The sequence below is a fragment of the Rhodoferax sp. PAMC 29310 genome (genome assembly GCF_017948265.1).
GTDB lineage: Bacteria > Pseudomonadota > Gammaproteobacteria > Burkholderiales > Burkholderiaceae_C > Rhodoferax.
This window is the reverse complement of the sequence record NZ_CP072852.1, coordinates 3,882,378-4,343,750: the sequence shown is the minus strand read 5'-3', so window position 1 is coordinate 4,343,750 and position 461,373 is coordinate 3,882,378. Positions and strand designations below refer to the sequence as shown.

The 461,373-nt window shown below is 57.6% G+C and carries 416 protein-coding genes, 1 tRNA gene, 13 pseudogenes and 1 riboswitch (2 of these 431 running past the window's edge); of the genes and pseudogenes, 166 read left to right on the top strand and 264 right to left on the bottom strand.

Annotation, left to right across the window (positions count from 1 at the left end; all coding sequences use genetic code 11):
* The 3 genes from argJ to J8G15_RS20135 all read right to left on the bottom strand — a co-directional run.
* On the bottom strand, positions 1 to 75 hold the start of the coding sequence (argJ, locus tag J8G15_RS20145) for a bifunctional glutamate N-acetyltransferase/amino-acid acetyltransferase ArgJ (RefSeq protein ID WP_210544612.1). Its footprint begins 1,155 nt before the window's first position; 75 of the gene's 1,230 nt are visible here — the first part of the coding sequence; its start codon is at positions 73 to 75; its stop codon lies off the left edge, out of view.
* 95 nt (positions 76 to 170) lie between these two features.
* Positions 171 to 2,936, bottom strand: a complete 2,766-nt coding sequence (gene secA / locus J8G15_RS20140; RefSeq protein ID WP_210544610.1) for a preprotein translocase subunit SecA — start codon at positions 2,934 to 2,936, stop codon at positions 171 to 173.
* A 154-nt stretch (positions 2,937 to 3,090) separates the two neighbouring features.
* Positions 3,091 to 4,065, bottom strand: coding sequence for a M23 family metallopeptidase (locus J8G15_RS20135; RefSeq protein ID WP_210544608.1), 975 nt, complete (start codon positions 4,063 to 4,065; stop codon positions 3,091 to 3,093).
* Positions 4,066 to 4,090: 25 nt separating this feature from the next.
* On the opposite strand from J8G15_RS20135, the gene J8G15_RS21770 reads away from it, so the two are divergent.
* A complete protein-coding gene (locus tag J8G15_RS21770) occupies positions 4,091 to 4,402 on the top strand; it encodes a hypothetical protein (RefSeq protein WP_240538387.1) in 312 nt (103 codons plus the stop codon).
* Positions 4,403 to 4,569: 167 nt separating this feature from the next.
* On the opposite strand, the gene J8G15_RS20130 is transcribed toward J8G15_RS21770, so the two are convergent.
* The 6 genes from J8G15_RS20130 to petA form a co-directional block, all read right to left on the bottom strand.
* A tRNA-Thr gene (locus tag J8G15_RS20130) sits at positions 4,570 to 4,645 on the bottom strand.
* A 47-nt stretch (positions 4,646 to 4,692) separates the two neighbouring features.
* Positions 4,693 to 5,220 (bottom strand): ClpXP protease specificity-enhancing factor, encoded by a 528-nt coding sequence (locus tag J8G15_RS20125; RefSeq protein ID WP_210547686.1) that lies wholly within the window; start codon positions 5,218 to 5,220, stop codon positions 4,693 to 4,695.
* Between the two features lie 13 nt (positions 5,221 to 5,233).
* Positions 5,234 to 5,845 carry a glutathione S-transferase N-terminal domain-containing protein gene (locus J8G15_RS20120; RefSeq protein ID WP_210544606.1) on the bottom strand — a complete coding sequence of 204 codons (612 nt, stop codon included), beginning with the start codon at positions 5,843 to 5,845 and terminating at the stop codon, positions 5,234 to 5,236.
* Positions 5,846 to 5,952: 107 nt separating this feature from the next.
* Complete coding sequence (locus J8G15_RS20115; protein WP_370627559.1) at positions 5,953 to 6,720, bottom strand: cytochrome c1; 768 nt, start codon at positions 6,718 to 6,720, stop codon at positions 5,953 to 5,955.
* A gap of 22 nt (positions 6,721 to 6,742) precedes the next feature.
* Positions 6,743 to 8,143, bottom strand: coding sequence for a cytochrome bc complex cytochrome b subunit (locus tag J8G15_RS20110; protein ID WP_210544602.1), 1,401 nt, complete (start codon positions 8,141 to 8,143; stop codon positions 6,743 to 6,745).
* Positions 8,144 to 8,153: 10 nt separating this feature from the next.
* Complete coding sequence (gene petA, locus J8G15_RS20105) at positions 8,154 to 8,768, bottom strand: ubiquinol-cytochrome c reductase iron-sulfur subunit (RefSeq protein ID WP_210544601.1); 615 nt, start codon at positions 8,766 to 8,768, stop codon at positions 8,154 to 8,156.
* 201 nt (positions 8,769 to 8,969) lie between these two features.
* On the opposite strand from petA, the gene mscL reads away from it, so the two are divergent.
* A complete protein-coding gene (mscL, locus tag J8G15_RS20100) occupies positions 8,970 to 9,347 on the top strand; it encodes a large conductance mechanosensitive channel protein MscL (protein ID WP_370627557.1) in 378 nt (125 codons plus the stop codon).
* Positions 9,348 to 9,357: 10 nt separating this feature from the next.
* On the opposite strand, the gene pdxA is transcribed toward mscL, so the two are convergent.
* Both pdxA and J8G15_RS20090 read right to left on the bottom strand, forming a co-directional pair.
* Positions 9,358 to 10,392: a 4-hydroxythreonine-4-phosphate dehydrogenase PdxA gene (pdxA, locus tag J8G15_RS20095; RefSeq protein WP_210544599.1), complete on the bottom strand. Its 1,035-nt coding sequence runs from the start codon at positions 10,390 to 10,392 to the stop codon at positions 9,358 to 9,360.
* Between the two features lie 27 nt (positions 10,393 to 10,419).
* Positions 10,420 to 11,178 carry a Nif3-like dinuclear metal center hexameric protein gene (locus J8G15_RS20090; RefSeq protein WP_210544598.1) on the bottom strand — a complete coding sequence of 253 codons (759 nt, stop codon included), beginning with the start codon at positions 11,176 to 11,178 and terminating at the stop codon, positions 10,420 to 10,422.
* A 587-nt stretch (positions 11,179 to 11,765) separates the two neighbouring features.
* Between J8G15_RS20090 and J8G15_RS20085 the strand changes: the two genes are divergently transcribed.
* Positions 11,766 to 12,911 (top strand): S1C family serine protease, encoded by a 1,146-nt coding sequence (locus J8G15_RS20085; protein ID WP_210544596.1) that lies wholly within the window; start codon positions 11,766 to 11,768, stop codon positions 12,909 to 12,911.
* Between the two features lie 12 nt (positions 12,912 to 12,923).
* On the opposite strand, the gene tatC is transcribed toward J8G15_RS20085, so the two are convergent.
* The 38 genes from tatC to J8G15_RS19895 form a co-directional block, all read right to left on the bottom strand.
* Positions 12,924 to 13,712: a twin-arginine translocase subunit TatC gene (gene tatC / locus J8G15_RS20080; RefSeq protein WP_210544595.1), complete on the bottom strand. Its 789-nt coding sequence runs from the start codon at positions 13,710 to 13,712 to the stop codon at positions 12,924 to 12,926.
* Positions 13,712 to 14,176 carry a twin-arginine translocase TatA/TatE family subunit gene (locus tag J8G15_RS20075; RefSeq protein ID WP_210544594.1) on the bottom strand — a complete coding sequence of 155 codons (465 nt, stop codon included), beginning with the start codon at positions 14,174 to 14,176 and terminating at the stop codon, positions 13,712 to 13,714. The genes tatC and J8G15_RS20075 overlap by 1 nt, the downstream gene beginning before the upstream one ends.
* Before the next feature lie 30 nt (positions 14,177 to 14,206).
* Positions 14,207 to 14,449 (bottom strand): Sec-independent protein translocase subunit TatA, encoded by a 243-nt coding sequence (gene tatA / locus J8G15_RS20070; protein WP_210544592.1) that lies wholly within the window; start codon positions 14,447 to 14,449, stop codon positions 14,207 to 14,209.
* 68 nt (positions 14,450 to 14,517) lie between these two features.
* Positions 14,518 to 14,892: a histidine triad nucleotide-binding protein gene (locus J8G15_RS20065; protein ID WP_210544590.1), complete on the bottom strand. Its 375-nt coding sequence runs from the start codon at positions 14,890 to 14,892 to the stop codon at positions 14,518 to 14,520.
* Positions 14,892 to 15,308, bottom strand: a complete 417-nt coding sequence (locus J8G15_RS20060; protein ID WP_240538385.1) for a hypothetical protein — start codon at positions 15,306 to 15,308, stop codon at positions 14,892 to 14,894. The genes J8G15_RS20065 and J8G15_RS20060 overlap by 1 nt, the downstream gene beginning before the upstream one ends.
* Positions 15,305 to 15,685: a phosphoribosyl-ATP diphosphatase gene (locus J8G15_RS20055; protein ID WP_210544589.1), complete on the bottom strand. Its 381-nt coding sequence runs from the start codon at positions 15,683 to 15,685 to the stop codon at positions 15,305 to 15,307. The genes J8G15_RS20060 and J8G15_RS20055 overlap by 4 nt, the downstream gene beginning before the upstream one ends.
* A 6-nt stretch (positions 15,686 to 15,691) precedes the next feature.
* On the bottom strand, positions 15,692 to 16,105 hold the full coding sequence (gene hisI, locus J8G15_RS20050; RefSeq protein ID WP_210544587.1) for a phosphoribosyl-AMP cyclohydrolase: 414 nt from the start codon (positions 16,103 to 16,105) through the stop codon (positions 15,692 to 15,694).
* Between the two features lie 57 nt (positions 16,106 to 16,162).
* Complete coding sequence (gene hisF, locus J8G15_RS20045) at positions 16,163 to 16,945, bottom strand: imidazole glycerol phosphate synthase subunit HisF (protein WP_210544585.1); 783 nt, start codon at positions 16,943 to 16,945, stop codon at positions 16,163 to 16,165.
* Positions 16,946 to 17,033: 88 nt separating this feature from the next.
* Entirely contained in the window at positions 17,034 to 17,774 is a 741-nt protein-coding gene (gene hisA / locus J8G15_RS20040) for a 1-(5-phosphoribosyl)-5-[(5-phosphoribosylamino)methylideneamino]imidazole-4-carboxamide isomerase (RefSeq protein WP_210544583.1), read from the bottom strand.
* Positions 17,775 to 17,829: 55 nt separating this feature from the next.
* Entirely contained in the window at positions 17,830 to 18,498 is a 669-nt protein-coding gene (gene hisH / locus J8G15_RS20035; RefSeq protein WP_210547684.1) for an imidazole glycerol phosphate synthase subunit HisH, read from the bottom strand.
* Positions 18,499 to 18,563: 65 nt separating this feature from the next.
* Positions 18,564 to 19,178 carry an imidazoleglycerol-phosphate dehydratase HisB gene (hisB, locus tag J8G15_RS20030; RefSeq protein ID WP_370627448.1) on the bottom strand — a complete coding sequence of 205 codons (615 nt, stop codon included), beginning with the start codon at positions 19,176 to 19,178 and terminating at the stop codon, positions 18,564 to 18,566.
* Complete coding sequence (gene hisC, locus J8G15_RS20025; protein ID WP_210544582.1) at positions 19,175 to 20,266, bottom strand: histidinol-phosphate transaminase; 1,092 nt, start codon at positions 20,264 to 20,266, stop codon at positions 19,175 to 19,177. The genes hisB and hisC overlap by 4 nt, the downstream gene beginning before the upstream one ends.
* A 45-nt stretch (positions 20,267 to 20,311) precedes the next feature.
* Positions 20,312 to 20,665, bottom strand: a complete 354-nt coding sequence (locus tag J8G15_RS20020) for a Rap1a/Tai family immunity protein (protein ID WP_210544581.1) — start codon at positions 20,663 to 20,665, stop codon at positions 20,312 to 20,314.
* Complete coding sequence (gene hisD / locus J8G15_RS20015; RefSeq protein WP_210544579.1) at positions 20,662 to 21,978, bottom strand: histidinol dehydrogenase; 1,317 nt, start codon at positions 21,976 to 21,978, stop codon at positions 20,662 to 20,664. The genes J8G15_RS20020 and hisD overlap by 4 nt, the downstream gene beginning before the upstream one ends.
* 20 nt (positions 21,979 to 21,998) lie before the next feature.
* Positions 21,999 to 22,643, bottom strand: coding sequence for an ATP phosphoribosyltransferase (gene hisG / locus J8G15_RS20010; protein ID WP_210544577.1), 645 nt, complete (start codon positions 22,641 to 22,643; stop codon positions 21,999 to 22,001).
* Entirely contained in the window at positions 22,640 to 23,905 is a 1,266-nt protein-coding gene (gene murA / locus J8G15_RS20005; protein ID WP_210544575.1) for a UDP-N-acetylglucosamine 1-carboxyvinyltransferase, read from the bottom strand. Before murA ends, hisG begins: the two co-directional genes overlap by 4 nt.
* A gap of 67 nt (positions 23,906 to 23,972) precedes the next feature.
* Positions 23,973 to 24,212 carry a BolA family protein gene (locus tag J8G15_RS20000; protein WP_210544573.1) on the bottom strand — a complete coding sequence of 80 codons (240 nt, stop codon included), beginning with the start codon at positions 24,210 to 24,212 and terminating at the stop codon, positions 23,973 to 23,975.
* A 32-nt stretch (positions 24,213 to 24,244) separates the two neighbouring features.
* The gene (locus tag J8G15_RS19995) at positions 24,245 to 25,000 is read right to left on the bottom strand and encodes an ABC transporter permease (RefSeq protein ID WP_210544571.1); all 756 of its coding nucleotides are present in this window, start codon (positions 24,998 to 25,000) and stop codon (positions 24,245 to 24,247) included.
* The gene (locus J8G15_RS19990) at positions 24,997 to 25,947 is read right to left on the bottom strand and encodes an ABC transporter ATP-binding protein (protein ID WP_210544569.1); all 951 of its coding nucleotides are present in this window, start codon (positions 25,945 to 25,947) and stop codon (positions 24,997 to 24,999) included. The genes J8G15_RS19995 and J8G15_RS19990 overlap by 4 nt, the downstream gene beginning before the upstream one ends.
* Before the next feature lie 9 nt (positions 25,948 to 25,956).
* Positions 25,957 to 26,247 (bottom strand): lipid asymmetry maintenance protein MlaB, encoded by a 291-nt coding sequence (locus J8G15_RS19985; protein WP_370627447.1) that lies wholly within the window; start codon positions 26,245 to 26,247, stop codon positions 25,957 to 25,959.
* Complete coding sequence (locus J8G15_RS19980) at positions 26,247 to 26,879, bottom strand: phospholipid-binding protein MlaC (RefSeq protein ID WP_210544567.1); 633 nt, start codon at positions 26,877 to 26,879, stop codon at positions 26,247 to 26,249. Before J8G15_RS19980 ends, J8G15_RS19985 begins: the two co-directional genes overlap by 1 nt.
* On the bottom strand, positions 26,876 to 27,655 hold the full coding sequence (locus J8G15_RS19975; RefSeq protein WP_240538384.1) for a VacJ family lipoprotein: 780 nt from the start codon (positions 27,653 to 27,655) through the stop codon (positions 26,876 to 26,878). The genes J8G15_RS19980 and J8G15_RS19975 overlap by 4 nt, the downstream gene beginning before the upstream one ends.
* 2 nt (positions 27,656 to 27,657) lie before the next feature.
* Entirely contained in the window at positions 27,658 to 28,137 is a 480-nt protein-coding gene (gene mlaD / locus J8G15_RS19970) for an outer membrane lipid asymmetry maintenance protein MlaD (protein WP_210544566.1), read from the bottom strand.
* Between the two features lie 12 nt (positions 28,138 to 28,149).
* Positions 28,150 to 28,932: a lipid asymmetry maintenance ABC transporter permease subunit MlaE gene (mlaE, locus tag J8G15_RS19965; RefSeq protein WP_210544564.1), complete on the bottom strand. Its 783-nt coding sequence runs from the start codon at positions 28,930 to 28,932 to the stop codon at positions 28,150 to 28,152.
* Positions 28,929 to 29,747, bottom strand: a complete 819-nt coding sequence (locus J8G15_RS19960; RefSeq protein ID WP_210544562.1) for an ABC transporter ATP-binding protein — start codon at positions 29,745 to 29,747, stop codon at positions 28,929 to 28,931. Before J8G15_RS19960 ends, mlaE begins: the two co-directional genes overlap by 4 nt.
* Before the next feature lie 138 nt (positions 29,748 to 29,885).
* The gene (locus J8G15_RS19955) at positions 29,886 to 31,352 is read right to left on the bottom strand and encodes a glutamate synthase subunit beta (protein ID WP_210544560.1); all 1,467 of its coding nucleotides are present in this window, start codon (positions 31,350 to 31,352) and stop codon (positions 29,886 to 29,888) included.
* 34 nt (positions 31,353 to 31,386) lie between these two features.
* Positions 31,387 to 36,120, bottom strand: coding sequence for a glutamate synthase-related protein (locus J8G15_RS19950; RefSeq protein WP_210544558.1), 4,734 nt, complete (start codon positions 36,118 to 36,120; stop codon positions 31,387 to 31,389).
* A 174-nt stretch (positions 36,121 to 36,294) separates the two neighbouring features.
* Positions 36,295 to 36,999: a transposase gene (locus tag J8G15_RS19945; RefSeq protein ID WP_210544556.1), complete on the bottom strand. Its 705-nt coding sequence runs from the start codon at positions 36,997 to 36,999 to the stop codon at positions 36,295 to 36,297.
* A gap of 102 nt (positions 37,000 to 37,101) precedes the next feature.
* The gene (locus J8G15_RS19940) at positions 37,102 to 38,055 is read right to left on the bottom strand and encodes an SAM-dependent methyltransferase (RefSeq protein WP_210544554.1); all 954 of its coding nucleotides are present in this window, start codon (positions 38,053 to 38,055) and stop codon (positions 37,102 to 37,104) included.
* Positions 38,036 to 38,650, bottom strand: a complete 615-nt coding sequence (locus tag J8G15_RS19935) for a DUF1415 domain-containing protein (protein ID WP_210544552.1) — start codon at positions 38,648 to 38,650, stop codon at positions 38,036 to 38,038. Before J8G15_RS19935 ends, J8G15_RS19940 begins: the two co-directional genes overlap by 20 nt.
* Positions 38,651 to 38,696: 46 nt before the next feature.
* Entirely contained in the window at positions 38,697 to 39,863 is a 1,167-nt protein-coding gene (locus J8G15_RS19930) for a deoxyguanosinetriphosphate triphosphohydrolase (RefSeq protein ID WP_210544550.1), read from the bottom strand.
* 55 nt (positions 39,864 to 39,918) lie between these two features.
* Positions 39,919 to 41,040 (bottom strand): 3-dehydroquinate synthase, encoded by a 1,122-nt coding sequence (gene aroB / locus J8G15_RS19925; RefSeq protein ID WP_210544549.1) that lies wholly within the window; start codon positions 41,038 to 41,040, stop codon positions 39,919 to 39,921.
* Positions 41,041 to 41,096: 56 nt separating this feature from the next.
* On the bottom strand, positions 41,097 to 41,621 hold the full coding sequence (locus tag J8G15_RS19920) for a shikimate kinase (RefSeq protein WP_210544546.1): 525 nt from the start codon (positions 41,619 to 41,621) through the stop codon (positions 41,097 to 41,099).
* Positions 41,622 to 41,649: 28 nt separating this feature from the next.
* Positions 41,650 to 43,716, bottom strand: coding sequence for a type IV pilus secretin PilQ (gene pilQ / locus J8G15_RS19915; protein ID WP_240538594.1), 2,067 nt, complete (start codon positions 43,714 to 43,716; stop codon positions 41,650 to 41,652).
* 29 nt (positions 43,717 to 43,745) lie between these two features.
* Entirely contained in the window at positions 43,746 to 44,288 is a 543-nt protein-coding gene (locus J8G15_RS19910) for a pilus assembly protein PilP (RefSeq protein ID WP_210544545.1), read from the bottom strand.
* Complete coding sequence (locus tag J8G15_RS19905; RefSeq protein WP_210544543.1) at positions 44,285 to 44,950, bottom strand: type 4a pilus biogenesis protein PilO; 666 nt, start codon at positions 44,948 to 44,950, stop codon at positions 44,285 to 44,287. The genes J8G15_RS19910 and J8G15_RS19905 overlap by 4 nt, the downstream gene beginning before the upstream one ends.
* 12 nt (positions 44,951 to 44,962) lie before the next feature.
* Entirely contained in the window at positions 44,963 to 45,580 is a 618-nt protein-coding gene (locus J8G15_RS19900; RefSeq protein ID WP_210544541.1) for a PilN domain-containing protein, read from the bottom strand.
* Complete coding sequence (locus J8G15_RS19895) at positions 45,580 to 46,656, bottom strand: pilus assembly protein PilM (protein WP_210544539.1); 1,077 nt, start codon at positions 46,654 to 46,656, stop codon at positions 45,580 to 45,582. Before J8G15_RS19895 ends, J8G15_RS19900 begins: the two co-directional genes overlap by 1 nt.
* Positions 46,657 to 47,004: 348 nt before the next feature.
* Here J8G15_RS19895 and J8G15_RS19890 point away from each other — a divergent pair, with 348 nt between their 5' ends.
* Positions 47,005 to 49,314, top strand: a complete 2,310-nt coding sequence (locus tag J8G15_RS19890; protein ID WP_240538593.1) for a penicillin-binding protein 1A — start codon at positions 47,005 to 47,007, stop codon at positions 49,312 to 49,314.
* Here J8G15_RS19890 and cyaY read toward each other — a convergent pair whose 3' ends face one another.
* A complete protein-coding gene (gene cyaY, locus J8G15_RS19885) occupies positions 49,315 to 49,644 on the bottom strand; it encodes an iron donor protein CyaY (protein ID WP_210544535.1) in 330 nt (109 codons plus the stop codon).
* 12 nt (positions 49,645 to 49,656) lie between these two features.
* Here cyaY and J8G15_RS22200 point away from each other — a divergent pair, with 12 nt between their 5' ends.
* Positions 49,657 to 49,857, top strand: coding sequence for a lipoprotein (locus tag J8G15_RS22200; RefSeq protein ID WP_210544533.1), 201 nt, complete (start codon positions 49,657 to 49,659; stop codon positions 49,855 to 49,857).
* A gap of 152 nt (positions 49,858 to 50,009) precedes the next feature.
* Here J8G15_RS22200 and J8G15_RS19875 read toward each other — a convergent pair whose 3' ends face one another.
* The 5 genes from J8G15_RS19875 to J8G15_RS19855 form a co-directional block, all read right to left on the bottom strand.
* The gene (locus tag J8G15_RS19875; RefSeq protein WP_210544531.1) at positions 50,010 to 50,672 is read right to left on the bottom strand and encodes a sulfite oxidase heme-binding subunit YedZ; all 663 of its coding nucleotides are present in this window, start codon (positions 50,670 to 50,672) and stop codon (positions 50,010 to 50,012) included.
* A complete protein-coding gene (msrP, locus tag J8G15_RS19870) occupies positions 50,672 to 51,661 on the bottom strand; it encodes a protein-methionine-sulfoxide reductase catalytic subunit MsrP (RefSeq protein ID WP_210544530.1) in 990 nt (329 codons plus the stop codon). The genes J8G15_RS19875 and msrP overlap by 1 nt, the downstream gene beginning before the upstream one ends.
* A gap of 74 nt (positions 51,662 to 51,735) precedes the next feature.
* A complete protein-coding gene (ccsB, locus tag J8G15_RS19865) occupies positions 51,736 to 53,070 on the bottom strand; it encodes a c-type cytochrome biogenesis protein CcsB (RefSeq protein WP_210544528.1) in 1,335 nt (444 codons plus the stop codon).
* Position 53,071: 1 nt separating this feature from the next.
* A complete protein-coding gene (locus tag J8G15_RS19860; protein ID WP_210544527.1) occupies positions 53,072 to 55,201 on the bottom strand; it encodes a cytochrome c biogenesis protein ResB in 2,130 nt (709 codons plus the stop codon).
* A 154-nt stretch (positions 55,202 to 55,355) separates the two neighbouring features.
* Complete coding sequence (locus J8G15_RS19855; protein ID WP_210544525.1) at positions 55,356 to 55,994, bottom strand: cytochrome c; 639 nt, start codon at positions 55,992 to 55,994, stop codon at positions 55,356 to 55,358.
* A 72-nt stretch (positions 55,995 to 56,066) separates the two neighbouring features.
* On the opposite strand from J8G15_RS19855, the gene yihA reads away from it, so the two are divergent.
* Positions 56,067 to 56,774: a ribosome biogenesis GTP-binding protein YihA/YsxC gene (yihA, locus tag J8G15_RS19850; RefSeq protein ID WP_240538383.1), complete on the top strand. Its 708-nt coding sequence runs from the start codon at positions 56,067 to 56,069 to the stop codon at positions 56,772 to 56,774.
* Positions 56,775 to 56,897: 123 nt separating this feature from the next.
* Here the strand turns inward: yihA and J8G15_RS19845 are convergent, their stop codons facing one another.
* Positions 56,898 to 57,764, bottom strand: a complete 867-nt coding sequence (locus J8G15_RS19845) for a lysophospholipid acyltransferase family protein (RefSeq protein WP_210544523.1) — start codon at positions 57,762 to 57,764, stop codon at positions 56,898 to 56,900.
* Between the two features lie 46 nt (positions 57,765 to 57,810).
* Positions 57,811 to 58,644, bottom strand: a complete 834-nt coding sequence (locus tag J8G15_RS19840) for a lysophospholipid acyltransferase family protein (protein ID WP_210544522.1) — start codon at positions 58,642 to 58,644, stop codon at positions 57,811 to 57,813.
* 189 nt (positions 58,645 to 58,833) lie between these two features.
* Here J8G15_RS19840 and metK point away from each other — a divergent pair, with 189 nt between their 5' ends.
* From metK to J8G15_RS19820, 4 genes are read left to right on the top strand one after another with little or no spacing between them, the layout of a single operon-like run.
* Entirely contained in the window at positions 58,834 to 60,015 is a 1,182-nt protein-coding gene (gene metK, locus J8G15_RS19835) for a methionine adenosyltransferase (RefSeq protein ID WP_210544520.1), read from the top strand.
* A 24-nt stretch (positions 60,016 to 60,039) separates the two neighbouring features.
* Positions 60,040 to 61,296, top strand: a complete 1,257-nt coding sequence (locus J8G15_RS19830; protein ID WP_210544518.1) for a glycosyltransferase family 9 protein — start codon at positions 60,040 to 60,042, stop codon at positions 61,294 to 61,296.
* Positions 61,293 to 61,784, top strand: a complete 492-nt coding sequence (locus J8G15_RS19825; protein WP_210544516.1) for a GtrA family protein — start codon at positions 61,293 to 61,295, stop codon at positions 61,782 to 61,784. Before J8G15_RS19830 ends, J8G15_RS19825 begins: the two co-directional genes overlap by 4 nt.
* A gap of 2 nt (positions 61,785 to 61,786) precedes the next feature.
* Entirely contained in the window at positions 61,787 to 63,577 is a 1,791-nt protein-coding gene (locus J8G15_RS19820; protein WP_210544514.1) for a glycosyltransferase family 39 protein, read from the top strand.
* On the opposite strand, the gene J8G15_RS19815 is transcribed toward J8G15_RS19820, so the two are convergent.
* On the bottom strand, positions 63,525 to 64,220 hold the full coding sequence (locus J8G15_RS19815; RefSeq protein ID WP_210544512.1) for a hypothetical protein: 696 nt from the start codon (positions 64,218 to 64,220) through the stop codon (positions 63,525 to 63,527). The two genes, J8G15_RS19820 and J8G15_RS19815, sit on opposite strands and share 53 nt — an antisense overlap.
* Positions 64,221 to 64,232: 12 nt before the next feature.
* A complete protein-coding gene (locus J8G15_RS19810) occupies positions 64,233 to 65,417 on the bottom strand; it encodes a sialidase family protein (protein ID WP_210544510.1) in 1,185 nt (394 codons plus the stop codon).
* Positions 65,418 to 65,661: 244 nt separating this feature from the next.
* Here J8G15_RS19810 and J8G15_RS19805 point away from each other — a divergent pair, with 244 nt between their 5' ends.
* The gene (locus J8G15_RS19805) at positions 65,662 to 66,252 is read left to right on the top strand and encodes a 1-acyl-sn-glycerol-3-phosphate acyltransferase (protein WP_210547678.1); all 591 of its coding nucleotides are present in this window, start codon (positions 65,662 to 65,664) and stop codon (positions 66,250 to 66,252) included.
* Between the two features lie 517 nt (positions 66,253 to 66,769).
* Positions 66,770 to 67,549: a DUF1194 domain-containing protein gene (locus J8G15_RS19800; protein WP_210544508.1), complete on the top strand. Its 780-nt coding sequence runs from the start codon at positions 66,770 to 66,772 to the stop codon at positions 67,547 to 67,549.
* 200 nt (positions 67,550 to 67,749) lie between these two features.
* Here J8G15_RS19800 and J8G15_RS19795 read toward each other — a convergent pair whose 3' ends face one another.
* Positions 67,750 to 70,884 (bottom strand): error-prone DNA polymerase, encoded by a 3,135-nt coding sequence (locus tag J8G15_RS19795; RefSeq protein ID WP_210544506.1) that lies wholly within the window; start codon positions 70,882 to 70,884, stop codon positions 67,750 to 67,752.
* Between the two features lie 419 nt (positions 70,885 to 71,303).
* On the opposite strand from J8G15_RS19795, the gene ggpS reads away from it, so the two are divergent.
* Together ggpS and J8G15_RS19785 are read left to right on the top strand one after the other, a co-directional pair.
* Positions 71,304 to 73,580: a glucosylglycerol-phosphate synthase gene (ggpS, locus tag J8G15_RS19790; protein WP_210544504.1), complete on the top strand. Its 2,277-nt coding sequence runs from the start codon at positions 71,304 to 71,306 to the stop codon at positions 73,578 to 73,580.
* Positions 73,581 to 73,768: 188 nt separating this feature from the next.
* Positions 73,769 to 73,942 (top strand): hypothetical protein, encoded by a 174-nt coding sequence (locus J8G15_RS19785; protein ID WP_210544501.1) that lies wholly within the window; start codon positions 73,769 to 73,771, stop codon positions 73,940 to 73,942.
* 308 nt (positions 73,943 to 74,250) lie between these two features.
* Here the strand turns inward: J8G15_RS19785 and J8G15_RS19780 are convergent, their stop codons facing one another.
* The gene (locus J8G15_RS19780; protein ID WP_210544499.1) at positions 74,251 to 74,628 is read right to left on the bottom strand and encodes a hypothetical protein; all 378 of its coding nucleotides are present in this window, start codon (positions 74,626 to 74,628) and stop codon (positions 74,251 to 74,253) included.
* A gap of 515 nt (positions 74,629 to 75,143) precedes the next feature.
* Between J8G15_RS19780 and J8G15_RS19775 the strand changes: the two genes are divergently transcribed.
* Entirely contained in the window at positions 75,144 to 76,373 is a 1,230-nt protein-coding gene (locus J8G15_RS19775; RefSeq protein WP_210544498.1) for an IS256 family transposase, read from the top strand.
* Positions 76,374 to 77,206: 833 nt separating this feature from the next.
* Here J8G15_RS19775 and J8G15_RS19770 read toward each other — a convergent pair.
* On the bottom strand, positions 77,207 to 78,178 hold the full coding sequence (locus J8G15_RS19770; RefSeq protein ID WP_210544496.1) for an IS481 family transposase: 972 nt from the start codon (positions 78,176 to 78,178) through the stop codon (positions 77,207 to 77,209).
* Between the two features lie 283 nt (positions 78,179 to 78,461).
* Positions 78,462 to 79,796, bottom strand: a complete 1,335-nt coding sequence (locus J8G15_RS19765; RefSeq protein WP_210544494.1) for an MFS transporter — start codon at positions 79,794 to 79,796, stop codon at positions 78,462 to 78,464.
* A gap of 157 nt (positions 79,797 to 79,953) precedes the next feature.
* Between J8G15_RS19765 and cyoA the strand changes: the two genes are divergently transcribed.
* From cyoA to J8G15_RS21760, 10 genes are all read left to right on the top strand, one after another.
* Entirely contained in the window at positions 79,954 to 81,009 is a 1,056-nt protein-coding gene (gene cyoA / locus J8G15_RS19760) for a ubiquinol oxidase subunit II (protein ID WP_210544492.1), read from the top strand.
* Between the two features lie 16 nt (positions 81,010 to 81,025).
* A complete protein-coding gene (gene cyoB, locus J8G15_RS19755) occupies positions 81,026 to 83,035 on the top strand; it encodes a cytochrome o ubiquinol oxidase subunit I (RefSeq protein WP_210544490.1) in 2,010 nt (669 codons plus the stop codon).
* A 1-nt stretch (position 83,036) separates the two neighbouring features.
* Positions 83,037 to 83,699, top strand: coding sequence for a cytochrome o ubiquinol oxidase subunit III (gene cyoC / locus J8G15_RS19750; protein WP_210544488.1), 663 nt, complete (start codon positions 83,037 to 83,039; stop codon positions 83,697 to 83,699).
* Complete coding sequence (gene cyoD, locus J8G15_RS19745; protein WP_210544487.1) at positions 83,696 to 84,130, top strand: cytochrome o ubiquinol oxidase subunit IV; 435 nt, start codon at positions 83,696 to 83,698, stop codon at positions 84,128 to 84,130. Before cyoC ends, cyoD begins: the two co-directional genes overlap by 4 nt.
* Entirely contained in the window at positions 84,127 to 84,912 is a 786-nt protein-coding gene (locus tag J8G15_RS19740; protein WP_210544485.1) for an SURF1 family protein, read from the top strand. The genes cyoD and J8G15_RS19740 overlap by 4 nt, the downstream gene beginning before the upstream one ends.
* The gene (locus J8G15_RS19735; protein ID WP_210544483.1) at positions 84,878 to 86,263 is read left to right on the top strand and encodes an ATP-binding protein; all 1,386 of its coding nucleotides are present in this window, start codon (positions 84,878 to 84,880) and stop codon (positions 86,261 to 86,263) included. The genes J8G15_RS19740 and J8G15_RS19735 overlap by 35 nt, the downstream gene beginning before the upstream one ends.
* Positions 86,253 to 86,861 carry a response regulator transcription factor gene (locus tag J8G15_RS19730; protein ID WP_210544481.1) on the top strand — a complete coding sequence of 203 codons (609 nt, stop codon included), beginning with the start codon at positions 86,253 to 86,255 and terminating at the stop codon, positions 86,859 to 86,861. Before J8G15_RS19735 ends, J8G15_RS19730 begins: the two co-directional genes overlap by 11 nt.
* Before the next feature lie 674 nt (positions 86,862 to 87,535).
* Positions 87,536 to 88,105 (top strand): pyridoxamine 5'-phosphate oxidase family protein, encoded by a 570-nt coding sequence (locus tag J8G15_RS19725; RefSeq protein WP_210544479.1) that lies wholly within the window; start codon positions 87,536 to 87,538, stop codon positions 88,103 to 88,105.
* A 147-nt stretch (positions 88,106 to 88,252) separates the two neighbouring features.
* A complete protein-coding gene (locus J8G15_RS19720; protein ID WP_210544477.1) occupies positions 88,253 to 88,648 on the top strand; it encodes a DUF4149 domain-containing protein in 396 nt (131 codons plus the stop codon).
* Complete coding sequence (locus tag J8G15_RS21760) at positions 88,645 to 89,559, top strand: demethoxyubiquinone hydroxylase family protein (protein ID WP_240538382.1); 915 nt, start codon at positions 88,645 to 88,647, stop codon at positions 89,557 to 89,559. Before J8G15_RS19720 ends, J8G15_RS21760 begins: the two co-directional genes overlap by 4 nt.
* A gap of 15 nt (positions 89,560 to 89,574) precedes the next feature.
* Here the strand turns inward: J8G15_RS21760 and J8G15_RS19705 are convergent, their stop codons facing one another.
* Positions 89,575 to 90,138, bottom strand: coding sequence for a histidine phosphatase family protein (locus J8G15_RS19705; RefSeq protein WP_240538381.1), 564 nt, complete (start codon positions 90,136 to 90,138; stop codon positions 89,575 to 89,577).
* A gap of 210 nt (positions 90,139 to 90,348) precedes the next feature.
* On the opposite strand from J8G15_RS19705, the gene J8G15_RS19700 reads away from it, so the two are divergent.
* Positions 90,349 to 90,978 (top strand): heme-binding protein, encoded by a 630-nt coding sequence (locus J8G15_RS19700; protein ID WP_240538380.1) that lies wholly within the window; start codon positions 90,349 to 90,351, stop codon positions 90,976 to 90,978.
* Positions 90,979 to 91,024: 46 nt separating this feature from the next.
* Here the strand turns inward: J8G15_RS19700 and J8G15_RS19695 are convergent, their stop codons facing one another.
* The 8 genes from J8G15_RS19695 to imuA all read right to left on the bottom strand — a co-directional run bounded on the left by J8G15_RS19695 (position 91,025) and on the right by imuA (position 99,899).
* Positions 91,025 to 92,269: an FAD-binding domain-containing protein gene (locus J8G15_RS19695; RefSeq protein WP_210544475.1), complete on the bottom strand. Its 1,245-nt coding sequence runs from the start codon at positions 92,267 to 92,269 to the stop codon at positions 91,025 to 91,027.
* Positions 92,262 to 93,806: a cryptochrome/photolyase family protein gene (locus J8G15_RS19690; RefSeq protein ID WP_210544473.1), complete on the bottom strand. Its 1,545-nt coding sequence runs from the start codon at positions 93,804 to 93,806 to the stop codon at positions 92,262 to 92,264. Before J8G15_RS19690 ends, J8G15_RS19695 begins: the two co-directional genes overlap by 8 nt.
* Positions 93,799 to 93,966 carry a DUF2256 domain-containing protein gene (locus J8G15_RS19685; protein ID WP_210544471.1) on the bottom strand — a complete coding sequence of 56 codons (168 nt, stop codon included), beginning with the start codon at positions 93,964 to 93,966 and terminating at the stop codon, positions 93,799 to 93,801. The genes J8G15_RS19690 and J8G15_RS19685 overlap by 8 nt, the downstream gene beginning before the upstream one ends.
* Complete coding sequence (locus J8G15_RS19680; protein ID WP_210544469.1) at positions 93,963 to 95,567, bottom strand: cryptochrome/deoxyribodipyrimidine photo-lyase family protein; 1,605 nt, start codon at positions 95,565 to 95,567, stop codon at positions 93,963 to 93,965. Before J8G15_RS19680 ends, J8G15_RS19685 begins: the two co-directional genes overlap by 4 nt.
* 80 nt (positions 95,568 to 95,647) lie before the next feature.
* Positions 95,648 to 96,148, bottom strand: a complete 501-nt coding sequence (locus J8G15_RS19675; protein WP_210544467.1) for a CIA30 family protein — start codon at positions 96,146 to 96,148, stop codon at positions 95,648 to 95,650.
* Positions 96,135 to 97,127: a histone deacetylase gene (locus J8G15_RS19670; protein WP_210547674.1), complete on the bottom strand. Its 993-nt coding sequence runs from the start codon at positions 97,125 to 97,127 to the stop codon at positions 96,135 to 96,137. The genes J8G15_RS19675 and J8G15_RS19670 overlap by 14 nt, the downstream gene beginning before the upstream one ends.
* Positions 97,128 to 97,825: 698 nt before the next feature.
* Positions 97,826 to 99,184, bottom strand: coding sequence for a DNA polymerase Y family protein (locus J8G15_RS19665; protein WP_210544465.1), 1,359 nt, complete (start codon positions 99,182 to 99,184; stop codon positions 97,826 to 97,828).
* On the bottom strand, positions 99,153 to 99,899 hold the full coding sequence (imuA, locus tag J8G15_RS19660; RefSeq protein ID WP_210544464.1) for a translesion DNA synthesis-associated protein ImuA: 747 nt from the start codon (positions 99,897 to 99,899) through the stop codon (positions 99,153 to 99,155). The genes J8G15_RS19665 and imuA overlap by 32 nt, the downstream gene beginning before the upstream one ends.
* A gap of 109 nt (positions 99,900 to 100,008) precedes the next feature.
* Between imuA and J8G15_RS19655 the strand changes: the two genes are divergently transcribed.
* From J8G15_RS19655 to J8G15_RS19645, 3 genes are read left to right on the top strand one after another with little or no spacing between them, the layout of a single operon-like run.
* Complete coding sequence (locus J8G15_RS19655; protein ID WP_240538379.1) at positions 100,009 to 100,800, top strand: ABC transporter permease; 792 nt, start codon at positions 100,009 to 100,011, stop codon at positions 100,798 to 100,800.
* Between the two features lie 14 nt (positions 100,801 to 100,814).
* Positions 100,815 to 101,807 (top strand): mammalian cell entry protein, encoded by a 993-nt coding sequence (locus tag J8G15_RS19650; protein WP_210544462.1) that lies wholly within the window; start codon positions 100,815 to 100,817, stop codon positions 101,805 to 101,807.
* Positions 101,804 to 102,481 carry a hypothetical protein gene (locus J8G15_RS19645; protein WP_210544460.1) on the top strand — a complete coding sequence of 226 codons (678 nt, stop codon included), beginning with the start codon at positions 101,804 to 101,806 and terminating at the stop codon, positions 102,479 to 102,481. Before J8G15_RS19650 ends, J8G15_RS19645 begins: the two co-directional genes overlap by 4 nt.
* Positions 102,482 to 102,493: 12 nt before the next feature.
* Here J8G15_RS19645 and J8G15_RS19640 read toward each other — a convergent pair whose 3' ends face one another.
* Together J8G15_RS19640 and J8G15_RS19635 are read right to left on the bottom strand one after the other, a co-directional pair.
* Complete coding sequence (locus J8G15_RS19640; RefSeq protein ID WP_210544459.1) at positions 102,494 to 103,732, bottom strand: multidrug effflux MFS transporter; 1,239 nt, start codon at positions 103,730 to 103,732, stop codon at positions 102,494 to 102,496.
* A 10-nt stretch (positions 103,733 to 103,742) separates the two neighbouring features.
* A complete protein-coding gene (locus J8G15_RS19635) occupies positions 103,743 to 104,219 on the bottom strand; it encodes a CopD family protein (protein WP_210544457.1) in 477 nt (158 codons plus the stop codon).
* Positions 104,220 to 104,633: 414 nt separating this feature from the next.
* Here J8G15_RS19635 and J8G15_RS19630 point away from each other — a divergent pair, with 414 nt between their 5' ends.
* Positions 104,634 to 106,103 (top strand): NAD-dependent succinate-semialdehyde dehydrogenase, encoded by a 1,470-nt coding sequence (locus J8G15_RS19630; RefSeq protein WP_210544456.1) that lies wholly within the window; start codon positions 104,634 to 104,636, stop codon positions 106,101 to 106,103.
* A gap of 120 nt (positions 106,104 to 106,223) precedes the next feature.
* Here the strand turns inward: J8G15_RS19630 and J8G15_RS19625 are convergent, their stop codons facing one another.
* On the bottom strand, positions 106,224 to 106,979 hold the full coding sequence (locus J8G15_RS19625; RefSeq protein ID WP_210544454.1) for a TerC family protein: 756 nt from the start codon (positions 106,977 to 106,979) through the stop codon (positions 106,224 to 106,226).
* A gap of 376 nt (positions 106,980 to 107,355) precedes the next feature.
* Entirely contained in the window at positions 107,356 to 107,712 is a 357-nt protein-coding gene (gene uraH, locus J8G15_RS19620; RefSeq protein ID WP_210547672.1) for a hydroxyisourate hydrolase, read from the bottom strand.
* A 154-nt stretch (positions 107,713 to 107,866) separates the two neighbouring features.
* Here uraH (J8G15_RS19620) and J8G15_RS19615 point away from each other — a divergent pair, with 154 nt between their 5' ends.
* From J8G15_RS19615 to J8G15_RS19595, 5 genes are all read left to right on the top strand, one after another.
* Positions 107,867 to 108,628: a GntR family transcriptional regulator gene (locus tag J8G15_RS19615; RefSeq protein ID WP_210544452.1), complete on the top strand. Its 762-nt coding sequence runs from the start codon at positions 107,867 to 107,869 to the stop codon at positions 108,626 to 108,628.
* A 5-nt stretch (positions 108,629 to 108,633) separates the two neighbouring features.
* A complete protein-coding gene (gene puuE, locus J8G15_RS19610) occupies positions 108,634 to 109,584 on the top strand; it encodes an allantoinase PuuE (RefSeq protein WP_210544451.1) in 951 nt (316 codons plus the stop codon).
* Positions 109,581 to 111,356, top strand: coding sequence for a 2-oxo-4-hydroxy-4-carboxy-5-ureidoimidazoline decarboxylase (gene uraD / locus J8G15_RS19605; RefSeq protein WP_210544449.1), 1,776 nt, complete (start codon positions 109,581 to 109,583; stop codon positions 111,354 to 111,356). Before puuE ends, uraD begins: the two co-directional genes overlap by 4 nt.
* The gene (locus J8G15_RS19600) at positions 111,353 to 112,612 is read left to right on the top strand and encodes an ArgE/DapE family deacylase (RefSeq protein ID WP_210544447.1); all 1,260 of its coding nucleotides are present in this window, start codon (positions 111,353 to 111,355) and stop codon (positions 112,610 to 112,612) included. Before uraD ends, J8G15_RS19600 begins: the two co-directional genes overlap by 4 nt.
* A 264-nt stretch (positions 112,613 to 112,876) precedes the next feature.
* A complete protein-coding gene (locus J8G15_RS19595; RefSeq protein ID WP_370627445.1) occupies positions 112,877 to 113,653 on the top strand; it encodes a sulfite exporter TauE/SafE family protein in 777 nt (258 codons plus the stop codon).
* Positions 113,654 to 114,363: 710 nt separating this feature from the next.
* Here the strand turns inward: J8G15_RS19595 and J8G15_RS19590 are convergent.
* The 13 genes and pseudogenes from J8G15_RS19590 to J8G15_RS19530 form a co-directional block, all read right to left on the bottom strand.
* Entirely contained in the window at positions 114,364 to 114,747 is a 384-nt protein-coding gene (locus J8G15_RS19590; protein ID WP_210544445.1) for a signal protein, read from the bottom strand.
* Between the two features lie 91 nt (positions 114,748 to 114,838).
* Positions 114,839 to 115,036 (bottom strand): hypothetical protein, encoded by a 198-nt coding sequence (locus J8G15_RS19585; RefSeq protein WP_210544443.1) that lies wholly within the window; start codon positions 115,034 to 115,036, stop codon positions 114,839 to 114,841.
* 146 nt (positions 115,037 to 115,182) lie between these two features.
* Positions 115,183 to 115,365, bottom strand: a pseudogene (locus tag J8G15_RS19580) (MFS transporter); the annotation flags it as partial.
* Between the two features lie 1,122 nt (positions 115,366 to 116,487).
* Positions 116,488 to 117,666, bottom strand: coding sequence for a cystathionine gamma-synthase family protein (locus tag J8G15_RS19575; protein WP_210544442.1), 1,179 nt, complete (start codon positions 117,664 to 117,666; stop codon positions 116,488 to 116,490).
* Positions 117,667 to 117,782: 116 nt separating this feature from the next.
* The gene (gene doeB, locus J8G15_RS19570) at positions 117,783 to 118,775 is read right to left on the bottom strand and encodes a N(2)-acetyl-L-2,4-diaminobutanoate deacetylase DoeB (RefSeq protein ID WP_210544439.1); all 993 of its coding nucleotides are present in this window, start codon (positions 118,773 to 118,775) and stop codon (positions 117,783 to 117,785) included.
* Between the two features lie 5 nt (positions 118,776 to 118,780).
* On the bottom strand, positions 118,781 to 119,968 hold the full coding sequence (doeA, locus tag J8G15_RS19565; RefSeq protein WP_210544437.1) for an ectoine hydrolase DoeA: 1,188 nt from the start codon (positions 119,966 to 119,968) through the stop codon (positions 118,781 to 118,783).
* A 56-nt stretch (positions 119,969 to 120,024) separates the two neighbouring features.
* Positions 120,025 to 121,230: an ectoine hydrolase DoeA gene (doeA, locus tag J8G15_RS19560; protein WP_210544436.1), complete on the bottom strand. Its 1,206-nt coding sequence runs from the start codon at positions 121,228 to 121,230 to the stop codon at positions 120,025 to 120,027.
* A gap of 8 nt (positions 121,231 to 121,238) precedes the next feature.
* Positions 121,239 to 122,231, bottom strand: a complete 993-nt coding sequence (locus tag J8G15_RS19555; RefSeq protein WP_210544435.1) for a cyclodeaminase — start codon at positions 122,229 to 122,231, stop codon at positions 121,239 to 121,241.
* A 102-nt stretch (positions 122,232 to 122,333) separates the two neighbouring features.
* Positions 122,334 to 123,731, bottom strand: coding sequence for a PLP-dependent aminotransferase family protein (locus J8G15_RS19550; RefSeq protein ID WP_210547670.1), 1,398 nt, complete (start codon positions 123,729 to 123,731; stop codon positions 122,334 to 122,336).
* Between the two features lie 133 nt (positions 123,732 to 123,864).
* Entirely contained in the window at positions 123,865 to 124,839 is a 975-nt protein-coding gene (gene eutB / locus J8G15_RS19545; RefSeq protein WP_210544433.1) for a hydroxyectoine utilization dehydratase EutB, read from the bottom strand.
* A complete protein-coding gene (locus J8G15_RS19540) occupies positions 124,836 to 125,588 on the bottom strand; it encodes a hypothetical protein (RefSeq protein ID WP_210544431.1) in 753 nt (250 codons plus the stop codon). Before J8G15_RS19540 ends, eutB begins: the two co-directional genes overlap by 4 nt.
* Positions 125,589 to 125,617: 29 nt before the next feature.
* Complete coding sequence (locus J8G15_RS19535; RefSeq protein WP_210544429.1) at positions 125,618 to 126,898, bottom strand: TRAP transporter large permease; 1,281 nt, start codon at positions 126,896 to 126,898, stop codon at positions 125,618 to 125,620.
* 12 nt (positions 126,899 to 126,910) lie between these two features.
* Positions 126,911 to 127,525: a TRAP transporter small permease gene (locus J8G15_RS19530; RefSeq protein WP_210544427.1), complete on the bottom strand. Its 615-nt coding sequence runs from the start codon at positions 127,523 to 127,525 to the stop codon at positions 126,911 to 126,913.
* Between the two features lie 390 nt (positions 127,526 to 127,915).
* Here J8G15_RS19530 and dctP point away from each other — a divergent pair, with 390 nt between their 5' ends.
* The 3 genes from dctP to groL all read left to right on the top strand — a co-directional run bounded on the left by dctP (position 127,916) and on the right by groL (position 131,518).
* Entirely contained in the window at positions 127,916 to 128,935 is a 1,020-nt protein-coding gene (gene dctP / locus J8G15_RS19525) for a TRAP transporter substrate-binding protein DctP (RefSeq protein ID WP_210544425.1), read from the top strand.
* Positions 128,936 to 129,488: 553 nt separating this feature from the next.
* Entirely contained in the window at positions 129,489 to 129,779 is a 291-nt protein-coding gene (groES, locus tag J8G15_RS19520) for a co-chaperone GroES (RefSeq protein ID WP_210544423.1), read from the top strand.
* An 83-nt stretch (positions 129,780 to 129,862) separates the two neighbouring features.
* A complete protein-coding gene (groL, locus tag J8G15_RS19515) occupies positions 129,863 to 131,518 on the top strand; it encodes a chaperonin GroEL (RefSeq protein WP_210544420.1) in 1,656 nt (551 codons plus the stop codon).
* A gap of 176 nt (positions 131,519 to 131,694) precedes the next feature.
* Here the strand turns inward: groL and J8G15_RS19510 are convergent, their stop codons facing one another.
* Complete coding sequence (locus J8G15_RS19510) at positions 131,695 to 132,198, bottom strand: hypothetical protein (RefSeq protein ID WP_210544418.1); 504 nt, start codon at positions 132,196 to 132,198, stop codon at positions 131,695 to 131,697.
* On the opposite strand from J8G15_RS19510, the gene J8G15_RS19505 reads away from it, so the two are divergent.
* On the top strand, positions 132,197 to 133,159 hold the full coding sequence (locus J8G15_RS19505) for an alpha/beta hydrolase (RefSeq protein ID WP_210544417.1): 963 nt from the start codon (positions 132,197 to 132,199) through the stop codon (positions 133,157 to 133,159). The two genes, J8G15_RS19510 and J8G15_RS19505, sit on opposite strands and share 2 nt — an antisense overlap.
* Here the strand turns inward: J8G15_RS19505 and J8G15_RS19500 are convergent.
* Genes J8G15_RS19500 through tal form a run of 3 tightly spaced genes read right to left on the bottom strand, consistent with a single transcriptional unit; the run spans position 133,145 to position 136,328 of the window.
* Positions 133,145 to 133,786: an HAD family phosphatase gene (locus J8G15_RS19500; protein WP_210544414.1), complete on the bottom strand. Its 642-nt coding sequence runs from the start codon at positions 133,784 to 133,786 to the stop codon at positions 133,145 to 133,147. The two genes, J8G15_RS19505 and J8G15_RS19500, sit on opposite strands and share 15 nt — an antisense overlap.
* A gap of 8 nt (positions 133,787 to 133,794) precedes the next feature.
* Positions 133,795 to 135,378, bottom strand: a complete 1,584-nt coding sequence (gene pgi / locus J8G15_RS19495) for a glucose-6-phosphate isomerase (RefSeq protein ID WP_210544412.1) — start codon at positions 135,376 to 135,378, stop codon at positions 133,795 to 133,797.
* Between the two features lie 2 nt (positions 135,379 to 135,380).
* A complete protein-coding gene (tal, locus tag J8G15_RS19490) occupies positions 135,381 to 136,328 on the bottom strand; it encodes a transaldolase (RefSeq protein ID WP_210544410.1) in 948 nt (315 codons plus the stop codon).
* 100 nt (positions 136,329 to 136,428) lie between these two features.
* On the opposite strand from tal, the gene zwf reads away from it, so the two are divergent.
* Positions 136,429 to 137,883, top strand: a complete 1,455-nt coding sequence (gene zwf / locus J8G15_RS19485) for a glucose-6-phosphate dehydrogenase (protein ID WP_210544408.1) — start codon at positions 136,429 to 136,431, stop codon at positions 137,881 to 137,883.
* A 57-nt stretch (positions 137,884 to 137,940) separates the two neighbouring features.
* Positions 137,941 to 138,789, top strand: a complete 849-nt coding sequence (locus J8G15_RS19480) for a MurR/RpiR family transcriptional regulator (protein ID WP_210544406.1) — start codon at positions 137,941 to 137,943, stop codon at positions 138,787 to 138,789.
* A gap of 66 nt (positions 138,790 to 138,855) precedes the next feature.
* Here the strand turns inward: J8G15_RS19480 and J8G15_RS19475 are convergent, their stop codons facing one another.
* The 4 genes and pseudogenes from J8G15_RS19475 to J8G15_RS22195 all read right to left on the bottom strand — a co-directional run.
* Positions 138,856 to 140,091 (bottom strand): M20 aminoacylase family protein, encoded by a 1,236-nt coding sequence (locus J8G15_RS19475; RefSeq protein ID WP_210544404.1) that lies wholly within the window; start codon positions 140,089 to 140,091, stop codon positions 138,856 to 138,858.
* A 160-nt stretch (positions 140,092 to 140,251) separates the two neighbouring features.
* The gene (locus tag J8G15_RS19470) at positions 140,252 to 141,244 is read right to left on the bottom strand and encodes a porin (RefSeq protein ID WP_210544402.1); all 993 of its coding nucleotides are present in this window, start codon (positions 141,242 to 141,244) and stop codon (positions 140,252 to 140,254) included.
* A 269-nt stretch (positions 141,245 to 141,513) separates the two neighbouring features.
* Positions 141,514 to 142,506 carry a porin gene (locus tag J8G15_RS19465; protein ID WP_210544401.1) on the bottom strand — a complete coding sequence of 331 codons (993 nt, stop codon included), beginning with the start codon at positions 142,504 to 142,506 and terminating at the stop codon, positions 141,514 to 141,516.
* Between the two features lie 362 nt (positions 142,507 to 142,868).
* Positions 142,869 to 143,210, bottom strand: a pseudogene (locus J8G15_RS22195) (IS5/IS1182 family transposase); the annotation flags it as partial.
* A 1,122-nt stretch (positions 143,211 to 144,332) separates the two neighbouring features.
* On the opposite strand from J8G15_RS22195, the gene J8G15_RS19455 reads away from it, so the two are divergent.
* Together J8G15_RS19455 and coq7 are read left to right on the top strand one after the other, a co-directional pair.
* The gene (locus J8G15_RS19455; RefSeq protein WP_210544399.1) at positions 144,333 to 145,607 is read left to right on the top strand and encodes a porin; all 1,275 of its coding nucleotides are present in this window, start codon (positions 144,333 to 144,335) and stop codon (positions 145,605 to 145,607) included.
* A gap of 92 nt (positions 145,608 to 145,699) precedes the next feature.
* Positions 145,700 to 146,347 carry a 2-polyprenyl-3-methyl-6-methoxy-1,4-benzoquinone monooxygenase gene (gene coq7, locus J8G15_RS19450; RefSeq protein WP_210544397.1) on the top strand — a complete coding sequence of 216 codons (648 nt, stop codon included), beginning with the start codon at positions 145,700 to 145,702 and terminating at the stop codon, positions 146,345 to 146,347.
* Positions 146,348 to 146,372: 25 nt separating this feature from the next.
* Here coq7 and J8G15_RS19445 read toward each other — a convergent pair whose 3' ends face one another.
* A complete protein-coding gene (locus J8G15_RS19445) occupies positions 146,373 to 146,822 on the bottom strand; it encodes an OsmC family protein (RefSeq protein WP_210544395.1) in 450 nt (149 codons plus the stop codon).
* 68 nt (positions 146,823 to 146,890) lie between these two features.
* Between J8G15_RS19445 and ilvA the strand changes: the two genes are divergently transcribed.
* The 3 genes from ilvA to J8G15_RS19430 all read left to right on the top strand — a co-directional run bounded on the left by ilvA (position 146,891) and on the right by J8G15_RS19430 (position 151,212).
* The gene (gene ilvA, locus J8G15_RS19440) at positions 146,891 to 148,450 is read left to right on the top strand and encodes a threonine ammonia-lyase, biosynthetic (RefSeq protein WP_210544393.1); all 1,560 of its coding nucleotides are present in this window, start codon (positions 146,891 to 146,893) and stop codon (positions 148,448 to 148,450) included.
* Positions 148,447 to 149,343, top strand: a complete 897-nt coding sequence (locus J8G15_RS19435; RefSeq protein ID WP_210544392.1) for a 5'-nucleotidase — start codon at positions 148,447 to 148,449, stop codon at positions 149,341 to 149,343. Before ilvA ends, J8G15_RS19435 begins: the two co-directional genes overlap by 4 nt.
* 96 nt (positions 149,344 to 149,439) lie before the next feature.
* Positions 149,440 to 151,212, top strand: coding sequence for an ABC transporter ATP-binding protein/permease (locus tag J8G15_RS19430; RefSeq protein WP_210544390.1), 1,773 nt, complete (start codon positions 149,440 to 149,442; stop codon positions 151,210 to 151,212).
* Here the strand turns inward: J8G15_RS19430 and queC are convergent.
* The 6 genes from queC to uraH (J8G15_RS19400) all read right to left on the bottom strand — a co-directional run bounded on the left by queC (position 151,185) and on the right by uraH (J8G15_RS19400) (position 158,825).
* Entirely contained in the window at positions 151,185 to 151,907 is a 723-nt protein-coding gene (queC, locus tag J8G15_RS19425; RefSeq protein WP_210544389.1) for a 7-cyano-7-deazaguanine synthase QueC, read from the bottom strand. The genes J8G15_RS19430 and queC overlap by 28 nt on opposite strands.
* A 46-nt stretch (positions 151,908 to 151,953) precedes the next feature.
* Positions 151,954 to 152,142 (bottom strand): hypothetical protein, encoded by a 189-nt coding sequence (locus tag J8G15_RS19420; RefSeq protein ID WP_210544387.1) that lies wholly within the window; start codon positions 152,140 to 152,142, stop codon positions 151,954 to 151,956.
* 486 nt (positions 152,143 to 152,628) lie between these two features.
* Complete coding sequence (gene fdhF / locus J8G15_RS19415; protein WP_210544385.1) at positions 152,629 to 155,496, bottom strand: formate dehydrogenase subunit alpha; 2,868 nt, start codon at positions 155,494 to 155,496, stop codon at positions 152,629 to 152,631.
* Positions 155,497 to 157,317 carry an NADH-ubiquinone oxidoreductase-F iron-sulfur binding region domain-containing protein gene (locus J8G15_RS19410; RefSeq protein ID WP_240538378.1) on the bottom strand — a complete coding sequence of 607 codons (1,821 nt, stop codon included), beginning with the start codon at positions 157,315 to 157,317 and terminating at the stop codon, positions 155,497 to 155,499.
* Between the two features lie 172 nt (positions 157,318 to 157,489).
* Positions 157,490 to 158,446: a LysR family transcriptional regulator gene (locus J8G15_RS19405; protein ID WP_210544383.1), complete on the bottom strand. Its 957-nt coding sequence runs from the start codon at positions 158,444 to 158,446 to the stop codon at positions 157,490 to 157,492.
* A 25-nt stretch (positions 158,447 to 158,471) separates the two neighbouring features.
* Positions 158,472 to 158,825 (bottom strand): hydroxyisourate hydrolase, encoded by a 354-nt coding sequence (gene uraH / locus J8G15_RS19400; protein ID WP_210544381.1) that lies wholly within the window; start codon positions 158,823 to 158,825, stop codon positions 158,472 to 158,474.
* Between the two features lie 91 nt (positions 158,826 to 158,916).
* Here uraH (J8G15_RS19400) and J8G15_RS19395 point away from each other — a divergent pair.
* The 3 genes and pseudogenes from J8G15_RS19395 to J8G15_RS19390 all read left to right on the top strand — a co-directional run.
* A pseudogene (locus J8G15_RS19395) lies at positions 158,917 to 159,080 on the top strand (GntR family transcriptional regulator); the annotation flags it as partial.
* Positions 159,076 to 159,265: pseudogene (locus J8G15_RS22190) on the top strand (peptidase M20); the annotation flags it as partial. The pseudogenes J8G15_RS19395 and J8G15_RS22190, both read left to right, overlap by 5 nt.
* Positions 159,266 to 159,478: 213 nt before the next feature.
* Complete coding sequence (locus J8G15_RS19390; RefSeq protein ID WP_210544379.1) at positions 159,479 to 160,798, top strand: sodium:proton antiporter; 1,320 nt, start codon at positions 159,479 to 159,481, stop codon at positions 160,796 to 160,798.
* A gap of 225 nt (positions 160,799 to 161,023) precedes the next feature.
* Here the strand turns inward: J8G15_RS19390 and J8G15_RS19385 are convergent, their stop codons facing one another.
* Entirely contained in the window at positions 161,024 to 161,518 is a 495-nt protein-coding gene (locus tag J8G15_RS19385; protein WP_210544377.1) for a hypothetical protein, read from the bottom strand.
* A gap of 270 nt (positions 161,519 to 161,788) precedes the next feature.
* Here J8G15_RS19385 and J8G15_RS21945 point away from each other — a divergent pair, with 270 nt between their 5' ends.
* A complete protein-coding gene (locus J8G15_RS21945) occupies positions 161,789 to 163,135 on the top strand; it encodes a beta/gamma crystallin-related protein (RefSeq protein WP_210544375.1) in 1,347 nt (448 codons plus the stop codon).
* A 932-nt stretch (positions 163,136 to 164,067) separates the two neighbouring features.
* Here J8G15_RS21945 and J8G15_RS19375 read toward each other — a convergent pair.
* Both J8G15_RS19375 and J8G15_RS19370 read right to left on the bottom strand, forming a co-directional pair.
* Positions 164,068 to 165,261 carry an AI-2E family transporter gene (locus J8G15_RS19375; protein WP_240538377.1) on the bottom strand — a complete coding sequence of 398 codons (1,194 nt, stop codon included), beginning with the start codon at positions 165,259 to 165,261 and terminating at the stop codon, positions 164,068 to 164,070.
* 4 nt (positions 165,262 to 165,265) lie between these two features.
* On the bottom strand, positions 165,266 to 165,490 hold the full coding sequence (locus J8G15_RS19370; RefSeq protein ID WP_210544374.1) for a glycine zipper 2TM domain-containing protein: 225 nt from the start codon (positions 165,488 to 165,490) through the stop codon (positions 165,266 to 165,268).
* 235 nt (positions 165,491 to 165,725) lie between these two features.
* On the opposite strand from J8G15_RS19370, the gene J8G15_RS21740 reads away from it, so the two are divergent.
* The 4 genes from J8G15_RS21740 to J8G15_RS19355 are packed head-to-tail and all read left to right on the top strand — an operon-like array spanning position 165,726 to position 169,416.
* Positions 165,726 to 165,950 (top strand): hypothetical protein, encoded by a 225-nt coding sequence (locus J8G15_RS21740; protein ID WP_240538376.1) that lies wholly within the window; start codon positions 165,726 to 165,728, stop codon positions 165,948 to 165,950.
* Complete coding sequence (locus tag J8G15_RS19365) at positions 165,920 to 167,860, top strand: PAS domain-containing hybrid sensor histidine kinase/response regulator (RefSeq protein WP_240538375.1); 1,941 nt, start codon at positions 165,920 to 165,922, stop codon at positions 167,858 to 167,860. The genes J8G15_RS21740 and J8G15_RS19365 overlap by 31 nt, the downstream gene beginning before the upstream one ends.
* Complete coding sequence (locus J8G15_RS19360) at positions 167,857 to 168,675, top strand: response regulator (RefSeq protein WP_210544372.1); 819 nt, start codon at positions 167,857 to 167,859, stop codon at positions 168,673 to 168,675. The genes J8G15_RS19365 and J8G15_RS19360 overlap by 4 nt, the downstream gene beginning before the upstream one ends.
* A gap of 27 nt (positions 168,676 to 168,702) precedes the next feature.
* Entirely contained in the window at positions 168,703 to 169,416 is a 714-nt protein-coding gene (locus J8G15_RS19355; RefSeq protein ID WP_210544371.1) for a Crp/Fnr family transcriptional regulator, read from the top strand.
* Between the two features lie 49 nt (positions 169,417 to 169,465).
* Here J8G15_RS19355 and J8G15_RS19350 read toward each other — a convergent pair whose 3' ends face one another.
* Entirely contained in the window at positions 169,466 to 169,933 is a 468-nt protein-coding gene (locus J8G15_RS19350) for a glycine zipper 2TM domain-containing protein (protein WP_210544369.1), read from the bottom strand.
* Positions 169,934 to 170,095: 162 nt separating this feature from the next.
* On the opposite strand from J8G15_RS19350, the gene J8G15_RS19345 reads away from it, so the two are divergent.
* Positions 170,096 to 170,311, top strand: a complete 216-nt coding sequence (locus J8G15_RS19345; RefSeq protein ID WP_210544367.1) for a hypothetical protein — start codon at positions 170,096 to 170,098, stop codon at positions 170,309 to 170,311.
* A gap of 101 nt (positions 170,312 to 170,412) precedes the next feature.
* Here the strand turns inward: J8G15_RS19345 and glmS are convergent, their stop codons facing one another.
* Positions 170,413 to 172,278 carry a glutamine--fructose-6-phosphate transaminase (isomerizing) gene (gene glmS / locus J8G15_RS19340; RefSeq protein ID WP_210544366.1) on the bottom strand — a complete coding sequence of 622 codons (1,866 nt, stop codon included), beginning with the start codon at positions 172,276 to 172,278 and terminating at the stop codon, positions 170,413 to 170,415.
* 333 nt (positions 172,279 to 172,611) lie between these two features.
* Here glmS and J8G15_RS19335 point away from each other — a divergent pair, with 333 nt between their 5' ends.
* The 4 genes and pseudogenes from J8G15_RS19335 to J8G15_RS21735 form a co-directional block, all read left to right on the top strand.
* Positions 172,612 to 173,613: an IS481 family transposase gene (locus J8G15_RS19335; RefSeq protein WP_210544364.1), complete on the top strand. Its 1,002-nt coding sequence runs from the start codon at positions 172,612 to 172,614 to the stop codon at positions 173,611 to 173,613.
* Positions 173,614 to 173,658: 45 nt separating this feature from the next.
* Positions 173,659 to 174,450, top strand: coding sequence for an ABC transporter ATP-binding protein (locus tag J8G15_RS19330; RefSeq protein ID WP_210544362.1), 792 nt, complete (start codon positions 173,659 to 173,661; stop codon positions 174,448 to 174,450).
* The gene (locus J8G15_RS19325; RefSeq protein ID WP_210544361.1) at positions 174,451 to 175,155 is read left to right on the top strand and encodes an ABC transporter ATP-binding protein; all 705 of its coding nucleotides are present in this window, start codon (positions 174,451 to 174,453) and stop codon (positions 175,153 to 175,155) included. It begins immediately after the preceding gene.
* Positions 175,156 to 175,230: 75 nt separating this feature from the next.
* Positions 175,231 to 175,350: pseudogene (locus J8G15_RS21735) on the top strand (ABC transporter permease); the annotation flags it as partial.
* On the opposite strand, the gene J8G15_RS19320 reads toward J8G15_RS21735, so the two are convergent.
* A complete protein-coding gene (locus J8G15_RS19320) occupies positions 175,319 to 176,317 on the bottom strand; it encodes an IS481 family transposase (RefSeq protein WP_210544359.1) in 999 nt (332 codons plus the stop codon). The pseudogene J8G15_RS21735 and the gene J8G15_RS19320 overlap by 32 nt on opposite strands.
* Positions 176,318 to 176,425: 108 nt before the next feature.
* Here J8G15_RS19320 and J8G15_RS19315 point away from each other — a divergent pair.
* From J8G15_RS19315 to J8G15_RS19300, 4 genes and pseudogenes are all read left to right on the top strand, one after another.
* Positions 176,426 to 177,499, top strand: a pseudogene (locus J8G15_RS19315) (ABC transporter substrate-binding protein); the annotation flags it as partial.
* Between the two features lie 87 nt (positions 177,500 to 177,586).
* Entirely contained in the window at positions 177,587 to 178,471 is an 885-nt protein-coding gene (locus J8G15_RS19310; protein ID WP_210544355.1) for a branched-chain amino acid ABC transporter permease, read from the top strand.
* Positions 178,472 to 178,512: 41 nt separating this feature from the next.
* A complete protein-coding gene (locus J8G15_RS19305; protein WP_210547667.1) occupies positions 178,513 to 179,475 on the top strand; it encodes a branched-chain amino acid ABC transporter permease in 963 nt (320 codons plus the stop codon).
* A gap of 89 nt (positions 179,476 to 179,564) precedes the next feature.
* Positions 179,565 to 180,050, top strand: coding sequence for an Lrp/AsnC family transcriptional regulator (locus J8G15_RS19300; protein ID WP_210544352.1), 486 nt, complete (start codon positions 179,565 to 179,567; stop codon positions 180,048 to 180,050).
* Position 180,051: 1 nt separating this feature from the next.
* Here J8G15_RS19300 and J8G15_RS19295 read toward each other — a convergent pair whose 3' ends face one another.
* Together J8G15_RS19295 and glmU are read right to left on the bottom strand one after the other, a co-directional pair.
* Complete coding sequence (locus J8G15_RS19295) at positions 180,052 to 180,822, bottom strand: ATP-binding protein (protein ID WP_210544350.1); 771 nt, start codon at positions 180,820 to 180,822, stop codon at positions 180,052 to 180,054.
* A complete protein-coding gene (glmU, locus tag J8G15_RS19290; protein ID WP_210544348.1) occupies positions 180,819 to 182,252 on the bottom strand; it encodes a bifunctional UDP-N-acetylglucosamine diphosphorylase/glucosamine-1-phosphate N-acetyltransferase GlmU in 1,434 nt (477 codons plus the stop codon). Before glmU ends, J8G15_RS19295 begins: the two co-directional genes overlap by 4 nt.
* Before the next feature lie 115 nt (positions 182,253 to 182,367).
* On the opposite strand from glmU, the gene J8G15_RS19285 reads away from it, so the two are divergent.
* Positions 182,368 to 183,768 carry an L-serine ammonia-lyase gene (locus J8G15_RS19285; RefSeq protein WP_210544346.1) on the top strand — a complete coding sequence of 467 codons (1,401 nt, stop codon included), beginning with the start codon at positions 182,368 to 182,370 and terminating at the stop codon, positions 183,766 to 183,768.
* A 9-nt stretch (positions 183,769 to 183,777) separates the two neighbouring features.
* Positions 183,778 to 184,197, top strand: coding sequence for a TfoX/Sxy family protein (locus J8G15_RS19280; RefSeq protein ID WP_210544344.1), 420 nt, complete (start codon positions 183,778 to 183,780; stop codon positions 184,195 to 184,197).
* 56 nt (positions 184,198 to 184,253) lie between these two features.
* Here J8G15_RS19280 and J8G15_RS22185 read toward each other — a convergent pair whose 3' ends face one another.
* Positions 184,254 to 184,661 (bottom strand): DUF2917 domain-containing protein, encoded by a 408-nt coding sequence (locus J8G15_RS22185; RefSeq protein WP_210544342.1) that lies wholly within the window; start codon positions 184,659 to 184,661, stop codon positions 184,254 to 184,256.
* A 139-nt stretch (positions 184,662 to 184,800) separates the two neighbouring features.
* Between J8G15_RS22185 and J8G15_RS19270 the strand changes: the two genes are divergently transcribed.
* Complete coding sequence (locus tag J8G15_RS19270) at positions 184,801 to 185,778, top strand: LysR substrate-binding domain-containing protein (RefSeq protein WP_210544340.1); 978 nt, start codon at positions 184,801 to 184,803, stop codon at positions 185,776 to 185,778.
* Positions 185,779 to 185,792: 14 nt separating this feature from the next.
* Here the strand turns inward: J8G15_RS19270 and J8G15_RS19265 are convergent, their stop codons facing one another.
* Complete coding sequence (locus J8G15_RS19265; RefSeq protein WP_210544338.1) at positions 185,793 to 186,392, bottom strand: 5-formyltetrahydrofolate cyclo-ligase; 600 nt, start codon at positions 186,390 to 186,392, stop codon at positions 185,793 to 185,795.
* 9 nt (positions 186,393 to 186,401) lie between these two features.
* Here J8G15_RS19265 and J8G15_RS19260 point away from each other — a divergent pair, with 9 nt between their 5' ends.
* From J8G15_RS19260 to J8G15_RS19235, 6 genes are all read left to right on the top strand, one after another.
* Complete coding sequence (locus J8G15_RS19260; RefSeq protein WP_210544336.1) at positions 186,402 to 188,411, top strand: lytic transglycosylase domain-containing protein; 2,010 nt, start codon at positions 186,402 to 186,404, stop codon at positions 188,409 to 188,411.
* A 219-nt stretch (positions 188,412 to 188,630) separates the two neighbouring features.
* Positions 188,631 to 189,314, top strand: coding sequence for a glutathione S-transferase family protein (locus J8G15_RS19255; RefSeq protein ID WP_210544334.1), 684 nt, complete (start codon positions 188,631 to 188,633; stop codon positions 189,312 to 189,314).
* A 29-nt stretch (positions 189,315 to 189,343) separates the two neighbouring features.
* The gene (locus tag J8G15_RS19250; RefSeq protein ID WP_210544332.1) at positions 189,344 to 190,642 is read left to right on the top strand and encodes a multifunctional CCA addition/repair protein; all 1,299 of its coding nucleotides are present in this window, start codon (positions 189,344 to 189,346) and stop codon (positions 190,640 to 190,642) included.
* Between the two features lie 54 nt (positions 190,643 to 190,696).
* Positions 190,697 to 191,398, top strand: coding sequence for a response regulator (locus J8G15_RS19245; RefSeq protein WP_210544330.1), 702 nt, complete (start codon positions 190,697 to 190,699; stop codon positions 191,396 to 191,398).
* Between the two features lie 53 nt (positions 191,399 to 191,451).
* Positions 191,452 to 192,792, top strand: a complete 1,341-nt coding sequence (locus J8G15_RS19240; RefSeq protein ID WP_210547666.1) for a sensor histidine kinase — start codon at positions 191,452 to 191,454, stop codon at positions 192,790 to 192,792.
* A gap of 95 nt (positions 192,793 to 192,887) precedes the next feature.
* Positions 192,888 to 195,851 carry an EAL domain-containing protein gene (locus tag J8G15_RS19235; RefSeq protein ID WP_210544328.1) on the top strand — a complete coding sequence of 988 codons (2,964 nt, stop codon included), beginning with the start codon at positions 192,888 to 192,890 and terminating at the stop codon, positions 195,849 to 195,851.
* Here J8G15_RS19235 and J8G15_RS19230 read toward each other — a convergent pair.
* The 8 genes from J8G15_RS19230 to J8G15_RS19195 form a co-directional block, all read right to left on the bottom strand.
* A complete protein-coding gene (locus tag J8G15_RS19230; RefSeq protein WP_210544326.1) occupies positions 195,844 to 196,920 on the bottom strand; it encodes an ABC transporter ATP-binding protein in 1,077 nt (358 codons plus the stop codon). The two genes, J8G15_RS19235 and J8G15_RS19230, sit on opposite strands and share 8 nt — an antisense overlap.
* 3 nt (positions 196,921 to 196,923) lie before the next feature.
* Complete coding sequence (locus J8G15_RS19225; protein WP_210544324.1) at positions 196,924 to 197,778, bottom strand: carbohydrate ABC transporter permease; 855 nt, start codon at positions 197,776 to 197,778, stop codon at positions 196,924 to 196,926.
* Positions 197,768 to 198,646 (bottom strand): carbohydrate ABC transporter permease, encoded by an 879-nt coding sequence (locus tag J8G15_RS19220; RefSeq protein WP_210544323.1) that lies wholly within the window; start codon positions 198,644 to 198,646, stop codon positions 197,768 to 197,770. The genes J8G15_RS19225 and J8G15_RS19220 overlap by 11 nt, the downstream gene beginning before the upstream one ends.
* Positions 198,647 to 198,874: 228 nt before the next feature.
* Complete coding sequence (locus tag J8G15_RS19215) at positions 198,875 to 200,122, bottom strand: ABC transporter substrate-binding protein (protein ID WP_210544321.1); 1,248 nt, start codon at positions 200,120 to 200,122, stop codon at positions 198,875 to 198,877.
* A gap of 257 nt (positions 200,123 to 200,379) precedes the next feature.
* The gene (locus tag J8G15_RS19210; protein WP_210544319.1) at positions 200,380 to 201,372 is read right to left on the bottom strand and encodes an ROK family protein; all 993 of its coding nucleotides are present in this window, start codon (positions 201,370 to 201,372) and stop codon (positions 200,380 to 200,382) included.
* A gap of 156 nt (positions 201,373 to 201,528) precedes the next feature.
* Positions 201,529 to 201,966 (bottom strand): thioredoxin TrxC, encoded by a 438-nt coding sequence (gene trxC / locus J8G15_RS19205; protein ID WP_210544317.1) that lies wholly within the window; start codon positions 201,964 to 201,966, stop codon positions 201,529 to 201,531.
* A gap of 62 nt (positions 201,967 to 202,028) precedes the next feature.
* The gene (locus J8G15_RS19200) at positions 202,029 to 202,223 is read right to left on the bottom strand and encodes a DUF2905 domain-containing protein (RefSeq protein WP_210544315.1); all 195 of its coding nucleotides are present in this window, start codon (positions 202,221 to 202,223) and stop codon (positions 202,029 to 202,031) included.
* Positions 202,224 to 202,226: 3 nt separating this feature from the next.
* Complete coding sequence (locus tag J8G15_RS19195; RefSeq protein ID WP_210544313.1) at positions 202,227 to 203,360, bottom strand: class I SAM-dependent methyltransferase; 1,134 nt, start codon at positions 203,358 to 203,360, stop codon at positions 202,227 to 202,229.
* 21 nt (positions 203,361 to 203,381) lie between these two features.
* On the opposite strand from J8G15_RS19195, the gene J8G15_RS19190 reads away from it, so the two are divergent.
* The 6 genes from J8G15_RS19190 to J8G15_RS19165 all read left to right on the top strand — a co-directional run bounded on the left by J8G15_RS19190 (position 203,382) and on the right by J8G15_RS19165 (position 207,423).
* Positions 203,382 to 204,182 carry an SDR family oxidoreductase gene (locus J8G15_RS19190; RefSeq protein ID WP_210544311.1) on the top strand — a complete coding sequence of 267 codons (801 nt, stop codon included), beginning with the start codon at positions 203,382 to 203,384 and terminating at the stop codon, positions 204,180 to 204,182.
* On the top strand, positions 204,179 to 204,550 hold the full coding sequence (locus J8G15_RS19185) for a dihydroneopterin aldolase (RefSeq protein WP_210544309.1): 372 nt from the start codon (positions 204,179 to 204,181) through the stop codon (positions 204,548 to 204,550). Before J8G15_RS19190 ends, J8G15_RS19185 begins: the two co-directional genes overlap by 4 nt.
* 14 nt (positions 204,551 to 204,564) lie before the next feature.
* Entirely contained in the window at positions 204,565 to 205,494 is a 930-nt protein-coding gene (gene ttcA / locus J8G15_RS19180) for a tRNA 2-thiocytidine(32) synthetase TtcA (RefSeq protein WP_210544307.1), read from the top strand.
* A gap of 35 nt (positions 205,495 to 205,529) precedes the next feature.
* Complete coding sequence (locus tag J8G15_RS19175; RefSeq protein ID WP_210544305.1) at positions 205,530 to 206,135, top strand: DUF4136 domain-containing protein; 606 nt, start codon at positions 205,530 to 205,532, stop codon at positions 206,133 to 206,135.
* A gap of 8 nt (positions 206,136 to 206,143) precedes the next feature.
* Positions 206,144 to 206,782: a histidine phosphatase family protein gene (locus tag J8G15_RS19170; RefSeq protein ID WP_210544303.1), complete on the top strand. Its 639-nt coding sequence runs from the start codon at positions 206,144 to 206,146 to the stop codon at positions 206,780 to 206,782.
* A gap of 140 nt (positions 206,783 to 206,922) precedes the next feature.
* Positions 206,923 to 207,423 carry a TspO/MBR family protein gene (locus tag J8G15_RS19165; protein ID WP_210544300.1) on the top strand — a complete coding sequence of 167 codons (501 nt, stop codon included), beginning with the start codon at positions 206,923 to 206,925 and terminating at the stop codon, positions 207,421 to 207,423.
* Positions 207,424 to 207,493: 70 nt separating this feature from the next.
* On the opposite strand, the gene J8G15_RS19160 is transcribed toward J8G15_RS19165, so the two are convergent.
* Positions 207,494 to 208,777, bottom strand: coding sequence for an FAD-binding oxidoreductase (locus J8G15_RS19160; RefSeq protein ID WP_210544298.1), 1,284 nt, complete (start codon positions 208,775 to 208,777; stop codon positions 207,494 to 207,496).
* 150 nt (positions 208,778 to 208,927) lie between these two features.
* On the opposite strand from J8G15_RS19160, the gene J8G15_RS19155 reads away from it, so the two are divergent.
* A complete protein-coding gene (locus J8G15_RS19155) occupies positions 208,928 to 210,664 on the top strand; it encodes a lysoplasmalogenase family protein (RefSeq protein WP_210544296.1) in 1,737 nt (578 codons plus the stop codon).
* Between the two features lie 26 nt (positions 210,665 to 210,690).
* Here the strand turns inward: J8G15_RS19155 and J8G15_RS19150 are convergent, their stop codons facing one another.
* A complete protein-coding gene (locus J8G15_RS19150) occupies positions 210,691 to 211,176 on the bottom strand; it encodes a MarR family winged helix-turn-helix transcriptional regulator (RefSeq protein WP_210544294.1) in 486 nt (161 codons plus the stop codon).
* Positions 211,177 to 211,243: 67 nt separating this feature from the next.
* Here J8G15_RS19150 and J8G15_RS19145 point away from each other — a divergent pair, with 67 nt between their 5' ends.
* Positions 211,244 to 212,182 carry a DMT family transporter gene (locus J8G15_RS19145; protein WP_210544292.1) on the top strand — a complete coding sequence of 313 codons (939 nt, stop codon included), beginning with the start codon at positions 211,244 to 211,246 and terminating at the stop codon, positions 212,180 to 212,182.
* Positions 212,183 to 212,207: 25 nt separating this feature from the next.
* Here the strand turns inward: J8G15_RS19145 and J8G15_RS19140 are convergent, their stop codons facing one another.
* The gene (locus J8G15_RS19140; RefSeq protein WP_210544290.1) at positions 212,208 to 212,693 is read right to left on the bottom strand and encodes a TlpA disulfide reductase family protein; all 486 of its coding nucleotides are present in this window, start codon (positions 212,691 to 212,693) and stop codon (positions 212,208 to 212,210) included.
* Between the two features lie 69 nt (positions 212,694 to 212,762).
* A complete protein-coding gene (ruvB, locus tag J8G15_RS19135) occupies positions 212,763 to 213,821 on the bottom strand; it encodes a Holliday junction branch migration DNA helicase RuvB (protein ID WP_210544288.1) in 1,059 nt (352 codons plus the stop codon).
* A 150-nt stretch (positions 213,822 to 213,971) separates the two neighbouring features.
* Here ruvB and J8G15_RS19130 point away from each other — a divergent pair, with 150 nt between their 5' ends.
* Positions 213,972 to 215,051 (top strand): carbonic anhydrase, encoded by a 1,080-nt coding sequence (locus tag J8G15_RS19130; RefSeq protein ID WP_210544286.1) that lies wholly within the window; start codon positions 213,972 to 213,974, stop codon positions 215,049 to 215,051.
* Between the two features lie 89 nt (positions 215,052 to 215,140).
* Positions 215,141 to 215,665, top strand: coding sequence for a plastocyanin/azurin family copper-binding protein (locus tag J8G15_RS19125; protein WP_210544285.1), 525 nt, complete (start codon positions 215,141 to 215,143; stop codon positions 215,663 to 215,665).
* 41 nt (positions 215,666 to 215,706) lie between these two features.
* On the opposite strand, the gene ruvA is transcribed toward J8G15_RS19125, so the two are convergent.
* Positions 215,707 to 216,282, bottom strand: coding sequence for a Holliday junction branch migration protein RuvA (gene ruvA, locus J8G15_RS19120; RefSeq protein WP_210544283.1), 576 nt, complete (start codon positions 216,280 to 216,282; stop codon positions 215,707 to 215,709).
* Between the two features lie 41 nt (positions 216,283 to 216,323).
* Between ruvA and J8G15_RS19115 the strand changes: the two genes are divergently transcribed.
* Both J8G15_RS19115 and ybeY read left to right on the top strand, forming a co-directional pair.
* Entirely contained in the window at positions 216,324 to 217,325 is a 1,002-nt protein-coding gene (locus J8G15_RS19115) for a PhoH family protein (RefSeq protein WP_210544281.1), read from the top strand.
* Between the two features lie 75 nt (positions 217,326 to 217,400).
* Positions 217,401 to 217,847: an rRNA maturation RNase YbeY gene (gene ybeY / locus J8G15_RS19110; RefSeq protein WP_210544279.1), complete on the top strand. Its 447-nt coding sequence runs from the start codon at positions 217,401 to 217,403 to the stop codon at positions 217,845 to 217,847.
* A 40-nt stretch (positions 217,848 to 217,887) separates the two neighbouring features.
* On the opposite strand, the gene dtd is transcribed toward ybeY, so the two are convergent.
* Genes dtd through tyrS form a run of 3 tightly spaced genes read right to left on the bottom strand, consistent with a single transcriptional unit; the run spans position 217,888 to position 220,529 of the window.
* Complete coding sequence (gene dtd / locus J8G15_RS19105; protein WP_210544277.1) at positions 217,888 to 218,370, bottom strand: D-aminoacyl-tRNA deacylase; 483 nt, start codon at positions 218,368 to 218,370, stop codon at positions 217,888 to 217,890.
* Entirely contained in the window at positions 218,367 to 219,284 is a 918-nt protein-coding gene (locus tag J8G15_RS19100) for a cation diffusion facilitator family transporter (protein ID WP_210544276.1), read from the bottom strand. Before J8G15_RS19100 ends, dtd begins: the two co-directional genes overlap by 4 nt.
* On the bottom strand, positions 219,285 to 220,529 hold the full coding sequence (gene tyrS, locus J8G15_RS19095) for a tyrosine--tRNA ligase (protein ID WP_210544274.1): 1,245 nt from the start codon (positions 220,527 to 220,529) through the stop codon (positions 219,285 to 219,287).
* A gap of 141 nt (positions 220,530 to 220,670) precedes the next feature.
* On the opposite strand from tyrS, the gene J8G15_RS19090 reads away from it, so the two are divergent.
* Positions 220,671 to 222,062, top strand: a complete 1,392-nt coding sequence (locus J8G15_RS19090; protein WP_210544271.1) for a M23 family metallopeptidase — start codon at positions 220,671 to 220,673, stop codon at positions 222,060 to 222,062.
* A 53-nt stretch (positions 222,063 to 222,115) separates the two neighbouring features.
* Complete coding sequence (locus tag J8G15_RS19085) at positions 222,116 to 223,207, top strand: anhydro-N-acetylmuramic acid kinase (RefSeq protein WP_240538591.1); 1,092 nt, start codon at positions 222,116 to 222,118, stop codon at positions 223,205 to 223,207.
* 21 nt (positions 223,208 to 223,228) lie between these two features.
* Here the strand turns inward: J8G15_RS19085 and erpA are convergent, their stop codons facing one another.
* The 5 genes from erpA to rplM all read right to left on the bottom strand — a co-directional run bounded on the left by erpA (position 223,229) and on the right by rplM (position 225,822).
* The gene (gene erpA / locus J8G15_RS19080; RefSeq protein WP_210544268.1) at positions 223,229 to 223,594 is read right to left on the bottom strand and encodes an iron-sulfur cluster insertion protein ErpA; all 366 of its coding nucleotides are present in this window, start codon (positions 223,592 to 223,594) and stop codon (positions 223,229 to 223,231) included.
* 46 nt (positions 223,595 to 223,640) lie between these two features.
* Positions 223,641 to 224,099 carry a polymer-forming cytoskeletal protein gene (locus J8G15_RS19075; RefSeq protein ID WP_210547665.1) on the bottom strand — a complete coding sequence of 153 codons (459 nt, stop codon included), beginning with the start codon at positions 224,097 to 224,099 and terminating at the stop codon, positions 223,641 to 223,643.
* Between the two features lie 35 nt (positions 224,100 to 224,134).
* A complete protein-coding gene (locus J8G15_RS19070; protein WP_210544266.1) occupies positions 224,135 to 224,863 on the bottom strand; it encodes a DUF6776 family protein in 729 nt (242 codons plus the stop codon).
* 96 nt (positions 224,864 to 224,959) lie between these two features.
* Positions 224,960 to 225,352 carry a 30S ribosomal protein S9 gene (gene rpsI / locus J8G15_RS19065; protein WP_210544264.1) on the bottom strand — a complete coding sequence of 131 codons (393 nt, stop codon included), beginning with the start codon at positions 225,350 to 225,352 and terminating at the stop codon, positions 224,960 to 224,962.
* The gene (gene rplM / locus J8G15_RS19060) at positions 225,349 to 225,822 is read right to left on the bottom strand and encodes a 50S ribosomal protein L13 (RefSeq protein WP_210544261.1); all 474 of its coding nucleotides are present in this window, start codon (positions 225,820 to 225,822) and stop codon (positions 225,349 to 225,351) included. The genes rpsI and rplM overlap by 4 nt, the downstream gene beginning before the upstream one ends.
* A gap of 213 nt (positions 225,823 to 226,035) precedes the next feature.
* Here rplM and J8G15_RS19055 point away from each other — a divergent pair, with 213 nt between their 5' ends.
* From J8G15_RS19055 to J8G15_RS19045, 3 genes are all read left to right on the top strand, one after another.
* Positions 226,036 to 227,010, top strand: a complete 975-nt coding sequence (locus J8G15_RS19055; protein WP_210544259.1) for a 23S rRNA (adenine(2030)-N(6))-methyltransferase RlmJ — start codon at positions 226,036 to 226,038, stop codon at positions 227,008 to 227,010.
* A 169-nt stretch (positions 227,011 to 227,179) separates the two neighbouring features.
* Positions 227,180 to 227,380, top strand: a complete 201-nt coding sequence (locus tag J8G15_RS19050; RefSeq protein ID WP_210544257.1) for a hypothetical protein — start codon at positions 227,180 to 227,182, stop codon at positions 227,378 to 227,380.
* 74 nt (positions 227,381 to 227,454) lie between these two features.
* The gene (locus J8G15_RS19045) at positions 227,455 to 228,558 is read left to right on the top strand and encodes a sugar phosphate nucleotidyltransferase (RefSeq protein WP_370627444.1); all 1,104 of its coding nucleotides are present in this window, start codon (positions 227,455 to 227,457) and stop codon (positions 228,556 to 228,558) included.
* Positions 228,559 to 228,784: 226 nt separating this feature from the next.
* Here J8G15_RS19045 and J8G15_RS22180 read toward each other — a convergent pair whose 3' ends face one another.
* Positions 228,785 to 228,859, bottom strand: coding sequence for a hypothetical protein (locus tag J8G15_RS22180; protein ID WP_370627556.1), 75 nt, complete (start codon positions 228,857 to 228,859; stop codon positions 228,785 to 228,787).
* 275 nt (positions 228,860 to 229,134) lie between these two features.
* On the opposite strand from J8G15_RS22180, the gene rfbB reads away from it, so the two are divergent.
* From rfbB to J8G15_RS19015, 6 genes are all read left to right on the top strand, one after another.
* A complete protein-coding gene (gene rfbB / locus J8G15_RS19040) occupies positions 229,135 to 230,208 on the top strand; it encodes a dTDP-glucose 4,6-dehydratase (protein ID WP_210544256.1) in 1,074 nt (357 codons plus the stop codon).
* Positions 230,205 to 231,119, top strand: a complete 915-nt coding sequence (gene rfbD / locus J8G15_RS19035) for a dTDP-4-dehydrorhamnose reductase (protein ID WP_210544254.1) — start codon at positions 230,205 to 230,207, stop codon at positions 231,117 to 231,119. Before rfbB ends, rfbD begins: the two co-directional genes overlap by 4 nt.
* Positions 231,116 to 232,033 (top strand): glucose-1-phosphate thymidylyltransferase RfbA, encoded by a 918-nt coding sequence (gene rfbA / locus J8G15_RS19030; protein WP_210544252.1) that lies wholly within the window; start codon positions 231,116 to 231,118, stop codon positions 232,031 to 232,033. The genes rfbD and rfbA overlap by 4 nt, the downstream gene beginning before the upstream one ends.
* Positions 232,033 to 232,587: a dTDP-4-dehydrorhamnose 3,5-epimerase gene (rfbC, locus tag J8G15_RS19025; protein ID WP_210544251.1), complete on the top strand. Its 555-nt coding sequence runs from the start codon at positions 232,033 to 232,035 to the stop codon at positions 232,585 to 232,587. The genes rfbA and rfbC overlap by 1 nt, the downstream gene beginning before the upstream one ends.
* Positions 232,588 to 233,354: 767 nt before the next feature.
* A complete protein-coding gene (locus J8G15_RS19020; protein WP_210544249.1) occupies positions 233,355 to 234,659 on the top strand; it encodes a GNAT family N-acetyltransferase in 1,305 nt (434 codons plus the stop codon).
* A 137-nt stretch (positions 234,660 to 234,796) separates the two neighbouring features.
* On the top strand, positions 234,797 to 235,978 hold the full coding sequence (locus tag J8G15_RS19015) for a GNAT family N-acetyltransferase (RefSeq protein WP_210544247.1): 1,182 nt from the start codon (positions 234,797 to 234,799) through the stop codon (positions 235,976 to 235,978).
* 28 nt (positions 235,979 to 236,006) lie between these two features.
* Here the strand turns inward: J8G15_RS19015 and J8G15_RS19010 are convergent, their stop codons facing one another.
* The 11 genes from J8G15_RS19010 to J8G15_RS18960 form a co-directional block, all read right to left on the bottom strand.
* Positions 236,007 to 236,798: a serine protease gene (locus J8G15_RS19010; RefSeq protein ID WP_240538374.1), complete on the bottom strand. Its 792-nt coding sequence runs from the start codon at positions 236,796 to 236,798 to the stop codon at positions 236,007 to 236,009.
* 439 nt (positions 236,799 to 237,237) lie between these two features.
* Positions 237,238 to 238,302: a nucleotidyltransferase family protein gene (locus J8G15_RS19005; protein WP_240538590.1), complete on the bottom strand. Its 1,065-nt coding sequence runs from the start codon at positions 238,300 to 238,302 to the stop codon at positions 237,238 to 237,240.
* 32 nt (positions 238,303 to 238,334) lie between these two features.
* Positions 238,335 to 239,195, bottom strand: coding sequence for an HprK-related kinase A (locus J8G15_RS19000; RefSeq protein WP_210544243.1), 861 nt, complete (start codon positions 239,193 to 239,195; stop codon positions 238,335 to 238,337).
* Between the two features lie 393 nt (positions 239,196 to 239,588).
* Entirely contained in the window at positions 239,589 to 240,275 is a 687-nt protein-coding gene (locus J8G15_RS18995; RefSeq protein WP_210544241.1) for a hypothetical protein, read from the bottom strand.
* A gap of 125 nt (positions 240,276 to 240,400) precedes the next feature.
* Complete coding sequence (prsT, locus tag J8G15_RS18990) at positions 240,401 to 243,175, bottom strand: XrtA/PEP-CTERM system TPR-repeat protein PrsT (RefSeq protein WP_210544239.1); 2,775 nt, start codon at positions 243,173 to 243,175, stop codon at positions 240,401 to 240,403.
* Between the two features lie 56 nt (positions 243,176 to 243,231).
* Complete coding sequence (gene prsR, locus J8G15_RS18985) at positions 243,232 to 244,593, bottom strand: PEP-CTERM-box response regulator transcription factor (RefSeq protein WP_210544237.1); 1,362 nt, start codon at positions 244,591 to 244,593, stop codon at positions 243,232 to 243,234.
* Complete coding sequence (gene prsK, locus J8G15_RS18980) at positions 244,590 to 246,686, bottom strand: XrtA/PEP-CTERM system histidine kinase PrsK (RefSeq protein ID WP_210544235.1); 2,097 nt, start codon at positions 246,684 to 246,686, stop codon at positions 244,590 to 244,592. The genes prsR and prsK overlap by 4 nt, the downstream gene beginning before the upstream one ends.
* A gap of 1 nt (position 246,687) precedes the next feature.
* Positions 246,688 to 248,007 carry a TIGR03013 family XrtA/PEP-CTERM system glycosyltransferase gene (locus tag J8G15_RS18975; protein ID WP_210544234.1) on the bottom strand — a complete coding sequence of 440 codons (1,320 nt, stop codon included), beginning with the start codon at positions 248,005 to 248,007 and terminating at the stop codon, positions 246,688 to 246,690.
* A 209-nt stretch (positions 248,008 to 248,216) separates the two neighbouring features.
* On the bottom strand, positions 248,217 to 250,175 hold the full coding sequence (locus J8G15_RS18970) for a hypothetical protein (RefSeq protein ID WP_210544232.1): 1,959 nt from the start codon (positions 250,173 to 250,175) through the stop codon (positions 248,217 to 248,219).
* The gene (locus J8G15_RS18965) at positions 250,168 to 251,412 is read right to left on the bottom strand and encodes a pyridoxal-dependent decarboxylase, exosortase A system-associated (protein WP_210544230.1); all 1,245 of its coding nucleotides are present in this window, start codon (positions 251,410 to 251,412) and stop codon (positions 250,168 to 250,170) included. The genes J8G15_RS18970 and J8G15_RS18965 overlap by 8 nt, the downstream gene beginning before the upstream one ends.
* A 39-nt stretch (positions 251,413 to 251,451) precedes the next feature.
* Positions 251,452 to 253,068, bottom strand: coding sequence for an acyl-CoA ligase (AMP-forming), exosortase A system-associated (locus tag J8G15_RS18960; RefSeq protein ID WP_210544227.1), 1,617 nt, complete (start codon positions 253,066 to 253,068; stop codon positions 251,452 to 251,454).
* A gap of 122 nt (positions 253,069 to 253,190) precedes the next feature.
* Here J8G15_RS18960 and J8G15_RS18955 point away from each other — a divergent pair, with 122 nt between their 5' ends.
* From J8G15_RS18955 to J8G15_RS18945, 3 genes are read left to right on the top strand one after another with little or no spacing between them, the layout of a single operon-like run.
* Entirely contained in the window at positions 253,191 to 253,442 is a 252-nt protein-coding gene (locus tag J8G15_RS18955) for an acyl carrier protein (RefSeq protein ID WP_210544225.1), read from the top strand.
* Positions 253,443 to 253,454: 12 nt separating this feature from the next.
* Complete coding sequence (locus tag J8G15_RS18950) at positions 253,455 to 254,315, top strand: hydrolase 2, exosortase A system-associated (RefSeq protein ID WP_210544223.1); 861 nt, start codon at positions 253,455 to 253,457, stop codon at positions 254,313 to 254,315.
* Positions 254,312 to 255,202, top strand: a complete 891-nt coding sequence (locus J8G15_RS18945) for a hydrolase 1, exosortase A system-associated (RefSeq protein ID WP_210544221.1) — start codon at positions 254,312 to 254,314, stop codon at positions 255,200 to 255,202. The genes J8G15_RS18950 and J8G15_RS18945 overlap by 4 nt, the downstream gene beginning before the upstream one ends.
* Positions 255,203 to 255,230: 28 nt before the next feature.
* On the opposite strand, the gene J8G15_RS18940 is transcribed toward J8G15_RS18945, so the two are convergent.
* Entirely contained in the window at positions 255,231 to 255,914 is a 684-nt protein-coding gene (locus J8G15_RS18940) for a hypothetical protein (RefSeq protein WP_210544219.1), read from the bottom strand.
* A 452-nt stretch (positions 255,915 to 256,366) separates the two neighbouring features.
* On the opposite strand from J8G15_RS18940, the gene J8G15_RS18935 reads away from it, so the two are divergent.
* Positions 256,367 to 257,029 carry a bifunctional 2-polyprenyl-6-hydroxyphenol methylase/3-demethylubiquinol 3-O-methyltransferase UbiG gene (locus J8G15_RS18935; protein ID WP_210544217.1) on the top strand — a complete coding sequence of 221 codons (663 nt, stop codon included), beginning with the start codon at positions 256,367 to 256,369 and terminating at the stop codon, positions 257,027 to 257,029.
* 190 nt (positions 257,030 to 257,219) lie between these two features.
* Here the strand turns inward: J8G15_RS18935 and J8G15_RS18930 are convergent, their stop codons facing one another.
* From J8G15_RS18930 to J8G15_RS21730, 7 genes and pseudogenes are all read right to left on the bottom strand, one after another.
* Positions 257,220 to 259,190, bottom strand: a complete 1,971-nt coding sequence (locus J8G15_RS18930; protein ID WP_210544215.1) for a CDP-glycerol glycerophosphotransferase family protein — start codon at positions 259,188 to 259,190, stop codon at positions 257,220 to 257,222.
* Between the two features lie 33 nt (positions 259,191 to 259,223).
* Entirely contained in the window at positions 259,224 to 261,305 is a 2,082-nt protein-coding gene (locus tag J8G15_RS18925; protein ID WP_210544213.1) for a CDP-glycerol glycerophosphotransferase family protein, read from the bottom strand.
* Complete coding sequence (locus J8G15_RS18920) at positions 261,199 to 262,716, bottom strand: lipopolysaccharide biosynthesis protein (RefSeq protein WP_210544212.1); 1,518 nt, start codon at positions 262,714 to 262,716, stop codon at positions 261,199 to 261,201. The genes J8G15_RS18925 and J8G15_RS18920 overlap by 107 nt, the downstream gene beginning before the upstream one ends.
* An 11-nt stretch (positions 262,717 to 262,727) precedes the next feature.
* Positions 262,728 to 263,921, bottom strand: a complete 1,194-nt coding sequence (locus J8G15_RS18915; protein ID WP_210544210.1) for a glycosyltransferase family 4 protein — start codon at positions 263,919 to 263,921, stop codon at positions 262,728 to 262,730.
* Between the two features lie 5 nt (positions 263,922 to 263,926).
* Positions 263,927 to 264,871 carry a glycosyltransferase gene (locus tag J8G15_RS18910; protein ID WP_210544208.1) on the bottom strand — a complete coding sequence of 315 codons (945 nt, stop codon included), beginning with the start codon at positions 264,869 to 264,871 and terminating at the stop codon, positions 263,927 to 263,929.
* Between the two features lie 30 nt (positions 264,872 to 264,901).
* Positions 264,902 to 265,561, bottom strand: a complete 660-nt coding sequence (locus J8G15_RS18905) for a tetratricopeptide repeat protein (protein ID WP_210544206.1) — start codon at positions 265,559 to 265,561, stop codon at positions 264,902 to 264,904.
* A gap of 592 nt (positions 265,562 to 266,153) precedes the next feature.
* Positions 266,154 to 266,310 (bottom strand): annotated as a pseudogene (locus J8G15_RS21730) (IS3 family transposase); the annotation flags it as partial.
* A gap of 145 nt (positions 266,311 to 266,455) precedes the next feature.
* Here J8G15_RS21730 and J8G15_RS18900 point away from each other — a divergent pair.
* From J8G15_RS18900 to J8G15_RS18890, 3 genes are all read left to right on the top strand, one after another.
* On the top strand, positions 266,456 to 268,849 hold the full coding sequence (locus tag J8G15_RS18900; RefSeq protein WP_210544204.1) for a hypothetical protein: 2,394 nt from the start codon (positions 266,456 to 266,458) through the stop codon (positions 268,847 to 268,849).
* Positions 268,822 to 269,712, top strand: a complete 891-nt coding sequence (locus tag J8G15_RS18895) for a hypothetical protein (protein WP_210544202.1) — start codon at positions 268,822 to 268,824, stop codon at positions 269,710 to 269,712. The genes J8G15_RS18900 and J8G15_RS18895 overlap by 28 nt, the downstream gene beginning before the upstream one ends.
* A gap of 177 nt (positions 269,713 to 269,889) precedes the next feature.
* The gene (locus J8G15_RS18890) at positions 269,890 to 271,326 is read left to right on the top strand and encodes an asparagine synthetase B (RefSeq protein ID WP_240538372.1); all 1,437 of its coding nucleotides are present in this window, start codon (positions 269,890 to 269,892) and stop codon (positions 271,324 to 271,326) included.
* A gap of 89 nt (positions 271,327 to 271,415) precedes the next feature.
* Here J8G15_RS18890 and J8G15_RS18885 read toward each other — a convergent pair whose 3' ends face one another.
* The 18 genes from J8G15_RS18885 to J8G15_RS18795 all read right to left on the bottom strand — a co-directional run bounded on the left by J8G15_RS18885 (position 271,416) and on the right by J8G15_RS18795 (position 294,613).
* The gene (locus J8G15_RS18885; protein WP_210544198.1) at positions 271,416 to 272,351 is read right to left on the bottom strand and encodes a polysaccharide deacetylase family protein; all 936 of its coding nucleotides are present in this window, start codon (positions 272,349 to 272,351) and stop codon (positions 271,416 to 271,418) included.
* 3 nt (positions 272,352 to 272,354) lie between these two features.
* Positions 272,355 to 273,629: a putative O-glycosylation ligase, exosortase A system-associated gene (locus J8G15_RS18880; protein WP_240538589.1), complete on the bottom strand. Its 1,275-nt coding sequence runs from the start codon at positions 273,627 to 273,629 to the stop codon at positions 272,355 to 272,357.
* A gap of 22 nt (positions 273,630 to 273,651) precedes the next feature.
* A complete protein-coding gene (locus tag J8G15_RS18875) occupies positions 273,652 to 274,995 on the bottom strand; it encodes a phenylacetate--CoA ligase family protein (protein WP_240538371.1) in 1,344 nt (447 codons plus the stop codon).
* Between the two features lie 15 nt (positions 274,996 to 275,010).
* Entirely contained in the window at positions 275,011 to 277,359 is a 2,349-nt protein-coding gene (locus J8G15_RS22175) for a TIGR04063 family PEP-CTERM/XrtA system glycosyltransferase (RefSeq protein WP_370627443.1), read from the bottom strand.
* Entirely contained in the window at positions 277,356 to 279,272 is a 1,917-nt protein-coding gene (locus J8G15_RS18860) for an XrtA/PEP-CTERM system amidotransferase (RefSeq protein WP_210544195.1), read from the bottom strand. Before J8G15_RS18860 ends, J8G15_RS22175 begins: the two co-directional genes overlap by 4 nt.
* Before the next feature lie 8 nt (positions 279,273 to 279,280).
* Entirely contained in the window at positions 279,281 to 280,447 is a 1,167-nt protein-coding gene (locus tag J8G15_RS18855) for a TIGR03088 family PEP-CTERM/XrtA system glycosyltransferase (protein ID WP_210544193.1), read from the bottom strand.
* 36 nt (positions 280,448 to 280,483) lie between these two features.
* Positions 280,484 to 281,764, bottom strand: coding sequence for a nucleotide sugar dehydrogenase (locus J8G15_RS18850; RefSeq protein WP_210544191.1), 1,281 nt, complete (start codon positions 281,762 to 281,764; stop codon positions 280,484 to 280,486).
* Positions 281,765 to 281,824: 60 nt separating this feature from the next.
* Positions 281,825 to 283,417: an exosortase A gene (xrtA, locus tag J8G15_RS18845; protein WP_210544190.1), complete on the bottom strand. Its 1,593-nt coding sequence runs from the start codon at positions 283,415 to 283,417 to the stop codon at positions 281,825 to 281,827.
* Positions 283,414 to 284,655, bottom strand: coding sequence for a TIGR03087 family PEP-CTERM/XrtA system glycosyltransferase (locus J8G15_RS18840; RefSeq protein ID WP_210544188.1), 1,242 nt, complete (start codon positions 284,653 to 284,655; stop codon positions 283,414 to 283,416). Before J8G15_RS18840 ends, xrtA begins: the two co-directional genes overlap by 4 nt.
* An 8-nt stretch (positions 284,656 to 284,663) precedes the next feature.
* The gene (locus J8G15_RS18835; RefSeq protein ID WP_210544186.1) at positions 284,664 to 285,701 is read right to left on the bottom strand and encodes a FemAB family XrtA/PEP-CTERM system-associated protein; all 1,038 of its coding nucleotides are present in this window, start codon (positions 285,699 to 285,701) and stop codon (positions 284,664 to 284,666) included.
* Positions 285,702 to 285,708: 7 nt separating this feature from the next.
* Entirely contained in the window at positions 285,709 to 286,578 is an 870-nt protein-coding gene (locus tag J8G15_RS18830; protein ID WP_210544185.1) for an XrtA system polysaccharide deacetylase, read from the bottom strand.
* An 11-nt stretch (positions 286,579 to 286,589) separates the two neighbouring features.
* On the bottom strand, positions 286,590 to 287,756 hold the full coding sequence (wecB, locus tag J8G15_RS18825) for a non-hydrolyzing UDP-N-acetylglucosamine 2-epimerase (RefSeq protein ID WP_210544183.1): 1,167 nt from the start codon (positions 287,754 to 287,756) through the stop codon (positions 286,590 to 286,592).
* 11 nt (positions 287,757 to 287,767) lie between these two features.
* A complete protein-coding gene (locus J8G15_RS18820) occupies positions 287,768 to 288,859 on the bottom strand; it encodes an XrtA/PEP-CTERM system-associated ATPase (protein ID WP_210544181.1) in 1,092 nt (363 codons plus the stop codon).
* 3 nt (positions 288,860 to 288,862) lie between these two features.
* Positions 288,863 to 290,371 (bottom strand): TIGR03016 family PEP-CTERM system-associated outer membrane protein, encoded by a 1,509-nt coding sequence (locus tag J8G15_RS18815; protein ID WP_210544179.1) that lies wholly within the window; start codon positions 290,369 to 290,371, stop codon positions 288,863 to 288,865.
* Positions 290,346 to 291,284: an XrtA-associated tyrosine autokinase gene (locus J8G15_RS18810; RefSeq protein WP_210544177.1), complete on the bottom strand. Its 939-nt coding sequence runs from the start codon at positions 291,282 to 291,284 to the stop codon at positions 290,346 to 290,348. The genes J8G15_RS18815 and J8G15_RS18810 overlap by 26 nt, the downstream gene beginning before the upstream one ends.
* A 7-nt stretch (positions 291,285 to 291,291) precedes the next feature.
* Positions 291,292 to 292,866, bottom strand: a complete 1,575-nt coding sequence (locus tag J8G15_RS18805; protein ID WP_210544175.1) for an XrtA system polysaccharide chain length determinant — start codon at positions 292,864 to 292,866, stop codon at positions 291,292 to 291,294.
* A gap of 79 nt (positions 292,867 to 292,945) precedes the next feature.
* Entirely contained in the window at positions 292,946 to 293,587 is a 642-nt protein-coding gene (locus tag J8G15_RS18800; protein WP_210544173.1) for an XrtA/PEP-CTERM system exopolysaccharide export protein, read from the bottom strand.
* A gap of 147 nt (positions 293,588 to 293,734) precedes the next feature.
* Complete coding sequence (locus J8G15_RS18795; RefSeq protein ID WP_210544171.1) at positions 293,735 to 294,613, bottom strand: ThiF family adenylyltransferase; 879 nt, start codon at positions 294,611 to 294,613, stop codon at positions 293,735 to 293,737.
* Between the two features lie 132 nt (positions 294,614 to 294,745).
* Here J8G15_RS18795 and J8G15_RS18790 point away from each other — a divergent pair, with 132 nt between their 5' ends.
* A complete protein-coding gene (locus J8G15_RS18790) occupies positions 294,746 to 295,816 on the top strand; it encodes a nitroreductase family protein (protein ID WP_240538370.1) in 1,071 nt (356 codons plus the stop codon).
* Positions 295,817 to 295,877: 61 nt separating this feature from the next.
* Here the strand turns inward: J8G15_RS18790 and J8G15_RS18785 are convergent, their stop codons facing one another.
* The 5 genes from J8G15_RS18785 to J8G15_RS18765 all read right to left on the bottom strand — a co-directional run bounded on the left by J8G15_RS18785 (position 295,878) and on the right by J8G15_RS18765 (position 301,134).
* Positions 295,878 to 296,687 (bottom strand): PEP-CTERM sorting domain-containing protein, encoded by an 810-nt coding sequence (locus J8G15_RS18785; RefSeq protein WP_210544169.1) that lies wholly within the window; start codon positions 296,685 to 296,687, stop codon positions 295,878 to 295,880.
* Between the two features lie 213 nt (positions 296,688 to 296,900).
* Positions 296,901 to 298,202: a hypothetical protein gene (locus J8G15_RS18780; protein WP_210544167.1), complete on the bottom strand. Its 1,302-nt coding sequence runs from the start codon at positions 298,200 to 298,202 to the stop codon at positions 296,901 to 296,903.
* Positions 298,203 to 298,206: 4 nt separating this feature from the next.
* Entirely contained in the window at positions 298,207 to 298,980 is a 774-nt protein-coding gene (locus J8G15_RS18775) for an outer membrane lipoprotein-sorting protein (RefSeq protein ID WP_210544165.1), read from the bottom strand.
* A gap of 16 nt (positions 298,981 to 298,996) precedes the next feature.
* A complete protein-coding gene (locus tag J8G15_RS18770; RefSeq protein WP_210544163.1) occupies positions 298,997 to 300,394 on the bottom strand; it encodes an ABC transporter permease in 1,398 nt (465 codons plus the stop codon).
* Positions 300,394 to 301,134 carry an ABC transporter ATP-binding protein gene (locus J8G15_RS18765; protein ID WP_210544161.1) on the bottom strand — a complete coding sequence of 247 codons (741 nt, stop codon included), beginning with the start codon at positions 301,132 to 301,134 and terminating at the stop codon, positions 300,394 to 300,396. The genes J8G15_RS18770 and J8G15_RS18765 overlap by 1 nt, the downstream gene beginning before the upstream one ends.
* A gap of 156 nt (positions 301,135 to 301,290) precedes the next feature.
* On the opposite strand from J8G15_RS18765, the gene J8G15_RS18760 reads away from it, so the two are divergent.
* On the top strand, positions 301,291 to 301,716 hold the full coding sequence (locus J8G15_RS18760; protein WP_240538369.1) for a low molecular weight protein-tyrosine-phosphatase: 426 nt from the start codon (positions 301,291 to 301,293) through the stop codon (positions 301,714 to 301,716).
* Here the strand turns inward: J8G15_RS18760 and J8G15_RS18755 are convergent.
* The 4 genes from J8G15_RS18755 to ahcY all read right to left on the bottom strand — a co-directional run bounded on the left by J8G15_RS18755 (position 301,704) and on the right by ahcY (position 306,022).
* Complete coding sequence (locus J8G15_RS18755; RefSeq protein ID WP_210544156.1) at positions 301,704 to 302,711, bottom strand: NAD-dependent epimerase; 1,008 nt, start codon at positions 302,709 to 302,711, stop codon at positions 301,704 to 301,706. The two genes, J8G15_RS18760 and J8G15_RS18755, sit on opposite strands and share 13 nt — an antisense overlap.
* A 60-nt stretch (positions 302,712 to 302,771) precedes the next feature.
* Positions 302,772 to 303,617, bottom strand: a complete 846-nt coding sequence (gene metF / locus J8G15_RS18750) for a methylenetetrahydrofolate reductase [NAD(P)H] (protein ID WP_210544154.1) — start codon at positions 303,615 to 303,617, stop codon at positions 302,772 to 302,774.
* Positions 303,618 to 303,688: 71 nt separating this feature from the next.
* Positions 303,689 to 304,552, bottom strand: coding sequence for a TlyA family RNA methyltransferase (locus J8G15_RS18745; protein ID WP_210544152.1), 864 nt, complete (start codon positions 304,550 to 304,552; stop codon positions 303,689 to 303,691).
* Between the two features lie 9 nt (positions 304,553 to 304,561).
* Positions 304,562 to 306,022: an adenosylhomocysteinase gene (gene ahcY / locus J8G15_RS18740; protein WP_210544151.1), complete on the bottom strand. Its 1,461-nt coding sequence runs from the start codon at positions 306,020 to 306,022 to the stop codon at positions 304,562 to 304,564.
* 79 nt (positions 306,023 to 306,101) lie between these two features.
* Positions 306,102 to 306,195, bottom strand: a riboswitch (S-adenosyl-L-homocysteine riboswitch).
* Positions 306,196 to 306,434: 239 nt separating this feature from the next.
* Here ahcY and J8G15_RS18735 point away from each other — a divergent pair.
* The 5 genes from J8G15_RS18735 to J8G15_RS18715 all read left to right on the top strand — a co-directional run bounded on the left by J8G15_RS18735 (position 306,435) and on the right by J8G15_RS18715 (position 312,579).
* Entirely contained in the window at positions 306,435 to 308,066 is a 1,632-nt protein-coding gene (locus tag J8G15_RS18735; RefSeq protein WP_210544149.1) for a peptide chain release factor 3, read from the top strand.
* Positions 308,067 to 308,071: 5 nt separating this feature from the next.
* Positions 308,072 to 308,926, top strand: coding sequence for an HAD hydrolase family protein (locus tag J8G15_RS18730; RefSeq protein ID WP_210544148.1), 855 nt, complete (start codon positions 308,072 to 308,074; stop codon positions 308,924 to 308,926).
* A complete protein-coding gene (locus tag J8G15_RS18725) occupies positions 308,923 to 310,161 on the top strand; it encodes an MFS transporter (protein ID WP_210544146.1) in 1,239 nt (412 codons plus the stop codon). The genes J8G15_RS18730 and J8G15_RS18725 overlap by 4 nt, the downstream gene beginning before the upstream one ends.
* A gap of 9 nt (positions 310,162 to 310,170) precedes the next feature.
* Positions 310,171 to 310,629: a DUF2721 domain-containing protein gene (locus tag J8G15_RS18720; RefSeq protein ID WP_210544144.1), complete on the top strand. Its 459-nt coding sequence runs from the start codon at positions 310,171 to 310,173 to the stop codon at positions 310,627 to 310,629.
* Positions 310,630 to 310,704: 75 nt separating this feature from the next.
* On the top strand, positions 310,705 to 312,579 hold the full coding sequence (locus tag J8G15_RS18715; protein WP_210544142.1) for a putative nucleotidyltransferase substrate binding domain-containing protein: 1,875 nt from the start codon (positions 310,705 to 310,707) through the stop codon (positions 312,577 to 312,579).
* Between the two features lie 15 nt (positions 312,580 to 312,594).
* On the opposite strand, the gene J8G15_RS18710 is transcribed toward J8G15_RS18715, so the two are convergent.
* The 10 genes and pseudogenes from J8G15_RS18710 to J8G15_RS18665 all read right to left on the bottom strand — a co-directional run bounded on the left by J8G15_RS18710 (position 312,595) and on the right by J8G15_RS18665 (position 324,001).
* The gene (locus tag J8G15_RS18710) at positions 312,595 to 314,763 is read right to left on the bottom strand and encodes an exonuclease domain-containing protein (RefSeq protein ID WP_210544140.1); all 2,169 of its coding nucleotides are present in this window, start codon (positions 314,761 to 314,763) and stop codon (positions 312,595 to 312,597) included.
* Entirely contained in the window at positions 314,760 to 315,134 is a 375-nt protein-coding gene (locus tag J8G15_RS18705; protein ID WP_210544138.1) for a response regulator transcription factor, read from the bottom strand. Before J8G15_RS18705 ends, J8G15_RS18710 begins: the two co-directional genes overlap by 4 nt.
* A complete protein-coding gene (locus J8G15_RS18700; protein WP_210544137.1) occupies positions 315,131 to 317,896 on the bottom strand; it encodes a sensor histidine kinase in 2,766 nt (921 codons plus the stop codon). The genes J8G15_RS18705 and J8G15_RS18700 overlap by 4 nt, the downstream gene beginning before the upstream one ends.
* Before the next feature lie 2 nt (positions 317,897 to 317,898).
* Entirely contained in the window at positions 317,899 to 318,108 is a 210-nt protein-coding gene (locus J8G15_RS18695; protein ID WP_210544134.1) for a hypothetical protein, read from the bottom strand.
* A gap of 48 nt (positions 318,109 to 318,156) precedes the next feature.
* Positions 318,157 to 318,510: a hypothetical protein gene (locus J8G15_RS18690; RefSeq protein ID WP_210544133.1), complete on the bottom strand. Its 354-nt coding sequence runs from the start codon at positions 318,508 to 318,510 to the stop codon at positions 318,157 to 318,159.
* A gap of 127 nt (positions 318,511 to 318,637) precedes the next feature.
* The gene (locus J8G15_RS18685; protein ID WP_210544131.1) at positions 318,638 to 320,446 is read right to left on the bottom strand and encodes a sodium:solute symporter family protein; all 1,809 of its coding nucleotides are present in this window, start codon (positions 320,444 to 320,446) and stop codon (positions 318,638 to 318,640) included.
* Positions 320,447 to 320,456: 10 nt separating this feature from the next.
* Complete coding sequence (locus tag J8G15_RS18680; protein WP_210544128.1) at positions 320,457 to 320,717, bottom strand: DUF4212 domain-containing protein; 261 nt, start codon at positions 320,715 to 320,717, stop codon at positions 320,457 to 320,459.
* Positions 320,718 to 320,954: 237 nt separating this feature from the next.
* Positions 320,955 to 321,998 (bottom strand): histone deacetylase family protein, encoded by a 1,044-nt coding sequence (locus J8G15_RS18675; RefSeq protein ID WP_210544127.1) that lies wholly within the window; start codon positions 321,996 to 321,998, stop codon positions 320,955 to 320,957.
* Between the two features lie 150 nt (positions 321,999 to 322,148).
* Positions 322,149 to 323,117: a lipase secretion chaperone gene (locus tag J8G15_RS18670; RefSeq protein ID WP_210544125.1), complete on the bottom strand. Its 969-nt coding sequence runs from the start codon at positions 323,115 to 323,117 to the stop codon at positions 322,149 to 322,151.
* Positions 323,118 to 323,129: 12 nt separating this feature from the next.
* Positions 323,130 to 324,001: pseudogene (locus J8G15_RS18665) on the bottom strand (lipase family alpha/beta hydrolase).
* A 276-nt stretch (positions 324,002 to 324,277) separates the two neighbouring features.
* Here J8G15_RS18665 and J8G15_RS18655 point away from each other — a divergent pair.
* Together J8G15_RS18655 and J8G15_RS18650 are read left to right on the top strand one after the other, a co-directional pair.
* Positions 324,278 to 325,727: pseudogene (locus J8G15_RS18655) on the top strand (IS3 family transposase); the annotation flags it as partial.
* A gap of 48 nt (positions 325,728 to 325,775) precedes the next feature.
* Positions 325,776 to 326,696 carry an IS481 family transposase gene (locus J8G15_RS18650; protein ID WP_210547659.1) on the top strand — a complete coding sequence of 307 codons (921 nt, stop codon included), beginning with the start codon at positions 325,776 to 325,778 and terminating at the stop codon, positions 326,694 to 326,696.
* Positions 326,697 to 326,839: 143 nt separating this feature from the next.
* On the opposite strand, the gene J8G15_RS18645 is transcribed toward J8G15_RS18650, so the two are convergent.
* Both J8G15_RS18645 and J8G15_RS18640 read right to left on the bottom strand, forming a co-directional pair.
* Positions 326,840 to 327,022 (bottom strand): hypothetical protein, encoded by a 183-nt coding sequence (locus tag J8G15_RS18645; protein WP_210544119.1) that lies wholly within the window; start codon positions 327,020 to 327,022, stop codon positions 326,840 to 326,842.
* A 601-nt stretch (positions 327,023 to 327,623) separates the two neighbouring features.
* Positions 327,624 to 328,320 (bottom strand): annotated as a pseudogene (locus J8G15_RS18640) (IS91 family transposase); the annotation flags it as partial.
* Between the two features lie 162 nt (positions 328,321 to 328,482).
* Between J8G15_RS18640 and J8G15_RS18635 the strand changes: the two are divergent.
* A complete protein-coding gene (locus tag J8G15_RS18635) occupies positions 328,483 to 328,770 on the top strand; it encodes a hypothetical protein (protein WP_210544117.1) in 288 nt (95 codons plus the stop codon).
* Positions 328,743 to 328,913, top strand: a complete 171-nt coding sequence (locus tag J8G15_RS18630) for a hypothetical protein (protein WP_210544115.1) — start codon at positions 328,743 to 328,745, stop codon at positions 328,911 to 328,913. Before J8G15_RS18635 ends, J8G15_RS18630 begins: the two co-directional genes overlap by 28 nt.
* Positions 328,914 to 329,166: 253 nt before the next feature.
* Here J8G15_RS18630 and J8G15_RS18625 read toward each other — a convergent pair.
* The 7 genes and pseudogenes from J8G15_RS18625 to J8G15_RS18595 form a co-directional block, all read right to left on the bottom strand.
* Positions 329,167 to 329,337: pseudogene (locus J8G15_RS18625) on the bottom strand (IS91 family transposase); the annotation flags it as partial.
* Positions 329,338 to 329,516: 179 nt separating this feature from the next.
* Positions 329,517 to 335,465, bottom strand: a complete 5,949-nt coding sequence (gene uvrA / locus J8G15_RS18620) for an excinuclease ABC subunit UvrA (protein WP_210544113.1) — start codon at positions 335,463 to 335,465, stop codon at positions 329,517 to 329,519.
* A gap of 391 nt (positions 335,466 to 335,856) precedes the next feature.
* Positions 335,857 to 336,363, bottom strand: coding sequence for a hypothetical protein (locus J8G15_RS18615; RefSeq protein WP_210544111.1), 507 nt, complete (start codon positions 336,361 to 336,363; stop codon positions 335,857 to 335,859).
* Positions 336,364 to 337,287: 924 nt separating this feature from the next.
* On the bottom strand, positions 337,288 to 338,103 hold the full coding sequence (locus tag J8G15_RS21725; protein ID WP_240538368.1) for a type II toxin-antitoxin system HipA family toxin: 816 nt from the start codon (positions 338,101 to 338,103) through the stop codon (positions 337,288 to 337,290).
* A gap of 45 nt (positions 338,104 to 338,148) precedes the next feature.
* The gene (locus J8G15_RS21720) at positions 338,149 to 338,313 is read right to left on the bottom strand and encodes a hypothetical protein (protein ID WP_240538367.1); all 165 of its coding nucleotides are present in this window, start codon (positions 338,311 to 338,313) and stop codon (positions 338,149 to 338,151) included.
* Between the two features lie 51 nt (positions 338,314 to 338,364).
* Positions 338,365 to 338,706 (bottom strand): helix-turn-helix transcriptional regulator, encoded by a 342-nt coding sequence (locus J8G15_RS18600; RefSeq protein WP_210544109.1) that lies wholly within the window; start codon positions 338,704 to 338,706, stop codon positions 338,365 to 338,367.
* A gap of 157 nt (positions 338,707 to 338,863) precedes the next feature.
* Positions 338,864 to 340,522, bottom strand: coding sequence for an MFS transporter (locus J8G15_RS18595; protein WP_240538587.1), 1,659 nt, complete (start codon positions 340,520 to 340,522; stop codon positions 338,864 to 338,866).
* Positions 340,523 to 340,899: 377 nt separating this feature from the next.
* Between J8G15_RS18595 and J8G15_RS18590 the strand changes: the two genes are divergently transcribed.
* The 3 genes and pseudogenes from J8G15_RS18590 to J8G15_RS18580 all read left to right on the top strand — a co-directional run bounded on the left by J8G15_RS18590 (position 340,900) and on the right by J8G15_RS18580 (position 343,962).
* Entirely contained in the window at positions 340,900 to 341,664 is a 765-nt protein-coding gene (locus J8G15_RS18590; protein ID WP_210544105.1) for a hypothetical protein, read from the top strand.
* A gap of 266 nt (positions 341,665 to 341,930) precedes the next feature.
* Complete coding sequence (locus J8G15_RS18585; protein WP_210544103.1) at positions 341,931 to 342,239, top strand: DUF485 domain-containing protein; 309 nt, start codon at positions 341,931 to 341,933, stop codon at positions 342,237 to 342,239.
* Positions 342,236 to 343,962: pseudogene (locus J8G15_RS18580) on the top strand (cation acetate symporter). The gene J8G15_RS18585 and the pseudogene J8G15_RS18580 overlap by 4 nt, the downstream one beginning before the upstream one ends.
* Before the next feature lie 200 nt (positions 343,963 to 344,162).
* Here J8G15_RS18580 and J8G15_RS18575 read toward each other — a convergent pair.
* The 29 genes from J8G15_RS18575 to J8G15_RS18440 all read right to left on the bottom strand — a co-directional run bounded on the left by J8G15_RS18575 (position 344,163) and on the right by J8G15_RS18440 (position 373,203).
* Positions 344,163 to 344,645 (bottom strand): hypothetical protein, encoded by a 483-nt coding sequence (locus J8G15_RS18575; protein ID WP_240538366.1) that lies wholly within the window; start codon positions 344,643 to 344,645, stop codon positions 344,163 to 344,165.
* A 21-nt stretch (positions 344,646 to 344,666) separates the two neighbouring features.
* Positions 344,667 to 345,053: a DUF6152 family protein gene (locus J8G15_RS18570; RefSeq protein ID WP_210544101.1), complete on the bottom strand. Its 387-nt coding sequence runs from the start codon at positions 345,051 to 345,053 to the stop codon at positions 344,667 to 344,669.
* Positions 345,054 to 345,314: 261 nt separating this feature from the next.
* Complete coding sequence (locus J8G15_RS18565) at positions 345,315 to 345,977, bottom strand: hypothetical protein (protein WP_210544100.1); 663 nt, start codon at positions 345,975 to 345,977, stop codon at positions 345,315 to 345,317.
* Between the two features lie 91 nt (positions 345,978 to 346,068).
* Positions 346,069 to 346,194 (bottom strand): hypothetical protein, encoded by a 126-nt coding sequence (locus tag J8G15_RS21900; protein WP_255555732.1) that lies wholly within the window; start codon positions 346,192 to 346,194, stop codon positions 346,069 to 346,071.
* A gap of 382 nt (positions 346,195 to 346,576) precedes the next feature.
* On the bottom strand, positions 346,577 to 348,043 hold the full coding sequence (locus tag J8G15_RS18560; protein WP_210544098.1) for a DUF294 nucleotidyltransferase-like domain-containing protein: 1,467 nt from the start codon (positions 348,041 to 348,043) through the stop codon (positions 346,577 to 346,579).
* Between the two features lie 26 nt (positions 348,044 to 348,069).
* On the bottom strand, positions 348,070 to 348,702 hold the full coding sequence (locus J8G15_RS18555) for a 2-hydroxychromene-2-carboxylate isomerase (RefSeq protein WP_210544095.1): 633 nt from the start codon (positions 348,700 to 348,702) through the stop codon (positions 348,070 to 348,072).
* Entirely contained in the window at positions 348,699 to 349,433 is a 735-nt protein-coding gene (locus J8G15_RS18550) for a YbaK/EbsC family protein (RefSeq protein WP_210544094.1), read from the bottom strand. The genes J8G15_RS18555 and J8G15_RS18550 overlap by 4 nt, the downstream gene beginning before the upstream one ends.
* Position 349,434: 1 nt before the next feature.
* Positions 349,435 to 350,343, bottom strand: a complete 909-nt coding sequence (locus J8G15_RS18545) for a hydroxymethylglutaryl-CoA lyase (RefSeq protein ID WP_210544092.1) — start codon at positions 350,341 to 350,343, stop codon at positions 349,435 to 349,437.
* Positions 350,344 to 350,587: 244 nt separating this feature from the next.
* On the bottom strand, positions 350,588 to 350,935 hold the full coding sequence (locus tag J8G15_RS18540) for a DUF1428 domain-containing protein (protein WP_210544090.1): 348 nt from the start codon (positions 350,933 to 350,935) through the stop codon (positions 350,588 to 350,590).
* Positions 350,936 to 351,004: 69 nt separating this feature from the next.
* Complete coding sequence (locus J8G15_RS18535; protein ID WP_210544089.1) at positions 351,005 to 351,451, bottom strand: SRPBCC family protein; 447 nt, start codon at positions 351,449 to 351,451, stop codon at positions 351,005 to 351,007.
* A 107-nt stretch (positions 351,452 to 351,558) separates the two neighbouring features.
* Entirely contained in the window at positions 351,559 to 352,047 is a 489-nt protein-coding gene (locus tag J8G15_RS18530; RefSeq protein WP_210544088.1) for a VOC family protein, read from the bottom strand.
* 62 nt (positions 352,048 to 352,109) lie between these two features.
* Positions 352,110 to 352,739, bottom strand: coding sequence for a TetR/AcrR family transcriptional regulator (locus J8G15_RS18525; RefSeq protein ID WP_210544085.1), 630 nt, complete (start codon positions 352,737 to 352,739; stop codon positions 352,110 to 352,112).
* A gap of 314 nt (positions 352,740 to 353,053) precedes the next feature.
* Positions 353,054 to 353,974 (bottom strand): glyoxylate/hydroxypyruvate reductase A, encoded by a 921-nt coding sequence (locus J8G15_RS18520; RefSeq protein ID WP_210544084.1) that lies wholly within the window; start codon positions 353,972 to 353,974, stop codon positions 353,054 to 353,056.
* 232 nt (positions 353,975 to 354,206) lie between these two features.
* A complete protein-coding gene (locus J8G15_RS18515) occupies positions 354,207 to 355,217 on the bottom strand; it encodes a zinc-binding alcohol dehydrogenase family protein (RefSeq protein ID WP_210544082.1) in 1,011 nt (336 codons plus the stop codon).
* A 10-nt stretch (positions 355,218 to 355,227) separates the two neighbouring features.
* Positions 355,228 to 356,739 (bottom strand): mannitol dehydrogenase family protein, encoded by a 1,512-nt coding sequence (locus tag J8G15_RS18510; RefSeq protein ID WP_370627442.1) that lies wholly within the window; start codon positions 356,737 to 356,739, stop codon positions 355,228 to 355,230.
* Positions 356,740 to 356,747: 8 nt separating this feature from the next.
* Positions 356,748 to 357,959, bottom strand: a complete 1,212-nt coding sequence (manD, locus tag J8G15_RS18505; RefSeq protein ID WP_210544078.1) for a D-mannonate dehydratase ManD — start codon at positions 357,957 to 357,959, stop codon at positions 356,748 to 356,750.
* Positions 357,960 to 357,982: 23 nt separating this feature from the next.
* The gene (locus tag J8G15_RS18500; protein ID WP_210544077.1) at positions 357,983 to 359,515 is read right to left on the bottom strand and encodes a UxaA family hydrolase; all 1,533 of its coding nucleotides are present in this window, start codon (positions 359,513 to 359,515) and stop codon (positions 357,983 to 357,985) included.
* Positions 359,508 to 360,374: a fumarylacetoacetate hydrolase family protein gene (locus J8G15_RS18495; RefSeq protein WP_210544074.1), complete on the bottom strand. Its 867-nt coding sequence runs from the start codon at positions 360,372 to 360,374 to the stop codon at positions 359,508 to 359,510. The genes J8G15_RS18500 and J8G15_RS18495 overlap by 8 nt, the downstream gene beginning before the upstream one ends.
* 21 nt (positions 360,375 to 360,395) lie before the next feature.
* The gene (locus J8G15_RS18490) at positions 360,396 to 361,151 is read right to left on the bottom strand and encodes an SDR family oxidoreductase (RefSeq protein ID WP_210544072.1); all 756 of its coding nucleotides are present in this window, start codon (positions 361,149 to 361,151) and stop codon (positions 360,396 to 360,398) included.
* Positions 361,152 to 361,165: 14 nt separating this feature from the next.
* Positions 361,166 to 362,572 carry a TRAP transporter large permease gene (locus tag J8G15_RS18485; RefSeq protein ID WP_210544071.1) on the bottom strand — a complete coding sequence of 469 codons (1,407 nt, stop codon included), beginning with the start codon at positions 362,570 to 362,572 and terminating at the stop codon, positions 361,166 to 361,168.
* Positions 362,573 to 362,581: 9 nt separating this feature from the next.
* Positions 362,582 to 363,193, bottom strand: a complete 612-nt coding sequence (locus J8G15_RS18480; RefSeq protein WP_210544069.1) for a TRAP transporter small permease — start codon at positions 363,191 to 363,193, stop codon at positions 362,582 to 362,584.
* An 11-nt stretch (positions 363,194 to 363,204) separates the two neighbouring features.
* Positions 363,205 to 364,173: a sialic acid TRAP transporter substrate-binding protein SiaP gene (locus J8G15_RS18475; RefSeq protein WP_210544067.1), complete on the bottom strand. Its 969-nt coding sequence runs from the start codon at positions 364,171 to 364,173 to the stop codon at positions 363,205 to 363,207.
* A 28-nt stretch (positions 364,174 to 364,201) separates the two neighbouring features.
* Positions 364,202 to 365,185: an L-idonate 5-dehydrogenase gene (locus tag J8G15_RS18470; RefSeq protein WP_240538365.1), complete on the bottom strand. Its 984-nt coding sequence runs from the start codon at positions 365,183 to 365,185 to the stop codon at positions 364,202 to 364,204.
* Positions 365,186 to 365,211: 26 nt separating this feature from the next.
* Positions 365,212 to 365,931: a FadR/GntR family transcriptional regulator gene (locus J8G15_RS18465; protein ID WP_210544064.1), complete on the bottom strand. Its 720-nt coding sequence runs from the start codon at positions 365,929 to 365,931 to the stop codon at positions 365,212 to 365,214.
* Between the two features lie 548 nt (positions 365,932 to 366,479).
* Positions 366,480 to 368,504, bottom strand: coding sequence for an acetyl/propionyl/methylcrotonyl-CoA carboxylase subunit alpha (locus J8G15_RS18460; protein WP_210544062.1), 2,025 nt, complete (start codon positions 368,502 to 368,504; stop codon positions 366,480 to 366,482).
* A 10-nt stretch (positions 368,505 to 368,514) separates the two neighbouring features.
* Entirely contained in the window at positions 368,515 to 369,030 is a 516-nt protein-coding gene (locus J8G15_RS18455; RefSeq protein ID WP_210544060.1) for a DinB family protein, read from the bottom strand.
* Positions 369,031 to 369,035: 5 nt separating this feature from the next.
* Positions 369,036 to 369,821 (bottom strand): enoyl-CoA hydratase/isomerase family protein, encoded by a 786-nt coding sequence (locus tag J8G15_RS18450; RefSeq protein WP_210544058.1) that lies wholly within the window; start codon positions 369,819 to 369,821, stop codon positions 369,036 to 369,038.
* A gap of 3 nt (positions 369,822 to 369,824) precedes the next feature.
* The gene (locus J8G15_RS18445) at positions 369,825 to 371,447 is read right to left on the bottom strand and encodes a carboxyl transferase domain-containing protein (RefSeq protein ID WP_210544056.1); all 1,623 of its coding nucleotides are present in this window, start codon (positions 371,445 to 371,447) and stop codon (positions 369,825 to 369,827) included.
* A gap of 19 nt (positions 371,448 to 371,466) precedes the next feature.
* Positions 371,467 to 373,203, bottom strand: coding sequence for an AMP-binding protein (locus tag J8G15_RS18440; RefSeq protein ID WP_210544054.1), 1,737 nt, complete (start codon positions 373,201 to 373,203; stop codon positions 371,467 to 371,469).
* Between the two features lie 125 nt (positions 373,204 to 373,328).
* Between J8G15_RS18440 and J8G15_RS18435 the strand changes: the two genes are divergently transcribed.
* The gene (locus J8G15_RS18435) at positions 373,329 to 374,384 is read left to right on the top strand and encodes an AraC family transcriptional regulator (protein WP_210544053.1); all 1,056 of its coding nucleotides are present in this window, start codon (positions 373,329 to 373,331) and stop codon (positions 374,382 to 374,384) included.
* Positions 374,385 to 375,336: 952 nt separating this feature from the next.
* Here the strand turns inward: J8G15_RS18435 and J8G15_RS18430 are convergent.
* The 6 genes from J8G15_RS18430 to J8G15_RS18405 form a co-directional block, all read right to left on the bottom strand.
* Entirely contained in the window at positions 375,337 to 376,590 is a 1,254-nt protein-coding gene (locus J8G15_RS18430) for a putative bifunctional diguanylate cyclase/phosphodiesterase (RefSeq protein ID WP_370627438.1), read from the bottom strand.
* Positions 376,591 to 376,692: 102 nt separating this feature from the next.
* Positions 376,693 to 377,007, bottom strand: a complete 315-nt coding sequence (locus tag J8G15_RS18425) for a PAS domain-containing protein (protein WP_210544051.1) — start codon at positions 377,005 to 377,007, stop codon at positions 376,693 to 376,695.
* Between the two features lie 45 nt (positions 377,008 to 377,052).
* Positions 377,053 to 377,592, bottom strand: coding sequence for a HAMP domain-containing protein (locus tag J8G15_RS18420; RefSeq protein ID WP_210544049.1), 540 nt, complete (start codon positions 377,590 to 377,592; stop codon positions 377,053 to 377,055).
* Positions 377,593 to 377,604: 12 nt separating this feature from the next.
* A complete protein-coding gene (locus tag J8G15_RS18415) occupies positions 377,605 to 378,087 on the bottom strand; it encodes a PDC sensor domain-containing protein (RefSeq protein WP_210544047.1) in 483 nt (160 codons plus the stop codon).
* Between the two features lie 201 nt (positions 378,088 to 378,288).
* Positions 378,289 to 379,478 (bottom strand): IS3 family transposase gene (locus J8G15_RS18410; RefSeq protein WP_210542005.1). Its coding sequence is split into 2 segments (ribosomal slippage): positions 378,289 to 379,220 and positions 379,220 to 379,478, totalling 1,191 coding nucleotides; the frame shifts between segments, so codons are not numbered across the junction.
* 395 nt (positions 379,479 to 379,873) lie between these two features.
* Entirely contained in the window at positions 379,874 to 381,430 is a 1,557-nt protein-coding gene (locus J8G15_RS18405) for a wax ester/triacylglycerol synthase family O-acyltransferase (protein ID WP_210544046.1), read from the bottom strand.
* A gap of 111 nt (positions 381,431 to 381,541) precedes the next feature.
* Here J8G15_RS18405 and J8G15_RS18400 point away from each other — a divergent pair, with 111 nt between their 5' ends.
* Entirely contained in the window at positions 381,542 to 381,796 is a 255-nt protein-coding gene (locus tag J8G15_RS18400) for an acyl-CoA-binding protein (protein WP_210544044.1), read from the top strand.
* Positions 381,797 to 381,814: 18 nt separating this feature from the next.
* Here J8G15_RS18400 and J8G15_RS18395 read toward each other — a convergent pair whose 3' ends face one another.
* On the bottom strand, positions 381,815 to 382,138 hold the full coding sequence (locus J8G15_RS18395) for a polyhydroxyalkanoic acid system family protein (RefSeq protein ID WP_210544043.1): 324 nt from the start codon (positions 382,136 to 382,138) through the stop codon (positions 381,815 to 381,817).
* Positions 382,131 to 383,237, bottom strand: coding sequence for an aminopeptidase (locus J8G15_RS18390; protein ID WP_210547656.1), 1,107 nt, complete (start codon positions 383,235 to 383,237; stop codon positions 382,131 to 382,133). Before J8G15_RS18390 ends, J8G15_RS18395 begins: the two co-directional genes overlap by 8 nt.
* 48 nt (positions 383,238 to 383,285) lie before the next feature.
* Between J8G15_RS18390 and J8G15_RS18385 the strand changes: the two genes are divergently transcribed.
* Positions 383,286 to 383,621 (top strand): DUF1840 domain-containing protein, encoded by a 336-nt coding sequence (locus J8G15_RS18385; protein WP_210544041.1) that lies wholly within the window; start codon positions 383,286 to 383,288, stop codon positions 383,619 to 383,621.
* A 27-nt stretch (positions 383,622 to 383,648) separates the two neighbouring features.
* Here the strand turns inward: J8G15_RS18385 and J8G15_RS18380 are convergent, their stop codons facing one another.
* The 7 genes from J8G15_RS18380 to J8G15_RS18350 all read right to left on the bottom strand — a co-directional run bounded on the left by J8G15_RS18380 (position 383,649) and on the right by J8G15_RS18350 (position 392,044).
* The gene (locus tag J8G15_RS18380; protein ID WP_210544040.1) at positions 383,649 to 384,908 is read right to left on the bottom strand and encodes a phenylacetate--CoA ligase family protein; all 1,260 of its coding nucleotides are present in this window, start codon (positions 384,906 to 384,908) and stop codon (positions 383,649 to 383,651) included.
* A gap of 11 nt (positions 384,909 to 384,919) precedes the next feature.
* Positions 384,920 to 385,729 (bottom strand): ABC transporter ATP-binding protein, encoded by an 810-nt coding sequence (locus tag J8G15_RS18375; RefSeq protein ID WP_210544038.1) that lies wholly within the window; start codon positions 385,727 to 385,729, stop codon positions 384,920 to 384,922.
* 120 nt (positions 385,730 to 385,849) lie between these two features.
* Positions 385,850 to 387,166, bottom strand: a complete 1,317-nt coding sequence (locus tag J8G15_RS18370) for an ABC transporter substrate-binding protein (RefSeq protein ID WP_210544035.1) — start codon at positions 387,164 to 387,166, stop codon at positions 385,850 to 385,852.
* Positions 387,167 to 387,241: 75 nt separating this feature from the next.
* The gene (locus J8G15_RS18365; RefSeq protein WP_210544033.1) at positions 387,242 to 388,318 is read right to left on the bottom strand and encodes a branched-chain amino acid ABC transporter permease; all 1,077 of its coding nucleotides are present in this window, start codon (positions 388,316 to 388,318) and stop codon (positions 387,242 to 387,244) included.
* A 27-nt stretch (positions 388,319 to 388,345) separates the two neighbouring features.
* Entirely contained in the window at positions 388,346 to 389,275 is a 930-nt protein-coding gene (locus tag J8G15_RS18360; protein WP_210544030.1) for a branched-chain amino acid ABC transporter permease, read from the bottom strand.
* A 19-nt stretch (positions 389,276 to 389,294) separates the two neighbouring features.
* A complete protein-coding gene (locus J8G15_RS18355; RefSeq protein ID WP_210544029.1) occupies positions 389,295 to 390,080 on the bottom strand; it encodes an ABC transporter ATP-binding protein in 786 nt (261 codons plus the stop codon).
* A 17-nt stretch (positions 390,081 to 390,097) separates the two neighbouring features.
* Positions 390,098 to 392,044: a long-chain fatty acid--CoA ligase gene (locus tag J8G15_RS18350; RefSeq protein WP_210544027.1), complete on the bottom strand. Its 1,947-nt coding sequence runs from the start codon at positions 392,042 to 392,044 to the stop codon at positions 390,098 to 390,100.
* Between the two features lie 169 nt (positions 392,045 to 392,213).
* On the opposite strand from J8G15_RS18350, the gene J8G15_RS18345 reads away from it, so the two are divergent.
* The 4 genes from J8G15_RS18345 (at position 392,214) to htpG (ending at position 397,444) form a co-directional block, all read left to right on the top strand.
* Positions 392,214 to 392,921 carry a Crp/Fnr family transcriptional regulator gene (locus J8G15_RS18345; RefSeq protein ID WP_210544025.1) on the top strand — a complete coding sequence of 236 codons (708 nt, stop codon included), beginning with the start codon at positions 392,214 to 392,216 and terminating at the stop codon, positions 392,919 to 392,921.
* 56 nt (positions 392,922 to 392,977) lie between these two features.
* Complete coding sequence (locus tag J8G15_RS18340) at positions 392,978 to 393,922, top strand: pseudouridine synthase (protein WP_210544023.1); 945 nt, start codon at positions 392,978 to 392,980, stop codon at positions 393,920 to 393,922.
* A gap of 108 nt (positions 393,923 to 394,030) precedes the next feature.
* Positions 394,031 to 395,290 carry a triacylglycerol lipase gene (locus J8G15_RS18335; protein WP_210544021.1) on the top strand — a complete coding sequence of 420 codons (1,260 nt, stop codon included), beginning with the start codon at positions 394,031 to 394,033 and terminating at the stop codon, positions 395,288 to 395,290.
* Between the two features lie 150 nt (positions 395,291 to 395,440).
* Positions 395,441 to 397,444, top strand: coding sequence for a molecular chaperone HtpG (gene htpG / locus J8G15_RS18330; protein WP_210544020.1), 2,004 nt, complete (start codon positions 395,441 to 395,443; stop codon positions 397,442 to 397,444).
* Positions 397,445 to 397,832: 388 nt separating this feature from the next.
* On the opposite strand, the gene J8G15_RS18325 is transcribed toward htpG, so the two are convergent.
* From J8G15_RS18325 to J8G15_RS18315, 3 genes are all read right to left on the bottom strand, one after another.
* Positions 397,833 to 400,388, bottom strand: a complete 2,556-nt coding sequence (locus tag J8G15_RS18325; RefSeq protein ID WP_210544018.1) for a hypothetical protein — start codon at positions 400,386 to 400,388, stop codon at positions 397,833 to 397,835.
* 74 nt (positions 400,389 to 400,462) lie between these two features.
* Positions 400,463 to 403,057 carry a hypothetical protein gene (locus J8G15_RS18320; protein ID WP_210544015.1) on the bottom strand — a complete coding sequence of 865 codons (2,595 nt, stop codon included), beginning with the start codon at positions 403,055 to 403,057 and terminating at the stop codon, positions 400,463 to 400,465.
* Positions 403,058 to 403,248: 191 nt separating this feature from the next.
* On the bottom strand, positions 403,249 to 403,395 hold the full coding sequence (locus J8G15_RS18315) for a hypothetical protein (protein ID WP_210544013.1): 147 nt from the start codon (positions 403,393 to 403,395) through the stop codon (positions 403,249 to 403,251).
* Positions 403,396 to 404,091: 696 nt separating this feature from the next.
* Between J8G15_RS18315 and J8G15_RS18310 the strand changes: the two genes are divergently transcribed.
* The gene (locus tag J8G15_RS18310) at positions 404,092 to 405,063 is read left to right on the top strand and encodes a LysR family transcriptional regulator (RefSeq protein ID WP_210544011.1); all 972 of its coding nucleotides are present in this window, start codon (positions 404,092 to 404,094) and stop codon (positions 405,061 to 405,063) included.
* Here J8G15_RS18310 and J8G15_RS18305 read toward each other — a convergent pair.
* A complete protein-coding gene (locus J8G15_RS18305; RefSeq protein ID WP_240538364.1) occupies positions 405,037 to 405,987 on the bottom strand; it encodes a PLP-dependent aspartate aminotransferase family protein in 951 nt (316 codons plus the stop codon). The two genes, J8G15_RS18310 and J8G15_RS18305, sit on opposite strands and share 27 nt — an antisense overlap.
* Before the next feature lie 45 nt (positions 405,988 to 406,032).
* Positions 406,033 to 406,182, bottom strand: coding sequence for a hypothetical protein (locus J8G15_RS21715; protein ID WP_240538363.1), 150 nt, complete (start codon positions 406,180 to 406,182; stop codon positions 406,033 to 406,035).
* 225 nt (positions 406,183 to 406,407) lie between these two features.
* Here J8G15_RS21715 and J8G15_RS18300 point away from each other — a divergent pair, with 225 nt between their 5' ends.
* Positions 406,408 to 406,851: an FKBP-type peptidyl-prolyl cis-trans isomerase gene (locus tag J8G15_RS18300; RefSeq protein ID WP_210544009.1), complete on the top strand. Its 444-nt coding sequence runs from the start codon at positions 406,408 to 406,410 to the stop codon at positions 406,849 to 406,851.
* Between the two features lie 32 nt (positions 406,852 to 406,883).
* Here the strand turns inward: J8G15_RS18300 and J8G15_RS18295 are convergent, their stop codons facing one another.
* The 5 genes from J8G15_RS18295 to J8G15_RS18275 all read right to left on the bottom strand — a co-directional run bounded on the left by J8G15_RS18295 (position 406,884) and on the right by J8G15_RS18275 (position 410,559).
* Entirely contained in the window at positions 406,884 to 407,276 is a 393-nt protein-coding gene (locus tag J8G15_RS18295) for a surface-adhesin E family protein (RefSeq protein ID WP_210544007.1), read from the bottom strand.
* 33 nt (positions 407,277 to 407,309) lie between these two features.
* A complete protein-coding gene (locus tag J8G15_RS18290; RefSeq protein ID WP_210544005.1) occupies positions 407,310 to 408,365 on the bottom strand; it encodes a serine/threonine protein kinase in 1,056 nt (351 codons plus the stop codon).
* 40 nt (positions 408,366 to 408,405) lie between these two features.
* The gene (locus J8G15_RS18285; protein ID WP_210544003.1) at positions 408,406 to 409,524 is read right to left on the bottom strand and encodes a DUF2855 family protein; all 1,119 of its coding nucleotides are present in this window, start codon (positions 409,522 to 409,524) and stop codon (positions 408,406 to 408,408) included.
* A gap of 99 nt (positions 409,525 to 409,623) precedes the next feature.
* Positions 409,624 to 410,052: an organic hydroperoxide resistance protein gene (locus tag J8G15_RS18280; protein WP_210544001.1), complete on the bottom strand. Its 429-nt coding sequence runs from the start codon at positions 410,050 to 410,052 to the stop codon at positions 409,624 to 409,626.
* Positions 410,053 to 410,103: 51 nt separating this feature from the next.
* Positions 410,104 to 410,559, bottom strand: coding sequence for a MarR family winged helix-turn-helix transcriptional regulator (locus tag J8G15_RS18275; RefSeq protein WP_210543999.1), 456 nt, complete (start codon positions 410,557 to 410,559; stop codon positions 410,104 to 410,106).
* Between the two features lie 197 nt (positions 410,560 to 410,756).
* Here J8G15_RS18275 and J8G15_RS18270 point away from each other — a divergent pair, with 197 nt between their 5' ends.
* A complete protein-coding gene (locus tag J8G15_RS18270; RefSeq protein WP_210543998.1) occupies positions 410,757 to 412,352 on the top strand; it encodes a GMC family oxidoreductase in 1,596 nt (531 codons plus the stop codon).
* Positions 412,353 to 412,421: 69 nt separating this feature from the next.
* On the opposite strand, the gene J8G15_RS18265 is transcribed toward J8G15_RS18270, so the two are convergent.
* The 3 genes from J8G15_RS18265 to gorA are packed head-to-tail and all read right to left on the bottom strand — an operon-like array spanning position 412,422 to position 416,240.
* The gene (locus J8G15_RS18265) at positions 412,422 to 413,288 is read right to left on the bottom strand and encodes an alpha/beta fold hydrolase (RefSeq protein WP_210543996.1); all 867 of its coding nucleotides are present in this window, start codon (positions 413,286 to 413,288) and stop codon (positions 412,422 to 412,424) included.
* Between the two features lie 23 nt (positions 413,289 to 413,311).
* The gene (locus J8G15_RS18260) at positions 413,312 to 414,808 is read right to left on the bottom strand and encodes an AMP nucleosidase (RefSeq protein ID WP_210543994.1); all 1,497 of its coding nucleotides are present in this window, start codon (positions 414,806 to 414,808) and stop codon (positions 413,312 to 413,314) included.
* Positions 414,809 to 414,827: 19 nt separating this feature from the next.
* Positions 414,828 to 416,240 carry a glutathione-disulfide reductase gene (gene gorA / locus J8G15_RS18255; RefSeq protein WP_210543992.1) on the bottom strand — a complete coding sequence of 471 codons (1,413 nt, stop codon included), beginning with the start codon at positions 416,238 to 416,240 and terminating at the stop codon, positions 414,828 to 414,830.
* Between the two features lie 160 nt (positions 416,241 to 416,400).
* On the opposite strand from gorA, the gene gshA reads away from it, so the two are divergent.
* Positions 416,401 to 417,966 (top strand): glutamate--cysteine ligase, encoded by a 1,566-nt coding sequence (gshA, locus tag J8G15_RS18250; RefSeq protein WP_210543989.1) that lies wholly within the window; start codon positions 416,401 to 416,403, stop codon positions 417,964 to 417,966.
* Positions 417,967 to 418,008: 42 nt separating this feature from the next.
* On the opposite strand, the gene J8G15_RS18245 is transcribed toward gshA, so the two are convergent.
* A complete protein-coding gene (locus J8G15_RS18245; protein WP_210543987.1) occupies positions 418,009 to 419,160 on the bottom strand; it encodes a M14-type cytosolic carboxypeptidase in 1,152 nt (383 codons plus the stop codon).
* A gap of 164 nt (positions 419,161 to 419,324) precedes the next feature.
* Here J8G15_RS18245 and J8G15_RS18240 point away from each other — a divergent pair, with 164 nt between their 5' ends.
* Positions 419,325 to 419,798: a hemerythrin domain-containing protein gene (locus J8G15_RS18240; RefSeq protein ID WP_210543985.1), complete on the top strand. Its 474-nt coding sequence runs from the start codon at positions 419,325 to 419,327 to the stop codon at positions 419,796 to 419,798.
* Positions 419,799 to 419,899: 101 nt separating this feature from the next.
* Here J8G15_RS18240 and J8G15_RS18235 read toward each other — a convergent pair whose 3' ends face one another.
* Positions 419,900 to 421,384 (bottom strand): M48 family metalloprotease, encoded by a 1,485-nt coding sequence (locus tag J8G15_RS18235; RefSeq protein WP_210543982.1) that lies wholly within the window; start codon positions 421,382 to 421,384, stop codon positions 419,900 to 419,902.
* A 110-nt stretch (positions 421,385 to 421,494) separates the two neighbouring features.
* Here J8G15_RS18235 and dbpA point away from each other — a divergent pair, with 110 nt between their 5' ends.
* The 20 genes from dbpA (at position 421,495) to nirK (ending at position 439,919) form a co-directional block, all read left to right on the top strand.
* Positions 421,495 to 422,913 carry an ATP-dependent RNA helicase DbpA gene (gene dbpA / locus J8G15_RS18230; RefSeq protein ID WP_210543980.1) on the top strand — a complete coding sequence of 473 codons (1,419 nt, stop codon included), beginning with the start codon at positions 421,495 to 421,497 and terminating at the stop codon, positions 422,911 to 422,913.
* Between the two features lie 142 nt (positions 422,914 to 423,055).
* Positions 423,056 to 423,292, top strand: a complete 237-nt coding sequence (locus tag J8G15_RS18225; protein WP_210543978.1) for a hypothetical protein — start codon at positions 423,056 to 423,058, stop codon at positions 423,290 to 423,292.
* A gap of 261 nt (positions 423,293 to 423,553) precedes the next feature.
* Positions 423,554 to 425,908, top strand: a complete 2,355-nt coding sequence (locus tag J8G15_RS18220) for a bifunctional salicylyl-CoA 5-hydroxylase/oxidoreductase (RefSeq protein ID WP_210543976.1) — start codon at positions 423,554 to 423,556, stop codon at positions 425,906 to 425,908.
* Positions 425,908 to 426,693 (top strand): SDR family NAD(P)-dependent oxidoreductase, encoded by a 786-nt coding sequence (locus J8G15_RS18215; RefSeq protein WP_210543974.1) that lies wholly within the window; start codon positions 425,908 to 425,910, stop codon positions 426,691 to 426,693. The genes J8G15_RS18220 and J8G15_RS18215 overlap by 1 nt, the downstream gene beginning before the upstream one ends.
* On the top strand, positions 426,690 to 427,229 hold the full coding sequence (locus J8G15_RS18210) for a MarR family winged helix-turn-helix transcriptional regulator (protein ID WP_210543972.1): 540 nt from the start codon (positions 426,690 to 426,692) through the stop codon (positions 427,227 to 427,229). The genes J8G15_RS18215 and J8G15_RS18210 overlap by 4 nt, the downstream gene beginning before the upstream one ends.
* On the top strand, positions 427,226 to 428,086 hold the full coding sequence (locus tag J8G15_RS18205; RefSeq protein WP_210543970.1) for an enoyl-CoA hydratase family protein: 861 nt from the start codon (positions 427,226 to 427,228) through the stop codon (positions 428,084 to 428,086). The genes J8G15_RS18210 and J8G15_RS18205 overlap by 4 nt, the downstream gene beginning before the upstream one ends.
* Before the next feature lie 11 nt (positions 428,087 to 428,097).
* Entirely contained in the window at positions 428,098 to 429,276 is a 1,179-nt protein-coding gene (locus J8G15_RS18200; RefSeq protein ID WP_210543968.1) for an acyl-CoA dehydrogenase family protein, read from the top strand.
* 41 nt (positions 429,277 to 429,317) lie between these two features.
* Positions 429,318 to 430,931, top strand: coding sequence for an AMP-binding protein (locus J8G15_RS18195; protein ID WP_210543966.1), 1,614 nt, complete (start codon positions 429,318 to 429,320; stop codon positions 430,929 to 430,931).
* A 37-nt stretch (positions 430,932 to 430,968) separates the two neighbouring features.
* Entirely contained in the window at positions 430,969 to 432,168 is a 1,200-nt protein-coding gene (locus J8G15_RS18190; protein ID WP_240538362.1) for an ABC transporter substrate-binding protein, read from the top strand.
* A gap of 20 nt (positions 432,169 to 432,188) precedes the next feature.
* Positions 432,189 to 433,109, top strand: coding sequence for a branched-chain amino acid ABC transporter permease (locus J8G15_RS18185; RefSeq protein WP_210543961.1), 921 nt, complete (start codon positions 432,189 to 432,191; stop codon positions 433,107 to 433,109).
* Positions 433,102 to 434,085, top strand: a complete 984-nt coding sequence (locus tag J8G15_RS18180; protein ID WP_210543960.1) for a branched-chain amino acid ABC transporter permease — start codon at positions 433,102 to 433,104, stop codon at positions 434,083 to 434,085. The genes J8G15_RS18185 and J8G15_RS18180 overlap by 8 nt, the downstream gene beginning before the upstream one ends.
* Positions 434,082 to 434,861 (top strand): ABC transporter ATP-binding protein, encoded by a 780-nt coding sequence (locus tag J8G15_RS18175; protein ID WP_210543958.1) that lies wholly within the window; start codon positions 434,082 to 434,084, stop codon positions 434,859 to 434,861. Before J8G15_RS18180 ends, J8G15_RS18175 begins: the two co-directional genes overlap by 4 nt.
* Positions 434,858 to 435,568, top strand: coding sequence for an ABC transporter ATP-binding protein (locus J8G15_RS18170; protein ID WP_210543956.1), 711 nt, complete (start codon positions 434,858 to 434,860; stop codon positions 435,566 to 435,568). The genes J8G15_RS18175 and J8G15_RS18170 overlap by 4 nt, the downstream gene beginning before the upstream one ends.
* 4 nt (positions 435,569 to 435,572) lie before the next feature.
* A complete protein-coding gene (locus J8G15_RS18165) occupies positions 435,573 to 436,043 on the top strand; it encodes a thioesterase family protein (protein ID WP_210543954.1) in 471 nt (156 codons plus the stop codon).
* On the top strand, positions 436,040 to 436,432 hold the full coding sequence (locus J8G15_RS18160) for a RidA family protein (protein WP_210543952.1): 393 nt from the start codon (positions 436,040 to 436,042) through the stop codon (positions 436,430 to 436,432). Before J8G15_RS18165 ends, J8G15_RS18160 begins: the two co-directional genes overlap by 4 nt.
* Positions 436,433 to 436,435: 3 nt before the next feature.
* Positions 436,436 to 437,311: an alpha/beta hydrolase gene (locus J8G15_RS18155; RefSeq protein WP_210543950.1), complete on the top strand. Its 876-nt coding sequence runs from the start codon at positions 436,436 to 436,438 to the stop codon at positions 437,309 to 437,311.
* Between the two features lie 418 nt (positions 437,312 to 437,729).
* On the top strand, positions 437,730 to 438,107 hold the full coding sequence (locus tag J8G15_RS18150) for an RNA-binding protein (RefSeq protein ID WP_210543949.1): 378 nt from the start codon (positions 437,730 to 437,732) through the stop codon (positions 438,105 to 438,107).
* 282 nt (positions 438,108 to 438,389) lie between these two features.
* Complete coding sequence (locus J8G15_RS18145) at positions 438,390 to 438,557, top strand: hypothetical protein (RefSeq protein WP_210543947.1); 168 nt, start codon at positions 438,390 to 438,392, stop codon at positions 438,555 to 438,557.
* A 235-nt stretch (positions 438,558 to 438,792) separates the two neighbouring features.
* Positions 438,793 to 439,032: a hypothetical protein gene (locus J8G15_RS22170; RefSeq protein WP_370627437.1), complete on the top strand. Its 240-nt coding sequence runs from the start codon at positions 438,793 to 438,795 to the stop codon at positions 439,030 to 439,032.
* A 74-nt stretch (positions 439,033 to 439,106) separates the two neighbouring features.
* Entirely contained in the window at positions 439,107 to 439,919 is an 813-nt protein-coding gene (gene nirK / locus J8G15_RS18140) for a copper-containing nitrite reductase (RefSeq protein WP_370627436.1), read from the top strand.
* A 101-nt stretch (positions 439,920 to 440,020) separates the two neighbouring features.
* On the opposite strand, the gene icmF is transcribed toward nirK, so the two are convergent.
* Positions 440,021 to 443,347: a fused isobutyryl-CoA mutase/GTPase IcmF gene (gene icmF, locus J8G15_RS18135; RefSeq protein ID WP_210543945.1), complete on the bottom strand. Its 3,327-nt coding sequence runs from the start codon at positions 443,345 to 443,347 to the stop codon at positions 440,021 to 440,023.
* Between the two features lie 227 nt (positions 443,348 to 443,574).
* Between icmF and J8G15_RS21710 the strand changes: the two are divergent.
* The 3 genes and pseudogenes from J8G15_RS21710 to J8G15_RS18125 form a co-directional block, all read left to right on the top strand.
* Positions 443,575 to 444,027 (top strand): annotated as a pseudogene (locus J8G15_RS21710) (MBL fold metallo-hydrolase); the annotation flags it as partial.
* 258 nt (positions 444,028 to 444,285) lie between these two features.
* Positions 444,286 to 444,696 carry a rhodanese-like domain-containing protein gene (locus J8G15_RS21705; protein WP_240538582.1) on the top strand — a complete coding sequence of 137 codons (411 nt, stop codon included), beginning with the start codon at positions 444,286 to 444,288 and terminating at the stop codon, positions 444,694 to 444,696.
* Positions 444,697 to 444,743: 47 nt separating this feature from the next.
* Positions 444,744 to 445,538: a type III pantothenate kinase gene (locus J8G15_RS18125; RefSeq protein WP_210543941.1), complete on the top strand. Its 795-nt coding sequence runs from the start codon at positions 444,744 to 444,746 to the stop codon at positions 445,536 to 445,538.
* A gap of 60 nt (positions 445,539 to 445,598) precedes the next feature.
* Here the strand turns inward: J8G15_RS18125 and J8G15_RS18120 are convergent, their stop codons facing one another.
* A complete protein-coding gene (locus tag J8G15_RS18120; protein WP_210543939.1) occupies positions 445,599 to 446,792 on the bottom strand; it encodes a M20 aminoacylase family protein in 1,194 nt (397 codons plus the stop codon).
* Positions 446,793 to 446,913: 121 nt separating this feature from the next.
* Between J8G15_RS18120 and J8G15_RS18115 the strand changes: the two genes are divergently transcribed.
* Positions 446,914 to 449,010, top strand: coding sequence for a molybdopterin-dependent oxidoreductase (locus J8G15_RS18115; RefSeq protein ID WP_210543937.1), 2,097 nt, complete (start codon positions 446,914 to 446,916; stop codon positions 449,008 to 449,010).
* A gap of 86 nt (positions 449,011 to 449,096) precedes the next feature.
* Here the strand turns inward: J8G15_RS18115 and J8G15_RS18110 are convergent, their stop codons facing one another.
* Both J8G15_RS18110 and fliS read right to left on the bottom strand, forming a co-directional pair.
* The gene (locus tag J8G15_RS18110) at positions 449,097 to 449,396 is read right to left on the bottom strand and encodes a flagellar protein FliT (RefSeq protein ID WP_210543936.1); all 300 of its coding nucleotides are present in this window, start codon (positions 449,394 to 449,396) and stop codon (positions 449,097 to 449,099) included.
* 10 nt (positions 449,397 to 449,406) lie between these two features.
* Positions 449,407 to 449,808, bottom strand: a complete 402-nt coding sequence (gene fliS / locus J8G15_RS18105; protein ID WP_210543932.1) for a flagellar export chaperone FliS — start codon at positions 449,806 to 449,808, stop codon at positions 449,407 to 449,409.
* Between the two features lie 141 nt (positions 449,809 to 449,949).
* Here fliS and J8G15_RS18100 point away from each other — a divergent pair.
* The 14 genes from J8G15_RS18100 to flhA all read left to right on the top strand — a co-directional run.
* Positions 449,950 to 451,139 (top strand): IS3 family transposase gene (locus J8G15_RS18100; protein ID WP_210542005.1). Its coding sequence is split into 2 segments (ribosomal slippage): positions 449,950 to 450,208 and positions 450,208 to 451,139, totalling 1,191 coding nucleotides; the frame shifts between segments, so codons are not numbered across the junction.
* 663 nt (positions 451,140 to 451,802) lie between these two features.
* Positions 451,803 to 452,450, top strand: coding sequence for a flagellin (locus J8G15_RS18095; RefSeq protein ID WP_210543930.1), 648 nt, complete (start codon positions 451,803 to 451,805; stop codon positions 452,448 to 452,450).
* A gap of 54 nt (positions 452,451 to 452,504) precedes the next feature.
* The gene (locus J8G15_RS18090; protein WP_210543928.1) at positions 452,505 to 453,191 is read left to right on the top strand and encodes a flagellin; all 687 of its coding nucleotides are present in this window, start codon (positions 452,505 to 452,507) and stop codon (positions 453,189 to 453,191) included.
* 59 nt (positions 453,192 to 453,250) lie between these two features.
* Positions 453,251 to 453,625: a flagellar protein FlaG gene (locus J8G15_RS18085; protein WP_210543926.1), complete on the top strand. Its 375-nt coding sequence runs from the start codon at positions 453,251 to 453,253 to the stop codon at positions 453,623 to 453,625.
* A 15-nt stretch (positions 453,626 to 453,640) separates the two neighbouring features.
* Positions 453,641 to 455,065 carry a flagellar filament capping protein FliD gene (gene fliD, locus J8G15_RS18080; RefSeq protein WP_210543924.1) on the top strand — a complete coding sequence of 475 codons (1,425 nt, stop codon included), beginning with the start codon at positions 453,641 to 453,643 and terminating at the stop codon, positions 455,063 to 455,065.
* 95 nt (positions 455,066 to 455,160) lie between these two features.
* Positions 455,161 to 455,523: a flagellar protein FliT gene (locus J8G15_RS18075; RefSeq protein ID WP_210543922.1), complete on the top strand. Its 363-nt coding sequence runs from the start codon at positions 455,161 to 455,163 to the stop codon at positions 455,521 to 455,523.
* Between the two features lie 278 nt (positions 455,524 to 455,801).
* A complete protein-coding gene (gene flhD / locus J8G15_RS18070; RefSeq protein WP_210543920.1) occupies positions 455,802 to 456,128 on the top strand; it encodes a flagellar transcriptional regulator FlhD in 327 nt (108 codons plus the stop codon).
* An 11-nt stretch (positions 456,129 to 456,139) separates the two neighbouring features.
* Positions 456,140 to 456,676: a flagellar transcriptional regulator FlhC gene (gene flhC / locus J8G15_RS18065; protein ID WP_210543919.1), complete on the top strand. Its 537-nt coding sequence runs from the start codon at positions 456,140 to 456,142 to the stop codon at positions 456,674 to 456,676.
* A gap of 150 nt (positions 456,677 to 456,826) precedes the next feature.
* The gene (motA, locus tag J8G15_RS18060) at positions 456,827 to 457,687 is read left to right on the top strand and encodes a flagellar motor stator protein MotA (RefSeq protein WP_210543916.1); all 861 of its coding nucleotides are present in this window, start codon (positions 456,827 to 456,829) and stop codon (positions 457,685 to 457,687) included.
* Between the two features lie 18 nt (positions 457,688 to 457,705).
* The gene (motB, locus tag J8G15_RS18055; protein ID WP_210543915.1) at positions 457,706 to 458,644 is read left to right on the top strand and encodes a flagellar motor protein MotB; all 939 of its coding nucleotides are present in this window, start codon (positions 457,706 to 457,708) and stop codon (positions 458,642 to 458,644) included.
* 74 nt (positions 458,645 to 458,718) lie between these two features.
* On the top strand, positions 458,719 to 459,108 hold the full coding sequence (cheY, locus tag J8G15_RS18050; RefSeq protein WP_210543914.1) for a chemotaxis response regulator CheY: 390 nt from the start codon (positions 458,719 to 458,721) through the stop codon (positions 459,106 to 459,108).
* Between the two features lie 5 nt (positions 459,109 to 459,113).
* Positions 459,114 to 459,761 carry a protein phosphatase CheZ gene (locus tag J8G15_RS18045; protein WP_210543913.1) on the top strand — a complete coding sequence of 216 codons (648 nt, stop codon included), beginning with the start codon at positions 459,114 to 459,116 and terminating at the stop codon, positions 459,759 to 459,761.
* 96 nt (positions 459,762 to 459,857) lie between these two features.
* A complete protein-coding gene (locus J8G15_RS18040; protein WP_210543912.1) occupies positions 459,858 to 461,021 on the top strand; it encodes a flagellar biosynthesis protein FlhB in 1,164 nt (387 codons plus the stop codon).
* A protein-coding gene (gene flhA, locus J8G15_RS18035) for a flagellar biosynthesis protein FlhA (protein ID WP_210543911.1) crosses the window boundary here: on the top strand, positions 461,018 to 461,373 show its beginning. The gene runs 1,729 nt beyond the window's last position; the window shows 356 of its 2,085 coding nt (coding positions 1–356); its start codon is at positions 461,018 to 461,020; the stop codon falls past the right edge of the window. Before J8G15_RS18040 ends, flhA begins: the two co-directional genes overlap by 4 nt.

The following is a 461,373-nucleotide window of genomic DNA, read 5'->3' as shown; positions in this document are numbered from 1 at the left end:
CTCGGCGACACCAATGCGCAAACCGGCAATGGGAAAGAGTTCAGCGGGATTTGGATTAGATAGGTTCACGGGCATGGTAATTCCTTCATTGATAGAGTCATTGTTCCAAAAAATCTGTCCCATAAATGGCAAACGGGCCATTGGCCCGAATGTTTATCGTGTTTTAGCTTTTACGCCAGCTTGCCATGGCAGTGCTTGTATTTATTGCCACTGCCACACGGACACAATTCGTTGCGACCAACACGAGGAACGTCACCTGTCGCTACGCCGACTGAATTACCCGGAATGGCATTCGCCAGTCGGGTCTCAACTTCCCCGGTTTCATTCGGTGCAGAGTAGGTCACGTTCGCCACGCTTTCACCACGATTCTCCATGTCATCAGCAGCTTGCTCCAATTGGTCGTTGGACTGCACCTTAACCGTCATCAACAACTTGGTAACCTCATTTTTGACAGAGTCGAGCAATTGACCGAACAACTCAAAAGCTTCACGCTTGTACTCTTGTTTGGGTTGTTTCTGGGCATATCCCCGCAAATGAATGCCTTGACGCAAATAGTCCAGCGAGCCCAAGTGATCGCGCCAATGCGTGTCAATGCTTTGCAAAAGAACCATGCGCTCAAACTGAGTGAAATTTTCTCCACCGACAAGCGTCACCTTGGCTTCAAACAACTTGTCGGCTTCGCTTTTGACACTTTCAACGATGTCTTCATCGGTGATAGCACTCGCCGAGCTCACAGCCTCCTGAAGCGCAATTGGCAATTGCCATTCCTCAGACAAGACCTTTTCCAAAGCGGCGATGTCCCACTGCTCCTCAACTGACTCAACTGGCACGTATTCACGAACCAAGTCCTGAAAGCACCCTTCTCGCAATGAGGCTACTTGAGCGGTGAGATCAGTGGCATCGAGAATTTCATTCCGTTGTTGATAAATCACTTTGCGCTGATCGTTTGACACGTCATCATATTCAAGCAGTTGCTTGCGCATGTCGAAGTTGCGTGCCTCAACCTTGCGTTGGGCGCTCTCGATACTACGGGTCACGATGCCTGCCTCAATGGCCTCACCGTCTGGCATCTTGAGTCGGTCCATGATTGATCGCACTCGATCACCCGCAAAAATCCGCATTAGAGAGTCATCCAGACTCAAATAGAAGCGCGATGAACCAGGATCCCCCTGCCGTCCAGAACGACCCCGCAACTGATTATCGATTCGCCGGGACTCATGACGTTCCGTGGCGATGATGCGCAAACCACCTAAAGCCTTGACTTGTTCATGTACCTCTGACCATTGCGCACGAATGCTTGCAATTTGCCCTGACTTTTGGTCCACGTCCAGGGTGTCATTGGCTTCAACCTCTTCAATGGACTTGCTGACATTGCCACCCAACACGATATCCGTTCCGCGCCCGGCCATGTTGGTTGCGATGGTGATCATTTTGGGGCGGCCCGCTTGAGCCACGATGTCCGCTTCTCGGGCGTGCTGCTTGGCATTCAGAACCTGGTGCGGCAGTTTCTCTTGCTCCAACAGTTGCGCAATGATTTCAGAGTTCTCAATAGATGTTGTACCGACCAACACCGGCTGGCCACGCTCATAACACTCACGAATGTCGTTGATCGCGGCCTGGTACTTCTCTGGTGTCGTCTTGTACACGCGATCCAGCTGATCATCTCGCTTGCTCGGCCTGTTGGGCGGCATCACCACCGTCTCAAGGCCATAAATTTCCTGAAACTCATAGGCTTCTGTGTCGGCCGTACCCGTCATTCCAGACAACTTTGAGTACAGGCGAAAGTAGTTCTGGAAGGTAATCGACGCCATGGTCTGATTTTCTGGCTGAATGAGGACGCCCTCTTTCGCCTCAACCGCCTGGTGAAGCCCCTCACTCCAACGACGTCCCGACATCAGACGCCCGGTGAACTCATCCACAATGACGACTTCACCATTTTGAACCACATAGTGCTGATCGCGATGATGTAGATGGTTGGCTCGCAATGCTGCATACAAATGATGCATCAATGTAATGTTGGCTGGGTCATACAAAGATGACCCGGCTGGAATCAAACCCAACTCAAACAGAATTTTCTCGGCGTTTTCGTGCCCTTGCTCCGTGAGGTAAACCTGACGGCTTTTTTCATCCAAGGTGAAGTCACCCGGCTTGGTGACGCCTTCTCCAGTTCGGGGGTCTGCCTCACCCTCCTGAAGCTGCAGCGAAGGCACCACCTTATTGATGGCAATATAGACGTCCGTGTGGTCTTCAGCTTGTCCGCTGATGATCAAGGGTGTGCGAGCTTCGTCAATCAAGATCGAATCAACCTCGTCCACAATCGCGTAGTTCAAGCCCCGCTGGACACGGTCGCCAGACTCGTACACCATGTTGTCCCGAAGGTAATCGAATCCAAATTCGTTGTTCGTACCGTAAGTGATATCCGATTGATAGGCTGCTTGCTTCTCTTCTCTGGACATATTGGGCAAATTGATCCCAACGGTCAGACCCAAAAATTTGTAAAGAGTGCCCATCCACTGAGCATCGCGGTTCGCCAAGTAATCATTGACGGTAACGACATGGACTCCTTTGCCCGTCAATGCATTGAGGTATACCGGCAACGTCGCGGTCAAGGTCTTTCCTTCCCCAGTCCCCATTTCTGAAATTTTTCCGTGATGAAGTGACATGCCCCCCAACATTTGCACGTCAAAGTGACGCATCTTCATGGCGCGCTTTGACCCTTCGCGCACTGCGGCGAATGCCTCGGGCAACAGATCGTCAAGCGCTTCACCTGCAGACAAACGATTTTTGAATTCGGGCGTTTTCGCGCGCAATTCGTCATCCGTCAACTTCTCATAGGCTGCTTCCAGCGCGTTTACACGAGAAACGCCAGTACGATATTGTTTGAGGAGGCGGTCATTGCGACTACCGAAGATTTTTGTAAGGATATTGATGGCCATGAACGCAAGTCGAACTCATTGACTCAATCGAGTCAATCGAGCAGTGCAACCCTTTTTGAATATGAAGGAAATGAGGACTGTCTAGGAAAATTCAAGCATTCAATGGAAACGCGAACTCCAGACAGGCCGACAGTGTGATTTTACGTTGCTCGCATCATGGAGACTTGCGAGTACCGGCTAACGTGTTTCCGGCCTTCCTTGTTGAGGCGCCTGCAGTCGCCGAATCTTTACCCGCGTCCAAAAATTTTTGCGGATCTTGCTGGACTCCATTGACCAGAACTTCGAAGTGCAAATGCGGACCTGTAGAGCGACCCGTGGTTCCAACCTCCGCAATGAGCTGACCCCGCTTGATGAGGTCACCCTTTTTTACCCATGTTTTTACGGCATGCGCATATCTAGTGATCAAATCGTTGCCGTGGTCAATCTCCACCATATTGCCATAGGCAGGATGAAACTCCTGGGTTACCACAACACCACCGGCAGCGGCGAGAATGGGAGTACCCTGCGAGGCCTGAAAATCGAGGCCTGTGTGAAGAGCTGACTGCCCGTTGATTGGGTCTACCCGCCACCCAAAAGGGGAGCCCACGACACTGTCCTCAACCGGCACCCGAGTCGGCACCATCATTGCGCTAATTTTTTTATCGAGCAGGCGTGACTCCAACATTGTCAACGCGTCCGCTCGCTCACCGGTCAACTGCTCGAGACTCGTCAATGTTGCCTCAAGTTCAAGCATACTAAGTGAGTGCCCCATCACCAAGGTCCCTCCCTTTCCAGAGGCTCCTTTTGGAATCGGATTCGCCACACCTGTCAAACCGGAAATCCGCTCGGCGAGTGACTCCAATTGAATGACTTTGGCTTGAATTTCGCCCATTCGACGCGCAAGAACATCAAGGTTTTCCCTGAGAAAACGATCCCTTTGAAGTACATCATCTTTGGTCACAATTTCGGCCAATGGCCCCATGATCGGCCAACCCGCGCGCGCGCCCGTCAAAAATACCCAGTGGTACAGCACCACGGACGTCAACATGAGCAAGGTCGCAGCCAACAGTAGCGCTAGGACCAATTTGGCACCGTTGAGTTGAATGGCACGCGTTCGCGCCGTCCAGCCATCCGTGATAATTAATTGCATCTAACCACCCTTTGTTCCATCCTTTATGCCGCGACATCAACACGTACTCACACTGCTCCAAGCCAGTCAAAGCTCGCCTACCCTTGCTAGGCTAAGCGAATTGGCATCGGACTCCAAGGCTCGACTGAAGGCAGTTGAGTTCCTAATTCCAACAGGGCTCAGAGCCTATGTCGCTCCAGGGCCTATCGATGGACCGGTCTGGTGCCTGCTACTGAGCAGTACATCCGCCGCCGCAAAATTGCGACAACTTCTGCCCGCAATGGAAGCCCATTTACGCGTAAAAGGCTGGGACGTTAACTCGATCCGGATAAAAGTTCAAGCACATCGCCCCCTCTGATTTTCGGAGCAAGTCTGGCCTTACAAGTCGATATTTGGCCGAAAATCTCAAACACGCCAACGAATTGCATCACCCCGTGACAAATCGACGCACCGACCCCGAAACGCAAAAAACCCGATACCTCTTTTAAAGGTTCGGGTTTAGCGTCAATGACTAACTTGAAATTTTGGTGCCGATTGTCGGATTCGAACTGACGACCTACCGCTTACAAGGCGGTTGCTCTACCAACTGAGCTAAATCGGCACTTACTAATTCTAACGTCTTTGGAGGGCTATTTTTTGCCTCGACTGTTATTTTATTCTGGTAAGCGTGGGGCGTGGGCCTCGACTCTCAGGAGAAGCCGTTGGATCAGGACCGGCGAAACCACCCCTATCCAACACCGAAACTACGCTTGTCAAAGCGGTCGTCCGCTTTGCGCTCTTTGCAACTGCTCGGCTAGACACGCCACCAATTTTCCCGGGGGGCTCGATCGTTGAATCGTCGAGCCTTTTAACACTGATCGGGAACGACATGCCCTGACCGTTTTCCCGAGCATATATTCCCATGACTTGACGAACAGGAACTCGAATGTCACGAGCTGCTCCGGCGAACCGCCCCTTGAATTCGATGAATTCATCGCCCAGAGTCAGCGCACTTGTTGCACCAAAGCTGACGTTCAGGACAATTTCTCCCTCTCGAACAAACTCCTGAGGCACTTGAACACTTCCGTCAACGCTCACCGCTAAATGCGGAGTCAATCCATTGTCGGTACACCACTCATGCAGCGCTCGAATCAGATAAGGGCGGGTAGAGGTTGTTTCGGTTTCTCCATTCGTCATGGTCATACGGCAGTTACTTGCGCATTACTTTTTCGGATGGTGTCAGTGCTTCAATGTAAGCAGGACGCGAGAAAATGCGTTCCGCATACTTTAACAAAGGCGCTGCATTCTTACTCAAATCGATGCCATAGTAGTCCAAGCGCCACAGCAGAGGAGCGATCGCCACGTCCAGCATGGAAAACCCGTCACCCAGCATGTATTTGTTCTTCAAGAACACCGGCGCCAACTGAGTGAGCCGATCCTTAATATGTGCCCGCGCCTTCTCAAGGGCTTTTTCGTTACCTTTGGAAACTCGCGACTCCAGTGTGTTGACGTGAACAAACAGTTCCTTCTCAAAATTGAGCAGGAATAGGCGCACTCGTGCACGGTCAACAGGATCACCTGGCATCAGTTGAGGGTGTGGGAAGCGCTCATCGATGTATTCGTTAATGATATTTGACTCGTACAGAATCAGGTCGCGCTCGACCAGAATCGGAACTTGGCCGTATGGATTCATCACATTGATGTCTTCCGGCTTGTTGTACAAGTCCACATCGCGAATCTCGAAATCCATTCCTTTTTCAAAAAGAACAAAACGGCATCGGTGTGAGAACGGGCAGGTTGTACCTGAATACAAGACCATCATATGAGAGGCTCCTAAAAATCAAAAAGAGTGGAACGTGCTACGCACGTCCACTCTGAACAAACTGGATTCTCCACAGCACTATGAGGAACCCAAGTCGAATGCTTCGCTTACTTTATATCTTTCCAGTAGGCTGCATTCAATCTCCACGTGAAGAAAGTGAGCACGCCCAGGAATAAAAGAACCCAAACACCTACTCGAACGCGGGTGTTTTGAACGGGCTCGCCCATCCATTGTAGATAGCTCACCAAATCCCCCATTGCTTCGTCGTATTGCAATGGAGACATTGTGCCGGGCGCTTCCTGCTTCCATCCCTTGAAGACCTTGGTTTCATGACCGTGCTCCCCAATAACCTCAAAGATCGGACTGCGCTCACCCTGAAGTTCCCAGAGCACATGCGGCATGGCCACGTTGGGGAATGCGAGATTATTCCAACCAGTTGGTTTTTCCGCGTCTCTATAGAAAGTCCGCATGTAGGTGTAGAGATAATCCGCACCGGAACCACCCGAACCAGCCCGCGAACGGGCAATCACGGTTAAATCAGGCGGATTGGCGCCAAACCAAGCTTTCGCCTGCTTCGGGTCAATCGCTGCCTTCATGGTGTCGCCAATTTTTGAATTGGTTACCAATAAATTGTCTTTGATCTGGCTCTCAGTCAACCCAATGTCTGTCAAACGGGTGTACCGCATGAAAGCGGCTGAATGGCAATTTAGACAGTAGTTCGCGAACAGCTTAACCCCATTCTGCAGGGCAGCCATGTCATTGGTTTTGTTGGGCGCTTTATCCCAAGCCAATCCACCGCCACCCGCTGCGTGCGCTCCTATCGACATGCCCAAAGCCAGCATCAAGCCGCAGAAAGCCTTATTAGTGAAACTCATTGTTTTCATTTTCTAATCCCACTCAATGTGCCGTGAATGTGACACGCTCAGGCACCGGCTTGGTAACACCAAGACGACTCCACCAAGGCATCAAGATAAAGAAGCCGAAGTAGAACAAGGTGCCAATCTGCGCCACACGTCCACCGATGTCAGAGGGAGGCAAAATTCCCAGGTAGCCCAGCACCAGGAAATTAACCACAAACACGGCATACATGTATTTGTGCCACTGAGGACGATAGCGAATCGATTTGGCCTCGCTGTGATCCAGCCAAGGCAAGAAGAACAGAATCACAACGCCACCACCCATTGCGACAACGCCCCAGAATTTCGCGTCAATGGCCAACATCATGCCAACCACGGCAACAGCCGCCACCAAAATAGCACCTTTGAATACTGCGGGCATCTTCCCCTTCACCGCGGCAACGATCGCACCACCCAAGACACAGGCCATAAAGACGTACATCATTTCCGTCGTCACGGCGCGCAACATTGAGTAGAAAGGTGTGAAGTACCAAACTGGCGCGATGTGAAGCGGGGTTTGGAATGGATCAGCTGGAATGAAGTTGTTGTACTCTAGGAAGTACCCCCCCATTTCAGGTGCGAAGAAAACAATGGCGGTGAACACCATCAAGAACACACTGACAGCGAAGATGTCGTGCACCGAGTAGTAGGGGTGAAAAGGAATGCCGTCTAACGGGCGACCTTTTTCATCCTTATGGTTCTTGATCTCAACACCATCCGGGTTATTAGAGCCCACTTCATGCAAAGCGATGATGTGCGCCACGACCAGACCCAACAGAACCAGAGGCACAGCAATCACGTGAAAGCTAAAGAAGCGATTCAACGTGGCGTCACCCACCACAAAGTCCCCACGAATCAACAATGCAAGATCAGGACCAACGAATGGAATGGCGGCAAAGAGGTTGACAATCACCTGCGCACCCCAATAGCTCATCTGACCCCAAGGCAACAAGTAACCCATAAAGGCTTCAGCCATCAATGCCAGGAAAATACCGCAGCCAAAAAGCCAGATCAACTCGCGTGGTTTGCGATAGCTGCCATACATGAGGCCCCTGAACATGTGCAGGTACACCACGACAAAGAATGCAGAGGCGCCAGTAGAGTGCATGTAGCGAATCAACCACCCCCACGGCACATCGCGCATGATGTACTCAACTGACGCAAAAGCCAGCGCCGCATCGGGCTTGTAGTGCATGACCAGGAAAATACCGGTCACGATTTGAATGACAAGCACCAAGAGGGACAGCGCGCCGAAAATATACCAAAAATTGAAATTCTTGGGAGCGTAGTACTCGCTCATGTGCTCTTTAAAGAGCTTTGACGCAGGAAAGCGGTTGTCAACCCAATTCAACAGCTTTTCGCCGGCGGGCGCATTGGGAGAAACTTCGTGAAATTCAGCCATGTTTACGTCCTCAGGCTTTCTTGTCGTCGCCGATTAGCAACTTGGTGTCGGATAAATACATATGCGGCGGCACTTCAAGATTGTCTGGCGCAGGCTTGTTTTTGTAGACGCGTCCAGCCAAATCAAAGGTCGATCCGTGACAAGGACAAAAGAATCCTCCCTGCCAGTCATCGGGCAATGAGGGCTGAGCCCCAGTCTGAAACTTATCGGAGGGCGAGCAACCCAAGTGTGTGCAAATGCCAACAGCGACGAAGTACTCCGGCTTGATCGAACGCACTTCGTTGCGAGCGTAGTCAGGCGCTTGCTCAGCAGGCTTGCGTTCAGACTTAGGATCTGCCAGTTGAGAGTCCAGCTTGGGCAACGCAGCCAACTGATCAGGCGTACGACGCATGATCCAGACCGGCTTGCCGCGCCACTCAACGGTCATTTTCTCGCCGGGTTTGAGCGCTGAAATATCAGCCTCGACAGCGGCGCCAGCGGCTTTCGCTCTTTCCGAAGGTTGAAAACTGCTGACAAAAGGTACGGCGACGGCACCAGCACCTACGACACCGACGCAGCTTGACGCTATCAGCCACGTTCGTTTGCTTGAGTCGATCTGTCCGCCGTCGACAAGGGTTTCACTCATGGGAATCCTCAATGAAAAACATCGCTAATGGGTTAGCTACTTATTGTAGCTGAGCACTAAATTCGGAACTAATGCCGAAAACCGATATCGAGTTTTAACACTGACCGGCTGGCTGACCCATACTGCGGGACTCAATCTGCAGGAGTATCGAACATGGGAATGATGCAAGAATTTTAAGAGTTTGCTGTGAAAGGCAATGTGATGGATCTGGCGGTCGGCGTCATCATTGGAGGCGCGTTTGGCAAGATCGTTGACTCCATGGTAAAGGAGTTGATCATGCCGTTGGTCGGTGCAATATTCGGCAAATTAGACTTTTCCAATCTATTTATCGTGTTGGGCACTCCCCCAGAAGGTACGGAAATGAGTTTGGTGGCGCTCACAAAGGCAGGAGTTCCCCTGTTTGCTTATGGCAATTTCATCACCGTGGCCGTTAATTTCGCCTTTTTGGCGTTCATCATTTTTATGATGGTCAAGCAGATGAATGGACTGAAGAGGGACGTCCCTGCCGGGACAGCCTCAAAGGGCACTGACAGGAGGCCGGAGTTACGCCGCTTTAATCTTTGCTGCTGGGAACAATAAGGCGTGCGGCTTAACTGAGCTGCTTTGCCATCCTAATCGCGGCAATGAGGCTGGTAGCGTCGGCCAGTCCCGTCCCCGCAATGTCAAAAGCGGTCCCATGGTCTGGGCTGGTCCGAACCAAGGGCAATCCCAATGTGACATTGACGCCCTGTTCCATCCCGAGGTATTTGACGGGGATCAGTCCTTGGTCGTGGTACATCGCCACCACGACGTCAAACTCCCCAATGTGGTTAGCCGAATTTCTCGCACGCATGAAAACAGAGTCAGGCGCAAACGGACCACTCACCACAATCCCCTCGGCGCTCGCAGCGGCAATGGCTGGACCGATGGTGTCAATTTCTTCTCGTCCAAATAGGCCTAATTCGCCCGCATGGGGGTTCAATCCGGCCACCGCGATTCGGGGAGGGCGCCCCAGTACCGGCGTTAAGGCCTTCTGGGTAATTCGAATGGTTTGCAGAACACTTTCAAAATTGACCGCATCAATGGCCGCTTTCAATGACAAATGAATGCTGACCAAAATGACACGCAACTCATCGTTGGCCAGCATCATGCGAACCGGCATTTGAGCTACGCACCTACCGGCATGCTCCGCCGACAAGGCTTGCAGCATTTCGGTGTGCCCGGGAAAGCCGTCATGCGGCAGGCCAGCCAACGACAAAGCCGCCTTGTTTAGAGGAGCGGTCACCATTGCGCGAATGTCGCCCCGCAACGCCGCTCTCGTCGCCCAAACCACACATTCAGCAGCCAATCGACCCGCCTCCGCACTAAGCCGCCCATAGGGAGGCAGTATGGTCAAGGTGGCTGCTGGCCACACTGGCACGCAATTCGGTGGCACTAAGACGATATCGCCCATATCGTCAAGCACGGCCACAGGCAGCGGGAGACCTCCACCATAGACGACCTGAAGCGCGCGCCGAACGACGCCGACGTCACCCACAACAAAACAGCCTTCGGTCACATCGGGGGCGTCACGAAAGGCCTTCGCAATGATCTCGGGACCCACGCCCGCAGGATCACCTAGTGTGATGGCAATGGGGAGTTTCATGGACGTGTTGACGGTGTTCATCTGCTCTCAAGCGGGGTTAGGGATGTCGATGAACTCATGGTCTAGGTTCAACTGTGCTGCGATGTGGGCCGCCACGGCTTGCGCGCCATAGCGTTCGCTGGCATGGTGGCCGCAGGCAATGTAGGAAACGCCACATTCCCGGGCATAGTGCGCCTGTGGTTCGGATATCTCACCGGTGATGAAAACACTCGCCCCCGCTGCAATGGCCGGTTCGAAATAACTTTGCGCTCCACCAGTGCACCATGCTATTTTTTCAATATCGGAATCTTTTTTTCCAACAAAGGTCACAGGACGATTTAGCTCTTTTTCCAGCCGTTGCACCAAGGCTCCAGCATTGGCAAACCCCTCATTGGAAGGGCATTCAGCAATAAATCCCAAGTCTTGCTCGCCAAAGCGCTTCTGCGTCGACAAGCCCAGCTTCAAGCCGAACTGTGCATTATTTCCCAGCTCGGGGTGAGCATCCAGCGGCAGGTGATAGGCAAATAAATTAATGTCGTGGGCCAAGAGCAAAGCGAGTCGCTGCTTCATCCAACCGGTAACGCAACCGTCTTGGCCTCGCCAAAACAAGCCGTGGTGCACAAAAATCGTGTCGGCTTTGGCCTCAACGGCGGCTTCAATCAACGCTCGGCTGGCCGTGACCCCTGAGACAATTTTTCGGATCCGCTCATTGCCTTCAACCTGAAGTCCGTTGGGGCCGTAGTCGCGAAAGCGCTCCGGATTCAGCAGGGTGTCAAAACTCTCTAGGAGTTGAAGTCGGCTTGTCATGGTGGTGGTCGGGTGATGGATGGGGTCGCATCGGAAGTTCGGTGAGTGTTGACGAAATTGTCGGCGAAATGCCGGGCTTAGACGACGACCCGGCAACAGAAGCCACTTCAAGTGAGCTGTCACAACCCTGACCTACTGCGATCCATCGCTTGGCCAGCCGTGCCATCAATGGACTTAACCCAGTCGCGATGGGTCGAAGCCACTGCGGCAAAGCACGACTGAGGACATCCTTGGGTTCACTGATCGCACCACATCGGTACAACAGTCCACCTTCAGACCATCGCAATGCTTTGCAAGCGCCTTGACGGCGTCCTGACAACAAGACGCCAAGGGGGCACGGCTCGGTCAGACAGCAGACGCCACAGCCGTTGCATGGCATACCTTCACTTGGCTTCTGAGGAGCTTCTGGATGAATGTGAATGGTCTGGCGGGGATTCGTCATAGGGTGATTGGACTGTACCGCCTTCAAAGTGACACGACTCGCACCGGCGCAATTCCCTTTTTCATCAGAATGATGGGCCGCGGCCTACAATTTCACTCTAATCGACCTTTACTCTACTTCCGGGGCCTTTGGCCTGAAAGATTCAATGAAACGCCTCTGGTTATTGTTCTCGCAAACTGTGACGGTCTTGATTGCCGCCTATTTTGTCGTGGGCACGCTCAAGCCCGACTGGATGGGTGCCCGCGGTTCCCGCTCGGGGACGGTGGCCTTATTTGAAGCGCCGGCAACCGACGCGACTGCTGTCCCACAGGGAAGCTTTCGCTTGGCGGCGAAAAAATCAGCCGCTGCAGTTGTCAGCATCAACACCAGCAAGGCTGCGCCAGGGTCACCGCACAGCGACGATCCCTGGTTCAAATTTTTCTTTGGGGAGCAGGGAAACGCGCCCCAAGTTGGACTGGGTAGCGGCGTCATCATCAGCCCCAGCGGCTACATCTTGACCAATAATCATGTCGTCGAAAGCGCAGATGAGATTGAGGTCATCCTGAATGACAGCCGACGCGCTCGGGCCAAAGTAATTGGCACTGACCCAGACACCGACTTGGCCGTGCTGAAAATTGAACTGGACCGGCTCCCCGTTATTGTGCTGGGAGACTCTGACACCTTGCAAGTCGGTGATCAGGTGTTAGCCATTGGCAATCCCTTTGGCGTTGGGCAAACCGTGACCGGTGGCATCGTCAGTGCGTTGGGCCGCAACCAGTTGGGCATCAACACCTTCGAGAACTTCATTCAGACCGATGCGGCCATTAACCCAGGTAACTCAGGCGGCGCCTTAGTCGACACCAGCGGCAACCTACTCGGTATCAACACAGCGATTTACTCACGCTCCGGCGGCAGCATGGGCATTGGATTTGCAATTCCGGTGTCCACGGCCAAATTCGTCATGGAGGGGATTGTCAAGGACGGGCAGGTCACACGAGGCTGGATAGGCGTCGAACCCAACGATCTGACCCCGGAGTTGGCGGAAACGTTTGGCGTGAAAGTCACAAAAGGAGTGATCATCACCGGAGTTCTACAGAACGGTCCAGCGGCCCTTTCAGGTATTCGGCCGGGCGACGTCATCACCAGCGTGGCCGGCCAAACCGTCGCAAATGTGTCGGAGTTGCTGTCCAAAGTCGCGGCGCTCAAACCTGGCACCGCTTCGGAGTTCAGTGTGCAACGCGGCGACAACGTCGTGACGACAAACGTGGTGCCCGGCACACGGCCTCAACCCAGAAGATCGATCCAACGTTGATTCAGCTACTGGCTATTGCGACTTCTCCGTGCTTTCATCTGGCCCCTGTGTGTGCCTGATGAAAAGAACTGACGCCCAGATACCGACTTCGTACAAAAGGCACATAGGAATCGCAAGTGCCAGCTGGGAAACGACATCCGGCGGCGTCACGATGGCCGCAATGATAAAGGCCAGAACAACAAAATAGCCGCGAAATTCCTTCAGTTTATCGACACTCACAATGCCCATGCGAGCCAAAACAACGACCACGATCGGCACTTCGAACGCCAAACCGAAGGCCAGAAACATGGTGAGCACGAAACTTAAGTAGGCCTCAATGTCAGGCGTTGCAGTGATGCTTTTCGGCGCAAACCCCTGAATAAAGCTGAACACTTGGCCAAACACGAAGAAATAACAAAAGGCCACGCCAACAAAAAACAAAATCGTGCTGGAGGCAACCAATGGAAGCACCAAGCGCTTTTCATGGGCATACAAGCCAGGCGCAACAAACGACCAAACCTGATAGAGCACAAAGGGCAATGCCATCAGAAACGCGGCCATCAGCAATACCTTAAGCGGCACCATGAACGGCGAAATGACCGACGTCGCGATCAATGTGGCGCCCGCAGGCAAATGCGCCACCAACGGTGCTGCCAACAAGTCATACAGGGCACTAGGGCCTGGAAATATGGCCAGTGCGGCACCTGCAATACCAATCGCGATCATGGCTTTCACCAAACGATCACGCAGTTCTACAAGGTGTTGGACAAAAGGCTGTTCGGTGCCGGCAAGTTCGTCGTTTTTTGGAGAGGAGTCAGACATCAATTAAGCTTTTTCGGCCGGTATCTGGCCACACGCGCCGCGCCCGACAAGGCCTTGGTGCGTATGCCGGTGCGGGCCTTGTACCAGTTAGGGGTCGCCCCTTGTTTGACACGCCATTTCTTTTGGGGATGGCGGTAAACCGGGACAGAGTTGGCGCCATCGTACGAAGAACCACTTGAAGCCACGTCAGTGGCCTGCTCCCAGGACTTCTCGAAGTCGCTGGCGTTGGTTTGAATGGTGTTTTCGACGTCCTTTGCAGCGCCCTCAACCGACTCCTTCATTTTCTTGAGTTCGTCTAGCTCCATGGAGCGACTGACCTCAGCTTTCACATCTGCGACATACCGTTGGGCTTTGCCCATCAGTGTGCCCAAAGTGCGGGCCACACGGGGTAGTTTTTCCGGGCCAATGACGATCAGCGCCACGGCGCCAATCAGTGCCATTTTTGAGATGCCGAGATCAATCATGGCGCGTCAGGCTCAAAGACAGCGTAGCGTTCAAGACTTTTGCTTGGCTTCCACGTCAATCGTGGTGGCCTCCGCAGCCGATTTGGCAGTCACTTTGGCAGCATCAGCTTCCGGCTTCTCGTCGGCCGAGGCACTACCTTCTTTCATACCGTCTTTGAAGCCTTTGACTGCGCCACCCAAGTCGCCGCCCATGTTTTTGAGCTTTTTAGTGCCAAACACCATCACGACGATGAGAAGAACAATCAACCAGTGCCAGATAGAAAACGAACCCATAAAGATCTCCTAACGAATATATGAAATTTTAGTCGGCCAACCCTGTCGGCCTCTTACAAGTTACTGAATTAACCCTTCAGCCATGGCCGGGGACCGCCCATAACGTGAACATGAAGGTGATGGACCTCTTGGCCCCCTTCGTCACCGGTGTTCGCCAAAACGCGGAATCCACCGGCAGGGTAGGCATTGCACCCTTGCTCCATCGCCAATTGTGGGGCTAAAACCATCATGCGCCCCATCAGGGCCGCATGCTCAGCCTGAAGATGGGCCATGGAGGGGATGTGCATTTTCGGAATAATCAAAAAATGAACAGGTGCCCACGGCTTGATATCGTGAAACGCATAGAGCTCATCATCTTGGTAAACCAATTTAGAGGGAATCTTCCCCGCGACAATTTTGCAGAAAAGGCAGTCGGGATCGTGCCCCACAACGTGTTCGATCATTAAGAAAACTCCATGGGCAAACCTTTGTTCATGCTCACCATGCCACTGACGATGCGGAAAAGAAACCAGATGGAGATCAGCAACCAGGCGATCCATCCGGGTAAAACAAACACAAACCAGAGCGGAAACGTCACCGCGTAAAGCAGCCCCGCAATGATCACCGTACGGATGCGCCATCGAAAATGGGAGGCGTGCCACGTGCCCTTCGCGTCGGAACGTTTCACCATGTCCATGACCAAGGCCACGATCAGAAGAATCGGCCCCATCTGCCCGCCCGGAATCAAGGCTCCAACGGCGACGATCAGATGCAACACATAGCTAATAGTGCCCACCGTGTTGAGTGACTTCAAATGCTGCAAATTGGCCTGATCCCGATTGGGATCCTGGCTCGGGGGTGTTGTGAAATCTTGCGTCATCCGGCTTCTCCTTCTCGGGCGCGTACTTTGCGAAGTGCCTTTTCTTCCAGTCCACTGGTGCCCGCACGGCGCTCCAGTTCAGTAAGGACATCTGAGGGCTTCAACCCGTAGTGGGCCAAGGCGATCATGCAATGAAACCACAAATCGGCAACTTCACCCACAATTTTGGTTTTGTCCCCACCAAAATCAGCGTCTTTGGCCGCCATGACCACTTCGGTCGCCTCCTCGCCGATCTTCTTCAAAAAAGCGTCCGGGCCTTTGTGCAGCAAACGGGCGACGTAGCTTTCTTCCGGATTGCCGCCTTGCTGTGGCAAGCGGCTCTCAATCACGGCGGCCAGACGGGCCAGAGAATCAGCGGAAGATGCAGGAGTCAACATAAGGCGTTATTTGTAGATGGTTTGCGGGTCTTTCAAGACCCGATCGGTGACTTTCCACTCACCATTCTCGTACACACTGAAGAAGCAGCTATGACGGCCCGTGTGACATGCGATACCAGGTTCATGACCCAGTTGGGTGATTTTCAGCAGAATCACATCATTGTCGCAGTCCATGCGAATTTCATGCACCTTTTGCACATGACCAGACTCCTCGCCTTTGAACCAAAGCTTGTTGCGAGAACGACTGAAGTACACCGCCTGCCCGAGTTCAGCTGTCTTTTGTAAAGCCTCGCGGTTCATCCAGGCAAACATCAGCACATCGTTGGAGCCCAGCTCCTGCGCAATGACAGGAACCAGACCTTTGGAGTCCCAGCGGATCTGCCTGATCCAGCTGACAGGTGGCGTGTTTGGGGGTGTCATTTGCTATCCAATCAATAGCTGCTCACGCAGCATTTACAAGGGCAAGAGCCCGAAATATCAGTTAATGCGGACCGGAATGCCGCGCTCGGCCATGCGCGCCTTGGCTTGGCCCACGGTGTATTCGCCGTAGTGAAAGATGCTGGCGGCCAGCACGGCGTCGGCACCGCCGAGTTGAATGCCGTCGGCCAGATGGTCCACGTTGCCGACACCGCCGGAGGCGATGACTGGCACGTTGATCGCATCCGAGACGGCGCGGGTCAACTCCAGATCGAAGCCGGATTTGGTGCCGTCACGGTCCATGCTGGTGAGCAAAATTTCGCCCGCCCCGTACTCGGCCATGCGCCGCGCCCAGGTCACGACATCCAGCCCGGTGTTTTGGCGGCCGCCATGGCTATAGACGTCCCAGCCCTCCCCCCGATTCAGCATGTCTTCGCCAAAGCGACGTTTGGCGTCAATGGCCACCACAATGGCTTGTGCGCCATATTTGTGGGACACGTCCTGAATGATGGTCGGGTTGGTGATAGCCGCCGAGTTGAAGCTGGTTTTATCAGCGCCCGCGTTAAGCAAGCGCCGCACGTCTTCGACGGTGCGCACACCGCCACCCACCGTCAAGGGGATGAACACTTTCGACGCCACGGCTTCGATGATGTGCAGAATCATGTCGCGCCCATCACTGGTGGCGGTGATGTCGAGAAACGTCAACTCGTCGGCGCCCTGGTCGTTGTAACGCGCGGCAATTTCCACCGGATCGCCGGCGTCCCGAAGCTCAACAAAATTAACGCCCTTGACCACGCGGCCACCAGTAACGTCCAGACAGGGAATGATGCGTTTGGCTAACATTGAATCTTTATAGGGGCGGCTGGGGCGATTTTGGCGCCAGTACCCAAGGGCTGCAACGACCAGAGTGCACCCTCAGCGCGGGGTTGGTTCAGCCGTTCAGTTCGTCCGCGCGCTCTTGCGCGGCGGCAAAGTCAAGGTCGCCACTGTAGATGGCGCGACCGCAGATGACACCTTCAACACCGTCGTCTTCGACTGCACACAAGGCTTCGATGTCGGCCATATTGCTCAAACCACCCGAGGCAATCACCGGAATGCTCAGGGCTTGGGCCAGTTTGACCGTGGCTTCAATGTTGATGCCACTGAGCATGCCGTCACGACCGATATCGGTGTAAATGATGGATTCGACACCATAGTCTTCGAATTTCTTACCCAGGTCCAGCACGTCATGGCGAGTGAGCTTGCTCCAACCGTCCGTAGCGACCTTGCCGTCGCGAGCGTCGAGTCCGACGATGATGTGGCCGCCAAAGGCCGTGCAGGCATCTTGCAAAAACCCGGGGTTTTTGACAGCCGCGGTGCCAATGATCACGTAGCGCAAGCCAGCGTCAAGGTAACGCTCAATCGTGTCCAGGTCGCGAATACCGCCGCCCAGCTGGACGTCAATCTCACTGCCCACCTCCTTCAGGATCTTGCGAATGGCTTGCTCATTCTTGGGATGCCCGGCAAAAGCGCCATTCAAATCCACCAAATGCAGGCGACGCGCGCCCATGTCGACCCATTTGCGCGCCATGACCGCAGGGTCTTCGCCGAAAGTGGTCGATTGATCCATGTCGCCTTGTTTGAGGCGCACACAGTGGCCGTCTTTGAGATCGATTGCAGGTATTAAAAGCATGATGCTTCAGGTTGGTGGAGGAATGAGGTGAGAGGCTCAGAAAGAGCAAGAAAAATCAGGGATTCCAGTGAAGGAAGTTTCTGTAAAGCGATAACCCGTGTTCAGCGCTCTTTTCAGGGTGAAATTGAGTCGCGAAAATATTATCGCGCGCAATGGCCGAAGAGAAACGGCTGCCATAGTCTGTCTCGCCCACGCTGTGGCGCGCATCAGACGGTTTGGCGTAATAACTGTGCACAAAGTAGAAGTAACTGCCGTCTGGCACGTCGCCCCACACGGGGTGTGGCGCACCACCGTGGTTGTTGCGGTAGACCTGATTCCAGCCCATTTGCGGCACTTTATAACGGCTGGCGTCGGGTTGCAACTGGCCCAGCAGGTCAAATTTAATCACTGCGCCCGGAATCAAACCCAGGCAAGCGGTGTCTTGCTCAGCGCTGTGGTCCAGCAACATTTGCATGCCCACGCACACGCCCATCAAGGGCTTGTTGGCTGCGGCATGCAGAACAGCGGGCAACATGCCTGACTCGCGCAACTCCCGCATGCAATCCCGCATGGCGCCCTGGCCCGGAAGCACCACTCGCTCGGCCGCCATGACTTCTTCCGGCGTACGAGCCCAGACCACGTCTACATCAGAGCCCGCGGCCGCGTGAATCACCGCTTGGGACACGGAGCGCAGGTTGCCCATGCCGTAATCCACCACAGCCACCGTTTTCTTCAGTCTGTTAATTGCTACTAAATTAATAGCTTCTCCCGGATTATCCACGGGGGCCAGAGGCACATTTCCCATAAAACTTACAGCATTCCCTTGGTCGAGGGGATAGAGCCCAACGAACGGGGGTCGAATTCGAGCGCGGCGCGCAATGCACGGGCAAAGGCCTTGAACACCGTTTCGGCCTGGTGGTGAGCGTTCTCGCCACGCAAGTTATCGATGTGCAGGGTCGCGAACGAATGGTTCACAAAGCCCTGGAAAAATTCGTGCGCCAGTTGGCTGTCAAAGGTGCCGATCATGCCGCTCTTGAAAGGCACATCCATGATCAAGCCGGGGCGACCCGACAAGTCAATCACCACGCGGGACAAGGCCTCGTCCAGAGGAACATAGGCATGGCCATAGCGGCGAATGCCTTTTTTGTCGCCCACCGCTTTGTGCACAGCCTGGCCAAACGCGATGCCCACATCTTCAACCGTATGGTGGCCGTCAATGTGCAGGTCACCAATGGCCTGGATGTCGAGATCGATCAGGCCGTGGCGGGCAATTTGGTCCAGCATGTGGTCAAAGAAACCGATGCCGGTGCTCAGATTCGCCTTGCCGGTGCCATCCAGGTTGACTTTGACGGTGATTTGGGTTTCTGCCGTGTTGCGGGACACCTCGGCCATACGGGGAGCGGTGGTAGGAAGAGTGGTCGTCATAGTGATTCCAGTAGAGCGGCAAGCATGGCCTCGTTCTCAGTCGCGGTGCCGACCGTGAGACGCAAACAATTGGCCAACAAGGGGTGCATTTTAGAAACGTTCTTGACGAGGACCTTGCGCAAGCGCATGCCCTCAAAGGTTTTGGCCGCATCCGGCACCCGAACCAGAATCATATTGGCGTCACTCGGGTAGGCTTTCACGCCGGGCAAGGGGGTCAGCGCGGCCAGAATGACGGTCCGCTGGGTCCGAATGTCCTGGGCTTGCGCCGCAAAAACATCCTGGTAGCCGAGCGCAAACAAGGCGCACTCGCAGTTCAGCACGCTGATGTTGTAGGGTGGGCGCACCTTGTCAACCTCGGCAATCAAGGCCTTGGGCCCCATCATGTAACCCAGTCGCACGCCCGCCAGACCAAACTTACTCAGGGTGCGCATCAGCAGCACATGGCTGTGGCGTGCCAGTCGGTCAATGTAACTTTGACTGGCGAAGGGCTGGTAGGCCTCATCCATCACCACCAGACCGCCCTGCTCACCCACTGCAACAATGATTTTCTCAATCACAGCGGCGTCCCACAGATTGGCCGTGGGGTTGTTCGGGTACGCAAGGTAGGTGAGTGTGGGGCGATGCTGTGCAATGGCGGCCAACATGGCGGTCTCGTCCAGCTCAAAATCAGCGGTGAGTGGCACGCCGTGAAAGTCCAGGCCCTGCAACTGGGCGCTCATGGCATACATCACGAAGCCAGGCACGGGCGCCAGCACGCTGGCGGCCTGACCACCGGCGGGCTTGGCGCAGGCCAGCGCCAGCAGGCTGATCAACTCATCCGAGCCATTGCCCAGCATGATGTCAAAGCCTTCGGGCATACCGGCGTGGGCCGCCAAAGCTCGGCGCAGGTCATCCACACGGCCGTCAGGATAGCGGTTCAGCGCGACGGCACCCAAGCGCTCGCCCAGGGCCGCCTGCAACTCGGCTGGCAACCGGTGCGGGTTCTCCATCGCGTCAAGCTTGACCATGCCGGCAGCGTCTTGCACGGCATAGGCGTGCATGTCTTGCACGTCTTGGCGGATGTTGTATGCGACGAAATCAGGATTCATGCGGGTGTTGCTGCTTATGGTGACAGGGGTTTGACTTGGTTCATTTCATTCACACGGATAAGCCGTGGCCAAGGCATTGGCCATGACCAGGGGGACACCCATGTCAGCCTCATACAGCTCGCTATTGCGTTTCAGCTCTGTGTCATACAGTGAGCGCACCATGCGCGGTTCCAAACGGCGGCCATTCTGGCAAAACAGGGGTTTGGCGCCGGCGCGAACATGAAAGGCATTGGCCTCCATGGCGCCTTCCATGACCCCCACCAGGTAATAGTTCGCATAGGCCTCGCCCTGTTTCTTGTCCGACAACTCCAAACCGCGCAGTTCGCGCAGGCTCATGGCGGAGGCACTGGTCAGCACTGCAAGGCTTCCAACGAACACGAAGAACCGGGCGAGCTTCATTTGAGGCGCATCTCCGCGGCACGGGCGTGACCTTGCAGGCCTTCGCCGTAGGCGAGCACAGCAGCAATCTTGCCAAGTGTTTGGGCACCGGCCTCACTGACTTCGATCAAACTGCTGCGTTTTTGAAAATCGTACACGCCCAAAGGCGAACTGAACCGCGCGGTGCCGCTGGTGGGCAGCACGTGATTGGGGCCGGCGCAGTAGTCGCCCAGCGACTCACTGGTGTAGGCACCCAGGAAAATGGCGCCGGCATGTTTCAACAAAGGCTCCCAGCGATGTGGCTCATGGCTGCTGACCTCCAGGTGCTCGGGCGCAATGCTGTTGCTGATGTCGCACGCCTCCTCCATGCTGCGGGTATGAATCAGGGCGCCGCGTCCGTTGAGCGACTTGGCAATGATCTCGGCACGGGGCATTTCGGGCAGTAGCCGGTTGATGGCGGCTTGAACTTGCTCGATATAGGCCTGATCGGGGCACAGCAGAATGCTTTGCGCCAACTCATCATGCTCAGCCTGGCTGAACAAATCCATGGCCACCCAATCCGGCGGGGTGCTGCCATCGGCCAGCACCAAAATCTCGCTGGGGCCGGCAATCATGTCGATGCCCACCGTGCCAAACACGCGGCGCTTGGCAGCGGCCACATAGGCGTTGCCGGGGCCGGTAATCTTGTCAACTTTTGGAATGGTGGCCGTTCCATAGGCTAGGGCGGCAACCGCTTGCGCGCCACCCACCGTGAAGGCGCGCGTCACGCCAGCCACATAAGCGGCGGCCAACACCAAGGCATTTTTTTCGCCTTTGGGGGTAGGCACCACCATGATGATTTCACCGACACCGGCCACATGGGCAGGGATGGCGTTCATCAACACCGACGACGGATAGGCAGCTTTGCCCCCCGGCACATAAATGCCCACGCGGTCCAACGGTGTGACCTTTTGGCCCAGCAGCGTACCGTCTTCGTCGCGGTAGCTCCAGCTCTCGCCGCAGGCCTTCTTCTGGGCTTCGTGGTAGCTGCGCACACGCTGCGCGGCAGCTTGCAACGCGTCGCGCTGCTCAGTGGGAATGGCATCAAACGCAGCTTTGAGTTCAGCTTGCGTCAGTTCCAGCTCACCCATTGAAGCGACTGTGAGGCCGTCAAAACGCGCGGTGTACTCCAGCACGGCGTCGTCCCCGCGTTGCTGCACGTCAGCCAGAATGTCTGCCACCCGCTGCTCAATGGCCGCATCCGCTTCGGCGGACCAATGCAGACGCGCCTTGAATTCAGCCTCAAATGTGCTGTTCGACGTTGACAGATAAGCAGGAGTAGCTACATATTTCATAGCAAATTCATTCCAATTGTTTAGGCGGCCTGGCCCACAGCTGAGGCAAAGGCGTCGATGATTCGGCGAATAGGCGCTTGCTTGAGCTTGAGCGCGGCTTGGTTGACCACCAGGTGCGAGCTGATGTCCATGATGTGTTCAACCTCGACCAAGTGGTTGGCCTTGAGTGTGTTGCCGGTGGACACCAGGTCCACAATCGCGTCCGACAAACCGACCAACGGGCCCAACTCCATGCTGCCGTAGAGCTTGATCAAGTCCACGTGCACACCTTTGGTGGCGAAAAATTCACGCGCAATCGCTACGTATTTGGTGGCCACCTTCAGGCGCGAGCCTTGTTTGACGGCCGAGGCGTAGTCAAAGTCATTGCGCACGGCCACGCTGATACGGCATTTTGCAATTTGAAGATCCAGCGGTTGGTACAAACCGTCGCTGCCGTGCTCTAGCAGCGTGTCCTTGCCCGTGATGCCCATATCGGCCCCGCCGTACTGCACGTAGGTGGGCACATCAGTGGCACGCACTACCAGCACACGTACATCGGGCTGGTTGGTGGTAAGAATCAGTTTGCGGGACTTTTCCGGGTCTTCCAGCACCTCAATGCCGGCGGCGCGCAGCAAAGGCAAGGTTTCCTCAAAGATGCGCCCTTTGGACAGTGCCAGCGTGATCATTTAAATCTTTCAATGTCTGCGCCCAGGCCACGCAGTTTGGCTTCCATCTGGTCGTAACCCCGGTCCAGGTGGTAAATACGGTCCACCACGGTTTCACCTTCGGCCACCAAGCCAGCGATGACCAAACTGGCTGAGGCACGTAGGTCGGTCGCCATCACGGTGGCGCCCGACAGCTTCTCTACCCCTTCAACCACGGACACTTTGCCGTCGATCTGAATGGAGGCGCCCAGACGCACCATCTCGTTGACGTGCATGAAGCGGTTCTCGAAAATCGTCTCGGTGACGATGGCAGTGCCGTGCGAGATGCAGTTCAAGGCCATGAACTGCGCTTGCATATCGGTTGGGAACCCCGGGTACTCGGTGGTGCGAAAGCTCTGGCTCTTCAAGCGGCCTTGCGACTTGATGTGAATTCCATCGTCAACCGACGTCACAGTGGCACCGGCATCACGCAGCTTCTCGATCACGGCTTCCAGATGATCGAGCCGGCCGTGCTTGAGCAGCGCTTCACCACCCGTCGCGGCTACCGCACACAAAAAGGTGCCGGTCTCAATCCGGTCTGCCACCACCTGGTGGGTGCAGCCATGCAATTTGTCCACGCCTTGAATGACTATCCGGCTGGTGCCGTGGCCCTCAATTTTGGCGCCCATTTTGATCAGCATTTCAGCCAGATCGGTGATCTCAGGCTCTTGCGCAGCGTTTTCCAGCACCGTCTCGCCTTCGGCCAGAGTGGCCGCCATCAGGAAGTTCTCGGTTCCTGTCACGGTCACCATGTCGGTGGCAATGCGCGCGCCTTTGAGTCGCGTCCAACCCGTTGGCAATTTGGCAATCATGTAGCCGTGCTCGACCACAATTTCGGCGCCCATGGCCGTCATGCCCTTGATGTGCTGATCGACGGGGCGCGACCCAATGGCGCAACCGCCCGGCAAGGACACCGTGGCTTCGCCAAAGCGGGCCAGCAAGGGCCCCAAGGCCAGTACCGAAGCGCGCATGGTCTTGACTAGCTCGTAAGGCGCTTCGGGAGAGCTCAGCGTGCCAGCAGTCACCTCCACCCGGCCATCGTCCTGGCGCTCGGCACCCACGCCCATGTTGCGAATCAGTGTCAACATAGTTGACACGTCCTTTAGACGAGGCACATTCAAGAGGGTAACGGGCTCAGCCGTCAGCAAGCAGGCGCACAACTCAGGCAGGGCGGCATTTTTAGCGCCGGAGATCTGCACTTCACCCTGCAATTGACGTCCACCGCGAATCAGTAATTTATCCATAAAGTCCGTTCAGCACCCTTGATGTGTGCGGGAAAAAATTGGGCCTGCGTCCTGGGTACACCCAGCCTCAGGCCTGTGCAGCCCACTCGGCGGGCGTGTAGGTTTTCATCGACAAGGCATGAATCTCATCGGTTTTCATCTTGTCACCCAAGGTCGCGTAGACCTGCTGGTGGCGCTGAATGGCGCGCTTGCCTTCAAACGCCGATGACACCACGGTGGCATACCAATGGCGGCCATCACCGTCCAGTTCAAGGTGCTCGCAGGCAAGCGTGGCGGCGATCAGGGTCTTGATCTGGTCTGCATTCATGTCAACAATCCAATTCGTGTGAAAAAAGGGGGTTAGCTGCGGATTTTGTAACCCGTGCGCAGCAAGTGAATCGCGATGACGCTGACTACCGCCAGCGCCGCACTAACCACGCCCAAACTCAACCAGGGCGAAACGTCGCTTACCCCAAAAAACCCATGACGAAATCCGTCAATCATGTAAAAAAACGGATTCAGATGGCTCACACCCTGCCAAAACGCGGGCAAGGAGTGGATGGAGTAAAAAACGCCGCTCAAAAAGGTCATGGGCATGACCACAAAATTCTGGAATGCCGCGAGTTGGTCAAACTTCTCCGCCCACAAGCCAGCAATCAAACCGAGCGTGCCCATCAGTGCCGCGCCCATGATGGCAAACACCAGAATCCACAACGGTGCAGAAAAACTGAGGCTCGTGAAAAGGAAGGAGATGGCAATGACACCGACACCCACGACCAAACCGCGGATGACCGATGCACCCACATAGGCCACATACCAGTTCATGTAGGACAGAGGCGTGAGCATCAAAAACACCAGATTGCCCATGACCTTGCTCATAATCAGCGAGGACGAGCTGTTGGCAAATGCGTTTTGCAGCACGCTCATCATGGCCAGACCCGGCACCAAAAAGGCGGTGTAACTGACCTGGTCATAGACCTTGACGTGGGACTCCAGCGCATGGCCAAAAATCAACAGGTACAACATTGCCGTCAGAACGGGGCCTGCCACTGTCTGGAAGGCAACCTTCCAGAATCGAAGCACTTCTTTGTAAAGCAGTGTCTGCCAGCCGGTCATGCGCTCACCTTGTCGGCCTGAGGCTCTGCGCCCCGGTGTTGATTCATGATTTCCAGGAAAACGTCTTCCAGATCGGCTTTGCGGATTTCAACGTCTTGTGCAGTCAATCCCGCTTGGCGAACAGCGGCCAGGTAGTGCTCAATTTCCAAGGCGTCATTGGCAGGAAACTGGACGACCCGGCCCGTAATTCGGGCCTTGCCCGCCAACTCTGCTGGCAAAACGCCGTCGGTCTTGAAGCGCAGTACGCTACTAGTGGCTTTCTTGAGCAGTTCACTGGTGGAATCCAGCGCCACAACCCGGCCGGATTGCAACATGGCGATACGGCCACACAAGGCCTCAGCCTCTTCCAAATAGTGCGTTGTCAGCAATACCGTGTGACCTTGCTTGTTGAGTTTGGCGACGAACTTCCAAAGGGTTTGGCGCAACTCAACGTCGACACCTGCGGTGGGTTCGTCCAGCACGATGACCCGGGGCTTGTGCACCAACGCCTGAGCCACCAGCACGCGCCGCTTCATGCCGCCAGAGAGCTGTCGCATATTGGCGTTGGCCTTGTCGGCCAATCCCAGACTGTCCAATAGCTCGTCAATCCAGGCATCGTTGTTTTTGACACCGAAATAGCCGGATTGCAGGCGAAGCGCTTCGCGCACATTGAAGAAGGGGTCAAACACCAATTCTTGCGGCACCACGCCCAAGCTGCGACGCGCCTGAGCGAAGTCCCGGTGAACGTCATGCCCCAGCACGCTCACAGACCCGGAACTGGCGCGGGTGAGGCCGGCCAGAATGCTGATCATGGTGGTCTTCCCGGCGCCATTGGGACCCAGCAAGCCAAAGAACTCCCCATCTTCGATGTCGAGGCTGACGCTGTCGAGGGCGAGAAAAGTAGCCCCTTTGGGTCCCCGGGGGGATGGATAGGCTTTGGAGACGGTTTGAAAGGAAATAGCAGACATGCGAGCCGGCTATTTTACCGGGTCGGCTGATTCCGCGGTCAGCAACTCATCAATACCGTACAAGGTGGCCAAGTCAGCCAAACGTGCGGGCAAACCGCGAATCGAAAATTGCTTGCCCAGCGCCATCACCTCACGACGAAACTCCAACAACACCGCCAATGCTGCCGAGTCAAATCGAGTCAGGGCGCTGGCGTCCACAACCATCCGGGCGCCAGATTGCTTGCGCAAATCCTGCACCAACGAACGCAAACAGGCGGTCGCCTCAACTTGGGTCAAGGCTTGTGGCAACACCAGCATCATCAGCTCTTTTTCGCGTTGGACTTATTCATATCAGTCAAGGTGGCAATCAATCCATCAATGCCTTTGGCGTTGATCTCAGCACGAAACTGACTGCGGTAGGTTTCGACCAACCAGACTCCCAACACGTTCAGATTGTTGATCTTCCAGCCCTCGCCCGGTATTTTCTCCAGGCGGTAGTCCAGTTGAACCGGGTCCCCGCGACCGATAACTTCCGTCCGAACCGTGACATTCGTGCTGTCAGCCGCGGCCCGCAGTGGCTTGACTGAGATCCTGTTGTCTTTGACCTGGACAAGCGCGCCCGCATAGGTTTGCACTAACAGGGTTTTGAACTCCTCTTGCAGGCGCTTGCGTTGATCTGGTGTCGCCTGTCGCCAAGCCGGTCCGACCGCCGACGCTGTCATCCCTTGGAAATTGACATAGGGCATGACCTTGGTATCTACCAAAGTCATGATCCGGTGCACGTCACCAGCCATCAACGTCTTATCAGCCTTGATAATCGCAAGAACCTCAGCACTCACGCGCTGAATCAGGGCGTCTGGCGCCTCATCCGCGGCTCGGGCCGGCAATGCAAGCAATGCAAACAAGCTCAGGCTGAGTGTGGTCAGCCAACGATTCAATTGACGACGATTCATGGCGTTACTCTCTGTGACTTTTCAGAGGTGACGGGATAGTCGTCTTCCTCCGGCGGGTTTCCGTCATAGACGGCACTGCGGCGACGCTGGAGATGGGCATCACGCACAAAGGAATATTTGTCCAGCGCGATCTTGTCCAACATTTCGGTGGCTTTGAGAAGGCCTTCGCGTTGGTCCACAATTCGAACCGCCATGGTGGTGTTCCGGGTTGGCACATGGCTCAAATTGCTGACCGCGTCTCCTTGAGAATCCACTGGCAAAGCTGCCGTGTCTCGCAGAGTGGAAGGCCCAAGCAGAGGCAACACCAAATATGGGCCTGGGGCCACACCCCAATGACCCAAAGTCAGACCAAAATCTTTGGTGTTCCTTTGTATGCCCAAGTCAGACGCTACATCGAACAGGCCGCCAACGCCAATGACGGTGTTGATCATGACGCGCCCAACATTGTCTGAGGTGGCTGGACCATTGAGTTGCAATGCGCTGTTCACCGCTGACCAAGCATCTTGCAGGTTGCCGAAGAAATTACCAATCCCTTGGCGAATCAGGCGTGGCGTCACGTCACGATAGGCGGTGGCGACGGGCTTCAGTACGGCAGTGTCGACTGCATCATTGAACTGGTAGACGCCTCGATTAAAGGGCTCTATGGGGTCTTTAGGATTGGCATTGGGCCCGCTGGCGCAACCCGCTAACAGGGCAACCCCAATAAGCGTCGCCGCCACAATTGTGTTTGACCGAACCAGAGGCATTGGCTTGGCTGATTGTTGAGTTCGATTCATCATCATTTGTCCGAATTGGCGGTATTTTTGTCAGCGGTACTGCTGAACAGGAACTGACTAATCAAATTCTCCAGCACCACGGCGGATTGGGTGCGAGAAATAGTATCACCGCTGGCCAGATTGCGATCATCTGCCCCCGGCTCCAGACCCAGGTATTGCTCACCAAGCAGACCACTGGTCAATATCTTTAAAGAGCTATCCTTGGGAAATACAAAGCGATCTTCCAGCGCCAATGTAACACGGGCCTGGAATGACTTGTCGTCGAACACAATGCTCTCCACCCGCCCCACGACCACCCCTGCGCTACGCACCGCTGCTTTGGGTTTGACGCCACCGACGTTGTCAAATTTGGCCGACACCGTATACGTTTTCTGAAAACTCAGACTCAACAGGTTGGCAGATTGGAGAGCCAGAAACAAAATGGCCGCCGCGCCAAGCAGCACGAACAAACCGACCCACACATCTTTCTTTGAGCGTTGCACCACACTCTCCCCCTAAATAGTAAACATGAACGCAGTCAGGATGAAATCCAATCCCAATACTGCCAGCGAAGCCATGACCACCGTGCGGGTGGTTGCACTGGCAACCCCTTCTGGCGTCGGCTGCGCATCAAACCCCTGCAACAGGGCAATGAAAGTCACGGTGAATCCGAACACCACGCTTTTGATCACGCCATTACCCACATCCTGCCAGACATCGACCCCGCCCTGAATCTGGCTCCAGAATGAGCCACCATCGACACCAATCATCAGCACGCCAACGACCCACCCGCCAATGATGCCGGTCGCACTGAAAACAGCAGCAAGTAGTGGCATCGCCAACACGCCACCCCAGAAACGCGGCGCCAGAATGCGTTTAACAGGGTCAACAGCCATCATTTCCATGACGCTGATCTGTTCGCCGGCTTTCATCAGTCCGATCTCGGCGGTGAGCGACGTGCCAGCACGCCCGGCAAACAGCAAAGCGGTAACAACTGGACCCAATTCACGCACCAAGGTGAGCGTCACCATCAGACCCAACGAATCCGAGGAGCCGTAACGTTGCAACGTGTAATAACCTTGCAAGCCGAACACAAAGCCGACGAACAGGCCAGACACCGCGATGATTGCCAACGAATAATTGCCCAAGAAAAAAAGTTGGTCGCGGATCAGTCCAAAGCGCTTGAGGCTCCCACCGAAGGTGCTGAGCAGGCGAAAAAACAACCGAGCCCCGTGACCCAAATCAGCTAAATGAGTGCGTGTGGCCAGGCCAACGTCAGCGGGTTTGTACCAACTCATACTACCTCCACCCTGCCAAAGTCGGCTTCAATGCTGGAGGCCGGATAATGGAACTGGACCGGCCCGTCAGACAGGGCATTCACATATTGGTACACCAGTGGGTCGCTACTTTTCCGAACTTCATCAGGCGTTCCCTGCGTGGCGATCTTGCCATTGGCCAAAATAACGACGTGATCGGCAATGGCAAAGGTTTGCTCCAGTTCGTGCGAAACAAACACGCTGGTGAGACCCATGGAGTCATTGAGTTGGCGAATCAGACGGGCGGCCGTGGCCAATGAAATGGGGTCCAGGCCAGAGAACGGTTCGTCGTACATCACCAACTCAGGGTCCAGCGCAATGGCCCGCGCCAGCGCAATACGACGCGCCATGCCACCAGAAAGGTCGCTGGGCATCAAGTCGCGCGCACCGCGCAAACCCACCGCATTAAGCTTCATCAACACGATGTCGCGAATCAGGGCGTCCGACAGATCGGTGTGCTCACGCAGCGGAAAGGCCACGTTCTCAAACACTGACAAATCCGCGAACAAGGCGCCAAACTGGAAAAGCATGCCCATGCGGCGCCGAGCGGCGTACATTTGAGTCTGATTCATAGGAGTCACATCCTGCCCATCGAACAGGAGTTGTCCTTTTTGAGCCCGGCTTTGCCCACCAATCAAACGCAGGATAGTAGTCTTTCCGCCGCCGGAGGCGCCCATGAGTGCGGTAACTTTGCCACGCGGAACGGACAAGGACACGTCATCCAGAATCACGCGCTCTCCGTACCCGAAGGTCAAGTGACGCAGTTCAACAAGAGAATCGACAGAGGTGGCGGTCATTGGGGCGATTGGACTGACGGGCGCTCTGACAGCGACCCCGGTCAATCCGGCGTGAATCAAAAAAGAAAGGCCGGGAAATCCCCGGCAGATGAATCATACGGGATTACCCGACACCCGGCCCGAGACGGGCCCATTGGCTTAACGCGGCAAGTCGCTAACACCCATCAGGAATTCGTCGACCGAGCGCGCTGCTTGGCGACCTTCGCGGATGGCCCACACGACCAAACTCTGACCCCTGCGAATATCGCCCGCAGCAAAGACCTTGGCCACATTGGTGGCATAACCCCCAATGAACTCGGTGCTGGCGCGGGCATTGCCGCGTGTATCCTTATCAATACCAAACGCCTCCAGCACGCTTGCCACCGGGCTGACAAAGCCCATGGCCAGCAAAACCATGTCGGCTTTCAACACCTGCTCGCTGCCCGCAACTTCGACCATCTTGCCGTCTTTCCATTCGACGCGAACGGTCTTCAGGCCGGTGACTTTTCCTTTTTCGCCCACGAATTCCTTGGTAGAAATGGCAAATTCACGGGTGCAGCCTTCGTCATGGCTGGAGCTAGTGCGCAATTTCAGAGGCCAATTGGGCCAAGTCATTGGCCGATTTTCTTCAATCGGAGGTTCAGGCATCACCTCAAACTGAGTGATGCTGACCGCACCGTGGCGGTTGCTGGTTCCCACGCAATCGGAGCCAGTATCACCCCCGCCAATGACGATGACATGTTTACCATCGGCCCGCAACTGGCCTTTGACTTTGTCACCCGCATTGACTTTGTTTTGCTGTGGCAAGAACTCCATAGCGAAGTGGATGCCGGCAAGGTCCCGTCCCGGCACCGACAAGTCGCGGGACTGCTCGGAGCCACCGGTTAGAAGCACGGCATCGAAGTCTTTTTGCAACTGTGCGGGCGAAATAGTTTCCTTCGCCCAGTTGGTCACCTTGGAGCCCTCGGGCATCTCGCCCACCAGAACGCCGGTGCGAATCGTCACGCCCTCTTTCTGCAATTGATCGACACGGCGGTCGATATGTGACTTCTCCATCTTGAAATCAGGAATACCGTAGCGAAGCAAGCCGCCGACCCGATCGTTCTTTTCGAACAAGGTCACTTCATGGCCAACTCGCGCCAACTGCTGTGCCGCTGCCATGCCCGCCGGGCCGGAACCCACCACGGCCACCCGTTTGCCTGTCTTGACTTTGGCCGGGCGTGCGGTCACCCAGCCTTCGGACCAGGCGCGGTCAATGATGGCGTGCTCAATGGACTTAATGCCGACGGCGTCATCATTCACGTTCAAGGTGCACGCGGCCTCACAAGGCGCGGGGCAGATGCGGCCTGTGAACTCGGGGAAGTTATTGGTGCTGTGCAGCACCTCGATGGCATTTTTCCAGTCACCCCGGAACACCAAGTCATTGAAGTCAGGAATGATGTTGTTGACCGGGCAACCGCTGTTGCAGAACGGCGTGCCGCAGTCCATGCAGCGCGCCGCTTGCACATTGGCTTGTGCGTCGTCCAAACCGACCACAAACTCTTTGTAATTTTTCAAGCGCTCAGTGACGGGCTTGTAGCCCTCTTCCACACGCTCGAATTCCATGAAGCCAGTGACTTTTCCCATGATTTTTGTCCTATTTTGTTTGAGTCAGTCCGCCTTACTTGGCCGGAGTTGCTTCTTTTTGTGTAGCGGCTTTCGCACGACTGGTCAGGGCTGCAGCTTCTTTCTTTGCATGAAGTTCGCCTAATGCCCGCTTGTACTCATTCGGGAACACCTTGAAGAAATTCAAGCGCGCCGTATCCCAGTTGTCCAGCAGCTCGCGCGCCCGTTTGCTTCCCGTCCAGCGGTTGTGGTCCTGCAGCAGCTTTTTAAGCTGCGCTTCATCGCTTTGGCCACGATGCCACAAGCTGGTGTCCAGCACCGTGGCTTGCTCAGCCTCAGTCAACACCTTATCCAGCGAAACCATCGCAGTGTTGCATCGGGTGGCGAACTGGCCATCTTCGTCATACACATAGGCCACGCCACCACTCATGCCTGCCGCAAAATTGCGGCCGGTTTTCCCCAACACAGCGACCGTGCCACCCGTCATGTATTCGCAGCCATGATCACCGGTGCCTTCAATCACGGCAGTGGCTCCTGACAGGCGGACTGCGAAACGCTCACCGCCGACGCCGCTGAAGAACGCCTCCCCGCTGGTCGCTCCAAACATCACCGTGTTGCCGACGATGGTGTTGCGTACGGACTCACCCCGAAAGTCGATGCTGGGTCGAACAACCACACGGCCGCCGCTCAGGCCTTTGCCGGTGTAGTCATTGGCATCGCCAATCAGGTACATGGTGATGCCGCTGGTCAGGAAAGCGCCAAAGGACTGACCGCCCGTGCCTTCCAGCTGAATGCGAATGCTGTCATCAGGCAAGCCCTCAGGGTGCACTCTGGTCACTGCGCCAGACAACATGGCGCCGACGGAGCGGTTCACGTTGCGGGCGACTTCAATGAACTTGACACGCTCGCCGCGCTCAATGGCGGGTTGCGACTTGGCGATCAGGATGTTGTCCAAGGCGTTTTCCAAACCATGGTCCTGCGTTTCCGTCTGGAAGCGAGGCACGTCAGCCGGAACAATGGGCATGGCGAATACGCGACTGAAATCCAGGCCACTGGCTTTCCAGTGCGCAATGCCCTGGCGCGTGTCCAGCAGATCAGCGCGGCCAATCATGTCGTCAAACTTGGCAATGCCCAGTTGCGCCATGATGTGTCGCACCTCTTCTGCAATAAAGAAGAAGTAATTCACCACATGCTCAGGCTTGCCGGAAAACTTGCGGCGCAAGGCAGGGTCCTGGGTCGCAACGCCGACCGGGCAGGTGTTCAGATGGCATTTGCGCATCATGATGCAGCCCTCAACCACCAGCGGGGCCGTGGCGAAACCGAACTCATCGGCACCCAGCAAAGCGCCAATGGCGACGTCACGACCGGTTTTCATCTGACCATCAGCCTGCACCCGAATTCGACTACGCAGACGGTTGAGCACCAATGTCTGTTGGGTTTCGGCCAGCCCGATTTCCCATGGACTACCGGCATGTTTGATGGACGACCAGGGCGACGCACCTGTACCGCCGTCGTGCCCGGCGATCACCACATGATCGGCCTTGCACTTGGCCACGCCAGCGGCGATGGTTCCCACACCAATTTCAGACACCAATTTGACGCTGACGTCAGCATGAGGTGCGACGTTTTTCAAGTCGTGAATCAGTTGCGCCAAATCTTCGATTGAATAAATGTCATGGTGCGGTGGTGGCGAGATCAGACCCACACCTGGCACCGAGTGACGCAAACGACCGATGTACTCGGACACCTTGCCGCCGGGCAGTTGACCACCCTCTCCGGGCTTGGCGCCCTGGGCCATCTTGATCTGAATCTGGTCCGCGCTGGTGAGGTATTCCGCTGTGACACCAAAGCGACCCGAGGCCACCTGCTTGATGCGGGAACGCAAGCTGTCACCATCCTGCAAAGGCATGTCGACTTCAACCACGTCATTGCCGATGACACTCTTCAGCGAATCACCCTTTTTGATCGGGATGCCCTTGAGCTCGTTGCGGTAACGCGCTGGGTCTTCACCGCCCTCGCCGGTGTTGCTTTTGCCGCCAATGCGGTTCATGGCCACAGCCAACGTGGCGTGTGCCTCGGTAGAAATGGAGCCCAGGGACATGGCACCGGTGGCAAAGCGTTTGACGATCTCCTTGGCTGACTCGACCTGATCCAGGGGAATGGCTTTGGACGGGTCAATCTTGAATTCAAACAAGCCGCGCAGCGTCATGTGGCGCTTGCTTTGGTCGTTGATCAGCTCGGCGTACTCTTTGTAGGTATTCCAGTTGTTGGCGCGGGTGCTGTGTTGCAGCTTGGCAATCGCATCAGGCGACCACATGTGGTCTTCACCGCGCACGCGCCAAGCGTACTCACCACCTGCGTCCAGCATATTGGCCAGCACGGGATCATCGCTGAAGGCCGCTTTGTGCATGCGAATCGCCTCTTCGGCAATTTCGAACACACCAATGCCTTCGACTTTGCTTGGTGTACCGGTGAAGTACTTGGCCAGCGTCTCGGTGTTCAGGCCAATGGCCTCGAACAACTGGGCGCCGCAATAGCTCATGTAAGTGGACACGCCCATTTTGGACATGATCTTGGACAAGCCTTTGCCTACTGCCTTGATGTAGTTGTAAATCGCTTTTTCAGCGCTCAGGTCACCCGGCAACTCCTTGTGAATAGCCGCCAAGGTTTCCATGGCTAAATACGGGTGAACCGCCTCGGCGCCATACCCGGCCAGCACGGCAAAGTGATGCACTTCACGGGCTGTGCCAGTTTCTACCACCAAGCCAGCCGTGGTGCGCAAGCCTTCACGCACCAGATGCTGGTGAATGGCCGACAAAGCCAGCATCGCAGGAATGGCAACCTGGGTTGCACTTAAACCCCGGTCACTGATGATCAGGATGTTTTTTCCGCCTTTGATGGCATCCACGGCCTCAGCGCACAAGGAGGCCAGCTTGGCTTCCACCCCTTCATGGCCCCATGACAAGGGGTAGGTGATATCCAGCGTGTAACTGCGGAACTTCCCCTTGGAGTGCGTATTGATGTCACGCAACTTGGCCATGTCAGCAAAATCCAGCACGGGCTGGCTCAACTCCAAGCGCATGGGCGGGTTGAGGTGGTTGATGTCCAGCAGATTTGGCTTGGGGCCGACAAAGGACACCAGCGACATCACGATGGCTTCACGAATGGGATCGATCGGTGGATTCGTGACCTGGGCGAACAACTGCTTGAAGTAGTTGTAGAGCGGCTTGTTCTTGTCGCTCAACACGGCCAGCGGGCTGTCGTTGCCCATCGAGCCCAAAGCCTCTTCCCCGGCGGTGGCCATGGGGGCGATCAGGAACTTCAGGTCTTCCTGTGTAAAACCAAATGCCTGCTGGCGATCCAACAGGGACACGCCGCTATCGGCCACAGGCACTGACGTGTCGCCGCCTGGCACATCGTCCAGACGAACCCGCACGTTCTCAATCCATTGGCTGTAAGGTTTGCTCTGGGCGAGGTTGGACTTTAGCTCGTCATCGTCAATCATGCGACCCTGTTCCAGGTCGATCAGGAACATCTTGCCGGGCTGAAGACGCCACTTGCGTACGATTTTGTTTTCAGGTACGGGCAACACGCCGGATTCAGAGGCCATGATCACCAGATCGTCGTCAGTGATGCAATAACGTGAGGGGCGCAGGCCGTTGCGGTCCAGCGTGGCGCCAATCTGGCGGCCATCGGTGAACACAATGCTGGCGGGGCCGTCCCACGGCTCCAACATGGCTGCGTGGTATTCATAAAACGCCTTGCGACGCGGATCCATGGTGGTGTGCTGCTCCCAAGGCTCGGGAATCATCATCATCACGGCCTGGCTGATCGGGTAACCCGCCATGGTCAACAATTCAAGACAGTTGTCAAAAGTCGCGGTGTCGGACTGGTCAGCGAAGCTGATGGGGTACAACTTTTGCAAGTCGTCACCCAGCACGGGCGAAGCCATCACGCCTTCGCGCGCCTTCATCCAGTTGTAGTTGCCCTTGATGGTGTTGATCTCGCCGTTGTGGGCGACATAACGGTAGGGGTGAGCCAGTGGCCACTCCGGAAAGGTATTGGTTGAGAAACGCTGGTGCACCAGGCCCAAGGCAGAGATGCAGCGCGGGTCTTCCAGATCTTTAAAGTACACGCCAACCTGATTGGCCAGCAACAGGCCTTTGTACACCACGGTGCGGCTGCTCATGCTGGGCAGGTAGTACTCTTTGCTGTGTGTGAGCTTGAGGCGCTGGATATTGGCGCTGCACGTCTTGCGAATCACATACAGCTTGCGCTCCAGCGCGTCTTGCACGATGACATCGGCACCCCGGCCAATGAACACCTGACGCATGATGGGTTCTTTTTTGCGCACGGTGGGCGACATCGGCATGTCGCGGTTCACCGGCACATCGCGCCAGCCCAACAACACCTGCCCCTCGGCCTTGATCGCGCGCTCCATCTCCTGCTCGCAAGCGAGGCGAGAAGCACTCTCCTTCGGCAGGAACATCATGCCCACGCCGTACTCACCGAGCGGCGGCAAGATCACGCCTTGAGCAGCCATTTCTTCCCGGTACAGGGCATCAGGCAACTGAATCAGGATGCCGGCACCGTCACCCATCAGCTTGTCAGCGCCGACTGCGCCCCGATGGTCCAGGTTTTCCAGAATTTTCAGGGCACCCTGAATGATGTCGTGGGACTTTTTGCCCTTGATATGGGCCACAAAACCCAGGCCGCAAGCGTCATGCTCGCTGGCCGAAGAGTACAAACCGTGGTCTTGAAGATGCTTGATCTCGGCAGCCGTTGTCATGGCGCGCTCCTAAAAAAGTGGCAGATACGTCGAGCATACTGCACTGCAACAATGATGCCCATGATTTTAAATGGGGTCAGATTCTGATTAAAACTCCATGAAAGACTCTCTACATTATTTGGGGACACATCAAAAATTGTAGCAAACTATGTTTAGAATAAAAGGACAGAAGCCCTATTCATCGCTATTTTTCAAGGTGGAAATCGGCCTTCCGGGCGACGACTTGCTCAGTCGCCGCGGCGTCCTTTTTTGCAAATCGTCGACAAATGCCGAACTTCCCAAGGCCCAACCATTCAGTGCGGAATCGGTCAAGGTGGCTTGCTGCACCATGTTGATCCCTGTCTGCACCATATCGGCATAAGCCGCCTCCCGAGCGAAAGGCGTGTTGCCCAACTCCCAAAGCAATGGATGGGGCGTGATGAGCTTGTCAATACGTTGGCCCGTGTAATGACCATAACTTGACCACGGATAGTCCCCCGCGTGAGCGACCATGCCCGCCCGAACGGGGTTGAGGTCGATGTAAGTCATACAGGCCAGCAAAAACTGCTCCGCTTCGATCACGGTGGATCGGTAGCGCCCTTCCCACAAGGTGCCCGTGCGGCCCTGCAAGTCATTGAAGTAGCGCACATAGCGCCGCCCAACAGCCTGCATCATCAGAGGCAAACCTTCGTCTGTGCGTGGCATAAGCAGCAGATGAAAGTGGTTGCCCATGAACACATAGGCGTGAATATCCACATCAAATTTTTTGGCGCTCTCCGCGAGCAACTCCTGCAGAGCTTGATAATTTTCCGGGCCGGCAAAAATCGCCTGTCGATTGTTGCCGCGCTGGATCACATGATGGGCGTAGCCGGGTAGCGTGAATCGGGGAAGTCGGGCCATGAGATGTAATCCATAGGAGTTGGCTTCCATCTTAGCGGCGATCTGACCCCTATTATTTACAGCAACACTCTTGCCTGGCACTCAGAGTGAAGGTTGACGCCTCTACACCCGTTCAGCGGGCTGTTCACCATCAACAGTCGAGTCCGGTTTGACCTTGTCTTCTGGCAGCTTAAACCGTGTTTCAAGCAAGTCACTCAGGCCAAACTCCTGCAGCAAGGCGAGCAGCCGCTGCGCCGCCGCGCGCTTCTTCTGCCCGGTGTACTTGGCAATGATGAGCTCGTTTTTCATGCTGTGCTCCCATCCCACCAGTTCGGTAACTGTGACCTGATAGCCCCACGCCTCCAGATAGAGGCAGCGCAGCACGTTGGTGATCTGACTGCCCATTTCCCGAGTGTGCATGGGGTGGCGCCACAACTCAGCCAGCGGCGTACGCGACAAGGACAGGGCTTTGTGTTGGTTCAAAACCCGGGCAACTTCAGCCTGACAGCAGGGCACCAGCACCATGAAGCGGGCTTTTTTCTGCAACCCAAATGCAATGGCATCGTCAGTGGCTGTATCGCAGGCGTGAAGCGCCGTCACCACATCAATCTGGAGCGGCAATTCAGCGGCAAGTGCAGACTCTGCCACGGTCAGGTTGAGAAACGACATTCGTGAGAAGCCGAGCTGAGCAGCCAACGCCCGTGACTTCTGCACCAACTCCGGCCGGGTTTCAATGCCGTAGATGTGGCCATGACTCAACGCCTTGAAAAACAAGTCGTAAATGATGAAACCCAAATAGGACTTGCCCGCACCGTGATCAGCCAAGGTAATGCCGCCATTCGTGCTCGGCACCTCATGGAGCAGCTTCTCAATGAACTGAAACAGGTGGTATACCTGCTTGAGCTTGCGCCGAGAGTCTTGATTTAACTTTCCATCACGGGTCAGAATGTGAAGTTCTTTCAACAACTCAATCGATTGGCCCGGGCGAATTTCAGGGGCAATGCTGGCGCTTGCCGCTGGGTCAGCAGTTTGCTCTAGTCCGCGTTGGGGTGCGCGTTCATTTTTTTGGGATTTCATCCGCCAATGATGCCATGCCCAATGGATCCGTCGAAGGCCCGACCTGAAGCGCCGACCAACCATCCGTGCCGAGTTGCTCCAATGTTTGCATATTCACCTCAAAGATTGCCTCGGCATTTGGAAACGCGGCAACGGCTCGGTCAATACTCTCCTCACGCAGGAGGTGCAACGTCGGATAAGGTGACCTATTGGTGAAATTGGTGATGTCGTTGACCTGAGTTCCCCCAAACTGATACTGCGGATGAAAGCTGGCGATTTGAATAACGCCATCGAGGTCAAGATCAACCAATGCTTGATCAGCGGTATCCAGAAAATCATTGAAGTCCAGGAAGTCAGACAGGCAATCCGGCGCAATCAAAAGCGTTGTATCGCGCACAGAAGCATCCAGCGCAGCAAGATCTTTCAGCTCGCCAATCAATCGTTCCAACAATGCATCTGCCGTGCTACCAAGGCTCACCGCGTAGTGCACCTGACCCTTGACGTGCACACTCTTTGCAAAAGGACAGAGGTTTAAACCAATCACTGCGCGCTCCAACCAAGTGCGGGTATCTTGCTCTACGGTCATTGGGGAGAGTTCAGGTCGATCAAAGGTCATGAGGGGATCGAGGGAGTTGAGGACAAAAACAAGGCGCCTGCTGGCGTTATCTCAGCCACTGGCGACCGGTCAAGCGTTCGTGCTCACGCCCGGCAAATCGGTCGGTCATTCCTGCGATGTAGTCCGCCACGCTGCGGGGGAGTTCATCTCGGTCATCGCCGTGCAGACTTTGAAACCGTGCCAAAAACCCTTTCGCCATTTCTTGGGGTGATGCCAAGTAGACGGAGAAGAGATCTTTGACCACCTGCTGCGCCTGCCCGGTCATATCCATGACTTGAGGATGTCGATACAACTGTGACAACAGGAATGATTTGAGAACCTGAGAACGTTCGCCCATCGGTGCGTTGAACTTGACCAATGGCGGCGCAAGCCGTACCGCAGACACGCTGGCCGGATTGACCTGAGCCAATGCGGCACCCGTCGCCGAAATGACGTCATAAACTTGCGCGCTGAGCATCCGTCGGATCGATTCGTAGAGCAGGCGACGACCCTGGGACAGCGCGCTGAGGGTCGGAAACTCCTCAAGCGTTTCCCGTCTGAACACGTCAAACAGGGGCACATCCTGCAACTGCTCCAAGGTAATCAATCCAGAGCGAACACCGTCGTCAATGTCATGCGCGTTGTAAGCAATCTCGTCTGCGAGGTTGCAAAGCTGTGCCTCCAGGCTGGGTTGGGTTCGCGCCAAAAACCGGTGCCCTACCCCCATGGGCTCCATCCGCTCAAGTACCTCAGCATGGCGACGCGAGCAGTGCTTCAAAATACCTTCACGGGTTTCAAAAGTCAGGTTGAGTCCGTCAAACTCGGGATAACGAGCCTCCAACTCGTCCACCACCCGCAGACTCTGAAGGTTGTGCTCAAACCCACCATATTCACGCATGCAGTCGTTCAAGGCATCCTGCCCCGCATGTCCAAACGGTGTATGCCCCAAGTCATGGGCCAGGGCAATGGCCTCCACCAGATCTTCATTGAGTTGAAGTGACCGGGCGATCGACCTGCCCAACTGAGCCACTTCCAGCGAATGGGTCAACCGTGTGCGAAACAAGTCACCTTCATGGTTCAGAAAAACCTGAGTTTTGTAAACAAGACGCCGAAATGCGCTGCTATGCACAATTCGGTCACGATCGCGTTGATAGTCAGTTCTTGTTGGCGCTGGCGCCTGTGCGAAGCGGCGACCAAGAGATTGATCAGGGTGACAAGCGTAGGCAGCTAGCATATAGTGGCAACGGCAAAAAGCGCCAAAGGCTCTGAAATACGGTCGTAGATAGCTATCACTCTTGACTATTCCCACTGCAGCAAGATTTGATGACTTCCCGAACCATCGCATCGGGCGCAGCTCGCATGATGGCCCGCCCAGGACCGTCAATCAATACAAACTTAATCTCCCCCGCCTCGGCCTTTTTGTCCACTCGCATCAAATCCAGATAACGCCCCTCATTGTCAGTGTCGGAAAGCTGCGGGCCCACGACAGGCAGCCCGGCCAATTGGATCAAGCTCGTCAGTCGGTGAACAAATTCAGCGTCCACCAAGCCCAATCGCTGAGATAGATGAGCCGCCATGACCATTCCACACCCAACACCTTCGCCGTGAAGCCACTCGCCATACCCGAGGCCTGCCTCAATCGCATGACCAAAAGTATGTCCAAAATTGAGGATCGCCCGCAGTCCTGACTCGCGTTCGTCTTGTCCCACGACCCAAGCCTTGATCTCGCAACTGCGTTTTACCGCGTAGCCCAAGGCCGCGGGATCGCGTGTCATCAGCGCGTGCATGTTGTCTTCTGTCCAATTGAAAAAAGCCATGTCGGCAATCGGGCCGTACTTGATCACTTCGGCCAACCCGGCGCTGAGCTCTCGCTCAGGCAAGGTCTTAAGCGTGTCAAGATCGCAAACCACCTTAAGTGGTTGATAAAACGCGCCGATCATGTTTTTCCCCAAGGGGTGATTGATCGCAGTTTTGCCGCCCACAGAAGAGTCGACCTGCGCTAGCAGCGTCGTTGGCACCTGCACAAAGGGCACGCCACGCATGTAACTGGCGGCTGCAAATCCTGTCATGTCGCCAACCACACCGCCGCCCAAAGCGAACAGCACAGTTTTCCGGTCGCATGCATTTGCAAGCAAGGCGTCAAATATGAGATTGAGGCTGTCCCACGTCTTGTACTCTTCGCCATCAGGCAAGGTCACCGTATGAATATGGGTGTACTTCCCCCGCAATGCTTTCTGCAACCGAGCTGCATAAAGTGGTGCTACGGTGACGTTGCTCACAATTAGTGCGCTTGTCGCGCCTGGGACCTCGGAGTAGGTCAGTGGGTTATCAAACAGAGAGCCGCGAATAGAAATCGCGTAGCTTCGTTCCTGAAGGTCAATTGATACGGTTTGGAGGTCAGTGGCGTTCATAAGGCAAGTTTAGACCCACTTATCGCTCACACTCACTCAGCACACCAATTTAGGACTCAGGCTAGGGGCCGGTCACCTGCCAACTCAATCTGCATGACGATCATATTGACCAACGTCGCTACGGAAGGACGGCCGGTCTCGATGACGAATTCCGCTGTTTCACGGTAAAGTGGGTCGCGTTGCGCATACAGATCCCGCAACCGGGCCAATGGATCCGCGACCTGCAGCAATGGACGGTCCATATCGTGCCTCAGTCGCCGGAACAACTCAGTCGGTGTCGAGTTGAGATAGACAACCCGCGTACGGCCCGCCAAGTGCCGACGATTTTCCTCGCGCAAAACTGCTCCGCCCCCAGTGGACAAAACCCCGCTGGATTCGCTGGTCAATTGATCAATGACTGTCGCTTCAACATCACGAAACGACGCCTCCCCTTCTCGCTCAAAAAAAGCCTTGATAGAGCAACCTAGCCGCTGCTCAATCAAGTGATCAGAGTCAAAAAAAGGAATATGCATTCGCCTTGCAAGTTGGCGCCCTACTGTCGACTTCCCTGACCCGGGAAGCCCCACCAAACTAATCATCAATAAAACTGACCAATCAATGCAGAAAGTATCACCGCTTGGCCCGGTCTGTCACCACTTTGGGTGTAATGAAGACCAGCATTTCCGTCTTGTTGGCGACTTGTGAGCGACTCTTGAATAGATTGCCGATGCCAGGCAAATCACCCAAAAGTGGGACTTTGGTTTCACTATTTGTCTCGACCAACTCAAAAATACCCCCGATAACAACTGTCCCACCATTTTCAACCAACACCTGAGTTTGAATATGCTTAGTATTGATGGCGAATCCTGCTGCTGTGGACTGGCCAACAGTGTCTTTCGTCACATCAACATCAAGGATGATATTGCCTTCAGGCGTAATTTGAGGCGTCACTTCCAGCTTCAAGTTAGCTTTGCGGAACGCGATTGAGGTTGCACCACTGGCAGACGCCACTTGATACGGCAACTCTGTTCCCTGTTCAATCAAGGCCTTAATTTGATCCGCCGTTACAACGCGAGGACTGGATACAACCTTTCCCTTCCCGTCTGCTTCCAAGGCGGAAAGTTCAAGATTCAGAAAGCGCCCGGCACCTGCTCCAAAGAGAGAGAGGGCAAAAGAGGCAGGGTTATACGCATTTTGTCCAACAGCAGGCAAATTCACAAAGTTGCCGGAAGTTGTCCCGCTAGAACCGGCCGAATATGACGATCCAAACGAGGCATTCAATGGACTGCCATCAGAGCTAGCTAGTTGAACCGTACCTGTTCCCCCGCCCAATTTGATGCCCAAAGATTTTCCAAAGGTGTCTGAGGCTTCAACAATTCGAGCCTCGATCAAGACCTGACGAACCGGAATGTCAAGTTTTGCAATCAACGCCTGCACTTGCTCCAACTTGCTTGGAATGTCTGTTACAAACAATTGGTTCGTACGCACCTCTGAAATCGTACTGCCTCGCGGACTAAGCAGTCGAGAGCTATTACCACTGGTACCACTCCCTGATGCCGTCAACTGGGCAGCAATGTCTGCCGCTTTGGCATAGTTCATTGGAAACGCCTGCGTCCGCAATGGCTCCAAGTTCTGCAGGGCCATCGTTGACTCAAGCTCCAATTTTTCTTTTGCGTTGATTTCGTCTTTCGGCGCGATCCACAAGACATTGCCAGTCTTGCGCATTCCCAAGCCTTTGGATTGAAGAATAATGTCAAGGGCTTGATCCCAAGGAACATCCTGCAAACGCAATGTGACAGTACCGGTCACAGAGTCCGACGTGATCACGTTGAAATTCGTGAAGTCTGCAATCACTTGCAACAGAGATCGGACCTCGATACTCTGAAAATTCAGTGAAAGCTTCTGGCCTGTAAAACCTGGTCCCTGAGACAACTTGTTGGGATCAACCTTGACCGGCTTGACCTCAATCACAAACTGTTCATCGCTCTGATACGCACTGTGAATCCACTGGCCTTTCGGTTCGATGACCATCCTCACCCGATCGCCTACCTGAAACGAAGTGACCGTCTGAACCGGCGTTCCAAAGTCCGAAACATCGAGTCGGCGGCGCAATCCCTCAGGCAGCGCTGACTTCATGAACTCAACAACCAGTGACTGGCCCTGCTGACGAATATCAACACCCACCTGGTTATTGGGCAAACCGACAACTATGCGGCCTGAACCCTCATCCCCACGGCGGAAATCCAAGTCTTTAATGGGCAAGGTGTCCCGATTGCCGTTGGCAGAAAAGACTGGCGCGGCGGTTGCGGCAGGCGCCGCAGTTGCGGCGGAATCCAAAACAATCAGAAGAGATTTCCCTTGAATCTGGGTTTTGTAAGTCGTTGGCAGCTTCAGGTTGACGACGACACGGGTCCGGTCGCCCGCTTGTACTACGCTGACTGACTTCAAATTACCTTGATTGACATCGACAGTTGATCGGCCCATGGCGCTAGTCACACCGGGAAAGTCAAGCGCAATTCTCGCTGGAGACTGAATAGAAAACCCAGTTGGAGCAACCGCCAACGGCTGTGTCAGATCAACCCGTATCACTTCAACTCCACTTTGAAGTGAACCCGTCACTGACTCAATTGCAACCTGAGCCCTTAGGGATGCCGTGGCAAATAAAATCGGCAAGATAAATACCATCCGTTGCCACATGTGCATCTTCGCTCCATTGATGTGCTTTTTCATTTCGACCTCTCTTGCAGCTGCAGCGCTGCGGAACGTTCAATCCACTCGCCCACGGCATCTTGCACAATTTCACGCAGTACGACCTCGGTTTCCGTAATCTTCATGACCTTCCCATAGTTTTGACCTAAATGGACGCCAGGTCGAACTTGGTAGAGCAAATTGTCAACTTTCACCAGAGCCACAGGTTGGCCGGCTTTAACAAGACTACCCACCATAACCATCGTGTCGAGGGGGAACAGTTCCAGAGCCTCTTTTCTGCGCGCCAATTCTGGCGCGATCAGCGCGCCATTGGATGCCGACTGATTCGACTCCTTCTTGAGAGCCTGGGTCAATTTCTGAATGCTGAAAGGGTCGATTTCTGTCACCTGTGCATAGGACTCGGGTTCGAATCGTTTGGGTTCTGATATTGGCACTACCTTGGGGCGAGTTTGAGCTTTTTGCTCTGCCATCCAAGTGGTCAACTCCTCATCGGTCGAAGTTCCGCACGCAACAAGAAAAACGGACAGCAATGGAAGCAAGAGAAAACGAACCCAATTCATTTTTTCACCCCCCCGGCCTTACTCTGCGCGGCAACCTCATCCGGATCTAGGTATCGAAAGGTTTTTGCCGTTGCATCCATTCCCAATGTCCCATCTTTGACCGGAACAATGGTCAAATTATTGAGCGTCACAATGCGCGACAAATTGGCAACATCAGATGCAAATGCGCTAATGTCGTGATAGCGACCAGTTACACGCACTTGAATTGGTAGCTCAGCATAATAGTCTTTTACAGCCACTTGCCCGGGGCGAAAGAGGTCAAATTGAAGGCTTCGCCCCAATCCCGCCTGGTTGATGTCTGACAACAGCGCATCCATTTCTGCTTTGCTAGGAAGCTGTTTTTCAAGCTGGGTGACGTACTGCTGAATTTGTTCGCGCTGTTTCGTCAGCGCCTCGAGATTCACCGCTTTGGCGAGTTTGACTGAGTATTCGGCTTTGAGCTTAACTTCAGTGGCCTGCTCAGCGACAAGCTCCTCTTCATAGCCATTCAACCAAACATACCAAAGCACCGTCACACTAAGTGCAACAGTGACAAAATACAAACAATACCGAGGAATATCAGGCCAAAGCGATGGATCTTTCGGATCCAAATTTTGAAATTGACTTCCCAGTTTATTCAGACGTTCGGACCAGCTTGCGCCGATTGATGAATTGATTGCCATAGTTCCTTGGTCCTATTGCTTGACCGTTGATCCGCTCACAACAGTAGCAGCTTTATTTTTTTCAGCCTCACTGGCCCGAACCAAAGTCACTCGGATGGTGAAATTGGCGACCCGACGAACATCCCTTGTCGTCAGACTTACCGACCCGGCCACAATTTCAACCAATTCAGGCTTCGAGAACCAAGGGGTATTGTTGGCCAGGTTTCTAAGGAGTTCGGACACCCGTTCATTTGACTGTGCAACGCCCTGCAATGTCACACTTTGGTTCTCTTGACGCATGCTTGCAATATAGGTGCCATCTGGCAACTGCTTGACCAGCTCGGTCAACAAATGCACTGGCAAGTTCCGATCAGCCTGCAAATCCTCTACCGCTTGTTGACGTGCTCTCAACGCAGCAATCTCTCCCTCCAATCCCGCGATGTCTTTAATTTGGGCGTCAAATTGGCGGATTTCTGATTGCAGCAACTGATTTCGATCCTGCTGACCCGTAATTTGCGATTGGTACCATAAGAACACCAATCCCCCGATGAGGCAGCCCAGCACCACTGAGCCGGCCAGGGTGACGTTGAATTGGTCTCGGCGAAGCTTTCTGGCAACCTCTCGGTGCGGAAGTAAGTTGATCAAAATCATTACACAAACCTCCGCAACGCTAAACCACAAGAGGTCAAATAGGAGGGCGCTTCTCGGTTCATTGCTTTTAAACGGATGCCATCGCCCATTGCCATCCCGTCAAAAGGATTGACCAAGGTACAGGCAAATGTCGTGTGCTGTGTCACCGAAGCGGTCAATCCGGGCAATGCCGACGACCCTCCGGCGAGCAACACGTGATCCACTTTGTTGTGCGGCGTACTGGTAAAGAAGAACTGCAGGGCCCGCCCGAGTTCTTGAACCATGCTATCTATGAACGGCTTCAAAACAACCAATTCGTAGTCCTCGGGCAACTCACCGCTTCGCTTCTTGCCCTCTGCCTCTTCTAAGGAAAATCCATACTGTCTCACAATGGCTTGCGTCAATTGCGCGCCACCAAAGGCTTGGTCACGTTCATACAGGACGTCGTCATTGAGGATGACTTGCATGCTGGTAGTCAATGCACCCACTTCAAAAAGAGCGACGATTCGGTCCGCGCCTTTATTGGGGAAGGCCTCAATCAAACGCGCAGCGGCCAATCGAGAAGCATACGACTCCACATCCACGATCACGGGCTTCAAGCCCGCAGCCTCCGCCAACCCTTGAATATCCTGAATTTTCTCTCTGCGCGATGCCGCAATCAGCACCTCAACCTCGTCAGGAGATGAGCCCCTCGGCCCAATCACACAAAAATCCAAGCTAACCTCATCAAGCGGAAACGGGATGTACTGATTTGCCTCAGTTTCAACCTGCAGCTCCAACTCCTGGTCAGTCAATCCACCCTGCAAGGCAATTTTCTTGGTAATAACTGCCGACGGAGGCAAAGCCATCGCCACATTCTTGGTTTTTGAGCCGCTTTTTCGGACGAGGCGGCGAAGCGCTTCGGCAACCTCGTCAAATTTTTCAATGTTGCCGTCGGTAATCCACCCGCGCTCAAGGGGTTCGATGGCACACCGTTCCAAAACCAGGCCGCCAGACCTGTCGCGCCCCAACTCCACCAATTTCACACTGGAAGAACTGATATCCAGTCCTATCATAGGAGCGGGATTTCGGCTAAATAACGACCCCAAAGAATTCAAGACTATCCCCTGAAACAGGCCAATCGGAGATTAGCGAAACTTAACAATTCACTTGAATACTATCAGCAAGACCTTTGTTCCTCAAAAGGATTTCGGCATTCATCGATCGGTTTCCGTTGCCTAAAAAAGACGGCTTCTGCACAACTTGTGACTGAGATCAAGTCAAAAAGCGAGTTTTTTGCTGGTTTTTTCGAATAGCGGATACTACTCTGCGAATGCACAGGCGTGACATTTTTATAATGATGCAGCTTTTAATCCACACACTCCATGCCATCCAACACAACCAAGACCAACGCAAGTGACGCCAATCCCCAAGGGACCCAGAAAACCGGGATCGCGAATTGGTTGATGCGTTTGGTTTTGTGGAGTTCAGGCATTTTGGTGGCCGGCATTTTGTCGGTGTTGATCGTCGTCGCCCTTGCAATGGCCGTGGCTTTCCCCAACCTCCCGGATATTTCTGCTCTATCAGACTACCGGCCCAAGTTACCCCTGCGAATCTACTCTGCCGAGGGAACATTGATTGGTGAGTTTGGAGAAGAACGCCGAAGACTGACGCCCATCAGGGACATTCCCGAAAGCATGACCAATGCAGTCCTTGCTATTGAGGACTCGCGCTTTTATGAGCACGGCGGAGTGGACTACAAAGGGGTGCTTCGAGCGGCCTTGGCGAATCTCGGTCGGCTTAAAAGTCAAGGCGCATCCACGATCACGATGCAAGTGGCCCGCAACGTCTACCTTTCATCGGAAAAAACTTACACCCGGAAAATCTACGAGATTTTGCTGACCTTCAAGCTCGAGCACTTGCTCTCCAAGGATCAGATTCTTGAGATCTATATGAATCAGATCTTCCTGGGAAACCGATCGTACGGCTTCGCAGCTGCGTCCGAAGCCTATTTCGGCAAACCGTTGAAGGAAATCACGATCGCGGAGTCCGCCATGTTGGCTGGCCTTCCCAAAGCGCCTTCCGCCTACAACCCGATCAACAATTACAAGCGCGCCCGCGCCCGGCAACTGCACGTTATTGATCGCATGCAGGAAAACGGTTACATCACCGCGATAGAAGCGGCCGCTGCGAAAAAGGAAACACTGCACATCAAGACTAGTGCCAATACGTCCAAAGTGCACGCTGAGTACGTTGCAGAAACCGTCCGGCAATTGATGCATGCTCAATACGGAGACGAAACCTACACACGGGGCCTCAATGTCTACACCACTCTTCAGGCTTCCGACCAGGAGGCGGCTTACAAGGCCTTGAGACGCGGCATCATGGATTTTGAGCGACGGCAGATTTACCGCGGCCCGGAAAAATTCGTCACTCTGCCAACCAATCCTCAGGAGCTGGAAGATGCCATTGATGACGTCTTGGACGAGTTCCCTGACAACGGGGATGTGCTTGCCGCTGTCGTGCTGGATGCCAACCCAAAAATGATTAGCGCAGTTCGCCAAAATGGTGAGCTGATCGAGATAACCGGTGAAGGACTCAGGCCAGCACAGTCAGGGTTGGCTGACAAGGCGCCACCCAACATTAAATTGAGGCGTGGAGCGGTGATCCGAATAGCAAAAACCGCAAAGGACACATGGGAGATTACCCAATTGCCGGAAGTGGAAGGTGCGTTTGTCGCCATTGACCCTCGCAGCGGCGCTATCAAGGCCTTGGTTGGTGGATTTGACTTCGAAAAGAACAAATTCAATCACGTGACCCAAGCTTGGCGGCAACCGGGCTCAAGCTTCAAACCCTTCATTTACTCTGCGGGACTGGAACAAGGACTGACGCCGGCAACCATCGTGAATGATGAGCCTCTGTTTTTTGATGCGGCGGTCACTGGTGGTCAACCTTGGGAACCCAAAAATTACGATGGAAAATTCGAAGGTCCCATGACCATTCGGCGTGGACTGGCGAAGTCAAAAAATATGATTTCGATTCGAATCCTACAAGCCGTCACCCCGGAAAAGGCCCAGCAATGGATCACACGATTCGGTTTTGAAGCAGACAAACACCCTGCCTACCTCACGATGGCCCTTGGCGCTGGCTCGGCAACTCCCATGCAAATGGCAACAGCATATTCCGTTTTCGCCAATGGGGGCTATCGGGTGAGCCCTTGGTTAATTACCAAGGTAACTGATCAAAAAGGCAAGGTCTTGGTGGAAAGTTCCGCACCAGTGCTTGATGAATCCTCCCGTGTCATTGATGCCCGAAATGCATTCATCATGGGCAGTATGCTTCAGGAAGTCACACGTTCGGGAACCGCAGCGTCTGCCCAAGCCACCCTGAAACGCCCAGACTTGTATGGAAAAACCGGCACCACCAACGACGCCATGGACGCTTGGTTTGCAGGCTACCAGCCCACATTGGCTGCCATTACCTGGATTGGCTACGACACCCCACGCAAGTTGGGTTCACGTGAGACTGGTGGCGGGTTGAGTTTGCCCATCTGGATTCGATTCATGGAGACAGCGCTGAAGAACGTTCCGGTTTCCGAGCCGGTGGTGCCTGATGGGGTGGTCAATTCGGGCGGAGAATGGTTCTACACCGAGTATGCCAACGGTGCTGGCGTGACCAGCATCGGCATGGAAAATATGCCCGGCTCCCAGCTCAATGGTGTCATCGCATCTCCTCCTGAGGAGAGAAGGCGCATTTTGGACCTGTTTCGAAACTGACTACGCGGAAAAAACCAGTGGGTTTTCCGCCTGCTCACTGGCAAAGCGTGACAAGCAGCTAAAAAATTCACCCTGCCCTTTGGTGTCCATCCACTGGTCTGAGTCAAATTTATAGTGAAACCCGCCGGCTTTGGCGGCCAACCAGACTTCGTGCAATGGTTTTTGCAGGTTGATGATGATTTGGCTTTGATTGGGAAAAACCAAAGTGACCATGCCGCCAACGCGTTGATTGTCAATGTCGGCCAGTGAGGCGTCGTTGATTCGATCACAACTGTGCTCAACGGCCTTCAGCAGGGATTCGGCTTTGTCGAGAAAATCTGAGTCGTTCATTACAATTTCACCATGTTAAATTTTCAGAGAATTTTAATCAGCGTTGCCGCGATAGGCGCCAGCGCGGTCTTTCTAACTGCCTGCGGTCAGCAGGGAGCACTGTATTTGCCGACGAAGAACACAGACAAACCGGCGTCTGATGTCAAGATGGACAGGTCCAACCCATCAATAGGTCCAGAAAGTCGGATCAACGGCTCATCCGAACAGATGTGATTGCGGGGGCGACGTGAATCGGCGTCGTGACGCTCGGTCCATCTCGCGCATTTGCCGCTGGGGCTGGTAGTCAAACGCCATTGGCCTATCGAATTTCCGCCGCTTCACTATTGCCAACGGCCTCCGAAACCACCTCATTTTATTGAACTAAATCATTTGCTATTATTTTTATAGCTATATGCACTCCCAATACTTGGGCTGTGACCTTTTATCATCAAAATTCTAATCAGCCGCCAGCCCAACAAAGCGCCAAGAATCACGGCATAAACAATAACCTCAGCATAGTCATTTTTTCCCGAGCGCATCCAGAAAAAATGCAACAAAGCCAATGCGGCAACGATGTAAACCAGACGATGCAATTGCTGCCATCGCTTGCCGCCCAAGGCGCGGATGGCTCGATTAAAAGAGGTCGCAGCCAATGCGGTCAACAAGAGCATCGAGGCAAAACCCACCAAAATAAACGGTCTCTTAATAATGTCCTTCACAATAGCGGAAGGATCCAAGCTCATCTCCAACCAGCCGTAGCTCAATAGGTGCAAGAAACCATAAAAATAGACAAACAATCCCAACATGCGTCTATAACGAGCCAATGCTGGAACTTTTGCGATGATACGAAGCGGTGTAACAGTCAGGACCAGACACAAAAATCGCAAGGTCCAATCACCGGTTGACCGGATCAGCGCCTCAGCCGGGTTGGCCCCTAATTGATTGGCGATTGCAGCGTACACCAACCAACACAACGGCATCAAACACAACAAAAACACCAAAGGCTTGGCTGCCGGATGCAACAGCCCTTTTTTGGGCAATGTAGCCATCAGAAAAGCTTCTTTAGATCCATTCCTGCATACAGCTGGCCTACTTGCGATTCATAACCATTGAACATGGCCGTAGGCCGCTTCTTGGTAAACAGGCCATCCTCGCCGATTCGACGCTCCGTGGCTTGGCTCCAGCGGGGATGATCCACGTTGGGATTGACGTTGGAGTAGAACCCGTATTCATTGGCGGCGGCTTTGTTCCATGCCGTCGCCGGTTGCCGATCCGTGAACCGGATTTTGACCAAGCTCTTGCCACTTTTGAACCCATATTTCCAAGGTACGACCAATCGGACTGGCGCACCGCTTTGATTGGGCAACACTTCCCCATACATACCGAAGCTCAAGAGCGTCAGTGGGTGCATTGCCTCGTCCATTCGCAAGCCTTCTACATAAGGCCAATCCAATACTCGGGAGCCGATGCCGGGCATGGTCTTCGGATCCGCTTGAGTCACGAACTCGATGTATTTCGCGCTGCCCAAGGGTTGAACCTTTTTGATGAGCTCACTCAGTGAGTAGCCGACCCAAGGAATCACCATGGACCAGCCCTCAACGCACCGAAGTCGGTAGATTCTTTCTTCCAACGCACTCAACTTGATTAAATCTTCAAGTGCATATTTAGCGGGGTTCTTGACCAAGCCCTCCACTTCGACGGTCCATGGGGTGGTTTTCAGGGCGTGGGCGTTGCGCGCTGGATCCGCCTTGTCGGTCCCGAATTCATAAAAATTGTTGTAAGTGCTGGACAACTTGTAGTCGGTCACTTTGTCTATGATCACTGCGCCAGGCAATCGCGATCGCTCGAACGACAGGGCAGCCAATTTCCCAGGGCTTTGCGCATGCGCCTCGCGGGCTGCCATCAACCCCAGTGCGGCACCAGCCGCGCCGCCTGCCATCAGGCGAATCAACTGGCGACGCTGTTGGTACACGCTTTGGGTCGTAATTTCACTGCTTAAAGCGTGTGAGAATCCGGAATTACCTGTCTTGATTAGCATCGTAAGCTCCTGTTTTTAGCTTGGTCACAAACAAAGCCTGATTCTTACAAAAGGAAGCCAAACTCCCGCACTTGCTACAGGGTACCGTAGCTGTGCAAGCCGCTTAAGAACATATTGACGCCAATGAATGCGAAAGTCGTGACGGCCAAGCCAGCTAGTGCCCACCAAGCCGCAATGGTGCCCCGCAGCCCCTTCATGAGGCGCATATGCAACCACGCCGCGTAATTCAGCCAAACAATCAAGGCCCAGGTTTCCTTGGGATCCCAGCTCCAGTAGCCACCCCATGCATCCGCAGCCCAAAGTGCACCCAAAACCGTTGCAATGGTGAAAAATGCGAAACCGACTGCAATTGACTTGTACATCACGTCGTCCAGCACTTCAAACGAAGGCAGACGAGCCGCGATATGACGGCGCCCAAAGAGAATGGAGCCAATGATCAGTGCCGACAGGCCGAAGTACACGGCCCAGTAGTCACTCAAACCCGTGGCCGAAGATTTTCGAAACACAATGGGTTCGAAACACAAGACGATGCCGAGCAACCACAGGGGAGCCAGTTTGTACCATCGCGTCTCAGTCGCCTGCTGTTTGATCAGGTAAGCAAATGCCACCATCGCCGCCAGCGCAAACGTGCCGTACCCAATGAAATTGGCAGGGACATGCAGCTTCATCCACCAGCTTTTGAGGGCCGGAACCAATGGTTGGATTTCATGCGCGCCCCGAACCAAGGTGTACCAAAGCAAAAAACCAACAGCCGCGCTGACCACCAACATTACAAATGCGCCGAGTGCCCGGGTCTTGTACTGGGCCTCAAAATACAGGTAAAACGCCGCGGTCATCCAGCAAAACAGGACGAATACTTCATACAAGTTGCTCACAGGAATATGCCCAACGTCGGCCCCTACGAGGTAGCTTTCGTACCAGCGAACCATGGTGCCAATCAAAGCCATAGCGACGGCAACCCAGGCCAGTTTGGAGGCGACCAGTGACATGGCGTCGCCTTGCCGGGACGCGAACATGCCAATCCAGTAAAAAATCGTGCTCATGAAGAAGAGCATGCTCATCCACAAAATAGCCGATTGACTGGATAAAAAGTATTTCAGCCAAAAAACGCTGTCTGCGTTGGCCAAACTACCTTGGTAGGACACGATGCCCCACAAAGAGAACCCCGCGACCATCAACATCAAGGTCCGAAGCGGTCGCCAAAACCATCCCAACATGATGGCGCAGGGCACAGCCCCTGCCGTGATCGCCTTTTCGTAGACATCCATACCGCCGTGGTATTGGAACAAGGCGAACGCCCCACCGGCTAAAACCAAGGCCGCAAACAACCAGTCATACCAGTTGCGCTTGGAAAAGTAGCCCTCGTTTAACGTCATCGTTTTTGTCAGCGTGGTTGAGGCAGTATTCATTTCATTCTTCCTTGATTCCGATCAGTTTCAGCTTAAGTTGCTCAAACTCGCGGTCACCGTCCATGGTTTTTCGATTGCTGGACATGGCCATCGTCGCGGTGGACGCCTCATCCCCATTGCTCTCGCGGGGGGCCAACCAAACCCATACCCGTCGTTCACGAATATAGAGCATGGCAAAAACGCCCAAAATCAGCATCGCGCACCCCAGATAGACCACGCTCTTGCCAGGGGCTCGCGCCACCTGAAACACACTGGCCTGAACGTGGGTGAAGTCCTCCAGCTGTAACGCCATGGGTGCCGGGTAATGCTGTACATCACTGAGTGCCAATACAGACTGCGACATAAACGCCAGTGTCTGATCATTCGATTCCAGGGGTTTCAATCCTGCTTGTTCGCGTGTCAATTGCGCAAGTTCAAACAGGACGCCATTCAGAATCCTGATCAACACATCGCCGGCTTTCTCACGCTCCGCCTCTGGCACACTGGCATCCAAAAAATCTGCCACCGCTTGCAAGCCACCAATCAGCTGACCCTCAGGACCGCCTTGAGTTCCCGCAAACAAGTCCAACACCCGGGCCGTTGAAGCGGTCAATGGCTTGATCAAATCGGGACGATTGACGTCGACTGCCCGTGACACGTAGCGCTGAACAAGCTTTTCACGCACCGCGGGATCAGCCAACGCGACATGCATTCTGAAGAAGCCGTTTGACGAACCCTGATCGTCGGCTGGCACGCGAAGGTATCTGAACGGGTCTGCGGGCGTGTTACGCACACCCATCAAAAATACCGAACTTCCATCGCCCATCGTCACAGGCAGCATGTAGTTGTTGTATTCCCTTGCCTGGCCAGATGCATCTCGCAATTTGTAGCTGACGCTGGGGCCCACGTTGCGTAGCTCACTTTTCTCACCCGCTTTATTGGCCGCTCCCAACCGAGCATCAAGCTGGGTCCGCAAATCTACTTTTCGCACATCGACAGAGGTGCTTCCATCGCCAGCAAAGTTTTCAACGTTGATGATCCGAAGCCCTGTGTACTCCAACGTCATCTTTTCACTGCCATTGGTCAGTTCAGATGAACCGCCCACCACACCCTCAATGTCAAAGGCCTTGGCCTGAACGCTCAGCGGTATGGATTTGAGCTTGACGCGTGACCCGCCATCCTCAAAGCTGGATTGAAAGATCTCGACTCCGCGATGCTTTACCGGATGATTCACCTCGACACGGGCTGGCAAGGCTTCGCCCGTTTCCCTGTCATGAATCACGATGTCGCTGGCAAACAATTTGGGCATACCCGTCGAGTAATACTCAACAATAAATTTCTTCAGTTCCACCGAGAACGGTAGCTCCTGAATGAGCACGCCGTCCGACTGGCTCAAAATCGCGGTATTGGATTGCGTCCCTTCCGTGACCAACAAGTTGCCTCTAAACGTCGGATTACTGGCACTCAAGCGATGCTCAGGCTTGACATCGGCAATCATGCCGCCGCCCGTGAAAATAGACTTTCCGTTGAACCACAGCTGCGCCCTAATCAGCAAATCACCGTCGACTAAACCGCCCAAGCAGATCAACACGATCGCACTGTGTGCCGCGATATAACCGAGCTTATTCGCACCGCCGGCTTTGGCTGCGACCATCCAACCGCCCACTCCTGCGCCGTCGCGCTGCTGCAACTTGACTTTCCAACCGCCACCGACCAACATCGTACCGATACGCTCAGCCGCCACCTTCGGGGACTCATTGAGGTCTGACTGCGCCCGCTGGGGAAATGCTTTCAGACTTTGCTCACGGATGTTTTCCTTGTAAGTCTGCAAATCAACCAATATCTTGGGGGTGTTGCGTGCGACGCACAGCGACGTACTGACCACAAGAAAGGCCAATATCAACATGAACCACCATGCGCTGTAGACTGAGTACAGGCTGACTACTCCGAAGACTTCAGTCCAAAACGGGCCAAATTGATTGATGTAGTTGTTGATCGGCTCGTTTTGCTTGAGCACGGTCCCGATAACCGACGCAATGCAAATAAGTGTCAGCAAGGAAATGGAGAACCGCATGGCTGACAACAGTTCGATAGTGCCGCGCCAAAGGCGTGATCCGGATTTGAGTTCAAAACCCTCGGTCGAAACGGTCATGAATAGAGTAGTTGGGTTGGCTCAAAAAAAAGGGCAGACCATCTAAAAATGACCTGCCAACTTTAGTGACTTTTTACAGCGATTGGTTCAATCAATAACCAATCCATTTCAAACAAAATTTCAGCACCGTTGATGCTGTCGATCTGTCTTAAGGCTAGCGCAGGCCAGCAATGTAATCAGACACCGCTTTGATCTCACGATCATTCAACTTAGCCGCCACTTGCGTCATCTGGTCGCTGTTTTTACGAGCGCCATCACGGAAAGCGGTCAACTGGGTTTTCGTATATTCAGCATGCTGACCACTCAAACGGGGGTATTGCGCAGGAATACCGGCGCCATTCGGGCTATGGCATCCGGCGCATGCGGGCACTTGACGATCAGCGATTCCGCCACGGTAAATGCGCTCACCCAGAGCCACCAAATCTTTTTCCTTGGCAAAACCAGGTTTGGCAGGCTTGGAGTGAAGCCAAAACGCGATATTGCGCATGTCGTCTTCGCTCAGCATGGCGGAGAAGCCCGACATGATGGCGTTGGCACGCTTGCCGGACTTGAACTCGGCCAATTGCTTCATCAAGTATTCAGGATGTTGCTGCGCCAACTTCGGGTTGGCAGCGATCGATGAATTACCGTCAGCCGAGTGGCAACTGGCGCAGACGGCCGCAAAACTGGCTTCGCCTTTGACCAAGTCGGGCTTGGCGGCCTTTGCCGGTTCAACTTTCGCCTCCTCGGCAACGGTGGAAAAAGCGGGAACAGCCAATGCGGCAACAAGGAAAAGTGAGGTGAGCAACTTCATAGGTGATGTAGTGTCATGTGAGCAAAACTGCATGATTCTACAATGTAGGTTCGGGACCCTTCCCTTTTACTAATGACTACCACCTTAAACACATCGGCCTCTGCCCCCCATTCCCCTTCGCCAGATGCGTCTGCTAAAGCTGCTGCCACGGCAGCACTGGGGTGGCTTCACACAGCCAAATTCCTGACTACTGCACCGCAACTGCATTTTTTGCCACCTTTGGATTTGCCAGAAATTGCATTTGTCGGACGCTCCAATGCTGGCAAGTCGACTTGCATCAATATATTGACGCAGCAAAAACAGCTGGCCTTCGCCTCCAAGAAGCCCGGTCGGACCCAGCACATCAACTTGTTTGCACTCGGCAAGCAGGGGGTGAACGACGCCATCTTGACCGACTTGCCAGGCTACGGTTACGCCGCTGTCCCAAAGCAAGACAAGATCCGCTGGCAACAGGTGATGGCCAACTACCTAGTCACTCGCGAGAACCTGAAAGGCATTGTGCTGATGTGTGACCCTCGTCACGGACTCACTGAGCTGGATCAAATTTTGCTGGATGTGGTTCGCCCTCGCGTGGAAGAGGGTCTGAAATTTCTGGTGATTTTGACCAAGGCAGACAAACTCACGCGAGTTGAACAAAACAAAGCGCTGTCGATCATGAAATTGCAAGCCGGCGGTGGTGAGGTTCGCTTGTTCTCAGCCCCAAAGCGCAAGGGCATTGATGAGGTGGCCACCTTGCTGTGGCAGTGGGCGCACCCGAACGAGACATTGCCAACGACCTGAACTTGCTCGACCTACCGCCGTCTCAACGCCGGCGACTTCAAGGGCTGAGCCCGCAACGCCTTCAGTCACTATGAATTCAACAGCTACTTGCGCTTTATAGATAAGCGGTAGAAGCCATTCTCTTCAATAAAACCCCTGCGCGCCTTCGGGTCGATCCTTGAAGCGTTTGTGAACCCAAAAATACTGGTCTGGCATGGTGTCAATGTAGGTTTGCAAGCGCTGATTCATGAGCGCGGTGTCCGCCACGCTGTCCGAAGATGGAAAATTCACCCAGGCAGGTAAGACCTGAACGTCATAGCCGTTCGGCGTCATTCGGGATATCACAGGTACAACCTTGGCCCGACCCAGCTTGGCAAAGCGCGACAAACTGGGCACCGTCGCCGCCGGCACGCCGTAAAAGGGAACAAATGCTGAATCCTCGGGTCCGAAGTTCATATCGGGGAGTAAGTACAGAGGATCTCCAGTGCGCAAGGTTGCAACAATGGTTTTCACACCCTCTACCCGGCCAAACAGGCGTGCTTTCCCAAAGCGCTGACGGCCCGCCAGAATCCATGCATCAATTACCTTGTTGGCCTGATCGGTGTAAATCGTCGTGAAATGACGAGGCAACTGCTGGGTCAATGCTGTCCAACCCGCGTCCAACCCAACAAAATGCGGCGCGAAAATAACAATCGGCCCCGGGTCTTGCAATTCACTCACCGCCCCCGTCAAGTTCAAGCGCTGGCGCACTACATCGGGGCGCCCATGCCAAAGCCACCCCCGATCCAACCAGGCTTGTGCAAAGTGAACAAAGGTTTGCCTGACCAGCTCCTGGATTTCTGACCTGGTTTTTTGCGGGAAGCAAAGCGTCAGATTGACTGTCGCGACCCGACGCCTGGGAACCGCCACCGCATATAGCACCCACCCCAAGACCCAACCCATTGCACGAACCCACGACAGAGGAAGACGGCCCAAGACACGCATGAATCCAATGCCTGATTCACTCAACATGGTTCACACTCGTTTCCACATGGAAATTGGACGATCCCTGCTTGTTTCATCGCTTGTCCTTGCGTGGCTTTTTGTAGCGGGCATAGCCCCAAAGGTATTGCTGTGGACAGCGGCGAATCAAGGCCTCCATGGCGCAATTGATGGCCGTCGCTGCTAGCGTCGCATCGTCCGACAGGGTGTCCTCCAGGGGCATCACGTTAATGCGATAACCCCTACCCCAACTCAGGCGCTGCCCCCAGGCGAGCAGCACAGTGGCACCCGTCTGTGTCGCCAGTCGCGCCGACAAGGTCATGGTGTATGCATCTTGACCAAAGAATGGTGCCCATACACCCATCCCCAGTGGCGGCACCTGATCCGGCAGCAAGGCCAAGCTCTCGCCATGCTTTAGCGCCTTGATCATTTGCTTCACGCCTGCCAACGTCGTGGGCGCCGCTTTGAGCCCTGGACGCGTACGAGCACCGGACACCAAATCTCGTAGCCAGGCTTGGCGCGGCGGGCGAAACAACACAGTCACCGGCTGCGCGCCCTGCCCAAACTGCTTAGCGTAGGCCTGCGCCGCCACTTCAAAACACCCAAGATGCGGGGTCAAGAAAATTACGCCATTGCCAAGCGCAAGCGCGGCCTCCACAAATTCCTGCCCCGTCCACGTCACAGGAACAGGCCGCCCCATCCACAGACGCGGCAATTCAGCCACCAGTTTGCCGCTCTCACCCACCGCTGCAACCCACTGCGAGCAACCAATGCCTGCCTGCCTCGCATTGGCTAGAAAACGCCGCCGGTAAATTCCTGAGCCCAAGAACGCCAGCCACCCCAGAACGACACCCGCGCCGTGGAGCAACCACAACGGCAATGCAGACAACAGTTTGAAGAGGGTAATCATCACTCGGATAAAATGGGCGGGTCGCTGAGTTACGGAACTACTTGCAGGGCGACACACAATGGCAGCTCGCGAGAGCCAACATTGTGCCTTGTCAATATTGACAATTCTGCTAAAGCGTTCGCTGAAAGCCTCCCAGCCCAAGCAACGCGGTCTTTAACGTGCTTGCAATTGAAACAGGAGCTCTACACCATGGCGAACGATTTTCTTTTTACCTCCGAATCTGTGTCCGAAGGACATCCCGACAAAGTCGCCGACCAGATCTCCGACGCGATTCTGGACGCAATCTTCAAACAAGACCCCAAGTCCCGCGTAGCTGCAGAGACACTTTGCAACACTGGATTGGTCGTGCTGGCGGGTGAAATCACCACAAACGCGCATGTTGACTACATTCAGGTGGCGCGCGACACCATCAAACGCATTGGCTACGACAACACAGAATACGGCATTGACTACAAAGGTTGTGCGGTGCTGGTCGCCTATGACAAGCAAAGCAATGACATAGCGCAGGGTGTGGACCACGCCAGCGACGACCACCTGAACACCGGCGCTGGTGATCAAGGCCTTATGTTTGGCTATGCCTGCGATGAAACCCCAGAGCTGATGCCCGCCCCGATTTACTACGCTCACCGCCTGGTAGAGCGCCAGGCGCAATTGCGCAAAGACGGTCGCTTGCCTTTTTTGCGCCCGGACGCCAAGGGACAGGTCACCATGCGCTACGTGGACGGGAAACCGCATTCAATTGACACGGTGGTGCTCTCCACCCAGCACAGCCCCGACCAGAGCGAAACATCGACCAAGATGAAGGCCTCATTCACCGAAGCCATCATTGAAGAGATCATCAAGCCCGTGCTGCCCAAAGAATGGCTGGTGAACACCAAATACCTGATCAACCCCACCGGGCGCTTTGTCGTCGGTGGACCTCAGGGCGACTGCGGATTGACCGGTCGAAAGATCATTGTGGACACCTATGGCGGCGCCTGCCCCCACGGTGGCGGCGCGTTCAGCGGCAAGGACCCAACAAAGGTGGACCGTTCTGCCGCTTACGCCGCCCGTTATGTCGCCAAGAATATCGTGGCTGCAGGTTTGGCGCGTCAATGCCAGATTCAGGTCGCCTACGCGATCGGCGTGGCGCACCCGATGAACGTGACCGTGTACACCGAAGGAACCGGCGTCATCTCGGACGAGAAGATTGCCGCTTTGATCAACGAGATGTTTGACCTGCGTCCTCGCGGCATCATTCAGATGCTGGACCTGCTGCGCCCGATTTACGAGAAAACCGCTGCCTATGGCCATTTCGGCCGTGAAGAGCCAGAATTCACCTGGGAGCGCACAGACAAGGTGCAGGCGCTGCGGGCCGCCGCCGGTTTGTAAACGGGTCAACGATCGAGTCAGCTCATGAAAATACAGACACAACGCTGGATTGACCGGTGGTTGGGCCAAGCGCTGTGCGGTGCGGTGTCTCTTTGGGCGCGACTCGTCAACTTCGGGCGGCCGCCCCCAGTGATGGCCAAGGAACCCCGCCACATTCTGGTCATCCTGCTGTCAGAGATGGGCAGTGTGGTGTTGGCAGGCCCCATGTTTGCCGCCCTGAGGGAGCGATACCCCAGCGCCACGCTACATGTGCTTCAGTTGAAGAAAAACCAAGAAGTCGCCGCACTGCTGGGATTGGCCGAGCCAGAGAACCTGCATGCGCTGGATGACCGTGCTGGACTGGGTCTGCTGGGCGACATTTGGCGCGTCAGCAAAACCTTGCGAGCCTTGCCGCTGGATGCCGTGATCGACTGCGAACTGTTCTCCCGAATCAGCAGCCTGATGTCTTACATGAGCGGTGCGCCGCTGCGCATGGGTTTCACACCGCACACCCAAGAAGGTTTGTACCGGGGCGGCTATATCAACAAAGCCATTCCGTACAACCCTTACCGACACATCAGCCAACAGTTTTTGTCGCTGGTTGATGCACTGGAATCTGCGTCGCTACCGCGCAACAAGGCTGCAGACCACCGGGAACTCCCGTCAGACACCGGCTTGAGCGTGCCGTTCGAACCCCATGAGTTGCCCGCCTACCGGCACAAAATGCTGGCCGATCACTCGGTACTTGCCGGTCGAAAGCTGGTGTTGATGTACGCGGGCGGCGGTCTCCTGCCAGAGCGTGCCTGGCCTGCGGCGCACTATGCCCAGGTCGCACGCGGGCTTTGCAAGGCCGGCCATGCCGTGGGTTTAATTGGCCTGCGCGATGACGCGCAGTTGGCCAGCGACATTCAAAAGCAAATTGCCAGCGAGTTGTGCGTGGACCTCACCGGCTACACCCGCAGCATTCGGGAGCTGTTGATGTTATTTCACGGGGCTGACCTGCTGATCACCAATGACGGCGGGCCAGGCCACTTTGCCAGCCTGACGCCCATTAGCACCATGGTATTTTTTGGTCCCGAAACGGGGCGGCTTTACGGCCCGCTCGGTCCTCGCGCTCAAGTGGTGGAAATCGGGCTGGCCTGCTCACCCTGCCTGAGCGCCTACAACCACCGCGAGACGTTCTGCGATGGAGATAACCAGTGCCTCAAACGCATTCCGGCCGACCCAGTCCTGGCCGATGCATTGGCCGCGCTTGACCAAGCGAATGACAGTGCCGCACACGCACCAGGAGCGCTCCCGTGACTTTTCAGCAACGCGCTCTGCGGCTGATTGAATGGCTCAAGGGCTTTCGCTACGTCAAATTTGGCCTGGTCGGTGCCAGTGGAACGGTGGTGAACCTGGTGGTGCTCTATGTGGCCCACGAACACCTTTTTCGGGCGATTGAGCCCGAAAGCAGCAAGCCTTACGCGTCTTTGGCGCTGGCTATTGCGGTGGCCACGGTGAACAACTTCACCTGGAACCGGCTTTGGACCTGGTCAGATCGCCTCCGCCAAGTTGAGCCCCAACTGCCCGGCATGCCGCGTCCCCCAACGTTTGCCTTGCTGCTGGGTCAACTAGGGCGTTATACATTAGCCTCATGGTTCGGAATTGCCATGCAGTACGCTCTGACGCTGTGGCTCTCGCAAAGCCTGCATTACATGCTCGCCAACGTGATTGCCATTGTCATCGCCAGCGTGAGTAACTTCCTGTCCAACGACCGCTGGACGTTTAACCGCCGCTCTTCCCGATAACCATGCCGATGCCTCCCGCCGCTACATCGCTGCCCCCTGTGCCTCGCTGGGCGACGTTGGCGTGGGCGGCTTTGCTATTGGCGGCCGTCGCTGTCTACCTCCTTGGCTTGGGCGGGCAGTATGTGCCGACCAATGGCGACGAACTGGTTTACACCCACATCGCCCGCTTGACCGCCGCCTCGGGCCACTGGCTGCCGCTGGTGTCCGAGCTGGACCACATGCGCAACACCAAGCCCCCTTTGCTGTTTTGGCAAGCCATGGTCGCTGGCAACTGGGGCGCCAACTGGAATTTGGCCGCACTTCGCACGCCCAGCGTGATCTACACCCTGTTGCTGGCGGGCGCCGTGGCCTGGACTGTTCAATTGATCACTCGCCAGTGGCGAACGGCCCTGATTGCTGCCGTGGTTTATTTGGGGTTTTTTTGCACGTTCCGATTTGGCCGCACCTACCTGACCAGCGCGCCTGAAACCTTCTGGCTTGGTTTGCCCTTGTTTGGCGTGCTGTGGCATCGACTTCGACCCGAACCCGCTTCGGCACAAGCGGACTTGGGTTGGCTTGCCCACCTTGGATTTGGCATCGCCATGGGGATGGGCCTGGCGTACAAGTCGTTTGCCTTGATCGCGCCGGCCGCCGCCACGTTGTGGGCGGCCCAGCTCTTGAGCGCGCCACAGTTCAGTTGGCGCACCACGTTTCAAACCACTTCCAAAGTCAGTCTGAGTGCCTTGATTGCCTTGGGCTTGTTTGGGCTCTGGTTTGCGCTCGACCCTGATCCTTCCGCCGTTTGGCAGGAGTTCGTGGTGGGTGAGAACGGGGGCAAGATGAGCAACGCCCAAGGCTACTGGCACACTGCCCTGCGCGGGGGCGGCTTCAGCATTTGGGCGCAATTGCTGGCCTATGTGCAAAATGCCGGCTTGCTGGCACTGCTGGTGCTGGGTGTGGGCTGGGTCGGCTTGCGCGCTTGGTGGCGCCCCTCAACCCAGGATAGGCGTCCTGCTCACCTGATTATTTTGCTGGTCTGGCTGGGCGTGTGGCTGCTGGTCTTCACTCTGCCCAGCCAGCGTTCAGCGCGCTATGTCATTCCGGCCATGCCGGCGCTGGCCATGCTGATTGCGCTTTACTGGGACCGCATTGCAAACGGCTGGTTTCTGGCTTCATTGTTGCTTTGCAGCGTGTTTGTTGGCGTCATGGGCCGCATCGCCTGGGCCGCCCATGACGTGGGCATTGGCAGCGCCTGGGAACTCAAAGCCAGCCTGCTGGCGACAGCCTTCGGTGCGTTGCTTCTGATTGCCGGCGTCGCCAAGCCAAGCTGGACCCGAGCTTGCACACTGGCATCTTGCCTGCTGTTTTACGCCAGCTTCGGCTTGACTACTGCGCCTTTGAATGGCGCCGCCGGTCACTACAGCGCCCAAACGATCAGCCAGACTCAAGGTTTTCGCATCGCCGTGCCTAGTAGTTTTAATGGCCAATTTGAGCGATTCCAGTTCCAGTTGCCGGGCAACCGGTTTGACGCTTACGACGGCGAAAACCGCGGCGGTTTCGACGACGCGGCCAACACGCTGGAATTGGCCCGTTTGCTGGAGTCCCATGACGCCGTGGTCTGGCTTCAATCCAAACCCACCGAACTCCAGCCGCCTTGCCTGCCTGGCTGCACTGTTCTCGGCAGCCGCTGGGAAGTCAAAGGACGCCATCAAAGCGGCGAAATCACGCTCGCCAACGTTTGGTACCCACAACAATGGCTATTCAGACCCGAATGGCTGGTGAGCCGCGCTGGCGCCACGCCCGCAGCACGTTGACCAACAACACGATTTGAAGCCCCACCCAAAGCCACGGGTCCAGTAACGCGTCCCACACGTTACCGCTCGGCCAACGGGTTCCTACGAAGATGATCAAAGCCATGACTGGTACGCCAAACACAAGGTGGCTGGTGCGGCCTTTGTGTGCCCCACCCCACAAACCCCAGCAGATCGCCAGCGTCAAGGTGAGACCGGAGACCGTGGCCGGACTGAATCCCCAGGCATAGACAGACAAGGGCCACCAAGCCAGGGTGTCCAGCAGCAGTACCCAACCCAAACCGGCCCCCGCCGCACAAGCGGCAAGCCCGGAAACGCTCCACCCGTGCGACCCGTTCGACGAACGACTCCGCGCGACAATCGACAAACCCCAAACCGCTAGCAAAACCGACGTCACACTGGGCGTCTGAAACGCCAGACCAAACCAGTAAGCGGGCGAAGAAGGGCCCGAAATCAAGGTCAGCAGACCAACCACCCCCACAATGCCCCAGCGGATGGGCGACGGCCAGCGCCCAGTCAGCGCCGAAGCGCCCCACGCCAGCACCAGCGCCCAAGCCACGTAAAGGCCTAGGTACTGCGCAAATGCGGTGGGCAGAACCGCTTGCTGAGTTGAGAAAAAGGAGGCAACTAACGAATCAAAATTCATGCACAAAACCGCTTAAGGTGAAGTCTTTGGCTTGGCAAAGCGTTGCCAGGCAATCTGCTGGCGCCGGTCGGTGTAGCTGGTCCAGAGATGACCCTCCGCCCAAGTGACAGCGGGGTACGAAAATTCAGCCGGCGTCTCACCATGTGCCAGACGTTGCATCAGCGTCCAGCTCACCCCACTGGATGACCGACTGAGGTCCAGTGTTGTGCGGGAATGCGGCGACGAGTTGTGCGCCAGAAACATCTGCCCCGGCGCCACGGCCAGCCCAGCCACAGAGGCATCAGGATTGTCAAGATGCAGATCCGGTAAATCCACCCAAGAGCGCCCGCCGTCCCGCGTTTCAACGGCTGTCACCTTGCCATTGGGCCGCTGGTCGCGCATCAGGGCCAACCAGTGCACATCGCTCATGGGCAACAGGGTGGGTTGCAAGACATGGGTACGACGTGACATGCGAACCATGCCCTGAAAGTCGCCACTGGCGTCAAAGCGCAAGGCCACCGGGTATTTAATGCCCAACTCAAAATGTACCGGCAGCACCATGCCGCCGTCCTGCAAAGCCATCGGCGCGGCACGAACCAAAAAGCTGGTATTCCATAGCCAAGACAAAGGCAGCGGACGCAGAACTTCAAACGCCTTGATATCCAAGTCAGACAAAGGGTCACGCTGGCGCAGATGCACAATGCGCGCCGCCGCCCAGCCCCCCAGCCCGGTCGCAACCACAAACAAATGAATCCGCCCTTGCGCGTCCGCCCAAACCACAGGATTGCCCAGACGTCGCACTCCAAAGCCGAGTTGGGCTGCCATGTCATCCCGGTTCACGACGAAAGTGGCTTCACTCCATTGCCGGGTCGCGCGATCAAATTGGGAGGCTACGATCTGAACATCGGGCGCACTTTCACGGGCACCTGCAAACCAGAAGGCGCTAAGTACAGATGAGCTTCCCTTGGGCATGGCCACCAGGCTGCTGGCATGCGCAGCCGGCGTGTTGGCGGGCATGGGAATCAAGCCCTGACCATCGTTGACCCAGGCCTTGGTGTCTGACATCTCTTGGGGAACGACCCAGGCGGCCCGCGCCTCGGAAGGAGGCTGATCCCGCTGACTTACATCCCAGACGACCAGTACCAAACAGACCACCAGTCCCACCACCCAACGCTCAAAAACAGAGCGATGGATCGCGGCATCAACAGCATCAAACATGGATTCTTTTCATGGGGGTCGTACACGGCGGCGTCAACATGGCAGTCATAGATGGTCTTTTAAGTGACCGGGATCATAGGTGGTTTGGCGGGGCTCGCCTTTGAAGGCTGGCCGACGGGTGCGCAAGCAGTCGGCCAAGCTGGCGTGGGACCGGTTTCAAGGCTGCGAGATAATCCAGCGCTCTATTGGAAGGCCCATGGAGCGGTCAAGCCCACGTCGGGACACTATTGCCAAGCTCACTTACATGCACCGCACCATCTTTTCCACCCCCATCGTCAACACCGTCTTGCGCGCGCTTTCCATCGGAATTCTGAAACTCGCTGGCTGGAAGGTGGAAGGCCGCTTGCCGCCGGGTGCGGAGAAAAGCGTGTTCATTGCTGCGCCCCACACCAGCAACTGGGACCTGCCCTACACCCTGATGGTCGCTTTTGTATTGCGGCTCGATCTGTACTGGATGGGAAAAGAGGATTTATTCAAGCCCCCGTTTCGGGGTCTGATGATGTGGCTAGGTGGCTTGCCCGTGCACAGAGAGAAGTCGAATAACCTGGTCGCAGCGTCTGTGGCGGCCATCAAGGCCGCGTCCGGCCGGCTGCAACTCACCGTGGCGCCCGAGGGCAGCCGCAGCAAAGCCCACTGCTGGAAAACCGGCTTCTATCACATTGCGGTCGGCGCCCAAGTCCCCATCGTGATGGCTTTTTTGGATTACGGCCAAAAGCGAGGCGGCTTGGGCCCGGTCTTTCAGCCCACTGGCGACATTGACGCTGACATGATCACCATCAAGGCCTTTTACGCGCCCTTCAAAGGCAAGAACGCGGATCAATTTCACGCAGACTAGACAAGCCACTGCCGACACCCACAAAAGCATGAATGCCATTCGCATAGGCGCCAAAAATGGAGCCACTGACTCCACCGCCAACGTTGCTACGACCCGAGGTCATCAGCAAATAGCTGATCGTGCTGCTATTGATGGACTGATTCAACCAAAGAATTTCGTGAATTCACCAAGATCGATTGACTGACTGACTACACCGAGCGCCTTCAATGTTGACTTAGCGGAGGCTGAGTTGGCAGAGCCATCTTGGGCGTCAACGGCTGTTGAAATCAGGCCAGTTGATGGACTTGCCCATGAATCCAACGCAGGAAAACCCGTCCATGACCTCGGAGCCCGCCGCCAAGGATGTTAGGTGTCGAAAATCATTACAAGTGACGACTGCTTTAGGTCACGGTAGATGGCTTCTTTGTAACAAAGTTCTTTAAATTCAATCACTTGAAAAGGAATGAATAACATGGCATGGATCCTGCTAAGAAGCGATAGCTTGACCGTCTAAGTTAATAACGTAAGAGGAGATGTCATGAAAAAGTTATTCAAAGCTATTGCCGTTGCTGCATTGGTTGGTGCGGCTTACCTGCCTTCCGCCCATGCAGTTCCGGTAGGGTTGGAATTGGTGTTGTTAGTTGACGTTTCGGGGTCGGTCGACAGCACGGAGTTCGGTTTGCAAAAAACTGGCTACGTCAATGCGTTCAACAGCGCAGCAGTTCAAAATGCAATCTTGGGCAGCCAGCTTGGCGCGATTGCTGTGACCTTTGTCGAGTGGTCAGGCAACAATCAGCAGTCGCAGCGTGTTGGCTGGAGCATGATCAACAGTGTAGCCAGCGCCCAATCGTTCGCCACCGCGATCAATAATTCGACTCGCGCCTTCACGGGTAGGACAGCGATTCAGGACGCGATGATTTTCGGTTCCGGCCTGTTCGGCAACAATGGCTACGAAGGTTTGCGGCTGGTGATGGACGTTTCCGGTGATGGCGCAGACAACGACACGAGCGGCTGCAATACTATTGCCAATGCGAGGTGTGGGCGCGATATTGCACTGGCTGCGGGCGTAAATGCCATCAACGGATTGCCCATTTTGGGTGAGAGCGGGCTGCTTTCGTACTACCAGTCCAATGTTCAAGGCGGAGCAGGGGCGTTTACCCTAGCTGCAAACAGTTTTTCTGATTTCAGCGCCGCTGTCGAGCGGAAACTGGTTACCGAGATCACTAACAAGACTCCGGAACCGGGCTCATTGGCACTCGTCGGCTTGGCGCTTGCCGGCCTGGTTGGCATGCGTCGGCGTCGGCGTCGGAATTCATAAGCCATTGCTGGACAACCAAGGCGAGGCCGGCACCCTTTGGGTCGCCGGCTTCGTTCGTTTACAGGCTCTCATTCATGTTGACGACTTTGGAAAATCAGAGTCATACAGCGGTCTCTCTCCTGAGCTTACTCACCAAAAAAATTTTATTCTTTTGTAATGTATTTCGACACCGCCGTTATTCTGAGAGATTGAAAGTGCGCTCAATGAAACTCCCTGCTCTGCGTTGCCAAGCCGCCTAACAAAGGGGTCAGGTCTTTCAGGTGGCCGGCGATCAGGTGGCGGACTTGGCCACCGGACTCCAAGTCGCGTTGCCACACGCCGTAAACAGCCATCAGGCGGGAGCGCATCAGTTCAGGGCGCTGGCGCTCTTGCAGCGACTTCCACACAATCACGTTGATGCAGCCCGTCTCATCTTCGAGCGTCACAAAGGTCACGCCCTTGGCGGTTTGCGGGCGCTGGCGCATGACCACGATGCCGCAGGCGCGCACCAAGCGGCCATCGGGCAGGTCGTGTAACTGGGCCGCTGTCATCAGCTTCTGTTTTGATAGCTGCTCACGCAGAAGGGACAAGGGATGGGACCTTAAAGTGAGTCCTAACGAAGCATAGTCAAACAGCACCTCTTGGCCCTCGTTGGCGGGTGGCAACACCAGAAACTCTTCATCGACTGGCACGCTTTGCAGCAGCGGCGGCGGCGGCTTCAGGGCGGACGCGTCCCACACCTGCTGGCGGCGGTGGCCGGACAGCGCCGCCAGCGCATCGGCGGCGGCCAGCGCATTCAGGTCGCCCCGGTCTAACTCGGCGCGCAGGGCCAGGTCTTCGGTGCTGGTGAAAGGCGCATGGGCGCGGGCAGTGACGATGCGTTGTGCCGGATTTTTTGACAGCCCACTCACCTGCCGAAAACCCAGGCGCACCGCCCATGGAAACTGGCCTTCGTCTTCTTCCAAAGTACAGTCCCACTCGCTGCGCATCACATCCACCGCCCTTACTTTCACGCCGTGGCGTTGCGCGTCTTGCGTCAGCTGAGAGGGACTGTAAAAGCCCAGCGGCTGGCTATTGAGCAGGCCCGTAAGGAAAATGGCGGGTTCGTGGTGCTTGAGCCAGCAGCTCACGTACACCAACAGAGCAAAGCTGGCCGCGTGGCTTTCGGGAAAACCGTATTCGCCAAAGCCCTCAATCTGTTTGAATATGTTCTCGGCAAATTCTTGCGTGTAGCCCCGCTCCACCATGCCGCCCACCAGTCGGTCATAGAACTTGTGCACACCGCCCTTGCGCTTCCAGGCGGCCATGGAGCGACGCAGGCTGTCGGACTCGCCCGCGCTGAAACCCGCCGCCAGCATGGCGATCTGCATCACCTGCTCCTGAAAAATGGGCACACCCAGGGTGCGCTTCAGGGCTTCCTTCAACGCCTCGCTGGCGTAAACCACCTGGTCGGGCTGCTCTCTCGCCTTCAGATACGGGTGCACCATGCCACCCTGAATCGGGCCGGGGCGCACGATGGCAACCTGTACCACGAGGTCGTAAAAGCAGCGGGGTTTGAGGCGTGGCAGCATGCTCATCTGCGCGCGGCTCTCAATCTGAAATACCCCCACGGTGTCAGCCCGACAAATCATGTCGTAGGTGGCCGAGTCTTCCGCCGGGATGTCCTGCATTTGAAAGTCGTAGCCGCGCTGCGCACTAATGAGGTCCAGGCAGCGTCGAATGGCGCTCAGCATGCCCAGCGCCAGCACATCCACCTTGAGCAGGCCCATGGCGTCCAGATCGTCCTTGTCCCACTGGATGATGGAGCGCTCCGGCATGGCCGCGTTCTCCACCGGCACCAAGCGGGTGAGTCGGCCCTGCGTGAGCACAAAACCGCCCACGTGCTGACTCAGGTGGCGCGGAAAGCCCTGAATCTGGCGACTCAGGTTCAACCAGCGCTCAACCGCATCGGTGTCAGGCGCCGGGTAGTCAGGCCCCAGACGCACCAGTGCCGCGGTCAGCCGCTCGGCCAGCACCTCGCGGTTGTACATGCCGGGATGCTCTTTGGCCAAGGCCGTGATGAGCACCTCGTCGATGCCCATGGCCCGCCCCACGTCTCGCAAGGCACTGCGGGGCCGGTAGCTGATGACGGTGGCCGTTAGCGCGGCCCGCTCGCGCCCGTATTTGGCATAGATATACTGGATCACCTCTTCGCGCCGCTGGTGTTCAAAGTCCACATCGATGTCCGGCGGCTCGTTGCGCTCCCGGCTGATGAAGCGCTCAAAAAGCATGTTCATGCAAGAGGGGTCCACCTCGGTCACGCCCAGGCAGTAACACACGGCAGAATTCGCTGCCGAACCCCGCCCTTGGCACAAGATGTGGCGGGCACGGGCGAAGGCAACCAAGTCATGTACGGTCAAGAAATACATCTCGTACTGGAGTTCGGCAATCAGCGCCAGCTCATGCTCCAGCTGCTGCTGAACCGGGGCTGGCAAACCCTGTGGGTAGCGCTGGCTGGCGCCCTCATAAGTGAACTGGCGCAGCGTTTGAGAGGGCGTGAGGCCGGGCAGAACGGTTTCCATGGGGTACTGGTAGCGCAACTCGTCCAGGCTGAAGTGACAGCGCGATGCCACGGTCAAGGTGTTGGCCAGCCACTCGGGCGGGTAGAGCTTCGCCAGCCGCTGGCGCGAGCGCAAATGCGCTTCGGCATTAGGCTGCAAACCAAAACCGCCCTCAGCCACCGGGCGCCCCAAACGCACGGCGGTGATCACGTCTTGCAAAGGCTTGCGCGAACGCACATGCATGAGCACACCGCCGGCCACCACCATCGGCACACCAGCCAGCTCAGAGACACGGCTCAACGCGTGCTGCCATAGTGCATCGCCTGGCTGGTGCTGCAAAGTCAGCGCCAACCAAAGTTGAGTGCCAAACAGGCCTCTGGCCTTTGTGCAGAATGCGTAGAGCGCTTCAAAATGAATAGCAATCGGTGGCAACAGAATGATTTCACAACCCGCCAGCAGCGCAAAGTCACTCTTCGCGCGAGACACCGTGTAACGGCCTTTGGGTGCAGCACGGCGCGCCGCCGTGATGAACTCGCACAAATCGCCCCAACCCTTCAAGTCATGCGCCAGGGCCACCAAGCCGCCGCCCTCGTCCAGCGCAAACTCAGCCCCCAGCAACAGTTTCAAGCCGCACTTTTTGGCCTCCAGGTGCGCCCGCACCACACCGGCCACCGAACACTCGTCGGTGAGAGCCAAAGCGCGGTAACCCAGCGCATGGGCACGCGCCACCAACTCCTCGGGGTGCGACGCACCACGCTGAAAGCTGAAGTTACTCAGGCAGTGCAGTTCAGCGTAATCGGGCACGGAGTCATGCATAGTGACTTAACCTAAATACTGTTTAAAACAACAGTATAAATAGGATGCGACAACTTGCAAGTTCACCCGTTGTTAATCAGTCCAACCTTTTTATGCGCTTGATAACAAGACGTCACACGGATTAATTGCATTTGACAAAATGTATATAAAATCGTAAGGTCAACTTGTTTTGTTGCTGCAACTACCTTAATTTGCAGTCAACACAATTCATTCTGATGCCAATTCAAATCAACCTGAATTGGATATGATTTCCGATGTCATCAAACAAGGTCGATCAGGCTTGTGACATCGATGCCCGGCCATCAACGCGACCGGCTAACTAGCCACCCCTGATAAACACCGACACCACACGGCAGATGGCATGACCGGGATGGAGCGAGTCCAACTTTTTGAAATGCGCCCATGGAGGATAAAAATAAATGACTGCAAAAATAGAAATGGTTTTAGCCACGGATCTCGACGGCACCTACCTGTCACCTGATCTGAACGAAACGGCCTCTGAGCTTTACAAGATCATCAAGGACAACCGCGAAAAGGTTGTTCTCATTTACGTGACAGGGCGTGGCTTTGAGAGCATCGTCTCTCTTCTGGACGACTCCACTCTCCCCAGGCCCGACTACATCATTGCCGACGTAGGCGCTACTGTTTTGAAGCGACATGGCGACAATTACAGCTCAGTTATGCCGCTTCAAAACGAGATTGCCGACAAATGGCCTGGACGTGAGGCGGTGCTGAGCCGTACCGCCGGACTCAAAGGACTGGTTTTGCAAGAGGTGCCTCAGGAGCGCCGCTGCTCTTTTTATTACGAGAACACCGCCATCCTGCCCGGCATCAAAATCATCGCCAAAAACCTCGGCTTGGCCGTATTGACCTCGGCTAACCGTTACCTTGACTTTCTACCTCTGGGCGTCTCCAAAGGCCACAGCTTGACCCAACTGCTGCGTTCTGAAGGCTTGCCGGAAGAGAAAGTACTGGTCGCGGGCGACACCTTGAACGATCTCTCCTTGATGCAAACCGGCTACCGCGGCGTAGTGGTAGGCAATGGCGAACCGGCACTCAAAGAAGCGGTGATTCTGGAAGCAACCCCCGGCAGTGCACATGAAATTTACCAAGCTAAAGCCACTGGCCCAGCCGGCATTCTGGAAGCCATGGACTACCACGGCTTCAACAAAGGCTTCGGCGCGAGCGCCGAGCAACTGCCCGTCATTCATGGCTCAGCCGAGTTGGTCATTGTTTACCATCGCCAACCCTTTGACGAGGTCAAAACTGGCAAAAGCTACGTGCGCCAGCAGCCCAAAAGCCCAAACGGCATTCTGCCCACCCTCTTGGGCTTGTTTGCCGGTGGCAAAAAAGGCGCCTGGGTGGCTTGGTCACAGCGCGACAGCCGCAACCCTGATGACTTCGATGTCGATGTGGCGGTCGATGCCAAGAAGTACCCCAACTTGTTGGCCAGCCGCGTGGCCCTGACGGCCAACGATGTCAACATTTTCTACAAGCAGTTTTCAAAGGAAGCTTTCTGGCCGATCATCTTCTCTTTCCCTGAGCGGGCGAAATTTCAGGAAAGCCATTGGAAGCATTTTTGTGAAATCAACCGCCTGTTTGCCCAGCGCACCGCCGCCGTGGCCGCGCCGGGTGCCACGGTGTGGATTCATGACTACAACTTGTGGATGACCCCGGCCTACCTGCGCGACCTGCGTCCCGACTTGAAGATTGCATTCTTCCACCACACCGCATTCCCCAGCGCCGACATCTTCAACATCTTGCCGTGGCGCGGCTACATCGTGGCCAGCTTGCTGAAGTGCGACTACGTGGGCTTTCATATTCCACGCTATGTCGAAAACTTCATCGACGTGGTCCGCTCCAACGTTTCCACCCAGGTGCTGGAAACCGAGTTTTGTGCGCCCACCTACCTTACCCACGGCTGTGCGCTGGGCGTAGAAGAGATGGCCCGGAAAATCCAAACTCCTTATGGCATCGTCCGTGTGGGCGCTCACCCGGTCGGCATTGACAACGCCAACATCAAAGCCATTGCCGATGCGCCTGAAACCCTTAAACTGCGCGACAGTCTGCTGGCCGAGGCCCAGGGCAGAAAACTCGTGTTGTCCGTGGAGCGGCTGGACTACGTTAAGGGGCCGATCGAAAAGATGCTGGCCTACGAGAAGTTTCTGGAAACCCACCCCGAGTGGCATGACAAAGTCGTCATGCTCAACATCGTCACACCGGCGGCGCCCGGCATGGAGATTTACGCCAAAACGCGTGACAAGGTGGACCAGGTGATTGGCCGCATCAATGGCCGCTTCTCTCAGATGGGCTGGACGCCAGTGCGCTACTTTTACCGCCCCCTGCCCTTTGCCGAGTTGGTGGCTTTTTACATGGCATCAGACCTAGCCTGGATCACCCCGCTGCGCGACGGCCTGAACTTGGTGTGCAAGGAATATGTGTCTGCCAAAGCAGCTTCGAAGACCTCGGGCGTGCTGGTGCTGTCGGAGTTTGCCGGTGCCGCCGTCGAACTTAAAGGCGCCTTGCTGACCAACCCCTATGACGAAAATAGCATGATTCAAAGCCTGATTACCGGGTTGAACCTGAACGAGCGGGAAAGCCGCTTCCGCATGAACGCCCTCATCGAGCGTGTGCAGGAATACGACGTCAACGCCTGGGGCGATGACTTCTTGGCCTTCCGCCAGGACCTGGACTGACCCGCGCGAGCGCCCACTCGGGCGCCAACATCAAGGGGGTTGAAGTCACCCACAGGTTCCGCTTCGTCGCCCCGACCGGACAAGAAAGAGAAACTCGATGCCCAAGGTTTCGAGCCAGTGAGAGTCGACCGGTGCCTTGCGCTGCGCAGCCCCGAACATGCGCGCCAAAAGACTACAAAGGACGGGACGTGGCCGTTGCATACCTGTATTGGCAAGCCGCCATCAACCAACTCGGTCATGTCTTTGAGGAAACATGCCTTCATGTGACCGCGTTCCACAAAGTAACGCAAGTGGTGCTTCTGCAGATCGATTTGCTCTTTACCCTGTGCGTCAATCCCGCCCAAATGAAAGTCCACCCCTAGGTCATGGCAACAAACATACCACCAACTATGCAGCAAATCGGCGTAACGCCTAACGTCGTCAACAACAGCCACGGCATCTACTCCAGCCGGGTGTTCGTCACCTAAGTATGGAAGGCATCGCGATTCTGACCGAGGGTGTGCGCCCGTGCAGCATCGTGGCACGGGCACGCGATTTGGCTGCGGCGCATGGCCCGCGCTTCGAGCCGACAGCAGTTGTGGCCCCCGGTTGAAACCGGCGCACGCGTCGAGGAATAAAGCGCCCGCTCCGAACTCGAGCAACTCGAGCGCTTGGGCAGCGGTTTCGCTGGTCAGGACGAGGTCAAACGACTGCAGCGCATGGCGTCGGACTCCTGAAGTTTCGGCGCCGTTCCCAGCTGTGGCCACAGACGCATCTTCTGTTGTGCCGGTAATGAAATCTGGGGCGTGTCGCTGAGCTGTGCTTTTTTCCACCACTCGGAAAAACTCCGGCAGTAAGTGCTGACAGGTTCGAAAGTGCAAGACCGTAGTTGCGGGCCAACGGCGCAATGGGGATTGGCCTGCGTCAACAGCCTTAGCAGTTGGGCGAGCGGCCCGTCTGCATGTGGGTCGGACTGCCAGCGGACCGACGCCGCGTTTTGCAGCGCCTGTGCGATGTGCTGAACGCTGCCCCACCACAGCGGCAACGTCGAAGTGGTTTGCGCTGCCATTCCCCGGGTCACGAAATTCCAGCGACGCTCGCTCCTGGGACTGTCTCTGTGGCAGTCTCAAATCCCACGCCGATGTGAAGCACGTCGGCAGGCCCTGTGGTGCAGCCAAACATGCCGACCCGCCAAGTGCCGTGCGCACAGCGCGTCGGGCGCGCACCATGCACTACCAGGGCCTTGATCGAGATTAAGTTATCAAATATGTCTTCGATCTCGAATCCTGCGGTCAAATTTTTTTGCGACTGCACTTGAGAAGATTGAAGCGATTTACATCTATCAGCTCGGCATGAACGTTTTCAAGGCAAACGGAGCGGTGAATGTATTTCATGACGCCTAATCATCAACGCTGATTTGCCGCTCAACAGCAGATAAGTTAAGCAAGGGCGTGATTCGTAGCAGATCAACCATATTGGACGGAACCGCCTCCAAGACGGTGATGTGTGTTGTTTTGGGAGGGTGTAAGAAGTTTTGTGTAAACGGTTATTTGGCAGGAAACTGCTGTCTTGCATGGAGCCGAGATGACCGTAGAGATGAAACCCTTACCCGCCGAGCTGATTGACGCCCTGTTGGCCGACTACAAAAAGCCCGAAGACCTGATTGGCCAGAATGGCCTCTTGACGCCGCTCACCAAAGCCTTGGTCGAGCGAGCTTTGCAAGCCGAATTGACCGGCCACCTGGGTCACGGCAAGAACCAGTTGGTTGCCAATGAAGCGGGCAACACCCGCAACGGGTGCAGCAAGAAAACGCTCAAAGGCGATTTTGGCCAGCTACCCATAGAAATCCCCCGTGACCGCGCCGGCACCTTCGAGCCCCAACTGATTGGCAAACACCAGACCCGCTGGAGCGGCTTTGACGACAAGATACTGTCGCTGTATGCCCGAGGCATGACGGTACGCGAGATTCAAGGCCATCTGCAGGAGATGTACGGCGCCGAAGTGTCTCCTACCCTGATTTCATCCGTGACCGACGCCGTCATGGACGAGGTCAAAGCCTGGCAGTCGCGCCCCTTGGAGGCGCTGTACCCCATCGTCTACATGGACTGCATTCACGTCAAGGTGCGCGACAACGGTACTGTGCGGGTCAAGGCCCTGTACTTGGCCATTGGCGTCAACCTGGACGGCCTCAAAGAGGTACTGGGCCTGTGGATGGCCCAAACCGAAGGGGCCAAGTTCTGGCTGCAGGTGGTGACTGAACTGAAGAACCGGGGCGTGGCTGACATCTTTATCGCCTGCGTAGATGGGCTCAAAGGTTTCCCTGACGCCATTGAGGCAGTCTTCCCCAAGGCGACGGTGCAGCTTTGCATTGTTCACATGGTGCGTCACAGCCTGAACTTCGTGGGGTGGAAACAGCGCAAGGAAGTCGCCGCGGATTTGCGGCTGATTTACGCTGCGCCCACTGAATCCGAAGCTGAGCGACAACTCACGGCATTCGAGGTCAAATGGGACGATTCCTTCGCTCCGATTGGGCGCTCCTGGCGGCGCAACTGGACACACTTGATACCGTTCTTTGAATACCCGCCAGACATCCGAAAAGTGATTTACACGACCAACGCCATTGAGTCCGTGAACATGAGCCTGCGCAAAATAACCAAGACCCGCGGCTCGTTCCCAACTGAGGACGCAGTGTTCAAGCTGTTCTATCTGGCACTGAACAACATCAGCCAGAAATGGACGATGCCGATTCGGGATTGGAAGGCTGCTCTGAACCGCTTTACCATTCAGTTTGACGAGCGCATGCCGCGCGTCTAACTTAACCGCCGTTTACACAAAATTCGGGACACCCTCTGTTTTGGAGATTGGGGCGTTGAATCCACCCCCCGTTTCTTACCTCTAATTATGTCCCTGCCCTGTCTCTATTCGACCTGCGCTATGCAGCATACGTCGCGGTGTGCGCCCCTGGTCCTGCGAAGGATCAGGCTGCCACCCTACGGCGAATTGTCGCCAGCCAGAACGACGTCGCAACCGCCCCCTGTCACGCAAACACCCCCTGCAAACTCCGGCGCCGCGCTTGCCTCGGCGCCCTCGCCCTCGCCCTCGCCCTCGCCCTCGCCCTCGCCGGGCAGGGCAGGGCAGGCGTTCGCGGTAGATCCAGAGCAGGCCCATGTGTTCGCTGCGGGCCAGAAAGTAATCGCGCAAGGCCCATTCGCCTTGGCCCCACCAGCCTGATTCGACGCGGTGCGGGCCAGCCACCCGAGTCAGGGAGCCGTGGTAGAGCGGTTGCTGCTCTCGCAGGGCGAGTTTGAGGGGATTGGCAGCAGCCAGGTGGGGTGCAAAACGGACTCGCTGGGCATGGGTTGGGGGCTTAGGGGGCTTAGGGTAGCTTTGCTTCTTGAGGAATTTTTTATACCTTTTAGGCCTCCAGCACCCGTACTAACTGCGCAAGAAGCTATTAATTGCATAGCATTCAAGGCCGGACTCCAGCACTGCATGTGTTCAGGGCGGTGGTCGGCCTAGGCTTGGGACTGCAAGACATCTTGTGCGCCCAGGCAGGCGCTCTAGCGCGAAAGTGGGTGGTGCTTGCTTTCAGTCCGGCTGTCTTGCCCGCGCCCGTTCCGCTTTAATCACCTTGGCCAGCCAAGCGGCTAGGTGTCAAGTCCCGCCTGTTCATAAACTCGCTTGACAAACAAATCAGGTTTTCCTGCGCGCCATTTCTGCAAAGCTTGAATAGGTGTTTGGTGCTTCAAAGCCCGCTGCGGGATATGGTGGTTGTAGGTCTTTAAATAAAGCGTCAGAGTCGCCTCCAGCTCAGCCGCTGATGCGAAACGTGTTTGCTTAACCAAGTCGCTGATGCGCCCATTGAAGCGCTCCACCATGCCATTGGTTTGCGGATGGCGTGGGGGCGACAGGCGATGCACGATACCCATCTCGGCACAGCTGATGTCGAACGTATGCTTGCCCGTGGCTTGTTTGCTCTTGGCTGTAAAACGGTCGGTAAATTGACTTCCGTTGTCAGTCAGAATCTTTTGAATTCTCATGGGCGAGACTTTTCTCAACCGGCACAAAAAATCGGTACTGCTGACGTCAGTCTGGTCGTTGTAAATGTGGAAATAGACCCACCGTGTCGCTCGATCAATGGCCACAAAGAGGTAGCGCCTCTTCGTCTCATCAGGCATCTGCGGCAGGTACTTGATGTCAATGTGTATGAATCCAGGCTCGTAGTCCTTGAAGGTTTTCAGTGGCGCAGGCTCCCCCTCAACTTGTGGCAGCAGGCCTTTCAGATCGGAGACGCCATGGCGGCGCAAACAACGGTCCAAGCCTGAGCGTGAAACAGCGGCATTGATGAACTCGCGGGTGATCGCCAGCAGGTCGTCCAGGGGCAGTAGAACTGTGCGCCGAAGCTCGACAACAAGTTGCTCCTGCGCTGGACTGAGCGTCGTCTTCAACGTACGCGGGCGGTGGGAGCGATCCTCTGAATCTTCGCGCTCTTTCCACTTGCGAGCGGTGGCGGGCGTGATGTTGTATCGGTCGGCCAGCGCACTGGCACCAGCGGGCGAGGTCCTTATCTCAGCGCGTGTGCGAGGGGTGGTTCGGGCGCAGGGATGGACTTGACTCATGACGTCTTCTCTCCTTGTAAGGACGCAATCACGCCCCGCATCAACTGGCGAGCTTTGAATAAGGGCCAGCTGCGGACGGGAACATGATCTCACGGGACGCGACAGCTAGGCAAAGGGCCACGGCACCGAGGAAACCAAGTAACTCCATCGCCCAAGAGGCAGCCTACTCCAAGTTAATCGGTGAGTGCGGGGCGAGCTCAACGCAGATGCAGTCGCCCAGCCACTCAGCCACTAAGCCACTCAGCGACTGCCTCATGCGCGTCGCACGTGATGACGATACAGGCTAGCCACGCAGCTCACGCGCTTTGTTCACGCGCAGGGCGACCAGCGTGCATACCGCACCCGAGAACAGGTACACGCCCATGAAGCCCAGGCCAAAGTGGGCTGACAAACCCAACGCCACCAGCGGGGCGAAGGCCGCGCCAATCAGCCAAGCCAAGTCGGCCGTCAAGGCCGCGCCGGTGTAGCGGAATTTGGGTTCGAAGTTGGAGGTGACAGCACCTGCCGCCTGCCCGTAGGACAGTCCCAGCAGGGCAAAACCGACCAGAATGAACAGATCCTCGCCAAACACATCATTGCTGAGCAGCATGGGTGCCACAAAGCTGAACAGCGCGATAAGAATTGCCAGCGAACCCAGCGTATTGCGGCGGCCAAAGCGGTCGGCAATCCAACCCGAGGCCACCACGCCAACCAGCGCGATGGCACCGCCAATGATCTGCACCATCAGCACATCGTCAACGGATTGGTTGGAATACAGCTTGATCCATGACAGTGGAAACACCGTGACCAGATGGAACAAGGCGTAGGTCGCCAAGGATGTAAACGCACCAATGAAGAGGTTGCTGCCTCGGGCCTTGATCAATTCACCCACATCGCTGGGGGCCAAGGAGTTGTCTTTGAGCAATTTTTCATACTCGTACGTCACCACCAAACGCAGTCGCGCGAACAGTGCCACCACGTTGATGGCAAAAGCCACATAGAAAGGAAAGCGCCAGCCCCACGCCAAGAAGTCAGCGTCTGACAGTTGGGAATTCAAATACCAAAATAGCGCTGCAGCGATCATGAAGCCCAGCGGAGCACCCAACTGGGGAATCATGGCCCACCAGCCGCGCTGCGCCTTTGGCGCTCGCATCGCCAGCAATGACGGCAGACCATCCCAAGACCCCCCCAGCGCAATACCTTGTGAAAAGCGAAATATCGACAACAGCACGATGGCGGTGAAACCGATCGAGGACGTACCGGGCAGAAAGGCGATGCCTGCCGTGGAAACACCCAGCAATAACAGCGCCCCAGTCAGCTTCACGCCACGCCCGTAATGCTTTTCAATTTTCATGAACACCAGCGTCCCGAAAGGGCGGCCGATAAAGGCAAATGAAAAGATCACAAAGGCCCACAACGTGCCCTGAAGCGGATCAAGGAACGGGAAAAAGACGGATGGAAACACCAGCACAGACGCGATGGCGTAGACAAAGAAGTCAAAGTACTCTGAGGCACGCCCCAAGATCACGCCCACCGCAATTTCACTGGGTGCAATCGTGTGTTCGTCGGCAACCGCCTCATTGGGGTTGTGGGCAGTGCCGGGCGCAGAGAGGTCTGGGGGGCTAAGAGTGGGCGTCATACGGGCTCCTTTTTCAGTCTAAGTCAGTCATTTTGTACCGTGCAGAGATTCTTATGAAAGAAAATTTATTGACATAGGACAAAACGTCCAATGGTAAAGCCGAGTAGCAAGGCGTAAATTCCACACCCTAACCTAACAAAAACTTCATTGGTGTGGCATGTTAACGACTAAGAACGCTTTAAAGTGGCTTCGGCTGCTGATGATTCCGGCAGTGGCCTTACTCACAGGTTGTAACTGGGTGGTGATGAATCCATCGGGAGATATCGCCATTCAGCAACGCAACCTGATCCTCGTTTCCACGGGATTGATGCTGCTCATCATCGTACCGGTCATTGCACTCACCTTGCTATTTGCATGGCGCTATCGCAAAGCCAATACCAAGGCCGACTACCGGCCAGACTGGGACCACTCCACCCAGCTGGAACTGGTGATCTGGGCGGCCCCGCTGCTGATCATCATCGCGTTGGGTGCCATCACCTGGATCAGCACCCACACCCTGGACCCGTACCGTCCTTTGGGTCGCATTGACGCCAATCGGCCAGTGCCTGAAGACGTCAAACCGCTGGTGGTTGAGGTGGTGGCGCTGGATTGGAAATGGCTGTTCATTTACCCCGAACAAGGCATCGCACTGGTCAATGAGATGGCGGCACCGATTGATCGTCCGATTCAATTCAAGATCACCTCGTCATCCATCATGAATTCGTTTTTCATTCCCGCATTGGCCGGTCAAATCTATGCCATGCCTGGCATGCAAACCAAGCTCAGTGCGGTGATCAATAAACCAGGCGTGTTTGACGGCTTTTCCGCCAACTACAGCGGCCATGGATTCAACGGCATGCGCTTCAAATTTCATGGCTTGGCAACAGCTGATTTTGACAAATGGGTGGCCACCAACAAAGCCAGCGGCAAAGAGTTGAGTCGCGCCGAGTACCTGATGCTGGCAAAACCCAGTGAACGCGAGCCTGTACAGCGCTACGCCTCGGTCGATCCGGGTCTGTACAAGGCCATCGTCAACCGCTGTGTGGAAGCCAACAAGATGTGTATGGAAGACATGATGGCCATTGACGCCAGCGGTGGCATGGGCAAGCCCGGCACCTACAACCTGGCCTCCAGCACCTCAGCGACCGCATTAATCAGCGACCCCGGCAGAAAGTACGTTGCCGCCATGTGCAGCGTACGTGACCTTAGCACCGACTATCCCGTCGTGAATTAACTGCAGCATCTATCTCATGACTGAAACATTCGATCTCACGAAGTTTATTTTCGGACGCCTCACCTGGGAGTCCCTGCCCTACCACGACCCCATCATCCTGGCGACCTTTATTGGGGTGGCACTGGGTGGCCTGGGGCTGATGGCAGCACTGACGTATTTCAAAGTATGGGGAACACTGTGGCGTGACTGGCTCACCAGCATTGACCACAAAAAAATTGGCATCATGTACTGCGTGCTGGGTTTGATCATGCTACTGCGCGGGTTCACTGACGCGCTCATGATGCGGGCGCAGCAGGCCATGGCCTTCAACGGCTCTGAAGGCTTTTTGCCGCCGCACCATTACGACCAGTTGTTCACAGTGCACGGCGTGATCATGATCTTTTTCGTGGCCATGCCGCTGATCACCGGCCTGATGAACTTTGTAGTGCCGCTGCAAATTGGCGCTCGCGATGTGGCCTTTCCGTTTCTGAATAACTTCAGTTTCTGGATGACCGCCAGCGGTGCCATTTTGGTCATGATCTCACTGTTCATTGGTGAGTTTGGTCAAACGGGTTGGCTCGCTTACCCACCGCTGTCGGGCATTCAGTTCAGCCCCGGCGTGGGGGTTGACTACTACATATGGGCGCTGCAGCTGGCCGGCGTAGGCACCTTGCTTTCAGGCATCAACTTGCTGGTCACCATTGTGAAGATGCGCGCACCCGGCATGGGCATGATGAAGATGCCCATCTTCACCTGGACGGCGCTGTGCACCAACATCCTGATCGTGGCATCGTTCCCCGTGTTGACCGCTGTGTTGGGCTTGTTGTCCATGGACCGCTACATTGGCACCGCTTTCTTCACCAACGACCTCGGCGGCAACGCCATGATGTACGTGAATCTGATCTGGATCTGGGGTCATCCCGAGGTGTACATCTTGGTGCTGCCTGTGTTTGGCGTGTTCTCGGAAGTCGTGGCCACCTTCAGCGGCAAGCGTATTTTTGGTTACACCTCCATGGTTTACGCCACCTTGGTGATCACGATTCTGTCGTACGTGGTGTGGTTGCACCACTTCTTCACCATGGGTTCAGGGGCCAGCGTGAACGCCTTCTTTGGCATCACCACCATGATCATCTCGATTCCCACTGGGGCGAAAATCTTCAACTGGCTGTTCACCATGTACCGGGGCCGCATTCGCTTTGACGTGCCCATGCTGTGGTCGATTGGCTTCATGGTGACCTTCACCATTGGTGGTATGACCGGTGTTCTGCTGGCCGTGCCGCCCGCCGACTTTGTGCTGCACAACAGCTTGTTTCTGGTCGCCCACTTCCACAACGTGATCATTGGCGCGGTGGTGTTTGGCGCCATGGCCGGCATCAACTACTGGTTTCCGAAGGCCTTTGGCTACAAGCTCGATGCCTTCTGGGGCAAGGTGTCGTTTTGGTTCTGGTTCATCGGGTTTTACTTCGCCTTCATGCCGTTGTACGTGCTGGGGCTGATGGGTGTGACCCGCCGCATGAGCCGCTTTGACGACCCTTCGCTGCAAATCTGGTTCATCATTGCCGGGTTTGGCGCGGCGCTCATCGCCATTGGCATCGTGTCAACGTTCGTGCAGTTCTTTGTTAGCTTTCGCAAGCGCGAATCGTTGCGCGACCTCACCGGTGACCCCTGGGATGGCCGCACGCTGGAGTGGTCTACGTCGTCGCCCCCGCCCGCCTACAACTTTGCCTTCACCCCCGTGGTGCATGACAACGACGCTTGGTCTGACATGAAGAAGCGTGGCTACCAGCGGCCTGTGAACGGATTCATTCCGATCCACATGCCCAAAAACACGGCCGCTGGCATCGTGATTGCAGGCCTTGCCACAGCCATGGGGTTTGCGCTGATTTGGCACATGTGGGCGCTGGCTGCGCTGCTGTTCGCGTCGGTCATTGCGGTCTCCATTGCGCACACTTTCAACTACAAACGCGATTACCACATCCCTGTTGACGAGGTCGTCTACATCGAAGGGCTTCGCACCCAAGAACTCAACCGTTTAGCGGCCAACTGATATGACAGCAACCACTCTTCCTGTGACCCATGCCGCCTTGGGCGGCAATGGCACCAGCGCCAAAACACCCGACAACATGCAGTTCTATCTGCCAGGGGAACACCACCCCCAAAACGGCACGCTGTTGGGCTTCTGGCTTTACCTGATGAGCGACTGCTTGATTTTTGCAGTGCTTTTTGCAGTCTATGCCGTGGTCGGCCGCAGCTATGCGGCGGGGCCGTCCGGCGTCGAGCTGTTTGATTTGCCACTGGTGGCACTCAATACCTCTATGTTGCTGCTGTCGTCCATCACCTTCGGCTTTGCCATGCTGGAGATGCAGCGTCGCCGAGTCAAACCCGTGCTGGCCTGGCTGGCGGTGACAGGCCTGTTAGGTTGCGCCTTCATTGGACTGGAGCTGTACGAGTTTTCGCATTTGATCGGTGAGGGCGCAGTGCCGCAACGCAGCGCGTTTTTGTCTGCCTTTTTCACGCTGGTGGGCACCCACGGTTTGCACGTCGCCTTCGGTTTGGTGTGGCTTGTCGTGCTCATGTTGCAGGTGCACCGGGGCGGCTTGGTGGCTGACAACCGCCGTCGCCTGATGTGTCTGTCGATGTTCTGGCACTTTCTGGACGTGGTCTGGATTGCTGTCTTCACTTTTGTTTACCTGATGGGATCGCTGCCATGAGCTCTGCACACCACACCAACGCATTGGACTTGAACCCTACCGGCCACACGGATCATGGACACGAGCACGACCATGATCACGATGACGACCACGGCGGGGCCAGCCACAGCACCTTCAAGGGGTACATGACCGGCTTTTTGCTGGCGGTCATCCTCACCGTCATTCCATTCTGGCTCGTGATGGGCAAAGTGCTGCCGAACTCGAACATCACCGGGCTGGTGATTCTGGCGATTGCTGCTGTGCAAATTGTGGTTCACATGGTTTATTTCTTGCACATGAACACGCGCTCGGAAGGCGGCTGGTCGCTGCTGGCGCTGGCGTTTACCGTGGTGTTGCTGGTCATCATGCTCAGTGGGTCCATTTGGGTGATGTACCACCTGAACAACAACATGATGCCGCACACCCTGCATGAAATGAAGAACATGCCATGACCACACCTTTGCAGCGAAGCGCCCAAGGCCGGACGCTGCGTTGGGGCTGGACACTGTGTGCGCTGGTGCTGTTCTTCGGATTTTTTTCGTTGGGCACCTGGCAGGTCCAACGCCGCATCTGGAAGCTCGATTTGATTGAGCGAGTGAACCAACGCGTGACGGCCCCCGCCGTTGAAGCCCCTGCTTCACCTGATTGGTCGGGTGTGAACGCGGCCAACGACGAATACCGCCATGTGCAACTCACCGGTCAGTTCTTGTCTGGCCATGATGTGCGCGTTCAGGCCGTCACGGTCCTTGGCAGCGGGTATTGGTTGCTCTCACCGCTGCAGTTGTCAAACGGCAACGTAGTATTAATCAACCGCGGCTTTGTGCCGCCACAGTGGTTAGCGGCAACAAAAAAAACCGCGGCGCCGAGTGACGAAGCCACTGTCACAGTCACGGGCCTCTTGCGGCTGACCGAGCCCAACGGTGGTTTTTTGCGCACCAATGACCCCCCTGCAGACCGATGGTTTTCTCGCGATGTCGCAGCCATCGCCCAGGCGCAGGGCCTGCGCCAAGTGGCGCCGTATTTTGTTGATGCCGAAGCAGCCGCTGCGGAAGCGCCCGCAGACTCTGGCGCACCGGTCGGTGGACTCACCGTGATTGCCTTTCACAACAGCCACCTTGTCTATGCCATGACCTGGTATGTACTGGCATTGATGGTGGCCGGTGCAGCCATCCGCTTGGCGCTGCACAATGGAAAGCACCATGAGCCCCCTCTCAGCCCCCCTGCCGCAGACTGAGCCTGCCAACGCCCCCCGCCACTACCGCAGACTGGGTGAGGCTGAGCAGTTGTCGGGCGATCTGAACGACGAAACGGGTCGCAAAAACATGCACTTGCTGATCCAGCTGCGCTGGATCGCCGTCATTGGGCAAATTGCCACCATCGAATTTGCGTTTTACGGCCTGGGCATCGAGCTGCCCATTCGCATAATGCTGGTGGCACTGGGTATCTTGCTGGCCTTCAATGTCATCAGCCTGCTGCGCTGGCGCACCCGCAGTACCTTCAGCCAAACCGAATTGTTCGTGTCGCTGCTGGTGGATGTCGCCATGCTCACCGCGCAGCTTTACTTGAGCGGTGGCGCCAGCAACCCGTTTGTATTTTTGTACTTGCTGCAGGTCACACTGGGAGCGGTGCTTCTGAAGCCATCGTTTGTGTGGAGCTTGTTTGCCATCACCGCCACCTGCTTTGCCGCACTAGCAGGCTTTGCACACCCGCTGGCGTTGCCACCAGACCATGACCATGGGCTTTCCAGTCTGTACATCCAGGGCACGCTGATCTGCTTTGTCTTGAATGCTGTGTTGCTGGTGACCTTCATCACCCGTATCAACAAAAATCTGCGCGAACAGGACGCGCACCTGGCGGGCTTGCGCCAGCGCGCCGCAGAAGAAGAACACATCATTCGCATGGGCCTGCTTGCCAGCGGTGCGGCGCATGAGCTGGGTACGCCGCTGGCCACGCTGGCCGTCATCTTGGGCGACTGGAGGCGCATGCCCGCTTTCACCAAAGACACCGAACTGCTGCAAGAGGTCACTGAAATGGAAACCCAGCTTCAGCGCTGCAAAACCATCGTCAGCGGCATTTTGCTGTCAGCGGGTGAGACGAGAGGCGAGTCGTCGTCCGCCACCACCATCACCACGTTCATGAACAGTTTGGTCGAAGAGTGGCGACACACCCGCGTGCGCTCCGCCCTGCATTACGTCAACCAGTTTGGCCAGGATATGCCCGTGGTGTCTGACTCGGCTGTCAAGCAAATGATTTTCAATGTGCTGGACAACGCGGTTGAATCCTCCGGCCAATGGCTGCATTTGGCTGTGTCGCGTGAAGGCGGCAATTTAGTGCTGCGCTTTACCGACCGGGGACCCGGATTTTCACCTGCCACCCTGGCGCAATTTGGCAAACCTTACAACTCCAGCAAGGGTCGACCCGGCGGCGGTTTGGGTCTTTTTTTAGTCGTCAATGTGGCGCGCACGCTAGGTGGTGAAGTCACTGCCTCTAACCCGACGCAAGGGGGCGCGTGTGTCACCATCAAGCTGCCTTTAGCCGCCATGGTGTTGCCAGACGTAACCGACGAGACATCTTATGAGCGCTAAAACCCCCAAGCCTGTTCTGGCCGATGAACCCACGATATTTGCCGCAGACGTGTTGCTTGCGGACGACGACAGTCCCACGCTGCTCATCGTCGAGGACGACGCCGCCTTTGCCCGCACCCTGGCCCGATCGTTTGAACGCCGGGGCTACGCCGTGCAACACGCCAGCAGTCACGACGAGGTCAAAAAAATATTGTTTCACAGCCACCCTGAGTTTGCGGTGGTGGACCTCAAACTCAACGGCGAAGCCTCGGGGCTGGCCTGCGTGCAAACGCTGCACGCGCACAACGCTGACATGCTCATTGTGGTACTCACTGGTTTTGCCAGCATTGCCACTGCCGTCGAAGCCGTCAAACTGGGCGCTTGTCACTACCTGGCGAAGCCGTCAAACACCGACGACATCGAAGCCGCGTTCACACGCGCGGCGGGCAACATTGAGGTCGAGTTAACCAACCGACCCACCTCTATCAAAACGTTAGAGTGGGAACGAATTCACGAAATACTTGCTGAGACTGGTTTCAACATCTCGGAAACAGCGCGCCGCCTAGGCATGCACCGGCGCACCTTGGCGCGCAAGCTGGACAAACAGTTTGTGAAATAGCGCGCGCAACCTTTGCTGCGCGAACCGGTCACAAGCAGGCGAGTGTCTCCGCAACTTATAAAAAAACCGCCCTCCACCGCTGTCGGGTGACGCAAGTCAAAGAATGCTTTGGCTTCAGTTCGGTTTGAGGTGATGGGTGCCAATGAGGGCCGTTGTGGCCTTTGTGCTTGTTGTGTCAGTGGTGCTTGCGGCGCAGCGATTCTCGGGAGTTTCTCCCCACTCACGCCCCCCGCCCTCTCTCGCCCCGCCGGGCGAAAGAGGGTTGGGGAGAGAGTGGGGGTTACAGCGCAAAAATTGCTGCTCATTGAGTAGCTACTAACGCAGGTGCAGCAGGCATCAGAGATCCAAACAACCGCCACCTCAGAACAAATAACGACGAAGGTTTGCCATTTTTAGTCGATCGGGTTAGCCGAAGGCGTCGCTCGACCTACTTTGAGATACCTGAGCAGGTACAAAATTTAAACCAAATCGGCCTCTAGCCCCTGATTTAATTGCGCGAGCAGCTATCAAATTGAGAGTAAATTTGCTCATCCCAAGCTTACGATCATCCTTTGGGTGGTGTTCTATTTGAGTCCGTCTATTCAATTGGCATTTGCCCCTTAATCTTCACCGACTCGCATCCATCGCTATCATCAAAAAATTGCTTTCACAGGGCTCCCATTGAGGAAATACCTTTGGAAACGCTGCTCCTGACCGAACCTGATATTCGCCATCGCATTGGAATCGAGTTGCAGCGTGCCACGCAAGACCGGCATCACGAGTGGCGCACGCCCGTGCTGGCCACCGTAGACACAGACCACGCCCCCCAAGCTCGCACGGTGGTGCTCCGACAGGCCGACAGTCAACTTTCAAAACTGCAAATCTACACCGATAACCGCAGCCCTAAAGTGGCGGAGCTGGCAGCCTCTCCACACGCCACGCTGGTGTTTTGGAGCACGCGGCTGAGTTGGCAACTCAGGGTGCGCACGCTGGCCACGGTGCAGCGCACTGGGCCAGAAGTGGATGCGGTGTGGACGCGCGTGAGCCAATCTGCTGCTGCGGGCGATTACCTGTCTAGGCGCGCGCCGGGCGATGCCTTGCCCACAGCAAACACGATCAGTACCGCCGATGCGGTTGCTCAGTCGCCTCACCACTTGGCGCTCATCACGTTGCAAGTGCAAGAAATAGATTGGTTAGAACTGGCGCGCAGCGGGCATCGACGCGCCGTTTTCAGCGCTGACCGCTGGGAATGGCGGGTGCCCTAAACCCCCGTTGGCAGCGTGGCTGGTGGTGTTGCGATACAAACAGATACCAGCATGTTCTGGCTTTAATCCAATACGCATCATGTCCTCGTCAGCACCCTGCCTCCAAGCCACTTTAACCACTCCCTTTGTCACTCGAGGGCGCCTCTGATGTGGCCGTATCTAAGTCACATTTTGGTGGCGGCCAACATGGGCATCATGGTTTTTTTTACGGTCGCAGTCGCACCCACTGTATTTACCGCGCTGCCGCCTGAGTGGTCGGCAGCCTATGTGCGCAAGTTCTTTCCCAAGTATTTTTTCTTTCTGGGGGTCACCACAGCGGTCGCCACACTGGGTGCAACGACGCTCCTGCATCAAGTAGCTCTGCTGACCTGCACCTTGATTTTCTTTTTCAGCTGCTTCTGGCTCACCCCGCGCATCAATCGCGCCCGCGATGACAAACAAGGAACTGCGTTCAAGCGCCTGCATTGGACCAGCGTGGGACTCAATATGGTGCAGCTGGTCACTTTTATTTGGCTGCTCGTGCCGTCGGGGCAGGTGACATGAACACACCACCCCGCAACAAGGCCCCCCCCGAATGTGACGGACTCACCGTGATGTTTGACGGAGCGTGCCCACTGTGCCGCAGTGAAATTAGTCTCTACCAGTCGCTGCGCCCACTGGAGCCTGTGCACTGGCTGGATGTGAGCCAAAACCAGGCGGGCATGAGTCCTGAGGAGCAAGTCCGTTTGATGGCACGGTTTCATGTGCGCGATAAAGACGGGCGCATGCTCAGTGGTGCGGCCGCCTTTGTGGCGCTATGGCTGACCCTGCCCGGCTGGCGTTGGTTGGGTCGCGTGGGTCGTTTGCCTGGCGTGACCCCAGTGTTGGAAGTGATGTACCGAGGGTTTTTGCATTTTCGGCCCTACCTTCAACGGTGGGCGCGCGCCGCTGCGGTAAAGCATTTGCCCGCCGACATGGTGGCTGATTTGCGCTCTGATCATGCGGGCGAAACGGGTGCAGTCGCAGTGTACAAAGGCATGCTATGGGCCAGCCGAGACGCGAAGGTGCGAGAACTGGCCACCCACCACATTCACACCGAGCAGCAGCACTTGGAGTCAATGAACGCCTTGCTGCCCCCGCTCAAGCAAAGCTGGCTGTTGCCTTTGTGGAAAGTGGCTGGTTTTATAGTCGGGGCCTTGCCTGCCTTGGTGGGGTCCAAAGCCGTGTTTGCCACGGTGGTGGCCATAGAAACTTTTGTGGTCAAGCACTACCAGCAACAGATCAACAAGCTGGCCACTCGCCCCGACGACGCCCCACTTCATCAACTGCTGATGGAATGCCAACAAGATGAGCGAGAGCACTTGGAAGAAGGCCATTTGCGCCAACTTAAGCCCCAAGGATGGGCGGTTCGCTTGTGGTGCCAAGCCATTAATGCGGGTTCCCATGTGGGTGTTTGGTTGGCAAAACGGATCTGAGAAAAGGCCATCCCTTTAGGGCGAAATTCGACCGGCAGCCACCCATTGGCCGGCTTGACGGCGAAGCACCACCGCCTCGCCAGACGCGGGCACCACGCCGGTCAACGCGGTGATATTCACTTGATGAGTGACAACCACCAACAGCCCATCACCACGCCAAGCCTCCAGCAGCGCTCTGGCTTCACTCGTTTGGACGGGCGCGGCATCAGGCGCGCCAAAGAAAGAATTAAAGGCCTGTTGGTCGATGCGCAGTGCGGGAAAAGCCAAGTCTGCCGTTTCCCGAGTTCGACACCATTGGGACGACCAAACTGCCGTCACTGGCACGGTTTGTTGCCGAAAAAACTGACCTATTCGTTTCGCTTGTGCGCGTCCCTCTTCGCTAAGGTTGCGCTGAGTTCGGCAGTCGTTCAAGTCGACATTTTCAGGATCGCCCACTCCAGGGGCCAAAGCATGGCGCATCAACACGACGCTACCGGGCATAAGGGCTGCGCCATGGGCTTGGGCCAAGACCGGCTGCACGCTTGCCCAGACCATCACCATAGAGACAAAGTAGGAAATAGCGTGTCGATGAGCTTTCATGCGTTCTATTTTTTCATTTTAAGAAGGTGTTGAGCGGATGCACGGCGATACCCCTTCAAATTAGCGTTAAATGAAGTCGCTGACGTGATGTGCACAGCCAGTGGCGCAAAAATAGGCTTGGTATTTGACCAGCCCCTGTGTGCGCTAAGGAACATACTTAGTGGCCCAGATCCGGCATGATGAAGTCGCACTGCAAAAGGAACCCGTTCAATGAAAAACACGCTCACCCTCTCCCTCTTTTTTCTATTCACGCTCGCCGCAGGATCCGCCGTGGCAACCGAAGAACCCAAATTCACCTCCAATCTCAAAGAGGGGGCCTTTGAGGTGCGCAGCTACCCCGCTCTGGTGGCAGCCCAAGTCAGCGTGACCGGCACGCAAGACGAAGCGTCGCGCGCAGGATTCAAGCTGTTGGCGGGTTATATTTTTGGAGGCAACACCCAGCGCCAAAGCATTGCCATGACGGCACCGGTGGTGCAGTCTCAGCCAGGCAGCCAGACCATTGCCATGACCGCGCCGGTGATACAAACGGCCATTCCGGGCGGCGCTGAGGGGTGGACGGTTCGCTTCATCATGCCCTCAAAATTCACGCTGGACACCTTGCCCACACCGAATAACGCCAAAGTTCAATTGCTAGAGCTGCCACCTGCGCGCTACGCGGTGGTCACGTTTTCTGGCTTGGCGAATGAAGACGATGTCGCCAAGAGAACCGCTGAACTCAACACCTTCATCGACAAAAACGCCTTGCGCGCAAGTGGGGCCCCAGAGTTGGCACGCTACAACCCACCGTGGACACTTTGGTTCATGCGTCGCAACGAAGTCCACATTCCGCTGGCACCCTGAGGCCGCAGCGCCTCGCTTGAACGGACGCGCAGCGAGGACTCTTCTTTTACGTGCCGGTGAGTCGGGTTTTTTTCCACCACTCAGAAAAACTCCGGCAGTACTTCTCCACCGGCTCAAATAGGCAAACCGATGCCTGTGGACCCACATCGCACTGGGGGTTGACCTCTTTCAACAGCATTTGCATTTGTCCAAGTGCCCCGTCCACATGTGGGTCGGGCTGCCAGCGCACTGACGCCGCGTGTTGCAGCGCTTGGGCGATTTGTTCCACGCTGCCCCACCACAACGCCAAGGTGGACGTGGTTTGCGCCGCCAAGCCGTGAGTCACGAAATCCCAGCGTCGCGCGCTCCAAGGGCTGTCGCTTTGGCAACCCTCCAACCCCACCCCAATGTGGAGCACATCGTCGAATCCTGAGGTGTCAGCGGACGCTAGCGCCCAAGGGTGATGCAACCACACAGGGCGGCCTGCCAACGCCTGCCCAGACAGGGCATCGGGTACACGCCAGGCAGCACGGACATCGTCCCCACCCGCCCCATCACACAACAACGGCGACGTATATAACGCGGGAGGGATAAAACCCGCGCCGGCTTGACGCGCATCGTGGCGCAAATAAAGGGGCTGCGTGCCGCGCGCCAACGCGTCCATGGCCTCGTAAGAAGTATCGATCCCCGTGCCGGGACTGTGCCAAGGCTCAGGCGCATATTTGGCAACGTTATCGGCGTTGAACAGATAGGGTTTGCTGCTGCCCGTGCCCGCCACCCATTGCCAGCTCAAATGGTTGCTGGCTTGGTCACCATCGAGTAAATAGCCCAGCATCCACTGCGCACCGGCGTGCCAGTGCACTTTGCGCAAATGCACCACATAGCTGGCCAGCCACATGCGGGCATGGTTGTGGATGTAGCCGGTTTCATAAAGTTCGCGCACGGCTAAGTCAATCGCAGGGATGCCGGTACGCGCCTCCAACACGTCCAGTGGCATCTCGGATTGGTAAGCGTTGTCGAGCAACAACCCGGGGTGTATCGACTGGTGGATACCCTCGCCTAAGTGCGCCCAGACGTGGCGGTAGTAGGCGCGCCAGCCCAGTTCAAACACCAGCTTGTGTTGGGGCTGCAGCGCATGGCGCGCGTGGACCGCGTTATAAACCTCGGTCAGGCTCAATAGCCCGTGCGTGAGGTAAGGCGACAGCCGGGTGACAGCGCCATCCAATGCATTTCGGGTGCTGGCATAGTCGTCAGGCCGCACGGCGTCCAAGCGCTCTCGCGCTGCTTGCACGGTGGGTTCAAAGTTAGGCATGGTTCATTTTGTGGAGAGTGGCCTGAGTTTGAATGGCTTCGCGGGCCGGGCCATCAAGCCGCGCCAGGTTTTTAAGTTGCATACCCATACGCGGATTTTTCTTGAGCAGCGCCTCGTGGCGCATCAAAAAGTCCCAGTACAAGGTGGTGTACGGGCAAGCGGTGGCACCGGTGGACTCGGCCGGGTTGAATTGGCAGCCTTTGCAATGGTTGCTCATGCGCTGGATGTACTTGCCGCTGGCCACATACGGCTTGCTGGCCATCAAGCCCCCATCCCCAAACTGGCCCATGCCGAGGGTGTTGGGCAGTTCCACCCACTCCACGGCATCCACATACACGCTCAAGTACCACTCGTGAACCGCCTGCGGTTTAACGCCCAGCAACAAGGCGTAAAGCCCCGTCACCATCAAGCGTTGAATGTGGTGGGCGTAGCCGTGCTCCAACGTCTGGGTGATGGCGTCTTTCAGGCAGGCCATGTCGGTGTCGCCCGTCCAATAAAACGCAGGTAAGGATGCTTGGGCGTCTAGCGCGTTGCGCTCCAGATAGTCGGGCATTTGCGTCCAGTAAATGCCCCGCACAAACTCGCGCCAGCCCAATATTTGGCGAATGAAACCTTCCACAGCGGCCAGTGGCGCCTGCCCAGCACGGTAAGCGTCTTCAGCGGCCTGCACCACCTCGCGCGGGTTCAACAACTTGAGGTTCAGGGCCGATGACAAGTGCGAGTGGTACAGCCAAGGCTCCCCCGACCACATGGCATCTTCGTACTGACCGAACAAGGACAAGCGTTGGCTAATAAAAGCTTGCATCGCTTCCAGCGCCTGCGCGCGGGTTACTGGCCATCCAAATGTGGCAAGCGTGCCGGGGTGAGCCGCGAAGCGGGTATTTACCAGCGCGATCACCTCTTGCGTGATGGCATCAATCTCAAAGCGGGTTGGGGGCGGCACGTTCACAGGCCCCGCTTTGCCAAACGATTCGCGGTTGTCCGCATCAAAGTTCCATTGGCCGCCTTCGGGCTTGTCGCCTTCCATCAAAATGCCATTTTTCTGGCGTAACTCGCGGTACCAATACTCCAGGCGCAGCTGTTTTCTGCCCTTGATGTGGGCCGCAAAGTCACGCACGGTGGTGAAAAAATGCCGGTCATCGCGCAGGTCCATAGGTAGCGCCGCAGCCACGGCCACTGCCCGGATGGCTTGCAACACACGCCAGTCGCCCGGAGCGGTCATCACCAGCCCAGCGGGTTGAAGGCGGGCGATGTCGGCGGTCAATACGGCCCCTAAAGTGCCCGAGTTATCAGGCGCATCCAACTCGGTGTAAGTCAATGGCCATTGCCGCACTTGCAGGTCTTTTGCAAAGTGGCGCATGGCGCTCAAGAACACGGCAATGCGCTGTTTGGCAGACCACACATGTTCCGACTCTTCGGCCACCTCCGCCATCCAAACCATGTCTTGCGCGGCATCAAACCCATCAAAGGCGCTGGAGGCTTCGTCGAGTTGGTCGCCCAGCACAAGAACGAGGTTGCGTATTTTTTTCTCACTCATGTTTCGGTTTCTCTTTTTTATTGGCCCGGCAGGCATCAGAGCAGTACAGCACTGACTCCCAGTTTTTGGCCCAGGCTTTTCGCCAAGTCATCGTGCGCCCACAGACGGCACACAGCTTGCTCGGAAGCAATTGCTTGTTGCCTTTGAAGTCGTTTTTCATGCGTTGTCCGGTCCAAATAAGTCGCCTTGGGAACTAGGTACAGTCGCCTCTTTTTTACGGCGCGGTCCGCTGCGGCGTTGAGGGGTCGGTGGCAAACCGCTCTTGCGCGAACCGTGGCGTGCCAACACTTGGTCGGCTTCTTGGTGCGCGACTGCTGTGCCGCGCAGGCCATACATGCGGTCCTTGGCGGCCTTCATGGCGGTCTTGTCATCCACGACGGGCGCGGGGTAATCGTGCCCAATGAAGCAACCCGCCATGCGCTGCACCGCGATGTCCATCGTCCAGGGCGCAGCGAGGTAAGGCAGCGGCACCCGCGCCAGTTCAGGCACCCAACGGCGAATGAACACGCCGTGGGGATCGTGGTCTTGCGCCTGTTTGGTGGGCGAATACATGCGCAAGGTGTTGATGCCCGTGGTGCCACTTTGCATCTGCATTTGGCTCCAGTGAATGCCGGGTTCAAAATCGAGAAATTGGCGGGCCAGAAAAATGCCGGTGTCGCGCCAATGCAGCCACAAATGGTTGGACGCAAAGCTCACCAGCATGGCGCGCATGCGAAAGTTCAGCCAACCCGTGGCCACGAGCGAGCGCATACAAGCATCCACCATGGGGTAGCCGGTGCGGCCGGCGCACCAGCTTTGAAAACGGGCGTCGTCCACCGCGTCAAACGGTGGCGCACCGCCCAATACGTCACCGGGGCGCAAGCCATCGCAGGCGCGTGAAAAGTTTTGAAACTCAATGGCAGGCTCACTCTCCAGCTTCTGCATGAAATGGCAGTGCCAACGCAAGCGGCTGGAAAAGCCTTTAAGGCCATATGCCAACGAGCGGTCTTGCGTTTGCGCCATGCTGACCACGGTGGCTTGGTGGACCGTTCGCATCGACAGCGTGCCAAACGCCAAGTGCGGGCTCAAGCGGCTGCAACCGTCTTCGGCAGTGAGCGGGCTTGACATCGACCTGCGATAGTCGCGGCCCCGGCCTTGGATAAATGATTTCAAGGTTTGGCGGGCCGCCCGCTCACCCGCCGGCTGCAACGTTTTTTGGTGAGGTGCCATGCCCAACGCAGCCAATGTGGGTATGTCGTCCAACATCCCACTAGACATCAGAGGCTGTGCGGTGTTGAAACCCCCTTGCAGCCGGTGCAGCGGCGCGTCCATGCGCTCTTGCCAGCGGCCCGCCCAGCCTTGACGCGATCGCAGTCGCCGCACCACACCCGTCTGCGAAAACTCTTGCCAATGCACCCCGTGCCCGGTGCACCAGCGCCCCACCTGCACGTCGCGGGTATAGCTCCAACCAGGGCCGATTTCTTCATGGCTTAGCAGGTGAGTGAAAGCGTAGTCTTGCCGTAAAGCCAGAAACACCGGCAGCACGGAGCCCACCTTCACCAGCAGCGGCACACCCCGCAGCGCCAGCGCTTGACGCAATTCTTCAAGGCACACCAACGTCGTTTCGACATGGCTGGCATCACAGTCCGAACTCTGTAGCCATTCGGGTTCAATGACAAAAATTGCGACGACTGAATCTAAGCATTGGGCGGTGCAAAGCGGCGCGTGATCGTGCACCCGTAAATCACGTTTAAACCAGACCAAAGCGCGCGTTATTCCCATAGGAACGACTTTACCAAGCGCGTCAAATTGATGCTTTTGAGGGGGGATTGGCGTGCAACCCGTGACCCGGTCGTCGGCCCTTAAAAAAGGGCGTGTACCGACCGAATGCCCAGCTGAAATGAACCCGCTTGGCAGGCCGCAATCATCCACCCCACTTGCCGCACTTTGGCTGGATCGAGCGCAGGTGCGTCAAGCACCGCCTGGCCTCGGTAGCTGGGCACAAAGTCAACCAGCAGCAGGTCAATGGTTGCCCAATGCGCTAGGGGTGGGGAAAGCTCAGCTTGGTAGTTAACCCCGTCAAAAGAAGCTTCCGTGCGCAAATTGAACTTGTAATGCTTGCCGTCACCCAGAACAGTGACTCTGTAGCCCACGATGTTCGATGCCGCCAGCGCCGAGGTAGTGGCCCGAATAGACGCAAAGCCGCCGCCGTTTTCCAACGACACGACGCCTTCAAACACAGCGTGTCCTTCATCGCTCAATCGCAAGCGACTGTTTGATCGTCCGCCCATGACTCCATCGTTCACGGGCTGCCAAGGTGCTAGCGCATCGACAGAATCGAAACGCAGTTCAGGGGGTGTCATTTGCCACCTCCTGGTTTGAAGGCCTCAGGGGTGATGCCGGTGGCAAGTCGTGCCAACGGTGCCAATACGCATTGGCGACTCGGTAGGTCGTCATTTGTACTCTGATCGTGGTTTCAATATCGTGCCCATAACCACCCCCCATCACCATGACCAACGGCACCCGGCGTTGCCAGGCCCACTCAAACACCTGCTCGTCACGCGCTTGCATGCCGGCATCGGTGAGTGCCAAGCGGCCCAAGCGATCGCCTTCGTGCGGATCGGCGCCTGCTAGGTAAATGATCAGTTCTGGCGTGAAACTCTCTTCGAGTTGCGCCAGCCCTTGGGTGAGCGTGCTCAGGTACTCAGCGTCTTCACAACCATCGGGCAAGCCCATATCGCAGTGACTTTTTTGCTTGCGAACGGGGAAGTTTTTGGCGCCATGCAAAGACAAGGTGAACACATCCGGGTCGCTACCCAGAATGAACGCAGTGCCATCGCCTTGGTGGACATCCAAATCCACCACGGCCACTTGCAACGGTCGCGCCTGAGGAGCAAGCGCTTGGCGTGCAAACTCGACCTGCATCTGCTTGGTGGTCACCGCAATGTCGTTGAAAACGCAGAACCCACTGCCCTTGTCTGGGTAAGAGTGGTGAGTACCGCCCGCCAAATTGGCAGCGATACCACCCCCGCCCAGTGCCGCCCGGGCGGCTTGCAAGGTGGCGCCCACCGAGCGCAGCGCCCGCTCCGCCATCACGGTACTCCAAGGAAATCCAATTTCACGCTGCTCCACCGCCGTCAAGCCGCCTTGCAACACCGCATCGATGTAGCGGGGGGTGTGCACCAAAGCCAGTTCTTCGACGTTGGCTGACTTGGCCTCATTGAATTGAATCGAAGGCAACTCAGCCTGCAAGCGCTCACGCAACATGGCGTACTTGGCCATCGGGAACCGGTGTCCTTCAGGCAACGGCAATACGAAATTATTGGCGTAAAAGGCTTGCATTGCGGTCTGTGGCGAGGGGCTAGAGATGAAAATAGTCGTCAAGCTGCGGATTTTAGTAGTCCCACCGGCGAATCTGGAAGACCCCTTTGCGTCCTATGGACTTTGTACCAAGCGTTGAGAAATGAGAAAAATGGTGCTCTCACGCAGGGCGTTGGAGCAGGTTCTTGGTGGAATTTTTCAATCCTCTCAGCCGCATATGTCCTTTTGGCCTCTAGCCAATGTCCTACCTGCGCAAGCAGCTATAAATTGAATAGCAATTTGACTACCCGTGACGAGTTTCCGTAATTGCAACCCTTCAATAAGGGATTGCTCTATGACAGCAAGGGCAAGGATCAACGTAGCTGCATCGTGGCCATCGACAAAGACAGCGCGCACTTCCTGAAGTAAATGAAGGGTCTCGACGCGACCCATTATTGCGCTGGGGAGACAATCTTGATCGCTTAACCAGATGACGCGCTCTGTACGATCTAGGCGAGATCGTTCATCCAGTTCAGCAATGGATGAGAGGAGGGTATTACGCAGGTCTGGGAATGGCGCAGGCATAGGTGCGGCTGACGGTGAATGTTGAATCTCAACTAATTAGGCATCATTCGACAAAATATTTCAAAACCGCCCGCTGACGAAACTATTGATTTCGCCTATTTGGAAAATCACGGTCATCAATCTGATACTGGATTCGGGCGAGAACCGATCCCGCGTCAAGCAAACACCCCCTGCAAATACCAATCAGCTGCCACTCCTGCTTCAGCACCCTCACCTTGCCCCATCAAGCGGTCGCGGTAAATCCAGAGCAGGCCCATGTGTTCGCTGCGGGCCAGAAAATAGTCGCGCAAGGCGCATTCGCCTTGGACCCACCAGCCGGATTCAACGCGGTGCGGGCCGGCCACCAGAGTGAGGGGGCCGTGGTAGAGCGGTTGCTGATCACGCAGGGCCAATTTGAGGGGGGTGGGCAGCAACCAGGTGGGGTGCAGGGCAGCCTCGCTGGGCATGGGTTGGGCGGGATTGGATCTGGCGCCAGGCGTGGCGCTGTGGGGGCTTGAGGTGTTTTTTATGCCTTTTAGGCTTCCAGCCCCCGTATTAACTACGCAAGAAGCTACTAATTGCATAGCATTCAAAGCGGGGCTCCAGCACTGCATGTGTTCGGGGCGGTGGTCGGCCTGGGCTTGGTACTGCAAGACATCGGGCGCGCCCAGGCGGGCGCTCAGGCGCTCCAGCATTTGGTGCAGGCTGTCGCCTTTGATTTGCTCGTCAGGCAGCAGACTTTCGCTTTGGCCGGGCAGCGTGACGCGGGCGAGGTTTTCAGCCAGCAGGCGCTGCAGGTGGTCGATGTCGCCGGTGGGCTCTGCCGTGCGCAGCAGCAACTCACCCTGGGTGGCGGTGTTGCGCCGGGCGTCCATGGTCCACTGCAGGGCCAGGGCGAGCACGCCCCGGTGACGCAGTTGCAGCCAGAGTTGCAACTGTTTGAGCAGGCGGCTGGCGCCAAAGAGCAGTGCGGGGGCGGTTTCGACTTGGGCGGACAACTCCAGTTGGGCCTCAAACACCTCGGGCAGCACCAGCCAGGGGTAGACCTCGGGCTTGAGGCCGTAGGCGCGGTCGAGGGCGTCCAGCAAGGGCGCGCCAAAACGCCGCACCACGCCGCCGCGCGGCAAGGCACGCAGCTGGCCCCATTGCGTGCAGCCAATTTTCTCCAGCGTGCCCAGATGCGGCCCGGCGGCCAGCAGGGTGTGCAGGGGCAAATCGTCAGGCGGGGTACGGGGTTTGGCCGCAGACCCCAGACGCGCGATTGCTATTAAAGAAGTAGCGCCCCGCGCATATTGCACCTGGGCGACGGGCTTTTTTTGCGTATAAATGTGGCGGCACAGCGCGGCAGCGCCACCCCACAGGCGTTCACTGGCGGACACTTCCAGCACCAGCGCGCCTTCAACTTGCGCCACCTTGGGCGTGTACTGCAACGCCCACCAGCCCAACGCCACCAGCGGGTCGCTCAGGACCTCCGTCGGGGAACCAGTGGGCGCCGTTGAAGCATCAGGCAGCGGCTGCAAGGCGATCCAGTGCATGGGGCCCTCCTGCGCTTGAGGTGCTGGCATGGGTGCCCGCGCCGGGGCTTTCACACAAGGCCAGCAACGCGGCCAGGCGGGCGTGGCGGGCCAACAAAATCAGCGCTTGCGCCAGCGGCGGACCGCGCCGCTTGATGATCTGCACCGACAGGGCGTCCACAGGCGCGTCGCGCGGTGGCCCGGTGACCAGCAGGCGCAGCAAGGCGGGTGATGACTCGGCCTGTGCCGGGGCCGGGCGCATGACGAAGAGAAGTTTGCCGTGGGTTTGGGCGGCCATTTGCAGGCGGCGCAGTTGCTCGGCGCGCACCTGGGGCAGCCAAGCCAGCACGGCCAGCACCTCGGCGCAGCGCAGCGCTTGCTCACTCGCCCACAGGCGCTGAGCGGGGGTGTCGCTGCGCACCCACAAAAGGCGGCGGGCATCCAGCCCCTGCGCGGCCAGCCCCGGCCCAAAAGGCAGGTGCGGCGCGCCGACCAACACCACCGGGCCAACTCCTTGTGTGAGCGCCGGCAGCAGCAGGCGCCACTCATGCTGGCCGGTGTGGGCTTGCAAAATTTCGCTCAAGGCGCCCACCGGCCAGCCGCCGCCCGGCAACTGGGCGTCCAGGGCGGCATGGCCGGTGGCCACAGTGGCCGATGCGTTGTGGCCCAGCGCGTCAGCCCGCCAGACGGCGTCGCCAAAGCGTTCTGACAAAGGGGATGAAGAGGCGCAGGCCATGCTGGGTAACCGTGAAGCTCACAATAACTGTATAAAACATCAGTATAGTGATTTACCCGCTCTGCGTGTTGTCAATCGCAAAATGCGTGGGCCTCGCTATCATGCCCAGATGCCTCTCCACCCCAGCCTGAATCCGGTCGCCAACCCTTGGGGGCGTGCCGTGCTGCGCACGCTGACCAGCTGGTGGTTCATGATTCACTTTGGCGCCGTGGTGCTGGTGATGGCGCTGTCGCCCTCCACTTACAACCGCCGCCACCGCGCGGCCACATCCCGCTACATCTACCGCAACACCTGGGAGGTGCTACCGTGGTTCACGGTGATGTCCACGCTGCTCAGTCTGGTGCTGATTCGCGTGGTGGTGGCCACCGCTTTGAGTTACGGCTTGTCGCAATACGCGCTGCAAATGGTGGTGCGGGTGCTGGTGCTGGAGCTGATTCCGCTGTCGGCGGCCATGTTTGTGGCCCTGCGCGCCAGCCTGACCTTCAACGCCAGCCAAGTGATGTCGTCCAGCACCCCAAACACCCCCCACCTGAGTTTGGAGCGCCTGCGGGCCGATTTGGTACCCCAGGTGCTGGCCAGCACCTTCTCCGTGGTGACGCTGGCCATGGTCAGCAGTGTGGTGGCGCTGGTGCTGGCCTACCTCACGGTGTATGGTTTGTCGCCCTGGGGGCTGCCCGGCTACACCCGCACCGTGGGCCAGGTGTTTGACCTGGAGGTGAGCCTGGGCTTTGTGCTGAAAACCCTGTTCTTCAGCTTGGCTGTGGCCGTGGTACCCATGGCCGCTAGCCTGGAGGTGGCCCGCCAGCCCACCCACGACTCTTCCCTGCAACCCGGCGCGGTGCGTCTGTTCATGGTGTTGCTGCTGATTGAAGCTGCCTCGCTCGCTATCAAATACGTCTAAAGGAACACTGCCCTGTGACTTCTCCCACTCCCCCTCCCTCCCCTGACGAAACCAGCCCGATTGCGCATGTGGAGCGCAAGGCGATTTTTCTGCTGATGCTGGTCACGGCGCTGGTGCTGGGCTTTTTGCTGTACGTGATGTACGCCCGCGGCGTGTTTGAAAAACAGCAGGAGCTGATCCTGCTGGCCGACGACTCTGAAGGGGTTATTGCCGGCATGGACCTGACCTTCTCTGGGTTTCCCATTGGCCGGGTGCGCCGCATTGAACTCAATGCTGAAGGCAAAGCCCGCATCATTGTGGATGTGCCGCAAAAAGATGCCCCTTGGCTGCGCACCAGCAGCATCTTCACCATGGAGCGGGGCCTAGTGGGGGAGACACGCATACGCGCGTACACCGGCATGCTGACCGACCCTCCGCTGCCCGATGGCGCCGAACGCACGGTGCTGCAGGGCGACACCAATGCGGAGATTCCGCGCTTGGTGGCCTCGGCCCGCGCCATTCTGGAAAACATCGACACCATGACCGGCGACAACTCCCGCCTCAACACCACGCTGGGTAACTTGCAAACCATCTCAGAGCGCCTGACGGGCCGCTACGGCGTGCTGACCGGCATGTTGGGCAGCGAAGAAGACGCCAAGAAAATCGTCGCCCTGCTGGACCACACCAACACCTTGCTGGCCAAAACCGACCAGCGCGTGTTTGGCCGCCAGGGCATCATGGACAGCACCCAAGCCACGATGGACGGTGCCAAAGCCACCATGGACGACACACGCGCCGCCGTGGCTCAGCTCAACGGCGTGTTAACCGACGCCCGCACCACGTTGGGCAAGGTGGACGCGGTGTTGGCCGAGGCCCAGGCCGTAGGCGCCAACACCAAGGCGGCCACGGCCGATTTGGGCACCTTGCGGGCCGAAGTGGAATTGAGTTTGCGCAAGGTCAGCCAGTTGGTGGAAGAGATCAACCGCAAATGGCCTTTCTCACGTGATGCGGAGATCAAACTGCCATGAACACCACGACCTCTCTCAATCCCCGTTATGTCTTGCTCACACTGGCGGCAGCCCTGCTGATAAGCGCCTGCGCCAGCCAACCCGCGCCGCCAGACTGGCAAAACAACGCCTCGTCCTCGCTCCAGGGATTCACCTCCGCCTACCTCACCGGCCAGCAGCGCATGGCGGACCTGGAGTTGGCTCGGGCCCGCACCGAACTGGCCAGCACCGGCCGGGCTGATCTGGTGGCCAAGGCAGAACTTACCCGCTGCGCCGTGCGCGTGGCCAGCTTGGAGCTGGACGACTGCGCCAGCTACCAGCCACTGGCGCCAGATGCAGGGGCCGAGGCCCAGGCCTACGCCGCCTACCTCACCGGCAGTTGGCAAGGCTTGAACGCCGCCCTGTTGCCCGAGCAGCACCGCGCGGTACTCACCCGCGCCCCGGGCACAGTTTTGCCTGAGATCAAAGACCCATTGGCGCGCCTGGTGGCTGCGGGTGTGTTGCTGAAAGTGAAGCGATTGACGCCGGCCGACGTGACCTTGGCGGTGGAGACCGTCTCTCAACAGGGCTGGCGCCGGCCACTGCTGGCTTGGCTGGGTGTGCAACGCCAGTTGGCTGTGGAGGCCGGCCAGACTGACGTTGCCGACCTGGCGCAGCGCCGCATGGACCTGGTGGGACTACAGCCGCCCCGGTAAACAGGCCGTGATTTAGTCCGGTTGCTCGTCCACCAGGCGGCCAATGTCAGGCCAGCGCCGGTGCATGTACAACCAAGCCACCAAGCCAACCAGCATCATGCCCAGCGAGGCCGTGGCCAGCAGCACGGTGGAATGCATGATCAAGGGCGACAGAACCCCCGCCACCACCCCGTTGGCTGACGCCCCGATAAACGCTTGCAAGGACGAGGCCATGCCGCGCCGCGCGGGGTAAAGGTCCAACACCAGCAAGGTGATCACCGGCACCATCAACGCCCAGCCAAAGGCAAAAATGGAAATCGGAAACAAGGCCCAGGACGCGTGCGCCTTGAACAGCAGGTTGGCCACCAGATTGATCACCGCAATCACCAGCATGATGAGAAAACCGTATTTGATCTGCTGCTTGGGCGCCAGCTTGCCCGCCATGCGCCCGCTGACAAAGGCGCCACCCATGATGCCGCTGATGGTCAATATAAAGAACCAGAAGAACTGCGTGGGGGCCAGTGACAGGTGTTCGCCCAAAAACACGGGGGCGGACAGCACGTACAAGAACATGCCGTTGAACGGCACACCACTGGCCAGCGCCAGCAATAGAAAACGCGGGTCAGACACCAGCTGCCAGTAGCCCTGCATGAGGTTGCTCACCTTCAGCGGCTGGCGGTGCTCCAGGTGCAATGTTTCAGGCAGCAGCTTGTAATTGGCAATCCACAGGGCCACACCAACGGCGGCCAGAAACCAGAAAATGCTGTGCCAGTCCAGGTGCACAAACAGCCAGCCGCCAATGATGGGCGCAATGGCCGGGGCCACGCCAAAGTAGATGGTGATCTGGCTCATCACCCGCTGTGCCTGGCTGGGCGGAAACATGTCACGCACCACCGCGCGCGCCACCACAATGCCAGCGCCGGTGGTCAGGCCCTGCATGGCCCGAAAGAAAATCAGCTGCCCAATGCTTTGAGACAAAGCACAACCCACCGACGCCAGCGTAAAGGCCGCCATGCCCCAGAGCACCACGGGGCGGCGCCCCACGCTGTCCGATATCGCGCCATGAAACAGACTCATGAAGGCGAAACCAAACAGGTAAGCCGAGAGCGTTTGCTGCATCTCCAACGGCGTGGCCCCCAACGAGGTGGCAATGCCGGAAAACGCCGGAATATAGGTGTCGATGGAGAACGGGCCCAACATGCCCAGCAAGGCCAGCAGCACAGCGAGCGCCCAGCGTGGCCCGCGCCAGAGTTGTTGTGCGTCGGGGTTCATGAAATGGGACCTAGCTGGCGAGACCCACTGTGACAACCACGACGATGGCCACGCCAATGCTCAGGTTCACAGCCACCCACACGCGGATACTGGCCATGGCAGCACCGCCAGCAGCCCAATCGGCATTGGCCAACGCACGTGACAGGCGCTTGTAAAGCGCAAAGCGGATGTGGCCAAAAATGCCCACCATCACAATGCCCAGCGCAGCCATGATCGTCCACTCGATCGGCATGGTGAAGTTGCCGCCAGCCTGTACGGTTTGTTTGGCCACGCGACCAATCATCCAGATGCCTGTGACCAGCGTCAGCCCCGCGGCCGCCAGCACGGCGTTGAAAAAACGACCCAACACCTCATGCATCAAACGCAGACGCTGGGGTGGCGCCAGTGGGGCCACAGACGGGCGCAAAAAGAACTGGGCAAACACCATGCCGCCAACCCACACAATGATGGACAACAGGTGAATGGTTTTTAGAGCTGCGTAAAACATGGGCGGGCCTGAGAGTGTTTTTGAAGCTGAAGAGTGTGCCTGAAGATGCAAACGCCCCCAGCATTGAGGGTCACCTGCGGGCCTTTGCTCCGGGGCGCCGGTCGGCGAAAGCGAAGTGTCACGGCCGCGACCTATCACCTCCGTGGAGCCGAGGCGCGAGCCCGCACGCTGGCGCAACGGCATTGACGAGAACCATGAGCCTCTGTTTTTAACAAGGCAATTGCCACACGCGCTTGTCAAACCAAACACCTTTGGTATCCTTGCCAGCACTTGTGTTGCGGCCTCTGATGCCAACGTTTGCTCCAGCGCCCAAGCGCTCTGGCGCGGTTGTGGCGCCGGGCCATCGACACCTCAGTGCACGAATTTCAGTCCCTTGATTCCCTTTTACAGTCCCCTAAAAAAGAAACCGAGACCATGTCCACCCCCCTGTCCCAACTCAAAGACCCCAGCCTGCTCAAAACCGACGCCCTGATCAACGGCCAATGGTTCGCTGGCAGCACCCGTTTTGACGTCACCGACCCCGCCACCGGTCAGAAACTCGCCGATGTGGCCAATCTGGGCCCAGTCGAGGCTGAAGCGGCGATTGCTGCCGCCAATGCGGCCTGGCCGGCCTGGCGCAGCAAGACGGCCAAGGAGCGCAGTCTGATTCTGCGCAAGTGGTTTGAGTTGTTGATGGCCAATCAAGATGACTTGGCCCGCATCATGACGGCCGAGCAAGGCAAGCCTTTTCCTGAGGCCAAGGGTGAAGTGGCTTATGGCGCCAGCTTTGTGGAGTGGTTTGCCGAAGAGGCCAAGCGGGTCAATGGGGAGACATTGCCCCAGTTTGACAACAACCGCCGCCTGATGGTGATCAAGCAGCCCATTGGGGTGTGCGCGGCGATCACGCCGTGGAACTTTCCCATTGCCATGATCACCCGCAAGGTGGCCCCTGCGCTTGCCGCCGGTTGCACGGTGGTGATCAAACCAGCGGAGTTGACGCCTTTGACAGCTTTGGCGGCAGCTGAGCTGGCGCTTCGGGCGGGGATTCCCGCTGGCGTTCTGAACATGATCACAGCGGATGCGGATCAGTCGATTGCCGTGGGCAAGGTGATTTGCGCCAGTGATGTGGTGCGCCACATCAGTTTTACGGGCTCCACCGAGGTGGGTCGGATTCTGATGGCGCAGTCGGCCCCGACGATCAAGAAGATGTCTTTGGAGCTGGGGGGCAATGCGCCGTTCATCGTGTTTGATGATGCGGACATTGACAGCGCGGTGGAAGGCGCCTTTGCCAGCAAGTACCGCAATGCGGGTCAGACCTGTGTGTGTTCCAACCGTTTCTACGTGCAGGAAGGGGTGTACGAAGAGTTTGTGCAGAAGTTTGCGGCCAAGGTCAAAACAGCGAAGGTGGGCAATGGCTTTGACGAGGGCGTGAACCAGGGGCCGTTGATTGAAGAGGCCGCACTGGCCAAGGTGCAGCGCCATGTGGACGATGCGGTGGCCAAAGGGGCGCGGGTGCTGGTGGGCGGCAAACGCCTGGCGGGGCAGTTCTTTGAGCCCACCCTGGTGGCTGATGCCACGGCTGACATGCTGTGTGCGACTGAAGAGACCTTTGGTCCATTTGCGCCCGTGTTCAAGTTCAAGACTGAAGATGAGGTGGTGGCTGCGGCCAACAACACCGAGTTTGGGCTGGCCAGCTATTTCTACAGCCGTGACATTGGCCGTATTTACAGGGTGGGTGAGGCACTGGAGTACGGCATGGTGGGTATCAACGTGGGCATTCTGGCCACCGAGCATGTGCCGTTTGGCGGGGTCAAGCAGTCCGGTCTGGGGCGTGAGGGCTCGCACCACGGCATGGATGACTATGTGGAGATCAAGTACCTTTGTATTGGGGATATTCAGAAGTAAGTACCTCAGCAAGGCGCCTGTGCCTGCTGACGGTCTGAGCCGGATCAGTCAACAAAAAGCCCACCGGCCATTTCGGCCGGTGGGCTTTTTCATTTCAACCCGCAATACCGGGTTCCGGGTTTAGCTGCCGGAAGACTCGACTTTAAGCGCCTGCCGCTTGGAGCGTGCACGAATGTTCAAGGCTTCTACGGAGAGAGAGAACAGCATGGCGACATAGACGTAGCCCTTGGGCACATGCACATCAAAGGCTTCCGCCACCAGCAAGGTTCCTACCATGGTCAAAAACGCCAGCGCCAGCACTTTGATGGAAGGGTGCGCGTCCACAAAGTCACCAATCGGTTTGGCGGCAAACATCATCACCGCCACAGAGGCCACCACGGCCGCGACCATCACGCTGATGTTGTCCACCATGCCCACGGCCGTAATCACCGAGTCCAGCGAAAACACAATATCAACAATGCCGATCTGGACAATCGTCCCCCAGAACAAGGTCTTGGCGGACTTGGCGGCATGCGCTTTCGGGCTGGCTTCATGGGTCTGATGCGCTTCGACTTCCAGAAAAATCTCGTTTGATGCTTTGTAGAGCAAAAACAAACCCCCGCCCAGCAGTATCAGATCGCGTCCGCTGATTTCTTGCGAGAACACGGTGAACAAGGAGTCGGTAAGCGTCATCACCCAGCTCAGGCTGAACAGCAAGGCAATTCGCGACACCATCGCGAAGCCCAGCCCCAAGCGCCGTGCCAAGTCCCGGTTCTCAGCCGGCAGTCGACTCACCAAAATGCTGATGAAAATGATGTTGTCGATGCCAAGCACGATCTCCAGCGCCGCCAACATGAAGAAGGCGATCCAGATATTGGGGTCAGACAGAAATTCCATAACTCACTCTAATAGATTCAAGGTCGCGAAGTCTAATGACCCCATCTCGACAATCACAAGCTTCCACGCCAGTACCCCCAACTTCTCAAAGGCTTAATGCGGAACGCCATTAAACACTCCACTTGGCGGGTTTTGAGTCAGTTGCAGTCGGTCACGAATACCCGCGAACAGGGCACCAATGGTGAAAAGCCCTCAGACTTTGACTTCTGTCTACGGCAGTGGGTGAAGTCCACGCTCTGTAATGCGTGAATGTCTCAAGCGATTGCAGATGGCTTGCTAGGACCCGCACAATCGTGCTCCGCGACGATATAAAAACTGTATACACTTTATTCAATTAAATACCCTTGGATGTTAAAAAATTAAATTCTTGACACTGTCAGGAGCCGCGGTACGTGGAATAGGCCCAGGGACTCACAAGAAGAGGAACGTGATAGCGATCGGCGGGATTGGCGATCCCAAAATCCAGTAACACATCGTCAATGAAGGGTGGGTCGGGCAACTCAATACCTCGCGCCTTGAAGTAGGGGGCTACTGAAAACACCAGTCGATAGCACCCCGCCGCCATAGATGACGCGTCCAGCAACGCTCCTCCTTCGTTGCGGCCATCGGCATTCAGCACGAAATCAGCAATCGTTTCGAAGTCAGTGCCATTTCTGCGCTGAAGCTTGACGGCCATACCGGCAGCGGGGTAACCGTTCATGGTGTCGAGAACGTGTGTACTTAAATGTCCCATTGAAAATTCTCCTGTGAGATGTTTGAAATTTAGAAGAGTGCACTCAGGATGACCGTGAACACTCTGCCACTCGGGGTGTACGCTTTTCTGCACACACCCTTCAAAGTGTGAACAATAATGTTCACAAATCGAAAAATTTTTATCTGAAGTCAGCATGGCATCCAACATTGCGAAATTGAAGGCGGTCGATACAGCAAAGCCCAGTGGGCCGACTCGTCGACCCAATGCCAAAGAGGCCAGTCTGCGAGCTCCGGCCTCTGTGAGTAGCACGCAACGCATCGTTGCGTCCATCACAACAGCCATTGCCGAGCGGAAGCTGCGTCCGGGCACCAAACTGTCTGAGCAAAAAATTGCGGATCTCTTCAAGGTGTCGCGTACCTTGGTTCGACAAGCGCTCAATCAACTCAGCCGCGATCAGTTGGTCGTACTTGAGCCGTCCCGCGGCGCTTTTGTTTCCATGCCCTCGGTTGACGAGGCCCGTGAAGTGTTTGAAGTGCGGCGTGTACTCGAGGCTGACATGACCCGCAAACTTTGCCCAATGGTTACCGACGCTCAGATTGCCGAACTTCGCGCCCACCTTCGCGCTGAAAAAGAGGCCTTGTTCAACCCCAATGTGACGGGGCGCACTCAACTCCTGGCCGATTTTCATGTGGTGCTGTCCATGATGCTGGGCAACACCGTGCTGACCAAGATGTTGTCGGAGTTGTTGACTCGTTCATCGTTGATCGCCCTGATGTACCAGTCCACGCTATCGGCCATCGAATCACAAGAAGAACATGTGGCAATCGTGAATGCGTTTGAAGCACGGGACGTCAAGACGGCCGTTCGCCTCACGATTGAGCACCTCGATCACCTTGAGACGACCTTGAGGCTCGACCCCTTTGCCCCCGACCTTTCACAAGTTCTGCGAGTGTAAATATCATGAAATCTGTCTATCCCCGCGACCTGAAGGGCTACGGCCGGAATCCGCCCCCCGCCAACTGGCCAGGTCGCGCCCGAGTGGCTGTGCAGTTCGTCCTCAATTTTGAGGAGGGCGGGGAAAACGCCGTCCTCCATGGCGATCCAGGCAGCGAGCAATTCCTGTCTGAGATGTTCAGTCCACCCGCATTCCCTGCACGTCATCTCAGCATGGAGAGCATCTATGAATACGGTTCCCGAGTTGGCGTTTGGAACCTGCTCCGCGAGTTCGAAAAACGCCAACTGCCTTTGACCGTATTCGGTGTTGGCATGGCGCTGGAGCGCAACCCGGAAGTGACCGCTGCGTTCGTTGAACTGGGCCACGAAATTGTCTGCCATGGGCATCGATGGATCAACTACCAGTGCGTTGACGAGGCAACCGAGCGCGCCCACATGGCACAGGGCATGGAAGCCATTCAACGCCTGACCGGCAAGCGGGCACAGGGCTGGTACACCGGACGGGACAGCATCAACACCCGCCGTCTGGTGGCTGACTTTGGCGGCTTCGAGTACGACAGCGACTACTACGGTGACGATTTACCCTTCTGGATGACGGTGCAGAAATCGGATGGTGTCGCCGCTCCTCATCTGGTGGTGCCGTACACACTCGATTGCAACGACATGCGCTTTGCCCTGCCCCAAGGGTTTTCCCATGGCGGCGAATTTTTTGAATACCTGCGCGATGCGTTTGACGTGCAGTACGCGCAGGGGGAAGACCACCCCTCGATGATGAGTATCGGCATGCACTGCCGCTTACTGGGTCGACCTGGACGTTTGCGAGGTCTCCAACGATTCCTGGATCACATTGCACAGCACGACCGGGTTTGGGTGACTCGGCGCATCGACATTGCACGCCATTGGAAAGCAGAACACCCCTATCACTCCGACAACGCATTTGCATGGGATCCCGAATGACCACCTTGATCGAACTCAACGCCGCAGAGGCGAGCCAATTTGTCAATCTGCTGGATGGCACCTACGAACACTCCCCCTGGATCGCCGAACAAGCGTTCGCGAAAAAGCCTTTTCTCAGTCTGGCGCAACTCAAACTTGCACTTGTTGAGGTGGTACGAGACGCTGGCCGCGAAGCACAGCTTGGTCTGATCCGCGCCCACCCGGAATTGGCCGGCAAAGCCATGGTGTCCAGGACCCTGACAGCAGAATCAACCAATGAGCAAGGCAAGGCGGGCCTGACTGACTGCACACCTGAAGAGTTTGCACGTATCCAGCGTCTGAACGCCGACTACAACACCAAGTTTTGCTTCCCCTTCATTTTGGCCGTGCGCGGCACGCGCGGCACCGGCCTCAGCAAAGCCGAGATCATCGCCACGTTCGAAAGACGACTGGGGAATCACCCTGATTTTGAACTCGCGGAGTGCCTGCGCAATATCCACCGGATCGCTGAAATCCGGCTCGGCGACAAGTTCAATCACGTTCCAGCACTGGGCAACGACGTGTGGGACTGGGCCGAGCGGTTGTCCAGCCTCAGCGATACCGGTTTTGCAGAGCGGGGCGAGTTGACCGTGACCTACCTGACTGACGCGCACCGGGCTTGCGCACAACGTTTGGCGCACTGGATGCTGACGGACTGTGGCTTTGACTCTGCGGAGATCGATGCGGTAGGCAACGTGGTGGGTGTTTATCACGGCACCGATCCCGGTGCCAAACGATTGCTGACCGGATCGCACTACGACACGGTGCGAAACGGCGGCAAGTACGACGGCCGATTGGGCATTTTTGTCCCCATGGCCTGTGTGCGCGAATTGCACCGCCAAGGGCGTCGACTCCCCTATGGATTTGAGGTCGTCGGATTTTCCGAAGAAGAAGGACAGCGCTACAAGGCAGTCTTCCTGGGCTCCGGTGCCTTGACCGGTACCTTCAACACCGCCTGGCTGGATCAGAAAGACGTTAGCGGCATCTCGATGCGCGAGGCCATGCTGCACGCCGGCCTGTGTCCTGATGACATTGCCAAACTGAAACGCGACACCAGCAAGTACCTGGGATTTGTCGAAGTCCATATCGAACAGGGCCCGGTTCTCAACGAGCTGGATCTGCCACTGGGCGTGGTGACGTCCATCAACGGAAGCGTTCGATTCGCCGGCTCAATTAGGGGTGTCGCCAGCCACGCTGGCACCACCCCCATGGATCGCCGTCGCGATGCGGCGGCAGCGGCGGCAGAGCTGACGTTGTATGTCGAGAAACGTGGGGGAGCCGTTCCAGATCTCGTCGCTACCGTCGGCATGCTCGAAGTGCCCAACGGCTCAACCAATGTCATCCCGGGTCGCTGCCATTTCAGCCTGGACATCCGGGCCACGACCAATGACGTGCGGGATGCGTGCGCCACTGACATTCAGGGCGAGTTGGCGCGCATTTGCGAGCGGCGCGGCCTGTCCTATGAGCTGGAGGAGACCATGCGCGCAGCGGCGGCACCCAGTGCGCCGGATTGGCAATCACGCTGGGAGACTGCGGTGCAGGCCTTGGGCCTACCCGTCTTCAAGATGCCCAGCGGGGCCGGCCACGATGCCATGAAGATGCATGAAATCATGCCCCAGGCGATGCTTTTCATGCGGGGACTGAACGCTGGCATCAGCCACAACCCACTCGAATCCATCACCAACAACGATACCGATTTATGCGTTCGCACATTCCTTAACCTGCTGGATCAACTTGCAACGGAGCTGTCATGACCTCAAACTTGAACTCAAATTACATCGCTATCGACTCTTGGGTGGATGCCCACTTTGATGAACAAGTGAAATTCCTTCAGGAACTGGTGCGGGTCCCAACCGACACCCCACCGGGCAACAACGCCCCTCACGCCGAGCGCACAGCAGAGTTGCTGGCCGACATGGGGTTGAAGGCGGAAAAACACGCGGTACCTCAGGAGGAGGTCATCGCAGCTGGCCTGGAAACCATCACCAACCTGATCGTGCGCAGGAAATATGGCGAAGGAAAGACCATTGCACTGAATGCGCACGGCGACGTGGTTCCACCGGGCGAAGGCTGGACGCATGATCCTTACGGCGGCGAAATTGTCGACGGCAAAATGTACGGCCGAGCGACAGCGGTGAGCAAGTGTGACATGGCAACCTTCGCCTTTGCCGTGCGAGCCCTCGAGTCCCTGGGGGCGAAACTCTCCGGCAGTGTGGAGCTGCACTTCACCTACGATGAAGAATACGGAGGCGTTGTTGGTCCCGACTGGCTGCTCAACAAGGGCTTGACGAAACCCGACTTGATGATCGCTGCGGGTTTCAGCTACCAAGTTATCGTGGCGCACAACGGTTGCCTGCAGTTGGAAGTCACCGTGCATGGTGACATGGCGCACGCGGCCATTCCTGATAGTGGCACGGATGCATTGCAAGCCGCCGTACATATTCTGAATGCGCTTTACGCGCTCAACGCAGATTACTTGAAGGTCAGCTCTGAGGTCACGGGCATCACCCACCCCTACCTCAACGTGGGGCAAATCGTGGGTGGAACAAACACCAACGTCATCCCCGGATCGGTGACGTTCAAGGTCGATCGCCGCATGATCCCCGAGGAAGACCCAGCAGCGGTTGAAGCATCGTTGCGTCAAACCATTGAACAGGCCGCTGCCAGCTTCAAGCCCCCGAGGGGTGGTCGTGAAATCAGCGTGAATGTTCGTCGTTTGTTGCTGTCGCGTGCCATGAAACCGCTGGCGGGCAACCAACCGTTGGTGGCAGCCATTCAAAAGCACGGTGAAGCGGTATTTGGAGAAGCAATCCCTGACTTGGGGACGCCTCTTTATACGGACGTCCGTCTCTATGTTGAGCGCGGCATACCCGGCGTCATCTATGGCGCAGGCCCGCGAACAGTCCTGGAGTCACATGCAAAACGTGCTGACGAACGTCTGGACCTGGAGGACCTTCGCCGCGCGACCAAGGTGATTGCCCGAACCCTTCTGGACTTGACCACGTCGTAAATACAATTGATTCTGCAGGTGAGATGATGCAAGAGCGTAAGGTACGCCAGCGAGCCAATCCACGCTCTAGCGTCTTCCCCACGGCATCATTGATCAACACCCGGTGACTTTCAAGCGTACTGGTACGCTTTACCTTGCTGAGACAACTGCCGGCATGGGTTGCGCTTGTGTGAGGCCACGACGAAACCGTTCTATGCTTCTGCGAGCGCACGCCCGCCAGTTGCTTCACGCGATGTTTTTCGGTCGTGCCCGTTAAGAATTTTTTTGGAGAACCAGTCGGTGCTGAACGACCCTTCCTATCTCGTCCTTTTGCTTGGGGCCGCATTCATCGCAGGAGCATTGAATGCCGTCGCCGGCGGAGGTAGTTTCCTCACCCTTCCAGCATTGGTTTTTGCGGGACTGCCACCCGTTGTCGCAAACGCCACCGGCACTGTTGCCCTTTTGCCCGGGTACGCGTCCGGCGCCTTTGGTTTTCGAGAAGACATGCAGGCACCACCGGGTTTGTCGATGCGTACCCTGATCGTTCTCAGCCTGATCGGAGGCGCGATGGGCGCAACCCTTCTTTTGGTGACAAACGATCGAACATTCAACCAGGTTGTACCGTGGTTGCTTCTGGTCGCAACGATTCTTTTTGCAGTCGGACCGATGCTGCTGCGCAAATTCAACTCCAGCAAAACTGGTCACGTCTCGGCGACCAAGTCCGCAGCAGGAGTGCTTGTGGTCTCGATCTATGGTGGATATTTCAACGGTGGCCTTGGCATTCTGCTGCTGGCGCTGTTCGGCTTGCTCGGTCAAACCAACCTGAACGCGATGAATGGCATCAAGAATGTGGTTTCAGCCCTGCTGACGGCTATCGCCGTCGCAATCTATGCCTGGGGCGGACTCGTTGCGTGGCCGCAGGCGTTGGTGATGATGGTTGCGGCGACTGCCGGGGGCTATTTTGGTGCACGAATAGCGCGGCGAATCCCTGCCCCTGTACTCAGGGCTGCAATCGTTGCCACGGGCGTGACCATGACAACTTTGTTTTTTCTGAGAACTTAGCGATCGAAAAGGGCCACGAAGAGGGTGATTGTTCTACCCGTTCGCATATATGCCCCGCATCAAGAGGGATTTAATTCAAACCGGCTTTCTGAAGCATTTGCACCATAGCGCGAAAATCCCGCGCTTTTGCCAATGCCAGCGGTGTGTTGCCATGCATGTCAGTGAGTTGAGTACAGAGTTAACTGAAACCCGACATCAGCAAACTGCGGAACGCCACTGATGTTGACACTATGCGCCACTAAACATGACAGTGTTGACGTTTTCCCAATGAATTTATACGTCTCTGCGGTACGTCATGGCCTCGTCCGCCGTGCATGAGCTATCTCGCGGCTAGGTGAGCGGCTGGTACCTTGCACTCCGCAGAGCGGTGCGTTGCCATCGTGATTCCGCAAGCGGTCATTCGTGCCCAACAGCTGGATGTCTCAAAAATACCCAATGCCGAAGTTGCCGCTCCCACCTTCAACGACCGCTTTCGCCCGCCTTGCAGGTATACGTTTTAGCGATTGTTAATCTTCATTTTTGACCGACATCTTCGGGAAAAAGTGGCTGGCTCAAGAAGACGCCTATGCATAGCGCTGAGTTACGAATAGCAATTCCACTGACAAGGCTGGATGACGCATGAGCGTTGCCAGAATGGCAGGAGTCTGGTTACGCGAGGTGCATCAATAAAAAAGGGCGCAATTGCGCCCTTGCCTAGAAAGTCGGTCAAGCTATTTCGTGCAAGCCTTGCCGTGATCTACGTGGTTGCCCTTGGCCTTTGCATCGGCTTCGGTCATGTACTCCCCGGCCTTTGTCTTGCCGTAGAATTTTGAACCTTCGCAGTGGTAAACCTTGGATCCGGTGTTTACCCAGACCTTGCCGGCTCCGCCACCAACTGCAGTTGTTGCAGGACCTGAGGTCTTGCCAGCGGCACTGGCCGCAGGAGCTTCGATTTTTACAGCTACAGTGGTTGCAGGCTTGGCAAGGGTAGTTGCAGCTGCGGCAGATGTCGTGACAGGTACGCTGACCTTTGCAGCAGGGGCTGCAGACTGTGCGAATGCTGCTGCGCAGCAAAACATGCTAATGGCGATAGAAATAGTACGAAATGATTTCATTTTGTTTCCTTTAAATTGGCTGTGGGTGTCAAACAAACTGGGCGGAATTCCGAGCCTCTCAAGACGGGCATCACCCGCCTTCAATTGGTGACTACTGCGCTGCAGCTGCCTTCTTGGCGACTTTCTTCAAAGCGTGCTTTTTCACTGTTTTCTTGGCAGGCGTGGTCACCGATGCAGAGGCGTCGGCGGATGCAGACGTAACAGCCGGTGCTGCGGGTGCAGCTGCAAATGACAGGGTGGAGCCCAGGAGGCCTGCGGCGATACAAAGAGCGGTAATGCTTGTTTTCATAATGGGTCCTGTTGATGGCTGGTTGATGTTGTTCACTGTTTTGTTGGCTTCGATCCAACTGAGTGCAACTGTACGGACTCAAACTTAGGCTCGCCTTAGGGTTGCCTTAGCCGTGGCTTAAGCATTGGTCATCGAAATTATCCCCTTCAGGCCGCAACCGTCAGCTCCATCTGGTCCCGTTTTGCCAAGGCCGGCAACAGGTTGAACCATCCCGCGGCGATCAGTACCGTTCCGAAACCTCCGAAAACCACCGAGCCCACCGGACCGAACTGGGCTGCCGTCGCGCCTGACTCGACCTCTCCCCGCAGTTTGGAGGCACCAATGAACATCAACACCCCGCGCAAACCCGTGTTGTGCAGCGCTGCAGTGACATTCCGAGCCAGGCGAATCCAGATTTTTGGGATGTGACCTTCAACTTCCGAGGCGTAGACCACCAAGTCCAGCTGACCGCCCCCCAGGCAGACGTTTAGGTTCTGTGATGGCAATGGCGCACGTCGCAGGCAGCCATGATTGACAGCTGACTGGTCGATCAAATTTTGAATGGCGACTAACTGCAAGCTGCCGATGGTGAGCGGCTGGATACGCCCGCGTTGCAGCCCTTCGGCTCCGGGTCACGAAAGTCTGCTTTGCCCAAACGCCGGAAAAGCGTCATGTGTAATGCCGCAAAGGCGGCATGTCCAGGTGCATGGCATTTGCTGGGAGTCAGGATAATCAACAACTTGGGGAAGAGGACGGTGTCAACAACAGTTGTCCGGTTTCAGCCAATGCAATAGGACTAAACCAACAAAATCATCGACTTGGGAAATTCGTTGCAGGCAGCTCTGTAGTCCTGTCTCAGCTGACTCCATATTCACTGGTATTTGTCTCATTCAAATCAATACCGGTTCCTCAGTTGACAATTTGACCTCTCCGACATTTTCGACTGACCACAGGCTATAGCCCAGCAACAACACCCTACTTCTGCCGCCAGTGAAGGCTAGCGCAGAAACATGTCTTCGGCTGTGTTAAGGCTCTGAGCGACCGACAGTGAGCGAGTTGCTGTCGGTCACGAACGACCGGTATCGGCAAGCCAGATCAGATCTACCAGACGTCGACTTGTGACTAAGGATGCGGGGAAGTGCATATTTTCATCTGCGTCAAGCAGAAAAAATTAAGAATTTGAATGCCTTCGAAGCGCGTAGTTGTCTACGCGAAGAATTCATGAAGTGCTGCCGAGTGGCCGGCGACACGGATCTTTGATCCGAGCCCCGATCACCGACATTCCTGCGTTTGAAAGACGCACCGTGGAGAAGCAGTCAAGAGTCGCTCCACTCCAAAAAATCACTTCGACATTGGCCGCAAGCAGTTTCGTTCCAAGACCGCCCCGCCCCTCGGTTGAAATAACCATCAGAACCCCTTCTAAGAAAAATCGCTTTCGCATAGGCCAAGGGTCTGACAGACGTCCAGAAGGTTCAGATTAGTGCCAGCGCCTGCTCAAGATCAGCAATCAGATCATCAGAATTTTCAATGCCAGCAGAGTAGCGAATGAGGCTTTCCGGAATTCCGGCGTTGGCTCTTTCTTGCTCGCTCAGTTCGACATGGCTGGTCGTGCGTGGCGGACCTACCAGTGTGCCGACCGAACCCAGACTGGCGGCCTTGTGCGCAAACTTGAGGTTTTCGAGCACCGTCGCCACTTGCGCAAAGCCACCTTTCAGGGAAAAACTCATCATGCCGCCAAACCCACTCATTTGCTTCTTCGCGACGGCATGATTTGGGTGAGATTCAAGGCCGGGGTAGAAAACCTGGTCGACTTTAGGGTGCGTTGAGAGGTAGGTGGCAATCTTCATGCCGTTCTCGTTGTGGCGCTGGATACGCAGCTCCAGTGTTTTCATACCCCGCAAGATCATGTAGGCCGACTGTGCATGCAGCGTGGCACCGGTAATTTCACGATAGTGGTAAATGCGGTCCACCAGCTCTTTTTTGCCCACCACCAATCCACCCATCGCATCCGAGTGTCCGTTCAGGTACTTGGTGGCGCTGTACACCACCAAGTCTGCGCCTAGGCTGAGAGGACGCTGATTGATGGGCGTCGCGAAAGTGTTGTCAACAACCACGATGGCGCCATGTTGATGGGCCATTTTGGCGAGTCGCTCAATGTCGACCACCTTAAGCGTCGGATTGGTTGGCGACTCCAAATACAACACCGTGCAACCCTTTTTGACCTCTGCTTCTATCTGCTCACAATCGGTGGTGTCGCAAAGACAGACTTCAACGTTAAGGCGGGGCAAAAACTCGATAAATATCTTGTTGGTGCCGCCGTACGTGTCCTTGATGGCAACAACGCGGTCACCCGGCTTCAGCAACGTAAACAGCGTGTTGCTAATCGCCGCCATGCCGGTCGAGAAACTGGTGGCCTCTTCGCCGCCATCCATGATGCGAATTTTTTCCTCAAGCGGACGCACAGTGGGGTTGGTGTTGCGTGAATAAATGTGGCCTTTTTTTCTGCCGAGTGCGACCTCGTTCCACTCGTTCATGTCGTCGTAGCCAAAGGTCACCGAGTTAAAGACCGGAAGGCAAATTGCGCCCTCAGCGAACAGCTGTTCTTCTCCAGCCCAGACCGAGTCGGTTCCAAAATGTGGTGTTTGATTCATGATGTGTATTCCTTGTGAAGGTTGAAGAGAACTTGAGTGAAATCAAGATTTTGTTGAAGAGAAGGGTTCTCGCCACGGCGATTCCGTGCCCCCTTAACGATGATGTCCAGGCGGCGTCAATGCAGTACGTCTGCGATCACAGCGAGTGTGTCGCCGCAAGCAATCAAACCCGGAAAATGACGGCTGGCCAGCACGCCGTTTCGACTGGCACGGTACTCAATGGCCGACACTCCGGTGCGGGTCACATCGTGGACCCGTGCGAGCAATTCACCAGCAACAATCATGTCTCCGAGATCCTTGCACATCTCAAGCAAACCGTCGTCCAGACAAGTGATGAAACAGGAGCTGTCCGGCATGTCGAGCATGACCGTTTCTACCGGGCTCAAGGCGCCGGTGTACACACCGGCATGCACCAGAAAACGTTGTACACCGCGGTCCGCGATGGCAATGGTCTTGGCCGAGGCGCTCCCACCGCCGCCAAGTTCGGTGGAGACGAAGACCTTGCCCATGGCCTCCGCTGCGCTGTCCAACATGCCCGCGCTGTCAAGTTCAAGCATCGTCATGGAATAGGGCGCAGCAAATGCCCGCATCGCCAACTCGCATCGCGCCTGCTGCGCCTTGTCATCGAGTACATGCACCGCCGCAAAGGGCAAGAAGTCGAGTGTTCTCCCCCCGGAGTGGATATCAAGCGTGTAGTCAGCCAAGGGCAGCAAATGACGCTGAACATAATCTGCGATCTTTTGCGTAGGGGTCCCATTCGCGCTGCCCGGAAAACTGCGATTCAAATTCCCCTTGTCAATGGGAGAGGTGCGTTGACCCGCGCGAAATGCCGGGTAGTTCATATAGGGCAGGATGATCACGCGCCCCTTCACATCCTCGGCTTTGATCGCGTTGGCCAGTTTGATCAAGGCCACCGGCCCCTCGTATTCGTCGCCGTGGTTGGCGCCAGTCAACAACACCGTTGGGCCAATACCGCGCTGGGCGACGGTGATAGGGATCATTAGTGCCCCCCAAGCGGAGTCGTCGCGCGAGTAGGGCAGCTTCAAAAACCCGTGTTGTATGCCGTCCTTTGAATAGTCGACGGTCGTGGTGATTGGAGAGTTCAGCATCGAAGTCACTCCTTGACGAACAATTGGCGGGGCGTCTGGCAAAACGCCTCGGCGCCGGTCGGGGTGATGAGGATGCTTTCGGTGATCTCGATGCCCCAGTCGTCCTGCCAGATTCCTGGCATGAAGTGAAACGTCATGCCAGGCTCAAGTACCGTGCGGTCACCCGGGCGCAGGCTCATCGTTCGCTCGCCCCAGTCGGGCGGGTAGCTCGCACCGATGGGGTAGCCGCAGCGGCTGCTTTTTTCGATGCCGTTGCGACGCAGCACCGCGAAGAAAGCGTTGGCAATGTCTTCGCAGGTGTTGCCTGGTTTGGCGGCCTCCAGACCCGCAAAGATGCCTTCGACAACGGCTTTTTCGGCGTCAACAAAGTGTTTCGGCGGACGCCCCAAGTAAACCGTTCTCGACTGCGGGCAGTGGTAGCGGCGGTAACACCCTGCAATTTCGAAGAATGTGCCGGCGCCGCGTTCAAACGGTTTGTCATCCCACGTCAGGTGGGGGGCGGCAGCGTCTGCCCCGGTGGGCAGCAGCGGCACGATGGACGGGTAGTCGCCGCCGTGGCCCTCTGCACCGCCGATACCGGTGGCGTAAATCTTTGCGACCAAGTCGTTCTTGCGCATGCCTGGCTCAATGGTTTGGACAATCATGTTGTGCATGCGCTCGACGATTTTGGCGGCGATGCGCATGTAGGCGATCTCCTGAGGCGATTTGATCGCGCGCTGCCAGTTCACCAGCGCCGTTGCATCAATCCAGTGGGCTTGGGGCAGGTGCTTTTGCAACGCTGCATAGGCGGCCGCGCTGAAATAGTAGTTGTCCATCTCCACACCAATACGCCGGGCTTGCCAGCCGCGCGCGGCAATCACTTCCAGCGCCAGGTAGTCCATCGGGTGCCGATCTACTGACTGCACGTAGTGGTCCGGGTAACGCACGATGTGCTCAGGTGACATATAGGTGGTGCGATCCGCCCCATTGCCGTCCATCCCGCGACCAAACCAGATCGGTTCCCCTTCCAGGCCTACCAGCACACACTGGTGCACATAAAAAGACCACCCGTCATAGCCGGTTAGCCAAGCCATATTGGTCGGGTCGGTGACGATCAGCAGCTCAATGCCGCGCTGCGCCATCGCCGAGCGTGTTTTAGCCAAACGCTGTGTGTATTCGACGCGCTCAAAGGGTAGCTTTGTGTTTTCACTCATGTCTGCCTCTCGTTTGGTATTGCAATGTTGTGGCGTTGCTATATCGATCATCGAAGTCACTCCTTGACGAACAATTGGCGGGGCGTCTGGCAAAACGCCTCGGCGCCGGTCGGGGTGATGAGGATGCTTTCGGTGATCTCGATGCCCCAGTCGTCCTGCCAGATTCCTGGCATGAAGTGAAACGTCATGCCAGGCTCAAGTACCGTGCGGTCACCCGGGCGCAGGCTCATCGTTCGCTCGCCCCAGTCGGGCGGGTAGCTCGCACCGATGGGGTAGCCGCAGCGGCTGCTTTTTTCGATGCCGTTGCGACGCAGCACCGCGAAGAAAGCGTTGGCAATGTCTTCGCAGGTGTTGCCTGGTTTGGCGGCCTCCAGACCCGCAAAGATGCCTTCGACAACGGCTTTTTCGGCGTCAACAAAGTGTTTCGGCGGACGCCCCAAGTAAACCGTTCTCGACTGCGGGCAGTGGTAGCGGCGGTAACACCCTGCAATTTCGAAGAATGTGCCGGCGCCGCGTTCAAACGGTTTGTCATCCCACGTCAGGTGGGGGGCGGCAGCGTCTGCCCCGGTGGGCAGCAGCGGCACGATGGACGGGTAGTCGCCGCCGTGGCCCTCTGCACCGCCGATACCGGTGGCGTAAATCTTTGCGACCAAGTCGTTCTTGCGCATGCCTGGCTCAATGGTTTGGACAATCATGTTGTGCATGCGCTCGACGATTTTGGCGGCGATGCGCATGTAGGCGATCTCCTGAGGCGATTTGATCGCGCGCTGCCAGTTCACCAGCGCCGTTGCATCAATCCAGTGGGCTTGGGGCAGGTGCTTTTGCAACGCTGCATAGGCGGCCGCGCTGAAATAGTAGTTGTCCATCTCCACACCAATACGCCGGGCTTGCCAGCCGCGCGCGGCAATCACTTCCAGCGCCAGGTAGTCCATCGGGTGCCGATCTACTGACTGCACGTAATGGTCAGGGTAACCGACCATGTTGTCTTGCGACAGTTGCGTGGTTCGTTTGGCGCCATTGACATCCTGTCCGCGACCGAACCAGATCGGCTCCCCTTCCAGGCCTACCAGCACACACTGGTGCACATAAAAAGACCACCCGTCATAGCCGGTTAGCCAAGCCATATTGGTCGGGTCGGTGACGATCAGCAGCTCAATGCCGCGCTGCGCCATCGCCGCGCGTGTTTTAGCCAAACGTTGCGCGTATTCAGCCGGTTGAAACGGCATTTCAACAGGACTGGAATTGGGTATGGTTGGGTGCATGGCGTCATTCATCCGTCGAAGGACGTTCCATACCCGGCTTGCATCGCGCGGCTGTAGGCGAAGGTGGCAATTGCAGTGTCCTGTGCGCCGGTCCCTGTGAGATCGCAAATCGTGATTTCTTCCGCATTCGTTCGGCCCGGACTTTGACCGGCAATCACCTGTCCCAGTTCAGGCATCGCTGCATCGGCACCGACCAGACCAGCGCCTATCGCGTGATGCAGTTCGCCGAGCACACGCACTTGGCTCAATCGATCACAAAAGTATCGCGCTGGCGAGGCAATCACGTTTGGCGAGATCTCATTCTTGTGCTCAGCGTCCGAGCCAATCGCGGTGATATGCAGACCGGCATGCAAGTGACGCAATTCAATGAGTGGCTGCTGACTGGGGGTGGTGGTGACGGCGATGTCGGCGTCAGCCATTGCCGTGTCGATGTCAGTGCAGGGGTGGATCGGAATTCCCAGTTGCTGGCTCATCTCGCGTGCAAAGTCCTGTGCCCGCGAAAAGGTCGGAGCCCACACTGACGCTGACTCGATCGGCCGGACCAGCAGCAGCGCCCGTAACTGCAGACGGGCCTGTGCCCCAGCCCCAATAATTGCCGCGCGCTTGGCGTCCGCCCGCGCTAGCCAATGTGCGGCAACTGCACCGGCAGCAGCGGTGCGAATGCTCGTGAGATAGCCGTTATCCAGAAGCAATGCTTCCAAAACCCCGGTTCGTCCGGATAACAACACCATCAGGCCACTAAGACTGGGCAGGCCCAGTTTTGGATTCTCGAAAAAGCCAGGGCTAATCTTGACCGCAAAACCGTCAAGCCCTGGCATATAGGCCGTCTTGACATCGACCTCCCCATGATGGGCTGGAATGTCCAAACGCAATATGGGCGGCATGATCACATCGCCGGTGGCGAGGGCGCGGAACGCCTGCTCAATGCAATTGATCGCGTCGGCGTCAAGATCTACGCACGCCCGCAGATCTGACTCACTCAACAATAAAACTTTTTGCATCTGGGACTCTTTCAACAGGGGTGAATAGCGCTGAACCGGCGGGCCATTGCTCTAAGAATGAGTCTAGTGCGCCCCCACTACTGTTTGAGTTGTCCTAGTGCATTACGGGTAGTCGTTCACCCTTGGGTACTGAAGGTAGACGCTGGCGATGGTCAGCAGCGCTTCATTAATTCGCGGATCACCGCCTTCCGCACCGAGACAAACACGAATTGCATTCGGTCGGGGCGTTCCAGCCACAAGGAAAGGATCGGGCGAGGTGACAGCGATATGTCGGTTTCTCAATTCTTGTACAAGACTGTCGAGCTGCCAATGTTTCGGTATACCCAGCCACACAGATAGCGCAGTCGGCTGTTGTTGCCCCAATACAAACTCGCCCAGCACATCTCGCACCATTCGGTGACGCTCGGCCAGTCGAGTGCGCTGGATCTCGATCAGCCGCTGAGCCGTACCATCGCCGATCCAGCGAGTTGCAACTTCTGCCAGCAAGGGGGTGGCCATCCAGCTCGTGACGCGCAGGATACTTTCGACGCGCAACGCAAGGCGCCTGGGCATACTTAAATAGCCAACGCGCAGACCCGTCAGAACCGACTTGGTAAAGCTGGTGCAATAAAACCCCAAGTCCGGAAGATAACTACTGATCGGAGGCGGGGGTTGCGAAAGCAAGGGGCCATAAACATCGTCTTCTATGACGTAGACGCCATAGCGCTCGGCGATACGGGCAATTGACCGGCGGCGCGAGTCAGGCATGAGCGAACCGGTAGGATTATTCAGGTTCGGCGTACATACCAGTGCAGTAATCCGCTCGTTGGCACACATGTCCTCAAAATGATCTGGCCGAATTCCATACTCGTCAGTGTCTAGTCCCTTGAGCGTAAAACCGAGCACCTGGGCGCAACCGATGACGCCGTGGTCAGTGAGGTTCTCGCAGAGAACAACATCTGCCGTACTGACCAACGAGGCAAGCGCGAGAAACAATGCCTGGGAGGCACCGTTGGTGACGAGCAGCGTGTTGATAGAGGTCTCCATGCCAAGCGAGGCCAACCACTGGACACCAGCGGCCCGGTGGTAGTCGAACCCGGCAATCGGACGACACAAGCGCATCCAGGGGTGATCGGGTTGGACTGCGAGGGCAGCGCAGGCCTCTCGCCAAAAGTGGTCATGTTCAGGTGTATATACGATTGTCGCGATGGAAAAATCAATTACCGAGCGATCGGCCCGGTCCAGCATATAGGTCGCGACTTTTTCAGTCACGCGTTTCGCAACAAAGCTACCCCGCCCGATTTCGCAGCGAATCGCCCCATGCTGCTCGAGTTCTTTATAAGCGTTTGTGACGGTCTGCCCGCTGATGCCGAGCTTCTGACTCAACTCTCGCTGAGGAGGAAGGCGTGTCCCTTCCTTCAAGGTACCGTTGTCAATGTCGGCGGCAATCGCTTTGACGAGTACCTTGAATTTTGATTCACCGCTTCGAACCGAAGCAAGTGCTTTGTGCCAACCGTCCATTTTCAGTGCCCCCCTGCATTTTCCGAGATTCAACCATTTTCAGAACATTTGTCGCTGTGACTTGCGTGAAAATTCGAACCGACCCATCGGCAGATTCATTGCTAATCGGAAAGGTCACGTCTTCACCGCCATGCTACGCCTGGTCAGTGCCAATGATGCGCCGATGCAAGTCCATATCAATATTCGCGCCGCCCAGCAAGACGGCGGTGGTGCCGGGCGCGACGACCCGACCCGACAACAAAGCAGCGATTCCAACCGCGCCTGAGCCTTCAACAACCACCTGTTCTTCACGATAGGCGTGTCGAATTGCAGTGGCAATCTCGTCCTCGGTGACCAGCACCGTGTCATCAACAAGCGACTGCGCCATCCTGAAGGTGTAGCGGTTATCCAGACCAATGCCGCCGCCTAGCGAGTCGGCCAGCGTCTCCAATTCTTGCACCTGCACGGGCCGGCCCGCCTGGAGACTCGCATGCATTGCACAGCCACGCTCCATCGTGACGCCAATGACACGAATTTTCGGTGAGGCACTCTTGAGTGCCAGCGCAACGCCGGCCAACAGCCCGCCGCCAGACAGTGGCACCAAGACCGTGTCAATGCTCGGTAGGTCTTCCAGCAATTCAAGACCCACCGTGCCCTGCCCGGCGATGACATCGGGATGGTCAAAAGGAGGCAAAAGTGTCAGGCCCTCCTCATTGACCAAGCGCACAACTTCATGCTCGGCTTCGTCTTGGCTGACCCCAGTGATATGAACCTCGGCACCCAGAGCTCGAATGGCCTCGACTTTATTGCTCGGGACCATTTCAGACATGCAGATAACGGCTCGCACGCCAAGCTGGTGTGCTGCGTAGGCCAGTGCACGACCATGATTACCCGTTGATACCGCGATGACGCCACGTGCGCGACGGTCTGAATCGAGGCTGAGCAAAGCGTTGGTGGCACCGCGTAGCTTGAAGCTGCCCGTGATCTGCCGGCATTCAAGCTTGAGATGCACGGCGCCGCCGGTCAACAGGGAAAGTTTGGGTGAATGGTGTAGCGGCGTGCGCAAAACGTGACCGATCAGTCGCTGGCGCGCTCGATATAAATCAATCAGTCCGATGTCTTGGGTCATGCTTCTTGTCTCTGTGATGGCATATTGAAAATACGTCCGGGTGCGGACGTTGCCGGGTGGTTCATCAGATTCAGTGCATGCCAGATGATCGCCTGATTACTGGTGACGACCGGGCGGCCCAGCGCTGCTTCCAGCCGCTCAACTGCAAGGCTGGAACGCAAGGCCGTGCAGGAGATAAACAGTGCTTCAGCCTCTGGCGCCATCGCTCGAAGCCCCGCTGCAACAATTAGTTCCGGGCTCAATGCGGTCATGGCGTAATCATCGTCCATGTCGAGTCCCGACACGTTAATGACCTCCAGGCCACGGCTTTCGTAATACTCACCGAGAGCCAGATTGACGTCCGCCCGGTAGGGCGTGAGTATGGAGATCCGTCGCGCGCCGAGGTGCGCGAGCGCTGCCAGACTCGCAGTTACCGGTGTCGTCTGGTAGCGTGAAGGGTGCGACTGCGCGAGCAAGGCCAGCGTCTTTGCCTCCCCCATAGCAATCGTCGCCGAGGTGCAGCCAAACACCATCACATCCAGGTCCAGCCCCGGCAGCAAATCACAACCAGCGCGCGGTATTTCTTGCTCAATCAAGCGTTGCGCCGCAAGACTAATCGGATTGGCGTTGCGCACCCGATTGCAGTACAGATCGACGTCAGATGGCAGCATGCGGCGCAGATCCGCCTCGCTGTTGAGATCGGTGGCCAGTGCAATCAGGCCGATGCGGGCATGTTCCTTTGGAGCAGGACCGTCAACTGAAAGTGACATTGTTTCTATGTGCATGGGGAATCTGCCTATCAGCGGTACGCAAGTCGTGGAAGCAACAACGCAATATCTGGAAACAGGACCAGCAGCAGTGAAACAACCAGCAGCATCAAAATGAATGGTGGGGTGCCTCGAATGACGTCTATGTAGGGTTTTCGGAAAATGGCGCAAGCGGTGAAGATGTCACACCCGAACGGCGGCGTACAGGAGCCGATCGCCATCTGCAACGTGACAATCGTGCCCACCAGCACCGGATCAATTCCGGCCGCTCTCGCCAAAGGCATAAAAATCGGCGTCAAAATCAGTGTGACGACGATTGGGTCAACGAACATGCAGCCGATGAAAAAGGCCACCGAGATGGCCAGCAAAATGGTGTATGGGCCGGCGGTGGCCAAGCCCAACCCGGCTATCAGCTGCTGTGGCACCTGCGCAAAGGAAATAATCCAAGAAAAAGCCGATCCGGCACCCACCAACACAAAAACAATGCCGGTAATCAATCCCGTCGAGTACGCAATTTTGGGAATATCCGCGAGTTTGACCGCGCGATAAATAAACACCTCAAGAATGAACGCATAGAGTACGGCAACCGCCGCAACTTCGGTTGGGCTGAAGTAGCCCCCATAGAGGCCGCCAACAATCAACACCGGAAACAAGCCTGCCAAGATGGCTTTGCGAACCGCACGAAGCCGCTCTGCCCAGCTTGACCGCTGCAATATCGGAATATTCTTGCGCCATGCGTACCAAACGGAGTAGGTGCTAAACATCAACAGAATTAGCAGACCCGGCCCGATGCCTGCCAAAAACAGTTCGGCAATGGAAACTTTGCCAACGATACCGAATACGATCATTCCGATGCTCGGCGGAATCAGAAAGGCGATGTCGGCGGCATTGATGATCAAGGCGGTGGTGAACTTGTCTTCGTAGCCAGCCTTCAGCATCCGGGGGCGTATCGGCCCGCCAATAGCAACGACAGTAGCCTGAGTTGAACCCGAGATCGCCCCGAACATGGTGCAGGCCACAGCTGCCGTCACAGCGAGGCCGCCACGCAAGTGACCAAAGAAGGTCATGGCCAGATCAAGCAGACGATTCGCCGTATGGCCGCGAGTAACAATGTCAGCGGCAAGTATGAACATGGGCACGGTTATCAACGCTACCGGACTGATACCACTGATCATTTGCTGGACGATGATGTCGGTCTTGAGCATCGGAAAATAGACAAAAAATCCGACAAAAGTTGCAACCAGCATGGGGATCATCATCGGGAAGCCCATCAGAAGCAGGCATAACATGACAAGAAAAATTGTGAGGGCCATGACTTTTATTCCTCAGATGGTGGGCATGTCGACGTCGTCTGTCTCACGAACATGCGGTGCCAGAAAAACTTCGTCAGTGCTGCGCAAATTGGCAATCGCCGCCAACAGGAACTGCAAGGCGGCAAGGGCCAGACCTAGCGGTAGCCATAACAAGGTGCTCCACACCGGAAATTGCAGAGCTGGCGTGACCCGGCCCGAGGCTTGAATGCGAAATATGTAGCTGACGGCGTACCATGCCAGAGCACCAACGACGATCGCGGTGCTTAACTGAATGAACGCGAACATCAGTCGACGCTGCTTAACAGGCAATAGGTCGGTTAGTGCAGACATGCGGATGTGCCGCCCCTGGCGCGCCGCCGCGCTGGTTCCTACAAACGTCACCAGCACAATCAAAAATTGATTAAGTTCTTCTGAAAAGAAAATGCTGCTGCTAAACACCACTCGGGCGACTACGTTAGCTAACGTGTTCACGGCCATCACAATGATGGCCCAAGAAAGAAGCTGTCTTTCGAGTGCGGCAAGTCCATGATTGACCTGCCGCAAAACGCGAAGCATCGCGCTACCTTCTGACGCAGTATCCATGAGTATTTCTCCATCAACTAGTGAACTTCCGGTCTCGCAGGCCATCACGCATCTTTTGCTGCATGATCGCTGGCAGTCTAGTCCGCGTGGCAAACGACCATCATTGCTCTAGTGCAATCCAACCATCTGATCTGAATGCCTCATATCAAGTGATGAAGTCGCATCTGCGGCCCGATGGCTTTTTCCGCAGCAATGACCGCAGCGCTGCCAGTAGCGATGTACATACATCTATCCCTCGCGGTCAAGCAGGTCCAATGAGTGCGGCATGTGAAATTTCTGCCTGATTCATTTCGCACAGCGATTCAACGACATTTCTCCTCAGTGTTCTAGTGCAATCCAATCGGCCAATCGCGACAGTAGTATTAATTCCGAGTTACTCAGCGAGCCGGTCGCAGGTGACCGACCCCCGTTCATTTATTGAAGGAGACTACTACCATGACCGTTAAAAAGTTACTGAAGAACCTTGCATGTGGTGCCATCTTTGGTATCGCTGCAATATCCGCAGCCAACGCCGAGCAATGGAAATTTGCTGTGGAGGAGTCTCCAGGGGACGTACAAACGCTGTATGCACAGGAGTTCAAACGCTTGGTTGAAGCGGGTACGAAGGGGAAGATCGAGGTCGTGATTTACACCTACGGTCAACTTGGCAATGAGAATGACATTACCGAACTCACTGCCTCCGGAGCAATTCAGTTTTCAAACGCATCACCTGGTCACCTGGGCACCTTTGTGCCAGAGGTTCAGATCCTTAGCCTGCCGTTTCTTTTGCCAAAGGACCCGGTTGCGAAGGCCAACATTCTGTCCAACAGCAAAGCGCTGTACGGCTCTTTGGCAAAGGACTTCACAAGCAAAGGGCTTAAGTTGTTCACGATCTACCCCGAAGGTGAGATGGTTTGGACCACCCAAAAGCCCGTGCGTACACCTGCAGATTTAGGTGATGTGAAATTTCGTGTCATGACTTCGCCCCTATTGATTGAGCAATTCAAGCTCTATGGTGCAAACCCCGTCGCTCTGCCTTGGGGTGAAATCTATAGCGGCCTGCAAATGAATGTTATCCAAGCTCAGACGAATCCAGCCTTCTTCATCGAGAGCGCCAAATTTCATGAAGTAACCAGCTATTTGATCTATTCTGGCGATGTCGAATACACCACGACCGTCGTTGCCAATGCAGATTTCTGGAACAGCTTGTCAGCCGAGAACAAGACCATGCTTGGCGAGATTCGCAACAAGTTGCAGACGTTCATCATCGCCAAAGAAAAGGAAAAAAACGCAGCGTCTGTCATCAAGATGATGAAGGACAACCCAAAGCTGAAAGTCATCAAACTGACCGAAGCCGAAAGCGACGTGTTTCGTAAGCGCACCGAATCGCTGTCTGCCACATTGGTGAAAATGGCCGGGGGCCGAACTGGTGAAATCCTGGACCAGTTAAAAGCCGAGATTGCGGCACAAAAATAGCCTTGTTGGCTAATTTGGGGACCGACTCAATTCGGTCAACCCGTCAATACCCCACTGGACTTCGTCTGCTGGGGTATTTTCACGTTACTGAACAGCAAAACCTGAGCATTCAGGTTGGCGGTGGCCGCTTGTATGCGCTGAAGACTTCGGCACCGCGGAGGATCCGGGCCAGCCGATCGCTTAAGAGTTACAGACGGTGACTTCAACGTCTGGCAAATCCAATTGAAAAACCCTGCCTTCATTGGGGCGATGGCAATTGAGGATGGGTTGGTGTCGCCAACAGGACGGGGCCGTCGCGCTACGCCAGTACAGAGTCATTGAGAAAAGTACAGAGTTAGCTGAAACCCGACAGAAAGTTCAGTGGCGTTCCGCCGCAGTTTTCCCCCTGTCCTCTTGAAAGATCTAAAAATGCCCTTATCATTAGCACTCGTAGGAGTTGAGTGCTAACAGGCCTTCCGGCTTGGTGAACTCACTCCTCCAGCGAATACAGAAACCAACTCACAGGAGTTGGTTTTTGATTGTTTAACCCTGTTTTTGAACTCAAGGAGCCCCCATGAAACTTCGCCCTCTCGCAGACCGCGTGATTGTTAAACGCGTCGAAAACGAAACAAAAACTGCCTCCGGCATCGTGATTCCTGACAGTGCTGCTGAAAAGCCTGATCAAGGCGAAGTGCTGGCCGTGGGCCCTGGCAAGAAAAACGACAAAGGCGAGTTGTTGGCCATGAACGTCAAGGTCGGTGACCGTGTTCTGTTCGGCAAGTACAGCGGCCAAACCGTCAAAGTTGACGGCGATGAGTTGCTTGTCATGAAAGAAGACGACCTGTTTGCGGTTGTCGAGAAGTAATTTTCTCACTATTAAATTCATAGCTGGCTGTGCACATTTCGTGTGGGCTAGCAGCATATTTCACTTAAATCTGGAGTCATAACATGGCATCAAAAGACGTAATTTTCGGCGGCGAAGCCCGCGCACGCATGGTTGAAGGTGTGAACATTTTGGCCAACGCGGTCAAAGTGACACTGGGCCCTAAAGGTCGTAACGTGGTTCTGGAGCGCTCTTTCGGCGCCCCTACCGTGACCAAAGACGGTGTGTCCGTTGCCAAAGAAATCGAACTCAAAGACAAGCTGCAAAACATGGGTGCGCAGATGGTCAAGGAAGTCGCTTCCAAGACGTCTGACATCGCTGGTGACGGCACGACAACTGCTACCGTTCTGGCTCAGTCCATCGTGCGCGAAGGCATGAAGTACGTGGCCGCCGGCATGAACCCGATGGACCTGAAGCGCGGTATCGACAAGGCAGTGACTGTCTTGATCGCCGAGTTGAAGAAAGCTTCCAAAGCCACTACTACTTCCAAAGAAATCGCTCAAGTTGGCTCGATCTCTGCCAACTCTGACGAAACCATTGGCAAGATTATTGCTGATGCGATGGACAAAGTGGGCAAAGAAGGCGTGATCACGGTTGAAGACGGCAAGTCCCTGGACTCCGAGCTGGACGTGGTTGAAGGCATGCAGTTTGACCGCGGTTACCTGTCTCCTTACTTCATCAACAGCCCAGAGAAGCAGTCCGCTTTGCTGGACAACCCTTTCGTGCTGTTGTACGACAAGAAAATCAGCAACATTCGTGACCTGCTGCCAACCCTGGAACAAGTCGCCAAGTCTGGCCGTCCATTGCTGATCATTGCTGAAGATGTCGATGGCGAAGCCCTGGCAACTTTGGTGGTGAACACCATCCGTGGCATCCTGAAGGTTGTGGCTGTCAAGGCGCCTGGCTTTGGTGACCGTCGCAAGGCCATGTTGGAAGACATCGCCATCCTGACCGGCGGCAAAGTGATCGCTGAAGAAGTTGGCATGTCACTGGAAAAAGTGACTTTGGCTGACCTCGGCTCCGCCAAGCGCATCGAAGTGGGCAAAGAAAACACCATCATCATCGACGGCGCTGGCGCTGCTGCTGACATCGAAGCCCGCGTGAAGCAAGTTCGCGTTCAGATCGAAGAAGCGACTTCTGACTACGACCGTGAAAAACTGCAAGAGCGCGTGGCCAAGTTGGCTGGCGGTGTTGCCGTGATCAAGGTTGGCGCTGCCACCGAAGTCGAAATGAAAGAGAAGAAAGCTCGCGTTGAAGACGCCCTGCACGCTACCCGCGCTGCTGTGGAAGAAGGTATTGTGGCTGGTGGCGGTGTTGCACTGCTGCGCGCCAAGCAAACTGCTGGCGTCATCAAAGGCGACAACGCTGACCAGGACCACGGTATTGCTTTGGTGCTGAAAGCCATCGAAGCGCCTCTGCGCGAGATCGTGTACAACGCCGGCGGCGAAGCCTCTGTGGTGGTGAACGCGGTGTTGGCTGGTAAAGGCAACTACGGCTTCAACGCTGCTAACGACACCTACGGCGACATGATCGAAATGGGTATTTTGGACCCAACCAAAGTGACCCGCACTGCTCTGCAAAACGCAGCGTCTGTGGCTTCACTGATGTTGACCACCGAGTGCATGATCTCTGAGTCTCCAAAAGACGAAGCCGGCGGCATGGGCGGCGGCGACATGGGTGGCATGGGCGGCATGGGTGGTATGGGCGGCATGGGCATGTAATTGCCCCTGGCTCCCGGTGACGCTGGCTGACCTTCGGGAAGTCCAGCGTTGCCCGACCACAAAAAACCCCGCAAGGTGCAAACCTTGCGGGGTTTTTATTTAACTATCTTTTTAATAGCGACTTGCGCTTACTTGACAAGGGCCAGAGCCTTAAAATCGGACCAAAAACAAGTCGATCAGTTGATCTGTTTACTGATCTGGAACTGCATGGCCGCGTTGCCCAACAGGTTCAACTGCGCCGACCAGCCGGACGAAAAATCATAGGCCAGAGCCGGAATGACCACCGGGTTGAAACCAACAACATTCAATGGCACTTTGTCTTTGTATTGCCCGGTGTAGCCGTACATCAACCCAGCCGTCCATTTGAAGGAGAGTTTAGAGACGCCCATGATCTCCCGATAAGTACCTCCCCAAGGATAGACATAAATAGAGGGCTGACCAAACGAATTGGAAAACAGCACCACGCCGTCCAGTTTGCCGTCCTTGTGTTCACGTTCCAGACCAACCAGGACCACGTCGCTGTGCGCGTCATCTTGCGTGTAGTGGTAGGTGTAGGGGCTGAACTGAAAACGCAGCGTTTTGTCCTGAGTCAAGCCGCTGAGAAAGCTTTCCTCAGCCATCGCCGGTGCAGCCAGGTGGGCCACAATCAGGCCACACACGAGAGGAATCAATTTTTTCATGGGTAACAACAAGGTCAATTGGGGAAGTCAGAGCGTTCGCAGTGTAACGGCAGCGCTCTTGATGCCCGTCAAGGCCCTGTCACGCCTCTTGCGAGTGATGTTGCTCATGTCACTGCTGGCGACCTCTGGTTGCGCCTGGTTGGACACCCGCCAACGCCAGATTATCTACCGACCGACCACCGGTATGCCAGCTGACTTCCCGGGCCTGCGCGCCGGTGACGAGCGCTACTTCTTGCCAGCACCTCAGGCCAACCTGTCCACCACACCGTCGACGACTGAGGCAAACCAAGCGCAACGTATTGAGGTCTGGTGGCTGCCGCATGCCGACCCTCTTGCGCCCACCCTGCTCTACCTGCACGGCACCTTTCGCAACCTCTTTGACAACATTCACAAAATCAACGCGCTTCGCGCGGCAGGTTTCGCCGTGCTGGCGGTGGATTACCGGGGTTGGGGCCTCAGCACGCCCATCACGCCGTCAGAGCGCAGCATTGTTCAGGACGCAGACTTGGCTTGGGGTGAGTTGAAGCGCCGCGCTCCCACATTCAGCCAGCGGGTAATTTACGGCCACTCGATGGGCAGCGGGGTCGCCGTGGACTTGGCCAGCCGGCTGGAGGGGCGCGCGGACTATGGCGGCTTGGTTCTGGAATCGGCCTTCACCAGTTTCACCGAGGTGGCGTCCGAGGCTGGTTTTCTGGCGCGGGTGCTGGTCAGTTTGAACGACGAGCGATTTGCGTCCATCAACAAAATCGCCCGCGTGAATGCGCCGCTGCTGATGCTGCACGGCAACTTGGACAGCACCATTCCCTTGTTGCTTGGAAAGCGGCTGTTTGACGCTGCCCAAGCGCCGAAGCAATGGGTGGTGATTGAGGGCGGCCACCACAGCGACCTGCAAGAAGTGGACGAAGCGGCCTACCAGGCTGCTTTGGCGCGCTTCAAGGCGCAGTGGCTAACCGGACCTTAACAGCGTCACTGCCATCCACGCATCCAACTCAGCCTGCACCTGCGGCGCTGATTCAAATTGGATGCCGTGCCAGCCCCGCGCTTGGGCGGCAGTGATGTTTGGTGCCAAGTCGTCAATGAACACCGTGTGCTCGGGCTGCAAGGCGTAGCGGGATTCCAGCAGTTCGTAGATCGCAGGTTCGGGCTTGATGTGATTCACATCGCCCGAGAACACACCGCCGTCAAACCACTGAAAGAAGACATGACGTTGCTCCAGCGTGCGGGCGTAGGGCTGGGGCATATTGGACAGGTAATACAGGCGAATGCTGTTTTCCCGCTCACGCCGTGCCCGCAGTTTGGACAGCAGTGCCACCGTGTCGGGCAAGGGGGTCAAATAGTCGCCAATACCCGTCACGAGGGATGCCACGGCCGGGCCGGGCAAACCCAAGCGCTGGCCGGTGCGGGCAATCACGGTGTCCATGGGCAAGGTGCCACGGTCAAAGCTCATCCAATCGGCGTGGTGAAAGAAGTCACCCGCCAAGGCCTTGGCCTGCTCGGGTGAACCGGCCTCGTTGGGAAAGTGCTGGCGCAGCAGGTCTTGCGGCCGCCATTGCACCAACACCGCCCCCAAGTCAAAGACGAGGTTCACCGGCAATCTCACGCACGCAGGCGTTGCAGCAAACCGCTGGTGGAGCCGTCCACCCCGCTCACATCACCGCTGAGCAAGCGTGCCTCTACCTCTTTGGCCAGCACTTTGCCCAACTCCACGCCCCACTGGTCAAAGCTATTGATGCCCCACAAGGCGCCGCTCACAAACACGCGATGCTCCTGTAAGGCAATCAGGGCGCCCAAACTGGCGGGCGTCAACTCTTCCAGCAGCAAGAACGTGCTGGGGCGGTTGCCCGTGAAGTGCTTGTGACCACCTGCATCCACTTTGCCCACCATCAGTGCCTGCGCCTGCGCGACCACGTTGGCCAGCAGCAAGTTGTGGTGACCGGGCAAGTCATGTTTGGGCGTCTTCACCGCCACAAACTCGACCGGAACCACCTCGGTGCCCTGGTGCAGCATCTGAAAATAGGCATGCTGGCCATTGGTGCCGGGTTCGCCCCACAGCACGGGTGAGGTATCAAACGGCAGGGTCTCGCCGGTGGCGTCGACGCGCTTGCCGTTGCTTTCCATCTCCAACTGCTGCAAGTACGCCGGTACACGGCCCAAAGCGCTGTGGTACGGCGCAATACTGCGGCTGGTGAAGCCATGAAAGTTGCGGTACCAAACGTCCAGCAGCCCCAGACGAACCGGCAGGTTTTGCGCCAGCGGCGTGGTCCGAAAGTGCTCGTCCATGGCATGGGCGCCGCCCAAAAATTCACGGAACCCTTCGGCGCCAATGGCAATTGCCAGCGGCAGGCCAATGGCCGACCACATGGAATAGCGCCCGCCCACCCAATCCCAAAATCCAAAAGTGGTGCTGATGCCAAAGGCATTGGCCGCCGGCACATTGGTGGTCAGTGCCGCAAAGTGGCGCGCGATGTCCGTGCCGCCGTTTGCCTCAAACCAGGTCTTGGCCGACAAAGCGTTGGTCATGGTCTCAATGGTGGTGAAGGTTTTGCTGGCCACCAGAAACAGCGTGCTCTCGGGCTTGACCCGCTTCAATACGGCGGCCAATTCATGGCCGTCCACATTGGAGACAAAGTGAAAGCGCTTGCCGGGCATGACATAGTCGTCCATTGCCAGCACCGCCATTTGCGGGCCGAGGTCTGAGCCGCCGATGCCGATGTTGACCACATCCGTGATGGCAGCGTCTGCCCGCACGCTTTCGGCATACGCCAACATCTGGTCAAGCGTGCTGTGAATCCAACCCAGCTCGGCGGACAAACCCTGAAGCGCTGCGTTTTTAGGAGCACTCTCTGAATTATTAACGGGGGCTACAGCCGGATTTCTCAACAGCCAATGCATCACCGCGCGTTGCTCGGTGTTGTTGATGGCCTCACCGGCAAATAGGGCGTCGCGGTGGGCCGCCAAACCAGTCTGCTGGGCCAAGTCCAGCAACAAGGCCTGCGTGGCCTCGTCGATCAGGTTTTTGGACAAGTCCGCAAACACATGGGGCGCAGTCTGACTGAAGCGCGTGAAGCGGTCCGGGTCAGCCGCAAAAGCAGTGCGCGCATCAAATGCGTGGCCGGTGGCATCAAAAGCGGATTGCAAAGCGCCCCAGGCGGGCGTGCGGTCACAACGGGTGCGGCTCATGATCAGGCCGCCAGCAAAAGTTGGTCGAGTTTGACCGCGTCCACACAGAACGCGCGAATGCCTTCAGACAGCTTTTCGGTCGCCATCGCGTCTTCGTTCAGAGCCAAGCGGAAGGTGGCTTCGTCGTAACTGACGGCCGCCATATCCAGCGACTGTGCCGTTTTGGCGTCCAGCGCGGCGGCCAAGGGGGTCTCGGTCGCGGCCAAAGTGGCCAGCAAATCGGGGCTGATGGTCAGCAGGTCGCAGCCGGCCAGCGCCGTGATTTGGCCCACATTGCGAAAGCTCGCGCCCATCACCTCGGTGGCGATACCAAACTTCTTGTAGTAATCGTAAATCTGCTTCACAGACTTCACACCGGGGTCGTTCGCGTTGGCGTTGTCGGCCTCCACCCACGCGGCGCCAGCTGATTTTTTGTACCAGTCGTAAATGCGACCGACAAACGGGGAAATCAGTTGCACCTTGGCCTGGCCACAGGCCACCGCTTGGCAGAACGAGAACAACAGCGTCAGGTTGGTGTGAATGCCACGCTGCTCCAGCACTTTGGCGGCCTCAATACCTTCCCAGGTCGCTGCTACTTTGATCAGCACCCTGTTGGTGTCCACGCCTTGCGCTTTGTACAGTGCAATCAGGCGCTCGCCACGGGCCACGCTGGCGGTGGTGTCAAAACTCAAGCGCGCATCCACTTCGGTGGACACCCGGCCGGGAACGATGGACAAGATTTCGCAACCAAAGCGCACCAACAGGTGGTCCATGATCTCGTCCAGCGCCAAGCCGCGGTGTTTGGCCACGGTGTCGGCCAGCAACAACTGGTAGTCCGGCTTTTGCACGGCCTTGAGAATCAGGGAAGGGTTGGTCGTCGCGTCCTGGGGCTTGAAGGCGTCCAACTGTTTGAAGTCGCCGGTGTCTGCGACCACGGTGGTGAATTGTTTGAGTGCGTCAAGTTGGTTCATGAGTTCAAAAGCAGGTTGAAATAAACATATCAGTGGCCGACTTGAATTATCAATGAAACAAAGTTACATTACAACGTCTTCTTTTTGGTAACTACAAATCATGAGCTTCGACCTCGTACTGTTTGGCGGCACCGGCGACCTGACTTGGCGCAAATTGATGCCAGCCCTTTTCCAAGCCTTCCGGCATGGCACTTTGCCCGCTGAGGGCCGCATCATTGGCGTGGGGCGTGACAACCTCAGCAATGAACAATACCGCGAGCAAATTCACGCGCGCTTTGACCACGTCGAACTGGCCAAACGCCCCAGCGAAGAAGAGTTCAAGCGCTTTGCCGCCCTGCTCGAATTCGTGCAGATGGACCTGTCCAAACCCGACGATTACGCCAAATTGGCCGCGGCTTTGGCGCAGCGCAATGCTGACACCGTCGTCATGTACGTGGCCACCGCGCCCACTTTGTTCACTACGGTGTGTGAGCAACTGGCCGCTGCCGGGCTAAACACGCCGCAAACCCGCGTCGTGCTTGAAAAGCCGTTGGGCCATGATCTGGCCAGCAACCGCGCCATCAATGAAACCGTGGGCAAGGTCTTTGGCGAGAAACAAGTGTTCCGCATTGACCACTACCTGGGCAAACCAGCGGTGCAAAACCTGTTTGCGCTGCGCTTTGGCAACGCCTTGTTCGAGCCCCTGTGGCGCCGCGAGCACATTGCCAACATCCAGATCACCATTGCCGAAGACCTCGGCGTGGAGAAACGCGGCGGGTTTTACGAGACCACCGGCGCCCTGCGCGACATGGTTCAAAACCATGCCCTGCAACTGCTCTGCGCCATTGGCATGGAGCCGCCCATCAACTCGCATGCGGATGCGATTCGTGACGAAAAGCTGAAGGTATTGCGCTCGCTAAAGCCCTGGACAGCCGAAACACTGTCTCAAGATGTGATTCGTGGCCAGTACTCGGCAGGCACCAGCGGTGGCGCACCGGTGGCGGCGTACCGCGAGGAAGCCGGCGTCAACCCCAAAAGCCACACCGAAACCTTTGTGGCGCTGCGCACCGAGATTTCCAACTGGCGCTGGGCAGGTGTGCCTTTCTACATTCGCACAGGCAAACGCTTGGCCGGACGTGACGCCCGCATTGTGATCAACTTTCGCCCCACGCCGCACGCCATTTTCAACTCGCAAATTGGCGATGCCAATCGCTTGGTGATCAACCTGCAACCCAAGGACGGGTTGGAGTTGCACCTGCTGGCGCAAGGCCAGGACAACCGGCGGGTGTCGCAAAAGCTGTCGCCCGTTCAGCTGGATCTGGACTTTGACAAACGCTTTGGCTCTGAGCGCGTGGGTGCGTATGAGCGCTTGTTGCTGGACGTGATTGACGGCCGTTTGAACCTGTTCGTGCGCAGTGACGAGCAGGAAGAAGCCTGGCGCTGGGTCGAACCAATTCTGGACTACTGGCAAGCCGACTCCCAAGGCCCTCGCCTTTACAACGCAGGCACCTGGGGGCCTAGTGCCTCCAGCGCCATGATTGCGCGCGACGGCTTTTGCTGGAGCGAAGAGAACTAAGCCCGCCTTGGCCTCATTCCGGGGCCAGGGTTGTTGTTCATTGAAGGAGTCCTGTTCATGCTCGATCGAATCCAGGCCTGCCTGCCCTCACTGGCCCCCGCCGAGCAGCGCGTTGGCCGGCTCGTCCTGAGCGACCCCCGCAGCTTTGCCAAGCTGCCGGTGAGTGAGTTGGCCGACCGGGCTCATGTCAGCAAGCCCACGGTGGTGCGCTTTTGCCGCAGCGTGGGCTACGACGGCCTGTCTGACTTCAAACTCAAACTCGCGGGCAGCGTCAGTGAAGGCGTGCCCTTTATTCACCGCAGTGTCGATATCGATGACAAAACATCGGACATCATGGTGAAGGTCATCGACAACACCGTGGCCGCTTTTCTGAAGTACCGCAACGACGCAAGCAGTGTCGCCATTGAGAAAGCCGTCACCGCACTGGTCAACGCCTACAATCTGGGGCGACGCATCGAGTTTTTTGGGGTGGGCAACTCCGGCGTGGTTGCGCAGGACGCGCAACACAAGTTTTTCCGCCTCGGCATCAACGGCGTGGCCTACAGCGACGGGCACATGCAGGTCATGAGCGCCTCATTGCTTAAACCCGGCGACTGCGTGCTGGTGATTTCCAACTCGGGCCGCACCCGTGACTTGATGGATTCTTGCGACATTGCCCGCAAAAATGGCGCGACCACCATCGTCATCACCGCCAGCGGCTCACCCTTGGCCTCAGCCGGTGACATTCATTTGGCGGCCGACCACCCGGAAGGGTTTGATCGCTACAGCCCCATGGTCTCGCGACTGCTGCATTTGATGGTCATCGACATACTGGCCACCTGTGTGGCGCTGCGCATTGGCGGCGACAAACTGCAGCCGGGCCTGCGCGAGATGAAGCAGAACCTTCGCAGCAAGCGCTACACCTAACTTTTAAGTAATTTAGAGCTGTAGCGCTTATTTCACCTGCGAAAAAGCTATGCTTTCAATAGCAAGTCAGACGGTCGCGAGTGGCATGCCTTGCTCGATCAAACTCGCGTGCAAGGCCGCACCCAAGGGCAATATGTCGTCATTGAAGTCGTACCGGCTGTTGTGCAAATAGCAACTTCCGACACCGTTTTCCTCGCCCTGACCAATTCGCAGATAAGCCCCCGGCTTGACCTGCAGCATGAAAGAAAAGTCTTCAGCGCCCATGCTGGGCTCCAAATCCAGCACCACGTTGTCGCGACCCACCAGGGTTTGCGCCACATCGCCTGCAAAGCGGGCTTCGGCCAAGGTATTCACCGTGGCCGGGTACAAACGTTCGTAATTCACCGTAGCGGTCGCACCAAACCCCATGGCCACGGCCGTGCACATCTCCGTCAAACGCCGCTCCACCAGGTTCTGAACCGCTGGCGTGAACGCTCGCACCGTGCCCACCAAAGTGGCCTTATCAGGTATCACACTCATCGCCCCCAAGTCACCGGCGTGCATGGCGCACAGGCTGATGACCGCACTGTCCAGCGCTTTCACATTACGCGACACAATGCTTTGTACCGCAGTGATGATGTGGGCCGCCACCAATACCGGGTCGATGGTTTGGCAGGGATGAGCGCCGTGGCCGCCCTTGCCCGTGATTTCTATCGTGATGCGATCCGCCGCGGCCATCATCGGCCCCGGATTGAGGCCAATGGTGCCGGGCCGCATCGCCGGCCAGTTGTGCATACCGTAGATGGACTGCTCGGGAAAGCGCTCAAACAAGCCCTCTTCAATCATCAGCTTGGCGCCGCCACAGCCTTCCTCACCTGGCTGGAAGATCAACACCGCCGTGCCGTCAAAGTTGCGAGTATCAGCCAGGTAGCGCGCGGCGCCTACGAGCATGGCCGTATGGCCATCGTGACCGCAGCCATGCATCAAACCAGCAGTTTTGGATTTCCAGGCGAAGTCATTGTGTTCAGCCAACGGCAAGGCATCCATGTCCGCCCGCAAGCCGATCATCTTTCCGCTCGTATCACTGCGCCCCTTGATCACGGCTACCAACCCGGTCTTGCCAATGCCCGTGTGAATTTCATCCACCCCACACACCTTCAAAGCCTCATGCACACGGCCCGCCGTGTACACCTCTTCAAACCCCAATTCAGGATGCGCATGCAAGTCGCGCCGAAGGGCGGTGATCTCCGGGTGAAACGCAGCAATGTGGGCAAAGGCACGGCCATGCACTTTGAGTGTCGACTGAAAGGAAGAGCTGTTCATAAAGCAAGGCAAGGACGAAACCTGTTAATTTAATTCATACACAACAGCGCGAATGGCCAAGAAGTGAAATCAAAAAGGCCATGACAACGAAAAAACCCCGCTGCGTTGCCGCAGCGGGGTTTTTAATTTCTACCCAAAGCTGACTGATGTCAGCATCAGATTAGAAGTTGTGGCGAACGCCCAGACCGAACAAACGGACTTTAGCTGTCTCAGCGCCAGCGCCGTTTTCTGCCTTAGTCTGCTTGAAGCCTGTGTACAGGATCGTACGCTTGGACATATTGTATGTCGCGCCCAAACCGAAGCCAGTAGCTTTAACAGTGGTTGCACCAGCAACTTCAGTCTCTTCACGAGCATAGCCAGCGGACAGGTTCAACGCAGCGCCAACGGGAACGTTCACGCCCAAGTTGTAACCTTTGTCGTCACCAGTGACAGCAGTACCGTTGCGACGCTCGTAGCCAGCGGACAGGGAAGCCATGCCCAAGTCATAGGAAGCGGACAACTGGTGGAATTTGTTCGCAGTTGCACCAGCAGCTTTTTCTTCTTGGTAGCCGTAAGCAGCAGCCACAGGACCAGTAGCGTACTTGACGTGCAACGAGATCAGGTCGTTAGCGTCAGTTGTAGGTGTTTTGTCTTCGCCGAAAGCGTAAGTCACAGCGCCGCTGAAGCCGCTGAACACTGGGGTCTCGTAACGGATGCCGTTGGCAGCGCGTGACATATAGTCAGCAGTACCCATCACGTCAGCTGTAGGTGTGAAGGTAGAGTCAAACACGCTGGAGCTGTTAGACAATGCACGTGCATCATCAAATGCAGTGTAAGTGCGGCCCAATTTCACGGTACCGAAACCACCAGCCAATGCCAAGTAAGCATCGCCAGAGAAGCCGCCAACGGAAGTGCCGTCATCGATCGAGAAACGGTTTTCTAATTTGAACATGGCCTTCAAGCCGCCGCCCAGATCTTCAGTTCCGTTCAGAGCCCAGCGGCTACCGGTCAGGCCACCGTTGGTCAAACCAGTTTGTGTCAATTCAGCAGCGCCAACGCCAGTTGTCTTGCTGCTCAGGTAAGCGTCAACGCGACCATTCAGGGTCACGCTGGATTGAGCCATGGCGGAACCAGTAGCTGCCAAGACGGCCAGCGCGATGAGAGATTTTTTCATTCGGATACTCCAAAGTTTACGTATATCAAGTCACGACACTGTGTCCTGACTTGTCTAGTTCCACTTCTTAAGTAGAAGCTAACTGAATTTAAACAGAGTGATCCTGCATGCGCAAAGTGTTTCGTCCATAACGGTGCATTCAGGCAAAACAACGTTGCCGAAACACAACAAACCTGCAGAAATGGAATTCATCATGCTCAAAAAAAAACCGCCCCGAAGGGCGGTTTTGGATCTTTAACCAAGACTAACCTGGCATCAACACTTTGAATTTAGAAAGTGTGCTTCACGCCAAGACCCAACGTTGTCACGTCGGTGTCTGTACCAGCCAATGTCTTGGTAGACGACTGGTAACCGGTGTACACGTTTGTACGCTTGGACAAGGCGTAGGAAGCAGCCAAGCCGTAGCCTTTGCGGACAGCATCGCCAGAGAAGTTATCGGTAGAGCGGGCAATACCACCAGAGACCGTCAATGCAGCACTCACTGGCACGTCAGCACCCAAAGACCACTCATTCGTCGTTTGGTCACCCGCATTCACACGACCAAAACCAACCAAGGCCTTGGCGACACCAAAGTCATATGTCGCGTTCAGGCGTGTGAAGTTTTTGGAGTTCAGAGCGGTCGACAGCGCGGTCGTTGTACCATTTTGAGTCGTTTCCTTCTGGTATCCCACGCCAACAAACAGTGGGCCTGCTTCGTATTTAACGTGAATAGCGGACACGTTAGTCGCGTCAACGCTCGCACCTTTGTTTTCACCAAAGGCATAGCTGGCAGCGCCACTGAAGCCGCTCATGCTAGGTGATGCGTAGTACACACCGTTGCTAGGATTGGCGTTGTAACCAGTGCTCAACCAAACATTGGAGACAGGAGCGAACACGGAATCAAATGAAGCGTTTGCAGCACCGCTGATGTCGTCATAAGCCGACCACATTTTTCCCAGTTTGACTTCACCGAAACCGCCGGAGAAACCAACGTAGGACTGGCGAGAGAATCCCTGGCCCGCTGTTGTAGTACCGGTGTCAATGTCAAAACCTTGCTCGAGCAAGAAATTAGCTGTCAAACCACCGCCAAGATCTTCAGATCCTTTGAAACCAAAACGGCTGCCGGAAATTCCACCGTTGGTGATACCAACTTGGGAAGGCTTGTCAGTCGTTGTTGTGCGACCCAAATATGCGTCAGCGATGCCGTACAGAGTCACGGAAGACTGGGCAAACGATGCACCCGAAGCAGCCAAAACAGCCAGCGCGATCAAACTTTTTTTCATGAACAACTCCAAAAATTAAATAATCCAAAGATTTTCAAATGAATCCTTTTGGCGGCGATCTTTGAACATCGCTCATCGCAATTTGAGCAAAACGCTGACTTTTTCACAACACCCCCCCCCCTTCTTTACGAAATTTATAGGTGATTTCCCTAGTTTGTCTGATTTACACCACGCCGCCACACAAGCACTGGCGGAAATATCAGCCCCGCAGAGGAGCGCTTACCTTCCAAGGGATGGCGATTGATCCGCCCTGAATCAGGGCTGCGCTGAACAAGTACCTGTCAAGACAGGATCGATCGTGGTTACCGCGCATAGTCGAATAAACCGGTTTTTTCGCCCCCGTCTAGCGGCCCAATAGGGCCTTATCGTGGACGTTTGACCCACTTGGGGCGCCCTTGTGGGCGCACCTTGCCAAATCCCCACAGTCGCTTAACCACACCGAAGACGTGTTTCACCCGCGCGCGAATTTTGAACTTGTTGCTGTCCCTGGCCTTGAGGATGTCGTTAATCACACCCTTGCGACGGTTGCACTGGTTGGTGAAGTCTTTGGCGTTAGGTTCGGCGCTGTGCGCCAGTCCACTTTGACTTTCCACGCCGATGTGTAGTTTCATGCCAAAGTACCACTGCTGGCCCTTGCGGGTCTGGTGCATCTTGGGGTCGCGTGCTTTGTCGGCGTTCTTGGTGGAGCCGGGGGCTCCAATGATGATAGCCTCCGTGATACCAAAGCGTTGGCCAAGGCTGGGTGCACTACCTGTGCTGGCCGCTACAGAGCGGATGGCAGGCGTGGTGCGCGCATTTTTGTGCAAAGCAATCATCATGGAAGCTCTCCCGAAGGTGGATTGAGTCGGCTTCGGAGCACTTGCACCAATTCTTTCATAACCGCCCTGACCATGAAGAACGCATAACGCTTTGAGTCTATGCAATCATCCGGGATGCGAGGGTTACCAAAGCCAACAAACACTTTGGCAAAGCCCAAGTCAACGGTCGCATTCAAACGGGTGAACTTGACTGTGGCAAACGTATTGTCTTTTTTTGACTTCACCCGCCTTCGCATTTGACGGTAAAACTCATGACAACACCGGCCTTTTGATTGGCCGTCCTGTTTTATTCGACGCTTTAACTTGCTGCGTACGTGAAGCCAATGACCTTGGGAGACGGAAAGTAAACACTGTTGTTGGGGTTGGCTTGGCAACCCGTACTCAGCCACACGCCGTTTTTTTGGGAGGGGGGAGTGCAGCGTCAAATGCAGTCCACGTTCTGCCGAACTTGATTTCACCCCGGTTGGCTGACAATGCGACGCAAGACGGGCGAAAAACATCTGTGCATCCCAATTTGGCGCGCCATTGTCCAAATGGAACCCCGGATCCAAAAGGAATTGGCCCTCAAGCCACCACCCAAGAATTCAGTGCCGCTGAAGCCAAAGCGGCTGCCACTGAATACACCACTGTCCAGCTAGATTAGTGACACTGCGCCGGTTGCTCTTGTGCGTCCAACCCACGCGTCGACTTTGCCGCACAACGTAACGCTGGACTGAGCCAATGAAACAGCGACTCATCCAACTGGCGAACGTTGACCACCAGGCAACGACTGAGCTGTGGCTAAAACGCGACGAACCACCCCAAGTGATCGACGCCACCTTGCACCGCTTATGTCAGAAATCGACTGAAGTCACTAATGTCGCCTAGGGTAAATACGTGTGTAAAAAATGTCTATTTTGGGTGCACCTGTCACCGATGGGACTTGCTCATTGTTTCACGGTGTGAGAAATTTAAGGCTGTGTTTTGGGCTTATTGGAGCCCACTTTTTCTCTCTTCAAGGAACCTCAAATGACCGGACTTTCTTCACGCTTTAATTTGCCTTCGTTACGCGCCGTTGCCGTCGCCAGTGCTTTCTGCTGTGCGGGCATGGCCAGCGCTCAGGGCACTGGCACTTCCAGCGTGACCTTGTATGGGCTCGTCGATATCGGCATCACCCAAGTCACGGGCTTGAAGGCAGGAACAGTCACGCAAGTCGCCAGCGGGATCATGGAAGGCTCACGCTGGGGATTGAAGGGTTCTGAGGATATGGGTGGTGGCTACAAGACTATCTTTACCCTTGAAAGCCGTTTCGAGCTTGATACCGGTTCTCTGTCAAACACACCGATTACAGGCACCCAGTTACCTGACCGATTGTCCACGACGGCTGGTTTGGGCTTGCCTTCAGCTTACGCGCCCTTGGTCGCAGGTGCCGCAGGGGCCCTTGGGGCGACGCTCGGTGTGAATCTGCCCAACAGACAGTTTGATCGCCAAGCTTATATCGGCTTGGTAACGCCTTTTGGTGGTTTCCTGGCAGGTCGGCAGTACACGCCTGCCTATGAGACCAGTGCCACGTATGACATCATGCAAACGCAGTCAGGCTTGGCTGCTGGTCAAATCGTTTCAATTCCATCGGCGTTTGATATTCGCATTCCGAACGCGTTGGCCTATCGTTTTGTGAAAGATGGCATGTCTGGCAGCTTCATGTATGGGGCCGGCGAGGTCGCTGGCGACAGCGACAAGAGTCGCCTGCTTGGTTTCAACGCCAACTACAAGGCAGACAACTTCTCGGTGGGCGTTGGCTACAACACTCGCAACAATGAGCTTGGTCAAAAATCTTTGACCAATGTTGTGCTCGGGGCATCGATGGACTTTGGTAACAGCAAAGTTAGCACAATGGTTGTCAAAGTGACTGATGACAAGCCATCTGGATTGTCGAGTTTGGCGACCGCGCTGGGTGGGTCGGCAGCGGCGACGGCTGTTCAAGCGGCCTTTATCAAAGCTCTTACCCTTGATGGAACCCTATTCCACATCGGATACCGTTACGTGACCGGTCCTAACACCATCTCAGTGGCATACAACAACTACAACGACAATCGCGCAAGCGATGCTGACGTAAGCTCGTACGGTGTGGCATACACCTATGCACTTTCCAAGCGCACGGATCTTAGCGCTGTGCTAGTTCATGTAGACAACAAGAATACTTCGCAGGTTGCGGTCGGCGGCAATGGCTACCTGGGTGGTGTCACAGCCTCTGCTGGTACAGACTCCAATAGCTTGGCAATGGGCATCCGTCACCGTTTCTAAAATCCATCCGGATTTGATCTGAAACAAGAGCCCCGCAAGGGGCTCTTTTCGTTGGTGCACCCAATTCAGATGACAAGGCAATAATGCAGCTTATGAGCACTCCTACTACTCACCAGACGCCTGTCGATACGCTGATCACCACGATTGACGCGGCGCTTCGAACCCTTTTTGTGCCGCCCAGAGCGTCCCAACCCTGCCCGACCCTGCCCGGCGAGGTCACGGAGCTGTCAGCAGCCGAAATGGCCCGGGCTGGCGCCTTGATGCGTGTGAATCACGTGGGTGAGGTGTGCGCCCAAGCGCTGTACACGGCGCAAGCCTTTGCGACCCAAAACGAATCCTTGCGCGAGCACTTCTCCAAAGCCAGCGCTGAGGAAACCGACCACCTGGCCTGGACCCGGCAGCGACTGGATGAACTGGGGCAACGCCCCTCCCTGCTGAATCCGCTGTGGTATGCGGGGGCCTTTGGCATGGGCTTGCTGGCTGGGCGACTAGGGGACCGGGTGAGTCTGGGTTTTGTAGTGGAGACGGAGAACCAGGTCGAGGCCCATCTGGAAAACCACCTGACCTTATTGCCTGAGAAGGACCATGCGTCTCGGGCCATCGTGGCGCAAATGATGGCGGACGAAGCCCGCCATGCCCAAGATGCCCAGAACGCGGGCGCTTTAGAGCTTCCGACCCCTGTGAAAAGTCTGATGCGCGCCGCCGCCAAGGTCATGACGACGGTGGCGCACCGTATCTAGGCCGACAAGGGCCCGTCAATCGGGCTTAGACCGCGATCAAATCAAAGCTGGTGGTGATCTCAACGGTCTTGGCCAGCATGATGCTGGCCGAACAATACTTCTCATGACTCATGGCAATAGCGCGCTCCACAACCGCTTCAGGAATGCCTTTGCCCGTAACGGTGAAATGCATATTGATCCGAGTGAACACTTTGGGGTCGACCTCGGCCCGCTCCGCAGTGAGTTTGACAGTACAACCCTGCACGTCGTGGCGACCGCGCTTCAGAATTAAAACCACGTCGTAGGCTGTGCAGCCGCCGGTTCCCGCCAGCATGGTCTCTAAGGGGCGGGGAGCGAGGTTTTGGCCGCCGTTTTCTGGCTTCGCCGCGTCGGGAGCGCCGTCCATCACCAAGGTGTGGCCACTGCCAGTTTCAGCGACAAAACCCATGCCTGAACGGGTCGCCAGGGCGCCGGTCCAAGTGACTGTGCATTCCATGTTGTTCCCCTCTTCTCTCTAAAAAGCCTCCATTGTCGCCGTGGCGGGGCGCTTATCATTGCGGCACCATGACGAAGCCCCCACTCAGCCCCGCTGACTACCTTAAAAAGATCCTGACTGCCCGCGTTTATGACGTGGCACGCGAGACGGATTTGCAAATTGCACACACCTTAAGCCAGCGCCTGAACAACACCGTGCTGCTCAAGCGCGAAGACCAGCAACCGGTGCGCAGCTTCAAGCTGCGTGGTGCCTATAACAAGATGGCGCACCTGAGTGCGGCGCAGCTGGGCAAGGGCGTGATTTGCGCCTCGGCGGGCAACCACGCCCAAGGGGTCGCCCTGAGTGCGAAAAAGATGGGCACCCGGGCCGTGATCGTGATGCCAACCACTACCCCTCAGGTCAAAATTGACGCGGTGCGCGGCTTTGCTGGCGAGGTGGTGTTGTTTGGCGAAAGCTACTCTGACGCCTACACCCACGCCTTGGAGCTGCAGGCCGAGCAGGGCCTGACTTTTGTGCATCCGTTTGACGACCCGGACGTGATTGCAGGACAGGGAACCGTGGCCATGGAGATGCTGCGCCAACTCCAAAGCCACGGCACCAATCGGCTGGACGCCGTGTTTGTAGCCATTGGCGGTGGCGGCCTGATTTCCGGTGTGGCGAACTACATTAAGGCCGTTCGCCCGGAAATCAAAGTGATTGGCGTGCAGATGAACGACTCCGACGCCATGGCGCAATCGGTCAAGGCCAGAGAGCGAATCACGCTGCCCGATGTGGGCCTGTTCTCAGACGGCACGGCGGTGAAACTAGTGGGAGAAGAGACTTTTCGAGTCGCCAGCGGCTTGGTGGACGACTTCATCATTGTGGACACGGACGCCGTGTGCGCCGCCATCAAAGACGTGTTTGTGGACACCCGCAGCATTGTGGAACCGGCCGGCGCGCTGGCCGTGGCCGCCATCAAACAGTATGTGGACAAGAACAAAACCAAGGGCGAAACCTACGCTGCCATTTTGTGCGGCGCCAATATGAACTTTGACCGCCTGCGCTTTGTGGCCGAGCGGGCCGAAGTGGGCGAAGAGCGCGAGGCTTTGCTGGCCGTGACGATTCCCGAGGAACGCGGCAGTTTCAAGCGCTTTTGCGAGTTGATTGGCGAGCTGCCTGGCGGCCCACGCAACGTGACCGAGTTCAATTACCGCATCAGCGACTCAGCCAAGGCTCATGTTTTTGTGGGGCTGACGACGCAGGGCAAGGGGGAGTCGGCCCAGATTGCGGCCAACTTCACCCAACACCGATTTGAGGCGCTGGACCTCACCCACGACGACCTCGCCAAAGAGCATATTCGGCACATGGTGGGCGGCCATTCGCGCTTGGCGCAGGATGAGCGCCTGCTCAGCTTTGTGTTTCCCGAGCGGCCCGGTGCGCTGCTGAAGTTTTTGAACCTGATGCGCCCGGGCTGGAACATCAGCCTGTTTCACTACCGCAATCAGGGCGCTGACTACGGCCGCATTCTGGTCGGCGTGCAAGTGCCAGGCGCCGATGATGCTGCGTTCTCTGAATTTCTGGAAACGCTGGGCTACCCCTATGTGGAAGAAACCAACAATCCGGTCTACCGGATGTTTCTGCAATCATGAGTGCCACGCTGGACGGCAAGCTGGTGGTGGCGATTTCAAGCCGCGCCCTGTTCGACTTTGAGCAGGAAAACCAGGTGTTTGAGCACAGCGATGACCGCGCCTATATGAAGCTGCAACTGGAGCGACTCGATGTGCCGGCGCAGCCCGGCGTGGCGTTTTCACTGGTGAAGAAGCTGCTGGCCTTCAATTCGCCGGAGGCTAAGCTGGTGGACGTGGTGATTTTGTCGCGCAACGACCCGGTGTCGGGCATGCGGGTGTTTCGCTCGGCCAAGCACTATGGGTTGCCGATTGAACGCGGCAGCTTCACCCGCGGCCAGCCGCCGTGGCGCTACCTCAAACCCCTTCACGCGAACCTGTTTCTCAGCACCCATTTGAGCGATGTGCGCGCTGCGCTGGACGCAGGTGTGCCGGCCGCGCAGGTCTACCCGCACTCGGCCCACGCCAGCGAAGCCCACCCGCTGGAAGTGCGCATTGCCTTTGACGGTGACGCGGTGTTGTTCAGCGACGAGGCCGAGCGCATTTACCAGTCGCACGGCTTGAGCGCGTTTCAGCAGCACGAAATTGACAAAGCCGGCCTGCCCTTGCCAGACGGCCCGTTCAGACCGCTGCTGATGGCCTTGCAACGGCTGCAAAACGCCGGTACGCCTCAAATGCGGGTTCGTACCGCGCTGGTCACGGCCCGCAGCGCCCCGGCGCATGAGCGCGCCATTCGCACGCTGATGGCCTGGAACATTGAGGTGGACGAAGCCATGTTTCTGGGCGGACTGCCCAAGGGCGAGTTTTTACGGGAGTTTGAGCCCGACTTCTTCTTTGATGACCAGACCGGCCACATCGAATCCGCCGCCCGCCACGTGCCCTCGGGCCATGTGGCCAGTGGCGTCTCCAACAGTTAAGGCGACCGCGCTACCTTGCCTACCGCCCCGTTGGCACGCCCGTTTGAATCCCTTTTTTTTCGCGCCCAAAGCGCCATGAACTGACGTCCACCCCCCATGAATCTGATTCAAAAACTCACGGCGTTCAAGACTTTTGCCACTCAAGCTTGGGCGCTCACGAAGCCGTACTTTCAGTCAGACCAAAAATGGAAGGCACGCGGCTTGTTGCTGGCCATCGTGGCTTTGAACCTGGGGCTGGTTTACATGGCGGTTTTGTTCAACGACTGGAACCGACTGTTCTACGATGCCTTGCAGAACAAGCAGGAGCCGGTGTTTTGGACGCAGTTGGGGCGCTTCACCTACCTGGCCTTCGCCTTCATCATCATTGCGGTGTACAAGTTTTACCTGACGCAACTGCTAGAAATGCGTTGGCGCGGCTGGATGACGACGCATTACCTGCAGCGGTGGCTCGCGGGTCAGGCGTTTTACAAGCTGGAACTGGCGCGCTTCACGTCCCGGCCCAATGCCGACACCAGCAACCCGGACAACCCGGACCAGCGAATTCAGGAAGACATCAATCTATTCACGACCTATACCGTCTCCCTGAGCATGGGTTTGCTCAACTCGGTGGTCACCCTGCTCAGCTTTATTGGCATTTTGTGGGGCCTCTCTGGCGAATTTTCTTTCACCGTCGGGGGCACTGCGGTTCACATTCCCGGCTTCATGGTCTGGATGGCCGTGTTGTACTGCGCTGTCGGCAGCGTGCTGACCCACTATATTGGACGTCCTCAGATCAAGCTCAATTTTGATCAACAACGCGTGGAAGCTGATTTTCGTCACCACATGGTGCGGGTGCGGGAATACAGTGAATCCATCGCGCTGGACCGGGGCGAGCAGGTAGAACGTGTGCAACTCGACACCCGCCTAGACCGGGTGCTGGGCAATTACCTGCGCCTGATCAAGGCGCAAAAAAACTTGATCTGGTTCACCAGCTTTTTCGGCCAGGCCGCCGTCGTTTTTCCGTTTGTGGTGGCAGCGCCTCGTTTTTTCAGTGGGGCCATTCAGCTGGGTGAGTTGATGCAAATTTCCAGCGCCTTCGGGCAGGTACAAGGGTCGTTGAGTTGGTTTGTGGACAGTTACAGCAGCTTGGCCAGCTGGCGTGCGACAACAGACCGACTCACCAGTTTTGAAGCATCATTCAGGGCGCTGGCCCTTGTGGATCATACGCAAGCCGCTATCGATTCAGAAGCGCTTGACGCCCGTGACCTGACCGTGGCCCTGCCCAACGGAGTCGTGTTGTTGGCCGGCGCCCAGTTGCACGCGCAGGCTGGCGACAGCGTGTTGCTGCAAGGGCCATCCGGCAGCGGAAAATCAACGCTGTTTCGCACGCTGGCCGGCATCTGGCCGTTTGCAAGCGGGCAAGTCGCCAGCCCCCGCGACACCATGTTCATTCCGCAGCGGCCCTATTTCCCCAATGGCCCGCTGCGTGAAGCGCTGGCCTACCCGCAAGCACCGTCGCAGTACACCGACGCGCAGCTGAAACAGGCCTTGGAAGACGCCATGCTACCGGACCTGACCCAGCAACTCGACCACGCCGATGCCTGGAGCCAAAAACTCTCAGGTGGTGAGCAGCAGCGCCTGGCTATTGCCCGCGTGTTGTTGAAACAACCCAAATGGGTCTTTGCCGACGAAGCCACCAGTGCCTTGGATGAAGCCACGGAAAGTTCTGTGTATAAAAGGCTTCTAGCCCTTGTCCACCAAGCGGGAGGTGCTATTATTTCAATAGCACACCGCCCCAGCGTCGCAGTGTTTCACCAGCAGCGCTGGACGCTGGAGAAGCAGGCCGACGGCGCTCCCTCACTCTACAAACTGGACGAGAAGCGCTCGTAACCGCGGGCGCGCAGCTCGCAGGCCGGACAGGTGCCGCAGCCGTAACCCCAGGCATGGCGGTGCTCGCGGTCGCCCAGATAGCAGGTGTGGGTGTGTTCCACGATCAGGTCCACCAGGGTTTGGCCGCCGCCGGGCACGCCTGATTTTTCACCCAGCTCAAACGCCATGGTCCAAGTGGCGGCCTTGTCGATCCACATCAGCGGTGTGTCAATCAGGTAGCGTTTGTCCATGCCCAAAGACAGGGCCAGTTGCATGGCTTTCATGGTGTCGTCCCGGCAGTCCGGGTAACCAGAGAAGTCGGTCTCACAGACGCCGGTGACGATCACCTGCAAGTCACGGCGGTAGGCCACTGCGGCGGCAAGTGTCAGAAACAGCAGGTTGCGACCGGGTACAAAGGTGTTGGGCAGGCCGCTTTGCTCCATCTTGAACGCAGTGTCGCGCGTGAGTGAGGTATCACTCACCTCACCCAAAACGGCCAAATCGAGCAAATGGTCATCGCCCAGTTTGGACCCCCATTGGGGAAATTGACGGCGAATCTCGCTCAACACATTGAGACGGGCTTCCAGCTCAACGTGATGGCGCTGGCGGTAGTCGAACGCAATGGTTTCGACCCGGTCGTATTTGGAAAGCGCCTGGGCCAGGCAAGTGGTGGAGTCCTGTCCACCGGAGAAAAGAACGAGTGCTGTCGTGTGCATCCCTCAATGTTAGAGGATGCCGAGCCTGCTTCTTGCCAATACCAAATTAGATATTTTCGGTTTTGTTGATTTTGCTGGGCGAGTAAGTGAGGGCTTCGGCCGCGAGCGTGCCTTGCGCACCCATCAAGTTCTCCTTCAGCGGGTCCACATGATTTTTGACATCTTGCTGGACCTGTACCGCGCTGGCGCTGGCCGTCCAGAGCAATTTGATGTGGTCCATCAGGACTTTGGACATGGGCGGAGGTGGAGGATCCTCCACCTTTTCAGGCGCTGGCCTCTGGATTGTCCAATCCTTCGGACTTGTCGCGGCCTCAGAACCCCGCCGAGCCGGGTCAGAGACGCTGGCATAGACCCCCTCCCCCTTTTGTGTTGGCGTTGTATTGCTACCCCGCCCCACCATGTTGATCACACTGGGAGAAGATTCTGTCGGTGAGACAGCATTTGACGAGGGATTGACCGGAGCCACGGGTATCACTTGCGCCACAGCCATAGACGCCAACTCGGCGGCAACGGGCCGCAAATTCGGGGATCGGTCTAGGGGTGGTATTTGCATCTTGTGTACAGCTACAGAGTTGGTCTGGGCTTTTCCTCCATTCGTATCTTTCTTAACGGCAGAAATGAGGGGTTATTTAGGCCTATTTCAAAAAATATTGCAATATTCTTGAAATACTTCTGACTAGCCGGTCATTAATGATGAAAAACTGAGCCGTTTTGCCCTGCCCTAACGAGGCTCAGCACCGTAACCCTGTGCGGCCGCGACCTCGCCCCCGCGCAGAATCGCCACGGCGCAGTACTTGAATTCCGGAATCTTGCCAAACGGGTCCAGGGCCGCATTCGTCATCAGATTGGCGGCAGCCTCGTAGTACGCAAACGGGATGAAGATTGCGCCACGGGGCGTGCCGTCATCGCGGCGGACGTGAATCGCCACCTGGCCTCGGCGCGACTGCACGGTGATGACATCGCCGGCTTGCAAACCCAGCGCCAGCATGTCGTCGCCGCACAGAGAAGCGGTAGCCAGTGGCTCCAGCGCATCCAGCACACTGGCGCGTCGCGTCATGCTGCCGGTGTGCCAGTGCTCCAACTGGCGCCCAGTGATCAGCACAAAGGGAAAGTCAGCATCCGGACGCTCGTTGGCTGGAATGAGGTCAGCCGGCACCAGGTTGAGGCGCCCGTCTGGCGTGTCAAAGCGCTTCAAAAACACCGTGGGTTCCCCGGCATCGTCCTCGCTCAGGCACGGGTAGGTCACGCTGGACTCGCGCTCCAGTCGCTCCCAGGTGATACCGGCAATCGCCGTGTGCATGGCTTGCCGCATTTCTTCAAACACGGCAGCCACCCCGCTGTGAGCCCCGGCGTACTGCCAGTTCAAACCCATGCGCTGCGCAATTTGTTGAATGATCCACAAGTCAGGTTGGGCCTCGCCCGGCGGGTCAATGGCTTGCCTGCCCAGTTGCACCATGCGGTCGGTGTTGCTGACGGTGCCGGTTTTCTCGGGCCAGGCGGTGGCGGGCAGCACCACATCGGCCAGCCAGGCGGTCTCGGTCATGAAGATGTCTTGCACCACCAAATGCTCCAGCGAGGCCAGGGCGTGGCGGGCGTGGTTCAGGTCGGGGTCGCTCATGGCGGGGTTCTCGCCCATGATGTACATGCCGCGTATCTTGTGGGGGTCGCTGTCCGGCGCCAAGGCCTTGTGCATGATCTCCACCACGGTATAGCCGGGCTGGTCATCCAGCGGCATGCCCCAGAACTGCTCAAACCAGCCATGTGCGGCTTTATCAGTCACACGCTGGTAGTTGGGGAACATCATGGGAATGAGGCCCGCGTCGCTGGCGCCCTGCACATTGTTTTGGCCACGCAAGGGGTGCAACCCCGAGCCGGGCTTGCCAATTTGGCCGGTGACGGCCGACAAGGCAATCAGGCAGCGGGCGTTGTCTGTGCCATGCACGTGCTGGCTTACGCCCATGCCCCACAAAATCATGGCGCCTTTGGCCTTGGCAAAAGCGCGCGCCACTTCGCGCAGTGTTTGTGCGGGAATGCCACAAATGGGCGCCATGGCTTCGGGACTGTAGCCTTTGACGTTTTCTTTCAAAGCCTCAAAGTTGCTGGCCCGGTCGCGAATAAAGGCCTCGTCCGTCAAGCCTTCTTCAATCACGGCGTGAATCAGTGCGTTGAGCATGGCGACATCGGTGTCGGCCTTGAATTGCAGCGTGCGCCAGGCGTACCGACCAATATCAGTCACCCGGGGGTCGGCCAGCACAATCTTGGCGCCGGTCTTGGCGGCGTTCTTCATCCAGGTGGCCGCCACGGGGTGGTTGGCGGTGGGGTTGGAGCCAATCACAAAGATCAGGTCGGAGTGCGCTACATCATTAACTTGGTTGCTCACGGCGCCAGAGCCAACGCCTTCGAGGAGCGCAGCCACGCTGGAGGCGTGACACAGGCGTGTGCAGTGGTCCACGTTGTTGCTGCCAAAGCCGGTGCGCACCAGTTTCTGGAACAGATAGGCTTCTTCGTTGCTGCCCTTGGCAGAGCCAAAACCAGCCAGCGACTTCTTGCCGTGCGTGTCCCGTAAACCAGTCAGCGCGCCAGCGGTCAGCGCCAGCGCCTCTTCCCAAGAGGCTTCACGAAACACAGCGGACCAATCGGCCGAATGGCGGTTCAGGGCGTTCAGAGCTTGCGGGTCTTTGCGCACACCGGCTTTGCGGATCAACGGCATCGTCAAGCGCTGGGGGCTGTGAGCGTAGTCAAAACCAAATCGCCCTTTGACACACAGGCGGTTGTGGTTGGCCGGGCCGTCGCGCCCGTCCACACTAACGATTTGGTTGTTTTTGACGTTGTAGGTCAGCAAGCATCCGACGCCGCAAAACGGGCAGACCGAGTCCACCTTTTTGTCCACCACTTGCGAACCGATCTGCGTTTTCGGCATGAGCGCGCCGGTAGGACAGGCCTGCACACACTCGCCGCAGGCCACACAGGTGCTGTCGCCCATGGGGTCATTCAGGTCGAACACAATTTCACTCTGCGCACCACGCAAGGCGTAGCCAATGACGTCGTTGACCTGCTCTTCCCGGCAAGCGCGCACGCAACGGTTGCACTGAATACACGCGTCCAGATTGACCGCCATGGCGGGGTGCGAGATGTCGGCCTTGGGTTGCTCGCGGCGCAGGGCTTTGAGCGCGGGGCGCACGGACACGGCCAATCGGTCGGCCCACACGCTGAGTTCACCGTGTTGTTGCGACTCGTCTTGTTCGCGCCATTTGTAGCCCACATCGGGCATGTCGGACAGCAGCATCTCCACCACCATCTGCTGGCTTTTGACAGCACGTGCGCTGTTGGTCTGCACGTCCATGCCGGCGGTGACGTTGCGGCAACAGCTGGGGGCCAGGGTTCGCTCGCCCTGAATTTCCACCACGCAAGCCCGGCAATTTCCATCGGCGCGCAGACCTTCTTTGTGGCACAGGTGGGGAATGTCGACGCCATGGCGTTTGGCAGCGTTCAGAATGCTCTCACCCGAAAAAGCGGTCACCGCTTGTTGGTTCAGGGTGAAGTCCAAGGTTTCAATGGTGACTTCAACGGGTTGGGCGGGGGCGTTCATTTACACAATCTCCTGGGGAAAGTACTTTTGCACGCAACGCACGGGGTTGGGGGCGGCTTGCCCCAGACCGCAAATAGAGGCGTCCGTCATGACCTGGTTCAGATCTTCCAAGGTGTCGTTGTCCCACACCGGGGCCTCCATCAACCGGGCGGCCTTGACGGTACCCATCCGGCAGGGCGTGCACTGGCCGCAGCTTTCCTCCTCGAAAAACCGCATCATGTTTAGCGCCGCGTTCCGGGCTTTGTCGTGGTGGCCCAGCACGATCACGGCGGCCGACCCGATGAAACCACCGTGCGGCTGCAAGGTGTCAAAGTCCAAGGGCACGTTGGCCAGACTCACCGGAAAGATACCGCCCGATGCACCGCCGGGCAGGTAGGCATACAGCGTGTGCCCCTCCAGCATGCCGCCGCAGTACTCATCCACCAGCTCTTGCAGCGTGATGCCAGCGGGGGCCAGTTTGACGCCCGGATGCTTGACTCGACCGCTGACCGAGAAGCTGCGCAGGCCTTGGCGGCCATGGCGGCCAAACCCGCTAAACCAGCCCGCGCCTTTTTCCACAATGTCTCGCACCCAGTACAGGGTCTCAAAGTTGTGCTGCAAAGTGGGCCGGCCAAACAGGCCGACCTGCGCAATATAGGGGGGGCGCATGCGTGGCTCACCGCGTTTACCTTCAATGCTTTCGATCATGGCGGACTCTTCACCGCAGATGTAGGCACCGGCGCCTCGGCGCAGCTCGATGCGGGGCAAGGCGAAGGGCGGGTTGGCCTGCAGCCGGGCCAGCTCTGCCTCCAAAATGGCGCGACAGCCGTGGTATTCGTCACGCAAGTAGATATAGCATGCGTCCACACCCACCACCTGTGCGGCCACCAACATGCCTTCCAGAAACCGGTGCGGGTCGCGCTCCAGGTAGGTGCGGTCTTTGAAAGTGCCGGGCTCGCCCTCGTCAATGTTGACGGCCATGAGGCGCGGCCCGGGCTGCTCACGCACGATGCGCCACTTCTTGCCCGCCGGAAAACCAGCCCCGCCCAGACCCCGAAGACCCGCGTCTTCCATGATCTGAATCACCGCCTCGGGGTCGTGTGTCTGGTTCGCCAGCGCCGTTGCCAAGGCATACCCACCGTTCGCCCGGTAACGCTCATACCCGGTGTAATCAGGGGCAACTTGGGTCACATTCAACTGCGGGGACACACTGCGTTCTGCCAACTCAGATGCTATGAAATTGAGATTTTCTTTTGAGGCAGGATAAGCGCTAGCGGCCGAATTGACCGCCAAGACAACCGACTCAACGGTGGCTTGAATCACCGGGTTTTGGTGCACCACCACCACCGGCGCCTGCTCGCAACGGCCCACGCAAGGCGCGGGAATCACCCGCACATCGGCCACGCCAAGCAAGGCTGGCAAGCGCGCTAGCAGGTCCGCGCCGCCCGCCAACTCACAGCTCAGACCCGAACAGACCCGCACTGTTAAGGCTGACGCCATGGCGTCGCATTTCAAGACTTCAAAGTGGTGATAAAACGTGGCCACCTCGTACACCTCGGCCATGGGGATGTTCATCTCCCGGGCCAGTGCCACTAAATGACGGTCATGCAAAGCGCGGTAGGCGTCGTTGAGTTTATGCAGGTGCTCGATCAATAGATCGCGCGGGTGGGGCGCGTCGCCCACCAAAGCGCGCACCTCATGCAAGGCCACCTCGTCCACCTGGCGGCCCTTGAGTTTGCTTTTGCGGCGAATGCGGTCTCGCATTTCATCCACCGTGGTCACGGCCACAACGGTGTGATCTTGGGCGGTGCCAAACGGCTCACCAGGTTTGACTGAATTCATTGGTATTACTTTGAGTCGCCAAGGCGGACCAGAATAGAAGGACGAGCCGGCAGTATCTGCGCCGCATCGGCCCCCGTCCAATTTGGTATCACTATGGGGTGATTCAAAAACTAAATGATGCACTGCCGCATTTGAAGCGCCGCAGCACCACTTGGGGTCGGCCAAGGCCGACTCAGGGCGCCGGTAATGCGCCGAGCAATCCGCTGTGAACGGCCGCGTGACGCAGCCAATCCTCGTCCTGCGCCAAGACCAGCGCGGCCTCCAGCGCACAAGAGGCTCGGGCCGAGGCATGCGACATGAAACAAATGGGAGTGGCCACGTCGGGGCCAACCAGCGGCAAGGCCTCCAGCTCCCGTTCGTGGCGCAAGGTCGCCACCAAGGACCCCGGCAGCACGCTGCACAAACTGCCCTCCACCACGCTCAACACCATGGTCAAAATGGAATTGGTTTCCATGGCCGGCTGTACCGACACCCCGGCGGACGCAAACGCGGCATTCACAATCTGACGGTTATGCATGTCCGGCGTCAACAGACATAGCGGAAGCGCTGCGGCTTCCCGCCAAGTCATGCTTGGCGCCATCTGCAAGCCGTCCGGGGCGAGCTTGTTTGACCGCCTCAGCAGGAAGTAATGCTCGGTGTACTGGGGCCAGACTTTCAAACGCGAGTCTTTCAAGTCGAGTCGGTCGGGGTATCCGAGGGCCAGATCCAGGGTGAGATCTTCCAGCCCCTGCTCCAGCCCCGTGGACGTGGACGACAAAACCACCGGCACGATGCCGGGATGGCGCGCTTTCATTTGGGTCGCAAACCGCGCAGCAATGGGCATCGCGGTGGGAACCGCCCCTAAGCGAAGCGTACCTTGCGGGGCGTCGAGCCGACTTTTCAGGTCATCCTGCAAAACAGCGTACTCGTGCAACATCAAACGGGCCAAGGTCAGCACACGCTCGCCTTCTGGGGTAAAGCCTGCATACGCACGGTCTCGCCGGATGATCACTACGCCAAACTCACTCTCCAAAGCGCGCAAGGCGTTGGACAGCGCCGGTTGGGTGATGTGGCAGGCCAGCGCCGCCCGCCCGAAATGCTGGTGCTCATGCAAGGCGACCAGATAACGCAGGCTTGGAAGGAGATTCATACCCGAACGGAAGATGCAGTGATGACTAGCTGCCGCGATAGGTGGAGTAACTCCACGGGCTGACCAGCAAGGGCACGTGGTAGTGCTCGTTCGTATGGGCCACACCAAAATCCAGACTGACTTTGTTCAGGAAGTTAGGCTCTGGCAGCACCACCCCGCGAGCCTTGAAATAGGCGGCCACATCAAACACCAGGCGGTACGTTCCTTTTTTCAGGCTGTCGTTGTCAAACAAGGGACCTTCTGGATTGCGCCCATCCTCGTTCAACACCAGGGTTTTGACCAGCGTCGCAACTTCGCCGTCGGTGGTGTAAAGCGCAACGGCCATGCCGGCAGCCGGTGTGCCGTGCATGGTGTCCAACACGTGTGTACTCAAACCCATGAGTGACTCCTTAAGTGGTGTGCCCGCCAGTAGAAGCAGGTTATCGTTAAAAGTGTGTGCACTTTTAAGTGACGCGAACCATCATTCCACCATGGATCCATCCACCACCCGTTTCATCGTTGACAGCTTGACCAAAGCCATCGTGGAACATCGGCTTCAGCCGGGCAGAAAACTGGCCGAACAAAAGATCGCCACGCAGTTTGGCGTGTCCCGCACGCTGGTTTTCAACTGTCACAAAACCGGCTGATCCGCATGGGGCACGCCGCTGTACACCAACGGCCATCTCTTGTCTGAAGTCGGCATTCCTGGTGTCATCGATGGTGCAGGCCCCGCACCGTACTGGAATCCGATCCAATCGCTCCGATGAGCGGTTCGACGTGGACGACCTTCGCCACCTCACCAAATCCGTCGCTCGTTCATGGGTTGACCTATTGGCGTAGGAAATCGCCAATGACTTGTTGTTAAAGCAAGCATTCACCAAACGCCGCTCCACAGACCATCCGAGATTGACCGACTGGGGGAATCACGCTGCGCGGCGGCTCCGCATCGCCAATGGGGCAGTCCGCCTGTTTCATCCCGGCGTTGTACGTTGTCCAGGAGCGGCGGCAACAACTGGTCGACTAAACTCCGCCCTTTACCAATGGATATTGCCGATGACGAACGCACAATGGTTCCTGCTAGTCGGCGTTCTGCTGCTGGTGATGGGGCTGACCCCGACCCTCCTCAAACGCGCCCCTTTCACGGCGGCCATTATTTACCTGGCAGTCGGGCTTTTGGTGGGCCCGAGCGCACTTAATCTATTTCATTTCAACCCGCTCAAGGAATCTGCGCTGCTGGAGGCACTGACCGAAGTAGCGGTATTGATTTCTCTGTTTTCTGCCGGCGTCAAAATGCCTGCGCCATTCAAGTTCACCCGGTGGCGCACACCCATCTTGTTGGCGACTGTTTCCATGAGCATTACGGTCGCAATGATGGCCACCTTTGCCGTTTACGTACTGGGCCTTCCATGGGGTGCCGGCATATTGTTAGGTGCCATCCTGGCCCCCACTGATCCGGTGCTGGCCACCGATGTGCAAATTCGCCATCCCGGCGACCGCGACCAACTTCGCTTCACGTTGACATGCGAAGCCGGCATGAACGATGGCAGCGCGTTTCCGTTTGTGATGTTGGGATTGGGCCTACTCGGATTGCATGAAATTGGCGATTTCGGTATGCGCTGGGTATTGATTGATGTGTTCTGGGCCACTGGCGCGGGCATTGCCATTGGGGTGCTGGCCGGCGTTGCATTGGCCCATCTCAGCTCGAAATTACGACGCTCGCTTGAGCCACACCGGCTGCTCGATGACTTCCTGGGTTTAGGTTTGATTGGGATTGTTTATGGCGTCACCGTGATGCTCAATGCCTGGGGTTTTCTTGCCGTATTTTTCGCAGCAGTCGCACTTCGCCAAACTGAACTGAAACTGGCAAAAATGCCAGCCCTCCCCCTTGATGTACCGCAGCCAATAGAAACTTGCGCCACACCGATACCCGCCAGCACTGCCCCTGAAGCACTCGCAACGGTCAGCGAGGGATCACTCGTCTTCAAGGAACCTCTGGAGCGACTTTCAGAATTGGTGCTGGTGCTGCTGGTCGGCGGCATGTTGTTTCTGACGTCCTGGAGCTGGCAGGCCGTTGCGCTGGCGATGTTTCTATTCCTGGTAGCCCGACCCGTCAGCGTGTTTATTGGCCTGCTTGGCACTGGAACCGTATGGAGAATCCGTTCAATGACCGGCTGGTTTGGTGTGCGGGGAATCGGGTCACTTTACTATTTGATGTTTGCCATACAACATGGGCTGCCAGAGCCCTTGGCGCTAAGACTTATCGAACTAACGCTGATCGTGGTCGCACTATCCATATTGGTGCACGGCATAAGCGTGAAACCTCTGATGGGGTATTTTTGGCGCCGCGGCGCAGAGCGCGTCACAGAACATTAGCCCTTGGTTCAAAGTTACCGGGGCTGTGGTCTGCCCCGGTATTCGATTGGTTGCGGCCCACGTCAAAAACCGGGCTTACCCCCAACCACGGGCAACAAGGTCATTAGGATCGACGCTTTGGCAACCTGTTTAGCGCCGTGGTTCGGGTCATGCGTTGGCTGGTTAGGCCGACGACCATCACGTCAACCTTTCGCACGCCAGCACCGCCGAGGGGCTTCGATGTGGCTAGCGGCCCAAATTCTCAATACCATCCAACACCATACCGGTGCCAATCGCGATCAACAGAATGTCGGAGGCCACCCGCACATAGCGCTGACCGGCCCGCGGCACGCCCAGCTCCAGAACAACTGACGGCGGCAAATCGTAGTAAATCACCTCGCGTGGCAGAGGCCGACCAACCACCCACTTTTTCGCCTGTCCGGGTGGCATGCAGCCATTCTGTTTTTTGGCCAAGCCCGGTGGGCAGCGACCCACCCGGTATTGCTCAGTGTAGTAGCGGGTAATCACTGTGCGCTGCTCATCCCCAAAATGCCGATCCCCCCGTTCCTGGCGGCTCTCCGATGATTTATCGCGGCGCTCTTGCTTATTGCTCTGTTTGAATTTTCCGTTCTCACCGCCCTCAGCCCAGTCGGGTTTTTCCGCCATCGCGCCAGCGCTGACGAACAAGCCGGCAACCAACGCTGTCAGCAAACGGATGGAATTTTTTCGAATATTTTTCATGAAGAACCTCTGGACAGGTTTAGGAAACGTAATGGAAATCTTCAGGACCATGGTGTCGGCGACCCATGGCGTAGACGCCGGCAACCGGTGCGGGGTTGACGTTGTAGACATGCCAACTTTATGCGCGACGGCCCGCGGTGTATGTACGCTGCCGTACAGACGGTGTTGCTTGGTCCCGCCACACTGACTGCATTGCGATAGGTGCTATTTGGGTGCCCGTCCCGGCAGGGAAATTCCAAATACCGTCGCAATTCAATACTGGAGAAAACAATGAATGCAAGATTGAAACTCGCTTTAGCGGCGGCTGCCGTGGCCCTCGCCTCACACGCCGCGGCCGAAGTCGTCTTTTACGAACACGACGAATTCCAAGGGCGGTCTTTCACCACGAAGAAATCGCTCGATAACTTGCGACGCCAAGGCTTTAATGACCGCGCCTCTTCAGTCGACGTGCGCGGCGAGCGCTGGGAAGTCTGCGAAGACCGCCGCTTCAGTGGCCGATGCGTCGTGTTGCGACCCGGGCGCTATTCGTCCCTGACTGCGATGGGCTTGAATGACCGGATTTCTTCAGTGCGGTCTGTGCCCAAAAATGCCCGCATTGGTGAGCGAAATTACGCACCCGCACCGATCGTCGCCAAAATCACCTTCTACGAGAATCCGGGCTTTGCGGGACGCAGTTTCACAACAGACCAGCCCGTTTTCAACTTCAAAGAATATGGCTTCAACGACCGTGCTTCCTCTGCCGAGGTCATTGGCCAATCCTGGGAAGTCTGCGAAGACACCCGGTTCAGCGGCCGATGTGCGGTCTTACGGCCCGGACGCTATCCGTCGTTTTCGGCGAAGGGGCTGAACAACCGTGCGTCTTCGGTACGCAATATTGAGGCACCTGCGCCGGTGGCTGCAAAGATCACCTTCTACGAAAATCCGGGCTTTGCAGGACGAAGTTTCACGACCGAGCAGCCCGTTCTCAATTTCAAGGAATATGGTTTTAACGACCGTGCTTCTTCTGCCGAGATCACAGGACAATCCTGGGAAGTCTGCGAAGACACCCGGTTCAGCGGCCAATGCGCGGTCTTGCGGCCCGGACGCTACCCGTCGTTTGCAGCGATGGGATTGAACAACCGAGCGTCGTCGGTACGCAATATTGACGCAAATGCGCCCATGCCCGCCGCAGACTACCGTCGACGCGACAACGAACGCCTCTATGAAGCACCCGTCACTTCCGTGCGCGCTGTTCTGGTCACACCTGAGCAACGATGCTGGGTTGAACGCGAACAAGTGGCGCAGAATCAAAGCAGTACCAACGTACCGGCTGCAATTGCTGGAGCCCTCATTGGTGGCATTCTTGGTCACCAGGTCGGGGGGGGGACTGGCAAGGATCTCGCGACCATCGGTGGCGCGGTCGCCGGGGCTGCGGTCGGCGCCCAGGTTGGTCGCAATGGCAACACATCGCCTGCAGCCTCGCAAGACGTGCAACGCTGCGAAACCACTCCCAACAAAGCCGAACCCCGGTTTTGGGATGTCGGCTACACCTTTCGAGGCCAGGAGTATCACGTTCAAATGACGACCCAACCGGGATCCACGGTGACCGTGAATGCGCAGGGCGAGCCCCGCAACTAAGGTTGTGTTGAATGGGTCGCCGCAGTGTATTGAGATGGGGTCAAGTCGGCGCCTTGAACTAACAGACCCGAGCCACGCCAAATGCCCCGGACCCGCCCTTTGAGACTGACAACCAGTCCACCGAACTTCACAACTCCTGGAAGGCCATGGAATGGGTAGCGCCCTGGCGCACGGTGCGCAGGGATGTGCCGATTGCGCCCCAGCCCAGGGGACGCCTGGCTGTTGGGCTTAGTCGCGTCCACTTCGTTCACCTCATCCAACTCTGACTCAACCTGATTGAGTCCTCTTTCAAGGAGGTCTTGTGCGAAAGCTCAAGACCTCCTATTTTTTTTGAAACAGACTTGAAGCCCAAGGCGCTGTGGCAGCTCCTGGCGAAGTGCATCACAAGCATCCGTATCTGACTTGCCTCATGAAAATGATCGCGTCAATAGAGACTCAGCCTACAGCAGGCAAAAGGGCCGGTTCACTGTACAGAACAAAACGCATTCGCCATCACCCGGCAGAACACCGGCCGTCAGGGCGTTGTGGCGTTGTGGCGTACAAAGTTCTCATGGCCAGGGAAGTGCGACAAGGCAACGATTCGGACTCAAGTGAAACACGTCTTGGGCGTGGTAAAGCGTTTGTGGCGATTTGGCAAGGTGCCCAATCGGTGGATCTGAACGAGGGTGCAATGGGCGAATTTACGGCCCTTGCGCCATCCACCATCGACAACCAATGGCGCCAGTGCAGTGACACCACGCTGTTTTTTTCTTCGCTAGTTTGTCGATCGCCTCGCCCTTTGGGGTCCAGGGCATGGTCACCTGCGCTATCAATATCGGCAAGATTTTTCTCATCGTGGCTTGGGTTCTGCCGTGGCTACTTTTGCGGGACGATCCAGGCTAGGCCTCAGGCGCAGAAGCACACTCAACCCTGCGGGTGCTGCGACCAAAGAGTCAGGCGCCTAAAAATTCGCCCACGGGCTTGAGATCGTCAACCCGGTCGCAAATGGCCTTGATAACCATCAGGACGGGCACGCCGAGTAGCAGACCAACGGCACCCCAAAGCCAGCCCCAGGCCAGCACGCCGACAAAGATGGCAACCGGGTTCATTTTGCTGGCGCGGCTGGTGAGCCAAGGTGTCAGTAGAAACCCCTCGATGCTATTGATCACCAGTGAGATCGCGGCAATCAGCAATGCCATTTCTAGCGAACCAAATTGCAAAAAACCAAGCAGCGCGGAACCGGCCGTGACCACGACGTTGCCAATGTAGGGCACCAAATTGAGTACGCCAGCGGAAATACCCCATACCGCCGCGTTATCCAAACCAATCGCCATGAAGGACAGCCAAGTGGCCAGACCCACCAACGCGCTGGTGAAGATTTGTACAAGTATGAAACGCTGGATCTGACCGTTGATCTCATTGAGTGCTTGAAGCGTGATACGTCTTTTGGCAAGTGTTGGCCCCGCAAGTTTGACGATTTTTCGCCTGAACGTGTCACCCGATGCCATCAGAAAGAAGGTGATCAAAGCCACTATTCCTACCTGACCCAGCATGGCCAGAAGGCCCATCGTACCTGTCCATAAATGGTCTTTGACATCGAACTTGGGGCGCTCAATCTGAACCCGTTGTACACCACGTGCGACCGTCGGCGTGCGATTCGTTTCTTCAGCCGCCTGCTCCAGCTTGGCCGCCGCTTTTTGGACCGTCTCCAAAGGGCTTTCGGACTTGCTTCGCTTGGAATTAATGGAGTCGCGCAACTTTTGAGCCGCCAACGGCAGCGAACCAATCAGACGGCTGGCATCGTCACTAAGAGAATAAGCGGTGGCCCCAACGCCAGAGACAATACCCAACACCAACACCGCCGCGCCCAAGGCGCGAGGAATTCGGCGACGCTCCAGCCAGTCCACCAAAGGCGACAGGCCATAGCTGAACAGCAGGCCTACCACCAGCGGGATGAAAACGGGGCTGGCCCAGCGCAGCATGAAAACACTGGCCAGCGTAGCCAGCAGAACCAGTGAGACGCTGCGCACATCGACTGGCATATGCAGCAACATTCGGGGCGACTCGGCGGGCGCCCTCATTCCTAGTTGCTGATCCGCGTTGGCAGCAAGAGGGCCTGCCAACGTCTGTTCGCTTGCCATTGCCATCTAATTACTTCCTTTTGACGACTTCATTGCCGATGACACCGCCAACAGCCGCGCCGGCTGCCGTTCCCAAAACCCCACCGCCGACTGCGCTACCAGCCACGCCACCAATAACGGCACCGGTGGCGATACCTTTTTCCTGCGCTGTCATGCCGGCACAACCACCCAAAACCAGCGCTAGCGCCACCATCAGGGCCGGTACAGCAGCATTGACCCGATTCATTTGTTTCATGAGATTTCTCCAATTTAGGAATAAACATGTGATGGGGCATTCGCCCCGTCACCAGTGAGCGCCAATTGTTGAGGCCGCAAGCGCCGTGGTCTGTGCGCTGGCGTACATACATTGGACTGACAGACCGATATGATCCGCCTACATCTTGCCTATGCAGGCTCTTGCTCTTCTCTGAATGCAGGCATGTTAACGCGATGCTCACCTGTGTTGCCGAAACCACTCACTAAAAATACTCATGCCAATCGCTGGAACTCTCCCTCCCATTGCCAAGAAGCCCGGCAAGGCCGATGGATTCATCGAGGTGGTGCGCCAGGAGGCCTTGCTTAAAACCGGCGCGCTGCAGACTGCAATTTTCAACAGCGCCAACTTCTCGAGCATCGCGACCGACGCCAAGGGCGTGATCCAGATTTTCAACGTCGGCGGGAACGGATGCTTGGCTATGCAGCTGCCGAGGTGGTGAACCAAATCACGCCGGCCGAAATTTCAGACCCTCAAGAACTCATTGCACGGGCTGAAAGCTTGAGTCTTGAACTCGCAACCCACATTGCGCCGGGTTTTGATGCGCTGGCCTTCAAGGCATCCCGGGGAATCGAAGACATTTATGAGTTGACCTACATCCGAAAAGATGGATTCCGCCTGCCAGCCATGGTGTCGGTCACCGCGCTACGGGACGAACAAAACACCATCATCGGCTACCTGCTGATTAGTACTGACAATACCGCACGCAAGCAGGCCGACGACAAACTGAGAACCGCCTCTCAGTACGCGCGAAGCCTCATCGAAGCCAACCTGGACCCACTGGTCACGATCAGCACCGAGGGCAAGATTACTGACGTCAACGCGGGTCTGATCAAGGTGACCGGGGTGCCAAGGGAACAGCTCATCGGGACTGACTTCTCCAATTACTTTACCGAGCCCGGCAAAGCCCGCGAGGGCTACCAGCAAGTCTTCGCTGACGGCTTCGTCACCGACTACCCGCTCACTATCCGACACGCGAACGGTCGTCTCACCGACGTTCTTTACAACGCATCCGTTTACATGGATGCTCTGGGCAACGTGCTCGGCGTGTTCGCCGCCGCCCGCGACATCACCGCGCGCAAGCGCGTCGAGGAAGAACGGGCGCGACTTGATCAGGCTCTACTTGACAAGAATGTCGAGCTCGAGAATCCCCGGTTTGTAGCGGAGAAAGCCAACTTGGCGAAATCAGACTTCCTGTCCAGCATGAGCCATGAGTTGCGCACGCCGCTTGGAGCCATCCTCGGTTTCGCCCAACTTATTGAGTCAGGCGTGCCGCCTCCGACCGCCGCTCAAAAACGCAGCATCGATCAAATCCTTAAAGCGGGTTGGTACTTGTTGGAGTTGATCAATGAGATTTTGGACCTCGCCTTGATCGAGTCGGGCAAGTTGTCGCTTTCAGAGGAAACAGTCTCGCTCGCAGAAGTCATGCGCGAGTGCGAGACCATGATCGAGCCACAGGCACAACAACGCGGCATTCACGTCACCTTTACCCCTTTGGAACGGCCCCGATTTGTGCACGCCGACCGGACACGCGTCAAACAGGTATTGATCAACCTACTCTCCAATGCCATCAAATACAACCGGATTGGCGGTACCGTCATCGCGGCCTGCACCGCAGGGAACGCGCCGAATTCGATTCGAATCACCGTACACGACACGGGCGCGGGCCTGGCTGCAGAGCAACTGGCACAGCTGTTTCAGCCCTTCAATCGCCTGGGTCAAAAAAGCAATACTGAAGAAGGCACGGGTATCGGGCTAGTCGTCTGCAAACGACTGGTCGAGTTGATGCGGGGTGTGATCGGTGTGGAAAGTACTGTTGGCCAGGGCAGTGTGTTTTGGGTTGAACTGAGTCTGGCCCCGGCCCCAGCCGCGAAAATAGTTGCCGACACGCGGCAAACCACTGCGCTAGCTCAAACGGCTGCTCAAAACGACGGGCCGCAGCGCACCCTGCTCTACGTTGAGGACAACCCGGCCAATTTGATGCTGGTTGAAGATTTGATAGCTCGCCGGCCAGATCTTCACCTGCTCAGTGCGCGGGACGGCATCCGGGGCATCGAGCTGGCGCGCAGCGCGCTTCCTGATCTCATCCTCATGGATATCAACCTGCCCGACATTAGTGGACTCCAAGCCTTGAGAATCCTCGCGAAAGATCGGGCAACCTCTCATATCCCCGTGATTGCGTTCAGTGCCAATGCCGTTCCGAGCGATATAGAAAAAGGTCTGGAGGCAGGCTTCTTTCGCTATCTCACCAAACCGATCAAGGTCGTAGAGTTCATGGAGACGCTGGACGTGGCACTGAAATTCTCAGCCCAGCACCCCAGCCGACCAGCCAACCAGGAGCCCCTGTCATGATTACCAAGTCCGAAATACTTCACGCAAAAATATTGATTGTGGACGACCAAGAGCCCAACGTTCTACTGCTCGAGCAATTGCTTGGTGACAGCGGCTATGTCAGCGTCAGTTCGACGATGAACCCACAAGAGGTTGGCTCGCTACACCTAAAAAATTGCTATGACCTGATTCTGCTCGACCTGCAGATGCCTGTCATGGACGGGTTCCAGGTCATGGAAGACCTCAAGGCCAATTCAAAAGACGCCTACCTGCCAGTGCTGGTGCTCACCGCCCAGCCGGGACACAAGTTGCGCGCCTTGCAAACGGGTGCCAAAGACTTCATCAGCAAGCCGTTCGACCTCGTGGAAGTCAAGACCCGCATCCACAACATGCTGGAAGTACGCCTGCTGCACAAGAAGCTTGAAAATTACAACACTCGCCTGGAACAGACGGTGCTGGAACGCACAGCAGAGCTGCGCGAGAGCGAAGCCCGCTATCGCAGTTTGACCGAACTGGCCTCTGACTGGTACTGGGAGCAGGATCAGAACGGGGCTTACACCAAGGTATCCGGTCCCGCCCTCGAAATGCTCGGTATTCAGGCCAATGCATTGGTGGGCGTGACCGCCGACGTGCAGACGAGTGGCTGGGATGAGTCAGAGCGGGAGGCACTGAGGGCGATCATTGCCGCGCGCCAGCCGTTTCTTGATTTTGTCATTCACCGCATCAATCCTGACGGTTCGCGCCAGCAGTTTCGGGTCAGTGGTGAGCCGATGTTCAACCAATCGAGTCGCTTTCTCGGCTACCGCGGCATTGGTGTGGAATTCTCCACCACCTGATCGCGCATCAATACTCGACCATCAGCGATGTCTTCCCCCCACCATCCCACTCAAAATCATCTGCTCGCCGCACTGCCGACGGCGGGATTCGAGCGGCTGTCTGAACATTTGGAGTTGGTGCCGATGGCGCTTGGCGACGCTCTTTACGAACCCAACGGCCAGTTGCGCCACGCCTATTTTCCGACCACATCCATTGTGTCGCTGCACTATGTCATGGCGTCCGGTGCGTCGGTTGAAACCGCCGGGGTCGGTAATGAGGGTGTCGTCGGTGTTGCGCTGTTTATGGGGGGAGAAACCACGCCCAGCTCGGCGGTAGTACAGACGGCGGGCCACGGCTATCGGCTCGATCGCCACTTACTGATTCAGGAGTTCGCCCGGTCTGGTCAGTTGCAGCGGGTATTACTGGTCTACACCCAGGCGCTGATGACACAAATGGCACAAACTGCAGCGTGCATCCGGCACCACTCGGTGGAGCAACAACTGTGCCGCTGGCTCTTATTGACCCTGGACCGGTTGCCGTCAAACGAATTGACCATGACGCAGGAGTTGGTCGCCAGCATGTTGGGCGTTCGCCGAGAGGGTATTACCGAGGCAGCCGGAAAACTCCAACGTGCCAGCTTGATCAGCTATCGCCGCGGCCACATTGCTGTACTTGACCGCACCGGGCTGGAGCTGCAATCTTGCGAGTGTTATGCCGTCGTCAAGAAGGAGTTGCGCCGTCTGATGTCACGTGTGGGCTAGAGCCAGCATTTCCATTCTGCTGGCTCGATAGCGCGGAAATTCCTGGTATTCAATAGCGACGGGCGACGCCGCTTTCGATCTTCACCCGATCGCCTACACGAATATCGGCATGACTGGCTTGGGTCAATGTTTGGTAAGCGCCGTTCTGCATTCGGATCGTGAATTTGTAGGCTTCGGCTTGCTGCTGGTTTCTTTTCTCCAGCTCATTGCCGGCATAAGCGCCACCAGCCGCACCGATCACGGTCGCTGCGGTCTTTCCGCTGCCCCCGCCCACCTGGTTACCCAGAATGCCGCCCACGACTGCACCAACAACGGCACCGGCAGTAATGCCAGTACCGCTCGGCCCCACTAGATCGATGGCTTGCACAACGCCATAACCCGAGTAAACAGGATTTTGATTGGTTGACTGGGGATAGCTACCACCGGCGGCATTGTTCGGGTTCGTATTGGCGCAGGCGCCCAGCGCGAGGATGACCGCGAGAGCCGCGACTGATTTCAAATGATGGGTAGGTTTCATGAGGATCTCCTTGAAGGTGTGGTGTGAACAATTGATTGATTTCTCGGAGCCCAATCGTCTTCGATTGCTCGAGCTTGTTCCGTGCGCCGGCGCACATACAAGTCAAATAATATGACTTATCCTGCGGTCCAACTTTTCAACACTCAACCGAGATCAACGCACATGAACCCCACCAAACTCATCGGCATCATCCTGATTGCCGCCGGGGCCCTCGGGCTAACCTATGGAGGCTTTACTTACACGAAGGAAACCACCGGTCTGAAACTGGGCCCGTTGGAGCTGCAGGTGAAGGAAAAGGAAACCGTCACCGTGCCGCTGATTTTGAGCGCTGGCGCAATCGCGTTGGGCGTGTTCCTGCTGGTCATCAGGCGAAAGTAGAAGTGGCATCCGCCCCGGTCAGGGCGCCGTGCGGGCATCTCATTCCTTGCCGTCATTGCCCCATTTGATCGGTTTTCGGATGCCCAAAAGCGGACATGTTGTTATTCAACTGTCACGCTTTTTGCCAGGTTTCTTGGCTTGTCAACATCGGTGCCTTTGGCGCAGGCTGTGTGATACGCCAGCAGCTGTAGAGGAACAACGTGCAGCATGGGGGATAGCTCGCCGTAGTGCTCCGGCATATGAATCACGTTCAGACCTTCGCTACTCTCGATGCGGGTGTCGCCGTCGGCCAGCACGTAGAGCACACCGCCGCGGGCGCGCACTTCGTGCATATTGCTTTTGAGTTTTTCCAGCAAAGCGTCATTGGGTGCCACGGTGACGACCGGCATGGCACTGGTGACCAGCGCCAAGGGGCCGTGCTTGAGTTCGCCCGCAGGGTAGGCCTCGGCGTGGATGTAGCTGATTTCCTTGAGCTTGAGTGCGCCTTCAAGCGCAATGGGGTAATGCAGCCCCCGGCCCAGAAACAGGGCGTTGTCCATTTTGGCGAAGTCTTCGGCCCAGGCAATGATTTGAGGCTCCAGCGCCAGCACGGCTTGCAAGGCGGCAGGCAGGTGGCGCATGGCCTTGAGGTGGCGTGCCTCATCCGCCTCGCTCAGACGACCCTTTGATTGGGCCAGTGCCAGCGTCAGCAAGAACAAACCAGCCAACTGGGCGGTGAACGCCTTGGTCGAAGCCACGCCAATCTCGATGCCGGCGCGGGTGATGTAGGCCAGCTCGCATTCGCGCACCATGGCACTGGTGGCCACGTTGCAGATGGTGAGGGTGTGCGTCATGCCCAGGCTTTGCGCGTGGCGCAGCGCCGCCAGGGTGTCAGCCGTTTCGCCGGACTGGGTGATGGTGACCACCAAAGTGCGGGGGTGGGGCACCGACTCCCGGTAGCGGTACTCGCTGGCAACTTCCACCTGCGTTGGGATTTTGGCAATGCTCTCCAACCAGTACTTTGCTGTGCAACCGCTGTAATAGCTGGTCCCGCAGGCCAAGATCAACACCTGGTCAATGTCCTTGAAAACGCGGGCTGCGCTGGCTTGACCGTCAAACAACTCGGGCACGATGGCGTTCAGCCCTTCCAGCGTGTCGGCGATGGCGCGGGGCTGCTCAAAAATCTCTTTCTGCATGTAATGACGATATGGCCCCAACTCGGCTGCGCCACTGTGTGCCACCACGGTTTTGACCGGGCGCTGCTCTGGAGTCACTGACTTTTGATTCTTGTCCTCCAGCCAGTACTTGCTCAGCTGAATGTCCACCACATCGCCTTCGTCCAGGTACACGATTTGATCAGTGACGCCTGCCAGGGCCATGGCGTCGCTGGCCAGGAAGTGTTCCTGGCCGTCTTTGCCAACGCCCAGAATCAATGGGGAGCCGGCCCGTGCGCCAACCAGGCGGTGCGGCTCGTCTTTACAGAACACCGCAATGGCATATGCCCCGTGCAACTGGCTGCGGGCGGTCTTGACGGCCTCAAACAGGTCGCCGTCATACAAGCTGTCGATCAGGTGCGCGATGACTTCAGTGTCAGTCTGGCTTTGAAAAACATAGCCTTTGGCTTGCAAGGCGGCGCGGAGTTCGTCGTGGTTTTCGATGATGCCGTTGTGCACCAGCGCAATGCGTCCGGGCTTGTCGATGGCATCAGCGCCGGTACCGTGGCTGAAATGCGGGTGCGCGTTGTGCACCGCCGGTGCGCCGTGCGTGGCCCAGCGAGTGTGGGCAATGCCGGTGCTGCCTTCTACCTCGCCCTGGCTAACCTGCTCGGCCAGTTCGGCCACCCGAGATGTGCTGCGGGTGCGCTGCAAGCCATTGGCGTAGACCGCCACGCCACAGGAGTCATACCCACGGTACTCCAGGCGGGCCAACCCTTGAACCAAAACCGGAACAATATTCCGTGTAGAAACAGCGCCAACAATACCGCACATAGACTTCTCCAAAAATTAATACCTCTATAGTACGGCTCACAGCATGAAATATGTTGCCAAATTTCCAAATAAAATGATATTTTATTTCAAAAGTAATTTTTTATGAAATTTAAATTCAATTTATGTCTTATTTAATTTCAATAAATTCAATTAAAAGAGCGCCGAAAAAAATAATCTCAGGTTTATCGACCCAATCAATTCGGTGGGTAAAACTACGTAAGTGCTTACCTGTCGCGTCCCGTGTGATCATGTTCCCGTCCGCAGCTGGCCCTTATTCAAAGCTCGCCAGTTGATGCGGGGCGTGATTGCGTCCTTACAAGGAGAGAAGACGTCATGAGTCAAGTCCATCCCTGCGCCCGAACCACCCCTCGCACACGCGCTGAGATAAGGACCTCGCCCGCTGGTGCCAGTGCGCTGGCCGACCGATACAACATCACGCCCGCCACCGCTCGCAAGTGGAAAGAGCGCGAAGATTCAGAGGATCGCTCCCACCGCCCGCGTACGTTGAAGACGACGCTCAGTCCAGCGCAGGAGCAACTTGTTGTCGAGCTTCGGCGCACAGTTCTACTGCCCCTGGACGACCTGCTGGCGATCACCCGCGAGTTCATCAATGCCGCTGTTTCACGCTCAGGCTTGGACCGTTGTTTGCGCCGCCATGGCGTCTCCGATCTGAAAGGCCTGCTGCCACAAGTTGAGGGGGAGCCTGCGCCACTGAAAACCTTCAAGGACTACGAGCCTGGATTCATACACATTGACATCAAGTACCTGCCGCAGATGCCTGATGAGACGAAGAGGCGCTACCTCTTTGTGGCCATTGATCGAGCGACACGGTGGGTCTATTTCCACATTTACAACGACCAGACTGACGTCAGCAGTACCGATTTTTTGTGCCGGTTGAGAAAAGTCTCGCCCATGAGAATTCAAAAGATTCTGACTGACAACGGAAGTCAATTTACCGACCGTTTTACAGCCAAGAGCAAACAAGCCACGGGCAAGCATACGTTCGACATCAGCTGTGCCGAGATGGGTATCGTGCATCGCCTGTCGCCCCCACGCCATCCGCAAACCAATGGCATGGTGGAGCGCTTCAATGGGCGCATCAGCGACTTGGTTAAGCAAACACGTTTCGCATCAGCGGCTGAGCTGGAGGCGACTCTGACGCTCTATTTAAAGACCTACAACCACCATATCCCGCAGCGGGCTTTGAAGCACCAAACACCTATTCAAGCTTTGCAGAAATGGCGCGCAGGAAAACCTGATTTGTTTGTCAAGCGAGTTTATGAACAGGCGGGACTTGACACTTACCCCCTAGTGCGTCTTTACGCAAATCAATAGCATCGATCGGTGTGATGTGAGACCCTGTGCTCATCGTCAAAAGTCATGCATTGGGAGATTAATTTGCCAGCGGAGTTCATTCTGGAAACACGTGGACTGACCAAGGAATTCAGGGGATTCGTTGCAGTTGACCAAGTAGACCTCAAAGTAAAGCGCGGTCATATCCACGCACTAATTGGCCCTAACGGCGCTGGAAAAACCACCTTTTTCAATCTGCTGACCAAGTTTTTACACCCGACCTCCGGGTCTATCTCGTTCAACGGCGTCGACATCACAACAGAGAAACCGGCGCAAACAGCCCGGCGCGGCATTGTTCGATCGTTTCAGATCTCGGCCGTATTTCCGCACATGACCGTGTTGGAAAACGTGCGGGCCGCCCTGCAGCGCAACTTGGGCACATCGTTCCATTTCTGGAAGGCCGAGAGCACCTTATTTGGTTTACACGACAGAGCGCATCAACTATTGGCAGAAGTTGACCTTCAAGATTTCGCCAATGAGTTGACCGTGAATCTGCCCTACGGTCGCAAGCGCGCGTTGGAGTTGGCCACCACGCTGGCACTTGAGCCAGAGTTGATGCTGCTGGACGAACCAACGCAGGGCATGGGCCATGAAGACGTGGACCGCGTCACGCAATTGATCAAAAAAGTTTCCAGTGGCCGCACCATTCTGATGGTGGAGCACAACATGAATGTCGTCTCCTCGATTGCGGACCGCATCACGGTGCTGCAGCGCGGTGCCATCATTGCAGACGGTCCCTACGAGGAAGTCTCTACCAATCCCTTGGTGATCGAGGCCTATATGGGCACCGTCGACACCACTTTGCAGGGTGCACACTGAATGACGGCAGAATTGCTTCGTATCGAAAACCTGCACGCTTGGTACGGGGAATCCCATATCCTGCACGGCGTCAATCTGACGGTACATCAGGGAGAGGTGGTGACTCTGCTTGGGCGAAACGGCGCCGGGCGCACCACAACCATGCGCACCATTGTGGGCCTGACTGGCACGCGCAAGGGCTCCATCAAGATTAACAATGTGGAGACCATCAAACTTGCGCCTCACAAGGTGGCACGTTTGGGCATCGGCTATTGCCCGGAAGAGCGTGGCATTTTTGCCAGTTTGACGGCCGAGGAAAACCTGATGCTCCCACCCACAATTGCGCCGGGCGGTATGAGTGTGGACGAAATTTACGACATGTTTCCCAATCTGAAAGAGCGAGCCAGCAGTCCAGGCACTCGCCTTTCGGGAGGCGAGCAACAAATGCTGGCCGTCGCTCGTATTTTGCGCACCGGCGCACGACTACTCCTGCTGGATGAAATTTCAGAAGGTCTGGCACCGGTGATTGTCCAAAAGCTGGGCGAAATGATTCTCGCCCTCAAGGCCAAGGGCTACACCATTGTGTTGGTTGAGCAGAACTTTCGGTTTGCCGCACCGCTGGCCGACCGCTTTTACGTGATGGAGCACGGCACCATCGTGAAGCAATTTGCACAAAACGAGCTGACTCAAAACATGGGCATGCTCCAAGAATACCTGGGCGTCTAGCTGAAGTCGCTCCATGGACATGTCAACTCACGGTCCCGCACACAATTTTCGATTCCTAAACCACCAGGAGATACTATGAAACTCAATATTCTCGTCGCCGCTATGGCCATTGGCGTCAGCGCCGCCGCATCAGCACAAAACGAGCCGGTCAAGATTGGCTTTATCACTGACATGTCTGGCCTGTATGCCGATATCTGTCAAGTCCCGCCTGTTCATAAACTCGCTTGACAAACAAATCAGGTTTTCCTGCGCGCCATTTCTGCAAAGCTTGAATAGGTGTTTGGTGCTTCAAAGCCCGCTGCGGGATATGGTGGTTGTAGGTCTTTAAATAAAGCGTCAGAGTCGCCTCCAGCTCAGCCGCTGATGCGAAACGTGTTTGCTTAACCAAGTCGCTGATGCGCCCATTGAAGCGCTCCACCATGCCATTGGTTTGCGGATGGCGTGGGGGCGACAGGCGATGCACGATACCCATCTCGGCACAGCTGATGTCGAACGTATGCTTGCCCGTGGCTTGTTTGCTCTTGGCTGTAAAACGGTCGGTAAATTGACTTCCGTTGTCAGTCAGAATCTTTTGAATTCTCATGGGCGAGACTTTTCTCAACCGGCACAAAAAATCGGTACTGCTGACGTCAGTCTGGTCGTTGTAAATGTGGAAATAGACCCACCGTGTCGCTCGATCAATGGCCACAAAGAGGTAGCGCCTCTTCGTCTCACCAGGCATCTGCGGCAGGTACTTGCTGTCAATGTGTATGAATCCAGGCTCGTAGTCCTTGAAGGTTTTCAGTGGCGCAGGCTCCCCCTCAACTTGTGGCAGCAGGCCTTTCAGATCGGAGACGCCATGGCGGCGCAAACAACGGTCCAAGCCTGAGCGTGAAACAGCGGCATTGATGAACTCGCGGGTGATCGCCAGCAGGTCGTCCAGGGGCAGTAGAACTGTGCGCCGAAGCTCGACAACAAGTTGCTCCTGCGCTGGACTGAGCGTCGTCTTCAGCGTACGCGGGCGGTGGGAGCGATCCTCTGAATCTTCGCGCTCTTTCCACTTGCGAGCGGTGGCGGGCGTGATGTTGTATCGGTCGGCCAGCGCACTGGCACCAGCGGGCGAGGTCCTTATCTCAGCGCGTGTGCGAGGGGTGGTTCGGGCGCAGGGATGGGCTTGACTCATGACGTCTTCTCTCCTTGTAAGGACGCAATCACGCCCCGCATCAACTGGCGAGCTTTGAATAAGGGCCAGCTGCGGACGGGAACATGATCTCACGGGACGCGACAGATTATCGACGGTCCCGCTGGCGGTGAAATGGTCAAGTGGGCTGTAAAGGATTTTGGTGGCAAGGTACTGAACAGACCAATTGAAGTCTTGACGGCTGATCACCAAAACAAGGCCGACGTTGCCAGCTCCAAGGCGCGCGAATGGTTTGACAAGGACGGGATGACCGCGCTAATCGGGGGCACCAGTTCTGGCACCGCGTTGGCAATGGCCCAAGTGGCATCCGACAAGAAGCGTCCGTTTATCGCCATCGGCGCCGGGTCGGCCAGATTGACCAATGAAAATTGCACTCCCTTTACCGTCCATTACGCCTACGACACGGTCGCGCTGGCTAAAGTTGCTGGATCCGCCCTTGTCAAGGCCGGCAATAAAAGCTGGTACTTCCTGACGGCGGACTACGCCTTCGGCCACTCACTTGAAAATGACGCATCCACCGTTGTCAAGGCAAACGGCGGCACTGTGGTTGGCTCGGTTCGACACCCCTTGAATGCGTCAGATTTTTCATCATTCCTGCTGCAGGCACAAGCCTCCAAAGCGCAAATTTTGGGCTTGGCCAATGCGGGGGGAGATTTCACCAATGCCATGAAAGCGGCCAAGGAATTCGGCGTCACCAAGACAATGAAGGTAGCCGGCTTGCTGGTATTCATCAACGACGTACACAGCCTGGGCGTCGCCAATACAGAGGGCCTTCAATTGGCCGACAGCTGGTATTGGAATCAGGATGATGCCTCACGCAAGTTCGCCAAGCGTTTCTTTGCGGAATACAAGCGCATGCCTTCAAGCCTGCAAGCCGCCGACTACTCCGCTACCACGCAGTATCTGAATGCCGTGCAAAAGGCCGGCACAACAGATGTCGTAAAAGTAATGGAAGCGCTCAAGGGCATGAAGATTGATGACTTTTACAACAAGGGACAAATCCGCGCCGACGGCCGCATGATTCATGACATGTATCTCTTCGAAGTGAAGTCACCGAAAGAGTCAACAACGCCCTGGGATTACTACAAGATGATCGCCAAAGTGTCAGGCGAGCAAGCATTCACAACAGCTGCTGAGTCCAAGTGCGCTCTGCTCAAAAAGTAAGTTGAATTAGACATGCTCCGTAGCGGTCGGCCCTCTGAGTGACCGACCGCTTTCCTCACATATCAAGGCATGAACTGACGGGCTTCCATGGAAATATTCGGCGTTCCCCTTCAAGCTTTTTTAGGCCAGCTACTGCTGGGTCTGGTCAACGGTGCGTTTTACGCAATGCTCAGTCTTGGACTGGCCGTAATCTTCGGCCTGCTTGGCATTGTTAATTTAGCTCACGGGGCTCTTTACATGCTTGGGGCATTTGCAGCCTGGATCATGCTGGACAAGCTGGGCTTGAACTATTGGTTTGCTTTGGTTCTTGCCCCCTTGTGCGTTGGCTTTCTTGGCGTGGTCATCGAGCGCTTTTTTCTGAGACATTTATACAAGCTCGACCCACTTTACAGCCTGCTGTTGACGTTCGGTCTGTCTCTGATAGCTGAGGGTGTTTTCCGTGAGATGTACGGGGTATCGGGTCAGAATTACTCCGTACCAGAGTTGCTTAGTGGCGCGACCAACCTGGGCTTCATGTACCTGCCCAACTATCGCGCTTGGGTGGTGCTGGTGTCACTTGGCGTCTGCCTGGGAACCTGGTACCTGATCGAACGTACCCGGCTTGGCGCCTATCTCCGCGCAGGAACGGAAAACGCGCCCCTTGTCCAGACATTCGGCATCAATGTCCCCTTGATGGTGATGCTCACTTACGGATTTGGCGCTGCCTTGGCCGCGCTTGCCGGCGTGCTCGCCGCGCCGATCATTCAAGTCAATCCGTTGATGGGATCCAACCTGATCATTGTCGTATTTGCCGTGGTGGTCATTGGCGGGATGGGATCGATATTGGGTTCCATCCTGACGGGCCTCGGACTTGGCATTATTGAAGGGTTAACGCGGGTGTTTTACCCTGAAGCTTCCAACGTGGTGGTGTTTGTGATTATGGTCATTGTTCTCATGTTCCGCCCTGCGGGCCTGTTTGGCAAAGAGGCATGAACATGCCAAACGTCAACAATCCCACCCAGCCAGTCAAGCAAATGACCAGAACTGCCAAACTCATTCGCCTGACCTATATTTCACTGCTGATCCTGGCCATCGTTGCGCCCATGCTTGGGCTGTATCCGGTGTTTGTCATGAAGCTGCTGTGCTTCGCAATGTTTGCCGCCGCATTCAATTTATTGCTGGGCTTTACGGGCCTGCTGTCTTTCGGTCATCCCGCGTTTTTCGGTTCAGCGGCTTATGTCACCGGCTGGTTCGTCAAGGCCCACAACTTCACCCCGGAACTGGCCATTCTCGCCGGCACCCTGGCTGCAGGGTTGATTGGTCTGGTTGTCGGCTTGGTGGCCATCCGGCGCCAGGGGATCTATTTCGCAATGATTACGTTGGCAATCGCCCAGATGATTTATTTTGTCTGTCTGCAAGCACCCTTCACCGGCGGGGAGGACGGTCTGCAAGGCGTACCGCGCGGGATACTTTTTGGATTGTTTTCTCTCAAGTCGCCTTACGCCATGTACTACCTGGTGCTTGCGGTTTTTGTGGGTTGCTTTTTGGCCATCTCACGCATCGTGCACTCCCCTTTTGGGCAGGTGCTGAAAATGATCAGAGAGAACGAGCCACGCGCGGTTTCACTGGGCTACCAGGTCGACCGATACAAACTGCTCGCCTTTGTTTTATCCGCTTCGTTGGCTGGTATGGCAGGCTCGCTCAAAACACTCGTCATGGGCTTTGCCACGCTCTCGGACGTGCATTGGTCGATGTCCGGCGAGGTCATCCTTATGACGCTGCTAGGGGGAGTCGGTACTTTCTTCGGGCCTGTGCTAGGCGCCGGCATTGTGATCTCGCTGCAAAACCTATTGGCCGACAAGGTGGGTTCCTGGGTGACGGTGATCATTGGCGTGATCTTCGTACTGTGTGTCTTGGCCTTCCGCAAGGGCGTCGTCGGAGAGATTGGCGCTTACCTGGAGCGTCGTCGCCGCGCGGCAGCCGCGCCTGACGCGTAGATTCAAACAAACGTGGCCTTCTAGCTTGGGAACTGAATCAACGGGCTAAAGTCACCAAATAGTTAAAATGTTCCATTTTTCTTAAAAATATGGAACAAACAGCCATTGATGCAACTGACCTGCAGTTGCTGGAGCATTTGCAGCGCGATGCGTCTCTCAGCAATCAGGCGCTGGCAGCCAAAGTTCATATTTCACCGCCCACCTGCCTGCGACGCGTCAAGCGTCTGCGGGAGACTGGCTTGATTGAGCGGGAAATAGCGGTACTAAGCGTCGACAAACTGGCCAGTGTGGCAGGCTACGGCTTGTGCGCCATCGTTGAAATCACACTGGATCGCCAAGACCAAGACGCATTGGATGCGTTTGAGCGGCGCGTGGCAGCAGACGACGCCGTGCAGCAGTGCTACCGCGTCTCACCGGGACCAGATTTCTGTTTGGTGGTGCACAGCGCCCACATGCCGGGCTATTTGGCGCTGGCGCAGCGGTTGTTCACAGCGGATGCTAACGTTCGCAACGTGAAAGCCTTCTTCAGCATCAAGCGAAGCAAGTTTGGGGCACGCGTGCCGCTGCCCCAATAGCTCAGCGCTGCGCGCTCGCCAGTGGCAGCGTAAAGCTGACGAGGCAGCCGCCATCGACCTTGCCCTCGGCCCACACCTCGCCGCCATGGCGCTCAATGATTTTTCGGCATTTGGCCAGCCCCATGCCCATGCCCATGCCTTCAAAGTCGCGAGAACTGTGAAGGCGCTGAAACGCGTGAAACAGTTTGGATTTGTACTGCGGATTGAAGCCAACGCCGTTGTCGCTCACCGTCACGACACATCGCCCGTGGTCGCTCAACGTCCAACTCAAGCCCACCGTGGCTTGCGAACCCTGTTTTGAAAACTTGATTGCATTGGACAGCAACTCGGTGAGCACTTGATGAATCAAGGTGGCATCCCCCAAAAGCATGGGCACGTCAGCGGCCACATGCCAGGCCAGAGGCCCCGCCTGCGGCGCTGGCGCCATGTCGTCCATGACCTCGGTCACCAGGTCATTCAAATTAATGGGAGCGAGTTGCATCTCGACTCTCCCCAAGCGCGACAGGGCACCCAGTGCATCAATCTGGCGGCTCATCGTCTGCGCTGCCGTGCTCACGGTGCCGAGGTGACCCATGATCTCGGCGTTCACTTGGCCTGCCAAGTCCTCCTGAATGATTTGCACATAGGCCGTTACATGGCGCAATGAGGCCCGCAAGTCGTGCGACACCGAGTAGGTGAATTCTTCCAGCTCAGCCCGCGCCTGGGTCAGCTCGCGCTGGAGTAGTTCGTATTCAGGCGACAAGGAGATGGGATTGTGGGCCTCGGCATTCATTTTTTGGGCCGGGTCCAGTTGGCAATGCTGATTTGCTTGCCGCGGGCCACGCTGAGTGCGCCGGGTGAGGTGTCTTTGGTCAATGTGGAACCACCGCCCACTGTGCCTCCAGCCCCGATCGTGATGGGCGCCACCAGCACGCAGTTGCTGCCAATGTGCACATCGGCCTCTATAGTCGTTCGGTGTTTGAAAGCGCCGTCGTAATTGGCGGTGATACTGCCCGCCCCATAGTTCACCCGTTCGCCAACCACGGCGTCGCCCAAGTAAGCCAGGTGATTGGCTTTGGCACCTTTTGCAAGGGTTGAGTTTTTGACCTCAACAAAGTTGCCGATATGAACGTCGGCGCCCAAATGAGCACCGGGGCGCAGGCGGGCAAACGGTCCGATCAAGGCGCCCTCTCCCACCCAGACCGCAGCTTTGCTTCCGGGTGGCCCACCTTCAATGTGGGTAAATGGGTGAATCACCGCGCCAGCGGCAATGGTGGCGTTGGCAATCACACAATTGGCCCCGATGCGCACACCCTCACCCAAGCTGACTTGGCCTTCAAAGACGCAGTTCACGTCAATGGAGACGTCTTGCGCACACTGCAGCTTGCCTCGGACGTCCAGACGGGCCGGATCGGCCAGGCGCACACCCTGCTCCATCAGTTGCATGGCCAGATCGCGTTGGTAAGCCCGCTCCAGTTCTGCGAGTTGCACCGGGCTGTTGACGCCTGCCACTTGCACCGCGTCGGTAATTTTGTAGGCCACCACGGGCACGCCGTCCGCCACGGCAAACTTCACGACTTGGGTCAGGTAGAACTCGGCTTGCGCGTTTTCGTTGTCCAGCCGCGCCAGCCAGGTTTTCAACTGTTTGGCCGGCACAGCCATGATGCCGCTGTAGACCTCGGTGATAGCGAGCTGGGCGGCGTTGGCATCTTTCTGCTCAACAATGGCCTGCACCGCATCACCCTCGCGCTCGATGCGACCGTAGCCGGTGGGGTTGGCAAAGTCGATGGTCAACAAAGCCAGTTTGTCCCCTGCGCAAGCAGCAATCAACGCTTGCAATGTGTCGGCCCGGGTGAGCGGCACATCGCCTGACAATACCACCACAATGCCATCATCTTGCAGCGCCGGCATGGCCTGCTGAACGGCATGACCGGTGCCCAACTGGGGTTCCTGGCGCACAAAATTTATGCCAAAAGTGGCTGCAGCCCGCACCGATGTTGCGAAAGCAGCTTCAACTTCGATAGCACCATGCCCGGTAATCACAACCACCTGGCGGGCCAGCAACTCAGCAGCCGTGTCAACCACATGCTGCAGCAAGGCCCGCCCGGCCAGTTGGTGCAAGACCTTGGGCAACTTGCTCTTCATGCGAGTTCCCTTGCCCGCGGCCATGATGACCACGTCTACAGGGAATGGTGTTTGGGACAGGTTTTTTTGATTGTTCATGTGGTTCCCTTCTTTCGCCTTTTCGGCTGTGCTCACAATTTAGCATTATCAACGCCGAGTTGCAGGGTAAACCCCAGCGGCGGTTGAATGGTGTGAAAGCCCCTAAGATCGTGCCATGGCAATAAGCGTTTTTGACCTTTTCAAGATCGGTATCGGTCCCAGCAGCTCACACACTGTAGGCCCCATGCGCGCCGCCAGTTTGTTTGCACGGGCCTTGCAGAACGACTCCCTGTTGGCCCGGGTCGCCAGCGTGAAGTGTGAGTTGTACGGCTCTTTGGGCGCCACCGGTAAGGGCCACGGCTCAGACGTCGCCGTGATGCTGGGCCTGATGGGCCACGCACCGGACACGGTGGATGTAGAGGCGGTCCCGGTCATGATTGCAGCGGCACGCAAAACCCAGTCATTGGCTTTGCTGGGCGAGCAGACCATCGCTTTCCGGGAAAAAGAGCACATGTTGATGTACCGCCGCGAAGCCATGGCGGAGCACCCTAACGGCATGAAATTCACCGCCGTGGACGCCCAAGGCACCGTGCTTCGGGAAAGCAAATACCTCAGTGTCGGCGGCGGCTTTGTCGTCACGGCAGGCGCCGCCAACGACGCTGTGCTCGCGGCCTACCAGCAAGTGCCCCACCCCTTTACCTCTGGCGATGAACTGCTGGCCACCTGCAAAACCCATGGGTTGCGCATCAGCGAAGTCATGTGGGCCAACGAGCGCACCTGGCGCAGCGACGAAGAGATTCGGGCGGGCCTGCTGAACATCTGGCGCGTGATGCGCGAATGTGTACAGCGCGGTTTGCGCCATGAGGGTACGCTGCCCGGCCCGTTTCGGGTGCAGCGCCGCGCCCCCATACTGGCGGCTCGCCTGCGCGATCGCGCCGAACGTGCCTTGGCCGACCCCCTGTCTGTCCTGGACTGGGTCAACGTTTATGCCTTTGCGGTGAACGAAGAAAACGCATCCGGCGGACGCGTGGTTACCGCACCCACCAACGGCGCTGCCGGCGTCATTCCCGCCGTGCTGCATTACTGCGACCGTTTTGTGTTGCCCGCCAGTGGGCGTGCCGGCCACGGCGACGGGCAGGACGCGGTCATTGACTTCCTGATGAGCGCTGCGGCCATTGGCATTTTGTACAAACTCAACGCGTCCATCAGCGGCGCTGAGGTGGGCTGCCAGGGCGAGGTGGGTGTGGCTTGCTCCATGGCTGCTGCCGGCCTGGCAGCGGTGATGGGCGGCACGCCAGAGCAAGTGGAAAACGCCGCCGAGATTGGCATGGAACACAACCTGGGCCTGACCTGCGACCCCATTGGCGGCCTGGTGCAAGTGCCCTGTATTGAACGCAATGCCATGGGCGCCGTGAAAGCTGTCAACGCCGCCCGCATGGCGATGCAAGGGGACGGTCAGCATGTGGTGTCGTTGGACAAAGTCATCAAAACCATGCGCGAAACCGGCGCGGACATGAAGACCAAGTACAAAGAGACATCCCGCGGCGGCCTGGCCGTGAACATTGTGGAGTGCTAGGACGAGCCCATGGCTGCACCGGCCAACGAATTCGCCCACTACTGCTGTGACCTGCTCTCCTCAGTGGGCCCCTGCGTGGCCAAACGCATGTTTGGCGGCTACGGCATCAGCTCCGAGGGCTTAACGCTGGCCATTTTGGCGGACTTGGGCGACGGTGAGACGCTGTGGCTGAAAGCCAGCGACGAGTCCAAAGCCACGTTTGAGGCGGCAGGCTGCAAGCGGTTTGTGTACCTTGCCAAGGCCAAGCCCATGAGCATGAATTACTACACCGCGCCGGACGAGGCCATGGAGTCCCTCCAACTGATGGCACCCTGGGCCCGGCTGGCCTTGGAGGCGGCGCTGAAAGCCCGCGCGAGCAAACCAGTCGCCAAGCGACCGGCCAAGTCCAAGGTGGCCAAGGCTGCGCGCAAGGCCGCTGACTTTCGATAGGTCATTTTCGAGAATTGCTATTTTTAGCATAGCAATTTATGAAGGGAAATAGAAGGCTAGAGGCCTAAAAGACACCTAAATCCCTGCCAAGACCGAGCCGCCTCTTGCAACCTGGCCCCAAGCGGTTGTTGCACCGGGGACGCCAACGCGTCGCAGACAGTGGGTGCGGGCAGCCATTCAAATTGCGACACGGCGCCTTCGGTCACGGGCCAAGCCTCCACCACCGCTCTTTGCCCGACCAACAGGGCCATTGACTGCCCAGCGTACACAACATGGTCACCCCACGCGTTGACGGGCCCATGATGCGGTCCATCCAGTGTGAGCCACAGCCGCCCCTGACCAATGCGAAGGACTCCCGCCCCACGGGGGCACAGACGAAGGGTTTGCCGTGCCGCCAATTGGCCGCAAACCGACAAAGTGGCATGGCCGGGTGAATGATTGAGAAGCAGACTCGGGGTCAGCACAAGGGGCTCCGCGAAGATGATGGATCGTTGAATGATTGCGCCGATGCCCCCGATCGTCCAATGATTTCAAGCTATGCTATTCATTCCACATTCGCATGAATCATCTCCACCTCACTCCACCCAAACTGGCCCGACGTTGATGAACCAGCCCCTGCGCACGCGCCCCATTCCCGTCGGCCATTTGCGTGCCTTTGAGGCCGTGGCACGCCACCTCAATTTTCGGGCGGCCGCCGAAGAACTGTCATTGACCCAAAGTGCGGTCAGCCGGCAAATCCAGGCCATGGAGGAAGACGTGGGAGTCAACCTGTTTCTGCGCCACACCCGGGCCGTGGAGCTCACGACAGCCGGTGCTCAACTGCTGCGGGCCGTGCTTCCCTCGCTGGAACGCATGGACAGCGCCGTTCGCCAGATTCGGCGCACAGCGGGGCGAAAGAGTGTGGCCCTCTCGACCTGGGCATCCTTTGCGTCCATGTGGCTGATTCCCCGTCTGGAGTCGTTTCAAAACGATCACCCTGACATTGACATCCGCATTGATACCACTGATGTGGCCGTGGACCTGGAAACCAGCGACGTCGATCTGGCCTTGCGCTACTGCCACCCCGGCACAATGCCGCCAGGTGCCCTGCGCCTGTTCGGCGAGCAACTCACCCCAGTGGCCAGCCCGTGGCTATTGAAAAGCGGCAAGGCACTGACCCAGTTGTCGGATTTGGCGCATTTCACACTGATTGAGGCCAGCGACGCCCATCGCACCCACCACCTGGAATGGTTAACCTGGCGGCGCTGGCTGGACATGAATCAAGCCACCCCGCTTGAGCCCAAACGCTGGTTGTATTTCAACTACGCCCATCAAATTGCGCAGGCTGCATTGACCGGCCAGGGCGTGGCACTGGCACGATTGCCGATGGTGGCAGACAGCCTGGCCACGGGTGACTTGGTGGAAGTTTTGCCGGGGCGGCGGCTGAATTCACCGCTGGCTTATTGGTTGATCGTGGGGCCGCGCTCGTCACAGCGGCCAGAGGTCGTGGCTTTTTGCAACTGGCTGACGGCACAAGCCGCTTTGACTCGTGCCGTCACCCAAGACGGGCCAGACCCAGATACGGTGGACGGACTGGATTAATGCGTGTTTGCGATCTATACCGGCCAGACCACACCGTGATCATTCAGGATGGCATCCAGCGGCATGTCGTGGGATTCGGGCTCGAAGTCAGACAAAAACCCGTTGGAAAAACCCAGCCCCACCGTCAAGGGTCGTGGGTTCAGGGTCGCCAGCATGCGGTCATAAAACCCGCCGCCATAGCCAAGGCGGTAACCGCCAGGCGCATAGCCCACGCAGGCTACAAACAGCAAGGTGGGTTGAATCACCTCGGTGTCCTTGGGTTTGGGAATGCCATAAGCGTCTTCTTCCATGGGGCAACCGGGGTACCAGGCATGAAATGTCATGGTTTTGTGAACCTTATCGACCACCGGCAACCCAATGCGTCGGGGTTGGGGTTGGTCGATCAGCTCCCCGTCTTCCTTCCAGCGGTGAAGTGCAGGCAGCGGATCGAACTCGCCTTTGATCGGCCAATAGGCACCAATAACCGCATCGGGACGGCCCACCAGCCAGATTCGCATCACCCGTTGCAACAGATCAGAGCGCTGGGCACGATCCGGGAGGTTCAAACGTTGCTCGATCAGAATTTTGCGAAGGGCTTTTTTTTCAAGAGCCCTGGTTTCGTCAGAGTTATCCATAATCTCCACATGCAGTTTCAACCCATTTTGACATCAATTTCCCTCGCTGGACTCCTGACCGTCGTGGCCCTGACACCGCTGCATGCCCAAACCAAAGAGGCAGGGAAATCGGCAGCGGATGACGTTATCACCGAGATGAGCGAGGCTTACCGCAAGTCCGACACCAAACGCTTGAGCGCTCTGCTGCCCAAGGCGACCGGCCACACCCTGGAGCCCTGGGCCGCCTACTGGGAGTTGCGTGCCCGACTGGACACCGCCACGCCCGGTGAAATTCAAGGTTTTCTGAATCGCTATGCCGGAAGCTATCAGGAAGACCGGCTGAGAAACGACTGGCTGCTGCAACTTGGCAAGAACGCCGAGTGGGGCACCTTCATGGCCGAGTACCCCAATTTCCGCATGAACGATGACCGGGCCCTCAAGTGTTATGCCTTGTTGGCCGACTTCCAGTCGCGCAAGCTGGTCGAAGTGTGGTCTCAGGTCGAAAGTCTGTGGCTGGCTCAGAAATCCACCGACGACGGTTGCTCGGCCGCTGCCGACCAGCAAGTCAAGGTCGGAAAAATGCCGGCCAGCAGCGTCTGGCTACGCGCCCGCTTGGGGCTGGAGAATGGCAACCGCAGCGTGGCCACGCAGGCCGTCGCGATGCTGAGCACTGAGTGGGCCGACACCGTTGGCAACATCTACGCCAAGCCAGATCAATTTCTGGACGGCAAGTTGCTGGCCCTTCGCCCCCGTACCAAAGAGTTGGTTACCCTGGCCCTGATCCGCCTTGCCGTGAGCGACCCTGACGGCGCCGCAGAAGAGCTGAGCAAGCTGCGCTGGAAAACCCAGCTCTCGCAAGAAGAACGCAGCTGGGTCTGGGGCGTGATTGGCAAGCGTGCCGCCATGCGTCTGAGCAACGATGCACTCGGCTACTTCCAGAATGGCCAGGAACGTTATATGAACGAGGACCATCTGGCCTGGTATGTGCGCGCTGCCCTGCGCGCCGGCAACTGGGGCCAAGTGAGTACCGCCATTGCGGCCATGAGCGTCGAGCAAAGCCAGGATCCTGCCTGGGTCTACTGGAAAGCCCGCGCCTTGCAAGCGACTTCGCGCAGTGAAACGACCAAGATAGAAGTAGACCGCATGATGCGCAGCATCGCGGGAGTTACCGGTTTCTACGAACAATTGGCGTTGGAGGAAACCGGCCAGCGCATCACCGTGCCACCCCGCCCGCCGGCGCTCACCGCTGACGAGATCGACACAGCCCGGCGCAACCCGTCGCTGGTGCGCAGTCTCTACGCTTTCCAGATGGGCTTACGCAGTGAAGCGGTGCGAGAGTGGAACTACGCCGCCAACCTGCACAAAGACGGCGGCATGACCGACCGCAACCTGCTGGCCGCGGCTGCGCTGGCCTGTCAGAACCAAATATGGGATCGTTGCATCAACACCAGCGAACGCACCAAGAACGTCATTGATTTCGACCAACGTTTCCCCATGCCGCACCACGACGCCGTGTTGAAACGCACCGCCCAAATCGGTCTGGACCCGGCTTATGTCTATGGCCTGATTCGCCAGGAAAGCCGCTTCATCACCGACGCCCGTTCGTCCGTGGGAGCCAGCGGGTTGATGCAGGTGATGCCGGCGACAGCGCGTTGGACCGCCAAGAAGATTGGCTTGAACGATTTCAAACCCCACCAAATCACCGAACGCGATACCAACATCGCCATTGGAACGGGCTACCTGAAGCTGGTGCTGGACGACTTTGCCGGCTCCATGCCCATGGCCGCGGCCGCCTACAACGCCGGTCCAGGGCGTCCCCGCAGTTGGCGCGGCCAAACTGGCGCGCCGGTGCTGGAGGCCGCGATCTGGGCGGAGAACATTCCCTTCAGTGAAACCCGCGACTATGTGAAAAAAGTGCTGTCCAACACCACCAACTACGCCGCCATCATCACCGGCCAGCCCCAGTCATTGAAAACCCGACTGGGCTCAGTCGGACCGCGTGACGCGAGTGTGGTTGAGCCCTACAAGGATTTGCCTTGATTTTTAGACAAATCGGGCTTAACCCCACATCTAACCAGCGCAATAAGCTACCAAAAAAATAGCAAAAATGACCCCGAAACCCGCCCTATTGAGCCCATGCTGGCCCCAATGTGGCGGGACTAATGGGTCGCGCGGGGAATCTCGCATCAAACCAGTCGGTATAAGTCATCAATCCAAGCGGTGCGGTGCGCTAGCATTTGGTTTTTAAAGGGACCCGTCATGCTCAAGCTCTACATCGGCAACAAAAACTACTCGTCCTGGTCCATGCGCCCCTGGGTGTTGCTCAAGCAGAGCAGCATCCCGTTTGAGGAAGTCATGGTCCGTTTTGACTCCTTCGACCCGAGCTCCAGCTTCAAAACCACCATCCAGGCCGTCAACCCCACCGGCAAGGTACCGGCCCTGATGGATGACGACTTGGTCATCGGCGACTCCCTGGCCATTGCCGAGTACCTGGCGGAACAGTTTCCCGAGAAGAAGCTCTGGCCCGCCGACAAAGCCGCCCGGGCCCGCGCCCGCAGCGTCTGCGCTGACATGCACTCAGGCTTCACCGGCTTGCGCAGCAACTGCCCCATGAACATTGAAGCCGATTTGACCAACACCGGTGCCTTGCTCTGGCGCGACAAACCGGCATTGCGCGCCGATGTCGACCGCCTCGTGGCCATGTGGGAAGGCCTGCTCAGTGAACACTGCGGCCCCATGTTGTTTGGCGAGTTCTCAATTGCCGATGCTTTTTTCGCCCCGGTGTGTATGCGCCTTTCCAACTATGCCCTGCCCGTGCCGCCGACCATTGCGGCCTATGTGTCCCGAGTCAAGGCACTGCCCGGCGTCAAAGCCTGGATGGACGAGGCCCTGGCCGAGAAGGACTTTCTCGACTTTGAAGAGCCTTACCGCCTGTCACGCTAGAGGGCCTGGGTTTCAGTAAACTGCCCACCATGCAGATATACATGGTGGGTGGTGCGGTACGCGATGCCCTGCTGGGTTTACCAGTGAAAGACCGCGACTGGGTGGTGGTGGGCGCCACGCCCGAGGCCATGACCGCCCAGGGCTATTTGGCCGTGGGCAGAGATTTTCCGGTGTTTTTGCACCCCAAAACCAAAGAGGAATATGCCCTGGCCCGCACCGAGCGCAATTCGGCGCCGGGTTACCGGGGGTTTGTCATTCATGCCGCGCCCGACGTCACGCTGGATGACGACCTGGCGCGACGCGACCTGACCATCAACGCCATTGCCATCAGCGTCGATCACATCGACGAGCAGGGCCAGTTTGACCCCCGGCACCCGCACCTCACCGATCCCTATGGCGGACAGGGTGACCTCAAGAACAAGGTCTTCCGCCATGTCAGCCCGGCCTTCAGCGAAGACCCGGTGCGCATTTTAAGAGTGGCCCGGTTGGCCGCCCGCTTCACTGATTTCACCGTGGCCCCGGAAACGCTGGCCTTGATGACCGCGATGGTCAACGCCGGGGACGTCGATCACCTGGTGGCTGAACGGGTTTGGCAGGAGCTGGCTAGGGGCTTGATGGAAGAGCGCCCTTCCCGCATGTTTGAGGTGCTGCGAGACTGCGGCGCCCTGGCCCATCTGCTGCCGGAGCTGGACCGCCTTTGGGGCGTGGCCCAGCGCGCAGACTACCACCCCGAGGTGGACACCGGCATCCACATGATGATGGTCATGGACATGAGCGCACAGCTGAACGCATCGCTGGCCGTGCGCGTGGCCTGCCTGTTTCATGACCTGGGCAAAGGCACCACGCCCGCGCACATCCTGCCCCGCCACCTCGGCCATGAGGAGCGCAGTGCGCGGCTTCTGAAAAAGGTGTGTGAACGGCTGCGAGCGCCGACCGATTGCCGGGAACTGGCCGATGTGGTCGCCCGAGAACACGGCAATATTCACCGCAGCGCTGACCTGAACGCCGCCGCTTTGGTGCGCCTGCTTGAGCGTTGTGATGCCTTTCGCAAGCCGCAGCGATTTGGCGAGGTGTTGCTGGCCTGCGAATGCGATGCCCGTGGCCGCGGTGGGCTGGGCAACTCGCCCTACCCGCAAGGGCCGCGCTTGTGGGCCGCATTGATGGCAGCCCAAGGGGTGGCGACAAACAGCATTGCCGAAACAGCCATGGCGGCGGGCGTCCAGGGCAAAGCCATTGGTGAACTCATTCACCTGGCCCGGGTCAACGCCATCAAGGCGGCAGCGCCATCATCTTTCGCCGAAGCCGATTCCCTGGCAAATGCCAAGTAGTATTGATGGCTGAGCCTTTAGGGCGCCGATTGTTTGCTTTTTTGGTTTTCTATCATGTCCCGATTGCTAATTGTTGAAGACGATGACTTGCTCCGCGATGGCCTGAGCGCCCAGCTCACCAATGCGGGCCATGCCGTCACCACAGCGGCCGATGGCGCCCCTGCGCAAGCCCTGCTGGAGTCGAACCGGTACGACGGCGTGGTGCTGGACCTGGGTCTGCCCAAGGTCAGCGGTATGGAGTTGCTGCGCTGGATTCGCCGGCGCCTGCCTGCACTCCCGGTTCTGATTCTGACCGCGCGTGATGGCATTGACGACCGGGTTCAAGGTCTGAACGCGGGCGCCGATGACTACCTGACCAAGCCTTTTGACATGGGCGAGTTGCAGGCCCGTTTGGGCGCCTTGTTGCGCCGTGCCCAATTGCCCGCCTTTGGTGGTTCGCTGGAAGTACCCACCAACACCTCTGGGGCCCTGCGCGTTGATGCCGTCCTGCCTCAAGCCTGGCTGGGCGAGGTGGCAATGGAATTGACCCAGCGTGAATGGGCCCTGCTATCCTTGCTGGTCACCCGCGCCGGACAGGTGGTGAGCCGGGAAGACGTCATGGATCGCTGGCAATCCGAACCCGCAGAAGGTGGCGGGGCCGCCTCCAACGCCCTGGAGGTTTACATCCACCGCCTTCGCCGCAAGTTGGCTGACTCGGGACTCAGTATTCGCAACGTGCGCGGTCTGGGTTATATGCTGGAGACTGCCGCACCGTGAGCGCATTTCCCGCGCACGGGCTATCGCTCAAGCGTCAGTTGTTGTTGTGGCTGATGCTGCCGCAACTGGTGCTCTGGCTGGTGGGCGGCGCATTGACTTACCGGGTTGCTCTGAGCTACGCCGAAAAGGGCATTGACCAGTCCCTCACCCAGTCTGTTCGCTCGCTGGCCCGCCAGGTCAAACCCATTGGATCAGGCCTCCTGATCGACTTTCCCAAAGCCGCTCAGGACATCCTTGAGCAAGACCCCAAGGACCGCGTCAGCTACATGGTGTCCTCACCGCCCGGACGATTCCTGCTGGGCAACAGCACCTTACCCAACCCGGTTGAACTGGCACCCCTGACCGGCGTCCCCATTCTCTACAACGCCACCATTGACAAAAAACCCATGCGGGTTGCGCTGCTTGATGTTGACTATGGAGAGGCCGATGCACCGCAACGATTGCGTGTGCAGGTCGCCAAAAGCCTGGCTGTGCAGAAGCGCATTACAGCGGAGTTGGTCGCCGACATTCTGGCGCCATTGCTGGTCTTGGGCGCCTTGCTAGGGGTCTTGGTCTACGGTGGCGTGTCACGGGGCTTGATTCCGCTGAAGCGCTTACAGGCCCAGCTGGGTGACCGGCGGGAACACAGCCTGTCAGCGCTTTCCCCGATTGAGATGACGCAAGCCCCCCAGGAAGTGCACGCGCTGGCCGGCGCCGTCAACCAATTGCTGTCCGCCGTTCGGCGCAGCCTGGGGCAGGAGAAACGGTTTTTAAGCGATGCGGCTCACCAATTGCGCACTCCGTTGGCGGGGCTGATCAGCCAAACCGAGCTGGCCATTGCCGAACCCGACGCGCAGGCGCTGCGTGCCCGATTGGTCAAGGTTTTGGCCGGCGCCCAGCGCAGCGCCCATCTGGTTCACCAGTTGCTGTCTCTGGCCCGCAACGAGGCGGATGTTCGCTTGCAGCTGTTGGACGCCGCCGCTTTGGCCCGCGAAGTTGCCCGAGAGTGGACCCCGCGCGCGCTGGCAGCGGGCATTGACCTTGGATTTGAGGGCGATGACTGCCTGATGGTCCACGGTGAAAAACTGCTGTTTCGCGAAGCCTTGAGCAACCTCATCGACAACGCCATCCTCTACAGCGGTCAGGGCAGCATGGTCACCTTGCGCTGCAGCCAAGTCGGAGGCCAGGCCCTGATTGAGGTCGAAGACAATGGCCCAGGGCTGACGAATGCCGAACTGGAACATGTATTCGAGCGCTTTTGGCGTGCCAGCGAATTGCCGGGCGGCTGCGGTCTGGGCTTGGCCATCGTGGCGGAAATCTCCCACCGCCACAACGGCAGTGCCACGGCGGTTCGTGTTGCGCCGCACGGCTTGCGCGTTGTCATTGCGCTGCCTTTGGCCAGACGAGGGGCCTAGCTCCTTTCTGGCCCCAGTGGCCAGACACAAGTAAGATACTGAAGCCTTCAAATTCCGGATTTTTGTATCCCAAGCACTCTCAGTCTGGACATTGCGTGACCGCCGATCGCCCCCTTCAACCCAAGCCCCCGTTTGACGGCGCAGTGCGGGATCGCCCCCCTTCCCTTGGCTTGGAATACCCCTGGCGGCACATGCTGGAGACATCCGGCGAAGGCGTATGGGACTGGGACGTTCTGACGGGCTTACAGACCTTTTCCAGCCGATGGAAAGAAATGCTCGGCTATGCCGATCACGAGGTGGGCACGGGCTACCAAGAGTTCTTTGATCGACTCCACCCCGACGACATCGAGAGACTGGAACTCTCGGACCAAGCCCAGCTGAGTGATCCGGCGGAGATCAACACCATCGAATTTCGCATGCGCTGCAAGGACGGCACATGGAAGTGGATTTTGTCGCGCATTTTGGTGGTGTTACGCGACGAACAGCGGCACCCCCTGCATGTCACAGGAGCCCACACGGACATCAGCGACCGCAAAGCCCAGGAAGCGGCGTTGCAGGACTTGAACCAACAGTTGCTGAACCAATCCAATCGCCTTGAAACAACCTTAAAAAGCATCAGTCAAGGCATTCTTCTGTTTGACACCACCTCCCGCGTGGTGATGTTCAACCCGCGTGTTTGTGAGCTGCTGGGGGTTTCTGCCGAGATGCTGTCGGCAGGGACCACGGTACAAGCACTGTGCCAACTCCTGCTACAACGAGGTGACTTGGGCCCTGAATGCGCGTGGGTCGACGCCAATGCCCGCGCAGGACTGCTCAACCTCGCCCGTGGCGGCAGCGCCCCCCTGCCAGGGACTTACCTGCGTGAGACCCCTTCAGGGCAGATCCTTGAGGTCAAAAGTCAAGTGCTTCCTGACGGCGCCATAGTGCGCACGTTCACCGATGTCAGCGCCTACGTCAAATCCGAAGCGGCCCGGCGCGAGCTCAACGAGCTGCTCGACGTCACCCAGGACATGGCGCGGGTGGGCGGCTGGGCGGTGGACTTTGAGAAGGAAGAAATCTTCTGGACCGAAGGGGTTTTCAGAATCCTTGAACTTTCATCGTCAACCTACACACCCACCCTAAGTTCAATGGCAGGCTTCTTCTCGCCGGCCTCACTGGCCACTATTGAGGCGTCCTACGCCGACGGTATGAGTCAACCCACCCACCACGACGTCGAGCTTCAAATGGTCACCGCCACAGGACGCCCCATTTGGGTGAAGTCCATGGGGAATACGGTGTGGAAAAACGGGCAACCCCTTAAACGAACGTCGGTGTTGCAGGACATCACCGAGCGCAAAAACTCCGAATCGGCATTGCGCGACAGCGAAGAACGCTGGAAGCTGGCGCTGGAGAGCACGGGCGACGGCATGTGGGACTGGCATATTCAGAGTGGAACCGAGTATCTCTCTGCTCAACTTCTGGCCATGTATGGTTTGAGCGAGGCCCAGGACGAACAGCACCCCAACGTGCTGGACGGCCGAACCCACCCCGACGACCTGCTTCAGCTTGAGCGCGACCGGGCTGACCATTTTGAAGGCAGGACCCCCACCTACGTCAATGAGCACCGCATTCTTTGTTCCGATGGCAGCTGGAAATGGATATTGAGTCGCGGCATGGTCATCACCCGAGACCCACAGGGCCTGCCGCTGCGCATGATTGGCACCCACACTGACATCACGGCGCGCAAAGCCTCTGAAGCACTGGTCTGGAAGCAAGCCCATTTTGACACCCTGACCGGACTGCCCAACCGCCGCATGCTTCGGGACCGGCTGGAGCATGAGATTCAGAAAAACCGGCGCGATGACCGCAAGCTCGCCATTTTGTTCATCGATCTGGATCACTTCAAGGAAGTCAACGACACGCTGGGCCACGACAACGGCGATTTGCTGCTGATAGAAGCAGCCCTTCGCATTAAAGCCTGTGTGCGCGACACAGACACAGTAGCCCGCATGGGCGGTGATGAATTCACAGTGCTCATGACGGAGCTACCCGATGTCGCCAGCGTTGAGCGCACGCTCCAGTCCCTGTTGCACGCCATGTCCAGCGTCTTTCAGCTGGGCGACGAACAGGTTTACGTCTCTGCCAGCATAGGCATCACGATTTTCCCGCTGGACGGCAACGAGGTCGAAGACCTGTACAAAAACGCGGACCAAGCCCTCTATGTGGCGAAAGGCGCTGGACGAAACCAGTTCAGCTTTTTTACACCGTCTTTGCAGGAAGCGGCACAGTCCCGGGTTCGATTGACCCATGATCTTCGCTCGGCATTGGGCAACCAGCAGTTCCAATTGGTGTACCAACCGATTGTTGATTTTTCCAATGGAGAGGTCTACAAGGCCGAAGCCTTGCTGCGCTGGAACCACCCCACGCGCGGCTTGGTCAGCCCGGCTGATTTCATTCCGATTGCGGAGTCCAGCGGACTCATTATTGACATTGGCGACTGGGTGCTCAAACAGGCCATGGAACAAATCAAGGTGTGGCGAAAACGGCTTTCGCCCCAATTTCAAATCAGCGTCAACAAATCGCCGATCCAGTTTCAAAACGGCAATCGATTGCATGCCCATTGGCATGACCAACTCGTCGCGGCCAACCTGCCCGGCGACAGTTTGGTCGTTGAAATCACCGAGGGACTGTTGCTGGAAACCTCAGATGCGGTGATTGAAGAACTGCTGGCGTTGCGGGACGCCGGCATTGGCGTCTCTTTGGACGACTTCGGTACAGGTTACTCCGCCCTCTCCTACCTGCAAAAATTTGACATTGACTACATCAAGATTGACCAAAGTTTTGTGCGTCATTTGATTCCCGCCTCCACCGATCTGGCCCTTTGCAAAGCCATCATCGTGATGGCCCATGAGTTAGGCATTAAAGTGGTGGCAGAGGGTGTCGAGACTCAACTGCAGCGCGACCTGCTGATTGCGGCCGGCTGCGATTTCGGGCAGGGCTACCTGTTCGCACGCCCCATGTCAGCCCCCGACTTCGAGGCCTTCATGGCCTCGCGTGAACGAGGCCATGAGCTCAGTTGATTCTTGCCTCGGTCTTGGCATCAAACCAGTGGTTGTGGCGGCTGCTCACCGTCAAGCCGGTCAACTCGCCTACTTTGACGATTGAGTTGGGTTCCACACGGACGGTCATCAAGCCAACCGCTGTTTTCACCACCACGTAGGTGTCCGCACCGGTGGGCTCGACCAGCACGATCTCTCCACGCCAGGACACTGACGTGTCAGTGGTAAGGTGAATATGTTCAGGGCGCTGGCCCAAAGTCACCTGCTTCGCGTCGGGACAGATCAGGTCCAGCGAACCGCCTTCAAAGACAAACTTACCCTGGTCACCCGTGGCCTCAATACGGCCTGGGATGAAGTTCATATTCGGTGAGCCAATGAAGCCCGCCACATACATGTTCACCGGGTGCCGGTAAATATCGTCCGGCGTGCCAATTTGCTGCAGGACGCCGCCCTTCATCACCGCAATGCGGGTGCCCAGCGTCATGGCCTCAATCTGGTCGTGCGTGACATAGACGGTGGTAATCCCAGACACCTGATGAAGGCGCTTGATCTCAGCACGCATCTCGACCCGCAACTTCGCGTCCAGGTTACTCAAGGGTTCATCAAACAAAAACAGTTGCGGATCACGGGCCAAGGCGCGACCCATGGCGACACGTTGGCGTTGACCGCCAGACAACTGGGCAGGCTTTCGGTCCAGCAGGTGTTCAATCTGCAGCATGACTGCGACCTCTTGAATCCGCTTCTCGCGCGCCGCTTTCGGCACCTTGCGCATTTCCAGCGCAAACCCGATGTTGTCCGCCACACTCATGGTGGGGTACAGCGCATAGCTCTGGAACACCATCGCGATGTCGCGCTTGGCCGGGGCCATGCCAATGACGTTTTTACCGGCGATGCGAAGCTCACCTTCGCTGGGCTCTTCTAGGCCCGCAATGATGTTGAGCAAAGTCGATTTGCCGCAGCCCGAGGGGCCGACCAAAATCAAAAACTCGCCGGGCGCGACTTCGATGTCGATCTTTTTGAGAACTTCGACGGCTTTGTCGCCATTGCCAAAAACTTTGCGGATACCCGCGATATGTACCGAAGATGCCATTTTTTATCCTTTCACCGCGCCAGCGGTGAGTCCTTTAACAAAGTATTGACCCGCCAGCACATACACCAGCATCGTGGGTAAGCCCGCAATCACGGCAGCCGCCATGTCCACGTTGTAGCTCTTGACACTGCTGGAGGTATTGGCCATGTTGTTCAAGCCGACCGTGATGGGTTTGCTGTCCGCGCCGCTGAAGGCCACGCCAAACAGGAAATCGTTCCAGATGTTGGTGAACTGCCAGATCAGCGTCACCATCAAAATGGGCGTGGAGAGCGGCATCACAATGCGCCAGAAAATACGCCAAAAGCCAGCGCCGTCAATGCGTGCAGCATTCACCAGCTCTCGGGGAATGGCGGTGTAGTAGTTTCTAAAAAACAGTGTCGTTCCGGCCATTCCCGCAACACAATGCACCGCAATCAGGCCACCCAACGAACTGGACAAGCCCAGGAAACCGAGCACCTGGCTCATGGGCAACAGAACGACTTGGAACGGCATGAACACACCAAACAGCAAGAAGCCAAACAGCACCTCACTGCCCTTGAACTTCCACAAACTCAGCACATAGCCGTTGATGGCGCCCCATGCAGTGGAAATCAACACCGCTGGAATCGCCATGATCACTGAGTTGTAAAAATACGGTTTGAGGCCACGGCAGTCAACACCCGTGCAGGCCGACGACCACGCCAAGCTCCATGCATCGAAGTTGAGCGACGTGGGCAAACTCATGAGATTGCCCGACCGAATCTGCGCGGCGTCTTTGAAAGACGTCACCAGCATCACATACAGAGGCGCCAGGAAAAAGAAGGCGGCAATCAGCAGAATGCCGTAAATCAGGGCGCGGGGGAGGTGTTTAGCGATCATGGGGTTTGGCGCGAAGCTCGCTGTAAAGGTAAGGAACCACAATGGCGGCCACGGTGGCCAGCATCATGGTGGCGCTGGCAGCGCCCAGGCCAATTTGGCCGCGAGTAAAACTCATCACATACATGAACGTAGCCGGCACATCGGTGGCATAACCTGGGCCCCCTGCTGTCAAGGCCATGACCAGGTCAAAGCTCTTGATCGAGAGGTGAGACAAAACCAGAACGGTAGAGAAAACAACAGGCCGCAGAATAGGCAAAATAATGCGCCAGTAAATGCGAGGCAATGAGGCGCCGTCCAACTGGGCTGCCTTGATGATGTTGTCGTCAATGCCGCGCAAGCCGGCCAACGACAGGGCCATGGCAAAGCCGGCCGACTGCCATACACCGGCAATCACCACACAGTAAATCGCCATGTCCGATTGCACCAACCAGTCGAAGTGAAAGCTGGCCCAACCCAGGTCATGCATCAACTTCTCCAAGCCCAGGCTGGGGTTCAAAATCCACTTCCAGGCGGTGCCGGTCACAATGAAAGACAACGCCATGGGGTAGAGGTAAACCGTACGCAGCACGCCCTCAAAGCGCACTTTCTGATCCAGAAAAATTGCCATTGCCATGCCCAACGCCATGGATCCGCCCACGTACAAGACACTGAAGATGCCCAGGTTCGTTAGCGCGACCCACCAACGATCCATATCCCAGAGCTGGACATATTGATCCAGTCCAACAAATTCGCTGTAGTTCGGCAACATGCGGGACCCGGTGACGGAGAGCACGCCGTTCCAGATCATGAAACCGTAGATGAATGCAAACCCGATCAAAAAACCGGGGGCAATCACCAGTTTCGGTAATATATTTTCAAGTGTTTTCATAATTTCTTGTTTCCGTTTGAGCCCGCTCACGTTCAGCCCTGCTGTGAGGAAACCATCCACGGTGGCTTGATGCCATTCCAGCCGAGTCAACCAGTCGTTGACGTTGCCAGCTCTCATTCATCCGTCTGAAATCTCCAGACCGGAAACACAGCATTTGGGCGCCCGTCTGCCCAAGTTCTGCGAAAAAAATGGGGACACACCGGTTCGCACCCGTGTATCCCATTCAGATTACTGCATTGCTGCTTTGGCGATGTTTTTCACACCATCTGCCACGGAGATCTTGTCGTCGTTCCAGAACTGACTGACGGCGTCCTTGATAGCACCTTCAGCAGCGGGCTTGATCGCCATGCCATGGGCCACGGAAGGCACCAGACCACCTGTTTTGGCGGTGTCCACGAAGTCCTTGGCGGACGTCTTGGCGCAATCGTCAAACTTGGCCATGTTCATGTTCAAACGAACAGGGATAGAGCCTTTGTTCAGGTTGAAGATTTCCTGGAAATCGGTACCCATGATGGCGGCAGCCAGATCGCCCTGTGCCTTCTGGGCGCCAGAGTCCTTGAGCTTGAACATGGCAAACGAGTCCACGTTAAAGGTGTAGGAGTTGGCGGTGCCAGGTGTGGCCGCACAGATATAGTCCTTGCCTGGCACTTTGCCGGCGGCTGTGAACTCGCCCTTGGCCCAGTCACCCATGAACTGGAAGGCTGCCTTTTCCTGAATCACCATCGCGGTGGCCAGATTCCAGTCACGACCAGGAGAAGCTGGGTCGGTGTAACCTTTGATCTTGCGGAAGGTTTCGAGCGACTTGGTCATGGTGGCGCTGGTCAGCGCCTTCTGGTCCAACTTGACCAAAGCATCGTTGTAGAACTTGGAACCACCCACACCCAGAACCACGTCTTCAAAGGTCGTGAAGTCTTGCCAGTTTTGGCCACCGTGTGCCACGGCAATCAGACCCATTTTTTTGACTTTTTCAGCGGCGACGAAGAACTCATCCCAAGTTTTTGGTGCGCTAGACACGCCCGCCTTTTGCAATACAGCAGCGTTCGCCCACATCCAGTTCACGCGGTGAACGTTGACCGGCGCAGCAACGTAATTGCCTTTGTACTTCATGACGTCAGCCACCACTTTGGGCAACAGGCTGTCCCATTTCTCGGCTTTAGCCGTGCCATCCAGATTAGCCAAAACGCCTTCTGCTGCCCACTCTTGGATAGCAGGGCCCTTGATCTGGGCAGCCGAGGGTGGGTTGCCTGACACCACACGGCTCTTCAACACGGTGGCCGCGTTATCACCGCCGCCACCAGCGACTGCAAAATCTTTCCATGTATGGCCTTTGGCCTGCATGATCTTCTTCAACTCGGCAACCGACTTGGCCTCACCACCCGATGTCCAGTAGTGCAGAACCTCGACCTCACCTGCCATGGCGGCCGAACCAGCCACCACAAACGCCACGGCCGTAGCCAGCTTTGAAAGTTTCAACATAATCTCTCCTGTTATTTGAACGCCGATGACAACACTTGCCACCGGACCCGGGTTGATTCGCGCAGGCATTATGTCGCTCGAATTAATTAATTGTTAATTAATCCTCATGATTGCGTAATCAGGATTTACCCTTAGCACCGGCTCGGTGGCCATGCTACCAACTTGGTCGCCACAAAAAAGCCTCTTGGCATCACACCAAGAGGCTTTTTCCCACCGACGGGTCGAGAGACAAATCAGGGCCACGGGCCCTTCCACATTCAAGCAACCAAGGCCAGTGCACCAAAGTCGCCGACCCGCGCACCCAAGCCCGCAGGCACCAGTTCGCAGCCGTCGGTCAGGGCTGGAAACTTGCCGCGCACCTGCACTTGCAACCGGGGTAGCAAGTAGGCTCGGTGGTGCCAAAAGACACTGCCGCCCAGGCTGATGCGCTGTAAATCCAATGTTGCAATCAGGTTGTACAGGGTGCGGCCCATCACCCGGCACAACTCATCAATAATGGCTACAGCCCTTGCATCACCTGCGTAAGCCGCTTCAAAAAGAATAGCAGAATCAGCGTAACCATCAGCCGCAAAGCGCCGGGCAATGGCGTTGCCGGCAATCAAACCTTCGACATCACCCACATTGCCGCAGCCGCACAAGGCATCGCTGTTGTCGCTCACAAAGAGGTGGCCCGCATGGCCGGCGTTGCCGTTCTTGCCGCGCAACACTCGCCCGTCCACGCACAAGCCCACGCCAATACCGGTGCTCCAGGTCACGTAGGCACAGTGATCCAACGCCTGCCCCTTGTCTTGCAACGCACCCCAGCGGCGCTCCGCCTCCAGCGCTCCAATGCCGTCGTTTTCCACCCTCACATTAGGGAAAGCCTGACGCAAAGGGGCCTCCAACAGGGCCGTCTTCCAGGTGTTGGGCAGGCCCCGCGCCGTGCCGGCCAAGCCGCCACATATATTGGGGGCAGCCAACTCCACCAGCCCCTGGTTCAGCACAAACGGGCCGCAAGAGGCCACGCCCACGGCCGCCAGTTTGGCGACATCCACCCCCGCCAAGTCGCAGCTTTCACTCACCATGCGAATGATTTGTCGGGCCAAGGCGTCGTTCTCGCCCACTTTGGCGGTGGGCTCAGCTACCCGGCCACGAATGCCTTGGTCGTCCACGATGTTGACGGCGACCTTGGTGCCGCCAATGTCCACACAGGCCAGGGGCGCGGCGCCGGGCGCCAGTTGAAACCCGTCAGTCAAAACATTTTGAGTCATATTTTTGTTACTTGGTGCGCGGAAGACGGGGCATGCATTCGTTATCAAGCAGGCCCACGGGCCGCTTGCAGCCGCCTCCGCATTGGAAAGGCCCAATACTAATACCGGTCGGCCGAATTGGTTACCGGCGAATTACATGCCGCCGGCCAGCAGGTTTTATACGCGCTGAGATCGCGCCCAGCGAACAATGTCGACCGCCCCCATGGCCCCGGGTTGGCGGGCCACTTCGCGCCCATTGGCAAATAAGGCCAAGGTCGGGATGCTGCGGATGTTGAAGCGTGCGCCCAGGTTTTTCTCCGCCTCGGTGTCGACCTTGACCAATCGAAACTGGGGTTCCAGCTGTGCGGCCGCCTGCTCAAAAGCGGGCGCCATCTGGCGGCACGGGCCACACCAGGGCGCCCAGAAGTCGACCAACACCGGAATCTGGCTGCGCGCAATGTGCTTGTTGAAATTGGCTTCGTTCAGTGCCAGCGAGTGCGCCACGAACAAGGCCTTGTGGCAGCTTCCACAGTCTGGCGCTTTGGCCAAGTCAGCCTGGCTCACCCGGTTGGTGGTGTGGCAATAGGGACAAACAATGTGCAGGGCGTCGGTCATTGGCGAGTTACCTTTCTACAACGCAGGTTGAGTCACATCAGGCGGCTTCAAGCACTGCCCGTTCAGATGATTTTGGAGATGGCGCCCGCCACAAGGCTGAGCAGAATGGTGGTGGTGAGCGGAATAAAAAACTCCCGCCCAAACACCTTGAATCGAAAATCACCTGGCAAGCGACCAAAGCCCAGCTTGCGAAACCAGGGGGTGACGCTATTGATCAGCAACAGGGCCAGAAAAATGACGATAAGCCAGCGGAACATGGTCTACAACCGGTGGGTGCGGTCGCCCTGCGAGAAGCCCATGGCCTCCCACGGTTCTCCTTTGCACAGTCCGATGACCTTGAACAACTCGCCCATTTCGTGCTCCATGATGAGTTTCTGGGCTTGCACGCGCGTTGGCAAATCAGAGGCTTCCATGTGCTGAATCAATCCACTGTTCATCAAGAACCGCGCCTGCGAGGTGTAGCCCAGCACCTCCAAACCGGCGTCTTGGGCTGCCACCGCCACGCCGGTGAAATTCACATGGGCGGTGATGTCTTTCATGCCCACCAGAACCAGCGGATCAGGGTCGGCCCGGTGCCCCAGGTGGCACATCACCGTGCCCATGTGGCGCTGCGGGTGGTAGTACTCACTCTCAGGAAAACCATAGTCAATCAAGAAGATGGCGCCCACCGAAAGCTTGTCGGCCATGGTGGCAATAAAAGCCTCTCCTTGCGGATGAATCTCGGTCAGGTAATCGTGCTCGCCCTCGATCTCCAGCGGCGGGCGCAGGTCGGTGGGGCGGTCTTCCCAGGCAAAGGAGGGGGTATCGCCATCCGCCATCGTCACGCCCCGCTCAAACCACACGCCCTTCACCCGTGCCAGCAATTTCACGGGCATGGCGTCCAGCACCTCGTTGCCCAGAACCACACCCTGAATGGTCTCCGGCAACGCGTTGACCCATTGCACACGTTCGGCGTATTTGGCCAACTTTTCTTGCTGGCGCGCGCGCAGCGTACCCGACAAGTCAACGATGCGGTACTGTGGCACAGGTCCGCCCAACTCGGTCAACTCATCCAGCACCTGCAGGGCCAGCGCACCCGAACCGGCACCAAATTCCCAAACTTCTTGCGTGCCCGTGACCTGTAAGGCCTGCGCGACTTGGGCCGCCACGGTGCGCCCGAACAGGGGCGACATCTCAGGCGCGGTCACAAAATCACTGCCCGCTACCCGCTCGCCACCCTCCACGCTGTAGGGCAGCGCGCCAAATTTGATGCTGTCATTGGTGTAGTAACCCAGGCCAGGCGTGTAAAGCGCCTGCGCCATGAATTCATCAAAACCCATCCAACCCTGGTGGTCCACCAGCGACTGTTGAATGTGCTCGGCAAGGGTGCTCGTTAAAATAGAAGAAGTTGTCATCACACTCTGAATTGTCCCCGAATGTCCCTCACTATTCCCTCCCGCACGGTTTTAGTCACCGGCGCCGCCAAGCGACTGGGGCGTGAAATCGCCTTGGCGCTGGCCAAAGATGGCTGGCGCGTGGCCGTGCACTACCGCGACTCGCTAGAAGATGCTACAAAAACAGTAGCTGATTGCAAAGAGCTAGCGGGCGCCAGTGCCGCTTTTCGCGCCAATTTATCCAACGAAACGGCGGTGCGCAACCTCTTGCCCAGCGTGATTCGTGAGTTTGGCCAGGTTGATGCCGTGGTCAACAGTGCCTCCACCTTCGAGCAGGACACTGCTGCCACCTTTGGCTTTGCCGCCATGGAAAAACACATGCGCAGCAACGCAGGCGCCGGCATTTTGCTGGCCCAGGCCTTATACGAGCACGTCAAAGAGCGTGGCGGCGACGCTCGTGGCGTCGTGGTCAACCTGCTGGACCAGAAACTCTGGAACCAAAACCCCGATTTTCTAAGCTACACCCTCTCCAAAGTCGCGCTGGAAGCCGCCAATACCGTGCTGGCCATGGCATTGGCACCGCAAATTCGCGTGGTCGGTGTGGCGCCGGGCCTGACCCTGACCAGCCACCTACTGACCGACGAGGAGTTTGAAGCCCGCCACAAGCTATCCCCGCTGGGGCGCTCGTCCACCTCTGCCGACGTGGCCGCCACCGTCAAATTCGCCATGGACAACCAGTCCATCACGGGCACCACCTTGCTGGTCGATGGTGGCCAGCACCTGATGAAGTTCGACCGCGACTTCTCTCTGCTTTGCCCCCTAGAAGTGAAACTGCACCGATGAACCCCACCTTTGGCAACCAGACTCTCACGTTGACCGGTTTGCGCTTTGACGCCAATCTGGGCATTCTGGAGTTTGAAAAAACCGCGCCGCAACCGATTCAGGTGGACGCCGAACTCAGCCTGGGCACGCAGCCCTTGCTGCCCCATGACGACGATATCTGCCATGTGCTGGACTACCGCAAAGTGCGCCAAATCATCATCAACGAGTGCACTGCGGAGCATGTGAACCTGCTCGAAACACTGATCGGCAAACTCGCCAACCGCCTGATGCAGCTGCCCGGCGTGTTGGGCGTGCGGGTGAAAATTGCCAAACTTGAAATTTTTGACGACTGTGAAGTCGCCATTCGTATGGAAACAGGTCAATGGTGACCGGAGAGAACAAGATGACTACTACCTGGACAGACGACGACGTCGCCACCTTGGACCAAGACCCTGCTGCCCGCGTCAAGATTGAACGCGAAACACACAAGCTGGAAAAACGGCTCTGCCGTCAGGTGGGCCAAGCCATCGTGGACTACAACATGATCGAGGAAGGCGACCGCGTGATGGTCTGTGTGTCGGGTGGCAAAGACAGCTACGCCATGCTCGACATCCTGCTCAAAATGCAGCAGCGCGCGCCCATCAAGTTTGAGCTGATCGCCGTCAACCTGGACCAGAAACAGCCCGGTTTCCCGGACCACATCTTGCCCGCCTACCTGAAGCAGCTGGGCGTGCCGTATCACATCGAAACGCAGGACACCTACAGCATCGTGAAGAAGGTGATTCCTGAAGGCAAGACCATGTGCAGCCTGTGCAGCCGCTTGCGCCGGGGCATCTTGTACCGCGTGGCCGATGAATTGAAGATCACCAAAATTGCGCTGGGCCACCACCGCGACGACATCATTCAGACCTTTTTCCTGAACATGTTTTTCGGCGGCAAGCTCAAAGGCATGCCGCCCAAACTGGTCAGCGACGACGGTGGCCACATCGTGATCCGCCCCATGGCCAACGTGGCAGAGAAAGACCTGATCCGCTGGGCCGCCCACCGCGAGTTCCCCATCATTCCCTGCACCTTGTGCGGCAGTCAGGAAAACCTGCAACGCAAACAGATTGGCAACATGCTGCGCGAATGGGAAAAGCAATACCCCGGCCGCACCGAGACCATGTTCACGGCGCTGCAAAACGTGGTGCCCTCGCATTTGATGGACCTGAAACTTCACAATTTCAAAGACATCAAAGTCACCGGCGTGCCAGATGCCGACGGCGACAAGGTGTTTGACGAAGAAGATTTCCCCGTGGCCAGCCTGCCCGGCCTGCAAGTCTTGTCGCTCTAAGCCTGCCTTTCATCACCCTATTGCGGGAGACCCTCATGCTGCGCAAACTGGCTCTTGTCACCACACTGGTTTGGTTGTTGACCGGCTGCGCCAGCGTGCGGCTGGTCGACGCCGATGTGACCAGCTTTGCCTCACCGCCTGCGATTCCCACAGGCGCCTATTACCGATTTGAACGCTTGCCATCCCAGCAAGCCACCCCCCGACAACAGGACTGGCTGGAGAACCTGGCCCAGCAGGCCTTGGGCCAAGCCGGCCTGAAGCGGCAGGACAGCCTCGCGCTGTACTCCGTTCAAGTCGGCTACAGTCTCAAAATCACCCCCTACGGACCCGGCGACGAGCCCTACTCGGGCCTCCAACTCGGGTGGGGCTTGGGCTGGGGTGGCCGCTCAGGCAGTGTCGGTATTGGCGGACGGGCGCCATTTTTTGGCATGCCGATGCAGCAGCCCTATTACTGGCACCGGGTCAGTCTGGTGATCCGCAGCTTGAGCACCCACCAAGTGGTCTACGAAACCCAAGCCGCGCACGATGGCCCTTGGCGGGACAGCGACGCCGTTGTGCCCGCCTTGTTGGACGCCGCCTTGCGTGGCTTTCCACTGCCCCCGGCCGGGCCCCGTCGCATCAATATCGAGATTCCCCGTTGACCCCCACCATGCAAGCCACCCGCCTCATTGCCATTCGCCACGGTGAAACCGCTTGGAACGCCGACACCCGGCTGCAAGGCCACATGGACATCGCCCTGAATGAGCGGGGCCGTTGGCAGGCCGAACGCGCCGCGCAGGCGCTGGCCGATGAGTCGTTTGCCGCAATTTACACCAGTGACTTGCAACGCGCCCACGCCACGGCCCAGGCGCTGGGCACCCTTACCGGCCACTCGCTGCAGCCGCACCCAGGCCTTCGGGAGCGCCACTTTGGGGAGTTGCAAGGGCAAACCCATGCGCAAATTGAAGAACACTTTCCAGCCCAAGCCCTGCTCTGGCGCCAGCGCGACCCGCACTGGACACCGCCTGGTGGTGAGTCGCTGGTGACGTTTCACCAACGGGTCACTGAAACCGTGGCCGAGCTGGCCGCCGAGCACCTTGGCGAGCAAATCGTCTTGGTTGCCCACGGCGGCGTGCTCGACATGCTCTACCGCAACGCCACCGGCCAAACCCTGCAAGCCCCCCGCAGCTGGAACCTGGGCAACGCCACAATCAACCGCCTGTTGTGGACCCCCGACGCCCTGACCATCGTTGGCTGGTCGGACGAGCGCCATCTGGACAGCGAATCGTTGGACGAGGCGACCACCTGAGGTGGCCCGCTTGGGTTGAGGCGGCTCACTTGAGCCTCGCTTTTTCACTGCGCTGCCCTGCTGCCAGCCCACGCTGGAGGATTGAACGACGTGTACATTGAATCCACTCCCGCTGTCAACATCCAGTGAGACCCCGCCCAATGCATCCTTCTCCGTTTTCAAAAACCCACCAAACGCTGGGCCTGCTTGGCTGGCTGCTAGCGACTTTCGCCGCTGCTGCCGGCGCGTTGGCATCGGCCAGCGCTGGCGCCTTTTTTAGCGAACTGGTTCGACCCGCCTGGGCACCTCCGGGCTGGTTGTTTGGCCCGGTGTGGACTGTTCTGTATCTATTCATGGGCATCTCTGCGTGGATGGTTTGGCGCAGAGGAGGCTTTGCGGGCGCCAAGAGTGCGCTGCTGGTATTTATTGTCCAGTTGGTGGCGAACGGGCTGTGGACCTGGTTGTTCTTTGTCTGGCATCAAGGTGGCTTGGCCTTGGCCGAGATTCTGCTGCTTTGGGTTCTGATTGCGGCCACCATCGCACTATTCTGGCGCGTCAGCCGACTCTCAGCCGTCTTGCTATTTCCCTACCTGGCCTGGGTGACTTTCTCGTCGGCACTCACTTTTTCTCTGTGGCGCTTGAACCCCGGGCTGCTGGGGTGATCTCCCAATAGTTTTCTTTTAAGCGGTCGCAGGCACTGACGTCAGTGAGACGTGTAGCGCCTGTGCCGGCTCAAACCCCCAAGCGGTCTCGCATCGCGTACCAAAGCGCGCCCATGGCGGTGAAGGGCACCCGCAAGTGGCGCCCACCAGGGAAGGGGTAGTGCGGCAGGCGGCTAAAGGCGTCAAAGCGTTCGGCTTGGCCGCGAATGGCCTCTCCCAGCAAGCGCCCGGCCAAATGGGTGAAGGTCACACCGTGGCCTGAGCAGCCTTGTGAGTAATAGATGTTGTCAGACAGACGGCCCATTTGGGGCAGGCGTGACAGGGTCAGCAGGAAGTTGCCGGTCCAGCCAAACTCGATTTTCTTGCCCTGCAATTGCGGAAAGGCGCGCAGCATTTTCGGGCGAATGATGGACTCCACGTGAGCGGGGTCACGTGCGCCGTAGGCGACACCGCCCCCAAAAATCAAGCGCTTGTCAGCCGACAGACGGAAGTAATCCAGCAAGAAGTTGTTGTCTTCCACACAGTAGTCCGAGGGAATGATTTCATCCGCGAGGGCGCCCAGCGGCTCGGTGGCCACCACCTGTGTGCCGCATGGCATGGACTTCGCGGCCAGCGACGGCTCCAAGTCGCCAATGTAGGCGTTGCAGGCCACGATGACAAAACGGGCTCTGACCTGACCCTGGGCGGTGTGCACCACCGCTTGCGCGCCCCGCTCAATTTTGGTGACGCCGGAATGCTCGTGAATCACACCACCGAGTTGCTCCAGAGCGGCGGCCTCGCCCAGCGCGAGGTTAAGCGGGTGAAAGTGACCACCGGTGCTGTCCACCAGCAGGGCTTCATAGCGATCAGAGTTAACCAGCTTGCGGATGTCATCCTTGCCCTCGATCAGACTCAGGTTTTGGTGGCCCCACTTTTCCCACAAGGCCTTTTGCTCTTTCAGGCCGTGGATCTTGCCCGTGCTCGTGGCGGCGTAGACGCCGCCCTGCTTCAGATCGCACTGAATGTCGTATTTGGCAATTCGCTCGCGAAGGATTTGGGCGCCTTCAAACATCATGCGGCCCAGCGGCTCGGCAATGGCCTTGCCGTGGTTGGACTCGATCACATCAATGTCACGCGAATAGCTGTGCACCACCTGGCCGCCATTGCGGCCAGAGGCGCCCCAGCCTACCTGGTTTTGCTCCAGCACCACGACCTTGAAGCCCGCTTCGGCCAGGGAGATGCCCGCATTCAACCCGGTGTAGCCCGCACCGACTATGCAGATATCAGCCTCAATGCTGGCTTGCAGCGGCGGACGGGGAGCGGACGGGTTGGCCGAGGCCGCGTAATAGGACGGGGCGTGAGGTGCGGTGGACATGCGTTTTCTCCCAAGGTGTGTGACAACCCGTTATTGTGCGTCCTGAGCCCGTTCGGTTTTGAATTCGACCTCCGGCGGAAGGTGCCACATTGAAGGCGAGGGTAATTCCGCAGGTAAACCGGCGCACCCATCGGCGAAGATGCACCCCCTATGAGTCAAGCCATTGTTTTAGCGACCCCCATCTTTTTGCTCATGATGCTGGCCGAGTGGTGGCTCAGCCGCCGCCCCAGCAGCCGCACGGCAGGCCGCCCCGCCTACGGCTTGAGCGACGCTATCAGCAGCCTCAGCGTGGGCATTTTGAGTCAGTTGGGCGGCCTGTTCACCAAGCTATTCACCATTGGCATCTACACCTACCTGTACAACGCCCTGTGGGAGACGCCCGATGCCCCCCTGTGGTCCACCTGGTACGGTGCATTGCTGGCTTTGCTGTTTTACGACTTTTGCTACTACTGGTTGCACCGCGGCGGGCACCGTGTCGCGGTCTTGTGGGCAGCTCATGTGGTGCACCACCAAAGCCAGCATTACAACCTGTCCACGGCCTTGCGGCAAACCAGCAGCGGGGCTTTGCTGGGCTGGTTGTTTTACGTGCCCATGGCGGTGGCCGGTGTGCCCCCGCTGCTGTTTGGCATCGTGGCGCTGGTTGATTTGCTGTACCAGTTTTGGGTGCACACCGAGCAGGTGGGCAAGCTGGGCTGGTTTGACCGCGTCTTTTTCTCGCCCAGCAACCACCGTGTCCACCATGCCGTGAACGACGAGTACCTGGACAAAAACTACGGCGGCATTTTGGTGCTGTGGGACCGCTGGTTTGGCACGTTCAAGGAAGAAGCCGCACCCTGTGTTTACGGCACTCGGGGAGCGCTCAACAGCTGGGACCCGCTGTGGGCCAACGCCGAGGTGTATTGGGCCTTGATGAAGGACGCGTGGCACACCCGCTCCTGGTGGGACAAGCTGCGGGTGTGGTTCAAACCACCGGGTTGGCGCCCCGCCGACGTGGAAGCTCGTTTTCCCAAGCCGGATTTCGACATCCAGCAGGTGCAAACCTTCGCCCCGCCGGTTCGCTCGGCGACACAGTGGTTTGCCGGCCTTCAATTTGTCTGGCTGATGGCCGGGGTACTGGTGGTGCTATGGATGGCCGGGCGTTCGCCCCTCCATGTCACCGCAATCTGGAGCGGGGTCTTGCTCAGCGGGTTTTGGGCGCTGGGCGCGGTGCTTCAGGGCCGCATGGACCGGCTGGAAATGCTGATGATCGAAGCGGCTGCTGTGGCCACGGCCAGCGGGGCACTGGGCCTGCTTCAAATCCACGCGGCCTTCAAACCATTGGCCTTGCTGCTTGCTATCTCATTCATAGCGTCTCGCACAGTAGAAACAAGGACCAGAGGCCAATTTGATACTATTTTGGTGTGGGCACTGGTGGCGTCATTGGTGGGTGACGTGCTTTTGATGCTGGGCGACGCCTATTTCATTCCCGGGTTGGTGGCATTTCTTGTGGCGCACGGGTTTTATATCGCCCTGTTTTTTCAAAACTGCCCGCGTTTTCCCAGTCGGCGAGCGCTGATGGCCACCTTGGGCGTGGGCGCTGCCATGTTGGCCTGGCTCTGGGGCGGGTTGACCGACCCTGGCCTAAAGGTGGCGGTGCCAGTGTATGTGGCGGTGATCGCCCTCATGGCGGCCCAAGCCATTGGCCGTGCCACGGTATGGCGCGATGGGCAAGCCTGGGCGGTTGCCGTGGGCGCCATGGTGTTCATGCTGAGTGATTCACTGATTGCAGTGAATCGCTTTATGCAGCCCTTGCCACTGGCTTCGCTGTGGGTCTTGTCTACCTACTACCTTGCCCAGTTCCTGATCGTGCGCAACGCCAGACCTGCCCCCGCCTTGGCCGCTCAATAGCCGTCGAGGCGTTCAAGTTATGCCATTCAACTCAGGTGCGCAATCAGCTTTGCCAACAAGGTGTTCAATGTTTTTTGCTCCTGACGCGTCAAGGCCGTCAGCGCGTCCCGCTCATTTTCCAGGTGGGCAGGCACGACACGCCCCATGAGTTCAATCCCTTTCGCCGTCAACGCCACCAATACGCCTCGGCGGTCGTCGGGGTTGGGCCGGCGCTCAATCAAGGCCGCCCGCTCCAGGCGATCCAGACGATTGGTCATGCCACCGGAGGAAATCATGGTGGCGTCATACAGCTGAGTGGGTGTTAGCGCATACGGCGGCCCCGAACGGCGCAGGGTCGCCAAGACATCGAACTCGCCACTTTGTAATTCAAACTTGGCAAATAGCGGCTCCAACCGCGTGCGCGTCATCAACAGTGAGGCCTCGCTCAAACGCCCCACAACCTCCATGGGCAAGAGCTCCCAATCAGGCATTTCCCGCGCCCACTGTGCGACGGCCAACTCGGCACGATCCATAAATTCACCTATTTATCTTGATGCAAAGATACAATTCATCAAGCTAATTACCAACTTGAGAACAACCATGAGTCACTATAGGCCAACAATCACCACCACTCCAACCGCCCATTCGGGTCTGTTGCCGATGGTCCTTTTGTTGCTGGTTGGTAGTTTGTTGGGTTTGTCATTGGTCGTCGCCAAACTGGCCGTCAAGGCTGGCGCCGCACCTCTGACCCTACTCGTGCTGTCCATGCTGACGGCGGGAACGATCTTGCTGTTTGGCGAGCGCCTCAGAAAACGCCCCACTCCCTGGAACGCGAGAGTCGCCGAATACGGGTTGGTGGCGGGATTACTCTTTGCCCTGCCCAACGCCATCGGCTTTTTGGCGGTCGAGCATGTGGGCGCAAGTTTCCTGTCGCTCACTTTCGCTTTCCCGATTCTGATCACCTCTGTTCTGGCCCTGCTTCTCAAAATGGACCGGTTCAACGCTCAAAAAGCCTTCGGCGTCGCGTTTGGCTTGTTGGGTGGATGTGTGCTCGCGGTGTCCAAGGCATCCAGTGCGGACAGTCCTGTGTTCTGGATCGCACTGTCAACGCTTTCGCCCATCGTGATTTCCCTGGGCAACATCTACCGAACCCTGCGCTGGCCCAGCGACGCATCACCGACTTACCTGGCCGCCGTCATGCTGCTTAGTGGTGGCCTTTTGTTGGCCCCGTTTGCCGCGATGTGGGCGCGGGGAAGCTTCAGCGAGCTGATCGCATCACCGTCGGTGTTGATCTTTCTCGTCGTTCAAATTTCCATCTTTAGCGTGATGTACAGCCTCTATTTTGTGCTTCAGCAGTTGGCGGGACCTGTTTACCTGAGTCAGATTGGATCGATCGCCGCCGTGGTTGGCAGCACCGTGGCGATTCATTTTTTAGGGGAAGCCAGTCCCCGGAATCTGGGCGTTGCAGTCGCACTCATCGCGGTCGGCATGATCATTTTTCAGAGAGGAAGGGTCAATGGCGGGGCCACGCCGCCTTAAGCGGCACAGGGCGGCCTCCCCGGGCTCAGGGCAGTAAGGCGGCGACGTCATCCCACGCCTCAGGGGCAATGCGCCCCTCGTGGTGAGCGACTTCGCGGCCCTGTACGTCCAGGACCACGGTTACCGGCAATTTGGTGCGCATGATGTCCCCTTGCCAAACAGCAGTGGGGCGCACCGAGTGGGTTTGCGCCAAGATCTTCTCGTAGGCCCGCCACCCGGCCATGTCTTTGTCGACATTCACGGTCACCAGCTCAAAGGGCTTCCCCTTCCAGCCCGCCAGATTGGCCCGCAGCTCCGGCAAGTGCGATCGGCAAACCGCACAGTCGGTGGACCAATAAAACAGCATCACCACTTTGCCTTTGAGCGCTCCCACATCAAAGCGCTCACCCGTCAGGGTGCTGGCCTGCAAAACGATGGGCGCTGGGTTGGGCGTTTGCGCGCTGGCGGTCAGGGTCCATAGCGTCAAGCCTAGTGCACCCATTAGGAGACGAAAGTAGTGGTTCAGTACCATCGTGTTCCTTGAAAATCATTGGTCGCAATCAAGCGCTCAAACTTACAACATCCAACCCATGCGGCCACCCTAAACCTCAAACGGGTCAACCCCGGAGCTGGGCGGGGTCACGCCGAGGTGCCGGTAGGCGGCCAGAGTGGCAATGCGCCCGCGCGGCGTGCGCTGCAAATAACCTTGCTGAATCAGGTAGGGCTCAATCACATCCTCAATGGTTTCGCGCTCTTCCCCAATGCTGGCGGCAATATTGTCCAGCCCCACAGGGCCGCCATCAAAGCGGTGAATCACGGCCTCCAGCAGCTTGCGGTCCATCAGGTCGAAGCCCTGCGGGTCCACGTCCAGCATGGCCAGCGCCCGGTTGGCAATGTCCAGCGTGATCTCGCCCACGCCCTTCACGTCGGCGTAGTCGCGCACCCGGCGCAGCAGGCGGTTGGCAATGCGCGGGGTGCCACGGGCACGCCGAGCAATCTCAAAGCCGCCTTTTTCATCGGTAGGCACCTTGAGCAAGCCCGCACTGCGACGCACGATCAAGGCCAACTCTTCGGGCGTGTAGAACTCCAGCCGCGCGACGATGCCAAAACGGTCCCGCAAGGGATTGGTCAACATGCCGGCGCGGGTGGTGGCGCCCACCAGGGTGAAGGGCTGTAAATCCAGCTTGATGGAGCGGGCGGCAGGCCCTTCGCCAATCATGATGTCAATCTTGTAGTCCTCCAGCGCGGGGTACAAAATTTCCTCGACCACGGGACTCAGGCGGTGAATCTCGTCGATGAAAAGAACGTCATTCTTTTCCAGGTTGGTCAACAGGGCCGCCAAATCCTTTGGCTTTTCCAGCACCGGCCCGCTGGTTTGACGCAAGTTAACACCCAATTCCTGCGCGATGATGTGAGAAAGCGTTGTCTTACCCAAGCCAGGCGGGCCAAACAGCAACACATGGTCCAGCGCTTCATCGCGCATTTTGGCGGCGCTGATGAAGATCTCAAGCTGCTCACGCACCTTGGCTTGTCCCACGTACTCGGCCATAAGCTTGGGGCGCAGCGCCCGTTCAATCGCCTCCTCGCTCGGCGAGGAAGGAATGGCGGACACCATGCGCTTGGCAGGGGCGGGGGCGAAATCGTCGGTTTGAATGCTCACGGCGCTAGGGGGTCAAAGTGGAGGTTGACTATAGCGTGCAGCAGGGCTCGGCCCTCAAGAAGTTGCCGCTTTCTGCCGATATCAACACCAAACCGCCTTATCTTTTCACAGGCGCCCTGAACACTGCGCACGCCAATGGAGCTGACTCACATGACCTCAAGCACTGGCCACGCCGCCGCACACAAAAGCATTCTCCTCACCACCCTGCTACTGAGTCTTTGCCTGGCGCTGCCCACAGCGGCCCTGGCAAGCGGTGAAGGCAAGGCAGTCGGCAAAGCCATGGGGGACCAGGTTCGCGCCGCGTTAGAGGGCGGTGCGCTAACCACGAAACGTTTGACGCTGATCGTGAATGGAGAGGCCATGGCCAGCCCAGACGGCGGCGGCACGGCGTCCGGCGAGCACGTCGAACATACCCCCCACCAAAAAGCGGCTACCCCGGTTGACTCTAAAGCCAGCCGAAAATACATCCGCGCCAAGGCGGCTGAGCTGACCGGTAGTCCCCTGCCCCCTATGGCGAAGGACTCCAAAGAACCCATGCACGGCGGCAAAGCAGATTGGAGCTATGCAGGTGAAACAGGGCCACAAACGTGGTCCAAAATTAACCCTGACTTTGGAACCTGTGGCGCTGGCGACCGGCAATCCCCCATCAACATTGATGAGGCCATAACGTTGAAAGGGCCGGCTGAAACCCTGCAATTCCATTACCAACCCAGCAACGGCACCGTGATCAACAACGGCCACACGATTCAGGTTGACGTGCAAGGCGATAACTGGCTGACGGTGCGCGGGACCGAGTTCAAGCTTTTGCAGTTTCACTTTCATCATCCCTCTGAGGAGCGAGTGAACTCTCGTGGCTCGGCCATGGTGGCGCACCTGGTGCACCAAAGTTCTGCGGGTCAGTTGGCCGTGGTGGCGGTCTTGCTGGACCCGGGCGAACTCAACACACTGATCAACAAGGTATGGACCTATATGCCGCTGGACAAGGGCGACAGCGTGCGCATGCCGGTGGATATGGTGAACCTGACCGAATTGCTGCCCACCGACCAACGCTACTACCAATTCATGGGATCACTCACCACACCACCCTGCACCGAGGGCGTGTTGTGGATGGTCTTGAAGGAACCCACCCCCGTCGCGCGTGAGCAGATCAAACTTTTTTCACAGCTATTCCCCAACAATGCCCGGCCTGTGCAACCAACCAATGGGCGGGCGGTACGCAGCGCACAGTAAGCAAACCTTGATGCGGGTCAATACGAGCGCGGCATTTGAGTTCACTATTAATTGACGTCAAATTTGACGCCAACAAATAGGAACTCATCATGAAATTAGCTCGCAGAAACTGGATGGCACTGGCAGCCCTCACAGCGTTCTCTTTGACCGCCGGACAGGCCTTTGCCAAGGGCACCGTCATCAAGGTGTCTCTCTGGGACAAAGGCGCCATGTCGATGAACATGCTGACCGATGGTCCGATGTTTGGAATGGGGATGGGAATGGGGATGGGACAGAAGGCGGGGCAACAGCAAAAAGGGCCGATGGGCATCACCGCCACCCCGCGCACGGTGCCAGCGGGTGAGGTGACCTTTGCAGTGACCAATGCCTCCAAAATCATGGTCCACGAAATGGTTCTGGCACCGCTCAAAGATGAGACGACGCCACTACCTTACGACAAGGCCACTCAAAAGGTCGACGAAGATGCTGCGGGTCACCTTGGCGAGGTCGCCGAATTGGAGCCCGGTAAGAATGGCGCATTGACGATGACCCTGAAGCCAGGCCGTTACATGCTGTACTGCAATATTGCCGGCCACTACGCCTTGGGTATGTGGACCCTGATCACCGTCAAATAAACCGCCCCGACGCGCCAGACCCTGTGAGTCGCGGCGCTCCGTTACGCCTTGGAGAGCGCCCGCAAGGCCTGTTTGATACCGTCACTCACGCCCACATCTTTGGGCAGGGCTTTGAGCGCAAGCACAGCTTCTTTGTCGCTGTAACCCAGCGCCAGCAAGGCTTGCAAAATGTCGCCCTGTGCGTCGTTGGCCAGCGTGCTGGACAGGCCAATGTCTGGCCCCAGCTTGCCTTTAAGCTCCAGCAACAAACGCTCCGCCGTTTTCTTGCCGATGCCCGGCACCTTGATCAGGCGACCGCCCTCTTGCATCGTCACCGCCTGCGACAAATCCGCCACACTCATGCCCGACAGCACGGACAATGCCGTGCGCGGCCCCACACCGGTGATCTTGATGAGCTGGCGAAACGCCTCGCGCTCCTGCGAATTCTCAAACCCGTACAAGATTTGCGCGTCCTCGCGCACCACAAAGTGGGTCAACAAACTCACCTTGGCGCCCAGTTCGGGCAGGTTGTAAAACGTGCTCATGGGCACATGCACCTCATAGCCCACGCCATGGCAATCGACCATCACCTGGGGTGGATTTTTGTCGCACAACGTGCCTGTCAGTTTGCCGATCATTTCTTACCTATCATTGGGAACCCTTTTCAGGAATTATCAACTTGATCGTCAGACACCTGTTTTCCCCGCTGAACAACACCCGCCTGGGCCATTTGTGTGGCCCCATGGACGAGCATCTGCGCACCCTTGAGAGCGCGCTGGAGGTGAAGATCGCCCACCGCCACGAGCAATTCAAGGTGGAGGGCACCAAGGCAGCGATCAAACGCGGCATGGAAATGCTACAAGCGCTGTACGAAATGGCGGGTCGCCCCATTGATCCCGCCACGGTGCAGCTGATGCTGGCCGGCGACGGCCATGACGCTGACAGCCCCGGCCTGAAAACCCGCCGCGCCGACCTCAAACCCCGCACCCGCAACCAGGCCAATTACATGGACCGCATTGCCGGCCATGACATCACTTTTGGGATTGGCCCGGCCGGCACGGGCAAGACCTATCTGGCGGTGGCCATGGCCGTGGACGCTTTGCAACGCAGCGCCGTGCAACGCATCATCCTGACGCGCCCAGCCGTTGAAGCGGGCGAGCGCCTGGGCTTTCTGCCCGGTGACTTGAACCAGAAGATTGACCCCTATCTGCGCCCGCTCTACGACGCCTTGTACGACTTGATGGGCTTTGACCAGGTGCAAAAAGCGTTTGACCGCCAGACCATCGAGATCGCGCCATTGGCCTTCATGCGCGGGCGCACCCTGAACAACGCGTTTGTGATTCTGGACGAGGCACAAAACACGACGCCTGAGCAGATGAAGATGTTTTTGACCCGCATTGGTTTTGGCTCCAAAGCCGTGGTCACCGGCGACGTAAGCCAGATTGACCTGCCCAAAACCCAGTTCAGCGGCCTGATTGATGCCGAACGCGTGCTTAAGCGCGTCGAAGACATTGCCATTTGCCGCCTCACCAGCGCCGACGTGGTGCGCCACCCGCTGGTGGCCCGCATAGTGGACGCCTATGACGCCCCCGGCGCCTCCAACAACCAGACTCGCGACGACGACAGCCCGCTTCGGCCAAGTGAGGCCGCTCGCACCCGCGCAGTCAAGAAAATGACCTGACAACCATCACTATTAAAACGATAGCTTTCTGCGCATATTGCACGGGGGCTAGAGACCTATTTGACGTAAAAAACCATGCTAAACGAACTCACCCTGTCCCTGCAATTCGCCAAATTCGAGGACGCACCGCTGCACCGCGTCGCCCTGTCCCGCCACAAGGTCACCCGCTGGATTCGCCACGCGCTTGAGTCCACGGCCGAGATCACCGTGCGCATTGTGGGCGCCGAAGAAGGCCAGACGCTAAACCGCGACTACCGCCAGAAAGACTACGCCACCAACGTGCTGACCTTTGACTACACGATGGAACCCGTGGTCACTGCTGACTTGGTGCTGTGCGCCCCCGTGGTCGCGCAAGAAGCCAAGGAGCAAGGCAAAACGTTGGAAGCCCACTACGCCCACCTGATCGTGCACGGCACGCTGCATGCCCAAGGCTGGGACCATGATTTGGAAGAAGACGCCGAAGTGATGGAAATGCGCGAGACCGACATCATGGCGCGCCTGGGGTTTGACAACCCTTATTGATGAAATGTGGCTCTAGTGCCTGCCCAACAAGCGCAGACCGCTACTTATTCAATAGCAAACCAGCCGCTGGCGCAATGCGCAACGGAATGGTGACCGGGCCATCGTTCACCAGTTGCACCCGCATCTCGGTCTGGTACCGGCCGGTTTGCACCACCGGATGTACCAAGCGGGCCTGCGCGACCAAGTGGTCGTACAAGCGACGCCCCTCGTCCGGCTTGGCGGCCGCGGTAAAACCGGGGCGGTTGCCGCCGCTCACATCGGCGGCCAGCGTGAATTGGCTGACCAGCAACAAGTCACCCACCGTGCCGCGCCCATCCATGTTTTGCACACTGTGGTTCATCTTGCCGGCGTCGTCATTGAAGATGCGCAGCTTTAAAAGCTTGCTCAGCATCTTGTCGCACTCCACCTCCGTGTCGCCCCGCTCAGCGCACACCAGCACCAGCAAACCGGCGCCAATTTCGCCCACGGTGTCGCCCGCCACAGTCACCCTGGCTTCGCTCACGCGCTGCAAGACGGCGATCAAATCAAGTCCTTGACGTCATCAAAATGCGCTTCCACGTCGGTAGGCAGCAACTGAATGGTGGCACGCAAACCGGGCACAGCGCTCATGAGCGCCTGCTCCACGCTGGCCCGCACGGCGGCGGCCCGGCCCAGCGTCCAGCTGGCCGGCATGTGCATGTGCATGTCCACAAACCGCCGCTGACCGGAGCGGCGTGTGGTCACATGGTCAAAGCGAATCGTATGGTGGTCAAACTCTTCCAGAGTGGCTTGAATCTGGCTCATAACTTCGGGCTCCACCGCCTCGTCCATCAAGCCCTGCGACGAGCGCCAGATCAGGTGAAACCCTTCTTTCAGAATGTTCAGGGCCACGCCAATCGCCACCAACGCATCCAACCACAGCCAGCCGGTCATCGCCACTGCGGCCACGCCAATGACCACGCCCACCGAAGTCCATACGTCCGTCACCAAATGCTTGGCGTCAGCCTCCAAAGCAATGGAGCGGTGCGTTTTGGCCGCACCAAACATGATCCAGGCCAAGCCACCGTTCAAGGCCGAACTCACCACGGACAGGGCCAAGCCCCAGCCCACCTCCTGAATCGGTTGCGGGTCAAACAGACGATGGCCTGCCGCCCAAATGATGCCCATGGCGGCCGCGATGATCAGGATGCCTTCAAAACCCGAAGAGAAATACTCCGCTTTGTGGTGCCCATACGGATGGTCTTCATCAGCCGGTCGGCTGGCAATGGTCACCATGGCCAAGGCAAAAATAGCACTGGCTAGATTGACCAGCGACTCCATGGCATCGGACAACAAGCCCACCGAGTCGGTAATGACCCAGGCCAGCGTTTTCAGTGTGATGGTGATGATCGCCACCACCACCGAGGTCCACAACAGACGCTGCGGCGTCAGAAACCGCTTGGGAATTGAATCGATCATTCAGCCCACCGTCACTCGCGCGAACTTGCGCTTTCCGACCTGAATCACATAGGTTCCCGCGCCCAGTTTCAGAGCCTTGTCGCTGACCACGCTGGAGTCCACGCGTACACCACCGCCGTCAATCAGCCGGTTGCCTTCGCCGCTTGACGCCGCCAAACCGGCCATCTTCAACAGTGCCCCAATGCCCAGCGCTGCACCACCCTCGCCCAGTGGCAAGGTGACTTCCGGAATTTCATCAGGCACGCCACCTTTGCTGCGGTTGATGAAGTCTTGCTCAGCCGCATCGGCTGCCTCGGCACTGTGAAAACGCGCCGTAATTTCTTTGGCCAGCGCCACTTTGGCGTCTTTCGGGTTGCGCCCACAATCCACCTCGGCCTTGAGGGCTGCAATCTCGGCCTCGCTCTTGAAGCTCAACAAAGTAAACCACTTCCACATCAACACGTCAGAGATGCTCAACACCTTGGCGAACATGGTGTTGGGTTCTTCGGAGATACCGATGTAATTGTTCTTGCTCTTGGACATTTTCTCAACGCCGTCCAGGCCTTCCAACAAGGGCATGGTCAAGATGCACTGAGGCTCTTGCCCGTACTCGGCCTGCAAGTGGCGTCCCATCAAGAGGTTGAATTTCTGGTCCGTGCCACCCAACTCCAGGTCGCTCTTGAGCGCCACGCTGTCGTAACCCTGCATCAACGGGTACAGAAACTCGTGCACGCTGATGGGCGTGCCGGATTTGAACCGGTCATGAAAATCGTTGCGCTCCATCATGCGCGCCACGGTGTAGCGCGACGCCAACTCAATCATGCCGCGCGCGCCCAGCGCGTCGGACCATTCGCTGTTGTAGCGGATCTCGGTTTTGGTCGGATCCAGCACCATGCTGGCCTGGCGGTAGTAGGTCTCGGCATTGACCTTGATCTGCTCAGCCGTCAGCGGCGGGCGCGTGCTGTTGCGCCCAGACGGGTCCCCAATCAGGCTAGTGAAATCACCGATCAGGAAGATCACGGTGTGACCCAAATCCTGCAACTGGCGCATCTTGTTGAGCACCACGGTGTGGCCAATGTGGATATCAGGCGCCGTCGGATCCAAGCCCAGCTTGATGCGCAGCGGCACGCCAGTGGCCTCGGAACGAGCCAACTTTTTCACCCAATCTTCCTGCGGAATCAGTTCATCACAACCGCGCAAGGTGATTGCCAAGGCCTCTTCAACACGTTTTGTTACAGGAAATGGGGGCGTTAACGCTTGATTCATAAGGGTTTTACTTGATGCGAGAAAGGGAGGCAAAGTTATAATGTCCGACTGCTCTAGCCTTCGATTTTAAATGACCAAGGCTCGACCCCCCATTTTTTGGCTGTGCTTCACGCACACGCACCTTGACCTGAAAGACTGACCTTGAAAAACGGACTCACCCCCGCTAGCAAAGTTGTGACCAATTTTGTCGTTCAATCACTCCAACAACACCCCAAACGAATCACGGCCCTCATCGCCTCCTTCATGCTGCTTGGCGGCGGCGGTGCTTATGCGGTTGCCTCGTTTGGACCTGATGCGGCAAACATTCCTGTCCAGCAGATTGCTTACTCCGTCGAGGCTGGCGTAGCGTATACGCCCCCTGATGTGTTGGCCATCCAACCCCTGACGCTGTTTCGCTCTGAACTGACGCGCTCCAGCGACACGGCAGACACCTTGCTGAAACGGCTGGGTGTTGCCGACGTGGCGGCAGCCGCCTTCATTCGTGCGGACAACACTGCCCGCGACGCCTTGCTGGGCCGAAGTGGCCGCAATGTCACTGCAGAAACCAATGAAGACAACTCACTGCTCAAGCTGAGCGCACGTTGGGCCTCCGACGAAAGCGGCAACTTCAACCGCCTCGTTCTTGAGAAAACTCCCGCTGGTTTTCAGTCCCGCGTCGAAACGGCTCCCCTCACTGTGTCCAGCAAACTGGCCAGCGGCACCATCGAGTCCTCCCTGTTTGCGGCCACTGATAACGCCAACATTCCGGACGCCGTGGCCATTCAAGTGGCTGAAATTTTTTCTGGTGACATTGACTTCCAGCGTGCGCTTCGCAAGGGCGACCGTTTCTCGATCGTCTATGAAACACTCGAGGGCGACGGTGAGCCGCTGCGCACCGGTCGCGTGCTCAGTACCGAGTTCATGAACAATGGCAAAACTTTTCAGGCCATGTGGTTCCAGGACCCCGCTCGAAACGCAACCGCATCAAATGGTCAAACCCTTTCAGCAGGCAAAGGCGCTTACTACACACTGGACGGCCAAAGCCTGACCCGGGCGTTCCTGGCCTCCCCGCTTGAATTCACCCGCATGACCAGCGCCTTCAAAATGCGCTTCCATCCCATTTTGAAAACCTGGAAAGCCCATACAGGTGTTGACTACGCTGGCAGCACCGGCACCCCCATTCGCAGTGTGGGTGATGGCGTGGTTGAATTTTCCGGTGTGCAAAATGGCTACGGCAATGTCGTATTCATCAACCATGGCAAGCAAAAAACCACGGTGTATGCGCACATGAGCAAAATCAATGTTCGTAAAGGCCAGAGCGTGAGCCAGGGTCAGAACATTGGTGCAGTCGGTTCATCGGGCTGGGCCACTGGGCCTCACCTGCACTTTGAATTTCGCGACAACGGCGTTCCCAAAGACCCCTTGATTCTTGCGCGTCAGAGTGAATCAATTCCCCTGTCTGCCGGCGCCAAACCAGTGTTTAGCCGCTTGGCCGCTGAAAATCGCGTGGCTCTGAACGCCGCCTACTCCCTGCTGCCTGCAGGAATCCAGTAAGCCGACCAGCGCCAAACAGCGAGATCGGCGTGTCCGACCTGTTTATTGGCCTGATGTCCGGCACCTCGCTGGACGGTGTGGACGGCGTTTTGGTCGATCTCTCAAGAGATCGACTTAAAGTCGTCGCCCACGTCAACGCACCACTTTCACAAGCGCTTGCGGACGAATTGCTGGCACTCAACACACCAGGCGTCAACGAGATTCACCGGTCCGCACTGGCTGCCAACGCTTTGGTGCGCGTCTACGCTCATATCGTGGCGCAACTGCTGCACAAGACCGGCCTCAATGCGGCTCAAGTCGCCGCCATCGGAGCCCACGGTCAAACGGTACGTCACCAGCCTCAAGCCTATGACGGCACAGGCTACACCCTGCAACTCAACAACCCCGCATTGCTCGCTGAATTGACGGGCATTGATGTGGTCGCCGACTTTCGCAGCCGCGACATTGCCGCCGGCGGACAAGGTGCGCCGTTGGTGCCTGCGTTTCATCAATCGGTGTTTGGTCGTCCGGGTGAGACCATCGCGGCACTCAATATTGGCGGTATTTCCAACCTGACCGTGATCGGCCCCAACATGGCCGACGACGTGCAGGGCTTCGACTGCGGACCCGGCAATGCCTTGATGGACGCCTGGTGCCAGCAACACCGAGAACAAGCTTATGACGCCGATGGCGCCTGGGCTGCCGCTGGACGCGTTCACGACGGCCTTTTGAACCGCCTGCTTGAAGAGCCCTACTTCGCCCAACCTGCCCCCAAAAGCACTGGCCGGGATTTATTCAACCCGACCTGGCTGAACTGGCGGTTGGATGGATTTTCTTCAGTGGCACCCGTGGACGTGCAAGCCACACTGACTGAATTGACGGCCACGGCCTGCGCCACCAGTGTCCAACAGTATGGCGACGACGCGCGGCAGCTGATTATTTGTGGCGGCGGTGCCTTCAACGGCCATTTGATGCGCCGCATTCAGGCCCTGCTGCCCGACGTGGAGGTCGACTCCTCAGAGTCTCATGGCCTGCCGCCCCAGCAAGTGGAGGCCACCGCTTTTGCCTGGTTGGCCAGCAAGACTGCCTTGCGTCAAACCACCAGCCTTAAAACAGTAACGGGCGCCCGTGGCGCCCGTATCTCTGGTGCAATCTACCCAGCTTGACTGGGCGAAAGCAAACAACCGTCAGGTCGTAAAGCTCGAACCGCAACCGCAGGTAGATTGGGCATTCGGGTTTTTGATCACGAATTGCGCGCCCTGCAAATCTTCTTTGTAGTCAATCTCTGCGCCCACCAGGTACTGGTAGCTCATGGCGTCGATTAGCAAGGAGACACCATGCTTGGTCATGGTTGTGTCGTCTTCATTGGTGATTTCATCAAACGTGAAACCATACTGAAACCCGGAACATCCGCCACCCTGCACGAAGACACGCAGCTTCAAATCGGGATTGCCTTCTTCGGCAATCAGGTCAGCCACTTTAGCCGCCGCGCTGTCGGTGAACAGAATCGGGCTCGGCATTTCGGGGGATAAATTTTCTGCAACGGCGCTCATGGAATACTCCGAAAAATTGAATCACTTGAATACTACAGCAATTCAGTCAGGAATTCTGACGATGGTTATTTGCCGCTAACTTGAGTGTGGGCTTTTCCTCGTCCGCCTCTCCAAGTGTTTCGCTTTTTACATCCTTGGTCTTGGCTTCACCGGCGTCAACGATGGGACGCAACTGCCCGGACACCAGGGCACCACGGTGCATCTCCAGCACCGTGTAATGCACGTCACCATGAATGCGGGCTTTGGGCTGCAACTCCAGCATCACTCGTGCATGAACGGGGCCGTGAACCGTTCCGTTCACGATCACATGATCGGCATGCAATTCACCGGTGACCGTCGCGGTCTCCGATATCACCAACATGCTCGACAAGCCCTTGCCAGCACTCACATTGCCCACCACCGTACCATCGACTCTCAAGCCATCCGAAAACGACAGATTGCCATCAATCCGGCTGGTTTCGCCAATCAGGCATTTGATGGCAGGTTGTTTTTGCTTGTTGAACACGTCGACATCCTCAATGTTAATTTCCACGAACCGGGTCAAAGCTTGACCGATTGAACCACCTTGACCACCGCACCAACCATGACCTTGGCCGTCACGCTTTTGACGACGACCTGCGCAGGCAACTCAAAAATGCCCTCAATGCGGCCGTACTGCTTGAATTTGATGGCTTGACTCCCTGTCGGCAAGGTCGCCATCCATGGTTTGCCATTTTGAAACCCTGCAAAACTCAGCGCCAGCTGACCGTCAAATTCCGGTGGATTGCGAACCGCTTGAACCAGCAGCACCTGCCACTTCAACTCCGCGTCATTCAAACGCTCGGCCTGCAAACTGCGGATGGCCAGACTATCACCACCCACGGCTGGAATCAACTGCTCGAAAAAACCCAGGTCATCGCGCAAGCTGCGATTGGTCGCTTCCAGTTGCTTGTTCAGCACAGCCAGCTTCTCAAACGATGCTTTTTCAGCCAACAACAGGGTATCTGCGGTATTGGCCACCGATTGCGCCTGATCTTGCATCGCTTTCAATTGCGCCATCTCCTCGCGCAAGGTCACCAGTTCGGCCCTGGTTTCTTTCAACTCCGCTTTGGTGTTGTGATCCAGCCCGGCAATGTCTTTACCGAACTCAAACGCCCACAAGGCAATGGCGGCGCAAAAACCAAACACCGTCGCCAGCACAATCCAGCGAAACGGCCAGGGCAGCGCACTGCGCACCGACACACGGGGGGCGCTAACTGTCAGTCGTCGAATAAGGAGTCGAAGTCGCATGGAGGGGGGAGTCTAACGTCCTGAATGCAAACAGCCGCCAGAATCTGCATTCTGGCGGCTGCTTTGTCGCGTAGAGCGAGCGAAGAGTCGTGAAACTTAGCGCTTGCTGAACTGCTTACGACGACGAGCGCCGTGGAAGCCGACTTTCTTACGCTCAACTTCACGGGCATCGCGAGTCACGAAACCTGCTTTGCTCAGCTCAGACTTGAGTGTTGCGTCGTAGTCGATCAAAGCGCGGGTGATACCGTGGCGCACTGCACCAGCTTGACCAGACTCACCGCCGCCAGCCACGTTGACCATGATGTCAAACGTTTCAGCGTGGTTAGTCAGCAGCAGAGGCTGTTTGCAGATCATGATAGAAGTAGCACGACCGAAAAACTTTTCGATGTCTTTGCCATTCACGACGATCTGGCCGGAGCCCTTTTTCAGGAAAACTCGGGCGACGCTGGATTTGCGACGGCCGGTACCATTGTTCCAATCACCGATCATTTGGCAGACTCCCTCTTAATGGCATCGGCAGAAATGCCGGCAATTTCCAATACTTTGGGCTGCTGGGCGGTATGGGGATGCTCTGCACCACCGTAGACCTTGAGCTTCTTGATCATGGCGTAGCCCAATGGGCCTTTAGGCAACATACCCTTGACGGCTTTTTCCAAAGCGCGGCCGGGGAATTTGGCTTGCATGTCACGGAAGTTGATGGCAGAAATGCCACCTGGGTAGCCGGAGTGGCTGTAATACACCTTGTCGATCGGCTTGGCACCGGTCACGCGCAGGCGATCTGTGTTTACGACAATGATGAAGTCACCAGTGTCAACGTGAGGCGTGTAAATGGCCTTGTGTTTGCCGCGCAAACGGAGAGCAACTTCGCTGGCTACTCGTCCGAGGACCTTATCGGTCGCGTCAATCACAAACCACTCGTGCACGACCTCAGCGGGTTTTGCGCTGAAAGTTTTTGTCATGAGTTTCTCAATAAAAGAGGGTTTGTCCAACCTAAGGGGTTGGCTTCCTTGCTGCTCTTTTCTACGGTCGGCGTTCCTCTGATGGGAATCTCTTAGGTAGGTTTACCCGTCTTCTGGCCGTAAAGCCGGAAGGGAGCCCTCGTCGCGGAGCTACAAAATCGCTACGAAGCCCAAGATTATACAAAGTTTGTCGGCCGCCGGTTAAAATTCGGCATGTTCAGTTATCGACACGCCTTTCATGCCGGCAATCATGCCGACGTCCTCAAACACACCGTGCTGGTGGCCATGCTGCAGCACCTGCTGCAAAAGGACACCGCCCTCACCGTTTTTGACACCCACGCCGGTGCCGGCCTTTACCGACTGGACGGCGACTACGCTGAAACCAGCGGAGAGGCCGCCAATGGATTCATGCGCCTTGTCAAGGAGCTTGAAAACGGAACCCCCGCCACAAGCACTGAAGCCCCAGCCACCAAAGGCTCTGCCGCCGGCAAAGTCAAAACACCCGCCAAGCCCACGCTGGATGACCTGGCACCCGCGCTCAAGGCCTATCTTGAAATGGTGGCCAGCTTCAACAACAAAGGCAGCCACAAGGTCTACCCCGGCTCGCCGTTCATTATTCAGCGCCTGCTGGGTGATCGCGACAAACTCAAGCTGTTTGAGATTCACCCCACCGACATCAAAACACTGGCGGCCAACATAGCCCAGCTTGAGGCCGGCCGCCAGGTGGCTGTATTGCGGGAAGATGGTTTTGAAGGCATCAAGAAGTTTTTGCCGCCGCCTGCTCGGCGCGCGCTGGTGTTTTGCGACCCCAGTTACGAAATTAAAAACGACTACCTGCGCGTGGTCGCCATGGTTGCCGACTCATTGACACGTTTTGCCACCGGCACCTACGCCGTCTGGTACCCCATCATCCCCCGCCCTGAAGCGCATGATGTACCCCGCAAACTCAAAACACTGGCCACAAAAGCTGGCCGGAGTTGGTTGAACGCCACACTGACCGTCAAAAACAGCAAACTCTTGTCCGATGAAGCTGGCGACGTCAAACGCCCCGGCCTCCCCGCCAGCGGCATGTTCATCATCAACCCACCGCATACGTTAAAAGCTGCGTTGCAACTTGCGCTGCCACAGCTAGTGGCGGTTCTCGGGCAAGACCAGCACGCCACCTTCAGCGTCGACGCAGGCGGCTAAGTACACACGGCGCCCACCGGCGCCGTGGTCAGCGCCAACACCGGTCATTCGCACCAGCCAGCCCCCAACCCACCCGGTCGCAGTTAGTCCAAACGGACTATAGACACGGGTTTACCCTGAAATTAGTATGACCCCAAACTTGGTCAGAAACCATTCACAGGGGGAAATCATGAAATTCAAAACCTTCGCACTTGCAGCTGTCACTGCATTGACGACATTTGCCACAGGCGCGCAAGCCGCGACGACGGACATCACGCCAGTCTCGGGTTCGTTGAGCGGCATCTCATTGGGCACGTTGACCTTATTTACGACCTCCCATATCGTGGGTGGGGTGGGCTCAAGGTTTGGCAGCTTTGGAATTGCTATTTAATCAATAGCTGATCCCGCAGGTAAGACGGGCGATGGCGGCCTAAAACACATACAAATATCCTGGAGGGTTTTCTCATGGCAAAAGGCATGATTTTGGCGGCGGGGCAAGGCACACGGGTTCGGCCTTTGACCAAGGATTTACCCAAACCCATGGTGCCCATTCTGGGCAAGCCGCTGATGGAATACCAGATTGAGCATCTGGCGCGCCACGGAATAAAGCAGATCATGGTGAACGTGGCCTACCACCACCAGATGATTGAGCGCTATTTTGGCGACGGCAGCCGCTGGGGCGTGGAGATTGGCTACTCGTATGAGGGTGTGCTTGACCACGGCGACATCGTGCCCCGCCCCATGGGTTCGGCCGGTGGCATGCGGCGTATTCAAGACTTCAGCGGCTTTTTTGATCAGACCACGCTGGTGCTGTGTGGCGACGCCTTGATTGACATGGACATTGGTGCGGCCCTGCATGAGCACAAGACCAAGGGTGCGATCGCCAGTGTGGTGGCGCTGGATGTGCCGCTGTCTGAGGTGGAGTCTTACGGCATTGTGGTCACCGAGCCGGGCGGGCGCATTGTGTCGTTTCAGGAAAAGCCGACACCGGCCGAGGCCAAGTCCACGCTGGCCAGCACGGGCATTTACATCTTTCAGCCGGAGGTGCTTGAGCTGGTGCCACCGGGCCAGGTGTATGACATTGGCTCGCAGTTGTTTCCCCAGCTGGTGGCCGACAGAAAGCCATTTTTTGCCCAGAACCGGTTTTTTAACTGGATCGACATTGGCCGGGTGAGCGACTACTGGACGGTGTTGCAGCGGGTGCTGCGCGGCGAGGTGGCCGAGGTGAACATGCCGGGCACTGAGGTTAGGCCGGGTGTATGGGTGGGGCTGAACACCTCCATTCCGTGGGACGAGGTGTCGATCACGGGGCCGGTTTACATTGGCTCCAGTGTGCGCATTGAGCCGGGGGTGAGCATTACCGGCCCGGCCTGGATTGGCCACGGCAGCCACCTGCGCGCCGGGGCCAAGGTGGTGCGAAGTGTGTTGTTTGAATACACCCGCATTGCCGCCGACCAGCCCTTTGTTGAAATGATTGTGTCGCCCGCCTACTGCGTAGACCGCCACGGCGAGACCCTTTACCGGGGCGACGACAACGCCCGACTGCGCTGGGGCGATGCACGGGGGTGATGGCTGGCGGCTTGGGTGGATGGGTTGGGTTGCAGGGAATGGGGGCCGCTGAATGGCACGGCGCCCTCATTGAATTGCTGCATTTTCAGGAGCAACTTACGCAGACTGCACTGGCGCTAGAGGCTTAAAAGGCTTGTAACTTTTGCATAAAGAGGTGCGCCGTTAGTTTGGACGCATTTCTGCATGGAGGTTCACACCCAGCGCCCGCACGACTTTCATCACCGTTTCATAACGGGGCTTTGCAGCGAGAGGCCAACGCTTTGTAGAGGCTTTGGCAACCCAAACCAGAGTCTTTGGCCATCTGGGTCATGCCGCGCGCACCGGCCTGGGCCTGATGGGCTCTATCGCCCTGCGCCGCAAACACAAAGCAGCCTGATTGCCACAAGGCGTGCGTCTGACCCCAAGGGAGCTTCGACTCCCTTTTCGCTTTTGGGGGTTTGACCCAAAGCAGGCATGACCGCCCACCCAGCCAGACTTGCGCTGGCTCGGCCCCGCAGTCCGAATGGACTAAAGGCTGTTTTAGGACGTTGACACTGCGACAATGGTCAGGTATTTTTTGTTCAGGGAGGTTCAACAATGACGATTTTGGTGACCGGCGGCGCCGGTTTTATTGGCAGCAACTTTGTTCTGGACTGGCTGCGTAGCAGCGACGAGACGGTCATCAACCTGGACAAACTGACCTACGCGGGCAACTTGCAAAACCTGGCTTCGCTGCAAGGCGATGCGCGACATGTGTTTGTGCAAGGCGACTTTGGCGACGCGGCGCTGGTGGCCCAACTGCTGACACAGCACCAGCCCCGCGCGGTGGTGAACTTTGCCGCCGAGTCGCATGTGGACCGCTCGATTCACGGGCCGGGCGAGTTCATCCAAACCAATATTGTGGGCACCTTCAATTTGCTGGAAGCCGTGCGTGCGTACTGGGGCACGCTGCCAGAGGCGGCCAAGGTGGCTTTTAGATTGCTGCATGTGTCCACCGACGAGGTGTATGGCTCGCTGGCCAAGACGGACGATGCGTTTACCGAGACGCACCGCTACGAGCCCAACAGCCCGTATTCAGCCTCCAAGGCGGCCAGCGACCACCTGGTGCGCGCCTACCACCACACCTATGGCCTGCCGGTGCTGACCACCAATTGCAGCAACAACTACGGGCCGTTTCACTTTCCAGAGAAGCTGATTCCGCTGATGATTGTGAATGCCCAAGCGGGCAAGCCGCTGCCGGTGTATGGCGATGGCCAGCAGATTCGCGACTGGTTGTATGTGACCGACCACTGCAGCGCCATTCGCCGCGTGCTGGAAGCCGGCCAACTGGGCGAGGTCTACAACGTGGGCGGCTGGAACGAGAAGCCCAACCTGGACATCGTGCACACCGTGTGCGCCCTGCTGGACGAACTCAAGCCCCGCGCTGACGGCAAGGCTTACAAAGAGCAAATCACCTACGTGACCGACCGCCCCGGCCACGACCGCCGCTACGCAATTGACGCGCGCAAGATTGAGCAGCAACTGGGCTGGAAGCCCGCTGAGACCTTTGAAACCGGCATTCGCAAAACCGTGCAGTGGTACCTGGACAACCCGGACTGGGTGGCCAACGTGCAAAGCGGCGGCTACCGCGACTGGGTAAGCAAGCAATACGGCGCCAAGGAATCGGCATGAAAATTCTGCTTTTCGGACGCGGCGGGCAAGTGGGCTGGGAGCTGCAACGCAGTTTGAGCGTGCTGGGCGAGGTGGTGGCGGTGGACTTTGACCCCGCCCACAACCCCGACGGCCTGTGTGGTGACTTCAGCAACCTGGCCGGCTTGGCCGAGACGGTGCAACGGGTGAAGCCCGACGTGATTGTGAACGCCGCCGCCCACACCGCCGTGGACAAGGCCGAGAGCGAACCCGAGTTCGCCCGCACCCTGAATGCGCTGGCCCCCGGCGTGCTGGCCGAGCAGGCCAAGGCGCTGGGCGCCTGGCTGGTGCACTACTCCACCGACTATGTGTTTGACGGCAGTGACACGGCGCCCTGGCGCGAATCAGACGCCACCGGGCCCTTGAGCGTGTATGGCCGCACCAAGCTGGAGGGCGAGCAGCGGGTGGCCAGCACCCCGAAGCACCTGATTTTTCGCACCAGCTGGGTGTACGCGGCACGCGGCGGCAACTTTGCCAAGACCATGCTGCGCCTGGCCGGCGAGCGCGACGCACTGACTGTGATTGACGACCAGTTTGGTGCGCCCACCTCGGCCGAACTGCTGGCTGACGTGACCACCCACACCTTGCGCGCCGCCATGCTGCGCCCCGAGTTGGCCGGCCTGTACCACTGCGTGGCCGCCGGCGAGACCACCTGGTGTGGCTACGCGCGTTATGTGCTGGCCCAAGCCCAAGCGCTGGGCTGGCCCTTGAAAGCCGGCCCCGAGCAAGTGGCGCCCACCTCCACTGCCAATTACCCCACGCCGGCGCAACGGCCGCTGAACTCACGGCTGGACACCAGCCGCCTGCAAACCGCGTTCAACCTGGTGCTGCCGCCTTGGCAGCAAGGGGTGGCGCGCATGTTGACTGAAATCAAAGGGAGTACCGCACCATGACCACAACCACGTTCACCCACGCGGGCTCTGCGCCTGCGCGCAAAGGCATTATTTTGGCGGGCGGCTCAGGCACTCGGCTGTACCCGGTGACGCAGGTGGTGAGCAAGCAGTTGCTGCCCATTTACGACAAGCCCATGATTTATTACCCGCTGACGGCGCTGCTGCTGGCGGGAATTCGCGAGGTGCTGGTGATCTCAACCCCGCAAGACACGCCGCGTTTTGAGCAGCTGCTGGGCGACGGCAGCCAGTGGGGCATTCAGATCACCTACGCCGTGCAGCCCTCCCCCGATGGCTTGGCGCAGGCGTTTTTGATTGGCGAGAAGTTTCTGAACGGGGCGCCGAGCGCACTGGTGCTGGGCGACAACATTTTTTACGGCCACGACTTTGCCGGCTTGTTGAAAAAAGCCAACCAGCAAACCCACGGCGCCACGGTGTTTGCCTACGCGGTGCAAGACCCCGAGCGCTACGGCGTGGTGGAGTTTGACGACGCTGGCCGTGCCATCAGCCTGGAAGAAAAGCCCGCCAAGCCGAAGTCGCGCTATGCCGTCACAGGTTTGTACTTTTACGACAGCAACGTGGTGGAAATGGCCAAGCAGGTGAAGCCCTCAGCCCGTGGCGAGCTGGAGATCACCGACCTGAACCGCCTGTACCTGGAGCAAGGCACGCTGGACGTGCAGACCATGGGGCGCGGCTACGCGTGGCTGGACACGGGCACGCACGAGTCGATGATGGAGGCGAGCCAGTTCATCTACACCATTGAAAACCGCCAGGGCCTGAAAGTAGCCGCCCCTGAAGAGGTGGTGTGGCGCCATGGCTGGATTGACGACGCGCAGCTGGAAAATCTGGCGCAGCCGCTGGTGAAGTCTGGTTACGGCCAGTATTTGCTGCGTTTGCTCAAAGAGAAGGTGTACTGATGAAGGTCACGGCTTGCAAAATTGCAGATGTGCTGCTGATTGAGCCCAAGGTGTTTGGCGACGCACGCGGCTTCTTTTATGAGAGCTTCAACCAGAAGGCGTTCAACGAAGCCACGGGCCTGAACTTGAGTTTTTTGCAAGACAACCACTCCAAGTCCGCCAAGGGCGTGCTGCGGGGCCTGCACTACCAGGTGCAGCAGCCTCAAGGAAAACTGGTGCGCGTGGTGGCGGGCGAGGTGTTTGACGTGGCGGTGGACATTCGCCCGGAGTCACCCACGTTTGGCCAGTGGGTGGGCGAGATTTTGTCGGCCGCCAACAACCGCCAGCTGTGGGTGCCGCCCGGCTTGGCGCACGGGTTTGTGGTGTTGTCTGACACGGCCGAGTTTTTGTACAAAACCACCGACTATTACGCCCCGGCGCATGAGCGCTGCATTGCCTGGAACGACCCCACGCTGGCCATTGACTGGCCTGCCATGGACGCCCCACCCGCGCTTTCGGCCAAGGACGCCGCCGGCGCCTCATTTTTAAGCGCTTGCCCACCGCTGGGCGCGTAGCCCTTTGACGCCCACCGCTCATCAGAATCGTCTCGGTATCCGCGGAGTCTGTTTGGTTAAGGTGAAGCGGGGTTGCCGACCTTTCGGCGAGGCGCTTGGTGTAACAGGCGGAAACGTATCTAGCCCCTCTGCTCAAGCTTTGAATCAATGGATCGTGATTCGGCTGGCGGCCAGGTTTGGCCCGCTCAAGCGCGAACAGTTCTATCAAAAAGACAGTCTGCGAAATGGCATCCCAGGTTTGTGGACCGGTCCACGCCGGATATCCGCCGCCAATAGCGCCGACTAGTCTTTTCAGTGATCGGCGTGAGCGATCGCTTGACGCGCTGGCAACGGCAAGGTTTTCGGGGTAACGCAAAGTTGTATTGAAACGCCAACTTAGCTACACCGTCGCTCGCCAAACAGATCAAAATTCGAACTCAACACAGTGAAACGCCGCCGTACAGTGAATTACACATTGCGAATGGCGAGCGTGCGAAAAGTGATAAAAGAGTATTACAGATGAAATCAATCCAAAGATCAGGCCGCTCACTCGTGCGGTTGGATGCAAATAGATAGCGTATTCACTAGGGATGACAAAGGGGTCTTTATGTCAGAGAATGCTCGCTGACCGTCTCCGACCTGATGTTTGAGAAATTATCATTGAGAGGTGCGTACTTGAGAGTAGCCAAGGTCGGTTATGGGCTTGTCTGAACGACGATCCTCTCAGCGTTCAAGTCGCATGGCTCAAACTGAGCCTGCCGAAGTTCTGATTGGGAGGAGACTGATAGATGAAAAATTCAGAAGCCAGAAAATCGCTTCGCCAAAGTCTTCGACAGCTATTCTCGTTTCTGCCCCGTGATGCGCGGTTTGCCATCTACCGTTCCTTTGTTGACTGCAATCCCAATCCTGACCCGCGACTGGTCCTGAAAATTGCAGAAACAAAAGAGGAGCTTGAGGCCTGCTTCAAGCTGCTGCACGATGCCTATGTCAGCAGTGGCTTTATGCGCCCCGACCCCTCTGGAATGCGGGTGACGATTTACCATGCCCTGCCGACGACCACGACTTTGTGCGCCAAGTTTGACGGTGAAGTGGTGGGCACTCTGTCACTGATACGGGAAAGCTTGTTTGGGTTCCCGCTACAGACTATTTTTGACCTGACGCCTGTGCGCCAGCTGCACGGAAATCTGGCCGAGGTCTCTGCATTGGCGGTGCATCCCAAATTCAGGAAGACGGGTGGCGCGATTCTCTTTCCGTTAATGAAGTTCATGTATGACTACTGCACGACCTTCTTTGACACCCGCCACTTGTTGATTGCCGTGAACCCCAACCGCATTGAGATGTATGAGTCATTGCTTTTCTTTCAGCGATTGAAGGAAAACACGGTGGATAACTACGATTTTGCAAATGGAGCGCCAGCGGTGGGCGCGTCGTTGGACTTGTACAAAGCGCCAGAGGTTTTTGAAAAAACCTACGGCAAGAAGAGATTCAACAAGAATTTGCATAATTATTTCGTCAAGACGGTTCTGCCTAATATCCAGGTGCCCAGTCGACGTTACTTCACCACCAATGACCCAGTCATGACACCGGACCTGCTGGACTATTTTTTTAATCAACGGACCCAGGTTTTCAGGGATTTGGATACCCGCCGAAAATCGCTGCTGCACGCAATTTACGAGCTCAAGCCGTATCAACATGTCTTGCCCCCGGTTCCTGTGGCAATGACCGATCAGGAGATGCTGAGACAGCACACCCGCTACTCTGTGAAATGCCCTGGAACGCTAACCGTTCAGTCGTCCATCATTCAGGAGTCCTATGACGTCGTGGTGACTGAATTATCGGAATTCGGCTTCAAGGCAGTGTCTGCCATGCCGCTTCCGGTGGATACATGGTGTGATGCCAGTATTCAGCTCGGCAAGACCGAGTTGTCGGCGCTCAAGGTGATGGTCGTTCGCGGCAGCGAAGAGGGAACGGGAGGCGTTTACGGTTTCAAGCTGGCCGAGCCTGACCTGCCGTGGCGAAAGTTTGTCAACGCCATGAGCCAGGGCACCACCTACGATGATCTTGAGTACGCCACTCGATTTCTGGCCACATGACCCAATCGAGAACATCACCTGTTAAACGTTTTCTGCGGCAGGCGTTGCGCAAGCTTTTCTCGTATTTTCCCCGGCGCTTTCGTTTTGCCATTTACCGGTCTTTCGTTGATTGCGACCCTAACCCAGACAAACGCCTGGTGCTCAAAATTGCCCAGACCAAGGAGGAGCTGGAGGCTTGCTTCAGACTGTTGCATGACGCCTATGTTGGCAGCGGCTTCATGGCGCCACACCCGTCGGGCATGCGCGTCACCATTTACCACGCCTTGCCGACAACCACCACGCTTTGCGCCTTATATGACGGAGAGGTGGTTGGCACCCTGTCTTTGATACGTGAAAGTGTCTTTGGGTTCCCATTGCAGTCTGTCTTCAACTTGCAAGAAGTCCGAGAGAAGAAGGGCCGGCTCGCTGAGGTGTCGGCGCTGGCGGTTCACCCCAAGTTTAGAAACACCGGGGGCATGATTCTTTTCCCGTTGATGAAGTTCATGTATGACTACTGCTCTACGTTCTTTGATACCAGACACCTGGTAATTGCGGTTAACCCAGACCGAATAGAGATGTACGAATCCCTTCTGTTTTTTGAACGTCTGAAGCAGGAAACCGTTGACAACTATGACTTCGTCAACGGCGCGCCAGCCGTTGGGGCAAGTGTCGACTTACACCACGCCCCGGGCTTGCTGAGAGATGCCTATCGCAACAAATCGCGCCGAAAAAACTTATACCACTATTTTGTGCGCTCTCAGTTGCGCAATATCGTGATGCCCGGTCGCCGCTACTTCACCACCAATGATCCGGTTATGACGCCGGACTTGCTTGACTATTTTTTCAACAAGCGGACCAATACCTTTGATTCGCTGGATGACCGTGACCGGGGCTTATTGCACTCCATCTATAACCTGCCGCAATACAAAGCGCATTTACCGACCATATTTTCTGAAACTGACTTTCGAATTCGGCAGAGGAAACATCAGCGCTATTCATTGAAGTGCCCCGGTAGTTTTGTGGTTGGCGAATCCCCCAACGCCAAGTCTTATTCCTTGAAGGTGGTGGAGTTATCCGATGATGGCTTTCTGGCTAGGTCCAAAGTTCCATTGCCAGAGGGTATCTGGGGGCAAGCCTGCATTCGGCTCGGAAAGAATGAGACCTCAAATCTAAGAGTTCGAATTATGAGAGGGAAGTTTGAAGGTGAACAAGGCTTCTATGGTTTTCATCTGGAGACTGCCGATCTTCCCTGGCGTAAGTTGGTCAGCGTTTTGAAGGAAGGGTCCACTCACGAGGATCTTGACAATGCAACCCAATTTTTACGCGATGGGGCGAAGTAAGCCCATGAGCGACCGAATGAAAAAGAAGCTATCTTCCCTGTAACAGCTGGACCACATGCTTCGCCGGAATGGCGTAAGTAATCCCTGAAGGATGCGTCAAAGCGGACTCCCGAGTACCCTTGATAAACACCATATTGACCACGCCGAGGACATCGGCGCTATCAGGGTCGAACAAGGGCCCTCCGCTATTGCCGGGGTAGGCCGTTCCGTCGAGCTGAAAGATGTCAAAGCTGGCTGCACGCAGGCTCCTGACCATTTTGGCGTTGAGTTGTGACGAAGTTGGAGTCGGCAGCGCTGCCGCAGCAATTGACGAGATCATGCCGCGGTGTGTAACCGGCGAGAAGCCCAAAGCCCCACCAATCGGAAAACCCATAAACGCAATTGGTTGCCCTTCGCGTACCTGATCAGAATCTCCAATGGACACCGGCGGCAAGGGTGGCCCATCGAAACGAAGCAGGGCAAGGTCATGGGCGACGTCAATATCAAGCACGGTCACAGGTCGGATTTGAAATCTATCTTCACCGATCTTGATCTGAATAACCAGATCAGCGGCAACATCGACGTCGCTGGGGTCGGGCAGGACGTGTGCATTGGTAATCGCCAAGTTGCCATTTCCCACGACAAAACCCGTTCCCCGCAAATTGAAACGTGGGCTGTTTGTACTTTTGAAAGTCCCCACGATGACGACCGAGGGCTTGACCCTGGCAATCGTGCTGACCATATCGGCACGAAGTGGCCCACCAAACAGGCTACAGACCATCAAAACTAGCATCCATCTGGTTTTCATGCGGCTCCCATTCATCAAAATCGCCCTATCCAAATCATTATGAAGGCTGACGCCGTCCTAGCAAAGCGGCATTTCTCGCCCAGGCGCCCTCAGCCCTTGCCATCCGGTTTTCCTGTGAAGCCTTTAATGTCAGAGAGTCCTCCTAACGCGCCTATTTCAGCGCCATCGTGGAAGCGCAGGGGATGCGCGCAAGCGAGGGGTTAAATGTATCTCGGTCAGTCAGTGAAAAAGAGGGGACTAACTAACGCGCCCGGAATGCAACAACCAGCATGCTATCGGCACTATGATTGGAACGGACCTCTTTCGGGTCTGCCCTTGATGCCGACTTTGGCTTTAGTCCAGCCAGCGGTTTTTGTGCAATATGCCCGATTAGCATTGGAAAAATTGACTTGGATTTCATTTCCACACTCTATGAATTTATATAAATTTTGTCACTTGACCGGGCTTGGCTTCACTACATCGAAGCGACATATTACGACTCGCGAGCACTTCCCACACTGGCGCGCCAGCGGACCCACGCCTTGATCGACAGGTGTTGAATCATCAGCGTCCAAGGCATGCGCAGCCAATGGGATCGCACATAGACCAACCACTTCGCCAGATCCATTGTGATGCTGCGATGATCCTCGCCAGCGGCTTCAATCGCCCTGACGTAGACCGCCTCGAGCCAGCGTGTGGTCTGTTGGCCACGCCCTGTGGACGACAATTGGGTCAGTACGGCGGATGGGATGGGCGTGCCAAAAAAGCGCCGAGCCAGACTCAGGCCGAAGCAAACCGGCCCGGCGAGATCATTGCCGACTGCGCAACCAACAAAGCGATCCCAAAACCCGGGCACCAAGGAAAACCGCCGCAGCATGCAGTCGATATCGTTCAAATCGCGCAGCCCATTGTGCATTTCACCTTCATGTACCAGATGTGTAATGCTGTGAATAACCAGATCCTCAGGGGATGGGATTCGCATCATCGAGAAATTTGGTAGGTACGATGACCGATCGATGATCTGTTTGGGATCCGGAGCGTTTCGGGCCGTCAACGGAAGAATGGTGTGATGAACATCCAACACGGTTCCGCGGCGCAAGTGGGTCATCGGCGGAAGCTCATGCATCCACTTTCGGTAATATCTCTGGTCATAGGCGCTGGTCGTCGCGCTTACCCAACCGGCAAGCATTAGGCGGCTTTCAACGTCGCCCAGAGAAGCACGCGGAACCAAAATATCGATGTCGCCGAAGAGCCTTCCCTTGCCAACGACGTGCCCAGAAATGACGTAGGCAGCGCCCTTGAGCAACAGGATCGGTATTTGCAGATGTCCCAGTGCGGCATCTAATTGATGGACTTCCCAAAGAACCGACCGGTGCTGGCGCTCACTAAGTTGTCGGGCGCCCTCAAAATGACGATTTGCCAGAGGGCCCGCCGACACACCGGCGCTATTCAAGCGCTCAGCCAAAACGCCGAGCAGGTTCGTACGACGCGCAATATTCACCAATGCCGACCATTGCTCCGCGTCAAACTGGCGTGCGCTGCACGGGTCACCCAGCACGGCGATCAATTCTGAGCTGCTGAGATGCCGCGTCATGACCCTGTGATATCGCCAATGAGCTTCAGACCGTCAGCTGTTGAGCCAAAAACAATCTGGTAGCAGTCCGCTCCGCTGAGCATGCCACACAGCGCGTCGAAGCCGACTTCGCCCATGCGCTCCTTGTTGAATGACTGCTCGGAGATGAGGGAAAATGTCTCGGCCCGGCTGATTTTCTCGCAATGCGGCACGGCGCCTGCCACAAAACGCGGCAGCACTATCCATCGAACCCGCGCCACGGTGCCTGCCGCCGCCACTGAACTCGCAGGACAGGCAGCATGGGAAATCGAACCTTTGCGGGTGTCGTGATACAGGGGCCCAAGACGGGCTTGCGGGAATGCTGTGACTACATCGACCGAAGCATTCTTTAGACTAATGGGGCGCGGATGCGGCTGCATCAAACCAGAGCCCGGGTCCAGAATGGCAAGCTCATCCGAAAGCAGTTGCCAGTCCTGCATCAAACACAAGGCGGCGCACAAGGTGCTTTTTCCCGCGCCCGGAAAACCCGGCATCATCAAGGCCTGCCCTGCGCGGGCCAACAATCCAGCGTGCATAACCAGGTAACCTAGCGGCCGGTTCGCCACGCACCAGTTCAAACCCCATTCAAACAGCGGCGCGGATTGCGCCGCTGGCAAAGGATAGAAAGACTCCATGCCGTCGAGCAAAAAGCGCACCTGCGGTCGCCACCAGCGCCGAAGTCCCTTACCCTGCAGCACCTGAACATCAAAATCAATGAATGACCCCGGCTCACCGCGCCGGTAACCCTCATAGAAAAATTCAAGATGTCGAATCACCGCGGCGATCGGCGAGCGAACTCGCACATTGAATGGCGCGATATGTAAGACGGTATCGATCAATCGGAAGATCTACACAGTGTTGCGTGAGATATTGAGCCCTGCAAGGGTCGGAGCAAACCATTATCAGCCAGACTGCGTAATGTCGGCAGAAGATCCGTCTCCGGCGCCAGTCCGCTGAGTTGGCGCTCAAGGTCAACGTACGCCATGCCACACCCTGCTTGCAATAGTCGCACAACGGCATTGGCCAAGGCAGAAATTACCCAATAATCCCCAGAGTTTCGGTCAAACAAAATCGTGGCATCCGAGCAGGACCAGTTTGGCGAAAGACGCAAGTCACGCCCCGGCGCAATCGACAACCACCCGGGCGACTCGACGAAGGAACTTTTGAGTGTCACCGGCGCGAAAGCAAGAGACTATCGATTTGAATAATTTGCCACCTCCAACTTCCGCCCACTAGGGGGTCGTACAGAGCGCGGGGTCACCGGAATTGATGTCGTACATGCCTTCAATGTAACTAATGACCTGAGTCGCAGACCAGCCCTGGCTGACACTAGCGCCATTGGGCATGTACAAACCACCACTCTTCGTTGCATCCCACATTGCAATAATCTGAGAACGACTTAAAGGATAACGATTGCTGGCACTGGTGAAGCGTCCCGCATTGAGCCAAGCTGCTGCCAAATGACGCAACAATTGTCCACCGGTAAAACTGCCTGGGAAAGCGATTACTGCCCATATTCCCGTGCCTGCAGGAGCCCCGCCAGTCCCAAAACCTGCCGCGCTGAGCAGGGTACCCGGGGTATTTATGTCCTTGAGCGTCAGTCCTTTCATGCCGCTACTAGTGCAGGTCACCACCGTCTTTTTGAAGGTTGGATAAGTCGCGCCAGCCAACCCCCAATCGGTTGCATGTTGGGGCACCTTCCAAAAGCCAGGAGACCAGCCACCCGAACAAGTGTCACCGGTACCCGGCCGCGGGCTGGTGTTACCGCTGAGAATAGCCGACGGACTTGCGCAACTACCCCCAAGCGCCGTCTTGGCTTGCACTGCTAGTAGCACCCCGACCCCGCCCGACACCCCGCGAAACAGCTTGCGGCGCAATTCATTTGGGCGATCGAACTGGCCTGCGTTATTTGAATTCATGATTGTTTCACCTCTCCCAACTCGGAAGCAATTATCACGCCAGCAAGCCTAAGTAATTGATTCTATTTGGTTACCACGTGTTCCAACTGCATTTATCAGAACAACTGTAAAAATATTCGACACATCTACAACCCATTCAACAAAGCAGAAACCTCAGCCTGCCCGCCAAATTTACTGCCCAATTTTGCCAGCTCGTCCAACTCGCGTTTAGCCAACGCTTTGTTACCGCCTTTGATATAGATCTTGGCGAGGTTGAGCATGAAGATGGGGTTGTCTGGTTGAACCTTGATGGCTTCGGTTTGCAGCTTCACGGCTTTGGCATGATCGCCTTTGTCCGACAGAAGGACCGCCAACGTGTCCATGAACGCGGGCTGGTTGGGCGCCAACTCCAAAGCTTTTTCGGCGTACGCAATGGCGCCGTCTGTACCCAATTTGGCAGTGACCCAAGCCAGGTTGTTGTAGGCAATGGCGAATGTTGGCTGTAATTTAATGATGTTCAGATACGCTTTTTCAGCGGCCTTGTAATCCTTTCGAGCGATCGCCCCTTCGCCCAAATAAAGGAGGAAAGCTGCGTCATTGGCGTGGTCTTTTTGCCAGGATGCCGAGAATTTCTCTGCTTCGGATGTCTTGTCGGCGGCAAGCAGGACGGAGTGCAGTTTGATTGCCAACTCGGGCGCGGAAAACTTAGAAACACCCTCACGATAGGCAGATGCGGCACTATTCCAATCCTTCTGAGCAGCGTGAATATCGCCCTCCAGAACATACCCTAGCGCGTCTTTCGGAGATTGCTTTTGCATCAAGCGTGCAGTAGTTATGGCCCCTTTGAAATTTTTTCCGTCAACATCCAGCATGATGGTGCCACGCTGTGCTTGTTGTAGATCGGGTCTGATTTCAAGGGCCTTGCGCAGACTAGCCGCAGCTGCAACTTTGTCCTTGGCGGCCATGTGCACGTCAGCCAACCGCATATAGGGTTGCGGAGAGTTAGGCTGCATTGCGACCAATTTATTGAAAGTGGTCACCGCCTGATTGAACTCCCCGGCGACTTGTTGAGAACGCCCCAAGGCATCCAGCATTTGCAGACTGTCTGGCAACGCCGTCACGCCTTCTTGAGCCGCCGCTATTGCCAGGCGCGCATCCTTGTTGCGCAGGTGGTAGTCAATCAGCATCAACCTGGCGACGGCGTTGGTCGGATTGACCGCGACAGCCTTTTTGATGGCCGCCACTACCTCCTCCTTGCCAGCACCTGATCGAGCAGCCAACTCTGCCAAAGCAAGCAAAGCCTGGCTGTTTTTGGGATCTTTGCTCACCAACGCCTCAAAGCGTTTTCTGGCGTCGTCGGGTTTCTTCTCAATAAAGTCCAACGCAGCGAGGCTGGCAACAGCTGGAAAAAAGAGGGGATCCAGTTCGACCGCCCGCTCAAAGCTCGTCCGGGCACCAGATGTATCTCGTTTAGCCAGCAGTGTTCGACCTCTCAACACCGCCGCAAGGGGCTTGCCAGGCTGCTTCTTTTCAAGGCCGTCAATGGCTTTGAGCGCCTTGTCATAGTCTTTTCGCCGAAGGTGAGCGCTGACCAAAGCCATGTCAGCAGTGGTACCTGCATCAGAGGCGGCAATATTCTGAAGTTCTACAAACGCGGAATCGACGGCGCCGGCCATCAGGTGCGTAATGGCCAGAGAGGTCCGTTTGCGGGCATCGTCAGGGGACTGGGCGGCGGCTTTGGAAAAGTACTCCTCCGCCTTGTTGACGTCGCCGTTCAGCAGGTATGTTTCACCGGCAATCGATAGCAACTCCGGGTCCACATTGTCACGATTCAGACCCGGCAGAAGCGTCTCAAGCGCTTTGGCGGTTTGGCCAGCACGCAGGTAAGTCACCACCAAAAACCGTCGCGCCACCGGGAGGTCTGGCACCAGTTGAAGCGCCTTGCTCAGGTGGGCCTCAGCCTGAACAGGTGAGTTCAGTTGAAGTTCAACAGCACCAGCTAGTTGGAGCGCCTGAACATTGGTTGGGGCCGCCAGCAACACCTGTTGCAGCAGACTTCTCGCCTGTTTCAAATCCTTTTGTTGATAGGCCAGTGTCGCCTGTAGAAACCTGGTCTGCGGATGATTGGCGGCAAACCCTTTCATCAATTCAATTTGTTGACTGGCAGCGTCCAGCTTTCCTTGTTGCAACTGCAGCGTCGTTACAGCGGCATGGGCCGCCAGAAAATCCGGTTTGAATTCGACGGCTTTCAGGTAGGCCTGCAAGGCAGGATCTCGTTGATCTTGCGCGTAAAGCAGCAGGTCTCCCTTCATCTTCCATGCCTCATGATTCTTCGGCGACTTGGAAATAACATCATCCACAATGGCCATCGCCCCTTCAAAATCCCTCAACCCGGCTTTTTCTCGCGCACGGACCAGCAAAGCAGGTGCATAGTTGGGGTCTGCCTGAAGTGCGGCATTGAGCGCACCTTGGGCGAGTTCTGTCTTGCCCTGCCCGGCATAAGCGGCCGCCAGTAGCGTCTTCATCTCGGCGAGACCCGAGGGATCGGCCACCACCACGGAGGATAACTCCTCGGTAACTTTTTTGGGCTGCCCTTGGGCCAAAAGTGCCTCAGCCAACTTCGGCGCGACCTGATCCATCGGATACTTCAAATCCAGCGCTTTTCTCAATTCAGTTTCGGCACCCACCGGGTCACCGCTAGCCAACAACGCAGAACCCAAAAGAAACCGCGCCTCTGGTTGGCTCGGATCTGCTTGGAGCGCATTCTTGATTTGAATGACTGCAGCTTTGCTGTCGTTTTTGGCAAGGTAGGCCTTGGCCGAAGCAATCAAGTCCTCGGGCTTCTCACTACAACTAATCAATAACAAAGTTGCTAGCAGGCTCGAAGCCACTGCGCTGACGGTACGATTTCTAATTTTCATTTTTCACCCCTGAAATTTACTCAACTGGTCGGGCGACTCCAGGCCACTGGAACCTGCTATTTCAACCCAAGCTTGTGCATCAAGTCATAAAGTGTTGGCCGACTGACACCCAGTAGTTCTGCCGTTTTCACTATATTGCCATTCACACGTCCCATCGCTTTGACGATGGCCTCCTTGTCGGCATTGTCACGAATGACACGCAGTTCGAGCATGTCATCACTTGGATTCACCGCAAGGCTTTTTAAACCTAAATCATCGCTGGTGATCTGGTTTGTATCTGCCATGATGGTTGCGCGCTTGATGCAATTTTCAAGCTCGCGAATGTTGCCTGGCCAATCATATTTCTCGATTGCGCGCACCGCTGACTCAGCCAACGTCATGTTTGAACGATTTTGCTCTTTAGAGAATCGGCGCGCAAATGCATGTGCCAGCAGCGCTGCGTCACCAATCCGATCACGCAATGGGGGAATATCGACCACGATTTCGGCCAATCGATAATACAGGTCCTCCCGAAAACGACCATCGCCGGTTTGCTCCTTGAGATTCTGGTGGGTCGCACACACCACGCGGACGTCAACGGGAATCTCCTGTCGACCCCCCAACCGTTCAATCGTCCGTTCCTGCAAAAATCGCAACAACTTGGCTTGCAGCGAAAGCGGCAAATCCCCAATTTCATCCAGCATCAACGTGCCACCGTTAGCGGTCTCAATCTTGCCCAATGTCGTTTTCGCGGCTCCCGTATACGCACCCTTTTCGTAGCCAAAAAGCTCACTTTCCAGCAGATTTTCAGGGATGGCGGCACAGTTGATAGCGACGAACTTTCCGGAACGCCGGGCTGAGGCTTGATGCAGGCCCCGCGCCAATATTTCCTTCCCCGTGCCACTCTCTCCCAGCAATAGAACCGTTGCATTACTGCTGGCAACCTTCTCAATGGTTCGGCAAACGCGCATCATTTCCGGGTCTTTCGTCACCAATCCGGACAACGATTCCGGCTGATGCAGCTCGCGCAGCCGCCGATTTTCCGCCTGCAGCTCAAATAACCTGAAAGCGCGCTCAACGGTCAAGTTCAACAGATCAGGCTCAAAGGGTTTGGCAAAAAAGTCATAGGCACCCATGGCAATGGCGCGCAAGGCATTTGCCTGATCGTTTTGACCTGTCAAGACAATAACTTTGATGTCTGGATCGAAGGCAATGATTTGTTCCAGCAACCGAAAACCCTCTGACACCGAGTCGGCATCAGGCGGCAATCCCAAATCCATGGTCACGACGGCAGGCTGACTCCTGCGCATCTGAACCAGCGCACTTTCCCGGTCATCGGCAGTGACAGACTCAAAACGATCCAACGACCATTTGATCTGCTTTTGGAGTGCGAGATCATCTTCGACAATCAGTAGTGAACGAGTTTTTTCTGCGGTCATGAAACGTCTTTCGTGTGGAGGTCTGACTCCTTCCGGGTTTCAAATAGCGGCAATTGAATAGTGACCGTTGTCCCCACATTGGGCTCACTTTGCACGTCAATTCTTCCGCCCAACTCTTGGACGTACTGGAAACTCTCATACGCGCCGATGCCCATGCCCGCTGACTTGGTTGTTTGAAAAGGCTTGAACAAACGATTCTGGATGAATTCTGGTGTCATCCCTTGTCCTGTGTCACCAACAACGATTTGAGCCTGCCCATTGGCCCTTTCCAGAGAGAGCCAAACACGCCCGCCTGCGTTGGTTGCATCGAAAGCATTTTGTACCATGTGGCCAATGACGCGCTCCAATCGTTCTTCATGCCCCCGGGTCAGTACGGCCTCTTTGACCTCAATTTCAAGAACCCTGTCACGGCGCAGGGCGATGCCGGCAATTCGTGTCGCAATTTCCTCAAGATTGACGCCAAAGGCCTTGCCCGGAGGCGTCGCGCCCTCTCGCAATTGAAGCATCAATTGACGCATGCGGTCCAATGAATTTTCGACCGTCATCAACATGTCCTGCTGGAACTCCGGGTTGCCGCTCAGTCGCTTGGCGTTTTTCATCATGAGTGAAAGCTGGGTCACTATATTTTTCAGGTCATGAACGACAAACGCGGACATCCGGTTGAATGAATCGAACTTTCTGACCTCAAGCAAGGCCTCTGTGGTCTGCATCTGAGCCAAAAAACTGGCAGCTTGCCGGCCTGCCGTTTTGAGCAGGTCATTAATCTCCCAATTGACGTCAATGTGCGTTCTGGGGGTCGCCAATATGGCAAACCCAATCAAATCGTCCCCAACAAACAATGGCACAACCAGCCAGGCGGACGCCGCATTGCGCAGCCACTCGGGCAAGGCCAGCCCCTCATAGCGGCGAGGAAATGAGCGGAACTCCCCAAGATTGACAACCCAGCCACTGCTCACCAGGAACTGACAAAGTGAAGAGCTTATTGCCACCTGCTCATTCGTTGCCGGGAAATTCCAGTGTGCGACTTGCGTCAATTGGCCTCCATTCTGGCCCTGCATCCACAAGCCCCCACCCGGACTCTCGAGCATATCGGCCAGTCCTCGAACCACCTGCTGTCCCATCGCTTGAGGGGAGTCCCCGACAGACAAGGCATTGGTAAATCGGAGCCATTCCTCGCGGTAATCGTAGCGGTAGCGGAAAAAATGCTTTCCAACCATCACTCTCAGTTTCGCCCTCAATGCACCTGACAGCGCCAATACCATCAGGACAACCAACGCGAGGAACACGAGACCCAGCTGAAGCGCGCGCCCCCAATCCCCGCCGAAATAGCGGATGTAGTAACCGATGCCTGAAATGAAGAGCAGGTAGAGGCCGGCAATCAGCAAGGTCGCCGAGTGAAAAGCCGCCTTGGGAGACAGGCGGATTTTCTGAATCCAGTCAGATCGGCGGGTGCTTGACAGCACTAGTAAGGGTGCAACCAACGCATGGACGCCTCCCCTGATACTCAATGCGTCTTGATCCAAACTATTGAACAGCACCGCCTGCGAGAAAATGTACAAATCAAACAAGAATCCGCCAGCCAGCCCCAGAAAAAGCGGCTTGAGGTTCCAGCGGGAATCTTCTTCGACGTTTCTAAAAATTTGCTCAAGCAATACCATGCCGTAGACCGACTGCGCCATTGAGCTAAAAAGCATGAAACGAGATGGATCGCCCCATTGATTCGAACCCAACCACAACATCAACACGGAAAAAAAACTAAAGGAAACCAGCACGATCGCAACCGATGCAAGTTGTCCAAAACGGCGTGACGACTTTTGTACTGCACTTGGCCGATACAAGGCCAAAAGAAAGGCAAACCAGGCGCCATACCGAAAAATGTCAGCCAACGCGCTGACCAGCCCATAGACCGGATCCGACGTCTGTACAAGGGCAAATCCCGCCGCGCCCCAAATGGTGCAGCCCCCCACAGCCACCAAGAGCAAAACCTTGGGTAGCTCTTGCGGTGCGCTCAGATAGCCTAACTGAAGCAGACGCAGAAAAAAGGCCAGATAAGTGACACCAACCAGCCCAAAACTCCACGCTGTCAGAAGCATATTAATGCGCTCCCCAGCCCATTAAAACGACACCGACGGTTTCAAATATGACGACGAGGTCCAGCAGCAGTGAGTGATTTTTGACGTAATAGAGGTAATATTGAAGCTTCTCTGCCGAATCTTCCACTGACGCACCATACCGGTATCTCACCTGAGCCCAGCCGGTCAAACCAGGCTTGATACTATGGCGAACGGCAAAATAGGGAATCTCATTGGTCAGTTTTTCGACAAAATATGGCCGCTCTGGTCGAGGGCCGACCAGACTCATACTGCCACCCAGTACGTTGAAAAGCTGGGGGAGTTCGTCGATACGCGATTTCCTGATCACTCGACCCACCCGGGTTGTCCGATCATCGGAAGCCGCCGCCCACACTGGTTTTCCGTCTTTTTCGGCATCGGTTCGCATGCTTCGAAACTTGATGACATTGAACAATTGACCACGGAGACCTACTCGCTCCTGGATGTAGAAAATGGGCCCTCGGCTTTCCATCCGAATAAGCACCGCCGTCACTAACATGACCGGAATGGTCAACAGAATAAGTACTGCTGCACAGACGATATCGAAGACACGCTTCACGAGGGATCGAATCCACCCTTGCGCAAAACCGTCACTAAAGACCAACCAACCGGCATTGACCGCATCGAGTCTGATTTGGCCCAAGGTTTTCTCAAAATGGGTGGAGAGGTCAATGACGTGAACCCCCTGTAGTTTGCAATCCAGGAGTTCACGCAAGGGCATGCTGCCACCTCGACGCTCCGACACGGCGACGACGATTTCATCCACCTTTTCCTTTCGGACCATGTCTGTCAACGTCATTTTTGGCGCCAGAACTCCCCACGCCGACACCTCCTCCAAGACGTCGTTCGGACTGGCGTAATAGCCAACCAAGTCGACATTGGGGTCAGCAGCCAACAGTATTTTTCCGGCCTGCTTGGCCCGGGGGCCCGCGCCAAAAATCATGACTCGACGCCGCATATGGGAAAGGCTGGTGCCGTGATTCGCATAGACCCTGTTCAACAGCATGATTCCAATGCCCAGCATCAGCACCAGCAGAAAATCTTTTCCATTCTCAACCTTCACAGGCGACAGACGAAACACCCCGTAAACCAAAGGAATCGACAGGAAGAAAGATACAGATCCCCGGGCTGCAGCTTGAAGCCATGTCCGCCCATTGGTTCTCTGGTAAAACCCTAGGCCAGTGTTGATCACAAAGATGCCGAATCCCAGCAATAGGGAGGCGATCAAAACGCTTAAGTACACTGACTCAAGGTCGGAAATATTGCGCACAATAGCAATTATGAGCGTTGCAATTACCAACATCAGGTCGAGCAGTATTCTCAGCAGCGTACGCTTGTGAAAGTAGTGATTGAATATTTTTATCAAGAAACGTCCCTGTTATCTTCTGGAAATTCACTGACCAATTTCTATCAAATCAACTCGCTTAAAACGAGATTCATCGAAATTTGACCCGCCACTTCATAGCCTAATGTTAAAAGATACTCCTCCATATTAACTGCCGCGTCACACCTCTATCGATCTACCTCGCCTTTGGTGATCAAGCTCGAATAAAACACCATCAAATAGAGCATGAGTGCCACCCTGGGTGCATCCATCACACTGCTTGTGAGTCCAACAACCAAGACAGAGAACAGGGATGCGGCCAGATAGGGCGACAACGCCTCATGGCGTGCCGGTCCTAGCACCAGGCGCCGAATGGCGAAAGCAACAAGAAGCAGGAAGAAAAGAAGTCCGAACACGCCCCTCTCCACCAGATGCTCGATAAAGAGACTGTCCAAATGCCAAGGGATAAAGTAGGACTGAGCCATCGGGAGCCAGTGCGCCCCAGTTTCTGAAAAATTTCCGTTTTTCACAACGCTGCTGGCCGGTCCCGCGTTCATCGAGATATTGTCAATCTCAGCCACTCCACCGGCGTTGACAACGGCCAGTGAAAACAGGACGGGTCGCGCTAAAAATTCCGCAAGGTGACCAAGATGAGGTCCCACCAAAGGCAAGGACACGCGCTGCCATCCCGCAGTGACCGGCCATACCGCCACCATCGCTCGTTGACAGCGTCCGTCGTACAGCAGGTGTCGCTGGCACAGATCGACATAGACCTCGGCTTGCTTGTCAACACGAATGTCAAAGCTCACCCTCAGTGCGCCCTCAGGCAAAGAGCCAACGCGCTGCGTCAAAGCATAGCCACCACCCAGGGTCCGACGTGAGGGTGGGCCTGAGACGATGACAAATGAGTTGGCCTCCCCGCTGGGGCGTGACTCCTGTGCGAACTTCACAGATCCCGAGAACTCGCTTTCCGGACCTGCCTGAGCGAAATGGGCGGGTACGCGGCCTAGCCCCTTGCCCAACCACCAATCGCCCTCCCCCTGAAGAAAACCCAAGCCCTGCTGCCAGTGTTCAATTCGGCTGCCGAAGTCCGGGGTCACCCGGCTGAGCCGCTCCTTCATAAACGTGCCTCCGCCCAGAACGGCGGCGACTTCCAGTAGCAATGCGATCACCAGCAGCAGGCCCGCCTTGGCACGCCAACCCTGGCGCAAGCTGTCATGTACGACGCGCATCCACCACCCTGCCACATCAACGCCACGCCTTTGAATCAAGAGCAACAGGTAGAGAAGCAATAGCGAACTTGCCACTGCAAGATACACGCCCCGCGAGAACGTAGTCAGGCAGGCATATCCGGTTAATAACGCGAGCACCGCAGCGGCCAGCCACTCAAAAGGCCGCTTCGCAGAAACCAGCGCCCAAACAACAAAGGGCGTAGATAGCGCAAGATACGCGTCTATGGCGCCCCCTCCCACGTGCATCTCCCAAAAAAGGGCCACTGTTCTATATGGAGCCGAAAAGTTAAGGAAGCCGGGGAACACCATCCGCTCCCACGCAATGGCCACCGTCACGGCAGCGAGTCCGGTCAAAACGCCACAAGCCAGCCGTCTGTGGGCACGTGTGTTTGAGTGACTCAACTCTTGACTCAATAGCGGCCACAACAGCAGTGCAAAAGCCAGACTCTTGAAAATTCGCAAGCTATTGAGCGAATCGTTGTAACTGGCAAACCAGTTGAACCGAAAGCCTCCTGCATCTGCGAACCCCCGCAAAAGCGCAGAAACACCAGAAACACCCAACAGAACCGGGATCAGCCAAAACGCCGCGCTACGGCGCACCGCACTAGTCCGGGGGACACCCGATGTGGCCCGGTGAGCGTAGCCACCAGCCAGGACGGCCAGAAGCAACAGGTCGAATTCTTCAAAAATGATCCACCCAGACCAAGGGGAAAAATTCAGAACAGGCAGGAGCGCCGGGACCAGAAAGAGCCAAATACCGGGGCGCCAAGCCAGAGAAATGCAAGTTAGCCAAAACGCGGCCATCGCCGCCATCGGCCAAAGCGGGTGGTGCACGGCCAACACGGCACCAGCGAACAGACTGCCAAGGGCCAGCAGCAGCGAGGCCGGGGATTGAATCGGTAGGTGCCTAAACAAGGACCTCAACACACGCGGGATGCCCTAAAAATCCTTGAGGGCTGGCGGTGGGGCCGTAAGCACCGGACTGAAACACCACCGCCAAATCGCCGACATCGGCCACCGGCAAAGTCATTCGGTCAGCCAGCAAATCCAAGGGGGTGCATAACGGGCCGACCACAGAGACCACCTCTTTCTCTGGCGCATCTGCCCGGGTCCCAATCGTGACAGGGTAGTTCTTGCGCACCACTTGTCCAAAGTTGCCCGAAGCCGCCAAATGGTGGTGCAGACCGCCGTCGGCCACCAAATACACCTGACCGCGAGACACCTTGCGGTCCAGAATGCGAGTCACGTAGACGCCCGCTTCACCCACAAAATAGCGACCCAACTCAATCACGAGGGACGTCTCAGGCAGTTCAGTTTTGGCACGCTGAACCAATTGGGCCAAGTTGTCACCAATGGGCGCCAGGTCGAGTCTTTTCTCGCCGGGGAAATAGGGAATACCGAACCCCCCACCCAAATTCAAAAACCGCACCGGCGACGGCGCGCCATCCGCGAGCCGCAGTGCCAACTCATAGGATTTTTGCTGCGCTTCGCAAATGGATTCCGCACGCAGGTTTTGCGACCCGGCGAACAAATGAAAGCCTTCGAAAGCCAGCCCAGCACTTGCCACCTTCGCCAACAAGTCCGGGATTTGCTCGACATCCACGCCAAACTGCTTGGGGCCGCCGCCCATCTTCATGCCGGAGCCCTTGAGTTCAAAGTCGGGGTTGACCCGAACGGCCACGCGGGCAGGCAGCCCCAAATCGCTGGAAATTGACGCCAGCACACTCACTTCACGAAACGACTCGATGTTAATGAGGACACGGGAGGCCACCGCCTGGCGCAGCTCCACATCGCGCTTGCCAGGCCCGGCAAAGCTGATCTCCTGCGGGTGGGCGCCCACGTCCAGCGCCACCTTCAACTCCCCCGCCGAGGCCACGTCAATGCCATCGACCAGGCCCGCCATCAGCCCGACCACGGCGGGCATGGGGTTGGCCTTCATGGCGTAGTGAAGCTTGATGCCTTCAGGCAACGCAAGCCGCAACTCGGCGACTCGGGCTTTCAACAGCGCGCGGTCGTAGGCGTAAAACGGCGTCTGCCCAACGCGCTCAGCCAGCATCGCCAAGCGCTCGCCACCCACGACCAATTGCCCGTCCTCCACGGCAAACTGATTCATGGGGGCGTGCACGGGGAGGGATCGTTCAGGGATGGACATCGTTCAATTTCATTCGTTGGATCAGAAAGCGAAGTGAGCTTAAGGCGCGTGTCGCGTCAGAAACTCGGTGGACAGCAATTTGCGGTCAATCTTGCCATTGGCGTTGCGCGGCAGTGGGCCAGAAACCACCTCAATGCCAGCGGGCACCATGTAAGCTGGCATTCTCGCTCGGCATTCTGAATTTAAGGCATTTAGGTCAATTGCACCCATACCACCTGCGGGAGTAGCTATCACATGTATAGCGTGCCCCAAAACTGGATGCGCCACACCAAAGGCGACGCACTCACCCACCATCTGGGTCGAATACAGGACCTCCTCCACCTCGGTGGGGCTCACCCGGTAACCCGAGGTCTTCATCATTTCGTCGCGCCGGCCAATGAAATACAGAAAACCTTCGGCATCTTGGCGCACCGTATCACCCGAATAAACGGCGTACTCAGGCAGCGGCAGCCCTGGCTGTCGGCCGGGCGCGTCTGGCGGCAGTAATTTATAGCGCTCTGCCGTTTTGGCCGTATCGTTCCAGTACCCCATACCCACCAAAGCACCCCGGTGCACCAACTCGCCGGGTTCCTCGGGCGAACAAGCGGATCCGTCGTCGCGCAATACCAAAATGTCAGCATTGGGAATGGCCTTGCCAATGGAGTCGGGACGCCGGTCCACCTCCTCCGGGGGAAGATAGGTTGAGCGAAAAGCCTCGGTCAACCCATACATGAGAAACGGCTTGGCCTTGGGCACCCGCTGACGCAGTGCCGCCAGTGTCTCACCCGGCATGCGCCCGCCGGTGTTGGCAAAGTAGCGCAAGGTGTCATTGATCGCCGCGGGCCACTCCAGCTGCGTGAGCTGGATATACAAGGGCGGGACGGCTGTGAGACCCGTGACGCCTTCGCGCGCCATCGCTTTCAACACGTCTTTCGGCATCAGATAGTTCAGCAACACCACGCGTGCGCCGGTGTGGAACGCGGTGGTCAGCTGGCTGAAGCCGGCATCAAACGACAAGGGCAGCGCGGCCAGCAGTGTGTCGCGCTCGTTGTTTTCAAGGTAAGAGGCGACGCTCTTGGCCCCGGCAACCATATTGCGGTGAGAAAGCACCACCCCCTTGGGCTTGCCGGTGCTGCCAGACGTGTAAAGAATGGCGGCCATGTCGGTATCGATCACCCGGTGGCCGGCGCGGCGCGGACTGGCCAGCAGGTCAAGCCAGGACACCTGCACCAAGGGTCCCGCCCTGCCCGCCTCGGCTGAATCCACCGTGCCGCTGCCCCGGGTCACCACGACGTGTCGCAGGTCGTGGCAATCAGGCAAAACATCCTTCATCAAGGCCAGACGTTCGGGTGACGTCACCAGCACCCGCACATTGCAATCGCGCAGGATGAATCCGACCTGATCCGGCTTGAGCAATGGATTCACCGGCACAAAGACGCCGCCCGCCGCGGGCGCACCAAAACTAGCTATGACCGTCTCAAGGCGTTTTTCGAGGTAAATCGCGACTCGCTCGCCCCGCTCCAAGCCCAAAGCCATCAAGCCAGATGCAAATTGACCGACCTGTGTACTGATTACCCCGTAGCTACATGACTCAGCGCCGCTCGACAAGGCGATTGCCCCGGAATCGCGCGCGGCATTGACAACTATCAACTCATGGAGAAGATTGGACTCAACCATGGCGATCCAAAAAAAATATGGTCAAAACGATGTGCTCCCTGATTTACAAACCCGCTCATCTCACCCAAAAGGGAGACTCTAGAATGACCGCAAACCGGCACGAATCAATCTGGGAGTTTAAATTGGATATTACACAAGAAGTTCTTCGCGTTCTTGACGAGGTATTGAGCCTCAATGGCCGATCGACCACCTTCACCCGAGACACACCATTGCTCGGCGCCATCCCCGAACTGGATTCGATGGCGGTGGTCACTCTCATTACAACGCTGGAAGATCAATTTGGCTTAGTGGTGGATGACGACGACATTGATGGCAGCACTTTTGCCTCGGTGGGCTCTCTGGCTGATTTTGTCAGCAGCAAGCTGAGCGGCTGACGGGTCAAATCGGTGCAGTCACAAGCCTTTTTTCTACCGGCCAAGTCACCTGCAACCGGTCAGCGATTTTGTCTGCACTATCCCGCCGAAGGTGATGTCCACCGCGGGCAAGTCCTCTATATTCATCCGTTCGCCGAGGAGATGAACAAAGCCCGCCGCATGGCGGCGCTTCAAGCCCGCGCGCTGGCACAGGCCGGTTTCTCCGTGTTGCAAATTGATCTGCTGGGCTGTGGCGACAGTTCTGGCGACTTTGGCGACGCCACCTGGCAAAGCTGGGTGAATGACGCGGTGCACGCTTGCCAGTGGCTTCGCAGTCAAACCCAGCCCGGCGACAAGAAAGACGCCCTTCCCCTGTGGTTGTGGGGCCTGCGTGCAGGCTGCCTGGTGGCAGTTGACGCTGCCAAGCAGCTGAATGAACCGTGTCACTTTCTGTTCTGGCAACCTCCTGCGGCGGGCAAACCGCTGCTGCAACAGTTCTTGCGCCTTAAAGTGGCGGCCGACATGCTGGGTGGCCAGTCCAAAGGGGTGATGGAAGCCATGCGCCAAGAACTGGCGAATGGGTCACCGGTAGAAGTGGCTGGCTATATGCTTTCAGCCAGCCTCGCTACGGGACTGGACCGCGCAAAACTCGCCTTTCCCGTGGCGCCACCGGGCAGCCAGGCGAGTCAGGTGGAATGGTTTGAAGTATCCACGCGGGACGACGCCAGCTTGAGCCCCGTCTCAACGCAAACGGTTGCCAGTTGGCAGACTGCGGGCATCGCCGTAAACAGTCACGTCGTCAAAGGCCCTTCGTTTTGGCAAACCACCGAGATTGAAGACGCCCCGGCGCTGATTGAGGCCACCACGGCGGCGCTGATGAAGGCGGCCGCATGAACTTTACCGAAGAGACCGCGCAGTTTGACTGCGAGGGTGAGACATTGACGGGCATTTTGGCCCAACCAGAATCGCCTGCGCAAATTGGCGTGCTCATCATCGTGGGCGGCCCGCAATACCGGGCGGGTAGCCACCGGCAATTTGTGCTGCTGTCCCGTGCGCTTGCTGCTGCGGGCTATGCCGTGCTGCGATTTGACTACCGCGGCATGGGCGACAGCAGTGGCACGCAGGGCGATTTTGAGGGGGTGAGCATGGACATTGCCGCTGCCATTGACGCCCTGCAAGAGCGCCTACCCTGCGTCAAACAGGTGGCGCTTTGGGGCCTGTGCGACGCCGCCGCCGCCGCCCTGCTCTATTGCCATGAAACTCAAGACTCGAGGGTGACGGGTTTATGTCTGTTGAACCCATGGGTTCGATCTGAAGCCAGTCTGGCGCGCACTCAAGTCAAACACTATTACGTCCAGCGGATGCAGCAAAAAGAATTCTGGCTGAAGCTGGTGCGTGGTGGAGTGGCCACCCAAGCCTTGCGAGGACTGCTGCAAAACCTTCGAGCGGCATTCGGGGGTTCGGGTGGTTCAAGTGCTGGTGCTGGTGCTGGTGCTTCAGGGTCTAACCCATCACAATCATCGCTAAGGCCTTTTCAGCAACGCATGGCCATGGCCTGGCACCAGTTTCCTGGGCAGGTTTTGCTGATCCTAAGTGGTGACGACTACACCGCCAAAGAGTTTCTGGAATTCGCCAGTACCGACCCGGCCTGGAAAAGCTACTCAACCCATGCCCACCTGACCCGACACGACGTTTCCGGCGTTGATCACACCTTCTCGACTGCCGATTCACGCCAAAAAGTCGAAAAAATAACCCTTGGTTGGATCACAACAATGTGTTAGTGAGTCGATCCACCCTGAAAAAACCAAGTCAAGGGGGAGTATTCGGCCCTAGCTCTTGCGCCACATTCGGGCCAACGTGTAGCTTTGGACGGCCCCCGAAAGCAAAAAACGGCCGTCGACTGGATAACATCAATTGAAACCATCCAAGTCGCAAGAATAGAGCACGCCCACAATCTTGAGCCCCGAGCGCACGATGCGATGCGATGGAGCGCTGGTTAAACGCATTAATCCGGCTCACGGTATAGCGAATGCCTTGGGGTTTTAGCAGCGCGTCAAAAGCATCCCACTGCTTGGCAAATAGGAACCCAAGCCGCTCTGACTCAGTCACAAAAACATCAAAGTCCCATACGCATTGGCCGTCCTGCGGCAGCAAATAATCTACACGCACCTCATCCTCCCCGTACACGTCTCGCACAAACCAAATGCAACCCACCAGCGCCTCATTTTTGGTTGCAAGAAGACATTGGGCACCTTGGACAAAGCGCTGCCGTATAACAGCTAACGGACGATCCAAGCCATCCAAACTTGGCTCATAGTCTTGGAGCAATCGGAACGTGAACGATTTGCCCCGAGTTGGAGGTAAGCGCGGCTTATCAGCCAAAGGTTGTGCAACAAAAAGGTAATAGTAAAAACCACATTTACTATTGAATCGCCGTATCAAACGATCGAACGAATACAAAAACGCGGTTGCGGCACCCAATTCGCGAATCAATGAACAAATGCGACGCCTGAGTGATACCATATTTCTCGATTAAAAAGCAAAAATTATCTCAGGCTAGGCAAGCCTAACCAGCACGATCTGCTGCAACGCAAAAAAAAGCGGCCATCATTGCACAACAAAATTGTAAAAAGATCTGTGAGTTAGCTAGACCAAACGACGCAGTTCTGCGGCTCACTCGTCTATTTTCGCTAGCGGATTCGTCGCCGCAACACCGCTGGCTAACACTGCTCTGCGGCACCCACCTTGACGCGCGCCGGAAGCGCCCGGGTGTGGTTGTGGGTTGGGTTAAAGAAGAGTTGGGGCGAAGCATGGCACCGATAATGAAAGGCGTCGTGGCAAAGTGGCAGGAAAGTGGTCGCTGCCGGCTTGATGCGCATGGCCTACAGGCCCGTGCTTACCTCGCCAAAAGCACCAAAGAGGATTTCAGGAAACGGAGATTACAGATGAACGACACAGAAACCAAGACCGCAGCGACCAACCAATACACGCACAACAGCCGCCAAGAAGTTCATCCATTCATACCTGTAAGTGCGGAAAGAATCCTTGACGTAGGCTGCAACACAGGGGCTTTTGGAGAAGGGCTAAAAGCACAGCGAGATATTGTGGTTTGGGGTGTTGAACCAAATGAGGCTGCAGCAAGGCAGGCTGCAAAAATTTTGGACAACGTTGTCAATGACCTCTTTGGTGCAGCCACTGCGATACCAAACAACTTCTTTGATGTGGTTGTATTCAACGATGTGTTGGAGCATTTGGTTGATCCGTGGGATGCGCTGCGCATTGCACAGAAAAAGCTTAGACCAGACGGCTGCGTGGTGGCTTCCCTGCCCAATATCCTCAACCGGGAAAACCTGATGCACATGCTCTTTGAGCGTGACTTCAAATACGAAAATCTTGGCATAAGAGACCGCACGCATCTGCGCTTTTTCACTCAAAAAAGTATGCGCCGACTTTTTGAGGAGAGCGGCTATTCTGTTCAAAAAATTACCGGCATCAACGAGCGCTGGTGGTCTGAATCGATTCTCAACAGGCTGGCCTACAGGGTCTTCGGCAAGCAACTGGAAGAGACAAAGTACGTCCAATATGCGGTGATGGCAATACCCCTCTAAACACTGAGCCGGCAAATCAACACAACGGCTGCGCAAAGCTTATGCGTCGTGGTGCAGCACCTTGTCATCAAAAGGCTATGTCACTGTCTTCGAAAACCCTGCATTCCACTCATGTCGGTCATCATTCCGTTTTTCAACGGAGAACATTTCCTTGCCAGCGCGGTTCAATCGTATTGAATCAAAGTAAGGTTTATTGGGATACGATAGTTGCAAACGTTAGCCCAACTGGTTGACGCAAACGAACAATGCTTTCAAATATCCGTCTGCACGCCTGATCGTCAACCTCAGGCATCGCTTCTTTCATTCTTTCCAAATACTGAGGCTCCAGCTGACAAGCATTACCCAGAAAATGATTGATTTTTGCTAAAAGTTCGACTTCGGTAAAAGCTACTGGGCCAAACCCATCTAAGTCGTAATCAAAATAACCTGGCCGCCAGTTGTGATCGCCACCGTAAAACCGCTCACGGTCAAACTGATAGTAAAAAGTCATTCGACGCAAGAATGCCATTTCAAAAGCGACCGAAGTGTAGTCAGTAACAAGCGCAATGCTTTTGCACAGAACTGATTGAAAGTCGGCTGTGGCAGCATGAAGAACCTTGACACATGACGGCACATCAAACGCAGCAATGACCGGCGACAAATTAACATGCACCATGATGACAATCTGAAGGTTGTGGCGCTTGGCACTGTCATGAAGAATCCGACTATTGAGCAGTGCGCTCCATGCTTGACAGAAGACTGTCGCACGGACGATCTCAATTCGCTCCTCCGGACTGGCCGTCTCAGCTCTGTCATCCAACAAACTTGCGCGCCAAGTTGGCATCAATAATAAGTAATTCACTTCTTGGAGCGGCGTAGATCGTGCCATTGATAAGAGTCTATCGCGCCGCGCCAGACCTGCATAAGTCGCGTCGTGTGCGGTATAGCGGTACGGTGTATCGTCGTCCACAATCGAAGCTTGTTCAGCCGGACTACTTGTAATAAACAGATCAAAAGGCTGTTGATTCAACCAATGAGAGACATCATCCTTGGTAATGCCGTGAGGAATAAAGGTAAAGCGCCAGCGCATCTTGTCGCCATACATCTTGCGGTCAAAACCGCCTAAGGCGTATTCGGTATGCGATGAAACGATGTGCTCACTATTCAAGATAGTTAGTTTGCCCATCAAGCCAGGTGGCACCAGCCGAAATCCCTCTGATGCCAACCGAGCCCAATCCGATGAATCGCGATGAAGCAGGAACCAAGCATTGATCTCAGGATGGTTCTGGCGTACCCATCGGTACATGTGCTCAGCATTGTCGTCAGCGTCTTCAGCGCGATCAACAAACACCCATGCCTTCGCAAACCGGTGACGCACCCATGGCATGCGCGCCAATGCAAGCAGCAGCCGCACCTTCAAGCCTGTCCAGCCTGACGGCAAGGGTTGCTGCCCACCTTTACCCGGCGGGAACGCGCTACGCACCTCCTTGAGTTGCGTGAAAGTATCCCGCTGTGCCCCTACCCCTCCAACAACTTGGGCCACGCTAAATGGTTGTGGCCCTACGGCGACCAATACCGCCACACCGTTCAAGAGAACCGACAGTTCGACAGCTTCGGCCACCGGAAGCCAAACGATGCGTTGGCGCAACAGAACGGTGTGGAAATAACGGCAACCGCGGTACTTGGCATAGGCGGGCTTGGTGGGCACGCCGTCGATAAGAAAACTCTCAGTGGGCGGATCGCCATGCACGTAGTAACTCAAGCGCACCAACCACTGGTCGTGGTCATACGCATCGAGGACCACGGTTGAATACATCAAAGGGTTCTGGTAGGACATCAGTGCGTGCCGCACTTCCACACTGACCCGATCCAAGGCTTTGTCCGTCAATACTTCGGCATCAATATGCTGCATGACTTGTCGCACCCGGTCATGAAACATCGGGGCCTTTGACGGGGTAAGCGCTACCGTCGGCGCGCGCTCGCGCAAGTCAACGGTGAAGTACCAGTGCAATTGCTGCAACACGGTTAACTGCAGTGCGCGTGGTGCCCGTCCATGCTGTTTGACGGCTTCAGCAAGCGGATCAATGAAGCGGCTTTTCAGAACGTCCGCGTAAGCCGCTGGATCACGCCAAAATGCGACTTTGGGCTCGTCAACACCGCCAAGTTTAGGGCTATCCATCATGGTCATCTGCAGCTAAATGAAGTCATCGACAGCTCAATGGGTCGAGTATGGTTTACGAAGTTCAAGAATGCTGTCAAATACACGTTGACAGGCCATTCCATCGGGATTCGGTATCGCCCGCTCCATTCGCTTGAGGTAATCGGCATCGGGCTGCGTTCCATTCGTCAATATGCGCTCGATGTGCTGCACAAGCGCACTCTCTGTGAGCGCTACGGGGCCAAATCCATCGCGGTCAACATCGAAGTAACCTTGGCGCCAGTTGTGCCCCCCGCTGAAAAAATCTCCTCGATCAAACTGGTAATAGCAAACCGCGCGCCTCAAATACGCCATTTCAAAAACAATAGATGAATAGTCGCTGATCAACAAAGCAGCACGGCTTAGCAAGGGTTGAATACGAATATCGGCCTTGGTGAGGACTTCGACATGGGCTGGCACGCGCAAGGCACTCAGGTACGGTACCAAATTTGTGTGAGGCACGAACACCAAGCGCTTGCCATCACGCGCAGCCATGGATTGCAACGTAGTATTGTTTAACAAACCAGACCAGTGCCGCGCAAACTTTGAAGATGCAAAGTTTGCAACCTGGTCCGCTGCACTTGAACCGCTGGCTCGCTGATCCACAAGGCTGCCACGCCAAGTCGGGAATATCACAATTGAATCCGCCAATGCATCCGACCCAAGACGAGAGAGTATGCCCAACTGATCATGACGCGGAAATCCCGTGAGACGCGTTTCCTTGCACGTGAATATGTAAGGAGAGTCATCCGAGACTACGGCAGAAAACCCTTCGGGGGTAACTGAAATTAGCCTGTCAAATAGCTGCGTGTTGAGCCAATGGGACTGATCGTTAAACTGCGGTCCATGTCGCAAGTAGGTAAACCGCCACCGCATCGCCTGACCATACAGTGCACGATCAAAACCCGCTAAAGAATACTCAGGGTGTGAGGACACTATCTCAGATGCGTTCAGCATCAATAACTTTATGCTTACCCCCTCCGCTGGAATCAACCGGAACCCCTCGGCGGCCAGTCTGCCCCAGTCATTAGAGGAACGATTGAGCAAAAACCAGGCATTGATCTTGGGGTGATGCTGGCGCACCCAGCGGTAGAGATGCTCAGCGTTGTCGTCGGCCTCCTCATTGCGATCAACAAACACCCATGCCTTCGCAAACCGGTGACGCACCCATGGCATGCGCGCCAATGCAAGCAGCAGCCGCACCTTCAAGCCTGTCCAGCCTGACGGCAAGGGTTGCTGCCCACCTTTACCCGGCGGGAACGCGCTACGCACCTCCTTGAGTTGCGTGAAAGTATCCCGCTGTGCCCCTACCCCTCCAACAACTTGGGCCACGCTAAATGGTTGTGGCCCTACGGCGACCAATACCGCCACACCGTTCAAGAGAACCGACAGTTCGACAGCTTCGGCCACCGGAAGCCAAACGATGCGTTGGCGCAACAGAACGGTGTGGAAATAACGGCAACCGCGGTACTTGGCATAGGCGGGCTTGGTGGGCACGCCGTCGATAAGAAAACTCTCAGTGGGCGGATCGCCATGCACGTAGTAACTCAAGCGCACCAACCACTGGTCGTGGTCATACGCATCGAGGACCACGGTTGAATACATCAAAGGGTTCTGGTAGGACATCAGTGCGTGCCGCACTTCCACACTGACCCGATCCAAGGCTTTGTCCGTCAATACTTCGGCATCAATATGCTGCATGACTTGTCGCACCCGGTCATGAAACATCGGGGCCTTTGACGGGGTAAGCGCTACCGTCGGCGCGCGCTCGCGCAAGTCAACGGTGAAGTACCAGTGCAATTGCTGCAACACGGTTAACTGCAGTGCGCGTGGTGCCCGTCCATGCTGTTTGACGGCTTCAGCAAGCGGATCAATGAAGCGGCTTTTCAGAACGTCCGCGTAAGCCGCTGGATCACGCCAGAATGCGACTTTGGGCTCGTTAATGCCGTCAAATTTAGGGCTATCCATCATGGTCCCCCTAGGACAAATAGATTCACGAACGGCTCCGAAAGGTCTTGACGGCGTGTCTGACGTCTTGGAAGTATTGGCGCGACAAACAATGAAGTGCCACCAAATAAACGACGCCGCCGGCTGCCACATGAAGCATCAACAAAACACCGGGATGCGAACTCCAAGCAACGCTCACCTGTCGCAAAGCAAATGTTGCCAGCCACATAACCAAAGCGGAAAATGCTGGCAAGCCAAGCACTTGTGCCATATCGCGGGCACCCAGGCCAATCAGGGCAAACCCGGCACGAAAGCCCACCAGCGCATAAACCGACGTGGCCGCAACCGTCATCGCTACAACGTTTACGCCGTAAGGAATAGCCAAAACCACGCCAACTACCGAAAGAATGGTTCCAACAACGTTGTATCGAAGTGCCAGTCCTACGCGATTGCTGGCGTTAAACAACGGTGATGAAATGGCGGTTGAAGCTCGAAGCGCCGCACTGAGCCCGAACATAGACATGACGGGGATCATGGCCAGCCATTTTTCGCCATACAGCACCTGAACCAACTCACTGGCATTGGCCGACACACCAACCCCCACGGGGATCACAATGGCGGCTAATAGCCTGCCCGTGCGAAGGACTAGCTGCTGAAAACGCTCACGCTCCCCCTGAACCGCTGAAAAAGCGGGGAACAGAACGTGTTGGATTGGCATGGCAATTCGGGCCCGAATTTCATCAGTCAATGAACGAGCATTTTGATAAAAACCCAAAGAAGTTGCGCCCAACTGGCGACCTATCAACAACAAATCAAGATTCATGTTGATGTAATACAGGACGCTGCTGCCAAAGTAACTGCCACTGGTACGCCAGGTCGTGGTTAGCAGTGGCAGATGAAAACGAAATCGTGGCAAAAAAGGCACGCGGGCAAAGTTAACCACCACACCAGCGAGCCCCCCCACCAACGCACCAACGACTAAGCTCCAAACACCAAAACCTGCATAGGCGCTGGCAACAGCAGCCGCCGTCCGAACCACCACAATACTAAGCTGCAACCAAAACTCAGCACCAAAATGCATGAGCCGCGACAGCACCACCCAAGGCACGGCTACCAAACTATTCAGCACAAAGGTCAGACTAAGTACTTGCAACAGGGGCCCCACCTGCGGGTCGGAAAACAGCCACTCGGCAAAAAATGACAACACAAAGACAACCAAGGCTGACAAAAAGCCTATCGCCAGTGTTGCCCAGAAAACAGTGTCAAGCTGAAGCCGGTTAATAACGCGGCGCTGGATCAGCACATTGGTAAACCCAAAAGCACCAAACAAGCCCGCGAACTCGGTAATAACCGTGGCCATGGCAATGTAGCCAAATTCTGCAGGCGACAGAAGTCTAGCCAATACAGCCGTTGATCCAATGGTGATGGCTGTGCGCAAGGCAATGCCCAAAAACTTATAGCCAGCGCCGGTGGCCACCCGTCGCCCGAGATTATCTGAATTAAGCAACAGGGACTGCCGAACCATGCTGGAGCGACGGGAAAGAAAACTTGGCGAATGATTCATTAAAGGAGGGGTTATTCCGCGCGACCAAGCACAAGTTGGGCAGCACGCCGTACTGCATTTTTTGCATTGGCTGTGAGCTTCTTGCGCAAGGAATACGAAGGCAAGGACACCGGGGCAGCAGCAACAGCTTGGTAGCGTTCAAGGTACTGGCCTTTCAGCACCTTCAGGTCGTAATGTGCCGCCACAATTTCTTTCCCGCGCTGGCCAAGGGCGGCAAAGCTTTCTCGGCTGGTATCACACAAAGCCCGAGTTAAAGCACCAACTTCTTCCACGTCAATGAAGACGCCTTCTTTGACTATGGCGCGCTGGTTTTTGTGATTGCTGCAGATTACGGGCAAGCCCATGGCCATGGCTTCTACATAAACAATGCCAAAGGTTTCAAATACCGAGCCGAGGGCAAACACATTGGCGGCCGCATAGGCCTTGGGCAATTCATTGTGGGGGAGCTTGGTGAACACCGCCCGGTCACCCATCAAGCGCCGGGCCAGCGCCTTAATTTCAGGGGTGTCTGGTGTCTCCTGGCCCAGCACCAGAAGGTAGGCGTCCTTGACCGCAGCAACTTCTTTCACCACATAGTCCATGCGCTTGTGGCCATAAGAAACAGCCCCCACGCTAATCACCACGAAAGCTTCAGCTGGAATGCCATGCTGCGCCCGAAAGTCCGTCTCGGTGTCTGGGCTGAACCGCTGCAAGTCCACACCATGCGGGATCATGAAAGACTTGCCTTTGGCGCTGTAGGCCAAGTTCAGGTCGGTGTGTTCTTGCACAAAGTCACATTGCGGCAGGTCCCTGGCGGGTATGGCACCGCCGTTAGAAAAGAGGATTTTGGGTGCTTTCTGGAACAGGTGGCGCTGGCTAAATAAGATCTCGCATACCTCGCGCTCCAGGCAGTGAATCACATCAAAGTCGCCTTCCAGCAAAGGTCTGAGGGCTGCGTAGGCAAAGGTTTCGCCCTCTATGCGGCCACGCTCACTCTCTTTAACCGACTCGGCCCACTTGGGAGACACCGCTAAATGAATGTGTTTCAGGCAGTCCGCATTTCGGGGAATATTGCCAATCACCAGTTGTTTGGCAGCAGGCTCTCCGCCGCCTTTGAACAAAGTAATATCAATGGCGTCACCCAGCAGGGCAAACAGGTCGCTGGCAAACACCTCATGCCCACGATAGACGTTGCCAAGACCGGAGCATAAAAGAGCGATTTTCATATTTTTCACCACTTGGAAGGCGAGGCGAGTGACTTAAGCGCGGCTTTAACCCAGACTTTCAGGCCACTGGTGTGGCGCCAATCTTTTCGTAAGGCCTCCACGCCTGCTTGGCGGGCCGCTGGCAGATTACCCGCATCCAGGTGCGCTCCCGCATAATCGCTCCAGCTTTTAGCCAGCGCGTTGCTTACCACCCGCTGATCAGCCACACTTCCATCAGGCGATGCGTAGCCCCATTGGCGAATGGCCCGCCCAACCACCAGGGCGCGAAAGTTTTTCTCGGGAACCGATTGAGTAATGCTTGCCGGGTGCATGCGGTATAAGGCCAAAGGCCGGGGAACCCGCAATATTGGCGTGATGCGCGAAGCGCGTAGCCATAAATCGTAGTCTTCGCCTATTCGAAGCGTGGGATCAAACACACCCGCTTCCAAAAAAACGGATTTATGCACCAGCACGGTGGATGTCCAAACTACACAGTCAAGTAGCAGGTGTGGGTAAACCCAGCCAGAGGCGCCCGCCCAGCGCGCCGTGTTACCGGCGTCGGCAGTCAGTTTGGCAAGGTACTCAGAGGCGGGCTCGGGCTCGGTGCTGGCCCACACTTGCCAAGCCGTATAGGTCATACGCGCTCCGGGCGATTGCTGAAGCTTGGCCCATTGCGCATGCAACTTGCCGGGAAGCCAAATATCGTCAGCATCCAAAAATGCGATCCATTCACCTTTAGCTTGGCCAATGCCGTTGTTCCTCGCTGCAGCTACCCCTTGATTGACCTGCCTAATTAGCCGGACACTCGGAAAGTTGTCATTTACCAGCGCGGCGGATCCATCTGACGAACCATCATCCACAACCAGAATTTCAAGATCAGGCCATTCTTGTGCGAGCGCAGATTGGATGGTCGCTGCAATGTAGCGGTTGGCGTTATAGCAGGGTATAACAACTGAGATTTTAGGAAACAATGTATTGTCTTTTTTGGTCGTTTTGAAAGCTTATTTCACCGGGTCCTGCCACTTGTTTGCGCCCCTTAATTGGTCAGCAAGTTCCTCTCGATTAAACCCAAGCTCCGCCGCTTTATGCGCCTGCTTCAATGCCTTTTCATACTCACCCATATCGAAAAAGGCCAACCCTATGTTGAAGTGTGAAAAGCCATTGTCTTTGGCAACGACAACGGCAGTATCAAGCTGCCCTATCGCTTCGACTTTGCGACTTTGTTTAGTCAAAAACTGCGAGTACAACACACGCACCAACGTGTCGTCGGGCGCAAAACGAATAGCGCGGTCGAAATAACACTCAATGGGACGAACCAGCCCAACAGGCTGCGGCGTTTTCATTCTTTCACCCAAACGCACCAACGCCATCAGAGCACGATGGTGATTAGGTGAGGTATGCAATGTGTAGGCAATATCCTGACTAAGGTTGGTATTTCCTCTGATTTGAATTAGGGCCGCGATTACGGGCGTGAAATGGTAGCGCTCGACAACTTCTAGTTGATCCCGCTGCGTCCTATAGTCAAAAGGACCGTAATGATTTTGGATGGACCCGCAGTTGCTTGAATTCTCCTGGGCATGCAACCGCTGGCCAGTCAGGGCCAAGCTGAATAAGGCGACGGCGCAAGCAAACAATCGGCGCAATTGATTAGATGAATACATTAGGCGTAGCATCTTTACATTCTCCAACGACAAGTATGGTGACTTATAAACCTTGTACTCTACACTGCAAAGCCACTCCAAAAGGCTAATTTGAGCACGATTACCTCGTTCCACATTTTCGCTGAGCCTCAAAGTGACCATGACGCACATTTTTTGCCTATTAGTTAATACCAAAACTACGAATAGATCAACAACTTCCCGTGCTCGTTAACCTGTCAAGTCCTTTTGTGGCACTAATGTCGTTGACTGCCAGCTTAACGTTGGCAATGTCGGCGCGCTTCAAGTTAATTCATGGACTTCACACGGCTTTGTCGACATATTTCAACTTCCAGTTCGAAGCTGCTTGAATGCCAGCGTGCCGGATCGCGTTGGCGCGCCGCGGTGCACAGAGCCTCATGGGTGGCAAGATTGACATGATTCTCACCGAGGTGGCGCTACTGTGTCGAGACATAGCCGATGCCGCTGTTCTTGTGCTCCTGGTTGTACCGGTGCAAAAATGAAGGGCCCCACCACTTACGGCGCGCATCCCTAGCGTCTTAAATCCCTTGGCTGAGAGGTACCCCCCTTTTCATCGACGCCAGAAATAGAACGGTTATGCAGCTCTGGCCAAATGCTGCTTTGGGGTGAAGCCCGCCCGGGACATTGTTGGAGCGGTCGTGGTTATAGGACAACATCCAACGCGTTGCGAAGTCCTGAACCTCGTAAATGCTGGACCAGTAATACTGGGATAGCCATACAAAGTGTGTTGTCGGGCAGTTGCGGGCGTTGCCGGAGAAATAAAAAAGCGATTCTGTGGCAGAGTACCAGTAAGTCCGAGCTTGCTTAGCGTCACAATATTTCATGCAACCAAAGCCACTGCCAACATTTTTAGCTGCAGTTTCATTCGCTGCAAGCATGGCTTTAGCCGTGCGATTCCCGTTGGCTCAGAATGCCATGCCGTTTTTAGTGTTGGCATGGTCGGCTGCAGTTTTTTCACGCCCAAGCCTATGGTTGATTGTTTTGCCGGCCTTGTTGCCGGTCATTGGCTTGGCCCCGTGGTCAGGCTGGATCACCTTTGAAGAACTGGATATTTTGGTTTTGGCGGTGACCGCTGGCGGCTATGCACGGCTGGCATGGCCTGTGCAGGCCAGACTGCCGGCCAGACAAGCCACGCAGCTCCAATCATCGCGTCCTTTTTGGGGGGTGTGGTTGCTTGCAAGCTTGTTTGCAATTGCCACAGCAATTGCAATCTATCGCGGCATTACCGATGCAGGCGGGTTCAGCTTTGGCTGGTACCAGGGCTATCACGAGCCCATGAACAGCGTGCGCGTGGGGAAGAGCATCTTTTTGGCAATACTTCTGGTGCCGCTGTGGCAACGTGCATCGCGACAAAACCCAGAGCAGACGCAGGACTTGCTATCGGTGGGCTTGATGATAGGTTTGGCGGCGGCAGCGCTCACGACCCTTTGGGAGCGAGCTGCTTTCACTGATTTGTTAAATTTTTCTACCGACTATCGCACCACGGGTATGTTTTGGGAAATGCATGTGGGCGGTGCGGCGCTGGATGGTTTTTTGGCGTTGACGGTGCCGTTTGCAGTCCGTGAGTTTGTGGTGGCGCGTGACTCTTCCCGATGGGGGTTGGCTGCGTCAGTATTGGCGCTGGCCGCATATGCGTGCTTGACGACGTTTTCACGCGGGGTTTATTTGGCGGTGCCGGTGGGGATGCTCGTATTTTTTGGACTGACGGCGAGGCAAGGTTTGCCAGACTTTGCTCGCCATGAACAGAAGTCATCCTCATTACACGACCAACGGCCATGGCAAGCCATGATGGTAGGGGTGCTGCTAGTCGCGGGATATGGCGTTGGGGCCGCCTGGATGTTTCAAAGCAGTGGTTATCGGGGCATGGCCGCGTTGTTGGGCGCAGTGGCGCTGATGTTGCCGCTGGTGCATGTGTTGCGCCGGTTCAACATCAAGCAGTGGTTGCTAGGTTTTGTCATAGGCATGTTGTTGATTTTGGTGATGGTTGCCGTTGACTGGCTGGTGCCTAAGGGGGCTTATTGGGCCTGGGGCTTGGCGGCTATTTTTACCGCAGCCATGATGGCGGTTGATTGGCGTGCGGGCCACGCCACCTCATTTGCCGGGCCAATGGCGGTTGGCGGTTTTTTGGCTACTTTGGCAAGCACGGCGCTGGTTGCCCGCCATTGGGGGCTGTCGCCTGGGTTGCAGCACGCCTTACCTGCGGTGCTGGCCCTTTTCGCTTTTTGTATGGCCGCAGGTGTTCGGCGCAATCCACTGTGGCCAGAAGCCTTGCGCTGGCAAGCGACGACAGCAGGGGCCATGGGCCTCGTAGCGGCCGTGATTGGCGTGATGGGCGGCGGAGCTTACATGAGCGAGCGGTTTTCAACAGGCAGTCAAGACTTTGGCGGTCGGCTTGGCCACTGGCAGCTGGGACGAGATATGCTGAGCACGCCCGCAGACTGGTGGCTGGGCAAAGGCACAGGGCGCTTCCCAGGCAACTATTTTTTGAATGGCAGCCCCATGCAAATTCCTGGTGACTATCGCCTAGTGCAGGAAGGCAAAAACACCTTCATTACCCTTGCGGGTGGTTCGCTTATTAACGGTTGGGGCGAGATCTTCCGCGTGACACAACGCGTGTCGCCGCCAAGTGGGTCAACACTTGTGACCGCACGGGTTCGCACCGAAAAAGATGTAAAACTGCACTTTGAAATTTGTGAGAAGCATCTCCTCTACAACCAAGACTGCCTGATCTCGCAGGCAAATGTGAAGGGCTCTGCCGGTGCTTGGCAAAACATCGAGGTGCCGCTCAATGGCAAGGGCGTAAGTCGTGGTGCTTGGTATGCGCCCAAGCTGGTGGCCTTCTCGATGGCGGTGGAATCACGCGGCGGCATAGCTCAAATTGACGATGTCGCTTTAACCGGGGCTGACGGGGAGCAGCAGCTCGCCAACGGCGGCTTTTCAGAGGGCATGGCACACTGGTTTTTTTCAAGTGACAGGTATCACATGCCTTGGCACATCAAGAGCATGGTGATGAATGTGCTTTTTGACCAGGGCATTGTGGGGCTGACACTTTGGGGCTTGTTGCTTGTAGGCGCCATATGGCGCACCAGTTTTGGCAGGGCTCGCCAAAACCCTTTGGCACCGGCCTTGGCAGCAGGCTTGGCTGGATTCTTTGTAGTGGGTTTGTTTGACAGCCTGCTGGATGTGCCGCGAGTGGCCTGGCTCTATTACATGTTGGTGCTGGTGGCCCTGACATTGCCGTCATGGCGAGGGAAATCTACCAAACCATGATTGCAATGGCCCTCCATGTTGGCCCCCTACGGGCTATTAAAACAATAGCTGCTTGCGCAATTAGCGCAAAGTCTGGAACCATTATTCTTGTAGATTCCGGTGACTATGTGGCCGACGTGGCCGTGTGGAGCCAGGACGACATTACCCTCCGCGCGGTGGGTGGCCGGGTGCGTCTGCTGGCGCAGGGCGCGGCCGCTGAGGGAAAGGGCATTTGGGTGGTGCGCGCCAACCGTATGCGAGTGGAAGGCTTTGACTTTGAAGGCGCGGCGGTCTCAAGCCGAAATGGCGCGGGTATTCGACTGGAGACGGGCTCACTGCGGGTGGACAACTGCCGTTTCAGGTACAACGAAATGGGGCTGCTGACCAACAACGACCCCAACACCGTGCTGGAGGTTTACCACTGCGAATTTGCCTACAACCAGCGGCCCGACGGACACAACCACAACCTGTACGCCGGGCAGATTGCCCGACTGACAGTGGTTGACAGCTACTTCCACCACGCGCACATTGGCCACCTGCTGAAGAGCCGGGCGGCAGTGAGCCATGTTGTGAACAGCAGGCTCATTGACGGAGCCGACGGCACGGCGAGCTACGAGCTGGAGTTTCCCAATGGCGGCATGGCCTTTGTGGTGAGCAACACCATTGCGCAGAGCACGCTGACCGAGAACCCGTACTTGATCTCATTCGGCGCAGAGGGCTATAAGTGGCAGGACAACTCGCTTTATCTGCTCAACAACCAACTGGAAAACCCACTGCATGGTGGCCAGTTCCTAAAGGTTTTTCCAGGCGCAGGTTCGGTGCAAGCCCGCAACAACATACTGATCGGCTACGGTTCGCTGGAGTCTGGCTCAGGCAACTACTGAAACAAGTGCAAACGCAACACCCGTGATAATTGGCCAATCAAGTCGTGCCCAACATCACTTTGCCTTTACTGCACCCCCTCTCTTATGCCATTGACTCAAACATTCTCAGCCCTTGGCACCCTTGCGCGGGGAGAAATAAGCGTAGACCGCTTTGCCCTCCACTCGCTATGTTACCGCGTGGACAACGGCCAACTGCGCTTTGCGCACCGGGCTGATGAACTGGCCGATGCAAATACACCGATTGACCCACAGGCTATTTTTGACTACCTGTACTTTCACGTCATTCCCTCGCCACGCACCATCTATAAAGGCATTTACCGCCTGCCACCTGGCCACACTGCCACCCTGCACAACGGCCAAGTCAAGGTTGAGCGCAATTGGGTGCCCCAGTTTGACGAGCTGCCTAAGCCATCGTTTGATGCGCTCAAGGGCGAATTCCTCCAATTGCTGCAAGACGCTGTGGCCACGCAATTGGACGGGAGCAAGCCCGCCTGCTTTTTAAGCGGGGGAACCGACAGCTCGACCTTGGCTGGCATGATCGGGCTGGCCAGTGGCAAGACTGCTGCCACCTACTCCATTGGCTTCGACGCCCAAGGCTACGACGAGATGGAGTACGCACGCCTAGCTGCCAAACACTTCAAAACCGAGCACCACGAGTACTACGTGACCCCAGACGACCTGGTGCAAGGCATTGCCAAGGTGGCAGCGCACTACGACCAGCCGTTTGGTAACTCGTCTGCCCTACCCTCTTACTATTGCGCCAAGATGGCGCGAGAAGATGGCGTGACAAAAATACTGGGCGGCGACGGCGGTGACGAGCTGTTTGGCGGCAATACACGCTACGCAAAGCAGCGGGTTTTTGGCTGGTACCAAAACGTGCCTGAGTTGCTGCAAAAATCAGTGCTGGAACCGCTGTTAAACACAGGTCTGGCATCACGCTTCGCCTTAACCAGAAAAGCAGGTAGCTATGTGGAGCAGGCTCGCGAGCCGATGCCGGACCGCCTGCAGATGTACAACCTAATCATGCATTTGGGCCCCGCAGAAGTGCTCACGCCCGAATTTATGGGGCAAATTGACGTTGCAGCACCGCTTCACTTTCAGAGCGAAGTATGGAAGGGTGCAACAAACTGCAGCGAACTGAACAAGGAGCTTGCCTATGACTGGCGCTATACCTTGGCCGAGATTGATTTACCTAAGGTCATGGGCGCCACCCACTGCGCCGGCGTTGAGGTTGGGTTCCCCATGCTGGATGACCGGATGGTTGATTTCTCGCTAAAGCTCCCCTCTGCCTACAAGTTGAAGGGCATGAAGCTGCGTTGGTTTTTCAAGGAAGCGCTGCGCGGCTTTTTGCCGGATGAGATTTTGACCAAGAGGAAGCAGGGCTTTGGCCTGCCCTTTGGCGTCTGGGCCAACTCCCACCCTGAGCTGAAAGCACTGGCTACGGAGTCATTGCACAGCCTAGCCAAACGCGGCGTAGTCCGCACGGACTTCATTGAGACCCTGTTGACCAAACGCTTGCCTGAACACCCCGGCTACTTTGGTGAAATGGTCTGGATTTTGATGATGTTGGAGCAGTGGCTGGCCGCCAAGGCGCCGAATTTCAAAATGGCGTGAATCGTTAATTAGACGCTGAATGACAATTCAGTCTCTGCTTTTTTTTATAGCATCTTGAGCAGGTAATACGGGGGCTAGAAGCTTATTTCCTATAAATTTCTTAGCAACCTCAATCCAAACTTCAACCGGGTTTTATCCCAAGGAGTGAATCGCTTTATTTGGAACGTGTCATCACCCATGCATGAAGCGCCCCATTGGGTGCTTACGGCGGCATCGAAGCCCATGCGACGCACTACTTCGACACTTTGTGGTGAGTAGTCTTCGTCCGGCTTGCCATTGGGGTAGGCAAAGACGGCAATACGCTCGCCAAGCAATTCCTCCAGAAAGCGCTTGCTGTTGCCAATTTCTTGCCTGGCCTGATCATCGGTGAGCCTGACCAAAATGGGATGCGATACGGTGTGTGCGCCGATTTGCATACCGGCTTGGCGCATGGCTTTGACCTCCTTGGAGGTCATCATCAGGTTTTGGGGCGGCTGCACTTTGGCGATGCGGGCGATCTGTTCAGTGAGCTTGAGGCGTTCCGCAACGGGGCGGTATTTGATTTGGCCAATAAGCGACGCGATGGCAGCCCGCTGCGCGGCCACCGTTCCCAGAACATGAGTACCTAAACCCATAGCTGACAAGTCAAGCACAGCCCCTTGGCAGGCACGGACCGTCTCAATGATGGTGTCGTTCCACATGCGGCCGCCGTCCAGAAAGCCGGTGGCGATGAAAAAGGTGGCTGTTAAGCCATGGCGCTGCAGGATGGGCATGGCCACATGGAGGTTGTCGGCATAACCATCGTCAAATGTGATGCAGGCGGCGCGGGCTGGCAAGGTGCCCGCCTGCAAGCGGACCACAGCTTGGTCAAGCGGCAGCACGTTGAACCAGGCGGCCACCCAGCCGCAGAGTTCATCAAAGCGGCGGGCGTGTATTTCCTGGGGGAATAAGGCGTCTGGCTCGGGCAGTACGCGGTGAAAGATGAGCACGGACAGACGGGCTTTGGGGCCGGCTGGGGAGGCCCAGCCAAGAAGCTGTTTGAACATCAATCAACCCTCTTTGGTGCGCGCGGCAAGGCCAGGAATTGTCTTCCAGCCAAGGGGATAGATTGGCTCGGTGAGCCAGCTTTTCTTTTCAACCCACACGCGCGTCAAGACCACCATGACCAAGATGTTGTATGGCAAGTCAAAGTAAGAAAGGCTTAAAAAAGCCCCCCCCACCGCGAAACCGGCTATGGAAACCTGGCAAAAGGTTCCAAGGTCGCGGCACCACTGCGCTTCTGGGGTCAGTGGCTCGCAACGGCGCAACCAACCTGCAGACCGCCAAGTGGCGATGAAGGTGCCCAAAAATAGAAACAAACCACCAAACCCGTGGTTACCCAATACTTGGAAATAAATGCTGTGCGCTGCAAGCGGATTGGCACCGTATGGGGAGTACAAAGCAAACAACTCGGGGCGTGCTCCGTCAAACCCAACCCCAAATGGATAGTGAAAAGCGCTATTCCAAGCACTCCACCAAGCGCTAATTCTTCCCATTGCAGAGGCGTCTTCCTGATAGGTCCCAATGGTAGACATCCTGGCAGTCCAACTTTCAGGCATGAACATAATGAGTGGCACTGCAACCGACAACAACACTATGCCAACCGTAATCTTGTTCTTACCGTGCCACCAAAAGTACAGCGTCATGGCAGAAATTGCCAAAAGCGCCCCGCGAGACTGTGACCCCAAGGCCGCTGCCGCACACAACGCCATAGCCATGGTCATTCCATGACGTGCCCATCTATTTTGAAGCTGAAGTTGCATAAACCTGAGCAAGGGTATCGCAATCACCAAGGCAAGAGCAAATTCATTGTTGTCTCCAATGAACGAGCCAGGTGGACCCCAAACACGGAAATTACCGCCTGAGGTGAGGGTAAAAATACCCCCCTTTACTCCCAGTAAGGCGAGTGAACCTGCACAAACCCACATCAACGCAAAGATGTGCTGCTTGCTATGCAACAACATCAAGGAAAGGATGATGAAAAAGTCGATCTTCATCACCTTCTTCCACTGCTCGTAGTCGCCAGACGGATCAATGCCAGCCAGCCATGAAATCGTCATCCAGACCATGAACACCACAAGCCAGGTAACGGGGCTGGCTTTGAAAGGTGACTCCCGGTCTTTGGTCATCAGCAGACCGAGCAACACGCTGGCTGCGGCCATGGCCGCGAGCGGTGCGCTGTAAGCGATACCCCATGTGTAGCGATGCGGGTTCATGATGCTCAACCATGTCCACAGCATGATGCCAATCCACGGGCGACGCAAAGCGGCGAGGCATCCGGCCATTACTATGGCAATCACAATAATGTCACGCATGGCTGATGATGTACCTGAATTTTCCGGATGCTTCGGCGGGAATGTTGTCGACTAGGTCGACGACCACCTGCACCTCGGCGCCCAGGCGTTGCTTGAAACCGGAGATGATTTTGGCAATTGCGTCTGGCGGAAACGCATCATCAATGACCAGCTGCACACGGGTAAGCGTGCGGGATTCCTGAACGACTTTAAAGAACCTTACACCTGGCAAGTCACGCAAGATGTAGATCAGCGACAGGCCATGCATGACCGTGCCGTTTGCGGCCACCACAAAGTCGGTGCTGCGGCCCTGAATGTCTTGCAGCAGCGGCAAACCCCGCCCACAGCTGCACGGTGTGGCGCCCAGCACGCCGATGTCACCGGTACGGTAACGGATGAAGGGAAAGTCGTTGGTTGACAGGTGGGTCACCACGATTTCGCCGGCCACACCTTCAGGTTGAACTTGCCCCGCTTCGTTGACGATTTCAACCACGATGTCATCTGCGGTGAGGTGCATATTGCCGGCTGGGCAGTCATGGGCAATAAAGCCAGCGTCACGCCCACCATAGCCGTTGGCGACCTTGCAGCCAAACGCCTGTGAGATGGTGCTGCGCTGCTCGTCATACAGTCGCTCTGAGGTCACGAAAGCCACTTTGATGCCCAAATCAGTCATGTCCACGCCGCGTTTTTGAGCATGTTTGGCAATGTGCGTCAAGGCAGATGGGTAGCCAAACAACATGCGGGGCTTGACCCCGCGAATGGTGGCAACGAATTGATCCAACTTGGCCTCAGACATTTCAAACGCGGGCAGCAACTGAGTGCGCAAGAGTTTGTCGCGCACCGCCTTGATGCGGTCTTGCTTGCCAAGCTCAATGGGCGAGCCCCAAACCACAATTTCGGGGTCGCCAATGTCAACGCCCCACCAGCGAGTGGCGCGCCACTTGGCGGCTACGTCGTGGCTGACGCGCTTGTTGCCGATGTAAAAAATAAGCGGCTCGCCAGATGAACCGCCGGTATTGAAACGCGCCAGACCCTGCGCATGAATGTGTTTGAGCTCGTCGGTGTTGGTGCGAATGATGGTTTTGGTGAGAAACGGCAGGTGTTGCAGGTCAGCCGTGCTTTGCACACTGGTGGGGTCAAACGCCAACTGCGCAAACAGGTCACGGTAATACGGGACGTTAACGGCTACATCCTGCAATAGATCTCGCAGGCGCTGCAGTTGAAAGGCCGCGATGCGCTGCGCCGGCCACCACTGCACGTCTTCCATTTGGCGGCGCACGGCAACCGAGTCATGGTGCTTGAGTTGCTCATGCAGCGGAAACAATAGCCTGGAAACAAAAGACGTATAGAAACCCACATCAACTCCGATTGGTCAGCGTGCTGGCTGCGCCATTGCGCGTCGATAAACATCGCACAACACGGGCTGCACGCGATTCCAAGTGTAGCGTTGTGCCTCCTGCAGGCCGGCTTGTGCACGCTGTTGCCATAGTGCAGCGTCTGATAACAAAGTGATGCACGCACCGGCCATGGCGGAGGGGTCAGCGGGAGGTACCAGATCGGCAGTGACGCCATGCTGCGCCAGATATGGAATACCCCCGACGTTGGTGCTGACCACGGGTACGCCGCTGGCCCAAGCCTCCAGCACTGAGTTGGGCATGTTGTCGGCCAAACTAGGGTTGATCATGATGTCTGCACTGCGATAGAGGGAGGCCATGGCGTCGCGCTCCAGGCGGCCCGCGAATTGCACGGCACTTGTCAGCCCCATTTCTTGCACCGATTGGCGCAGGCGTTGCTCTTCTGGGCCGCTGCCGGCGATGGTCAGGCGGGCTTCTGGAAACTTGGCCTGCACAAGCTGAAACGCGCGGATGGCCGTCATGTTGTCGTATAGCGGTTCAAGATTGCGGGCCACAAACAGGTGCGGCGAGCCTGTGCGAACTGGATCACGCGCATGAAACCGGCTAAGGTCAATGATGTTGGGAACAATGCCGGCTTGCATGCCAAACTGGGCAAACACGGTCTGTAAAAATCCTGATGGCACAACCAAGGCCCGTGTTTGACCCATGGTGAAGCGCACGAGATCGCCTGCGCGCCGCAGAAATTCAGCGGCCTCACCTCCCCGGTAATTGACGACCACCGGCACGCCACGGCTGCGTGCCACCCATACGGCTGGTGCAGCAAACAAATGCCAAGACCAGCCGGAGTTGGCCATGATGTGAAAAATGTCGACTTGGCCTGCCGTGCGCCAAAGGTTGGCCAGATAGGGCAATAGCCGAAACACGGAGCGCAACACGGGTACGCGGCCCACCCAGTTGGGGCGGTAAGGCGCATTGACCTGAACGGTGGTTACTTTGGCACCTGCGGCGACTAACAACTCAGCCAACTGGCGCGTCTGGTTAGCCATGCCACCTGAGGGCGGCGGCAACGGCCCAATGAGGCCAACATGCAGCCCGGGCAACTCTTTAGCGATCATGGTGGCGTGTTGGCGTGTTGGCGTGTTGGCAGTCTGATTTTTTCCCAAAGTGAGTCTTTCATAAGGCTCGACATAGTTGGCAACGCTGTTTTTCCAGTTGCGTACGTTTTCCACAAACTCACGGCCATTGGTTTTGAGCACGGGCCACAGAGCCGGGTTGCTGAGCAGGTCTAACAGAGCCTGTGAGAGGGCCTCTGCACTGCCAGCCTTGAACAGCACACCTGTTTTATTGTGCTCAATGAGTTCTTTGTGCCCCCCCACATCGGAGGCGACAAAGAGTTGGCCCTGGGCCATGGCCTCAAGCGGCTTGAGCGGGGTGACCAACTCTGTCAGGCGCATGGGGTGGCGCGGGTAGGCCAACACGTTAATGAGGTCGTAGTAGCGATTGACGTCTTGGTGCGGCACACGGCCGGCAAACACCACTTTGTCGGCCACACCCAGCTGCTGCGCCTGCTGGCGCAAGTTGGCTTCTTGCACCCCGCCGCCTACGAGCAATACTTTGACATCAGGGCGGGCTTTGAGCAGCGCAGGCAGGGCGTCCAGCAACAAATCGAGCCCCTCATAGGCGTAGAAGGATCCGATAAAACCAATAACGGTACAACCACCCAAGTTGAGCTGCGCTTGCAGCGCAGGGTCTGGCGGGCTGGCCAGGTTGAACGCATCAACGTTGACTGCGTTGGGGATGACCGTAACTTTGGCACTGGGTACGCCACGGGCCACGATGTCGGCACGCAGGCCTTCGCAAATGGTGAACACGTGGTCGGCGCGCCGGATGGCGCGAGTTTCCAGACTGCGGGTGGCGCGGTAGCGCAGACTGCCTTGATCGGTGGAGCCATGGTCGACCGCAGCATCTTCCCAAAAGGCGCGTATTTCATAGACCACCGGTATGCCCAGCTTGCGCCCCACCTTGAGGGCCGGCAGTGCATTGAGCACGGGCGAGTGGGCGTGAATGATGTGGGGTTTGACCTGGCGGGCGACTTCTTCAAGCCGATGGCCCAAGGCTTTCATCAAGGCGACTTCACGACCCACCGGCACATTGGCCAGCAACCCGGTGCCGCTTGGGGTGCGGTAAAAATGCAGTCCATCCACATCTTCTTCGGCCGCTTTGATCTGCCCCTGTTTGGGGGAGGTGACGTGAAAGGTTTGCCAGCCCAAAGCGCGTTGCTCACGCAACAAAGCAGCCGTGCGAAAGGTATAGCCGCTGTGCAGCGGAATGGAGTGATCAAGAACGTGGAGGACGCGCAATGTCATGGGGCGGTTGCCGAAGAAGGTGCGTCAACCACTTGGCGCAAAAAAGCTTCAAACATCAGCAGTGTCCAGAGTGGCGCGCTGTAATCGTAGGCACCAGACTGATGGCTTTCCACCAAGTGTTGCAGATAGGTTTTATTGAACCAACCGGTGCTGGCTAGTCGCTCGCCCAACACGGCATCGCGCACACGCTGCTTTAACGGACCCCGAAACCAGCGAGCCAACGGCACCGAAAAGCCCATTTTTGGCCGATACAACACATCGTTGGGCAGGTAGGGCTCCATTGATTTTTTGAAAATGTACTTGCCTTCTTGCCCGTTGATTTTGTGGCGCGATGGCAGCGTGGCAAGCCAGTCGACCAACTCATGGTCCATGAGCGGGTCACGCACCTCCAGCGAATGGGCCATGCTGGCGCGGTCTACCTTGGTGTTGATGTCGCCGACCAGGTAGGTTTTCAGGTCAAGGTACTGAATTAGCGCCAGGGGGTCATCGGTGCCGGCCTTGCCGGCATGGTGGTCAAAGACCTGTTGCGCGTTGTAGCCCGCCAGTTCGGTTTTGAAGCTTGGGCTGAACAGCGCGTCACGCATGGGGCCGCGCAGTATGGACACGGTGTGAAAGTAAGCCTCTACCGAGTTGCGGGCCAGCCCCTCGAAGGTGGTTTTGGCGCGAAACATGCGCGGGGCCCAATCTGCCTTGGGGTAGAGCCGGCCGAGCGCACCGAACAAGGGGCGGCGCACTCCCATGGGCAAAGCGCTGCGCATGCGCTCTTCCATCAGGTGCATACGGTAGCGGCGGTAGCCCCCAAAAGATTCATCACCCCCATCACCCGAGAGTGCGACAGTGACGTGCTTGCGAGCCAACTGGCAAACACGATAGGTAGGGATGGCAGAACTGTCTGCGTAGGGTTCGTCATAAAGACGGGCCAAGGTGTCGATGAGGTCAAAGTCGTCGCTTTTGACAACTTCCAACCTGTGATTTGTTTGGTATCGGTCAGCCACTGTTTGGGCAAAGGCAGACTCATTGAAGGCCGGGTCGTCAAAACCAATGGAACAGGTATTGACCGGCTCGGAGGACAAGCCGGCCATGACGGCCACGACGGCGCTGCTGTCCACCCCGCCTGAGAGAAAGGCACCGAGCGGGACTTCGGCGATCATGCGCAGGCGCACGGACTCTTTCAGGCGCAGCACGAGTTCGGCTTGGGCGTCGGCTTCAGAAATGGGGTTATCCAAGCTGAACTTGACGTCCCAATAGGCCACCGGCTCAGGGATGGGTTGCCCGCGCTGAATGGTTACGCTGTGGGCGGGGGAGAGTTTTTTGGCTTGCTTGAAGATGGTACGTGGCTCGGCCACATAGCCCAGTGCAAAGTACTCTTCCACAGCCAGGGGATCGATGTCGCGGCGAAGCTCGCCATGCGCCAGGATGGACTTTAGTTCTGAGCCAAACAGCAAGGTGCCGTCGTCCAGCAGGGCGTAGTACATGGGCTTGACGCCCAGACGGTCGCGCGCCATGAAGAAGGTTTGCTGATTGCGGTCCCACAGCGCAAAAGCAAACATGCCACGAAAGCGCTTGACGCAGTCAGGCCCCCAAGACTCCCAGGCGTGCACGATGACCTCGGTGTCGCTCTTGGTGTGAAACACGTGGCCCAGTGCCTGCAGCTCGGGGATGAGTTGCTGGTAGTTGTAGATTTCGCCATTGAAGACCACCACCACAGAGCCGTCTTCGTTAAAGAGTGGCTGCTGGCCGGTGGCGATGTCAATAATGGAGAGGCGTCGGTGACCCAAGCCGACGCCCGGCTCGATGTGCAAACTGCCTTCATCGGGGCCGCGGTGAAGTTGTGAGTCGTTCATGCGCTGGAGCACGGCACGGGTGATCTCGCTGCTACCGCGGGTGTCAAATATTCCAGTAATGCCGCACATCTATTTAGTTACCTGATGGGTGAAAGGTTTTTTCGCGCCAATTGTTGATCGTACACAGCCTGATAGGCCGACACCATTGACTGCAAACTGAATTGGGCCAGCACACGCTCACGGCCTGCTTGGCCCATGGCTTTTGCTCGCCATGGATTGTCTGCCAATGTCATCAGCTGCTGCGCCATGGCCTGCGGATCGGATGGTGGTGTGATGAAGCCTGTTTGGCCGTGAATGACCAAATCGGCATTGCCCCCGACGGCTGTGGCAACCACGGGCAAGGCGCTGGCCATGGCTTCCAGAATAGTGTTGGAGATGCCCTCGGCCAATGAGGGCAACGTAAATGCGTGCAAGCCACGCATGATGTCGGCCACGTCGCTGCGCTCTCCCGGCAACCAGGCCAAGTCACCAACGCCCGCTTGATCCAGCATGGCTTGTGCCTGAGCACGTAAGGGCCCCTCCCCCACCATGACCAACCTCAGTCGGGCTTTGAGATGCGGCGCCATCGCCAGCGTTTGCAGAAAAGCCTGCGCCAGCATGAGCTGGTCTTTGATGGGCTGCATGCGACCGACGGTACCCACCAACCAGTGTTGAGCCGGACTGAACGGACAACCGGCAATGGACTGGGGACCGTCTGCGGCTGGAGAGAACCGCATGGTGTCGACCCCGTTGTAGACCTGTGCAATCTTCTTTTGCGGGACGCCCGTTTTCTGGACTAAATAGTCATTCAAATCACGCGACAAAGCCACGTAGTGATGGACAAAGGGCTTGTAAAGGCGGCGCACGCGTTGATAGGTGACTTTGCTGCCGTCAATGTCGCTGACATCGCGGCCATGCTCGCCGTGAATGCGCACCGGCACACCGGCGGCCCACGCGGGGACTTGCGCCTCAAGCGCGGCAAGATTGCGGCTGTGAACAATGGCCGGGCGCAACTGGCGAAACAGTTTGAACAGTTTCGGGTACTGCCACACACCGTGCCCAGGGGGCTTGTGCAGCGAGATGAATTCGACATCGCGGCGCTGAATGCGCTCACGAAAATCTGTCACCTCAGTTAGCGCCAACACCGCATGGCGATAGGCTGTAGAGGGCATATGATTGATGAGGTTGACGATACCGTTCTCAAGGCCACCCGTGTCAAAGCGGTACACGACATGGAGCACAAGGGGACGCGGGTCAGCTTGCATGGGCTGAGCCTTGAGGTTGGACAACGTGCACTTACCTTACAGGCGCCAGAGTTTGTAACCAGCACCTTCGATGGCCTGGCGGTCAAAGGCGGCCTTGACATCGATGAAGGCCCCTCCTTTGACGAGCTTTTTGGCGAAGTCGTCCATGCTCAGCGACGCAAACTCCTTGTGGGCGACGGCGGCCACAATGGCATCGGCCCGAGGCAGATCAGCCCAAGGCAACAGCGGCACGCCATACTCGTGAATGGCTTGTTCCGACTCGGCTTGGGGATCAGTGACGAAGACCTCCACGCCGTAGGTTTTGAGCTCATTGATGATGTCGATGACCTTGGAGTTGCGCAGGTCGCCACAATTTTCCTTGAAGGTGAGTCCCAGAACATTAACCTTGGCGCCCTTGACATAACTGCCACCTGCAATCATGTGCTTGATGGTTTGCTCTGCGATGAACTTGCCCATGCCGTCATTGATGCGACGACCCGCCAAAATGACTTGAGGCGTATAGCCCAGCATCTCGGCCTTATGGGTTAGGTAATAGGGGTCTACGCCGATGCAATGCCCCCCCACCAGACCTGGCGTGAACTTGAGGAAGTTCCATTTGGTGCCCGCGGCTTCAAGCACTTCGGAGGTGTCAATGCCAAGCTTGTCAAAGATGATGGCCAGCTCGTTCATGAGCGAAATGTTCAGGTCGCGTTGGGTGTTTTCAATGACCTTGGCGGCCTCAGCGGTTTTGATGCTGGACGCACGGTGTACACCGGGCAGGATGATGGTTTCGTACAGCTTGGCGACCTTGTCCAGCGTTTCGGGCGTGTCGCCTGCGACTATTTTGAGAATTTTGGTGAGGGTGTGCTCTTTGTCACCGGGGTTGATGCGTTCAGGGGAGTAGCCCACAAAAAAGTCCTGCTTCCACTTCAGGCCCGATTCCCGCTCCAGCACGGGAATACACACTTCTTCCGTCGCCCCAGGGTAAACCGTGGACTCATAGACCACGATGGCGCCTTTTTTCATGTGGCGCCCCACACTGGTACTCGAGCCAATGAGGGGCCGGAAGTCTGGGATATGCGCGCTGTCTACGGGAGTTGGCACGGCGACCACGATGATGTCTGCTTCTGCCAGCAGGGTGGGGTCGGCCGTGTACACAGCATGAGGCGACGCACTCATCTCTTCGTCAGATAACTCACGCGAAGGGTCAACCCCTTTGAGGCAGGACTCGACTTTGGAGACGGCGATGTCAAAGCCGATGGTGCGCAGGTGCTTGCCAAACTCAATCACCAGCGGCAGACCCACATAACCCAAACCAATCACAGCAACCACGGTCATCGCTCACTCCCTTTATTTTTCAAAAAATTACCCAGCTTCGCATTCGCGAAAAGCTTTTTTTTACCTGGCACTGCGCACCTTCAACAACAGGTCATTGATGGCGGCATAATTCTCGGTCAAGAACGACTCGAGTGTGGCCTCGGCCGCGCCGCCTGGCGCTTCTGGCGTGTAAACAACAATGACCGCAGAATCGTCACCGCGACCCATCAACTGATAGAAGGCACTATAAGCTTTGGCAATGTAGTCGTTGGAGGTCAATGTGCCATTGATCCAATAGACCTGCCAGACAGCAAGACGATCAGCGTTGGCACCCCCTGACAATGCGGCACCGCGCAACACTGCGGTGCGCAGTGCGACTGACTTTTCGCCCATGACGACCATTTTTTGCCCCGTGGCCACTTGCGCCCGGTGGGTGTCGTTGCTTTTTACCAGCACATTGCTGGAACTGACCAATTTTCGGTCGTCGCCCTGGTGACGGTAGTAGCCCAGATACATTCCGACGGCGGCGCGCTGATTGGAGTAAGTGTTGTTGATTGCGGCTGAGGGGTTCTTGAAGGACGGCTCAAAGGCCTTGGTGGCCGACGCGCTGACTTGCCAGCCTTGCGACAACGTTGAGGGCGAGGCGAGCGACACGGGTGCCGTGCTCTGCCCTTGATTGATTGCCCACAGCGCAACATGGGGCACAGCGACTATGGCTGCGAAGCAGGCCGAGGCGAACCAAAGCCGTGCGGTCCCTTTGTCACCCTGTTGGGTCATGGCGCGAGACATGGTCGGATCGACAACCCTCTCTGGCTCGGACCAGCGAGAACCAACCAGGAACATCAACATGATGACGACGCCGAAAAAAACCCAGCCGTAAATCAAATGGTCAACGCCCGTGGCGAGCGTATTTCCGGACAAATGCCCGAGCATGACGATCATGTAGGCACGTAGCCAGTTGGCGACAATTGGAACCAAAATTGACACCAGGATGAACAGAAGGCGGCGCTTGGTGGACTGGTAGTTCAAGTAGGCAAACAGCGTACCCACGGTGATGGAGGCAATGAGGTAGCGTACGCCGCTGCAAGCCTCAACAACGGACCAGCTTCCGGATGGGATAACAAACTCCAGACCCTCGCGATAAACCGGGACGCCACTCAGGCGCACGGCAAAGACCGTGAAATCGGCCGTCCATTCCATGAGTTGAGGCATGACAAATTCCCCAATGGGAACTGCGAAAAACAGGAACCCCAACGGGAAGAGAATTTGGCGTGAAACCGACAGGCCAAAGATGGCCGGCACACTGAGCACCACCAGCGCCACCAGGCCCAGTTGCGTGACGGCATTGACGGACACCAGTTCGCCTAGCATCCATAAAAAGGCGACGGCCGCCACCGGCAGCAGGACCCAGAACGCCGATTGAGGCGAGTGGGCCGCAATGGCTTGGCGCTGCCTCCAAATCAGCCACATAGCGATTGGTGGCACCAGAAAACCATGGGTGAAGGTTTCAGACCGCTCCCAAATGGTCACCATGGAAATGCCGGTGTCGCGGTAGAGAAAAAATACCCATGCGAGCAACAGCCCCATGACCAACATGGCTGGTCGCCATGACGGGGTGGAGCTGGCATGAACCGGGATACCTGGATTACCTGGATTGTGTAAAAGTGAGGTCATATTTCTTTCTGCTCAGGTAATTTGCCACCCAAATACCGATCAATGCCGGCCAAGTGAGCGTCCCAACTGTAGTTGGCAAGCACCCTCTTGCGGCCGGCCTGCCCCACTGCCAACGCGCGAGCGGGCGACTTCAACAACGCCTCAATCTCGGAAACGAATTGAGCGACATCGGCTGCGGCAACAAGGTCTTCGCCGCCCCGCCCATCAATGGCCTCAACACACGACTGGGAGGCCACGACGGGCCGCCCCATGGCCATGGCTTCCAGAATTTTGTTTTGAATACCCCGAGCAACGCGCAAGGGCGCAACGACGACGGCAGCATGCTGCAAATAGGGCCGAACATCAGGAACAGTGCCGGTGACGACCACTGATTCGGAGGCTAAAGCCAAAACAGACACCGATGGACTGCGCCCCACAATATAAAAGCGTAGCTTGGGGCGAGCCTTTAGCAAAGTAGGAAAGATGTCATTCGCGAACCACGAGACTGCGTCGATATTGGGCCAGTAATCCATGGCACCGGTGAACACGAGAGGAATTTCTCCGGATTGCGCTCCCTCACCTTCAAAAGGAGAGGCTCTTGCCGGATCGGGAGAAAAATAATCGCCATCAACGCCGTTGCTCAAGGAATCGACCTTGTCCGCACATTCAGGGGCTTGAGCTAGAAACAGGGCCACTTCATTTTCAGTGACGAAAAATGAATGCATTGCACGCGCCGCAACCGCACGCTCATAGGCCAAGAGTTGGCGTCCTTCCCGCCGGTACAGCCACGATAGGGGCCACTGATGGTTGTCGGCGTACTGGGTCCATTTGGCCGAATCCACATCGACAAAATCAACCAACATGGGAATCGATTTGTTGCCGGGCGAAGAGGTGAAGTACTGAGCCATTACGGATGAAAACACAACCACGGCATCGATCTTGTTCTGAGCTAGCGTTTGCTTGACCCAAGCTTGGAGGTCTGCGTTGTGGTAATAGCTTAGCCCCAGCGCCTCATTGGTGATCAGGCCAGTCAGGCTGCGCAATTTGGCTGCACGTGGGTGAATTCGAGCGACGTGCAGGTCGAGGCACATCGCCCGCACGGTTTCAATATGGGGAACGTCGTCTGGGTCGTCTACAAAAGTGCCCAAAAAAACGCGATGACGAGAGGTCAAATGCTTGAGCAAGTTGAAGGAGCGCACCTTGTCGCCTTTGTTGGGCGGATAGGGCAGTCGATGGACCAGAAAAAGAAGGTTGCTCATGACCCAGGTCAACCCAGGTTACGCACAACGAACGGGCCTAACCAATTGGCAAGACTTATCGGCATGCGTCGCCAAGTGTTGATCATCAACTTGTACTTTGCGTTGTTGGGATTGTTCTGAGGAATGGCATCGCGCTTGTACAAGCAGTACTCGTAATGCAAGGGCGTGGGCTCGAACCCCCAGTTTTTCTTGAAGGCGTAAGGGCCCGTTCCCTGTTTGCTGCGGCCGTAGTCAAACACTTTGATGCCGCGTGCGCAGGCCCGGCGCATGAGCTCCCAGTACTTGAAGTCGTTTGCTGCAAAGTCGCGTGCGGATTCATCGTCGCCCGCGTAGTAGGGCAGAACCTCGTCCCTGAAATAAAAGCTGAGGACGCTGCTTAACGGGCGACCGTCGGGCGCCACGACGGTGAGCACCTCACAGTCCGCGCCGAACTCGGCCTGCAAGGCCTTGAAGTATTTTTTTGGCATGGCTGGCGTGCCATGACGGTGAACATTGTCGGAAAAAAGGGCAAAGAATCGATCGACCGTGTGATCAATCTCACTGACCAGGCCGTTTTTGATGCCTTTTCGAACCATGGCACGCTGCTTGCGCGGGATCGCCAGCATGTTGGATTCTTCTTCTGGCAAGATTTCCTTGCGGAATGTGACATACAGATCTTGGGTAGGCCATTCAGGGTGACGCGGGTTGACGTTACGCAACTCAAGGTGGGCGACCCCCAGGCGTTTGGCAAGTTCCTGCGCCTCCAGCTCCAACGCGTCTGCCACATGCGGGCTGACTGCGGCTACACCGCCATAGACAGCAAATGGCAAGCTCGTGAGCGAGTTGCCAAACAACCAACTATTGACGTGCCCCAGAGGCAACACTCCCAATATTTGACCGCTCTCCTCTGCATACAAAAAATAGGTGTCGTGACGATAGATGTCGCGCACGATTCTTTGCCACCCAGAACGATGAAAGAACGTGGCCTGCGGGCAAGCGAAGACGAAAGCGTCCCATTGCGCGGCAGTGGCTGTATCTTGAGGCTGGAGATACTTGACGCTCACCATGGACAACTCAGGTAACCGCCACCGCACCCGACTTGGTGAAGCGCTCCAGAAAAATATGATCCATGCGGCCCCACTTGAAGTCGCACAGGAGCTGATTCAAGCGGCCTTCCATGCGGTCAATGTTTACGTAGTGTCGAAACCGGGTCTTGTGGCTGATACCGGCAACGCGAGGTTGCTCGGTGTCGATTTCCCATGGATGACAGTAAAAAATGCCCGGCTCGCGATCGCCACCGTTGACACGACCCAGCATCCAGCGCGACAGCGCGTAGGGCAGCAGCCTGAAATAGCCGCCACCGCTGGAGGGAAAGTTGCGGCCAAAGGCCCGTAGCGTCGTGATTGGGATCTCCAATAGGCCTGGACGCACCTCGTAGGCAAACCGGGGCGAGTCTGGCATGCCGTAATGGTCGTGCCGGATGGGATAGATACTGGAGCTGTAGCTGTACCCGGCGCGGACCAGGCAGTCAAACGCCCAGAGGTTGTCAGCGCCAATGGAGAAGCTGGGCGCCCGGTAGCCGAGCACGGGGGTGCCAGACAAATCTTCAAGGATTAGCTTGGCCAGATTGATGTCTGAAAAAAAATTGGCTTCGGTTTGGTCGCTCGCACGCTCGTGGCCATAGCCGTGGCTGGCGAGCTCGTGCCCCTGCTGGACAATTTGGCGCACCATTTCCGGATAGCGCTCGGCGATCCAGCCCAACGTGAAAAATGTCGCCTTGGTATTGTGATCTGCCAGCATGGCCAAAATACAGTCGATGTTTCGTTCCACACGGCATTCCTGCATGTTCCAGTCGCGCCGTTTGATATGAGGCGCGAACGCGGAGACCTGAAAGTAATCTTCCACATCAATGGTCAGTGCATTGGTAATTGAGGATGCTGCCATGCCAACGCTTCCTACCGGGCAACCGTATTGGGGGTTGACTCAGCCTGACGCTGCCTCAACCACTGATAAAGATCTGCCGCGATGCGCTCGGCAGCATGACCGTCCCAATACTCGGGCACACGGCCTCGCTTGCCTTTGCCGGCCAGGACGTCTTGCACACCGGCCAGAATAGAGGTCCGATCACGCCCAACCAGAATATTCGTGCCTTGCTCAACCGTGATGGGGCGCTCCGTGTTTTCACGCAGGGTCAGACACGGCACGCCCAAGGCCGTGGTTTCTTCCTGCAGGCCACCGGAGTCGGTGAGTACCACGGCAGCACCGGCCATGAGTCCGAGCATTTCAAGGTAACCCTGAGGTGGCAACAATACCATTCGAGTCGGATCAATCATGTCCATCAATTCGAAGCGTTCAATATTGCTGCGAGTGCGAGGGTGCAATGCAAACACCAAGGGCAAACTGTTGGACACCTCAGCCAATACAGCCAACAGTGCGTGCAGAGTTTGAGGATGATCCACATTGGACGGCCTGTGCAAGGTGACCACGCCATAGCCTTGTGGATGCTCCAGGACTGCGACGTCAGCATTGCAGGCTCGCAGCGTTTCAGCCGGACTGCGCGCGCTGGACCGACCAAAGACCACCGAATCGATCATGACGTTACCCGTGAAGCAAACCCGGCTCGCCGGTATGCCCTCGAGCCGCAGGTTTTCTTCGGCCGTGCGCTCAGTGGTGTACAGGCGGTCCGAGATTTGATCTGTGAGGATGCGATTGATTTCCTCGGGCATGGCGCGATCGTAGCTGCGCAGACCGGCCTCAACATGGACTACCGGAATGCCTTTTTTAACCGCAACGAGGGAGCAGGCAAGCGTTGAGTTGACATCACCCACGACGACAACACAAGAAGGCTTGTGAGCATCAAGCAGGGGTTCAAACCGGCGCATTACTTCGGAAGTCTGAACCGCGTGTGTTCCAGAGCCAACTTCAAGGTTGACGTCGGGACGGGGCAGGCGAAGGTCTTCAAACAGACGGTCACTCATGTCTTTGTCATAGTGCTGACCCGTATGAACCAGCAGCACGGGAAGTGGCGGATTATGAGCTGCCAATGCCCGCAAAATGGGTGCCATTTTCATGAAGTTGGGACGCGCGCCAACGACACAGATGACTGGGGCCAAGCTATTCATGGTTTGCTCCATTAGACCGATTTTGTGGCGGCAGAAACCAACCTTTGCAGCGCACTGAGCGTCTTCAGATTAATGCGCTCCAACCGCAACATACTGTGCTCCAAACGGCGAAGTCGGCCATCAAGCTGCTCAATTTCCTGACCTTGAATATGCGCCCGCACCGAGGTCGACAAATCTGCAGAAATATCCAGCTTCGAAAGGTCGATATCGACGTCAACGGGCACGCTGAGTCCAGCGACGCCGGAGTCGCCCCACCTGGATGACACGGCGCTCGATTGACTTGTATTTGCGGACAACTCATCTTGAATTTCTCCCGCAACCTCGTTGACATCATTGAGTCCGAAGGCATCTTTCTCGCTCAAAAAGCCAAGCAACAACAAGCGATCAGCGATGAGGTTGATACGACGCGGGATGCCACCGGACGCTTTGAAGATCGCTTCAAAGGCGGCAGCGTCAAATGAGGGTCGACCCGAAGCACCCACGCACTCGAGTCGATGTTCGATATAGCCTTGTGTCTCAGCTTGGTCCAGAGGTCCGATATGACAGGTTGCAGTCACTCGTTGCCGCAACTGCTGCATCGATGGACTCTGCAAAATAGCCCTAAACTCCGGCTGCCCAACCAGAAAGGTTTGAAGCAGTGCTTGCTGACCAAATTGGAAATTGGACAGCATGCGTAGCTCCTCGACTGCGCGAGGTGTCAGGTTCTGCGCTTCATCGACAATCAACAGACAGCGCTTGCCTTGGCTTGTCTGGGTCACCAAAAACGCCTCCAAGGACATGAGCAGGTCAGCTTTGGAGAGGTCTTTGACTCGAACACCAAAGGCTGCTCCGACCATTCTCAACGTGTCTTCCGCGTCCAGCTGGGTAGTAACCAAATTGGCGCTGACGACCTTGTCCGCATCCAAGCTTGCAAGTAGACCACGCACTACCGTAGTTTTTCCGGCCCCAACTTCACCCGTGATAACAATGAACCCTTCATTGCGCTGAACGCCATATTCCAGATAGGCCTTGGCGCGACGGTGCTGCTTGCTGCCGAAATAAAAGCTCGGATCTGGATTGAGCTGAAAGGGCTTTCCTGTTAAACCGTAAAAAGCTTCGTACATGAACTAAAACTGAACATTCAAATTGCCAGTGATGGCGTTTTCGACATAGGGTGCGGCGTTTCCGCTTGAAACGACATGACGCGCTGCGACAGAAACTGTGGCCTTCTTGCCAACCCTTCCTGTGATGTTCGCATTGATGGAACGCAACGTTGAGTCCTGAGAGGCCAAGTCTCCAGACGTTTTTTGCTGCGAAAGAAGAACACCCAAAGAGTAGTCCGGAGTCAACCGATGAGAGTAGCTAACGCTAAACCCGCGTTGCCGGACCCGGGACGATGTGCTGAGGTCGTCGGAAGCGATAGAGAGCGCGTCAATGCGGGAGCTTTCAGTGCTGGTGGCGAAGAAGGTAATGGTGTCGCGCGCGCCGAGTAAGGCCAAAGACAAACTCTGGTTGCGCTGCAGCGAGGCTGCTGAACTCAAAAAACCAGCGGCTACTAAAGAGCTCCCATTTAGGCCATAGGCCGCCAAAAAATCATTAACGGCTTGAGCGCGTGCGACCGGATCAGCCGGGTAGGTTGATTCAAGCTGACTGTATAGCAGGTCATACAAGTTTCCCAGACCCACGCGACCTGATTGACTTGGCGTGGTGGACGCGTCTTTGGAGTCGACAAACCGCCAAACTGTTCGCGCTGTGCGGTGCTCAAAGCTTAAGCTATGTGTATTGCCAAACGATCGACGCCCAACATTGGCCGATAACTTTGTTGTATTCGATGGCACCCAATTGAACCCAACGCTGCTGGTGCCATATGTCTGCTTATCCAGACTGGTGTAGTTATTGGATTCTTGCCCGCCATTGACCGAGACGTTGAGCTGAGGTGTCAGTGCGTAGTTCAGACCAAGATTGAACCGGTCAACCTCTGTGGTGCGCCCCACGCTGTAACTTGATTCTTGGCGACTGGCATCTGCCGACCAGCCCAGGCGCCGAAAAGCGCTGCCACCCGCGACTTTGACGGTCGCATCGGAGTTGGTCGTGTTTGATGCTGAGGCTGAGGCTGAGTCTGAGGACGTCACTGCGCGGCTGTATCGCGCCTCGTAGCTTGCCGTGGAGCCCAGCTGACCGCGAACATAGGGGGACAAGCGATAAGTAGATACCTCCGCTTGGTTGGCGTTTATCGACGAACTATTGAGTGATTGGGTCCCGAAGGCAGAAACTGACTGCTGTGAAATGGATCCATTGAAATCCAGGAACACCCGGTTGTCCACCGCTTCTAGCGTGCCAAAGGTACTCAGCGTATTTTGAGCGCGACTGGGGGATGTGTTCTGCGCGTAAAAAGACTGGGTTAACGCGTAGTCAAAATAGCTTCGAACTCGCGAACCTTTGATATCAATGCGAATGCCTGGACTGAGCTGAGTGATCTGCTCGGACTGCCGGTCGGTGCTTGATAGCCTGACATTGTCGGTAATGGTTTCAGCGACGGAAACCCGCGGAACAACGGTGACTTCCGCATGACCCGCGCCTGATGCGCCGATGCACAGCGCAATCAAAAACCTAGGTTTTTTGAGTTGCTTGTTCATTCTGATGCCTGTAACCGTAACCGTAACCGTAACCGTAACCGTAACCCTCCTGCGCCCTGAAAAGACCAGTCGCCTGATTGAGCAGCATCAACTTGACTGGGCAGGCATCAATTGTCGACAGTGCGTGCTTGACCTCCGACTGAAGGGTGCTGCCAGCTCTCACGACCACCACAATTTGTCCCATATGTGTAGCCAAAACCCTTGCCTCTGTTGTCAGCAAAAGTGGGGGCGAGTCAAATATGATTATCCTGTCCGCATAGCGCTGAGACATGTCATCAAGTAAACGAATCATGGCATCACTGGCCAACAGCTCGGTGGCGCGCTCATGCGGCGTACCACTGGGAAGAATGGTCAATTTATCTACATTGGTTCTAAGCAATACGCTCGACAAATCAATGGTCTCATCGAGCACCAAATCCAGCAACCCTGGCCCCTCCGGGAGCCCTAAAACTCGCATGACAGAAGGCCGCGCCACATCAGCGTCAACCAACATGACAGTCGTATCAAGCTCTGTTGCCATGCTCATGGCGAGATTGATTGCTGTAAAACTCTTTCCCTCTCCTGCTACGGCACTCGTAACCATGATCAAATTGCCGTTGGCGACTATCGACGCACCCTTGCCCATGGCGTTTTCAATCAATGGGCGCTTGATTACTCGGTACTGGTCGGCAATTTGAGTTCTGGGTGCCAGTGGCGAAACAATGCCGGCAAAAGCGAGCGCATCAAAGTTAATTTCGACAAGTCGCGACTGAGCGACAGGCTGCGATGTCTCGGGCTTGGCAATTGGCGACACACCTTGTGGGGGCTTGGCGCCATTGCCAACACTCGCCTCTATAGTGCCGCCAGGCACATCAACACCCGCCTGCCGAAGCTGGGCTAGGCGTTGCGCCGCCTGCTCTATCAAACTACTCATGATTGAATCATCCTGCTCGACCAGACAAAAGAGACATCGCAATCATTGCGGCAACGAAAACGATCAACAAACCCCCAAATGCAGCAAAAAACTTCCACAGTTCAGTCCTGCGTCGCTGGGTAGCGCCATCACCCATCACCATGGACACCGTCCCTAGCATTGGCAGACGCACAGCGTCTCCGAGGGCGCGCGCATCATAGTAGACCACCCTCAACTGGCTCAAAACAAATGCAACTCCCAAGCCCGCGGCCAGTCCAGCCAACAAGGCCAACGGCATGAGCAACAATCGGTTGGGAGCGACCGGTTTTGGAGAGACACGAGGGGGCTCGATCAGGCGAAAATCAGCGACGCCTGCCGCGCTTTCCAGCTCCCCCGACATAGAGGCAGACTCGCGGCGGCTAACCAAATCGTTATAGTTCTTCTTGTTGATCTCATAGTCTCGATTCAATTGCGCGTACTCGGCTTCCACTTGAGGCGCAGTTTTCATCATCGACCGAGCTCGGTTGACGCGCGCCTCGTATTCACTAACCCTTGCCCTCAAGGAGGCAACCTGCACCTCGGAGACCGCAAGCATTCGATTGAGTTCTTGGAACACCAGGCTATTGGAAGACGACCTCATCGGATTCGCCATGGCCACCTTGCGTAACTCTGCCACCTCTTTGCGCTTGAGGGCTTCAAGCTCCTTAATGAGACGTCGAGTGTTGGAAACATCAGGGTGCAGCTCGGTAAAACGCTGTAACAAAGTGTCGAGATTGCGTTTTTGAACGTCTATACGAGCGTCTATTTCTGGCGTCGACACCGACAATGCCGATTCCTGTAAAAGACTGCGGGTCGTGGTATCTGCGCTTTGTGATTTTTCAGCTTCGATCTGGCGTTTGGCGGAATCGCGTGCGTTTTCCGCCTCATGCAGCTCCAACCGAGCCTGACTCAACTGACTACTCACGACACCCAGTTGCCCCACCATATCCTGCCCCTCAGGATTCTGCAGCTCGATGTTTCGAACTCTGAACTGTTTAAGCCGGGCCTCAGCCTCTTCAAGTTTCGCAACATAGCCTTTGATTTGCTCATCAATGAACTTCTTGGCCGTGTCCGAATCTTGCCGTGTATTGCCAAGGCTCGACTCGACAAAAATGGACACGAGAGACTGCATGACTTTCTTGGCCTGATCTGGGCTCGAGTCACGGTAGGCCAACGAATAGATATTGTCTCGTCCGGCGTTTTGAATTTGCAGTGACTTCATCAATCCATCGATCAGCGCATCTTGAGAAGCCTTGGTTTGACTTTTCAGATCCAGATCCGCCATTCGGATTAACTTTTCAACATTGGGGCGAGTGATGAGCGTACGACTGAGCATCACAACCTGTTGCTCGATATTTGGCTGGACCGCTAAACCAGACATCAAAGGCTTCAAAATCGATTGAGTATCCACATAGATTCTCGCAGTCGCTTCATATTTGTCTGGGGCAGACATCACTACAACAGACCCAACTGCAGTCACCCCCCAAGCCATGAGCAAACCCCACCACCGGTGGCGCCACATGCCCCGAAGAAGGGTGGCCACCTGGCTAATCAATTCGTCCATCGGTTACTCTTTTTTGTCAAAATCAAACACGTACCCGCCGTCGTCCAGCAAGTCAACCCATGAGGCTTGGATGACAAAACTAGAACCAGCCCTGCGGAATGATCAGGATGTCGCCTGGCTTCATTTCGACATTGGCAGCAATGTCTCCGCGCTTGACAAGGTCTTTGATTCGAACCGAGTATTGCGCCCCGCCTTCTGACGCGCGAACTATGGATGCACCATTGCCGTCTGCAAAGTCCGTCAAGCCACCGACAGCGATCATCACGTCGAGCAGAGTCATTTTTTGTTTGTAGGGCAAGGCCTGTGGCTTCGCTGCCTCACCAACCACTCGAATTTGTTCGCTATAAGGGCCCACGAATCCGGTAACGATCACTGTAACCACAGGATCGCGGACTAACTTGCTCAGTAATTTTTCAATGTCTCGAGCTATTTCAGTCGAGGTCTTTCCTTGGGCAACTAAGTCGTCAACCAAAGGGGTTGCAATTTTTCCATCGGGACGCACTGGAACCGACATGGACAGTTCAGGATTGCGCCAGACACTAATATTGAGATTGTCACCCGGGCCAACTATATAGTTGTAGTCTGGCGTTGCCGCCAATTGGGGAGCCTCAGGGATCGCTGGTTTTGTTGAGCACCCGGTCAGTATTAAGGCGAATATACCAACGCAGGCTATCGGCTTAAGCGCCTTAGTAATGAAAGATATAAATGTCAATTTGTTCATTATGTATTTCCTCCTAGTCGACACCCGGGTCTCAGTCGTTCTCAATGTAACGCATTTAAATGACTTCTCTACAACTGAATCTACTTCGGATTGAGAATGAGTTGCGGAATCAGCACATTCTTTGTGTTTCACCACACTGACGCAATGTCATCGAGTGGATTGGCCTCGCAACACGGGCCTAATAAATTTCAAAAGTAGCTGCTGCAATGGGTTGGCATTGCCAAATGGACGCCAAGTCGACTTGAGCCTTTGGTGATACGCATCGAAGTGCATGCCCCAAGGGGCGGCCTTGAGGGTGCCACGCCCTAACAAAATCTTTAAAACCGAGGTTCCCATGACGCCAGCACAGAGGTCACACGCCATGATGGTCGAGGGTCCCCGCTTCTCTTGAAAATTAACAGCCTCGGGGGCCACCAAGTAGTCGCGCTGAATCATTGCTGGCGACAAACCCGCAATAAACCGTGCGTATTGCTCCTGGGACTCAACACCCTCCACTTTGAAGTACTCCTCGAAGCTCATACCGACTGGACTGAAGTAAAGAAAAGCGACCCCCATACCCAAAGGTGCAGCAGTCAGCGCCGGAATTCCTTTTTCCCGACATTTGGCAAAAACCATACGCCGCGCAGGCAGTGCAAAAAAATCCAGCCCATCCACATAGACATCCACATCACGCAAAAATTCGTCCACGTTGTCAGGCAGAACGCCCTGAGAGAACAAACGCAAATCCATTTCAGGATTGATGTCTTGCGCCATGTGCGCCATGGTGTCGATTTTCGATTGCCCCATAAATGGCATGAAAGCACCAGCTTGCCGATTCATGTTGTGAATATCAAAGTCGTCGAAGTCAGCGATATTGAAACATTCAACCCCAAGCCGAGCGAGCGTAAGCAAATGCGCACCTCCCACTCCGCCCAGACCAGCAATGGCAATGCGAGATTTCTTTAATTTGGCCTGTTCAGCTTGGGTGACCCAGCCAATATTGCGCGAAAAGGCGTGATCGTAGGCAAAGGTATTGGGTGTTGCCATGGTGCTTTCCGCTTTCCATAAGTGACTTAGATTCGTTTTCACGTCGACCTGCTTTGGAGGGGCCCCAACCTGCACCCCTGGCCCAGAGAAGGATATCATTGAAGAACCACTAACCCCAAGCTGGGCAAGCCCGTGAGCAACGACACACTGAAACAGATTCTTGACCTTGCACGCTGGGCGCCCAGTGGTGACAACACGCAGCCATGGCGTTTTGAATTGGTCAACGACCATATGATCCGAGTGCATGGACATGACACCCGCGATCATGTGCTTTACGACTTTGACGGCCACCCAAGCCACATGGCCCACGGCGCGTTACTTGAGACGCTGCGAGTTGCCGCAACTGGTTTTGGTTTGAAGGCAACATGGACGGCGCATTCTGAAGGCGATCACCGTCACCCGATTTATGAGGTGATTCTGGCGCCAGACGACAGCATCAAGCAAGACCCGCTGTTTGACTGCATCACGCTACGTACGGTTCAGCGCCGCCCTATGAAAACGACAGCGCTTACAGATGGGCAACGCCAGGCACTTCAGGACGCAGCGGGCGAAGGATTTACCTTACAAGTGTTGGATTCATGGCATGACCGACGGCGCGTCGCCAACTTGCTGTGGGCTAGTGCAAAAATCCGCCTGACGTGCCCGGAAGCCTTTCCGGTCCATAAAGCCGTGATCGAATGGCGGGCACGCTTCAGCAAAGATCGAATCCCAGAGGAAGCTGTGGGCGTGGACTGGGCCACAGCGCGCCTGATGGAGTGGGCGATGCACAGTTGGGAGCGCGTGGCTTTTATGAACCGCTACCTGATGGGAACTATCGTGCCGCGCGTTCAGCTTGATCTACTGCCCGGACTGCGCTGCGCTGCGCATTTGCTACTGCACCCCAAAACTGAACCCCAAAGAATTGAAGACTGGGTTCGCCTTGGCGAGTCTCTGCAAAGGATCTGGCTGACCGCAACGCTCCACGGTTTGCAGTTGCAACCTCAAATGACCCCGGTTATTTTTAGATGGTACGCACGAGCGGGGCGGCACTTCTCCGCCGATCCAGTGCTGTTTGACCAAGCACAGAAGGTAGCAAGCGAGTTTGAATCGGTGGTCGGCGCTTTGCCAACCTCAGCTTTCGGATTTTTCGCCCGAGTTGGGCATTCACCCGTGCCGCAAAGTCGATCTGTCCGCCTAGCTTTACCAGAACTCGACAAGCAATAAAAAAAGCCTTGCTGGGTTACCCCAGCAAGGCTTTTTGTTTGTTACGCAGTGCGAGCGTTTATCAGGCTTGCTTTGACTTGCGGCGGCGCACAGCAGCAATACCTACCAATGCAAGGCCCATCAGGCTCAACATAGATGGCTCTGGAACTGCCAACCGGAACTGACCGTTATTACTGACGTACAAATTGTTGGTGCCATCATTGACCACCGTCCCAAGAGCAGTGTTAAATGCAGCGTTGTAATCAGTCACAAGCGAACCAGGAACGTTAGCTACATTTTGAAGAATCGCATTGGTCGTCGCAAAACCAAACGTTAATCCGTTCGCTACTCCTGCCGAGAGATCGACCATTGCCGAGTCAAAGAAATAACCATTCAGTATGTTCGTCGCTTCGAAGATGAAGGAAATAGTTCCATTCGGCAACACTCCACCAGTATTCAAAATGGCGCTTCCGTTTAGCAACTTGAAAGATGCAATGTTTGTTGCGCCAGAAAACACCTCAAGAATGCCGTCAGTATTGAAGCTCAAAGCACCGCCGATTGCACCAGAACCGGTACCTACGAAGGTGGAACTCAATTGAGGAGCCAGATTAACCCCACCATTTCCACCGAAGGGGCCGCCGTCAGTGGATACTACGCCGAAGTTACCGACCTCGTTAAAGTTAAATTTGCCACCACCGGTAAAGGTATTGTGAACAAATGCAGTGCCGATCAAATCGAGGTAATCCTTAACCAAAACTTTGTCCGAAACCACTCCCGCCCCGTCGGTGTCAATATACCAATTGGTCAGAGTTGCAGAAGCAGGCAACGCTGCGACGCTCAGGCCCAAGGCGAGTGCAGCGCCAAGAAGGGTTTTCTTTACTTTCTTAATCATGATGTTTCTCCACTAGTTACAAGGACAGTGACATTCACTGGATACAGGAATAGAAGCATGTACCGTGCCATATTGCATTTAATTCCATAACCCATTGATTTATATAGGTAAAAATAGGCATCCACTGGCTTCATCAATTGATAAAGTTATTGACTGTAAAAATTTTCGACGTCTTCGAGGTACGCATTGATGCTCACGAGCCCTGTTTCACAGTCAAAAATAGTATGTGCCGATGACCTGCGTAATTCGACTGTCTGGTAAGGAACCGAACTCGCTGGCAATGCGCCCCAAGTTCCGCTGGTATTGAAGACTCATGTCAAACTTTGGCCAGTGGTGGCGAAGCTCCATCCAGCCTAGGCGGCTCCCATCTCCCGGGTTGTAACGAAGGTAAGCGCTCAAGTCCAGGTCTTTGAGGCCCCAGCCTTTTTGCGTTACATAAATCAGGTAGGCTTTGCGAGGCGCCAGTTCTTGTTGCTGCAGCGCACCGGTTAAATATGCTTGCTGCAGGGAAGGTGTAGCGCTAAGGGCAGTAAAGTCCGACTGACTCAGCGCAAAGCCGTTGTATTCGTACTCAGCTGTTACTGATAACTTGCTACGGGTGGTGTAGGTTAAACCACCAGAGAAACGATTGCGCATTGCTTTAGTACCCGGCAACACCAAGATGCGGCTTAGCAAATCGGGTTCGCGGCCACGCGTCCATTCCAGGTGCCCCACCGCCGCCTCTGACAATAAAGCCGTCAGGTTGACCCCTAGCGTGGTGGAGGCGCCCGATTTTTTATAAGCCAGCAATTGGCCGCTGATGCCTGACGCCAATTGACTGCTCAACGCCACCAGCGCGCGATCACTATTGTTGGTGGACCCCAAATCAAGGCTTAAACCATTGGAACTGGAACGGTTGGCCAACTTTGGCGCCCATGCAACGGATAGCGAACCGCCTAACCACAGATGTTGCCCGCGCAGCATCACCACACCCATCCGGTTCAAGCGCAGGGCAATTGGATCAGCGGTTGTCAGCGTACGCAAGGCCCCGTCGCGAAAGAAGTCGGTCGGGTTGTAGCCATAGGCTGGCCCGTAACGCAGGTTGACACGGCCAAATTCAAACACGTTGTCGCCGCTCTCTGGCTGCCAGCTCAAATAGGCCTCTCTCAAACTGTTCACCGGGCCGTCAAGCCCAAAGCCACCCGGGTGAATGTAATCAAAACGATCCGAGACAACCGCTTTCAGACCAGAGCTCAAATTTGCCGTATGGGAAAAGTCCAGCGACGCGCGGCCCAAGTCACGGCTGCCTGATACATAGCGTTGGCCGACGGTACCAATGGCTCCCTCTATGAAAAACCGGGTATTTGCGATTGTCTGGGTCGCTACAGATTCGGCTGGCGCGCTTTCCAAGTTCAGCGCATCGAGTTCCTCTGCGGAGGTGGCACCCAACGTGGGCCCGGCATAACCAAGTGCCATCGCCAGTGCGGCACCAAGCGAACAGAGTTGAAAAGAGGGGCGCTTGAGGAAAAAAGACATTCACCTACTCCGGCTGGAAACGAGGCAGATAATCCCGCTGCATCCAGGTGGCCGGAATGGCGCGGGCCTTGTAATCTGAAAGACGTATGAGCGTAACCGATTGAGGGTTCAGCCCGTCAATAATTACCGTTTCGGTCGGACGTTCAGCGCCCAGTTGGGGCTGGAACTTCCGGTAATATGCGGTTTTTAGCAGGCGGGAAGACTCTGCGTAGAAGCGCGCTTTGAGCGGGCGGTTGTTGTCAGCATCAACCCACATTTCAATGCTGGCGTAAGTTACATCAGGGCTGACAGCGGTGAGGATGAGCTTATGAGCCTGACGCTGTTTGCGTTCGCCATCCAGGATTTCTTCGTCTCCGGCCAATGTGGCTTTGTAGTCTTGGGCCAGGTTAACGGTAACCACGTCACCATTTGATGCCTGACCCAAAAGCCGCTGTTGCGGGGACAAACGCACGCTGGCCTTGTTTGTTGGGTCATAAAACCAGATGTCATTGCCGTTCTTCAACATCAATTTTCCCGCGTCGCGCGCTGGCAACACAAACTGCAACAAGTTGGAGAACTGGCCGCCACGTTGCTCGGTGCGCGCATAGCTGACCAACGTGCTGGCATCCACCTGCTTGCCAGACTGAAATTCGGTCAGCGTAACCGTGACGCTAAACGGACGCCCGGGGTTACGAATGGCATCGCTGGCGGCCAGGATGTCGTCCGCACTCTGAGCAGCCCAACCGTTGCCTGCCCCGAACAGGCAGAAAAAAAACAGTAAAAAAAATCTTGTTTTCATTGCATATGGCCTTCCATTAAACGTGGCGCAGGGCCTCAACAACATCCATCCGCGCAGCGCGCCATGCCGGCCACCACGCAGACAGGGTTGCAATACAAATGAGGCCAATGGTGGTGCCAAGAATCATACGGTTTTCGCCCCAAACGTTGACCGTGAAAGGCACCAACTCGACGTTACCAGGCGGCAACCACGGCATTCCCACCTTATTGATGATGACCGACAGCAACAAGGCCAGCAAGACCCCCAGAACCGCGCCGCACAGCCCGAGCAATGCGCCCTCTGTAACAAACAGGCGCATGATGCCTGCGCGGCGCAGGCCAATGGCACGCAGCGTACCGATCTCTACCGTGCGTTCGACGACTGTGGTGTTCATGGTGTTACTGACCGTGAAGAGAACAATGCCGCCAATCAGCACAAAAACAAAGCCAAAAATGGTGTCGAACATTTGCATGGTTTGCACATAAAACGGGTTCAAAACCCGAAAATCCAGCACCGCCAGGGGTTGATTGGCAGAAAAATTGGCCAGTATGGGTATCAGGCGCGCCCGCGCTACAGAAATCTGGTCCGAGTGGCGCAACTGCAGCATGAGGGAGGTAGCCCGTGGCGCCGAATTACCGTAGATCAACTTTTGCAGATACCCGAGCTGCATGAGCAGGGTTACTTCATCAAGCTCCTTAACGCCCTGATCTTCCGCCCTGATCACGCTCAGCGACGTGACATTGGGCGCGCCACGTGTATTCACGACTAACACCTCAACACGCCCCGCATCGGCGCCTGATCCACTGGTGCCAGCAGGTGTTTCCTGCAGACTCAGCTGGACAAGATCGTCTGGCAATGCCTTGCCATCAGTCGGTCGCCCGGTTTCAGGCGTGGGGCAACGTTCAATCTTAAGCGGTGCGCACAACTGCAGTACGCGAGCCAAACCCGTTCCCACCACTGCTGCGTCAGGTGCTGCACCTTCAAGCGCCGACAACTGCGCTCTTGTCCGCAAGCCAAAGTCGTTCCAGGTACGCATGCGGTTGATGTCTGACGCAACAAAGCCGTGGCCAATGATGGTTCGCGACACACTGGCGGCATAGTTGCCTGCGATACCGCCGAACTGGAGCGATGGCGTGGCCACAAGCACCATGCCTTTCAGCACCTCGTCATCATTGATGGCAGCAAGAATTTTGGGGTAATCGTTGATTCCATAGGCCGTTGGGTTACCGCTGCCGTAAAGATAAAAATCCCGGTGCTGAATTTGCAGATGGCCACCCTTTTGCACGTGCCGGGTATGCAACTCATAGTTGACGTTGGTGCTGAACCCACCAAACAGCAGAATAGAAGTTGACCCGATGGCCATGGCCAGCAATGTAGCCAGCGATCGACGACGGTTGCGCAACAGGTTGCGGATGGCTAGGTTGAGCGTCATCATTACGGCACCTCCTCTTGGCCCTTGCGGTGGACGCCACGAATCATGCCGTCTTTCAAAAAGATGGTGTCATCCGCGGCCTTGATGACGTCCGGATCGTGTGAGGAGAAGATGAATGAAATGTGATAGCGCTCCACCATGCGTCGCATCAGAGCCAAAATGGCGGCGCCGGTGTGGCTATCCAGATTGGCGGTGGGTTCGTCGGCGATGACCAGCTTGGGTTTGCGCGCCAAGGCGCGGGCAATGGCAACACGCTGGCGCTGCCCGCCAGACAACTGGCCGGGCAGATTTTTGGCCCTGTCACCCAAGCCCACGGCTTCGAGCAGCTTGGGCACCCGTTCCCCACGGGTTTTTGCCGAAACACCCGCTAACAGCAATGGGTATTCAATGTTTTCGTAGGCACTCAGGACCGGTAACAGATTAAAGTTTTGAAATATAAAACCAATGTTTTTTGCACGGAAGTCTGAGAGTTGATCGTCCGAAAGCTCGCCAACCTTGCAATCGGCCACGATGATTTCGCCTTTGTCGGGCTTGTCTATGCAGCCAATCATGTTGAGAAGCGTGGTCTTGCCACTGCCGGAGGGGCCGAGAAGCACTGTAAAGCATGCAGGGCGCACAAGAATGTCCACGCCCTTGATGACCGGGACGCTGATGGAATCTAGATGATAGGTTTTTTCAACGTGGGAGAGAACCGCCACTGCAACGCCCTGACTCTTGGCTTGTCCTGCTGCCTGATCGGCCATCGTTTTCCCTATTTGGATAAAGTTAGTTCGCTTAGCCAATTATTAACGCATCCAAAGGGCGTGTCGTCAAGCCACTAGTCAGAACTACGACACCCTAAAATTCGAAGCATGACAAAGATTCTATTCGTTTGCATGGCCAACATCTGCCGGTCGCCCATGGCGCTAGTGGTTGCTACAAAGCTGTCAAAAGAGGCTGGACTGTCTGCGAACTTTAAGTTTGACTCTGCCGGAATTCATGCGGAAAAGGGTCGGAAACGTTCGGATACCAGGGTGGAATCTGTTCTGCTTGGTCATCACTACTCAATCGGGAAAGGGCGAACGCGGCGAATCGGTCTCGATGACTTTGAACAATTCGATTTGATCATTGCCATGGATCGGTCCAACCTGGCTGCGCTGCACAAGATTTGCCCAGAGCAACATCTTTCCAAGCTACACCTGCTGCTGACATTTTCTCCAGAGGTCGGCCAGGACGAAGTACCCGACCCCTACTTCGGCAACCAGGAAGGCTTTGAACGTGTGCTGACTTTGTGTGAGGCCGGCGTGAAAGGCTTGCTAAAGGCTCATCGGCCTCAGACTTTGTGATAGTCGCGATACCAGGTGACGAATCGATTGATGCCGTCTTGCACACCCGTGCCCGGCACAAAACCGACCCAATCGTTTAGGGCGTCCGTATTGGCATAGGTAGCGGGCACATCACCGTCTTGCAGCGGCAGCAGACGTTTCTCAGCTTTCATTCCCAATGCGTTTTCGATGCACCCGATGAAGTCGAGCAAATTGACAGGATTGTTGTTGCCGATGTTGAACACGCGGTAGGGCGCATTGCTGGTGGCCGGGTCGGCCCGAACGGCGTCGTAGCTTGGGTCTGCGCTTGCCACCCGATCCAGCACGCGAATCACGCCTTCAACAATGTCATCGACATAGGTGAAATCACGTTGCATGTCGCCATGGTTGAAGACGTCGATCGATCGGCCTTCCAAAATGGCTTTGGTGAACAGGAAAAGCGCCATGTCTGGTCGACCCCACGGGCCGTACACCGTGAAAAACCGCAGGCCGGTCGTGGGTAACCCGTATAGATGGCTGTAAGTGTGCGCCATCAACTCATTGGCCTTTTTGGTGGCGGCGTACAGGCTCACCGGGTGGTCCACGCTGTCATGCTCGGAGAACGGCATTTTGGTGTTGCCGCCGTACACACTGGAGCTGGACGCGTACACCAAGTGCTGCACTTTGGTGTGGCGGCAGCCTTCTAAAATGTTAGTGAAGCCCAGGATGTTGCTTTCAATGTACGCGTGCGGGTTTTGCAACGAGTAGCGTACGCCGGCCTGGGCGGCGAGGTGGATGACGCGATCAAATTGTTCTGCCGCAAACAACTTGGCAATACCCGGCGTATCAGCCACATCGATCTTGACGAAGCGGAAACTACTGTGCGGTGTGAGTCGGGCCAGGCGGCTTTCTTTTAAGGTGACGTCGTAATAGTCATTGAGGTTGTCCAGCCCCACTACCTCGTCGCCACGCGCCAGCAGGCGCAGTGCGGTAGTCATGCCTATGAAGCCTGCGGCTCCCGTCAAAAGAATTTTCATCGCCTGGTTTCCGTTTGCATTTTGTGGATCCGATACTAACCCGCTCGACCGAACTTAAGATCAGTCTGCCAAGTCCAGTCTTCTGCAGATTTCCAGTGTTGCGGCACTTTGGTTCATCGCGTAGAAGTGAAGCCCCGGCGAGCCGCCAGCGAGCAACTGCTCACAAAGGGCGGTGACCACATCCAGACCGAACGCCTTGATCGACGCGGTGTCATCGCCAAAACTTTGCAGGCGCAAACGAATCCAGCGGGGAATCTCGGCGCCGGATGCATCGCTGAAACGCATGAGTTGGGTCGAACTGGTGATGGGCATGATGCCAGGAACCACCGGAATAGTGAGCCCGAGCGCATCGACCTCTTCCACAAATCGGAAATAAGCATCAGCGTTGTAAAAATATTGGGTAATAGCCGAATCAGCCCCTGCGTTGACCTTGGCCGCAAAGGCGTGAAGATCGGAAGTCGGCGACTTGGCCTGCGGGTGGACCTCGGGGTACGCGGCCACTTCAATGTGAAAGTCACGACCGGTTTCAGCGCGGATAAACGCGACCAAATCACTGGCGTAATGAAATTCGCCCCCCGCACCGTAGCCACTGGGCATGTCGCCGCGCAAAGCCACCAGTCGTTTGACGCCTATGGCCTTCAAAGTGGCCAGTTGCTCACGCACAGTGGCCCGGGTTGCCCCGATACATGAGAAGTGCGACGCGGCGCTCACGCCCTCGCCCAGAATATCGCGCACGGTATTAAAAGTGCCCTCTTGCGTCGAGCCACCCGCACCAAAGGTGACGGAGCAAAACTCGGGCTTCAAGGCATACAACTGCTGGCGTACGCCGCGCAGCTTCTCAACGCCTTCGGGTGTTTTGGGTGGGAAAAACTCAATACTGAGCGGAGGTCGGGTGGTCAATGTCATGGCCGTACTTATTTGAAAAAGGGGCGGAGATTGCCCCCGCGACAAGGTCACGAGAATCAACCTCCCAAAGATCAGGAACTCACTGCGTCCGGTTTGCGCGCACAGATGAAAAATTCCCGGTTGCCGTCACCGCCGTCAATGGGCGAGTCAAACCAGGCCGTGACCGTCAAGCCCAACTCTGCACAGGCATCGCGCAAACGTTGCTCGATCAGAGGGTAAAACGAGGCATCTTTCACGATGCCGCCCTTGCCGACTTGACCCGGTTGAAGCTCAAACTGAGGCTTCACCAGCGTCAACAAAGTGCCTCCGGGCTTGAGAAATGGCACCACGGCCGGCAGCACCAGGGTTTGAGAGATGAACGACAGGTCGCCCACGACCAGATCAAACTCAGGATTGAACTCCGAGACCGCGACTTCTTCTTCTGAATCATCGTCCCCGTCATCCTCATCCGAAATTTCTGATTCAAACTGGCCTTCATCGCCCGTGCTGTATGCGTAAGCAGCTATTAAATCAGAAGCAGACAAAGACCGCGCATTGACTTTCTCGACGCACAAGACGCGGGGATCCGCCCGAAGGCTCGGGTGCAACTGGGCACTGCCCACATCCACCCCCACCACCGATGCCGCACCGTGCTGCAACAGACAGTCGGTAAAACCGCCCGTGGATTGACCGACATCGAGGCAAGCGAGGTTCGAGACATCCAGCCCCACTTGCTTGAGCGCGGCTTCGAGCTTGAGCCCACCCCGAGACACGTAACGCGCCTCGGAGTCGTCGAGCAAGCGGATGGGCGCATCCAAGGGCACGTCGTCGCCATTTTTGGCAACACGCCGCCAGGCGTCGTGTTGCATCCACTCCACGCCATCCGCAATCAGACGCTGGGCTTGTGAGCGGGTGGTGGCGAGCTGACGCTGCACCAGTAGTTGGTCAATGCGCATTCTTTCCAATCAATAACGGTAGGTGTCGGCCTTGTAGGGGCCGGCTTTGGAAACGCCAATATAGGCGGCTTGCTCGTCGGTGAGCTCGCTCAACATGGCGCCCACTTTGGAGAGGTGCAGGCGAGCCACTTTCTCATCCAGATGCTTGGGCAACACATAAACCTTGCCCACTTTGTATTCTTTGGGCTTGGTAAACAGTTCGATTTGCGCAATGGTCTGATTGGCAAAGCTGGATGACATGACGAAGCTGGGGTGACCGGTGCCACAACCCAGATTCACCAAGCGGCCTTTGGCCAGCAAGATGATGCGCTTGGACGGCTTGGCGTTTTTGCCTTTGGTCGCCGGGAAAATCACATGATCCACCTGGGGCTTGATCTCGTCCCACTTGCACTTGTCCAGCGAAGTGACGTCAATCTCGTTGTCAAAGTGACCGATGTTGCAGACAATTGCCTGGTCTTTCATGGCGTCCATGTGCTTGTAGGTGATGACGTTCTTGTTGCCCGTGCAGGTGACAAAAATATCGCACTTGTCGGCGGCGTATTCCATGGTGACCACTTTGTAGCCTTCCATGGCGGCTTGCAGGGCGTTGATGGGATCGATCTCAGTCACCCAGACCTGCGCGCTCAGGGCGCGAAGGGCTTGAGCGGAGCCTTTGCCCACGTCGCCGTAGCCGGCGACCAGCGCCACCTTGCCAGCGATCATGACATCGGTGGCGCGCTTGATCGCATCTACCAACGATTCGCGGCAACCGTACAGGTTGTCGAACTTGCTCTTGGTGACCGAATCATTGACATTGATCGCGCGCAACACCAGCTCACCCTTGGCCGACATCTCGTTCAAACGCAATACGCCTGTGGTGGTTTCTTCCGTGACGCCGATGATGTTTTTCAGGCGGCGGCTGTACCAGGTCGGGTCCAGCTTCAATTTGGCTTTGATTGCGTTGAACAGGCAAATTTCCTCTTCGCTACCAGGCTTGTCCAGCAGCGACAAGTCGGTCTCGGCCTTGGCGCCCAGGTGCATCAGCAAAGTTGCGTCGCCGCCGTCGTCCAGAATCATGTTCGGGCCTTCGGCCTTGGTGCCCTTTTTACCGGTGAACTCAAAAATGCGATGGGTGTAATCCCAGTAGTCATCCAGCGACTCGCCTTTGTAGGCAAACACGGGGGTGCCGGCCTCAACCAAGGCGGCTGCCGCGTGGTCTTGGGTGGAGTAGATATTGCAAGATGCCCAACGCACTTCAGCACCCAGGGCCTGCAGGGTTTCAACCAGCACGCCAGTCTGAATGGTCATATGCAGTGACCCCGTGATGCGAGCGCCCTTCAAGGGCTGCTCTTTTGCGAACTCTTCGCGAATCGCCATCAGACCGGGCATTTCGGTCTGGGCAATGTTCAGTTCCTTGCGTCCCCAGGCAGCGAGGCCGATGTCGGCGATGATGTAATCGGTATTCTTGACGGACGGTGATGTTTTAGCCACGGTTGACTCCAAATTGAGTTTTGTACAACCACTGGCTCTTGAGCCCAACTTCCAGGGGGATGAACTCACCCAAAAGACCAGTGGGTGAGCGCCGTTGATACATCCCTAGCTGGTTGCCTGGGTGTGCTCCGAGCCTCATTCACGCTAGGTGAACTGCAACGCTCCTCGGATACGGCTGCCATTATAGGCTGGTCAGGCGTTTCTGGGCACGGGTCAAGCCGGCGTACCCGCACCTCGCCCCTGGTTGAGTCCAAATTTCAGTGGCCTCCCTCAAAACATGCACGCGTTGGCTGCGACCCCACCGTCAAAGTCGCTCGACTGGCGCCCTCCGGTAAAATCTGTCAACCCGGGCGCTCGCCCGCATGCGTGACACCGCTGGCGTGTTCGCGCTCTGCACTCTTCTGGAATTCCTGTGTCCTATACCGCCGAAACTCGCCGCCGCCGCACTTTTGCGATCATTTCTCACCCCGACGCGGGTAAGACCACGCTGACTGAAAAATTATTGCTGTTTTCAGGTGCGATCCAGATCGCCGGCTCCGTCAAAGCTCGCAAAGCCACCCGCCACGCCACCAGCGACTGGATGGAAATTGAGAAGCAGCGTGGCATTTCCGTGGCCAGCTCGGTCATGCAGATGGTTTACCGCGAGCATGTGATCAACCTGCTAGACACGCCCGGCCACAAAGACTTCTCCGAAGATACCTACCGCGTGCTCACCGCCGTGGATTCGGCCCTGATGGTGATTGACGCCGCCAACGGCGTGGAGGCGCAAACCCGCCGCCTGATTGAGGTCTGCCGCCAGCGCGACACACCCATCATCACGTTTGTGAATAAGATGGACCGCGAGGTGCGCGAGCCGCTGGACATCATGGACGAGATCGAGCGCGAACTGGGCATGCCTTGCGTGCCGATGACCTGGCCCGTAGGCCAAGGCAAAACCTTTGGCGGCATCATCAACTTGCGCACCAACGCGATGACGGTGTTCGAGCCGGGTAGCGACCGGGGCCCGAAAGACTTCACAACCATCCCCTTGACCGAGCATGCGACTTTGCTCAAGCGCTTTGGCAGCGAGTACGAGTCGGCGCTGGAGAGCATGGAGCTGGCCACCGGTGCGTCACCAACCTGGGACCACGACGCCTTCCTGGCCGGCAAACAGACCCCTGTGTTTTTTGGCTCCGGTGTGAACAACTTCGGTGTGATGGAAGTGCTGGACGCGCTGGTGGACCTGTCGCCCTCGCCGCGCTCTCGCACCAGCTCGGCACTGGTCAACCGCCAGCCGGTGATCAAGGAAATCCAGCCCGACGACACAGCGTTTTCTGGCGTGGTGTTCAAGGTGCAGGCCAATATGGACGCCAACCACCGCGACCGCATTGCCTTTGTGCGCATGGCCTCGGGCAAGTACACGCCGGGCATGAAGCTCAAAGTGATGCGTACCAGCAAAGAACTGCGCCCCACCAGCGTGGTGACCTTCATGAGCCAGCGCCGTGAAGCGGTGGAAGAGGCTTACGCAGGCGACATCGTGGGCTTTACCACCCACGGCGGCGTGCAATTGGGCGACACCATCACCGACGGCAGCGTGAACCTACAGTTCACCGGCCTGCCCTTCTTTGCCCCCGAGCTGTTCATGACCGTGGTGCTGCGCAACCCCTTGCGCACCAAGCAGTTGCAGCAGGGCTTGGCCCAGTTGGGCGAAGAAGGCGCGATTCAGGTGTTCCGCCCGGAAGTCGGCGGCAACATGTTGCTGGGTGCCGTGGGTCAGTTGCAGTTTGAAGTGGTGCAGCACCGCCTCAAGGGCGAGTACGACGCCGACATTCGACTGGAAGGCTGCCAGTACACCGGCGCCCGCTGGATCACCGCCGACACCCCGGCCGAACTGAAAGCCTTTTGCGATGCTTACCCCATGCGCATGGCCCGCGACGCGGCCAACACATTGGCCTACCTGTGCACCTCACCCTATGACGTGCGCCTGGCCCAAGAGCGCTTCCCCAAAATCCACTTCCACCCGCTGCGCGAGCATGCTGGATTGGCCTTGCAGGCGGCAGGCTAAGTCACATGCGTCCGCTATCCGACTGGTCACCCGCAGACTGGGGCCAGATCACAGGTGTGTTCACCGACATTGACGACACGCTCACCACTGACGGTGCGATCACGCCCGACGCGCTGAAGGCGCTGGCCGCTTTGAAGGCGGCCGGTTTGCATGTGATTCCCATCACAGGTCGCCCGATTGGCTGGAGCGAGCCTTTTGCGCGCGGTGATGCCGCCGCTGGCGTGGCGCCTTGGCCAGTGGATGCCATCGTGGCGGAAAACGGTGCGGTTGCTTTTCGGGGTGAGGATTTACAGGGAATTGGCCTGCAGCCCCCGTTTAACCTGCGGGAGCCGCTATTAAAACTATATCAACAAGATGAAGCCACCCGGCGGCTGAATTACACCCGCATGCAGGCCGTGGCGCAGCAAGTCTTGGCGGCCGTGCCCGGTGCGGCCTTGTCGCAGGATTCGCCGGGGCGCGAAACCGACATTGCCATTGACCACAGTGAGTTTGTTCACCTGGCCCCTGAGCAGATCGCCCACGCCGTGCGGATCATGCACGCAGCCGGTATGAACGCCACCGTGAGCAGCATCCACATCAACGCCTGGTTTGGCGAGCACAACAAGCTCAGCGGGGCGCGCTGGATTGTGAGCGAGTTGTTCGGGCGCGATCTGGACGCCGAGTTGAGCCGCTGGGTCTATGTGGGTGACTCCACCAATGACCAACTGATGTTTCAACACTTCGAGAACAGCATTGGCGTCGCCAATATTCGCCGGTTCGAAGCTGACCTGAGCCATAAGCCGCGCTTCATCACCCCCAGCGAGCGCGGTGCCGGCTTTGCCGAAGTGGCACAACGCCTTTTGGCTGGACGCGGTCTGTGAGCTTGGCACAACCCTCGTCACCCAGCGGCGCCCCTGGGCGCTTCAACTGGGGTTTGATCAGCGTCTTTGGCTCCACCCTGTTTCAGTTGTCGGGCATTTTTATGCTCGCTCCTTGGCTGTTGCTGATCCTGAAATCAGCGAACGTTTCAACCACTGTTGCTGGTTTTTTCGCGGCCACCACCTGGCTTGGCGTGTTTGTGATCACGCCATTTGCATCGGCACTGACCCAACAACTGGGCCGCCGGCCCGCCATGTGGCTGGCCTCAGTGGCACCGGTGCTGGCAGCGGTTGGGTTCCTCGTGACGGACGTCCTCTGGATCTGGTTCGTTCTGCAATTGCTGGCCGGTATCGCCGGCGGATTGCGGTGGGTACTGGCCGAAGCCTTCATTGCGGAGTTCGCCCCGCCTGCGCAGATTGGAAAATACATTGGCACCTACGCCACCATGGTCGGGCTGACTTTTGTCATCGGCCCCGCAGCGCTGGCCTGGGTAGGCGCCAGCAGCCCCTACGCCTTGTGGGTGGTGATTGCGCTGCTGGCCATTGGCCTGGCCTGGACCGCCGTGATTCCCCAACTGCCACCTGATCACGACACCCACACCGCCCAGGTGGGCCTGCAGGGACTGTGGCACGCCGTGCTGGCCCATCCCATCATCATGCTGGCCGGTTTTCTGGGTGGTTTCTTTGAACTCGGTCTGGCCTCCATCCTGCCGCTTTACGGCCTGGCTTTGGGCCACAGCGACAGTACCGCTGCGCTGCTGGTGTCCGCCAGCGGCCTGGGGGGCGCCTTGACGGCATTGCCTGCCGGCATGGTGGCAGATCGGTTTGCGTCACCGACACAGGGGCGGCGCACCATGATGGCCGGGTTTACGGCCCTCATCTTTCTGGCCTGTATTGCAGTGCTGGCGGTGCCTTACCTGACATCATTGGTTTGGCCGGTGGTATTTGCCTGGGGTGCCGCCGGTGGCGCGCTCTACACCCTGGCCATGATCGACATCGGCGCCCGGGAAAAAGGCATCACGCTGGTGAATAGCACGGCCGTGCTGGTGCTCACCTATACCTTGGGCGGTCTGGTGGCGTCCGCCGCTTCAGGCGCGCTCATCCAATGGTCACCTGCGCTGGCGTTTCCCATTGCATTGATCGGCATCGCCGGACTGGGTGTCGCCACGCTGGTCAAAACCCAGCGCAAAACTCGCCTATCGGTTGACAATCACCCAACACGCCCGCTACCCCGCTGAGGATTTTTCATGTTTTTCGCCGAAGACTTATCCGCCGTCACCCACGGCATCCAACTCGCTGTGGCCCCGGTGTTCTTGCTGACCGCCGTCTCCGGCATGATTGGCACCGTGGCCGGCCGCCTGGCCAGAATCATTGACCGGGCCAGGGTGCTGGAAGCCCGTGTGCTCAGCGCGGCTGAGTCCGACCCTGCGATGGCCCCCGCCTATGACGAGTTGCGCAGTCTGCGCCGGCGCGGCTGGTTGGTCAACGGTTGCATTGCCTTGCTCACCCTGTGTGCCATGCTGATTGGCCTGACCATCGTGATGCTCTTTCTGGGTGAGACCACCCAGATGAACATGTTGCGTTTTGCGACCGTCTCCTTTCTGGCGGGCGTCAGTTGTTTTCTGCTCGCGCTGGTGTGCTTTCTGGCAGAGACCCTGCTTGCCACCCGCTTGCTCAAGTTCGCTCGCCCCACAGTGCCGCGTTAAATCGCGAAGCCCGTCTTCCGGCTGGCTCTGTAACAATGGTCGTCAAGTTGCCCATTCACCCTGGAGACCTGACCCATGCCGACACCCGCTCCCACACCGGCCTCGTTTGCCGACAGCCTCGCCCAGCATCGCGTTTGGAGACACGTCGAGCCCTCCAGCCTGAAGGGGCTGGCCAGTCGCTTCACCATTGAGAGTTTCGCGGTCGGCGCCACGCTGCTGGTCCAAGGGGGCCTCGTCAACCGCGTCGGTTGGCTGATTCGTGGCGACGTTTCGCTCAAAGACCCCGACTTGGGCCTGTCGCTTGGCTTGCAAAGCGGTGAGTTGCTGGGGTTTGGTGCTACGCCCAACCATCAATTGAGCAACTGGCAGGCCGTGGCGGTGACCGACTGCCAAGTGGCCTGGTTAGCACCCGAAGTGCTCATCGACCTGTGCGAACGCCAGCCTGAATTGCTGGTTTTCTTCCCGTCGGTGCCGCCCCGAAAAACATCCCTGGAATCATCGAGCGACGAGGCCGAATCCGGCGCGCCACTCAACCTGCTGAGCACCCCGATTCGCACACTGATCAAACGGGAGCCCATCACACTGGCCCCGAATGTCACCATCCGTGCGGCCGCCGAGATGATGCGGGATTTGCGGGTCTCCTCGATCTTGCTGGTGGAGCAAGGTCAGTTGTTTGGCCTGATCACCGACCGTGACTTGCGCAACCGGGTGGTGGCCCAGGGTCTGGACAGTCAGCGCCCCGTGGCAGACATTGCCACATTGGCCCCGTTGACCGTCAGCGCCAGCAGCCCCGCGTTTGATGCCCTGCTGCTCATGGCACGCCACAACATTCACCACGTGCCTGTGATGGATGGCGCGCGAATTGCAGGCATGATCACTGCCACCGATTTGACAGAACAGCACAGCACTTCTGCTGTCTATCTGGCTGGCGACATCTACAAAAAAACCACGCTCGACGGTCTGGCCCACATCAGCACCAAGGTCAAGCATTTGCAACAGCACCTGGCGGCGGCGGATGCCAGCGCCTACAGCACCGGCCACATCGTGACTGCCATCACTGATGCATTGACCGTGCGGCTGATCCAGTTGGCTGAGACCCAATTCGGCCCTGCCCCCATCGACTATGTGTGGGTGGCCGCCGGTTCACAGGCGCGAAACGAACAATCGGCCAAGTCCGACCAGGACAACTGTCTGATTCTGGACGACACTTACGACGAAACCATACACGGCGAGTACTTCAAGACTTTCTCAAAGTTTGTGTGTGACGGCCTGGCAGCCTGCGGCTACATTCACTGCCCCGGCGAAATGATGGCCATGACTGACACTTGGCGTCAGCCGCGCCAGCGCTGGGCCCAGTACTTTCACAAGTGGGTCAACCAGCCAGAACCCAAGGCGCTAATGCTGACCTGTGTGTTCTTTGACCTTCGCGCCATCCACGGCCAGTCCGATCTGCTGGATGGTTTGCGCCGGGACGTGCTGCAGCGGACCAAGGGAAACAGCCTGTTTTTGGCGTACATGGTTGGCAATGCGCTCAAGCATCGCCCGCCGCTGGGCATGTTTGGCTCGATTTCCCTCATTCGCGGCGGCGAACACCCCGGCACCATTGACCTCAAGCATTCGGGCATTGTGCCCATCGTCGACCTGGCCAGGGTGTATGCCTTGGCGGATGGCCTGGCTGCAGTGAACACCAGTGACCGCCTGGAAGCGGCGGCCCAGGCGGGCGAGGTCAGCGCTCAAAGCGCGCGCGACTTGCAGGGTGCGCTGGAATTTTTGGCCAAGCTGAGAATTGCCCATCAGGCCCGCCAGATACAGACGGGCCAGCCACCTGACAACCACCTCTCATTGAACGAGTTGTCCAACTTTGAACGCAGCCACCTGAAAAATGCTTTCTCAGTGGTGCAAACCTTGCAAGAAGTCCTGGAACAACGCTACCAGTCCGGACGTTTCTAGCGCCCCGACACAAACTCAGTATTTGAGTCGCGCGTAATAGGTTTTTTGCGCCGCCTCGCGCGCTTCGCGCATGGTGTGAATGCCCATTTCCTGCAGCAGCGGAATCAGGCGCAACCAGACCTCAGCCGTGACCATGGCATCACCCAGTGCCGTGTGACGCCCCAACACCGTGATGTTGAAGCGCTCGGCAATGACATCCAGGCGGTGCGACTCCTGATTAGGGTGCACCACGGCGGAGAGTAACAAAGTATCCAGCACAGGGTGGTCAAAGACCAAGCCGGTCTCAGCCTCTTTGAGCTGCAAAAACTTCATGTCAAAGGCGGCGTTGTGTGCCACCAGAACCGTATCGTGAGCAAACACATGGAAGGCTGGCAACACCTCACCAATGCGGGGTTGACCTTTCACCATTTCCTGGGTGATGCCATGAATGGGAATGGTCACTGCCGGAATCACCCGCTGCGGGTCGACCAATTGCTCAAAACTTTCCCGGCGCAGCAGCTTGCCATTGACGATGCGTGCCGCACCGATTTGAATGATTTCATCACCACCCGACGGATTCAAACCGGTGGTCTCCGTGTCAAACACCGTGTAAGACAGCGATGACAGCGGCCGGTCGTCCAAGGCGTGGCCGGCCTCAGAAACCTGGAAGAGATCAAAATCATAAAACTCGGGGCGACTGTCGTTGTGGCGCACTTGCTGAGCCGCCTCCAACTGCTCTTGTGCGTCAGCCAGTGGCAACAAGAAACGAAAGAAGGCCTCGTGGCGAGTGCGCTCGCGCTCGAACCACATCTCTCCGCCATGACGCGCCACCACGTCGCGCACCGTCAGCGGCGTGCTCTCCGCACCAAACCGCATGGACTCCATCTCCCAGCTCATGACTGTCTCTGTGCTCATGGCTTGTCCGGTCCAGATCAGGTCCAACTGGGCCCGCCCCTGTACCGACTGCAGCCGCAAGCGCATGAACTTGATCGCGAATTCGTCAACCAAGCGTTTGGCCAAATAACTCAAGGCCTGAATGAGCGTGAAGCTATCTACCCGCAGCCAGACCGAGGCATCCACGCTGTCCAGCGACACGGTGCGCTCGCAGTGCAGCTCCATGCGACGCTGTGCGGCCAGCAACAAGTCGGTGCCCAGCATTTCTTCCATGGGCCACCGGGTCTTCAGACCGTGGGCGGCCTGCTGCGCCAGATCCGTCACCCGCTTGCTCATGAAGCCGACTTCGTCACGCACCACAGTCAGAAAACGGTCACGCATGACCGGCTCCAGATCTGGCAAGGACAGCATGTCCACAGCGGCCTGCATGTTGGCCAGTGAGGAGCGACTGCGCTCGGTCAATCCGTGCAGCAGTTGATCACGCAGATTACCTTCCTCAAAGTTGCGGGTGACATTGTCCAGCATGAGCACAAATCCACTCAGGTCGGCAGACGCCCCTTCTTTGTTGCTGGCACGCACCGGCGCCATTTGCACGCGAAGCAACTGCCCGCTTTGGGTGGTGGTGACAAACTGGGCCGACGGGCTTCCTGCCCCTCTCGCGAGGCGCTGATGAATATTCTCCAGCGCATGGGCCACCAGCTTGCGGTCAAACACCGCGTAAATGGATCGGCCAATGCCCATCAATTCCGCCCCATCCGCCAAAGCAGGTGCGTCTGAGAGCGCCTTGAACTGCAACCGTGCCCGGCTGTTGTAGAGAAGAATTCGGCCATCCAGATTGCAGACCACCACACTTTGCGTCAGCTCGGCCATGAGCGCGGCAAGCCTATTTTTTTCTTGCTGCACATGAGCGCTGGCTTGTTCAATTTGCTGCGCCATGTCTGCACGCAGGTGGTCTCGCTGCGCAGCCAACTCATTGATGGCGACACCCAGCCCTCGAATTTCCGTGCTGCCCGCCGGCATCAACTGCTGTGGATCAGTAGCGGCCACTAGGACACGGGTTTTCTCCAGCAGGCGGGCCGGGGCAAAGGCGTAGCGCTTATAGAGCTTGCCCAGGCCCACCGCCACGCCACCCAACGCGAGCACCCAACTCAGACCGAGAAGAGCTATGCGGGGGCCAAGTATGGCGTCCACGGTGGCCTTTTCCTCCGGGCGCAAGGTTGACCACAGCAAAGCAACCGTCAAACCCAGCCAGAGCGCCATGGCCAGCCCGACGCCAGCGATGGCGAGCCACAGCCGTCGGTCTGTCTTCATGCGGATTCGCTCAACATGTCTGCCACCTTTTGCACCAGGTCGTGTGTGGAAAATGGTTTGGTCATGTAGCCGTTGGCGCCCAGTGCCAGCCCTTTGACCATGTCGGTGTCCCGGCCCTTGGCCGTCAGCATCAGGATTTTGGTGTGTTTGAGCGCGTCGCTCGCCCGCACCTCCTGGCATACCTCAAACCCAGTCTTCACCGGCATCATCACGTCCAACAAAACCAGGTCGGGCCTCTGTGCCGCCATCGCATCCAGCGCCTCCTGCCCGTTGTGGGCCACGACTACGGTGTAGCCTTCGCGTTTCAGCAGGTATTCCAGCGAAATGACGATATTCGGCTCATCGTCGGCCACCAGTATTGTCATGTTCATGTCTTGTCTCCTTGTTCTTGTCCCGCACCCCGAGTAACCGGATCGCTCCAGGGCAAATGAAAGGCGAAGCAGGCGCCGTCGCCGGGTGTCTGCTCCAGCCACAACCGGCCCCCAAAATGGCTCACGATTTGCTGGCTGATTGGCAAACCCAGCCCCGTCCCATGCGGTCGGTGGGCAGCATCGCCGCCTTGGTGAAACCGGTCAAAAACCAGGTTCTTTTGCGCCTCAGGAACGCCAGGTCCGTTGTCCTGGACCTTCACCGTCATGCCGGTATCGTCTCGCTCCAAACTTACGCAAACCCGACCACCGGGTACCGGGACAAACTTGGCGGCATTTGACAGCAGGTTCAACATGACTTGCGTCAAACGGTCCGGGTCCGCCATCAGCGCCGGCGCAGTGTCGGGGAGCACAACGTCCACCTTACATTGTTTCTCTCGAAACATCTCTGCCGTGGTCGCCACCGCCTTCTGAATCAGCGCACGCAGATCAACCTCAACCGTATGCCACTCGGCATGGCCAGACTCGAACTTGGCCATGTCCAGCACCTGATTAACCAGCCGGGAGAGTCGCTCGGTCTCGGTGACGATGATGCCCATGAACTGGCCCCGCTGCGCGAGTTCCATCATGGGGTCATCACGCATCAGCTCGGCCAGCGCCCGAATCGACGTGAGCGGCGTGCGCAACTCGTGCGTCACGGACGCCATGAAGTCATCTTTCAGCCGGTCCAGGCTCATCAATTGCTCATTGGCCTGTCGCAGCTCCTCGGTGGCTCGCTCCAGGGATTTGGATTTCTCTTCCAACTCTCTGGATCGAGTGCGCAACTGTGACGACTCATCCAGAATTCGAAGTACATCCTCGGGTGTCAACACCTCTTCCTCTGCGACTGACGCGACCAACACCCGGGCTGAGGCACTACCCACAGCCCCCGCCAACTGGGTTTCAACAAACTGCACCAGCCTAGCATCGGGCTCGATGGCCTCCACCCGCCCCACGCCCGCATTTCGGGCGTAGTCGGAAAACAATTGCCGGGATTTCCCCTCGCCCAGAAAGCGGGCACACAGTTGCTGCAAATCCGGCACCTTGGCCCGCCCGCGCCAAAACACCGGGCTCGTCGATATCGTTCGTTTGAACACATCCACAAACATCAAGGCCTGACTGGCCTCCGCACCCGAAGGCGGCTTAAGCAAGGACAAGCCCACGTAGGCCACCCCATTGGCCAGCAAGCTCCAGAACAGGGAGTGCGTCAGGCTGTCCAACCCCGTCAGCCCAAACAAATGCTCCGGCTGAAGCCACCCCACGCCCCAGGGGCCCGCCGTCACAAAATCTGGCGACAGGAGCCAACCCGACTTGGCGATGGACGGCAGCATCAAGGTGTAAGACCACAGCGAAAATCCACCCAGAAGCCCCGCCAAGGCGCCGAGCCTTGTTCCCCCCTTCCAGTACAGGCCGCCGAGAACAACGGGAGCGAACTGCGCGACCGCCGCAAAACTGATCAGCCCAATGCTGACCAACGCGTACGCTTCGCCCGCCAAGTGAAAGTAGATATAGCCCAGCACCAGCACCCCGAGAATGGCCGCGCGGCGTATCGACAACAACAAGCCGGACACATTGCGACCGGCCTCAGGACGCAGATGCCGTGAACGCAGCAGCAGCGGCAAAACCAACTCATTACTGACCATGGTGGAGACCGCAATCGTCTCCACAATCACCATGCCCGTGGCCGCTGACAGGCCGCCGACAAAGGCAAACAAGGTCAGCATCTCCTGCCCGGCGGCCAAGGGCAGCGACAAGACAAAGCTCTCCGGGTTCATTTGGCCCGGCCCAAAGTACAGCAAACCACCCAAAGCAATGGGCAACACAAACAGATTGATGGCCAGCAGGTAAAGCGGAAACACCCAGACCGCACGGCGCAAATGACTCTCCCGCACGTTCTCGATCACCATCACTTGAAATTGACGCGGCAGAAACAAGACCGACAACATCGACAACAACGTCAAGGCAAACCACTGTGTCCAGGAAAATTGACCGTCCTGCTCCAACCGCAGCAGCGAGGCCAGCTCGGGGACCGCTTGGGCGCGGAAAAACAAGTCACCCAGGCCATCAAACAAGCCGTACACCACAAAGAGACCGACCGCCAGAAAGGCCACCAACTTGACGACAGACTCAAAGGCAATGGCGGCCACCATGCCCTCATGGCGCTCGGTCGTGTCCAAGTGGCGGGCACCAAACACCATGGCAAATCCTGCCAGAACCAGCGCCACGTAAAAAGTACTGTCCTGACTCCACGCAACACGGTCCACCAGCGGAGCGCCCAGCGGCGAGGTCAGCAAGGCATAGCCCGCCGACACGGCCTTCAATTGCAGCGCAATATAGGGAACGATGCCAACCACCGCAATTAGCGTCACCAGCCCAGCCAGAAGCGGGCTCTTGCCATAGCGGCTGCCAATGAAGTCGGCAATGGAGGTAATGCGGTAGGCCTTGGCAATACGAATCATTTTTCGAACCACCAACCAACCCAGCACCATGGCCAACGTGGGGCCCAGGTAGATCGGCAAAAACCAAACCCCGCCTGAAGCGGCGCGGCCGACACTTCCAAAATACGTCCACGCGGTGCAATACACAGCCAGCGACAGCGCATACGTCCAGGGATTGGCAAGGAGTGAGCGGCCCTGTGCCGCGCGCCAGTCACCGTAATAGGCAACGGCGAACAACACCATCAGATAGGCAAAAGAAACACCAATCACCAGTGCGGGTGACAGCATGGTCAGTCATCCTGGGAGGCGTCGTCAGACCCCTCCATCAACCAGGCCATGGCCAGAATCAGCAAGGCCCACAAGGTGAACAGTGCGGCTGGAAACAAGGGGATGCCCAGAACGTGGGCTTCTTGATCCCACAAGGCCAGCAGCGGAAAGTTGAATAACAACCAGCCACCGACAAACAAGGCCGCCAAACGTTGTGAGCGAAGTCCTGACATGACGAACCTCCTTTGAAATTCGCGGGGTTCACCCGCTACGTGCCTGGCTCAGGTCTTGGTCTTTCCCCAACTCGCATGGGCTTGCCGGGACAGGGCGAAGCTTGCAAAGAATTTACACCAAATAGTGCTGCCAGCAATGGCACTCCACACCTGGTACTCGAGCGCAGCTGAAAGAACAGAGAGGATGACTCCCAAAATGATGATGCCTGCGACCAGATTTATGCCTGCTTCATAGGGTGCATATTTCTTGGAATTGGCAGGGGACTCACCGCCCTTGAGCGCCACCTCGGAGAAGTCGCGCCGCATTGTGATGCGCCATGCCCGGCGAAGCCAGACAAAGGCCATCGGAAAAAGTGCCAGAAAAAGGATCCATGTCATCGCGACACTGATATCAAAAACCATTCAAGACCCCTTGTGTACCCGCCGAAAGCGGAGTTTTCAGTAAAAAGGCCCTGCCAGCGAGGCTGGCAGGGCCTTGATTGTCGCTCCTGCCCTGTCGCCAGGGCAGGCTAGTAACGACAGTCAGTCCTTAGTGGGAACCGTCCACCAACTTGGAACCGCGTGGAATACGCACGGACTCAACCATTTCTTGAATGTGCGCGGGTGCCGCTTTGGTCACTTTAAACACCGCATACGCGACGATAAAGTTAACCATGGCGCCGACCGCTCCGAAGGCTTCAGGCGTGATGCCGAAGAAGCTGTTCGCCCCCCCAATCACGGGCAAGAAGTCCGTGCCCTTGACGAAGAAGATACCCTTGTGTGCAAACACATAGAACAGAGTAATGAAGAGGCCCGACAACATGCCGGCGATAGCGCCTTCTTTGTTCATCTTCTTGCTGAAAATACCCATCATGATGGCAGGGAACAGGGAGCTGGCGGCAATACCGAAGGCCAAAGCCACCGTACCCGCCGCGAATCCGGGTGGATTCAAGCCCAACCAACCTGCAACCACAATCGCCACCGCCATCGAGACCTTTCCGGCTAGCAGTTCGTTTTTCTCACTGATGGTCGGAACAAAGATGTTCTTGATCAGGTCATGGGACACCGCCGCAGAAATCGCCATCAGCAAACCTGCCGCTGTCGACAAAGCCGCCGCCAAACCACCCGCTGCCACCAACGCAATCACCCAGTTGGGCAACAACGCGATTTCAGGGTTGGCCAGCACGATGATGTCGGCGTTGACATTCAGTTCATTGCCTTTCCAACCAGCTTCGGCTGCTTTGGCGTTGAACGCTTCATCTTTGGATTTGTCGTTGTAGTACTGGATACGACCGTCGCCGTTCTTGTCTTCAAACTTCAACAGACCTGTCTTTTCCCAACGCTTCATCCAGTCGGGGCGCTTCTCGAACTCGATGGCAGACTCTTTGCCATACACGTCAGCGTTGCCCATGACCACACCCGGTGTGATCGTGCGGATCAGGTTGATCTTGGCCATGGCAGCCACAGCAGGTGCGGTGGTGTACAGAATGGCGATAAAGACCAGTGCCCAGCCAGCGGAAGAACGTGCGTCCTTGACCGTTGGCACCGTGAAGAATCGCATGATGACGTGGGGCAGACCCGCTGTACCGATCATGAGAGACAGGGTGTAGACAAACATGTTCAGTGTGCTGCCGGCTGTGGTGGTGGTGTATTTTCCAAAACCAAGGTCAGTCACCACCGTGTCAAGCTTGGCGAGCAAAGAGACGTCTTGGCCGATGATGTTGGAGCCCAGACCCAGCTGTGGAAATGCGTTACCAGTCAACTGCAGCGAGATGAACACGGCAGGCACGGTGTAAGCAAGAATCAGCACGATGTACTGTGCCACTTGGGTGTAAGTAATGCCTTTCATGCCACCGAACACGGCGTACATGAAAACGATACCCATACCGGCATAAATACCGACTTCACTGGAAACACCCAGGAAACGGGAAAACGCCACGCCCACACCAGTCATCTGACCAATGATGTACGTGAGCGATGCTGTCAACAAGCACAACACAGCCACCATACTGGCGGACTTCGAATAGAAGCGATCGCCAATAAACTGAGGCACGGTGAACTTGCCGAACTTGCGCAGGTACGGTGCCAGCAACATGGCCAGCAACACATAACCGCCGGTCCAGCCCATCAGGAACAAGCCACCGCCATAACCCATGTTGGAGATCAATCCAGCCATGGAGATAAACGAAGCTGCCGACATCCAGTCAGCGGCAGTCGCCATACCGTTTGCAATGGGGTGAACACTGCCGCCGGCGGCGTAGAACTCACTCGTGGAGCCTGCACGGGCCCAGATCGCGATGCCGATGTAGAGCGCGAAGCTCAGACCAACACCAATGTAAATAGTTGTTTGTAGATCCATGATTTAGTCCTCAGTCTTCGTGAACGTCGAACCGAACGTCAAGGTCATTCATCTTTTTGGCGTAATAAAAAATCAGCACAATAAAGACATAGATGGAGCCCTGCTGAGCAAACCAGAATCCCAGCGGGTAACCGCCAAGCATGATGTTGTTGAGCATTGGGGCAAACAGAATTCCAGCACCGAATGACACCGCTGCCCAGATGATGAGAATCTTGGTCAGTAGGGCAATCGTGGCCTTCCAGTAGGCTTGACTACTTAGGTCTTCCTTCATGAAATCTCCTCGAGAAAGTTAAGGGACAACAGTGAAAATTCACTGCAAGAGCACACAGCAAGGACGAATCCAACACTCTGTGGGGTGGACTATCTCTACCATTCCTTACAGTTTTCTGATATTTTTGCCCAAATGCTCCTTTGATGGAAAAACCAAGGGAAAACACCGAGCAATTCGTTACCGCAATGACCCCGGGGCTAAAAACCCAATGGAATCATCATTCTTTAAAAAAATGGCTCAGCAAGCTCGCTCGAAACCTTCAAGCACGTTGACCGCGTTGACGCCCACCTCAGCCACGGCGTAGCCACCCTCAAAGACAAACACCGTGGGCAAACCAGCGGCCGCGATGGCCTCGCCCACGCGCAGGTAGTCCTCGCTTTTCAGCGTGAAGCCGGAAATCGGGTCGCCCTCAAATGTATCCAAGCCCAGCGACACCACCAACGCTTGCGCGCCAAACCGTTGAATGCCCCTCAAAGCGTCTTGCAACGCCGCGCTCCAGAGCGCGAAGTCCGTGCCGCGTGGCAACGGCAGATTGTGGTTAAAGCCCAGCCCGGCGCCAACTCCCTGTTCATCGGCATAGCCCAGAAAGAAGGGGTACTCGGTGTGCGGGTCGCCATGAATACTGGTGAATAACACATCAGCACGGTCATAAAAAATGGACTGCGTTCCGTTGCCATGGTGGTAATCAATGTCCAGCACCGCCACCCGCGCCGCACCTTGGCCGCGCAGGCGCTGTGCGGCCAGTGCGGCATTGTTCAAAAAGCAATAGCCACCAAAGAAGTCCGCGCCAGCATGATGACCCGGCGGGCGGGACAAGGCAAAGGCCGCACGCGCCCCGCCAGAGACCTCTTGCGCCGCGCTCAGGGCGCAATGCGCCCCAGCCCGCGCCGCCGTCCAGGTGCCGGAAGTCAAAGGACTGCCCGCGTCGTAAGAAAACAAACCCATGCGCGCCGAGAAGTTGGCTGGCAACACGTCTGAGCGCAGCGTGCGCGTCGGCCAGACTGAGGGCAAGGCGTCTCGCCCGGCATTGGACGGGTCCAGCGCCACCCACTCGTCCCAGGCATGGGTCAGAAAGTCGAGATAGCGAGGGGCATGAATACTTGCCAGCGCCGCGTCGTCAAACGCCAGTGGCGCCTTCACAGGACCCAGCTTGCGCCGTTCCAACTCCTTCATCACATGGTCGGCCCGCGAAGGTATCTCAAAACACGGCACCAGTTCGCCGCGAAACATCTCCAGCTTGCCTTGGTGCAAGGCATGCAGGTGGTTGTAGTAAGTAATCATTTTCCTCCCCAGTCGATTAGCGTGCACCAGTATGCCTGCCAGCCTCAGCGGGAAGCCACTGATGGATTTGCCCTACCAAGGGCCACGCCTATTTCGAGCTGACAGGAGTTGACAGTTGAATGCCAGCCGCCTCTTCAGCCTTCTCGTTCGTCAGGGCTCGAAAGCGGCAAGTCGCCGCTGCTCATCGCCTGTGAAGCGAGCTTGTTGCAATTGCTGCAAACCTTGCTGAATTTCAGAAGGCGATGCCTTTTCGTGAGATTTCAAGAGTTGAGCGCGAGCGCTCAGATAGCGGTCAATGCGGCCCTTCCAGGCCGTCTCTTCCCGATCCACTTCCGCAAGGCGGGCAGCGGCCTGTGAATCAAATGTTTTGCTGCGCATTCGGTAGACATCGTCTTCACTGCCACCTTGTGCGCGCAGTTCCACGACGGCCTGCTGCGCTCGCGTGACAACTTGAGTGGCATCGCGCTGCTCCTTCAACACCAAGGGAAGGCTCTCGTCCAGGGCCGCCAACTGCGCCTTTTTTTGAGCGGACGTCAACGTCGCGTTTTGGCTGACCTCCAGGCGGGCAATTGTACCCATGTCAGCAGCGTCCTCCAGCCCAAACATGCCTCGATCCTCCACGGCGTTAAAGAACTGCGCACGCAAGTCCTGCATCCCATTGAGGCGCCGCCGAACAGCCGCAACCCCGCCACCTGCGGTTAGGACTTGACCTTCCAGAACAGCCAATTCGCGTTTGTAGTCCAGGTAAGAGGCCAAGAGTCGCTTCGCCTGGAGCGCCTGACCCGCAGTCAAACGTCGATCAAGTTCACTGCGAATTTGCAGCACGATGGCATCAAGGTTTTGCTCGCCAATCGCACTGAGGTAGTAGTCAAACAGGCGTTTGAGCTCACCATAAGTGCCTGGATCGACCGAATCTGTGGATCCTTTCGGCGCCCAAGCACGCAAGTCACCGTCGGGCAGGGTGTCCTGCATTGACCGAACGAAGGGAGAAGGAGTGATCGCAGGCACCTTAGCCGCGACCGAATGCGCCACTAAAGTGGTTTCCGGCCAGCCGGCCCAGCCAATGGCAATCAGCCCCAGCAAAGCCAGAAACAACAGCCCGAAACGCACAGGATTCACGACAACCTCGCCTTAAAGACCCAGATTTTTGAGCCGATTGGCATGCTGTCGGTAGATGGTGACAGGATTCGTCTCAAACAAATTCACGAGGCCAATGGTTTGATTCACTTCATCGAGGTGATTCATGGCGTAGTCGTCTCGGATGACTCGCCCGAGGCGGCTAGAACAACTGGACACTAAACCATCATTCTTGGCCCCGCCAAATGCGAGCGAGGTCAAGGCCAGCGCTGGATCCACAATATCCAGAAGGTTGGTGTAGGGCTTGGCTCCACTCCATGAAAAATATGACACGCCGCGCACCGAGTAGTCGCCTTCGCAGCAGGCGCTCAAAGGCACCCCGGCCGGGTGCGATCGATTGAACTTGAGGGAACCCGCCGTACTCAAGGACTGTGTTGCCGCCAATGCGTTTTGGTTGAGACCTGACCCGCCTGAGAGGAAGTCAATAACGGCGCGCAGCCCATTTGTAATCGAAATTAAAACCGTGTTGGAAAGTGACCCGGGGGGCGCAACACCCAATAAGACGTCAGCCACCGCAGAACCTTTATTGACACCTCCCACGGAGGTGACCGAGGCCACCAAGTCAGGCCGAACCGAGGCCACATATCGAATGGTCGGTCCACCATGACTGTGACCAATCAGATTGACTTTGGCCGCGCCCGTAGCAGCCAGAACCTGCATGACCTGGGTCAGCAATTGCTCACCCCGCACCTCGGTGCTATTGGCTGCCGAGACTTGTGCCACATAAACTTTGGCGCCGTCGGCCTGCAGGGCCAAAGGAATGCCGTACTAGTACCCGACCGGGCCAATGTTGTCAAAGCCGAACAAGCCATGAACCAGCACAATCGGGTAGCGGTATAGCCACTGGCCAAAGCCCTACCTGGCATCAATGCCAGGGCAAGCAAACAGCTCCCCAGCCAAGTCATCAGAATTTTCTTCAAAATAATCTCCATCTGGCCCAGCGGCCAATTTAAATAAAAGAATTTCAACTGAGAATTTAGACACCCTGGGAGTGGGGGGCGCCGATACAGACAGGCTCGAAACTGGCCGCTTGTATCAGGCAGTTAGAGTCAAATTAGCACGATCGTACTATTTTCTAATGGTAAGTTCCGCATCTTTTTTTGTCACGCTGGTAAACCCGAATGGGAAGAAACGGTCTCCAGTCCATGCCCGCCCGAGGGCGGGCATGGACTGCGCCAGCGAGATTGCAGGCGGTGATCACCACGGCAGCACTGTCAGAGGCGGACAAGAATGGCTGGTGCCGCACACAGGCATCTATCCGGGTGAATTGGAGCAATGGTGTGCCAGCGCCACCACAGCTCTGACTGAGCCCCAGGACGCACGAGCCAGTCCGCGGGCCACACGCCTGGATCGCAAGCGCATCAAGGAGCTTGAAAGGGAGCTGCTGCGCAAAGACCGCGCACTGGCCGAAACCGCAGCATTGCTGGTTCTGTCAAAAAAAGTCGCGGCGATCTACAGCAGGGGCGAGGACGCATGATCCTCATCGCAGATCACCGCACATTGGCCCGAGACATCAGACAAGCCCGTGAGGCAGGAGCGCGGTTGGCGCCGGTTTGTGAGGTGGCCGGCATAGACGCCCGCACCCTACAGCGCTGGAATGCGAATGAGGGCCTGACCACGGGAGATGGCAGGCCAGCAGCGCAGCGCCCCACGCCTGCACATGCTTTGAGTGCTGACGAGCGCGCCAAACTTCTGAGCGTGGCCAACGAGGCACGCTTTTGTGCTGTACCACCTGCGCGCATCGTGCCCATGCTGGCCGATGAGGGCGTGTACCTGGCCAGCGAGTCCACGTTTGCACGGGTGATGCGCTCACATGGGCAAACAGCCCACCGAGGGCGCTCCAAGGCATCCAAAGCCAAACGCCCGCCCACGACCCACATCGCCACGACTACACGTCGAGTTTGGTGTTGGGACATGACCTATTTGCCCGCGACGGTGATTGGTCGGTGGTTTCACCTGTATCTGATCCTGGATCTATACAGCCGCAAGATTGTGGGCTGGGAGGTGCATGCCAACGACAGCTCAGATCATGCGGTGCATCTGGTGCGTCGCACCGCTTTGGCCGAGGGCATTGCAACCCTTGCTGACAAGCCGGTATTGCATGGCGACAACGGCTCCACGCTCAAGGCCACAACGGTGCTGGCCATGCTCAACTGGTTGGGCGTGAAGCCATCGTACTCACGCCCGCGGGTGAGCGATGACAACGCTTATGCCGAATCGCTGTTTCGCACGGCCAAGTACCGCCCGGAGTTCCCCACCAAGGGATTCGAGACGTTGGAAGCAGCGCGCCAATGGAGAGCTGCGTTTGTGCATTGGTACAACCTGGAGCACAAACACAGCGGCATCCGTTACGTCTCACCTCAGCAGCGCCACACTGGTGAAGACCACGCCATTCTTGCCGCTCGTCATGCCCTGTACACCCAGGCAAAGGAGTGCAATCCGGCACGTTGGTCAGGTAATACGCGCAACTGGCAGTCCATAGGGGCCGTCACGCTCAACCCGGAACGTGACTCCGTCATCTCGGAGCATGTGGAGCATGTGGAGCATGTGGAGCATGTGGAGCAAAAGCTTACTAAGCCCCTGGCTGCGTGAATTAGGCGACAACTACCTTGACGCGCGCCGCCTCGCACACGCGCTGAGATAAGGACCTCGCCCGCTGGTGCCAGTGCGCTGGCCGACCGATACAACATCACGCCCGCCACCGCTCGCAAGTGGAAAGAGCGCGAAGATTCAGAGGATCGCTCCCACCGCCCGCGTACGCTGAAGACGACGCTCAGTCCAGCGCAGGAGCAACTTGTTGTCGAGCTTCGGCGCACAGTTCTACTGCCCCTGGACGACCTGCTGGCGATCACCCGCGAGTTCATCAATGCCGCTGTTTCACGCTCAGGCTTGGACCGTTGTTTGCGCCGCCATGGCGTCTCCGATCTGAAAGGCCTGCTGCCACAAGTTGAGGGGGAGCCTGCGCCACTGAAAACCTTCAAGGACTACGAGCCTGGATTCATACACATTGACAGCAAGTACCTGCCGCAGATGCCTGGTGAGACGAAGAGGCGCTACCTCTTTGTGGCCATTGATCGAGCGACACGGTGGGTCTATTTCCACATTTACAACGACCAGACTGACGTCAGCAGTACCGATTTTTTGTGCCGGTTGAGAAAAGTCTCGCCCATGAGAATTCAAAAGATTCTGACTGACAACGGAAGTCAATTTACCGACCGTTTTACAGCCAAGAGCAAACAAGCCACGGGCAAGCATACGTTCGACATCAGCTGTGCCGAGATGGGTATCGTGCATCGCCTGTCGCCCCCACGCCATCCGCAAACCAATGGCATGGTGGAGCGCTTCAATGGGCGCATCAGCGACTTGGTTAAGCAAACACGTTTCGCATCAGCGGCTGAGCTGGAGACGACTCTGACGCTCTATTTAAAGACCTACAACCACCATATCCCGCAGCGGGCTTTGAAGCACCAAAAACCTATTCAAGCTTTGCAGAAATGGCGCGCAGAAAAACCTGATTTGTTTGTCAAACGAGTTTGTGAACAGGCGGGACTTGACCCCTAGCCTCGCTAAAGCATCAGCAAACAGAGCTACAACAAATTAATCTTTTTTCTTGTTTTTTTCTATTTTTCTGAACTCAAGAAAAGTCAATACAAGTCCAATGACCAGCAAAGAAAAAATAAATATTGCAGGCAGCAGCAGGTCTTTCATTTGTTTTTCCCCATCAAGGCACACAGTTTGAAGTAAATTCCAAATGTAAAAATACTTGGTATCCAAATGGCTGTGTAGATCGCCTGCTGAGGGTCTTGTTGTACAAACCATATATATGCTGATATTGCAAAAGAAAACATAACAGCCGAAATAATAAAATAATCAGATTTTTGAAACATTTATAAACTCCATAAATAATACCAAGAAAAAATTTAAAATTATTGCTCTAATATATAGTTGCCAACAGCGCTCAACAGGCATCCGGTTATTGCCAGAGACCCCACAACTCGGATGCCTGAAGAGAGGCCATACGAGTAAAACTCCAAATCAAATATCCCAAATAGACCAAGGACTAATAACAAGCAACTAATACCGATCAAGCAATTGCCTAAAAATATTACTGCCTTCAAAATACTTTTTTTTGAATACATATATCTAATTCGGGTTTACTCAAATGACGCACTGCCACGTTCTTTTGATCATTAAATAAGAGGTTTTACAAGGACACGATGATCCATTGGCCTAGCAACTTTGGATTGCAAACAGTAAACAGCAAAAATTGCTTAAATGCTACCGCATGCCATGATTGTTGTCTTTAGCTTTCGAGTTCAAACCCTGTCAACTGCTGCACAAAAAAGAGAAGATAAGGAACGGATAGGAAATTCAACCGCCTTGGGCCAAGTATGGCATGGGTTTTTGGCATTCTGACGCCGTTGAAATGTGCAGTTTAAGCGGTCGCAGCCTTCCCCCGCAGCGCATCTGCATCGCCGTCTCTCTCAGTCACCGATTGACGCGCTGATCGACCTCGTAGTTTGGTGATGACTGTGCCGCCAAGTCCCAATCCGGCTCGATTTGTGGCTCCTCACCCACCTGCGCATCACAGCCCTCCCACAACGGCGGCCCGCGTGCTGGTGTGATGTGCGGGGGCTCGGATGGCACGCCAATGTGGTTCACGATGTGCCGGATATCGGCGCTGTGTGTGATAAAGGCGATGATGCGCATCTGGCCACCACAGGTTGGGCACAGCAGCGGGAACACCTCGTAGATACGCGCAATCAACACCGCCCACAGATAGTGCGCTGCGCGCTTGGGTGGCGCAGGTTCAGAAGCGGGTGCAACTGCATTACCCGGTGAGGCAACACCAGACACGGCCTCAGCCATGGCGGCTGGCAGCGCCTGTGCCGCAGTCGGTTGCTCTGGTGCCGCCATGGCCGTCACCGCTGCCCTGAGTGGCGAGTTCGGTGCCAGCACCCCAAAGTAGCGGTGGCGGTGCGTACGCGGTGGTGACACCGGCATCAACCGAAAACCCACTGTATTGGTAGGCCAGCATCTCTTTGGCCTCAAAGATCTCAAGCAGGCCCCTGCCCACGAAGGCACGCAGAATGCGTCTGCAAATCTGTCTGACGCCACACCCAAGTAGTGCGCCGGTTAGCCCTTCGGTGAAGGCAAAAACCGTGTCTCGCTGCAAGAGAAATGGGGGTTTGCCACCAATTCTCCTGATCGCCATTCTTCTGGCCGATTTGAAAAAAACGGTCTGATCGGATAAGGTTGAAGCGTTTGGCAGCATATTTTTCCTTGCGCTCAGCACACATGTGAGCAGCTGTCAGGCTCTCATCTATTCATATAAAAGGAGAACAACATGGGACTACTGGACAAACTATTTGGCAACAAGGAGATTGAGTATCCGCAGCTGCCGGTCGGCAACTATGCGCTGGCTCAACTCGATGAAATCAAAGGCCCGTTGGAGGAGCTGGCGCAGAAGGTGTCTGACCACCTGGAAGTGGTTCCAGCAGAGCATGAAGCCTTTGTCTTCCTGGGCAAGCCACCCAAGAGCTTTGGCATTGCCTGGATTCACGATGGGAAGGTTACTGGGCTCAAGGAGTTCGCTGAAGAAAAAAAATGTCGCAGATTGACGTTGGAAAGTTGATTGTTCGGCTTAGCGAAGCCTATCAGAATGCCAGCGACGCGCCGCGCTACTCGGCTGAATTCGGCGGCAAGCAGATGGTGATCCTTCCATCGAAGGATCTGGAGAAGGAAATACACCAGATCATGACGAACACGCTGCACTGAACGAGTGCGGCATGGAGTAAGCAGCCGTCCCCTTGCCTTGCACTTTGGCTTGGACGCGTGAAGTGGCACGGATAGGAAATTCAACCGCCTTAGGCCAAGTATGGCACGGGTTTTTGGCATTCTGACGCCGTTGAAATGTGCAGTTTGAGCGGTCGCAGCCGCCCAATAGCGAGAGCATCGACCGCTAGTCGGCGTGGGCCTGCCGCGCATGCAGCCCTCCCCCGCAGCGCATCTGCATCGCCGTCTCTCTCAGTCACCAATTGACGCGCTGAACGACCTCGTAGTTTGGTGATGACTGTGCCGCCAAATCCCAATCTGGCTCGATTTGTGACTCCTCACCCACCTGCGCATCACAGCCCTCCCAAAACAGTGGCCCGCGTGCTGGTGTGATGTACGGGGGCTCGGATGGCACGCCAATGTGGTCTTGCTTGTAACTTCGCTGTGGCGGTGTGCATAGTGCAACGCCTTTGCAGGCGTGGCTTGCAGCACATAACTGCACAACCATACAGCATTAATGCATTCACCCACGTCGACAAGACATACAGCAAAAAGCCCGAACCGGTGAGGGGGTGGGCCGGTGTGCCCACCCCAGCCACGCCCACCTCACCGCGCCAGCACCGCTTTCAAGGCTTTTCCGGTGTGAGTACCCAGCTTGACCACGCCTTCAGGCGTGGTAGCCGCGACCACACGCCCGCCGCCGTTGCCGCCGTCGGGGCCGAGGTCTATCACCCAGTCGGCTTCGGCAATCACGTCCAGGTCGTGCTCAATGACGACCACGCTGTGACCGCCACCCACCAGGCGGTGCAAGACCGTGATGAGCTTTTCCACATCGGCCATGTGCAGGCCCACCGTGGGCTCATCCAGCACGTACAAGGTGTGCGGCGCCTTTTGCCCGCGCCGGGTGATGTCGTCGCGCACCTTGCTGAGTTCGGTCACCAGCTTGATGCGCTGCGCCTCGCCACCACTGAGCGTGGGGGAAGGTTGCCCCAGCGTGAGATAACCCAGACCCACGTCTTTGAGCAACTGCACCGGATGCGCAATATTGGGCATGGCGGCAAAGAAGTCGACGGCCTCGTCCACTTCCATCTGCAGCACATCACCAATGTTTTTGCCGCGCCAGGTCACCGCCAATGTCTCGGGGTTGAAGCGAGCACCTTTGCAGGTTTCGCACAGCACTTTCACATCCGGCAAAAAGCTCATGGCAATGGTGCGAATGCCCTGCCCCTCACAACCCGCGCAACGGCCTTCGCCGGTATTGAAGCTGAAGCGGTTGGCCGCGTAACCGCGTGCCTTGGCCTCCAGCGTGTCGGCAAAAAGCTTGCGAATGATGTCCCAGAAGCCGATATAAGTAGCCGGGCAGCTGCGCGGGGTTTTGCCAATCGGGGTTTGGTCCACTTCCAGCACCCGGTCTACGGTCTCGAAGCCGGTCACGCCCTCGCAACCCACCCACGCAATGGTTTCGCCCGCGGCCATGGCGTCTCGCCCGGCCTTGGTGCTGCGCTTTTGCACGGCGGTGTGCACATTGGCCAGCAACACATCGCGCGCCAGTGTGGATTTGCCGGAGCCACTGACGCCGGTGACCGCCACCAAGCGGCTCAGCGGCACCTGCGTGGTGACGTTTTGCAGGTTGTGCAGGGTCGCGTCCTGCACGGTCAGCCAGCGCTGCACCGACGCATCGCCCACATTGGCGTCGGTCTCAGGTTTGGCTGGGGCCTTTTTCTTCTTGACGGGTTTGGGCACAAAGATGTCATTGCCCTCCAGCGCCACGGCAGCCTCGGCCGGTGCCGCTACTGCGAGCGGCACAGCGGCAACGACTGGCGGAGCCACAAACACGCCCACCTCCCGGCGAAGTTGCAAGGGGTGCTTCATGGCGTGCAACAGGTAGCGGCCGGTTTGCGAGTCACCAGCCCCCTGAATGTCAGCCACTGTGCCCTGAGCGACGAGTCGGCCGCCGCGTTTGCCTGCGCTGGGGCCAATGTCGATGATGTGGTCCGCGTGACGAATGGTGTCTTCGTCATGCTCCACCACCACCAGCGTGTTGCCCTTGTCGCTGAGTGACTTCAGGGCGTTGAGCAGAATCTGGTTGTCCCGCGCGTGCAGGCCAATCGTGGGCTCGTCCAGCACGTAGCACACGCCTTGCAGGTTGCTGCCCAGTTGAGCCGCCAGGCGAATGCGCTGGGCCTCGCCGCCACTGAGCGTGGGCGCGCCCCGGTCCAGCGTGAGGTAGCCCAGGCCCACTTGCTCCAAAAACTCCAGCCGGCCCCGAATCTCGGGCACCAGATCGCGGGCAATGTCGGTCTCGCGTTGGCTCATGCGGCCACTCAATTGCATGGTTTCGACCCACTGGCGAAGATCGGTCACGCTCAGGCGGGCCAGCTCCGTGATGGCAACAGAAGCAATGGCGGCTTTGGCGGCCTGGCCGGGCTGCGCGTCAGCCGCGAGTTGCAGTCCAAACTTGACCGCCCGTGCTGTGGCATTCAGGCGCGAGCCTTCGCAGCTGGGGCACACGGCGTCCACCAAGTCCTCCACATCGGCCTCGGCAAAGGTTTGCTCGCGGCCTTTCGTGTCGTCGTCACGCACCGAGTCGTCAAACACCTTGCGCTGCTCTTTGTTCAGCTTGACACCCGTGCCCACACAGTCCGGGCACCAGCCGTGTTTGCTGTTGTAAGAAAAGAGGCGCGGGTCCAACTCGGCATAGCTGGTGCTGCACACCGGGCAGGCGCGTTTGGTGGAGAACACGCTCAGCGTACCCAGCCCGGCCGTGGGCTCGCCCGACGCCATGCGCTCTTTCAAACCGGTCAAATCGCTCAGCACATGGACCACGCCTTTGCCGTGGGTCAGCGCGTCGGCCAGCGCGGCGCGCAAAGCGGCCTCATTGGCGGGCGTCACATCTAAACTGGCCACCGGCAGCTCGATGGTGTGTTCTTTGAAGCGGTCAATGCGCGGAAACGCCGTGGTTGGCAAAAAGTTACCGTCCACCCGCAGGTGGCTGTAGCCGCGCGGGCGCGCCCACTCGGCCAGCTCGGTATAAACGCCTTTGCGGTTCATCACCAGCGGCGCCAGCAAGCCAATGTGCTGGCCCCGGTAGGTTTTGAGCAGCTGGGCGGCAATGCTGTCCGGCGTTTGTGGCGCCACGGCTGTGCCGTCGTGAATGCAGTGCTGCGTGCCCAGCTTGACAAAAAGCAGGCGCAGAAAGTGCCACACCTCAGTCGTGGTGCCCACGGTGGACTTGCGCCCGCCCCTTGAGAGGCGCTGCTCAATGGCCACCGTGGGCGGAATGCCGTACACCGCATCCACTTCGGGCCGGCCCGCCGGCTGCACGATGGAGCGCGCATAGGCATTCAGCGACTCCAGGTAACGCCGCTGGCCTTCGTTGAACAAAATATCAAACGCCAGCGTGGACTTGCCAGAACCCGACACCCCGGTGATGACGCTGAACTTGCCGCGCGGAATGTCCACGCTCAGGCTTTTCAGGTTGTGCTCGCGGGCGTTGACGATTTGAATGGCGTTCACCGGGGCGACTTTCTTCACCGCCGCTGCCGCCCAGGCCACACTGGCCTCGTTGACCGCCGAGCCGCTGCCCAGCGCCACGTCGTAGTCGCGCAGCGCTTTTCCGGTGTGGGACGTGGGGTGCTGGCGCACATCGTCCGGCGTGCCGTAGGCCACGACCAGCCCGCCGGCTTCACCGCCTTCGGGGCCGAGGTCAATCAGCCAGTCGCTGGCGCGAATCACGTCCAGGTTGTGCTCAATGACCACCAGCGAGTGGCCGGCGTCCAACAGTTTGCGCAGCGCGCGCATAAGTTTGGCAATGTCGTCAAAGTGCAAGCCGGTGGTCGGCTCGTCAAACATAAACAACGCGCCGCGGGTGGCCTTGGCCTGGCGGCTGGCGGTGGCGCTTTTTGCCGCAGCCGCCAAATGCCCGGCCAGCTTCAGGCGCTGCGCCTCACCGCCCGACAAGGTGGGCACGGGCTGGCCCAGTTTGACGTATTCCAGCCCCACGTCGACGATGGGTTGCAGGGCGCGAATCACGTCGCGGTCGCCCGCAAACAGCACAGCGGCCTCGCTCACGGTGAGGGCCAGCACATCAGCCACGTTCAGCTCGCGCTTCACGCCGCCCGCCTGACGCTCAATGGTGATTTCCAGAATCTCCGGGCGGTAGCGCTTGCCATCGCAATCCGGGCAGCGCAGGTAAACGTCGCTCAAAAATTGCATTTCCACATGCTCAAAGCCCGAGCCGCCACAGGTGGCGCAGCGGCCGTCGCCACTGTTAAAGCTGAACTTGCTGGCGGTGTAGCTGCGCTGCTTGGAGATGGGTGCGGTGGCAAAAATCTCGCGCAGGCTGTCCCACGCGCCCACATAGCTCACCGGGTTGGAGCGCGCGGTTTTGCCAATGGGCGACTGATCCACAAACACCACGTCGCTGAGCAAGTCGGCCCCCATGAGGCGGTCATGCGCGCCGGGAGCCTCGGTGGCTTTGCCAAAGTGGCGCATCAGCGCCGGGGCCAGAATGTCTTGTATCAGCGTTGACTTGCCGGAGCCGCTCACGCCGGTGATGCACACCAGCCGCTGCAGGGGAAACTCCACACTCACGTTTTTCAGGTTGTGCTCGGTCGCCCCTTCCAGAATCAGGCGCGGAGTGTTGACTTCCACCAGGCGCTGAAACCCCATGCCAACTTGCTTGCGCCCGCCCAAATAGGCGCCGGTGAGAGTGTCGGCATTGCGAAGGTCTTGCGTGCTGCCATCAAACACAATCTGGCCGCCCCGCTCGCCCGGGCCGGGGCCCATGTCGATCATGCGGTCTGCCGCCAGCATCACCGCCGGGTCATGCTCCACCACCACCAGCGTGTTGCCGGCGTCGCGCAGGCGCTGCATGGCCACGATGATGCGGTGCATATCGCGCGGGTGCAGGCCAATACTGGGCTCGTCCAGCACAAACAACGTGTTCACCAGCGAGGTACCCAGCGCCGTGGTCAGGTTGATGCGCTGCACCTCGCCTCCGCTCAACGTGCGGCTTTGCCGGTCCAGCGTGAGGTAGCCAATGCCCACATCGCACAGGTATTTCAGGCGCGTGGTGACCTCTTCAAACAAGAGCTTCAGCGCTTGCAGGTCGCCCTGGTTGTGGGCGTGGCCAGTGGCGCCCAGCTCGGCTTGCTGCACGCTGTCAAAAAAGCGGCGCAAGCGGTCAATGGGCAAGAGCATCAAATCATGCAGGCACAAACCCGGCAAGGCCTCCAATTGGGGCCGCGTCCATTTGGCGCCCACCGGCAGAAACCGCTTTTCGGGTGGCAGGGCGACGTCCGCGTCTGCCTTGCTGCCGACGCGCCACAGCAGGCTCTCTGTTTTAAGGCGCGCACCACCGCAGTCGCCACACGGGGTGTAGCTGCGGTACTTGGACAGCAGCACCCGAATGTGCATTTTGTAGGCCTTGCTCTCCAGGTACTCAAAGAAGCGTTTGATGCCAAACCAGTGCTGGCTCCACTTGCCATTCCAGTTCGGCGAGCCGTTGATAACCCACCGCTGGTGCTCCGGCGTCATCTTGTTCCACGGGGTGTCGCGCGGAATGCCGGCCGCCTCGGCGTGGCGCATCAAATCGTCTTGCGCCTCTTTCCAGGCTGGGGTCTGCATGGGTTTGATGACACCGGCGCGCAGCGTGAGCTTGTCGTTGGGCATCACCAAGCCATAGTCCACGCCAATAACGCGGCCAAACCCCCGACAGGTGTCGCATGCGCCCACCGCCGAGTTGAAGGAAAACATGGAGGCAATGGGGTCGGTGTAGCGGCGGTCGCTGTCCGGGCAGTGCAGCCCGGTGGAAAAGCGCCACAACTCGTCTGGCGTGTCTGCATTGGCGCCCAGGGCGTACACCGTCATGCGGCCGCTGCCGTGCTTGAGCGCCACCTCAATGGCTTCCAGCACCCGGGCACGCTCCACCGAACTCAGTCGGAAACGATCTGCCACCACGTCCAGCACCTGGCGCGGCCCGGTGGGCGTGGCCACCTCGCGCTGCGCCTGCACCTTGGTGAACCCGCTCACCGAAAGCCACTGCTCAATCTCTTCCGCCGTGGCGCTGCCCGGCAACTCCACCGGAAAAGTCACCGCCAAACGCCCATCGCCCTCACCTACCCGGGCCTGCAGTTGCGCGTAAATTGTCTCGGGCGAGTCATGGCGCACTGCTTGCGCCGTGTCTTGGTCAAACAGCTGGCCAGCGCGGGCAAACAAAAGCTTCAGGTGGTCGTTCAGCTCCGTCATGGTGCCCACGGTGGAGCGGCTGGAGCGCACCGGGTTGGTCTGGTCAATCGCAATGGCGGGCGGCACACCGTCTACCCGGTCCACCGCCGGCTTGTCCATGCGGTCCAGAAACTGGCGGGCATAGGCCGAAAAGGTCTCCACATAACGCCGCTGGCCTTCGGCATACAGGGTGTCAAACACCAGACTGGACTTGCCGGACCCGCTGGGGCCGGTGACCACCGTCAGCTCGCCGGTGCGAATGTCGAGGTCAAGATTTTTGAGATTGTGCTGGCGCGCGCCGCGAATGCGGATGAGACCGTGGGTCATGGGGGAGTGTCTTTCCTGTAGGAGCCAGACATTCTAGGCAGTCCTCCCGCGGCGGCCTGAGTCAAGGGCTTTGCGGCTTCACCCACCACCAAACAGTGGTCAAGCCCAGCAACGGGGCGAGGCTCCTCAGAGAAAAAGTTGACCTGGGAATGTTCTAAAAATGGAATTAGGTCAACGGGTTTGACCTATTGCTTTTCAATGCCAAATATGGCTTTAGCGACCGAATTTCATGCGGATACAGCTATCAAATCAATAGTTAACGGATTTGTGTCGTGGTGTTGTCATGCGTTGGGTTATCGCTCCCCGCTCGGTGCATCGCACTGTGCCTGTGGCACATCGACATAAGCGGCATCAGCCAATACGGTGTTGATGTATGCGTTTGCAATTGTTGTCACTTCAGCTCCTCTAGTTTCAAAAGTTGTTCACTATTTAGCTTGTTTGATACTTGGATCCGGTCGTTCGGCCAGCACGCGGTCGAGACGCCAAGACCCGGCTCCATTTGATAAGCGAGAAAGCCACCATCGGCATGGAATGCCTGTTTGGTGAAGAATATCTTCCCGGTATCGATGTCAAAATATTTCATACGTTGAGACAGAATCCGAATGAGATATCCGTCCAAGGGCACAATCGGAAAATCTCTCTTCCCCGCCCGCTTCACCTTCTCCCAAGCCGGGCTCAAGGTCACCACTGCCTCCCGCTCGCACAGCCGATTGAACTGCCATCGGCCAATCAATTCACCCGCAACGGGTGCCACAAGAGTCACGGGGAACACCAGCAAACTGATCGCTGCACCGTGTTGGGTCACACTCAACCAGTGCGGGATGCGCTTGCTGAGAAAGATAACCACCGCAAGCCACGCGACAAAGCCCGCCAGAAACCTCAAAAAATCATGCTGCAATCCTTTGGTTGGTGTGATTTTCCGCTTGGTTATTGATGCCGAATCGGTCTTTAGCGCACGTCTGTCGGACGGAGGCAGCTACTAAATAAGTAGCGAATGGGTTGGTGTCATGGTGTTGTCTTGTCATACTCCTCCCTACCACTCCCTCAAACTCTCACGCCCCGCCCGCTGCACCGGACTCCAGAGGTATTCAATCACCCGCCGCTTGGCCGTTTTGATCTCCGCAGGGATGTCCATGCCCGGCTCGAGGCCGTCACAAGTGCTTGCTCGAGAGTCACGAAACTACCAGTCGAGTGTCAGTCCTTCCATTAAGAGTTCAATTTGGTTTGCCGTTCCGAATTTTGAATCAAATTGGCATCTAGCCCTCGAATTACGGTCGTAAGTAGCTTCACATTTGATATCAAAACAGGCAAAGATGATGGCGTGACGCCGTTGACCGGTGCGAGAACAGCTGCAGCAAACATCAATGAATTCCCTTGAATGCACCGCATTCAAGGGTGTTGTGCTTTTGGATGGGGCAAATATAGGGGCGGGCCAGCCGCTCGTCTATACCCCGAATGGGGGGTTTGGTGAACGCCGCTCAACGGTGGTGAGCGTGACACCGAGGGCAATGAGGCTTGCCATGGGCGGCTGTTGCACCCCACACGCTGCCAACAATCAGGGTTTGCGTAGTTCGGCTTGCAGCGCGGGCGAGCAAATGTCGTCCAGATCACGTATGGCGGGGGCGAGTTGGTCGATCAGGCGGCCCATGCCCGGGTTAGTTGCACCCATGTCCTCAAACGCGGTTCGCCACTGGCGCAGCTCGCTTCAGATGCGGCGAATGATGGCCATGGCGGTGGTTCTTTGCGGGGTAAAGGCGCTGTAGGCGGACATGGCGTTGTCCAGCGTGGCCAGCTTGCCCCGTGCGCCCACCTGTAGATGAAGCTAGCGCTCAAAGGCCACACTGGGGTGTGGCACCACGTCATACAGCGGGCTCAGTCGCCAACCGGGCAAGCGCGGGTCGCGCACAAAGCCGTGGTTGCGCAGGTGGTCGTCATCGTTGCTGACAAAGATGTTGAACACAATGCGGGCAAAAAGCTCTTCGCTGTTGGCGCGAATTTGGGTGGGGTGCACATGAGCACGCACAGGGAGCGCCAGGTCGGCATAGCCTTTGGGCCGGGACTCGAATTCGTCGCACGCCACCAGCGTGAGGCTGCTGGCAAAGGGCAAACGATGTTCGACCAGGCCCGCCGAAGGCTCAGCTTCATGCAGGGCGGTGTCGTCCTCCAGGGCGGAGCCAGGGGCCTGCCAGTACCGGTCAAAGCGGCGGATCAGCAGTACCGATTTGCCGCCAATGTCTTGCACCCGCACTTCTGGCACGGTCAGGCCGCAGCGCTTGGCCAGTTTCAGGGTGCAGCATTCGGCCAGGGCGACGTCAAAAGCATCACCCACGGCAGGAAACTTGGCCAGCCAAAGCAGATTGGCTTCGTCGCGGACCGTGGCTTTTGGCCGCGCCCCGCCCGCGCCAGGGGCCGAGCCAAAGAAGTCGGTCAAGGTCGTCGGGATGGGTAGGCCTTGATCAACGCGCTCTGCGGTCTCCAGCAAGTACGGCAGAGACTGAACCTGTGCCGCGCCGGGGTGGGTCGGGCTGTTCAGCGCGGCGCGCACATCTAGGGCGCCCACGCGGTCGCTGCCTGCGCCCAGCAGGTAGTCCGCCTCGCTGAGGCTATTGGCGGGCACCCGGCGTTGCGCTTCAATCACGCGGCGCCCCCAGGCGTCGGGCGCGGCATCCCGAATGCCAACGAACTAGGGGAGCTGGTTGATGGGGAACAGCTCAGCACCGCGCACACGGGCTTTGTCAGCCAAGCCCAGGCTTACGGGGTCGATTTCAAACGCGTCGGGGCGCTCAATGTAGCGGGTGCCATAGGCGAAACGGGAGGCCACCACATCGCGCGCTTGATAAAGTGACAAGCGCCCAGCCTTCTGAGAGGTGGGCAAACACGAAGAGGGTGTCTTGGGCCATCAAAAGTCTAACGCGCCCAGTTCAGTGGGCGACAGGGCCCGCACACGTTGGGTCGCCTCAGCGTGCGCCAAGGCGGTGAGGGCGGGGTCGGCTTCTTGCTGCGAAGCAAGCAAGGTAACGCCGGGGGCAATGGCCTCCAGGTAACGAAAAATCTGGCCCAGCGTGCGGCTGGGGTCGCCTTTTTCGATCAGTACTGCCGTGGACCGGGCCAGCCCGGCCCGCGCCGCAGCATCCACCTGGCGCAGCTTGCGGGCATGGCGAAGCCGAGCCAGCTTGGCACCCAGCGCCACGGATTCGGCCAGATGCGGGGCGGTCAACAGGGGTTCTTCTTTGTACTTCATGGCTGCAATAACAGTCTAAAACCAGATAAAGACTGATATTACGGACATTGGTAGAAAGATACAAGATAACTACGGCAGCTAGGCCAGCTGCGATTGAATACATTTTTGGCAATGCGGGATGCAACAAGCCGTGGCAATGTCACCTCACGCCGGCCCGTCATTCCACCTTGTCGAGATCAACGTCTTTGGTCTCTTTCAGCCACAGGGTGCCGACCACGGCGGTGGCACCGGCCACGATGACGGGGTACCACAGGCCGCTGTACATGTCACCGGTTTGCGCGACCACGGCAAAGGCGATGGTCGGCAGCAAGCCGCCCAACCAGCCGTTGCCAATGTGATACGGCAAGCTGACAGAGGTGTAACGCAGGCGGGTGGGGAACATTTCTGCCAGCGCGGCTGCCATGGGGCCGTAGACCATGGCGACCAAAACCACCAAGTAAATGAGCAAGGCCATCACCCCCCAGGTATTGACCCTGCTCATGTCCGCCTTGGTGGGGTAGCCCGCGTCAGCCAGCGCCTGAGCCAACATGGCCTTGAAGGTGTCCGCGTGTCGACGGGCCTCTGCGCCACTCAACCCCTGCACGCTGTAGCTTGAAACGGCGACCCCGCCCACATGGATGACCGCCGGTGTGCCCACCACCCCCGCCACATTGGTGTAGCTGACGGACGCGGCTGCCAGCGCTTGCTTGGCCATATCGCAAGAACTTGAGAAACGGGCGGAGCCGGTGAGGTCGAGTTGAAACGAACATTCAGCCTGATCCGCGGTCACTGTCACCTGATTGGTGGCCTGCGCCGTGGCCAGTGCGGGGTTGGCCGCCGCCGTCAACGCGGAAAACACCGGGAAGTAGCTGGCGGCCGCCAGCGCGCAGCCCAACATGATGATCGGCTTGCGCCCTACCTTGTCTGACCACGCACCAAACAGCACAAAAAAGGGCGAGCCAAGCAACAGGGATGCGGCGACCCAGAGGGTGGCCACTGTGGCTTCAACCATGAGCGACTGGGTCAAAAAGAACAACACATACAGCTGGCTGCAGTACCAGATCACAGCCTGCCCGCCAGTCAGACCCGCCAGCGCCAACAGCACCGTTTTGAGGTTGTTGACCCGAGCAAACGACTCCGTCAGGGGAGCCTTGGAGCGGCGCCCCTGGGCTTTCATCCGCAGGAAAGCCGGTGACTCGCTGAGGTTAAGCCGGATGTAAACCGACACCCCCAGCAGCAAGATGGACAGCAAAAAGGGAATCCGCCAGCCCCAGTCCTCAAAGGCATGGTCGCCCAGCAACCAGCGCGTGCCCAGCACCACCAACAGACTCAGCGCCAAACCCAAGGTGGCAGTGGTTTGAATCCACGCCGTGTAGGCGCCACGCCGGCCCTTGGGGGCATATTCAGCCACATAGGTGGCGGCGCCGCCGTATTCCCCGCCCATGGCAAGCCCCTGCAGCAAGCGCAAAAAGATCAGGATCAAAGGCGCGGCCACACCAATGCTGGCGTAGTTGGGAACCACGCCAACGATGAAAGTGGACAAGCCCATGATCAATATGGTGACGATGAAGGTGTATTTGCGCCCCACCATGTCACCCAGGCGGCCAAACACCAGCGCCCCGAATGGCCGCACGACAAAGCCGGCCGCAAAGGTGAGCAAGGCAAAGAAATAGGCCGAGCCGTCGTCCAGCCCGCTGAAGAACTGCCGCGCAATGATGGTGGCCAGCGCGCCATACAGGTAGAAGTCGTACCACTCGAACACGGTGCCCAGTGACGTGGCAAAGACCACTTTTTTCTGCGTGGCACTCAGTGGCGGCGCTGCCGGTGAGGTGGCGATGGGGTTGTCTCCCTTTGGGGTGTTTTTATCGTCAGGGGTTGAGCCTGCTGCGAGCACTATCAAAGGGGCAACTGACATCAATCTGACGTCGCGCCAACACAACGGAAACATACCGTAACAATCCAGAAGGCCGGGAGATTGCCAGGGCGGGCCACCCAGGTCCCCATCGGTAAATGGCGCCGGAGACCGGGTGAATGCAAGTTGCGACGCGGCTGCGCTGACGTTGACACCGTTCCTGAAATCGATTGGAATCGACGCAAAGGCATCGCTGGGGTGCCTGTTCTGTAGGTGCGTTATTTCCGGCAATGCGATTCTCAGCTGACAATCAACAAAAGACCGCAAACGCGGTTATCTGCCTTTTTTTCTTACTGGCCCCCATGAGCGCGGCCGCAGCCTCTTTTTCAACACAGTCAGACACACCCCTTGGCGCGACCATGCCATCCCCCGGCAACTCACCGGGGTCTGGGGCGCAGGAATCTCAGCTGGATCTTCTGCGGGACAGAGCGATTGAGCAATCGATCGCTGAGGGCAACCCCTCAGCTACCACACTCAGCCCCTTCCGAGCACCGCTGCAGGTCCGCAACCCGGCCACCGCTGAGGCGCAGTCTCCAAGACTGATGAAGGAAATGTCCAACGCCGTCAAGGAGACGATTCGCCCCACCTATGAAGACGCCCTGAAGTCTGGCATTGTGAGCGCCATTCGCTCCGTGACTTTGGGCGACCGCCCAGACTCCACTGCCGAGTTCACTGATGTCAATAGCGGCAAGGCGGGATCCGACCCAAGACAGCTGGGCACACAGGGAAAAACCTGGGACACCCCCGACAGATCTTCGCCCCCCGTCTCGGCTGAGCAACATGCAGAGAATCAAATCAAAGCAGAAATATTGTTGATGGCTTTGATAGATGAGATCAAACCCTGGGCTCTATCTGCCGCCGGCCTTTATGGCCTGTTCCACCTCGCGAAGTTTGGCCTGGCCTACCACCGGCGCAAAGCCGAGCGTCGTCGTCTCCGACACCGCAGCGGAGGCGGCAGCAGCCGCAGCAGTCGAGCTCACCGACATCACACACACCCGGCAGCTAACAGCGCACCAGGCGGCCTGCCTGTTGCCGACGAGCCATCGGTGAATTCGCCGACGCACTGAATCCCCATTCCTTCGGGCGGTACGCTGACTCGCCCCGGCGCTCGACGTGAGCGGCGGGTGTTGTTACCAGGTTCACACCCTCTCGGCCATGCGTTATGCCCATGCGCACACCGCCCTAACGCTCCAAAAAATACTCTGGTTTTTTAGCCACCCACACGCTTTTCCACAAAAGTCGTAAGGAGTGGGTCAGTACGACTTGGCAATATCTATCAAATGTGCTAACGATACGTTTAATTAAACCTATTAACCCTCAAAAGGAGTGTCACATGAGTGATCCCGTTGTAGACAAAATTCAAAAAAATCCCAAGTACCACGAGCTTCGGCGCAAGCGAAACAGCTTTGGTTGGGGCCTGACACTGTTGATGATGGTCGTGTATTACGGCTACATCGCCCTGATTGCATTTGACAAATCGTTTCTCGCGCAACCCATCGGGGCCGGGGTCACGTCCCTGGGCATTCCCATTGGCTTGGGCGTGATTATTTTTACCGTTGTGATCACCGCCATCTACGTGCGCCGTGCCAACAGCGAATTTGATGAATTGACTGCCAGCATCCTGAAAGAAGCTTCCAAATGAAAAAGTTTCAATTCTTCCTGGCTGCGCTGCTGATGCTGCTGGCAGCCGGAACGGCATTGGCTGCAGGCGCCGACCTCGGTCAAGTCGAAAAGCAACCCACCAACTGGGTGGCGATCAGCATGTTCGGCGGCTTTGTGGTGGCCACTTTGTTCATAACCAAATGGGCGGCTGGAAAAACCAAGTCGGCGTCTGACTTTTACACCGCAGGCGGCGGTATCACCGATTTCAAAATGGTTTGGCCATTGCCGGCGACTACATGTCTGCCGCCTCGTTCCTCGGTATTTCCGCAGCGGTCATGGCCTCGGGCTATGACGGCCTGATCTACTCGATCGGCTTCCTGGTCGGCTGGCCCGTTATCACCTTCCTGATGGCCGAGCGCCTGCGCAACCTGGGCAAGTTCACTTTTGCCGACGTAGCCGGGTACCGCTTCCAGCAAACACCGATCCGCATCTTCGCGGCCTCGGGCACGCTGGTGGTGGTGGCGTTTTACCTGATTGCCCAGATGGTGGGTGCGGGCGCATTGATCAAGCTGCTGTTTGGTCTGGACTACTGGATCGCCGTGGTGCTGGTGGGCGCGCTGATGATGGTCTACGTGCTCTTTGGCGGCATGACAGCCACCACTTGGGTGCAAATCATCAAGGCAGTCATGTTGCTGGCGGGCGTCACCTTCATGGCCATCATGGTCATGTCGAATTACGGCTTCAGCTTTGAAGCCTTGTTTGCCAAAGGGGTTGAAGTCAAGACGCAACTGGCCTTGAATGGTGGCAAAACCTCCGAAGATGCCGCAAAAATTGGTCTGACCATCATGGGACCTGGCGGTTTCATCAAGGACCCGATCTCTGCCATCTCGTTTGGTATGGCGCTGATGTTCGGCACCGCTGGCTTGCCCCACATTTTGATGCGCTTCTTCACCGTACCTGATGCCAAGCAAGCTCGTAAATCCGTGCTGTGGGCCACCACCTGGATTGGCTACTTCTATGTGCTGATTTTCATCATCGGTTTTGGCGCCATCACGCTGGTTTTGACCAACCCCGAGTTTGCTGATACGGCCACGGGCATCATCAAGGGCGGCGGCGGCTCTGCCAATATGGCGGCGGTTCTGGTGGCCAAAGCCTTGGGCGGCAATGTCTTCTTCGGCTTCATCTCGGCGGTGGCTTTTGCGACCATTCTTGCGGTGGTGGCGGGCTTGACCTTGTCGGGTGCCTCTGCGGTGTCACATGACATCTATGCCACGGTCATCAAAAAGGGCAAGGCTGACAGCGCGTCTGAACTGAAAGTATCTCGCGTCACCACCCAGGTGCTCGGCGTGATTGCGGTCGCACTGGGCATTGCCTTTGAAAAGCAGAACATTGCCTTCATGGTGTCCCTTGCCTTTGCCATTGCGGCGTCGGCCAACTTCCCGGTGCTGTTCATGGCCGTGTTGTGGAAAGACTGCACCACCAAGGGCGCCGTCATTGGCGGCTTCATGGGTCTGATCTCGTCGGTGGGCCTGACCATTGTGTCGCCCTCCGTGTGGGAAGCGACTCTGGGCAACCCCAAAGGTTCAGCCTGGTTCCCGTACACCTCGCCTGCACTGTTCTCCATGACGATTGGCTTCCTGGGCATCTGGCTGTTCTCCATCCTGGATCGCAGCGCCAACGCCGCCAAAGAGCGTGCGGCCTTCCCGGCTCAGCAGGTTCGCTCAGAGACCGGTTTGGGCGCTTCTGGCGCCTCCGGCCACTGATCAACCACGGCAGAACTCGGTTCTGCCAGTTGACCTCAAAAAACCGGGCCCTGCGCCCGGTTTTTTTGTGCTAGGCGGCATACCGGGCTTTTGCGCAACAACTCTTTCCAAAAGATCAGGCCGATCCTCTTTTCAGCCCGTCAGCCCGCCCAACGCCATCATGCACACGGATTGAGCGTTGAGCGCGACCTGAACCGGAATCAACGGTAGCCGATCAACCGTCCAAGGCCTAGCGCCATCAACCAAAATAAAAGCGAAAAACCGCAGGCCAGCCGCACGCGCCAATGCGGGTCGTTATGCGCCACCGCGAGGTCCCAAGCCTTGCTGTGGTGAAGCAATGCGATGTTCAGCAAGGCCAGCACAATGAATCCCAGCTTGATCTGAAAAAGTGTGTTGAAGGCGTAGTCCAGAGGGCGCGCCATGAACAACAAAGATCCAGCCATCAGCGCGAGCACAAAGCCACCACGCGCAACCGGCAACAATAGCGAGGCCAAAACGGATAGGACGGGTGATCCACGCCGACGCAGCACGCGCCAATCCAGAATGAGGATCGGACCAATCAACAGCGCGATGCCCACAATGTGCAGCGCATTGACCAATGGGTACAACCATTCTGAGGCCCGAAGGCTGACCGACAGCGCGCTGCTGTCCAGGCCCTCGAAGATTTCCAGTAAAGAACTCAAGCGAGCTCAGTTGGATGGTCGCTACCTGCTCCCATCCGGCAGGCGTTCCGGATAGAGGTCGAACTTCCTGCCATCGATGATGATGCGCTCCGCCTTCATGCGCTGCTCTTTGTCGTCGGCGGACCGTTTGCCGACAATCGTCAATGTAGCGCCCTTGGCCATCATCGAATCGCTTAGGCCAGCCTGCGCATTGCGCCATGGCTGACCCACCTCGACCAACCATTTCGAACCATCTGCATCCATCGTCAGTACACCGTGTGGGTTGCCCAGCGAGGCCTTTTCGACCTTGGCTGTCAATTCGAACTGTCCATCATCCGTCCAGCGCCAGCCGTGGTGGGCGAAGGCGACGCTCAGGCAGGCTCCCATCAACAGCAATCCGGCGAGGCAACGTCGAATGAGCAAGGGCATGTGCATAAGACCTCCGTTTAAAAGCGGAAAATGATGCTATTCGCGGGGATCCGGGCTGTCAAATGCGATGCCGAAAACCTCGGATGTCGCAGGGCCACAAGCAGGGACTGGGTTCAGGCGCAAGCGGGAATATTCATGGCGGCTTGGCCGCAAAACGAGAACGGTCCGTATTGACTCAAGCCTGCCGATATCAGCCGAACCGTTGCACCTGCGATTCTCCGTGTCGGAGACCGTGAAGGCAATATCCGCCCATTGGCGACATCAGTCGATGGCGAAGCAGTAGAGAAGTCCAGCGCCGCCGGTGCGCGTGAGCGCCTGCTGACCGCAACCGGCCGTGTTGTGGGACGAGTTCCAGGACCTCGACCAAGCGTCGTCGGCTAGGCCACTGCGGTCGTGATGGCCGGTCATGGCCGAACCGTCGCCATTCTTTGTCCATTCGCCGCAGGTCATTTCAGGCATGCCCGGCGCTGAGGAAAACGCCCTGCCATCGCTGCTCGATCCGGTCAAAATATCGTGCCTGTTCGGCGTGTCGCCGCGGCCGTTGACCAGTGAGCCATTCTCGTCCAGGGCGGTAGCCTTGGTAAGGTTGTTGGCGCCATGCAGATGCTCCACGTCGCGCGCGATCAACACGCCCTTGGCATTGAACCAGGGACCTTTGCCAATGCGATCACGCGCATTGACGACCGGTGTCTTGCTGGTCCAGCCAGTACTGAGGTAGGCGCGCCAAGTTCGACTGCCTGCACCAGCTGAGGTCGCCAGCTTCTGGCAATGCGCGTCGGCTCCAACCAGGCCTCCGAGATTGGCGCCATCGCCGGGGCCGGCGCTCGTGAGGAAAAAGCCCATCGGCCCACTGGAGGGGGTCGTGGCACAGGCCCCCAGCAAGACGGAGGCTGACAAAGCGAGGATCAATTGAGTTTTGCGCATGGTTTCTCCTTGAAGTAGTTGTGACAGGTACTGAGAGTGTTGATTGCCACAACAACCTTATACCCACTTCGACTGGACCCGTCCATGGCCTTCAACTGCGCTCAGGAATTTCATCGATGGGCGAGCCAACGGGCTGCTCGCCAAGGTTCAGGCCCAGCGTCCCTGGGAAATTGAACCACCCTTCGTCGTCAAAGGCGGATGCCAAACGTGTCACCAAGGATGGTCAGCCTTTCCTAGCCTAGAACCATCAGAGCGTTCTCGCCGTGGAGGCTTGCGGGCGCAGAGCAGGGCTTCCGATGGATATGCAGCTCACCGTGGGATGCAAGAGCCAGTCGGCGAAGGTCTCGGGCAACTATTCGTGCGCTATTCAGTCCAGGTGGCGTTCCTCGCCCAGCAGTGAATAGTTGCTTGAAACACTATTTTCCTGAGCTCTCGGTGAGAGCCCGTCCGATTCAGGGTGACTCACGAATTGGACGCCCACAAACGTGGCACCCCAGTCATTCGTGTCAGGAGAGTCATCTGATCATTCGCCTGTTGTAGAAAGAGGAGGAAGCCTTGTACATCAACCAGACGATGGCGGTGGCATGCTCCTGATTGGCTCAGCCCATGGCATCCAGATGGAAGCGGCGGCGAAGCACGGCCCGAAAGCGCTTCACGACACCAATGGCATCCTGTAGCAAGTCGCGGTCAAGGGTGCCCAACGACGCGCTGTTCACCGTGCCACTCACCGGGCTTCCCTGCTCCAACTCTGCCAAGCCGGCACGCAGTTTGAGCCCAATGAAAACATGCAGGCTGTCTCTCAAGTCGTTGCCCAGGTCTGGCTCCAGTTGCCCCAGTGACACCAGCGCGGCAATACGCGCCGCCGTGCCGTTTTCTGCCACCTGGTGCGCCAGGGCCAGGCTGCGTATGCCGTGCACCAGCGGGAACACGCCTTCTTTCTTTAAATTGAGGGCAACGTCGGGGTCTGAGCGACCCACCAAACGACTCCACCAGCCGGACTCACTGCCAAAGGCGTCGATGGCCGCCGCAAAGCGACTCACCATGACGTCGTTGTCCATCATCCGGTCACTGATACCGCGCTTCAAATCGCCCAACAAGTTGGCGTCGCCACACACGGCATGGGCGCCCATAAAAATCGCCAGATTCATCAAACTCTGGCCGTCGGGCATCATGACCCATTGGCGCGTGGTTTGCCCCCAATCGCTGGCCGTTCGTCGCCATTGCGGATTGCTCAGCATGATGTTGCCGGGGCATGGCGGGTAGCCAAAATCAGCTAGGGCATCAGAAAACCGCTGGCAGATCGCCTCCAAGTCGGCTGGCGGTACATAGCCGTCGCACAGAATCAGACCGTTGTCCTGGTCGGTCTTGAGCAACTGCTCCCCCCGCCCTTCGCTGCCCATGACAAACAGACAGCTATTGGCCACCAAGTCCGGCGGGGCAATCAACTGCCAGGCCCGCTCAAACAGGCGGGCGTTGAGCTGCTGCACCAGCCGTGCAATCAACTCAATACGTGAACCGTTGCGATACAGCCAACCCATCATGCGGGTGATGCGGCTTGATGCCAGGCTGAGCCCCGAGAGGTCACTGGCGTTTTCTATCTCCACCGTGATCAGATGCGACTGGTTGGACAAAAAGCTGAACAGGTCCAGCGCTTCCAAAAGGCCGACCACCGCCTCGCCGTCCCGCACCACCACCCGGTGCACCCGGTGGCGAAGCATTTCGGCCATGGCGTCGCCGAGTTGGTCAGCCGCTTGCACGGCGATCACCGGGAAACTCGACAAGCCACCTACCGCCAATTGATCGAGCGCCTGCCCGTTCAGAATGGCGCGCTGCAGACCTGTGGTGGTGAATATGCCCAAACGATGCGGTTCTGTCGACGTATCACGCACCAGCACGCTCGTGGTCTTGCGCGCCTGAAACAGTCGCACCACGGCCAGCACATCGGTGCCAAAGCTCACCTCAACGGCGGGGCGGAGATGGGCCTCATCCACCCGGCACAGGGTGAGCGACTCCAGCTCATGCGCCGGACTAAGAGGCGCGTGAGACGCGATGTGGGTGCCGGGCATATTCGTGTGTCCCGCGCCAAGAATAATTAACGACGAACGCCCTGTCCCACCTGAGCGGCGGCATCCCAATGGGCCTCAAACCAGGGGTCGCCCGCCACGTAGGCCCGCAACGTGGGCAAGGCGTCCAGCCCCCAAAATAGTTTGCCGTCCACCTCCAGCGTGGGCACACCAAAGACACCTTTGGCAATGGCCTCGTCGGTATGAGCCTGAAGCTGGGCTTTCACGTCAGCATCTTGTGCATTGCGCGCGGACGCCAGTTTGGCCGTGATCTCGGCCAGCCGCGCCGGGTCAGACGCCTCCGCCCCTCCCCGCCAGACATGGTGAAAAATGCGTTCACACACATAGCGGTTGGGCAAGCCTTTCTCTTGGCTGGCCACGGCCAGACGCAAGAGCGCCAGCGGATTGAAGGGGTGGCTGGCGGGCATTTGCAAGGCCACCTCGTGTTGCTGGGCCAGCCACTGCACCTGGCGGTAGGTCCACTCGCGCTTGCTAGGTATCTCGGCCGGGCCCAATTGGCCGTGGTGTTTGAGCAGCGCCGCAAACAACACAGGCTTGTAAGTCACGGTATAGCTGTGGCCCATCAGGGCCTCAGGCATGGTCTCGAACGCCAGGTAGGCGTAGGGCGAGATGAAGTCAAGGTAGAAGATGATGGCTTTCATACTTGGGCCTCGCTCAAGCGCTGTTCAATGCGCTGCCACATCACGCGCTTGGCGGCGTCGTCGGAACGGCTCCACTGGCGAATCTCGTCAATGGTGCGCAAGCATCCTGCGCACAGGTCTGTCACAGGGTCCATGCTGCAAACCGAAATGCAGGGCGAAGGCAAATTAGTGACTGCAGCCCTCGCCTGGGTTGCGCGAGCAGCTAGCAATTCAATAGCAGTCAATTCCACCTCAGGCGCTTGCTCCACCACATTGACCACCGGCGCGCCGGAGAGGCGCATCAAATCGTCAGGCTGCAGCTTGAACACCGCATGCGGGTGACCCGCAGCGGCCCAGATCTCGTCAAAGCGAAACAACTCCTCGTCAATCAAGGTGACCGACGGCGTGGTGTGTGCAATGGGCGGCACGCCACCAATGGAATAGCCGGTTTTGGTTTTCACAAACCCGGCATCCGCGCGGCCCAGCGGTCCCACCAAAGCAGCCACTTTTTTCTCATCGACCCGCATGTCACCCGAGGTGATGACCAGCACGGCCGCGTCGTCGGTCTTGCGCCGAAAAATAATGCTCTTGGCGATTTGCCCGACCTCAATGCCCAATGCGTCGGCGGCCTGTAGGGCCGTTCGGGCGGCGTCTTCGAGCATGACCGGCGCGTGGGGGTGGCCCTGCGCCAACAAGGCGGCTGCGATGCGCTGCACGCCTTCGGGCAGGTTTTTGACTTCAGCACCACACATGTCAGCCCGCTCGCTTGTTCAAAAGCGCGGTTGCCGCGCGGGAATTGGGCTTGCGTCCCAGAAAATCGCTGATGAACTTACCGGCATCGACCAGCTTGTCCAGATCAATACCAGTCTCAATGCCCATGCCATGCAGCATGTAGACCACATCTTCGGAGGCCACGTTGCCGGTCGCGCCCTTGGCGTAAGGGCAGCCACCCAGCCCAGCCACCGAGGTGTCGAACTGCCAAACGCCCATGCCCAACGCCACCAGCGTGTTGGCCAGTGCTTGGCCATAGGTGTCGTGAAAATGCCCGGAGATGTCGTTCAGGTCATAGTGTTGCAGGGTGGCCTCCAATGCCCGGCGCACCTTCATGGGGGTGCCCACACCAATGGTGTCGGCCACGCCCACGTGCTGCACGCCAATGCTCTTCATCAGCCCAGCCAGATAGGCCACCCGCTCGGGCGCGATGTCGCCCTCGTACGGGCAGCCCACGGTGCAAGACATGGCGCCTCGTACGTAAATGCCGGCGGCACGCGCAGCCACCACCACGGGGGCAAAGCGCTCAATGCTTTCGGCAATCGAGCAGTTGATGTTCTTCTGGCTGAACGCCTCGCTGGCCGCCGCAAACACCACAATCTCGTCGGGCTTCGTCAAGACCGCAGCCTCAAATCCTTGAAGGTTGGGCGTGAGAACCGAGTAGCGCACGCCGTCCTTGCGCTGGATGCCGGCCATGACTTCGGCGTTGTCCCCCATTTGTGGCACCCACTTGGGTGACACAAAACTGGTAACCTCGATCTCGGTGAGACCGGCGTCCTGCAGACGGTGCACCAGTTCAATCTTGACGGCAGCTGGCACCATCTGTTTTTCGTTCTGAAGGCCGTCGCGCGGCCCAACATCAACCAATTTAACGCGGGAAGGAATACTCATATTTTTCTCTCAAAGGTGATTCGGGACATTGTGTCAAAAGCGTGCCAACCTTTGACGACGACGGGTCGAAAGAATCTTTCCTCGTTCCTTGTTCCTCACATTGAAACTTGCACGAGTTGAAAGGCCGTCTACGCGCCTGCATGCGAAGGTCAACCCGGCCATGGCTAACCCAGTGACTGCAATCACCAAGGCCAGGTTGAGAATTTGACTCCATCGCAAGGGCGACCTGAAGGGCCGCCGGTCATTAAACGTCCAGAATTTTTTCGAACCCGCCAAAGATGAGCCGCTTGCCGTCAAATGGCAACGTCATGGCTTGCACCCGCAGGTCGGCCATGATTTTCTTCATGCCTTCATCACGCACCTGGCGCGAGGGCCAGGCGATCCACGAAAACACCACGGTTTCATCCGGCGTACATTGCACCGCCCGTGGAAACGACGTGAGTTTGCCTTCGGGCACGTCGTCCCCCCAGCATTCGACCTGCTGGAGTGCGCCGCACTCCTTGAAGATGCCGGAGATGTCTTTGGCGTGCTGAAGAAATGCGTCGCGATTGGCCGTGGGAACGGCCGCAACAAATCCATCGATGTAGCTCATGGTGAAACTCCTTTTTCAGTCAATCAGTTCATTTCTGAAAATTCAGGCTGGATACAGCCGCTCGTTCCTTCAACCCGGAATATTCGGTTCAACCAACGTTGCCAATTGCGCCAGCGACTCCTGCCAACCCAGGTAACACATCTCCAGCGGTATGGCCTCTGGTATGCCGGCCTGCGTGATGTGTACGTCGGTGCCGCATGACACGGCGTTTAACACTACGGTCACTTCCAGCACGCCTGGCAAGTTGGGGTCGTCAAACTGGTCGGTATAACGAAGCTTTTTAGCGGGCACCAGCTCCAGGTACTCACCACCAAAGGAATGGCCGCTGCCAGTTCCAAAATTGGTGAACGACATCTTGAAAGTGCCCCCTACTTTGGCGTCCATGTGATGCACCTTGCAAGTGAAGCCATACGGCGGGATCCATTTCGCCATGGCGTCGGGCTCCAAAAACGCCCGGTATACCTTTTCAGGCGGGGCGCGCAGAACGCGGTGAAGCGTGACAGTACGGTCGGTCATGATGGTTTTCCTTTCCGTGGATACGGGTGTGCTTTCAAGTGACGCGTGGGGTGCAATTTGCCGTGACACAGCCTAAACAGCGGCTTCCCTTCAGCGCGCGTCGCCCGCTAAGCCTGTGGACAGGGCTGGCCGGGCATGGCGGTCATCATGGCGGCCTCGATTTCTTCGGGACTCAGATCCCGCAGATGGGTCGCGACCGACCATATGTGTCCAAACGGATCTTCCAGTACGCCGTATCGGTCGCCCCAGAACATATCGGCCACCGGCATGGTCACCTTGGCGCCTGCAGCCACGGCCTGCGCAACGGTGGCGTCCACATCGTCCACTTGCAAATGGACCGTGACGGGTGAGCCTTTGAGCGTTTTAGGGCCCAGTGCGCCCCAGGCGGGCATTTCGTCCATCAGCATCAGCATGGAGTTGCCGATGCGCAGGCCCGCATGCATCAGCTTGCCGCCTTCGCCCGCCAAGCGGCTGAGTTCCTCGGCGTTAAAGGCTTTTTTGTAGAACTCGATGGCGTCCATCGCGCCGGCGCACACCAGATGCGGGGACAGGGAGTTCATGTGATCAGGGATGGCTTTGACTGTTGTGTTTGCCATGATGTTTCTCCTTGGGTTGGGTTTCGGTTAAATGAATCGAACAAACACCGCGTACTTCCCTATCAGGCGAATTTGGGGCCGCGGTGCACCCCAAACAGCAATTCAACATAACGACGCAGGTGGGCCACGCTCTCGGCAGCGACTTGCGCGCCGCCCTCGCCCCTTGCCTTGGCCAGAATGAACGCACCTTGCAACACCGCCTGTGTGTGCAAGGCAAGGCTGTCTGCCGTCCAGCCAGCCGTCGCGCCATCAAGGCCATGGTCGACCATGGCCTGGGCAATGTCGGGTACCAGTGTGACGGCATGGCCGCTGATGCAGCGCTCACACGCATCGCGAATAGCGGGCGCCGAGTCAAATGTCTCCTGCACCATGGTGCCAACCAAACAAGTGAATTCGGGCAGGGGGCCATTCAGGATGGACTGGCGAAAGTCGATGTAGCCCAACAGCCGGTCCAGCGCGTCCGCGTGGGTGTGGTACGGCGCGGCGGCAAAAAAAGCGGAGGTGGTTTCACCCCAGTAGTCGGCAGCGCTCACCGCGAGGTCTTCCTTGCCCTTGAAGTGGTGAAAGAAGCTGCCTTTGGTCACGCCCGCGGCCTCGCAAATATCGTCCACGGTTGTGGCGCAATACCCCCGAGCACGGATCACCTGGAGGGCCGCGGCCAGCAACCGAATTTTGGTTTTGTGGGTAGACATTGGTATGTTAAAAAACATACCTACTAGTTGGTATTTTTTTTATCACTTCAACAATTGATCGTCAAGCCCGTTGGACCCTGCCGGATGAAACGAGCGTCCATGGGGCGGGTAGCGAAACCTGCCTGATTTGTCTGAAGGGCAATAAAACGCTACAAAATTAGTAGCGTCATGCGCTTAACCAACGGCGGCTACAGGCCAATTTAATTAATCAATCTGGCGATCCGAGGGTGAACCGGGCAGGAACATGGCGAACTACATTGGTGTGGGTTGAAGCAGCCCCATGAATCAAGCCCTCATCCAATGGTCGAAAAAAATCAATACCCCTGCCCGCGATCCACCACGCCGGCGACGGATTCACCACGCTGCAACGCGGCCATCTTCTGTGCAATCTGGCCAATGCTTTCGCTGCGCAGAGTGCGGGCCGAGGTGTGCGGGGTCAGACAGATCTTGGGGTGCTGCCAAAAGGCGTGTTCGGGCGGCAAAGGCTCGGTGCGAAACACATCCAGCGTGGCGCCCGCCAAATGGCCACTGTCCAGCAGCGCCAACAAGTCGTCGTCCACCAGATTCCCACCCCGAGCCACGTTGATGACGTAGCCACCGGCTTGCAGGTGGGACAGGTTCTGGTGGTTCATGATGTCGCGCGTTTCACTGGTGAGCGGCAGCAGGCAGACCAGCACCTTGGAGGCGGCAAGAAAGGCGGGCAACTGATCAGTTCCGGCAAAGCATTTCACGCCGACCAAGGGCTTGGGGGAGCGACTCCAGCCGTTCACCGGAAAATCGAACTGCGCCACGGCCCGCGCCACGCGCTCGCCCAAAACCCCCAGCCCCAGGATGCCAACCGGAAACTCGGCCCGGTCACGCGGTTTGCGATACGACCACTGGCCCAGCGCCATGTCGGCCTCATAACCGTCGAACTCGCGGAAGTGGCGAATCAGCGCGTGGCACACGTATTCCGCCATTTGTACTGACATGCCGGCATCGTCCAGGCGAATCACAGGTACACCGGCTGGCAGGTTCAGCTTCATCAGCGCATCGACCCCGGCGCCGGTGTTGAAGATGGCCCTGAGCTGCGGCTGCTCATCAAAGAAGGCCTGGGGTGGAGCCCACACCACGGCGTAGTCGGCCGGCGGTGCACCGGGCTGCCACAGGCTGACTTGAGCATCCGGCAAAGCGGCACTTAAACCGTCCAACCAAGGCTCGGGCTTGGTATCAGAGCAACAAAAGGTGATTTTCATGCATCCAAGCGTACCGCAAAGATCAGCAAGAATGCAGCACCCAAGTGGGTGCAGTCATCAGTTCAGGCCTGCGCGGTCTCCCTGCCAATTGGCAATCAACGCGGGTTTGCGTCAGGACGATGCCCCATGAGCAACAGGGGTGGGCGCCGGCGCAATGGCGGCGAAGTTGCCGCTCAATCAGCGGTTTTAAACCGAACCGTTCAGGACAGCGTCATCAAACGCTGCACCGGCTTCAACATTCAATGATGGCTTTGATCACGCCCTGCGTTGGATCGAGCAGGTTGGCGAAGTTGGCAGGCACATCAGACAAGCTCATGCGGTGCGTTGCCAGTGCGGCGTCTGGAATCTGGCCTGCGCGCAATGCCACCACCACCGTGGCAAAGTCTTCAACGGTGGCGTTTCGGCTGCTCAGCAGCGTGGCTTCTCGTTTGTGAAATTCCGGATCTGAAAAACTAATCTGACCCTGCACGATGGACACCAACACATAGCGCCCGCCATGGGCGATGAACTGGAAGCCACGCTCCATGGCCCGCGCGTTGCCGGTGGCGTCCATCACGACGTCAAAAAATTCGTTATCACTCAGGCGAGCTAGTTCGACCGCATCCCCGTCGCCGACTAAAACGGCCGCATCCGCACCAACCGGCCCGGCCGCGAAATCGAGTCGATCTTGCCGAATGTCAAGAGCCACAACCGTGGCACCACGCAGTTTGGCAAACAGCATAGCGGCCAGGCCAATCGGCCCGGCGCCGGCGACCAATACCCGTTGCCCCGGCTGCACATCCGCTCGTCGCACTGCGTGGGCACCAATGGCCAAGAACTCAATCATCGCCGCCTGGTCCAGACTCACACCTTCGGCTTTGTGCACGAAGCGTTGGGGCACGCTGAGGAACTCGGTGAACGCACCGTCGCAATGCACGCCCAACACCTGAATACGCACACAACAATTGGTTTTTCCCTGGCGGCAGGCAATGCACGTGCCGCAAGACAGATAGGGCATGACATACACGGTGTCGCCGGCGGCCAACGGGCCACCTTGCGGTGCGGCCTCAACAATTCCCGAGAACTCATGACCCATCACACGCGGGTAATTCAGATAGGGTTGATTGCCCGAGAAGATATGCAGGTCGGTACCGCACACGCCCACGCGTTTGACCCGCACCAAAACCTCATCTTCGCCCCGCTCAGGCATGGCACGCTCTTCGGCCCGCAGCGTTCCGGGGGTTTCGCAAACAACTGTCAACATGTAAGACTCCTCAAATTAACAACGATTCTGTGCCACGCATCGCCACCAATGTGGCGGCGACCCCCTGCGTGTGCAGGGATTGCAATGCGGGCAACAGTGCAGCGGCCAACTGGGCATTGCCTGCCAAGTCACCAAACACTGGCGCGTAGGCAAGCATGGCGTGCACAGCATCCAGCGTGTAGCCCTGGCCCAAGCTGCGCTGGTAAAGCGCGGTCAACTCGGTGGCATGTGGGTCGTCAATACGGTAGGTCTGACCCAACTCATCCACACCGCGCAGATAGTGCATCCATGCGGCCAGACCCAGCGCCATGCGCGGCACGGGTAGTCCCTTGGCCAAGCGGTCACGCACGGTGCCCAGCAGGCGTTGCGGCAGCTTTTGCGAGCCATCCATGGCGATTTGCTGAGTGCGGTGGGCCAGGGCCGGGTTGGCGTAGCGTGCCAGCAAGTTGTTTCGGTAGGCCGCCAGGTCCAGGCCGGGCAAAGCCGGCAAGGTGGGCTCAATCTCATCACGCATCAAGGCTTCGATGTGTTCACGCAGAGGCGCTTGCCCAATGGCGTGATCCACCGTTTGCCAGCCCGCCATGGCGCCCAGATAGGCCAAGCTGGAGTGGGTGCCATTCACCATGCGCAGCTTGAGCCGCTCAAAGGGCTCAGCGTCTGGCACAAAGCGGGCGCCGCCCAGCGTCCAGTCCGGACGGTCAGCGGCGAAATCGTCTTCAATGGCCCAGTCAAAAAACGGCTCACCCAGCACGGGCCAGGCATCGGTACAGCCCAGGGCCTGGCTCACGGCAGCGCGGTCACCGTCGGTCGTTTTGGGCACGATGCGGTCCACCATGGAGCATGGAAAACGGCATTCCCGCTCTATCCAGCTGCATAGTTTGCTATCAACTTCTTCAGAAAAGCGCAGCACGGCAGCGCGCAGAACATGACCATTGGCGGGCAGGTTATCCAAGGACATGAGCGTGAGCGGCCCATGACCTAGTGCGTGGCGCTGCTTCAAGCCATACACCAGCATGCCGATGGCCGAGCGCGGCGCTTGCGGGTGGGCCAGGTCATGCACGATGTCGGGGTGGTCCAGACGCAGCGCACCGGTGGCGGGGTCATGGCAATAGCCCTTTTCCGTCACCGTGAGGCTGACGATGCGGGTGTCTTCCGCGGCAATGGCGTCCAACACCGACTGTGGGTTTTCTGGCGCCACCAGCAAACTGCGCACCGCACCGATGACCTGCAGGCGTTGGCGCGGCTGGCCGTGTTCGTCGGCATCGCGAATGGCCAATGTGTACAGCCCGTCTTGTGGCGCCAGTGCATCACGCGTATCGGGCCGACGCAGTGACACGCCGGCAATGCCCCAGCGCAAGTCGCCGGCATTGAGCGCAGCTTCCGTGGCGGCTGCCATGTGGGCGCGCATGAAGGCGCCGATGCCCATATGAACGATGCCGATTTTCAGGTCATGGCGGTTGTAGGCGGGGCGCGCCACTTCAGCAGGCAAAGCACCCAAGCCCTCGTCATTCAATCGATTCATACCCACCATCACCAGCTGCACAAAGTGCCGTCGTGTTGCAGGCGGTTCACGGGCAAGTAGGCGCGTTGGTAGGGGTACTTGGCCGCCAGTTCTTCGTCAATGGTTACGCCATGCCCGGGCGCTTCGCCAGGGTGCATATAGCCGTCTTTGAAGGTGTAGGCGTGGGGGAACACGGCATCCGTTTCCTCGGAATGGCGCATGTACTCCTGGATGCCGAAGTTGGGCACCCACAGGTCAAAGTTCAGCGCAGCCCCCATGCACACCGGCGACAGGTCGGTGGCGCCGTGGCAACCGGTACGCACCTGATACATCGCAGCCAGGTCGGCAATGCGGCGCAGGTGGGTGATACCGCCCGCGTGAACCACGGTGGTTCGGATGTAGTCGATCAATTGGTTCTGGATCAGGTCCTTGCAGTCCCAGATGGTGTTGAAAATTTCGCCCACGGCCAGCGGCGTCGTGGTGTGCTGGCGGATCAGGCGGAAGGACTCCTGGTTCTCGGCCGGCGTAGTGTCTTCCAACCAGAACAGGCGGAAGGGTTCCAGGTCTTTGCCCAAACGCCCGGCCTCGATGGGCGTGAGGCGGTGATGGGCGTCGTGCAACAGGTGAATGTCGGGGCCGACAGCGGCACGCACCTTGTCAAACAACTCGGGCGTGTGGCGCAGGTACTTCTCGGTGGACCAATCATGCTCGCTGGGCAAGTCGGCGTCAGCTGGTTCGTAAAACATGCTGCCACGGCCCACGCCATACACCTTCTCCAGGCCGGGCACACCGCTTTGCGCGCGGATGGCCTTGTAACCCATCTCTTTGTAGCGCAACACCTCTTCCACCGTATGGCCAATGTCTGTGCCGTTGGCATGGCCGTAGACCATCACGCCCGTGCGGCTCTTGCCACCCAGCAATTGGTACAGCGGCATGTTGGCGGCCTTGGCCTTGATGTCCCACAGCGCGGTGTCCACGGCGGCGATGCCGCTCATGGCGACGGGGCCGCGGCGCCAGTAGGCGCCTTTGTAGAGGTATTGCCAGATGTCTTCGATTTGCTGCGGATCGCGACCGATCAGGCAGGGAATGACGTGGTCGGTCAGGTAGCTGGCCACGGCCAGCTCGCGGCCATTCAAGGTGGCGTCGCCAATGCCAATCAATCCCTCATCGGTTTCAATTTTGAGGGTCACAAAGTTGCGACCAGGGGAGCAGATGATGACTTTGGCTGAGGTAATTTTCATGATCGTATGGGGGTGAAATGGGTTTACATCACGGCGCCTAGCGCCCAAGGTACAAATTCGTTTTGGCCGTAGCCGTGCACCTCGCTCTTGGTCTTGCGACCCGAGGCGGCGGCGAGCATCTCCAAAAAGATGCGCTCGCCCAGTTGTTCCACCGACTCACTGCCATCAATCACGGTGCCGCAATTGATGTCCATGTCTTCCTCTTGCTTGGCCCACAACGCACTGTTGGTGGCCAGTTTGAGAGAAGGCGTGGGGGCACAGCCATAGGCAGAGCCCCGGCCCGTGGTGAAGCAAATCAGGTTCGCGCCACCGGCCACCTGGCCCGTGGCCGACACCGGGTCGTAGCCGGGCGTGTCCATGTAAACAAACCCTTTGGCACTGATGGGCTGGGCGTACTCATAGACATCCACCATGGGCGTGGTGCCACCCTTGGCAATCGCACCCAGCGACTTTTCCAGAATGGTGGTGAGGCCGCCGGCCTTGTTGCCGGCAGACGGGTTGTTGTCCATCTCGGCATGGTGGCGGGCGCAATAGTCGGTCCACCACTGCAGGCGGGCTTCGAGCTTGTCGGCCACGGCCTGTGATACGGCGCGTTGCAGCAGCAGGTGCTCGCCGCCATAAATTTCGGGGGTTTCGGACAAGACCGCCGTACCGCCGTGGCGCACCACCAGGTCGACAGCCGCGCCGAGCGCCGGGTTGGCACTGATGCCGGAGTAGCCGTCCGACCCTCCACATTGCAAACCCACCACCAGGTGGCTGGCTGGCACGGGTTCGCGTTGAACGGCATTGGCCTCGGGCAGCAATTGCTTCACCACGTTGATGCCACGCGCCACGCTTTTCGCGGTACCGCCCGCGTCTTGAATGCTGAAAGTCACCAGCTTGGCGCCTTCACGCAAGCCTTCCTGCGCCAGCAGGCCCTGGATCTGGTTGGTCTCGCAGCCCAAGCCCACCACCACCACGGCGGCAAAGTTGGCGTGGCGCGCATAGCCTGCCAAGGTGCGGCGCAACACGCGCAAGCCTTCGCCCTCGCTGTCGGTAGCGCAGCCCGCGCCGTGCGTCAGGGCGACGACGCCGTCCACCTGGGGAAAGGCTGCCAACGCTTCGGGATGGATGTCACGGCGGAAATGATCGGCAATGGCCCGAGCCACAGTGGCCGAACAGTTGACGCTGGTCAACACCCCAATGTAGTTTCGCGTCGCCACCCGTCCGTCAGCACGCACGATGCCATCAAAGGTCGCCGGTGTTGCCACATAGTTGACAGCTTGTACGTCGCCACCCACTGAATGCCCTCGGTCGAAGCGGCTGAAGGCCAGGTTGTGGCTGTGCACATGCTGGCCGGGTGCGATGTCTCGCGTGGCAACGCCAATGATCTGGTTATATCGGCGCACCGGTTGACCTGTGGCAATAGCCCGAACAGCGATCTTGTGCCCAGCAGGAATGAGGCCAGAGACGGTGATGTCTTCCGTGGCAATCAAGGCGCCGCTCAGCAGTTGCCGGCGGGCAATCACCACATCATCTGCCGGGTGGATGCGGATCACGGGACTGATGTCAGCCATCGATCAACTCCGGGTTCCAGGCGTGCACTGTTTGGCGCTGGGTGCCAAGCCCATCAATGGACAGTTGCATCACGTCGCCTGGCTTCAGGTATTTGGGATTGGGCTTGACGCCCATGCCGACACCAGGTGGCGTGCCGGTGCTGATCAGGTCGCCAGGGTAGAGGGTCGTGAACCGGCTGATGTAGCTCACCAGTTGCGCCACGTTGAACACCATGGTGCGCGTGCTGCCGTTCTGATGGCGAAAGCCATTGACTTCCAGCCACATGCCGAGTTGCTGCGGGTCGGAGACCTCGTCTGCGGTGACCAACCATGGGCCGACCGGACCAAAGGTGTCGCAACCTTTGCCCTTGTCCCATGTGCCGCCGCGTTCGAGCTGGTACTCGCGCTCAGACACGTCATTGACCACGCAGTAGCCCGCAACATGCGAAAGCGCGTCGCTTTTTGAGACGTAGCGCGCGGTTTTACCGATCACGACGCCGAGTTCAACCTCCCAATCGGTCTTTACCGAACCTTGGGGAATCACCACCGGGTCGTTGCAGCCCACCATGGTGCTGGTGTGTTTGGTGAACAGCACGGGCTCAGCCGGAATCGCCATGCCGGATTCGGCGGCGTGGTCCGCGTAATTCAGGCCAACGCAAATGAACTTGCCACAACCCGACCAAGGCAGACCCATGCGCTCAGAGGCGTCAATCAAAGGCAAGGTCTCAGGGTTGACTGCACGCAGCGCATCGAGACTGGCGGGCAATAGCGTCGTTGGCGTGATGTCACCAATCAGGCTGGAGAGATCGCGGGCGCGTCCAGACGCGTCGAGGATGGCGGGTTTTTCATGGCCTTTTGCGCCAACACGGAGTAGTTTCATGGTGTATTTTGAGTGGTGAGTTCAGTTGGACCAGCCGCCGTCAATGACTTGAGCGGTGCCGGTGGTGAAGGCCGATTCGTCGCTGGCTAGGTAAACGGCCAGGGCCGCAATTTCTTCGGGGCGGCCCAGCCGACCCACCGGTTGGCGCGCGACAAAAGCAGCTTCGACCTGTTCCAGCGTTTGCCCCAGGCTTGCCGCCTGAGCCGCAATGCGGCCACGCAATGAGGGCGACTCCACCGTGCCGGGGCAGATCGCATTGCAACGCACGCCCTGCGCCACAAAGTCAGCCGCGACGGCTTTGGTCATGCCGATCACAGCGGCCTTGGTGGTGCCATAGATAAAACGGTTCGGCGCGCCTTTGATACTCGACGCTACCGAGGCAACGTTGATGATGGACCCCGACTGGCGGGCCAGCATGCCCGGCAGGAAGGCGCGCGTCATGCGGTACATGGCGCGCACGTTGAGGTCGATCGAGAAATCAAAGGCAGCGTCGTCGCAGTCCAGCACCGAGCCCGAGTCAACAAACCCGGCCGCATTAAACAACACATCCACCGGCCCCACGCGCTGCGCCAGCGCTTGGATGGCTTCGGCATCGCGCACGTCAAGTTGGGCGACCTCGCAGCCGGTCTGAGACGCCAATTTTTCCAGCAGCGCCGGGTTGATGTCAGTGGCAATAACGCGGGCGCCTTCTTTGAGGAAGGCCAAGGCGGTGGCATAGCCAATGCCCTGGCCAGCGGCTGTTAGAAGTGCGACTTTTCCAGCGAGGCGATTTGTCATGGCGTGCTTCCGTTCTATTTGAGCAAGCCCATTTGCTGTGGCAACCACAGCGTGAGCGCGGGGATATAGGTGATGGCGATCAGTCCCACAAACAGGGGGACTAACCAGGGGAGGATGGCCATGGTGGTGCGCTCTATGGAGAGTTTCGAGATACGCGCCAGCACAAACAGCACCATGCCCAGCGGCGGTGTCATCAAACCGATCATGAGATTCAATGTCACGATGAGTCCGAATTGGATCGGGTCGATGCCCAGTTTGAGCACAATGGGCAGCAAGATGGGCACCAAGATCGTGATGGCTGCAATGGTGTCAATGAAGCATCCCACGAACAGGATCAACAAGTTGGCCAGCAGCAGGAACACCCATTTGTTGCTCGTCATAGACAAAATCCAGTCAGCCAAGACCTGCGCCGCCTGTGTCGTGGTCAACAGCCAGGCAAAGATGGAGGCTGCGGTCACGATGAACAGCACGGAGGCCGTGGTCTCGATGGTGTCGAAGGTGGCCTGGGCCAGCGTCTTGAGGGTCATGGTGCGGTACCGCACCAGGCCCAGAAACAGCGCCCACAGCACCGCGGCCACCGCCGCCTCGGTGGGGGTGAACCACCCCATGGTCATGCCGCCAATCAAGATCACTGGCGCCATGAGCGCGAGCACGGCGGAGAAGTTGAACTTCCAATCGAGCGCCAACAGCACCACAAAGCCCGACACCGCGGCCACATTGACGGACATACCGGCCTCAACGGCCAACCAAACCGACATCGGGAAGGCCAGCACCACCAGAATCTCCAGTCCAGCGCTACACAGGCGACCCCAGTTGAAAGCCACGTCGCCACCCCAACCATTACGGCGGGCGTAGTAGGCGACGGTGATCATCATCAGCACGGTCAAAACCAGGCCAGGCAAGATGCCCGCCACGAACAGCGCGCCAATGGACACGTTGGCCATCATGCCGTAGATCACAAAGGGCAACGACGGCGGAATGATGGGTCCCAGTGTGGCCGATGCAGCCGTCACACCCACTGCAAATTCCACCGGATAGCCATGGTCTTTCATGGCTTTGATTTCAATGGAACCCAGACCGGCGGCGTCAGCAATGGCCGTGCCGGACATGCCGGAGAACACCACCGAACCAATGATATTGACCTGACCCAAGCCGCCTCTCATCCAACCCACCAAGGCCACAGCGAAGCTGTAGATGCGTCCGGTGATGCCCGCGATGTTCATCAGGTTTCCGGCCAGAATGAAGAAAGGAACGGCCAGAAGTGGGAAGGATTCAACGCCCGAAATCATGCGCTGCGCCAACACAATGTCAGGCACGCTACCGGAAATAATGATGTAGACCAAAGACCCCCCCGCCATGGCCACCGCCACCGGCAAGCCGCAGAGCATCAGCCCCAAAAAGGAAAAAATCAGGATGAGCATGGTGTCCGTTCAGTTGACCGAGTCTTCAAAAAATTCGGGGTTTTGCAGCGAAGAGAAACCGCGCCGCCAGTTCGATACGGCGACTTGTGCCCCCCGCACCGCCATCAACGCAAAACCGGCAAATGCCAGCCAATACACATAGCTCTTGTTCCAGTCAATGGTGGTCATCGGCTCGTTGTTGACCGCCAGCGCGTAGTGCGCCACCAGCCAGGCGGCGTAGCCATAAAAAGCGAGAGCGACCAGGTCGACCGCAGTAGACAAGGCTCGACCGGCTGAGGCAGAAAGGTGGCTGTACACCAGATTCACCTGGATGTGCCGCATGCGGCGTACACACATGGCCGCGCCAATAAAAACCACGCCGATCAGGCAGTACACGGCCAACTCTTCGGTCCAGGCGTAAGAATTGTTGAGCACATAGCGGCTGAAAAATTGCAGAAACACCAAGCCGGCCATGAGCCAGAAAAAGCCGAAGCAAATCCAGTCTTCAAAACGATAGCGAGACAGGTCGACCTTGTGGTGGTCGGCCGGTTCGAAGCTGGCCGCCAGCGCTTCCGCGCTGGTTTCGGCCGGCCGCACGACACGTTCACTGCCTGCAACAGGCCGAGTGTTTTGACGCGACATGCTGGCTTTCCTTACTTGATGGCCTGAATGCGATCCCAGTCGGCTTTTTGGTAGCCATACTGCTCAAACGGCACGTTTTTCAGGACCGTGTCGCGGAATTCGCCGGTATTCACCTCGGTCACCGTGATCCCTTTGTTCCGAAAAACGGCCACGAGCTCGCCTTCTCGGGCCGCAACTTCTTTGGACGCTTTGACTGCGGCTTCCAGTGCCACATCAGAGAAAATTTTCTTGTCCGCATCCGACAACTTCTTCCACAACCCACCGGCCACAACCGTGTTCACGTGGTCGACGATGTGGCCTGTCAAAACGATGTTCTTTTGGACTTCAAAAAACTTTTTGGCTTCGATTGTGGTGAGAGGGTTTTCTTGCGCTTCAACAGTCCCGTTTTGCAAAGCGAGATAGACCTCGGCAAATGCGATTGGCGAGGTGTTGGCACCGCAGGCACGAGGCATGGCCAGGTAGGCAGGCACGTCCGGCACGCGAATCTTCAGTCCCTTCATGTCGGCGCACTTGGTAATCGGCCTGTTGCTGGTGGTGTGGCGGGTACCGTAATACGTGGTGGCCACGATTTGGTTGCCACTCTTTTGCTCGTAACCGGTGGTCAACTCCTTGTAGATGTCGCTCTTGGTGTAAGCCAGCAGGTGATCGACGTTGCGGAAGGTGTAGGGGTAGTAAGTGACACCGATACGAGGATAAGCCTTGGCGGCAAAGCTGGAGCCCGAGATGATGATGTCGACCGTGCCCAGCGTCAGGCCCTGGTTGATGTCGTTTTCTTTACCCAACTGCGACGAGGGGTACACGTCGATTTGATAGCGACCCGCGGTGCGTTTTTTGATTTCTTCTGCAGCCCACACGGAGGCCGTGTGGAAGGGTTCGCCCGGCTCGTACACGTGGGCCCATTTGAGCTTGGTCTGTGCGGAGGCGGGTGCTGCCAACACGAGGCCGACGGCCAGTGCGAGGGTGATACGTTTGAATGTCATGGTTTGTCTCCTTTTTGTAAATAGGATGTCAGCCCGGAATGAGCTGCACCTTGGTACTGCGGCCTTTGTCCAAAGCCAGATCGAAGGCCGCTTTCGATTGACTGATGGGGAACTGCGCACTGATGAGCGGGCGCACATCGGCGCGGCGGGTGCGAATGGCCTGAACGGCCCAGTCAAATTCGATGTCGGCGCGAAAGGCGCCGACGTAATCCAGTTCACGCGACATGATGTCGTTGGCAGGAAAGGAGATTTCTGCTGGCAAAGTGCCCACTTGCACAATGCGTGCGCCGCGACGCACGGCAGACAGGCAACTGGCCAGCGCCAACGGATGGCCTGCAGCTTCTATCGCCACATCGGCCACGCCTTTTAAGGCGGAGCTGTCTGCCAGCGCCTCGTCCGCCCCCACGGTCAGGGCCATCTCGCGAGCCCGTTCGCTAGGGTCGCACGCAATGACACGTCCGGCGCCGGCCAAACGCGCAGCGATCACGGCCATGCACCCAATGGTGCCGGCGCCCGTGACCAGGACGGTCGCGCCCAACAACTCTCCCGCACGCCGCACCGCATGCAGCCCCACAGAGAGCGGCTCAGCGCAGGCAATTTCACCCAGACTCACGTCTTCGTCAATGCCGGTCAGTTGGCGCTCGGCGACCACAAATTGTTCGCGAAACAACCCTGCAATATGCGGAAAAATCGCAGCGCTTCCCAAGAAGACCATTCGCTCGCACAAATTGCTTCGCCCCATCCGGCAGGCGGCACAGGCGCGGCAGGGATGGGCGGGGTTCACGGCCACCTTCTGGCCGACCCGCACACTCGTCACGCCTTCGCCCACAGCCTCCACGACACCCGATGCTTCGTGCCCCGGTACAAAGGGCGCACGAATGGCAAAGACGCCTGCCCGCCCGTGCTGGTAGTAATGCAGGTCTGAGCCGCAAATGCCGCCCGCCCCCAAGCGCAAACGCACCTGTCCAGGACCTGGTTCTGATGGATCCAGCCGCTCCACCGAGAGTTGCATTGGGCCGTTGAGGGTGCAGGCCAGTCTCACAGCACACCCTTGCTGGTGTCACGATCGTCGGTGGTCGGCCAGCCAGCCGAAAAACGGTCATGAGAACAATCCAGGTGACTGATCATGGCCTTTCTGGCCATGTCGGGGTCATGAAACGCAATGGCTTGCACCAACGCACGGTGTTCATCCACAGCGGCTTTCCAACTGGCTTCTCGCTCAAAGTGACTGCCCAAACGCTCGAACATGACGTTGTTGCGTTCGTCAAACAGTTGCGTGATCACGGCTTGCAAGGCGCTGTTGTCGCTGGCCTGCGCAATGCGAATATGAAAAGCGCGGTCGCCTCGAATAGGCAGCGTGTTCGACGCGATGTCGCTTTCCATGTCGCGCAGGGTCTCTTCCAATTCAGGCACCAGGGTGGCATCGGTGCTGCGTGCTGCCAAGGCGGCCAGCTCGCATTCAATGAACTGGCGAGCACGGATGATTTCCAAGGGACCGGGCGCGTTGTCAAGGATGCGCAAGCGTTCGCGCCCGATCACCACCACCCCGGAGCCCATGCGCACCTCAACCAGCCCCTCAACTTCCAGCGCAATCAAGGCCTCACGCACTGAGGGACGTGACACACCCATCTTGACGGCCAAGTCCCGTTCAGCCGGCAGACGCGAGCCCACTGCAAATTCGCCACTTTGAATGAGTTGGCGCACCTGTTCAGCAATCTGTCGGTACAGCCGGCGTGGCTCGATGGGTTGAAATGGCATGAAATTCAAACTTGATAAAAAGGTGAGTTGGTAAATTGGCCTTACCAATTGACCAGATAATAAGAAGAAAATTTCTTTTGGAAAACAGGGTTTTCCCGAATCAGCGGTGCGTGAAAGGGCCTCGGGACAGCATTGACAATTGCTTTTGAGCGCGAGGGTTGAGGTGCCAAGACGGGTTTTATCGTGGCTGGCGCAAAGGCCATGACGCAAACTTCAGACGGTGACACACAAGGCCATGCCATCAAGATCAACGCCAGAAGTTCGCTGTGAATTTGGCGCCGCAAGAACGGGCGTGGCGGTGACGCTCGGCGTCTGAGACCGGGTTGTTGCCGGGTAGCTACCCGGCAACTCGGGTGGGGTGTTGGCGGCCCACTTGGGGCACCCAGTCCGGGCGTAGGCGCCTGCGGTTAACTATGGGCGAGTCAACACTTTAGGACGCTGTGACTTCCCCGCTCCCATGCAGGGGTGACCTGCAGGCGGGCGCCGCAGGTACGGGTGCGCTGCCCCCAAAGAGTGCGATCACTTTGGGGGCAGAAAAGCGGCTCGATTTAGGCGGCCACCAGCTTGAGCAGCTCCGATCCCTCAGTGACCTGGTCGCCGGGCGCGTAGAGCAACTCGGCCACAACCCCGTCCATGGGGGCGGCAATGGTGTGCTCCATCTTCATGGCGTCCATCACGGCCAAGGTCTGTCCCTTGGTGACGGTGTCGCCGGCTTTCACCGCGAAGGACACCACCTTACCCGGCATGGGCGCGGTCAGGCGACCGCCTTCGGCCTGCGTGTCACCCGCATGAGCCAATGCGTCAATCGCTATGATTTGCGTAGCGCCTTGTGCAGTGAATACGTGCGCTACAGCCTCTTTTCTATACACGCTGACAATCTGGCGCCGCTCACCCAAGCGCACGTCAATGCCCTGTGTCACCGGCGCGAACGAGAACACACCGGACTCACCTGCCACGTCCAGTTGCAGTGCGCCGTCGTGCAGCGTGGTCATCTGCACCGTGTGCACTTCGCCTTGAAACTCAAAGTCAAAGCGGCGTGTGCTGGGGCCGTGCGAGCGCCAGCCATCGCGCCGGGCCCAAGGGTCCAGCCAGACGTGGCGTTGCGCCAAGGACGCCTCCACCGCTTGCTCTTCCAACAAGGTGTGGGCAATGGCGCCGGCCACGGCCAGGTTCAAGCCCACTCTTTCCTGCTTAAACAGCACCGCCTCTTCACGCGGGATCAGCGCGGTGTCCAGGTTGGCCTCTGCAAACGAGCGGCTTTGAGTCACGTGGCGCAAAAACTGCACGTTGGTGTTCAGCCCGACGATGTGGGTCTGGGCCAGCGCGGTATCCAGCCGGGACAAGGCCTGCTCGCGCGTGTCGCCGTGCACGATCAGCTTGGCCACCATGGAGTCATAAAACGGCGAAATCGGGTCGCCCTGGCGCACGCCGGAGTCCACGCGCACGCCGTTGTCGCAACGCACGAAGCTCACGCAGTCCGGCAAGCCGTACACATGCAGAGTGCCGGTCGCGGGAAGGAAGTTGTTGTCCGGGCTTTCGGCGCAAATACGCGCCTCAATGGCGTGGCCGTGAATCCGGAGCTGGTCTTGCTGCAGCGGCAACGGCTCGCCGCTGGCCACGCGCAATTGCCACTCCACCAAATCTTGCCCGGTGATGGCCTCGGTGACTGGGTGCTCCACCTGCAGGCGGGTGTTCATTTCCATGAAGAAGAAGATCATCGAGCCATCGGACTTTTGCTCGACGATGAACTCGACCGTGCCGGCACCCACATAGTTCACAGCGCGGGCCGCAGCCACCGCCGCCTCGCCCATTTGCTGGCGGAACTCGGGCGTCATGCCCGGCGCGGGCGCTTCTTCCAGCACCTTTTGGTGGCGGCGCTGCACCGAGCAATCGCGCTCAAACAGGTACACATAGTTGCCCTGGGTGTCGCCAAACACCTGAATCTCGATGTGGCGCGGGCGCTGCACATACTTTTCAATCAGCACCGCATCGTCGCCAAAGCTGTTGATGGCTTCGCGCTTGCAACTGGCCAGGGCGGCGGCAAAGTCTTCCGACTTGTCCACTGCGCGCATGCCTTTGCCGCCGCCGCCCGCGCTGGCTTTGATGAGCACGGGGTAGCCAATGCCATCCGCCTCGCGCTGCAGCAGGGCGTCGTCCTGGTTGCTGCCGTGGTAACCCGGCACCAGCGGCACGCCGGCTTTTTCCATCAGCTGCTTGGACTCGGCTTTCAAGCCCATGGCCCGGATGCTGGAGGGCAGCGGGCCAATAAACACCAGCCCCGCGTCAGCACAGGCCTGGGCAAACTCTTCGTTTTCGCTCAAAAAACCATAACCGGGGTGCACCGCTTGCGCGCCGCTGGCCTTGGCTGCTTCCAGAATGCGCTCCCAGCGCAGGTAGCTGTCTTTGGGGGCGCTGCCCCCGATGTAGACCGACTCGTCGCACACGCTCACGTGTTTGGCGTTGGCGTCGGCATCGGAATAGACGGCCACGGTTTTGATGGCCATGCGGCGGGCGGTGGCTGCCACGCGGCAAGCGATCTCGCCCCGGTTTGCAATCAGAATTTTGTTGAACATGGTGTTCCTTTTATTTGACTTGTTCGCTTTGCAGCAGGTAAATAAGATCGAGCTCCGGGCAGGGCTGGCCCATGGCCGTGAGCGCCGCCGTGATTTGGCCGCGATGGTGGGTGCCGTGATTGAACACATGATCCAGCGTGGTGGCAAACGGCAGGGACATGGCCACGCCGCTGAGGTTGCGGTTGCGGTAGTGCAGCGTGCCCTCAAAACGCGCGTCGTCCCAGCCTTCAATCAGCGGCTGCCACGCTTGCGCGCCCAGCAGCAGTTGCTGGGCCAGCACGGCGCGGTCGGCGTGCACCTCGGCATTCAGCGCCACTTGGGGCGACAACCAATCAGCGAAACGCTTGCGCCAGACGCCGTGCTCACCCACCCACAGGTGATTCAGCGTGCCATGAATGGACTTGAGGAACAGGCCGCAGTCGCGCCGATAGTCGGCATCTGGCAGAGCGTTCACCGCCTCCAGCAACTGGCCCGTCGCCCACACGTTGTAGCGGGCCAGGGTTAAAAAGTAGGCATGGGCTTGCATGGTGATCAGGCGCCTGCTAGCCAGTTGGGTTTGCGCTTTTGCAGAAAAGACTGCACACCCTCTTTGCCTTCGCTGCTGGCACGAATGTCGGCAATGCCGTCTACCGTAAGCGCAATCAGCGGCGCCTCAATGTCATGCCCAGCCACCTCTTGCAGCAGCCGCTTGCAACTGCGCACGGCGTTGGGGCTGGCGTTGCACAAGCCCTGCGTCAACTCCGCCACTTTGGCGTCCAGCTGGTCCGCGCTCACCACCTCGTGCACAAAGCCGATGCGATGTGCCTCGGCCGCGCTGAAGCGCTCGGCGGTCAAGAAGTAGCGGTGCGCCGCGCGCGCACCCATGGCCCGGATCACATAGGGGCTGATGGTGGAGGGAATCAAACCCAGCTTGACCTCACTCAGGCAAAAAGTCGCCGTGTCCACACTCACGGCCATGTCGCAGGCGGCGACCAGGCCCATGCCGCCGGCAAACACGTCGCCCTGCACGCGGGCTACGGTGGGTTTGGGGCATTCGTACATCACGCGCAGCATCTCGGCCAGATTGGCGGCGTCCGCCAGGTTTTCTTCCCGGGTGTAGTCCGCCATGCAGCGCATCCAGTTCAGGTCAGCGCCAGCGCAAAAGGCGGGGCCAATAGCTGCCAGCACCACGGCGCGCACATCGGCGCGGGTGGCGGCGTCCTGAAAGGCGGCGGTCATCTCGGCAATGACTTCGTCGTTGAAGGCGTTGCACACATCGGGTCGGCTGAGGGTCAGGGTCAGCACGGCCCCTTGTTGGGTGGTGGTCAGTGCATTCATGGCTTACATCCGGAACACGCCAAAGGTGGTGTCGGGTATGGGGGCGTTCAGCGATGCGCTCAAGCCCAGCGCCAGCACGCGGCGGGTATCCGCCGGGTCGATGATGCCGTCGTCCCACAAGCGCGCGGTAGCGAAATACGGGTGGCCCTGCACTTCGTACTGGGTGCGAATGGGGGCCTTGAAGGCGTCTTCTTCTTCCGCGCTCCAGGCGCCGCCTTTGCCCTCAATGCCGTCGCGTTTGACGGTGGCCAGCACGCTGGCGGCCTGCTCACCACCCATGACGGAAATGCGGGCGTTGGGCCACATCCACAAGAAACGCGGGCTGAAGGCGCGGCCGCACATGCCGTAGTTGCCGGCGCCAAAGCTGCCACCAATGATGATGGTGAATTTGGGCACCGCTGCCGTGGCCACGGCGGTCACCATCTTGGCGCCATTGCGGGCGATGCCTTCGTTCTCGTACTTGCGCCCGACCATGAAGCCGGTGATGTTCTGCAAGAACACCAGCGGAATCTTGCGCTGGCAGCACAACTCAATGAAGTGCGCGCCCTTGAGGGCCGACTCGCTGAACAGAATGCCGTTGTTGGCAATGATGCCGACCGGCATGCCTTCAATGTGCGCAAAGCCGGTGACCAGCGTGGCGCCATAACGCGGCTTGAATTCATGAAACTCTGAGCCGTCCACGATGCGGGCAATGATTTCGCGCACATCAAACGGCTTGCGGGTGTCCGTTGGGATCACGCCATACAGTTCCTCTGCTGCAAATTTAGGAGCGACTGGCGCATGTATGGCGGGGGCTACGGCCTTCTTTTGATTCAAGTGGGAGACCACCTCACGCGCCATGGCCAGGGCGTGCAAATCGTTTTGTGCCAGGTGGTCGGCCACGCCAGACAGACGGGTGTGCACGTCGCCGCCACCCAGGTCTTCGGCGGTGACGACTTCGCCCGTGGCGGCTTTCACTAGCGGGGGGCCGCCCAAAAAGATGGTGCCCTGGTTTTTGACAATGATGGTCTCGTCACTCATGGCCGGCACATAGGCGCCGCCCGCGGTGCAGCTGCCCATGACCACCGCCACCTGAGAGATGCCCAGCGCACTCATATTGGCCTGGTTGAAGAAGATGCGGCCAAAGTGGTCCCGGTCAGGAAACACCTCGTCCTGGTTGGGCAGGTTGGCCCCGCCCGAGTCCACCAGGTACACGCAGGGCAGGCGGTTTTGCTGGGCAATCTCCTGCGCGCGCAGATGCTTTTTCACCGTCATGGGGTAGTAGGTGCCGCCTTTGACGGTGGCGTCGTTGCAGACAATCATGCAGTCCACACCGCTCACCCGGCCGATGCCAACGATGACGCCGGCGCTGGGCGCGCTGTCCGAGCCGTCGCGGTCAGGGTACATGCCCATGGCCGCCAGGGGTGACAACTCCAGAAATGGCGTACCGGGGTCAAGCAGCATTTGCACGCGGTCACGCGGCAGCAGCTTGCCGCGCCCGGTGTGCTTGGCGCGGGCCGCCTCGCCGCCGCCCAGCGCCGTTTTGGCAATCTGGGCGTTAAGGTCGTCCACCAGCAGGCGCATGGCGCTGGCGTTGGCCAGAAAATCCGCAGAGCGGGCGTTGAGTTGGGTGTCAAGAATAGGCATGCGGGTGTCTCTTTTTTGTTCAGGCGGTTAGATCGTCTTGCAGTCCGAGCAGCTGCTTCATTTCGTCCCGGATCTTGAATTTTTGAATCTTGCCGGTCACGGTCATGGGGAAGGCGGTGACCAGTCGAATGTAGCGCGGCACTTTGTAGTGCGCAATCTGCCCTTTGCAGAAGGCTTTCAGTTCCTCTTCCGTCACCGTCTGGCCCGGCTTGGCGATGACCCAGGCGCACAGTTCTTCGCCGTATTTGGTATCGGGCACACCGACCACCTGCACGCCTTGCACTTGCGGGTGGCGGTATAAAAACTCTTCAATCTCACGCGGGTAGATGTTCTCGCCGCCGCGAATCACCATGTCCTTGATGCGGCCAACGATGTTCACATAGCCCTGCGTATCCATGGTGGCCAGGTCGCCCGTGTGCATCCAGCCCTCGGCGTCAATCGCCTCGGCGGTGCGGGCGGGGTCGCCCCAGTAACCGTGCATGACCGAGTAGCCTTGCGTGCACAACTCACCGGACACGCCGGGTGCCACCACTTCGCCGCTTTCGGGGTTGATGACCTTCACCGTCAGGTGCGGCTGCACCAGCCCCACTGTGGCCACGCGTTTCTCCAAAGGCGTGGTGGTGGTGCTCTGGCAGCTCACCGGGCTGGTCTCCGTCATGCCGTAGGCAATGGTGACCTCGGCCATATTCATGTCGCTCACCACGCGCTTCATCACCTCTATCGGGCAGGGGGAGCCGGCCATGATGCCGGTGCGCAGCGTGAACAGATCAAACTCCTTGAAGCGGGGATGGTCCAGCAGGGCGATGAACATGGTGGGCACACCATGCAGCCCGGTGCAGCGCTCGGCCTGCACCGTTTGCAACACCGCAAGCGCATCAAAACCGTCGTTGGGGTAAACAATGGTGGCGCCGTGTGTGAGGCAGGCCAGGTTGCCCAGCACCATGCCAAAGCAGTGGTACAGCGGCACCGGAATACACAACCTGTCAGCGGCGGTGAGCTTCATGGCCTCGCCCACAAAAAAGCCGTTGTTCAGAATGTTGCGGTGCGTCAGCGTGGCGCCTTTGGGAAAGCCGGTGGTGCCGCTGGTGAACTGGATGTTGATGGGGTCGGTGGCCTTCAGGGTGGCGGCCGTCGCGCTCAGCCGTGGGTCGGCCGCGTTGCCCTGTGCCAACAGGGTGGAGAAACGCATCACGCCGGGCAAGTCATCGCCCTGCCCCGGTTCGTCAATCCACACCACCGTGCGCAAGTCGGGCAAGCGGGCGGCGTGCAAGTCGCCGGGCGAGGCAGTCGCCAACTCCGGCGCCAGTTCACGCACCATGCCCAGGTAGTCGCTGGTTTTGAAACGCGCCATGGTCACCAGAGCCTTGCAGGTCACTTTGTTCAGCGCGTATTCCAGCTCGGAGGTGCGGTAGGCGGGGTTGATGTTGACCAGCACCAGGCCCACTTTGGCTGTAGCCAGTTGCATCAACAACCACTGCGCGTTGTTGTGCGACCAGATGCCGACCCGGTCGCCGCTCTGCAGGCCCAAGCCCAACAGCGCGCTGGCCAGTTGATTGCAGGTGGTTTGCAGTGTGCGGTAGCTGTAGCGCAGCGACTGGTGCGCACTCACGAGCGCCTCATGGTCGGGCTGCACATCGGCCATGGCGTCAAAACAGGCACCCAGGGTTTGCTCAATCAACGGCGTGTCGGTCGCACCGCAAGACAAGCTGCGGGTCAAAACGAGCTCGGCGGCGGGGGTGGCAGGCATTTGGGTCATCTCATTTCCTCCAAGGGGCGCAACGAAACCCTCAGGGAGTCTCACGCCACAGCATAGGCCGATCGCGCGATTGAGGTCGGCCACTGAGGTTGCAAATACTGCCAGAACTCCTCCCGAGTAAGCCTATGATTCATGCCGTGAACTTACTCAGTCTTCCCAACAACGCCAGCCTGTCCGGCCCTTCGGTGACGCCAATCGCCTTTGTTCACGCCATTATTTTGGCTTACGAGCGGGTGAACCTGAGTCCAAAATCCGCTTTACTGAAGGCACAAATTACGCCAGAACTTCTCAAGTTGACGGACGCCGGCATCACCGCCCTGCAGATGGAGTTGATTTCCGGCGCTGCCATGCAGGAGCTGGATGACGAAGGCCTGGGCTGGTTCACCCGCCGCCTGCCTTGGGGCAGCTACGGTATGCTGGCCCGCGCCTCGATCAGCGCACCCACGCTGGGCGTGGCGCTCAAGCGCTGGTGCCGCCACCACGGCTTGTTGACCGACGACATCACGCTCAAACTGAGTGTGGCCGGGGACGTCGCCACTTTGAGCCTTGCCGAGCACCGCGACCTGGGCGCGCTGCGCGAGTTTTGCCTGGTGTCGGTGTTGCGCAATGTGCATGGCGTTGCCTGCTGGCTGCTGGACTCGCGCATTGCCGTCACGGCGGCCCGCTTTCCGTTTGCTCCGCCACCGCATGCCAAGGTTTACAAGGTGCTGTTTACCGGCCCCACGGCGTTTCACGCAGCGCAGGCCAGCATCCAGTTTGACGCCCGCTACCTGAGCCTGCCGCTGCACCGGGACGAAGCCGCCCTGCAACACATGCTGCAACGCGCCCTGCCTCTGACCGTGCTGCAGTACCGGCGCGACCGCCTGCTAGTGCAGCGTGTGCGCCAGACTCTGCTCGCCCACCCGGAACAAGCCCACAGCGCGGAGGATTTGGCCGCCCTGCTCTTGATGTCTCCCCGCACCCTGCACCGCCAACTGAAGGAAGAAGGCGCTTCCCTGCAGGCACTCAAGGACGAAGTCCGCCAGAAGCTGGCCAAAGACCTGCTGCTGCGCACCGATCGCCCCATCAAGCAAGTCGCCCAGGCCAGTGGGTTTATGAATGAGAAAAGCTTTATTCGCGCGTTCAAGTCCTGGACCGGTCAATCACCCGCCGACTTCCGCCGCCAATCAAGCGCGCCTTAGTCTGCCCGGCTTGGTTGCACTGAAAAGTAGTCCACGGATTTTGTGGATAACTTTGTGGATGTACCCCAGAACAAGAGCGCCATCGTCAAGCTTGATGCGGGCTGCCAAGGCGTGCCTACCAAACAGGCAATCCCGAAAATGACACCATAAGTGACCCAAACCTGAAGAACCGAGTTGAATTTAGGCCGTGTCGTTCGATGCCAAAAACAACTCCACAAAAATTGTGAATAACTTTGTGCAGTACACACCGAACAAGTCCTTGAATTGTTGCTGGCATTGGCTTACAACGCGATGCTCACTATTTAAGCACCCGGTATAACCAGACAAAATATCCTCGAAAGCACTCCTTTACCTAGCAGAAAAACAGGTCCATCCGGCAAGATTTCTGGCGAATCCACAAAAACGTAAAAGTTTTTTCTTTCTATCTGACGTATTCGTCAGAGCAGAGCTTTGACAGACAAAGTGATGCACAGAATCTGGGGATAACTTTGTGGAGCAAGCCCGGTACAAGCCCCTCATCGTCAAGCAGGACGCCGGCTGGCGACCGATGCTCACTCAACAGGCATGGCAACCACGGGGCACCCACTCTCACCGGCGCCCATATCAATTGATGTTCACGACCGCCAACGCCTGCGAGAGGCCATTCTATGAATTGGGGGATACGTCCGCTCGCTCCAAAGTCGAGAGAATGCCCCCAGTGGCACAGGTATTTCGGCAACACTTGCACGACACTCACCGACAGCTACAGTTTAGGGTTGTAGGATGCCTGCCCCTGACAGGAACGCACCTGATCCGACCGTGGCGGATGGCAGGCGTCGTACAAGCCTCGAAAGGCCCAAAGCGGGCTGTCACTCGGCGCCTACATAAGTCAAGTACTCAGCGCAAGGAGTCGCACACCAATGCCAGCTTTCCGGCCGTCCAATTTCCGTCCAGCGCGAGTATCAAATCCAACTCAAGCCCGCCGTGCAAATGCCTCAAATTCCTTGATCGGCAGTGGTCGGCTGAACAAATAGCCCTGATACGCATGGCAGCCCAAGTCCTCGAGCGCGTCGCGTTGCGCCTGGGTCTCCACCCCTTCAGCGATCACGTTCAAGCCCATGCTCTCGGCCAGAGCGATCACCATCTTGGCAATGGCGGCATTGTTGGGGTCGGTCAGGATGTCCCGGACAAAGCCCATATCAATCTTGAGCTGATCGAGCGGCAGAAGTTTGAGGTAACTCAGCGATGAATAGCCCGTGCCAAAGTCATCGAGCGAGAAGTCCACGCCGTTTGCTTTGAGTGCGGTCATCTTGGCGATGACATCTTGCATATTGTCGAGTAGCAGGCTCTCCGTCAGTTCGAGCTTGAGACGCTTGGGGTTGGCACCAGTCGTCTCCAGCACGGTCAGCACCTCTTGAACAAAGCTGGGCAGTCTGAACTGCCGCGCACTGACATTGACAGCGATGGTGAGATGGGCCATCTCTGGGCGCAGCGCCCAAAGCGCGAGCTGTTCGCAAGCGGTCTCCAGTACCCATTTGCCCAAGGGCTGGATCAAGCCGGTGGCCTCTGCAACGGGGATGAATTGGGCGGGAGAAACCAGACCGCGCTCGGGATGTTGCCAGCGCACCAGGGCTTCTACCCCGGTCAAGTGATCGGTATCGAACTGGGCCTGGTAGTGCAGCAGGAACTGTTCTTTGGCTAGCGCTTCATGCAAATCCGCTTCCAGAGTTGCGCGAACCAAAACGGCAGTTCGTATTCCGGGTTCATAGAAACGCAAGTTGTCGCGCCCGATGGCCTTGGCTTTGTGCATGGCCAGTTCGGCGCGTTTCAACGGCTCTTCGATGCTCTCGCGCTGAGCGCCGCCAAACAGGGTGATGCCGATACTGGCGGTGCTGCGATAGCCGTGGCTGTCAAGTTGGTAGGGTTGACGCAGCGCATCATGAATTTTTCTGGCCACTCTTTCGGCCTGCGTGGCAGCCTCCTGTGGGTTTGCGTCCAGATCTTCGAGCAGGACAATAAATTCGTCGCCGCCCAGTCGTGCCACTGTGTCATCTTCGCGCACGCAAGCCAGCACTCGACCCGCCATCTGTTGGAGCAACTGGTCGCCCTTGTCGTGGCCCAGGGTGTCGTTGAGGGTCTTGAAGTCATCCATGTCAATGAACATCAGTGCGTCCTGATGTCCATGACGCAATGCGCCAACCAACGCATGTTCGAGCCGGTCACGCAATAATCTGCGGTTGGGCAGGCCAGTCAAAGGGTCCGAGAAAGCCAGCCTTTGAATCTCGTCTTGCGCTGCCTTGCGATCGCTGATGTCCTGAACGGTCCCTCTTTAATGCAGCGGCTGGCCCGACGCGCTGAATGTGGTCTCGCATTGCTCCAGTACGTATTTAACGCGGCCATCGGTAAACAGAAAACGGTGTTCGATGCCATAGGGCGTTCGGACTTCGAGAGACCGCGTGTAGGCTGTATCCACTGCCTCGCGGTCGTCCGGGTGAATTGTGGCCAAAAATGCCTTGTAGGTGGGTTTGAATTGCGTCTTATCAATTTCTAAGATACGGAAGGTCTCGTCCGACCAAGTCAAGTGGTTGGAACGCAAATCCAGTTCCCAACTGCCGACCTTTGCCATACGTTGAGCTTCGTTCAAGCGTCTTTCTCTTTCAATCAACGCCGTCTCGCGCATACCCAAGGTTTACAGCAGGCGATTGAAGCCGCTGATCAGTTCGCCGATTTCATTCTGGCGTGTTACCGGCAAAGGCTGTGGCGTCTGGCCAGCCTCAGTCATATGGGCCAGCTTTCTAGCGGTGTCAAACATGGGAGCAAGCTCACGCCTCAACATCCACCACGTAAAGCTTCCTGCCAGCAGCGTCAGCAGGATCGCGGCCAGCAAGATGCGTTGTTGCATCGCTCGCACCGGAGCAAATACTTCCTCGATGGGAAGACCGGAGTAAAGGTACCACTGCGCTGCCGGAATTTGCTTGAAAGACGCCAGTTGCTCTTGCCCCGTGATGTTGACGGTCATGGCATAGCCCTCAAAGCCAGCGAAAGCTCGATCCAGGCCGGGATTCACGCCGGGCGGTGGAAGGGCCATCATCACGCGAGTCTTGTCCGAGGACGCGACAATGATACGGTGCTGCACTGCGGCAATTGAAACAAGACCGTTTTGGTTGAACGAAGCCTTGGCAATCTTGTCCAGAAAATTGGGTTTATCCAGTTCGATGACACCGCCCAATGCACCAATTACCTAGCCTTGTGGATCACGAATGGGCGCCGCCATGGTGAGTACTGGCTTGTTCAGCACCTTGCCAATCACCGGCTTGCTGACTGACAATTTACCCGTCCTAAGCGCAGTGGCGACGGAATCATGGTCCATGGAATTCATGCACACTCGACCCAGAGAGGCCGGAAGGGATGCAAGCACCGTACCGTCGATCCCGGTGAAAAAACTGCCCGAGTTGAAAAGATGATGAAAGATGGCTCGGTTTTCCAGTGCTTTCTGTGTTTCCGCTGCGCCGCTCGAAAGGACTGGGCCGAGCGATTTAGCAACAACCTCAACCCCGTTCAAATAATATTGCACGTCACGATTGATCTCATCAGCCACCATGGAAGTTGTCTGGAACTGCTGCTCGCCCAATAGGCGCTGCATATCGCCCTGCAAGGTGCGGCTCACGTAGAACGAGATCGCCCAGATGCTGAATACAAAAATAGCCAGCGTGAACAGGGTCAACCGGGTTTTGATGGAGTTTGACTGAAAAAATTTTAGGTTCATTCTGGCATCCTTACCCCAAAGCAGTGCGCGTGCATCGACCTATCGAGCAGCATGTTTACTTCTTGACTTGTCATGGGAATCGATTCCGATAGCGCCTTGAAGGCTGTAGAAGAGCCGAGAGTTGCCCTTGCCCCTGGAATCCGTATCCCATAACCGAGATCATGAGTTGGCTTGCTTGGGCTGATTAGCAAGCCAGTTTTGCTCGAACCGCACCGGGCTGACGTAGGCCAGTGTCGAATGCAGTCGAGTCCGGTTATACCAAAGCATCCAAGCAATCGTTTCATCCTTTGCCTCCCGCTGAGTCTTGAACTTCTGTCCGTATAACCGTTCCACCTTCAATGATCCAAACAGCGTCTCGCTGCAGGCGTTGTCCCAACAGTTGCCGCGCCGGCTCATTGAACTGGTGATGTCGTACTCCTTGAGCACTTCCCGGAAGTCCTTGCTGGCGTACTGACTGCCGCGGTCGCTATGGAACATCAGGCCAGCCTGCTTGCCCGGATGCCGCTTGAACCATGCCATGCGCAGCGCATCAATGACGATGTCCCGCGTCATTTCCTCTCGTAACGACCAGCCCACTACTTGGCGGCTGAACAGGTCAATCACCACGGCCAGAAACAACCAGCCTTCGTCCGTGGCGATGTACGTGATGTCACCCACCCAGACCTTGTCGGGTGCTGCCACATCGAACTCCCGGTTGAGCAGGTTGGGTGAGATCGCTAGATCGTGATTGCTATCGGTGGTGACCTTGAAGCGCCGCTTTCCCTTGGCACGGATGCCGTGCAACTGCATGAGCTTTTGCACGCGCTCTTTGCCCACACGGATGCCACGGGCAAGCAGCTCCTTCCAGGTGCGTGGCCAGCCGTAGCCGCCTCGCGTCTCGGCATGGATGGCCTTGATGTGCACCAGCAAGGCGTCATCGCTCAGGTGGCGGAGCTGGGCCGGACTGGCCAGTCGCACAAAGTGTTCGTGGTACCCGGCGATGCTCACCCCCAGTACGCGGCACTGTACCGAGATCGGCCATGTGCTGCGGTGGCGCTGGATGAAGGCGTACTTCAAATCGATCCCTTTGCGAAGTACGCCGTCGCTTTTCCCAGAATGTCACGCTCCATCTTCACACGCGCCAACTCGGCCCGCAACCGGCTGATCTCCATCTGCTCGGCGCTGACCAATACCTTGCTGTCAGCTCCCTTGAGCTGGCCCTGGCGCTGCGCCTTGACCCAATTGAACAACGTCTGGTCGACCACTCCCAGCGTGCGTGCCGCGGCTGCAATGCTCTGGCCACCTTCGACCAGTCGAACTGCTTCTTGCTTGAATTCGAGCGTGTAGCGCGCTCTTGCTGTCTTCGTCATTTCCGTTCTCCTTGCGTGAATTTAAACACTCAGCAAGAGATACGTTTTTCGAGGGCAAGGTCAAGTTATTGGTTCAGGCTGGCGAAGTTTAACTGTTCATTTCAGCCATACGAAACTACGCTGAATGACCGATTTATGGTGAGCAGTTGAGAACTACGACTGGCAGGTATGTGTCTTTAAGCGCCATCCATTTCCAAATACCCAATGACCGCTTCCGCCCGCATTGCAGCCGCTCAACTGTCAGTTGGAAACAGCTGCCCCCGACCGTATTGCCAAGCCCCTGATGTGGCCCTATAAATTCGCAGGCTTTCGCCTCCTAGCTCACGCCAATAAAGCGCAGATAGCTATGTAATGGATAGCAAATCCTTAACCCGCAGCAGCGAAAAAATATCACCTCACTCGCCCCAAGGCAGCATAAGCGTGAGCAGGGACAACTTGGCGAATTCAGGTTCGAATCGGTCAATGATTTTTTGGGGGTCAGGGCACAGCGTGGCGTCACTGATGACACCAAACTGAACCCCGCCAGCGTAGCTCAGTATCGACACGCCCAAGCCCACCGAGCCGGACTGAGGCACCCAGACAAGGCTCTGCTCCAGCGTGGATCCACAAAACTTGAGCTTCTCGCGTGGCCCTGGCACATTCGTCATCACGGCCGTGGTCTTTCTGGAAAAGAGGTTCAGCATGGCATCTTGCAGCGGTTTGGCGACCAAGCCGGCCACCGCCAGAAGGCCAAAGGCCAGCAGCGGTTGCATGCTGCCTTTCATCTCGGACATGCGGCGGCGCACTTCAAACACCCGCTCCACGGGGTTGTCCAAGCCCAGCGGCAACACCACCGGGGCCAGCCCAAAGCGGTTGCCCAGTTTGTAGGCTTGATCCATGGGCCTCAGGTTGACGGGCACCATGGCCCGAACCTCTTTGCCGGCTGTTTCGTCGCCAAACGACTTCATGTACTCGCCCAAGGCACCTGCCACGCAGCTCAGCAGCACGTCATTGATGGAGCAGTTCAAGGCGCGGCCGATGGCCTTGACCTCGTCCAGGGGAATTGGCTGGCACCAAGCCACCCGTTTCGTCGCCCCGGGTACGCCTTTCAGACGGGTAGGTGAATCGTCGGGCATGAGCGCCAGGGCAGCGCCATCACGCATGAGCTGATAGGCCAGCTTGGCCAGCCCTGCTGAGCCGGCAAGGCCTTTTTCCAAGCCATGCTCAAGCCCTTTCCTCGGGTCAAGCAACAGCTCCATGGCGCCGACTACCCCGTCACCCGCTGCATCCAGCGCTTTAACTGTGACCTCGGTGAAGGGCTTGATCAAGGTGTCGGTGATCCATTCCTCCAGCCCTTCCAGGCCGTCATGTCTCTCGCCACGTTCTTGCTGCTTGGGCGGCTCTGAGCCACCATCCACCATGGACTGCGTGACGGCGATCAAGGCCAGGCCGTCGGCAATGCAATGGTGGATGCGGCACATCAACGCCGAGCCACCTTGATAGTCTTCCACCAACCGGAATTGCCACAAGGGATGCTGGATGTCCAGCGGCACCATGGCCAACTCGGCCAAGCGGTTTTGCAACGCCATTTGCTCTTGCCCTTTGGGGACGCGAGGCAAAACCTCAGCCACGACGTGGCGCTCGATCCGAAAGTCCTCGTCAGTCACCCAACTCGCGCCCGTGGCGTCCTGCTTCACTCGTTGACCAAACCGGGGAAACTTGAGTAGCCGCGACTCGATCCGATCGGAAACTTCCTTTAGTTTGAGACCCGGCTGCAATATCCACACACCCACAATCATCATCAAGTTGTGCTCACCGTCCATGCGCAACCAGGCTGTGTCCACCTTGCTCATACGTTGGGACGTTGCCGAATTGCCGGTGGCATGATCCGAAGAAGGCGGCTGCATCCGCCCACCCGGGTTTGGTGTGTGCGGGATCGATGCAGACTTCTTGGAATTGATGCGGGTAACCATGGCAACTAAGCTCTCTTGGGGAATATTCTCTATTCTGTAAGCAAAACGGCCCGTAAGATACAGCGCACTTACCCCATGTGTGTGGTTTAGTACTTTATTTGGAGAAAAAACATGTCAGATTTGCAAGCCCAATTTGAAGCCGCCGTCGCCAACTCAAAAAACCTGACTGAGCGCCCTGACAACATGACCTTGCTCAAGTTGTACGCCCTCTACAAACAAGGCAGCACCGGTGACAACGCCGACAAGAAGCCTGGCTTCAGCGACATGGTCGGCCGCGCCAAGTGGGATGCATGGAACGGCCTGAAAGGCACCAGCAACGCCGATGCGATGCAGCAGTATGTGGATTTGATTGAGTCGCTGAGCTAAAGCGTCCCCGCTCGACAACTACTTCTTCTTGGCTGCGCGCTTCGCCGGCGGCTGAGGTTGAAGGAGCTCATCGAGGTTCTTGACGATTTCACTCTCAATCGTCGATTTGAAAGAACCCAGCAAAAATCCCAGTTTTGCGTTCAGCTCGAAGCGGTCCTTGGTCACGACCAAGGTGCCGTTGACTCCCGAGCGGGTGAAACACACCTCGTCTTCGGCCGCACCTTCCTCGTAAGTACAGGCCATGCCAAACTCCTTTTCCGCATGTTCGGCCCACTGAAAGGCGATTTTTCTTGCGCCCTTTAATCCAAGTTCATGGTCGCGCAAGATGTGAAGATCAGCCACGGGAATACTCCGGAGATAGGTTTTTCAAAAAATCGGTTCGCTCTTGAATCGGCAGTTCTGCCAATCGTTTGACCGCCTCATAGAACCGGGGCCAGTCCCGGCCCTCCCGTTCAAACAACGCCTCGAAACCAGGCACCAAGTCATCATAGGCGGCCTGAGCGCCAAAGGCGGCGTTGTTGGCCCCTGCTACCCAGGCGTCGTAGCCGTTATATCCATTCCAGGTCGCCTTGAGTCGCTGGTAGTCCGACCTGAACTCTGAAATTGCTTCGTTTTTCATAGCAGTCACAGCAGTTGGGTCAAACGCCACAGCCTGATTTTTCTCATAAATCTCTTCCAGCTTGTGCCGGGTGCCCAAAGACAAGTCCCGAAACTGCTGACGCCGCGCATCAAAGGCCTCGTACTGCTGGCGGGCCATCGGCGTCCCCTCAATGGCCAGCCACCGCAATCCACCGAGGCGTTCAACCGCTGTGGCAAACGACTCATTGAACACCGTGTCGTCTTTGACGTAAAGCACCTGGTGCGCCAACTCGTGAATTATCATGCGGGCCAACTCGCCGTCCGGGTATTGAATGAAGGTGTTGAGCAGCGGGTCGCCGCCCGCCCAATTTAGCCAACCCAGGGTGGAATAAGCAGGCACGCCATACACACGGACTTCCAGCCCCTGCAGGCGCAGCGCGGCAGCTTCGGCCTGGGCATCTGCTTCAGCGTAGTACCCACGGTAAGCCACGCACCCCACCACAGGAAAGCACCAGGTGTGCAGCGTCAACGAAAATTCCGGCGCCGCCACGACATTCCAGACCACGGCGCGGCGGTGCAAATCTGCAAAACGCCGGTAATTCTCGTTGTCAGGCAAGTGGAGTTCGGTGACTGAGAATTGCCGAATTTTCTGGGACAGTTTAAGCCGTTGCTTCAGCGCGGGTGAGGCTTGGTCGTCTGACAGCCACTGTGACACAGGTCGGGCCGCCTGCATCACCTTCACATGCCCGCTGACCGATTGAAAATAGTAACGCCCGTCTGCACAGCCGACGCTGAAACCCAGCACTGCCAAGGTCGCGATGGCGCCCGCCCGCCAACGCCAGCGACAGGCAGATCGATTTATGTGCTTAGCGGGTGTAGCATTGAAACGAGCAATCACAACAGGACCACCATGCTTTTCAAATTCAAATCTAAAAATACCGGCGACATTATCATGCTGCCAACCCACGCTCAACAGATTCTGGCCATTCTCGGACGGGACTCAGAGAGCGTTGCGTCCGGCAAAGGCATTGTGCAGGCGGAACAAATTCCAGCAGCCCTGGTGGCGCTGCAGGAGGCCATTGCGGTGGAAGAGACCGCCAGAGATGCGGCCATTGCTGAGGCCTTGGCCAACAACGAGCCCACTCCCGTCTTCGCCGAGGTGTCACTGCGCCAACGTGCGCAACCCTTCATGGAAATGTTGCGCCGCTGTGAAACTGACGGAGACGATGTCGTCTGGGGCGTTTAAGACAAGCTTAGCCCTGAGTTGGCAAGATCACGCGTAGCTGCGTGCGTCCTCAATGACCTTTCCATCATTGGGCAAGCTGCCGACCGGGACCAACTCAACCGTCCCCCGCAACTTGGTGACTTCACGAATGGCATCACCCAGCTTGCCAGCCAGATCATCTGGCCCACTGCAGGCGGTTTCCACTTTGAGGGTCATGGCGTCATTGGCCATCTCGCCGCTGACCACCAATCGAGCGCGAGCCACCTCAGGGAAGCGACGAACAATATCCGCCACCTGACTGGGGTGCACAAACATGCCGCGCACCTTGGTGGTTTGATCGGCCCGACCCATCCATCCTTTGATGCGCGTGTTGGTCCGCCCTGTGGGGCAGGGCCCGGCCATGATGGCCGACAAATCACCGGTGCCAAAGCGAATCAGCGGATACGTGGGGTTGAGGGTGGTCACGACGACCTCTCCCACCTCACCCGGGGCGACGGGGTCACCGGTGCCGGGTCGCACGATTTCAATGATCACGCCTTCGTCAATGATTAGGCCCTCGCGCGCCGAGGTTTCGTATGCAATTAACCCCAAGTCGGCAGTGGCGTAGCACTGGTAGCCATCAATGCCGCGCGCCAGGAACCAGTCGCGCAGTGAGGGCGGAAAAGCCTCGCCGCCAAACATGGCTTTTTTCACGCTGGGCAAGGCCACACCGAGGTCGGCGGCTTTCTCGACAATGATCTTCAGGAAACTAGGGGTCCCAATGTAGCCGGCGGGCTGCAACTCGGCCATGGCCTGCACCTGTTGCTCAGTCTGCCCAGTACCAGCTGGAAAAACCGTGCACCCCATGGCATGCGCACCGGACTCCATCATGGAGCCGGCCGGCACAAAGTGATAACTGAAGGCGTTGTGAATTAGTTCCTGCGCCCGAAAACCGGAGGCATGCATGGCACGAGCCATACGCCAGTAGTCAGGGGCGGCACCTTCGGGTTCGTAAATCGGCCCAGGGCTGGCAAACATGCGAGGCATCGTGGCACCAAAGCCCACGGCGCTGAAGCCGCCGAACACATTCCCGCCCGCGCTACGGCTGGCTTTTTGCAGCTCCAGCAACTCGTGCTTGCGCGTCACCGGCAAGCGGGCCAAGGCCTCACGGCTGGTCACAGTGGTCGGGTCCACGTCCTCCAAAATCGTGGCAAATGCGGGTGATGATCGCTTGGCGTGTGCCACGCGTTCGGGCAGAGCAGCCAACAGCGCCGCTTCGCGTTCAGCAGGAGCGCGGGTTTCCAGCGCGTCGTAAAAATTGTGCGTCATGTGTGAACTCCTTACGCCAACCACCGCTTGCGGCGCTTGTAGCTCTTGACATCCTTGAAGCTCTTGCGCTCGCCGCCGCCCATGCCCAGATAAAACTCTTTCACGTCTTCGTTGTTGGCGAGATCGCTGGCCAGGCCGTCCATCACCACCCGGCCGGACTCCATGATGTAGCCATAGTCTGCGTACTTGAGCGCCATGTTGGTGTTCTGCTCGGCAATCAGGAAGGTCACTTTTTCCTTTTGATTGAGGTCTTTCACGATCTCAAACACCTCTTCCACAATCTGCGGCGCCAGTCCCATGGAGGGTTCATCCAGCAGCACCATGCTCGGGTTAGCCATGAGTGCGCGCCCAATGGCACACATCTGCTGTTCGCCACCCGACGTGTAAGCGGCTTGGCTGCTGCGCCGCGTCTTGAGGCGCGGGAAGTAGGTGTACACCTTGTCCAGGTTCCGTGCAATTTCGGCCTTGTCGCTGCGCGTGTAGGAGCCAGTCAAGAGGTTTTCCTCAATGGTCAGGTGGGCAAAGCAATGACGCCCTTCCATCACCTGAACCACGCCGCGGCGCACGAGGTCAGCCGGAGACAGGTTTTCAATGCGCTCACCCCGCAGCTCGATGGAACCCTTTGTGACCTCACCGCGCTCGCCTTTGAGTAAGTTGGAAATGGCCCTCAGGGTGGTGGTCTTGCCCGCCCCGTTGCCGCCCAAAATGGCCGCGATCTTGCCCTCCGGCACATTCAGGGAAACACCCTTCAGGACCAGAATGACGTGGTTGTAAATGACTTCAATGCCATTGACGTTGAGAACGATATTCGGTGTGCTCATTTATGAATCCGTGTAGTTTGGTTGAGACCAACTGAAAGGCCAGTTGCCATGCCTTTCAGTTGGCGACTTGGGCAAGTCGCCAACCGCAGTCCCCTGCATTAAGCGGGGGACTGGGCCTGATCAGGACTGGCAGTCCGCAGGCGTCCGGCGTGTCAGCTTCTTCTCGGCGGCGTACTTGTCAGCAGACGCCTTAACCAGCGGCCTAATCACTTGGTCGTCAGCCTGCAACCAGTCCGACGCCCAGACGAATTTGCTGCCGTCCCAAGTATGAACACGAGTCCAAGCCGAACCCATGTGGTCAGCGCAGCTGGTAGAGACCGGACGCATCACGCCCTTAAAACCCAGCGCGTCAAGCTTGGCCTGGGTCAGATTCAGGTTTTCATAGCCCCAACGGGCCTGCTCCCCATTCATGACCTTGCCTTTGCCAAAGCGCTCCTGGGCGGCACGAACGCCTTCAGTGGCCAACATGGCGCCCACCACACCGCGCATATACAACACGCTGCCAACCTCATCCTTGGGGCCAGCGCCTTCGCCTTTGGAATGCACTTTATCCATGATGTCCTTCACCACAGCGGACTGAGGCTCAGCACCATGTTGCATCATCACCGCGCTGTAGCCCTTGGCACCTTCACCCACATCTTTCAGATCAGGCTCGGCGCCCGACCACCACGTGCCAAACATTTTTTCACGAGAGTAGCCGACCGCCTGGGCTTCCTTGATAGCGGTGCCGGTCATGACACCCCAAGTCTGGAGAATCATGTAGTCAGGCTGTTCACGACGTACCTGCAACCAGGTGGCTTTTTGCTCCACGCCAGGCGCAGCCACGGGGAGCAACTGGAGGGTAAAGCCATACTGGGCTGCGCGCTCTTGCAGAATGGGCAACAGCTCCTTGCCAAACGGGCTGTCGTGGTAGGCCACGCCAATTTTCTTGCCCTTGAGCTTATCCATTCCACCGGCCTTCTTGCCAATGTGCTGTAGCACAGTGTCGCCGGCCACCCAGTAGTGACCAATCAATGGAAAGTTCCATTTGAAGATACCGCCATCTGCCGAGTCACTTCGACCATAGCCGGAGGTGATCAGGGAAATTTTGTCAGCTGCGACCTTTTCAGTCAGCGCAAAAGTTATACCTGTGGACAGGGGCTGAAACACGGTAGCTCCACCGTTTTTGTTTTTCAGACGCTCATAGCACTCCACACCGCGGTCGGTGGCGTAACCGGTTTCACACTCTTCCACCAGAGTTTTGACGCCGTTGATACCACCGCGGGCATTCACCAGCTTCATGTAGTCGTTGTGGCCGTTGGCCCAGGGGGTTGCATTGGGCGCGACCGGACCGGTTCGCCCGGAAAGCACCGGGAAAAACTGCTCTTTGGCTTGCGCGAAAGCGCCGGCGCTAGCTGAGGCCACCAAACCGGCCAGAACAATATGACGAATTTTCATGAAAGTCTCCTAAAGATCGGCATTGAAATGCCTGTGGTTAACGAACGAAAAATCAAAGCATCGAGGGTCTGAAACTCAATGAGGAAAAGGCCAGAGACGCAACTTTTGCTTGCCTATGCTCCACAGCTTGGCGAGCCCGTGCGGCTCCACAATCAGGAACCAGACGATCAGTGCACCGAAAATCATGACCTCGGTGTGGGCCACTAAGGCGGTCGAAATATCCAACCCGAACAGGCTGCCCAAAGCCGGCAGCGCCTGATTCAGGAAAATGGGCAGCACCACGATAAAGGCGGCGCCAAAGAAGCTGCCCATAATGGAACCCATGCCTCCAATGATGACCATGAAGAGCAGTTGGAATGAGCGATCCACCGAGAAGGCAGCAGGCTCCCAAGAGCCCAGGTGGATGAAGCCCCACAGGGCCCCGGCCACGCCGACAATGAACGAGCTGACGGCGAAGGCGCTGAGTTTGGCGTACATGGGGCGAATACCAATCACGGCAGCGGCCACGTCCATGTCCCGAATGGCCATCCATTCACGACCAATGGCGCCGCGCACCAGATTTTTGGCAAGCACCCCAAAGACCACCAACACACCCAGGCAGAACAGGTATTTGCTAATAGGCGACTCAATCGACCAACCCAGCACACTCAGATCAGACACAGCGACCGAGCCGGACGAGCTGTTGTTGCTGAACCATCCGATTCGCAAAAATACCCAATCGCAGAAGAACTGTGCCGCCAATGTCGCCACGGCCAGGTACAGCCCCTTGACGCGCAGGCTGGGGATGCCGAAAAACAAGCCCACCAGTGTGGCAAAGAAGCCCCCTGAGAGCAAGGCCACAATCAATGGCATACCCTCGATTCGCACATAGGTGTTGTAGGCGGCATAAGCCCCGACGGCCATGAAAGCGCCAGATCCGAGTGAGATTTGCCCGCAAAATCCCACCAAGATATTCACCCCCAACGCGGCCAAAGACAAGATGAGAAAGGGAATAAAGATGGCCCGCAGCAGGTATTCGTCAGCCAACAGGGGCACGGCAATGACGGCAAAAGCCAACAGGGCCAGCACACCCCAGCGGTCTTGGGCAATCGGGAAGATTTGGCTGTCGGCCCGGTAAGAGGTCTTGAACTGGCCGTTTTCTCTGTAAAACATGGTATTTTTCTTTCAGTGGGTATCGGCTTAAACGCGATCGATGATCTTTTCGCCGAACAAGCCCTGAGGACGGAACATCAGGAAGGCCAGTGCCAGCACATAGGCAAACCAAATCTCAATGCCACCGCCCACATAGGGGCCCAAAAACACTTCAGACAGCTTCTCACCCACACCGATGATCAGTCCGCCAATGATGGCGCCGGGAACAGAGGTCAACCCCCCCAGAATCACCACTGGCAAGGCCCGCAAGGCCACGGTGGTCAGCGAAAACTGTACGCCCAACTTGCTGCCCCAAATCATGCCGGCCACCAACGCCACCACGCCGGCCACGCACCAGACAATGACCCAGATGCGGTTCAATGGAATACCGATGCTCTGAGCGGCCTGATGGTCATCGGCTACCGCCCGTAAAGCGCGCCCGGTGATCGTTTTCTGGAAAAAAATACTGAGCAAGCCCACCAGCACAGCGGCAATCAGGGCCGCGTACAGGTCTTCCTTGTTGATCAGCAGGCCACCCTCAAACACGCCGGGCAACACAAAAATCGGCTCCTTAGGCATGCCAATGTCGATGCTGTAAATGGCGCTTCCGAAGATGGTTTGGCCCAACCCGTCCAGGAAATAACCAATACCCAAGGTCGCCATCAGCAAGGTGGTGCCTTCCTGATTGACCAAGTGACGTAATACCAGTCGTTCAATCAACCAGGCCACCACAAACATGACCACGCCGGCCGCCAGAAAGGCTAGCACGTTTGCTAGGAACAGGCTCTCAATACCCGTGATGGCGGGGATCCACTCCGCGAAACGGGCCATTGCCAAAGCGGCAAACAACACCATGGCGCCCTGTGAGAAATTGAACACGCCTGATGCTTTGTAAATCAGTACAAAACCCAGCGCGACCAAGGAATACAACATGCCGGCCATCAAGCCGCCCAGCAGTGTTTCAAGAAAAAATGCCATTTTTTGATCTCCTGCTGCTTCAGTGACTGGTGCCCAAATAGGCACTGATCACGTCTTCGTTATTGCGTACTTCGTCTGGTGTGCCGTCGCCAATTTTTTTGCCGTAATCCAGCACCACCACCCGGTCCGAAATGTCCATCACCACGCCCATGTCGTGTTCAATCAGCACGATGGTGGTTCCAAACTCTTCGTTCACGTCAAGCACAAAGCGGCACATGTCCTGCTTTTCTTCCACGTTCATGCCAGCCATGGGCTCATCAAGCAACAAAACCTGTGGCTCCATGGCCAAAGCACGCCCGAGGTCCACCCGCTTTTGCAGGCCGTAAGGCAACTGACCGACCGGCGTCTTGCGAAAAGCCTGAATTTCCAGGAAATCAATGATGTGCTCGACTTTTTCGCGGTGCATTTCTTCTTCACGTTGCGCGGGGCCAATGCGCAAGGCCTGCAAAAAAATATTGCTTTTGATCTTGAGGTTGCGCCCGGTCATGATGTTGTCAATCACACTCATGCCCTTGAACAAGGCCAAGTTCTGGAACGTGCGTCCAATGCCCATGGTGGCCACCTGGTGGCTGTCCATGTGGCTGAAGGTTTGACCGCGAAAGGTGATGTTGCCCTGCTGCGGTGTGTAGACCCCGTTGATGCAGTTCAACATGGAGCTTTTTCCGGCGCCGTTGGGTCCGATGATGGCGCGCACCTCATGTTCGCGCACATCAAACGAAATATCGGTCAGCGCGTTGACGCCGCCAAAGCTGAGGGAGATGTTCTTGACGTCAAGAATGACGTCGCCAATTTGTTTTGTCGCCATGTTGTTTCTGAGTGGGTTCAGGCCGCGGCCTTGATGGGCGCAAAGGTCTTTGCATCATCGATTCGCAGAGTGGCGCTGACGCTGCCCGTGCGACCGTCTTCAAACTTGACCACTGTTTCAATGAACTGCGACGTCTTGCCGGTGTAAAACCCATCGATCAAGGCGTCGTACTTGTCCGCAATGAAGCCGCGACGAACCTTGTTGGTACGGGTCAACTCGCCGTCATCGGCATCCAGTTCTTTATGCAACACCAGAAAGCGGCTGACCTGCGAGCCGGCCAACATGTTGTCCGCACTCAAATCAGCGTTCACCTTTTCGACGCACTCCTTGATGAGTTCATACACCTCAGGTTTCTGCGCCAAGTCGGTATAACCGGCATAGGGCAGGTTGCGTCGTTCAGCCCAGTTGCCCACCGCGTCGACGTCAATATTGATCATGACGCACACCTTGTCGCGACCATCGCCATAGGCGACCACTTCCTTGATGTGTGGGAAAAACTTGAGCTTGTTTTCCACGTACTTCGGCGCGAACATGGCTCCGTCGCTCGGTCCACCCTTGATGCGGCCCACATCTTTCACCCTGTCAATGATCTTGAGGTGACCATGGGCATCCAGAAAGCCGGCGTCACTGGTGTGGTACCAACCGTCGGCGCTCAGCACTTCGGCTGTTGCTGCCGGGTTCTTGAAGTATTCCTTCAGCAAACCTGGAGATTTGACGAGAATTTCGCCGTTGTCAGCCACCTTGATTTCGACCCCCGCACAAGGCACGCCCACGGTGTCGGCCCGCGCTTCATGGTCTGGTTGCAGGCAAACAAACACCGCAGTCTCGGTGGAGCCATACAGTTGCTTGAGGTTGATGCCAATCGAGCGGTAAAAAGTGAACAAATCTGGGCCAATGGCCTCGCCTGCGGTATAGGCCACCCGCACCCGGCTCATGCCGAGGTTGTTGCGTAAAGGGCCGTACACAAAAAAGTTGCCCAGCATGTAGAGCAAGTTGTCAGTGAACGACAACTGTTTGCCATCCATTCTGGTGGGGCCCACCCGCTTCGCCACACTCATGAAGTAGTGAAACATACGGCGCTTCAGGGCGCTGGCGTCTTCCATGCGAATCATCACGCTGGTGAGCAAGCCTTCAAAGACGCGGGGCGGGGCAAAGTAGTAAGTGGGGCCCACTTCTTTCAGGTCAATGGTGACCGTGGCCGCCGACTCGGGGCAGTTCACCACGTAGCCACAGTGCAACCACTGGGCGTAGCTGAAGATGTTTTGTCCAATCCAGGCCGGTGGCAAATAGGCCAACACCTCTTCGGCGTGTGTCAACTTGTCAAAGTCGGCACCGGCTTGGGCGCGGTTCAACAGGGAGTAGTGGGTATGCACTACGCCTTTGGGATTGCCGGTGGTGCCTGATGTGAAGAACATCGCCGCCACATCGTCGACCTTGATCTCACTCACTTGAGCCTGAAGAAAGCCGGCGTGCTGTGTGGCAAAGGCTTTGCCCGCAGCAATCAGTTCATCCACTCCAGCCAATCCGGGTTCATCGTAATTACGCAAGCCACGCGGGTCATCAAAGAAGATGTGCGCCAACTGAGGACACTGCTCGCGGATCTCCAGGAGCTTGTCGACCTGCTCCTGGTCCTCGGCAAAGGCAAAGCGAACTTCGGCATTGTTGATGGGGAAGATGCATTCCAGCGCGGCGGCATCTTGGTACAGGGGAATCGGAATCGCGCCCAAGGACTGCACAGCCAGCATGGTGGCGTAAAGCCGAAGCCGATTGGAGCCGACCACCACCATGTGCTCATTGCGACGCAATCCAGCCTGGTGCAATCCACTCGCGATGTGCTCCACCAGAACGGCCAGATCAGACCACGTCAAAGCCTGCCAGATGCCGTACTCTTTTTCGCGCATGGCGGGTTCGAGCGGCCGCTGTGCGGCGTGGTTCAAAAGAAGTTGAGGAAAAGTGGTCTGCATCCCTGTGCCTTGTCTCAAGTGAAGGCAACCGGATCAAAAAGTCGTTCGGTTGCGTTGATGGCGTCAATAATAGGACGTCATTTGACGCTTTGTTGTCATTTCGACGACAATTCAGACCATTCTCGGTAGGTGTTTTCCCTTCACTTATTGAAGACTTACAGCCCATACCATGTCCGATAACACCCTGTTTCACCGCCGCCGCTCCCTCACTGCGCCTGAGTTGGCCACCATTCCGTGGATTGCTGTGTTGACGCCAGTGGAGCGTCAGCGCGCCGAGGAAGACTTGAAGATTTCCGACGCCACGCCAGGGGAATACCTGTGCCGCACTGGGCGACCGGTGACCTACTGGTTTGGCGTGGTGGATGGGCTTCTCAAGATGAGCAGCGACAACGCCGAAGGCAAAACCATGACCTTCACCGGCGTGCCGCCGGGCGGCTGGTTTGGCGAAGGCACAGCCCTCAAGCGGGAGACCTACCGCTACAACATTCAGGCCCTGCGCAAGAGCATGGTGGCCGGCCTGCACGTGGACACCTTTCATTGGTTGCTCGATCATTCGATTGGATTCAACCGCTTCGTGATGAACCAGCTGAACGAGCGCTTGGGTCAGTTCATCGCAGCGCGGGAAATCGATCGGATGACCAACCCGGACATTCGTGTGGCCCGCAGTTTGGCCTCGTTGTTCAACCCGGTTCTTTATCCGGGCGTGGGAGCCGCCTTGCGCATCACCCAGCAAGAGTTGGCCTACCTTGTGGGCCTGTCTCGCCAACGGGTGAACGAGGCGCTAACCAACCTCGCCAATCAGGGCTGCATCCGTGTCGAATACGGCGGCCTTCGGGTGCTGGACCTGCACGCCTTGAGGTCTAATTTATTTTTATGACAAATCAACCACTAGCCCTTGTAAAATAAGCGCAAGCAGCTACCAAATTTATAGCAATGACTGATTCAAAGCCAACTCCCACTTTCCGCCGTGCGGCCCCTCCTCCCAGCCGCGCCGCCGTGCCTGCCGGGCAATCCAACACGGCCGCCACCGGCCCCAACGGCACGCTGCGCTTGAACAAGCGCATGGCCGAACTGGGCATGGCCTCAAGGCGCGAGGCCGACGAATGGATTGGCAAAGGCTGGGTCAAGGTGAACGGCGAGGTCGCCACCATGGGCATGCAGGTCTTGCCCAACGTCAAAATTGAAATCACCAAGCAGGCCCAGGGCCAGCAGGCCAATCAGGTCACGATTCTGATCAACAAGCCATTGGGTCTGGTGAGCGGCCAGGCCGAGGACGGCCACGAGCCCGCCATCACCCTGGTGCAACCCCAGAACCGCTGGACGGATGACAACGCCCGCTTCTTCTTTCACCCCAGCCAGCTCAAAAGCCTGGTGCCCGCAGGCCGCCTGGACATTGACTCGACCGGCTTGCTGGTGCTCACCCAGGACGGCCGCGTGGCGCGCCAGCTCATTGGCGAGGACTCGGAGATGGAGAAGGAATATCTGGTACGCGTGGTGTACACCGGCGCCGAGAATTTGGCCGCAGCCAACAGCGCCGCCGCAACTTATGGCGGCAAAGTCACCCAACTCAGCCGCATTGACGATGACGACCCGGTGAGCACCGATGTGCAGGCGGTTTTCCCGGCGGACAAACTGCGATTACTGCGGCACGGACTGTCGCTGGACAACCAGCCGCTGAAACGCGCCAAGGTGGAGTGGCAAAACCCGGAGCAGCTTCGCTTTGTGCTCACCGAAGGTAAGAAGCGCCAGATTCGCCGCATGTGCGAGTTGGTGGGCCTGAAAGTGGTGGGCCTGAAGCGGGTTCGCGTGGGCCACGTCATGTTGGGCAACCTGCCCGTTGGCCAGTGGCGCTACCTGCAACCGCACGAGCGCTTCTAAAACAGAATTGCACCCGAATCGGGCTAGATGCGCCCCTCTAGCGCAAGCACGAACAGACACTGACAATGGGCCGGCGCACTGCGACCTCACGTCCGGTGCGCCTCAACCATGGCCAAGCCTCCCTCCAAAAACCCGCTGAAACACCTGCAACCGTCCGATTTGCGGGGTATTGCCCAACTGGCCACTGAGGCCACAGCCGGCGTCACCCGCATCGCCGAAGGCGTTCACCAGTCCGTCTGGCGCACGCTGGGCGCCCCCAGCGGCGCAACGCCAAACCAGACCCGTGGACTCACGGGGCTGGTCTACCAAAGTGTTCAAGGGGTCACCCAACTGGTTGGCAAAGGCGTCGATGCCGCTTTGGCAGGAGTTCAGTCGCTGCTGGCCAAAGGCAACCCAGACCGCCCCGCCAGCCCCGAACGAGAAGCCGTCGTTGCTGCACTCAACGGTGTCCTGGGCGACCGACTGGTGACCAGCAGCAATCCGCTCGCCACCGCCATGAGTTTGCGCCACCAGGGGCTCGCGTTGGACTGGCAAGCCATGCCACCACGGACTGAGGTCACGGGCAAAGTCTTGATTCTGATTCATGGCCTGTGCATGAATGACCTGCAATGGCAGGTGCCCGCCGGCGGATCCGGATCAGACCATGGCGCAGCCCTTGCAGCCACGCTGGACTACACCCCGATTTATGTTCGTTACAACACCGGTCGCCACACCTCACAAAGCGGACACGAATTGGCGGCCCAGCTGGAGCAACTGGTGATGAACTGGCCGGTCCCGTTGGAAGAGCTCACTGTGGTTGCGCACAGCATGGGGGGGCTGGTGACGCGCAGTGCGATCCACTCGGCCCGACAAGCAGGCCTGCGCTGGCCTTCAACACTCAAAAACATCGTTTTTCTGGGCACGCCCCACCACGGCGCCCCGCTGGAGCGCGCGGGCAACTGGGTAGACGTGATTTTAGGCAGTACGCCCTACACCGCGCCCTTTGCCAAACTTGGCCAATTGCGCAGCGCGGGCATCACTGACCTGCGCTATGGACACGTGCTGGACGCCGACTGGCAGGGACATGACCGCTTTCAGCGCAAGCCCGACAGTCGCCAACTCCTTCCCCTGCCCGAGGGCATTGCCTGCTTTACCTTGGCCGCCACCACTGCCCCGCAGCGCGGCTCGCTGGCTGACCGCCTGATTGGCGATGGCTTGGTGCCCCTGCACAGCGCCTTGGGTCAACACGACGACCCGCTGCGAACGCTCTTCTTTGCCAAGCCCAACCAATCCATTGCCTACCGCATGAACCATTTGGCACTGCTGAACCACCCCACGGTCACGCAGCAACTGCTCAAGTGGCTGACGCCCGAGGTCAAGTCGGATTGATCTTGGTGGGCTCCTGCCCACTGTGCGGCAGTGGCGCCAGAGCGCCTGGCCTCTTGATTTCAGGCCATGCGGCCATAATTGCGGGTTCGACCACCCGGTTGGGTGGCATTGTTATTTGTGCAACCTGTTGACCATTGAATCTGGATATTTATGACCAAGCAAACCCATTCCTTTCAGGCCGAAGTGGCCCAGTTGCTGCACCTGGTGACCCATGCGCTGTACTCCAACAAAGAAATTTTCATGCGCGAGCTGGTGTCCAACGCCTCGGACGCGTGCGACAAGCTGCGATATGAAGCCATCAACGACAGCGGCCTTTACGAAGACGCCCCCACACTGGAAGTGCGCGTGTCCTTTGACAAGGACGCCAAGACGCTGACCATCACCGACAACGGCATTGGCATGAGCACGCAAGAAGCCATTGATCACCTGGGCACCATTGCCAAGAGCGGCACCAAAGACTTCGTGAGCAAGCTCTCAGGCGACCAAAAGTCTGATTCGCAGCTGATTGGCCAGTTTGGTGTGGGCTTTTACTCGGGCTTCATCGTGGCCGACAAGATCACGGTGGAATCGCGCCGTGCGGGCATGCAGACCTCCGAAGGCGTGCGCTGGATCAGCGGCGGCGCGGGCGACTTTGAAGTCGAATCCATTGATCGCCCCGCACGTGGCACCAGCGTCATCTTGCACCTGCGCGACGACGCTCTGGACTACGCCAGCGCCTGGAAGCTGAAAAGCATCATCAGCAAGTACTCGGACCACATCAGCCTGCCCATCTTGATGGAAAAGGAAGAGTGGAAAGACGGCGAACTGATCAACCCGAGCGACGAAAACGGCGGCCGCCAGCCCGGCGCCATGGTCAAGACGGGCGAGTGGGAAGCCGTCAACAAGGGCAACGCCATCTGGGCGCGCGCCAAGAAAGACATCAGCACAGAGCAGTACGACGAGTTTTACAAACAGATCAGCCACGACTTCGAAGCGCCGCTGGCCCATACCCACAACCGTGTGGAAGGCAGCACCGAATACACCCAGTTGCTCTACATACCCGGCAAAGCGCCGATGGACTTGTACAACCGAGAAAAATCGGCCGGGGTGAAGCTCTACGTGAAGCGCGTGTTCATCATGGACGACGCTGAAGCCCTGCTGCCCACCTACCTGCGCTTTGTCAAAGGCGTGGTTGACTCCGCTGACCTGCCCCTGAATGTGAGCCGTGAGCTGCTTCAAGAAAGCCGTGACGTGAAAGCCATTCGTGAAGGCTGCACCAAACGCGTGCTGGGCATGCTGGAAGACCTAGCCAAAAACGACAAGCTGCCCGCAGCCGGTGCCGATGGCGTGACCGACACCACCGCAGGGGTTTCTGATGTCTTGAGCGAAGAAGACAAGGCCGAAGCCGAGAAAAACGCTGGCAAGTACACCAAGTTCTACGCCGAGTTTGGCGCGGTTCTGAAAGAAGGCCTGGGCGAAGACTTTGCCAACAAAGACCGTCTGGCCAAGCTGTTGCGCTTTGCTTCCAGCACCACCGACTCGGTCAACGTGAGCTTTGCCGACTACAAGGCGCGCATGAAAGCAGGCCAGGACGCCATCTACTACATCACCGCCGACACGCTGGCCGCCGCCAAGAACAGCCCGCAGCTGGAAGTCTTCAAGAAAAAAGGCATTGAGGTGCTCTTGATGACCGACCGCGTGGACGAGTGGGCGCTGAACTACGTGCAGCAGTTTGACGACACCCCACTGCAAAGCGTGGCCAAAGGCGCGGTTGACTTGGGCAAGCTACAAGACGAAGACGAAAAGAAGGCCGCTGAAGAAGCTGCCGAGACCTTCAAGCCCTTGTTGGCCAAGCTCAAAGAAGCGCTGAAGGACAAGGCCGAGGACGTGCGCGTGACCACCCGCCTGGTGGACAGCCCCGCCTGCCTGGTGGTGCAGGACGACGGCATGAGCACCCAACTGGCGCGCATGCTCAAACAAGCCGGCCAGACCGCGCCTGAAGTGAAGCCTGTGCTGGAAGTCAACGCCGACCACCCGTTGGTGAAAAAGCTGGAGGGCTCGGTTCACTTCAACGACCTCGCCCACATCCTGTTCGACCAAGCCCTGTTGGCCGAAGGTGGCATGCCTGCCGATCCAGCCGCCTATGTGAAACGCGTGAACGCTTTGCTCGCTTGATTTTGAAAGAAATCAGGCGCTAGCACAGACGAGATAAGCGGGAGTAGCTACTAAAAACATAGCTACATTAACCATCCAACCCACTCAAAAAGCTCCATCGCCGTCAAGGCCATGGAGTTTTTTTCGCTTTGGCGGGTCTTGATGAGCGCCGGTCCAGCGGAATCATCGGTTGTTCAATTCAGATGAACCGCTTCTTTGCGGGCGGAAGCGGTCATGGGGTTTTTCGTAGTGGGTGGTCTTTGAGACTGACTGCTGCCACGCAAGTCCGGCGGTTCACTGACCGTTGCCGCCGATACCGGACAGTGATTGACCCACGGATCCGCCGGCTGCTGTACCGCCGAAGTGCCGTCACGCGTAAGACGTCCACGTCACCGCAACAAGCGAGGTTTTAGTAGGCAGAAAGCTTGCGCAGCTCGCTTGTGGCCTGCTCGAAAGTGGCGCTCGTCGAACCTATCCACATCTGGGCGGCGGTGCCGCCAATCAAAATGGCCCAGCCTATGGGGTTGGAGCCATACACCAAGCCTCCCACCAGCATGCCGCCGCTGAGCAGCAACCGAGCGGACGCCTTTCTCTTACCCGACTTGCTGGTCTTCGCTCCCACCAATAGCCCCTCCAGCACGAGGGATGCGACCCCAACCACCGGGCCTCCAATTCTGACAAAGCGCAAAAGCACCGACGACGACTTCGTCTTCGCGACGTAGGCATAGTCCTTCAGTGGCACGAACGGCAAGAACGAGTCTGCCGCCGAGATCAGCGTCAAGGCCAAACCGGATCCCTCGAGCACGGTACCGACGATCGTCGCCGTATCACTGGGCTCCTTGAACAGATGCCGAACCCGGATTCCAAACGACAACAGAGAAAAACCGGCAGCACCAGCCATGATCACCTGTTGTCCCCATACCGGTTTCGTTTCCACCAGCCTGTAGGACTGCAGCCGCGGAGTCGGGGAGCGACGCGCAATCTTCTGTCGGGCGTCGTACTGCAAAAGCGATACTCGTCGAGCTTCTGCGTGCTGCAGGTACTGAGCATCTTGCAGCATCGAGCCGAACTTGCCCAGGATCTGAGCCAACACCGCGGGCTTGACTTTCGTACTGGCCAGAGCGTCGAACGCCGCCTCCAGCTGCTTTACATAGAAGGCAAACCGCTCACTATCCGACATGATGCCTGCGTCCTCAGTGCGCTGCACCGCCATCAGGAGCTGGTGGATTACCTGCTGCGTTAGCCTGAGCTCATCACCAGTCCGTTGGTGCCCGTCGACGATCCGGAGATACAGCTCGAGTCGGACCTCGACCGAAGCAACCTTGAGCAGCACCGCGGCAACCTGCCCCACAACCGCCAACGACGCCTCGACCTCAGCGCTGCGCGGGATGGGTTCATTGATCACCATGCTGGCCAGAGTGGATCGCTTTCGCGACCGCGGGCGCTGCGACTCAGCCCGGAGTTGAGCAGCGAAACGGACACCCGCTTCGCTATTGAGCAGGCGGACAGCGACCGTCGCATATTCGCGGCAACGCTCCGGTGACTCCAGCGCTTCCAGATACGAAAGGAACTCCTCTGAATCGATGAACTGGTAATACTCCTCCATCACCTTGTTCCAGAGCGCCACTCTTGTCGCCAGAGCTCGACTGTCTTCGCTGAACTCGACATTGAATGCCTTGACGCTTCCGTCGAACGTCCTTCGGATCGATGCAAACTCACTGGCCGAGAGATCGCCCTGTGCCAGCTCTAGGGCTACGGAGCCATCGGCACCTATCTCCATCTCCAGCAGGCCAAGACTCAGACTGCCCGTGATCAACGATGCATCCTCTGACACAATATCTGAATAGGTGGCGAGACTCTTCGTCGCCTGGTCGATGCTTCGTTCGAGTTCGGCGACCCGTGTTTTTGTCGCCTTGTCGAGTCTGACGCTGATCGCCTCGACCTGTGCTCGCCTGACCACGTTGAATTGCCGAACCCGGTTGTTGTAGTCTTCGGGTGATAGCCGGGCTCGACCTGTGTTGGCGGTAGCAAATGCATGATCGAAGGCGACAGCGAGATCACCCAACAGGCCGTCAGCCGCGCCGCCCTGGAGCGGCGTGAACGAGCGGTTACCGATGCGCTCATCTCGCTCGGGGTTGAAGCTCTCTGACGGCTTCATACCTCGAAAGAACCTGAGCCGGCCGCCACCTTTGACCACCGCCGCAACCCGTTGGTCAAACACCAAGCCAAGTCCGCCGGAGCGTGTTTCGTCATAGACCTTGATCGATACGGCATTGCGCCGGTCGAGCGTCAGTCGGCTTGGGATCTTGATCTGCCCACGATCGCCTGCGGGCACGGGCTTGAAGAAAATATAGCCACCAGTGCTTTTGCCGTAGCGTGTCCCTTGATCGCCGATGTATGTTCGATGCGTGGCGCCGTGTACCGGCTTGTCCATCTTCGGGTCAAGAACACTGGCTTCTAGTTCGTCCCGCAATCGCTTCGCGGTCTTCATCTCTCCTGCCCGCCGGATCCGGTCGTTCAGGAGCGGGTCGCGCGTCGTCAGCAACTCATCCAAGTCTACAACGTCGTCACCATCGCTGTCACGTAGCCGGTACGGTTCGGACAAGACACTGCCCAGGTATATCGACTTGAGCGCATCCGGAACGACGTTCGAAGCAAACTCCTGAGGAATGCTCGAATTCCATCGCGGGGCGTGCGCGAAGGCGCGAAAGAGATCAAACAGGATGGCCTGAGCCTGCTCGGGGGTGAGGATATTCTTCTCGAACTGCCTCTCGATGTCCTCCAGCACAGACCGGAACCCCACCAGCAACGCTGACCCGCTAAGGTCATGGGCAAGAATATTATGAGTGCCACGGGACAAGTCGCGCATAGCTGTATCCAGTCGCAACTCGAGAAGGACCTTCGCGATCGCCTGTCTGGCGATGAAGTCATTGCCGCGCAGCGCGTAGACACTCAGCACTGTCATCCAAGGTTCTCCTTCTCAGCCTCTTTTGCGCACGATTTCAGGTAGCTGAGCCTGGTGGACACACCGCGCAGCCCTTACAGCAGGTCGTTCAAGCTCGAATTGATGGAGATATCAAGTGCACTCGTCGGAGTGAACTCATACCAACGCCCAATGAGAACGCCGCGCTCTCCAGCTTCAACAGCTTCCTCGTCGTCGTTGTCAGCCGGGTTTGCCGCCGGGATGCCCGGGTAGTTGGTCTCGGCGTAATTCCGGATCTCATCGGCGATCGTCAGATACGGATGCGTGCCCGCGCCGGGCAGGACAAGCTCACCGAACGCACCGGCCTCCATCAGTTCGGTGAAACTGCGCTCGTATCCCTCGCGAATGGTCAAGACGACCCGGGCGCTTCCAGCCCGCAGAAACTCCTGATGCCGAGCGTTCGGATGCTGCATAAACAGCTTATGTTGCCAGCTCTCGGGTGAATCCCAGAAATAGGGGTAGGTGAAGTAGAGAATACTCTCCCACTCGATGGCCTGGTGAATGAACTTGATGAACTCGCCGAACTTCAGCACCCGCTCCCACGAGTTCAGAGTCGTCGGCACCGGGGTCTCGAAGTCGCGCCCGCTATCCAGGGCGTCAAACAGTTCTTGAATGGTTTCAGGCACGAGCGTGAATTCGGGCCCGAATAGCCAACGCAGCACCGCCTTCATGATCTCTTCGCGCTCCATTCTGCGCAGAGTAAGCGCGTCGACACCGGCGACTGCCTTTAGCAAACCATCGCGCTTGTCGATCAGCCGCTGCCGTTCGAGATAGAACGACTCTTCCGCACTGCGCCGCATCGCCTGCCAAGTATCCGATTGCCAGCGCTTCAACGCCGAAGGCGTTGGCGATACCTCCAGGCTTGCTTGCACAAAGCCCGATCCAATGTTCTCGGTCACATAAACGACCGGGAGACGACCTGACTCTCCATGCAGATGTTTGAGCGAGCTCGTGTAGCCGCCTCCAGAAGTAACGGGACCAACCTCGTCCCGCTCGACATCAAAGTGTGGGGCGGGGCCTGCTGCCCAGTGTCCAAAGTTTGCTTGTACGAACCCATTGCTCACTACGTAATCGCGGTCGACGTCAAACTCAAGCGCTTGCCACTCGGGTCGTTTCGATTCATCCTTGGACTTCATTGGCAAAGCGGCACTCTTGTGCATCGCGAAGGGCAGCGGCGGGCCATTGACAGTCGCTCCATACTCAGCCGCGTATGCATGCCAGGTGTCAGGGCGAATCGCATCTACTGGTAGCGAAAACTCGAACGGGGAATCGATCTTGCCATCGAGATCCCTGATCTCGCCGAGACGAGTAGCCAAATCGGCACCGGGATTTGGAATCGCAATGTCGTACGTCATCCGCAGCCCGTAGCGCCGGAGCTCGACCTTCCACTTCCGCATGAGCTGGTAATACTCAACCCGCATCACCTCGGTATCACTGGGGTTCGTCAGGACACGCACTTCCATGTCCTCGGTACCGACGACCGACGACACCTTGAAACTCTGCTTGTGATCTCGCTTGGACCGGGCAGATGCCTTGCGAGTCATGGCGATGCTCTGATTTCGGCTGTCCTTTTTCGCCAACTCGTTCTCGGAGTTGGCCTCGTAGTTGACAGACGCGCTCACCCCGTACCCCGAGTAGTTCGCAGACAGAGAGTAGGCCGAGGCATGGCGGGTCTGGGTCGCGGTCGATTGTGCGAGTTCACTCTTCTCAGTCACACCCTCTTCACTGAAGTCCTCGAACACATCTTGAATGAGCTTCTCGAACTCCTCGGTTCGAATCGACCACTCGCGATGGCTGATATTCACCGTCTCACTCGGCGCCAGGGGCACCGTATATACGAGCTCGCCCCGCTCGAGTCCCACCGGTGTCATCTCGAGTCGCTCAAGGTGGAGGCGGCCAACCGGGTCAATCCGCATTCGGTCCTCGAACCCGGACGTCGCATCCAACGCGGACTTCTCGGCAGCTGCGAGGAGATCGACGACAACCGCCCGCTGCCGATGCGCATCGAACAGCGACGTTCGGTTATCGGGCACGCTGCTCCCGACGAATTGCGCGAACACCTCCTGGACCAGCTCGATCGACGCCGGATTCGCCGACTCTGCCCAACGCAGCGCCTGCGCCAAGCCGCCCGCACGATCATCCCCGATCGGGCGCTCGGCGACATCCGGAGTGCGACTGTCACTCGCCACCGTTCGCAACGACACGCCACTGTTTGCGACTGCATGCGTGTTCTTGAGCTGGGCCCGATACCAGGTCGTGATTTGTTCGAGACTCGCCACCAAGTCTTGGCGAAGTTGCCGCCGGCCGCTTGAGACAAGTCTTCCGAACTCGACCAGAGGTGCGACTCCGAACGGAGCGAGGCGGGCTGCGGACCGCATCGCAGATGGCGCTTCTTCGACCAACGCCACTGCGATATCCCGAATCGCCGTCAGATCACTGGCCAGCTTTTGGTCTCGGGTCTTTGAAATCCGGTCCGACAGACCCTTGAGCTCAACACGCCTGAGTTCTAGCGAACGAAGATAGTTCAACTTGTCCCAGACTCGGGTCGGGATGTGTCGCGGATCGGGGGTTGGCTCAACCGAGCGTTCACGCTGAATTGGGACATAGGTGGCGGTATGTAAGCGCCGCCGAGAATTGGAAAGTTCAGGCATGGTTGAGTCCTTTCCGGCCAGCGATGGCCGTTTCGCTGTTTGCCCCTTTTAACGATCAGCGAGAAGGCAGGAAAGCGAGCTCACATCTAGAAGTCCAGGACACATTCTGTGTAAGGGATGACAATGCGCCTCACTAGAGCATTTGTCAATGTGCAGTCATGTCCAACGAGGTTGGCGTATCGCAACCGGGCTTACGCCCCGGTATTCGCGGAATATGAAAAATCGAGCGCTTGCTCTTTCAATGCTGCCTCAAGCCTGACGGCCAACGCGGCCAACGCGGCCAACGCGGCCAACGCGGCCAACGCGGCCAGGGTAAAGGCAATGTTGGGAGGTTTCATGGGCCCCTCCGGGGCAATCAACTCAGGTCGAGAAACCGTCGTCAGTGGCAAGAGAGATCATGAAATCACCAGCGCGAGCATCACGATTTGCCCTTGCCAAGGTGTTGTCAATTCCTCACTTAAAAAAGGCGCGGAACCAATGACTTGCTCCGGGCAAGGAAACCGCAATCTTCTTCCGGATTGGGTCTAGGGCTCCAATTGGCGCCCTCGGTCCGCAGACTTTCGGCTGGCGCCAACCTACGGGCGTGCTGGCGAGATGAGTTGTACCTTGAAACAATCCATCGGGCACGCGAGGTTGTTAGCCCCGGTCGAAGGCTAAGCGCTGCGAATCTGACTTTAGAAGGCGCTGGGTGAACTACCGCAAGGGATTTCAGGGAGCCAGCCAACTTGCGCGAAAGACGATGGTCAGACATCGAACTCCAGTTCCGCCGTTGCAATAACGTCCGCACGAGGTCATCTCCTCCAACAATCCGCTTTTGCGCAAAAAGTTGGATTGCGATGCGGAAACAGCCCGGAGCCCACGCCACCATTGATCCCGACCCGCTCTTGGACCAACAGCGCAATCAACTCAGCGCTGAACCAACAAAGAGGCGCACTGCATGCAACCGATGCCAGATTCAGGGAATACCCTTAGCAGCATCACCCTTTGACTGAAACCGCAACAATCGACACCCTGAATTCAAGAGGTGAGTGGGTATGGATCGTTTGTTGTCAATGCGAGTCTTTGAACGGGTGATCGACGAGGGCGGGTTTGCTGCGGCCGCGCGGGCTTTGGATTTGTCGCCGGCCGGTGTGACTCGACTGGTGGCTGATTTGGAGACCCACTTGGGCACGCGTTTATTGCACCGCAATACCCGGCGCCTGTCGTTGAGCGATGCGGGTGAAGCCTACTTGAGCCGGGTGCGCGGCATTCTGCGGGACATTGACGACGCTGACGAGGTGGCCAGCGCACACACGCACGAGTTGTCAGGGGTATTGCGTCTGCTGGCACCGCCGGTGCTGGCCAGTCACATCCTGTCGCCGCTGGTGGCGGGGTTTCGCCAGCTTTACCCCAAAATTCAGCTGGATGTGGAGGTGGCGACCTTCAAGGAGCCGCCGGTTGAGGACTACGACATCACCTTGTTTGGCGCCCCGGACGGTTATGACGGCGACATCATTGCCCGCAAAGTGGTGTCTGGCGAGGCGATTCTGGTGGCTTCACCCGCCTACCTGAAACAGCGAGGAACGCCTCAAACACCCGCCGACTTGTCCAGCCATTGCTGCCTGCGTCTGAGAGTTGCTGGTTCGTCCCCTACCGAATGGCGCTTGATGCGAGGCGACCGCCCTGAGGAGCCGGTCGTGATCGCGGTGACGCCCGCCCTGCTCGCCAACCACACAGACACTCTCTTGCGGGCCACAGTGGATGGCGCGGGGATCACCTCGGCGCCCGTGGATTTGGTGGCCGCCAATTTGGCCAGTGGCGCCTTGGTGCGCGTGCTGCCGCAATGGATCACCGGCCGGTTCAGCCTGTACGCCGCGCTGCCCAGCCGCCAATTTTTGCCCAAGCGCAGCCTGGTTTTTCTGGACTACCTCACTGAGCAAACGCAGCTGATGGTGGCCGCGGCGTTGGCGCAATGCACCCCTGCCGCAGCGCCCGCCCTTTCAGGCGACGCGCTCCAGCGCCTGTGACAAGTCGTCGATCAGGTCGTCAGCATGCTCCAGTCCGACGGACACGCGCAACAAGCCTTGTGGCGTTTTGCTCTCAGGGCCTTCGATGGACGCGCGGTGCTCAATCAAGCTCTCTACCCCGCCCAAGCTGGTCGCGCGGGTGAAGATTTCAACGTGCTGTGCCACGCCCATCGCGGCGTCTTTGCCGGCCTTAACTTCAAAACTCAGCATGCCGCCAAAGCCGGACATCTGCTTCTTGGCTAACGCGTGAAAAGCGTTGTTCTCCAGGCCGGGGTAGTGCACGGCTGACACCTTGGGGTGGCTGTCCAGGAACTGGGCGACCTTCATGGCGTTGGCGCAGTGGGCCTGAATTCGGTACGGCAGCGTGGGCAGGCTGCGCATGACCAACCAGCAGTCAAAGGGCGAGGGCACACCGCCGCCAAACAACTGGGCAGTGCGCACTTGGGCAAAGGCATCATCATTCAATTTGGACACCACGGCGCCGCCCAGCACGTCGCTGCGCCCGCCGAGGTACTTGGTGGTCGCGTGCATCACCATGTCACAGCCCAGCTCCAGCGGGCGCTGAAGCACGGGGGAGGCAAAGGTGTTGTCGGCAATGGCACGCGCGCCCGCTTGGTGGGCCATGTCCGCCAGCGCCACGATGTCCACACATTGCAGCAAGGGGTTGGACGGGGTTTCGATCCAGACGATGCGGGTGTTGGGCTGCAGAGCGGCAGCCACGTCGTCCACACGGGTCATGTCGACAAAGCTGGCGCTCACATTCCATTTGGCAAACAGGTGTTTGAGCACGTTGGCCGTGCCGTGGTAGGTGTCGCGCGGGGCCAGCACATGGTCACCGGGCTGCAGGCCCTGAAAAATGGCGGTCACGGCTGCCAGCCCGGAGCCAAAGGTGGCACAGGCCTCGCCGCCTTCCAGCGCCGACAACGCGGTCTCCAAGCCGTTGCGATTGGGGTTGCCGTTGCGGGAGTACTAATAACCGCGGGGGTAGCTGCCGTCCGCCTCGCGCTCAAAGGTGGTAGACAGATGAATGGGGTCGACCACGGCGCCGGTGGCGGGATCCACACCATGACCGGCATGCACGGCCAGTGTTTCGAATCGGTAGGTTTTTTCTTTTTTCATGTCGGAATGGGATTCGTTAGGGTTTGAAAAGTGAGCGGGGACACCGCGCGCGGGGCCATTGACCACTGTATGCCGGGTTCACCCAAATATTTTGCCTTGATGAGTGCCAAAAACCGGCTGACGTGGTTATTTTCTTCATTAAAGCGCCGTTAGTGAGAAGTTTTCTCCTGCGCCCGACAAGGTGACAATGGCGTTTTCAAACCCACTTATTTTGAGAGCCTTTTCATGACCACTGCCTTGCGCGTTGCCGCCCTCACAATGGCCTTGCTTGCCACCCCACTCACTTTCGCGCAGGACGCGCTCTCTGCCGCGTCGGCCAAGGAAGCCGGCGCCGTGGTCACCGCTTCTGGCCTGGTGTACCGCTCGCTCAAAGACGGCGCAGGCACCAGCCCCGGCGCGTCGGACAAGGTGAAGGTGCACTACCGAGGCACGTTTGCTGACGGCAAAGAGTTTGACAGCTCCTACAAGCGCGGCGAGCCCATCGAGTTTCCCTTGAATGGCGTCATCCCATGCTGGACTGAGGGCGTGCAGCGCATGAAGGTGGGGGGCAAAGCCAAGCTGACTTGCCCCGCCGCCATTGCCTATGGCTCGCGTGGTGCCGGCGGCGTGATTCCACCGAACACCACCTTGCTGTTTGAAGTTGAGTTGTTGGGAATTAACGGCAAATAAGCCCCATCGCCCTGCCCGCCCGAGCCCTTGGCTCAGGGTGCGCTGCAGGCAATGTTGACGATGCGCCCAAAGACGGGGTTTTGCGCCACGTCATTCCAGCTCATGGGCCCGTGGTCAAAGTGAACTTGTTTTTCTTCGCCATCCACATCGGGATGGTGCGATGAATAGATCAAGCGCACCCGCCGCCCCCGGCAGTCAATTTCGAGCTGGTCTTTGGACGAGCGGTAGCGGCGGCCCTCGGGCGTGATGCGGGGGCTGACGTACTCGCGCAAAACCCAGATCATCAAGGTCCCTGCCACTTTTTTGGACATGGCCGTGTCCAGGTAAAACACCGTCGTCTCAGTGATGGCCACCTTCACCCAGTTGGCCTGGGCCTGGCTGCACCCCAAAGCCAGCATTGCCCAAAGTGCCCATTTTTTAGTCATCGTCGCAATTCCGTCTCGCATCGTTCTTAACCCTTACACCACCAGCGGGTCTTCCTGCATGGCCTCCATCTGCTCTTCGAGCATTTGCACCTGCCCTTGCCAATAGTCACTGGAGCCAAACCAGGGAAAGTTGATGGGAAAAGTGGGGTCTTCCCAGCGCCGTGCCAGCCAGGCGCTGTAATGAATCAGGCGCAGCGTGCGCAGCGGCTCAATCAGCGCCAGTTCGCGCCGATCGAAACTTCGAAACTGCTCGTAGCCGTCCACCAGCGCACCCAACTGGCGGCTGCGCTGCGAGCGGTCACCGCTGAGCAGCATCCACAGGTCTTGCACGGCCGGGCCGGTGCGGGCGTCGTCCAGATCCACAAAGTGGGGGCCAGGCCCCGCGCTGGCGGGCGACTCCAGCGGCGTCCAGAGGATGTTGCCCGGATGGCAGTCGCCGTGCAGTCGAATTTTCTGAACAGGCTCAGAATATGCATAATTTTGGCTGGTAGCGCCCGTCAGATCTGCGTAACCAGCTATCAAATCAAGAGCACTTTGAGAGGCCTTGGTCCATGCCGACTGCACGTCCAAAGGCACTTTCTCGTTGGCGAGCAACCAATCGCGCGAGGCCACACCAAAGGTGGGCAGATTGAGCGCGGGGCGGCTGGCGAATGGTTGGGTCGCGCCCACGGCATGGATGCGCGCCAAAAAGCGGCCAATCCACTCCAGCACGTCAAAGTCGTCCAGCTCCGGCGGGCGTCCACCCCGGCGCGGGCTGACGCTGAAGGCAAAGCCGCCAAAGTGATTCAAGGTGCTGCCCTGAAGTGCAAGTGGCCCCACGACAGGGATTTCGGCGTCCATTAACTCGCGGGAGAAGGCGTGCTCCTCCAGAATCTGCGCCTCGGTCCAGCGCTCAGGCCGGTAGAACTTGGCCACCACGGCCTGACCGTCTTCCAGATGGAGTTGGTAAACGCGGTTTTCGTACGAACTCAGCGCGATTTGACGGCCGTCGCCATAGAGGCCCACGCTGGCGAGCGCGTCCATGACAACATCGGGCGTGAGAGATTCAAAAGCATGGGCGCCGCTAGGCAGAGGGGGCTGTGTCAACATGGCTCCATTGTCGCTTTGCCACAGCCCCGCGCCTTGCCACCTAGTTAAGCGAGAGGATATAGCCCAAACGGGGATCGTTGCCACCAGCCAGCACCTGCTTGTAGGCGGCCGCCACGGAGGCGGAGCCCTGGTGGTAATCCACAGTCATCCACGGCGCCTCCGGGTTGGCGGTGATGGCCACGAACGCCCGCCAAGCCTGCACCAGGCGCCGGCCGAGTTCCTCGCCACCCCACTCCCCGCTTCGCTTCTTGATTTGAGCCGGCGCAAAGAACAGGGTCGCCTTAGGCCCGGGCAAATCTTTGCCACCGCCCAGTTGCGTCACATGGGTGCCACCAATGGCGCAGCTGTACTTCAACTGGGTGAATCGTGTATGAATGGCCAGGCGCAGGCCGGCATTGCCGGCAAAGTCCACATACACACAGGGCGAGTCGGCCGAAATCTGGTCGAGCTGCTCGTACGTCAACACGCGGTGGTAACAGCCCAGACTTTCGCAAAATGCCACGTTGCCCTCGGACGTGAGACCCACAACCTCAATGCCTTCGCGCTGCGCCATCTGAAACGCCGTGCCATACGCAGTTTTGCTCGACGCACTGGACAGCAGCATGACGGCGGGCGGCCCACCTTCTGCCTTGGCTCCAAAGTAGTTGTTGTCTTCCATGAAGTCGTCAATCAACCACGAGGTGACGAAAAGCGGTCTCAACAACGCCTGCGTTTCCTCGGTGTCGGAGGAGTAAAACGGGTCCGAGTTGCAGCGCAAGTAGCGGTTGTACACCGAGTGCAGGCCGGCCCGGTGCTCGGCCCCGTCATCAAAACCGGACAAAGACAGCCGCGTGGGCGTGAGCACCACGCTGCTGGACATGGGGTAGTAGCCATACAGCTTCTCGCCCACAGTCACCTCAGGGTGCTGCGACTCAAGCACGGTGCCAAAACCCCAGACGGGAATGCGCCCGAATATGGCGCCATCCGATGCGCTGACCGGGAAGAACGACCAATAGTGCATGGCGTCGCCAAACGCCGCATAGGTGATGTTGTTGGCGGTCAATGCGAACTTGTCAATACGCACCCGGATTTCGCCGGTGTTGAGTGCGACGTCTTCGCTGCGGCGAAGTTCTGTGGTGCTGAGTTGGTCCTTTCGAACCAGAAGGTCAATGGTGCTCATGGCCGCACAATAAACGAAACGGCCCACCCCGACAATCGGGATGGGCCGCCAAGGTGACAAACCACAAGACAGGAGCGCCGCAGCGTCCTGTGCCGTGTTTTAGGCCAGTGTGATAGTCACTTCGATGTTGCCGCGTGTGGCATTGGAGTAGGGGCACACCTGGTGTGCCTTGTCGATCAGGGCCTGCGCCTGAGCGGGGTCCATGCCTGGCACTTTGACAACCATTTGAACTTCAATACCAAAGCCTTGGGGAATGCCGCCAATGCCGACGGTGGCATCGATGGACAAGTCCGCTGGCAATGTGATTTTTTGCGTGCCAGCGACAAATTTCATGGCGCCAATGAAACAAGCGCTGTAGCCCGCTGCAAACAACTGCTCGGGGTTGACGCCGCCGCCGGCGCCGCCCATTTCTTTCGGCACCGTCAGCTTGACGTCCAGCAAGCCATCGGAGGACTTGGTGGCACCGTCGCGGCCGCCGGTGGAGGTGGCGTGGGCTTGGTAAACAACTTTTTCAATCTTGGTAACCATGGTGGCTCTCTTTAGAAATGCCCCTTTGGGGCGGGTTGGGAAAAAGGGAAGTTACGCCGCCAGCTGGCGACGCAAGGCTTGAACTTGGTGGGTCAGGCTCATCAGCTCTGACACCGGGCACCGGGTGGCACTGACCACACAACCCGGCACTTGGGCCGCTTTGGCCTTGAGTTGACGCCCGGCTTCGGTGAGTGAAATCATCACTCGGCGTTCGTCCTGCGTGGACCGGGTGCGTGTCAACAACCCACTGGTCTGCATGCGCTTGAGCAGTGGGGTCAGCGTGCCGGAATCCAGGTAAAGACGCTCGCCCAGCGCAGAGACCGTCACATCGTCTTGCTCCCACAACAGCAACATCACCAGGTACTGCGGGTAAGTCAAGCCCAAGCCGTCCAGCAAGGGTTTGTAGACCTTGGTCATGGCCAGCGAGGTGGAGTACAGCGCAAAACACAGCTGGTTATCCAGCCGCAAAGCGACATCTGGATCAAACGAGTCGGGACGGGTTGTCATGCCATCATTGTATTACACAATTAAATTGTGTAAAATTCAAATTAGATCGCCTGGCGCATGTGCTGACCGGAGAGTTGAAACCGCCTTGGCAACGGACGTCTCCCTTGGGACAAATCTCTAATTCCTGCGACAGGATTGCGCTAAGGTCATTCCTAGGCACCTCACACAAGATCACCACCACCGTGCCTGGAGAAATCATGTTCGACTACATCATCATTGGCGGCGGCTCAGCCGGCTGCGTATTGGCTGCACGATTGACGGAGAACCCCGACATCAACGTGGCTTTGCTGGAAGCCGGCCCTGCTGACAAGAGCGTTTTCATTCACTGCCCGGCCGGTTTGGCCGTGATTGCCAAGACCGGCATGGCAGGCTGGGGCATGAACACCACACCTCAGCCGGGCCTGAATGGGCGAGAGGGCTATATGCCACGAGGCAAGGTTTTGGGCGGTTCCAGCTCCATCAACGCCATGGTCTACATTCGCGGCCAGCGCGAGGACTATGACCAATGGGCCGCTGAAGGCAATCCTGGCTGGTCGTTTGATGAAGTGCTGCCCTACTTCAAACGAGCCGAACACAATGAGCGAGGCGCCGATGCCCTGCATGGAAGCAATGGCCCACTCAATGTCATGGACCTGCGTAGCCCCAATCGCTATGGCCCGGTCTTTGTTGAGGCCGGGGTGCAGGCTGGCCAGGTTCACAACACCGACTTCAATGGTGAAAGCCAGGAGGGGGTGGGCCTGTACCAGGTCACCCACAAAAATGGCGAGCGCTACAGCGCCGCCAAAGCCTACCTGACACCCAACCTGTCTCGCCCCAACCTTCATGTCTTCACGGGGGCCCACACCACCCGGATTCTGATGGAGCGCAAGCGCGCGGTGGGCGTCGAGTTTCAGCACGAAGGACAGGTCAAACAACTCAAGGCCACGCGGGAGGTCTTGCTGTGCGCGGGCGCCTTGCAGTCCCCTCAAATCTTGATGCTGTCGGGCATTGGCCCGCGTGAACATCTGTTGGAAAACAGCATTGCCACCGTTCACGACCTGCCCGGTGTCGGCCAAAACCTGCACGACCACCCCGACGTGGTGCTGGTCACCAACGCCCCCAAAGCGACAGAGTCGTTTGGCCTTTCCTTGAGTGGAGCGATTCAAGGGCTGAAGGGCCTGTTTGAATGGCGCAAGCACCGGCGCGGAATACTCACCAGCAATTTCGCCGAAGCAGGCGGATTCATCAAAAGCCAGTCCAGCGAAGCCACCCCTGACTTGCAGCTGCATTTTGTCGTCGGCAAGCTGGTGAACCACGGTCGCACCACTGTCTTCGGCCACGGCCACTCGCTTCATGTGTGTCTGCTTCGCCCTCGCAGCCGGGGCAGCGTGCGACTGGCCAGCAAAGACCCGCTCGCCCCGCCACTCATTGACCCCAACTTTTTGAGCGACCGGGACGACATGGACCGCATGATTCGCGGGTTCAAACTCATCCGAAACATCCTGTCTCAGCCCGCCCTGGCGGCGTTGGGAGGCCATGAGTTGGCCGCGTCATCCAAAGTTCATACCGACGCAGAAATCGAACGCTTTGTTCGCGACTACGCTGACACGATTTACCACCCGGTTAGCACCTGTCGCATGGGCAAAGGGGCGTTAGATGTGGTGGACGCACAGCTGCGCGTGCATGGCATTGAAGGTTTGCGCGTGGTGGATGCCTCCATCATGCCCAATGTCGTCAGCGGCAATACCAACGCACCCGTGATCATGATTGCCGAGAAGGCGGCCGACATGATCAAGGCGGCTCAAGGCGCCTGAGTGGCTTGACTCAGGGTGACCCGTTGATTTTCCCTCTTGAAACCGCAACAGCTGGCGCACCCAACCCAATCACTCATCGTTGACGCGCGCCATCCCACTCCACAACCGGGGCCAGTCTTGTACCCAGCAACACCGATGGTCATTGGCTGCTTCAACGAGGACCAAAGGCCGCTGGGTCGCTGGAAAACGCGCCGCATACGATTGAGCCACCGAGAGCGGAACCACACGGTCACGCCCGCCCACCCAATGCCATTGCGCCACCCCCTGCAGGGCAGAACTCGCATCTGCCGGGTTGAGCGAACCTGCCAGCGGATCAATGCGCTGCATGGTTGTCCAGGCCCGGTGATCCAGATTCCCCGCCACGGTAACCAAAGACTGCACGTCGTGGCGTCCGACTGCCACCAGCGCCGCCACCGCACCGCCGCCCGAATACCCCACCAGCGTCAAACGCTGCGCGCCATGCTGTTGCTTTAATTCATTGACAGCACGGCGAGTCGCCTCAATCACCTCAGGCGCGAATCGCCAATTCGTCCAATAGCGACTGTCACACCCGGGCAAGCTCGCACCCACATACTGGCAAGGTCTGGCCAGATACACCGCATGACCGGCAGGTTGCGCCAAAGCAAGCCGCAACGCCAAGGGATCAATCGGCGTGGGGTCCAAGGAGGGTTGTGAGCCAGAAATCCACGAAAAACCATCCCCCTCGATGTAGACCGTCAACGCCTCGTCTGGGACAATCCGCTTCGGGCCATACGACACCAGTTGAAAAGGGCCCACATGCAGTCGCTGACTTTGCCAACCCCGGGATTGCGAGAGCTGGTCTGCCAACTGCGCCCGCTCCTGCGGCGACGAAATGGAAGCGCAGGCGCTCAGCAGCAAAAATCCAAGCCCGGCCAAAACGGGGTGCAGGACGCTAGCAGAAGCGGTTTGGCTCATCACCTCCCCTGCCGCCAACCCCATTACTGAAACGCTACCTCAGCAAAGCTGCGCAGCTTGCGGCTGTGAAGCTGATCAACGCCTTGGACCCGTAACAACTCAACGGCGCGTATGCCAATGCGCAGGTGCTGGTCCACCCGCTCTCGGTAAAAGTGATTGGCCATGCCGGGCAGCTTGATCTCGCCGTGCAGGGGTTTGTCACTCACACACAAAAGCGTTCCGTAAGGCACGCGAAAACGAAACCCGTTGGCGGCAATGGTGGCGCTTTCCATGTCCAGCGCCACGGCGCGGCTTTGGCTGAAGCGGCGTTGTGGACCGTTGTCGGGCAAGAGCTCCCAGTTGCGGTTGTCGGTTGAGGCGACCGTGCCAGTTCGCATGATGCTTTTCAGCTCAGACCCTTTGAGCTGGGTCACATCGCACACGGCGGCTTCCAGGGCCTGCTGAACCTCGGCCAGCGCCGGAATGGGCACCCACAAGGGCAGCTCCTCGTCCAGCACATGGTCTTCCCGCACATAGGCGTGGGCCAGCACATAGTCGCCCAACTGCTGGCTGTTGCGCAGGCCGGCGCAATGGCCCAGCATCAGCCAGGCATGGGGGCGCAGCACCGCAATGTGGTCGGTGATGGTTTTTGCATTGGCCGGGCCCACCCCAATATTGACCATGCTGATGCCACAGCGGTCGGCGCGAACCAGGTGGTAGCCCGGCATTTGGGGCAAACGCGGCGGCACTTTGCCCAATTCGTCTCCGGGCAGACTAGTGGTGCCCACTCGGCGAGTCACCACATTGCCGGGCTCAATAAAGGCGATGTACTCGCTGTTGGCGTCGGCCATGGCTTCATGACCCAGGCGCACAAACTCGTCGATGTAGAACTGGTAGTTGGTGAACAGCACAAAGTTCTGGAAGTGCTCGGGCGCCGTGCCGGTGTAGTGACGTAGCCGGTGCAGTGAGTAGTCCACACGCGGCGCCGTGAACAACGACAACGGTTGTGCCTCGCCAGGGCCTGGCTGATGCGTGCCATTGGCAATGCCGTCGTCCATGGCCGCCAGATCGGGCAGGTCAAATACATCGCGCATCAACTGACGACGCTCCAGGCTCAGGCTCCCTTCAATGTGGTCGTTCTCGGCGAACGAAAAATGCACCGGAATCGGTTGCGAGCTGGTACCCACCTCTAACTCCACCCCATGGTTTTGCAACAGCAGGGTGAATTGGTCCAAGTAGTAATCGGCGTACAGGTCGGGCCGGCTCAACGTGGTCTCAAACCGCCCAGGCCCGGCAACAAAGCCAAAACTCAGTTGCGCAGCGTCAGGGGATGGCCCTTTGCGTGCAACGGTGTCGGTTTGCACACGGACAAACGGATAGCAGGCCCGCACGTGGCCGGGCAAGACCTCGCCGGCAACAAAGCGCTGCATGGCTTCGCGCAGGTGGGCAATGCTGCTGTCGTAGATCTCACGGGCCTTCGCCAAGGCGGCGGCCGGATCGGTGAATCGGGCGGGGGCAATAAAAGCAGGTAAATGGGGCATGGCTGGATTGTCTCTGTTGTCAAACCGCAGCGGAGCGGGCCACCGGCTCGCGCATCGTCACGAACTCTTCGGCGGCGGTGGGGTGAATGCCAATGGTGCTATCAAAAATGGTCTTGGTGGCCCCGGCTTTCATGGCCACGGCAAAGCCCTGCACCACCTCGCCCGCGTCTGGCCCGACCATATGCAAGCCCACCACGCGGTCCGTGGCATCTTCCACAATCAATTTCATCAGCGTGCGCTCGGTGCTGCCGCTCAAGGTGTGCTTGAGGGCCTTGAACTCGCTTCGGAACACAGTCACCGCTCCGAACAGCTTGCGCGCCTGCGCCTCGCCATGGCCGACGGTGCCGATGTTGGGATGGGTGAACACGGCGGTTGGGATGAACTCGTAGCTCATGCTGCGCTTCGCCTTGCCTGCTTGCGGGCCAAACAAATGATCCACCAGCATCATGGCCTCGCCCAATGCCACCGGGGTCAGTTGCACGCGTGAGGTCACGTCGCCCAGCGCGAAAACCGACGGGACGTTGGTTTGGTAAAACTCATTGACGACGATCGCGCCGTCAGCGGCCTGAATAACACCCATTTGCTCCAAACCCAGCCCCTTGACGTTAGGGATACGCCCGGTGGCGTACAACACGGCGTCGGTCATGACCGAGCCGCCGCCCTCCAACATGACTTCCAGCCCCTGCGGTGTTTTGTGCACGGCCAGCACACCTGCGTTCAGGCGCAAATCAACGCCCGTCTTCACCATCTCAGCGGCCACAAAATGCCGCACTTCATCGTCAAACCCGCGCAGCACCTGTTCACTGCGGTAAAGCTGAGTCACTTTTGAGCCCAGCCCGTTAAAGATGGACGCAAATTCGCAGGCGATGTAGCCACCGCCGACCACCACCAGTCGCGCCGGAAACGGGTCAAGATCAAACATATCGTTCGATGTGAGCACATGCTCATGCCCTGTCATATGCGGCACAAAAGGCCGTCCACCGGTTGCCACCAGAATGTGTTTGGCACTGAACCGCTGAAGCTGAGGCGTGGCCGCATCGCCCAAGTTCACCTCTACCGTGTGGTGATCGATCAGCCGGGCGTAGCCATTGAGCACTGTCACGCCGGAGCCGCTCAAAAGCTTCAGGTAGACCCCATTGAGTCGGAAAATCTCGGCGTGGCGGTTGGTCTTGAGGGTGGCCCAGTTCAATTTGGGGGCTGCGCCTTCCCAGCCAAAACCATGCGACTCCTCAAAACTTTCGGCAAAGTGGGCGGCGTAGCTGTAGAGTTTTTTGGGAATACAGCCCACGTTCACGCAGGTGCCGCCCAGGCCCTCCGTGCCCCCGGCTTCGGCCATGGCGACGCGCACGCCGCGCTGGGCTGCCATGCGAGCGGCGCGCACGCCACCGCTACCGCCACCAATGACAAACAGGTCAAAATCAAAATCAGCCATATAAACCTTGCAAAAAAGTCAGGGAAACCGCCAGACCAACTTCAGCGGAGCCATTCCCCATGAGGTTAACCGCGGTTGACAGACCTCACACCAAGCCGGGCATTGCTTGTCAAAAACTGCCATACTGCGGGCCGATTTACAGAGAAGAAGAAACAAGTTCATGTTGAAGTTCACCTGTTGTGACGCGGTGCGTCAGTTTTCCAGCCACGAGCCCGCCCAGGTGCTGCGCGGCATCACCCGGGGCTACGAGCGCGAATGTTTGCGCGTAGACGCCAACGGCACATTGGCCAAAACCCTTCACCCACTGGCACTGGGCTCCAAGCTGACCCACCCCTGGATCACCACCGACTACGCCGAGGCGTTGCTTGAGTTCATCACTCCGCCGTCGCAAGATCCCGCATTCCCGCTGGACTTTCTGCGAGACATTCACCGCTTCACGGCACGGCAATTACAGGGTGGAGTCATGTGGGCTGGCTCCATGCCCTGCGTGGTGGGTGACGACAAAGACATCGCCATCGCCAACTACGGCAGTTCCAACCCTGCCAAGATGAAGGCCGCGTACCGAGAAGGTCTGGGCCTGCGCTATGGCCGCCACATGCAGACAATTGCCGGGGCGCACTACAACTGGTCGCTACCCGAGGCCTTTTGGGACGGACTGAAGACTTGCTGCGATGACAAAAGCAGCACGCAAGACTTCATCAGCGAGCGCTATTTCGGCCTGATTCGCAACTTTCTACGCTACGGCTGGCTGATTCCGTATCTGTTTGGCGCCTCACCCGCCATTTGCAAGTCTTTTCTGCAGGGCCGCAGCTCCGACTTGCAGGAGCTGGTGCCCGGCACCTTGTTCCGCCCCTACGCCACCAGCCTGCGAATGAGCGACCTGGGCTACCAGAACCGGGCCCAGGACCAGTTGCATGTGAGCTTTAACTCGCTGGACGAATACACCCAGGCGCTGGAAGCGGCAATTCGCACCCCGGACCCGTTCTACGAAGAACTGGGCGTGCGCGACGGCGATCACTGGAAACAACTCAACGCCAACCTGCTGCAGATTGAAAACGAGTTTTACGCTGGCATTCGCCCCAAGCGTGTGGCCAAGGCCCATGAGCGCCCTGCCCTGGCGCTGAAAAAATATGGCGTGGAATACGTCGAGGTGCGCCTGTTTGATCTGAATCCTTTTGTGGACATCGGCATCGCGCCTGAGCAAAGCACGTTTGCCGACATGCTCTTGCTGATGTGCCTGTTCCGCGAGAGCCCGCCCATTACGGCCCGCGAGCAGGGCGAGAACGAAGAGAACAAGTCCCGCATCGTCAACCATGGCCGTCAGCCAGACCTGAACTTGCTGGTGCACAACCGCGAGCAGCCATTCCGACCCATTGCACACGCCCTGTTTGATGACATGCAGCCGTTTGCCGAGATGCTGGATGCCGCCTACGGTGGCGACACCTACGCCACCACCCTGGCCAGCCTTCGCAACCGCATTGACCACCCGGAAACCACGCCCTCGGCGCAGGTACTCGCAGCGGCCATGGAGCACAAAGGCTATTTCAAATACGCCATGAAACAGTCCCAGCAACACCACGACAGCTTGCTGGCGCAACCCTTGAGTGCCGAGAAGCTGGCGCAGTTTGATGCCAGCGTACAGGAATCTCTGGCCGAACACGCCCGCGTCGAAGCGCAGCCACAGGAAGACTTTGAGGACTACGTAGCCAGTTACTACGCGGGATAAATCGGCAGGAGACAGCGGCGGCTGCCTCCCCTGAAGAAATCCTTAGCGCAGCTTGTCCACCACCGCCAAAACGGGCAGCAGCACGCTGGCGCCCAGGCGCTTGGAGCGCTCGCCGTTCCAGCCGATCTGGGTGTCGGGCAAGTCAGCGTTGTCTTTGAAGGGCATCTCCACCGTGAAGGCCAGGCAGTCAAACGTTTGGCCAATCCAGCTGGTGGCCAGCGTCATATTGGCCTTGCCTAGCTCGGTCTTGCCGTAACCTTGTTCGGTTTGAAAATCAGGGCAGGTGCTGGTCCAGCTGGTTTTGAAAGTTTCTTCTAGCGCCTTTGTGCGCGCTGAGTAGCCCGGCGTGCCTTCGGTGCCGACACAGAAGTTGTAGGGCAGGCCTTCGTCACCATGCACATCCAGATTCAAGTCCACGCCCAGGGCCTGCATTTTCTGGCGAACCAAGAACACCTCGGGGGAGCGGCCCAGGGTGGGCTCGGCCCACTCACGGTTCAGGTTGGCGCCCGCCGCGTTGGTGCGCAGGTTGCCGCGCACCGCGCCGTCCGGGTTCATATTCGGCACGACATAGAACACGCACTTTTCAAGCAGGACACGGGCTACGGCGTCGTCACAATCCAACAGGCGCTCCAGAAAACCTTCGGCAAACCATTCGGCCATGCTCTCGCCGGGGTGCTGACGGGCAATCAACCACACCTTCTTCTTCTGCGCCAGTGGGATGGCGCTGGTGACGTCGGTGATGTGCAGCAAGGTCATGTCGCGCCCGTCGAGGGTGCTGCCAAGCCGCTCCACGGTGACGTGTGCCGACACACTGGCCAGCCCGATCAAATCCAGGTGGCGCTCATAGGAATACGGCTCAAAGTAGGCAAAGTAGACGCTTTGCGAAGCCGGGGTGAAATTCACCGTCATCTCCGTGCCATCAAACTGGGCGTCGACCCGAAACCAGTGTTGACGGTCATAGCTGACCGCCATGCGGTAGCCTTCCCAGCCTTTGGGGTAGGCGCATTGCCCGGCGTTCATGAAACGAAGACGCACCGGCAAGCCTGCGGCGCCATGTAGGCAAAAGTGAAACCACTGGGCAAATTCGCTGGCGTTGTCGGGGCGAATGTTGAGGCGAATGTCGCCGGGGTCCGCCAGGCTGAGCACCTCAATGGCGCCGGAATCGAATTGGGTGGAGATGTGTAGTTCGGTCATGGGGGCTTTCGTTGATGCCCCATTGTAAAAACCCTGACAGGGCTTGTCAGTGAGTATCTATGGCGTATGTGTTTCCCCCGCGGAATGCCCGTCGACTTGACTTCGATCAATGCAAAGCGCCGCTCGCTGAAGACAATGAAACCTAACTTTTTCAGGAGGGCACTATGTCGAACTACCCCAAACCCGTAAGTTTCTCTGCGCTGGATACCTGCCATCAGCAGATGCTGGAGCAACTCAAAGCGCTGTCGGCGCTGGCTACGCGAATTGAGGCTGAGGGCATCGACGCCGAGGCCCAACAACAAGCCGACCAGATTGAAACCTTTTTCTCCGGTACCTCGCGCGCGCACCACGCGCAGGAAGAGAAGATGGTATTCCCGCCGATTTTGGCTGGCGACAACGACGAACTGAAGGCGACGGTCACAACCCTGCAGCAGGATCACGGCTGGATTGAGGAGAACTGGATTGAACTCTCGCCCAAGTTGCGCGCTGTTGCCTCAGGCAACAGCTGGTTTGAACCGGCTGAGCTGGTGAGTCAGGTGGCCATCTTTGTGGCACTGGTTCAGAACCACATCGCGCTGGAGGAGTCCACGGTGTACCCAGCGGCCAAGTCGCTGGGGATCACAAAGAACGACAAGTAGATCAAGCGATAGGGAGTTCTTATTTCAAGCGAAATATCGACCTACCCTCGGTATTACATGCGCAGACAGCTATCTATTCAATAGCACCTGCGATCTAAGATCTACTGTACGATTTTGATCAACTGCCCTGCTTGGGGCTCGCCACCGCCGTAAACACCGTTGATCAGGCGCAACTGCTGCTCCGCCCGCTCCAGCGGTGACCGGCGCGCCAACTCGGCAAAACCACCCCGAGGATAGGGCGCGGTTTTCAGGTTCCACGGCTGCGCGGCAGCCCGGTCCGAGCCGGTCATCGCCCGGAAAGAACCTCGCGTCTCGTCAATCTGGCGCCGTGCCTGGGCTAGGGTGTTGGCGTCTTTGGCGGCATAACTCAGTACGTAGGTTTTGTCGCCCGGGCCGCTCACGACCGTGGCCTCAATCGCTTGAGACTGCCCCTGTGCATTGGCACGCGCGCCGGAGAAATGGGTCGCTTGCAGGCCATTGATCACCATCCGGTCGCTGCGCCCTTGGGTGGGTTTGAGTAAATTGCGAATCACCTCTTCATGATTGCGCCCGGCCTGCGCGGGTGCCGCTCTCAGAATCAGGGCTGCGTCGCCGGCGCCATTGACCACCACCAGCTTGTCAGGTGCGTTTTGAATCTTCCAGCCCTGCGGGGCGGTCAGCGCGATGCCCAATGACGAATGATAGAACTGGCGCCCACGCGTCAACCCCTGCTCGGCGGTCTCACCAAAGTCCATGCCGTTGATGGCAGCCAGGTAGCGCGCGCGCCCTTCGTTGCTGTAACGTCCTTTGTACTGGGCGGCCAACTGGGTGATATTTCGCAGGCGCTCGTCATTGCTGGGGTGCGAGGCCAGCCAGCTGCGGCCCTCGGCCACCGGGCGACCTTCGGCCCGGGCCTGGTCCGCTGCAAAACGCTCCTGATTTTTGAGCACTGTAATCACGTTGACCATATTCTGCGGGTCGTAATTGCTGCGCGCCAGGTATTCAGCACCCAGTTGATCGGATTGCAACTCTTGCTCGCGCCCATAGGATGCGACGTAGCCCGAGGCCACCGATTGCGACACGTTACTGGCCATTTGACCCGCGCCAGACATGCCCTGGCTTTCCAGCACCGCGCCCAGCAGGGTGGCCGCCAACACGCCCAAACCTGCGTCTTGCTGGCGCGTCGCGCGCTGTGCACCATGGCGGGCGGTGACGTGGCCGATCTCATGGCCGATCACGCCGGCCAGATCGGCCTCGTCCTCCATATAAGCCATGATGCCGCGGGTGACATAAACATAGCCTCCGGGCAAAGCAAAGGCATTGATCTCCGGACTGTCCAGCACGGTGAAATGCCACTGCAATTGATTGCGGTGAGACTGCTTGGCCAAACGCTGCCCCAGCTCATTGACATAGGCCTGCAGGCGGGCGTCTTTCACCACGCCGTACTCCTGCAGCACCTGCTGGTGGCCCTTCTGGCCCTCGGCCACTTCGGCCTGTTCGCTCATGACGGAGCGTTCCGCCTCGCCGCTCACCGGGTTCAGCACGGCATTGCCACAGCCGATCAACAATAGGGGAGCCAATATCAGGGGGTACCAGGTGCGTCGCATTCCATCTCCTTCAAACGCGCGGTCCATCCGCGCCAGTGGGTATTTTGACAAACTATGGTCAAAACCCCTCATCGTGCGGCTTTCTGGACCCTGCCACCGATAATCCACCTATGAGTACCATTGAACAAAAGACGGCCACCGCCGCCCCCGACGCCAGCGCCCGCTTCGACAAGCTGCCGCTGAGCCCTGCCATGCTGGAGAACCTGACACAACTGGGTTACCTGGCCATGACCCCGATTCAGGCCGCCAGCCTGCCCACCGCCCTGGCGGGAAAAGACTTGATTGCGCAAGCCAAAACCGGCAGCGGCAAAACCGCCGCCTTCGCCCTAAGCCTGCTCACCAACCTGAACCCGCGCCGCTTCGCGGTCCAAGCACTGGTGCTGTGCCCCACACGTGAGCTGGCAGATCAGGTCACCATTGAGATTCGCCGTTTGGCGCGGGCCGAGGAAAACATCAAGGTCGTCACCCTGTGTGGCGGCGTGGCCCTGCGTGGCCAGCGCGCCTCGCTAGAGCATGGCGCCCACATCGTCGTTGGCACGCCGGGTCGCATCATGGACCACCTTCAGCGCGAGTACCTGAATCTGGACGCGCTCAACACCCTGGTGCTGGACGAAGCGGACCGCATGCTGGACATGGGTTTTGTGGACGACATCACCACCGTCACCAAGCAATGCCCCAAAGAGCGGCAAACCTTGCTGTTTTCGGCCACCTACCCCGAAGGCATTGAAAAGCTGGCCAAGCAATTCATGCGCGACCCGGTGCAAGTCAAGGTTGAGTCCTTGCACACCGAGAGCCTGATCGAGCAGCGTTTTTATGAAGTCACCCGCCACACCAGGCTGGCCACCGTGGCTCAACTCCTGAACCACTTTCGCCCCATCAGCACGCTGGCGTTTTGCAACACCAAACAGCAGTGCAAAGATTTGGTGACCTACCTGCAGGAACAAGGCTTCAACGCCCTGGCCCTGTATGGTGAACTGGAGCAGCGCGAGCGCGACCAGGTGCTGGCCCAGTTTGCCAATCGCAGCTGCTCGGTGTTGGTGGCCACCGATGTGGCCTCACGCGGACTGGACATCAACCAGTTGGAAGCCGTGATCAATGTCGACATCACGCCCGACGCCGAGGTGCATGTGCACCGCATTGGCCGCACTGGCCGCGCGGGCGAGTCTGGTCTGGCCTTGAGCCTGGCTTCCATGAACGAGATGGGTTTTGTTGGCAAGATTGAGCAGTACCAGAACAGCCCGTCGACCTGGCACAAAGTGGAGGACTTGTTGCCCACCGGTGAAGGCCCCCTGCTGCCACCGATGGTGACGCTGCAGATTTTGGGCGGGCGCAAGGAAAAGATTCGCCCCGGCGATGTTTTGGGCGCTTTGACGGCGGACGCTGGCTACACCCGCGAGCAAATTGGCAAGATCAACGTGACCGAATTCACCACCTTTGTGGCGGTGAACCGGGACATTGCGCTACAGGCCATGCAGAAGCTCAACGGCGGCAAGGTCAAGGGCAAAAGCGTAAAAGTACGCCTGCTTTAAAGCCCATTTCAACGCTTCTCTGTAAGGGAAAGTCTTACACGGTTTACAGCCGTTTACTGACTTCAGTTCATGGGACCGGGGGCTACAGTTCAATCAAGCGCCAAAGACTTCGTCAGGCGCTGTGAACCCACCGGAGAATTCCATGAAAAACCTCAACTTTTCCGCCACCCCCTTCAGCCTGATGATGGAACCAGAGCGCGTGTTGCAGACCATGGAGCGTTCGCAGGAGTTGCGCGGCCTGCGCCGCCACAAGCTACGCCCGCTGGACAAACCCCTGATTCCGTTCACCAAAGAGGCCCTGGCCACCCGCGCCGCCAGCGATGAAGCACTGGACTTGGCCGAGCGGCGCAAATACGCCGCCGCCTTTTTGTTGAACTAACTCCCCTCAAGTCACGCGGGCTGCCCGGCAGGCACCCGCGCCCGCCTTCTCTCTCGCGACTGCAGTCGCCGCCCCAGCCAATTCGTCGCGCCTCAGCACGCAGGACAATCAACCTCCCCCTTGAAAATTACGATGCCATGAGCTCGATCATGCCGTGGCGAGCGACTTGCGTGCCGACTTCAGGGCAGGGTTTTCATTTACTTGACATCTAAAGCTTTAAGCCTAAACTAATTGCGAGATCCCACTTGAACTGGAATTGCAATGAAGATTGTCTGTATTGGCGGCGGCCCCTCTGGCTTGTACTTTGCGCTTCTGATGAAGCAAAACAACCCCGCCCACGACATTACCGTGGTCGAGCGCAATAAGCCTTATGACACCTTCGGCTGGGGCGTGGTCTTCTCGGATGCGACGATGGACAACATGCAGGCGCAAGATCCGGTGACAGCAGCCGAGATTCGCCAGGCCTTCAACCACTGGGATGACATTGAACTGATGTTCAAGGGCGACGTGATTCGCTCGGGTGGTCATGGCTTTGTGGGAATTGGTCGCAAAAAGCTGCTCAACATCCTTCAGGTGCGTTGCGAAGCGCTGGGTGTCAAACTGATGTTTGAGACCGATGCCGAGTCTGACGCGCAGTACCCGGACGCTGATTTGATCATTGCCAGCGACGGTATCAACTCTCGCATTCGCAGCCAGCACGCTGAGGTGTTCAAACCCGAGATCACCGTGCGCCCCAACCGATTCATCTGGCTGGGCACCCACAAGCTGTATGACGCCTTCACCTTTCTCTTCGAGAAAACAGAGCACGGCTGGTTTCAGGCCCATGTGTACAAATTTGACGAAAACACCACCACCTTTATTGTCGAATGCACCGAGGAAACCTGGCTGGCACACGGGCTGGATCAAGCCGATCAGGACCAGTCCATCGCCTTTTGCGAACAGGTGTTTGCCGCCAACCTGAAAGGTGCCGCCCTGATGACCAACGCCCGCCACCTGCGCGGCTCGGCGTGGCTGAATTTTCAGAGCGTCAAATGCGCACAATGGTCATTTTTCAACGGCAACAGCCATGTGGTGCTGATGGGCGATGCGGTGCACACCGCACATTTCGCCATTGGCTCAGGCACCAAACTCGCCATTGAAGACGCCATTGAGCTGGCACGGCAATTTACAACGCTCGGCGACACCCCTGACCAAATCCTGGCCGTACTGACGCGATACCAAGCCTTGCGCCATGTCGATGTGTTGCGCCTGCAAAACGCCGCCTGGAACGCCATGGAGTGGTTTGAAGTGTGCGGCATGCGCTACTGCGATCAGTTGGAGCCACCACAATTCATGTACTCGATGCTGACCCGCAGCCAGCGCATCAGCCACGAAAACCTACGGCTGCGAGATAGCGTCTGGTTGGGCAACTTCGAACGCTGGTTTGCAAAGCGCGCCGGTGTTGCTGTTGCCAACGACCAAGCGGCCCCACCGCCCATGTTCACACCCTACACGGTGCGCGGCCTCACGCTCAAAAACCGAGTGGTAGTTTCCCCCATGGCGCAATACTCCGCCGTGGACGGTGTGGCCGGTGACTACCACCTCGTGCACCTGGGTGCCCGCGCGCTGGGTGGCGCCGCCCTGGTGTTCGCCGAGATGACCTGCGTCAGCGCCGAGGCCCGCATCACCCCTGGGTGTCCTGGGCTTTATGCGCCGGAGCACACGGTAGCCTGGAAGCGCATTGTTGACTGGGTCCACTCCCACAGTGACGCCAAATTCGCCATGCAACTTGGTCATGCGGGTGCCAAAGCATCCACCCGGCTGGCTTGGGAAGGCATGGACCAACCGCTGGTGTCCGGCAACTGGCCTGTCGTTTCCGCGTCGCAGCAGCAGTACCTCGCGGGCGTCAGCCAGACCGCCCGTGAAATGAGCCGCGCAGAGATGGTCGAGGTCAAAGCCCAGTTTGTCGCCAGCGCGCAAGCCGCCGCCGAGATTGGCGTGGAATGGCTGGAGTTGCACTGCGCGCACGGCTACCTGTTGTCCAGCTTTATCTCGCCTCTGACCAACCAGCGTACTGACGAGTTTGGCGGTGATTTGAGCAACCGCCTGCGATATCCATTGGAGGTGTTTTCCGCGGTCCGCGCAGTGTGGCCGACCGAGCGGCCTATGTCGGTGCGCATTTCCGCCCATGACTGGGTGGAAGGCGGCATCACCCCGGCAGACGCCGTTGAAGTGGCCCGCGCCTTCAAAGCCGCCGGCGCCGACCTGATCGACTGTTCATCGGGTCAGGTCAGCAAACAAGAAAAGCCAGTGTATGGGCGCATGTTTCAAACTCCATTTGCCGACCGCATTCGCCAGGAAGCGGGTATCCCCACCATTGCGGTGGGCGCCATCAGCGAAGCCGATCATGTGAACAGCATCATTGCATCCGGCCGGGCCGACTTGTGCGCCGTGGCCCGCCCCCACCTGGCCAACCCGGCCTGGACTTTGACAGAGGCCGCCAAAATTGGTTATACCCCCATGCCCTGGCCCAAACCCTATGTCTCGGGCAAAGCGCAGATGGAGGCCAATTTCCAGCGGGAGAAGGCGCAAGCCGCCCTGGCCGCCTCATCACCCGCCCGGTCGGTGGAAGCGTGATGCCCACGCCCCTGACTCACCCATTGGCGGGTCGCCACGCGCTGGTCACCGGGGGTGGCAGCGGCATTGGCGCCGCTGTTGCCCGCCAACTCGTGGCTGCGGGCGCCAAAGTGACCGTGATGGGGCGACGGCAAGACGTGCTTGATGCACTGGTGGCCACCTTGCCTGACCAGTTTCACGCCGTGGTGGCCGATGTGGCGGACGCGACACAGGTGACCGCTGCATTTGCCAGTGCCCGCAACCGGTTTGGACCCGTGCAGATCTTGATCAACAACGCCGGCCAAGCGACCAGTGCGCCAATCCTGAAGACCGACGAAGCCCTGTGGCAGCAGATGCTGGCCGTCAACCTCACCGGCACCTTTCTGTGCAGCCAGGCCGCACTGCCTGACATGTTGCAGGCCGGATGGGGTCGTGTGGTGAATATGGCCAGCACCGCCGGTCTGACCGGCTACGCTTATGTAAGCGCCTACTGCGCCGCCAAGCACGGCGTCATCGGCCTGACGCGGGCGCTGGCGCTAGAGGTGGCGAAGAAGGGCATCACAGTCAACGCAGTGTGCCCCGGCTACACCGACACCGATTTGCTGAGCGACAGCATCGACAACGTCATGCAGAAAACCGGCCGCAGCTCCGTCGCGGCGCGCGCCGGGTTTGCGGCGGGCAACCCCCAAGGCCAGTTGGTGCAGCCCTTGGAGGTCGCCGACACCGTGCTTTGGCTGTGCGGCACGGGCGCCTCTGCCGTCACCGGCCAATCCATTCCCGTTTGCGGCGGAGAGATCATGTCATGACCAGCAAAACCGACCCCAGCCGAACCCTGCTCACCGACGCGGACGAACTGGGCCACGAGGCCCGCTCGGAACTGGGCGACCACGCTGCCTTGAAGCTGTGGCTGCGCCTGCTGGCCAGCACGACCCAAATCGAGGATGAAATCCGGCGCCGCTTGCGCAACCGATTCGACACCTCTTTGCCTCGCTTTGACTACATGGCGCAGCTGTACCGCCAGCCCGACGGCCTGAAGATGAAGGACCTGTCTCGCTACCTGATGGTGACCGGCGGCAATGTGACCGGTGTCACCGATGAATTGGTGCGAGATGGATTTGTTACTCGGGAGAACAGTCCGGCTGACCGGCGTGCCTGGATCGTCCGTTTGACCGAACAAGGTCGAAAAACCTTTGAGACCATGGCCCAGGCGCACGAACAGTGGATTCTTGAACTCTTCTCGGGCCTGGACCCCAGCACCGTCCAGCAGCTCTACAGCCAACTCGGCGCCCTGCGTGTGCACGTGGTGCGCGTGCAAGAACAAACCAACAAGGACAACCGATGAACCACACCCCAATCCCTCCGGACCCCGCTCTGCGGGCGGGAAACCACAAGTTACTGGCAGGCTACCCAGCCCAACATTTTAAATGGCAAGTGGAAGCAGGCGTAGGCACGGTCACGCTGAACCGCCCGGAGCGTAAAAACCCGCTCACTTTTGACTCTTATGCCGAATTGCGCGACTTGTTCAGCCAGCTCAAATACGCCCAGGATGTGACAGTGGTGGTTCTCACTGGGGCGGGCGGCAATTTCTGCTCTGGCGGGGACGTGCATGAAATCATCGGCCCGCTGATCGATTTGCCAGCCCCGGAGCTGCTGATGTTCACTCGCATGACCGGTGATCTGGTGAAAGCCATGCGCGCCTGTCCGCAGCCCATCATTGCGGCAGTGGATGGGGTATGCGCCGGCGCCGGTGCCATTCTCTCCATGGCGTCCGATATGCGCTTGGGCACGGCCCGCAGCAAAACCGCCTTTTTGTTCAACCGAGTTGGATTGGCCGGCTGCGACATGGGTGCCTGCGCCATGCTGCCGCGCATCATTGGCCAGGGGCGCGCCAGTGAGTGGCTGTACACCGGGCGCTCGATTGGGGGCGAAGAGGCCGAGCGTAGTGGCTTTTTCAACCGCCTTTGCAGCCCGGAAGAGTTGGAAATACAAGTCACCGCGCTGGCTCGTGACCTAGCCATTGGCCCCACCTTTGCCAACGGCATCACCAAAACCATGTTGCACCAAGAGTGGGCCATGACGATTGAGCAAGCGATCGAGGCCGAAGCCCAGGCGCAAACCATTTGCATGCTGACCAACGACTACAAACGAGCCTATGAGGCCTTTGTGGCCAAACAAAAACCTGTCTTCCAAGGCAACTGAAGGAGATCACCATGAGCGACTCCCACTACCTCAACTGGCCCTTTTTTGAACCTCGTCACGGCGACCTCGCCCGCCGACTGGATGCTTGGGCTGCGGAACACATCAACCAGACGCACGGCGACGACGTGGACGCCGAATGCAAAGCACTGGTTCGCTCACTCGGCCAAGCCGGCTGGCTGCAACACGCCATCGGCGGGACGGCCTATGGCGGCGCCGGCGACAGCATCGACACCCGCGCCATTTGCCTGATTCGAGAAACATTGGCCCGCCACAACGGCCTGGCCGACTTCGCCTTTGCCATGCAGGGACTGGGGTCAGGCGCCATCAGCCTGGCGGGCACAGACGCGCAAAAGCAGCACTACCTGCCTCGCGTCGCCCGTGGCGAGGCCATTGCCGCGTTTGCATTGAGTGAGCCCGATGCCGGCTCTGACGTGGGCGCCCTGCAGTGCCGGGCCGAGGTTGAGGGCGACGAGGTGGTGCTCAATGGCAGCAAGACCTGGATTTCCAACGGCGGTATTGCCGATTTTTATGTGGTGTTTGCCCGCACTGGCGAGGCGCCAGGCCCGCGCGGCATCAGCGCCTTCATCGTGGACGCCGACACGCCGGGGTTCGAGGTCACCGAGCGGATTCAGGTGATTGCACCGCATCCACTGGCTACCCTGCAGTTCACCAACTGCCGAATTCCCTTGGCCCAGCGTGTGGGCGCGCCCGCCGAGGGTTTCAAAATCGCCATGCGAACGCTGGATGTGTTCCGAACCAGTGTGGCGGCTGCATCGCTTGGCTTTGCCCGTCGCGCGCTGGACGAGGCCCTGCACCGCGCCACCACGCGCAAGATGTTCAATCAAACGTTGGCTGACTTTCAGCTTACCCAGGCCAAGCTGGCCCAGATGGCCACCACCGTGGACAGCACGGCCTTGCTCACCTACCGCGCGGCGTGGCAGCGCGACCAGGGGCGCAATGTGACCCGGGAAGCGGCCATGGCTAAGATGAGCGCCACCGAAGGCGCGCAACAGGTCATTGATGCAGCGGTGCAAATCTGGGGCGGGCTGGGCGTCGTCAGCGGTCAAACGGTCGAGCGGCTTTACCGGGAGATTCGGTCCCTGCGTATTTACGAAGGCGCCACGGAGGTGCAGCAACTCATCATTGCCCGCGAGCTCTTGCGCGATTTCCCCGCGACGCAAGCATCCTGACCCGCCGCACACGCCACCCGCTTTCACCAACGAGGTCCGCTATGCCCAGTGCCCACATTGACACCTTTGCCAACGACCATTTGCCCCCAGCCGGGAAACAACCGGTCTTTGTGTTCAATCTGCCGGAGCTGCAGTTTCCGGCGCAATTGAATTGCGCGACCGAACTGCTGGACCGCCACATTGACGAAGGCCGCGGTGAGCGCCTGTGCATTCAGGCTGCGGGTCTGCGCTGGACCTACGCCGACCTGCGCGAGAAGGCCAATCGCATTGCCAACGTGTTGGTTCACGACATGGGTCTTGTCAGCGGCAACCGGGTTTTATTGCACGCCCCCAACACCCCCATGATGGCGGCGTGCTGGTTTGCCGTCATCAAGGCGGGCGGCATCGCGGTGGCCACCATGCCTTTGCTGCGCGCCAAGGAACTCACTGCCATTGTTAACAAGGCAGAAATCACCCATGCGCTGTGTGACGCCCACTTGGCAGACGAGGTTCAGAAAACCGCGCTGCAGTGCCCCGTGTTGCGTCAAATTCGTCACTTCAATTACGACGGCCCTGACGGTCTGGAGGCTGCCATGGCGCGCCAATCCGGTGCGTTTGAGAACGTGGCCACTGCGGCGGACGATACCTGCCTGATTGCCTTCACCTCCGGCACCACCGGCATTCCCAAAGCCACGCTGCACTTTCACCGCGACGTGATGGCCATATGCCACTGTTGGCCCCGCCACGTGCTGCGCCCTTCAGCGGACGATGTTTTCATCGGTAGCCCGCCGCTGGCCTTCACCTTTGGCCTAGGGGGCTTGTTGCTGTTTCCCATGTCAGTGGGTGCCTCCACGGTACTGCTTGAAAAAGCGGGCCCGACACAGCTGCTGGACGGCATTCAGACCTTTGGCGCCACCGTTCTGTTCACGGCGCCTACCTCGTATCGCACGTTGGCGGCGCGGGGACTCGACATTCGAAAAACAGCGCTTCGCCGCTGCATCTCTGCCGGCGAGGCCTTGCCCGTTTCCACCCGAACGTTGTGGCGCGAGGCCACGGGCATTGAGTTGATTGATGGCATCGGCGCCACCGAGATGCTGCACATCTTTATCTCGGCCGACGAGGCCAACGCTCGCCCAGGTGCCACCGGCACAGTGGTGCCGGGCTATGAGGCGCGGGTGGTGGACGAGCAAGGCCAACCCGTGCCGCCCGGCACGATCGGCAAACTGGCGGTTCGCGGACCCACGGGTTGCCGCTATCTGGCCGACGAGCGCCAAGCCAACTACGTGCAGGATGGCTGGAACCTCACGGGTGATGCCTACCTGATGGACGCCGATGGCTACTTTTTCTACCAGGCCCGCACCGATGACATGATTATTTCTGCGGGCTATAACATCGCCTCGCCTGAGGTAGAAGAAGCCCTCATGCTGCACCCGGCCGTGGCCGAATGCGCCGTAGTGGGTGAACCTGACGCAGAGCGCGGTTACATTGTCAAAGCCTTTGTCGCACTGCGCGCAGGGCATGAGCCGAACGAGTCCATGATCAAAACGCTGCAAGACTTTGTGAAAAGCACGATTGCCCCTTACAAATACCCGCGCGCCATTGCCTTTGTCAGCGCATTGCCCCGCACCCAGACCGGCAAGCTGCAGCGTTTCAAGCTGCGCGAGTTCGGTCAATAAGTTGTCCCCGTCCCCTGGTTTCATGAAAGGAAACACCATGTTTTTTGCCCTTCGTCATCCCATTCTTCGTACCGCACTGGCGGCCAGCACGGCGCTGGCCAGCATGGCGGCCACGGCCCAAATGAACGAGCCCGTCAAGATCGGCTTGCTCAGTACCTTGTCCGGCCCTGGCGCTGGCTTGGGCGTGGACATTCGAGACGGCTTCGAGTTGGCCGTGAAGCTGAACAACGGAAAACTGGGCGGGCGCCCGGCGGAAGTCATCGTGGCCGACGACCAGGGCAGCCCTGACGTCGGACGTCAAACCGCAGACCGGCTGATCAAGCGTGACAAGGCTGATTTTCTGACCGGTATCGTGTTCTCCAACGTGATGCTGGCAGTGGCACCGCCCACCTTTCAATCCAAAACTTTTTACATCAGCGCCAATGCCGGCCCCTCGCAACTGGCCGGTGAACAGTGCAGCCCGTACTTCTTCAGCGCCGCGTGGCAAAACGACAACCTGCACGAAGCCGTTGGCCAAACCGTGATGGACAAAGGCTTCAAAAAAGTGGCCCTGATTGCCCCCAACTACCCGGCTGGCAAAGATGCACTGACCGGCTTCAAGCGCTACTACAAAGGTGAAGTCGCCAGCGAGACCTACACGCAGCTGAACCAACTGGACTACGGCGCCGAGTTGTCGCAACTGCGTGCCACCAAGCCCGACGCGGTCTACATCTTCTTGCCCGGCGGCATGGGCATCAACTTCATCAAGCAGTTTGTGGGCGCCGGCCTGTCCAAAGACATCACCCTGTTCGGCCCCGGCTTCTCTGCCGATGAAGACGTCATCAAGGCCGTGGGTGAGCCCATGCTGGGCATGTTCAACTCGTCGCAATGGGGACACGACCTGCAAAACGCCGCCAACCGCAAGTTTGTGAGTGAGTTTGAAAAGGCCTACGGTCGCAAGCCAACCCTGTACGCGGCGCAAGGCTATGACGCAGCGCGTTTGATTGACGCGGCGGTTCGCGACACCAAAGGCAAGCTGGACGACAAGGCTGCTGTTCGCAAGGCACTGGAGGCCGCCAAGTTTGATTCGGTACGCGGCGCATTCAAGTTCAACAAGAACCATTTCCCGATTCAGGACTACTTCCTGCGTGTGATCGTCAAGGATGCACAGGGCAACGTCACCAACCGCACCTTGAGCACCGTGTTCAAGAACCATTCAGACGCCTATGTGGGCGCCTGCAATATGCCCGCCCTGTGATCGCCTGACCCGGACCTCGTATGAACGGAATTCTCATCCTGGAGCAGATGCTCAACGGCTTGCAGTTTGGCTTGATGCTTTTTCTGCTGGCCGCCGGGCTGACGCTGGTGTTTGGGATCATGGACATGATCAACCTGGCACACGGTTCGCTGTACATGGTGGGGGCCTATCTGATCGCCTCCATCGCGCAAGCCACGGGGTCGTTCTGGATGGGATTGGGGTTCGGGATTATTGGTTCGGCTGTCTTTGGCATGCTGCTGGAAATCAGCGTGCTGCGGCGCCTTTACCAACGGGACCACCTGTCTCAGGTGCTGGGCACCTTCGCCATTTTGTTGATGGCCAATGAGGGCGTTCGCCTGATCTGGGGCTCACAGCCGTTGCTATTGAATGCGCCCGCCGAGTTGGCCGGTCCGGTCGAGATCGTGGCCGGGTTTTACTACCCGGCCTACCGGCTGTTCATCATTGGCGTTGGCTTGTTGGTGGCCGGTTTGCTTTATGTGCTGATTGCCCACACCCGCATTGGCATGCAGGTGCGAGCCGGCGCCTCCAACCGGGAAATGGCCTTGGCCATGGGCGCCAACGTGCCCCGGCTGTTCACCGCCATCTTTGGACTGGGCGCGGCTTTGTGCGCTGTGGCGGGCGGCATGCTCGGCCCTCTGCTCTCCGTGCAGGTGGGCATGGGTGAGAGTATTTTGATACTGGCGTTTGTCGTCATTGTGATTGGCGGCATTGGCTCGGTGCGCGGGGCTTTGCTGGGGGCGCTGATTGTGGGCATGGTGGATACGGCCGGCCGAACGTTGGTGCCGTTGTTGTTCAGCGCCCTGATGGGGCCAGTGGCTGCGGCCAACGCGGCCAATACCGTGGCCTCCATCCTGATTTACGTGCTGATGGCAGCCGTTTTGTTCTTCAAACCTCGCGGACTGTTTCCCACCCATGGCTAATTCACAGGACACCACAGCAGCCCCCGCCCAGGGGCTGCTGGACCACCCCTTGCGCCTTCGCTGGTCGCTGCCCGCTTTGGCGATTCTGTGCGCGCTGCCCGCGCTGGCCGCCTGGATGGGTGACGAGTTTTATGTCGGCCTGGCCAGCCGCATTCTGATTTTTGCCCTGGCAGCCACCAGCCTGAACCTGATTCTGGGCTTTGGTGGCATGGTGAGTTTTGGGCACGCCGCCTTTGTCGGCATCGGCGCCTACAGCGTGGCCGTCCTCATGCAGGCAGGCGTGATGTCTGCCTGGGTGGCCTGGCCTTCTGCCATGCTCATCAGCGCCCTGGTGGCCTTGATCGTGGGCGCCATCAGCCTGCGCACGCAGGGCGTGTACTTCATCATGATCACGCTGGCGTTTGCCCAAATGCTGTATTACCTAGTGGTCTCGCTTCGCGCCTATGGCGGCGATGACGGCATGTCGCTGTACCAGCGCTCCAGTTTGACTGGATTGGACCTGGGGGACGACCGCACGTTTTACTACCTGTCGCTGGCGCTGCTGGTCGCCACCGTCGTGGGGGTCAGCCGTCTGCTGAACGCGCGTTTTGGTCACGTGCTGCAAGCCATTCGTGAAAACGAGCTGCGCATGACCGCCATTGGTTTTCCGGTGTACCGCTACAAGCTCACCGCCTTCACCCTGGCCGGCGCACTGGCCGGCCTTGCCGGCGCCTTGCTGGCCAACCACGCCAACTTTGTCAGCCCGGCCCTGATGCAGTGGAGCCAGTCCGGCGTGCTGATGATCATGGTCATTCTGGGCGGCGTGGGCCACCTGTATGGCGGCGTCATTGGCGCCATCGTGTTTCTGGTGCTGGAAGAGTTCATGAGCCACTACACCATTCATTGGCAGCTGGGCCTGGGCTTTATTCTGCTGACCGTGGTTTTGATGGCGCCCAACGGGATAACCAGCCTGTTTCGCCGAAAGGCCCGCGCATGAGCCACCCCTTGTTAAAAATTGACGGTTTGGTGAAGCGCTTTGGCGGACTGGCCGCCACCGACCATGCAAACCTCTCCGTTCAACGCGGCGAAATCCACGCTCTGATTGGCCCCAACGGCGCCGGAAAAACCACACTGATTCACCAGATCTCCGGCGCACTGGCGCCTGACGAAGGGCACATCTGGTTTGATGGCGACGACGTGACCCACCTGCCCATGCACCGGCGCGCGCTGGGCGGCTTGGTGCGGTCTTACCAAATCACCAGTATTTTTCAGCGCCTCTCGGTGCTGGACAACGTGGCGCTGGCTGTGCAAGCGATCAGCGACGGCAGTTTTTCGTTCTGGAAACCGGCGCGCTCTGAGAAAGCCCGGTACGCCCAAGCGGCGACGGTGGTGGAGCGGGTGGGTTTGGGCGAGCAGATCCACACATTGGCAGGCGCCTTGTCACATGGGGAGCAGCGCCAGCTGGAAGTGGGTATTGCCTTGGCGACCCAGCCCCAGTTGTTGTTGCTGGACGAACCCATGGCCGGCATGGGCCCTGACGAGTCTGAGCGCATGGTGACCTTGCTGCAAAGCCTGCGAGGCGAAGCCACTATTTTGCTGGTGGAGCACGACATGGACGCCGTGTTTCGGCTGGCCGACACCATCTCGGTATTGGTGTCCGGTCATGTCATTGCCAGTGGCACCCCGGAACACATCAAGGAAAGCACGGCCGTGAAACAAGCGTATCTGGGTGATGACGCCATCGCCATGCCGACCGGGCAGGAGACCGCATGAGCGCTTTGCTTGAAATTGACCAACTGCAGACCGCTTATGGCGCCAGCCAAGTGCTGTTTGACATTCACCTGCGCATTGAGGCCGGGGGCGTGCGCGCCCTGCTGGGTCGCAACGGCATGGGAAAAACCACCACCGTGCGCTCGGTGCTGGGCCTCACCCGGTCGTGCGGTGGCACGGTGCGGTTTCGGGGCGAGCGCATTGAGCATTTGAGCCCGGACCGCATTGCCCGCATGGGCCTGGCCGTGGTGCCTGAGGGGCGCCAGATTTTCCCAACGCTCTCTGTGTCCGAGAATTTGCGCGCTTTTGCCAGCAACCGCAATGTCTCCGAATCCCCCTGGACACTGGACCGGGTGTATGCCCTGTTCCCCCGCCTCAGCGAGCGCTCCCGCAATATGGGCAACCAACTCTCGGGCGGCGAGCAGCAAATGCTGGCCATTGGCCGTGCCCTGATGACCAACCCGCATCTGTTGATTCTGGACGAAGCAACCGAAGGTCTGGCCCCACTGATTAGGGAAGACATCTGGCGCTGCCTGGCCACCTTGCGTCAGCAAGGCCAAAGCATTCTGGTCATCGACAAATACGTGCAACGGCTGGTCACATTGGCTGATCAACACACCATCATCGAGCGCGGCCGTGTGGTCTGGGAAGGCAGCTCAGAGCAACTGGGCGCGGACCCCAGCCTGTGGCACCGCTATATCGGCGTTTGACCCCATGACAAGCGCTTCAAGCAACGACACCACTCCGGGCAACACCGGCGCAAAGTTTCGCCAGCATGTCACCGTGCATTTTTCGCACTGCGACCCGGCTGGCATGGTCTTTTTTCCGCAGTACTTCGTGATGCTCAACAACCTAGTGGAGAACTGGTTCACCCAGGGACTGGGCATCCACTACGCCACCTTGATCGCTGAGCGCCGTATTGGCCTGCCCACGGTCTCGCTGCAAGCCGATTTTGTGGCCCCCAGCCGCATGGGCGAAACCCTTGAGTTCGCCCTGGAAGTCACCCGCCTAGGCCAAAAGTCACTCACGCTGGCGGTAGTCGGTCGCGGTGGCCACCAAGTCCGCCTTCGGCTGCAACAGGTGCTGGTCACCACCTCGCTGGACGGCGACCACGCCATCGACCTACCCGCCGACGTGCGCGCCGCCATCTCCCACTGGCAATCCACATCAGGAGTTTCTTCATGAAAACACTTCAGCCCCCCGCCTGGCCTCGCCCACGCGGTTATTCCAACGGCGTCATGGCACGCGGCCAGATGGTGTTTGTGGCCGGCATGATCGGCTGGGACGCCAACAACGAGTTCCAGACTGACGACTTCGCTGGCCAAGCCCGCCAAGCCTTGCAGAACGTGGTCGCTGTGCTCTCCGAGGCTGGCGCCAAACCTGAGCACATTACCCGCATGACCTGGTACGTCACCGACAAACATGAATACATGAACGCCGGGCGCGAAGTGGGCCAAGCCTTTCGCGACATCATTGGCAGCTTCAACGCCGCCATGAGCGCCGTGCAGGTCGTCGCCCTGATGGAAGACCGTGCCAAAGTCGAAATTGAAGTTACCGCCATCATTCCGGACTGAACCATGCCCACCATTTACCGCGATTTTCAAACCCAGGCCGAGATTGACGCCCAGTACAACCCGTCGCTCAAGCTCGCCAACCCAGCCTCTGCCGGCCAACACTATGTGGAGGCGGCCCAGCGCGCCCGTGACACCCTGCCCTGCCACCTGGACGTGCCTTACGGCCCAACGCTGGCCGAAACGCTGGACATCTTTCCCGCCAGCCAACCCAATGCCCCGGTGTTTGTGTTCATTCACGGCGGCTATTGGCGCGCCTATACCTCCAAAGAGTTCAGCGGTGTTGCCCTGGGGCTGAATGCGCTGGGCATCACCACCGTGGTCGTCAATTACGCCTTGTGCCCCAGCGTCAGTCTGGATGAGATTACCCGCCAGGCCCGGGCCTCGGTGGCTTGGGTGCTGCGAAATATTGCGGCCTATGGCGGCGACCCGAGCCGAGTCGCCATTGGCGGTCACTCGGCTGGCGCCCATCTGGCCGCCATGTGCCTGCAAACGCCGTGGGCGCAGGACTACGGCCTTCCCGAGAATCCGATTGCCGCCGCCTTGCTGTTCAGCGGTCTGTACGACCTCGCCCCGCTGCGCTTTAGCTACCTGCAACCCCAGATCCAGCTCGACGAGGGCATCATCCAGCGCAATTCCCCAGCCTTTCGCGTGCGCGCCTGCCCCACGCCCACCTGGATCACCTGGGGGGGAGAGGAGAGCACCGAGTTTGAGAGGCAGTCGCAGCTTCTGCACACCGCGTCTCAGGCACTGGGCAATCCGACCGAGCTGGCGCCCATCGCGGGTGCCGATCACTTCACCGTCATCCACGGACTGGAGTCTGCGGACAGTGCCGCCGCGCGCTGGCTGTACCAGACGCTGAGTCCAATCACTACCCCTTGAGGCCTCTTGAACTTATGACCGGTTAGCACCCATGGGGGCAATAAATTAGGCGCTGTCGTTGATCGGGAGTAAACTGCATGAGTTACTGTAGTTTGCTTACCTTCGCAGTAGTTGTTGTTTGACATGTTCTGCGGCGCCACTGGTGCCGCCAAGCACCTTTTTGGCCGGTTACTTCGGCCCTCTCGGTCGTCTTACTCCCCCAGCGGCGAGCCTAATTTTCGGATTTAATCCCCACTTTTTATTCAACTCGTCCCCTGCACCCAAGAACCTGCTTTGCATGGGGCTCATGAAGACGGGTTGCCCTGTATGCGTGACTCTGCTCAAGCGTCACTCCGTTGATGGTTTCCATTCGGAACCATCATTCCCCCCGCGCCGCACGGTTGATTTTCACCGTGGCGCTTTTTTGAAAGATCCCAAAATGGGTAAAAAACTTTACGTCGGCAACCTCTCTTACTCGGTTGATGACCAGGCACTGAACCAATACTTCTCGGAGTTTGGCAACGTGACTTCTTCCAAAGTCATGATGGACCGCGACAGCGGCCGCTCAAAAGGCTTTGGCTTTGTGGAAATGTCCAGCGACGCAGAAGCTCAAGCAGCCATCGGCGGCATGAACGGTAAATCCGTTGATGGCCGTGACATGGTTTGCAACGAAGCCCGTCCAATGGAGCCACGCACCGGCGGCTTCGGCGGCGGCGGTGGCGGTCGTCGTGAAGGCGGCGGCGGTGGCTACGGCGGCGGCGGCGGCGGTGGCGGTGGCGGTGGCGGCGGCTACGGTGGTGGCGGCAACCGTTACTAAAATCTGAATCTCAGATGAAAACCGGCCGACTGGCCGGTTTTTTTTGCCTTGAGCTTGTCAGTCGAAGTATCACACTCGGGACGCCTTGTACGCAGCGTTCACCCGTACAACCCGTGGTGCAAGCCCTTCTCGCGCCCTACCGCGCTCACTGGTGAGGGCCGCATCGGCGACCCGATCACCGAAATGGCACACTCAAAAATCCGCCAACAGCCCTAATTCCCCGCAGGCCACCTCAAGTGCTGAGATAATCAGGGGTTTTTTCAATTTATCTGGAGTTATTTCATGGCCAAAGAGTTCCGCACCGAAGCAGACCGCAAAGCAACCCCCCGCCCTGTCGCACCTGCCGGCGTGTGCTTCACCGCCCCCCAAGGCCAAAAGCGCAGCTTGGAGCGTGGCACGTCCACCAACAACAAGAAAAACCCAGGCAAGCGTTGCCGCAAGGGCGGTTAATCTGACCACGGTCAGCACCAAAAAAGGGCGGTTCAATCGCCCTTTTTTACGCCTGTCGTTTACCAAACTCTCGACGCAGCGTCTACATAGGGTAGCCGTACGACCCGCCCATATCAATCAAGGCGTTGATTTGCATCAATTCGATTTTTGGATGTAACAGTTAGCGTGAAGCCAGCGCAAAGAAAAGAGACAACTGTCCGAATTCCGGACGTCCGCTTCGCGCAGGAGCCCGCTCATGACCCCCTTTCGTTTTAACTCCACAACGCTGTCACTGTCACTGTCACTGGCACTCGCATTGGCACTAGGCGCAACACCAGTTTTCGCTGCTGATCCCGTTCCCTCGACCAGCCCGACCAAGATCAGTGGCCTGGAGCGCGTGGTCCAGCAGCTGGTCAAACCGCCTGGCGTGCCAGCCCACAGCCAATCTCCATCGATCAAGCCTCGCATCGTTGAAGTAAAAATGGTGATTGAATAAAAAGAGGTGGAGGTCGAACCCGGCGTTTTGTCTGGACTTTTGCCTTCAACGGCAGCGTCCCCGGCCCACTCATCGTGGTGCACGAGGGCGACTATGTTGAATTGACACTCGTCAATCCAAAGACCAACCAGCTTCCGCACAACATTGATTTCCACGCCGCAACAGGCGCTTTGGGCGGCGGCGAGCTGACCATGGTTCAGCCCGGTGAACAGGTGGTTCTGCGCTGGAAGGCCACCAAGCCCGGCACGTTTGTCTACCACTGCGCGCCCGGCGGCCAGATGATCCCTTGGCACGTGGTTCACGGCATGAACGGGGCGGTGTTGGTGCTGCCCAAAGCGGGCCTGAAGGATGACCAGGGCAAGCCTTTGCATTACGACCGCGCCTACTACATTGGCGAGCAAGACTACTACCTGCCAAAGGATGCGGACGGCAAGTACAAGCGCTACCCCGACCCGATCTCATCCTTTGGCGATGACCTGAAGGTGATGGAGGGGTTGATACCCACCCACGTGGTGTTTGGCGGCGCAAAAGGCGCGCTGACGGGTGACAACGCGATGACCGCCAAAGTAGGCGAAACCGTGCTGTTTTTGCATTCACAGGCCAACCGTCCCTCCTATCCGCACCTGATTGGCGGCCACGGCGACTACGTCTGGGAGCGCGGCAACCTGGCAGACAAGCCCGCAACAGGGCTTGAGAGTTGGGTCATCGCTGCCGGATCGGCCGGGGCGTTCACCTACAAGTTCAAACAGCCAGGCACTTACGTCTACTTGTCGCACAACCTCATTGAAGCCATCATGCTGGGCGCGGCCGCACACATCAAAGTGGACGGTGGCAAGTGGGACAACGACTTGATGATGCAGGTTGCCAAGCCGGCGGCGATTCAATAACGACCTCGGGCCGATGGGGACGCAGAGCGGCGTCCTCACGGCTCACGCAAAGCACGCAGGGGAGACGGAGCACGCTCACGTGGTGAGGTGCCCCTCCCCTCCTACATATTTCGCCGGTACTGCCCGCCCACCTCGAACAAGGCGTTGGTAATCTGGCCCAGGGAGCAGACGCGCACGGCGTCCATCAGCACCTCGAACACATTGCTGTTTTCAATGACCGCTTGTTGCAGGCGTTTGAGCATCGCGGGCGACGCTTTGGCGTGCAGGGCGTGGAAATCGGCCAAGCGTTTGAGCTGGTTTTGCTTCTCTTCGTCAGTGGAGCGGGCCAATTCAAGCTTGTCGTTGACCGGGTCGCCATGCGGGTTGCGGAAGGTGTTAACACCAATGATGGGCAGCTCGCCCGTGTGCTTGAGCATTTCGTAATGCATGGACTCGTCCTGGATCCGGCCCCGCTGGTAGCCGGTTTCCATGGCACCCAGCACGCCGCCGCGCTCGGCAATACGCTCAAACTCCAGCAGCACGGCCTCTTCCAGCAACTCGGTCAGCTCTTCGATGATGAAGGCGCCCTGTGAAGGGTTCTCGTTCTTGGCCAAGCCCCATTCACGGTTGATGATGAGCTGAATCGCCATGGCACGGCGCACCGAGTCTTCGGTGGGCGTGGTGATGGCTTCGTCAAACGCGTTGGTGTGAAGGCTGTTGCAGTTGTCGTAAATCGCAATCAGCGCCTGCAGCGTGGTGCGAATGTCGTTGAACTGAATCTCTTGCGCGTGCAGGCTGCGGCCACTGGTTTGAATGTGGTATTTCAGCTTCTGGCTGCGCTCGTTGGCGCCGTATTTTTCCTTCATGGCGACCGCCCAGATGCGACGTGCGACGCGGCCCATGACGGTGTATTCCGGGTCCATGCCGTTGCTGAAGAAGAAGCTCAGGTTGGGCGCAAAGTCATCAATGTGCATGCCGCGCGCCAGATAGGCTTCGACAAAGGTAAACCCATTGCTCAAGGTGAAGGCCAACTGGCTGATGGGATTGGCGCCGGCTTCGGCAATGTGGTAACCGCTGATGGACACCGAGTAAAAGTTGCGCACCCGGTTGTGCACAAAGTACTGGGCAATGTCGCCCATGACTTTCAGGCTGAACTCGGTGCTGAAGATGCAGGTGTTTTGGCCCTGGTCTTCTTTCAGAATGTCGGCCTGAACGGTGCCGCGCACGTTTTCCTGCACCCACTCCTTGATTTTTTCCAACTCGGTGTCGGTGGGGTCGCGGCCGTTGTCGGCCTTGAACTTGTCGATGTTCTGGTCAATGGCCGTGTTCATGAACATGGCCAGAATCGACGGCGCGGGGCCGTTGATGGTCATGGAGACGCTGGTCGTGGGCGAGCACAAATCAAACCCGCCGTACAACACCTTCATGTCGTCCAGCGTGGCAATGCTCACGCCGGAGTTGCCCACCTTGCCGTAAATGTCCGGACGCGGATCGGGGTCGTTTCCATAAAGGGTGACCGAGTCAAACGCGGTGGACAGGCGCTTGGCGGCCATGCCTTCGCTGAGCAGCTTGAAGCGCTTGTTGGTGCGAAAGGCGTCGCCTTCACCGGCGAACATGCGAGTGGGGTCTTCACCTTCGCGCTTGAAGGCAAAGGTGCCGGCGGTGTAGGGGTAGCTGCCAGGCACGTTGTCCAGCATCAGCCACTTCAAGATTTCGCCGTCGTCTTCGTACTGCGGCAAGGCCACTTTGCGAATGGTGGTGCCGGAGAGCGATTGGGTGGTGAGCGCGGTGCGGATTTCCTTGTCGCGGATTTTGACGACGTATTCGTCACCCGCGTAGGCGGCCTGCATGCTGGGCCACTGGGCCAGCAGCTTCTGGGCGCTGCCGTCCACACCCAAGGCGCGCTCTTTGGCCAGCCTGAGCACGGTGTTTTTGGCGCCATCGCGGCTGGCGTCGTCTTCGTCAAGCATGCGGGCCGTGGCATTGAGTTGCTGCAACTCACGCGCCAGCGTGGCCTGGCTGCGGGCGCGCTTTTTGTAGGCGCGCACGGTGTCGCTGATTTCGGCCAAATAGCGGGTCCGGGCGGCGGGCACCACGGGGGTCTGGTTGGTGCTGTGGCGCACCGAAACCGTGGGCAAGATCGCTGGGGCAAACACCATGCCCAAGGCCTCCAGCCGCACTTTCAGCGCCTGGTAAAGGGCAGTCACGCCGTCGTCATTGAAGCGGGCGGCCATGGTGCCAAACACGGGCATCTGGTCAGCCGGGGTGGTCCAGGCTTCTTTGTTGCGTTGCACTTGCTTGGCCACATCACGCAGGGCGTCCAGCGAGCCTTTGCGGTCAAACTTATTGATGGCCACAAACTCGGCAAAGTCCAGCATGTCGATTTTTTCAAGCTGGCTGGCGGCGCCAAACTCGGGCGTCATGACGTACATGGGCACGTCCACATAGGGAACGATAGCCGCGTCACCCTGGCCAATGCCCGAGGTTTCCACCACCACCAGGTCAAAACCAGCCACCTTGCAGGCGGCAATCACATCCGGCAGCGCCGCACTGATCTCGCTGCCAAAGTCACGCGTGGCCAGGCTGCGCATGAACACACGCGGACCTTGGCTCCAGGGGCTGATGGCGTTCATGCGAATGCGGTCGCCCAGCAAGGCGCCGCCGCTCTTGCGCCGGGAGGGGTCAATGCTGATCACCGCCACGCGCAGGCTGTCGCCCTGGTCCAGCCGCAAGCGGCGAATCAACTCGTCGGTGAGCGACGACTTGCCCGCACCGCCGGTGCCGGTGATGCCCAACACTGGTATCTTTTTGATAGCGGCTTGCGCCCGTATTTCCTCGACCAAACCACTCAAAGGTGCTGAAACATTGCCTTTGGCCGTGCCGCCGGCGTTTTCGTTCTCCAGCGCGGTGATGAGCTGACTCAAAGCGCGCCAGTTCATCTCCCCGTGGCCTTGAATGGCGGCAATGTCCTGCGGCGCGTAAGCCGTCAGGTCTTTGTCGCAACGCATCACCATCTCGCCAATCATGCCGGCCAGGCCCATGCGCTGGCCGTCTTCCGGGCTGAAGATCCGTGACACGCCGTAGTCCTGCAACTCACTGATCTCCGACGGCACGATGACGCCACCACCGCCGCCAAACACCTGAATGTGCGCGCCACCCCGCTCTTTCAGCAGGTCTACCATGTACTTGAAATACTCCATATGCCCGCCCTGGTAAGAGCTGATGGCAATGCCCTGCACGTCTTCCTGCAGGGCGGCGGTGACCACCTCGTCCACCGAGCGGTTGTGGCCCAGGTGAATCACCTCGGCGCCCATGCCCTGCAAGATGCGACGCATGATGTTGATGGCCGCGTCGTGCCCGTCAAACAGGCTGGCCGCGGTGACAAAGCGCACCTTGTGGGTGGGGCGGTAATTGGCAAGGGCCTTGTAATCAGCGGACAGTTCGGTCATGGGCTTGTCTCCGGCAGGGTGCGTTTATTTTGAAAATCGAGTCAGCATGGGAACAGCCCCTGCTGACTTGACGTTTACGTAAACGTCAATCTTAGCGCCTTTCTGGCGCTTTGGCATCCTGCGCCGGATACGCGTTGGCAGCAAGCCCCGCTCAAAATCAATTAGAGTGCGCTTTATGTGCGACGCACTCCTTCAGCCTTTTCACCCAGTCACCCCAGGGCCGCGCCATGAAACCCATTCAACTTTTTGACACCACGTCCAGCACCTACACCTATGTGTTGTTTGATGCGTCCACGCGGGAGGCCGTCATCATTGACCCGGTGGACGAGCAAATCGAGCGTGACCTGGAGGTGCTGCGCCAGCACCGGCTCAAGCTCATCTGGACGCTGGAGACCCACGCGCATGCGGATCACATCACCAGTGCCGGCCAATTGGCGGAGTTGGCGGGCGCCAAAACCGCTGCGCCGGACGGCTGCGGCATCACCACCGCCGCCGTGCAACTGAAAGACGGCGACACACTTAAGTTTGGCGGTGAGACCATTCAAGCCCTGCACACACCCGGCCACACCGCCGGCAGCATGAGCTTTGTCTGGCGCGACCATGTGTTCACCGGTGACACGCTGTTGATCGACGGCTGCGGCCGCACCGACTTTCAGTCCGGCAGTTCTGAGGCCCTGTTTCACAGCCTGACCGATGTGCTGTTCAAGCTGCCCGACGCCACGACGGTGTGGCCCGGCCACGACTACAAAGGCCGCAGCCACTCCACCATCGGTGCGCAGAAAACAGGCAACGCCCGCATTGCCGGCAAAACCCAGGCCGAATTCAGCGCCATCATGGCGGCACTGAACCTGCCCAAACCCAAACGCATTGACGAGGCGGTGCCCGCGAATCTGACCTCTGGCCTGCGCCATGACGCCAGTGAGGTGGCTGACACCCCCATGCTGGCCGCCCGTGAGGCCGCCGGCTATGCCGGCGACGTGTCGCCTCAACTGGCCTGGCGGTGGTGGCAATCGGGCGACGCCGTCCTGGTGGATGTGCGCACCGACGCCGAAAGGGCCTGGGTCGGCTTTGTGCCAGACGCCGTACCACTGGCCTGGAAGCAATGGCCGGGCATGGCGATGAACGCCGAGTTCGACGCAGGCCTGAAAGCGGCCGTGGCGCCGGGCCAAAAGGTCGTGCTGCTGTGCCGCAGCGGCGTGCGCTCTATTGCGGCGGCCAAGCGCGCCACGGAGCTGGGTATGGAGGCCTACAACATTTTGGAAGGCTTTGAGGGCGACCCCAATGGAGATGCCCAACGAGGCCGCACCGGCGGCTGGCGCTTTCATGGCCTGCCTTGGCGACAGGGTTAAGTCCCAGCCGGTCATTTCCCTCCCCTTGGTTTACGGATAATGCGCGCATGACCTTTTTGGCAATCGACGTTGGCAACACCCGCCTGAAATGGGCGCTCTACCCCAGTGCCAAGGGGAATGCCGTCCCCATGGCCCAGGGAGCGGAGTTTTTGGACAATATAGAGAAGCTCTCTGAAGGGGCCTGGGCCAACCTGCCGGCCCCCACCCAAATGCTGGGCTGCATCGTGGCCGGTGACGCGGTGAAGCGCCGTGTCCAAGAACAAATGGAGATTTGGGACCTGGCCCCGCACTGGGTGGTGTCCAGCGCCGAAGAGGCCGGACTGACCAATGGCTACGACCACCCCACCCGGCTGGGTGCGGACCGCTGGGTGGCCATGATTGGCGCTTGGCACCGGGGTTTGGCCCAAGGGCCGGCGAGTCCGATGGTGGTGGTCATGGTGGGCACGGCCGTCACGGTAGAGGCCATTGACGCCAGCGGCAAGTTCCTGGGCGGCATCATCCTGCCCGGTCACGGCATCATGCTGCGCGCGCTGGAGTCCGGCACCGCCGGCCTCCACGTGCCCACAGGCACGGTGCGTGAATTTCCCACCAACACCAGCGACGCCCTGACCAGCGGTGGCACATTTGCCATTGCCGGGGCGGTGGAATGCATGGTTAAACATGTGCGCACCCACTGCGGTACCGAGCCCAAGTGCTTCATGACCGGTGGCGCCGGCTGGAAAATGGCGCCGAGCATGTCGGTGCCGTTTGAGCTGGCCGAGAACCTGATTTTTGATGGCCTGCTGGAAATGGCAGCCCGACGATTTCAAGGAAAACAGACTGCTAGCGCCCAGATTATCTAGACACCTAGCTATTTAATGCATAGCACCCAGCCACCCGCAGGTGCTGGGTGACTGGGGCTATCAGGCCTCGGTTTTCAGCCATTCCTCGGCCAAACGCACCCAGTAGGTGGCGCCCAGCGGAATCAAGTCGTCGTTGAAGTCGTAACTTGGGTTGTGCAACATGCACGGCCCGCCGCCGTGGCCCATCTCGCGGTGCGCGCCGTCGCCATTGAAGATAAAGCTGTAACAACCCGGTTTGGCTTGCAGCATGAAAGAGAAGTCTTCCGCGCCCATGGTGGGCTCTTGCACTAAAACTTGGTCTTCGCCCACGATGCTGGCCATCACCTGGCGGGCAAACTCGGCTTCTTTGGCACTGTTGATGGTGGGCGGGTAATTGCGCACAAAGCTGAACTCACAGCTCGCCTCAAACGCCGCACAGGTGTGCTCGGCGATCTGGCGCATGCGCTGCTCAATCATGTCCAGCACCTCCACGGTAAAGGTGCGCACCGTGCCGCGCAACTCCACGCTGTCGGGAATCACATTGGTGGCCTCACCGGCGTGAATCATCGTCACCGACACCACGCCGGAGTCAATCGGGCGCGTGTTGCGACTGATGATGGTCTGAAACGCCAGCACCATCTGGCACGCCACCGGCACCGGGTCCAACCCGTTGTGCGGCATGGCGGCGTGGCCGCCCTTGCCTTTGATGGTGATGCGAAACTCGTTGCTGGACGCCATCACCGGCCCCACGCTGGCGGCAAATTGGCCCACCTCGCCGCCGGGCCAGTTGTGCATGCCAAACACGGCGTCCATGGGGAATTGTTCAAACAAACCCACCTTGATCATCTCGCGCGCACCGCCTCCGCCCTCTTCAGCGGGCTGGAAGATCAGATACACGGTGCCGTCAAAATTACGGTGTTTGGCCAAATGCCGGGCGGCGGCCAGCAGCATGGCGGTGTGGCCGTCGTGGCCACAGGCGTGCATCTTGCCGGGGTGCTGGCTGGCGTGGCTGAAGGTATTGAACTCTTGCATGGGCAGGGCGTCCATGTCCGCCCGCAGGCCAATGGACCGGTTGGAGGTGCCGTTTTTGACAATCCCCACCACGCCGGTGGTGCCCAGCCCCCGGTGGATGGGAATGCCCCACTCGGTCAGCTTTTGTGCCACCACCTCGGCGGTGCGCACCTCCTTAAAACACAGCTCGGGGTGGGCGTGAATATCGCGCCGAATGGTGGCCATCTCGGCGGCCTGGGTCACGATGGAATCGATGATTTTCATAAGCGCTCCTGTTGGCACAGTCTATAAGCAAGCCACTCGGCCTGCCAGCAGCCCGCCCCAGTGCCCCTTGTGGTCTCATGCATTTGGGCCAAAATAGCCCTCTTACTTTTGCGCCCCGGCCATGAACGACTCCACGCTTGCCCCCCTTGACCCACTTGCCCCCGTGACGACCCAGGTGCTGGGCGCCTGCCCGCACGACTGCCCCGACACCTGCTCCATGTTGACCACCGTGTCAGGCGGCATCGCCATCAAGGTGCAAGGCAACCCGGCCCACCCGCACACCGACGGCGCCCTGTGCACCAAGGTGTCCCGCTACCCGGAGCGCACCTACCACTCGGAGCGGCTGCTGCACCCCCTGAAGCGCATCGGCCCCAAGGGCTCGGGCCAGTTCGAGCTGGTCAGCTGGGACAGCGCTTTGAAAGACATTGCCGCCCGGCTCACCGCCATTGCCAGCCGGGGGCCGGAGGCGGCCCAGGCCATTCAGCCCTACAGCTACGCCGGCACCATGGGTCTGGTGCAAAGCGAGAGCATGGCCGCCCGGTTTTTTAACCACCTGGGCGCCGCCCTGCTGGACCGCACCATTTGCGCCGCTGCCGGGGCCGAGGGCCTCACACAGACACTGGGCGGCAAGGTGGGCATGAAGGTGCAGTTTTTTGCCGAATCCAAACTCATTCTGATCTGGGGCAGCAACTCCATTGCCAGCAACCTGCACTTCTGGCGCTACGCCCAGGTGGCCAAACGCAACGGTGCCAAGCTCATTTGCATTGACCCCCGGCGCAGCGAAACCGCCGACAAATGCCATGAGCACATCGCCCTGCTGCCCGGCACCGACGGCGCGCTGGCCCTGGCGCTGATGCATGAACTCATCACCCACAACTGGCTCGACCACGACTACCTGACCCGCCACACCCTGGGTTGGAGCCAGCTCCGTGAACGCGCCCTGCAGTGGTCGCCAGAGCGGGCCGCCGCCATTTGCGGCATTACCGCCGGTCAAATCCGCGCGCTGGCGCAAGACTATGGCCGCACAGTGCACAGTGGCGAACCCGCTGCCATTCGCATGAACTACGGCCTGCAGCGCGTACACGGTGGCGGCAACGCCGTGCGCCTGATTGCATCTCTGCCCGCCCTGATTGGCGCTTGGCGCCACCGCGCCGGTGGCGTGCTGCTGTCCAGCTCCGGCCAGTTTCCGGTTCAGCGCGCCGCGCTGCAAATGCCAGAGCTGCTGGCTGGGCGCACACCCCGCACCATCAACATGAGCACCATTGGCGACGACTTGCTCCGCCCCGCAAGCCCTGAGTTTGGCCCGGCCATTGAAGCGCTGGTGGTTTACAACAGCAACCCCGTCGCCGTTGCGCCCGATTCCAGCAAAGTGGTGCAAGGCTTTGCACGCGAAGACCTGTTCACCGTGGTGCTGGAGCATTTTCAGACCGACACCGCCGACTACGCCGACTACCTGCTGCCCGCCACCACTCAACTGGAACACTGGGACGTGCACGCCAGCTACGGCCATACCGACGCGCTGCTCAACCGCCCCTCGATTGCCCCGCAAGGCGAAGCCAAGCCCAACACCCAGATTTTTCGGGAGCTGGCCCAGGCCATGGGCTTCACCCACCCCTGCTTTGCCGAGACCGACGAAGCCCTCTGCCGCCAGGCCTTTGGCGACACCGTGTCTTTTGACGACTTGCTAAGCCACGGTTTCTCCACGCTGCAAAGCCCGGACGCACCCTTTGCCCAGGGCAACTTCCCCACCCCCTCAGGGCGCTGCGAGTTTTTCAGCGCCAGCTTGGCGGCCAGCGGCCAAGACGGCCTCCCCAACCATGTGCCCAACCACGAGGCCTTCAACACCTCGGAGCGCTACCCGCTGGCCATGATCTCGCCACCGGCGCGCAACTTCTTGAACTCCAGCTTTGTCAACGTGAAAAGCCTGCGCGACATTGAAGGCGAGCCCATTTTGGAAATACACGCGGACGATGCGCAAGCCCGTGGCATCGCGCACAACAGCATTGTTCGGGTGTTCAACCAGCGCGGCAGCTACCGCTGCAAAGTCAGCATCTCCAAACGCGCCCGCCCTGGCGTGGTGAACGGCCTGGGCGTGTGGTGGCGAAAGCTGGGGTTGGATGGGAAGAACGTCAATGAGGTGACAAGCCAAAAACTCACCGACCTGGGCCGCGGCCCCACGTTTTACGACTGCCTGGTGGACGTAGAAGCAGCCTCTTGAAGAGGCCGCGCTGGGAAAAAATATACAAGGAATATGCCTCTAGGCCTCGTGCAGAAAGCGCAAGCAGCTATCAAAAACAGAGCAGATCAATGCAGGTACTGCGACTTTCCTTCAAAGGCCTGCTCACAGTGGCTTAACCAAGGCTCCGCCAGGTAGCGAATCTGCGCATCGTTGTTCAGAATGCGCTGCATGATGCGGGTCTTTTCCTTGCGCTGCTCTGGCAATAACTCCTCGGTGCTGGCCCGGGCACGCAGCTGCTCAATCAGCACCGCACACGCCCCTTCAAACCGCACCACCTGCTCCCAGTCTTCAGAGCGGGCAGCGTTCAGCATTTGCAGGCTGCTGTTTTCAATGGCTTTGTAGTAGTCAATGAGTTGTTGTGACATGGCCAGCTCACTAGTTAACGGCGGGACGAATCTGGTCCCAGGCCTGGGCAATGGGCTCAATCAGACCCCGCACTTCATCCAGAACAAGGGGGTCATTAAGGGCATTGGCCAAGGACAAGCGCACGCCGCAGTAGTTATACAGTGCGCGCAGACTACGTGCAATCTCGCCGCCCTTTTTCATATCAAGAGCCCCATCCAGGCCGTCTTGCAAAATCTGCAATGCGCGATCTACGCTCTGACATTTCCCCGCCACATCGCCCTGCACCATCTGCGAACGGGCTGCGCTGAGCGCTTGAAGCAGTGCCTTAAACAGCAACTGGGTCAACTGGTGCGGATTTGAGCTATTCACAACGGACTCTAGCCCAACCTTTTGGTAGGCTGAGGCGGCACGGGCATGGACGGGAATAAACATGATAGGGGTCCTGTCTTGGTTGATGCTTCCTATATCGGCCAAAGTCACCCCAACTAAAGCCCCAAGTTGAGCAGAACTTGACCTTGCCCTCGAAAAACGTATCTCTTGCTGAGTGTTTAAATTCACGCAAGGAGAACGGAAATGACGAAGACAGCAAGAGCGCGCTACACGCTCGAATTCAAGCAAGAAGCAGTTCGACTGGTCGAAGGTGGCCAGAGCATTGCAGCCGCGGCACGCACGCTGGGAGTGGTCGACCAGACGTTGTTCAATTGGGTCAAGGCGCAGCGCCAGGGCCAGCTCAAGGGAGCTGACAGCAAGGTATTGGTCAGCGCCGAGCAGATGGAGATCAGCCGGTTGCGGGCCGAGCTGGCGCGTGTGAAGATGGAGCGCGACATTCTGGGAAAAGCGACGGCGTACTTCGCAAAGGGATCGATTTGAAGTACGCCTTCATCCAGCGCCACCGCAGCACATGGCCGATCTCGGTACAGTGCCGCGTACTGGGGGTGAGCATCGCCGGGTACCACGAACACTTTGTGCGACTGGCCAGTCCGGCCCAGCTCCGCCACCTGAGCGATGACGCCTTGCTGGTGCACATCAAGGCCATCCATGCCGAGACGCGAGGCGGCTACGGCTGGCCACGCACCTGGAAGGAGCTGCTTGCCCGTGGCATCCGTGTGGGCAAAGAGCGCGTGCAAAAGCTCATGCAGTTGCACGGCATCCGTGCCAAGGGAAAGCGGCGCTTCAAGGTCACCACCGATAGCAATCACGATCTAGCGATCTCACCCAACCTGCTCAACCGGGAGTTCGATGTGGCAGCACCCGACAAGGTCTGGGTGGGTGACATCACGTACATCGCCACGGACGAAGGCTGGTTGTTTCTGGCCGTGGTGATTGACCTGTTCAGCCGCCAAGTAGTGGGCTGGTCGTTACGAGAGGAAATGACGCGGGACATCGTCATTGATGCGCTGCGCATGGCATGGTTCAAGCGGCATCCGGGCAAGCAGGCTGGCCTGATGTTCCATAGCGACCGCGGCAGTCAGTACGCCAGCAAGGACTTCCGGGAAGTGCTCAAGGAGTACGACATCACCAGTTCAATGAGCCGGCGCGGCAACTGTTGGGACAACGCCTGCAGCGAGACGCTGTTTGGATCATTGAAGGTGGAACGGTTATACGGACAGAAGTTCAAGACTCAGCGGGAGGCAAAGGATGAAACGATTGCTTGGATGCTTTGGTATAACCGGACTCGACTGCATTCGACACTGGCCTACGTCAGCCCGGTGCGGTTCGAGCAAAACTGGCTTGCTAATCAGCCCAAGCAAGCCAACTCATGATCTCGGTTATGGGATACGGATTCCAGGGGCAAGGTCAACTCACGTAAACCTAGTCGTGCAAGGGGCCTGCGAGTACGGCCGCAATAGGGAGCGCCCGCGCTGGCGAACATTGACCAAGCAGGACAGTTCACTGCGTTGCGCCAGCGCCATGAGTTCTGGCACCCGAGGTTTGGCTGGTGAGCTTGGAGAGATTCAGACCCTCAATGACTTCAATGACGAAACGTAACCTGTTGGTTAGATCCCTTCCTAGGGCACAGACGATATCGCCTTCACACTATATTGAGTAGCAAATGGAGTGACTCTTCAGAGGAAAAACCCGATAGGGTGCTAACTGGCTGCGCAACCCCGACGATCGCTGCGCGGTTTTCTTTCGCAGATTCAAGCATCCATCGCCATAGCTTTACGGCGAACCTGCTCCGGTGTGCGTAACTATGAGGTACGCCCTTTGATCGGCCCGATGTGCGGGGTCCCATGCGCGAGACCTGGCCACACTTGGTTGAAATATCTATCCCTTTACCCTAAAGTTTTTTCCGGCACTGGCCGATAACTAATTCACAGCGGTTAAATGCTTGGCCTGACGGGGAAGCAAACCAATGTTGGAGGCACCACCCCCCACTCGGGGAATAAATGCCAAATTAATCGCCCTATTCAAGGAGACATCTCATGGCACAAGTCATCAACACCAACGTAGGCGCCCTGTTTGCCGGTGCAGCCCTCAACAAATCAGCGATCGGCCTGCAAACCGCTCAGGAACGCCTGTCTTCCGGCCTGCGCATCAACAGCGCCAAGGACGACGCTTCCGGTCTGGCCATTGCAGTAGGCTACGACACCCAGATTCGCACCGCCAACGTGCAAATCCGCAATGCCAACGACGCCATCTCGTCGGCTCAAACCAAGGACGGCTATCTTGGGCAAGTCACCGAAAACCTGCAACGCATTAGCGAAATTCTGGTTGGAACCCCTGCAGGCACGGCAGAAACGACTGCACTGATCGCTGAAAACGCCCGCATCAGGACGCTTGAAGGCGGTACAGCCCTTACTGGCACCATTGCCTCCGTCGCCACCGACCTGACTACCGTGATGGGTAACCGCGCTGCCTATGGCGCCACCATGGCACAAAAGGCATCCGAAGTCGCCACTCTACAAACCGCTTCGGTGAACTTGTCGGCTTCCTATAGCCGCATCATGGATACCGACTACGCCGCCGAAACCTCAGCCCAGGCCAAGAACAACATCCTGCAACAGGCAGGCACCGCGGTGCTGGCGCAGGCCAACCAGACGCCACAGACCGTGCTGACCCTGTTGCGTTAGTCGCTGATCCGCACCTAAAAACAGAAACGTTCAACCCACTAAAGGAGAAATTTCATGGCACAAGTCATCAACACCAACGTAGGCGCCCTGTTTGCCGGTGCAGCCCTCAACAAATCAGCGATCGGCCTGCAAACCGCTCAGGAACGCCTGTCTTCCGGCCTGCGCATCAACAGCGCCAAGGACGACGCTTCCGGCCTGGCCATTGCAGTAGGCTACGATACCCAGATTCGCACCGCCAACGTGCAAATCCGCAATGCCAACGACGCCATATCTTCTGCGCAAACCAGAGATGGTTATCTGGGGCAAATCACTGAAAACCTGCAACGTATGTCAGAAGTGTTGTCTGCGACGGGGAACGTCGCCGGCACGGCAGAAACAGCAGCGCTGGCACTTGAAAACGTCCGGATTAATGGGCTTATTACAGCGGCAGGAGGTGGCGGACCGACCCTGACGGCAATCGATGCTGCTACCGACGACGCCGCGAAAGTCGCCGCCGACATTGGTACTGTAATGACTGCACGCGCTGCTTTCGGTGCCACTATGGCGCAAAAGGCATCCGAAGTTGCCACCCTGCAAACCGCCTCGGTGAACCTGTCTGCGTCCTACAGCCGCATCATGGATACCGACTACGCCGCCGAAACCTCTGCGCAGGCCAAGAACAACATCCTACAACAGGCAGGCACTGCGGTGCTGGCGCAGGCCAACCAGACGCCGCAGACCGTGCTGACATTGCTGCGTTAAGCTAAGCCGATATTTGATATAACAAATTCCTGACTGAATTGTTCGGTCAGGAATTTGGCATGAAGGGTACCGCAATGATTATCCAGAACACCCCGCAGTTCAATCAAGCCGTGCCGCCTGATACCCGCACTCATGGCGCCGCGACTGCAAGAGCAGAGTTCAAGGCGGCCGCTGCGCCCCCAGTCCAGAGTGCCCCACCGCAAGTATCCCCTGAGGAGCTGAGGAGTGCGGTAGCGGTAATCAATCAAGCCATGCGCCAGTCGAACCACAGCTTGGAATTCAGTGTGGACACAGACACTCACCAAACCGTGGTCAGGATGCTGGACACAAGCACCGGCGAATTGATCCGCCAATTTCCATCCGAGGAAACCTTGGCCATTTCACGCAGCATCGGTCAATTCCAGCAGGGTCTGCTACTCACCCTAAAGGCTTGAGCCAGGAGGTTAATCATGGCCATTACTTCATCAAGTACGACCGCAATAGATGTCCCCACCCTCGTCTCACAGTTGATGGCGGTCGAGCGTCGGCCTATTGACAAGCTCACAGCCAAGATTGCCAGCTACGAGACCAAGATTTCGTCCTTCGGCACGATCAGCAGCCTGATGTCGGGCTTTCAGACCGCTGCGCAAGGCCTGAACACCGGCCTGCAAAAAGTAGCCGCCACGCCGTCCGATGGCAGCGTTTTTGCCGCCTCTGCCGGCAGCACCGCAGTTCCCGGCAATTACGCCCTGAGCGTAAGCCAGCTGGCTCAGTCGCAAAACCTGGTTGCAGCCGGCCAGGCTAGCAGCAGCAGCGCCATTGGCGACGGATCACCTACCGTGGTCACTTTCGACCTGGGCGCGATCAGTGGTGGCACGCTGACGAACGGGAGTTACACCGGTGCAACGTTTGCGTCCAACGGCAACGGAACGGTCAGCCTCACTATCGACGGCAGCAACAACACATTGGGAGGCATTCGTGATGCCATTAATGCCGCAGCCCCAGGCGTGACCGCAACCATCGTCAACGACGGAAGCGGAACCCCCTACCGCCTCGCTCTGAGTTCGAGCAGTTCGGGCGCCAGCAACAGCTTCAAAATCACCACCAACGGCGGCGACGGCGCCATTGACAGCCTGTTGGGCTACGACCCAGCCGGCACGCAAAACCTGACCCAGACACTGGCTGCGCAGGATGCCAAGCTCACGGTGAACGGCATCGCGATTACCAGCGCGTCTAACACCGTTAGCGAAGCCATCCAGGGCGTCACCCTGACACTTAAGAACACCACCGCCACACAGGCCAGCCTAGCGGTCGCGCGCGACACCAAGGCAATCAATACCGCAGCAGCCAGTTTTGTCGACGCGTATAACGCGCTGGCCAGCCAGATCAAGTCCCGCTCAGCCTATGGGACAAGCACCAGCGCTGGGGGTGCTTTGGCGGGCGACGGCACCTTACGCCTCATGCAGGACCAGCTGCGCGGCATTTTCATGACACCGGCAAGCGGCGGCACCCTGACCTCGCTTGGGCAGGTCGGTATTGCAATCCAGGCAGATGGCACGCTGGCGCTCGACAGCAGCAAGCTTGACAGCGCAATCGCTGCCAATTTCAGCGATGTGACGAATTTACTCTCGTCATCGACGGGCTTCGCCACCCGGCTGGAAGCCTGGGGCAAGTCGACGCTTCAGGCCGGTGGCCTGATCGACACACGCACGCAAAGCCTCGGCCAGTACGTCAAAAATTTTAATCAGGAAGTCGACAGCCTGGAAAACCGGATGACGGCCCTTCAGAAAAAATACAGAATCGAATACACCAATCTGAATATGCTGCTCAGTAGCATGAACACCACCAGCACATACCTGACCCAGCAGCTGGCCAGCAGCCAGAGCAGCCGTTAAAAGGTGCATGATGTGTACTCGAACTCGAGAAATGCTGCCCACTCCTATGCCAGCGTCAGCATGAAAGCGAGCGTGATGACCTTGAGGCTGACGCCATGAATCAGGACCAAACTATCGCCGTGTATGAATCTGTGGCTGACATCACCAGCAAGATGCTTGCCGCCGCACGCAACAGTGATTGGGACGGTCTGTGCACCCTGGAAACGGATTGCGCCAGCCAGGTACGCATGCTTAAAAGCATCGAAACCACTGCGACCTCTGAGAAGGCCGAAAAAGGTGTACCAATGACCAACGCCACGCGCTTGCGCAAGCGCGCGCTGATCGAAAAAATACTCGCCGATGATCGCGAAATACGTCAATTGACTGAGTGTTGGACAGCACAACTATCAAACCTATTGAACCGTCCCCGTGTCGAGCGCCAGCTTTCGATGGCCTATGGCAGCCACCAGACCTACTAACGATTGAAGGGGGCTTCCCCGTATCAGGCGCATCCGCACCGCGGAACTTGCAGCCAACGGCAACTTCTCGCTTAAAAGGGAGTCGGCAGTGGCCGCTGGCCAGCAGCGCGATGTAAGGTTTTTTCCTACAAGCCCCATCACTTTGCCTGACACCCGCAACATCCAAACGCCGATTCAAGTTTTTGAGTGCACGCTTCAGAATTCACTCCATGGTGACAAAGGGAGAAATTAGGCCCCAAACACCATCCAAATGAATAGCCCCCTTTCTGGAGCCCACCATGACCGACGAACAACTCACCGCTGAAATCCGCGACGCGAACCTGACTTACCTGATGCTGGCGCAGAACGTGATTCGCAAGGACAAGTCGGAAGCCCTGTTTCGGCTCGGCATCTCGGAAGAGTCGGCGGACCTGATTGCCACACTCTCACCCTCTCAAATTCTGAAGATTGCATCCAGCACGATGTTGCTGTGCCGCTTTCGGGTGGACGATGACATGGTCTGGAGCTTGCTGACCAACCACTCGGCCAGCAAAGTCGACAACGATGCCACCACCAAGCTGCACGCCAGCATCTTGATGGCCGGTCGCTTCTCTGAAGCCTTGTAAGGAGTATCACCATGGCCAGCAAAAGCGTACTAAATGATTCCAAGCAAGTTGAGCGGGCGGTAGCCCTGATCAACCTAGGTGCCCGCCTTCAGGTACTGGAAAGCGAAACAGACCTTTCTTACGAGCGCTTGCTGCGCCTCTACAAAGAAGTGGCTGGCCGCTCCCCGTCCAAAGGGCAACTGCCTTTCTCTACCGACTGGTTTTTGACTTGGCAGCCCAACATTCACGCTTCCTTGTTTCTGAACACCTACGAATACCTGACCAAAGTCAGCGTGTTGGAAGACATTGACGCGATCATGAAGGCGTACAAGCTGTACACCGAGCAGATTACGGCGTGCGGCGTTGAGCCCCTGCTGTCCCTCACTCGGGCCTGGCGTTTGGTCAAGTTTGTAGACAACAACATGCTGTCCATGACCAAGTGTTGCAAATGTGGCGGCCACTTTGTGAGCGAGGCGTATGAGAACTCCCGCCACTTCGAGTGCGGTCTTTGCACACCGCCCGCTCGCGCAGGCAAAGGCGCTGGCGCTGGCGGTATCTTGCTGCACTAAAATTGCGGCACTTCAAACACTCTAGATAGGGCCCAATTGGGGCCCTATTCTCGTTTTGATCATCGCATTTGCTTCCTAGAATGAACCAAAACAGGTGCGCTGCAGAGGCGTTGCTGGCGCTCCAACCCATTTCGATCACGAAACAAAAACATGCTAGTTATCATTGGTTACGCGGTCTCAATGGGCTGCATTTTTGGTGTTTACATCTTTCACGGTGGCAACATCCAGGTCATTTTGACGGCGTTGCCGTTCGAGTTGATCACCATTTTTGGCGGCGCGCTGGGTGCTTTTGCGGTCAACAACCAGCCCAAAGTGCTGAAGGCCACCATGGCGCTCATTCCGCAAGCGCTCAAAGGGTCAAAGTACACCAAGGCCAGGTATCTTGAATTGTTGGCGCTGTTGTACGACATCTTGCAAAAGGCGCGAAAAGAAGGCTTGATGGCGATTGAGAAAGACGTGGAAGACCCGCACTCTTCAGAAATCTTCAACAAATACCCGACGGTGGGCTCTGACCACCACGTGGTCGAGTTCACGACTGATTACCTGCGGATGATGGTGTCAGGCAATTTGAATGCGCACGAAATCGAATCCTTGATGGACACCGAGATCGACACGCACCATGCCGAGGCGCATGCGCCTATTGCCGCCATTGCCCGCCTGGCGGGCGCGCTGCCAGCGTTCGGCATTGTGGCGGCGGTGCTGGGCGTGGTGAACACCATGGGCTCTGTGGGCCAACCGCCCGCCATTTTGGGCGGCATGATTGCATCGGCGTTGGTGGGGACGTTTTTGGGAATTTTGCTGGCCTATGGCGTGGTTGAGCCCTTGGGAGGCTTGTTGGAGCAAAAAACCGAAGACGCCGGCAAAGAGTTGCAGTGCATCAAAACCACCTTGCTGGCGAGCATGCAGGGATACAACCCGTCAACCGCCATCGAATTTGGCAGAAAAGTATTATTCTCAACCGAGCGCCCCACCTTTGCCGAGCTTGAAAGCCATGTTCGCGGCAAGAAATAACCATCGGGACTAGCTGATATGGCAGGCGATCCGAAAAAACTCCAACCGATCATCGTCAAGAGGGTCAAAAAAGGCGGCCACGCCGTGCACGGCGGCGCCTGGAAGATTGCCTACGCCGACTTTGTGACGGCCATGATGGCTTTCTTTTTGCTGATGTGGCTGCTGGGTTCCACATCAGAGGGTGACAAAAAGGGGTTGTCCGACTATTTCACTGCCCCGCTGAAAGTATCCATGATGGGCGGCAGCGGCGCCGGCGCCAGTGACAGCATCTTGCCTGGCGGCGGCGCGGACCTGACGCTTCAAAGCGGTCAATCCAAACGCGGCGACGGATCTGACCCGATTCAAAAAAAATTTGCCACTGAAGCGCTCAAGGCAGAAGTTGCGAAGCGGGATGCCCAAGCGCTGGCAGCACTGGGCACCAAAATCGCAGCGCTCATATCCAATAGTGCCAAATTGGCTGAATTTAGCTCTCAAATACGTCTCGACTACACGCCTGACGGACTTCAAATCCAAATTGTTGATGACCAAAAACGCCCCATGTTTGACAGCGGAAGCGCCTTGGTCAAGCCCTATATGCGCGATATTTTGCGAGAAATTGGCGCGGCGCTCAACGGGGTGGAAAACAAAGTCAGCCTGGATGGCCACACGGATCGATCCCCCTACTCCAATGCCCAGCGCGGCTACAGCAATTGGGAGCTGTCCTCTGACCGAGCGAACGCGTCTCGACGAGAATTGGTGTCGGCAGGCATGCCAGACGATAAACTGGCGCGCATTGTTGGCCTAGCCTCCAGCCGACTACTCGATGAAGGCAACCCCTTGAGTCCAACGAACCGTAGAATCAGTATTACAGTGATGACGCGTGAAGCTGAAGATCGACTCTTGGGAACGGGCCGCACACCGGCAGAACCCACCGAAGCAGCAGGCAGTGCGGTGACGCAGCCCGAAGCCAGTCAATGAGGCCTTAAAAATGATGACTTTGAACTCGCAGGTTCTTGCAACCTATTCGACATACGCCATTGAAAGGGTGTTCCATGGCAAATGAAATTAGATTTTTGGTCGTTGACGACTTCTCCACCATGCGCCGCATCGTGCGTAACCTGCTTAAAGAAAGCGGTTATGCAGAGGCCGACGAGGCGGAGGATGGCGTCGCCGCATTGCACAAGTTGCGAAACAGCACTTTTCACTTTGTGGTGAGCGACATCAACATGCCCAACATGAATGGGTTTCAGTTGTTGGCGGAAATCAAGAAGGACGAAAAGCTGAAGCACCTGCCGGTGTTGATGGTGACTGCAGAGGCGCGCAAAGAAGACATCGTGATGGCGGCACAACAAGGCGCGGCCGGTTACATCGTCAAGCCGTTTACCAAAGCGACGCTGGAAGACAAAGTCAACTTGATTCTGACCAAAGTCGGTCTGAAATAATCACTATGGAAACTAGTGAAACTTCGCCTGCCACGCGACAGGCCAGCGCATCGGAAATTCATCAATCTCTTGGCGTGCTGACACGGCAACTCCACGATTCCTTGCATGGATTAGGCTTGACTGACCGGTTGAAAGGGCTCGCAGGTGAGCTGCCCGACGCCAAGAGTCGTCTGTCATACATTGCTCGATTGACGGGCGACGCCGCAGACAAGGTGCTGAACCGAGTCGATTTGGCGAAGGCGCAGCAAGACCACATCGCGGCAGAAACTCGCCGCATTGGCGCCTTGATTGTCAAAGACCCCGTGGCTGCTGTGGCCAAAGGGCATGTCATGAACTTCATCACCGACGTGGAAGCATCGACCAAAGAAGTGGACGTGCATCTGACCGAGATCATGATGGCCCAGGACTTTCACGATCTCACGGGTCAAGTCATTGCCAAGGTGGTCAATTTGGCAGCCAATATTGAAGAGCAATTGATCACACTGCTGCTCCAGACAGCACCCGCCGATACGGTCGAAAAGCCAATCATCCAAGAAGCGGCGCCTGCGTACGAACCAGCCTTGAATGGCCCGGCCGTGGATGCTGAGACCAACCCTGATGTGGTGAAAGGGCAGTCCGAGGTCGACGACCTATTGGCCAGCCTGGGCTTCTGATTTCACCATCGAAGTAAGCGGCGAATACCCCGCTTATTCCTCTTTAGTTTGCAAACTGCCTTATGACAATGGGGAGAACTTAACAGTCTCCCCTCCATGGAATCAAGCAGCCAAGATCGCAACTTACCAGCATCCGACAGGAAGCTGAAGAAGGCGCGCGACGATGGCCAGGTAGCCCGCTCGCGGGACTTGGGCCATTTGGCAATTCTGGGAACCGGCGCAGTGAGCATGATGGGCCTTGCGCCTTTCATGTTTGAAAAGCTGCGCTACCTTTTAGGTCACCAGCTGACCTTTGACGCCACCTTTCTCGCCCAGCCTGACAGCGCGTTGTCACGCCTGCAGGAAATGGTCGCGGCCGGGCTGGCTGGCTGCGCAGTTTTTGGCCTGATCATCATGCTGGTCGCCATGTTGAGCTCAGTGGCCACAGGCGGCTGGGTCATGAGCGTCAAGCCCATTACACCGGACTTCAGTCGCGTCAACCCACTCAGCGGACTGGGCCGCATGTTTACCAAGGACAAGCTGACTGAAGTCGCAAAGATGGCTTTTATTGCGGCCACGATCATCGCGCTAACGGCTGTGTACCTGAATTCAGGACTGCAATCGCTTGCAGCATTGGTGTTACAGCCCTCCAACGCTGCCATTGCCTTTCTGACTGATTGGCTCACAACGGGGCTGGGGCTGCTACTTCTTGTGATCTTGATCGTGGCAATGGTAGACGTGCCACTTCAAGGATTCCTTCACAAATCCAAGATGAAGATGTCTCACCAAGAGGTGAAGCAAGAACATAAAGAGTCAGACGGCAACCCGCAAATGAAGGGCAAGATGCGGCAAAGACAGCGCGACATCGCTCAGGGCAATAGCGTTGGCGCGGTTCCAAAGGCCGATTTCGTCTTGATGAACCCAACCCACTTCGCCGTGGCCATCAAATACGACGAGAAAACCATGCGCGCCCCTCAGGTGATCTCAAAAGGGGCCGATCTGCTGGCCTTCAAGATTCGCGACATTGCCAAAAATAGCTCGATACCAGTATTGCAGTCGCCCATGCTCGCGCGGGCGCTTTACGCGAACGCTGAAATTGACCAGGACATCCCAACCAGTCTTTACACCGCAGTGGCCCAAGTCCTGGCTTATGTCTATCGCCTAAGGTCCGCTATGCGGGGTGACGGCCCCATGCCGGGCGACCCGCCCGAGCCCTTTGTTCCACCTGAGTTGGACCCGCACTCCAAGGTCGTCGCCAATACAACCGGATCCACGCCATGAACAGCCAATTGAAGCTATTTCAAAAATGGTTTGGCACCAACGCGGCGTTAATTCAGGGCGCCGCCGCGCCCATTCTGGTGGTCGCCATTTTGGCCATGATGGTGCTGCCCATGCCCACCTGGTTGTTGGACACCTTTTTCACCATCAATATTGCCGTGGCTTTGATGGTGATGATGGTGGCCGCCTACATGATTCGCCCGCTGGACTTTGCGGCATTTCCCTCCGTTTTGCTGCTCACTACCCTGATGCGCCTGTCGCTCAACGTCGCCTCTACACGGGTGGTGTTGATGGAAGGCCACACCGGCCCCGGTGCTGCGGGGGCCGTGATTGAGGCGTTCGGACATTTCCTGAT

Excerpts from the sequence above, each read along its gene's own strand:
- secA (WP_210544610.1), bottom strand. The coding sequence starts at position 2,936 with ATGGCCATCAATATCCTTACAAAAATCTTCGGTAGTCGCAATGACCGC.
- J8G15_RS20135 (WP_210544608.1), bottom strand. The coding sequence starts at position 4,065 with ATGCAATTAATTATCACGGATGGCTGGACGGCGCGAACGCGTGCCATT.
- J8G15_RS21770 (WP_240538387.1), top strand. The coding sequence starts at position 4,091 with ATGCCGCGACATCAACACGTACTCACACTGCTCCAAGCCAGTCAAAGC.
- J8G15_RS20125 (WP_210547686.1), bottom strand. The coding sequence starts at position 5,220 with ATGACGAATGGAGAAACCGAAACAACCTCTACCCGCCCTTATCTGATT.
- J8G15_RS20120 (WP_210544606.1), bottom strand. The coding sequence starts at position 5,845 with ATGATGGTCTTGTATTCAGGTACAACCTGCCCGTTCTCACACCGATGC.
- J8G15_RS20115 (WP_370627559.1), bottom strand. The coding sequence starts at position 6,720 with ATGAGTTTCACTAATAAGGCTTTCTGCGGCTTGATGCTGGCTTTGGGC.
- J8G15_RS20110 (WP_210544602.1), bottom strand. The coding sequence starts at position 8,143 with ATGGCTGAATTTCACGAAGTTTCTCCCAATGCGCCCGCCGGCGAAAAG.
- petA (WP_210544601.1), bottom strand. The coding sequence starts at position 8,768 with ATGAGTGAAACCCTTGTCGACGGCGGACAGATCGACTCAAGCAAACGA.
- mscL (WP_370627557.1), top strand. The coding sequence starts at position 8,970 with ATGGATCTGGCGGTCGGCGTCATCATTGGAGGCGCGTTTGGCAAGATC.
- pdxA (WP_210544599.1), bottom strand. The coding sequence starts at position 10,392 with ATGAAACTCCCCATTGCCATCACACTAGGTGATCCTGCGGGCGTGGGT.
- J8G15_RS20090 (WP_210544598.1), bottom strand. The coding sequence starts at position 11,178 with ATGACAAGCCGACTTCAACTCCTAGAGAGTTTTGACACCCTGCTGAAT.
- J8G15_RS20085 (WP_210544596.1), top strand. The coding sequence starts at position 11,766 with ATGAAACGCCTCTGGTTATTGTTCTCGCAAACTGTGACGGTCTTGATT.
- tatC (WP_210544595.1), bottom strand. The coding sequence starts at position 13,712 with ATGTCTGACTCCTCTCCAAAAAACGACGAACTTGCCGGCACCGAACAG.
- J8G15_RS20075 (WP_210544594.1), bottom strand. The coding sequence starts at position 14,176 with ATGATTGATCTCGGCATCTCAAAAATGGCACTGATTGGCGCCGTGGCG.
- tatA (WP_210544592.1), bottom strand. The coding sequence starts at position 14,449 with ATGGGTTCGTTTTCTATCTGGCACTGGTTGATTGTTCTTCTCATCGTC.
- J8G15_RS20065 (WP_210544590.1), bottom strand. The coding sequence starts at position 14,892 with ATGATCGAACACGTTGTGGGGCACGATCCCGACTGCCTTTTCTGCAAA.
- J8G15_RS20060 (WP_240538385.1), bottom strand. The coding sequence starts at position 15,308 with ATGACGCAAGATTTCACAACACCCCCGAGCCAGGATCCCAATCGGGAT.
- J8G15_RS20055 (WP_210544589.1), bottom strand. The coding sequence starts at position 15,685 with ATGTTGACTCCTGCATCTTCCGCTGATTCTCTGGCCCGTCTGGCCGCC.
- hisI (WP_210544587.1), bottom strand. The coding sequence starts at position 16,105 with ATGACACCCCCAAACACGCCACCTGTCAGCTGGATCAGGCAGATCCGC.
- hisF (WP_210544585.1), bottom strand. The coding sequence starts at position 16,945 with ATGTTAGCCAAACGCATCATTCCCTGTCTGGACGTTACTGGTGGCCGC.
- hisA (WP_210544583.1), bottom strand. The coding sequence starts at position 17,774 with ATGCTTTTAATACCTGCAATCGATCTCAAAGACGGCCACTGTGTGCGC.
- hisB (WP_370627448.1), bottom strand. The coding sequence starts at position 19,178 with ATGACGACCACTCTTCCTACCACCGCTCCCCGTATGGCCGAGGTGTCC.
- hisC (WP_210544582.1), bottom strand. The coding sequence starts at position 20,266 with ATGAATCCTGATTTCGTCGCATACAACATCCGCCAAGACGTGCAAGAC.
- J8G15_RS20020 (WP_210544581.1), bottom strand. The coding sequence starts at position 20,665 with ATGAAGCTCGCCCGGTTCTTCGTGTTCGTTGGAAGCCTTGCAGTGCTG.
- hisD (WP_210544579.1), bottom strand. The coding sequence starts at position 21,978 with ATGAAATATGTAGCTACTCCTGCTTATCTGTCAACGTCGAACAGCACA.
- hisG (WP_210544577.1), bottom strand. The coding sequence starts at position 22,643 with ATGATCACGCTGGCACTGTCCAAAGGGCGCATCTTTGAGGAAACCTTG.
- murA (WP_210544575.1), bottom strand. The coding sequence starts at position 23,905 with ATGGATAAATTACTGATTCGCGGTGGACGTCAATTGCAGGGTGAAGTG.
- J8G15_RS20000 (WP_210544573.1), bottom strand. The coding sequence starts at position 24,212 with ATGAATGCAGACCAGATCAAGACCCTGATCGCCGCCACGCTTGCCTGC.
- J8G15_RS19995 (WP_210544571.1), bottom strand. The coding sequence starts at position 25,000 with ATGACCGGCTGGCAGACACTGCTTTACAAAGAAGTGCTTCGATTCTGG.
- J8G15_RS19990 (WP_210544569.1), bottom strand. The coding sequence starts at position 25,947 with ATGTCTGCTATTTCCTTTCAAACCGTCTCCAAAGCCTATCCATCCCCC.
- J8G15_RS19985 (WP_370627447.1), bottom strand. The coding sequence starts at position 26,247 with ATGATGCTGGTGTTGCCACAAGCCTTGACCCAAGTTGAGGCGACCGCC.
- J8G15_RS19980 (WP_210544567.1), bottom strand. The coding sequence starts at position 26,879 with ATGAATCGTCGTCAATTGAATCGTTGGCTGACCACACTCAGCCTGAGC.
- J8G15_RS19975 (WP_240538384.1), bottom strand. The coding sequence starts at position 27,655 with ATGAATCGAACTCAACAATCAGCCAAGCCAATGCCTCTGGTTCGGTCA.
- mlaE (WP_210544564.1), bottom strand. The coding sequence starts at position 28,932 with ATGAGTTGGTACAAACCCGCTGACGTTGGCCTGGCCACACGCACTCAT.
- J8G15_RS19960 (WP_210544562.1), bottom strand. The coding sequence starts at position 29,747 with ATGACCGCCACCTCTGTCGATTCTCTTGTTGAACTGCGTCACTTGACC.
- J8G15_RS19955 (WP_210544560.1), bottom strand. The coding sequence starts at position 31,352 with ATGGGAAAAGTCACTGGCTTCATGGAATTCGAGCGTGTGGAAGAGGGC.
- J8G15_RS19950 (WP_210544558.1), bottom strand. The coding sequence starts at position 36,120 with ATGACAACGGCTGCCGAGATCAAGCATCTTCAAGACCACGGTTTGTAC.
- J8G15_RS19945 (WP_210544556.1), bottom strand. The coding sequence starts at position 36,999 with ATGGCCCGACTTCCCCGATTCACGCTACCCGGCTACGCCCATCATGTG.
- J8G15_RS19940 (WP_210544554.1), bottom strand. The coding sequence starts at position 38,055 with ATGAAATCCCAAAAAAATGAACGCGCACCCCAACGCGGACTAGAGCAA.
- J8G15_RS19935 (WP_210544552.1), bottom strand. The coding sequence starts at position 38,650 with ATGACCTTTGATCGACCTGAACTCTCCCCAATGACCGTAGAGCAAGAT.
- J8G15_RS19930 (WP_210544550.1), bottom strand. The coding sequence starts at position 39,863 with ATGCTAGCTGCCTACGCTTGTCACCCTGATCAATCTCTTGGTCGCCGC.
- aroB (WP_210544549.1), bottom strand. The coding sequence starts at position 41,040 with ATGAACGCCACTGACCTCCAAACCGTATCAATTGACCTTCAGGAACGA.
- pilQ (WP_240538594.1), bottom strand. The coding sequence starts at position 43,716 with ATGTGGCAACGGATGGTATTTATCTTGCCGATTTTATTTGCCACGGCA.
- J8G15_RS19910 (WP_210544545.1), bottom strand. The coding sequence starts at position 44,288 with ATGAATTGGGTTCGTTTTCTCTTGCTTCCATTGCTGTCCGTTTTTCTT.
- J8G15_RS19905 (WP_210544543.1), bottom strand. The coding sequence starts at position 44,950 with ATGGCAATCAATTCATCAATCGGCGCAAGCTGGTCCGAACGTCTGAAT.
- J8G15_RS19900 (WP_210544541.1), bottom strand. The coding sequence starts at position 45,580 with ATGATTTTGATCAACTTACTTCCGCACCGAGAGGTTGCCAGAAAGCTT.
- J8G15_RS19890 (WP_240538593.1), top strand. The coding sequence starts at position 47,005 with ATGCGTTTGGTTTTGTGGAGTTCAGGCATTTTGGTGGCCGGCATTTTG.
- cyaY (WP_210544535.1), bottom strand. The coding sequence starts at position 49,644 with ATGAACGACTCAGATTTTCTCGACAAAGCCGAATCCCTGCTGAAGGCC.
- J8G15_RS22200 (WP_210544533.1), top strand. The coding sequence starts at position 49,657 with ATGTTAAATTTTCAGAGAATTTTAATCAGCGTTGCCGCGATAGGCGCC.
- J8G15_RS19875 (WP_210544531.1), bottom strand. The coding sequence starts at position 50,672 with ATGGCTACATTGCCCAAAAAAGGGCTGTTGCATCCGGCAGCCAAGCCT.
- msrP (WP_210544530.1), bottom strand. The coding sequence starts at position 51,661 with ATGCTAATCAAGACAGGTAATTCCGGATTCTCACACGCTTTAAGCAGT.
- ccsB (WP_210544528.1), bottom strand. The coding sequence starts at position 53,070 with ATGAATACTGCCTCAACCACGCTGACAAAAACGATGACGTTAAACGAG.
- J8G15_RS19860 (WP_210544527.1), bottom strand. The coding sequence starts at position 55,201 with ATGACCGTTTCGACCGAGGGTTTTGAACTCAAATCCGGATCACGCCTT.
- J8G15_RS19855 (WP_210544525.1), bottom strand. The coding sequence starts at position 55,994 with ATGAAGTTGCTCACCTCACTTTTCCTTGTTGCCGCATTGGCTGTTCCC.
- yihA (WP_240538383.1), top strand. The coding sequence starts at position 56,067 with ATGACTACCACCTTAAACACATCGGCCTCTGCCCCCCATTCCCCTTCG.
- J8G15_RS19845 (WP_210544523.1), bottom strand. The coding sequence starts at position 57,764 with ATGTTGAGTGAATCAGGCATTGGATTCATGCGTGTCTTGGGCCGTCTT.
- J8G15_RS19840 (WP_210544522.1), bottom strand. The coding sequence starts at position 58,644 with ATGATTACCCTCTTCAAACTGTTGTCTGCATTGCCGTTGTGGTTGCTC.
- metK (WP_210544520.1), top strand. The coding sequence starts at position 58,834 with ATGGCGAACGATTTTCTTTTTACCTCCGAATCTGTGTCCGAAGGACAT.
- J8G15_RS19830 (WP_210544518.1), top strand. The coding sequence starts at position 60,040 with ATGAAAATACAGACACAACGCTGGATTGACCGGTGGTTGGGCCAAGCG.
- J8G15_RS19820 (WP_210544514.1), top strand. The coding sequence starts at position 61,787 with ATGCCGATGCCTCCCGCCGCTACATCGCTGCCCCCTGTGCCTCGCTGG.
- J8G15_RS19815 (WP_210544512.1), bottom strand. The coding sequence starts at position 64,220 with ATGAATTTTGATTCGTTAGTTGCCTCCTTTTTCTCAACTCAGCAAGCG.
- J8G15_RS19810 (WP_210544510.1), bottom strand. The coding sequence starts at position 65,417 with ATGTTTGATGCTGTTGATGCCGCGATCCATCGCTCTGTTTTTGAGCGT.
- J8G15_RS19805 (WP_210547678.1), top strand. The coding sequence starts at position 65,662 with ATGCACCGCACCATCTTTTCCACCCCCATCGTCAACACCGTCTTGCGC.
- J8G15_RS19800 (WP_210544508.1), top strand. The coding sequence starts at position 66,770 with ATGAAAAAGTTATTCAAAGCTATTGCCGTTGCTGCATTGGTTGGTGCG.
- J8G15_RS19795 (WP_210544506.1), bottom strand. The coding sequence starts at position 70,884 with ATGCATGACTCCGTGCCCGATTACGCTGAACTGCACTGCCTGAGTAAC.
- ggpS (WP_210544504.1), top strand. The coding sequence starts at position 71,304 with ATGACTGCAAAAATAGAAATGGTTTTAGCCACGGATCTCGACGGCACC.
- J8G15_RS19780 (WP_210544499.1), bottom strand. The coding sequence starts at position 74,628 with ATGGCAGCGCAAACCACTTCGACGTTGCCGCTGTGGTGGGGCAGCGTT.
- J8G15_RS19775 (WP_210544498.1), top strand. The coding sequence starts at position 75,144 with ATGACCGTAGAGATGAAACCCTTACCCGCCGAGCTGATTGACGCCCTG.
- J8G15_RS19770 (WP_210544496.1), bottom strand. The coding sequence starts at position 78,178 with ATGAGTCAAGTCCATCCCTGCGCCCGAACCACCCCTCGCACACGCGCT.
- J8G15_RS19765 (WP_210544494.1), bottom strand. The coding sequence starts at position 79,796 with ATGACGCCCACTCTTAGCCCCCCAGACCTCTCTGCGCCCGGCACTGCC.
- cyoA (WP_210544492.1), top strand. The coding sequence starts at position 79,954 with ATGTTAACGACTAAGAACGCTTTAAAGTGGCTTCGGCTGCTGATGATT.
- cyoB (WP_210544490.1), top strand. The coding sequence starts at position 81,026 with ATGACTGAAACATTCGATCTCACGAAGTTTATTTTCGGACGCCTCACC.
- cyoC (WP_210544488.1), top strand. The coding sequence starts at position 83,037 with ATGACAGCAACCACTCTTCCTGTGACCCATGCCGCCTTGGGCGGCAAT.
- cyoD (WP_210544487.1), top strand. The coding sequence starts at position 83,696 with ATGAGCTCTGCACACCACACCAACGCATTGGACTTGAACCCTACCGGC.
- J8G15_RS19740 (WP_210544485.1), top strand. The coding sequence starts at position 84,127 with ATGACCACACCTTTGCAGCGAAGCGCCCAAGGCCGGACGCTGCGTTGG.
- J8G15_RS19735 (WP_210544483.1), top strand. The coding sequence starts at position 84,878 with ATGAGCCCCCTCTCAGCCCCCCTGCCGCAGACTGAGCCTGCCAACGCC.
- J8G15_RS19730 (WP_210544481.1), top strand. The coding sequence starts at position 86,253 with ATGAGCGCTAAAACCCCCAAGCCTGTTCTGGCCGATGAACCCACGATA.
- J8G15_RS19720 (WP_210544477.1), top strand. The coding sequence starts at position 88,253 with ATGTGGCCGTATCTAAGTCACATTTTGGTGGCGGCCAACATGGGCATC.
- J8G15_RS21760 (WP_240538382.1), top strand. The coding sequence starts at position 88,645 with ATGAACACACCACCCCGCAACAAGGCCCCCCCCGAATGTGACGGACTC.
- J8G15_RS19705 (WP_240538381.1), bottom strand. The coding sequence starts at position 90,138 with ATGAAAGCTCATCGACACGCTATTTCCTACTTTGTCTCTATGGTGATG.
- J8G15_RS19700 (WP_240538380.1), top strand. The coding sequence starts at position 90,349 with ATGAAAAACACGCTCACCCTCTCCCTCTTTTTTCTATTCACGCTCGCC.
- J8G15_RS19695 (WP_210544475.1), bottom strand. The coding sequence starts at position 92,269 with ATGCCTAACTTTGAACCCACCGTGCAAGCAGCGCGAGAGCGCTTGGAC.
- J8G15_RS19690 (WP_210544473.1), bottom strand. The coding sequence starts at position 93,806 with ATGAGTGAGAAAAAAATACGCAACCTCGTTCTTGTGCTGGGCGACCAA.
- J8G15_RS19685 (WP_210544471.1), bottom strand. The coding sequence starts at position 93,966 with ATGAAAAACGACTTCAAAGGCAACAAGCAATTGCTTCCGAGCAAGCTG.
- J8G15_RS19680 (WP_210544469.1), bottom strand. The coding sequence starts at position 95,567 with ATGGGAATAACGCGCGCTTTGGTCTGGTTTAAACGTGATTTACGGGTG.
- J8G15_RS19675 (WP_210544467.1), bottom strand. The coding sequence starts at position 96,148 with ATGACACCCCCTGAACTGCGTTTCGATTCTGTCGATGCGCTAGCACCT.
- J8G15_RS19670 (WP_210547674.1), bottom strand. The coding sequence starts at position 97,127 with ATGCAAGCCTTTTACGCCAATAATTTCGTATTGCCGTTGCCTGAAGGA.
- J8G15_RS19665 (WP_210544465.1), bottom strand. The coding sequence starts at position 99,184 with ATGCACTGGATCGCCTTGCAGCCGCTGCCTGATGCTTCAACGGCGCCC.
- imuA (WP_210544464.1), bottom strand. The coding sequence starts at position 99,899 with ATGGCCTGCGCCTCTTCATCCCCTTTGTCAGAACGCTTTGGCGACGCC.
- J8G15_RS19655 (WP_240538379.1), top strand. The coding sequence starts at position 100,009 with ATGCCTCTCCACCCCAGCCTGAATCCGGTCGCCAACCCTTGGGGGCGT.
- J8G15_RS19645 (WP_210544460.1), top strand. The coding sequence starts at position 101,804 with ATGAACACCACGACCTCTCTCAATCCCCGTTATGTCTTGCTCACACTG.
- J8G15_RS19640 (WP_210544459.1), bottom strand. The coding sequence starts at position 103,732 with ATGAACCCCGACGCACAACAACTCTGGCGCGGGCCACGCTGGGCGCTC.
- J8G15_RS19635 (WP_210544457.1), bottom strand. The coding sequence starts at position 104,219 with ATGTTTTACGCAGCTCTAAAAACCATTCACCTGTTGTCCATCATTGTG.
- J8G15_RS19630 (WP_210544456.1), top strand. The coding sequence starts at position 104,634 with ATGTCCACCCCCCTGTCCCAACTCAAAGACCCCAGCCTGCTCAAAACC.
- J8G15_RS19625 (WP_210544454.1), bottom strand. The coding sequence starts at position 106,979 with ATGGAATTTCTGTCTGACCCCAATATCTGGATCGCCTTCTTCATGTTG.
- uraH (WP_210547672.1), bottom strand. The coding sequence starts at position 107,712 with ATGGGACATTTAAGTACACACGTTCTCGACACCATGAACGGTTACCCC.
- J8G15_RS19615 (WP_210544452.1), top strand. The coding sequence starts at position 107,867 with ATGGCATCCAACATTGCGAAATTGAAGGCGGTCGATACAGCAAAGCCC.
- puuE (WP_210544451.1), top strand. The coding sequence starts at position 108,634 with ATGAAATCTGTCTATCCCCGCGACCTGAAGGGCTACGGCCGGAATCCG.
- uraD (WP_210544449.1), top strand. The coding sequence starts at position 109,581 with ATGACCACCTTGATCGAACTCAACGCCGCAGAGGCGAGCCAATTTGTC.
- J8G15_RS19600 (WP_210544447.1), top strand. The coding sequence starts at position 111,353 with ATGACCTCAAACTTGAACTCAAATTACATCGCTATCGACTCTTGGGTG.
- J8G15_RS19590 (WP_210544445.1), bottom strand. The coding sequence starts at position 114,747 with ATGAAATCATTTCGTACTATTTCTATCGCCATTAGCATGTTTTGCTGC.
- J8G15_RS19585 (WP_210544443.1), bottom strand. The coding sequence starts at position 115,036 with ATGAAAACAAGCATTACCGCTCTTTGTATCGCCGCAGGCCTCCTGGGC.
- J8G15_RS19575 (WP_210544442.1), bottom strand. The coding sequence starts at position 117,666 with ATGAATCAAACACCACATTTTGGAACCGACTCGGTCTGGGCTGGAGAA.
- doeB (WP_210544439.1), bottom strand. The coding sequence starts at position 118,775 with ATGCTGAACTCTCCAATCACCACGACCGTCGACTATTCAAAGGACGGC.
- doeA (WP_210544437.1), bottom strand. The coding sequence starts at position 119,968 with ATGAGTGAAAACACAAAGCTACCCTTTGAGCGCGTCGAATACACACAG.
- doeA (WP_210544436.1), bottom strand. The coding sequence starts at position 121,230 with ATGCACCCAACCATACCCAATTCCAGTCCTGTTGAAATGCCGTTTCAA.
- J8G15_RS19555 (WP_210544435.1), bottom strand. The coding sequence starts at position 122,231 with ATGCAAAAAGTTTTATTGTTGAGTGAGTCAGATCTGCGGGCGTGCGTA.
- J8G15_RS19550 (WP_210547670.1), bottom strand. The coding sequence starts at position 123,731 with ATGGACGGTTGGCACAAAGCACTTGCTTCGGTTCGAAGCGGTGAATCA.
- eutB (WP_210544433.1), bottom strand. The coding sequence starts at position 124,839 with ATGACCCAAGACATCGGACTGATTGATTTATATCGAGCGCGCCAGCGA.
- J8G15_RS19540 (WP_210544431.1), bottom strand. The coding sequence starts at position 125,588 with ATGTCACTTTCAGTTGACGGTCCTGCTCCAAAGGAACATGCCCGCATC.
- J8G15_RS19535 (WP_210544429.1), bottom strand. The coding sequence starts at position 126,898 with ATGGCCCTCACAATTTTTCTTGTCATGTTATGCCTGCTTCTGATGGGC.
- J8G15_RS19530 (WP_210544427.1), bottom strand. The coding sequence starts at position 127,525 with ATGGCCTGCGAGACCGGAAGTTCACTAGTTGATGGAGAAATACTCATG.
- dctP (WP_210544425.1), top strand. The coding sequence starts at position 127,916 with ATGACCGTTAAAAAGTTACTGAAGAACCTTGCATGTGGTGCCATCTTT.
- groES (WP_210544423.1), top strand. The coding sequence starts at position 129,489 with ATGAAACTTCGCCCTCTCGCAGACCGCGTGATTGTTAAACGCGTCGAA.
- groL (WP_210544420.1), top strand. The coding sequence starts at position 129,863 with ATGGCATCAAAAGACGTAATTTTCGGCGGCGAAGCCCGCGCACGCATG.
- J8G15_RS19505 (WP_210544417.1), top strand. The coding sequence starts at position 132,197 with ATGGGTAACAACAAGGTCAATTGGGGAAGTCAGAGCGTTCGCAGTGTA.
- J8G15_RS19510 (WP_210544418.1), bottom strand. The coding sequence starts at position 132,198 with ATGAAAAAATTGATTCCTCTCGTGTGTGGCCTGATTGTGGCCCACCTG.
- pgi (WP_210544412.1), bottom strand. The coding sequence starts at position 135,378 with ATGAGCCGCACCCGTTGTGACCGCACGCCCGCCTGGGGCGCTTTGCAA.
- tal (WP_210544410.1), bottom strand. The coding sequence starts at position 136,328 with ATGAACCAACTTGACGCACTCAAACAATTCACCACCGTGGTCGCAGAC.
- zwf (WP_210544408.1), top strand. The coding sequence starts at position 136,429 with ATGAGCTTCGACCTCGTACTGTTTGGCGGCACCGGCGACCTGACTTGG.
- J8G15_RS19480 (WP_210544406.1), top strand. The coding sequence starts at position 137,941 with ATGCTCGATCGAATCCAGGCCTGCCTGCCCTCACTGGCCCCCGCCGAG.
- J8G15_RS19475 (WP_210544404.1), bottom strand. The coding sequence starts at position 140,091 with ATGAACAGCTCTTCCTTTCAGTCGACACTCAAAGTGCATGGCCGTGCC.
- J8G15_RS19470 (WP_210544402.1), bottom strand. The coding sequence starts at position 141,244 with ATGAAAAAATCTCTCATCGCGCTGGCCGTCTTGGCAGCTACTGGTTCC.
- J8G15_RS19465 (WP_210544401.1), bottom strand. The coding sequence starts at position 142,506 with ATGAAAAAAAGTTTGATCGCGCTGGCTGTTTTGGCTGCTTCGGGTGCA.
- J8G15_RS19455 (WP_210544399.1), top strand. The coding sequence starts at position 144,333 with ATGACCGGACTTTCTTCACGCTTTAATTTGCCTTCGTTACGCGCCGTT.
- coq7 (WP_210544397.1), top strand. The coding sequence starts at position 145,700 with ATGAGCACTCCTACTACTCACCAGACGCCTGTCGATACGCTGATCACC.
- J8G15_RS19445 (WP_210544395.1), bottom strand. The coding sequence starts at position 146,822 with ATGGAATGCACAGTCACTTGGACCGGCGCCCTGGCGACCCGTTCAGGC.
- ilvA (WP_210544393.1), top strand. The coding sequence starts at position 146,891 with ATGACGAAGCCCCCACTCAGCCCCGCTGACTACCTTAAAAAGATCCTG.
- J8G15_RS19435 (WP_210544392.1), top strand. The coding sequence starts at position 148,447 with ATGAGTGCCACGCTGGACGGCAAGCTGGTGGTGGCGATTTCAAGCCGC.
- J8G15_RS19430 (WP_210544390.1), top strand. The coding sequence starts at position 149,440 with ATGAATCTGATTCAAAAACTCACGGCGTTCAAGACTTTTGCCACTCAA.
- queC (WP_210544389.1), bottom strand. The coding sequence starts at position 151,907 with ATGCACACGACAGCACTCGTTCTTTTCTCCGGTGGACAGGACTCCACC.
- J8G15_RS19420 (WP_210544387.1), bottom strand. The coding sequence starts at position 152,142 with ATGTCCAAAGTCCTGATGGACCACATCAAATTGCTCTGGACGGCCAGC.
- fdhF (WP_210544385.1), bottom strand. The coding sequence starts at position 155,496 with ATGAACGCCCCCGCCCAACCCGTTGAAGTCACCATTGAAACCTTGGAC.
- J8G15_RS19410 (WP_240538378.1), bottom strand. The coding sequence starts at position 157,317 with ATGAATTCAGTCAAACCTGGTGAGCCGTTTGGCACCGCCCAAGATCAC.
- J8G15_RS19405 (WP_210544383.1), bottom strand. The coding sequence starts at position 158,446 with ATGAATCTCCTTCCAAGCCTGCGTTATCTGGTCGCCTTGCATGAGCAC.
- uraH (WP_210544381.1), bottom strand. The coding sequence starts at position 158,825 with ATGGGTTTGAGTACACACGTGTTGGACACCATGCACGGCACACCGGCT.
- J8G15_RS19390 (WP_210544379.1), top strand. The coding sequence starts at position 159,479 with ATGACGAACGCACAATGGTTCCTGCTAGTCGGCGTTCTGCTGCTGGTG.
- J8G15_RS19385 (WP_210544377.1), bottom strand. The coding sequence starts at position 161,518 with ATGAAAAATATTCGAAAAAATTCCATCCGTTTGCTGACAGCGTTGGTT.
- J8G15_RS21945 (WP_210544375.1), top strand. The coding sequence starts at position 161,789 with ATGAATGCAAGATTGAAACTCGCTTTAGCGGCGGCTGCCGTGGCCCTC.
- J8G15_RS19375 (WP_240538377.1), bottom strand. The coding sequence starts at position 165,261 with ATGGCAATGGCAAGCGAACAGACGTTGGCAGGCCCTCTTGCTGCCAAC.
- J8G15_RS19370 (WP_210544374.1), bottom strand. The coding sequence starts at position 165,490 with ATGAAACAAATGAATCGGGTCAATGCTGCTGTACCGGCCCTGATGGTG.
- J8G15_RS21740 (WP_240538376.1), top strand. The coding sequence starts at position 165,726 with ATGCCAATCGCTGGAACTCTCCCTCCCATTGCCAAGAAGCCCGGCAAG.
- J8G15_RS19365 (WP_240538375.1), top strand. The coding sequence starts at position 165,920 with ATGCTTGGCTATGCAGCTGCCGAGGTGGTGAACCAAATCACGCCGGCC.
- J8G15_RS19360 (WP_210544372.1), top strand. The coding sequence starts at position 167,857 with ATGATTACCAAGTCCGAAATACTTCACGCAAAAATATTGATTGTGGAC.
- J8G15_RS19355 (WP_210544371.1), top strand. The coding sequence starts at position 168,703 with ATGTCTTCCCCCCACCATCCCACTCAAAATCATCTGCTCGCCGCACTG.
- J8G15_RS19350 (WP_210544369.1), bottom strand. The coding sequence starts at position 169,933 with ATGAAACCTACCCATCATTTGAAATCAGTCGCGGCTCTCGCGGTCATC.
- J8G15_RS19345 (WP_210544367.1), top strand. The coding sequence starts at position 170,096 with ATGAACCCCACCAAACTCATCGGCATCATCCTGATTGCCGCCGGGGCC.
- glmS (WP_210544366.1), bottom strand. The coding sequence starts at position 172,278 with ATGTGCGGTATTGTTGGCGCTGTTTCTACACGGAATATTGTTCCGGTT.
- J8G15_RS19335 (WP_210544364.1), top strand. The coding sequence starts at position 172,612 with ATGAGTCAAGTCCATCCCTGCGCCCGAACCACCCCTCGCACACGCGCT.
- J8G15_RS19330 (WP_210544362.1), top strand. The coding sequence starts at position 173,659 with ATGCATTGGGAGATTAATTTGCCAGCGGAGTTCATTCTGGAAACACGT.
- J8G15_RS19325 (WP_210544361.1), top strand. The coding sequence starts at position 174,451 with ATGACGGCAGAATTGCTTCGTATCGAAAACCTGCACGCTTGGTACGGG.
- J8G15_RS19320 (WP_210544359.1), bottom strand. The coding sequence starts at position 176,317 with ATGAGTCAAGCCCATCCCTGCGCCCGAACCACCCCTCGCACACGCGCT.
- J8G15_RS19310 (WP_210544355.1), top strand. The coding sequence starts at position 177,587 with ATGGAAATATTCGGCGTTCCCCTTCAAGCTTTTTTAGGCCAGCTACTG.
- J8G15_RS19305 (WP_210547667.1), top strand. The coding sequence starts at position 178,513 with ATGACCAGAACTGCCAAACTCATTCGCCTGACCTATATTTCACTGCTG.
- J8G15_RS19300 (WP_210544352.1), top strand. The coding sequence starts at position 179,565 with ATGGAACAAACAGCCATTGATGCAACTGACCTGCAGTTGCTGGAGCAT.
- J8G15_RS19295 (WP_210544350.1), bottom strand. The coding sequence starts at position 180,822 with ATGAATGCCGAGGCCCACAATCCCATCTCCTTGTCGCCTGAATACGAA.
- glmU (WP_210544348.1), bottom strand. The coding sequence starts at position 182,252 with ATGAACAATCAAAAAAACCTGTCCCAAACACCATTCCCTGTAGACGTG.
- J8G15_RS19285 (WP_210544346.1), top strand. The coding sequence starts at position 182,368 with ATGGCAATAAGCGTTTTTGACCTTTTCAAGATCGGTATCGGTCCCAGC.
- J8G15_RS19280 (WP_210544344.1), top strand. The coding sequence starts at position 183,778 with ATGGCTGCACCGGCCAACGAATTCGCCCACTACTGCTGTGACCTGCTC.
- J8G15_RS19270 (WP_210544340.1), top strand. The coding sequence starts at position 184,801 with ATGAACCAGCCCCTGCGCACGCGCCCCATTCCCGTCGGCCATTTGCGT.
- J8G15_RS19265 (WP_210544338.1), bottom strand. The coding sequence starts at position 186,392 with ATGGATAACTCTGACGAAACCAGGGCTCTTGAAAAAAAAGCCCTTCGC.
- J8G15_RS19260 (WP_210544336.1), top strand. The coding sequence starts at position 186,402 with ATGCAGTTTCAACCCATTTTGACATCAATTTCCCTCGCTGGACTCCTG.
- J8G15_RS19255 (WP_210544334.1), top strand. The coding sequence starts at position 188,631 with ATGCTCAAGCTCTACATCGGCAACAAAAACTACTCGTCCTGGTCCATG.
- J8G15_RS19250 (WP_210544332.1), top strand. The coding sequence starts at position 189,344 with ATGCAGATATACATGGTGGGTGGTGCGGTACGCGATGCCCTGCTGGGT.
- J8G15_RS19245 (WP_210544330.1), top strand. The coding sequence starts at position 190,697 with ATGTCCCGATTGCTAATTGTTGAAGACGATGACTTGCTCCGCGATGGC.
- J8G15_RS19240 (WP_210547666.1), top strand. The coding sequence starts at position 191,452 with ATGCTGCCGCAACTGGTGCTCTGGCTGGTGGGCGGCGCATTGACTTAC.
- J8G15_RS19230 (WP_210544326.1), bottom strand. The coding sequence starts at position 196,920 with ATGGCATCTTCGGTACATATCGCGGGTATCCGCAAAGTTTTTGGCAAT.
- J8G15_RS19225 (WP_210544324.1), bottom strand. The coding sequence starts at position 197,778 with ATGATCGCTAAACACCTCCCCCGCGCCCTGATTTACGGCATTCTGCTG.
- J8G15_RS19220 (WP_210544323.1), bottom strand. The coding sequence starts at position 198,646 with ATGAAAACACTTGAAAATATATTACCGAAACTGGTGATTGCCCCCGGT.
- J8G15_RS19215 (WP_210544321.1), bottom strand. The coding sequence starts at position 200,122 with ATGTTGAAACTTTCAAAGCTGGCTACGGCCGTGGCGTTTGTGGTGGCT.
- J8G15_RS19210 (WP_210544319.1), bottom strand. The coding sequence starts at position 201,372 with ATGACTCAAAATGTTTTGACTGACGGGTTTCAACTGGCGCCCGGCGCC.
- trxC (WP_210544317.1), bottom strand. The coding sequence starts at position 201,966 with ATGACCGACGCCCTGCACATTGTTTGTCCCTATTGCCACACCACCAAC.
- J8G15_RS19200 (WP_210544315.1), bottom strand. The coding sequence starts at position 202,223 with ATGTTCCGCTGGCTTATCGTCATTTTTCTGGCCCTGTTGCTGATCAAT.
- J8G15_RS19195 (WP_210544313.1), bottom strand. The coding sequence starts at position 203,360 with ATGACAACTTCTTCTATTTTAACGAGCACCCTTGCCGAGCACATTCAA.
- J8G15_RS19190 (WP_210544311.1), top strand. The coding sequence starts at position 203,382 with ATGTCCCTCACTATTCCCTCCCGCACGGTTTTAGTCACCGGCGCCGCC.
- J8G15_RS19185 (WP_210544309.1), top strand. The coding sequence starts at position 204,179 with ATGAACCCCACCTTTGGCAACCAGACTCTCACGTTGACCGGTTTGCGC.
- ttcA (WP_210544307.1), top strand. The coding sequence starts at position 204,565 with ATGACTACTACCTGGACAGACGACGACGTCGCCACCTTGGACCAAGAC.
- J8G15_RS19175 (WP_210544305.1), top strand. The coding sequence starts at position 205,530 with ATGCTGCGCAAACTGGCTCTTGTCACCACACTGGTTTGGTTGTTGACC.
- J8G15_RS19170 (WP_210544303.1), top strand. The coding sequence starts at position 206,144 with ATGCAAGCCACCCGCCTCATTGCCATTCGCCACGGTGAAACCGCTTGG.
- J8G15_RS19165 (WP_210544300.1), top strand. The coding sequence starts at position 206,923 with ATGCATCCTTCTCCGTTTTCAAAAACCCACCAAACGCTGGGCCTGCTT.
- J8G15_RS19160 (WP_210544298.1), bottom strand. The coding sequence starts at position 208,777 with ATGTCCACCGCACCTCACGCCCCGTCCTATTACGCGGCCTCGGCCAAC.
- J8G15_RS19155 (WP_210544296.1), top strand. The coding sequence starts at position 208,928 with ATGAGTCAAGCCATTGTTTTAGCGACCCCCATCTTTTTGCTCATGATG.
- J8G15_RS19150 (WP_210544294.1), bottom strand. The coding sequence starts at position 211,176 with ATGGATCGTGCCGAGTTGGCCGTCGCACAGTGGGCGCGGGAAATGCCT.
- J8G15_RS19145 (WP_210544292.1), top strand. The coding sequence starts at position 211,244 with ATGAGTCACTATAGGCCAACAATCACCACCACTCCAACCGCCCATTCG.
- J8G15_RS19140 (WP_210544290.1), bottom strand. The coding sequence starts at position 212,693 with ATGGTACTGAACCACTACTTTCGTCTCCTAATGGGTGCACTAGGCTTG.
- J8G15_RS19130 (WP_210544286.1), top strand. The coding sequence starts at position 213,972 with ATGACCTCAAGCACTGGCCACGCCGCCGCACACAAAAGCATTCTCCTC.
- J8G15_RS19125 (WP_210544285.1), top strand. The coding sequence starts at position 215,141 with ATGAAATTAGCTCGCAGAAACTGGATGGCACTGGCAGCCCTCACAGCG.
- ruvA (WP_210544283.1), bottom strand. The coding sequence starts at position 216,282 with ATGATCGGCAAACTGACAGGCACGTTGTGCGACAAAAATCCACCCCAG.
- ybeY (WP_210544279.1), top strand. The coding sequence starts at position 217,401 with ATGCTAAACGAACTCACCCTGTCCCTGCAATTCGCCAAATTCGAGGAC.
- J8G15_RS19100 (WP_210544276.1), bottom strand. The coding sequence starts at position 219,284 with ATGATCGATTCAATTCCCAAGCGGTTTCTGACGCCGCAGCGTCTGTTG.
- tyrS (WP_210544274.1), bottom strand. The coding sequence starts at position 220,529 with ATGAATCAAGCGTTAACGCCCCCATTTCCTGTAACAAAACGTGTTGAA.
- J8G15_RS19085 (WP_240538591.1), top strand. The coding sequence starts at position 222,116 with ATGTCCGGCACCTCGCTGGACGGTGTGGACGGCGTTTTGGTCGATCTC.
- erpA (WP_210544268.1), bottom strand. The coding sequence starts at position 223,594 with ATGAGCGCCGTTGCAGAAAATTTATCCCCCGAAATGCCGAGCCCGATT.
- J8G15_RS19070 (WP_210544266.1), bottom strand. The coding sequence starts at position 224,863 with ATGCGACTTCGACTCCTTATTCGACGACTGACAGTTAGCGCCCCCCGT.
- rpsI (WP_210544264.1), bottom strand. The coding sequence starts at position 225,352 with ATGATCGGTGATTGGAACAATGGTACCGGCCGTCGCAAATCCAGCGTC.
- rplM (WP_210544261.1), bottom strand. The coding sequence starts at position 225,822 with ATGACAAAAACTTTCAGCGCAAAACCCGCTGAGGTCGTGCACGAGTGG.
- J8G15_RS19055 (WP_210544259.1), top strand. The coding sequence starts at position 226,036 with ATGTTCAGTTATCGACACGCCTTTCATGCCGGCAATCATGCCGACGTC.
- J8G15_RS19050 (WP_210544257.1), top strand. The coding sequence starts at position 227,180 with ATGAAATTCAAAACCTTCGCACTTGCAGCTGTCACTGCATTGACGACA.
- J8G15_RS19045 (WP_370627444.1), top strand. The coding sequence starts at position 227,455 with ATGGCAAAAGGCATGATTTTGGCGGCGGGGCAAGGCACACGGGTTCGG.
- rfbB (WP_210544256.1), top strand. The coding sequence starts at position 229,135 with ATGACGATTTTGGTGACCGGCGGCGCCGGTTTTATTGGCAGCAACTTT.
- rfbD (WP_210544254.1), top strand. The coding sequence starts at position 230,205 with ATGAAAATTCTGCTTTTCGGACGCGGCGGGCAAGTGGGCTGGGAGCTG.
- rfbA (WP_210544252.1), top strand. The coding sequence starts at position 231,116 with ATGACCACAACCACGTTCACCCACGCGGGCTCTGCGCCTGCGCGCAAA.
- rfbC (WP_210544251.1), top strand. The coding sequence starts at position 232,033 with ATGAAGGTCACGGCTTGCAAAATTGCAGATGTGCTGCTGATTGAGCCC.
- J8G15_RS19020 (WP_210544249.1), top strand. The coding sequence starts at position 233,355 with ATGAAAAATTCAGAAGCCAGAAAATCGCTTCGCCAAAGTCTTCGACAG.
- J8G15_RS18995 (WP_210544241.1), bottom strand. The coding sequence starts at position 240,275 with ATGAATTCAAATAACGCAGGCCAGTTCGATCGCCCAAATGAATTGCGC.
- prsT (WP_210544239.1), bottom strand. The coding sequence starts at position 243,175 with ATGAAAATTAGAAATCGTACCGTCAGCGCAGTGGCTTCGAGCCTGCTA.
- prsR (WP_210544237.1), bottom strand. The coding sequence starts at position 244,593 with ATGACCGCAGAAAAAACTCGTTCACTACTGATTGTCGAAGATGATCTC.
- prsK (WP_210544235.1), bottom strand. The coding sequence starts at position 246,686 with ATGCTTCTGACAGCGTGGAGTTTTGGGCTGGTTGGTGTCACTTATCTG.
- J8G15_RS18975 (WP_210544234.1), bottom strand. The coding sequence starts at position 248,007 with ATGTTGGTAATTGCAACGCTCATAATTGCTATTGTGCGCAATATTTCC.
- J8G15_RS18965 (WP_210544230.1), bottom strand. The coding sequence starts at position 251,412 with ATGTCCATCCCTGAACGATCCCTCCCCGTGCACGCCCCCATGAATCAG.
- J8G15_RS18960 (WP_210544227.1), bottom strand. The coding sequence starts at position 253,068 with ATGGTTGAGTCCAATCTTCTCCATGAGTTGATAGTTGTCAATGCCGCG.
- J8G15_RS18945 (WP_210544221.1), top strand. The coding sequence starts at position 254,312 with ATGAACTTTACCGAAGAGACCGCGCAGTTTGACTGCGAGGGTGAGACA.
- J8G15_RS18935 (WP_210544217.1), top strand. The coding sequence starts at position 256,367 with ATGAACGACACAGAAACCAAGACCGCAGCGACCAACCAATACACGCAC.
- J8G15_RS18930 (WP_210544215.1), bottom strand. The coding sequence starts at position 259,190 with ATGATGGATAGCCCTAAACTTGGCGGTGTTGACGAGCCCAAAGTCGCA.
- J8G15_RS18925 (WP_210544213.1), bottom strand. The coding sequence starts at position 261,305 with ATGTGGCAGCCGGCGGCGTCGTTTATTTGGTGGCACTTCATTGTTTGT.
- J8G15_RS18920 (WP_210544212.1), bottom strand. The coding sequence starts at position 262,716 with ATGAATCATTCGCCAAGTTTTCTTTCCCGTCGCTCCAGCATGGTTCGG.
- J8G15_RS18915 (WP_210544210.1), bottom strand. The coding sequence starts at position 263,921 with ATGAAAATCGCTCTTTTATGCTCCGGTCTTGGCAACGTCTATCGTGGG.
- J8G15_RS18905 (WP_210544206.1), bottom strand. The coding sequence starts at position 265,561 with ATGTATTCATCTAATCAATTGCGCCGATTGTTTGCTTGCGCCGTCGCC.
- J8G15_RS18900 (WP_210544204.1), top strand. The coding sequence starts at position 266,456 with ATGGCTTTAGCCGTGCGATTCCCGTTGGCTCAGAATGCCATGCCGTTT.
- J8G15_RS18895 (WP_210544202.1), top strand. The coding sequence starts at position 268,822 with ATGGCGAGGGAAATCTACCAAACCATGATTGCAATGGCCCTCCATGTT.
- J8G15_RS18885 (WP_210544198.1), bottom strand. The coding sequence starts at position 272,351 with ATGTTCAAACAGCTTCTTGGCTGGGCCTCCCCAGCCGGCCCCAAAGCC.
- J8G15_RS18880 (WP_240538589.1), bottom strand. The coding sequence starts at position 273,629 with ATGGCCGGATGCCTCGCCGCTTTGCGTCGCCCGTGGATTGGCATCATG.
- J8G15_RS22175 (WP_370627443.1), bottom strand. The coding sequence starts at position 277,359 with ATGACATTGCGCGTCCTCCACGTTCTTGATCACTCCATTCCGCTGCAC.
- J8G15_RS18860 (WP_210544195.1), bottom strand. The coding sequence starts at position 279,272 with ATGTGCGGCATTACTGGAATATTTGACACCCGCGGTAGCAGCGAGATC.
- J8G15_RS18855 (WP_210544193.1), bottom strand. The coding sequence starts at position 280,447 with ATGCAAGCTGACCCGCGTCCCCTTGTGCTCCATGTCGTGTACCGCTTT.
- J8G15_RS18850 (WP_210544191.1), bottom strand. The coding sequence starts at position 281,764 with ATGACCGTGGTTGCTGTGATTGGTTTGGGTTATGTGGGTCTGCCGCTG.
- xrtA (WP_210544190.1), bottom strand. The coding sequence starts at position 283,417 with ATGACCTCACTTTTACACAATCCAGGTAATCCAGGTATCCCGGTTCAT.
- J8G15_RS18840 (WP_210544188.1), bottom strand. The coding sequence starts at position 284,655 with ATGAGCAACCTTCTTTTTCTGGTCCATCGACTGCCCTATCCGCCCAAC.
- J8G15_RS18835 (WP_210544186.1), bottom strand. The coding sequence starts at position 285,701 with ATGGTGAGCGTCAAGTATCTCCAGCCTCAAGATACAGCCACTGCCGCG.
- J8G15_RS18830 (WP_210544185.1), bottom strand. The coding sequence starts at position 286,578 with ATGGCAGCATCCTCAATTACCAATGCACTGACCATTGATGTGGAAGAT.
- wecB (WP_210544183.1), bottom strand. The coding sequence starts at position 287,756 with ATGAATAGCTTGGCCCCAGTCATCTGTGTCGTTGGCGCGCGTCCCAAC.
- J8G15_RS18820 (WP_210544181.1), bottom strand. The coding sequence starts at position 288,859 with ATGTACGAAGCTTTTTACGGTTTAACAGGAAAGCCCTTTCAGCTCAAT.
- J8G15_RS18815 (WP_210544179.1), bottom strand. The coding sequence starts at position 290,371 with ATGAACAAGCAACTCAAAAAACCTAGGTTTTTGATTGCGCTGTGCATC.
- J8G15_RS18810 (WP_210544177.1), bottom strand. The coding sequence starts at position 291,284 with ATGAGTAGTTTGATAGAGCAGGCGGCGCAACGCCTAGCCCAGCTTCGG.
- J8G15_RS18805 (WP_210544175.1), bottom strand. The coding sequence starts at position 292,866 with ATGGACGAATTGATTAGCCAGGTGGCCACCCTTCTTCGGGGCATGTGG.
- J8G15_RS18800 (WP_210544173.1), bottom strand. The coding sequence starts at position 293,587 with ATGAACAAATTGACATTTATATCTTTCATTACTAAGGCGCTTAAGCCG.
- J8G15_RS18795 (WP_210544171.1), bottom strand. The coding sequence starts at position 294,613 with ATGGCAACACCCAATACCTTTGCCTACGATCACGCCTTTTCGCGCAAT.
- J8G15_RS18785 (WP_210544169.1), bottom strand. The coding sequence starts at position 296,687 with ATGATTAAGAAAGTAAAGAAAACCCTTCTTGGCGCTGCACTCGCCTTG.
- J8G15_RS18780 (WP_210544167.1), bottom strand. The coding sequence starts at position 298,202 with ATGTCTTTTTTCCTCAAGCGCCCCTCTTTTCAACTCTGTTCGCTTGGT.
- J8G15_RS18775 (WP_210544165.1), bottom strand. The coding sequence starts at position 298,980 with ATGAAAACAAGATTTTTTTTACTGTTTTTTTTCTGCCTGTTCGGGGCA.
- J8G15_RS18770 (WP_210544163.1), bottom strand. The coding sequence starts at position 300,394 with ATGATGACGCTCAACCTAGCCATCCGCAACCTGTTGCGCAACCGTCGT.
- J8G15_RS18765 (WP_210544161.1), bottom strand. The coding sequence starts at position 301,134 with ATGGCCGATCAGGCAGCAGGACAAGCCAAGAGTCAGGGCGTTGCAGTG.
- J8G15_RS18760 (WP_240538369.1), top strand. The coding sequence starts at position 301,291 with ATGGCGCTAGTGGTTGCTACAAAGCTGTCAAAAGAGGCTGGACTGTCT.
- J8G15_RS18755 (WP_210544156.1), bottom strand. The coding sequence starts at position 302,711 with ATGAAAATTCTTTTGACGGGAGCCGCAGGCTTCATAGGCATGACTACC.
- metF (WP_210544154.1), bottom strand. The coding sequence starts at position 303,617 with ATGACATTGACCACCCGACCTCCGCTCAGTATTGAGTTTTTCCCACCC.
- J8G15_RS18745 (WP_210544152.1), bottom strand. The coding sequence starts at position 304,552 with ATGCGCATTGACCAACTACTGGTGCAGCGTCAGCTCGCCACCACCCGC.
- J8G15_RS18730 (WP_210544148.1), top strand. The coding sequence starts at position 308,072 with ATGCGTCCGCTATCCGACTGGTCACCCGCAGACTGGGGCCAGATCACA.
- J8G15_RS18720 (WP_210544144.1), top strand. The coding sequence starts at position 310,171 with ATGTTTTTCGCCGAAGACTTATCCGCCGTCACCCACGGCATCCAACTC.
- J8G15_RS18715 (WP_210544142.1), top strand. The coding sequence starts at position 310,705 with ATGCCGACACCCGCTCCCACACCGGCCTCGTTTGCCGACAGCCTCGCC.
- J8G15_RS18710 (WP_210544140.1), bottom strand. The coding sequence starts at position 314,763 with ATGAAGACAGACCGACGGCTGTGGCTCGCCATCGCTGGCGTCGGGCTG.
- J8G15_RS18705 (WP_210544138.1), bottom strand. The coding sequence starts at position 315,134 with ATGAACATGACAATACTGGTGGCCGACGATGAGCCGAATATCGTCATT.
- J8G15_RS18700 (WP_210544137.1), bottom strand. The coding sequence starts at position 317,896 with ATGCTGTCACCCGCACTGGTGATTGGTGTTTCTTTTGCCTATCTGATG.
- J8G15_RS18695 (WP_210544134.1), bottom strand. The coding sequence starts at position 318,108 with ATGTCAGGACTTCGCTCACAACGTTTGGCGGCCTTGTTTGTCGGTGGC.
- J8G15_RS18690 (WP_210544133.1), bottom strand. The coding sequence starts at position 318,510 with ATGGTTTTTGATATCAGTGTCGCGATGACATGGATCCTTTTTCTGGCA.
- J8G15_RS18685 (WP_210544131.1), bottom strand. The coding sequence starts at position 320,446 with ATGGATCTACAAACAACTATTTACATTGGTGTTGGTCTGAGCTTCGCG.
- J8G15_RS18680 (WP_210544128.1), bottom strand. The coding sequence starts at position 320,717 with ATGAAGGAAGACCTAAGTAGTCAAGCCTACTGGAAGGCCACGATTGCC.
- J8G15_RS18675 (WP_210544127.1), bottom strand. The coding sequence starts at position 321,998 with ATGATTACTTACTACAACCACCTGCATGCCTTGCACCAAGGCAAGCTG.
- J8G15_RS18645 (WP_210544119.1), bottom strand. The coding sequence starts at position 327,022 with ATGTTTCAAAAATCTGATTATTTTATTATTTCGGCTGTTATGTTTTCT.
- J8G15_RS18635 (WP_210544117.1), top strand. The coding sequence starts at position 328,483 with ATGGGACTACTGGACAAACTATTTGGCAACAAGGAGATTGAGTATCCG.
- J8G15_RS18630 (WP_210544115.1), top strand. The coding sequence starts at position 328,743 with ATGTCGCAGATTGACGTTGGAAAGTTGATTGTTCGGCTTAGCGAAGCC.
- uvrA (WP_210544113.1), bottom strand. The coding sequence starts at position 335,465 with ATGACCCACGGTCTCATCCGCATTCGCGGCGCGCGCCAGCACAATCTC.
- J8G15_RS18600 (WP_210544109.1), bottom strand. The coding sequence starts at position 338,706 with ATGAAGTACAAAGAAGAACCCCTGTTGACCGCCCCGCATCTGGCCGAA.
- J8G15_RS18590 (WP_210544105.1), top strand. The coding sequence starts at position 340,900 with ATGAGCGCGGCCGCAGCCTCTTTTTCAACACAGTCAGACACACCCCTT.
- J8G15_RS18585 (WP_210544103.1), top strand. The coding sequence starts at position 341,931 with ATGAGTGATCCCGTTGTAGACAAAATTCAAAAAAATCCCAAGTACCAC.
- J8G15_RS18570 (WP_210544101.1), bottom strand. The coding sequence starts at position 345,053 with ATGCCCTTGCTCATTCGACGTTGCCTCGCCGGATTGCTGTTGATGGGA.
- J8G15_RS18565 (WP_210544100.1), bottom strand. The coding sequence starts at position 345,977 with ATGCGCAAAACTCAATTGATCCTCGCTTTGTCAGCCTCCGTCTTGCTG.
- J8G15_RS18560 (WP_210544098.1), bottom strand. The coding sequence starts at position 348,043 with ATGCCCGGCACCCACATCGCGTCTCACGCGCCTCTTAGTCCGGCGCAT.
- J8G15_RS18555 (WP_210544095.1), bottom strand. The coding sequence starts at position 348,702 with ATGAAAGCCATCATCTTCTACCTTGACTTCATCTCGCCCTACGCCTAC.
- J8G15_RS18550 (WP_210544094.1), bottom strand. The coding sequence starts at position 349,433 with ATGTGTGGTGCTGAAGTCAAAAACCTGCCCGAAGGCGTGCAGCGCATC.
- J8G15_RS18545 (WP_210544092.1), bottom strand. The coding sequence starts at position 350,343 with ATGAGTATTCCTTCCCGCGTTAAATTGGTTGATGTTGGGCCGCGCGAC.
- J8G15_RS18540 (WP_210544090.1), bottom strand. The coding sequence starts at position 350,935 with ATGAGCTACATCGATGGATTTGTTGCGGCCGTTCCCACGGCCAATCGC.
- J8G15_RS18535 (WP_210544089.1), bottom strand. The coding sequence starts at position 351,451 with ATGACCGACCGTACTGTCACGCTTCACCGCGTTCTGCGCGCCCCGCCT.
- J8G15_RS18530 (WP_210544088.1), bottom strand. The coding sequence starts at position 352,047 with ATGGCAAACACAACAGTCAAAGCCATCCCTGATCACATGAACTCCCTG.
- J8G15_RS18525 (WP_210544085.1), bottom strand. The coding sequence starts at position 352,739 with ATGTCTACCCACAAAACCAAAATTCGGTTGCTGGCCGCGGCCCTCCAG.
- J8G15_RS18520 (WP_210544084.1), bottom strand. The coding sequence starts at position 353,974 with ATGAAAATCACCTTTTGTTGCTCTGATACCAAGCCCGAGCCTTGGTTG.
- J8G15_RS18515 (WP_210544082.1), bottom strand. The coding sequence starts at position 355,217 with ATGTTGACAGTTGTTTGCGAAACCCCCGGAACGCTGCGGGCCGAAGAG.
- J8G15_RS18510 (WP_370627442.1), bottom strand. The coding sequence starts at position 356,739 with ATGAATCGATTGAATGACGAGGGCTTGGGTGCTTTGCCTGCTGAAGTG.
- manD (WP_210544078.1), bottom strand. The coding sequence starts at position 357,959 with ATGAAAATTACCTCAGCCAAAGTCATCATCTGCTCCCCTGGTCGCAAC.
- J8G15_RS18500 (WP_210544077.1), bottom strand. The coding sequence starts at position 359,515 with ATGGCTGACATCAGTCCCGTGATCCGCATCCACCCGGCAGATGATGTG.
- J8G15_RS18495 (WP_210544074.1), bottom strand. The coding sequence starts at position 360,374 with ATGAAACTACTCCGTGTTGGCGCAAAAGGCCATGAAAAACCCGCCATC.
- J8G15_RS18490 (WP_210544072.1), bottom strand. The coding sequence starts at position 361,151 with ATGACAAATCGCCTCGCTGGAAAAGTCGCACTTCTAACAGCCGCTGGC.
- J8G15_RS18485 (WP_210544071.1), bottom strand. The coding sequence starts at position 362,572 with ATGCTCATCCTGATTTTTTCCTTTTTGGGGCTGATGCTCTGCGGCTTG.
- J8G15_RS18480 (WP_210544069.1), bottom strand. The coding sequence starts at position 363,193 with ATGTCGCGTCAAAACACTCGGCCTGTTGCAGGCAGTGAACGTGTCGTG.
- J8G15_RS18475 (WP_210544067.1), bottom strand. The coding sequence starts at position 364,173 with ATGACATTCAAACGTATCACCCTCGCACTGGCCGTCGGCCTCGTGTTG.
- J8G15_RS18470 (WP_240538365.1), bottom strand. The coding sequence starts at position 365,185 with ATGCAACTCTCGGTGGAGCGGCTGGATCCATCAGAACCAGGTCCTGGA.
- J8G15_RS18465 (WP_210544064.1), bottom strand. The coding sequence starts at position 365,931 with ATGCCATTTCAACCCATCGAGCCACGCCGGCTGTACCGACAGATTGCT.
- J8G15_RS18460 (WP_210544062.1), bottom strand. The coding sequence starts at position 368,504 with ATGTTCAACAAAATTCTGATTGCAAACCGGGGCGAGATCGCTTGCCGC.
- J8G15_RS18455 (WP_210544060.1), bottom strand. The coding sequence starts at position 369,030 with ATGCAAGCCCATGCCTACTTTTTAACCCTGGCCCGCTACAACGTGTGG.
- J8G15_RS18450 (WP_210544058.1), bottom strand. The coding sequence starts at position 369,821 with ATGAATGCACTGACCACCACCCAACAAGGGGCCGTGCTGACCCTGACC.
- J8G15_RS18445 (WP_210544056.1), bottom strand. The coding sequence starts at position 371,447 with ATGCCTATTCTTGACACCCAACTCAACGCCCGCTCTGCGGATTTTCTG.
- J8G15_RS18440 (WP_210544054.1), bottom strand. The coding sequence starts at position 373,203 with ATGACCCAAATGCCTGCCACCCCCGCCGCCGAGCTCGTTTTGACCCGC.
- J8G15_RS18435 (WP_210544053.1), top strand. The coding sequence starts at position 373,329 with ATGATTCATGCCGTGAACTTACTCAGTCTTCCCAACAACGCCAGCCTG.
- J8G15_RS18405 (WP_210544046.1), bottom strand. The coding sequence starts at position 381,430 with ATGGTTACCCGCATCAATTCCAAGAAGTCTGCATCGATCCCGCACACA.
- J8G15_RS18400 (WP_210544044.1), top strand. The coding sequence starts at position 381,542 with ATGTCAGATTTGCAAGCCCAATTTGAAGCCGCCGTCGCCAACTCAAAA.
- J8G15_RS18385 (WP_210544041.1), top strand. The coding sequence starts at position 383,286 with ATGCTTTTCAAATTCAAATCTAAAAATACCGGCGACATTATCATGCTG.
- J8G15_RS18380 (WP_210544040.1), bottom strand. The coding sequence starts at position 384,908 with ATGACGCACAATTTTTACGACGCGCTGGAAACCCGCGCTCCTGCTGAA.
- J8G15_RS18375 (WP_210544038.1), bottom strand. The coding sequence starts at position 385,729 with ATGAGCACACCGAATATCGTTCTCAACGTCAATGGCATTGAAGTCATT.
- J8G15_RS18370 (WP_210544035.1), bottom strand. The coding sequence starts at position 387,166 with ATGAAAATTCGTCATATTGTTCTGGCCGGTTTGGTGGCCTCAGCTAGC.
- J8G15_RS18365 (WP_210544033.1), bottom strand. The coding sequence starts at position 388,318 with ATGTTTTACAGAGAAAACGGCCAGTTCAAGACCTCTTACCGGGCCGAC.
- J8G15_RS18360 (WP_210544030.1), bottom strand. The coding sequence starts at position 389,275 with ATGGCATTTTTTCTTGAAACACTGCTGGGCGGCTTGATGGCCGGCATG.
- J8G15_RS18355 (WP_210544029.1), bottom strand. The coding sequence starts at position 390,080 with ATGGCGACAAAACAAATTGGCGACGTCATTCTTGACGTCAAGAACATC.
- J8G15_RS18350 (WP_210544027.1), bottom strand. The coding sequence starts at position 392,044 with ATGCAGACCACTTTTCCTCAACTTCTTTTGAACCACGCCGCACAGCGG.
- J8G15_RS18345 (WP_210544025.1), top strand. The coding sequence starts at position 392,214 with ATGTCCGATAACACCCTGTTTCACCGCCGCCGCTCCCTCACTGCGCCT.
- J8G15_RS18340 (WP_210544023.1), top strand. The coding sequence starts at position 392,978 with ATGACTGATTCAAAGCCAACTCCCACTTTCCGCCGTGCGGCCCCTCCT.
- J8G15_RS18335 (WP_210544021.1), top strand. The coding sequence starts at position 394,031 with ATGGCCAAGCCTCCCTCCAAAAACCCGCTGAAACACCTGCAACCGTCC.
- htpG (WP_210544020.1), top strand. The coding sequence starts at position 395,441 with ATGACCAAGCAAACCCATTCCTTTCAGGCCGAAGTGGCCCAGTTGCTG.
- J8G15_RS18325 (WP_210544018.1), bottom strand. The coding sequence starts at position 400,388 with ATGACAGTGCTGAGTGTCTACGCGCTGCGCGGCAATGACTTCATCGCC.
- J8G15_RS18320 (WP_210544015.1), bottom strand. The coding sequence starts at position 403,057 with ATGCCTGAACTTTCCAATTCTCGGCGGCGCTTACATACCGCCACCTAT.
- J8G15_RS18315 (WP_210544013.1), bottom strand. The coding sequence starts at position 403,395 with ATGAAACCTCCCAACATTGCCTTTACCCTGGCCGCGTTGGCCGCGTTG.
- J8G15_RS18310 (WP_210544011.1), top strand. The coding sequence starts at position 404,092 with ATGGATCGTTTGTTGTCAATGCGAGTCTTTGAACGGGTGATCGACGAG.
- J8G15_RS21715 (WP_240538363.1), bottom strand. The coding sequence starts at position 406,182 with ATGAAAAAAGAAAAAACCTACCGATTCGAAACACTGGCCGTGCATGCC.
- J8G15_RS18300 (WP_210544009.1), top strand. The coding sequence starts at position 406,408 with ATGACCACTGCCTTGCGCGTTGCCGCCCTCACAATGGCCTTGCTTGCC.
- J8G15_RS18295 (WP_210544007.1), bottom strand. The coding sequence starts at position 407,276 with ATGACTAAAAAATGGGCACTTTGGGCAATGCTGGCTTTGGGGTGCAGC.
- J8G15_RS18290 (WP_210544005.1), bottom strand. The coding sequence starts at position 408,365 with ATGTTGACACAGCCCCCTCTGCCTAGCGGCGCCCATGCTTTTGAATCT.
- J8G15_RS18285 (WP_210544003.1), bottom strand. The coding sequence starts at position 409,524 with ATGAGCACCATTGACCTTCTGGTTCGAAAGGACCAACTCAGCACCACA.
- J8G15_RS18280 (WP_210544001.1), bottom strand. The coding sequence starts at position 410,052 with ATGGTTACCAAGATTGAAAAAGTTGTTTACCAAGCCCACGCCACCTCC.
- J8G15_RS18275 (WP_210543999.1), bottom strand. The coding sequence starts at position 410,559 with ATGACAACCCGTCCCGACTCGTTTGATCCAGATGTCGCTTTGCGGCTG.
- J8G15_RS18270 (WP_210543998.1), top strand. The coding sequence starts at position 410,757 with ATGTTCGACTACATCATCATTGGCGGCGGCTCAGCCGGCTGCGTATTG.
- J8G15_RS18265 (WP_210543996.1), bottom strand. The coding sequence starts at position 413,288 with ATGAGCCAAACCGCTTCTGCTAGCGTCCTGCACCCCGTTTTGGCCGGG.
- J8G15_RS18260 (WP_210543994.1), bottom strand. The coding sequence starts at position 414,808 with ATGCCCCATTTACCTGCTTTTATTGCCCCCGCCCGATTCACCGATCCG.
- gorA (WP_210543992.1), bottom strand. The coding sequence starts at position 416,240 with ATGGCTGATTTTGATTTTGACCTGTTTGTCATTGGTGGCGGTAGCGGT.
- gshA (WP_210543989.1), top strand. The coding sequence starts at position 416,401 with ATGTTGAAGTTCACCTGTTGTGACGCGGTGCGTCAGTTTTCCAGCCAC.
- J8G15_RS18245 (WP_210543987.1), bottom strand. The coding sequence starts at position 419,160 with ATGACCGAACTACACATCTCCACCCAATTCGATTCCGGCGCCATTGAG.
- J8G15_RS18240 (WP_210543985.1), top strand. The coding sequence starts at position 419,325 with ATGTCGAACTACCCCAAACCCGTAAGTTTCTCTGCGCTGGATACCTGC.
- J8G15_RS18235 (WP_210543982.1), bottom strand. The coding sequence starts at position 421,384 with ATGCGACGCACCTGGTACCCCCTGATATTGGCTCCCCTATTGTTGATC.
- dbpA (WP_210543980.1), top strand. The coding sequence starts at position 421,495 with ATGAGTACCATTGAACAAAAGACGGCCACCGCCGCCCCCGACGCCAGC.
- J8G15_RS18225 (WP_210543978.1), top strand. The coding sequence starts at position 423,056 with ATGAAAAACCTCAACTTTTCCGCCACCCCCTTCAGCCTGATGATGGAA.
- J8G15_RS18220 (WP_210543976.1), top strand. The coding sequence starts at position 423,554 with ATGAAGATTGTCTGTATTGGCGGCGGCCCCTCTGGCTTGTACTTTGCG.
- J8G15_RS18215 (WP_210543974.1), top strand. The coding sequence starts at position 425,908 with ATGCCCACGCCCCTGACTCACCCATTGGCGGGTCGCCACGCGCTGGTC.
- J8G15_RS18210 (WP_210543972.1), top strand. The coding sequence starts at position 426,690 with ATGACCAGCAAAACCGACCCCAGCCGAACCCTGCTCACCGACGCGGAC.
- J8G15_RS18205 (WP_210543970.1), top strand. The coding sequence starts at position 427,226 with ATGAACCACACCCCAATCCCTCCGGACCCCGCTCTGCGGGCGGGAAAC.
- J8G15_RS18200 (WP_210543968.1), top strand. The coding sequence starts at position 428,098 with ATGAGCGACTCCCACTACCTCAACTGGCCCTTTTTTGAACCTCGTCAC.
- J8G15_RS18195 (WP_210543966.1), top strand. The coding sequence starts at position 429,318 with ATGCCCAGTGCCCACATTGACACCTTTGCCAACGACCATTTGCCCCCA.
- J8G15_RS18190 (WP_240538362.1), top strand. The coding sequence starts at position 430,969 with ATGTTTTTTGCCCTTCGTCATCCCATTCTTCGTACCGCACTGGCGGCC.
- J8G15_RS18185 (WP_210543961.1), top strand. The coding sequence starts at position 432,189 with ATGAACGGAATTCTCATCCTGGAGCAGATGCTCAACGGCTTGCAGTTT.
- J8G15_RS18180 (WP_210543960.1), top strand. The coding sequence starts at position 433,102 with ATGGCTAATTCACAGGACACCACAGCAGCCCCCGCCCAGGGGCTGCTG.
- J8G15_RS18175 (WP_210543958.1), top strand. The coding sequence starts at position 434,082 with ATGAGCCACCCCTTGTTAAAAATTGACGGTTTGGTGAAGCGCTTTGGC.
- J8G15_RS18170 (WP_210543956.1), top strand. The coding sequence starts at position 434,858 with ATGAGCGCTTTGCTTGAAATTGACCAACTGCAGACCGCTTATGGCGCC.
- J8G15_RS18165 (WP_210543954.1), top strand. The coding sequence starts at position 435,573 with ATGACAAGCGCTTCAAGCAACGACACCACTCCGGGCAACACCGGCGCA.
- J8G15_RS18160 (WP_210543952.1), top strand. The coding sequence starts at position 436,040 with ATGAAAACACTTCAGCCCCCCGCCTGGCCTCGCCCACGCGGTTATTCC.
- J8G15_RS18155 (WP_210543950.1), top strand. The coding sequence starts at position 436,436 with ATGCCCACCATTTACCGCGATTTTCAAACCCAGGCCGAGATTGACGCC.
- J8G15_RS18150 (WP_210543949.1), top strand. The coding sequence starts at position 437,730 with ATGGGTAAAAAACTTTACGTCGGCAACCTCTCTTACTCGGTTGATGAC.
- J8G15_RS18145 (WP_210543947.1), top strand. The coding sequence starts at position 438,390 with ATGGCCAAAGAGTTCCGCACCGAAGCAGACCGCAAAGCAACCCCCCGC.
- J8G15_RS22170 (WP_370627437.1), top strand. The coding sequence starts at position 438,793 with ATGACCCCCTTTCGTTTTAACTCCACAACGCTGTCACTGTCACTGTCA.
- icmF (WP_210543945.1), bottom strand. The coding sequence starts at position 443,347 with ATGACCGAACTGTCCGCTGATTACAAGGCCCTTGCCAATTACCGCCCC.
- J8G15_RS21705 (WP_240538582.1), top strand. The coding sequence starts at position 444,286 with ATGCTGGCCGCCCGTGAGGCCGCCGGCTATGCCGGCGACGTGTCGCCT.
- J8G15_RS18125 (WP_210543941.1), top strand. The coding sequence starts at position 444,744 with ATGACCTTTTTGGCAATCGACGTTGGCAACACCCGCCTGAAATGGGCG.
- J8G15_RS18120 (WP_210543939.1), bottom strand. The coding sequence starts at position 446,792 with ATGAAAATCATCGATTCCATCGTGACCCAGGCCGCCGAGATGGCCACC.
- J8G15_RS18115 (WP_210543937.1), top strand. The coding sequence starts at position 446,914 with ATGAACGACTCCACGCTTGCCCCCCTTGACCCACTTGCCCCCGTGACG.
- J8G15_RS18110 (WP_210543936.1), bottom strand. The coding sequence starts at position 449,396 with ATGTCACAACAACTCATTGACTACTACAAAGCCATTGAAAACAGCAGC.
- fliS (WP_210543932.1), bottom strand. The coding sequence starts at position 449,808 with ATGTTTATTCCCGTCCATGCCCGTGCCGCCTCAGCCTACCAAAAGGTT.
- J8G15_RS18095 (WP_210543930.1), top strand. The coding sequence starts at position 451,803 with ATGGCACAAGTCATCAACACCAACGTAGGCGCCCTGTTTGCCGGTGCA.
- J8G15_RS18090 (WP_210543928.1), top strand. The coding sequence starts at position 452,505 with ATGGCACAAGTCATCAACACCAACGTAGGCGCCCTGTTTGCCGGTGCA.
- J8G15_RS18085 (WP_210543926.1), top strand. The coding sequence starts at position 453,251 with ATGAAGGGTACCGCAATGATTATCCAGAACACCCCGCAGTTCAATCAA.
- fliD (WP_210543924.1), top strand. The coding sequence starts at position 453,641 with ATGGCCATTACTTCATCAAGTACGACCGCAATAGATGTCCCCACCCTC.
- J8G15_RS18075 (WP_210543922.1), top strand. The coding sequence starts at position 455,161 with ATGAATCAGGACCAAACTATCGCCGTGTATGAATCTGTGGCTGACATC.
- flhD (WP_210543920.1), top strand. The coding sequence starts at position 455,802 with ATGACCGACGAACAACTCACCGCTGAAATCCGCGACGCGAACCTGACT.
- flhC (WP_210543919.1), top strand. The coding sequence starts at position 456,140 with ATGGCCAGCAAAAGCGTACTAAATGATTCCAAGCAAGTTGAGCGGGCG.
- motA (WP_210543916.1), top strand. The coding sequence starts at position 456,827 with ATGCTAGTTATCATTGGTTACGCGGTCTCAATGGGCTGCATTTTTGGT.
- motB (WP_210543915.1), top strand. The coding sequence starts at position 457,706 with ATGGCAGGCGATCCGAAAAAACTCCAACCGATCATCGTCAAGAGGGTC.
- cheY (WP_210543914.1), top strand. The coding sequence starts at position 458,719 with ATGGCAAATGAAATTAGATTTTTGGTCGTTGACGACTTCTCCACCATG.
- J8G15_RS18045 (WP_210543913.1), top strand. The coding sequence starts at position 459,114 with ATGGAAACTAGTGAAACTTCGCCTGCCACGCGACAGGCCAGCGCATCG.
- J8G15_RS18040 (WP_210543912.1), top strand. The coding sequence starts at position 459,858 with ATGGAATCAAGCAGCCAAGATCGCAACTTACCAGCATCCGACAGGAAG.